The following is a 454,508-nucleotide window of genomic DNA, read 5'->3' as shown; positions in this document are numbered from 1 at the left end:
CGACAGGCGAATGTAAAGCGCGCCCTCACCGCCATGATGTTGTGCGGCCGGCTCATAGGAGGAGATCAGGTAGCGGAATTCCGGCTTAGAGAACCAGAGAGGCACAGCCCGCTTCAGCGCGCCGTCGCTGCCCATCGAGCTGCCCTTGCCGGTAATGACCAGCACATGGCGCATGCCGCGCTCATGGGCGCGGATCAGGAAATCGAGAAGGATGGCATGGGCCTGGCTCTGCACCAGCCCGTGCAGGTCGATCCGCGCTTCGAGCGCCAGCCGGCCCTTGGCGATCTTCCGCTTGACCGGCTTTTCCAGCGGATGATGCACCCCGGCCGATGGCTTCGCCGTTGACGGTGCCGTCGGCTGCAGCGGCGTAGGTGTGGCGGGCGTCTGCTTTTCCTGCTCCCGTTCGGCTCCCGCTTCGGCTTCGGCAAGAAAGGCATCGAGTTCGGTCAACGCCCCCGCCTTACCGGGCATCGGCCGCGTGCTGCGGGCGACCTTGCCCCAGAGGATCCTCTCATCGGCGCTCAGCTTGCGGTCCCTGGCCATCAGTCGAATCGTCCGGCGGCGGCATTGGGAATGAGGATGACGAAATCGGCGTCGTTGCGGACGGTGCCGGCACTTTCCCCGGCCATATCCCCCGAACCGGTAAAGATATCACCCCGCGCCGGCCCGACGATCGCCGAACCGGTATCGAGCGCCAGCATCAGCCTGCGGAACGGCCGGCCCTGGTCGAGATGGGTGAGGCTTTCGGCACGAATGAAAAAGGGAAAGCCGAAGGTATGGATCATCCGGTCGACCGCAAGCGCGCGCCCGGCGAGAAGCGGCACCTTGGCGGCCGCAATCGGACCTGCCTGCGGATCGGCAACCGGCGCTTCACGGAAGAAAATATAAGAGCGGTTATGCCATAAGACTTCATCGACGCGTTCGGGATTGCGCGCCAGCCAGGCACGGATCGCCTGCATCGAAATCTCCGCCCGATCGATCTCGCCCCCCTCGATCAGCAGCTTGCCGATCGCCGAGAAAGCGTGGCCGGCCTTCGCCGCATAGGTGATTCGGCCGATACGACCATCCTCATAACGCAGGCGGGCAGCACCTTGCACATGCACGAAGAAAACATCGACCTTCGACTTCGCCCAGGCGATTTCGAGGCCACGGCCCTCGAGAAACCCCTGATCGATGGCGCGGCGGTCCGGATAGGCAGTGACGCGGCCCTCCTGCAGACGGCCGAACGCATAGGCCTTGTCGAGCCCGGCGGGGCGATTGGCGTCATCGAGATCGATCAGATCGTCCGGACGCCGGTAGAAAGGAAAACGGAAAATATCGTCCGGCCGGTCCGACACGTCGATATCAGGTTCGTAGAAGGCGGTGACGAAGCCGGAATCGCCGTCCTTGCGGCGAATCAGAAAGGGCCGACAGTGCGTCTCGAAAAAGGCGCGCGCCGATTCCGGAGATAACGGCGTGAAATCTTCGGCGGCGGCGAGAAGCGGAAGCAGGTCTTCCGAGCTCAGGCCCAGCGATCCGGTGCGGTACGGTTTGACATCGGTGATCTGCCCCCGGCAGGTTCGCATGACTTCAAAAAGGCCGGAGGGATCATCATCCTTCCAGCCTTCCAGAGTGTCGAAGCTTATGGCCTGCAGGACGAAGTCCGATGCGTGGTCACTCATGTTCCGATTCGGTCGCCACGAGTTTCCAGTTCGGATCGCGCGAGCGGGTGTCGCGGGCAAAGGTCCAGACGTCGTTGACCTCGGCGACGTTTTCGGCGTCGCCTTCGATCAGCACATCCGCCTTGTCGTAGGTGGCCGATATCAGCTGGCTGGCGATGCGCACGGTGATCTGCGCTTCGCTGCCCTTCGTCTCCGCATGGGTGATTTCGGCCTTATCGATGCCGACGAAAGTGGACTTCACCTTCTCGCCCCGAGCTTCGCGCTCGCCGATCGCCGCATCGAAGCCGTCATAGACTTCGCGCGACAGCAAGTTCTTCAGCGTTTTCCGGTCGCCATCGGCATAGGCGATGACGATCATCTCGTAAGCCATGCGGGCGCCGTTCAGAAACTCCTTCGGGCTGAAGGCGGGGTCGGCCTTGTTCAGCGCACGCAGCGATTCGTTGAGCGGCGTTCCGGGCGCCGCGAAAGCATCGATGGCGGCGAAGCGATCCTCATCCTCCGTCGTCGCATCGCGCCGCGGCAGCGTCACGACCTTGCCGGCATCGGCGGCTTCGGCCGGAGCCGCATCCCGCGGTGTATAGAGATCGCGCGGCGGCTTCTCATTTCCTGTACGGCGCCCGAGCACGGAGCGGAGCTGAAAGAAAATCAGCACAGCCGCCACCAGGAAAAATAATGTGATGAAGTCGTTCGAACTCATATCGTATCGCAGCCGCCGTTAACATCTCTGATTTGTACTCCCATATAGTCTGCCTATACAGATGATTCAAATGATGGCTGGCATCTTCGCCGGCGCAAAGAGGAGACCGGCGAGCCCGGGACATGACCGACATGCGTTTTTCGATCCTGCCAGCCTTCATTCTGCTGCTGCCGTTTGCCGAAATTGCCGGTTTCGTCGTCGTCGGCCAGGCTATCGGATTGTGGCTGACGCTTGTTCTGGTCATGCTGGGTTTCGTTGTCGGCGTGGTTCTGCTGCGCCGGCAGGGAATCGGTATTTTGCGCCGCATGTCGAGCGAAGGACGAAATGGGGTGACGCCGGGCCGCGACCTGCTGCGGCCGGCGATGAACGTCATCGCCTCGCTGCTCCTGATCATTCCCGGCTTCCTCACGGATATCATCGCGATCCTCATTCTCATTCCGCCGGTGCGCGATCTCGTCTGGCGGGCGATCGCCAAACGCTTCGTCGTCGTCAACGCCAAGGGCGGCTCTTCCTCCGGTCCGCAACCCGATGTCCGCGACCGCAAGCCGAACTCGAAGGTAGTCGATCTCGACGAGGAGGACTATCATAGAGAGCCGGATCGCAACTCGCCGTGGTCCGGCAAGCATCTTGGCGATTGAGGCGCTGCGGCTGATCAACCGGGCCAGGCGCCCAGGGTTGTAAGCCCTTCCCTGAAATGTTAGATGGCGGCACCATTCCCATGCCCCTCGAGGAAAAGCCAATGGCAGACGATAACAACAGCAACGGTGCGGCCAACCCCACCCTTTCGATCCTTGCGCAATATACCAAGGATCTGTCCTTCGAAAATCCGGGTGCGCCGCGTTCGCTGCAGGCCCGCGACAAGGCGCCGACGATCAACATCAATGTGAACGTCAACGCCAACCCGCTTTCCGATACGGATTTCGATGTCGTGCTGTCGCTGAATGCCGAAGCCAAGGACGGCGACAAGACGGTTTTCCATGCCGAACTCACCTATGGCGGCGTTTTCCGCGTTGCCGGTTTCCCGCAGGAACACATGCTGCCGGTTCTCTTCATCGAGTGCCCGCGCATGCTTTTCCCCTTTGCCCGTCAGATCATCGCCGACGTCACCCGCAACGGCGGTTTCCCGCCGCTGATGATCGATCCGATCGACTTCACGCAGATGTTCGCTCAGCGCGTTGCCGAAGAACAGGCCCGCGCCAAGGTTCAGGCCGTTCCGAACTGACCGGCTCTTTCTTGTCTGAAATGCGGATGCCCGGGCTGGTCCCGGGCATTTTCAATTGAGGACCGGTTTAATCGAGGTTGGCGTATTTCGCCCAGACGCTTTTTTCACCGAGTTTGGCGACGAGCGCCTCATGCGCCTGCTCCTCGGTTTGGCTGAGGCGCGGGGCGAGCGGCCGGGGCCGCTCGAGCACGGCGGCAATCACCACGTCGTCTTCCATCCCCATGTCACCGCGAGCTGCCTGGTTGGATTGGCCGACCATGCCGAGGCCGAGGGCTGCCTGTCTGCCGCCGATCATCTCGATATAGACTTCGGCAAGCAGTTCAGAGTCGAGCAGCGCGCCGTGTTTGGTGCGGTGCGAATTATCGATGCCGTAGCGCCGGCAAAGCGCATCGAGCGAATTCGGCCCCATCGGATGTTTGCGCCGCGCCATTGACAGCGTATCGAGCACCCGTTCCGGCAGGATTGGCGGCAAACCGATCCGCGCGAATTCCGCATTGATGAAACCCATATCGAAGGTGGCGTTATGGGCAATCCACTTCGCATCACCGAAGAAGGCGAGGATTTGTTCGGCAACCTCGGCGAAAGGCTGCTTGTCCTTCAGGAATTCATCGGTAATGCCGTGCACGGCGAGCGCATCTGGATGAACCTTCTGATCTCCAGGATTGATGAAGATATGGATCGTGTTGCCGGTGGGGAAATGATCGAAGAGCTCGATGCCGCCGATTTCGATGATGCGGTCGGCGCGGTTGTCGAGGCCGGTTGTTTCCGTATCGAAGATGATCTCACGCATTCCGGAAATCTCCCTTGGCAATCCGCGTTTTCAGGTCGGCGACGATCTCGAATACCCGTTCCCTCGTCGTCGCGATACTGTAACTGGTGTCGATCAGATAATCGGCCCGGCGCCGTTTTTCCGTGTCCGGCGTCTGGCGTGAGAGAATCATGTCGAATTTTTCCTCGGTCATGCCTTCGCGCGCAAGCACCCTTTGGCGTTGAATCTGTGGACCAGTGCTGACGACGACGACGACATCCACTCTTGTCACGGCGCCGGTTTCGAAAAGTAGTGGAATATCGAGCAATACCATGTCGGCGCCGGCGGCGCGTTGTCGCTTCAGAAATTCCGTCTCGCGTTTGCGAACCAGCGGATGGACGATCGCTTCCAGGCGTTTGAAGCCGTCAGGATCAAGAGCGAGCTGGCGGCCGAGTTCACGCCGGTCGACGGCTCCATTCTTCATCGTGCCGGGGAAAGCGGCATTCACCAGGGGTGCAGCCTCGCCGGCATAGAGATCGTGGACCACGGCATCCGAATCGTTCACCGGGATTCCTGCGTCGGCGAAGAGCTTTGCCGCTGTCGATTTTCCCATTCCGATGGAGCCGGTGAGGCCGATCTTCAGCATCAGTGTGCTTCCATATCCGCGATGATGAGCGCGCGCAGCGGCGCATCGACGACGGGACGCTGGCCGAACCATTTCTCGAATCCGGGCACGGCCTGGTGCAAGAGCATGCCGAGACCATCGACGATGGGAAATCCTTGCTCTTCCGCTTGGGCGAGGATCGGCGTCTTCAAGGGCACATAAACGATATCGGTGACGACGGCATCGGCTGCAAGAGGCGAGAAATCGAGTTGCGGCGCTGGCTCGCCGTCCATGCCGAGCGAGGTTGTGTTGATGAAGAGGCCGGCGCCGCTCATGACTTCGGCAAGCGCCCCGATCGGGTGGGCCCGAACACGCGGGCCAAAACGATCCGCGAGCTCACGCGCGCGTTCGACGGTGCGGTTGACGACGTGGATCTCCTTGAAACCGCGATCACGGACCGCCTGGATGATCGCCCGGCTGGCGCCGCCGGCGCCAAAGACGACGGTCGTGCCATGCCGGTCCCAGCCCGGATGGCGTTCATCAAGATTGGCGATGAAGCCACGACCGTCGGTATTCGTCGCATGCAGGGCGCCTTCCTCCAGCCAGAGCGTGTTCGCGGCGCCGAGCTCTTGCGATAGCGCGTCCGGTTTGTCGGCGAGCCGGAACGCCAACTCCTTGTGAGGAATGGTGACATTGCCTCCGGTAAAGCCGGAACTGCCATCCTTCAACGAGTGAATGAAATCGGCAAAGCCCCCGGGTGCCACTTCATGAGCGCGATAACTGCCCGGCAGGCCAAGCGTCTTCAGCCAGTATCCGTGGATCAGTGGCGAGCGCGAATGCTTGATGGGAAAGCCCGTGACAAACGCTTTCGGCCCGAATGTTTCACGTGAATCACCCATCGATCGCTCCGAATTCTCGCAATTTTTTTAAGAGCGGCAGCATCGGCAGGCCGAGAATGGTGAAATAATCACCCTCGATCTTTTCGAAGAGCTGGATGCCCTCCCCCTCCAATTGATAGGCGCCGACGCTGGAAAGCGCCCGTTCGCCAACCCGCGCCAGATGTCTGGCGATGAACTCCCCCGTCAGCGGCCGCATCGTCAATTCCGCATGGGCAAGATGTTCCCACAAGACCACGCCATCGCTGACGATGGCGACGGCGCTGTTCAATCGGTGAGTTACGCCGGAAAGAGCCTGAAGATGGCTAGCCGCGTCGGCCAGGTCCTTCGGCTTATGGAAGACGCTGTCACCAAGCGACATCGTCTGATCCGAACCGATGACCAGGCTATCCGGAAAGCGGCGGCTGACTTCCTCGGCCTTGGCCCTGGCGAGGACGAGGGCCACGGCATCAGGCTTAGCGCCGGCTTTTTCCAGTGGCGCTTCGATGGCCCGTTCATCGATCCTTGCGGCATGCGCCTCGAAGGATAGACCGGCATTTTCCATCAGCATCCGGCGAAAGGGGCTCGACGATGCAAGGATGAGTTTCGGCGTCATGGGTTCCTCGGCGTGCCGGCTTTTCGTCAGCGCTTAGCGCAGCTTCGGCCGCAGGGCAACGATTGCTGCGGCTGTTTCCTCGATTGAGCGGCGGGTGACGTCGATCAGCGGCCAGTTATGGCGGGCGCAAAGAGAGCGGGCATATTTCAGCTCCTCCGAAATCGCGGCACGATCGGTGTAGTGTTCGCGATCGAAGCCCTGCGTCACTCCGAGCACACGATTTTCCCGCACCTGGGAAATACGGTCGGTGGTGGCGATCAGGCAGACGATCAGCGGTTTGCTCGCGACGAAGAGGCTCTCCGGCAATGGCACGCCATAGACGATTGGAATATTCGCCGTCTTGATGCCTCGGTTGGCGAGGTAGATGCTGGTCGGTGTTTTCGACGTACGGCTGATGCCGATGATCACGACATCGGCATCGTTGTAATCGTCGGGCATCTGGCCGTCATCGTGATCCATGGTGAAATTCAGCGCTTCGATGCGCGCGAAGTAGCCGGCATTCATCACATGCTGGGCCCCGACACGACGGCGAGACGGGGCGCCGAGATAGATCTGGAAGGCATTCATCACCGGCTCCAGCACATTCACCGAGGCGACACCCATCTCGATGCAGCGCTCATCGATCAGGCTCGCAAGCTCCCGGTCGACAATGGTGTAGAGCACGATACCTGGTGCGTCATCGATCGCCTGCAGAACCGGCAGCAGCTGCTTGCGATTGCGGATCAGCGGATAGACATGTTCGATCGGCTGCGCCGATCTGAACTGCGCCGACGCGGCGCGCCCGGCGGAGATCAGAGTCTCTCCCGTTGAGTCAGAAATCAGATGCAGATGAAAGAAGTTCGTTCTGTTCTCCACGCTATTTTCCGCTGCCTGTTGAAAAGACTGGATGAAACAGAGCTACGGCGGCGAGGCCGTCTCCGGCAAGGGAAAACATGCCCCCTTATCCACATTTCGGATTCTGCCGATCGGTTTCGATTGGCGCTGTGGACGATGGGGAAGAGATCTATTTCTTGAAAGCTGGTCCACAGCCTATCCACAGCGATGCGAAAAATTGCCGGTCCGGAAGGATTTGGAATCATTTTCAGATTCGGCTTCTCCCCGAGATTCAGACGAAATCGGCAAATCCTTCCGATGTTCTTTTGCAGGCGCGCGACAAATGGCATCGGCGGTGGATGGATTTTAATCCTTGATAGTCACCGACTCTAAGAAATAGAAACCTTTTAAAAGATCTTTGTTTTTTTATAGGGAAGAAGCGTTTGAGCGATACGCGCCGAAAGATCATGAGGGTTTTGAGTGGCGAAAGCCTCTCCCCTCCTCCTCTCTGGCTGATGAGACAGGCAGGACGTTATCTTCCGGAATATCGGGAGACACGAGCAAAGGCAGGGAGTTTTCTCGATCTCTGCTACACGCCTGAGCACGCCGTCGAAGTGACATTGCAGCCGATCCGCCGCTATGGCTTCGATGCGGCCATTCTGTTTTCCGATATCCTGGTCATTCCAGACGCAATGAAGCGAAATGTCCGGTTCACCGAGGGCCATGGCCCGGAGATGGATCCGATCGATGAAGCCGGGATCGGCAGTTTGAACGGCGAAGAGGTTGTCGATTATCTCAGGCCGGTTCTGGAAACGGTACGGCGGCTGCGTGAAGAACTGCCAGCGGAGACGACGCTGCTCGGTTTCTGCGGCGCGCCATGGACGGTTGCGACCTACATGATCGCCGGTCACGGCACGCCGGATCAAGCCCCGGCCCGTCTCTTCGCCTACAAGCATGCCCGCGCTTTCGAGCATCTGCTGATGCTGCTTGCCGACGTATCGGCCGATTATCTCGTCGCCCAGATCGACGCCGGCGCCGATGCCGTGCAGATCTTCGATTCCTGGGCAGGTGTTCTCGGCGAGAAGGAGTTCGAGGCGTTCGCGATCAGGCCGGTTGCGCGGATGATTGCTTCGGTCAAATCACAACGGCCGCATGCTCGCATCATCGCCTTTGCCAAGGGCGCCGGCTACCAGCTCAAGACCTATCGCCAGAAGACGGGTGCTGACGCGATCGGCCTCGACTGGTCGGTTCCGCTGGCCTTTGCCGCCGAACTTCAAAGAGATGGACCGGTTCAGGGCAACCTCGATCCGATGCGTGTCGTTGCCGGCGGCCGGGCGCTGGAGGAAGGCATCGATGATATTCTGCAGCATCTCGGCAATGGTCCGCTGATCTTCAATCTCGGTCACGGTATTACACCGCAGGCTGACCCCGAGCATGTGCGTCTGCTGGTGGATCGCGTGCGAGGCGGGGTGTGACGATGGAAAAGCAGACCGATCGGAGATCTGGCGCCTACGCCCGGCGCCGGGCTCATTTTGCGCTGGCCTTCTTTGCGCTGGTGGCGGTCGGGCTTTTTGCCTGGAACCCCGATAATCTCTACCTCTGGATCAAGGCGCTGCACATCATCGCGGTCATTTCCTGGATGGCCGGGCTGTTTTACATGCCGCGGCTGTTCATCTATCACACCGATGCGGAGCCCGGCTCGGTGCAGTCGGAAACTTTCAAAGTGATGGAGCGTCGGCTGCTTCGGATCATCATGACGCCGGCGATGATGCTGACGTGGTTTTTCGGCCTCTATCTCGCCTGGTCGGTTTATGGATTCCAGGGCGGCTGGCTGCATGCCAAGATTGGTCTCGTTGTCCTGCTGACCGGTGTTCATATGTTCTTCAGCCGTGCTGTCAGGGCGTTCGAGCGAGATGAAAACCGCCGCTCGGCGCGCTATTGGCGATTCATGAACGAAGCCCCGACACTGCTGATGATCGTGATCGTCATCCTTGTCGTGGTGAAGCCGTTCTGAGGAAAGTCGTCCTGAGGTTAAATTTGCTTCATTTTAAGCAGCCCTCTTGCGGCAACGATTGCGAGTCGCTATTTTCCGCGCACCTCATCTACGTGGCATGTGTGTAGAGTTCAGTCGTCTGCGAGCCCTTTCGCGGTACCGAATACGACCCAACATCGCCTTTCCCCTTTGAAATTGAAAAGAGTATTGGTCACTTCATGGCTGAAATGAAGCTTCAGGAACTTAAGAGTAAATCCCCGACGGATCTGCTGGCATTTGCCGAATCGCTCGAGGTCGAGAATGCAAGCACGATGCGCAAGCAAGAGCTGATGTTTGCGATCCTCAAGATGCTTGCCAGCCAGGATGTCGAAATCATCGGCGAAGGCGTCGTCGAAGTGCTGCAGGACGGTTTCGGCTTCCTGCGGTCGCCCAATGCGAACTACCTGCCGGGCCCGGACGATATTTATATCTCCCCGTCGCAGATCCGCCGTTTCTCGCTGAAAACCGGCGATACGGTCGAGGGCCCCATCCGTGGGCCGAAGGAAGGCGAGCGCTATTTCGCGCTGCTCAAGGTCAACACCATCAATTTCGACGATCCGGAAAAGATCCGTCACAAGGTTCATTTCGACAATCTGACGCCGCTCTATCCGAACGAGCGCTTCAAGATGGAACTGGATATTCCCACCACCAAGGATCTGTCGCCACGTGTGATCGACTTGGTGGCGCCGCTCGGCAAGGGCCAGCGTGGATTGATCGTCGCACCGCCGCGTACCGGCAAAACCGTGTTGTTGCAGAACATCGCGCATTCGATCACTGCCAACCATCCGGAGTGTTATCTGATCGTCCTGCTGATCGATGAACGTCCCGAAGAAGTGACCGACATGCAGCGTTCGGTTCGCGGCGAGGTAATCTCCTCGACCTTCGACGAACCGGCCGTGCGTCACGTGCAGGTGGCCGAGATGGTTATCGAGAAGGCCAAGCGCCTTGTCGAACACGGACGCGACGTTGTCATCCTGCTCGATTCGATCACGCGCCTGGGCCGTGCCTATAACACGGTCGTTCCCTCGTCAGGCAAGGTCCTGACCGGCGGTGTGGACGCCAACGCTCTGCAGCGGCCGAAGCGCTTCTTCGGCGCGGCGCGTAACATCGAGGAAGGCGGCTCTTTGACGATCATCGCGACGGCGCTGATCGATACTGGCAGCCGCATGGACGAAGTGATCTTCGAAGAATTCAAGGGTACCGGCAACTCGGAAATCGTCCTCGATCGCAAGGTCGCTGATAAGCGCATCTTCCCGGCAATGGACATCCTGAAGTCCGGCACGCGTAAGGAGGACCTTCTGGTTCCGCGCCAGGATCTGCAGAAGATCTTCGTGCTCCGCCGTATCCTGGCTCCGATGGGCACAACCGATGCGGTCGAATTCCTGATCGACAAGCTCAAGCAGACGAAGAACAATTCCGACTTCTTCGAATCAATGAACACATAATCCTTAGCCGGATTCACCCCTTAAAGCTGGAGGCATCTCGCGATGCCGCCAGCTTTTCTATTTGAGAGGAATCGATTTCGATTCCAACCGATGAACCAGGCGATATGGCCATGTTGAACGATACCATATATGCACTATCGAGCGGCGGCCTGCCTTCGGGTGTTTCTGTCGTTCGAATCAGCGGCCCGCTGACCAGAGACATATTGGTGAAGCTCGTCGGATCCGTTCCGGCAGCCCGGTATGCGTCTTACCGAACGATTCGGACTCGTAACAATCAGCCGATCGACAGCGGCCTGGTGCTGTTTTTTCCTGCTCCGAATTCGTTTACCGGGGAGGATGTTGCCGAGCTGCAGATCCACGGCAGCAGAGCCGTGCTGGCGGCGCTGTTTCAGGACCTTGGCGATATTCCAGGCGTGCGGATGGCCGTCGAGGGTGAGTTCTCCCGCCGGGCTTTCGAGAACGGCAAACTTGATCTGGTCGAGGTGGAAGGGCTGGCCGATCTCATTGGCGCCGAGACCGAAATGCAAAGACGCCTTGCGGTCGAACATAGCGCAGGTGGGCTTTCCGCAATTTACGATTCGTGGGCGGAACGATTGACGCGCGCCCGCGCGCTGATCGAGGCGGAACTTGATTTCCCCGACGAGGATGACGTTCCAGGGTCGGTATCGGATGCGGTCTGGGCCGATATGGCGAAGCTTCGCAGCGATATCGAGGATCACCTTGCGGCAGCTTCGGCCGGCGAGATTATCCGAGACGGCTTCAAGGTGGTCATCGCCGGTGCTCCGAACGCTGGAAAATCGAGCCTGTTGAACGCTTTGGCGCGTCGAGACGTCGCAATCGTGACGGAGATTGCCGGGACCACCCGCGATGTCCTGCAGGTTGATCTCGACATTGATGGTTACCTGATCAAGCTCTATGACACTGCTGGTCTTCGCGAGGCGGACGACAAAGTCGAAATGGAAGGTGTGCGGCGCGCGCGGATAGCACTTCGTGATGCCGATCTTGTCCTGTTGCTGGTCGATATGACGAAACCGCTGATCCCCGACGACTTGGAGCAGTCCTCTCCGCATGTTACTGTCGGGACAAAGAAGGATCTGACCGAAATAGCTTCGGGTCGGTATGACCTCCAGATTTCCACCGCGACGGGTGACGGTCTGCCGGAATTACGGCGGTTGATCGGCGATATCGTCGAGGGACGTTTTGCCGGCCTGTCTATGGCAATCCCCAGCCGGCAGCGGCATAAGGATTCGCTCACGAAATGTTTAGCGGCGCTCGATGCGGCCATATCACAGCCGGATGTGAATCTTGAACTGCGGACCGAGCAGCTGCGAATTACCGCGGAGTATTTGGGTAGAATTACCGGACGAGTGGATGTCGAACAATTGCTCGGGGTGATCTTCTCGGAGTTTTGTATTGGCAAATGATTCACGTGAAACCTTTGGAGCCAAAGGCCTGCACGGTTTCACGTGAAACGCCTGCCAGATATGGAGTCTTGAATTGACGGATAATGTCTTCGACGTGATTGTGATCGGTGGAGGCCATGCGGGGTCGGAGGCTGCCAGCGCAGCTGCGCGCCTCGGGGCAAAAACTGCTCTGATTACGCATAGGCGGGACACGATCGGGGTCATGTCCTGTAATCCGGCGATCGGTGGGCTAGGCAAGGGCCATCTTGTTCGGGAGATCGATGCGATGGATGGCCTTATGGGCCGGATCGCCGATGTTGCAGGCATTCAATTCCGGATGCTCAACAAGAAGAAAGGCGCTGCCGTCCGAGGGCCGCGGACGCAGGCCGATCGAAAGCTTTATCGCCTGGCGATGCTGGCGGCGATCGAAGCGACGCCGAACCTGGATGTCATCGAGGGCGATGCGTTTGATCTGGACGTTGTCGATGGTTGCGTCGCTGGCGTGATCATGAAGGATGGTCGGACCCTGAAAGCGCCGGCGGTGGTTTTGACCACTGGAACCTTTCTGCGCGGTCTTATTCATATCGGGTCGGAAAAGACACCGGCCGGACGTGTCGGTGAAGCGCCGTCGATCGGATTGTCTGCGACCCTCGCCCGGCTGGGGCTGCGGCTGGGACGCCTGAAGACCGGCACACCCGCCCGGCTGGACGGAAAGACGATCGACTGGCAATCCATCGGTAGACAGGGGGCTGACGAGGAGCTTGTCCCCTTCTCCTTCATGACCGACACGATTACGACGCCACAAATCGACTGCGGGGTCACCAGGACGACCGAAGCGACCCACCGCATCATTGTCGACAACATTATGCGCTCGGCAATGTATTCCGGGCAGATCGAAGGTGTCGGGCCTCGTTATTGCCCGTCTATCGAAGACAAGTTGGTGAAATTCGGAGAGCGGGATGGACATCAGGTCTTTCTCGAACCTGAGGGACTGGACGATGACACGGTCTATCCGAACGGGATTTCTACCTCCTTGCCGGCGGAGGTGCAGGCAGACTTCATCAAAACGATCCCCGGCCTCGAAGCGGCAAGAATACTGCAACCGGGCTATGCGATCGAATATGATCATGTCGATCCGAGAGAGCTTGCTCCATCGCTGGAGGTTAAGCGGCTGAGAGGCTTGTTTCTCGCTGGCCAGATCAATGGCACCACCGGATATGAAGAGGCGGCCGCGCAGGGACTGGCAGCCGGGCTGAATGCCGCATTGCGAAGCAGCGATTCGGATCCGTTCCATTTCAGCCGGACGAGTTCTTATATTGGCGTCATGATCGACGATCTCACGTCACGAGGCGTTACGGAGCCGTATCGAATGTTTACATCGCGTGCGGAGTATCGGCTGAGTTTGCGGGCTGACAACGCCGATATGCGCTTGACGCCGCTGGCCATGCGGCTTGGATGCGTCAGTGACGCGCGAGCGCAGCGATTCACATCCTATCAGGCAGAGATTGAAACCAGTCGGGCGCTGCTGCGGTCGCTGGTGGTGACACCGAATGAGGCACGCCGCGCGGGCTTGAATATCAAGCTCGATGGGCAGCGCCGAACCGCGTATGACTTACTGTCCTATCCGAATTATGATTTCGCCGCGCTTCGGCATGTTTGGCCGGAGAAGCTCGACATGATTGGACGGAAAGTTGCGGAAGCGTTGGAAATCGAGGCAGGCTATTCGGTTTATCTCGATCGGCAAGCCTCGGCGATTGCCGATCAACAACGCGACGAGGAGCGGCAGATACCGTTTGATTTCAACTATGATGCACTGTCCGGTCTCTCGAACGAGCTGAAGGTCAAGCTCAGCGCTGCTCGCCCTTTCAATATTGCCCAGGCCGCAATCGTTGAAGGGATGACGCCTGCGGCAATCGCGTTACTGCTCGTGCACTTGCGTCGACTATCCTCGCCGAACGCCATAGCGCTTGATACAAGATTTGAGAGTCTTTCAGAATGGAATTAAACGGTTTGCGTGTTTCACGTGAAACACAGGAGCGGTTGCAACACTTTGCAGCGCTGTTTCAGAAGTGGGCAAAAGCAATCAATCTGGTGGCGCCATCGACACTGGATGATCTGTGGCACCGGCACATCGCTGATAGCAGCCAGGTCTTTCAGATTCATCCTCAATCGATTACTTGGGTTGACCTCGGCAGTGGGGGCGGCTTTCCCGGTATTATTACGGCGATTTTTTTGGCCGAGCTGCAAGGTGGATGGGTCCATCTGGTCGAAAGCAACCATAAAAAGGCAGCGTTTCTGCGGACAGCGCTACGGGAGACAAATGCGCGCGGCAGCGTCCATAGCATTCGAATCGAAGATGCTTATACGGAGGTTGGCGAATGTGGTGCGATTTCAGCGCGCGCCCTTGCGGATCTTGATGGACTCATCGGTTATTCATCCCCCTGGATGCTTGGCAAGGAAAATTGTCGTGGCTTCTTTCACAAAGGCCGGGATTACCTCAGGGAAATTGACAAAGCACGTGGTCGGTGGGAATTCGATCTGTTAGAACATAAGAGCGTCGTCGAGCAGGAATCCGTTATTTTAGAAGTATCAAATCTCCGGCGCTTGGTTTAACAGATCGGATATTGCGGCAATGGCTGGCGAACGACATCGGATTATCACCATCGCAAATCAGAAGGGTGGCGTTGGCAAAACGACCACCGCAATCAATCTGGCAACGGCGCTTGCGGCTATTGGCGAGCGCGTCCTGATCGTCGATCTCGATCCGCAGGGCAATGCCAGCACTGGGCTCGGTATCGATCGTCGTGATCGTAAGCTGTCCTCCTACGATCTGATGGTCGGTGATCGTGGGATTCCCGAAGTGACTCTCGAAACAGCGGTTCCTAATCTGTTTATCGTCCCGTCGACGATGGATCTTCTTGGCATCGAGATGGAAATCTCGCAGCAGAGCGATCGGGTGTTTAAATTGCGGAAAGCGCTGTCTTCGTCGGAAGCCATGGCGTTTTCTTATATTCTTCTGGATTGCCCGCCGTCGTTCAATCTGCTGACGATGAATGCTATGGCGGCGGCGCATTCGGTCTTGGTGCCGCTGCAATGTGAATTTTTTGCGCTGGAGGGATTGAGCCAGCTGCTTGAGACCGTCAGCCAGGTTCGGCGGACAGTGAACCCGCGTCTGGATATTCAGGGTATCGTCTTGACGATGTTCGATGCGCGCAACAATCTTGCCCAGCAGGTTGTCAATGACGTGCGTACGCATCTCGGGGACAAGGTTTACCATACGTTAATTCCGCGCAATGTCCGGGTGTCCGAGGCTCCGTCCTACGGTAAGCCGGCTATTCTCTATGACTTGAAGTGCGCGGGCAGTCAGGCCTATCTGCAGCTGGCCTCCGAGGTCATCCAGCGGGAACGCCAAAGACTGGCCGCGTGATATCATTTTAGGGGTGTAGGTGAGTGTAGATCATGAATGACGATGTATCAAAGAGGCGATTGGGCCGCGGCCTTGCGGCGCTGATTGGTGAAATGGATCAGCCTGTCCCGGTGGAAGCCGAGCGGACTATCAGCGCCGACAGAATGATCCCGATCGAGTTCGTCAGCCGCAACCCCCGCAATCCCCGTCGGTTCTTCGATGACTCGGAGCTGCACGATCTCGCAAGCTCCATTCGTCAACACGGTATCGTTCAGCCGATTGTTGTGCGGACGATGTCGCGGGATCGATATGAGATCATCGCCGGCGAACGACGCTGGCGCGCAGCTCAGCTTGCCGGGCTGATCGAGATTCCGGTCATTATCCGTGATGTGGATGATAAGACGGCGTTGGAAATCGCCATTGTCGAAAACGTCCAGCGCGCGGATCTCAATGCCCTCGAAGAGGCCTTGGGCTATGAGCAGCTGATCGCGGAATACGGCTACACCCAGAACGACCTCGGCGAAATTATCGGCAAAAGCCGCAGCCATGTTGCTAACTCGTTGCGCCTGTTGAAATTGCCTGATCCGGTTCGCGATCTGCTTGCTGCCGGCAGCCTATCGGCTGGCCACGCGCGCGCACTGGTTTCGACATCCGATCCGGCAAGTCTTGCCCGTACGATCGTTGCCAAGGGCATGTCGGTGCGTGATGCGGAAAAGCTGGCGCAAAACAATATCAAGGCCCAATCGGAGCCGCAGCAGGCGGCCTTGCGGCGAGATCAGAAAGATTCAGACACGCTGGCGCTGGAACGGACACTTTCCGATGCGCTCGGCCTTGATGTTGCGATCAATCACAAGGCAAGCGGCGGCCAGATCAAAATTTCCTATAAGTCGCTAGAGCAGCTCGAGGAAATCTGCCGCTTGCTCGAGAGGCGCTAGAACAGGATGATTTTAGGCCGGGTCGGCCTAAAATCTGAATCCTGTTCCACATTATATAGTTAGAGCATGATGTCGTCCGAAAACCGCTCGCGCTTTTCGGCATCATGCTCTAGAGCATCGAGGCTTTAACTCCTTGAAACAACGCACCGTGCTTTCCTAAAATCGGTTATGATTTTTTGGGCCGACGTGCGCTGGTTCAGGCGGATTTCCGGCCGGATTGAAGGGTGGTGGACAGAAGCGTTTGCATCGCAACGCTGTCTTCCAGCACCTGCCGCCGTCTGGTTTGCAGAATAGCGGCCTGTAGCCGATTGGATTCACGGGCGATGCTTTCCGCGGTCCACTGGCGCAGCGCCTGTTCGATGATCGGCTTGCGGCGGAAGTGTAGATGCCGCCCCATTGTCTGCATGACTTGAGGCGGCTGCAGCCGCTTTTCATCCATTTCGGCGCGCATCGAATCCAGAAGCTGGAATTGCTTCAGGCATGCCTGCAGAACCAGAAAGATCGCGGTTTTCGAACTGCTGATCTTTTGCATGGCGTGCAGAAAGGCGTTGAGATCACCGCCGAGGATGGCATCGACGGCGTCGTCAACCGAGATGGCGCTGGCGTCGCCGATTATTTCGGTAACGTGATGTTCTTCGACCGTATCGAAGCCCCGGCAGTAAAGAGCAAGCTTGCGTACCTCGTTTCGGGAAGCGATCCTGTCGCCGCCGATCAACGCGATCAGCGCTTGTCGCGCGGTCGGCGTAATGCCGAGCTTCTCTGCACCGAGTTCTGTATCGATCAATGCATTCAGGGCGCGACTGTCATCGGCGTAGGAGGGGATCGTCATGACGGATCTGGCGGCTTCCGCGGTCTTGCGCAGCAGGGAACCCTTCTTGAGGTCACCGGCCTCGATGATCAGATAGGCGGCTTCGAGTGGTTTTTCGGCCAGCAGCGCCAAGGAATCGACGAGGTATTTCTCGTTGGCGGCACCGCGGATCCAGATCAGTTTCTCGCCGCCGAACAGCCCGATCGACTGGACCTCGTCGACCAACCGACCGGGGTCTTTTTGCAGGTCGCCGATATCGAGCTTGGTCAGCGAGAAGGGATCATCGAGAGCGACACCGCTCTTGCCGGCGAGCAGGCCTGCCCGTTCGGAAACAAGACCGCGATCCGGCCCGTAGATGACGTAAATCCGATAGTTCCGCGCCGATTTCTGCAGGAATGTCTCGAATTCGTGGGATTTTATCTCCGCCACATCTCCGCCCTCAGCGGCTGAGGGCAGCGGCGATATCGGATCCCACGAACTCCGCCACCTGATCCGCCGCGCGGTTCTCGGCATCACGGATCGCCCGCTGCTTGGCGAATTCCTGTTCGGAAAAATCCACCAGCGCCGTGGTAGCGCGGCTGCCGGCCTTGATGACATGATCGTCGGTCGCCGCGCGCAGCGTGTAGGTGACGCTGACGGTCACACGACCGGCTCGCGATGTGTCCGAGGAATCCCTCAGGAGCGTATCGGCAACAGACGAGGTAGCGCGAATTTCAACCTGATATTGCGGGTTTACCGCTTCACCGGCACCGCGCGACGCAAGGAAGATCAGGCGATTGCGCACCTGCTGTTCGACGCGGCTGCTTGCTGGGGAAAAGCCGACAGAGGAAAGCTTTTCGACGACACCGGAACTCTCGGAATAAAGCGGTCGGACCTGGCAGGCGGAGAGAAAAGCCGCCGAGGCAAGGATCATGGCGATGCCGGCATTGCGGGCCAGCTTGCAAGCGATATCAAACGACAATGTTTACAATCCTTTGGGCAACCACGATGATCTTCTTCGGTGCTTGTCCGTTCAGCGCGTTCTTCACCGCATCCAGATCCAGCACGGCGTTGGTGACGGCATTCTGATCTGCATCGCGAGAAATTGTCAATTCAGCGCGTTTCTTGCCGTTGATCTGTACCGGCATGACGACATCGTTTTCGATGACGAGCGTTTCGTCGTACTGCGGCCAGCTTGCCCGGGCAAGCAGGCCTTCATTGCCGAGCGCGGCCCAGCATTCCTCAGCCAGATGCGGCGTCATCGGAGAGACGAGCTGAATCAGAATCTCGGCGGCATCGCGCACCGCCGCGCGATAGGTGGCATCACCCTCACCTGCCGCGACCCTCGTCATCGGTGCGGCCAGCGCGTTGACGAGTTCATAAATTCGGGCAACGGCCTTGTTGAACCAGAGCTTGTCATAGTCGTTCTCGACAGCCTTGAGCGTCTTGTGGGCGGCCTGCGAAATTGACAACGCTTCCCCATCGGTTGCCGGCGCAGGTGCGACGGCGGAGAGCGCGTCGGCTGCTTCGGAAATCAAGCGCCACAGACGCTGAGTGAAACGATGAGCGCCTTCGACGCCCGCTTCGGACCAGATGACGTCACGCTCGGGTGGGGAGTCGGACAGAACGAAGAAACGGGCGGTATCGGCGCCGTAGGAGGCGATGATATCGTCGGGATCGACAACGTTCTTTTTCGATTTCGACATCTTCTCGATCGAGCCGATCGCAACTTCCTCATTGTTCGTCAACAGGAAGGCTCGGCGTTTTCCGTCGAGTTCGTCGATGCGGATATCGGCGGGTGCCACCCATTCACGGCTGGCGCCGGCGCCGCGGCTATAGGTTTCGTGGACCACCATGCCCTGGGTGAAGAGACCCTTGAAAGGTTCGGTGGCGGCGACGTGACCGGTCTCGCGCATGGCGCGGGTGAAGAAGCGGGAATAGAGCAAGTGCAGGATCGCGTGCTCGATGCCGCCTATATACTGGTCGACCGGCAGCCAGCGGTTTGCCGCCTCCGGATCCGTCGGCTTTCCTTCCCAGGGCGCGGTGAAGCGGGTGAAATACCAGCTCGAATCGACGAAGGTGTCCATCGTATCCGTCTCGCGGCGGGCATCCTTGCCGCAGTTCGGGCAGGAGACATGGCGCCAGGTCGGATGACGGTCGAGCGGATTGCCCGGCTGGTCGAAGGTGACGTCGTCAGGCAGCTTGACCGGCAGGTCCGCCTTCGGCACCGGCACGACACCGCAATCCTCGCAATGGATGACCGGGATCGGGCAGCCCCAATAACGCTGGCGGGAAATGCCCCAGTCGCGGAGACGGAAATTGACCTTGCGTTCGCCCTGCGGGGCATTGCCGAGCGAAGCAGCCGACAGCCGGTCGGCAACGATATTGAAGGCTTCCTCGGTCGTCTTGCCGTCGAGGAAGCGCGAATTGATCATCACGCCATCGCCGTCATAAGCCGTGTCGTCGACGGAAAAGCTTGCCGCGTCGCCATCTCTCGGCATGACGACGGCCACCACCGGCAGGTCATACTTGCGGGCAAAATCAAGGTCGCGCTGGTCGCCCGAGGGGCAGCCGAAGATCGCGCCCGTGCCATAATCCATCAAGACGAAATTGGCGATGTAGACCGGAAGTTCCCAGGAGGGATCGAGCGGGTGTCGGACGCGGATACCGGTATCCATGCCCTTCTTTTCGGCGGTCTCGAGTGCTGCGAGCGAGGTGCCGGCGCGGCGGCACTCGTCGCAGAAGGCGTCGATATCAGGGTTCTTCGCGGCGGCATCCTTCGCCAGCGGATGATCGGCGGCGATTGCCAGGAAGGAAGCGCCGAACAGCGTGTCCGGCCGGGTGGTATAGACCGTCACTTCGCTCTCGCCGGCAGGTGCCGTTTCCGGCACGATCTCCCAGCGGATCGTCAGGCCTTCCGAGCGGCCGATCCAGTTCTTCTGCATCAGCCGCACTTTTTCCGGCCACTGGTCGAGCGTATCCAGCGCGTCGAGCAGATCCTGGCTGAAGTCGGTGATCTTGAAGAACCATTGCGTCAGTTCGCGCTGTTCGACCAGCGCGCCGGAACGCCAGCCGCGGCCGTCGATCACCTGTTCGTTGGCGAGCACGGTGTTGTCGACAGGATCCCAGTTGACCTTCGACTGCTTGCGATAGACCAAGCCCTTTTCCAGGAAATCCAGGAAGAGATGCTGCTGGTGCTGGTAATATTCGACGTCGCAGGTGGCGAATTCACGGCTCCAGTCCAGCGAAAGACCCATGGCCTTCAGCTGCGCCTTCATCGAGCCGATATTCTGGTACGTCCAGGAGGCGGGGTGAACGCCGCGCTCCATGGCGGCATTCTCCGCCGGCATGCCGAAGGCGTCCCAGCCCATTGGATGCAGCACGTTGTAACCGCGGGCGCGCTTGTAGCGGGCGACGACGTCGCCCATGGCGTAATTGCGGACATGACCCATATGGATGCGCCCCGACGGATAGGGGAACATTTCGAGGACGTAATATTTTTCGCGCGGATCGGCATTGTCGGTCTCGAAGACCTTGTCTTCATTCCATTTCTGCTGCCAGCGGGGCTCGGCATCGCGCGGATTATAACGTTCGGTGGCCATGGTATTCGTATTTCCGGAAAATCAGGGGAGGTTGGTCGAGACCTTCACCATGAAACCACCGTAGCGTCAAGTTTTGCAGGCGCTGCAAGCGCGCGATCTTGATCGTGACCAGGCGATTTCGCCGGGACGGGACTTGGCAAGCACAGAATGGCTGGCTAGTTCATTCCAATCCTTTCATGCAGGTATGTCGAGGCACAATGATGGAACTTCAAGAGCGCTTGAACGAGGTGCGGTCGCGGATCGCCGCCGCGGAACGCGAAGCAGGCCGTTCGGCGGGTTCCGTTCAACTCGTCGCGGTGTCGAAGACCTTCGAGGCGGACGCGATCCGCCCGGCCATCGAAGGCGGGCAGCGTGTCTTCGGGGAAAACCGGGTGCAGGAAAGCCAGGGCAAGTGGCCGGCGCTGAAGGCCGAGCATCAGGATATCGAGCTGCATCTGATCGGACCGCTGCAATCGAACAAGGCGGCGGATGCTGTGGCGCTTTTCGACGTCATCGAGACAGTGGACCGGGAAAAGATCGCCCGCGCACTTGCCGAGGAGATGAGGCGGCAAGGCAAGGCGCTACGGCTCTATGTCCAGGTCAATACCGGGCTCGAACCGCAGAAGGCCGGCATCGCTCCTGACGACACGCCGGCCTTCGTCGCTCTTTGCCGCGACGAACTCGGCCTTTCGATCGAAGGTTTGATGTGCATTCCGCCGGCCGAGGAAAATCCCGGACCGCATTTCGCTCTGCTGGCAAAGCTCGCGCTCAAATGCGGCGTCGGAAAACTTTCCATGGGCATGTCGGGCGACTACGGGACGGCGATCGCCTTCGGCGCCACCAGCGTGCGTGTGGGGTCGGCGATTTTTGGCACGCGCTGAAACGCTGCTTTGGTCGGGCTTCCTGTTCCCCTTAATGCCGCCTAGATTAGGTTTGCATGTCCTGGGGAGGAGCAAATGCGGAACGGCTATCATCAGGCCTATGCGGCCTGGAAACGCGATCCCGAAGCCTTCTGGCACAAAGCGGCCAGTGACATCGACTGGTTCAAGCCAGCGGAACGGGTGTTCTCGCCGAATGACGGCGTCTATGGCCGTTGGTTCTCAGGCGCGGAAACCAATACATGCCACAATTGCCTGGACCGGCATGTGGCTGCCGGCCGCGGCGGCGAGACAGCGGTCATCTTCGACAGCGCAATGAACGGCGAGAAGCGCCGTTTCACCTATGATGAGGTGCTTGGCGAGGTGATGGCCATCGCGGCAGCGTTGGTCGAGCGCGGCATCGGCAAAGGCGATCGCGTCATCCTTTATATGCCGATGGTGCCGCAGGCGGTCTTTTCGATGCTCGCCTGCGCCCGCATCGGTGCGGTCCACTCCGTCGTTTTCGGCGGGTTTGCCGCAAGCGAACTTGCGGCGCGCATCGACGATTGCGCTGCGAAGCTGGTGATTACCGCGAGCTGCGGGCTCGAGCCCGGCCGCATCGTCGCCTACAAGCCACTGGTCGATCAGGCGATCGAGATCGCGCATTCGAAGCCGGAGTGCTGTCTGGTGCTGCAGCGGCCGGAGCTTCGGGCAGATCTCGTCAGCCGCCGCGATCAGGATTTCGAGGCGGCGGTGGCGCGGCATCGTGGCCATAAGATCGCCTGTGTCTCCGTCAAGGCGACCGATCCGCTCTACATCCTCTATACCTCGGGCACGACGGGCCAACCGAAGGGCGTGGTGCGCGACAATGGCGGCCATATGGTCGCGCTCAACTGGTCGATGCGGAATATCTACGGCTTGAAGCCGGGCGAGGTCTTCTGGACGGCTTCGGATATCGGCTGGGTCGTCGGGCATTCCTATATCGTCTATGCCCCGCTGCTATCAGGCGTAACCACTCTGATCTTCGAGGGAAAACCGGTCGGCACTCCGGATGCCGGCACATTTTGGCGCATCGTTTCGGAATATCAGGTGCGGGTGCTCTTCACAGCGCCGACGGCATTCCGCGCCATCCGGCGGGAGGACGGTGACGGTGAACTGATGCGCAAATATCCCATGCCGGATCTGCGCGCACTATTTCTTGCCGGCGAGAGGGCGGATCCGGAGACCTTGAAATGGGCCGAGCGCCTGCTTGGCATACCCGTCGTCGATCATTGGTGGCAGACGGAAACCGGTTGGCCGATCGTCGCAAATCCGCTTGGTCTCGGCGCCCTTCCCGTCAAGCACGGGTCGCCGGCGCTGCCGATGCCCGGCTATGAGATCGCGGTGCTCGACGATGCCGGTCATCCGATCGAGGCGGGCACGCTCGGCAATATCGTCGTGAAGCTGCCACTCCCGCCCGGCTGCCTGCCGACCCTCTGGAACGCCGACGAGCGTTTTCGCTCGGCCTATCTCGATGAGTTTTCCGGCTATTACAAGACGGCCGATGCCGGCTATGTCGATGAGGACGGCTATCTCTTCATCATGTCGCGCACCGACGACATCATCAATTGCGCCGGTCATCGGCTCTCGACAGGGGCGATGGAGGAGGTCTGTGCGCGTCATCCCGATGTCGCAGAATGCGCGGTCATTGGCGTGATCGATGCGCTGAAGGGTCAGGCACCCTGCGGTTTCCTGGTGCTGAAACGACATGTTTCCCGTGACGCGACGGCGATCGAATCAGAGGTCGTGGCGATGATTCGTGATTCGATCGGGCCGGTTGCCGCCTTCAAGACGGCCATCACCGTTAATCGGTTGCCGAAGACACGCTCCGGCAAAATACTGCGCGGCACGATGCAGAAGATCGCCGACGGCATACCCTGGAAAATGCCTGCAACCATCGATGATCCAACGATTTTAGAGGAAATTGCCGAGGCGCTGCGCGGACGCGGTTTAGGCTCCTTGCCGATGTGAATTAAACTTTCGGTAAGCCTAATTGAGGAATTGTTAACTATGTTGATGCAAGCATTTGTTAACGGCAATGGCTTGCATAGCAGGCTTTGCATGACGCGGTCGCCGTTACCGGCCTACTGCATAATTTCTTAAATCGGAATCGATTTAAGGACAAAATTATGCAGCAGTTGAAGTGCTACAGCGTCCTTTGCACGTCTGAAAGACGTGCGGCGCTGTAGTCCGGATTGCCCCTTTCTCAACGATTGTGGAACGGATCATGACAAGCATCCTCACCAACAACGCTGCTATGGCAGCGCTGCAGACTTTGCGCGGCGTAAACGATAGCCTCAAGGACACCCAGGGTCGCGTTTCATCGGGTTATCGTGTGGAGAAAGCGGCCGACAATGCCGCCTATTGGTCGATTGCTACGACCATGCGTTCCGACAACATGGCGCTTTCAGCCGTCTCCGACGCGCTCGGGCTCGGCGCGGCAAAAGTCGATACCGCCTATTCGGCCATGGACAGCGCACTCGATGTCGTCAGCGAAATCAAGGCCAAGATCGTCGCCGCCACCGAAAAGGGCGTCGACAAGACGAAGATTCAGCAGGAACTCGACCAGTTTCAGGAGCAACTGCTCAGCATTGCCCAATCGGCGTCCTTCTCCGGCGAAAACTGGGTTGCCGGCGCCTCCGGCACGAAGAGCGTCGTTTCGTCTTTCGTGCGCGATGGCAGCAATGCCGTTTCGGTCAAGATGACAGACTACGTGCTCAATGCGGGCACGCTCGGAAACGTGCTTTTCGGCATGACCAGTACCGGTGCGATCGAGACGACCAGCGGTATCATTGGTACGGCCTTCAACGGAACCTATGGCGGCGCCGTCATCGTTATGCCGTCGATATATGCTCTCGACATCACCAATTTCACCCAGGGTCAGCTCGACGCAGCCCTGACCGGTATCGAACTGGTTCTCGGCGCCATGACCGCCGTCGGCTCGGCGCTCGGCTCGATCTCGACCCGTATCCAGCTGCAGGAAACCTTCGTCAGTGGCTTGCACGATTCGATCGACTCCGGTGTCGGACGCCTGGTCGATGCCGATATGGAAGAGGAATCGAGCAAGCTATCGGCGTTGCAGACGCAGCAGCAGCTTGCCATCCAGTCGCTCTCGATCGCCAATACCTCGGCGCAGAACATCCTCACCCTGTTCCGCAGCTAATCGAAACAGGTCATCCGCAATAAAAAACCCCGCCGGTCAGCTCATACCGGCGGGGTTTTTCATAAGATCGCTGATATCTCAGTACTGATCGTCGTCCTCGTCCTTCGGCGCCGAGCGTAGCGAGCTCAGCTTGCGGAAGACGGCATCGGCGTCTATTTCTTTTTCCTTTTCCTCCTCGCGCTCGTAGCTCGGACTCAGGCGCTCGGTCTCCTGGGCCGATTGCAGCGTCGCGCCAAGCTCGGCGGCGGTCGGCAGCGGACGGCCCTTGGAGGCCTTTTCCACTTCCATGTCGAGATCAATCTGGCTGCAGAGACCGAGCGTGACCGGATCCATCGGCGCCAGATTGGCGGAGTTCCAGTGGGTGCGCTCGCGGATCTGCTCGATCGTCGATTTCGTCGTGCCGACGAGGCGGGAAATCTGCGCGTCCTTCAGCTCCGGATGGTTGCGAACGAGCCAGAGAATGGCGTTCGGGCGGTCCTGGCGCTTGGAAACCGGGGTATAACGCGGACCGCGGCGCTTGGATTCCGGCACCCGCACCTTCGGTTCGGAAAGCTTCAGCTTGTGGTTCGGATTGGCCTCGGCGCGGGCAATCTCGTCGCGGGAAAGCTGTCCTGTCGAGATCGGGTCGAGGCCCTTGATGCCCTGCGCCGCTTCGCCGTCGGCGATCGCCTTGACTTCGAGCGGATGCAGTTTGCAGAACTGCGCAATCTGATCGAAAGACAGTGCCGTATTGTCGACGAGCCAAATGGCTGTCGCCTTCGGCATGAGCAGTGTTTGAGCCATGGATATAGTCCTTCTATCGTCCGCGCCGGTCGCGGTCCGTGGATTGTCACCACAATGTCCGGGAAATATGCCGCTATATAACCGCACTGTCGCAGAATTGCAATTCTTCCGAAATGAAATGACCTTCGTCTAATTGCCGTGGCGATGCGAACTGCTATGAATTGCCGTGATTTCAAGTCCGGGCCATAGCTCACGCGGTCCGTCGCATGTCCCATGAGGAGGAGTTGCATGTCGGAGAAGATCTATCCGGTCACGAAGCCGGTGAAGGCGCGCGCCCTGATCGACAAGGAAAAGTACCTGAAATGGTACGAGGAAAGCGTCGAGAACCCGGAAAAGTTCTGGGGCAAACACGGCAAACGCATCGACTGGTTCAAGCCCTATACCAAGGTCAAGAATACTTCCTTTACCGGCAAGGTTTCGATCAAGTGGTTCGAGGACGGTCAGACAAACGTCTCCTACAATTGCATCGACCGTCATCTGAAAACGAATGGCGACCAGGTGGCGATCATCTGGGAGGGCGACAACCCCTATATCGACAAGAAGGTCACCTATAACGAGCTCTACGAGCATGTCTGCCGGATGGCGAACGTGTTGAAGAAACACGGCGTCAAGAAGGGCGATCGCGTCACCATCTATATGCCGATGATCCCCGAAGCGGCCTATGCGATGCTCGCCTGCGCCCGCATCGGCGCGGTGCATTCGGTCGTCTTCGGCGGTTTCTCGCCCGAGGCGCTGGCCGGGCGCATCGTCGACTGCGAATCCACCTTCGTCATCACCTGCGACGAAGGCCTGCGCGGCGGCAAGCCGGTGCCGCTGAAGGACAATACCGATACGGCGATCCATATCGCCGCCCGCCAGCATGTCCATGTCAGCAAGGTGCTGGTCGTTCGCCGCACCGGCGGCAAGACCGGCTGGGCGCCCGGCCGCGACCTCTGGCATCATCAGGAGATTGCTACCGTGAAGGCGGAATGCCCGCCGGTGAAGATGAAGGCGGAAGACCCGCTCTTCATTCTTTATACGTCCGGCTCGACCGGCAAGCCGAAGGGCGTGCTGCACACGACGGGCGGTTATCTCGTCTATGCGGCGATGACGCATGAATATGTCTTCGATTATCACCACGGCGACGTCTACTGGTGTACGGCCGATGTCGGCTGGGTGACCGGCCACTCCTATATCGTCTATGGGCCGCTTGCGAACTGCGCGACGACGCTGATGTTCGAGGGCGTGCCGAACTTCCCGGACCAGGGCCGTTTCTGGGAAGTCATCGACAAGCACAAGGTCAACATCTTCTATACGGCGCCGACGGCGATCCGCTCGCTGATGGGTGCCGGCGACGACTTCGTCACGCGCTCCTCGCGCTCTTCGCTGCGCCTGCTCGGCACGGTCGGCGAGCCGATCAATCCCGAGGCTTGGGAATGGTACTACAATGTCGTCGGCGACAAGCGTTGCCCTGTCATCGATACGTGGTGGCAGACGGAGACCGGTGGCCACATGATCACGCCGCTGCCTGGCGCCACCGATCTGAAGCCCGGTTCTGCGACGATCCCGTTCTTCGGCGTCAAGCCTGAGTTGGTCGACAATGAGGGCAAGGTGCTGGAAGGCCCTGCCGACGGCAATCTCTGCATCACCGACAGCTGGCCGGGCCAGATGCGCACGGTCTATGGCGATCACGAGCGCTTCATCCAGACCTATTTTTCGACCTACAAGGGCAAGTATTTCACCGGCGATGGCTGCCGGCGCGATGCGGACGGTTATTACTGGATCACCGGCCGCGTCGACGATGTGCTGAACGTCTCCGGCCACCGGCTCGGCACGGCGGAGGTGGAATCCGCCCTTGTCTCGCATAATCTGGTTTCGGAAGCCGCGGTCGTTGGTTATCCGCATCCGATCAAGGGCCAGGGCATTTATTGCTATGTGACGCTGATGTCCGGTCATGAGGGATCGGATACGCTTCGCCAGGAACTGGTGAAACATGTGCGGGCCGAAATCGGCCCGATCGCCGCGCCCGACAAGATCCAGTTTGCGCCCGGCCTGCCGAAGACCCGCTCCGGCAAGATCATGCGCCGCATCCTGCGCAAGATTGCCGAAGACGATTTCGGTGCGCTCGGCGATACCTCGACGCTCGCCGATCCGGCAGTCGTCGACGATCTGATCGCCAACCGGCAGAACAAGGCGACCGCCTGATAGATCGAGCCGTTCCGGTCCCTTTCGGGCTTCCGGGGCGGCTCTTTTGTTTCCGCGTATTCGATGCGTGGTTTACGGCATCCAAGCATGTTTATGGGCGAAGCCCTGAGACCATTCCCGGCGAGGTCACGCCTGCTAGATGTGGCTGAAATACCTGTCGCCTAAGATGTCGTTAGCCGGATTCTTAACTCCATTCTGCTGCGGCCGGAGAAGCCAATAGCAATATTGGCTTAGAAATCGATCGCCCTGCCATTGATTTCGTAATCGCCGAAACGCGCCGGCTCGGCTCCGCCGCGGCCGCCGATCTCCGGCGGCAGCTCCAGCGGCTTCTGGTTTTTTCGCCGCTCCTCGGCTTCGGCAAGGGCGCGTCTGGCAGCCGGGGACAGCATCTTGCGCGGCGGCTCGGATCCCTCGGCCGTCGGCGTTTCGCTGTTGTCGTTATCGGCGTCCTGCATGGCCGTCTCCTGCCGGAAATATTGAAAATGGCTGATGAATAACCAAATCATAATGCGCCGGTGCCGGGATTGAAAGCTTGTGGTGCCGAAATTGGAGATGGAGATCCGCCATGAACCTCGTTCGCACTGCCATGTTGCTTGCCTTCATGACGGCGCTTTTCATGTTTGTCGGCTTCCTGATCGGCGGTCGGGCCGGCATGATGATCGCATTCGTCATTGCCGCCGGCATGAATTTCTTCTCCTATTGGAATTCCGACCGCATGGTGCTTTCGGCCTATCGCGCCCAGGAGGTCGATGAGCGCAACGCGCCGGAATTCTTTGCGATCGTGCGCGACCTCGCCCGCAATGCCGGCCTGCCGATGCCGAAGGTTTATCTTTACGACAGCCCACAGCCGAATGCCTTCGCCACTGGCCGCAATCCCGACAATGCCGCCGTCGCCGCCTCGACCGGCCTGCTCAGCGCCTTATCTGCCGAGGAGGTCGCAGGCGTGATGGCGCATGAACTGGCCCACATCCAGTACCGCGACACGTTGACGATGACGATCACGGCAACGCTTGCCGGCGCGATCTCCATGCTCGGCAACTTCGCCTTCTTCTTCGGCGGCAACCGTGAGAACAACAGCAATCCTCTCGGCTTCGTCGGCGTCATCGTCGCGATGATCGTGGCGCCGCTCGCCGCCATCCTGGTGCAGATGGCGATCAGCCGCACCCGCGAATATTCGGCCGACCGCCGCGGCGCCGAGATCTGCGGCAATCCGCTCTGGCTTGCCTCGGCGCTCGGCAAGATCGCGCGCGGTGCTGCCCATGTGCCGAACGAGGATGCCGAGCGCAACCCGGCGACAGCGCATATGTTCATCATCAATCCGCTCTCCGGCGAGCGCATGGACAATCTGTTTTCGACGCATCCGAACACGGAAAACCGCATCGCCGCGCTGCACGACATGGCGCAAGGCGGCATGAATGTCTCGACGTCGCCGGCTCGTGCTGCTAATCCGTCGCGCAAATCGCGCTCTGTTCCGGATACGGGTCTTGGTCGCGGTGGTTCGCAACCGCCAAAAGGTCCGTGGTCTTGAATTCAGACGGCACGAAGAAGCCATTCCGCAAGCATAAGCCCTCCACCGAGCGATCCGCTCCGGCAAAGCCTGGCCTGCAGGCCCGGGCCGCGGCTGCAAAAATTCTCGGCGCCGTCGTCGACCGCAAGCTGCCGCTCGACGGTGCTCTCGATCATGAACACGGCAATCCGGCCTATAGGGCGCTCGGCGAAAGCGACCGGGCGCTCGTCCGCGCCATCCTGAACACGACGCTACGCCACCTGCCGCGCATCGATGCCGCGATTGCCGGGCTGCTGGATTCGCCGCTGCCGGAGGGCGCAAGGGCGCTGCATCACGTGCTCGCAATCGGAGCGGCGCAGATCCTCTATCTCGATGTGCCGGATCATTCTGCCGTCGATCTCGCCGTCGAGCAGGCCAATCAGGATCCCCGCAATCGCCGTTTTGCCAAGCTGGTCAATGCCATTCTTCGCCGGCTCGGCCGCGAGAAGGAACAGGTTCTCGATGAGATCGGCAAGGTCGCGCCGATGCCGGCCTGGTTTATCGCCAGGCTGGAAAAGGCCTATGGCCGGGACGCGGCGCTGGCAATTTCGGAATCCCAGCTCGAACCGGCAGCAATCGATCTGACCGTCAAGTCCGACCCCCAAGGCTGGGCGAAGCGGCTGAACGGTGTCGTCCTGCCCACAGGCGGTATTCGTCTCGCCGCCTTCGACGGCGGTATCCCCTCGCTCGAAGGCTTCGATGAGGGCGCGTGGTGGGTGCAGGATGCGGCGGCAAGCATCCCTGCGAAGCTTTTCGGCGATCTCTCGGGCAGACGTACCGCCGATCTCTGTGCCGCACCCGGCGGCAAGACGGCGCAGCTCATCCTTGCCGGCGGCGCAGTCACCGCCCTCGACCAGTCGGAAAACCGGCTGAGACGGCTGCGGTCGAATCTCGACCGGCTCGGTCTCAAAGCGGAGACGATTGCGGCAGATCTGACGACATTCGAGCCGGCGGAGCGTTTTGACGCGATCCTGCTCGATGCCCCTTGCTCTTCCACCGGCACGACGCGTCGACACCCCGACGTGTTGTGGACCAAGGGAGCTGAGGATATCGCCAGGCTGGCGGCGCTGCAGGAACGGCTGCTGCGACACGCGCTAAGATTACTGAAGCCGGGCGGCACGCTGGTTTTTTCGAATTGTTCGCTCGATCCTGTCGAGGGTGAGGACGTCGTCGCCCGTGTTCTGTCCGATACGGATGCAATCGAGCGCGTTCCGATCGGCGCCGGAGACTGGCCTGGCCTTGAGGCGGCGATCACGCCGCTCGGTGAATTCCGTACGCTTCCCACCATGCTGAAAATGCCTGACGGCATCGGCTCCGGTCTCGACGGCTTCTATGCGGCTGTGCTGCGGCGCATGGCTTGATTGCAGGCTTGAGCGCTCGCGGCGAGCCTGGGCTGTACGAGGTGCTTCATAGCCTCGTGTCACGCATGCCGTTCTCCAAACCGCTCGCATGATTTCAGGTGAAACGCGTCAATGTGCGTATATTCGAACTTTGTCACGAATTAATTCATTGCGGACGATGAAATCGGCCACTTTTCACCTATTCTTAACCACGAGGGTCAATAGACAATAGAATATGCAGTCCGGTCGGCGTTTTGCGAGCATGTATGTTCGGGAGGCTTGGCGGCGCGCCTTGCGCCGCGTCGCGTTGTTGCGCCTGAAGCTCTTTCGCCATTCAATCAAGGTGCCGGAGCGTCTGATCGTAGCACCGACCGATCTGCGCAGCATCGATCCGCATGTGGCCGACGAGATCCTCAACGGACGGTTTCTCCTCGCCGGGCGCATGCTGGAAACCAACGAGAAGTCGCCCTTCACCTTCACCCTGCCCTCACGCCCCTTCGCGATCCGTCTTCACAGCTTCGGCTGGCTGCGGCATATGCGGGCGAACAAGACGGAGCGTAGTTCGGCTGTCGCCCGCGCGATCGTCGACAGCTGGCTTTCCATCCATGCCGGTCGCATGGAGGGGATTGCCTGGGAAACCGACGTCACCGCTCAGCGCGTTATTGCCTGGCTGTCGCATTCGCCGGTGGTACTGCAGAATGCCGATCGCGGCTTTTATCGCCGCTTCATGAAGTCGCTGGCGTTCCAGGTGAGGTTCCTGCACCGGATGGCGCCGTTCACCCTCGGCGGCCTGGAGCTGTTTCGGCTGCGTATCGCGCTGGCCATGGCCTCCGTCGCCATGCCGGCGCGCGCCTCTACGCTCAGAAGGGCGGCGCAGGCGCTCGACCGCGAATTCGATAGCCAGATTCTGCCGGATGGCGGCCATGTGTCGCGCAATCCGCGCGTCGGGCTGGAATTGCTGCTCGATCTGCTGCCGCTCCGGCAGACCTATGTCAATCTCGGCCATGACCTGCCGCAGAAACTGATCTCCGGCATAGATCGCATCTATCCGGCACTGCGGTTTTTTCGCCATCAGGACGGAGACCTGGCGCTCTTCAACGGGGCGACCTCCACGCTCGCAAACGAGCTGATGTCGGTGCTCAGATATGACGAGACCGCCGGTCAGCCGTTCAAGGCTTTGCCGCATTCGCGTTATCAGCGGCTTTCCGGAGGCAAGACGGTGATCATTGCCGATACCGGCACGCCGCCTTCGGGAGGCGCGCTTCGGACCGCGCATGCCGGCAGCCTCTCCTTCGAGATGTCGTCCGGACGTCATCGCTTCATCGTCAATTCGGGTTCGCCGAAATTTGCCGGGCATCGTTATGTCCAGATGGCGCGCACGACGGCGGCGCATTCGACCGTTATCCTCAACGACACCTCGTCCAGCCGCTTTTCGCCTTCGCCCTTCCTGAACCACGCAATCACCGAACCGGTGAGGACAATCACCGTCGAGCGTGCCGAAACCGAAGACGGACGCGACGGCATAAAGCTCAGCCATGACGGTTATCTCAGGGTGTTCGGGGTGCTGCACGAGCGTGAGCTGACACTCAATGCCGCAGGTTCGATCGTGACCGGCCGCGACCGGCTCGTCGTCCGCGAAGGATATGAGAGTGACGAGCCCCTGAAGGCCGTCGCCCGTTTTCATATCCATCCGTCGATCGTCCTGCATCAGAGTGACGGGGAGTCCGTGCTGCTGACGGCGCCGGACGGCGAAAGCTGGCTGTTTTCCGCACCCGGCAATGAAGTGCTGATCGCCGAGGATATCTTCTTTGCCGACAGCTCCGGCATCTGCGGCTCGGACCAGATCGAGATCGATTTCGATCTTGCCGAGAAGACCGAAATCCGCTGGTTTTTGTCCCGCAAAGGTTAGAAGCGGATGATTTTGAGCCGAGCGGCCAAAATCGGGATCGCATCCACATCAAAGAAGTAAAGTACGATGCCGTCCAAAAATGGCTCGTGCTTTTTGGCGTCATGCGCTGACGCCTGTTTGCGCGGCGGCAAAGCTGTGCTAACGCGGCGCCAGCATGCGAACATCCCTTGCGGATGTCCTCCCGAAGCCCGAACGGAGAAGGTTTCATGGCCGTCATTTCCAAGAAGATCCCCGCCCCCGACAAGGTCGAAATCAAGACCGCGCTCATCTCCGTCTTCGACAAGACCGGGATCGTCGACCTCGCCCACGCCTTGTCTGCCAGAGGTGTGCGCCTGCTTTCGACCGGCGGCACGTTTAAAGCGATCACCGCTGCCGGTCTTGCCGTCACCGATGTCTCCGAAATCACCGGTTTTCCGGAGATCATGGATGGGCGTGTGAAGACGCTGCATCCAACGGTGCATGGCGGCCTGCTGGCGATCCGTGACGATGGCGAACACCAGGAGGCGATGAAAAAGCACGGCATCGAGGGCATCGATCTCGCCGTCATCAACCTCTACCCCTTCGAAGACGTACGCGCGGCCGGCGGCGACTATCCGACGACCGTCGAGAATATCGATATCGGCGGTCCGGCGATGATCCGCGCATCGGCCAAGAACCATGCCTATGTGACGACCCTGACCGATCCGGCCGATTATGCCGAGCTGCTGGAGCAGCTTTCCGCAGATGACGGCAAGACCGCCTATGCCTTCCGCCAGCGCATGGCGGCCAAGGCTTATGCCCGCACCGCCGCCTATGATGCAATGATCTCCAACTGGTTCGCCGAGGCGCTGACGATCGACACGCCACGCCACCGGGTCATCGGCGGTGCACTGAAGGAAGAGATGCGCTACGGCGAAAATCCGCATCAGCAGGCCGCCTTCTACCTGACCGGCGAGAAGCGCCCGGGTGTTTCGACGGCCGCTCTTCTCCAGGGCAAGCAGCTCTCCTACAACAATATCAACGATACGGATGCCGCCTACGAGCTCGTCGCTGAGTTCCTGCCGGAGAAGGCGCCGGCCTGCGCGATCATCAAGCACGCCAATCCCTGCGGCGTCGCCACCGGATCGAGCCTGGTCGAGGCCTATCGGCGGGCGCTTGCCTGCGATTCCGTTTCCGCCTTCGGCGGCATCATCGCGCTCAACCAGACGCTCGATGCCGAAACGGCCGAAGAGATCGTCAAGCTCTTCACTGAAGTGATTATCGCGCCGGATGTCACGGAGGAGGCGAAGGCTATCGTCGCCCGCAAACCGAACCTGCGGCTGTTGTCTGCCGGTGGCCTGCCCGATCCGCGTGCTGCGGGCCTGACGGCAAAGACCGTTTCCGGCGGCCTGCTCGTCCAGAGCCGCGACAACGGCATGGTCGAGGATCTGGAACTCAAGGTCGTCACCCGGCGCGCGCCGACGGCGCAGGAACTTGAAGACATGAAGTTCGCCTTCAAGGTCGGCAAACACGTGAAGTCGAATGCCGTGGTCTATGCCAAGGACGGCCAGACCGCCGGTATCGGCGCCGGCCAGATGAGCCGTGTCGATTCCGCCCGCATCGCGGCGCTTAAGGCCGAAGAAGCCGCCAAGGCGCTCGGCCTCGCGGTTCCGATGACGCATGGCTCGGCGGTTGCCTCCGAGGCCTTCCTGCCTTTTGCCGACGGTCTTCTGTCGATGATCGCCGCAGGAGCGACGGCGGTTATCCAGCCGGGCGGCTCGATGCGCGACCAGGAAGTCATCGATGCCGCCAACGAACACGGCGTCGCAATGGTCTTTACCAGCATGCGCCATTTCCGGCACTGATCGGGTGCCGGCGGTGGCCGGCGCTCTTCCTCGAGCAGGTTCGTCCCTATGCGCGATCGGCCGGATAGGGTGTGCGGATCAAGAGTATCAATCCGCCGGCGAGGAACAGGATCAGCGTTGCCATTCCGAGCCGCGGTGATCCGCTCATATAGGTCACCAGCGAGAAGAGCAGCGTCGCCATGAAGCTGGTGGCGCGCCCCGACAGCGCGTAGATGCCGAAGTAGCGGCCGGCTTCATCGATGTTGACGCTGCGGGCGAGATAGGAGCGTGACGAGGCCTGCACCGGCCCGAAGGCGAGCCCGATCAGCAGGCCGTAGAGGATATAGGCCTTTTCTGCAGCCGTACCGAAGAGGCCGCCGGAATCCGCCGCCGGCAGCGGCATCATTCCGAACAGGGTGTAACCCGGTCCTGTCGAGATGATGCCGATCGTGGCGAGAAGCAGCATCGTGAGGCTGATGACGACCGTCACCTTCGAACCAACGCCCTTGTCGATGCGGCCGGCGATCAGGCAGCCGAAAATCGCAACGACATTCAGGATGATGCCGTAGATGCCGATCTCGATCGTCGCCCAACCGAACATCCCGGCCGCGAAGATGCCGCCAAGGATCAGCAGGCCGTTGACGCCGTCCTGATAGATCATGCGGGCGATGAGGAATTTCAGGATGCCGCGGCGCTCTCTAAGCTCGCCAAGCGTGTTTTTGAGTTCCCGCAAGCCGGAGCGCACCGCGGTGCCGAAGGGAAGACCCTTGCCGACATCGGGCGTGAAGAAGAACATCGGTAGGATGAAGATCAGATACCAGACGGCCGAGATCGGCCCGGTGATGCGTGCATCCTGGCCGGTCGCAGGATCGAGGCCGAACAGCGGATCAAGGCCGAGGATGGTCTTGCCGGTCTCGGGGCTCGCCGCCAAAAGCGTCACGACGGCAATGAGCACGATGATGCCGCCGAGATAACCGAGCCCCCAGGCGGTGTTGGAGAGCTTGCCGACCTCGTGCTTGCCGACCAGGCGCGGCATCATCGAATCGTTGAAGACGATCGAAAACTCGGCCGAGATCGAGGCGAGGATCATGAACACGACAGGATAGAGAACAGGCGAACCGGGTGCGGCGAACCACAGGCAGAACAGGCTGGCGATCTTGATGATCGCGAAGAAGCCGATCCAGGGTTTGCGCGCGCCGGACTGGTCGGCGATCGAGCCGAGCACGGGTGAGAGCAGGGCGATGATCACCGAGGAGATCGTCGCCATGTTGCTCCACGTCGTCTGCGCGGAAACCGGATCATCGGTCAGGCGGGAAACGAAATAGGGTCCGAAGATAAAGGTCGTGACCACGGTGAAGAAGGGCTGTGCTGCCCAATCGAAGAACATCCACCCCCAGATGCCCTTCTCCGTGGCCTTCGGCGGTTGCGTTCCTGTCCAGTCAATGCGATTCAACATCCGCTCCTTCTTTGACGCGGACTGTCTCACCTCACCCGGTCGCGCGCAAGATCGGTCAGGATACCTGCAGCAACGGTAATACGCGCGAGATTGGGATCGCCGCCGTCGCTGAGGGTTGAAAGCTCCTCGAGGATACGGTTGATGCGGATACGATCCTGCGCATGCCAGGCTTGAACGGGAAGCTTTTCCTTGCCGTGATCGGAAAGGGCGGAGATAACGATGTCGCGCCTTGCACTGGCGATTTGATCGATACTGCGGGCAAGCGCCAGATTCTCGTAATGGTCTGAGGTGAGGATCCGCCCGCCCGCCGCCAGCAGCCTGCCGATACGGAAGGTCTGCGACACGGCGATGTAGTTCTCGGCGGCGCGGACCAGGGGTTCGCCGGTGCGCTCGGCGATCTGCATGATCTCCGGCACCAGTGCGAAGATCGGGAGGCTGGCGATGTCGGCGGCGAGTTTTTCGGGCAGGCCCGCCTGGCTGTACTCCGCCTGGCGCACGGCGACCTCGCCGGCCACCTGTCCGGCGAAGGCGGTTTTCAGCTTCTTCAGGGCCGCCTGAAGCCGGCTAATCACTTCTGCCATATCGGCCTTGGTCATGCCCGTTTTCAGCAGCAGGCGCGTCAGCACGATAAAGCTGTGGCTGATCTCCTCGTAGATGCGGTTCTGCATCTCGCCTGATATCTTGCCGTCCAGGGCGTCCGTCCCGGCCCAGAGGCTGGTCAGGTCGAAACCGTCTCTAGCGACGATTGCGGCGCGCACCACTTCCGGTGCCGAAGCCGCCGTTGCGTCCATCATGGCGACGGTGAAGCTTGGCCCGCCGCGGTTGATCGCTTCGTTGGCAAGCACGGTCGCGACGATTTCGCGCTTCAGCCGGTGGCTGGCGATATCGCCGGCATTCGACTTCTGCATCTTCACGGGGAAATAATTCGAAAGCGTCGCGATAAAATAGGGATCGTCGGGCAGATCGCTTGCGGCCAGCGCATCGAAGAGCACGATCTTGGCATAGGACACCAGCACGCCGATTTCCGGCCGCGTCAGCGGCTTGCCGGCCGTATAGCGTTCGGCCAGCGTCTGGTCGTCCGGCAGCGTCTCGACTTTGCGGTTCAGCTGGCCGGCGCCCTCGAGCACAGTCATGAAGCGGCCAAGCTGCAGACCGTTTGCCGTGCCTTTGCGTTCCGTCAGTGAGATCGCCAGCGACTGCAGATAGTTGTTGCGCAGGACCAGGGTCGCCACTTCGCCGGTCATCGAAGAAAGAAGCTGGTCGCGTTTTGCGCGCGTCAGGCGCCCGTCATGCATGGCGGCTGCCAACGCGATCTTGATATTGACCTCCACGTCCGAGGTGTTGACGCCGGCCGAGTTGTCGATGGCGTCGGAATTGCAGCGCCCGCCCTTCAGACCATAGGCGATGCGGCCCTTCTGGGTGACGCCGAGATTTGCGCCCTCGCCGATCACCTTGGCGCGCACCTCCGCTGCTGTGATGCGGATCGGGTCGTTGGCGCGGTCGCCGACTTCGGTATCGGTTTCGGACGGCGCTTTCACGTAGGTGCCGATGCCGCCGAACCAGAGCAGGTCGACCGGGCTCTTCAGGATCGCCGTTATGATCTCGAAGGGCGTCGCCACGGCCTTGTCGATGCCGATCGCGGCAACCGCTTCCGGCGTCAGCGTGACCGATTTGGCGGCGCGGGAAATGATCATCGCGCCTTTCGAAAGCACGCTCTTGTCGAAGTCCTGCCAGCTTGAACGCGGCAGGTCGAAGAGCCGCTGGCGCTCAGTCAGCGTCTTTTCCATATGGGGATCGGGATCGATGACGATGTCGCGGTGATCGAAGGCGGCAATGAGCCGGATCTTCGGAGAAAGCAGCATGCCGTTGCCGAAGACGTCGCCCGACATGTCGCCGACGCCGGCGACGGTGAAGGGCGTCGTCTGGATATCGATGTCCATTTCCCGGAAATGGCGTTTCACGGTTTCCCAGGCGCCGCGGGCGGTGATGCCCATCTTCTTGTGGTCGTAGCCGGCCGAGCCGCCGGAGGCGAAGGCGTCGTCCAGCCAGAAGCCGGCTTCCTGCGCCAGTGCATTGGCGGTGTCGGAGAAGGTCGCTGTGCCCTTGTCGGCGGCGACTACGAAATAGGGGTCGTCACCGTCGAGCCTGACCGTATCCTTGGGCGGGACGATATCGGCGCCTGCTATGTTGTCGGTGATCGAAAGCAGCGTGCGGATATAGGTCTTGTAAGCCTCACGGCCGGCATTGAAGATCTCGTCGCGGCTGCCGCCGACGGGGAGTTTCTTCGGATAGAAGCCGCCTTTGGCACCGACCGGCACGATGACCGCGTTCTTGACCTGCTGGGCCTTGACGAGGCCGAGCACTTCGGTGCGGTAATCCTCGGCGCGGTCCGACCAGCGCAGGCCGCCGCGCGCCACCTTGCCGAAGCGCAGGTGCACGCCCTCGACTTCAACGCCGTAGACGAACATTTCGCGGAAGGGCTTCGGCTCCGGCAGCCCGTCGACCAGGTGCGGATCAAGCTTGAAGGCCAGCATGGGCTTCGGCGAACCGTCCGGGTTCTTCTGGAAATAATTGGTACGCAAGGTCGCATCGACGATATTGACGTAGCGGCGCAGGATACGGTCGTCATCGAGGCTCGGCACGTCGGCAAGTTCTGCCTCGATCGCCTGGTGCAGTTCGGCAAGCTTCTTGACGCGCACCTTCTCCGAAAGCCTGGTATCGAGCGTGTCATGGAAGAGACGGAAAATGGCGGCGGCGACATCAGGATATTTGTCGAGGGTCGTCGCGATATAATCCTGCGAATAGGCGATGCCGGCCTGGCGGAGATAACGCGCATAGGCGCGCAGCACATTCGTCTCGCGCGCCGAGAGCCCGGCCGAAAGGATCAGCCGGTTGAAGCTGTCATTGTCGATCGTGCCGGCGAAGGCGGCGACGAAGCCTTCCTCGAGAGCGGCGCCGTAACGCTGCAGATCGATCTCGCCGCCATTGCGGGCCTCGAGCTCCATATCGTGCAGCACGACGAGCTTTTTTTCTCCATCGGCGACCGGCACCCCGATGTCGAAAGTGCGTTCACTGACGACATTGAAGCCGAGATTCTCGAGAAGCGGCACGCGGCGCGACAGCGCCAGCTGGCCGCCGGCGTGGAAGATCTTCAAGGAAAGGATGCGGCCCTGTTCTTCCTGACGGTGATAAAACTGGATGCGCAGCGGCTCGCCGGCGGCGCAGGCACCGATATCGGCGAGGTCGGCCACGGTTTCCTCCGGCGTGAAGGAATCCTGGAAGGCTTGGTCGACCGATACCTTCGGCGCTTTGGCGCCTGCCAGCGCCTCGAAACGGTCGTCCCAGCGGGCGGTGATCTCGCGGATCACCTGCTCGAGCTTTGACTGCGGAATGCGTGGCGTCTTGCCGCCCGAGCGGCCGATGATGAAATGCACGCGCGCCACGCCGCCTTCCGGGAACGCCGGGTAATAGGCGGAGACACGGCCGTCATAGACAGTCTTCAGATAGGTGCCGATCCGCTCTCGGACGATCGAGTCGTATTCCTCGCGCGGCACGTAGACGATCACCGAGACGAAGCGGTCGAAATGGTCGATGCGCGGCAGGACGCGCACGCGCGGCCGATCGCCCAAATCGTTGATCTGTTCGGCAAAACTTGCAAGCAGCGTCGTATCGATCTGGAAAAGGTCGTCGCGCGGATAGGATTCCAGCGTATTGTCGAGCATGCGGCCGGAATGGCTCATCGGGTCGAAGCCGAAATGCTCCTTCACCTTCTCGATCTTGGAACGCAGCAGCGGGATTTCGGAGGCGAGCGAGGTATAGGCCGTCGAGGTGAAAAGACCGACGATGCGCAGTTCGCCGGTGACGTTGCCGTCGGCGTCGAAGCGCTTGACGCCGACATAATCCATATAGGCCCGGCGATGGACGATCGATTTCACATTCGCCTTGGTGACGATCAGGAAGTCGGGGCCGTCGAGGAAGGCAAGGATCTCAGGCGTCGTCGTCACCGCGTCCTTGCCGGTGCGCAGCACGAGAACATCGGGATTGGAAAGAATGCCGAGGCCAGCACCCTTGTCGCGCTCGACCCTCGCATCGGTCCCCTTGCCGGAATAGACATATTCGCGCATGCCGAGGAACGTGAAATTCTCATCGCGCAGCCAGGTCAGGAAAGCGACGGCTTCGTCGCGATCGGCCTTCTTCCGGCTGGCGCCATTGGCCGCAAGCTCGGCGATCACTCCGTCGATCTTGGAAAGCATCGGCTTCCAGTCGGAAACCGACAGGCGGACCTGTTCGAGTACTTTCTCGATGCGTTTGACGAGATCGGCGGCCTGGGCGGAATTGAGGGGCGCAATATGAAGCTGGATATGGCTGACGCGGTTGGCCGGATCGCTCGGGTGATCGGCGGAATAAAGCACCGGCGCCTGGCCCTTTTCCATGACCAGGATGGGATGCACGGCCATGAACAGGTCGCGATAGCTGCTCGTCACTTCACCCATGACCGATTCGAACAGAAAAGGCATGTTGTGGTCGGTGACAGAAAGCACCGAGACGGCGATGCCGTCAGGCGTCACATCGGCAATCGTGTCGATGCTGACGTGGGGCGCCTTGCCGTTCCAGGCGGCAAGTTCTTTTGCCGAATGCACCGCTGAGAGCGCCAGCATTTCCGGCGTATAGAGTTCGAGATCGTCATTGCTTGCCCGGCCGAAGAGAATTGCCGGATCGAGATGCGCCTCGCCTGTCGCCTTGGCGATCTTGCGCGCGCTTTCGATCTGCTTTTCCCGTTTCGGATTGTTTCTGGCAGCCATGGATCGCCTCCCTCAATGTCTGATTTTTTGCAAGCTAGCAGAAGATTCTTCGAAAAAATCTCTAAAAGAGAGGTCCGAAGGATTGTTCTGACGCTTTTTTGGCGCTGGAAACGAGAAATCGTAAGAGATTTTCCGCTTTCTTCGTCAAACGAAAGAGAAAGTCCCGTCTTCCGGTTTTCGTTCCGCCGAACATTTCCACGCCCGCATGAAGAATGGTTGACAGCGTGGCGTCAAAAAGATCATCAAACGCGGTCATCATTCGGATCTTGGATATCATGTCGGAAAATGCAGCGGGCGCAGTCATCGTCATTTCCAGCCATGTGGTGCGGGGCTCGGTCGGAAACCGGGCAGCCGTCTTTGCGCTGGAGACGCTTGGTCATCCGGTCTGGGCCCTGCCGACCATCGTGCTGCCCTGGCATCCCGGCCACGGCCGCTCGACGCGGCTGACTTTTGCGGAAACGGATTTCGACGCGGCGATCGACGATCTGATCCGCGCGCCCTGGATCGGCGAAGTCAAGGCGGTGCTCTCGGGCTATTTCGGCAATGCCGCCCAGGCGCGCTCCGTCGCCCGGCTGATCGGTGCGCTGAGGCAAAACAAGCCCGAGCTGCTCTATGTCTGCGATCCCGTCATGGGCGATCTCGGCGGCCTTTACGTGCCGGAAGCGACCGCTGAGGCCATTCGCGACCATCTCATTCCGCTCGCCTCGCTCGCAACGCCGAACCGCTACGAGCTCGCATGGCTTTCGGGGGCAGCCCTCGAAGACAACAGCGCGATCATGGAGGCGGCGCTCGCGCTCGGACCATCGCGCATGCTCGTCACTTCGGCGGTGCCGATGATGGCGGGTGGTACCGGCAATCTCTATCTTTCCGGCCGTCACGCGCTTCTTGCTGAGCATCGTGTTGTCGAGAACCCGCCGAATGGTCTCGGCGACCTCATCGCCGCCGTCTTCCTGTCGCGCCTGCTTTCCGGGATCGAGGACGAAAAGGCGCTGCAGCTTGCCACCGCCAGCGTCTTCGAGGTGCTTGCGCGTGCCGTCAAGCGCGGCAGCAACGAGTTGATGCTGGCAAGCGATGCTTCCAGTCTTTCGGCGCCGATGGCCATGGTGCAGATGCGCCGCCTTGTGCACCCGGCGCAGCGGCGGAAAAAATGACGCATCTGCCAATATGTTCATTTTGCGGTGCAGCAGTTGATCTTGTCTTCGGCGCGCGCTAATCCAGAAGCATGCAGCGTTTTCCAAATCCCCTTCTGGACGGCTATCGCAACTTCATGAACGGGCGTTATGCCGACGCCCGCGACAGGTATCGGCAGCTTGCCGACAACGGTCAGAATCCCCATACGCTTGTCATTGCCTGTTCGGATTCTCGCGCGGCACCGGAGCTGATCTTCGATGCCGGCCCGGGCGAGCTCTTCGTCATCCGCAACGTCGCCAACATGGTGCCGCCTTACGAGCCGGACGGTCATTTTCATTCGACCTCGGCCGCACTCGAATTTGCCGTGCAGGTGCTGAAGGTCTCGGATATCGTCGTGATGGGCCATGGCCGCTGCGGCGGCATCCGCTCGGCGCTCGATCCGAATGCCGAGCCATTGTCGCCCGGCGATTTCATCGGCCGCTGGATGTCGCTGGTCAAACCCGCCGCTGAGCAGATCCAGAGCAACGACGTGATGACGGCCGCCGAGCGGCAAACGGCGCTGGAGCGTGTCTCCATCCGCAATTCGATCAGCAATCTCAGAAGCTTTCCCGACATCAAGGCGCTCGAGGAGGCGGGAAAGCTTCATCTCCACGGTGCCTGGTTCGACATTTCGACCGGTGAACTCTGGGTCATGGACGCCGAGACACGCGACTTCATTCGTCCCGAAATCTAGGGACATGCCAGTTTATGACGATGCGGCAATCGTTGCCGAGCGCGTACGGCTGGCGATCGAGGCGGCGGATATCCCCCTGCCGAGCGGCGATGTTCGCAAGGTGACGGCGAGTTTTGGATGCGCCGGACGAGCAAATAAAGCCACCAACCGGAACTTCGAGGATCTGGTCAAACGCGCGCCGAAATGAAAAACGCCGCATATCGCAGCGGCGTTTTGGCGTATTCTATCGGCCCTATTTGCCGTCGATCTGCTGACCGATATAGGCGATCGCCTGCTGGTAGACGCTGGCGGCGTTCCAGCCCTGGATGGCGACGAAATTAGGCTCTCCCGGCTGATAGCCGGCGCCGGCGCGCCAGCCGTGGCCCTTAAGGAAATTCGCCGTCGAGGCCAGTGCATCGGCGCGGGAACCGACCATGTCGACGCGGCCGTTGCCGTCGCCGTCGGCGCCGAAGCGCACAACATTGCGCGGCAGAAACTGCGTCTGGCCGATTTCACCATGGGCAGCGCCCTTGGCCTGTGGGCTCAGATAACCCTCGGAGACGAGCTGGAGTGCTGCATAGAGCTGGTCGGTGAAATATTGCGAACGACGGCAGTCATAGGCAAGCGTCGAAACAGCCGACAGCGTATGCTGGTTGCCCATATAGCTGCCGAAACCGGTCTCCATGCCCCAGATCGCAATCAGCGGGCCGGCCGGAACGCCGTAACGGCGCTCGATCGAGGCAAAAAGCGCCTGATTGGCGACCTTCATGCTGCGACCGCGGGAGATGATCGTGGCACCCCCGCGCTTCTGCATGAAAGCGTCGAAGGAGAGCTTGAAGCTCTTCTGGCCGCGGTCGGCGGCAATCGTCGGCCTGTTGTAATTGACGTTGGCGAAGGCGCGGTCGAGGACCGAGCGGCTGACGCCGTTGGCTGCTGCTTCCTGCTTGAAGTCGGCGACCCATGCACCGAAACCGCTGCCATTATTGCCGCATTGAGCGCCCTGGGCCGCTGCCGGCAGCGCGTGGAGGACGCCCGCCGCCGTAAACGCCGCCAGAAAGAATGTTGTCATGCGCATGAGAAACCCCGCTTCCGATCTACTGAAGCGCGCCGCAGCCGATCGGGGCTATGCGACGCGCTCAAAGTCTTCGTTCTGTTCATGTCGCTGTCCGAACCGCTGCACGGTTTTGGACGGCATGCTTTGGCTTGATGCCGGGCAGAATGCCAGCCGAAGGCGATCTTGTCACGATCACCTTTTCAGCAAGCGCTTATGGACAGAAGCGTCCACAATTCGGCAAAAAGCCCTGCCTTCATCATCAGCAGGGCTTTAACATACTATGGTTTACAAATGGTATCAGGCGGCCTGCTTGCGCGGCTTGACGAGACCACGATTGACGAGCAACTCGGCGATCTGGATGGCGTTCAACGCAGCGCCCTTGCGCAGATTGTCGGAGACCACCCAGATGTTGAGGCCGTTTTCGACCGTCGCATCCTCACGGATGCGCGAGATGTAGGTCGCATCCTCACCGGCGGATTCATATGGCGTGATGTAGCCGCCATCCTCGCGCTTGTCGATGACGAGGCAGCCCGGTGCATCGCGCAGGATGTCGCGGGCCTGGTCGGCGGTGATCTCGTTTTCGAATTCGATGTTGACCGATTCCGAATGACCGATGAAAACCGGCACGCGCACCGCGGTGCAGGTCACCTTGATCTTCGGGTCGAGCATCTTCTTCGTCTCGGCCAGCACCTTCCACTCTTCCTTGGTGTAGCCGTCCTCCATGAAGACGTCGATGTGCGGGATGACATTGAAGGCAATACGCTTGGTGAACTTCTTGTTCTCGATCGGATCGGCGACGAAGACGGCGCGCGTCTGGTTGAAGAGCTCGTCCATGCCGTCCTTGCCGGCGCCGGAGACCGACTGGTAGGTCGAGATGACGACGCGCTTGATCTTGGCAAAGTCGTGCAACGGCTTCAACGCCACCACCAGCTGGGCGGTCGAGCAATTCGGATTGGCGATGATGTTGCGCTTGGTGAACTGGCTGATGGCATCCGGGTTCACTTCCGGCACGATCAGCGGCACGTCGGCGTCGTAGCGCCAGGCCGAGGAATTGTCGATGACGATGCAGCCCTGCTGGCCGATCTTCGGCGAGAACTTCTTGGAGACCTCGCCGCCGGCCGACATCAGGCATATGTCTGTATCGGAGAAATCGTAATTCTCCAGATTGGAGACCTTCAGCGTCCGGTCACCGTAAGAAACCTCGGTGCCCTGCGAACGCGAGGAGGCGAGTGCCACGACCTCATCGGCGGGGAAGCCTCGCTCGGAGAGGATGTTGAGCATCTCCCGGCCGACATTTCCGGTCGCTCCCGCAACTGCTACTTTGAAACCCATTTCTCAAGCTCTCTTTCTCTTCTCTCCTCTTGTCCGGTGAGGGGAAAGGCGCGATTAATCGCGTCTTCCTGTCCCCAGCCGAGCCGGGGAGAGAGCGGCAGGCCAGAGACGTCAGACGGTTTTCGTCGTCGTTTTGGCCTTGGTTTTGGAAGAAACCGGAACGGCAATGTCCATCCCGGCAACTCGTGCCCGGTCACTGCGATCAGCAATGGCGTGTTCGTCGCGAACCATGGAGATTCCTTTTCCGCTGTTGCTCTTAGAAGGTTTTCCACAGGAGTCAAGGTGTTTGCGTGAGCAGGCTGCTTCCGCCTGCCGCCGCAATCTCCGGTGCAGGCGCTGAGGGCTTAGCAGGTCTGCTTCCTAAAGCAGCAGAACCTTCCGCCTCCAAAATAGCATTGCCGGTAGGAGGCTACGCAGCGGCCCGATGGGGACGACGGAACGTGGTCTCATTAGACTAAAGTCATAATCCGAAAGCCTCTCTCTTTTTGATCTGTCGTTTCTGGCACACTCCCGTCAGGCGAGTCGCGGCCAGGGGTATGCTTTGAGGAGAAGCAGGTCGCGCGCGTTGATCATCACTCTGTGGAGGACAGACAATGGCAAATGTCGCAAGCATCGACGGCGCGAAGGCCGGTCCGATGACCGGCGAGGAGAAGAAGGTCATCTTCGCCTCTTCGCTGGGCACCGTTTTCGAATGGTACGATTTCTATCTCTATGGTTCGCTCGCCACCTATATCGGTGCGACCTATTTCACCCAATATCCCGAGGCAACGCGTAACATCTTCACGCTGCTCGCCTTTGCCGCCGGCTTCCTGGTCCGCCCCTTCGGCGCGCTGGTGTTCGGCCGTCTCGGCGATCTCGTCGGTCGTAAATACACCTTCCTGGTGACGATCATGATCATGGGTCTGTCGACCTTCCTCGTCGGCATTCTGCCGGGTGCCGCCACCATCGGTATAGCAGCCCCGATCATCCTGATCGCGCTTCGCCTGCTCCAGGGTCTGGCGCTGGGCGGTGAATATGGCGGTGCGGCGACCTATGTCGCCGAACATGCGCCGAACGGGCGCCGCGGCTACTTCACCTCGTGGATCCAGACGACGGCGACGCTCGGCCTGTTCCTGTCGCTGATCGTCATCGTCTTTGTCCAATATCTGATGGGTGCGGCTGAGTTCGCCGCCTGGGGCTGGCGCATTCCGTTCCTGCTCTCGTTCGTCCTGCTCGGCATTTCCGTCTGGATCCGCCTGAAGATGAACGAATCGCCGGCTTTCCAGCGGATGAAGGCGGAAGGCAAGGGCTCCAAGGCGCCGTTGACCGAAGCCTTCGGGACATGGAAAAATGCCAAGATTGCGATCATCGCGCTGCTCGGCGCCACCATGGGCCAGGCGGTCGTCTGGTACGGCGGCCAGTTCTATGCACTGTTCTTCCTGCAGAACGTGCTGAAAGTGGACCTGTTCTCGGCCAATGTCATGGTCGCCATCGCACTTCTCCTCGGCACGCCGTTCTTCGTCATCTTCGGCGGCCTCTCCGACAAGATCGGCCGCAAGCCGATCATCATGGCAGGCCTTCTCATTGCGGCGGTGACCTATCATCCGCTGTTCAAGGCGATGACCTGGACGGCAAACCCGGCGCTAGCCGAAGCGCAGGCTTCGATTCGGGCAACGGTGACAGCTGATCCGGCGGACTGCAGGTTCCAGTTCAACCCGACCGGCACGGCGAAGTTCACCAGCTCTTGCGACGTGGCGACGGCGTTCCTGACCAAGAACTCGGTGCCCTACGACGTCGTGCCCGGTACCGCCGGACAGCCGGCAACGGTGAAGGTCGGCAACGCGACGATCCCGAGCTTCGACGTCGCTGCCGCCGGCGACAAGGCCAAGGGCATGACTGCGGCCTTCGAAAAGGGCGTCAACATCGCGCTCCAAGGTGCCGGCTACCCGCTGAAGCGCGGCGCCGTCAAGGTGCCGGATGCCAAGCTCGATGCTTTCATCGCGGCCAATCCTGAACTGGCGCTCAACGCCGATACCGTGCGCGCCGGCGAGAAGGAAACCATGCCGGCAGCCAAGTTGGTCGAAGGCAAGCTGCTGACGGCGGATGAGACCAATGGCGTCACCGACATGGCGGTCTACAACATCGCCAATGGCGGCACTTTCGCCATGACCGCCGATCCCGCCCGCGTCAACTGGATCGGCACGATCGCCGTGCTGTTCGTCCTCGTCCTCTATGTGACGATGGTCTACGGCCCGATCGCCGCCCTGCTGGTCGAGCTTTTCCCGACCCGCATCCGCTATACCGGCATGTCGCTGCCCTATCACATCGGCAACGGCTGGTTCGGCGGCCTGCTGCCGGCAACGGCCTTCGCGATGAGCGCTGCCGCGGGCGATATCTACTACGGTCTCTGGTATCCGATCGTCTTTGCGACGATCACGCTGGTGATCGGCCTGATCTTCCTGCCGGAAACGAAGAACAGGGATATCCACACCATGGATTGAGCGGCGGATTGAGGCCAATCCTTGCTTGAGAAAAAAGGCCCGGCGCTCACATGGCGCCGGGCTTTTCCATATTACAGCGCCGCGCGTCTTTTCGAACGCGCAAAGGACGCTGTAATATTTTGAATTGCTGCATACTTTTATCCTTAAATCGATCCGATTTAAGGAGTTATGCCGAGCGAAACAGCTGCTTCGAGAGTGGCCAGCCGTCCGGCGCCAGCTTGAAAAGCAAGCTGCAGCGGGCAAAGACAATCGCCGTCAGCAGCGAGAACCAGCCGCCGAAGGCAAGGCCGGCGATGACGTCGCTCGGATAATGGGCGCCGACCATGACACGCGTCATGCCGAGCCAGATGGCGCAGGCGATAAAGGCGACGCGATAGCGCGGAAACAGCAGCGCGAAGGCGGCGAAGAAGGCGCCGACCGTGGTGGCATGGCCGGACGGGAAACTTTCGAAAGCGGAATGGCCCGAAAAGGGCGCGAAGGAAAACATGCCGTAGTCGTGGAAATGATCGGGACGCGCCCTGCCGATCGCACGCTTCAGCAGATTGGCGAGAAGTCCTGAGAAGACGACGGTGGCGAAGAGATAGGCGCCGATCCAGCTGACATAAAGCGCCTGCGCCTTGGAGCGCGCCGTCTTCAAAAGCTTGTAACCGGCCCTGCCCTGAAAGAACAGCAGGATGCTGGTGTAGATCAGCCAGGCGGAATCGCCGAAACCGGTCAGCAACTCGCCGAGGTGTTTCACCGGCGCGGGAGCTTCGCCGGCACCGATCGGCGCGTCGAAGAGCAGCATGGAAAGGATCACGGCATTGATCGTGACGAAGAGGCAGGCCTGCCAGCGCAAAGGCGGCATGCCGACGTCGCTCCGGCGCCAGCGCCTGTCCAGGGAAGCCCAAAATGCCCGCATTTCGTCGTCCGTTCGAATTGGCCTAGAGCGCCGCGCTTCCACCAGGACACGCTAAGGACGCTCTATTTCTTTGAATTGACGCATGATCCTTCATCGAAAATCGCTTCCGATTTCGGGATTATGCGCTCGCTAAAATCCGGCGCAAAAATACACGAGATTGTGGCCGAGAATAGTCCGTTTCGGATAATTCGACCAAGCGGGACGTGCTTCACCGCCCGCAAAGAAAAAGCCCTCCGCATGCGCGGTGCGAAGGGTTGGATACTGTTTCACGTGAAATATCAGGCGGAAAGCGTCTTGAACTCGGCGAGGATCGCATCGCCCATTTCGACGGTGCCGACCTGCCTTGCGCCATCGGCCATGATGTCGCCGGTGCGGACGCCCTTGTCGAGCACGTTGGCGATCGCCTTTTCCAGATCGTCGGCTTCCTTCACCAGATTGAAGGAGTAACGCAGGCACATGGCGAAGGAGGCGATCATGGCGATCGGATTGGCGATGCCCTTGCCGGCGATGTCAGGGGCCGAGCCGTGCACAGGTTCGTAGAGCGCCTTGCGCTTGCCGGTCTTGCCGTCGGGCGCGCCGAGCGAGGCCGACGGCAGCATGCCGAGCGAGCCGGTCAGCATGGCGGCGACATCGGAGAGCATATCGCCGAAGAGATTGTCGGTGACGATCACGTCGAACTGCTTGGGCTGGCGCACCAGCTGCATGCCGCCGGCATCGGCCAGCATGTGTTCGAGCTGAACGTCGGAATATTTCGCCTTATGCGTCTCGGTTACCACCTGGTTCCAGAGCACGCCCGACTTCATGACGTTGCGCTTTTCCATGGAGCAGACGCGATTCTGCCGCGTGCGGGCCATTTCGAAGGCGACGCCGGCGATGCGCTCGATCTCGTAGGTATCGTAAACCTGCGTGTCGATGCCGCGCTTCTGGCCGTTGCCGAGGTCGATGATTTCTTTTGGTTCGCCGAAATAGACGCCGCCCGTCAGCTCGCGGATGATCAAGATATCGAGGCCTTCGACCAGCTCCGGCTTCAGCGACGAGGCCGCAGCAAGGGCCGGATAGCAAATGGCGGGGCGCAGATTTGCGAAGAGTTGCAGATCCTTGCGCAGGCGCAGCAGGCCGGCTTCCGGGCGCACTTCGTAAGGCACGCTATCCCATTTCGGGCCGCCGACGGCGCCGAACAGAACGGCATCGGCGGCAAGCGCCTTCTGCATGTCGGCTTCCGAGATGGCAGCGCCATGCGCATCATAGGCGCAGCCGCCGACAAGGCCTTCGTCGGTGACGAAACCGGCATTCATCGCCTCGTTCATATAGGCGATGATCTTGCGGACCTCGCCCATGGCCTCGGGACCGATGCCGTCACCCGGCAGCAGGAAAAGATTGCGCGCTGTCATGAAACCCTCCTGGGAAAAACAAGTTGCGGTTTCTTAGACCCCGGAAATGGGCATTTCAAGCGACAGAAGCGGTGAATCGGTACGCTTCGCTCTGAGCCGCGGTAGTTGCTCCTGCGTCCGCAAACGGATTAGAACGGTGACCCTATCTTTATCCTGGATGGTTCCGATGCCTTTCGCGCCTCTCCACCTCGACACGCCCTTGCTCCAGACGGCACCTGGCTACAGCGCCAGCGGCAAACCGCTCTGGCTGAAGCTCGATGCGCTGCAGCCTTCCGGCAGCTTCAAGCTGCGCGGCGTCGGCCGGCTTTGCCAGCATGAGGTGGAAAATGGCGCGCGCGAAATCTTCTGCGCGTCCGGCGGCAATGCCGGCATTGCGGCCGCTTATGCCGGCCGGGCGCTCGGTGTGCCGGTCACAATCGTCGTGCCGGAGACGACGGCGGCCGACGTACGCCAGACGATTGCCGCAACGGGCGCGAATGTCCTCGTTCATGGTTCGGTTTTCGATGAGGCCAATGCCCATGCGGTCGAACTCGCCCGGAGCCGCAAGGCAAGCTATGTGCACCCCTTCGACCATCCGCTTCTGTGGGATGGCCATGCCACGCTGATCGACGAGGTGGTGGCGAAAGGGGCAAAATTCGATTGCGTCGTCACCAGCGTCGGCGGCGGCGGGCTGCTTGCCGGCATTGTCGAGGGGTTGAAGCGCAACGGGCTTTCCCTTGTGCCTGTTATCGCCGTCGAAACGGAAGGGGCGGCTTCGCTCCATGCCAGCCTCAAGGCGAATGAGCGTATCACCCTTCCCGCCATTACCTCGATTGCCAATTCGCTCGGGGCGCGGCAGGTGGCGCAGCATGTCTTCGACCTGCCGCAGCAGCATCCGATCGAAAGTGTTCTCGTCAGCGACGCCGATGCCGTTGCCGCCTGTCTGAAATTTGCCGATGCGCAGCGCATTCTGGTCGAGCCGGCTTGCGGTGCGGCCCTTGCGGTTGCCGATGTGCACGCCGGGCTGCTTCAGCGCTTCGACAATCCGCTTATCGAAGTCTGCGGCGGCATCGGCGTGTCGCTCGAAAAACTCAGGGGCTGGAAAGAAAAATTTCTTTGACCACACCAAAGAAAAAGCCGGGCGTAAGCCCGGCTTGATGCGGTAACCGATTGGAAGGGCTCAGGCTGCCCAGGGGTGCGAAGCGGCGTTCTTCTTTTCGAAGCTGTCGATCGCCTTGCCCTTTTCCAGCGTCAGGCCGATATCGTCGAGGCCGTTCAGCAGGCAGTGACGCTTGAACTCGTCAAGATCGAACTTGATCAAGCCACCATCGGGGCCGGTGATCTCGAGATTTTCGAGGTCGACGGTCAGGATGGCGTTGGAGCCGCGCGAGGCGTCGTCCATCAGCTTGTCGAGATCTTCCTGGCTGACCTTGATCGGCAGGATGCCGTTCTTGAAACAGTTGTTGTAGAAAATATCGGCGAAGCTGGTCGAAATAACGCAGCGGATGCCGAAATCCAGAAGCGCCCAGGGCGCGTGCTCGCGTGAGGAGCCGCAGCCGAAATTGTCGCCGGCAACCAGGATCTTGGCATCGCGATAGGCCGGCTTGTTCAGCACGAAATCAGGGTTTTCTGAGCCGTCTTCGTTATAACGAGCCTCCGCGAAGAGGCCGGTGCCGAGGCCGGTGCGCTTGATCGTCTTCAGATAATCCTTCGGAATGATCATGTCGGTGTCGACGTTGACGACCGGCAGAGGCGCTGCAACGCCCGTGAGCTTCACGAATTTATCCATGACCCATGCTCCATTTCAGCAAATCTACTTCCTGAATTTGCATCTAGTCCAGTTTTTCGCCGAAATGAAGGAGAATCTTTCACAGATGGCGGCCACGCGACGTTTCGCGCGGTCCGCCGATTGCGGCTGTCCCTTATTTGGACGGTGCGTTAAACCCCCAGAGGACGCCGAACGGATCACGAAGCTGGCCATAGCGGTCGCCCCAGAACATCAGTTCGACCGGCATGACGACTTCGGCGCCGGCAGCAACCGCGCGATCCCACCAGAAATCGATATCGTCGATGATCAGCTGAATGGCGAAGCCTTCATGGCCTTTGAAGGGATGGCCGTAGTCAGGATAGGCATCCGACAGCATGAGGGAGCTGCCGTTGATGTAGAGATGCACATGCATCGTTCTGCCGCTCTCGTCCACCGGCACGAGATAGGCCTCTTCGGCGCCGAAAGCCTTCTTGTAGAATTCCGCAGCTTTCACCGCGCCGTCGACCGTCAGATAGGGCAGCAGGCCGTTCTTGACCGGTGGCATCTTGGTCGGGTTGCTCTCTGTCGTCGCATCCATGCTTGTCCTCCATTCGTTTTTGAGCGCCGGCTGAATGCCTGGCTGCTTCAAGGACGCAGCATGGAAGCGTGATCCGACAGGGTCGGCCGAAATTTTTCAGCGAACCAAATTTTCAGCGAAAAGGTGATCAGAGATCGATGATCGTGCCGCGGCCGTCGTTCCACACGCGCATCTCGCGCTTACCATTGTTTGCCTTGGCGCGGACCGGAGCGGGCTTCATCTTCATCGAAAGCGCGCGTCCGACCATGAGCACGGTCAGGATGCCGCCAACGGCGAGCGTCACCGAAAAGGTGAAAAGCAGCATGGCCACGAAAACGGTGGCGCCGGCAAGCATGAGGAAGATGGAGCGAATGTTCTGCATGGTTAGAGACCTTTCTTCGGAAAGGAATGTGGTCCTTCTCCTTCCTCTCTGCAAGGCAAGCATGGCTTTTTGTTGTTCTGCTAGATGTGTGGGGTGGGCTGCTTGCTTCGGCTTTCAAAGCTTGGCACTAATTCGCCATGAGCCGAAACCCTACGACCCGCTCCATCCGCCTGCGCCGTTCGGTGCTGAGCGTGCCTGCCATCAATCCCCGCGCCCTTGAAAAAACCCATGCGGTCGATTGCGATGCGGTGATCTTCGATCTCGAGGATTCCGTGGCGCCGGAAAAGAAGGCGGAAGCGCGGGAAAATCTAAGGAATTTCTTTTCGGCTCGGCTGCTTCAAGGCAAGGAGCGGATCATCCGCATCAACAGTCTGTCCACCGATTTCGGCCTGGCGGACATGGAGCTGGTGATGGCGCTTGGTCCCGATGCCGTGCTGCTGCCGAAGGTCGACGAACCGCAGGATATCATGGCGCTCAGTGACCTTCTCTCCGAGGCCGATGCACCGGAAGATCTGCGCATCTGGGCGATGATCGAGACACCGCGCGGCATCCTGAATGCGGCTGTTATCGCCGAAGCCGGGCGCATGCCGGGCTCACGGCTCGATTGTCTCGTCGTCGGGCTGAACGACCTGCGCAAGGAAACCGGCGTGCTGCCGCAGCCGGGGCGGAGCTATCTCGTGCCGTGGCTGATGCAGGTCGTCCTTGCGGTCAGTGCCTACGGACTCGATGCGATCGACAGCGTCGTCAACGATTTCAGGGACGAACAGGGTTTCGATGCCGAATGTCTGCAGGGCCGGGCCATGGGCTTTGCCGGCAAGATGCTGATCCATCCGGCGCAGATCGAGCCCGCCAACCGGCATTTCAGCCCGGATCCGGCAGCGATTGCGGAAGCGAAGGCGATCATATCAGCCTTTGCCGACCCCGCCTCCGATGGGCTCAACGTCATCAACGCAGGCGGGCGGATGGTCGAGCGGCTGCATCTTGTCCAGGCGGAAAGTCTGGTCCATAAAGCGCGCCTGATAGCAGCCCGCCAGGCTGCAGCACGAAAGACGATGTGATGAAACTCTACCGCTTCCTGACCGGTCCCGACGATGCTTCCTTCTGCCATAAGGTCACCGCCGCCCTCAACAAGGGCTGGTCGCTGGAGGGCTCGCCGACCTATGCCTTCAATGCCGCAACCGGTGCGATGCAGTGCGGCCAGGCCGTCGTCAAGCATGTCGAAGGCAAGGACTACGATCCCGAGATGAAGCTCTCCGAGCAGTGAGGTTTTAGCGCATTACCCCGAAAATCGTAACCGATTTTCGGAAAGGATTATGCGTGATTGAAAGTGATAGAGCGTCCTTAGCGCGTCCTTGGACGCGCGGCGCTCTATCGCTCGGCGGCTTCCTCGGCGCTTGCCTCGATCCGCTCCATGTCATCGTCGCTCAGCCCGAAATGGTGGCCGATCTCGTGGATCAGGACGTGGGTGATGATATCGCCGAGCGTCTCGTCGTTCTCAGCCCAGTAGTCGAGAATGGGACGGCGGTAGAGGCGGATGCGGTTCGGCATCTCGCCGGTTTCCACCGTGAAACGTTCGGAAATGCCCCTCCCCTCGAAAAGGCCGAGCAGATCGAAAGGGGTTTCCAGCGCCATGTCCTCGAAAACGTCGTCATCGGGGAAATCCTCGATCTCGATCGTGAGGTTGGTCGTCAGCTGGCGGAATTCATCCGGGAGATGGCTATAGGCCTCCATCGCCAGCGACTCGAAGGCGCTGATCGTCGGCGCATGGCGATCCCGCCAATCATCGCTCTGGTCTATGCGGGCCATGAACATTCCTTCCTTTGCGGGCCCATATAGAACCTTTATCGCCGATTTTCGAGTGCGGAATCAAAGGCAGGAATATTTTCAGAGAAAATGGCCGTTGACTCTTCATTAGCTCTCTGGAATCTATAAGAACATAACAGGAACACGACGGATCGGAGAACGCCATGGCGCAGCACGCCCTGGCGCGCGAGCGGCTTTTTGCGCTCCGCGAAACCATCGCCAGACTGGAGGGACGGCCCGCGCCGGCGCTTGCCGCAGCGGAACGGGAAGCCCTGGCGGAAGGACGTAAGACCCACCAGGAGCGCACGCTGCCGCCCCTGTCGTTTGGGGTGGAGTTTCTTGACGGGGCGCTGGAAGGCGGCCTGCCGCTCGATGCGATCACCGAATTCCGTTCCGCTCTGTCTCGCGATGCCGGCGCTGCAAGCGGGCTGGCGATGGCTGTTGCCGCGCGGCTGCAAAAACAGGAAGCGGATGCCGGCCGCCTTCTGCCGTTGCTCTGGATCGGCGATGCCGTCGGCACGCTGGAGGCAGGCCGTCCCTATGCTCCCGGGCTTCGGGATTTCGGGCTGAGCCCGGAGCGGTTTCTCCATGCCGCGCCGCGCAAGCTGGACGAGGCGCTCTGGCTGGCGGAGGCCGCGGTGGAAAGCGCTGCCTTCTCGGCCGTCATCTTCGAAGTACGGGGCAATCCTGCCCATTTCGGCCTGACCGAAAGCCGCAGGCTTAGTCTCAGGGCGCATGCTGCCCGCCGTCCGCTCTTTCTTGTCCGTCAGGCCGGGGCGGAGGAGGCAAGCAGTGCGGCCTTCCGTCTGCATGTCGAACCGGCCCCATCCGCTCTGCGGCCGTTGCCGGATGGATCGAAACTTTCCGGCAGCATCGGCAATCCAATTTTCCGTCTGACGCTGGAGAAGAGCCGCAATCCGGCCCCGCTCTCCTTTCTTCTGGAGTGGAATCCCCATGAACGCGAATTTTTCCCTGTTGCCGAACCAAACCTCGTTCGTCCTCCAGGCGAACAGTCAGCGCATTCTGGCGCTCAGCTTCCCGCATCTGCCAACGGACCGCATCGCCCGCAGGCGATGGGGGCTCTCCTGGCGTTCGAAAGGGCGTCCTGAAGGGCCGCCTATCGTCTGTTCCGGCAAGCTCGACAATGCCATGCGGCTGACGGCACTGGACGAGTTGGCCGAAAGGCTGGGGCTGAGGAAGGAGCTGGGCGTTGCCGAAGCGCGCGCCATGCACCCGCTGCTCGAGGTCGCGGAAGAGGATCCGGCAGCCGACCGCCGGTTGCTGGAGGCAATTGCCGACTGGTGCGACCGTTATACGCCGCTGGTGGCGTTCGACGGCAAGGATGGCCTGTTTCTCGATATTAGCGGCTGCGCCCATCTTTTCGGCGGTGAAAAGGCGCTTCTTAGGGATGTGCTGTCGCGGCTTTTTCATATGGGGTTCGATGCCCGCGGCGCGATCTCATCGTCACCCGGCCTTTCCTGGGCCGCGTCCCGCTTCGGGCAAGGCGGCGTGATCGAGGACGAAGAGACGAAACATGTGCTGATGTCCTTGCCGGTTGCAGCCTTGCGACTGGAAGGACAAACCGTCGATGCCCTGAAGAAACTCGGTCTGAAATATGTCGGCGACGTCATCGATGCACCGCGGGCGCCGCTGACCCGCCGGTTCGGCCCGGAGCTGCTTCTGCGTCTCGATCAGGCGCTGGGACGTGAAGAGGAGCCGGTCTCGCCCCGGCGTCCTGTCGCCAGCCTCTCGGCCGAAAGTCGCCTGATCGAGCCCATCGGGACGGAAGAGCAGATCCTTGCCGTCACCAGGCAGGTCGCCTTATCGCTGCAGCCGTCGCTGGAGGCGCGGGGGGCTGGCGGGCGGGTGTTCGAACTGGTCCTGTTCCGCGTCGACGGCAGGGTCTTTCGTATCTCCGTCGGCGCTTCACAGCCGCTTCGCGAACCAAAGTTCATCGCCGGGCTTTTTTCCGAGAGATTGCAGGCGGTCTATGACGATCTCGATGCCGGCTATGGCTTCGAGATCCTGCGGTTGAATGTGTTGCGGCACGATCCCTTCAACGAGACGCAGGGTGATTTCGAGGGCGACCGTCAGGGAGAGATCTCGCTTTCGGCTTTCGTCGACCGGGTCTCGGCCCGGCTTGGTGCGGATTGCCTGCAAAGCTTTCAGCTCCGCGAGAGCCATGTGCCGGAACGCGCCGTCATCACGGTTCCTGTGATGGAGAGCCTTCCCAGGCGGAAGGCCGCGCAGGACATCCAGCTTCCTTTCCGCGAAGAGCGCCCGCTGCGGCTCTTTCCAACGCCGGAGCCCGTCGAGACCATACTTGCCGAAGTGCCCGATGGTCCGCCGCAGATCTTCCGCTGGCGGCGGATGCAGCATCAGGTGGCAAGAAGCGAAGGGCCGGAACGGATTGCCATGGAGTGGTGGATCGATGGGGATGACGCCGAGGCGCGTGACTACTTCCGCATTGAGGATGAGACCGGACATCGCTTCTGGATCTATCGGCGGGGCTTTTATGGTCAGGAGCTTGATCCTCGCTGGTTCATGCATGGCGTGTTCGCATGACAGCCACGCGCGCATTCTTCGAGATCGGCACAAGGACGAATTTCTCGTTTCTTGAAGGCGCCTCTGGCCCGGAAGAGATGGTCGTACAGGCCGCTTATCTGAAGCTCGGCGGCCTCGGTATAGCGGACCGGAATTCGGTTGCAGGCGTCGTGCGGGCGCATGCACAGGCGGAGCAGCTTGAGGAGAGATACAAAAACAGGGATGCGATTCTGGCCCAAGCGGAGAAGGAAGGAAAGACGGAGGTCATCTTCGATCCTATCCGGATTCAGCCGGGCGCCCGTCTCGTCTTCTCCGACGAAACGCCTGATATCCTCGCCTATCCCTGTAACCGGCGAGGCTGGGCGAACCTTTGCCGTCTTCTGAGCGCCGGCAATCTGAAGGAGGAAGCGGTCAAGGGAAGCTGCATTCTGACGGAAGCGGAACTCATGGAATGGGGGGACGAAATGATGCTTGCCCTCGTTCCCGATCGCACCCTTGTCGATCATCAGGCGGCTCAGTCGACGCTGGAAGATTACCTGGAACGGTTTCGCAGACGCTTCCGCAAGGCTTTTTTTTTGGCGCTGGCGCCAGCCTATGACGGCCGCGACAGGCAGGTCTTTGCGGTGCTTGCCATGCTTGCTGCCCGAAACCGTGTGCCGCTGATTGCCACCAACCAACCGCTTTACCATCATCCCGAACGCCGGCCGCTTTCGGATGTCGTGATCGCGATCCGGGAGCATGTACAGATAGCGCAAGCCGGTTTCCTGCTGGCGCCGAATGCCGAACGCTATCTCAAGGATTCACGTGAAATGGCCCGGATCCTCCGGGACTATCCTGGTGCGGTCGAGAATACGCAGGTATTTTTCGACAGCTTGACCTTTTCGCTGAAGGAACTGGAGCACAATTATCCGCCAGAAAATGATCCCGGCGAAACGCCGCAGGAGACACTCGAAAGGCTGACGAGAGCGGGAGCGGCAAGACGCTATCCCGAGGGTATCCCGCCCAAAGTGGCGCAACAGATCGATTATGAGCTCGATCTCATTCGTCAGAAGAAATATGCCTCCTATTTCCTGACGGTGCACAGGATCATCCAGCACGCCCGCTATGAACTTAAGGTCTTGTGTCAGGGGCGCGGATCGGCGGCAAATTCGGTCATCTGCTATTGTCTCGAGATAACGGAAGTCGATCCCGAAAAGAGCACACTGCTCTTCGACCGCTTCATTTCGATGGATCGCGACGAACCGCCGGATATCGATGTCGATTTCGAGCATGACCGGCGTGAAGAGGTCATCCAGTTTATTTACAAAAACTACAAAAGAGAACATGCGGGACTGACGGCGGGGGTGACCACCTACCGCACCCGTTCGGCCGGCCGCGAGGTCGCCAAGGCCTTCGGGCTGTCTGAGGATGTCCAGTCGGCGATCAGCAGTCTCGTCTGGGGGTGGTCGGAGGACAATCTTTCCGAACGCGATGCCAAGGCGGCCGGCCTCGACGTCAAGGATCCGGTGACGCGGAACGTGCTGAAATATGCCTCCGAGCTCCTCGGCTTCCCGCGCCACCTCACCCAGCATGTCGGCGGCTTTGTCATCACGCGGGACCGGCTTGACGAAGTGGTGCCGATCATGAAGACGGCGATGCCGGATCGCTACATGATCGAATGGGACAAGGACGACCTCGACAACGTCAAGATCCTCAAGGTGGATGTGCTGGCGCTCGGTATGTTGACCTGCCTGCGGAAGGCCTTTTCGCTGCTTGAGCTGCATTACGACGTGAAGAAGACGCTCGCAGACCTCGGCAACAAGGAGCATGGGGATGAGGGCAAGCCGGTTTATGAGATGATGGGCCGGGCCGATACGCTTGGTGTCTTCCAGATCGAAAGCCGGGCGCAAATGAGCATGCTGCCGCGTCTCAAGCCGACGCGATTCTACGACCTCGTCATCGAGGTGGCGATCGTGCGACCGGGTCCGATCCAGGGCGACATGGTGCATCCCTATCTGAAGCGCCGGGAGCAGCGGGCCAAGAACATTCCGATCGAATATCCGAGCAAGGAGCTGGAAACTGTTCTGGAAAGAACCCTCGGCGTGCCCTTGTTCCAGGAACAGGCCATGCAAATCGCCATTACCGCAGCAGGGTTCAGGCCGGCGGAAGCCGACAAGCTTCGCAGAGCGATGGCAACATTCAAGAGAACGGGTACGATCGGTAACTTCGAAAAGCGGTTCATCGACGGAATGGTCTCAAAGGGCTATGCCCAGGAATTCGCGCAGCAGTGTTTCAACCAGATCAAAGGCTTCGGCGAATATGGTTTCCCGGAAAGCCATGCCGCCTCCTTCGCGCTGCTCGTCTATGCTTCCTCATGGCTCAAGGCCTATTATCCCGACGTTTTCTGCGCGGCGATGCTGAATTCCCAGCCGATGGGGTTTTATGCACCGGCGCAACTGGTCCGGGATGCACGCGAGCACGGGGTAAAGATCTTGCCGGTCGATATCAATGAATCGGACTGGGATTGCGGTCTGGAGGAAGCTGCCTTCGATCGGAATGCCATCGATTTTCGACATCATGGGATGCGCGAGATCATCAGGACCCGGCATGCGGTGCGGCTCGGCTTCCGGCAGATCAAGGGTCTCTCGACAGACGATATGGAACGGCTCGTCAGCTATCGAGGCGAAGGCTACAGCTCGGTCCGCGATCTCTGGCTGCGGTCCGGTCTGCAGAAATCCGTCATCGAGCGACTGGCGGATGCTGATGCGTTCCAATCCCTCAAACTGTCACGACGCGACGCGCTCTGGGCGGTGCGGGCGCTGGATGTGAGGAGTGCTACTGAGGAGCTGCCGCTTTTCGAGCAGGTCCGTCATGTCGACCTCCAGGCCGAGCCTGCGGCAAAGCTGCCGGAAATGCTGCCCGGAGAGCAGGTCATCGAGGACTATCGTTATCTCTCATTGTCGCTGAAGGCGCACCCCCTGTCCTTCCTGCGCGAGGAATTGCGCAAGGCCGGCGTGACGCGCAATGTCGATCTGTTGAAGGTCGCGAACGGAAAGCGGGTGACGATCGCGGGCCTCGTGCTGGTGCGCCAACGGCCTGGTTCGGCCAAAGGTGTGATCTTCATGACGCTGGAAGACGAGACCGGCGTGGCCAATGCGATTGTCTGGTCGAAAATGTTCGACAAATACCGCTCGGTCGTGATGGGCGCCCGGCTGGTGAAAATCCGCGGCAGGCTGCAAAGTCAGAGCGGGGTGATCCATACCGTCGTCGAGCATATCGAGGACATGACGCCGGCGCTCGGTATCCTGCAACGCGAGGCCCGGCGTTTCGGCGTCTGCGAGCGGGCAGACGAGGTGCTGAGGCCGGGTGTCGATCAGCGGCAGAAAAAGCTTGTAAATGCGCAGGAGAGGGCCGAGCTGGAAAAACGGGTGGTTGCCTCGGGCCGCCATGCGGGCGCGGCGGAAACCGCTCAGGTGATGCCGCGCGGACGCAACTTTCATTAAAAATGCATCGCATCGATCAAGACCATGCGGCGCGCTTCAATTGCCTTATGGCGTCATCACCCTGAAACCGCTGCATAATCCCGGACGATATGCATGAAGGCCTCATCGGACACCGCTATTCAATGATGCGGGGCTCGAATTTTTTCTTGACAGCCACCATCTTCTTTAGCAGAAAACACGATAGTCAGTGTCATGTTTGGAATGAAGACGTGCTTGTCTGCAGCTGCAATTACATAACCGATAAAGAAATCCGGGAGGTTATCACCAACCTTCTCGATGAAGACTGTTGGCAGCTTATCGTGCCTGCGAAAGTCTACCACGCTATGGAAAAACGCGGCCGCTGCTGTGGCTGTTTCCCCAACGTCGTCGACCTCATTATCCAGACAACCGAGGAATATCACGCCCGTCGCCACTCGACGGAGGCCGAAATATTTGATTTCATGTCCCGCTTGAAACAATTCCATGAGGAAAACAGGAGAGCGGACATTGAAAGGCGACAAAAAGGTCATCGAGCGGCTTAATGAGGCGTTGTTCCTCGAACTCGGTGCGGTCAACCAATACTGGGTTCATTATCGTCTTCTTGAGGACTGGGGTTACACCAAGCTCGCCAAGAAGGAGCGCGCCGAATCCATCGAAGAGATGCACCATGCCGACCGGCTTGTTGCACGTATCATCTTCCTCGAAGGCCATCCCAATCTGCAGACCCTTGCACCTCTGCGCATCGGCCAGAACGTCAAAGAAGTTCTGGAAGCCGATCTTGCCGGCGAGTACGACGCCCGCGCGGCCTACAAAAAGTCGCGCGATATCTGTCATGACGCAGGCGATTACGTTTCCATGAAACTTTTCGAGGAGCTGCTGGCGGACGAGGAAGGTCATATCGACTTCCTCGAAACACAGATCGACCTGCTCGAGAAAATCGGCGAGAGCAAATACGGCCAGCTCAACGCCGATTCCGCCAACGAAGCCGAATAATATTCGAACGGGATGCCGGCCGCCGATGGCGGCCGGTGTTACCTATCGAATTATCGGCTGCCAGCCACCGCGATCGGCTGCATCAAACCGGATTTGAAACCGGTGCGCCTTATTTCCATCTGCTGAAATTAAATGGAACTGAGCAATCGCGATCATGCTGTATCGATCAGTCTTCCGAATGTAGTGCTGCTAGATGCTGGAACTCGGCCACAACCTGGTCGTAGACGGCGCGCTTGAAGGGCACGATCAGCCCCGGCAGTTGCCGCATCGGCTTCCATTCCCAGGCATCGAATTCCGGCTCGTGGCCGCCAGGCGGCGGATTGATGGCGATCTCGCTGTCGTCGCCGTCGAAGCGGAAGGCGAACCAGCGCTGCGTCTGGCCGCGGAATTTCCCCCTGAGCCCGATGCCGATCAGTGCCGGCGGCAGATCATAGTTGATCCAGTCTCTCGCTTCGGCAAGCAGGGTCACCGTCTTGATGCCGGTCTCCTCGTAAAGCTCGCGGTAGGCGGCGTCCAATGGATCCTCGCCCTTGTCGATGCCCCCCTGCGGCATCTGCCAGAGCTGCGGCGAGCCGTCATATTCGGAATTGCCGTCGGAGATGCGTCTTCCCGCCCAGACGAGGCCATCGCGGTTCAGGATCATCACGCCGACGCAAGGGCGGTAGGGCAGATCCTCGGCTTTCACAGTCGCCTGGCTCATCTTCTTCTCCGTTCTGGAATTCTTCTCAAGGATACCTCTCAAGGACCCATCTCAAGGATATTCTCAAGGATTCTTGGGGTCGTTGGAAAGGGCGGCAACGCCGACGATCTCGATGCCGCGCATCGCGGCCTCCTCGCTCCACTTGGCGATGGCGTCAACGCTCTCATCGAAAGCCGAGGCGACGCCGATTGCCTGGCCGTTCTTGCGGGCGATGCGCTCGAGCTCGTCGAGCTTCTTCAGGACGGCGTTGATATCGAGCTGGCCGTCGAGCTGCAGGTCGGCGAAGGCATAGGGCAGTTCAGTTCCCTTGGCGATCGCCGCGGTCTTCGACTGCGCCGATGTGCCGTCGTCGAGAAACAGCAGCCCGCGCTTGCCGATGTCACGCATGACAGGTTCCATGGCGGCGGGATCAGAGAGGAAACGGCCGCCGAGATAATTCATGACGCCGGTATAGTTGGTGATCTCGCCCAACGCCTTGTGCAGGTTCTCGATGTTGCGGGCGGCGGGCTTCGCGGTCAGCAGCGTTTCGGGGCCCGGATCATTCGCCGGATAATCAAACGGCTCGAGCGGCACTTGCAGAAGGATCTCGTGTCCGCCGCGGCGAGCTTCCTGCATCCAGCGCTGCAGGCTGTTGCCGCTTGCGGCAAAGGCGAGGGTGATCTCCTCCGGCAATTCCGCGATGGCGCGCTGCGTTCCGGTCTGGCTGAGCCCGAGGCCGCTGACGACGATGGCGATGCGGATGCCGCGCGCGCCGGACGAGGGACGCGCATATTGATCCATCGGCCGCCGGCCATCGGGACCGATAATCGGCAGCCTGCCAAAAGGCGTCTCTTCGAGCAGTGCTTCATTGGGTTGGGCCGCCATGCGCGGATCCTGGCCGATCTGCATGGCGTCGACCAGCACCGGCCCGCCGCCGTCGCGCGGGCGGGGGCTGTATTTGGTGACGACCGAGCCGTCGCCGGTGACCATCTGCTCAACATTGGCACCAGAGCGTGGGTCCGCGCGGGGCATGCCATCCGTTGCCTGGTTGGCAGCTGTCGCTGGTGGTTGCGGAGTATTGGAAGGTGGTTTTGCCGCTTGTTCGTCCGCCGGCGGTTTGGTGCGTTCGAGCTCATCGCCGCGAAATGCCGTATAGAGGGAAAAGCCGCCTATTGCAAAAAGGCAGAGACTGGCGGCGATACGGCCGAGGCGCAGGACACCTGGGCGCCGGTAGCCGGTTTTGCGGTTGCGGCCCAAAGGCGCATGCAGGTCCGTTCCCAATTTTTCGCCCGCTCCAAAACCGGGAAACAGCAGAAAGGCTCAAGGCCGGGCGAGTACCCGGCCTTGAGCTGATCGATCACTTGGCGACGACGGCCTTGTCCGGGTTCGGCGGGAAGGCCGGATCGGTCTTCTTGCCACGCAGAAGGTCGAGCGCGTAGTTCAGCTGAACGTCGTCCTTCGGGTCCGGCGGAACATAGGCAACGGAGCCCGAACCTTCGTCCGTCTCGCTCTGGCCCTTGATGTGGCCGCGCAGGCTGGATTCGCCTTCGGTCACCATCTTGCCCTGCAGTTCCTCCGGCAGCGGCTCCTCGACTTTGATGTCGGGGGTGATGCCGGTGCCCTGGATCGAGCGGCCCGACGGCGTGTAGTAGAGCGCCGTGGTCAGGCGCAGCGCGCCGTTTTCACCGAGCGGGATGATCGTCTGGACGGAGCCCTTGCCGAAGGAGCGCGTGCCGAGAACGGTGGCACGGCGCAGATCCTGAAGGGCGCCGGCGACGATTTCCGATGCGGAAGCCGAACCGCCGTTGATCAGCACGATCACCGGCTTGCCATCCGTCAGGTCGCCCGGGCCTGCATTGAAGCGGCGGGTTTCATCCGGATTGCGGCCGCGGGTCGAAACGACTTCGCCACGCTGCAACAGCGCATCGGAGACGTTGATCGCCTGGTCGAGCAGACCGCCCGGATTGAGGCGCAGGTCGAGAACATAACCCTTCAGCTTGTCGGCCGGAACGGTGTCCTTGATCTTCTTGATCGCCTTTTCCATGTCTGGATAGGTCTTCTCGGTGAAGGAGATGATGCGGAGATAACCGACATCGTCCTCGACACGCGACTTGACTGCCTGGACGGCGACGACGTCACGGACGATCGTCAGCTCGATCGGCTTGTCGGCACCCTTGCGGATCAGCGTCAGTTTGATCGGCGTGTTGACGGCGCCGCGCATCTTCTCCACTGCGTCTTCCAGCTTCAGGCCGCGCACGGACTGGCCGTCGATCTCGGAGATGTAGTCGCCGGCGAGAACGCCGGCCTTGGCGGCGGGCGTATCGTCGATCGGGGTGATGACCTTGACAAGTTCGTCTTCCATCGTGACTTCGATGCCGAGGCCGCCGAACTCACCCTTGGTCTGGGTGCGCATGTCCTCGGCGTCCTTCGAATTCATGTAGCTCGAATGCGGATCGAGCGAGGAGAGCATACCGTTGATGGCGTTCTCGATCAGCTTGTCTTCCGCAGGCGGCGTCACATATTGCGCACGCACACGTTCGAAGACATCTCCGAAAACCGAAAGTTCCTTGTAAGTCGAGGATCCGGCCGCTTCTGCCGGCACACTCGCCGAGTAAATGACGCTCATTGCGGTCGCACCCATCAATGCGCCGACCAGAACAAGAGAAGCCCTACGAATCATTGCGTGCCTTTCCAGTGTCTTTGGCGGTCCACCACGGCCGGGAATCGACCGGTTTACCGTCCTTTCGAAATTCAATGTAAAGCGTTGGCCGGTTCGTTTCCAGCGCCAATGCAGTTGCGCTTGCCACTCTTTTCGCGCCCATCACGGCAAGCGGCTCGCCGGAGAAAACGAATTTTCCCTGACGGGTATTGATCGTATCCATTCCCGAGAGAACCAGGTGGTATCCATCGCCCGCGTCGAGGATGATCATCTGGCCGTAACTGCGGAATGCGCCGGCGAAAACCACCAGACCATCCGCAGGCGCCGTCACCACTGTCTCTGGATTGGTGGCGACCGTCATTCCCATGGCCTCGTGCCCGGTGCCGTCGGCATCGCCGAACTGGCGCAGGATATCGCCCGTAACGGGCACCTCCAATTTCGCCTTCAATTCTCCGAACGGATATGCGGGCGCAATGCGGTTTTTATCGGGCACGCCGCTGTCGGCAAGCGCCTTGGCCTGGGCGCGCTGCTCGTCCGTAAGCAGCTTGCGGTTCTCCTCCGCCTGGCGGGCGGCAGCGGCGGCGTCGCGCACCGAAGCGATCTCGGATTCCATCGAGGCGACCAGGCCTTCAAGGCTCGTCGCCTTGCCTGCCAGTTCCTCCGAGCGTTTCCGTTCGGCCCCGAGTTCGGCGGCGTTGCTGCGGCTGAGCTTGTCGTTTTCGGCAAGCAGCAAGTCCATGCGCCGCTCTTCCTCGATGCCATCAGTCATCGTCGCGGTCAGCGAGGTTTTCTCGGCAGCACTTGCAGTCTGCAATGCGGCGAGGCTTGCGAGGTCTGCGGCAAGCTTGTCGGTCTCCTTGCGGATGCCGGGCACGACGGCGCCGAGCAGAATGGCGCTGCGCACGGAGCCAAGCGCGTCATCCGGGGTGACGAGCAAGGCGGGCGGCGGATTGCGGCCCATGCGTTGGAGCGCTGCCAGCACCTCGGCCAGCAGGCCGCGGCGCTCGTGCAGAGAACGGCGGATGCCATCCTCCTTGACGCCGAGATCGGCAAGCTTCTTCTCGCTTTCGAGGATCTGCTTTTCGAGCGCCTTGCGGCGGGCAGCGGAATCGATGAGTGCCTGGCGGATGCTTTCCGTGCTCTTTTCGAGATCGGCGATGCTCTGCTGAAGCGTGCTCACCTTGTCGGTGGAGAGGCTGATCGTTTTCGACAGAGTTTCGAGTTCGGCACGGGTCTGATCACGCTTGGCGGCAAGTTCGGCCGCCGGATCGGGCGGCGGCGCGGGCTCGGCTGCCGGCTGCGGTGCGGATTGTACCGCCTCGGGCGCGGCATCCTGCGCCCGGACGATGAACGGATCTGCCGACATGACAATCACCGCCACACCGACGCCGGCTGCGATAGCCGGCAGGATCATGCGGTGTCGCCTGGTGGATGCTCTCATCATGCGTGTTGGGGCACTTTCTCAAATCGCGCGGAGACTAAGCTGATTTGGTGCGCTTTGCCATAAGGTTTGCAGGAGAAGGGGGTGGCCGAGCAAACACGGCTGCGTGATATTGCGACGCCTTGCCGGGGTGTCGCGCCGACGCATCGGGCCGATGCGGCATCAGACGCGGTGATAGGGATGGCCGGACAGGATGGTGACGGCACGATAGAGCTGTTCGGCGATCAGTGTGCGCACGAGCTGATGCGGCCAGGTCATCTTGCCCAGGCACAGCGTGGCGTCGGCACGGTCGTAAAGCGAGGGATCGAGGCCATCGGCGCCGCCGATCGCGATAGTCAGCTCGCGTTTGCCTTGGTCGCGATAGGAGCCGAGCAGGTTTGCGAAGGCTTCGCTGTCGAGTGCCTTGCCACGTTCATCGAGAAGAATGAGGATGCTGCCATCGGCAAGCGATTTCAGAAGCATCGCCGCCTCTTCACGCTTGCGAGTCTCCGCATTGGAGGCACGGCTTTCGGCAACTTCGGCAACGCGGGTCAATTCGAGGCCGACGGCAGGGCCGGCCTTGGCGAAACGGTCGAAATAACGGGCGGCAAGATCCTTTTCCGGGCCGGACTTCAGCCGTCCCACCGCAAAAAGACCTATTCGCATTTATCCGCTCCCGCTCATGCGGCACATCGGGCGCGCACCGCGCCACCGGCCGGCTTATGATGTTTGCCGGCCAGCCAATGCCACGTCTCAGGCGCCGGACAGAATGCCGGCTCGCCAGTCAGTGCCGTGTTTCTTCATCCATATCCGGAGCCGCCCACATCTTTTCGATGTTGTAGAACTCGCGGATTTCGGGACGGAACACATGCACGATAATGTCACCGGTGTCGATCAGGACCCAATCGCCGCCTTCCTGACCTTCGACGCGGGCCGTACCGAGGCCGTCGTCCTTAAGGTCGGTGAGCAGGTGATCCGAGATCGCCATGACATGCCTGTTCGAGCGGCCGGAGACGACGATCATGTAGTCTCCCAGCGCCGATTTTCCGGCAATGTCGATGGTGACGATATCTTCAGCTTTGGAGTCCTCGAGGCTGGCGAGGACGGTTTCTAGGGCACGGGCGGCGGCATCGGCGCCACGTTCCGCACTCTTCGGGATAACGGCGAACGTTTTTCCCTTGGCGTGTACTGTTGTCAGTGCTTTCCCTTTCCTGGAATGACAAACTATGCACAACACAGATCCGATCGCGACCGGATCATGGTTAAGATAGGCATCAAACCATTAATGTTTCAAGACATGCTAAGGTACAGAACGGCCGAAAATCCGATCTGCCGTTCGAATTGAAGTATTTGACTGCTCGGGGCGGCTTCGTGCGGGCGGTGTACAGTTTCCATGCCGCAGCGTAAAGTGCAGCAAATTCCACGATCTCCAGATTCAATGACCGACTCAGCCGCAAAAACACTCGTGCCCGTCCTGCGAATCAGCTTCCCGGATGAGGATCGACTCGGCCATGGCAAGATGGAACTGCTGGAGCATATCCGCCAGACCGGATCGATCTCGGCCGCCGGGCGGGCGATGGACATGTCCTACCGGCGGGCATGGTTGCTGGTCAGCGAGATGAACCGGATGTTTAACGAACAGGTGGTGGAATCGCAACGCGGCGGGCAGAGGGGCGGCGGCGCGGCGCTGACGCCGTTCGGCGAGGAATTGCTCGGTCGTTTCCGCCGGATGGAAAGAACGATGCGCACGAGCCTTGCCGAAGATCTCGCCTGGCTCGAGGCCAAGCGCAACCTGCAGCAGGGCGAGCGCTGATGATCAGGCCTCCAGGGCAACTGTCTTGATGACGGCGAAAACCACCCTTCCCGGTCGAAGATCCAGACGCTCGCAGGACAGTGTGGTGATCCGGGAAAGAATGATATCGCCGTCGCAATCGAGCCGGATTTCCACCGTTCCGCCCTCGGTCGACGACATCCCCTCTATCCTTGCTTCCAGGATATTCAGCGCGCTGAGCCCCTCGGGCCTTGCGGTCGCGAGCATGACATCGCGGGAGGGAATGCGGACGCGGACCGATTTGCCGGGCGCAAGGGCCGCACCCGGAATATGGAGCCGACTGGATTTCAGCGCGACCGTCGATAGATGGTGCCGCGCATCGAAGCTTTCCACCGTGCCTTCCAGCAGTGCGCCGGCCTCCCGCCGGTCGGAGGCGGTGGAGGGGCGGCTCAATATGTCGATGGCGGGGCCGGTCGCTTCCACCTTGCCGTCGCGCATGACGACGACCTGATTTGCCAGCCGCGCCACCTCGGCGATCGAGTGGCTGACATAGACGATCGGGATGTCGGTTTCGTCGCGCAATCGTTCTAGATAAGGCAGGATTTCGGTCTTACGCGCCTCATCGAGGGCGGCGAGCGGCTCGTCCATCAACAGCAGGCGAGGGGAGGAGAGAAGCGCGCGGCCGATGGCGACGCGCTGCTTCTCGCCGCCGGACAGCTTCGCGGGGCTGCGCGCGAGCAGCGTCTCGATACCGAGCAGGTCGACGATGCGGTCGAAGCTCTCGCCGCGCGCCGTTCTCGCCGCGAACCATCGGCCGTAGGAGAGATTGGTGCGAACGCTGAGATGCGGGAAAAGCCGCGCTTCCTGGAAGACATAACCGAAGCGGCGGCGATGTTTCGGGACGAGAATACCGGTTGCGGTTTCGGTCAGGGGCTCGCCATCGAGGACGACGCGGCCTTCATCCGGGCGGGCAAGGCCGGCGATGATGCGGATCATCGAGGTCTTGCCGGAGCCGGAACGGCCGAACAGCGCGGTGACGCCACGGTCGGAGGTGAAGGCGGCATCGAGCGAAAAGGCGCCGAGCCTCTGTTTTGCCTCGACGATCAGCGTCATTCCGGGTTGATCCTCCGGCCAGCGAGACGGGCAAGGAATTCGGAAGCGAGCAGGGCGGCCATCGAAATGACGACGGCGACGAGCGTCAGGCGGAGCGCGCCGGCATCGCCGCCCGGCACCTGGGTGAAGGTGTAGATCGCCGCCGACAACGTCTGGGTTTCGCCGGGAATGTTGGAGACGAAGGTGATCGTCGCGCCGAATTCGCCCATCGCCTTGGCAAAAGAGAGGATCATGCCGGCGATGATGCCGGGCAGGGTCAACGGCAGGGTGATCGTCAGGAAGACCCAGACCGGGCCGGCGCCGAGCGTTCCGGCCGCCTCCTCCAGTTTGCGGTCGACCGCCTCGATCGACAGACGGATGCTGCGAACCATCAGCGGAAAGGCCATGATGGCGCAGGCCAGTGCGGCACCCGTCCAGCGGAAAGACAAGACGATGCCGAAATACTGGTCGAGCAGGCTGCCGATCGGACCGCGGCGGCCGAACAGGATGAGAAGAAGAAAGCCGGTGACCACCGGGGGCAGCACTAGCGGCAGGTGAACGACGCCGTTCAGCACCGACTTGCCCCAGAAGCGGCCGCGGGCAAGCAGCAGGGCGACGAGGATGCCGAAGGGCAGGCTTGCCAGCATGGCGACGATCGAGACGCGCAGACTGAGCAGGATCGCCGTCCATTCCTCATTGCTCAAGCCAAGAGCGTCCAGCAAGCGCTTCTATTCCTCTCAAAAATGAAGGCTCGCACATGCAAGCCATTTGTTGCAAATCACGCTCTTTACTCGGCGTCATCCTCGGCCTTGTGCCGAGGATCTGCTGCCTATACAAAAATCGACCGGATGCAGATGCTCGGGACAAGCCCGAGCATGACGATAGAGTAGTTAGCGGTCCTCGTCAGCAGACTGAAACATCGTGATGTGAGCCTCAAGTCAGGCACTGACGTGCAAATCCGCAACATTTCCGGCCTCAATCACTTCAGGATGGTGAAACCCTGCGCCGTGAAGAAGGCAGCAGCCTTGTCGGATTTCAGGAAGTTGAGATAGGCTGATGCATCCGGGTTCTTGCTCTCGGCGAGGATCGCAATCGGATAGATGATCGGCGGATGGGACTCGGCGGGGAAGGTGCCGACGACGGCGACACCCTTATCGGCTGCCGCATCCGTCTGGTAGACGATGCCATAAGGCGCTTCGCCGCGGGAGACGAGGGCCAAGGCGGCGCGCACGCTTTCGACGCCGGCGACCTTGGTTTCGACCGATTTCCAGACGCCGAGCTTTTCGAGCGCGGCCATGCCGTATTTACCGGCCGGAACCGATTTCGGCTCGCCCATGGCAAGCTTGCCGTCACCCACAAGCCCGGCGAGATCGAAGCCGTGCTTGATCTCGACCGGTTTTGCCTTGGCCTTTTCGGCAACGAGCACGATGCGGTTGCCGACCAGGTTGAAACGGGTATCGGCCTTGATCAGGTTTTTCTTGGCGAGGTAGTCCATCCAGTCGAGGTCGGCCGAGATGAAGATATCGGTGGGTGCGGCGTTTTCGATCTGTCTGGCCAGCGCGCCGCTCGCCGCATAGGATACGACGACTTCCTTGCCGCTTTCCTTCGCCCAGGCGGCATTGGCGGCGTCGAGCGCATCCTTGAGGCTCGCCGCCGCAAAGACGGTAAGTTTTTCGGCGGCGGCGGCAGGCGCCGGAAGCGCTGCTGTGCCAAGCCAGAGGGCGGCGATCGCGGCGATTGCCAGTTTCAGCCATCGACTGCGGTTCTGCATGATCATTCCCTTCGGGATTCGAAATATTGCAACGAATATAACGGGTGAGGCGTCTTGGCTAGGGATATATCCATGAAAATATAACCGTATTGGATCGCGGTGTCCGCTACGACCCAATAGTTACGCATTGTTGAAGTGCATGGCTTAAACGGCAGCGTGAGATCCATAGATGAAAATACCCGAGCGACAGGTGGCAAATCGCAAGGGCGCCCGGCGGCACAGCATGCTCCGTCGATTTCTGCTAAGAAAAACGGCAATGCCAAAGCCACAAGGCTGCACAGAGTTGCACACAATGCATTGCTGCAATGCACCAATCGATATTCATCTTCCTGCGAAATATGCTACAACATACTCATCGACACGGCTTCTCCTCCTCCCATAGCCGTTCGATAGGGTCGACAACACTCCTCCTCCCAGTTGTCGATCGAGTTTATAAGCCCGACGGATCTCCTCCCCCGTCGGGCTTTCTCGTTTTCGGGATCTTCTGAAATCAGGCTGGCGTATGCGTCTTGTTGGGCGCGCGGCGCTCTATTCGGCGTCGCTGTGCGACGAGCCGTTGCGGATTGCCGTCGAGCTCAGGCCCGAGCGCGGTCCGTGGATGAAGGTCCAGGCCGGGGCACGTTTCTTCCAGAGAACACGGGCATCATCCTCGTCGACACGGGCGAAATCGAAGGTCCTGGCCATTTTCGAGGACAGGAAGGAGAGCGTCGCGCCCGGCCGGTCGATCACCGCGATCGGGAAGGTGCGGGCAATCTCCTGCCATTTCTGCCATTTGTGAAAGGTCTGCAGGCTGTCGGCGCCCATGATCCAGATGAAATGCACATGTGGATTGCGCGCCTTGACGCGGGCAAGCGTATTGGCGGTGTAGCTGGTGCCGAGCGTCTGTTCGAAGGCGGTGACCTTGACGCGCGGATCGGCGGCCACACGCTCGCTTTCGGCAATGCGCTCGGCAAGCGGAGCGAGCTGGTTGCGGCTCTTCAGCGGGTTGCCCGGGGTAACCATCCACCAGAGCTGGTCGAGGCCGAGCCGCTTGAGGGCGATTTCAGCGACGAGCGCGTGACCCTGATGCGGCGGATTGAACGAACCGCCGAACAGACCGACGACCATGCCGCGCTCGCTGTGCGGCATGCGGAGATAGTGCCGGTCCACATTCTCGGTCGTCACGTCAGGGCCGCGTCTGTCCGGCACCATGCACCCGATATTTGAAAGAGGTGAGCTGTTCGACGCCGACGGGGCCGCGGGCATGCATCTTGCCGGTGGCAATGCCGATTTCCGCACCCATGCCGAACTCGCCGCCATCGGCAAACTGCGTCGAGGCATTGTGCAGCAGGATTGCCGAATCGACTTCGGTGAAGAAGCGCGCGACAACGGCGGGGTCCTCGGCGATAACCGCCTCGGTGTGGTTGGAGGAATATGTCTGGATATGGGCGATGGCGCCCGATATGCCGTCGACGACGGCAACGGAAATGATCGCGTCGAGATATTCGGTCGACCAGTCCTCCTCGGTCGCGGGCTTCAAGCCGGGTGCAACCTTCAGCACCGTTGCCGAAGCACGGACCTCGCAGCCGGCCTCCGTCAGAACCTCAAGCAGCGGCGTCAGATGCGTGCCGATCGCGGCGCCATCGACGAGCAGGGTTTCGGCGGCCCCGCAGATGCCGGTGCGGCGCATCTTGGCGTTGACGATGATCTTTTTCGCCATTTCGATATCGGCCGAGGCATCGACATAGATGTGGCAAAGGCCTTCGAGATGGGCAAAAACCGGCACACGAGCCTCGCTCTGCACCCGGGCAACCAGGCTCTTGCCGCCGCGCGGCACGATGACGTCGATCGCCCCGTCCAAGCCGCGCAGCATGGCGCCGACGGCGGCGCGGTCGGTGACCGGCACGAGCTGGATAGCATGCTCTGGAAGTCCCGCCGCCTTCAGGCCCTCGACCAGGCAGGCATGGATAGCCTGCGATGAACGGCGCGAATCCGAGCCGCAACGCAGGATGACGGCATTGCCCGCCTTGAGGCAGAGGGCGCCGGCATCAGCCGTAACGTTCGGCCGGCTTTCGAAGATCACGCCGATGACGCCGAGCGGCGTGCGGACGCGCTCGATTTTCAGCCCGTTCGGCCGGTCCCAGGCAGCGATGACTTCGCCGACTGGATCGGCAAGGGCGGCGATGGCGCGGATTCCCTCGGCCATTTCGGCGATGCGTTTGTCGTTCAGCGTCAGCCGGTCGACGAAGGAAGCGAGCATCTCGGTGCCTTCGATGTCCTTCAGGTCCTTGGCGTTCTCGGCAAGAATATGCGTCTTGTTGCCCAGAATCGCATCGGCCATGGCGTTCAACGCGCTGTTCTTCGCCTCGGTGGATGCAAAGCCCAGCGGTCGTGCCGCAGCCTTTGCCTTGCGGCCGATGTCGTTCATCAGCACGTCAATGTCAGGGCCCGGCGCAACGGTATCAAGCATAGCTCGCGTCCTTCTTCTGCCTTTCCGATTTCGAACCGATCTGCGCGGTCATGACCATATCGTCGCGATGGACCATGGCGGCGCGCCCGGCATAACCGAGAATGGCCTCGATCTCCGCCGACTTGCGGCCGGCGATCCGGCGGGCGTCGTCGGCATCGTAGCTTACCAGGCCGCGGGCAATCTCGCGGCCGGCCGGGCCGATGATCGCCACCGTGTCGCCGCGGCTGAAGAGGCCGGAAACGCTGCGAACGCCAGCGGGAAGCAGGCTCTTGCCGGCCCCGAGGGCGACGACAGCGCCGTCATCGACATGCAGTTCGCCGGCCGGCTGCAGCTGTCCGGCAATCCAGGTCTTGCGGGCGGTAACGGGTGTGCCCGATGGCGCGAACCAGGAGGAACGCGCGCCGTTTTCGATCGTCGACAGAGGGTTGTCGGTCTTGCCGGAGGCGATGATCATGGCGCAGCCTGATGCCGTCGCAATCTTGCCGGCATCGATCTTGGTGCGCATGCCGCCGCGCGAAAGCTCGGAGGCCGCGCCTCCGGCCATCGCCTCGATCTCGGGGGTGATTTCGGCAATCGTTTCCAGGAACGTCGCGTTCGGGTCGAGATGCGGCGGCGCGGTGTAGAGGCCGTCGATATCGGAGAGAAGAATGAGCAGATCGGCGCCGGTCATCGTCGCGACGCGGGCAGCCAGCCGGTCGTTGTCGCCATAGCGGATCTCGCTGGTGGCAACCGTGTCGTTTTCATTGATGATCGGCACGGCGCCGATCTTTAAAAGCTGATTTATGGTGGCGCGCGCATTCAGATAACGGCGGCGTTCCTCGGTATCGCCGAGCGTCAGCAGGATCTGGCCGGCGACGATCTCGTCGCGTGACAGGCTTTCCGACCAGGCGCGCGCCAGCGCAATCTGGCCGACGGCCGCCGCCGCCTGGCTTTCCTCCAGCTTCAGCGCACCTGACGGCAGGTCGAGCACCGAGCGGCCGAGTGCGATTGCGCCCGAGGAGACGACGAGCACGTCGATGCCCTTGGCCTTCAGGCCCGAGATATCGGCGCACATGGCGTCGAGCCAGGCTTTCTTCAGCCCGGCCTTGCGGTCGACCAGAAGCGCGGATCCGATCTTGATGACGATGCGGCGGTAGCGGCCAAGCGGCTTACGGATGGTCATCGTCCTCGTCTCCACCCTTGCCCTCGCCCTCATCGCTGACGACCATGTCGCGATGACGCAGCTTTGGCACCTTGGCCGGCTTCTCCTCGGTATTGGCTTCGACGATGATGTCGCGCAGCGCGCGCAGCACCTCGGTCATGCCCTTGCCGGTGACAGCCGAAATCTGGAATGGCGTCTTGCCGCAGGCCTTGGCCAATTCCTTGGTCTTCTTCTTCAGTTCGGCGTCGTCGAGCACGTCGATCTGCGACAGCGCCACGATCTCCGCCTTGTCGGTCAGCTCGTTTCCGTAGGCTTCGAGTTCGTGCTTGACCGTCTTGTAGGCCTTGCCGACCTTTTCTTCCTGGGCGGAGATGAGGTGGAGCAGCACGCGAGTGCGCTCGACATGGCCGAGGAAACGGTCGCCAATGCCGACCCCTTCATGGGCACCTTCGATCAGGCCCGGAATGTCGGCCAGGATGAATTCGCGCTCGTCGATGGTGGCGACCCCGAGATTGGGATGCAGCGTGGTGAAGGGATAGTTGGCGATCTTCGGCCGGGCCCGGGTGACAGCGGCAAGGAAAGTCGACTTGCCGGCATTCGGCATGCCGACGAGGCCGGCATCGGCAATCAGTTTCAGATGAAGCCAGATGGTCTTTTCCTCACCGGGCAGGCCGGGATTGGCCCAATCCGGCGCCTGATTGGTCGAGGTCTTGAAGTGGGCGTTGCCGAAGCCGCCATTGCCGCCATGGGCAAGACAGTAACGCTGGCCTTCGACAGTCAGGTCGCAGATCAGCGTTTCCCGGTCTTCCTCGAAGATCTGGGTGCCGACCGGAACCTTCAGCGTCACGTCGCTTCCGTTGGCGCCGGTGCGGTTCCTGCCCATGCCATGGGTGCCGATCGTCGCCTTGAAATGCTGCTGAAAGCGAAAATCGATCAGCGTGTTGAGGCCGTTGACGGCCTCGACCCAGACGTCGCCGCCGCGTCCGCCGTCGCCGCCATCGGGGCCGCCGAACTCGATGAATTTCTCGCGTCGGAACGAAACGCTGCCGCCGCCGCCGTCCCCGGACTTGATATAGACCTTTGCTTCGTCGAGAAATTTCATTTTACTTCCAATATTCAGTGGCAGTTGGACGGCCCGTCTTGGCCCATTCGATATAGGCGGTTCCGACGGAGGTCAAAGATTATCGTGAATTTTGCGAGCTATAACATACAGTACGGCTTCGGTCTCGACGGCAAATACGATCTGGCGCGCATTGCCCGGAATCTCGAGGGGGCTGACGTCATCGCGCTGCAGGAGGTGACCCGCGGCTTCTCTCGCAACGGTTTCGCCGACATGGTGGCCGATATTGCAGCCCTTTTCCCGACTATTTCTGGGTGTATGGGCCAGCCTGCGACATGCATGTCGAAGCTGATGAAAGTGGGCTCCAGCCGGTGCGCGGCACGCGATTCCAGTTCGGCAACATGGTACTGTCGCGCTGGCCGATCCTCGCGACCCGGACGCTGCTCCTGCCGCGCAGCCGCACGATCGGCAAGATCAACCTGCAGCGCGGCGCAACCGAGGCGGTGATCGCAGCACCCGCCGGCGCGATCCGCGTCTACTGCGTCCATCTCGACCATGTCTCGGCCGACGAGCGCATCCGACAGCTGCAATTTCTGAATGCCCATATCAATGCCTTCGTCCAGGAGGGTGGAACGCTGACCGGGGCTGGCGAATTCGACCTGCCGGAGCCGCCGCTGCCGGAGGATTATGTCATCATGGGCGATTTCAACATGGAGCCGGAATCGCCGGAATATTGCGCGCTTGCTGGGGCTGGCGGCGGGTATTACGGCCGCGTGGCGAGGATCGGCACGCCGGTCGACGCCTTTGCGGCGCTGAAGGCCTACTCTCCGGAGAGCTACAGCTGGATGGATCCCGAAGATCGCGGCAAACGCATGCATCTCGATTATTGCTTCGTCAGTTGCGGCCTGTTGAGCCGGTTGAAATCCCTCCGGATCGATACGCAGTCCGTCGGTTCCGATCATTTCCCGGTATGGGTCGAGATCGGCGATTGAAGGAGACGCCGCCGATGCGGCGGCGTCTCGAGTTTGATCAGTCAGGCCACTTTTCGCGGCTGCAGCGTGCCCGGCTGCAGCACGGTCTCGATGTGCGACACCATGGTGTTGCGGGCGAAACAATAGATTTCGCCGCAACCCGTCATGCGGAAACCGAGCTTCTCCTGCAATCGCAGCGAAGCCGGGTTGTCGGCGAAGACGCCGGAATGAACAGGCGTCTCCGGCATGCGGCGCGAGAAGCGCTCGATGATCGCCGCCACCGCCTCGCTCATATAGCCGCGCCGCCAGTAATAGCGGTTCAGCCAGTAGCCGAGGTGCCAGCGGCCGTGGCGCAACTCGATCGAGACGTTACCGATATGGACATCGTCCTTGCCGGTAATCGCCAGCGGCCAGTCGGGCAGGGTGCCTGATGTGACCGGGATCAGCCAGTCCAGCGCATCCTGCCGGTCGAACGGCGCGGGTACGCGGGACAGCATGCGCGTGACCGCGAAATCGGAGAGCGATTCGGCGATACCAGGCGCATCGCTCAGCCTGTGGGGGCGGAGCGTCAGCCGGGCGGTCGAGATAACAGGCGCGGGACCGGGCATCATCGGCTTGACCTCCGGCCTTTGCAGTGCCGTCGTGCTCATGCGATGTTCCCCCAGCTTCGGAGGGACATCCAGGTCTTGCGGTCGAGCCTGTACCATTCGACTGGCACGTTGCTGCCGAGCGCCAGCGAGGCGGCAAGCCCCGAACCCTGGAACTGAAAGCCGCACTTCTGGATGACGCGGCGCGAGGCGACGTTCATGACCCGGCAACGGGCGTCGATCTGATCGACGTCCTGACGGGTTCTGAACACCATATCGACCAGGGCATGGCAGGCCTCGGTCGCATAACTCTTGTTCCAATAGGGCTCGCCCAGCCAGTAGCCGATCTCGACGGTCCTGCCGTCAGTCTGCGGCTCCACGCCGCAGCAGCCGATAAAGGCGCCGTTTTCGGCCTTGGTGATCGCATAGACGCACTTGCCAATCTCGCCATTTTTCGTGCGACGCACGAAGTCAGCAGCATCATCGGCGGTATAAGGGTGCGGCATACGCGATACCATGGTGGCGACTTTGGCGTTATTGGCGAGATGGGCAAGGGCGTCGATGTCTTCTTCGTGAGGCGCGCGCATGACGAGCCTTTCCGATAACAAGACAGGGCAATCGGTCCTTAACCGTTCCGGCCTCAGCCGCTCCGTGGAAGACCGCTGGTCTTCCCGGGGAGACCGTGATTGGTCTACCCTTAACAATTCGCCTTGCATGGTTCAGTCCTCCTTGAGGGGTAAAGAAAAAGGGGAGATGGCGCCCCATCTCCCCTGTTTTCTAGACTGAACCTGATACGGCCAGCCGGGTCGATGAGACGCCGGCTGTTTTTGAGCGCTACCGGCTTATTCCGCTGCTTCCGCTTTCGGCATGACAGACACGTAGACGCGACCGTTGGCCTTGGTTCGGTAGTTCACATTGCCGGCGGTAAGCGCAAAAATCGTGTGATCCTTGCCGAGGCCGACGTTGGAACCCGGATGCCACTCAGTACCGCGCTGACGCACGATGATGTTGCCTGCGATGACGGCTTCGCCGCCGAACTTCTTCACGCCAAGGCGCTTGGACTGAGAATCGCGACCGTTGCGCGATGAACCGCCAGCTTTTTTGTGTGCCATTGGAGTTCTCCTTTAAACCTTGTCCCGTTGATCTTACTTGGCAGCCACGATGTCCGTGATACGGACGACCGTGTGATGCTGACGATGGCCGCGCGAACGCTTCGAATTCTGACGGCGGCGCTTCTTGAAGGCGATGACCTTCTTGCCGCGGTTCTGTTCGACGACTTCTGCCTTGACAGAGGCGCCGGTAACGAAGGGCGCACCGATCGCAGCGTCGGCGCCTTCGCCGATCACGAGCACTTCGGTGAATTCAATGGAGTCGCCAGCGGTGGCTTCCAGCTTTTCGATGGTCAGCACGTCGTTGGCTGCCACACGGTACTGTTTACCGCCGGTCTTGATGACTGCGAACATTTTTTATCCTTTCATGTTCGTTCCAGCTCTCCTCGCCGATTGAGCAAGGTGGCCGTCTTTTTATCAGTCGAAGTTAAGCAGGGATTTCAGAGGTCTAATCCTCGAACTCTTCCTGCCGGTGAAGCCCCGCGCAAGCGCAGGACAAGCTAGGCGCGGATTTCTCCAAACCTATTGCGCAGCCGAGATAGCCGAGCGGCAAAAAAGTGTCAAGGCAAAAGGATGGAATGGCTCGACTTTTCGGCTTGCCAGCCTGTCATTTGCCCGTTATGAGAACGCCCGCGCCGAACAAGCGCCGACCAGACCGCGGAGAGGTGGCAGAGTGGTCGAATGCACCGCACTCGAAATGCGGCATACCTGCAAGGGTATCGTGGGTTCAAATCCCACCCTCTCCGCCATTCGGCCTTCGACCTTAAGGGTGTCCCCTCCTGCTATCTTTCGATTTTTCGGCGAAGCAGACGATCGAGATCGGCTGTCTCCTTGACCATCTGCGCTGACACGCCGCGCGGGCCCAAGCCTCGGTCGTCAGAGCACATGCTGCAGCCCGGCGCTTGAGGTGAGCGGTGCGCGACCGATTGCGGCCGGCGCCGAAACGGCTCTGCACCACGTCACGAAACTCATTGCAGATGCGCAGCATTTCCAGGACATAGGTGAGGAAAAACGCGATCGTCTTCACTGCGAAGGTGCTGGGCGTGATGCGGTCGAAGGCCCATGACCCCGACTGTCGCGGCTCTCATGGGCGGGTGATCCTATAGACCAGCAAATTATCCGAATCTGCAAGTTTGGTTGCGGTCCTGTCCAGATGGTCGATAACCCCATCATGATGCTCGATGAACAGCCGGTCCTCCTTGTCGGTGGCATTCTTGGCCACGCCGAACAGATCCGCGCCCTGCGCGCGCAGTTCCTCGAGCTGTGCGATCGCGGTGGTATCATCCGCGACGAATTTCGACCATTCGGCATCGCCTCCGCCAGGCGGGAACACCCAGCCGCGCGCCCTGCTGTAATAAACTGCGACGGGATCGCCGACCTCAGGGGCAATGGCGACGACGAGGTCGCCCGGTTGTGCCAACCGCGCCAGTTCCTCACCGAGCAGCTTGCCGTTCATGGCGATTGGCTTCTTCATCGTCCTGACGAGGGGCAAGGTCGACCAGGCAAGCGCGATGGCCACGATGAAGATCGAGCGAAGCACCACCGCCGGCGTCAGAACGGTTTTTGACCCAAGCCTTGCCAGAAGAAGCGCGCCGTGGCCGCAGAACATCGCGATCGGCACATGGAAGATATGGAAGTTCCACACATTGCTGGTGATCTCGCCTGCCGCCGCCAGATAGAGGATGATGGCCGCAGTCAGCCACACATAGGGAATGGCCGAAAGGCTGCGTTGCTTCGGGTGTTCGGCGCGGCTGAGCGGTATCCACAAGCCGACGGCCAGCAGCACCAGGAACGGATAGCCGTAGAACCACAAGACCGAGGTGTTCCACAAGGATTTGAAGTAGAATCTGTCCCTGACATAAGTCCAGAAGCCGTCATCCCAGATATAGCCGCCGGTGCCGGCGACATGAAACGGCGGATAGCTGCGGCCGAGATAAATCGCCCAGATGTAATAAGCGCCGATGATGGCCAGGCTCAAAAGCCCCGACAGGAAGACCCAGGTCGCCTGCTTTTGCTTCTTCTCCCGAATCCAGCAGACCATCAGATAGAAGATGGCGGTGCCGGCCGCGATGCCGGGTGGCTTTGACAGCACGCCGAGCGAGAAGCTGACCGTGGCGAGAGGCAAGAGCCAGCCGCTGCCGCCGGCCCAGTATTTGGCGAACAGCCAGACGCCAAGAGTGACCAAGGCCAGCATCGCGGGATCGGGAAGAAACGAGCTGTCGATCATGATCGCCGCCGGCATCAGCGCGTAGGCAAGTGCCGCCGCGTGGGCGTGCATCTCGCCCCAGCATAGTGCCGTCAGCCGATGCAGCGAAAACACCGTCACCAGACCGAAGAAGGCCGCAACCACGCGGCCGAACCAGTCCTGCCAGCCGAAGAGTTGGTAGAGCAAGGCCGTGAGATAACTGACGATCTGGAACTCGCGGCCCTGATAGCTTGGCCCGGGCCCGGTCCAGTTGACCTCCGGAAAGAAGATGTTCCAGCTGCGCTGCTGGAAATTGTCGGCCATCATTGCGGTGCTTATCTCGCGCCAGCTGAAGCCGTCGACCAGCGGCAAGGTGATCTTGTGGAACCTGAAGACGATCGCAATAAACAGGATCCCCAGCAAGATCGCGGTGTCGAGGCTCAGATAGTAGCGAGCAGCCATGTCCCGGCCGGTCGTCTGCTGCTGACATTGCAGATCTTCGACCCGGGTCAATTCCGGGTCGTCCGTCATTTGAAACCGTGTCCTCCCCGACCCCAGACGCGGCGCGATACGCGCCGTCATCGGATCGAGAGGAGGATGAGGCTGAGCGGGATCTCGCCGCCGGCGCGGTCGGCTGCGGAGCGGCTCGTAGGCTTCACCGAGCAGCGGCTTGGAAGGCTTGCGGGGCGGCTTTGTCATGACGGCAGTTCATCAGCAATGCCTTAAAAAGCCAATTAGCCCAGATTGATTACTGACTCCATCCCCCATGCGAACACCATAAGAACATCAGAGAGACGGCTCACCTTGATGGTCTCGGGCACACGGCCAGCGTCAATTGCCCAACGCCTTCTTCACCCAGGCTCCAACCTCATCGCCGCTGCTCATGTCGGGCTGCACCAGGCCGTCGATCATGAAGGTCGGCGAGACGTGGATGCCGTTCTGCCGGGCATATTTGCAGTGCCATTTGATTTCTCGGTCGAGATCCGGGATTGCGAAGGCCTCTTTCAGCTTGACACCGCTGTAGCCTTCCAGGCGCTCGATGATCTGGTTCGGCGTCACATCCATATTCGGGCCGCCGGCATGACGCTCGAATTCGAACTCCTCGCGATGGGCGGCGATGGCAGCCATTACCTGCTTTGCAGTTTCCTTGCCACCTTCCAGCGTCGAGGCTGCGATGATGCAGCGGACGAGGACGCCCGAATACATATGCCAAGGTTGCGACTGCAGGCGGATCTTCATGGTGATCTTGTCTTCGCCGGCCTGGCTCAGCAGATCATCGAGCTTTTTGAACGCTTTGACCGAATAGGGGCAAGTCGGCTCCAGAAAGGCTTCGAAGATGCGGGGTCCATTGCCCCAAGTCAGTGGATCGGCATGCCAGGCGGTGGTCGTCATGGAATTCCTCTCTGACGGTAAAGCATCCGCAGCGACTTAGGTCACCAGACTCCAGAAGCCATGCCTCTTGCCGTGTCGACGCTTAAGTTCTGCGACATAGATGTCATGGGATCTCGTGTTGCCGAAGTCATCGATATGCGGCGCAAGCGATGCGCAGTCCGCAAGATGCCTCGCCGCATGCTTATAGCGGCTGGACCGGCCGCTATCGAGCGTGAAATCGATCATGGAGCGCAAGACGATGGTTGCCGCGAGCGGATGTTTCTCCGCCAGAGCTTCGGCTGCCAGCGGCATCAGCTCATAGAGATTGCCATCCAGTTCCGCCTTCCGCCTCATCACGAGTTTTGCTGCCTCGGCAGGTGCCGGCCAATTCAGAAAAAATACAAGTGCCTGGTGGACGTCCGGGAAAGCCTGGGCATGGGCGAATGCCTTCACCTCCGCCTCCAGATCGTCGAAGTCCGGCAGTCGCTTGAGGAAGGCGCGGAGATGCTGGTCGTGCAGCGACTGCTCGAAGCACGTCCATCTATAGGTCTGCGCCTCCTCTGCGCGCCCCAGGGCCTCCAGCGTCTCGACGCGCGCGAGCTGCCATTCGAACGGCATGTCGACCCGGTCTTTCGTCTCGACCTCATTCAGCATCTCAAGCGCTTCCTTCGCCCGGCCGGCCGAGATCAGGCGAGTGGCGATATCGGCCGCAATCAACGGCGCCTTGCGTGTGTTCTCGGGTTGCTGGGCGATGTAGGCATCGACATCGCCCTGGGCGTCGGCAATTTCCTGCAAGGCTATGCGCACCGTCAGATCCCGCTGAGTGCCGTAGATCTCATCTTCGTAAAGGGGACCAGCGCTGCCCCAGCCGATGATCTCGCGCTTGTCATTAGCCGGCTTGTCGCTCGACTCCTTGGACCAGTGGACGAAGAGGGTTTTCAAGCAATCGAGACCATCCTTGCCGAGAGCTGGCGCCATCGCCGCAATGAGGTTGTCGTACTGGCCGTAACCATCGTCCTGGACGGCTTTGAACACCTTGTCGGCCAGGACATTGGAGTCGATCTTGGCGGACGCGGCGATTGCGGCAGCATCCTCGCAGGCCTGATGAAAACTTTGGATGACAGAACTGCTGCTGTCGCTGGATCTTTCAAAGATCGGATTCGCCAATGCGAGGAACTGCCATATCAGTTCGAACGCCTCCTGGGGATCATCGGCGGCAACCGTCTCTGTGATCGTCTTGCGCTGGGTTTCGAGATCGCTCTTCAGCGCTTTCACTTTGCGCCAGTTGATGACGGTGCGGGCACGGGCAATGCTGGCAAGCCGCTTTCGCACCTCACGCGCCACTTCGGCACTGCCGTGATTGCCGGCAAGCTCCATTCGAAGCCGCCGCTTGTGGGCGGCGCTGCCCATGCTGATCTCGATCAGCAGCTCGGCAAGGCGCTGTGCACCAAGGGATTCGAGATTTTTCGCATTGAGTGTTGTCTTGGCTGCCATCGGTCATCGCTGTCGTTTCTGCGGTGACCCTACCCTGGAGCCAGTACGGGGCCAAGGTCCGAGAATGTGCACGCGGGATAATCCTTCGGCACGTCGCTATTAGCTAAAAACTAACGCTGCCTCGTAACGACTCCTAAAGCCGGTTTTGGCACCTTGTTGCCTGTCGAATATTGCTTCCAAATTTCTCGCTGGGGTTGATTATGAGTCATAATAAAGACGCCTGGGTCAGCCAGCGCGCTTATTCACTATGGGAATCGGAAGGCAGGCCGGATGGGCGTGGGGAAAGCCATTGGGCGCAGGCGCTGAGGGAGTTCGAGCAGCTGGAGCGGACGAAGGCCTCGCCCGATGGAAACGATCTCATCGAGAAGCTGAAGGCAGCCGGGCGGCTGATGCGGATCTATGACGAGGCGGCTCCTGCCTTGGAGAACGACCGGCAGATCAAGGCGGCTCGCTAGGCCGTATCTATCGATCCCTGGGTTGCCGAAATATTCAGCGGCATTCCAGGCGCACGATCGGCCTTGCCGGCAGGCGTCTTGCCACTTCGGCGAAACCCGCATCCAGAAACATCGAGAGGCGCAGCGACAATTCCGGCCGTCGGCGCAATCGTCGAAGACCGCTTCTATGTCGGCCAGGCGGTCGGCGGTTGCGGGGAAGGAAGAGAAGCGATCCTGCATCCGGGCAAATTATGGCGCGGGCAGGTGATCGGCAAGCGGCCGCCCCATGCCGGCCGATCAGGCGAGGTGCCCTCCAGCCTGAAATCCGCGTTCTTTAGTCGCCGTCATCGCCCGGATATCGTTGCCGATCCTCATCCGCGGGCGATCGTTCTGGCGCTACTGGCGTGCGGCCCAGCTGAGGCCACGCCGCAGGATGAGCGGCATATAGGGATGGTCGAATTCGGCTGCGACATGGCCGAGGGCGGAATAGAAGATGCGGCCGGCGCCGAAATGGCGCTTGAAGACAACGGGCATCACCACATTGCGGGCCGCCGGATCGTAGGCGCCGGTGAAGGTGGTGGTTGCAAGGATTTCGACAGTCGGATCGTAGTGGAGATAATATTGCTCCGAACGATAGTCGAAATCGGGAATGCCTTCCATGACGGGATCGTCCTGGCGGGTAACGGCGACGCGGAAGTCGATGATGTTGCCGGGATGGGCGACCCAGGTGACGCCGGAGACATAGCGGAAAGGCGCGCTTTCCTTGAAGGACGTGGCGAGCGCGCCGTGATGGCCGGCAAGCCCGAGCCCGCCGCGCACGGCTTCGACGAGGCCAGCGGCATGCTCCTTCTCAAGCTTTTCGCCGGTAATGATCGGCACCAGCAGATCGGCTTTCGCCAATGTCGGAGATCCGAACACGCCGAGATCGCCGGTCACCTCGACGGCAAAATCGTCCTCGCGCAGAAGATCGGCGACAATATGAGCGCATTGCTCCGGTTCGTGGCCTTGCCAGCCGCCCCAAACGACCAATGCCTTCCTCATTTGCGCTCTCCCTGCCTGATGGCTGCAGACCGTTGATCATCACATGATGGTGCAAGCGCCTTAGATCGAGCCGCTATGCAAATCACGCGAATAATATGTGTTTCTTCCTGATCCGACACAATTGCGCAGGTGGCCGATTGCACCCGGTCGAGCGTGGCTTCGGCATTTGACGTATTGTCCGTTGCCGCCGATCGCAGTTCCTTCTTTTTATTGACGTGTATCTCGTCTAGGTTTCTTCCATCTCTCAATGAATAAGGGTGGTACATGGCAGGTGAAACGGTTCTTGTCGTCGGCGGCGCCGGCTATATCGGCTCGCATACGTGCCTCGACCTGGCGAACAAGGGCTATCGGCCTGTCGTCTTCGATAATTTTTCGAACGGCCATCGCGAGTTCGTCAGATGGGGGCCGGCCGAGGAAGGCGATATTCGCGATCGAGCCCGGCTGGATGAGGTACTGGCCAAGCACAAGCCGGCGGCGATCCTGCATTTTGCGGCGCTGATCGAGGTCGGCGAATCGGTCAGGGATCCGGTTTCCTTCTACGAGAACAATGTGATCGGCACGTTGACGCTGCTCTCAGCGGCACAGGCGGCCGGCATCAACGCCTTCGTCTTCTCCTCCACCTGCGCCACATACGGCCTGCCGCAGAGCGTGCCGCTCGACGAAACGCACCGGCAGGTGCCGATCAATCCTTACGGGCGGACGAAATATATCGTCGAACAGGCGCTTGCCGATTACGACCAGTACAGGAGCTTGCGCTCGGTGGTGCTGCGTTATTTCAATGCGGCCGGCGCCGATTTCGAGGGCCGCATCGGCGAATGGCATCAGCCGGAAACGCATGCGATACCCCTTGCGATCGACGCGGCACTCGGCCGCCGTCAGGGTTTCAAGGTGTTCGGCAGCGATTACGAGACCCGCGACGGCACCTGTGTGCGCGACTATATCCATGTGCTCGATCTTGCCGATGCGCATGTGCGCGCCGTCGAATATCTGCTGAAGGGCGGCGATTCCGTCGCGCTCAACCTTGGCACCGGCACCGGTACGACGGTCAAGGAATTGCTCGGCGCCATCGAGGACGTGTCGAACCGGCCTTTCCCGGTCGAATATATCGGCCGCCGCGAAGGCGATTCGCATACGCTGGTCGCCAATAACGACAAGGCGCGCGACGTGCTCGGCTGGGTGCCGCAGTATGATCTGTCCGAGATCATCCGCTCCGCCTGGGACTGGCATGCAAAATCCAACCAGCATTGAGAAGACGCGCCGGCCGAACATCCTGCTGATCACGGCGGACCAATGGCGCGGCGATTGCCTGTCGGCCATCGGCCATGCCAGCGTAAAGACGCCCGCTGTCGATGCGCTGGCGCGCGAAGGCACGCTCTTCCGGCGGCACTATGCCGGGGCGGCACCCTGCTCACCAGCGCGGGCCACGCTCTATACCGGTCTCTATCAGATGAACCACCGCGTCTGCCGCAACGGTTCGCCGCTCGATGCTCGCTTCGACAATCTGGCGCTGGCCGCCCGGCGGGCAGGATACGACCCGACGCTGTTCGGCTACACGGATACGGCGCCCGATCCGCGCGGCATGGATGCCAGGGACCCGCATCTGACGACCTACGAAGGCGTGCTGCCGGGTTTTACCGCCCGCCAGCTTCTGCCCGAGCATGAGAAACAATGGCTCTCCTGGCTCAGGTCCCGTGGCCACGCGGATGCCGTCAGCCGCGATATCCATATTCCGGTCGGTGCCAGAGCCGGAGACATCTCCGATGCGGCGCCGGCTTATTCGCGCGACGAGACCCAGACGGCTTTCCTGGCCGGCGAATTCATCCGCTGGATGGGCGAACAGGACAGGCCGTGGTTTGCGCATGTCTCTTTCCTGCGGCCGCATCCGCCATTCTCCGTGCCGGAGCCGTTCAACCGCATGTTCAAGCCGGACGAAGGACCGGTTTTTGCCCGTGCGGCAAACTTCGAAGCCGAACAGGACAGTCATCCCTACCTCGCCTATGCCATGCCGCGCTCCGACAGGGGCGACTTCATCCGCGGCGCAACGGGGCCGCTCAGCGGCTGGAACGCCGAGGATTTCGCCGCGATCCGGGCGATCTATTACGGCATGATATCAGAGGTCGATGCGCAGCTCGACCGCATCTGGCAGGCGCTCAAGGATGCGGGCGCCTGGGACGACACGCTTATTGTCTTCACCTCTGATCACGCCGAGATGGCGGGCGATCACTGGACGCTCGGCAAGGGCGGCTTCTTCGACGGCGGCTATCATATACCGCTTGTCATACGCGATCCCGCAAGCAGTGCTGCGGGTGGGGTCGTCGACAAATTCACCAGCGCTGCCGATATTTTTCCGACACTTTGCCAAAGGCTCGGCATCGACGCGAAGAACGGGCTCGATGGCCGGTCGCTCATGCCGTTTGTCAGGGGTGGGAGCGGACAGGGCTGGCGGGATGCGGCATTCTGGGAATTCGATTTCCGCGACATTGCGCATGGCGAGGCCGAGCGTCATTTCCGGCTGCGGTCCAACGAATGCAATCTCGCGGTGATCCGCGACGCACGGTTCAAATATGTGCATTTTACCGCTTTGCCGCCGCTGCTCTTCAATCTTGCCGACGATCCGATGGAACTCGACAATGTCGCGGCGGATCCGGCCTATGCGGCGATACGGCTCGATTATGCCGAGAAGCTGCTGTCGCTCAGAGCATGCCATCTCGATCAGACGCTCGCCTATACCGAGCTGACGGAAAGGGGGCCGGTAACGCACCGGCCCTGATATTACAGCGCCGCGCGTCTTTTTCAGACCCGCAAAGGGCGCTGTAACGCTTTGAATCGCTGCATAATTTTATCCTTAAATCGGTTTCGATTTAAGGAATTATGCAGTGGTCTAGCCGAGATAATCGCGTTTGCCGATCGGCGCACCCTGGCTACGCAGGATGGCGTGGGCCGTCGCGACGTGGAAATAGAAGTTCGGCAGGGCGAAGGTGGCGATATATTCGTCACCCGGTAGCACGATACCACTCTTTCCCGGCAGGGTGATCTGGCGGGTTTCTGTGCCTTCCAGTGCTTCCACCGAGAAACCGGCGAGATAGGCTTCAGTCTTTGCCAGGCGCTCACGAAGGTCTTCGAACGTCGTTTCGTTATCCTCGAACTTCGGGGCTTCGGTCGCCGTCAGGCGGGCGAGCGCAAATTTGGCGGTGTCGCTGGCGCGCTGATACTGGCCGGAGAGCGGCAGCATGTCGGGCGCCAGGCGAGCGGCGACCAATATGGCAGGATCGATATTCTTTTCCTTCGCATAGGCTTCGGCCTTGTCGAGGTAGGTTTTCAGGCTGGCGAGGCCGCGCTGAAACATCGGAACGGTGAGGCGATACATCGAAATGGACATCTGTCCTGTCTCCAAAATCTTCAAATGATTGGGTCGCGGCGAGAGGTCGAAGGCGTCTGCGGCCGTGAGCCCGTCTTCGACCCTCCCATAGATGGATGTTCGTTTCGTCTTTCACAACAGAGGGAATGCGGGCGTCGGTCGTGAAGCCCGCATGGCATTGCGCTCTCATCCATATCTCGTCGCCGCTAAAGATACTTGACGCCGTTCGCAGAAAATGGAATGAATATTCCGCAGAACAGATTGAACGGTTTGTTTGTTCCGTTTTGCGGAGCGCCGCGGGAGAGGCGGCGCAGGGAATTGCGGCTTCAGAGCAAATGCCTGGAGCTCCGGCGTGAGGAGGGTGCAGCCGGGCACCGCTTTGTGGAGGAAGTGAAAATGAAAAAGTTTATCTTGGGCACTGCGATGGCGCTCGTCCTGTCGACGGCCGCTCACGCAGAAACGGTCGGCGTCTCGATGGCGAAATTCGACGACAATTTCCTGACCGTTCTGCGCAATGGCATGACCGATTATGCAAAGACACTGAGCGGTGTGACGCTGCAGATCGAAGACGCGCAGAACGACGTTTCTAAGCAGCAGAGCCAGATCCAAAATTTCATCGCCTCCAAGGTCGATGCAATCATCGTCAACCCTGTCGATACCGATGCGACCACGGCGATGTCGAAGCTCGCGGCCGATGCCGGCATTCCGCTGGTTTACGTCAACCGTCAGCCGGTCAACGTCGACACGCTGCCGGACAAGCAGGCCTTCGTCGCTTCCAACGAGCTGGAATCCGGCACGCTGGAAACCAAGGAAATCTGCCGCATTCTCGGCGGCAAGGGCAAAGCTGTCGTCATCATGGGCGAGCTTTCCAACCAGGCTGCGCGCATGCGGACCCAGGACGTCCATGACGTCATCAAGACCGATGAGTGCAAAGGCATCGAGATCGTCGAAGAGCAGACGGCCAACTGGGATCGTACCCAGGGCGCCGACCTGATGACCAACTGGCTCTCCAGCGGCATCGAGTTTGATGCCGTGATCTCCAACAACGACGAAATGGCGATCGGCGCCATTCAGGCGCTGAAGGCGGCCGGCAAGGATATGAGCAAGGTCGTCGTCGGCGGTGTCGACGCCACGCAGGACGCGCTTGCCGCCATGCAGGCGGGCGATCTCGACGTCACGGTGTTCCAGGATGCCGCCGGCCAGGGCAAGGGCTCTCTCGATGCAGCGCTCAAGCTCGCCAAGGGCGAAAAGATCGAAAAGAAGGTCTACATTCCCTTCCAGCTCGTGACGCCCGCCAACGTCAAGGACTTCGTCGCCAAGAACTGAGGCGAATGCCAAGCAGGATGCGGCCTTTGCCCGCATCCTTTTCGCCTACCTGTATCCGGAGGAGATGATATGGCCGTCAGCCCGACAACCATGGCCGCCGTGCGTGCAAGCGGCGCCGTCCCGAATGCGGAATATCTCTTGAGCGCCGAGGGTGTCCGCAAGGAATTTCCTGGTGTCGTCGCACTCGACGACGTGCAGTTCCGGCTGAAGCGCGCTTCCGTGCATGCGTTGATGGGCGAAAACGGCGCCGGCAAATCGACCTTGATGAAGATCCTCGCCGGCATCTACACGCCCGACAAGGGCGATATTCGCCTGAAGGGGATCGAGATCCGGCTGAAATCTCCGCTCGACGCGCTGGAGAACGGCATTGCCATGATCCACCAGGAACTGAACCTGATGCCGTTCATGACGGTCGCGGAAAATATCTGGATCCGCCGCGAACCGAAGAACCGCCTCGGCTTTATCGATCATGGCCTCATGCATCGCATGACCGAGGAGCTGTTTGCCCGGCTCAATATATCAATCGATCCCGATATCGAAGTCCGGTTCCTGTCGGTCGCCAACCGGCAGATGGTCGAGATCGCCAAGGCGGTTTCCTATAATTCCGACGTGCTGATCATGGACGAGCCGACTTCGGCGCTGACGGAGCGCGAGGTCGAGCATCTTTTCAGTATTATCCGCGACCTCAGGGCCCAAGGCATCGGCATCGTCTACATCACCCACAAGATGAACGAGCTTTTCGAGATCGCCGACGAGTTCTCCGTCTTCCGCGACGGCCGATATATCGGTACGCATGCCTCGACCGACGTCACCCGCGACGACATCATCCGCATGATGGTCGGGCGCGAGATCACCCAGATGTTTCCCAAGGAAGAGGTGCCGATCGGCGAAGTCGTGCTCTCCGTCAAGGATCTTTGTCTCAAGGGCGTTTTCAACAACGTCTCTTTCGAGGTCAGAGCCGGCGAAATCCTCGGCGTGGCCGGCCTCGTCGGCTCCGGCCGGTCTAATGTTGCCGAAACGCTGTTTGGCGTGACGCCGGCAAGCTCCGGCTCGGTCGAGCTCTACGGCAAGCCGGTGACCATTTCTTCGCCGACCGAGGCCATCCGCAATCGGATGGCGTTCCTGACCGAAGACCGGAAAGATACCGGCTGTCTGCTGATCCTCGATATTCTCGAGAACATGCAGATTGCCGTTCTGCAGGACAGATACGTCAAGGGCGGCTTCGTGCAGCAAGGCGCGATCGAGACAACCTGCGAAGACATGGCAAAAAAGCTGCGCGTGAAAACGCCCAATCTTTACGAGCGGGTGGAAAATCTTTCGGGCGGCAATCAGCAGAAGGTGCTGATCGGGCGCTGGCTGCTCACGGATCCGCGCATCCTCATCCTCGACGAGCCGACGCGCGGCATCGATGTCGGCGCCAAGGCGGAAATCCACCGGCTGGTCACGGAGATGGCGCGAAATGGCGTGGCGGTGGTGATGATCTCGTCCGAGATGCCCGAGGTTCTCGGCATGAGCGACCGCATCATGGTCATGCACGAGGGACGTGTGACCGGTTTCCTCAATCGCGACGAAGCAACGCAGATAAAGGTGATGGAACTGGCTGCGCAGTGATGCGCCGCCGGCGATTTCCCAAGGGAGGTTTGACATGACTACCAAGGCAGCAGAGGGCGCGGCTCCGCTCGCAACCCGGCAAAGGCGGCGGCGCATACCGACCGAACTCAGCATTTTTCTCGTGCTCGTCGGCATTGCGCTCATCTACGAAGTGCTCGGCTGGATATTCATCGGCCAAAGCTTTCTGATGAATTCGCAGCGTCTGACGATCATGATCCTGCAGGTCTCCGTCATCGGCATCATCGCCGTCGGCGTCACCCAGGTCATCATCACCGGCGGCATCGATCTTTCGTCGGGTTCGGTCGTCGGCATGACGGCGATGATCGCAACCAGCTTCGCCCAGTCCTCGACCTGGGGGCGAGCCGTTTTTCCATCGCTGACCGACCTGCCGGCTGTCGTGCCCATTGTCGTTGGGCTGCTGATCGGAGCGGCCGCCGGTCTCGCGAACGGCGCGCTTATCGCCTACACCAAGATCCCGCCCTTCATTGCAACGCTTGGCATGTTCGTTTCGGCGAGAGGTGTCGCGAAGTGGTATACGAAGGGACAGCCGGTTTCCGGGGTCACCGAGCAGTTTCATTTCATCGGAACGAAAGCCTGGCCGGTTGTCGTCTTCCTGGTCGTTGCACTGATCTTTCACATTGCGCTGCGCTATACGCGTTATGGAAAGTTCACCTATGCCATCGGCGCAAACCCGCAGGCTGCGCGCGTTTCCGGCATTAACATCGAGGCGCATCTTGTCAAGGTGTATGTGATTGCCGGATTGCTTGCAGGTCTTGCCGGTATCGTCACGGCGGCGCGTGCGGAAACCGCACAGGCCAGCATGGGTGTCGGATATGAACTCGACGCAATTGCCGCGACTGTCATCGGCGGCACCTCGCTCACCGGCGGCGTCGGACGCATCACCGGCACTGTCATCGGCACCATCATCCTCGGCGTCATGACCTCAGGCTTCACCTTCCTCAGGATCGACGCGTACTACCAGGAGATCGTCAAGGGCCTCATCATCGTCGCGGCTGTCGTCATCGACGTCTACAGACAGAAGAAACGCCGCAAACACTAATCTCTGGCCTGCGATGGTATTTGCGGGGGCTTCGGCCCCCGCTTCGTTTCAGCATCGACGGATTTCTAAAAAAAGAGGTGGCGAATTCCGTCAGCTTTTCTATTCTGGCCGCTTCATTCGCCCTCTACAGCGCCGCGCGTCTGAAAAGACGTACGGCGCTGTAGCACTTTGAATGCTGCATAATTTTGTTCTTAAATCGATTCCGATTTAAGGAATTAGGCAGTAGGGCAGCGCAGGAAGACAGATGCAATTCGTATTTGACGGTCACAACGACGTTCTCCTTCGACTCTGGACACATTCAAAAGACGGCAGCGACCCGATCGCGGAATTCGCAGACGGCACGACGGTCGGCCATATCGATGCGCATCGGGCTAGAGAGGGCGGTCTTTCAGGCGGTCTCTGCGCCATCTATATTCCTTCGGGCGATCTCGTCTTCGCCGATCCGGATGCCGACGGCCGCTATGTGACGCCGATGGCAGCCCCTCTCGATCCGCTGCCTTCGCTTGCCATCGCCAATGAAATGGCGGCGATCGCGCTGCGGCTCGACCAGGCCGGCGCCTGGCGGCTCTGCCGGACGGTGAAGGATATCCGTGGCGCCATGGCGGACGACATTTTCGCCGCCGTCATGCATATGGAAGGCTGCGAGGCGATCGGCGCCGATCTCTCGGCGCTCGAGGTGTTCTATGCGGCAGGGCTGCGGTCGCTCGGTCCGGTCTGGAGCCGGCACAATGTCTTCGGTCACGGCGTGCCCTTCGCCTTCCCGATGTCGCCGGACACGGCGCCGGGCCTCACCGATGCCGGCTTCGCGCTGGTCAGGGAATGCAATCGTCTCGGTATCCTGATCGACCTTGCCCATATCACCGAGAAGGGTTTCTGGGACGTGGCGAAGAAGACGGACCAGCCGCTGGTCGCCAGCCATTCCAATGCCCACGCCCTGACGCCGGTCGCGCGCAACCTGACGGACAAGCAGCTCGATGCGATCCGCGAAAGCCGCGGGCTCGTCGGCATCAATTATGCCACCGCCATGCTGCGTGCCGACGGCCGCTCGGACAGCGACACGCCGCTTACCGACATGATCCGCCACATCGACTATCTTGTGAACCGCATCGGCATCGACTGCGTGGCGCTCGGATCGGACTTCGACGGGGCCACCATTCCCGAGGAAATCGGCGATGCAGCCGGTAATCAGAAGCTGATTGCCGCTCTCAGAGAGGTTGGCTATGCTGACGCCGACCTGGCAAAACTCGCCCGTGAAAACTGGCTTCGCATCCTGGCTCAGACTTGGCGGGAGGACCACGCCTAAGCCTTTCATATCCAATCAAAAAACAGGGGAACAGACCATGATGATAACCAAACTCAGCCGCAATTTTCGCCTGCTTTCGGCGGGAGCCGCTCTTTCGCTCCTAATGATGGCCGCACCCTCGGCCTTGGCCGAGACGCCGAAGGACACGCTGGTCGAAGGCTTCGCGATCGATGACATCATCACGATGGATCCGGGCGAGGCTTTCGAGCTTTCGACGGCCGAAATCACTACCAACAGCTACAGCCTGCTCGTCCGTCTCGACATGGACGACACGTCCAAGGTGAAGGGCGATCTGGCCGAGAGCTGGAGCGTTTCCGATGACGGCCTTACCTATACGTTCAAGCTGAAGTCAGGCCTGAAATTCGCCTCCGGCAACCCAATCACCGCCGAAGACGTTGCCTGGTCGTTCGAGCGTGCCGTCAAGCTCGACAAGAGCCCGGCCTTCATCCTCACCCAATTCGGTCTGACCGGCGACAACGTCGCGGAAAAGGCCAAGGCTGCCGATGCGGGGACCTTCGTCTTCACGGTCGACAAGGCCTACGCACCGAGCTTTGTGCTCAATTGCCTGACGGCAACGGTCGCTTCCGTCGTCGACAAGAAGCTGGTGCTGGAGCATGTGAAGGCGGTGACGCCCGATGCCGAGCACAAATACGACAACGACTTCGGCAATGAATGGCTGAAGACCGGCTATGCCGGCTCCGGTGCCTATAAGATGCGCGAATGGCGCGCCAACGAAGTCGTCGTGCTGGAGCGTAACGACAATTATTATGGCGACAAGGCAAAGCTCAACCGCGTCATCTACCGCTACATGAAGGAAAGTTCGGCCCAGCGCCTGGCGCTCGAAGCCGGTGATATCGATATCGCCCGCAATCTCGAGCCGGGCGACATCGACGCGGTTTCGAAGAATCCCGATCTCGCGACAACGAGTGCGCCGAAGGGCACGATCTATTATGTCAGCCTGAACAACAAGAACGAGAACCTGAAGAAGCCGGAAGTCCAGGAAGCCTTCAAATATCTGGTCGATTACGATGCGATCGGCGCAACGCTGATCAAGGGGATCGGCGAGATCCACCAGACCTTCCTGCCGAAGGGTCAGCTCGGCGCGCTCGATGAGAATCCCTACAAACTCGATGTCGCCAAGGCCAAGGAACTGCTCGCCAAGGCCGGCGTACCCGACGGTTTCTCGATCACGATGGACGTGCGAAACAGTCAGCCGGTAACCGGTATCGCCGAATCCATGCAGCAGACGCTGGCGCAGGCCGGCGTGAAGATGGAAATCATCCCCGGCGACGGCAAGCAGACGCTGACCAAGTATCGCGCCCGTACCCATGACATGTATATCGGCCAGTGGGGCTCGGACTATTTCGATCCACATTCCAATGCCGATACCTTTACCGGCAATCCCGACAATTCCGATGCGGGCACGGTGAAGACGCTCGCGTGGCGCAACACCTGGGAAGCGCCGGAGCTCGACAAGCAAGCCAAGGCAGCACTTCTGGAGCGCGACGCCGCCAAGCGCGCCGCCATATATCAGGACATCCAGAAGAAGTATCTGGCAAACAGCCCGTTCATCTTCATCTTCCAGCAGACCGAGGTGGCTGGCTACCGCAAGAACCTGAAGGACTTCAAGCTGGGTCCGAGCTTCGACACCAATTTCGTCGGTCCGATCGCCAAGGAATAGTCCGGCAGGATTGGTCGCTTGAGCACCGTCGAAACAACGCAGGAGGCGCGGCCCCGAAAGGGCCGTGCTAGGGCCTTTGCAAAGGCGCTAGGGCGGTTTCTGTTTGCCGCCGTCACCACCTATCTCGGCCTTCTGGCCGTCACCTTCTTCATCGGCCGCGTCGTGCCGATCGATCCCGTGCTCGCCATTCTCGGCGACCGCGCGCCCAACCACGTCGTCGAGCGGGTGCGACAGGAGATGGGCTTCAACCTGCCGCTCTATCAGCAATTTTTCCTTTATATCAAAGGTGTACTGTCCGGCGATTTCGGCAATTCGGTGCTGACGACCAATCCTGTGATGGTCGATATCCGCCGGGTGCTGCCGGCGACCATCGAGCTTGCAACCCTCGGAACGATCATCGGCGCCGTTGTCGGCGTGCCGCTCGGCGTTCTTGCCGCCGTGCGGCGCGGCAGCATTGCCGACCAGATCGTGCGCGTCGTCGGCCTGATCGGTTATTCGGTGCCGATCTTCTGGCTGGCGCTGATCTCGCTCGTCATCTTCTATGCGCGACTGCGGTGGGTGGCTTTCCCCGGCCGCATCGACATTGTCTTCGAATATACGTTCACGCCGATCACCGGCCTCTACCTCTTCGACAGCGCCTGGCAGGGGCAATGGGACGTCTTCTACGATGTCTTCCGCCACATCATCCTGCCCGCCTCGCTGCTCGGCTATTTCTCGCTTGCCTATATCAGCCGTATGACGCGCAGCTTCATGCTGAACGAGCTTTCACAGGAATACATCGTTGCCGCGCGGGCCAAGGGGCTTTCGGAAACGCGTGTGATCTGGGGCCATGCGCTGCGCAATGCCGCCGTGCCGCTCGTCACCGTGATTGCACTTTCCTATGCCGGCCTGCTCGAAGGATCGGTGCTGACGGAAACCGTCTTTTCCTGGCCGGGCATCGGGCTCTACATCACCAATTCGCTGCAGAACGCCGATATGAACGCCGTGCTCGGCGGCACGATCGTCATCGGTACGGTCTTCATCGGCATCAACCTACTGTCCGATCTTCTCTACCGGACGCTCGACCCGAGGACGCGAAACCGATGACGGCCAATGCCAGCCCATCACCTGCGATGAGCCGCCGCGAATGGCTGCTCTCCGACCGGCCGCAATCACGCCTGCAAGCCCGCCTCGGCCGCACCTATGTCACCTGGCGGCAGTTCACGGCAAACAGGCTCGCCGTCGTCGGCCTGCTGATCATCGTGGCGCTGCTTTTCATCGCCGCCTTTGCCGATGTGCTCGCCACGCATAATCCCGTTGTCGGCGATCTGCGCAATGCTCGGCTGCTGCCGCCCGGCACGGGCGAGTTCTGGCTCGGTTCGGACGATCAGGGCCGTGATATCTATTCGCGGCTGATCTACGGATCGCGATTGACGCTGCTCGTCGTCGTGCTCGTTGCCGTCATCTCGGCGCCGGTCGGGCTGATTGTCGGTACGGTCTCCGGTTATGCCGGAGGCTGGGTGGATGCGACGCTGATGCGCATCACCGATATCTTCCTCGCCTTTCCGAAGCTGGTGCTGGCGCTCGCCTTCGTCGCAGCCCTCGGTCCCGGCATCCAGAACGCGATCATCGCCATCGCCATCACCTCCTGGCCGCCCTATGCCCGCATTGCGCGCGCCGAGACGCTGACGGTCCGGCGTTCCGACTATATTTCCGCGGTGAAGCTGATGGGCGCCTCGCCGCTTCGCATTATCGTGCGCCATGTCATGCCGCTCTGCATTTCCTCGCTGATCGTGCGCGTGACGCTCGACATGGCGGGCATCATCCTGACGGCGGCCGGTCTCGGTTTCCTCGGCCTGGGGGCGCAGCCGCCGCTGCCGGAATGGGGTGCGATGATCGCCTCGGGACGGCGCTTCATCCTCGATCAATGGTGGGTCGCGGCGATGCCCGGCATCGCCATCCTCATCGTCAGTCTCGGTTTCAATCTCCTCGGCGACGGCCTGCGCGACGCGCTCGATCCGAAGGAGAGCGGCCAATGACGACACTTCTGACGGTGGACAAGCTCAAGGTCAGCTATCCCACGCGCACCGGTGTGATCGAGGCCGTGCGCGGCGTCTCCTTCACGCTCGGCAAGGAAAGGCTCGGCATCGTCGGCGAATCCGGTTCCGGCAAGTCGCAGACCGGACGGGCAATCATGGGCCTGACGCCGAAACACGGCATCGTCACGGCCGACAGGCTTAATTTCAACGGCATCGATCTTATCAATGCGTCCGCAGGCGAAAGGCGCAGGCTGCGCGGCAAGCGCATCGCCATGATCCTGCAGGATCCGAAATATTCGCTCGATCCCGTCATGTCGATCGGACGGCAGATCTGCGAAACGCTGCGCACGCATGAGAAGGTCGGCAAGGCGGAGGCGCGCGATCGCGCACTCGCGATGCTGGAAGCGGTGCAGATCCGCGACCCGAAACGTGTCTTCGACCTGCATCCGCACGAGGTCTCGGGCGGCATGGGGCAGCGCGCGATGATCGCCATGATGCTGATTGCCGGGCCGGAACTGCTGATTGCCGACGAGCCGACCTCGGCGCTCGATGTGACGGTGCAACTCGACGTGCTGAGGATCATGGACAGACTGGTGTCCGAGCGCGGCATGGGGCTGATCTTCGTCTCCCATGATCTGAGGCTGGTCTCTTCCTTCTGCGATCGCGTCATCGTCATGTATGCCGGAAAGATCGTCGAGGAGCTGGCGGCGGCCGATCTCAAACATGCGCAGCATCCCTATACGCAGGGACTGCTGAACTGCATGCCCGAGATCGGCGCAAACCGCCACCCGCTGCCGGTGCTCGACCGCAAGCCGGAGTGGGCGGCATGAGCGCAGCTCTCGAGATCGACGATCTCACCGTCGTCTACGACCATTTTCATGCCTTGAAGAATGTCAGCATCACTGTCGAACGCGGCGAATCCTTTGGTCTCGTCGGCGAATCCGGCTCGGGAAAATCGACCTTGCTGCGGGCCGTTGCCGGACTGGCGCCGGTCAGCGGCGGCGCGATCAACATCGATGGCGAGCCGCTGAAAGGTTCGAAACGCAGCAAAGTCTTCTACCGGCGCGTGCAAATGGTCTTCCAGGACCCTTATGGTTCGCTGCATCCGCGCCAGACGATCGACCGGCTTCTGCTCGAACCGCTAGCAATCCATGGCATCGCCGACGGCGAGAAGCGTATCGCCCGCGCGCTTGACGAGGTCGGCCTCGGCAATGGTTTCCGTTTCCGCTACCCGCACCAGCTCTCCGGCGGCCAGCGCCAGCGCGTGGCGATCGCCCGGGCGCTGATCGTCGAACCGTCGATCCTGCTGCTTGACGAGCCGACATCGGCGCTCGACGCCTCGGTGCAGGCCGAGGTGCTGAACCTTTTGGAAGAGATCCGACGCGACCGCAGGCTCACCTTCGTGATGGTCAGCCATGACCTCGGCGTCGTCACCCATATGTGTGAAAGGCTCGCCGTGATGCGCAACGGCTTCGTCGTCGAGCGATTGAGTTCGCAGGAACTGGCGAAAGGCGCGGTTCACGAGGACTATACGAGAAATTTGATGATCGCGAGCAAGGGTTTCGTCAAAGCCTGAAAGTCAATCTTTTCAAGCCGTTGAAAAGAAAAGACCGGTGGCGGTGTTAAGGATAATGCTTCCCTAAAAGACGACCATTCAGCTAGACTATTGACAGCTGCCTCGCTTCTGTCATGATCCCGTTAACGATTGTTAGCTTTCGTGATCGATGGAGGTTGATGCATGTTCTTTCTCGGTGGGATGACCATGGGTTACCTCGATCCTCCTGTTCGAGCCGATCGCCGGGAACAGATTTCGGCGTCCATTCCTGCGGAAAAGGACCGTCGGCTGATCGAGACTTCCTCCAACCCGTCGCAGAACGAGAATGCCGTCGAGCGCTCGTTGATCTGGGCATGGCGCACGCTCTGCTAAAAGGGCTGGTTGAATTTTCTCTTCCGCTCGCTCTGGACGGAAATTTATCTCTACCTACTTGATAGAGAAAATACGAATATAAGCGCGAGCCGCACAACCGGCCGCACGAGAACAACGGAGGCGACATATGGCAGATCTGGGTATTTCGCATGCTCACGTGAACCAGTATGGTTCCGTACCGACCAAAAAGCCGCTCACCACGCGCCATAGGCTTCAGACGATACTCCATGGAGCGATCTTCACCGCAGCATTCCTGTTCGTCGTAGCCATGGTTTGCGGCGTCGTCGGATAATCCGGCGTGATCAAGCGTCGGCCGATGCCGGCGCTGCGGCGGTTTCCGCCTTTATAGAATTTCGGAACATTTCATTTGTCTCGGCACTCTCCTGACACTCGAATGTCAAAAGGAGAGTGGTCACGAGAGGCATTTTGTTATGGTTGGTTGGCATTCCGATCCCCATCATCATTCTTCTGTACTTTTTCACGCCATCTAAAACGCACCACGGCGGCCTTGATCTCAAGCGCAAGCGGCGTGGGCCACAGCCGCCCAAACCGACGCCGGACGCATGGTCAGCCGATCATCCGTCTTTCGTTTTTCTGAAAATCGAAGAGTTCTTGCATTGCCGGAACCAGGTGCCCGCATTTCGTCATTTCCACCGTCCAGACAAGCTCGCCGGGCGGCGCAGCATGCCGCTTGACTTGAATTTTCCCGAGGGTGTCCAAATTTTCGACATGGCTTTCGCAGAGAGGGTATCGATGGCCTTGATCCCGTCGGGTCAGGTCCTGAACAGGGCTTAGCCCGTATGCATCGCTCGGCCCGAGTGTCGTCCACCCGGGCTTCATCGATCTTTGAAGAATAGGGCTCCGTTCATGTAGCAGTCATGATAAGCAGTGCAAAAGGCTGAGCAAAACAGCCATAACTTTGTTTGGATCCAGAACCGAACCCATGTCTATTTCTCATCTTTCTCCGAGCCTTCCGCGCGAACCCGATATGAAGCAGATCGATCACAACGGTTCGATCCGCTCGACCTATCTTTCGATCGAGGACATCAAGGCGATGGGCGATGCGGTCGCCCGCAACGGCGTCGACAAGCTGCCGGCTTTCGCCCCCTTCGATTTCTTCGCTCGGCATAAGGAAAACGAGAAGGAAATCCTGCGCGTCTACCGGACCACGGCGACCGACGTCGAGGCCGGTGATACGATCACGCCGGCGGCAGAATGGCTGCTGGATAATCACTATATCGTCGAAGAGGCGATCCAGGAGGTGCGGCGCGACTTTCCTCGCCGCTTCTATCGCGAATTGCCGACCATGGTCGTCGGCGGCGTCGAGGTGCCGCGCACCCTCGTGCTTGCCTGGCTCTATGTCGCCCATACCCACAGCACCATCTCGCAGGAAAGTCTGACGGCGCTGGTCGACGGCTTCCAGGCCAGCGAGACGCTCAGGATCGGCGAACTCTGGGCGTTGCCCTCCCTCGTGCGCTACGTGCTCGTGGAAAATCTTCGTCGCATTTCGAGCCGTGTCGAAGCCAGCCGCCGCCTGCGTCGGCGCGCCAACGAGGCGGCCGACGAATTGGTGCGCCTTACCGATCCAGCCGCAGCGGCCGCCTATCTGAAGACGTTGGAACCGCTTGCCGAGGACAATACCTTCTCGACGCAGTTCCTCTATCGCCTGCGCGACGGCTCGCAGACGTCGAGCCTGGCGATCACCTGGCTCGATCAGCGGCTGGAAGAACTGGGCCGCAACACCGAAGAGGCGACGACGGCCGAACACAGCCGGCTCTCTTCCGGCAATGTGACGATGGGCAACATCATCCGCAGCCTTCGCGAGATCGACGATGCCGAATGGTCCGTCTGGGTCGAGCAGGTCAGCCATGTCGACAAGCTGCTCTGGGAGCATTCGGATTACGGCATCCTCGATTCCGGCTCGCGCAACAAATATCGCAAGCAGATCGAGAAGCTGGCCAAGCGCTCGCCGCTGTCGGAAATGGAAATCGCCCAGCTGGCGCTCGACATGACCGATGCCGCCAAGGCCTCCGGCGAGCCGCAGCCGCATGAACCGAATGTCGGCGGCTTCCTGTCGGGCGCGCAGCGGCCGAAGCTCGAGGCGCGGGCCAATTATCGCCCGACGGTCATCCAGCATTTCGTGCGCGCCGTGCGCCGGTTCAACTGGCTGGCGATTGCCGTGCCCGTCATGCTGCTGACGGTCATCGCCATGGCGATCGTCGGCAAGTTCATGGCGAATGCCGGCATGGGGGCGGTCGAAATCGCCCTGCTGCTGATCATGTTCTCAGTGCCAGCGTCGGAGGGCGCGACGGGTCTCTTCAACACCTTGCTGTCCTTCTTCGTGACGCCGGCGCGCCTCGTCGGCTACGAGTTCAAAGAAGGCATTCCGGAAGATGCGCGCACGCTGCTCGTCGTGCCCTGCCTGATCTCGAACCGCGACAGTGTCGACGATCACGTGCGCAATCTCGAGGTGCATTATCTCGCCAATCCGCGTGGCGAGATCTATTTCGCGATGCTCAGCGACTGGCCAGACAGCGAGGCCGAGGAAACGCCTGCCGATCTCGAGGTTCTCGATTATGCCAGGCGCGAGATCGCCAATCTCTCCGCCCGTTATGCCTATGACGGCAAGACGCGTTTCTATCTGCTGCATCGCCGCCGCCTCTACAATCCCTCGGAAGGCGTCTGGATGGGCTGGGAGCGCAAGCGCGGCAAGCTGCACGAGCTGAACATGCTTCTGCGCGGCGACCGCGACACGACCTACCTGCCGGGCGCCAATACCGTGCCGGCCAATGTGCAATATGTCATGACGCTCGATGCCGATACGCGCCTGATGCGCGATGCCGTCACCAAGCTCGTCGGCAAGCTCTATCATCCAATCAACCGCCCGGTCATCAATCCAAAAACCGGTCGCGTCGAAAGCGGCTATGGCGTGCTGCAGCCGCGTGTCACCCCGTCGCTGACGACGGGCAAGGACGCTTCGGTCTTCCAGCGCGTTTTTTCGATCAATCGCGGCCTCGATCCTTACGTCTTCACCGTTTCCGACGTCTATCAGGATCTCGCCGGCGAAGGCACCTTCACCGGCAAGGGCCTTTACCATGTCGACGCCTTCGAAGCGTCGCTGAAGGGCCGGATCGACGAGAACTCCGTGCTCAGCCACGATCTTCTCGAAGGTTCGATGGCGCGTTGCGCGCTCGTCACCGATCTCGAACTGGTGGAGGATTTCCCGATCCGCTACGAGGTGGAAACCTCGCGCCAGCATCGCTGGGCGCGTGGCGACTGGCAGCTTCTCCCCTACATGTTCAATCCGAAATACGGCGTCACGGCACTCGGCCGCTGGAAGATGTTCGACAATCTGCGCCGCTCACTGACGCCGATCGCCTGGTTCTTCGCCTCCGTGCTCGGCTGGTATTTCATGGATCCGCTCGGCGCACTCATCTGGCAGATTCTGCTGATCTTCTGCCTTTTCGTCGCGCCGACGTTGTCGCTCATCAACGGCATCATCCCGCGCACCAGCGATATCATCGCCCGCGCTCATCTCTATACGGTCTGGTCCGATATCACCGCTGCCAATGCGCAGGTTGCGCTGCGCATCGTCTTCATCGCCGATTCGGCTTGCATGATGGCGGATGCGATCGGCCGTTCGCTCTACCGCCTGTTCGTCAGCCGCAAGCTGATGCTGCAGTGGCGGACCGCCGCCAGCGTCCAGGCCGGCGGCCAGGGCACGCTGATCTCCTATTACAAGGCGATGTGGCATGCACCGGTGCTGGCGCTGCTGGCGCTTGGTTTTGCTGCCCTTCCAGGCGACAACGCCTTCCTCGTCGGCATTCCCTTCGCGCTGCTGTGGATCCTGTCGCCTGTCGTCGCCTGGTATGTCAGCCAGTCGGCGGAGACCGAGGACCGGCTCGAGGTCGCCGATTCCGTGTCGAGCGAACTGCGCAAGATCGCCCGGCGCACCTGGCGTTATTTCGAGACTTTCACGACGGCCGAACAGAATTATCTGCCGCCGGACAATATCCAGGAAACGCCGCATGTGATCGTCGCGGCGCGCACCTCGCCGACCAATATCGGCGTCTATCTGCTTTCCGTCGTTTCCGGCCGGCATTTCGGCTGGTTCTCCTTCGAGGAGACGCTCGAGCGGATGGAGCAGACGATCGCGACGATCGACAAAATGGAGAAATTCCGCGGTCACCTGTTCAACTGGTACCACACCGATACGCTGCAGACGCTTGGCCCCCGTTACGTCTCGGCCGTCGACAGCGGCAATCTCGCCGGCCATCTGATCGCCATTTCGTCGGCCTGCCGCAACTGGGCGGAGGCGCCGTCCGCACATATGCAGGGCAATCTCGACGGCGTCGGCGACACGGCCGGCATTCTCGGCGAAGTGCTGGCGGACCTGCCCGACGATCGCAAGACCGTGCGCCCGCTGCGCCGACGCCTGGAGGAGCGCATCGTCGGCTTCCAGAACGCACTCGCCGCAGTCAAGCGCGAGCACGAATTCGCCTCCATCCGTATCATCAACCTCGCCGTTCTCGCGCGCGACATCGAGAAGCTCGCCGCCAATCTCGACCATGAGGTCAAGTCGAAGCAGAGCGAAGAGGTCACCTTGTGGGCGGCATCGCTGGTGAAGGTCTGCGAGGCGCATATTTCCGACAGCACGTTCGATCTTTCCAAGGTCGATGCGCTGAGGCCGCGCCTGGTGGCGCTGCGCGACAAGGCGCGCGATCTCGCCTTCTCGATGGATTTCGGCTTCCTGTTCCGGCCAGAGCGGCGTCTGCTGTCGATCGGCTATCGCGTCGAAAGCGGTGAACTCGACCAGGCCTGCTACGACCTTCTCGCCTCGGAATGCCGCCTGACCAGCCTCTTCGGCATAGCCAAGGGTGATCTGCCGACGGAACACTGGTACCGCCTCGGCCGCCAGGTCGTGCCTGTGGGGTCACGCGGCGCGCTGGTTTCCTGGTCCGGCTCGATGTTCGAATATCTGATGCCGCCGCTCGTCATGCAGGAGCGCGGCGGGGGTATTCTCAATCAGACCAACAATCTGGTCGTCGTCGAGCAGATGAATTACGCCCGCAAGCTCGGTATTCCCTGGGGCATTTCGGAAGCGGCCTTCAATGCCCGTGACCACAACCTCAATTATCAGTACACGAATTTCGGCGTGCCGACGCTCGGCCTGAAGCGTGGCCTCGGCCACAATGCCGTCATCGCGCCTTACGCCTCGCTGCTCGCCGCCCAGTACGACCCGCCAGGCGCGCTTGAAAACCTGCAGAGGCTGCGCAAGGTCGGTGCGCTCGGCAAGTTCGGCTTCCATGACGCCGTCGACTTCACGCCGACGCGCGTGCCGGAAGGCAAGAAATGCGCGGTGGTCTACAATTATTATGCCCACCATCACGGCATGTCGATCGCGGCGGTCGCCAACGTCGCCTTCAATGGTCATCTGCGCGAGCTCTTCCACTCCGATCCCGTCATCGAGGCAGCGGAGCTGCTGCTGCAGGAAAAGGCGCCGCGCGACATTCCCGTCATGAGCGGTAAGCATGAATCCGACACGCCGGCCAGCATCCAGGACGATCTCCTGCGGCCGGAGATCAGGAAGATCAGCGATCCGGCGTCGCGCGACCGCGAACTCGTGTTCCTGTCGAACGGCCATTATTCGCTGATGCTGACGGCGACGGGCGCCGGTTATTCCCGCTGGAACGGCCTTGCCGTTTCGCGCTGGAAAGCCGATCCGACCGAAGACCGCTGGGGAAGCTTCATCTTCCTGCGGGACACCGCCACCAATGAATGGTGGTCGACGACATCGGAGCCGAAGGGTGTCGAGGGCGAAAAGATCAAGGTCGAATTCGCCGACGAGAAGGCGCAGTTCACAAAGATCGTCGGCGACCTCACCAGCGAGGTGGAGTGCATCATTGCGACCGAGCATGATGCCGAGGCCCGCCGCGTCACCCTGCTCAACATGGGCACGGAAGACCGTTTCATCGAGGTCACCTCCTACCTCGAACCGGTGATCACCTCCGACGATACCGACAGTGCGCATCCGGCATTCGCCCGCATGTTCGTCAAGACAGAGATCGGCAAGCGCGGCGACGTCATCCGCGCCGAACGCAACAAGCGCGATCCGAACGAGCCGAACATCAGCATCGCCCATCTGATCGTCGACAATGCCGGGGATACCCGCCATACCGAATTCGAAACCGACCGGCGCAAGTTCATCGGCCGTGGCCGCAGCCTTGCCGATGCGGCGGCCTTCGATCCGGGTGCGACACTTTCCGGCAGCGACGGCTTCATGCTCGATGCCGTCATGTCGTTGCGCCGCACCGTCCGCGTACCGGCCGGCAAGAAAGTCAGCGTGATCTTCTGGACGATCGCGGCGCCGAGCCGCGACGAAGTCGACAAGGCGGTCAATCGCTACCGTCATCCCGACGCCTTCACCCATGAGCTCGTCCAGGCCTGGACACGCACGCAGGTGCAGATGCGCCATGTCGGCGTCACCTCGCAGCAGGCGGCGGCCTTCCAGCATCTCGGACGCTACCTCGTCTATCCCGACATGCAGCTGCGCAAGGACGAGGCGACCGTCGAGGCCGGCCTGCAGTCGCAATCGGCGCTCTGGCCGCTGGCGATCTCCGGTGACTTCCCGATCTTCACGCTGCGCGTCAACGACGACATGGATCTCGATATCGCCCGCGAAGCGCTGCTGGCGCAGGAATATCTGCGCTCGCGCGGCGTCACCGCCGATCTCGTGATCATGAACGAACGCGCCTCCTCCTATGCGCAGGACATGCAACACGCCCTCGACGCCATGTGCGAGAACGTGCGCCGCGTAGGCCAGGCCGATGGCTTGCGCCAGCATATCTTCGCGGTTCGCCAGGACCTGATGGAGGAAGCCACCTATCATGCGCTGATTGCGGCTTCCCGCGTCACCCTGCATGCGAAGAACGGCAAGGTGGTCGACCAGATCAACCGCGCCGTCGCGCTATTCGCACCCTCCAAGGAGGAGTTGCAGGAGATGGAACGGGCCGAGCGCAACAAGGCCCCCGTCAAGCGTGTTGCGCCGGTGCCGCCACCTGTCGTGCCCGCCGTCGTCATCGAGGAGGAAGGCGATCTCGACTTCTGGAACGGCATTGGCGGCTTTGCCCGCGACGGACGCGAATATGTCGTTCGGCTGCCAGGAGGTCATGCGACGCCGCAGCCCTGGATCAATGTCATTTCCAACGACAGCTTCGGCTTCCACGTGTCGGCCGAGGGCTCGGGCTTCACCTGGAGCGTCAATTCGCGCGACTATCAGCTGACCTCCTGGTCGAACGACACCGTGGTCAACCGTTCGGGAGAGGCGTTCTATCTCACCGATCTCGACAGCGGTGCCGTCATGACGCCGTTCGCAGCGCTTTCCCGCAGACCGGACATTCGTTTCGAAGCCCGCCACGGGCTCGGTTATTCCGTCTTCTCCAGTGTTCAGCACGATATCGCGCTGGAGCTGACGCAGACGATCGATCGCGAAAAGCCGGTGAAACTGCAGCGCCTGCGCCTGCGCAACACCGGTTCGGCCAGCCGCAAGCTGCGTCTCTACGGTTATGTCGAATGGATCCTCGGCAGCAATCCGGCACGCACGGTGCCTTTCATCCTGTCGAGCCATGACGAGGAGACGGGGGCGCTGTTTGCCACCAACCCCTACAGCATCGATTTTTCCAACCGCACTGCCTTCTTTGCGGCGAGCGAGACGGTTTCGAGCTTCTCGGCAAGCCGGCGCGAATTCATCGGCAAGGCGGGGACCATCCAGGCACCGCAGGCCGTCATCTCCGCCGCCACCCTTTCCGGCGCGACGGAACTCGACGGTGATCCGGCCGCGGCGCTTGCAATCGACATCGAGCTCGGCGCCGGCGAGGAGCGCGACTTCACCTTCTTCCTCGGCGATACGCTGACGGATGAAGAAGCGCGCACTGTTATCGCCGATATCCGCAAGGCTTCGTTCGACGAGACCGTCGAGACAAACCGCGCCTTCTGGCGGGATTTCACCGGCAGGCTGCAGATATCGACGCCGGATCGCGGGATGAACAATCTCGTCAACACCTGGCTACCGTATCAGAGCCTCGGCTGCCGCATCATGGCCCGTACCGCCTTCTACCAGGCAAGCGGCGCCTTCGGCTTCCGCGACCAGCTGCAGGACACGCTGGCCTTCGTGCTGCACGAACCCTCGCTTGCCCGCCGGCAGATCCTGAATGCCGCTTCGCGGCAATTCCGCGAAGGCGATGTACAGCATTGGTGGCTGCCCGGAACGGGTGCCGGCGTGCGCACGCTGATCTCGGACGATGTCGTCTGGCTCGCTTACGCGATCCATCACTATTGCAGCGTCACCGGCGACAAAGACGTCCTCGACGAGGAGATCGGCTTCCTGGAAGGGCCGGCACTGCTCGAAGGCCAGCACGACTCATTCTACAAGCCGGAGATTTCCGAGGATAAGGCGACCGTCTACGAACACGCGGCGCTGGCGCTCGATCTCGCCATCGCCCGCAAGGGGGCCAACGGCCTGCCGCTGTTCCTCGGCGGCGACTGGAACGACGGCATGAACCGCGTTGGCATCGCCGGGCGCGGCACCAGCGTCTGGCTCGGCTGGTTCCTGGCGGGTGCACTGCGCTCCTTCATTCCCTATGCCGAAGAGCGCGGCGACACGGTCCGCGCAGAGCGCTGGGCGGCGCATCTTACCGAGCTCAAGAAGGCGCTCGAAACTGCGGCCTGGGATGGCGGATACTATCGCCGCGGCACGTTCGACGACGGTACGCTGCTTGGCTCAAGGGAGAGCCCTGAATGCCGGATCGATTCGATTGCGCAGTCCTGGAGCGTTTTGTCCGGCGAGGGCGATCCGGCCCGCGCCGTCACGGCGATGGATGCCGTGCTCGATCAGCTGGTTGACGAGGATGCCCGCATCATCCGGCTGTTCACGCCGCCTTTCGTCAATTCCGCCAGGGATCCCGGCTATATCAAGGCTTATCCGCCGGGTGTGCGTGAAAACGGCGGGCAATATACCCATGCCGCGACCTGGGTGGTGATGGCGCTGGCGGAGCTGAAGCGGGGTGACGATGCCTTCCGCTGCTTCCAGATCCTCAACCCGATCACCCACGCGTTCGACAAGGCTTCAGCGGAGCAATACCGCGTCGAACCCTATGTCGTGGCGGCTGACGTCTACGGCCATGATCCCTATGCGTCGCGCGGCGGCTGGACCTGGTATACCGGGTCTGCCGGCTGGCTCTACCGCGCCGCCGTCGAGGGCATCCTCGGTATCCGGCTGAGGGACGGCCGGCTCTATGTGCGCCCGTCGCTCCCTTCGGAATGGGACGGTTTTGCGGCAGAGGTAGAGCAAGGCGGCGGCAAATACCGCATTTCGGTCTCAAAAGCGTCCAATGACAGCGGCTACACTCTGTCGATCAACGGCTGCGAAGTCACCGATCCCGAAGAGGGATATCCGCTCGGATAACAGCGTTCTCCACGCTGAAAAACACGGCGATTCGCGATGGCCAAAAGGGAACCCTTTTGGCCATCGTCGCGTTTGCAAATCGGATAATAAGGAGAAACCCATGGCAAGCACGCCGACCGAAGCCATCGTCGCCGGGCGCAATTCCCTATCCGCAGCTGCGCCGGTGCGTGACACCAGGCTCGACGTCTTGCGCGGCGTGGCCCTGATCATGATCTTCATCAATCATGTTCCCGGACAGATCTTCGAATATGTCACGACGAAGAATTTTGGTTTCTCCGATGCCGCCGAAGCCTTCGTGCTGATCTCGGGTATTGCCGTCGGCCTTGCCTACGGGTCCCGCTTCCAGCCGGGCAGCCGGCTCACAGTGGCGATCAAGGCGGTAAAGCGCGCCTTCACGCTCTATCTCGCCCATATGATCACCACCTTCATGACGCTGGCGCTCTTCATCTGCGGTGCCTGGCTGTTCCATCGGCCGGGATTGCTGGTTGAAATCAATATCCTGGCGGTTCTGATGAACCTGAAGGAAGGCATTCCGGCGCTGCTCCTGCTCGGCCACCAGATCGGATACAACAATATCCTGCCGATGTACGGCGCGCTGATGCTGATGGTGCCGATCATCCTGCTGTTGAATGCGCGCAGCCCGTGGCTGGCGCTCGGCGTCTCGGCTGCGGTCTGGCTGCTTGCGGGCATCTACCAGGTGGCGCCGCACAACATGCTGATTGAAGACTACTGGTTCCTCAATCCGCTTTCCTGGCAGTTCCTGTTTTCGATCGGCATCGTCTCGATGCTGCATATCAAGCGCGGCGGCACGATCCCGCGCCATCCGCTGCTACTTGCGGCCGCTGCCGGTTACGTCATGTTGTCCTTCATCTGGGTCACCGGCCATCTCTGGATCTGGGGCAATTCGCTGGCGGCCCTCGGCCTGCCGACTGTTATCACCGGTTTCGACAAGACCTTCCTGTCACTGCCGCGGCTGCTGCATGTGCTGGCACTGACCTATCTCGTCATCAGCATCCCGGCGCTGTCACGCATCCTGCGCCGTCCTGCGGACCATCCGCTGACGATCCTCGGCCGCCATTCGCTGAACATCTTCGTCGCCGGCACGATCCTCGCCATGATCGGCCAGGTGGTGCTCTACATCACCAACAAGGATCAGCTGGCCGGTCCGCTCGTCGTGATTGCAGGGATCGCGATACAATTTGCCTATGCCTATTATCTCGAGCGCAAACGCCAGCAGGGCAAGGTCAAGGGGAAACTTGTGGCCGATACCGCCACGATTCCCGTTCCCGTCCGCATTGGCGGGACGGCGAATGCCTATCGCCAGAACGATCGAAAATAGGGCTTGGACTTTCCCAACATGAAGGAGCCGGTGGCCGATGGCCGCCGGCTCAATTTTTATGTACGAGGATGTTCACCAACTTGCCGAAGGGATCGCGCACATAAAAGCGCCTGACGCCCCAAGGCTCGTCGGCCGGGCCGTACTCGATCGGGAAGCCTGAGGCCGACATCGCCGCGAAAGCAGCATCGAGGTCGTCGACCTCGATCGAGAGGTCGGGCACCGGCGTTCCGGAGCCGCCTTCGTTGGCAATGCTCAGCTGAACGTTCATCGAGCGCGCGGCGCCGAATGTCGTGATCCAGCCGTGATCCATGATGACGTCAAGACCGAGGATATCCTGATAGAAGCGCCGGGCCGGGTTGATATCCGGTGCCTGGATGTTGGCGACGATGCGCAGGACCTTCATGCGGTTCTCCCTGGATGCTCGGCGGCGGGAGGATGATAGGGAGGATCGGCGGTGTGATCAATTAGTCTGGCCTAGATCGGAAAGGCTGTACCGTGTGCCCCCCCTCTGCCCTGCCGGGCATCTCCCCCACAGGTGGGGAGATCACAAGTGGCTTGACCTTCCCGCCATCTATCGTTTCGCCGTCCTGGACGCTCATTGTTGGGGGAGGCCAGTGCGCCCAGCCGATCTCCCCACCTGTGGGGGAGATGCCCGGCAGGGCAGAGGGGGTGCGGCACGGCATGACTAAGTATTTTGGCAGAGCCCAAGAAAGACCAAAGAGCGTATCACACAGCACGACGCTATCGGAGCAAACAAAAAAGGCCGGAAGGAGTTACCCTTCCGGCCTTATCTTGAACCCAAACCGATCAGGCGGCTTCGGTGGTATGGGCCTTGCGGACCTCTTCGTCCGTCAGGATGCCGCTGGCGCGCAGCAGGGCGGCGAAGCGGCCGTTGCTGTGGCTGAGTTCGTCGAAGCTGCCCTGTTCGACGACGCGGCCGTCATCCAGGAAGAGCACCATATCGGCTTCGCGGACCGTCGACAGGCGGTGGGCGATGATGAAGGTGGTGCGATTCTCACGCAGATTGTCGATCGCGGCCTTGACGCGGGCTTCGGTTTCGACGTCGAGCGCCGAGGTCGCCTCGTCGAGCACCAGGATCGGCGCGTCCTTGAGGATGGCGCGGGCGATCGCGATGCGCTGGCGCTCGCCGCCGGAGAGCTTGTTGCCGCGTTCACCGACATGCGTATCGTAGCGATCCTCACGGGTCTCGATGAAATCGGCAGCGGCGGCGGCTTCGGCCGCACGGCGCATTTCCTCTTCGCTGGCGCCCTCGCGGCCAAGGCGGATATTGTCGCTGATCGAACGGTTCAGCAGGCCCGCATCCTGGAAGACGGTGGCGATGTGGCGACGCAGCGACTTGCGGGTCACCTTGGTGATATCGGTGCCATCGACGAGGATCTTGCCGCCCTGGGCGTCGTAGACACGCTGCAGCAGGTTGACGAGCGTCGTCTTGCCGGCGCCGGTCGGGCCGACGATCGCGACCGTCTGGCCTGCCTTCACCGAGAAGGAGACATTGTGCAGGCCCTGTGAGCTGTTGCCGAAGCCGAAGGAGACGTCGCGGAATTCGATCGCACCCTTGACGTCCTTGATTTCTCCGTTGCCGGCAGGCTCTTCACGTTCACGCACCGAGTCTTCAAGCGTATAGAATTCCTCGAGTTTGGAACGGGCCTCGAAAATCTGCGTAGCGAACTGGCGCATCAGGTCGAGACGGCCGATCAGCAGGTTGGCAAAGCCGATGAAGGCGATGACGTCGCCGACGCGCAGCTGGCCGGCCTGGACGAGCATGGTGCCGATGATCAGGACCACCATCATCGCGATGGTCGACGCCATGCGGTTCAGTGCGCTGGCGATCGCCCACCAGTCGAGCACCGGATACTGAGCTTCGAGCAGACGGTCGGCAAAGGATTTCAGCGCCCTGGTTTCGGCCTCGATGCGGTTATAGCTGTGCAGGACCGAAACGTTGCTGATCGAGTCGCTGACATGCGAGAAGACGGTATGATAATGGTTCTCGACCGAAGCCTGGCCGTCCTTGGTGCGGCTCATGACGACGCGGCCGATCAGCCAGTAGGCGATGGCGAGCACCATGAGCACGGCGGAAAGGCGCAGGTCCATCGACATTGCGGTCGGTATCAGAAGAGCAAGCGCGATGACCGTCGACAGGTGGTTGCGCATGAATTCCAGCCAGAGGCCGAACAGCGTCTCGCAGGCGCGCAGCAATGTGTGCAGCGCGTTGGAGGTGCCGCGCTGATGGTGCCAGCCAAGCGGCATGGAAATGATGCGGCCGAAGGCTTCCGTCAACAGCGTCGCCCGCCGGCCATGGGCCAGCCGGTCGGCCTCGCGCGCCACCAGAACGAAGGCGATGGTGTTGAAGACGGCGAAAGTCGCCCACATGAAGAGGATGGGCTTGACCTCACCCTTGCCCGAAATCGCATCGATGATACGACCGAACAGGATCGGCTCCGCGATAGTGATCGTCGCAAGAACAATGTTTGCGACAACGACCAGGGATACGCGCAGCTTGTAGGCGCCAAGATAGCGCAGAGCTCTTGCATAGACCTTGAATAGCGTCACGTCGAACCTCTTGTGCATCTGCGAAAACGGGATGATGCGATGCTACAAAAGGCTACCTGAACGGGCGATTAACGGAGTGTTCAGCGTTCGACCGATGTGACGATTGATACGATTGTATTATTGCAGGACCCAACGAGATGGCCATGGCACAGAAATAGCCGTTCGGCTATATCTCGCGACAATTTGCGCTTGCATTTTATTAAATGTTTAGCGCAGCATTAAATTACAGACTGCATTTATTGAAGACCGTTTCGCGACCAGTTTGACCAGCCGCCGACGGCCTCATGCGGGCATCAGGTCCGGGCAAGGGGCATTTTTGTGAAAATTAATTCGTTAATTCAATTGCTTGTAATTCTGGAAGAATGTTCAAACCCTGAAGCTGTCATCACCGAAATGCAGCAGATCCTCCGCGGTTGCGGCTTCGAATATTACGGTCTGCTGCGCCATGTCCCGCAGAGCCCGGTGCAGCAGAATCCGGAGCCCTGGGCTGCGGCGCTTGCCGGCCGCTGGCCGGAGCAATGGCCGCAGATATATGCCGCAAAAAAATATGCGCTGATTGATCCGATGGTGCGCTATCTCGCTCATGCGCAGCGGCCCTTCCGCTGGCGGGAGGCGATGGCGGCCTTCCACAAGGACGCACATCAGCGCCGCATGGAGCAGATGATGGTCGATGCCTTCGGTCATGGACTGGAGGATGGCTACATCTTTCCCATCCACGGACGCAACGGCATTCTCGCCAGCCTTAGCCTCGCCGGCAAGCCGATCGAGCTGTCGCCGGTGGAAATCGCATTGCTGGAGGCGGTGGCGCGCAAGGCCTTCTGGCGGTTGCTCGATCTGAAAGGTGAGGCGCAGGCACTGGAGACCGTGCTGCCGGCCGACACGCCGCTGACGCGGCGCGAGATGGAAATCCTGCATTATCTGGCCGAAGGCATGACTTCGATGGAGATCAGCAAGATGCTGAAGATCTCAAACCACACCGTCGACTGGTATATGAACGGCTTGCAGGACAAGCTGAAGGCGAAAAACAGGCAGCAGGCGGTAGCGCTTGCCTTCCGTCATGGCCTGATAAGTTAGAGCAATTCCGCTTCTCATTGAAGCGAAACCGCTCTGCTTTTTACTTTTTACGCAAGTCCGGACGGAAGCCGCTTTCGCACTTTTCCTGGAATTGCTTCAGCATGTCGAAAAATTGCATTTCGCAGTCGCAAGATAAATTGAACTTTCTGTGACAAGAAGTTAAGAATTTCCTTCGCGGGTGCAGCATTCCCGCGTCTGAACGTCTGAGGAGACCGTTTTGCCCATTTCCAAGATTCTCGTTGCCAATCGCTCCGAAATTGCCATTCGCGTGTTCCGCGCGGCCAACGAGCTTGGAATAAAAACCGTGGCGATCTGGGCGGAAGAGGACAAGCTGGCGCTGCACCGCTTCAAGGCGGACGAGAGCTACCAGGTCGGCCGCGGTCCGCATCTTTCCAAGGACATGGGCCCGATCGAGAGCTATCTGTCGATCGAGGAGGTGATCCGCGTTGCTAAACTCTCCGGCGCCGATGCCATCCATCCCGGCTATGGCCTGCTGTCGGAAAGCCCCGAATTCGTCGATGCCTGCAACAAGGCCGGTATCATCTTCATCGGCCCGGAGGCCGATACGATGCGCCAGCTCGGCAACAAGGTCGCAGCGCGCAATCTGGCGATCTCGGTCGGTGTTCCCGTGGTGCCGGCCACCGGGCCGTTGCCGGAGGACATGGCCGAAGTGGCGAAGATGGCGGAGGGGATCGGCTATCCCGTCATGCTGAAGGCCTCCTGGGGCGGCGGCGGGCGCGGCATGCGCGCGATCCGCGATCCAAAGGATCTCGCCCGCGAGGTGACGGAAGCCAAGCGCGAGGCGATGGCGGCCTTCGGCAAGGACGAGGTCTATCTGGAAAAGCTCGTCGAGCGCGCCCGCCACGTCGAAAGCCAGGTGCTCGGCGATACGCACGGCAATGTCGTGCATCTCTTCGAGCGTGACTGCTCGATCCAGCGCCGCAACCAGAAGGTCGTCGAGCGCGCCCCGGCGCCCTATCTCTCGGAGGCGCAGCGCCAGGAACTCGCCGCCTATTCGCTGAAGATCGCGGCCGCGACCAATTATATCGGTGCCGGCACCGTCGAATATCTGATGGATGCCGATACCGGTAAATTCTACTTCATCGAGGTCAATCCGCGCATTCAGGTCGAGCATACGGTGACCGAAGTCGTTACCGGCATTGATATCGTCAAGGCGCAGATCCACATCCTCGACGGCTTTGCGATCGGCACGCTGGAATCAGGCGTGCCGCGCCAGGAGGATATCCGTCTCAATGGTCATGCGCTGCAGTGCCGCATCACCACGGAAGATCCGGAGCATAATTTCATTCCGGATTACGGCCGCATCACCGCCTATCGCTCGGCGTCCGGTTTCGGTATCCGCCTCGATGGCGGCACCTCCTATTCGGGTGCGATCATCACCCGCTTTTATGATCCGCTTCTCGTCAAGGTCACGGCATGGGCTCCCAATCCGTCCGAAGCGATCGCCCGCATGGACCGGGCGCTGCGCGAATTCCGCATTCGCGGCGTGGCAACCAACCTGACCTTCCTCGAAGCGATCATCGGCCATCCCAAGTTCCGGGACAACAGTTACACGACGCGCTTCATCGACACGACGCCGGAGCTATTCCAGCAGGTGAAGCGCCAGGATCGCGCCACGAAGCTGCTGACCTATCTCGCCGACGTCACCGTTAATGGCCATCCCGAGGCCAAGGACAGGCCGATGCCGCTTGATAACGCTGCCGAGCCGGTGGTTCCCTACGCCAACGGCAATGCGGTCAAGGATGGTACGAAGCAACTCCTCGACACGCTCGGCCCGAAGAAATTCGGCGAATGGATGCGCAACGAAAAGCGTGTGCTTTTGACCGACACGACGATGCGTGACGGCCACCAGTCGCTGCTTGCCACCCGCATGCGCACCTATGACATCGCCCGCATTGCCGACACCTATGCGCATGCGCTGCCGAACCTTTTGTCGCTCGAATGCTGGGGCGGCGCGACCTTCGACGTCTCCATGCGCTTTCTGACCGAGGATCCGTGGGAGCGCCTGGCGCTGATCCGCGAGGGCGCGCCGAACCTTCTGCTGCAGATGCTGCTGCGCGGCGCCAACGGCGTCGGCTACACCAATTATCCCGATAATGTCGTCAAATATTTCGTCCGCCAGGCGGCCAGGGGCGGCATCGATCTCTTCCGCGTCTTCGACTGCCTGAACTGGGTCGAGAACATGCGCGTCTCGATGGATGCCATTGCCGAGGAGAACAAGCTCTGCGAGGCGGCGATCTGCTATACCGGCGATATCCTGAACTCGGCCCGCCCGAAATACGATCTGAAATACTACACCGACCTTGCGGTCGAGCTCGAGAAGGCGGGGGCGCATATCATCGCGCTCAAGGATATGGCGGGTCTTCTCAAGCCCGCGGCTGCGAAGGTTCTGTTCAAGGCGCTGCGCGAGGCGACCAGCCTGCCGATCCATTTCCACACGCATGATACATCGGGTATTGCGGCCGCGACCGTTCTTGCTGCCGTCGATGCTGGCGTCGATGCCGTCGATGCCGCCATGGATGCGCTGTCCGGCAATACCTCGCAGCCCTGTCTCGGCTCGATCGTCGAGGCGCTGCGCGGCACGGAGCGTGATCCGGGCCTCGATCCGGAATGGATCCGCCGCATCTCCTTCTATTGGGAAGCGGCGCGGAACCAGTATGCCGCCTTCGAAAGCGATCTGAGGGGCCCGGCATCCGAAGTCTATCTGCACGAAATGCCGGGCGGCCAGTTCACCAACCTCAAGGAACAGGCCCGCTCGCTCGGGCTCGAGACCCGCTGGCATCAGGTGGCGCAGGCCTATGCCGACGCCAACCAGATGTTCGGCGATATCGTCAAGGTGACGCCGTCTTCCAAGGTCGTCGGCGACATGGCGCTGATGATGGTGTCTCAGGACCTGACGGTTGCCGACGTCGTCAGCCCCGACAAGGAAGTCTCCTTCCCGGAATCGGTGGTCTCGATGCTGAAGGGCGATCTCGGCCAGCCGCCGTCAGGATGGCCCGAAGCGCTTCAGAAGAAGGCGCTGAAGGGCGACAAGTCCTATACCGTGCGCCCCGGCTCGCTGCTCAAGGAGGCTGATCTCGATGCGGAGCGTAAAGTCATCGAGACGAAGCTCGAGCGCGAGGTCAGCGACTTCGAATTCGCTTCCTACCTGATGTATCCGAAGGTCTTCACCGACTTCGCGCTCGCCTCCGATACCTACGGACCGGTCTCGGTGCTGCCGACACCCGCCTATTTCTACGGTCTCAAGGACGGCGAGGAGCTGTTTGCCGATATCGAGCGCGGCAAGACGCTCGTCATCGTCAACCAGGCGATGAGCGCGACCGACAGCCAGGGCATGGTGACCATCTTCTTCGAGCTCAACGGCCAGCCGCGCCGCATCAAGGTGCCGGACCGGGCCCATGGAGCGGCGGGTGCCGCCGTCCGCCGCAAGGCGGAGCCGGGCAATGCCGTTCATGTCGGCGCGCCGATGCCGGGTGTCATCAGCCGTGTCTTCGTCTCGCCCGGCCAGGCCGTCAATGCCGGTGACGTGCTCGTCTCGATCGAGGCGATGAAGATGGAAACGGCGCTGCATGCGGAAAAGGATGGGACGATTTCCGAAGTGCTGGTGCGGGCCGGCGATCAGATCGATGCCAAGGATCTGCTCGTCGTCTACGCAGGCTGAAGCGCTGCCATCCTCCGCAAGGCGTGCATCAGCCGAGTTTGCGAGCGGGCTCCATTCACTCGATTGTGTACGATCGGCCTGTCAAAAAGCTGATTTTTCGAAGCCTTCGTGCCTTGCTCGGCGCGGAGGCTTTCTCATAAAGTTGCGCTCCCATTATCCGCCCCCAAAACCCATCAGGAAATGATATCCATGAGCAAGTTGAAGATTGCCGTCATCGTCGGCAGCACGCGTATTGGCCGTTTTGCCGAGCATCCGGCCAAGTGGATTGCCGCTATCGCCGGCGAACGGCAGGACATCGAGGTCGAGGTTCTCGACCTGCTCGACTACCCCATGCATTTTTTCGGTGAGCAGCGCGCGACGACCGCTGAAAGCGAGACGGCAGAGCGCTGGAAAAAGAAGCTGCGTGAATTCGACGGCTTCATTTTCACCGTCGCCGAGTACAATCACGCTCCGACGGCGGTTCTGAAGAACGCCATCGACCTCGGCGAGTTCATCCACAAGCCGGTCAGCTTCGTCGGTTACGGCGGCGTCGGCGGCGCACGTGCGGTCGAGCATCTCCGGCTGATCTTCGTGGAGATGGGGGCGGCTTCGGTGAAAACCGGCGTGCATATCGCGCTTGGCGAATATCTCGGCGTTCTCAAGGAAGGCAAGAGCCTCAGCGATTACGCGCATCTCAACGAAGCGGCGAAGAACCAACTCGACCAGCTCACCTGGTGGGGCAATGCGTTGAAGGCGGCGCGCGCCGTCGTCACGGCCTCCTGATTGGAGTTCCGGCCAGCCGGGATGTTCGCATCCCGGCACTCAAATATCGTAAGTATGGGCGGCGTTGATCGTCGAGATGAAACGTTTGGTGCGTTCGCGCTCCGGCGCGCTGAAGATTGCTCTGGCGCTGCCCGTTTCCACCACGCTGCCGGCTTCCAGGAAAACCACGTCATTGGCGATCTTCGAGGCGAGCCGGAGATCGTGGGTCGCCATCACCATCGTCGTGCCTTCGCTGGCAAGTTTGCCCAGCACATCGACCACTTCGGCCGAAAGCTCGGGATCGAGGGCGGATGTCGGCTCGTCGCATAGAAGCACGCGCGGCGAGGGCGCCAGCGCGCGGGCGATCGCGACGCGCTGCTGCTGGCCGCCCGATAATGTCGAAGGCCAGGCATCGGCCTTGTGGGTCATGCCGACCTTGGTCAGCAATTCCATCGCACGCTCGCGAGCTTTTGGCCTCGGCCATCTCAGCACCGTCACCAGGCCTTCCATGACATTCTCGATCGCGGTCTGATGCGGAAAGAGCTGAAAGTTCTGGAAGACCATGCCGGTCTGGCGGCGGATCTTCTGGATCGCCGGCCAGCTCGTTCGTTTGCCCGGTGCAAAGGCCAGCGTTTCCTCTCCGAGGCGGATGGAGCCGGCGGTCGGAATTTCGAGCAGGTTGATGCAGCGCAGCAGCGTGCTCTTGCCGCCGCCCGAAGGCCCAACCAGCGCGGTGACGCTGCCTTCGGGGATGCGGATGCTGATATCCTTGAGGATGACGGCGTCGCCGAAACGCTTTTCGATGTTGGAAAGCTCGATCATGCATTTGCCTCCAGCATGCCGCCATAACGCGCGAAGCGGCGTTCCAGCCGCACCTGCAGCTGCGAGAGGACGGAGCTCAGGACGAGATAAATCAACGCTGCCTCGATATAGAGGATCAACGGCTCATAGGTGGTGGCGACGATGCGCTGTGCGGCCTGGAACAGCTCGGGCACGGTGATGGCGGCGGCAAGCGAGGTGTCTTTGACCAGCGAGATGAAGGTGTTCGACAAAGGTGGCACGGCGACACGGGCGGCCTGCGGCAGGATGGTGCGGCTCATCGCCTGGCGCCAGCTCATGCCGATCGAATAGGCGGCTTCCCACTGGCCCTTCGGTACCGAGGAAATGACGGCGCGGATAATCTCGGAGCTATAGGCGCCGATATTCAGCGTGAAGCCGATGAGGGCGGCCGGAAAGGCATCGAGCAAGATGCCGAGGCTCGGCAGGCCGTAGAAGATCACGAAGAGCTGCACGAGCAACGGCGTGCCGCGAATGACCCAGACATAGAAGCGCGCGACGGCCGACAGCGGCATCGGCCCGAAGAGCCGGGCGATCGCGGTGGCGAGCCCGAGCGTCAGGCCGAAGGCGAAGGATAGCAGGGTCAGTGGTATGGTGAAGATCAACCCCGCCCAGAGGAGGGAGGGTAGCGATTCCGCCATCAGTTGGAGCCAGTGCGGCAAGGGCGTTCCCTCTCATCGGTTGGGTCGTGATACTCGAAATACCCCTCCCCAACCCCTCCCCACAAGGGGGAGGGACTTATCCAGGTGCCGCCTCGCAAGAAATAGCGACCGAGCGGCAGGCCGAAACGATTATTTGGAGATGAAGCGATCCGCCGGCTAAGCCTCTCCCCCTTGTGGGGAGGGGACTTTTTCCTGAGTGGAGTTTACTTGGAAACGTCCTGGCCGAAATATTTGTCGGCGATCTTCTTGTAGGTGCCGTCGGCCTTGATGTCGGCAAGCGCCTTGTTGATTTCGGCGAGAAGCTCCGGCTCGTTCTTGCGGATGATGATGCCGGAATAATCGGCATTTTCCTGCTCGGCGACGATCTTCACCGGCGCATCCGGCTTGTGTTTCTTGAAATCGAGGAAGGAGAGGCTGTCGTTGATCGTGGCGTCGGCGCGCTTGGTCAATACCAACTGGATCGATTGATCGAAACCGTCGGTGCCGACGAGTTCGGCACCGGCTTCGGTTGCGAGCTTGCCGAAGTTGCTGGTCAGCGACTGGGCGGCCTTCTTGCCCTTCAGATCGGCGAAGGACTTGATGCTGTCGTCGCCGTCGCGGGCGATCAGCACGGCCTTGGAGGCGATATAGGGCTCGGAGAAATCGTATTTCTGCTTGCGGGTTTCGGTGATGCCGACCTGGTTGATGACGGTATCGTAGCGTTTGGCATCGAGGCCGGCGATCAGGCCATCCCACTTGCCTTCGACGAACTCGGCCTTGACGCCGAGCTTGGCGGCGATCGCTTCGCCGATCTCGACATCGAAGCCGACAAGCTTGCCGCTTTCGTCATGATAGGTGAAGGGCGCATAGGTGCCTTCGGTGCCGATCTTGAAGACGCCGGCCGATTTGATGGCGGCGAGGTTTTCACCGGCATGGGCAGGCAGCAAGGCCGCAGCCTGAATGAGGGCAGCGGCAGCGACGGTTTTCAACCAGTTCATTGTTTCTATCCATCCTTGGGAGGTTGTCATCGGGTGAGGATACTTTGCAGAAAACTAGGGCGCCGGAAGCGTAGAAAACTGCGAATAAAAGCAGCAACTGCAAATATTTTTCTCAAGCGTCCGTTTGGACGAGCTTGCCGCGCCCATAGGCGAGACAACCGACGAGGATCGTCAGACTACGGAAAGACAGGTCTGCCAGACTGGAATGGTTGAAGCCAGGACCTTGATGATCGCGTCATGGAAGGTGAACGCCATATAGGCGAGGGTCGTGAGCAGGATGCCCAGGCTGACGGAGCTTTTCACGGGGAGAACGCACCAGGTGGCGGATATGCCGGCGGGAATCGGGAGTGTCTAATCGATGTTCCCGGCTCTCGGATCGGTCAACAGGGCATATTTGGCTCTGGCGATGGAGCTTTGTTTCGAAACGTCAGAAAACGTGTGACCGTGCATATTGCCTGCATGGTCATAAGCGGTTATGCACGTTTCCTGTTTATAAGATCCCGATCCGGTAGGAACATGCAGGATTTTCTGTTGCGAGAACGCCAAGGCGTGATTTCCGAGAGGCTGCGGCTGAATGGCCGCGTGCTGGCGACGGAGCTGGCGCTCGAATTCGGTGTCTCCGAGGACACGGTGCGGCGGGATCTGCGCGAAATGGCGGCGGCAGGGCTCTGCGAGCGGGTTTATGGTGGTGCATTGCCGGTCTCGCCGGCGCACGGAAGCATGACCCAACGCATCGGCTTTGCCGCTGACCGGAAACAGGCGCTGGCGCGCGCTGCGGCAAAGCAGATTGCCGCCGGGTCGACCGTGTTTTTCGATGCCGGCAGCACCAATCTGGCGATTGCCAACGCATTACCGGCCGAGCTTGCACTGACGGCTGCGACGAATGCGCCGGCGATTGCCGCAGCGCTGATCGACAAGCCTGCCGTCAACGTCATTCTGATCGGCGGGATGGTCGACCGGCAGACGGGCGGTTCCCTCGGCGCCAAGGCCTTGCGGGATATGGAGCAGATTTCGCCCGATCTCTGCATTCTTGGCGCCTGCGGTGTCGATCTCGAGGCCGGCATCACGGTGTTCGGCTTCGAGGATGCAGAGTTCAAGCGCTTTGCGGCGTCCAGGAGCAGAAAAGTATTGGTGGCTGCAACCTCGGAAAAATTCGGCACCGCGGCCCCCCATAGCATCCTGCCGGTTGCCCATTGCGAATGCCTGGTCGTCGAGCACGATGCCGATCCGGCCATTCTCGCCCGTTACCGCGAGCGCGGATGCAGAACTGTTCTCGCCGAGAAAACGAACTGAGGCGACGTCATAAAGTTTAGGGAGACCGGGCGGGTGAAAGCCCGGCAATGAGGAAGACCGGAAATGGATAGTCATGTGAGTACGTCGGGAGCCCGGAGCGGCTTCATTACCAGAAGCAGGGCGGCGGTTTCCCTGCTCTTTCTCATGAACGGTTTTGTCGTCGGCTGCTGGGCGCCGAAGATTCCGGATTTTGCCGAGCGTCTGGCGCTGACCAAGTTCGAGCTTGGGCTGATGATCCTGGTCTTCGGCGTCGGCTCGCTGGTTATGATGCCGATCGCCGGTGCGCAGATCGCCAAACATGGCTCGCGTGTCGTGGTTCAAGTCCTGGCCGTCTGTCTGCTGCCGTTGCTGCTGGCATTGACGCTGGCGCCAAACGTGCTCACTGGGGCAATCACGCTCTTCCTGTTCGGCGGCTTCATCGGCGCAATGGATGTGGCGATGAATGCCAATGCAGTGTCGGTCGAGAAGTCCATGCGCCGCGCCATCATGTCGTCCTGCCATGCTTTCTGGAGCCTTGGCGGACTGATCGGCTCAGCTCTCGGCGGCATCGTGATCTCCAAGCTCGGCATTCTCGGCCATGCGCAACTGGCGACGGTACTGGCGGCAATCTTCCTTGCCGTCGCCTGGCCGATGATCCTTGCGGATCCGCCACATCCCGACACCAAGAAGGAAAAGACGAAGCTGCCGATGGTGCCGTTGCCGTGGCTGCTCGGATTGATGGCGCTGTTCAGCATGGTGCCGGAAGGTGCTGTTCTCGACTGGGGCGCGCTCTATCTTCGGCAGGAAATGGATGCGTCCGTCGCGCTTTCCGGCCTTGGTTTCGCAGCCTTTTCGGCGACCATGGCAATCATGCGCTTTGCCGGCGACCTGGTGCGCGACCGTCTGGGCGGCGTCAAGACGCTGCGAATCTGCACGCTGTTTGCCATCGTCGGCATGCTGCTTGCAGGCCTGGCGCCCAATGCCGAGCTTGCCATCCTGGGTTTTGCCTTTTGCGGTATCGGCATTTCCAACATGGTGCCGATCGCCTTCTCGGCGGCGGGCAATATTCCCGGCCTCAAGCCCGGCATCGCCATCTCAGTGGTCACCACCATGGGCTATTCCGGCATGCTGGTTGCGCCATCGTTGATCGGCTTCGTCGCCGAGCATATCGGTTTTGCCGTCGTTTTCATGGCGCTGCCAGTGCTGCTGCTCGTCGTTCTGCTGCTGTCCAACCTGGCCCATTATGCCGATGAGACCTCCGGAGGCGATCACTGAGCCGCCTCCCAACAAAAGTGATATCAGGGGCGGTTGACAAGCAGCCGGCCTTGATCCACCTGAAAAGCACTGTTTTTAGGGGTGCAAGAACTCTCCATGTCTTCAGCTGCCGATTTTGATCCGAAACCGCGCCGCGCTTCCGTTGCCGTCGATGTCGGCGGTGTCATCGTCGGCGGCGGGGCGCCGGTCGTCGTGCAATCCATGACGAACACCGATACGGCCGATATCGATTCCACCGTCGCGCAGGTCGCCGCTCTCCACCGGGCGGGTTCGGAGCTGGTGCGCATTACCGTCGACCGCGACGAGAGTGCGGCCGCCGTGCCGAAGATCCGCGAGCGGCTTCTGCGCCTCGGCATGGACGTGCCCTTGATCGGCGACTTCCATTATATCGGCCATAAGCTGCTCGCCGATCATCCGGATTGTGCCGAAGCGCTGGCGAAATACCGCATCAACCCCGGCAATGTCGGCTTCAAGGACAAGAAGGACAAGCAGTTCGCCGAGATCATCGAGATGGCGATCCGCTATGACAAGCCGGTGCGCATCGGCGTCAATTGGGGCTCGCTCGATCAGGATCTGCTGACGGCGCTGATGGATCGGAACGCCGAGGCTGGGTCGCCGCTTTCGGCCCGGCAGGTGACGCGCGAGGCGATCGTGCAGTCGGCGCTGCTGTCGGCAGCCCTTGCCGAAGAGATCGGCCTGCCGCGCAACCGCATCATCCTGTCGGCCAAAGTCAGCCAGGTTCAGGACCTGATCGCCGTCAATTCCATGCTCGCCGAACGCTCCAATCATGCGCTGCATCTCGGCCTGACCGAAGCCGGCATGGGCACCAAGGGCATCGTCGCCTCGTCGGCGGCGATGGGCTTCGTGCTGCAGCACGGCATCGGCGATACGATCCGCGTGTCGCTGACGCCCGAGCCGAACGGCGACCGCACGCGCGAAGTGCAGGTGGCGCAGGAAATCCTGCAGGTCATGGGCTTCCGGCAGTTCATACCCGTGGTTGCTGCCTGTCCGGGCTGCGGACGCACGACGTCGACCGTGTTCCAGGAACTTGCCCAAAATATCCAGAACGACATCCGCAAAAACATGCCGGTATGGCGTGAAAAATATCCCGGCGTCGAGGCGCTGAACGTCGCCGTCATGGGCTGCATCGTCAACGGGCCGGGCGAAAGCAAACATGCCGATATCGGCATTTCGCTTCCGGGCACTGGTGAAACGCCGGCCGCCCCCGTCTTCATCGACGGCCGAAAGGCGTTGACGCTGCGCGGTCCCAATATTGCCGCCGATTTCGAGGCGCTTGTCGTCGACTATATCGAGAAGCGTTTCGGCCAGCGGACGGCGGCGGAATGACCGCCCGCATCTTCGGATGAGCCAGTACTGGTCGCCAATCGTCAGCAAGCTTCGGCCCTATGTCGCGGGCGAGCAGCCCCGTACCGCGAACATGGTCAAGCTCAATACCAACGAAAATCCTTACGGGCCGTCTCCTAGGGCGATCGAGGCAATCCGGGAGGCGGCGGACGATCGTCTACGGCTCTATCCCGATCCCACTGCCACGGAATTGCGCGAGACGATCGCGGTTCGTTTCGGCCTGACGGCGGAGGAAGTATTCGTCGGCAATGGCTCCGACGAGGTTCTTGCGCATGCGTTCCAGGCGCTGCTGAAACATGAGCGGCCGCTTCTCTATCCCGATGTGACCTACGCCTTCTATTCGACCTATAGCCTGCTATACGGCGTCGAAGCGATCGAAGTGCCTGTTGACGATGGGTTCCGGATCCGCCTGGCCGATTACGACAGGCCCTGTGGCGCGATCATCATCCCCAATCCGAATGCGCCGACCGGCATCGGCCTGCCGCTCACCGGCATCGAGGCACTTCTTACCGCCCATCCGGATGCGGTCGTCGTCATAGACGAGGCCTATATCGATTTCGGCGGCGAGAGCGCCATCCCGCTGATATCCATGCATTCCAACCTGCTGGTGATCCAGACCCTGTCGAAGTCCCGTTCGCTTGCCGGTCTGCGCATCGGCTTCGCGCTGGGGCAGCGGCCGCTGATCGAGGCGCTGGAGCGGGTCAAGGACAGCTTCAATTCCTATCCACTTGATCGTCTGGCGCAGCTTGCCGCGACGGCGGCGATCAAGGACGAGGCGTGGTTCGAGACAGGCCGGAGGAACATCATCGCCAGCCGCGAAAGCCTTGTTAGGGAACTCGAAGCGCTGGATCTTGAGGTTCTGCCGTCCCAGGCGAATTTCGTTTTCGCAAGGCACCAAAGCCGTTCGGGCGCAGCATTTCAAGCCGCTCTGCGGGAGCGCGGCATTCTCGTCCGGCATTTTGCCAAGCCGCGTATTTCGGACTTCCTGCGGATCAGCATCGGCACGGATGAGGAGTGTGCCCGTCTGGTATCCGCTCTCAAGGAGATACTGGCGGCCTGACCTGCCGCTTCAGCTCTTCCGGTCGGCGATGAAATGCGCTGCAGCAATGAGGGTCGAGGCACGGGCGCCGTAAGGGGCAAGCAGCGCCTCGGCATCGCGGACGTGCTCACGGAGCTGGGTCTCGGCCCATTCCATGCCGCGCAGGGCGACGAGTGTTCCCTTGCCGCGAGCCGCATCCTTGCCGGTCGCCTTGCCCATGGTCGCTGCATCCGAAGTCTGGTCGAGAATGTCGTCGGCAAGCTGGAAAGCAAGACCGATCTTTTCGCCGAAGGCGCGCAGGCGGCGGCGATCGTCCGGCGGGCTTGCCGAGATGACGGCGCCGGCTTCGCAGGCGAAGCGGATCAGCGCGCCTGTTTTCATCGCTTGCAGGCGGATGATGCCGACCTCGTCGGGCGCCTGCTTTTCCGCCGCGAGATCAAGCGCCTGGCCGCCGGCCATGCCGCCGAGACCGGCTGCGCGGGCAAGGGCCAGCACCAGCGACGCCTTGCTCGTATCGGCAAGGGCCGTTTCCGGCGCGGCGATGATGTCGAAGGCATAGGTCAGCAGGCTGTCGCCGGCGAGGATCGCCGTCGCTTCGTCGAACTTGATGTGTACTGTCGGCTTGCCCCGGCGTAGGTCGTCATCGTCCATGGCCGGCAGGTCGTCATGCACGAGGGAATAGCAGTGGACGCATTCGAGGGCTGCGCCAACACGAAGGGCCGCCTCGGCGTCGCCGCCGAGAAGGGCGGCACTTTCGACGACCAGAAACGGGCGCAGCCGCTTGCCGCCGTTCAGCACGGCATAGTGCATGGCATCGCGCAGCGTCTCGGGCCTGGCGATTTCATCGGAAAGGGCACTCGGCGACAGCAATGCGTCGAGCAGCGCCTCGATGTCGCGGGCGTTGTTCTTCAGCCTCGTCTCGAAAGTGTCCGGGTTCGCGTCCATGGGCGCTGTTTGGCATGAGCGCCCCCGGGCTTGCAACGGAATTGTCGATGGCGACAGCAAGATTCGCCGCGCACTCTGGCATAAGCTCCACACAGGCGTTATGAGAACCACAGGAGCGAAATCGGACTGGGGACATTGGATATAGCGCCGGAGAGAGAGGACAGCGTCGACATGCCGGCTCGTCGGCGATGGTTCGAAGACAGGCGTATGTTGAAACGCATTGTTCTTGCCGTGCTGATCGTGCTGATCCTTCCCTATGCGCTGATCTTTTTCTATCTGCTGCCCTTCATTCACCCCGTCTCGACACTGATGCTGCGCGATCTCGTGCTGCTGCGTGGTTACGACAGGCAATGGGTGTCGCTTGATAAGATCGCCCCGGTCGTGGTGCAGTCGGTGATGATGTCGGAGGACGGGCAATATTGCTTTCACGGCGGCGTCGACTGGGCGGAAATGCGCATGCTGGTCGAGGATACGCTGAAAGGTCAGGCGACGCGCGGCGGCAGCACGATCCCGATGCAGACGGCGAAAAACCTCTTCCTCTGGAACAGCCGCTCCTTCGTGCGCAAGGCGCTGGAACTTCCGCTCGCGGTTGCCACGGATTTCGTCCTGTCGAAACGGCGGCTGATGGAAATCTATCTCAATATCGCCGAATGGGGTCCCGGCATCTACGGCATCGAGGCGGCGGCCCAGCATCATTTCAAGGTGCCGGCCTCGAAGCTGACGCGGCGCCAGGCATCGCTGCTTGCCGTCTCGCTGCCGAACCCGATCGACCGCAATGCCGGCAAGCCCGGACGAGGCCTTCGCCGGCTCGCCGGCTTGATCGAGAGACGTGCGCAAGGTGCGGGCGATTACATCAAGTGCATCTACGATTGAGACCAGAACTTGTCATTGGAGCATGATGATGCCCGAAAACCGTTCACAGTTTTCGGCATCATGAGAAGCGGCAAGCGTCATCGAGGCGCCCTGTTTTCGAGCTTGCCCCGCCGGTATTCTGCGTGCTCAAGGACATGAACCATCTTCACGAATTGCTGATCTTCGATTTCGAAGCCTGAACGGGAGAGGCCCATGGACAGACCGACGCTCTACATCGCCAACAAGAATTTTTCCTCCTGGTCGTTCCGGCCGTGGATGGCGCTGACGGGCGCCGGTGTCGATTTCGAGGAAGTCCTCATCCCCTTCGACTATGCGGGTGGCAATCCCAACATCAAGGCCATCTCACCCACCGGGCGTGTGCCGTTGCTGCAGCACGGCGCATTGAAGATCTGGGAATCGCTGGCGATCATCGAATATGTCGCCGAGCTTTATCCGGACGCCGGCCTTCTGCCGAGGGATCGCGCCGAGCGGGCGCTCGCCCGTTCGGTTTCGATGGAAATGCTGTCGAGCTTCCGGGCGCTGCGCAGTGCCTGCCCGATGAATATTCGCCGGCCGAAGGGCAGGATCGCGTTGCCGGATGGTGTCGACGCCGATATCAGCCGCATCGAGACGATCTGGCGCGACCTCCTGCAGCAATCCGGCGGACCGTTTCTGTTTGGCGCGTTCAGCGGGGCGGATGCGATGTTTGCGCCTGTCGTCAACCGGTTCGACATTTATGACCTCGTCAGCCGAAACGATACGCTGGCCTATATGGTGACCATGAAGGCGCATCCGGCCTGGCGGAAATGGGAAGAGGCGGCCCGCGCCGAGCCTTGGATCGTGCCGGAAGACGAAGTCTGAGCCTGGAATCATCGGCTTTGCAAAAAATACGCATGGGGACTGGTCAAGGTCACCCCTTGCATGTATAAGCGCGCCAAATTCCGAAATCGCGACATGTCCGTTTCGGCCGCCGGTGTGGCCGTGGGAATGTTTTGCCCGCAAGTGGAGTAAGAGAAATGGCTGTACCGAAGAGAAAAACAAGCCCGTCCAAGCGCGGTATGCGCCGTTCGGCAGACGCCCTGAAGGCTCCGACCTATGTCGAAGACAAGAACTCCGGCGAACTGCGCCGCCCGCATCATATCGACCTGAAGACCGGTATGTATCGCGGCCGCCAGGTTCTGACGCCGAAGGAAAGCGCATAATTTCCCGATCCGGCTTGTCCGATCGAAGTTTCAAGGCCGGCGTCATGCCGGCCTTTTGCATTTCGACAATATAATATTTGCAATGACTTGCGGTGGGGCAAGGGTTTGCGGCAGTATTCTTCCATGATGCGCTGGGAGATTGCCGATGATAACCGCCATGCCCCTAATGATTATCCCGTTTATTCTTTACAATCTTGCGATGCTGGGCCTGATGGGCGATGGCGGCATTCCGGCACTGCAACATGATATCATCGTGCTGTCGATGATCTCGGGCGCGATCTGGAGCATGGCGCTCGGCGATCTTTTCATCGTCATCGCACTTGTCGTGCTGTTCTTCGAAATCCTCAAAGCCACCAGAACCGGTCCCGGCAATCTCGTCAACCACATGCTGTCGATGCTGGTGTTCATCGCCTTCCTAGTCGAGTTTCTGCTCGTCCGGGATGCTGCGACGCAGGTCTTCTTCATTTTGATGACGATCGCTCTGATCGATGTCATCGGCGGTTTTGCCGTGTCGATCCGGAGCGCCGGGCGGGATGTCTCGATCGGATTATAGGTTGTCGAGCTTGTTCTGAAGGGCGCGGAGCTGTTCCTTCAGCTCGTCGATATCCTTGGCCTCGGCCTTGCGGCTTTCCTTGGCGGGCGGCGTCATGAAGGGCGAGAACATCTGCATCGCCTGCTGAAACAGCTCGGTGTTGCGGCGAACATGGTCCTCGACCATCTGCATCGGCAACTGCAGGTTCTTGCCGAGCGGCGTTTCGCCGAAGGCGCGGTTCACCTGCTCGCGCATCTGAGCCTGCTGTTCGGTAAAGGAGCGCATCGAATGTTCGAGAAAGCTCGGCACGACCATCTGCATCTGGTCGCCATAATAGGTGATGAGCTGGCGCAGGAAGGAGATCGGGAGCAACGTGTTGCCGGTCTTCGATTCCTGTTCGAAGATGATCTGGGTCAGCACCGAATGGGTGATGTCATCTCCGCTTTTTGCATCCTGGACGGTAAATTCTTCGCCCTTCTTCACCATCTCCGCCAGGTCTTCCAGCGTCACGTAGGTGCTGGTGCCCGTGTTGTATAGGCGTCGATTGGCGTATTTCTTGATAACGATCTGACCCTCATGCTTCGCCATATCAGTCTCCTGAACCCCCGTCTGATTTATGGATATTCCTCCATTTGAGACTGTAAACGCAAAAGAAGCCCGGTGACAATCTCTTTGTGCGATGCGGCAAACCTTTCACGGAGCAGATGAATCGGGCTCCGGCGGGCTGCTGCCGAAAAATGGCCGCAGCCGGTCTTCGCGTTTGACTTGTGCTCCAAGCTTTGCCAGTTTCCACCTATGTAAGTGAGACGAAAACGAGGAGCGTCCCCATGAGCAATCCATCCATCGTCATCGCCAGCGCAGGGCGAACAGCAGTCGGCGCCTTCAACGGCGCTTTCGCGACGGTTCTCGCGCATGAGCTCGGGGCGGCCGTCATCAAGGGCGCGCTCGAGCGCGCCGGCGTCGATGCCGGCGAGGTGGATGAGGTGATCCTCGGCCAGGTGCTTGCCGCCGGCGAGGGCCAGAACCCGGCTCGGCAGGCGGCGATGAAGGCCGGCATTCCGCAGGAAGCGACGGCTTGGGGCGTCAACCAGCTCTGCGGCTCGGGCCTGCGCGCCGTTGCGCTCGGCATGCAGCAGATCGCCACCGGCGATGCCAAGATCATCGTTGCCGGCGGCCAGGAATCCATGTCGATGGCCCCGCATGCCGCGCACTTACGCGGCGGCGTCAAGATGGGCGACATGAAGATGATCGACACGATGATCAAGGACGGCTTGACCGACGCCTTCCATGGCTACCACATGGGCATCACCGCCGAGAATATTGCGCGCCAGTGGCAGCTTTCGCGCGACGACCAGGATCAGTTCGCGGTCAGCTCTCAGAACAAGGCGGAGGCGGCGCAGAAGGCCGGCCGCTTTACCGACGAGATCATCCCCTACGTCATCAAGACACGTAAGGGCGACGTTACGGTCGATACCGACGAATATATCCGTCACGGCGCGACGATAGAGGCGATGGGGAAGCTGCGCCCGGCCTTCGACAAGGACGGCACGGTCACGGCTGCGAACGCGTCCGGCCTCAACGACGGTGCCGCGGCAGCCGTGCTGATGAGCGAAGCCGAGGCAGTCCGGCGCGGCATCCAGCCGCTCGCCCGCATCGTTTCCTGGGCAACGGCGGGTGTCGATCCGCAGATCATGGGCACCGGACCGATCCCGGCTTCGCGCAAGGCGCTCGAGAAGGCCGGCTGGTCGGTCAACGATCTCGATCTCGTCGAAGCCAACGAGGCCTTCGCGGCGCAAGCCTGCGCCGTCACCAAGGATCTCGGGTGGGATCCGTCGATCGTCAACGTCAATGGCGGAGCGATCGCGATCGGCCATCCGATCGGCGCCTCCGGTGCGCGCGTTCTCAACACGCTGCTGTTCGAAATGAAGCGCCGCGGCGCGAAGAAGGGTCTCGCCACGCTTTGCATCGGGGGTGGCATGGGTGTGGCCATGTGCTTTGAAGCACTTTAAATAGCATACGATCCAGGATTGATTGAAGATCCCGCCACGCGGCGAGGCGAAAAACAAAAGGGGAGCGGAACATGAGCAGAGTGGCTTTGGTCACCGGGGGTACACGCGGCATCGGCGCGGCAATATCCATGGCACTGAAAAATGCCGGATACAGGGTCGCCGCCAGCTATGCCGGCAACGACGAGAAGGCCAAAGCCTTCCACGAGGTTACCGGCGTTCCGGTGTTCAAATGGGATGTTTCGGATTACCTCGCCTGCGGCGAAGGAATTGCCAGGGTCGAAAGCGAGATCGGCCCGGTCGAAATCCTCGTCAACAATGCCGGCATCACCCGCGACGCGATGTTCCACAAGATGACACAGCAGCAGTGGCACGAGGTGATCAATACCAACCTCACGGGCCTGTTCAACATGACGCATCAGGTCTGGACCAGCATGCGTGACCGCAGCTTCGGCCGTATCGTCAATATCTCGTCGATCAACGGGCAGAAGGGCCAGATGGGCCAGGTGAACTATTCGGCGGCCAAGGCGGGCGATCTCGGCTTCACCAAGGCGCTGGCCCAGGAAGGGGCAAACAAGAACATCACCGTCAACGCCATTTGCCCCGGTTACATCGGAACGGAAATGGTACTTGCCGTGCCGGAGAAGGTGCTGAACGAACGCATCATTCCGCAGATCCCCGTCGGTCGTCTCGGCGAACCGGAAGAGATCGCGCGTTGCGTCACCTTCCTCGTCTCCGACGATGCCGGCTTCATCACCGGTTCGACGCTGACGGCCAATGGCGGACAGTTCTTCGCCTAGGCATTTCTGTCTTCGAGTCGACAGTAGAGATCAGAGTCAAAGCAATTGGCGCGTCCGGCCGGACGCGCCAATTGCTGTTTATGGACGTCGCTGTGGCCGAGCTCTCGCCGGCACTTTGCGCAGCGAGCGATTTTCCCCGCTAAGGGCTGATATCGCGGTCGTCAGGAAAGCCGATGTAATCAGAACAGCGACGAGAGAATTAAGCAAAATCTGGGTCATGGAGGCGTTCCTTTCAGCTGCGCCGGGCGGCTTTGCCTGTCCGTTGCGCTCGTGAAGGAAATATGTGTCTGGCAGTTGGGCGGCGGTAGATTTGACTTTCGCAACCGATTGTCAACGTCACGTTGACGGATGCAGCAGGCCAAAAGAAAAACGGGCGCCAAGGCGCCCGTCGGGAGTCCGATATGCTTGCCGATCAGTAGCGGCAACGGGCCTCGTAGCGGCGGCCGTAGCGGTCGCGATAGACGCAGTAGCCGCGGCGTTCAACCGACTGGCCGATCAGAGCACCGGTCAAACCGCCGGCAACGGCGCCGACGGCGGCACCACCCCAGCTGTTGGTGACGGCACCGCCGATGACCGCACCGGTACCGGCGCCAATCGCCGTACCTTGCTCGGTCGCTGTGCAGGATGCCAAGGCGCCGACGAGGGCACCAATAAGAACAATCTTCTTCATCATGTCGTAACTCCCCAGGTTAGTTGGGCTTTAGATGCGGCCCATTAGTACAAGGATAATGATAATCACGAGAACTAGCCCCAAACCGCCGGAAGGTCCATAGCCCCAGCCACGGCTGTAACCCCAATTCGGCAAGGCTCCGATCAAGAGCAGAATGAGGATAATAAGAAGTATCGTGCCAAGCATGGTGTGTTTCCTTCATTTCATCCGCAATTTGGATGGACGAGAAACACGCATTGGCGATTTTTGTTCCCGGTTGAGCTCTGAAATGTGACGAAGCCCGATTCACGGTTTAATTTCCGTCTTCTCGTAAAAATGCCGCTATGGTTAAAAAGACATTTAAATACAATATGTTGCGGTGAACAAAGCGGGAAAATCGCGATGTCGCCGATTCGTCAGCGATTCGTTCCGTTTTTGATCGGCGAGCCGAGATTGGCCGCCCTGACTTAACGCTATCTGAATCCGGCGCTTGAAAGATTAATACTGATACGACGAGGCGGAGCGAGGCGATCTGCCGCCAATGTGCATCTAGGGCCTGGACCTGATAGCGCTACCAGATGTGGCCGTGAACGAAAGGCGAAAATGGCGGCGTCAGCGATTCGTCTCCGATTCGTTCCGGCTTTGGTCGAGAGGTTAATTTTGGCCGGATTTTCGCCTGTTCGAGATCGGGCGAAGATCGTCACTCACGACGACGAAGATAGGGACAGGAGAGAGTCTTGCGATTCAGCATGTAGTGGGAAAAAGTGATTCAAAATCAATACTTAGCCGTGAACAAAAGCTGAATCAGCGGGAGTCGTCGATTCGTCGCTGATTCGTTCTCACGCTGTTCCGAATCGGAAATACGCGCGTTTCGGACGACTCGCAAAGGTCGTAATCCCCGAGGCATTTTGAAATCTGCCCTTGCGTTTGCGGCGGCAGCTGTCCATGTGTTGTCCAGCTTCCATCGGGAGCCAAGATTTTCCTGGGGCCACCCCGCCTCATTTGCATGGACCCATGACTCTGACTTCGCAGCCGATGATTCTGAGTGGGCGCGGTGTGACCGCGGTGCTCGGGCCGACCAATACCGGCAAGACCCATTATGCCATCGAGCGCATGGTCGCGCACGGGACGGGCGTGATCGGCCTGCCGCTCCGGCTGCTGGCGCGCGAGGTCTATACGCGGGTGGTCGAGAAGGTTGGCGCGCAGAATGTGGCGCTGGTGACCGGCGAGGAAAAGATTTCGCCGCCCAATGCCCGTTTTTCCGTCTGCACGGTCGAGGCGATGCCGCGCGAGACCAAGGCCGCCTTCGTCGCGATCGACGAGGTGCAGCTCGCCGGCGATCTCGAGCGCGGCCATATCTTCACCGACCGCATCCTGCATCTGCGCGGCCGCGAGGAAACGCTGCTGCTCGGCGCGGCGACGATGCGGCCGATCCTGCAGCAGCTCCTGCCCGGCATCACTATCGTCGAGCGGCCGCGGCTTTCGCATCTTTTCTATGCCGGGCAGAAGAAGATCACCCGGCTGCCGCAGCGCTCGGCCATCGTCGCCTTCTCCGCCGACGAGGTCTATGCCATCGCCGAGCTCATCCGCCGGCAGCGCGGTGGCGCGGCGGTGGTGCTCGGTGCGCTCAGCCCGCGCACCCGTAATGCGCAGGTTGCGCTCTATCAGGCGGGCGACGTCGAATATCTGGTGGCGACCGATGCGATCGGCATGGGCCTCAACCTCGATGTCGATCACGTCGCCTTTGCCCAGGACCGGAAATTCGACGGTTACCAGTTCCGCAATCTCAATCCGGGTGAACTCGGCCAGGTCGCCGGGCGCGCCGGGCGGCACGTGCGGGACGGGACCTTCGGCGTCACCGGGCAAGTCGCGCCCTTCGACGACGAGCTGGTGCAGCGCATCGAGGGGCATGAATTCGACAACGTCAAGGTTTTGCAGTGGCGGACGACGGAGATGGACTTCTCCTCTATCGCGTCGCTGCGCGCCAGCCTCGAGGCGGGTCCGCGCGTGCCGGGGCTGACGCGGGCGCTGCCTGCGGTCGACCAGCAGGCGCTGGAACAGCTATCGCGTTATCCCGAGGTCATCGATCTCGCCGACAGGCCGGCGCGCGTCGAAAAACTCTGGGAGGCTTGCGCGCTTCCCGACTATCGGCGTATCACCCCAGCACAACATGCCGATCTTATCTCGACCCTCTTTTCCGATCTCGTCCGCTATGGCACGGTGAACGAGCAGTTTCTTGCGGAGCAGGTTCATCGCTCCGATCGAACAGATGGCGAAATTGACACGCTTTCGGCGCGAATCGCGCAGATAAGAACCTGGACCTACGTTTCGAATCGGCCCGGTTGGCTTGCCGATCCGACACACTGGCAGGAAAAGACGCGGGAAATCGAAGATCGATTGTCCGACGCGTTACATGAAAGGTTGACGAAACGCTTTGTTGATCGCAGGACATCTGTGCTCATGAAGCGCCTGAGAGAGAATGCGATGCTGGAAGCTGAAATCAGTGTGAATGGCGATGTCTTCGTTGAAGGACATCATGTAGGGCAGTTGAGCGGATTCCGTTTCACGCCGGTGGCGGGAACGGACGGACCGGATGCCAAGGCGGTTCAGGCTGCGTCGCAGAAGGCGCTCGGGCTCGAGTTCGAAGCCCGCGCGGCCCGGATGCATGCCGCCGGCAACAGCGATCTGGTGATCGGTTCGGATGGGTTGATCCGTTGGCTGGGCGACCCGGTAGCGCGGCTTTCGGGCAGCGATCACATCATGCGTCCGCGCGTGATTCTGCTGGCCGACGAGCAACTGACGGGCAATGCCCGCGATCACGTTGCCGCCCGCATCGAGCGCTTCGTCAATCATCATATCAGCACGGTGCTGAAGCCGCTCGATGATCTGTCGCGCGCCGAGGACCTGCAGGGTCTCGCCAAGGGGCTTGCCTTCCAGCTCGTCGAGAATCTCGGGGTGCTCTTCCGCCGCGATGTGACCGAGGAGGTGAAGTCGCTGGATCAGGAGGCCCGCGCCTCCATGCGCCGCTATGGCGTGCGTTTCGGCGCCTATCATATCTTCGTACCCGCGCTTCTGAAGCCGGCGCCGGCCGAGCTCATCACGCTGCTCTGGGCGCTGAAGAACGACGGCCTCGACAAGCCGGGCTACGGCGATCTCATTCCGGTGCTCGCCGCCGGCCGCACCTCCGTCGTCACCGATCCGAGCTATGAGCGGATGTTCTACAAGCTCGCCGGCTTCCGTTTCCTCGGCAAGCGCGCCGTGCGCATCGACATCCTGGAACGGCTTGCCGATATCATCCGTCCGCTGCTGCAATGGAAGCCCGGTCAGAACAACCGTCCGGAGGGCGCCTATGATGGCCGCCGCTTCACGACGACGACGGCGATGCTGTCGATCCTCGGTGCGACGCTCGAGGACATGGAAGAAATCCTCAAGGGTCTCGGCTATCGCGCCGATGCCGTGAAGGCGGAAGAGGCATCAGTCCATCTTGCGGCGCAGGATGCGGCCTCCGTGCCTGCCGCCAGCGCGCAAACGCCTGCGGAAGAGACGGCCGAGAAGGCCGATCACGACGATGCCGATGGCGCCGCGGAAGAGACTGCTGCCGAGCCAGCCACAACCGAGGCGGCTTCGGCGGTCGCCGACGCGCCGGTGACGGAAGCCGTCGAAAGCACCGCTCCGGCCGAAGCGATCGAGGCAGCCGCTCCGGCGGAAGCCTCAGCCGCCGAAGAAACCTCCGCTCCTGCGGAAGCGGTATCGGCTTCCGAGGAAGCAGGACCTGCTCCTGGGGAAGCCGGCGAGCCGACGGAACCGAAGCCGGTTCTTCTGTGGCGTCTTGGCGGTCGCAACGACAATCAGCGCCAGGGGCGCGGCGGGCATGGCGAACGCCGTGGCGGCCAGGGCCAGGAGCGCGGTCAAAACCAGGAGCGCGGCGACCGCAATCGCCGGCCGGGCGGCGGTGAAGGCGGCGAGGGCAATCGCGGCGGCGACGGCCGCGACAACAATCGCCAGAACCGCGGCAAGGAAGGCGGCGGTCGCGATGGTGGCCGACCGCAGCAGGCAAGAGGCGACCGCAACAACCAACCACGGGGCGACCAGCCGCGTGGCGACCGGCAGGATCGTGGCGATCGCAAGGATCGCGGCGAGCGTAACGATCGCAACAACAATCGTGGCGGCTCGCAGCCGTTGCGCTTCGAGGCCAAGCCGCCGCGCAAGGAGAAGCCGATCGATCCGGATTCGCCTTTCGCCAAGCTCGCAGCTCTCAAGGAGCAGATGAAGAAGTAATCATGAGTGGGGAGACACAGCCGACAAGCGGTTCGCGCCAGCGCATCGACAAGTGGCTGTTCTTCGCGCGCATGGTGAAGTCGCGCTCGCTGGCGCAGAGCCATATCCAATCGGGCCATGTGCGCATCAATGGCGAGCGTTGCAGCCATCCGAGCCAGATGGTCAAGCCGGGCGACCGTATCGAGCTGACGATGGAGCGGCGCGATGTCGTTCTCGTCATGCGCCTTGCCGGCGAACGGCGGGGGCCTTACGAGGAGGCGCGGCTGCTCTACGACGACCAGTCCCCGCCGCCCGATGAGGCAAAACGTCTCACGCCCTACGAGCAGGCGATCCGGGCGACCGGCACCGGCCGTCCGACCAAAAAGGAAAGACGTGCAATCGACAGGCTGATGTCGGACGAGGATTAGAAAACTCTGTCTGCGGCGGCGGCTTTTGCAGATCGTTTATCCTTGAAATCCGGCGATAAAGCCGATAGGTCACTGACAACCTGCCGGAAGCGTGCTTGCCTCCCAAGCCTGCTCACGCTTTTCCTCCGGCACGGGGATAGGCGCGACGTTCCAGGTTGCCCGGCCCCATCCGCATGGAAATCCTGGAGTTCTTCATGACCTATGTCGTGACCGACAATTGCATCAAGTGCAAATATACCGATTGCGTGGAAGTCTGCCCTGTCGACTGCTTCTACGAGGGCGAGAATTTCCTCGTCATCCATCCCGACGAATGCATCGATTGCGGCGTCTGCGAGCCTGAATGTCCCGCCGAGGCGATCAAGCCCGATACCGAGCCGGGCCTCGACAAATGGCTGAAAATCAATACCGAATATGCCACGATCTGGCCGAATATCACGGTCAAGAAGGACCCGTTGCCCGAGGCCAAGGACATGGATGGCGAGACCGGAAAATTCGAAAAGTATTTTTCGGAGAAGCCCGGTTCCGGCGATTGAGACAGCGCCCACATCCGGTCCCGAATTCGGGCGACCGCGGCGCGAAACGTTTTAAAAGCTGCGTGAGGCATATGGGTGACATGTGTTGCCCGCATGACTCAAGCGAAGCAAATTATTGATTTCCTCATATTTTTATGATAGGTTTCGTCTACTGTTCCATTTGTGGCATAACGCATGCCCAAAACCATCACGAAAGCAAAACAAATCCGTACACGGTTTCCGTGACATATCAACGCTTTGAGCGCCGGGTCCCAAGATCGTGCGCAAGAAGTCTTTGCTTTTGCCCGATGGGACCAGAGTGAAGTCACCCGACGGATACTACCGTCTCACCCGGGCCTGACTGACCCGGCTCCGGCCGCCGCCGGAAGCGTAACAGGGAGTTTTTGAATAGAATGACGACTCAGCAGAAAAAGCCTTCTACAGCACGTCACGGCTTCAAGACCGGTGAATCAATTGTCTACCCCGCTCATGGCGTCGGTACCATCACCGCTATCGAAGAGCAAGAAGTTGCCGGCATGAAGCTCGAACTTTTCGTTATCGATTTCGAGAAGGACAAAATGCGTCTGAAGGTTCCGGTCGCGAAGGCCATGAGCATTGGTATGCGCAAGCTTTCGGAAACGGATTTCGTCGAGCGTGCTTTGAAGGTTGTGCAGGGCAAGGCGCGCGTCAAGCGCACCATGTGGTCCCGCCGCGCCCAGGAATATGATGCCAAGATCAATTCCGGCGACTTGATTTCCATCGCTGAAGTCGTGCGCGATCTCTATCGTGCCGAGAACCAGCCTGAACAGTCCTATTCCGAGCGTCAGCTTTATGAGGCTGCGCTCGACCGCATGGCGCGCGAAATCGCCGCCGTCAACAAGATGTCGGAAACCGAAGCCGTCCGCCTCGTCGAGACCAATCTCAACAAGGGTCCGAAGCGCGGCAAGGCGATCGAAGAAGACGATTCACAGGACGAAGCCGCATAAAGCGACCCTGTTTTTCTGTCAAAAAACCCGGCCTTCGAGCCGGGTTTTTTTATTGGAACTTTTTCCCGATTGCCGCGTTTATCACACGTAATTGCGGACTGCTCGTCGGGCAATGGCCTCACGGGCAAACTGCTATTCCGTCAATGTTCGATGAGGAGCGGATCATGCCTTTTCTATATTGCCCATCCGGCAAGGTGAAGAAACAGATCCTGCCCAGCCGTCTTACCGGCACATGATGAGAAATAGGGCCTCCCCCTGAAAAGTCCAGGGGCGAGGCTTTTATGCATTCAGAACCCTATTCGATCCGGACTGCGACGTTCCGGAAGGTGAGTTTTATTGTTCATTTCAGGGCGAGAGGCCTGTTTCGGGAGATTGAAATGAAGAACATGTCTGCAGATCGGCGCATGATCAAAATCGCGATGGCCGCGCCTTATCTCGCCCGCCAGGAAGAGCACGATCTCGCCACCCGTTGGAAGAATCATGACGACCGCGGTGCGCGCAACCAGATCGCCATGGCCCATATGCGCCTCGTCATATCCATGGCCGGCAAGTTCCGCAATTTCGGCTTGCCGATGAGCGATCTGGTGCAGGAGGGTTATGTCGGTCTGCTCGAGGCCGCCGCCCGCTTCGAGCCGGAACGCGACGTGCGCTTTTCCACCTATGCAAGCTGGTGGATCAGGGCGTCGATCCAGGATTATATCCTGCGCAACTGGTCGATCGTGCGCGGCGGCACGAGTTCGGCGCAAAAAGCGCTGTTCTTCAATCTGCGCCGTCTGCGCGCCAAGCTCGCCAAGGGCGACACGCAGCTGACGCTGCAATCCATTCACCAGGAAATCGCCGCGGCCCTCGGCGTCAGCCTCTCGGATGTGCAGACGATGGATGCCAGGCTCTCCGGCAATGACGCCTCGCTGCAGGCGCCTTCGGTCTCCGGCGATGCCGAGAGTGCGGAGAAGATGGACTTCCTCGTCAGCCACGATCCCCTGCCGGACGAGCAGGTGTCCAACATGATCGACGGCGAGCGCCGCCGAGTCTGGCTCGCCTCGGCGCTGAAACATCTCAACGAACGCGAGATGAAGATCATCAGCGCCCGGCGTCTGGCGGAAGACGGTGCCACGCTCGAAGAGCTCGGTGCCGATCTCGGTATTTCCAAGGAGCGCGTGCGTCAGATCGAAAGCCGGGCGATGGAGAAGCTTCGCAGCGCGCTCGTCAGCGCCGATCCACATATGGCCGCCTACGCCTGAAGCTAGAGCATTTCCGTTTTTCTTCGAATCCCGGAAATACCCTATCTCTTTGTTTTCACACAATTCCGGACGCAAAACCGCTATGCACTTTTGCTGGAATTGCTCTAAAGCGCGTCGCGCTTTCGGTTATTGTCGCAAAACCGCCGCACAGTTTTGCGCGAGATGTTTTATCCCCTCCAGCAGCACAGACTGGCCCGGCGCAAACCGGGCCTTTTTTATTCGGCGATGATCTTGACGCGATCGCCTGTTGCAACGGCTGCACCCGTGGGCAGGGCGTTGATGAGCTTGAAGAGATCGAGCTTGCGGTCTGTGCCCATCATGCGGGCGGCGAGCGTCGAGATGTTCTCACCCGGCCGGACGGTGACGACGCGGATGCGCAGCGGCTTTAGCGAGGCGGTCTCTGCCGGCGTCATGCGGCGGAAGCTCGCCCGCAGCACATTCGCCGTTGGCTCAAGGGCGCCGCTGCCTTTCGGCACGGCGGTCAGGAAACGGAAGATCTGCGAATTGTTGCGGATCACGGTCACATCGAAATCCCAGCGGTCGGCGCTGGCGCGCGCGGTGGCTGCTTCCATGCCGTTGATGGTGATGGGCTGGATGGTCGACGGGTCGAGCCCGGTCACCCAGCCGCTGGAAATATAGTTGGTGAGGCTCTGTTTCTCGTTGTCGGCGACGCCGTCGAAGCGGACTGCGATGTCGTTCGGGCCGGTGGCCATCACCGCTTCGACCTTGTTGTCGATGTGGAAATCCGGCGGCACGTCGAAGCGGATACCGAGGCCGCCATGCAGGAAGGTCTGGCCGCGCACATAGCCTTCTTCCGGGCTGTCGCCGTAGAGCAGTCCGTCTATGCCGTCGAGGTAATAGTTGCGACCCTTGTCGCCGACCGAGCCTTCCTGGCCGAAGGCGCGGGCGTGGGTGCGGGCAAGTTCGATACGCTGGGCCGAATTCGGATGGCTCGACAGGAAGTCTAGACTCTGGTCGGCTTCGGGATCAACCGACATGAAGCGGCTGTAAGCGGCCATCGAATCGAGGAACCGGGCGGCGGCATAGGGGTCGTAACCGGCTTCGCCGAGCATGCGCACGCCGATGACATCGGCCTGCAGCTCCTGCTGGCGGGAGAAGGCGGCGAGCCGCAGCTTGCCGCGGGCAAGCGCCTGCTTGCCCGCGATGTCGCTGGACAGGACCTCGGCGACGACGCGGCTGGCGATAACCTCGGCCTCTTCGCGCTTCTGCCGCTCGATGCCGTGGTTTGCCGTCACATGGCCCATTTCGTGCGACAGCACGGCAGCGACTTCCGAGGCGTCGTTGGCAAGGGCGAGCAGGCCGCGGGTGACGTAGAGATAACCGCCCGGCAGCGCGAAGGCGTTGATCGCCGGCGAATTCAGGATGGTGATGCGGTAGGACTGGCTCGGATTTTCCGACACCGCCGTCAGCGCGCCGGCGATGCGGGCGACGAGGCGCTCGGTTCTGGCGTCTTTGTATTCGCCGCCATAGCTTGCCACGATGCGCGGATGCTCACGGGCGCCCATCGCTGCGCGCGGATCGTTCTTCTGCACCTCGTCGACGATCTGTGGATTGGACGAAGGCGAAACACTGGGCTGATAGGATTGGTCGATCAGCGATTGACAGCCATTCAGCGCCATTGCGAGGGCCGAAAGCAGCATCATGCGACGCGCGAAGCGCCGCGGCGCGGAGATGGCATCACTGGAAAGCGCGGGCGATTTCCACGTCGTCAAGCTGTCCAGTCTGATTCTCCGCATCATGTCGCTGTCTTGCCGGTTTGCCGCAGATTCGGACCGACCGTGGCAAGGGGAACTCAACAGGTGCGCACCCCTGATCTCGCGCTGCACAATCGGCCGATACAAGTCGTTGCTGTAGCTGATTTACGCATCGGTTGCATAGCGAGACTTCGTTTAAATGTGGCGCCGTTGCATTTTAGCAAGCCTCAGGCATTAAGGCTTCCTTTCGCTCGGATGAAATTATGGCGAAAGTTCCGTCACAAGGCCGAGATTCGTCGACGGCGCGGAAAAAGAACGGCCCGATTGAAGCAACCGGCTCGATAGCGACAGTCCTGCGAGAAAGTTGCAACCCCTGATATAGGCATCGAGAGGAACGCCTCCCGATGAAGCATCCTCTCGCCGTAACGCTTCGACTATTCGGCAGCTTCCGCCGTCGCCGGTTGCGGCTTCGTGGTCTCGCCGGCGCGAGGCAGCTGCACGGGTTTCAGCATGATGGCGGCGGCAAGGCCGATCAGCGCAATGGCGCAGGAAGTCATGAATAGCGGCGAGAAAGCGGCGGCATAGGTATCGGCGACGGCCTGGCGACTCGCTTCGGGAAGGGCGGCCATCATTTTCGGCGTCAGTTGCTCGATATCGGCGACGCCGGGAATGGAGATGCCGACCTTGCCGAGCTCAGAGGCGATGATGGCGCCATAGATGGAAATGGCGATCGAGGCGCCGCCCATGCGCGACAGCGTCACCGAGCCGGTGGCGGCGCCGACGTCGCGGGCAAGTGCTGCATTCTGTACGCCGATGACGGGAACCTGCTGGGCAAGGCCGATGCCGATGCCGTGCAGCATCATGACCGCGCCGATGAAGGCGATCGGCGTTCCGGCGTGGATCTGCGACATCAGGGCAAAAGCGATGGCGCTGCAGGTGAGGCTTGCGATGGCGAAGGGCTTGTAGCGCCCCGTCTTCGAGATGATGCGGCCTGCGGAAAGCGACCCGCAGACGAGGCCGCCGGTGAGAAGGATGAAGAGCAGACCGGCGGCCGACGGCGAAAGGCCGGTCGTGGTCTGCAGAAAGAGGGCGAGATAATTGACCATGCCGATGGCGATGGCGCCGCCCATGATCGAGATCACCAGGAGCAGGCTGAAGGTCGAATTGCGAAACAGCTGCAGGGGAACGATCGGTTCGGGCGCGCGGCGCTCGACGAACACCCAGGTGACGGCGCAGACGACGCCGAAGGCGACGATGCCGATACTCTCAGGCGAAATCAATGCACCGAACAGTTCGCTGCTGTCGGTGGCAAGCACGATGCTTGTCGTCGTCATGGCAAGCAGAAGCGCTCCGGCATAATCAATCTTGGGGCGGCGATGCGGTTTGCGGTACGGCAGCATGAAGGCAAGGCCGGCGAGCACGATGAAGCCGATCGGCACGTTGACGAGGAAGATCGAGCGCCAGCCGAAGAGATCGCTCATTGTGCCGCCGAGCACGGGGCCGATCGCGCCCGATGCCATCAGCACGAGGCTGGAATAGCTCTGGTAGCGCGCCCGCTCGCGTGGCTCGAACAGGTCGGCGTTGACGGCGAAGATCGATACCATGATGCCGCCGCCGCCAAGACCCTGCAGCACGCGTGCGGCGATCAGCGTATTCATCGAGACCGCAAGGCCGCAGACTGTCGATCCGACGGTGAAGATCATGATCGCCGTCATCATCACGTATTTGCGACCGAACAGATCGCCGAGCTTGCCGTAGAGCGGCATGACGGCGCTCAGCGACAGGAGATAGGCCGAGCCGATCCAGCCGAAACGCTCGAGATGGCCGAATTCGCCGACGATCGTCGGCAGCGCCGTGGAGACGATCTGATTATCAAGCGTCGCCATGAACATGGCGGTCATCAGGAAGAAGAAGAGGATAAGCCGGCGACGAGGATCCGTCACGAGCGGCGCAGGCGCGAGTTGCATGTCCATGGGAGGCATCGTTCCGGGTTGAATTGTATTTATGTGCTAACAGCATATAGTTGTCAATGGCACATTAATGACATCGGCATATTCAATTTTTGAATCGGCTCTGTTATGGTCCTGTGATGAGCGACGTCCTGACCAAGACCCCTTCTGCGGAGCCGGCCGAGCCGGATCGTGAAAACGTGCCGCGTATCGGCCGGAGCATGGCGCGCATGCGGCTGATGACCGGGCGGCGGCTGATCGGCCGGCTGGCGATCCAGAGTGCTGCACCGGGCCTTGAGCTTTCGCATCTCGATGTGCTCGATGCCGTGCGCAGGGCACAGCCTGCCGGCGAGGTCACGGTCGGCATGATCGCAGAGATGCTGCGCATCGATCCGTCACGGGCAAGCCGGGTGGTGGCCGATATGGTCGGGCGCAACGTGCTGCGCCGCGAGGCCTCGCAGGCCGATGCGCGGCGGATCGTCGTCGTCATGACCGAGGTCGGCCAGGACCTGCTTGCCGAGATCGTCGCTCAGAAGCTTGCGATCATTTCCGAGATCGTTTCCGACTGGCCGCAGGAAGATGTCGAGCGCTTCGCGGTGCTTTTCGAGCGCTTCATCGGCGGCTACGAGGCGGTTTTCCTGTCGCGCGACAAGGATACACCGGGCTGAGGCAGACGCCGTCGTTCGCCGGCCCTTCCCCTCGACCCCTCGTTTGCGCTAAGGGCAATGCCCATGAGCCAATCCACCTTCACCATTCTCCTTGGCGGCGAACTCAGCCTGACGGAGCGCCTGCGCGATGCCATCGAAGACAGCCGCTTCATCGCGGCCGATGGCGGCATGCGGCATGCGGCAGCACTCGGTATTACGCCGGAGCTCTGGGTCGGTGATTTCGATTCGACACCTGATGATCTCGCGGGTGCGTTTCCCGATGTGCCGAAACAGCCCTATCCGGCCGCGAAGGCGGCGACGGACGGTGAAATCGCCGTGGCGGAGGCAATCGCGCGGGGCGCGCGGCGGCTCATCCTCGCCGGTGCGCTCGGCGGTGAACGTTCCGACCACGCGCTTCAGCATCTGCTGTCGGCCGTCAGCCTGGCGGAAGAGGGTTTCGACCTGCTGCTGACCTCGGGCAAGGAAGAGGCCGTGCCGCTGGTGGCCGGTACGATCGAACTGGACCTTCCCAAAGGCAGCCTGTTTTCCGTGCCCGGATTCAGCGAGCTGAGAGGGCTTACCATCGAGAATGCGCGTTATCCGCTGGCAGATTTCCATCTGCCTTTCGGCTCGTCGCGCACCATTTCCAATGTTGCGGAAGGCAAGGTTCGCTTTTCGCTCCGCAGCGGCCGGACAATTGTGCTCGCCCGGCCCTATGATCTTTCCGGAGTCTGATTTTTGGCCCCTCCCATTCTGAAACTCGACGATATCTTCCTGAGCTTTGGCGGTGCACCGCTTCTGGCGGGTGCTGGCCTGCAGATCGAGCCCGGTGACAAAATCTGTCTCGTCGGGCGCAACGGCTCGGGAAAATCGACGCTGCTGAAGATTGCCGCCGGCCTGGTCGAGGCGCAGTCCGGCGAAGTCTTCCGCCATCCGTCCTCGACGGTGCGTTATCTCGAACAGGCGCCGGATTTTGCCGACTTCAACACGGTGCAGGCCTATGCCGAGGCCGGCCTCGGGCCGGGCGATGACCCCTATCGTGTCACCTATCTGCTGTCGCATCTCGGGCTGAGCGGCGATGAGGACCCCAAGATGCTGTCCGGTGGCGAATCGCGGCGCGCAGCCCTTGCCCGGGTTATGGCACCGGAGCCGGACATTCTTCTGCTCGACGAACCGACCAACCATCTCGACCTGCCGACGATCGAATGGCTGGAAGGCGAGCTGCAAAAGACACGCAGCGCCTTGGTGCTGATCTCGCACGACCGGCGTTTCCTCGAAAAGGTCTCGACGGCAACCGTCTGGCTCGACCGCGGCACTTCGCGCCGGCTGGACAGAGGCTTTGCGCATTTCGAAGCCTGGCGCGACCAGGTGCTGGAGGCCGAGGAGCTGGAGCAGCACAAGCTCGGCAAGTCGATCGAGCGCGAGGAGCACTGGCTGCGCTATGGCGTCACGGCGCGGCGTAAGCGCAACATGCGCCGTCTCGGCGAGCTGCAGACGATGCGTTCGAACTATCGCGGCCACAAGGGACCGCAGGGCACGGTGCAGGCGACGGTTTCGGATGCGCAGGAATCCGGCAAGCTGGTGATCGAGGCCGACAAGATCACCAAGAGCTTCGGCGAGCGGGCAATCGTCACGCCGTTTTCGATCCGCGTGCACCGCGGCGACTGCATTGGTCTGGTCGGGCCGAACGGCGCCGGCAAGACGACGCTGCTGAAGATGCTGACCGGACAGCTTTCACCCGATAGCGGCATCGTCAAGCTCGGCACCAATCTGGAGATTGCGACACTCGACCAGAAACGCGAAGATCTCGATCCCGAGGATACGCTTGCCAACTATCTGACGGATGGGCGCGGCGAAAACCTGCTCGTCAACGGCGAGCAGCGCCATGTCACCGGCTATATGAAGGAATTTCTGTTTCAGCCGGAACAGGCGCGTACGCCGATCAGAAACCTTTCCGGCGGCGAACGCGCCCGGCTGATGCTGGCGCGTATCCTTTCGCGCCCGACGAACCTCTTGATCCTCGACGAGCCGACCAACGATCTCGATATCGAAACGCTCGATCTCCTGCAGGAGATTGTCGCCGGCTTTCCCGGCACCGTCATCCTTGTCAGCCACGACCGCGATTTCCTCGACCGCACCGTGACCTCGACGATCGCACCCGCCGTGCCGGATGCGCCTGATGGTCGCTGGATCGAATATGCCGGCGGCTACTCGGACATGCTTGTACAGCGCAAGGGCGCGCTTGAGGAGCGCAAGAGGGCCGAGAAGGCGACGGAGAAGCCGAAGACGCAGCAAGCAACAGCTTCAGGCAGCTCAAAGGTCAAGCTCTCCTTCAAGCAGAAATTCGCACTGGAAAACCTGCCAAAGGAAATGGCGAAGGCCGAAGCCGAAATCGCCAAGCGCGAGCAGGTGATGGCAGATCCCAATCTTTTCACGCGCGATCCTGCAGCCTTCAACCGGCTTGCCGGCGAGATGGAAAAACTGCGTGCCAGCCTGACTGACATGGAAGAGGAGTGGCTGGAGCTCGAAATGCTGCGGGAAGAGCTGGAAGGCTGAGATTTTCTCGAGCTGGAGGCTCACTTTTCCTTGATTCGTCAGTGTGTCGTCCTGCGGCATAAGGTGCCGTCCGGCAGCCGGGGATATTGCCGATTGCAATGGCGACAAGGAAAAGTCATATGTCTCGCAAGCCTCATTCCCGTTTTCTCACAGCACTTACTGCCGGCAGCCTCGTGGCGCTTGCCCTGTCGCAAACCGCACAGGCGCAAGACGCCCAGCGCATTCGTGTTCGCGGCGCAATCGAAACACTCAGCGGCGATACGCTCGTCGTCAAGACGCGCGAGGGCAACGATGCGACGGTCGCACTGAAAGCCGGCTGGAAGGTCGGCGGCATCAAAAAAGCTTCCATCGAGGATATCAAACCCGGCGATTTCGTCGGCGTCGCTTCGCTTCCGAAGGGCACGGGCCCGGACGGGGCGATCGAGGTGCTGATCTTTCCGGCGTCGATGAAGGGAACCGGTGAGGGCAACCGTCCCTGGGATGCGCAGCCGAACAGCCAGATGACCAACGCGACTGTCAGCAACACCGTCAAATCTGTCGACGGCCACACGATCACGCTGACCTATCAGGGCAAGGAAAAGACCATCTCGATTGCCGATGGCACGCCGATCGTGACGTTGGCGCCTGCGACCAAGGATGATCTGAAGCCCGGTGCCGGTGTCGTCATCACCGGCGAGACGGCGGCGGATGGCAGCATCTCGGCCAGCCAGATCGCCGTCGGTCTCAACGGCGTCATACCGCCGATGTGACGGATGCGCGGCATCAAAGCGCCGGCGCGGGCATGGCGGCAGCGCCGGCACTGGCGCCGGTCTGGACGACAGATGGCTGTTCCTCGGATTTTGACGGCAGCGCCTGCAGATGCAGCACGCGCGGCTTCAGCACCTCGAGATAGGCCTCGGAGCGGCCGATATAGATCATGCCGCTTTCGGGCATCGAGGTGAGCAGTTTGGCCATTGTTTCCTGAAATTCCGGCTCCATGCCTTCCAGCACTTCGTCGAAGATGATCCAGCGCGGGCGCACGAGAAGCAGCCGGGCAAATCCGATCGCTTTCTGCTGGTCGCTGTCGAGCAGCTTGTCCCAGCGGGCGCGGGTTTCGAGCCTTGCGATCAGCGAATGGAGACCAACCTTGTCGAGGGCCGCCTCGACGTCGGCTTTCTCGTAGGCTTCGGGACGTTCGGGGAAGGCCAGCGCCTCGCGCAGCGTGCCGCCGGGAACATAGGCAACCTGCGGAACGAAGAGCATGTCGTCGATCGGCGGCAGGCCTATCGTGCCGCTGCCGCAGGGCCAGAGGCCGGCCATCGCCTGGAAGAGCAGCTTGCGATTGACGCTGTGATCGCCGTTGATCATGATTTTTTCGCCGGCCTTGATCACGACATCGGTTTCACGCAGGCGGAAACCGCCGCATTCCTCGATGTCTTCGCCGATCTTGGCGACGATCACCACGTCCTTCAGCGTCAGCGTGTCGGGCGCGGCGTTTTCATAGGCGATGCTGTCCTTCAGGTCGAAGTCCTCTTCCATCTCGACCAGCGCCTGGCGGAAATCGGTGACGCGCATCAGCGTGGCGCGCCATTCGGCGATCGGGCCGAAATTGGACACATACCAGCGCAGCGCCGTGTTGACCTGGTTGAAGGCACCGACGGACATCATCAACTGGCCGAGGGTGAGACCGCCGGAGAAATAGGCGGGGGCGGCAACGATGATCGGAATGACGATCACCAGCCAGCCATAGCCGGCCGAGACCCAGGTGAGATTGGTATTGGCCATGGCAAGCCGCTTGACGACTGTCAGGACCGAGCTGATATCGGTGTTGATGCGCCGACGCTCGTTCTCCTCGCCGCGGGCGACGGTGATTGCCGGCATGTTTTCGTTGGCGTGCATCAGCGTGAAGCGAAGCTCGGCCTCTTTCGAAAAACGATCGGCATTGAGCTTCACCAGCTTGCGGCCGACGACCTGGCTCAGCACCGAGGCGGAAGCGGCATAGAAAATCGCCGCCCAGACCATGTAGCCTGGAATGGAGAAGCTATGGCCGCTGATGCGGAAGATGAAGCCGCTGGAAAGCTCCCAGAGCACGCCGATGAAGCTCACCAGGAGAATGGTCGACTGCAGCAGGCCGAGAACCAGCCCTGTCGTGCTTTCGGCGAGATTGCGGGAATCCTCGTGCAGACGCTGGTCCGGATTGACGCCGATCAGGCCGCTGGAGGCGAGCCGCAGCGCCCGCTTGCGCTTCAGCCACTGATCGACCAGATCGCGCGACAAGCCTTCGCGCATATAGAGCGCGGTCATCTGGTTCAGCCAGGCCTGCAGCACGTTGAGCAGCAGCAGCGTGCCGGCGATCATCGCGAAGATTTCGAGTTGGTGGAAGAATTCGCCGAGGTCGCGGCGCTCCAGCGAGTCGTAGAAAGGAGCATTCCACTCGTTCAGGATGACCTGGCCGTAGGATGTCGCCAGGATGACGAGGATCAGCACGGTCGCCAGAAACAGCACCTTGCCACGCACTTCCGAATTCCAGAATGCTGAGAACATGACGCCGAGGCGATATGTCAGGCTTAAATCATACCCTACCCTATCCTGCCTCCGGATGCCCGGCCTCCTCTCGATTTTATCTGCCATTACGCTTTTCCAAATCGCCCATGCCCCTATAAATAACATGGTGGCGTTACCGGTCTATCAACAGATTCTATCAGTCATTAAAGTGTGATGATGCTTGCATGAGTCTCCCCTGCATGCATTCGCCAGTTGATTCGCAATCAGACTGGGTCTAATTAAGGCCTCCGTGGTGATTTGGCCGGCCGGCTTGCAGCCACGTTAAAAAAGTCGCTAAAGGGCCGCGTGCGGACCGGTAGCGATTTTTGTCGCCGCCGGTTTTTGTTTTTGATCGAGTGACCGCAATGCCCATCAAGATCCCCGATACGCTGCCCGCCTTCGAAACCCTGGTTCAGGAGGGTGTGCGGGTGATGACCGAGACGTTGGCGATCCGTCAGGATATCCGACCGTTGCAGATCGGGCTGCTGAACCTCATGCCGAACAAGATCAAGACCGAACTGCAGATGGCCCGTCTCGTCGGCGCCTCGCCGCTGCAGGTGGAACTGTCGCTTATCCGCATCGGCGGCCACAAGGCGAAGAATACGTCCGAGGATCATCTGCTTGCCTTCTACCAGACTTGGGAAGAGGTAAAGCACCGCAAGTTCGACGGCTTCATCATCACCGGGGCGCCGATCGAGCTTTTGCCCTATGAGGACGTCACCTATTGGCCGGAGATGCAGGAGATTCTCGACTGGACGGAAACAAATGTCCATTCGACGATGAACGTCTGCTGGGGCGCGATGGCGGCGGTCTATCATTTTCACGGCGTTCCGAAATACGAGCTGAAGGAGAAGGCCTTCGGCGTCTACCGTCACCGGAACCTCAAGCCGTCCTCCATCTATCTCAACGGCTTTTCCGACAATTTCGAGGTGCCGGTGTCGCGCTGGACCGAAGTGCGTCGCGCTGATATCGAAAAATCCGAAAGCCTGGAGATCCTGATGGAGTCCAGCGAAATGGGCGTCTGCCTCGTGCACGAGAAGAGAGGCCGGCGGCTCTACATGTTCAACCATGTCGAATATGATTCCACCTCGCTTTCCGACGAGTATTTCCGCGACGTCAATGCCGGTGTGCCGATCAAGATGCCGCACAATTACTTCCCGCATAACGATCCGGCGCTTGCGCCGCAGAACCGCTGGCGCAGCCATGCGCATCTCTTGTTCGGCAACTGGATCAACGAAATTTACCAGACGACGCCCTTTGATGTGGAAGAGATCGGCACCGATCTCTGACCGTTGCCGAATCACGCCTGGAGGCGAGGCCGCCGCACCACTGCTGCGGCTTTTCTTTCTGATCCGCCGGTTGCGGATTGAAGCAAATCCGGGCAGGTTCCTGTCCTGAAGCCTACCACACCGCGCGTCTTCGTCGGACGTGCAATGCACACATTGAATCGCTGCAAATTCCTCAAATCGATTCCGAATTGAGGAATTTGCAGAAGAGATAGAATGGACGGTCGATCATGTCGGATAAGTTGGAGCGGGACGTTTTCGGGCAGACGCAGGCGGGCGAGACCGTCTATCGCGTCGAGATCAAGGGCGGCGGGCTGACGGCCAAGATCATCAGCTGGGGCGCGGTCATCCAGGATCTGCGTCTCGAGGGACATGATGCGCCGCTGCAGCTCGGCTTCGACGATTTCGACAACTATCTTCTTTATTCGTCCTATTTCGGCGCGACGCCCGGCCGCTGCGCCAACCGCGTCGGCGGCGGCAGGTTCACGCTTGACGGCAAGGACTATCAGCTCGAGCCGAATGAAAACGGCGTCACGCATCTGCATGGCGGCAGCGACAATATCGCCAAACGCAATTGGACGATCGTCGAGCATGACGTCGACCGCGTGGTGCTGAAGATCGTCGATCCCGATGGCCGCGCCGGCTATCCCGGCAATTGCACCATCCAGGCGACTTTTTGGGTGCATGGCAATGGTGAACTGTCGATCACCTACGAATCGACCAGCGACCAGCCGACGCTCGCCAATGTCTGCCAGCACGCCTATTTCAATCTCGACGGCCGCGAAGACGCGCTTGGCCATGACATCATGATCGCCGCCGATCACTATCTGCCGACCGACGAGAGACAGGTGCCGACCGGTGAGATCCGTCCCGTCGAGGGCACGGAATTCGATTTCCGCGAGATGGCGCCGATGAAGCGTTTCGTCGGCAGCGAACAAGTGTACTACGACCATAATTTCTGCCTGTCGGGCGAGCGTACCGCCAAGCGGAGCGTCGCGCTTGCCCGCAGCCTGTATTCCGGTGTGTCGCTGGAAGTGCGCAGCACGGAGCCAGGTGTGCAGTTCTATGCCGGCTTCAAGCTCGATGTCGCGGCTCCCGGCATCGGCGGGCGCAAATACGGCCCATTCGCCGGCTTCTGCCTGGAGACGCAGATCTGGCCGGATGCCATCAATCACCAAGGTTTTCCGAATGCGGTCCTGCGCCCCGGCGAAGTGCTGCGCCAGGAGACGGATTATATCTTCACCAAGAACTGAGCATCCTCCAGCGCCGCGCGTTTTTAACGCGCGGCGCTGTCGCGCACGACTGTCAAATTTGAGCGCTATGAAACCCTTGCTGGTCCGCCGGCGAGGGTTTTTTCGTTCCGCGCTCGATTCTGTCTTGCTGATTGGTTCTATATAGGTTCTATTGTGTGCCCATGGATAGAACCAGTCTGATAGCGGAACTGAACAGCCGCGGCCTGCGTGACGAGGCGCTGACCGGGCCGCTCTACAAGCGGCTGGCGCAGACGCTGACCGGCCTCATTCAGGAAGGGCTGCTGAAGCCCGGTACCGCGCTGCCGGGTGAGCGCGACCTTGCCGAGGCACTGAAGCTCGGCCGAGTCACCGTGCGCACCGCCTATCGCGATCTGATGGCATCTGGCGCACTGGAATCGCGCCACGGAAGCGGTACTTTCGTATCGAGCAGGGTGGAGCGCATGGAACAGTCGCTGTGGCGGCTTTCCTCCTTCTCCGCCGACATGCGCTCGCGCGGGCGTCTGCCGGCCGCACGGATATTGTCGCGGGCGGTCAACACGCCGTCGCCGGAGGAATCCTTCCTGCTCGGCCTCGGCGGCGACGAGCCGGTGCTGAGGCTCGACCGCTTGCGCCTTGCCGACGGCCTGCCGCTGGCGATCGAACGCGCCGTGGTGCCGATCAAGTTCCTGGGACACGATGCCGGCGGTGAGGGATCGCTCTACGATGCGCTGACGGCCAGCGGCCACAGGCCCGTGCGCGCGCTGCAGCGGCTGACGGCGGTCACGCTCGACCCGTCCTCCGCCGCGATCCTGAACGTCAAATCAGGCGCGCCGGCGCTCTTGATCGAACGTGTCTCGCGCCTGGAAGACCAGCGCGTCGTCGAATACACCCGCTCGCATTATCGCGGCGATGCTTATGATTTCGTTGCCGAATTGAGAATCGGAGATGACCTATGAATGACAACCAGTCACTGATGCTGCAGGAAGCCGGCCAATCGTCGGAGGTGGTCGCCACGCTGCTCGAAAAGGAAAAACCGGTCTTTGCCGAGATCGCCCGGCTGTTTTCGTCCGCTCGCCCGAGCGTGGTGACGACGGCGGCGCGCGGCTCCTCGGACCATGCCGCCACCTTTTTCAAATATCTCTTCGAGATCACCTGCGGCGTTCCGGTCGCCTCGGTCGGCCCGTCGATCGCTTCCGTCTATGGTGCGGCACTGCATCTGAAGGGCGGTGTCCATTTCACCGTCTCGCAGTCGGGTGCCAGCCCCGACATCGTCGCGCTGCAGGATGCGGCGAAGAAGGGCGGAGCGACGACGATCGCCGTCGTCAACGTCACCGACAGCCCGCTTGCGAGGCAGGCCGATATTGTTCTCGGTCTCAATGCCGGCGCGGAAAAGAGTGTCGCGGCGACAAAATCCTTCATCGCCTCGGTCGCCGCCCTTTCCGGCGTGACGGCTGCGATCGGCGGTGCGCCCGACCTGCAGGCCGCGCTCGGCAAGCTGCCGGAGGCACTGTCGGCGACTGCCGGGATCGATACGGCGGCAGCCGAGGACGTGCTCTTCAACGCGACCTCGCTTTATACAGCCGGCCGCGGCCCGGCCTTCGCGATCGCGCTCGAAGCGGCGTTGAAGGCAAAGGAGACCTCCGGCCTGCATGCCGAGGCCTTCTCGCTGGCGGAACTGATGCATGGCCCGATGCGCCTGGTGCAGCCGGGCTTCCCGATCGTCGCCTTTGCGCCCGACGATGCGGCCTTCGCCAACAATGTGCAGGCGCTGGAACGCCTGCAGAAACTCGGCGCCACCACCGTCGGTTTCTCGACGCAGCCGCTTTCCGGCGTCCATCTGCGCGTACCGACAACGGGCAACGGCCTCGTCGATCCGCTGGTGTCGCTGCTCGTCTATTACCGGCTGATCGAGTCGGTGACACGCCGCAAGGGCTTCGATCCCGACAAGCCGGCAAACCTGCTCAAGGTGACGGAGACGGTCTGATGGGACGCAAGATCTTCCTCGGCGCCCGCATCTTCGACGGCGAGCGCTTCCATGACGACAAAGCCCTCATCGTTGCCGGCGGCCGCGTCGAAGCGATCACTGCCAGAAATGATCTGCCGGACGGCGAGGTGGTGACGCTTGCCGGCGGTGTTCTGTCGGCCGGTTTCATCGATGCGCAGGTCAATGGCGGCGCCGGGCGGATGCTGAACGATGAGCCTTCGGCTGCCTCGATGGACATTATTGCCGGCGGGCACCGACCCTATGGCACGACGTCGCTGCTGCCGACGCTGATCACCGATACATCAGAGGCCTCCATTGCCGCCATCGAGGCGGCCAAGGAGGCAGTGAAAATGAACCGCGGTGTCGCCGGCCTGCATCTCGAAGGCCCGCATCTGGCGCCTGCGCGCAAGGGCGCGCATCTGGCCGAACTGATGCGGCCGGTGGAGGACCGCGATGTCCAGGCCTTCATCCGGGTGCGCGAGGCGATCGGTACGCTGCTCGTCACCGTGGCCGCCGAGCAGGTGACGGTTGCCCAGGTGCGCGAGCTTGCGGAAGCCGGCGTCATCGTCAGCATCGGCCATTCCGATTGTTCGAGCGAGGCGGCGGAAGAACGTTTCGACGCCGGCGCGCGAGGCGTCACGCATCTCTTCAACGCCATGAGCCAGTTGGGACACCGTGCGCCCGGTCTCGTCGGCGCGGCGATCGATCATCCCTCGACCTGGTGCGGCATTATCGCCGACGGCCATCATGTCGATCCGAAGGCCCTGCGCACGGCGCTGCGCGCCAAACGCGGCGAAGGCAAGCTGTTTTTCGTCACCGACGCGATGTCGCTCGTCGGATCGGAGAAGGATTCGTTCACGCTGAACGGGCGCACCGTCCGGCGCGAAAGGGGCGGCTTCTGCTCGAAGCTGGTGCTGTCCGACGGCACGCTGGCCGGTTCCGATGTCGACATGATCTCGACGATCCGTTACGGCGTCACCTATCTCGACCTGACGCTCGCCGAGGCTTTGCGCATGGCGACCCTTTATCCGGCCCGGTTCCTCAGGCTTGGCGATCGCGGCCATCTCTCGCCGGGCGCGCGTGCCGATCTGGTGCATCTCACCGATGCGCTTGCCGTCACCGCCACCTGGCTCAGCGGCGAAGCGACCTGAAATCAAGGATAAGCCGGATGACTGATATCACCGATGCCTATTTCTCAAACCTTATCGGTCGGCTGGAAGAACTCAAGCAGACGCTTGCCCAGCCGATGGCGCAGGCAGCATCTGTCATCCTCGATGCTGCCCGCGGTGACAAGCGCGTCTATGTCTTCGGCACCGGCCATTCGCATATGCTGGCGGAAGAGGTGCATTATCGTGCCGGCGGGCTCGCCTTCACCGTGCCGGTGCTCGTCGGCTCGGCCATGCTGCATGAGGGTGCGGTCATCAGTTCGGTCTATGAGCGCACGCAAGGCCTGGTGCGGCCGATGCTGGAGCGTTACGGCATGCAGCCGGGCGATGTCATCATCATCGCCTCCAATTCGGGCGTGAACGCCGCGCCGATCGAGGCCGCCGACTATGCGCGCGAAATCGGCGCAAAGGTGATTGCCATCACCTCGATCGCCTACTCCTCAGCGATCGCCAATGGCCGCCGACGGCTCGCCGACGTGGCCGATGTGGTGCTCGACAACGGGCTGCCACCGGGTGACGCCGTTCTCGATCTCGAAGGCACGGGGCTTCGGGTTGGGCCAGTCTCGACAGCAGTCGGGGTGACGGTCATCAATGCGATCTTCGCAGACGTCGCCTCGGAGCTTTCGAAATCCGGCGATGCGCCAGTTTATCTCAGTGCCAACATGCCGGGCGCCGCTGAGATCAACCAGAAGCTCGTCAAGAAATACCGTCCGCGCAACCCGCATCTCTAAAGCATGTCGCGCAAAAGTGTGCCGCGGTTTTGCGATAATGGCATGCGTAAAACAAAGAGCTAAAGCGTCAGGAGCGAATCTGAAAGATTGCGACGCGCTTTAGATGCATGATGCCGAAAAGTGTGAGCGGTTTTCGGCATCATGAGACGGCGGATACAAAAAAGGCCGGCGTGAGCCGGCCTCTTCGATAGGCTGAAACCAGGATCAGTCCTTGGCGCGTTCGACGTAGGAATTGTCTTCCGTGGCGATGACGACGCGGGTGCCGGCATTGATGTGCGGCGGCACCATGGCGCGTACGCCGTTCGACAAAATCGCCGGCTTGTAGGAGGACGATGCCGTCTGGCCCTTGACGACCGGTTCCGTCTCCATGATTTCGAGCGTGACGTGGCGCGGCATCTGGATCGCCAGCGCAATGCCTTCATGCATTGACAGAACGCAGGTCATGCCTTCCTGCAGATAAGCCTTGTCGTCCCCCATCGTGTCGACATCGACGACGACCTGATCGTAGTTTTGAGGGTTCATGAAGTGAAAGCCTTCGCCGTCCTCGTAGAGGAATTGATGGTTCACGTCCTCGACGAAGGCGCGCTCGACCTGTTCGGTGGTGCGCCAGCGCTCGGAAACCTTCACGCCGTCGACGATGCGGCGCATGTCGACCTGGGTGACCGGCGTGCCCTTGCCCGGATGAAAGTTCTGGGCCGTGAGAACGACATAGAGCTTGCCGTCGACATCGAGAACGTTGCCCTTGCGGACCGAAGAGGCGATGACCTTGACCATAAGACTTCCTTGTAACTCGGCTTTCGGCGTCGTAGATGACTGTCGAGACGCTCCGAAGACGCAAATGTTTTTCTTTGGGGCGCAACTAACCTAAAATCCGGGAAATAGCCACCCCCCATACCGGCCTCTCCGGCGAAGAAAGCTTGGAATGAACTCTTCGGCGAAAGCGTCCCCCTGGTGGACCCCGTCCGTGCATGCCGACCGCCGTCCGTTCCTGATCGGACGCAATGCGATCCAGGCGGCGTTGCGCGGGTTTTTCGCGCGCGAGGATTTCATCGAGGTGGATACGGCGGTGCTGCAGGTCTCTCCCGGCAACGAGGCGCATCTGCATGCCTTCGCGACGGAAGCGCTGACGACGGATGGGCAAAAGGCGCCGTTCTACCTGCATACCTCGCCGGAATTCGCCTGCAAGAAGCTGCTTGCGGCGGGCGAGGAGCGCATCTCGTGTTTTGCGCATGTCTATCGCAACCGAGAGCGCGGACCGCTGCACCATCCCGAGTTCACCATGCTCGAATGGTATCGGGCCGGTGAAGGCTACGAGAGCCTGATGATGGATTGCGTGCGGATCCTGGCGCTGGCGACTGAGACGGCGAAGACCGGGAAGCTTGCCTATCGCGGCGCCGAGAGCGATCCCTTCGCGGGGCCGGAGCGGATCAGCGTTGCCGAAGCGTTCGAGCGTCATGCCGGCGTCGATCTTCTCGCCTCGGTCGCCGCCGACGGTTCGACCGACCGCGACCATCTGGCCGCCGAGATGAAGCGCGTCGGCATGCGTGTTGCCGATGACGACGGCTGGGCCGATCTCTTCAGCCGGGTGCTGGTCGAAAAGATCGAGCCGCGTCTCGGTTTCGGCCGCATCACCATCCTCGACGAATATCCGATCTCGGAGGCAGCCCTTGCGCGTCGCTCGGCACGCGATCCGAGGGTCGCCGAGCGTTTCGAGCTCTATGCCTGCGGCGTCGAGCTTGCGAACGGTTTCGGTGAACTCACCAACGCTGCCGAACAGCGGCGACGGTTCGGGATCGAGATGGCCGAGAAGGCGCGGGTCTACGGCGAGACCTATCCGATCGACGAGGATTTCCTCGCCGCACTGTCGCTGATGCCTGAGGCAAGCGGTATCGCGCTCGGCTTCGACCGGTTGGTGATGCTGACGACGGGAGCATCACGCATCGACCAGGTGCTCTGGGCGCCGGTGGCGGAGGTTGGAAGATGAATGTCGTCAAACCGATCAAGAGCGTCGACGATCTTGTGAAGGCGGGGCTGGTCGCGCCTGCCGATCGCGCAACGCTCGAGGAGGTGGCGGCGCGTTACGCGGTTGCGCTGACGCCTGCGATCAGCAAGCTCATCGATCGAGCCGATCCCGATGATCCGATCGCACGGCAATTCGTGCCCGATGCAGCCGAACTTACAATCGCCCCGGAAGAACGTGCCGATCCGATCGGCGATCATGCCCACAGCCCCGTCGAAGGCATCGTTCACCGTTATCCCGATCGTATCTTGCTCAAGGCCGTGCATGTCTGCCCGGTCTATTGCCGCTTCTGCTTCCGGCGCGAAATGGTGGGGCCGCAGGGCCTCGGCACGCTCGATGCGGCGGCGATGCAGGCCGCTTTCGATTATATCCGAGGTCATGAGGAAATCTGGGAGGTCATCCTCACCGGCGGCGATCCGCTGGTGCTTTCTCCGCGCCGGCTCGGCGAGATCATGGAGGCGCTTGCCGGCGTCGCGCATGTCAAGATCATCAGGTTCCATACGCGTGTTCCGGTCGTCGATCCCGAGAAGATCGATGCGGCGCTGATCGCCGCGCTGAAGGCGAGCGGCAAGACGGTGTATGTGGCGTTGCACGCCAATCATCCGCGCGAACTGACGCCGGAAGCGCGGGCCGCCTGCGGCCGCCTCGTCGATGCCGGCATCGCCATGGTCAGCCAGTCGGTGCTGCTCAAGGGTGTCAATGACGATCCAGACGTGCTCGCGATGCTGATGCGGGCCTTCGTCGAAACCCGCGTCAAACCCTATTACCTCCATCATCCGGATCTGGCGCCCGGCACCAGCCATTTCAGAGTGACGATCGAGGCGGGGCAGGAGATCGTCGCGGCGCTGCGCGGGCGGATTTCCGGTCTCTGCCAGCCGGCATACATCCTCGATATCCCAGGCGGTCACGGCAAGGCCGTCGTCACTGGGAGTGCGATCCGTGCGACAGGCGACGGATGTTATTCCGTCACCGATTATCGCGGCGGCGAGCATTCCTATCCACCGGCCGGTTGAGACAAACGCGGCGTTTTGCGTGTCATTTCTGTACTCGCCACGCCAGAAACCAGACTGTGTCGCAGTATCGAAATTATCTTAAGTCATTGATATAAGGTGGTTGTTTACGACGGCGCGGGAATGATCGCTAAAATCCTAACTATGAGCCTCAGTCATATTTAACTCAATAAATTAGCGGAATGTTCTGTTTTCCGCACTAAAAGAACGCTCATGACAAGGCGATGAACGCCGGATCGGGATCATGAGAATCTTGGAGTGATGGGATGAATAAGGCAATCCGCGACCTCGTAGCCAAATTCGGCAAGCTTCCTGGGCCGATCGATCAGGTCGCCGACGACGCCGATCTTTATGCGGCAGGTTTGACGTCCTTTGCTTCTGTGCAGTTGATGCTTGGCCTCGAAGAGGCCTTCGACATCGAATTTCCCGACAATCTCCTGAACCGCAAATCCTTCGCGAGCATCTCGGCCATCGCCAGGACCGTCGATCTCATCCGGGACGGCCGGAAGGTCGCCTGATGAATTTCCCTGTCAAGATCATGCAGGACGGTCTTGTCACAAGGGTGGCCCGCGTCGCCGAAATTGCGGCGAAACACGCGGATACCGTTGATGCCGAAGCCCGTTTCCCTCGGGAAGCCGTCGATGCGATGAAGGCCGAAAGGCTGCTCGGCATCCAGGTGCCGCGCCATCTCGGCGGCGAATCCGCCTCGATCACCGAGATCGCCGAATTGTGCTCGATGCTCGGCCAGGCCTGCGCTGCAAGCGCCATGGTCTTCGCCATGCACCACATCAAGCTGTCGAGCCTCGTTGAACACGGCGCCGACAGCGAATGGCATCGCGGTTTCATGCGCCGCATCGCCGCCGAGCAGCTGCTGATCGCATCCGCCACCACCGAAGGCGGTATCGGCGGAAATCTGCGCAACAGCATCTGTGCGGTCGAGGTCGATGGCGACACGTGCCGTCTCGAAAAGGATGCGACTGTCATTTCCTACGGCTCGCACGCCGACGCCATTCTCATCACCTCGCGTGCCCACGCGCAGGCGGCTTCCTCCGATCAGGTGCTGACGGCCTTCCTCAAGGACCAGTACACGCTCGAGAAAACGCATGTCTGGAATACGCTCGGCATGCGCGGCACCTGTTCCGACGGCTTCCTGTTCAAGGGCGAAGCGCCGGCTTGCCAGATCCTGCCGAAGCCTTTCGCGGAGATCGCGGCGCAGTCCATGCTTGCCTCCTCGCACCTCTTGTGGAGCGGCGTCTGGTACGGCATCGCCGTCGACGCCGTTGTGCGCGCCCAGGCTTTTGTGCGTGCCGCAGCCCGCAGGGCGCCGGATGCCCAGCCGCCAGGCGCGCTGCGCCTCGCCGAGGTTTCGAACCTGCTGCAGATGGTGAAATCCAACGTGGTTGCCGGCCTCAAGGCCTATGAGGATGCCAAGGCCGATGCCGACAGGCTGTCTTCGATGGGATTTGCGGTGGCGATGAACAACGTCAAGATCGCTTCGTCCGAGACGATCCTGGAGATCGTCAACCATGCGATGCTGATCTGCGGCATCATGGGCTACAAGAACGGCACGCCCTTCAGCCTCGGACGCCATCTGCGCGACGCGCATTCCGCACAGCTCATGATTTCGAATGACCGCATCCTCGGCAACACGTCGAGCATGCTTCTTGTCCATAAACAGGACACTAGCCTACTGGGGTGACAGTCATGGATATGCAGACCTCGTTTCTGGACCGGCTTTTCGAATCCGGTCTGCTGATCGATACCGGCATCGACGGGCTCTACGGCCGCAGCGGCCAGTTCGAAGATGTGATCGCTGCCTTCGAGCGCCTGATCGACACGTTCGGCGGCGCCGATGGTGCCGAAGCCATGCGCTTTCCGCCCGGCATGAACCGTGCCTTCTTCGAAAAGAGCGGCTATATGAAGAGCTTTCCGCAGCTCGCCGGCACGGTGCACAGCTTCTGCGGCAGCGAGCTCGATCATGTCAGCCTGCTGCAATGCATGGAGGTCGGCGAAGACTGGACCAAGGGACAGGAGGCGACCGACATCGTGCTGACGCCGGCTGCCTGCTATCCGCTCTATCCGACGATCGCCAAGCGCGGCAACCTGCCAAAGACGGGCGGCCTCTTCGACCTGCAATCCTATTGCTTCCGGCATGAGCCGTCGAAAGACCCAGCCCGCCAGCAGCTGTTCCGCATGCGTGAATATGTCTGCATGGGCACCGAGCTGCACGTCACCGATTTCCGCCAGCGCTGGATGGATCGCGGCGTCGAGATGATGAAGGCCGTCGGCCTCGAGGTGACGATCGACGTCGCCAATGATCCGTTCTTCGGCCGCGCCGGCAAGATGCTCGCCAATAACCAGCGCGACCAGAACCTGAAGTTCGAGCTGTTGATCCCGATCACCTCGGCTGCCAATCCGACCGCCTGCATGAGCTTCAACTACCATCAGGATGCCTTCGGCACGAAGTGGGGTCTCAATCTCGAAGACGGCAGTGTGGCGCACACCGCCTGCGTCGGCTTCGGACTGGAGCGCATCGCCCTTGCCCTCTTCCATCATCACGGGCTCGATGTGAAGCAATGGCCGGCCAGCGTACGGAAAGCGCTGTGGGGCTGAGCAAATCGATGACGTCGGTATTTTCGGGGGTATTTTCGGGAATCGACCCGGAAACCTACCGGGCGCATGCGCTGCATTCGGGTGAGCGCACCTGGCCGGAAACCAATTGTTATGTCGATCTCTGGATCGAGGTTCTGGCAACATCAGGCGTTGCGCCAGAGGCGATGCTCGGTTTTACCCTGACGCAGGATTTCGAGGGCGACCAGTTCACCTTCTTCAAGGCGCCGCTCGAGGATCTCGAAGCGCTCTACGACATTCGTGCGACCGAGCTTGCCATCTACGATCGTGTCGAACGCCATGTCGAGGTTCAGATCGCGCGGGCCCGTCTCTGCCTGATCGAAATGGATTCCTTCTACATGCCGGATACGCGCGGTACCGCCTACCGGCAGGAGCACGGCAAGACGACAGTTGCGATCAACCGACTGGACGTTGCGGCCAAGCGCGTGGATTATTTCCACAATGCCGGTTATTTCCGGCTCGAAGGCGAGGATTTCGACGGGCTGTTCCAGCTGCAGCTGACGGAAAACGATCCGCCGTTCCTGCCCTACACGGAATTTGCACGATTCCCGGAAAGGCCGGCCGATGACACGCATCTGCGGTCGACCGCGCGGCGGCTTGCCGGCTTTCACTTCGCTCGGCGTCCCCGAGAAAATCCGATCCGCGCCTTTGCAAGCGTTTTTCCACAACAGGTCGAAGCGGTGGCGGAACGGCCGTTCGGCTTCTTCCACAAATACGCCTTCAACACCCTTCGCCAGGTGGGCGCCAATTTCGAACTGGCGGCCGATTACCTCACCTGGCTCTCCCCTGATGAATTCGCGGCTGCCGCCGAGCATGCCCGGCGCATTTCCGAGGTGGCGAAATCGGTGCAGTTCCAGCTTGCCCGCGCCGTCACCCGCAGGAAGTTCGAGCCGTTGCAGGCAGCACTTGATCCGGCCGCCGATGCATGGGATTCCATGATGGCGTCGCTTGCGGGGCGAATCTGAGGCCGGAGATCTGACCATGCGGGGGCGTTTGGCAAGCATCGGTGCCGAGGAAAGTTTGCTTTCCGAAGGCTGGAACCTGATCCTGACGGAGCCGGGCGCCTGCGCCGTGCCGCACGACATCCCGCTTTCCGCACAATTCATTCCAGCACCCGTTCCCGGCACCGTCGCCGCCGCGCTCGAAAAAGCCGGGCTCTTCGACCGGGAAAATCCAGAGCCGCTGAACACGCGGGATGCCTGGTATCTCTGCCGGCTTTTCGATGCCGAGCCCGGCGACGCGATCCTGCGTTTCGAAGGGCTGGCGACACTCTGCCACGTCTTCCTGAACGGCCAGGAAATCCTGTTTTCCGAGAGCATGTTCACGGCGCACGAGGTTCCGGTGACGCTTTCGGGCGGCGACGAACTGGCACTGTGCTTCCGGGCGCTCGGCCCCCGCCTGTCGGAGCCAGGCCCGCGCGCACGCTGGCGGCCGCAGATGATCACGCCGGCGGGCTTGAAGAATTTCCGCACGACGCTGCTCGGCCATATGCCCGGCTGGTGCCCCGATATCCATGCCGTCGGGCCATGGCGGCCGATTTCGATGGTGCGGCGCAATCCCGTCTCGATCGACAACGTCTCCATCCGCGCCGCACTGGAGGAGAGTGGTGTCGGCCGCCTCAGCGTTTCCCTCCATAGCAATGCCGAGGATCCGGCAATGCTGCTGCGCTGCGGCGGAATGGAGCAGCCCTTCGAAAAGGTCGGCGACAGTCATTACTCGGCTATCCTCAAGCTTTCCGACATCGAGGCCTGGTGGCCGCATACGCATGGCGTTCCGCGTCTCTACGCGCTGACGCTGGTTTCCGACGGCGCGGAATATCCGCTCGGCAGGACCGGCTTTCGACGTATCGACGTCGACCGTGGTGCCGATGGCGACGACTTCGCGCTCCTCGTCAACGGCGAACGCATCTTCTGCCGCGGCGCGGTGTGGACGACGGCCGATATCGCGCGATTGCCGGGCGGGCGGGCGGATTATGAGCCGTTCCTGCGGCTGGCCGCTGCAGCCGGCATGAACATGATCCGCATCGGTGGCACCATGGCCTACGAAACGCGTGATTTCTTCGCGCTCTGCGACGAGCTCGGTCTGCTCGTCTGGCAGGACTTCATGTTCGCCAATTTCGATTATCCGCGCAACGACAAGGCTTTTCTCGGCCACGTGCATGCGGAGGTCGAGGAATTCCTGCACGGCGTGCAGGCGTCGCCTTCGCTGGCCGTGCTCTGCGGCGGCAGCGAAATTCACCAGCAGGCGGCAATGCTCGGCCTGCCGGCGGAATTCTGGAGCGGGCCGGTCACCGATGAAATCATCCCGGCGGTCGTCGCGCGCATGCGCCCCGACGTGCCCTATGTGCCGAACTCGCCATATGGCGGAGCGATGCCCTTTTCGCCCAATGCCGGTATCGCGCATTATTACGGCGTCGGCGCCTATATGCGGCCGATTGCCGATGCGCGCCGCGCCGATGTGCGTTTTGCCTCCGAAAGCCTCGCCTTCGCGCATGTGCCGCAGCAAAGGACGCTGCAGCGCCATCTCGATGTGCCCGCCGTCCACAGCCCGCTGTGGAAGGCCCGCGTGCCCCGCGACCGCAGCGCATCATGGGATTTCGAGGACGTTCGCGACTTTTACCTGCAGCTTCTCTACGGTTTCGATCCGGCTGAGCTGCGCCGCGAAGATCCGGAACGCTATCTCGATCTCTCCCGCGCCGTTACCGGCGAGGTGATCGAGGAGACTTTTGCCGAATGGCGGCGCAAGGGCTCCGCCTGCAATGGCGCGCTCGTCTGGACGCTGCAAGACCTGCTGCCGGGCCCGGGCTGGGGAGTGATCGACTCCACCGGAGAGCCGAAGCCGGTCTGGTATGCGATGCGCCGTGCATTCCGGCCGGTGCAAGTGATCTTCACCGACGAGGGAACGAACGGTCTCGACGTGCATGTCATCAACGAGACGGATGCAGCACTCGACGTCGAGCTCGAAGTCGTGTGCCTGCGCGGCGGAAAACAGCAGGTCGTCAGCGGCAGCAGGGCCTTCAAGCTGGCGGCAAGAGACACGGAGCGCCTTGCCTGCACCGCGCTGTTCGGCGCCTTCTTCGATACGACCTATGCCTTCCGTTTCGGGCCGCCGGCGCATGATGCCGGTGTGGCGCGCCTGCGCTCGCTGGCGGACGGCGCCATTCTCGCCGAGAGCTTCCACTTCCCGTGCGGACGGGGGAAGGCGCTGCATGATGCAGGTATCGAAGCATCATTCACCAGAGACGGCGACGACTGGTTCGTTGACATCAGGACCGACCGGCTGGCGCAATCGGTGCATATCGACGTCGAGGGCTATCGGGCCGAGGACGACTGGTTCCACCTTGCCCCCGGTCCGATGCGGCGTGTGAGGCTCCACGCGCTGTCCGGCGTGGAAAGCGATATTCCGCCTGCGGGCGAGATCAGAAGTCTAGGCAGTTCGCATCGCGTCGCAATCGAGGGCTGACGCCCCTGCGAAGAGTGATGCCGATCCATTGGGAAAGACCGTGATTTGAGAACGATATACCGCCTTCTGCGCGCCCATGTCCTGCAGCGGCTGATCCCGCGGTCGCGTCTTGCCTTCAATCCGCGCAGGCCGGTGGAAATCGTCGGCTATCTCTCGATGGCGGTCGGCGTCGGCGAATCGGCAAGGCTCTGCGCTGGCGCATTGTCGGAAGCTGGGCGGGCGATTTCACTCTCCGACGTCAGCACGCATCCTGACGAGAATTCCTTTGCCGGATGGATGCCGTCGCATCTCTCCACCGAAGCCGCGGGGAGCCGGATCTGGCATCTCAATCCGCCGATGCTGCCGCGCGCCATCCTGAAGAAGGGCGTTGCCAATTTCACCCGCGCCTTCAACATCGGCTATTTCGCCTGGGAGCTCGAAGTCGTGCCGGCCGAGTGGCGCAATGCGATGCATTACATGAATGCCGTCTTCGTGCCGTCGGAATTCACCAGGCGGGCGATTGCGCCCCTCACTGCGGCACCGGTCATCGTCGTTCCGCATCCCGTCACAGAGAAGCCGGCGACGGAAGGCATGCGCCAGAAATTCGGCATCGAGGAGGACGCCTTTCTCGTCAGCTTCATCTTCAGCGCCGGCTCCTCGATCAACCGGAAGAATCCGCAGGCCATCATCGAGGCCTTCAGGATATTTGCCGCCGAATGCCCCAGCGCCTTCCTGTTGATGAAGGCCAGCGGCGATATCAACAAGGATGAGGGCCTGCGCGAACTGATAAGCTCGGTCGCGGGCAATACCCGGATCAGGATCGTCACCGACAGGATGTCGGACTCCGATATCAACGGCCTCATCCGCTGTTCAGACGCCTATCTTTCGCTGCATCGTTCCGAGGGTTTCGGGCTGACGGTGGCCGAGGCGATCATGCAGCGTACCCCCGTCGTTTCCACGGCCTGGTCGGGCACGGTGGATTTCTGCGATCCCGACAATAGCTGGCTGGTTGCCTCTCCCCTCATTCCGGTGGTCGATGCCCATCCCGAATTTGCCGGGCTCGAAGGCGCGGTCTGGGCCGATCCCTCACCCGAGGCGGCGGCCGCGCACCTGCGGGACATCTTCCGCACACCCGAGCGTGCACGAGAGAAGGCCGAGAAGGCGCGGGAGTTCCTGCTGCGTTACCTCGCCGAGAACAGCTACGAGAAGGCGCTTCAGACGCTGGCGGCGATGCAGGCCAGCTAAGGTGCCACTCCGCTTTATTTTAACATTTTCGCATTAGAGATGGCGGGTATGCGGCTTTAGAGCATGTCGCGCAAAAGTGTGCAGCGGTTTTGCGATAACGACATGCGTAAAAACAAAAACCTAAAGTGCGAGGAGCGATCTGAAGATCGCGACGCGCTTTAGGCCGATCCTGACGGATGGACAGATGTCGAAGGGTATTATCGCAAACTCGGTGATGAATGGCGCGGCAGGCATGCTGCTGCTTCTGACGGGCTTCGTTTCCTCGATCATAACCGCGCGGCTGCTCGGGCCGGAAGCCAACGGCATCGTCGCCTTTTCGCTCTGGCTGGTGGTGACCGGCGCCTCGATCGCCGAGCTCGGCTCCAGCATCACGCTGCTGAAGACCTTGCCGCAACTTTCGGCGGACGGCTTCGACGCGCGCCGCCGCCGGGGTTTTGCCGCCATCCTCGTCAGCTTCATGATGTTCTCGACCGTCGTGCTGCTGGCGCTCTACGCCCTATTCTTCCTGACCTCCGAAAAGATGCACTGGGCCGACACCGCGCCTTCCGTCGCTCTGGTCACGGGCGTGCTGTTCTTCGTCCAGGCGATCGGTTCCTTTGTCAAATTCTACCTGATCGGCGAAAAGAAACTGGGCGCCTTCTTTAAGCTGACGGTCGCCGTCTCGATCGTGCAGCTTGCCGGCGTTGCCGTCGGCGCCGTTTTTTACGGCGTCGAAGGCGTTCTCGTCGGTTATGCGCTCGGCCAACTGGTGCTGTTTTTCGCCACGCTGCCGATCCTTCTGGCGCGGCGCGACTGGTGCGGGGTCTCGCTGAAATATCTCGCCTCCTCCTCCGTCATCCTGTCGATCCAGTTCATCATCGATTCCATTTTCCTCAACCGGCTCGAGCTGCTCTTCCTGCAGCAGTTCTGGTCGGTGGAGATGGTCGGCTATTATGCCGTCGGTCTGTCGATCGCGAATATCGCGCTGCAACTGCCGATCCAGATGACCGGCAGCCTGCTGCCCTATTATTCCGAGCGGCGGCACAGCAGCGACGATTCGACGTTGCCGGTCGAGGTCTTTGCCGCCGTCACCCGCAGCATGGCCTATATCGTGCTGCCGATGAGCCTGGGGCTTGCCGCGATCTCCAGTGAACTGGTGCTCGTCGTGTTCGGTGAAGCATTCCGCCGCAGCGGGACGGTGGTGGCGCTGCTTGCGCTTGTTGCTCCCGCCTATACCTTCATGCAGATCCTCAGCCTCTACCTGCTGTCGATGGACAGGGCCCGCTCCCGCCTGAACATCAGTGTGATAGGTGGCCTTCTGATGGTAGTGGGTTGTTTACTCATCATACCTAGGCTTGCAGCCGAGGGTGCCGCACTCGTGCGTATCCTCGTATTCGTTGCGATGTCGGTGATGATGATCAGACAGACAGGATTCGGATCCCAGCTTTCGGGCCTCTACGCGAGCTTGACGAAGGTGACGCTCGCCTCCGTGCTGTGTGCTTGCGGCGCGATTTCCGTGCTGGAATTCGTCCAGGGTCCGGCCGGATTGGTCGGCGCGATCATCGCCGGCGCATTCTGCTATTTCGCAGCACTGCGGGTGCTGCGCGCCGTGCCGGGCGAGGATGTCGAAGTCATGCGCTCCATTCTCGAGAAGATGCCGTCCCTGCTGCGCCGGCCGGTCGGCCGTGCGATCAATTTCATCGCGCCACGACTTCCCGGCGATCCCGATCGCGCCAAGGTCGCGCCTGGTGAATTCTCGCTCGAGCCGGCCGAGGGTGCGGGACGCCGTGCCGCCCTGCCTGTCGTCTTCGACGGCACGATCGGGCTGTTCATGCCTGAGAATCCTCTCGCCAAGAAACGTTCGGCCGCCGTGCTCTTCGTCAGCCCCTGGGGTTTCGAGGAGATGTGCAGCCGGAAATTCTTCCGCGTCGCGGCCGAGCATTTCGCCGATATCGGCGTGGCGAGCCTGCGCTTCGACTATCGCGGCACCGGCGATGCGCTCGATTTCGGCGCTCTGCCGGCAAGGCTGGAAACCTGGGAAGATTCGATCCGTGCGGCCGCCGCCAAGCTGAAATCACTGAGCGGCTGCGACCGCGTCATCCTCATCGCCCAAGGCCTCGGCGCGACCCTTGCCCATCGCGTCGGTTCCTCGATCGACGGCGTCGACAGCCTCGTCATGCTGGCGCCGGTGCTGAGCGGCCGGGCCTATCTGCGCGAACTCAACATGTGGTCCAAGATCATCGATGCCGATCTCGGCCTCGGCAAGGAGCATGTCCAGACTGCCAAGGTGCAGATTGCCGGGCTCGTCATGCCCGAAGAGATCGCTGCCGAGCTCGGCAAGCTCAGCATCGCCTCGCCGCAGGAGCTTGCAGCTCCCCGCTATCTGATCCTAGAACGTCCTGCCAAGGCCGAGGATACCGGTTTTGCCGATACGCTGAAGGCGCTTGGCGCCGATGTCGAGCAGAAGGCTTTCGAAGGTTATGACGAGCTCGCCACCAATCCGCTGTTTGCCAAGACGCCGATGGCTGTCGTAGCACTGCTGACGACGTGGCTAGAGACAACGACGACGGAGACATCCGCCGCCCAATCGCCGGTAGCGATCGACAGCCTGCCGCTTGCCGGCGATGGTTTTGCGGAAACGCCGGTCCGTTTCGGAAGCCATAATCATCTGGTCGGCGTCGTCAGCCGGCCGCTCGGCGAGATCAAGGGTAATGCCGTGCTCTTCCTGTCGACGGCCTACGACCGGCATGCCGGCTGGGGACGGACGACGGTTGATATGGCGCGCGAGCTCGCTCGCCAAGGCGTCGTTTCGCTGCGCTTTGATTCCGCCAATGTCGGCGACAGCCCGCCGCGGCCGGATGCGCCGGAACAGGTGCTTTATTCGGATACGCAGACCACGGATGCGGTCGCCGCGCTCGATCTGCTCGAAAGCGTCGTCGCCGGGCCCGTCATGGTCGCCGGCCGATGCAGCGGCGGCTATGTCGCCTTCCGCGCCGGCGTCGCCGACGAACGGCTGAAGGCGGTCGTGTCGATCAATCCGTTCGTCTATTATTGGGATCCCGACATGCCGGTGCGACGGGAGCATGTCGTCTCCGTGCCCCGTAGCCTCGATGATTATAGCCAGCGCCTCGCGCGACTCGACACGCTGAAGCGGCTGCTGCGCGGCCAGGTCGACGTGGTTGCGGCGCTGCGGAACATCGTCATCGCCGCCGGCCGCCGGCTGTCGCCGTGGATCGCGCCGCTGCTCGAGTTACTTCCCGACCGGCGCCATATCGCCCGCGAGGTCCGGCACTCATTCGCGCTGTTCGGCAAGCGTAAGGTACCGCTGACGCTGATCTACAGCGAGGCCGATGTCGGGCTCGACCACGTCTATTTCCACTTTGGGCCGCGCGGCGCCAGGCTGTCGCGCTATCCGAACGTGCGGCTGCTGATGCTGCCGGATGCCGACCACAATCTGACGCCGCCGCAATCGCGCAAATTCGTACTCGACGAGATCATTCGTCTGGCGAGAGCATAACCGGCGATTTTACAGCGCCGCGTCTTTTCACACGCGCAACCCCGTAGCTTATGCCGCAGGAAGACAGGATCAGATGCTTTTCGCGGCGACGACATCAAGCGATCTGTAGAGATCGATGTAGCGTCCGGCGACGATATCCCAGGAGTAGCCGCGGGCGGCGTCGAGAAGCCCGGCGCGAACGGCGTCCGGCTGGCGCCAAAGAGCTTGGTGGGCGGCTTCGATCGCCGTGGCGGCGCTCTCGGGATTGGTGAAATCGGCAAGCAGGAGAACAGGATGCCGGTCGGCGAGCGTCGAAAAGGCATCGTTGGCGTTCAGCACCGGCAGCAGACCGGCGCTCATCGCCTCCAGCGCCACCAGGCCGAAACCTTCATATTCCGAGGCGGAGGCGAAAATCGAGGCTTCTGCGATGATGCGCCGGATGGTGTCGTTCTCGGGCGACACATGCAGGGTGACGCGTCCGGAGAGATCACGGCTTTCGATTGCGCCTTCGACATCCGCCCGGTTCAGGTCGGATTCGGCGCCGACGATGTCGAGATGCCATTCCGGATCGCGGGTCTTCAGCATGGCCATCGCATCGAGCAGGTGGTCCAGCCGCTTGTTCACCGAAAACCGGCCGATCGTGACGATGCGGCGCTTTGCCCAGCGCGAAGCGGTGTCGGCGAATTTGCCGATATCGGCACCGTTTTCGATCAGCAGGCTGTCGGGCACGATCTCGGAAAACTGCTTGAGGTCGGAGGCGCTGCAGCAGACGACGCGGCGGTAGGCCATCGCCGAAGCGCGGGTCAGCGTCCGGAACCAGATTTTCTTGATCGTCGCGTATTTCCGCGTGTGGAAGAAGCCGCCATGGGTGGTGACGATCATCGGCTTGCCGTGCAGCAGCCGGCCCCAGGCGAGCGCGTCGAAGAAGAAGTCGATGGCATGGACATGGACGAGATCGGCATCGGCAAGATGGCGGAAAACCTGCGGTGCCAGCGGATAGCGGCTGCTGCCGAACCAGGTAATGCGCACCACTTCGATGCCGTCGATATTTTCGCGAAGCGGCAGCTTGTCCTCAGGCGCGGTGAAGAGCGAATCCAGCGTGACGACGCGCACGCGATAACCGCGGCGCACGGTCTGTCGGGCGAGATTGGCGACGACATCTTCTAAACCGCCGCGATTGGGCAGGAACTGGCGCACGACATGGACGATCAGCGGAGCGGTATCCAACTGCGGGCTTTCGCGTAGCCTATCTGCCTCGATGATCGACATTTTCCACCTATCGCTGCACGCCGGCCCGTGTTGACGCGGGCTCTTAACACAGCAAAGACCAGATATGTCCGGCGTTAAGGCACGGTTTAAGCGACCGCTTGCGAGGGCCAATCTTCGCGAAAGAGGTTAACCGTGTCTGACGGGAATTCAGAATGCCTTGAAGGTCAGCGTCGTCAGCGAGCGGACGATGCCGGGAATATTGGCGATGTTGTCGTTGATGAACTTGCCGATATCCTGGCCTTCCTCGATATAGACCTTCAGCAGCAGGTCGTAGTCGCCGCTTGTGGAATAAAGCTCCGAAACCAGTTCGGTCTGGTAGATGGCGTCGGCGACATCATAGGTCTTGCCGGGTGCGCATTGGAGCTGGACGAAGATCGGCTTCATGGAGGTTTCCTGCAGAGGTTTGTTTGGTAGGTATAATGGTCGAAAGCGCCATGCCGATGCAAGCCGTTCGTCACGGAGCCCGGTTGGCGGCCGCTTCCGCGACGATCCAGTCGCGAAAGGCGGCAAGCGGCGCATAGTCGGCGCGCTCGGGCGGAAAGGCGAGATAATAGCGCTCGCGGCTTTCCATTTCACGATCGACAGCGGCGACGAGATCGCCGCGCCTGATCTCCTCCTGCATCAGGAATGTCGGCAGCAGGGCAACGCCGAGGCCGGCGATTGCGGCCTGCGCGGCGGTAGCGAACTGGTCGAAGAGCATGCCGTGCACATTTTCGAAGGAAACGCCATTGCCGGCGAACCATTGCTCCCAGGCGTCAGGACGCGTCGTCAGGTGCAGCAGCGGAACGGCGAGCAGATCCTCCGGTGTTTTGATCGCGTATCGCTTCAGAAAATCCGGACTGCAGGCCGGCACCGTGCGCTCCGACATCAGAAGCGCGAGTTCGGCGCCCGGCCAGTGCGGGTGGCCGAAATGGATGGCGGCGTCGATCGAATCGAGGCGGAAATCGAAGGGCGAAAGCCGGGTCACCAGATTGATGGTCACGCCGGCATTGGCGGCGAGAAAGCGTCCCAGGCGCGGCGCCAGCCAGCGCGTGCCGAAAGTCGGCAGGATGGCGAGATTGAGCGTGCCGCCATGCGGATTGGCGCGCAGGTTCAGCGAGGCGCTCGATATCCGCCGCAGCGCCTCGCGAATCTCGCGGGCATAGCCGTCGCCGGCAAGCGTCAGCCGCATAGTCTGGCGTTCGCGCAGGAAGAGCTCGACGCCAAGCTGCTCCTCCAGCGCGCTCACCTGGCGGCTGACGGCGCTCTGCGTCAGATCGAGTTCGCGCGCCGCTGCCGTCACGCTGCCGGTGCGGGCGACCGCCTCGAAGGCGGCGAGATGCGAAATCGACGGCAGAAAACGTCTAGATGTCAGCATGGTCATTCCATTTCAGAATGGGCTATTTCCGAAATAGCGATATTTGCGGCTTTGTCGCGCGTGTAAAGAGGTTCATCCTGCAAAAACGGAATGAGCCGGAGTTTCCCAATGCCGCAAGCCTTCGTTTCCCGAGACCGCATCCGATCGCTGTTTACCGAGGCGATGTCGCAGATGTACCGGGCGGAGGTGCCGCAATACGGCACGCTGATCGAACTGGTGGCGGATGTGAATGCCGGCTGCCTCGAAAAGGATCCTGACCTGCGCGATCGCCTGGCCCGCGCCGGCGAGCTGGAGCGTATCGATGTCGAGCGCCACGGCGCCATCCGGCTCGGTACGGCCGACGAGCTCTTCACCATTCGGCGGCTGTTTGCGGTCATGGGCATGCAGCCTGTCGGCTATTACGATCTTTCGGTCGCCGGCGTGCCGGTTCATTCCACCAGCTTCCGGCCAATCGACGAGGCCGCGCTCAACGTTAATCCATTCCGGGTCTTCACCTCGCTGCTGCGATTGGAGCTGATCGAGGACGAGGGGTTGCGCGGCGAAGCCGAAGCCATTCTGGCGAAACGGCGGATTTACACGCCGCGCGCCGTCACGCTGATCGAGCGCCACGAGCAGAACGGCGGCCTGACCAAGGCAGAAGCGATGGAATTCGTCGCCGAGGCGCTTGAAACCTTCCGCTGGCATGGCGAAGCGACAGTCAGCGCCGACACCTACAAGCGGCTGCATGACGCCCATCGGCTGATCGCCGACGTCGTCAGCTTCAAGGGGCCGCATATCAACCATCTGACGCCGCGCACGCTCGATATCGACGCAGTCCAGGCCCGCATGCCGGAACGCGGCATTACGCCAAAGGCGGTCATCGAAGGGCCGCCGCGTCGTCATTGCGATATCCTGCTGCGGCAGACGAGTTTCAAGGCGCTGGAGGAAATGATCGCCTTTTCCGGTGATGACGGCGCGATGCAAGGGACGCATACCGCCCGCTTCGGGGAGATCGAACAGCGCGGCGTGGCGCTGACGGCGAAGGGCCGGACGCTCTATGACCAGCTGCTCGCCTCCGTTCGCGGCGAGGTGCAGGTCGGCGACGGCGGCGCCAAGGCCGGTGCCTACGACGACGAACTCGCCGCACGTTTCAAGGCACTGCCGGACAGCTGGGATGAGCTGCGCAGAGAGAATCTGGCCTTCTTCCGCTATTCCGCGACGCCTGCGGGCATTGCCGCCGCGGCCGGCAGCACGCTGCCCGGTGATCCGGAGGCACTGATCGCCTCGGGTTACCTCACCTTCACCCCGATCGTCTACGAAGACTTCCTGCCCGTCAGCGCGGCCGGCATCTTCCAGTCGAACCTCGGCACCGACCAGCAGCAGAACTACGCGACCCGCTCGAACCGCGACGCCTTCGAGGCAGCACTTGGCGCCACCGTCCAGGACGAGCTGGCGCTCTACGCCGAACGCCAGGCGGCATCGCTGGATTCGGCGCTGGAGGCGCTCGGCCTTGTGGGCTTGCCGTTGAAGACGGTTGCGTGAAATGGCAGGTTCAACACTTTCTTTTATGCATTAGAGTATCCCGCGATTTCGCTCTGATCGGACTGAGCCATGCTGAATGATCCGCGCTCCCACGGCCTCTGGGAAAATACAGCGCCCGAACCGCCGACGACGTCGCCTCTCGACGGCGCGATGTCGGCCGATGTCGTCATCGTCGGCGGTGGCTACACCGGCCTCTCTTCCGCCCTGCATCTTGCCGAAGCCGGGTCGAAGGTGGTGCTGTTGGAGGCGAAGGAGATCGGCTTCGGCGGTGCCGGGCGCAATGTCGGGCTGATCAATGCCGGCATGTGGGTGATGCCGAACGATCTGCCCGGCGTGCTCGGTCCGGTGCATGGCGAACGTCTTCTCGATCTGCTCGGCAATGCGCCGAAGCTCGTCATGGAGCTGATCGACAAACATCAGATTGCCTGCGAACTCGAACGGAACGGCACGCTGCATTGCGCGGTCGGCGCTGATGGGCTGAAGGAGATCGAGGCACGCGCGGCGCAATGGGCCGCGCGCGGCGCAGCCGTGAGGCTGCTCGATGCGGCCGAAACGGCAAAACGTATCGGCAGCGATGGCTATACAGGCTCGCTGCTCGACAAACGCGCCGGCACGCTGCAGCCGCTTGCCTATGCGCGCGGCCTTGCCCATGCCGCCGTCAAGGCGGGCGTCGCCATTCATACATCCAGCCCGGTCATCGCGACGGAGCGTAATGGCAGCCGCTGGATGGTGAAGACAGCTAAGGGTGAAGTCAGCGCGGAGTGGATCATCGTTGCGACTGATGCCTACAGCACCGGCCCGTGGGAGCAGGTGCGCAGCGAACAGGTGCATCTGCCCTATTTCAATTTCGCCACTGTGCCGCTCGGCCACAATCTGCGTCAGTCGATCCTGCCGGGGCGGGAAGGCGCATGGGATACCAAAGAAATCCTCTCCTCCTTCCGTATGGACCAGGCCGGCCGTCTCGTTTTCGGCAGTGTCGGGGCGCTGCGCAATACCGGACTGGCCGTACACAAGGGCTGGGCCAAGCGCGCATTGAAGCGGCTCTTCCCTGTTATCGGCAACGTCGAATTCGAGTGCGAATGGTATGGCCAGATCGGCATGACCGATAATGCGTTGCCGCGCTTCCACAAATTCGCACCTGGTGTCGTCGGCTTTTCGGGCTACAACGGCCGCGGCATTGCCCCCGGTACGGTCTTCGGCCGTACACTGGCGGATCATATCCTCGGCCGGCTTCCGGAAGCCGATCTGCCGCTGCCGCTGACTTCGCCCACCGAGCCAAGCTTCCGTGCACTCAAGGAAATATGGTACGAAGCCGGCGCTCAGGTCGCCCATTTCGCCGATGCCCGCCTCTGAGAAGCGATACACGCTTCTGAGAATAATAAGATTGGAAACACGACAATGACCATCGCCGTCCTCGATCTCGCCTCCGAAACCGCCAAGCTGCTTGCCGAACTCGGCGTCGATGCCGGCCGCTATCACGGCGGCACGCTTTCCGTCACCTCGCCGGTCACCGGCAAGGAAATCGGCAAACTCAGGGAACATTCCGTTTCCGAGACGAAGACGGCGATCGAAGAGGCGCACCAGGCCTTCCTCGAATGGCGTGCCGTGCCGGCGCCGAAGCGCGGCGAACTGGTCCGCTTGCTGGGCGAGGAGCTGCGCGCCTCCAAGGCGGCGCTCGGCCGTCTCGTTTCGATCGAGGTCGGCAAGATCACCTCGGAAGGCCTGGGCGAAGTGCAGGAGATGATCGACATCTGCGATTTCGCCGTCGGCCTTTCCCGTCAGCTCTACGGCCTGACGATCGCCACCGAGCGCTCCGAGCACCGGATGATGGAAAGCTGGCATCCGCTCGGCGTGATCGGCATCATCTCCGCCTTCAACTTTCCGGTTGCCGTCTGGTCGTGGAATGCGGCGCTCGCGATGGTCTGCGGCAATTCCACCGTCTGGAAGCCCTCGGAAAAGACGCCGTTGACGGCGCTTGCCGTGCAGGCGCTGTTCGAAAAGGCGCTGAAGCGTTTCGTCGCCGAGGGCGGTAGCGCACCGGCCAATCTGTCGACGCTGATCATCGGTGGCCGCGAGGTCGGCGAAGTGCTGGTCGATCATCCGAAGATCCCACTCGTCTCCGCCACGGGCTCGACGGCCATGGGCCGCGCCGTCGGTCCGCGCCTGTCGCAGCGTTTCGCCCGCGCCATTCTCGAACTCGGCGGCAACAATGCGGCGATCGTCTGCCCGAGCGCCGATCTCGACCTGACGCTGCGCGGCGTCGCCTTCTCCGCCATGGGTACGGCCGGCCAGCGCTGCACGACGCTGCGCCGTCTCTTCGTGCATGACAGCGTCTACGACCAGCTGGTGCCGCGCCTGCAGAAGGCCTATGGCTCCGTCACCATCGGCAATCCGTTGGAAAGCGGTACGCTTGTGGGACCGCTGATCGACGGCCAGGCTTTCGAGAAGATGCAGGCAGCGCTTGGCGAGGCGAAATCGGCTGGCGGCATTGTGACCGGCGGCGAGCGCGTCGACAATGGCTCGGTTGACGCCTTCTACGTTCGTCCGGCGCTTGTCGAAATGCCGGATCAGACCGGCCCCGTCGAGCACGAGACCTTCGCGCCGATCCTTTATGTGATGAAATACAGTGACTTCGACGACGTTCTGGCGCTGCACAATGCCGTGCCGCAAGGGCTGTCGTCATCGATCTTCACCAACGACATGCGCGAGGCCGAAACCTTCGTCTCCGCCCGCGGTTCGGATTGCGGCATCGCCAACGTCAATCTCGGGCCATCAGGCGCCGAGATTGGTGGCGCCTTTGGCGGCGAGAAGGAGACCGGCGGCGGCCGCGAATCCGGCTCGGATGCCTGGAAGGCCTATATGCGCCGCTCTACCAACACCATCAATTACGGCAGGACGCTGCCGCTTGCGCAGGGCGTCAAGTTCGACGTCGAATAAGCCGGCGGCAAAAGGCTGCAAAAGAGGGCGGCGCTCGCGGAGCGTCGCCTTTTTGATCAATCGCGATTTATTCCCCTGTAATATGAAATATTTAGTCAAGATATTGTGATGGCTTTTCCGGCTAAGCCAAACTTGAAATAGGCAGTCAGGAAAATATACGCTCTCATCGCCCTTGGAGAGCTCGGGCGACATCGCCATGGAGGCCATCATGAACATTGCTCTTAACCGTTTTTCCCTCGTGCTTGCCGCTTCGCTTCTCTCCGCCACCGCGCTCGCAGGCAGCGCCAATGCGCAGGATGAAGGTCTCGTTGTGTACAATGCCCAGCACGAAAGCCTCGGCCGCGAATGGATCGCTGCTTTCACCAAGGAGACCGGCATCAAGGTCACCATGCGTCAGGGCAGCGACATGCAATTCGCCAACCAGATCATTCAGGAAGGCGACGCCTCTCCCGCGGATATCTTCCTGACCGAGAATTCGCCGGCAATGACGCTGGTCGATGGCGCGGGCCTCTTCGCCCCCATCGAAAAGGAAACGCTGGATCAGGTTCCGGATCAGTATCGCCCGGCTGACGGCATGTGGACGGGCATTGCCGCCCGCACCACCGTCTTTGCCTATGACAAGACGAAACTCACCGAAGACAAGCTGCCGAAGTCGATGCTCGACCTCGCAGATCCCGCCTGGAAGGGCCGCTGGGGCGCAGCACCTGCCGGTGCCGACTTCCAAGCCATCGTCGCCGCCCTGCTGCAGCTCAAGGGCGAACAGTCGACGGCCGACTGGCTGAAGGCTCTCAAGGAAAACGCCACGCCCTACAAGGGCAACAGCGTCGCCATGAAGGCCGTCAATTCAGGCGAAGTCGAAGGCGCGATCATCTACCACTATTATTGGTTCGGCGATCAGGCCAAAACAGGCGAGAACAGCAAGAATGTCGGCCTGCACTACTTCAAGAACCAGGATCCGGGCGCTTTCGTCAGCGTTTCGGGCGGCGGCATTCTGAAGTCCACGCAGCACATGAAGGAAGCCCAGGCTTTCCTGAAGTTGCTGACTAGCAAGGCTGGCCAGGCAGTCCTCAAGGACGGCGATTCCTATGAATATGCCATCGGCAAGGATGCGCCCTCCAACGACAAGCTCACTCCGCTTGCCGATCTCAACGCGCCGAAGGTCGAAGCGTCGACCCTCGACAGCAAGAAGGTCGTCGAGCTGATGACGGCCGCCGGCTTGATCTAACCTTTCTGCCGCAGGCTTCCTCCGGCCAAAACTATTGCTTTTGGCTCAAGAAAACCTTAGGGCATGACGATATCCGGCAACCGCCTTTCAAAGGCGGTTGCCTTCCTTTTTCAGCGTGTAAAGGCATTGGCCTTGCTGCAGGACAACAGATTGCTCGCATCCGGCAACGAGGCGCCGGTCGCGCCGAGGGCCGCGCGAATGGTTTTGCCGCGCGGACGCATGCCGCACGCTTCGGTGATCCTGCTTGCAACCGCCGTCGCGATCTTCAGTCTCGTGCCGCTCGGCTTCATCGGCTGGGTCACCTACGATGTCGGCTGGGAAACGGTGAAGGCCCTGGTCTTCCGGCCACGCGTCGGCGAACTTCTCGTCAATACGGTTCTCCTGGAATCGATCACCATCCCGCTGTCGATCGCGCTTGCCGTGACGCTTGCCTGGCTGACGGAGCGGACGGACATTCCTTTCGCGCGGCTCTGGGCCTGGCTGGCGATCGCCCCGCTCGCCGTACCTGCCTTCGTGCACAGCTATGCCTGGGTCAGCCTCGTTCCCGGCATGCGCGGCCTGCAGAGCGGCGTCTTCGTCTCGGTCATCGCCTATTATCCGTTCCTCTACCTGCCGGTCGTCGCAGCATTGCGCCGTCTCGATCCGGCCATCGAGGATGCCGCTGCCTCGCTTGGTCTTAATCCCTGGCAGGTCTTCTTCCGCGCCGTGCTGCCGCAGCTCAGGCTTGCCATCTGCGGCGGCTCGCTGCTGATTGCGCTGCATCTGCTTTCGGAATACGGCCTGTTCGTCATGATCCGGTTCGACACGTTCGCGACGGCGATCGTCGATCAGTTCCAGTCTTCCTACAACAGCCCGGCCTCCAACATGCTCGGCGGCGTGCTCGTCGCCTGCTGTCTTTTTTTGCTCGGCTTCGAGGTGTTGGTGCGCGGCAATGAACGTTATGCCCGCGTCGGCTCCGGGTCGCCACGTCCGGCGGATCGCCGTCGGCTGGGTTGGTTCGTGGTGCCGGCCGTGTTGCTGCCCGCCATCCTGGCGGTGCTGACGCTCGGCGTGCCGCTGGTGACGCTTGGCCGCTGGCTCTATCTCGGCGGCATCGATATCTGGCGCATCGAAGTCGGCAGCGCCTTCCTGCAGACGATCGTGCTTGCCGTTGTCGGCGGCGTGCTGGCGACGATTGCCGCAGCACCGATGGCCTGGCTTTCCGTGCGTGCGCCCGGCCGCTTCCAGCGCGTGCTCGAAGCCTGCCATTATTATGTCGGCTCGCTGCCGGGCGTCGTCGTGGCGCTGGCGCTGGTGACGATTACCGTGCGTCTGGTGCTGCCGCTCTATCAGACCTTCGGAACGCTGCTCGTTGCCTATGTGATGCTTTTCCTGCCGCGCGCCATGGTCGGACTGCGCGCCAGCATCGCCCAGGCCCCGGTGGAACTGGAGCGCGCCGCGATGGGTCTCGGCCGCACCCCGGGCCAGGCGGTGCGGCAGATCACCATGCGGCTTGCAGCACCCGGAGCGGCCGCCAGCGTCGCGCTGGCCGCGCTCGGCATCACCAATGAACTCACGGCGACACTGATGCTGTCGCCCAATGGCGTCGATACGCTGGCGACGAAATTCTGGTCGCTGACCAGCGAGATCGATTATGTCTCGGCCGCGCCCTACGCCTTCATGATGGTCGTGCTGTCGCTGCCGCTCACCCTGATGCTCTATACCCAATCGAAACGGACCGCCGGCCAATGACGCTGCTTACGATCGAGAACATCAGCAAGCGCTATGGCCCCGTCCAGGCGTTGAAGGATATTCCGCTCGACGTCGCGGCGGGCAGCCGCACGGCGGTCGTCGGCCCGTCCGGTTCGGGCAAGACGACGCTGCTGCGCATTATTGCCGGCTTCGAGCAACCCGATGTCGGCAGGGTGACGCTGGATGGCGAGGTGCTCGCCGACGGTCCGGCGACAGTACCGGCGCATAAACGCGGCATCGGCATCGTCTCGCAGGACGGCGCGTTGTTTCCGCACTTAAGCGTTGCCGAAAATATCGGCTTCGGCTTCGAACGAAGGGCAGCGGATCGCGAGAAGCGCGTGCTCGAGCTGCTCGATATGGTCGAACTCGACCGCGGAATGCTGACGCGGCGCCCGCATCAGCTTTCCGGCGGCCAGCAGCAGCGCGTGGCGCTTGCCCGCGCGCTCGGCCGCAAGCCGCGGCTGATGCTGCTCGACGAACCTTTCTCGGCACTCGATACCGGTCTGCGGGAAAATATGCGCAAGGCGGTTGCGCGCGTGCTGCAGGCGGCCGGCATCACCACCATCCTCGTCACCCATGACCAGGAAGAGGCGCTGACCTTTGCCGATCAGGTGGCGGTTCTGAGAGAAGGACGGCTGATCCAGGCCGGGTCGCCGCAGTCATTGTATCTGCATCCGCGCGATCGCGAGACGGCACTGTTTCTCGGCGATGCCGTGCTGCTTCCCGCCATCATCCGGAACGGCCTCGCAGACTGCGCCCTCGGCCGCGTCGCCGTCGAAGGCAGCCGTCAGGGCAAGGCGGAGATCATGCTGCGGCCCGAGCAGATCCGCGTCGTTGCCGATGAAAGCGATAGCAACCACGGCGGACGTGTCGTCGAGGTGGAATTCGGCGGCGCGGTCTGCACCGTTGCGGTTTCGCTTGACGGCGTGGCGCTGCCGCCGATCCTGATCAAGACCTCGAGCGTCGCTCTTCCGGCGCGAGGCGATCTCGTTCGCCTCGACATCGCCGGCAAGGCGCATGTCTTCGAGAACTGATAAGACTTAGCCGAACTTGCGCACCACTTCTTCCGGCTCGATGCCTTCGAGCCAGCCGCCGGTAAAGCCGGCCCGTTCGAGGCCGAGGCGGATGACCGGCGATTGCCGCATCAGCTTCCAGATGAAATCCGAACGGTCGTTCTCGATGGTCATGACGACAAGCCCCTGGTCGATGCCGACGGTGCGGTCGTCCACCCAGCCTTCCGGCCGCTTGGTCTTGACCGTCGGGTTGAAGCCGCCGGGAAAGCCGCCTTCCAAGAGCAGGTTCGGATAGGTCGTCAGAAGCGCCTTGGTGCCGTCGAGAGCCGCCTGCCGATCGTAAGGCAGGCACGCAAGGGCTGCCCAGGGTGCGATCGTGCCGTCATCGGGGCCGAGCGGGGCGCCGCGGGCAGCGTAACCCAGAACCTTCGGCTGGCGGCCGCCGCGCATGCGCCGTGTCGGCGGCGGGCCGTCACAGGCGGAGAAACCCCAGATATTTCTGTTATAGCCGACGAACTGGCCGGGATTGCGCTCGGCATAGTCACGCTGGACGTTGATCATCACCTGCGTGTTGCGGAAATAGTCCCAGTTCCGCTCCGCCATCGGCTTGTCCTGAATGGTGCGGAAATCGATCCAGGCATGCGAGAAGAGGTGTATGAAGAGTGGTCCGGCATAGAGATAGGACTGCTTGCCGTGCAGCATCCAGGAATAGCTTGACGTAAAGGCGTCGTAGCACGACTGCGGAATGGGATGTGTCGGTGAGGCAAGCGCCAACGTATAGAGGATGATCGCCTCGTCGAAGCCGTGATAGCGCCAGCGCAGGAAGCCGGAAGAGGGCTTCCAACCCATGGCAATCGTGTCGCCCTTGTTCAGCGCCCAGCGCCAGTCGACGCGCTCGTAGATGAAGGTGGCGAGTTCACGGATTTCGGTTTCCGTCTCGTCGTCTTCACGATTGAAATATTGCGCAGCCGTCAGGATGCCGGCGACGAGCAGCGCCGTGTCGATGGTCGAAAGCTCGCTGTTCCAGGCGCGATGGCCGGTATCCATGTGCAAGAAATGGTAGAAGAAGCCGCGATGGCCGGTCGCGTGGCGTTCGTCGCCCTGACGCGCCTCGGCGAAGAACCGCAGCGTATTGACCGTGCGTTCGGCTGCCTCCTCGCGGCTGATCCATAAACGCTCGACACCAACAGGATAGGAGGAAAGCGCAAAGCCGACGGCTGCGATGCTGCACGGGACCCCGCCGATCGAGGTATCCGCCACAAGGCCGTTTTCGGGATTGGTATATTTCAGGAAGTAGTTGAACGCCGAATGCTGCAGCCTGTCGACGAGCGCTGCATCAATGTCTTCAATCCGTTGCAGCATAGGCTCCTACCCAACTGTTGCATCGCCCCATGCTTCAACATGGTGGCCGTCCCCGGGCAAATCAAACCTTTTTGATTCGCAAGGATAAGAGAACACAAAAGGGTGGAATCGGTCGTTAATAATTATCGGTAAAATAATATCTAGCAGAAGTCATATAAGCGGTGCAGCAAAAAAGACGGCCTGCGCGCCACCGGCACGGGTTATTTTCCCGCAATGCTTGTTTTCCTGATGCTTTGGAGAGTGGGTTTTCACGTTCAGGCGGCTTCATCGAGCCGCACCAGATGACCTGCCGACACTTCCCGATATCGGCGCGGCGGCGCGACGTACCCAACCGGGCGGACAGGGCTCTTGAGCTCGTCGGTTCCGAGGTTGCGCTTGATGCCGCGCCGTGAGGGATCGGGAACAGGCACGGCTGCCATCAGCTTCTTCGTGTAAGCGTGCTGCGGGTTGCTGAACAGTTCCGCGCGCGGACCAATCTCGACGATTTCGCCGAGATACATCACCGCGACGCGGTGGCTGACGCGCTCGACCACCGCCATATCGTGGGAAATGAACAGGAAGGCGAGGTTGAGGCTTTGCTGCAGGTCCATCAGCAGATTGCAGACCTGCGCCTTGATCGAGACATCGAGGGCTGAAACGCTTTCGTCGGCGACGATCACCTTCGGATCGAGTGCGAGCGCGCGGGCTATGCAGATGCGCTGCCGCTGACCGCCGGAGAATTCATGCGGATAGCGTTTCATCATATCGGCTTTCAGCCCGACGCGTTCGAGAAGATCGGCCGCCTTGTCGCGGGCCTGGGCGCCGGTGCCGAGGCCATGCTCCGTAATCGGTTCGGCGACGGCGGCGCCAACGGTCATGCGCGGGTTGAGGCTGGCGAAGGGATCCTGAAAAATCATCTGGATGCTGCGGCGCATCCGTCTGAGACTGGCCGCGTCAAGGCTCAGCACGTCATAGCCGTCGAGGCTGACGCTGCCGCCGTTCGGCTGGACGAGGCGGGTGATCGAGCGGCCGGTGGTCGACTTGCCGCAACCGGATTCGCCGACGAGCGACAGAGTCTCGCCCTGGAAGAGATCGAAGGAGACGTCCTCGACCGCATGGATCGCGCCGGTCTTGCGGCCGAGCAGTCCGCCGCGGATGTCGAAACGGGTAACGAGGTTCTTGACTTCGAGGATCGGCGTCCGGCGGCGGTCGACGGTATCGGCCACCTCGATCGGCTCGCGGCGTTCGCCGGTCGTGGTATCGACGACCGGGAAACGCAGCGGCCATTTCCGGTCGGCCATCGAGCCGAGGCGCGGCACGGCCGAGAGCAGAGCGCGGGTATAGGGGTGCCTGCCGCGATGGAAGATGTCGTCGGTCGTACCCGTCTCCACCGCCTCGCCGCGATACATGACGATGGTGCGGTCGGCGATTTCGGCGACGACGCCCATGTCGTGTGTGATAAAGAGCACGGACATGCCCTCTTCTTCCTGCAGCATCTTGATCAGGTCGAGGATCTGGCCCTGGATCGTCACGTCGAGCGCCGTCGTCGGCTCATCGGCGATCAGCAATTTCGGCCGGCTGGCGAGCGCCATGGCGATCATCACGCGCTGGCGCATGCCGCCTGAGAACTGGTGCGGATATTCATCGAAGCGCGAGGCGGCGTTCGGGATGCGGACCTTTTCCAGCAACCTGATCGTCTCGGCCCGCGCCTCGGCCTTGCCGATATCGCCGTGGCAGGTGAGCGCTTCGGAGATCTGGCGGCCGATGGTGAAGATCGGGTTGAGGGATGTCATCGGCTCCTGGAAGATCATGGCGGCGTCGTTGCCGCGCACCCGGCGCATCTCCTTTTCCGAAAGAGCGAGAACATCCTTGCCGTTCAAGGTGATGGCGCCATCGATGCGGCTCGATCCCTTGGCGAGCAATCGCATGATCGAAAGGGAGGTGACGCTCTTGCCCGAGCCGCTTTCGCCGACGATCGCCACCGTCTCGCCTGACATGACGTCGAAGGAGACATCGCGCACCACCGGCTTCCAGTCGCCATCGACAAGGAAAGAGGTCGTCAGGTTCCTGACCGAGAGAACCGGGGAGGCGGAGGCTGAAGAAACATCACTCATATCGTTGCCTTGGTTTTATCTGGTTCACATCTTCAAAGGCGTGGCAAAGGAGGCGGATGGCCTGCCTTCAGCGATGCGGGCCGCTTCCAGCGCCGCGATCTTTTCATCGATCTCGCGCCTGTCCGTCCTGCCGGTCGGATTTTGCCGTGTCGCCATCGTCTCGGCGACATGCAGGTAACGTTCACCCGCCACCGCATGCAGGCGGACAAGTTCGGCGAGCGGATCAGGATGATCGTCGGCGCGGAGGCTGAGCCACGGATAATCCTGGTCGCGATGGATGGCGAGGGCGGCGGACTGCCTGCCGCGCTTATCGCCGCCGGCATCTTCGCCTGCCTGCATCGCCACGAGCAGGCGTTCGGCCAGCGGCTTGTCCATCGCCTTGTTGTAGGTGGCAAGCGTCTCAGTGACGACGTCAGGACCTGCGAGCATGTTGCCGGCGACCGAGACGTTTTCGTCGATCAGATGCCCCGCCCAGTCGATGCATGCCGGACCGGTGAAGGCGGCGTTGCGCCCCTTCGCATCGATGAGGTGCAGCTGCCGCTGATTGCAGCCGGCGTCACGCGCGATGAGCTCGGCGATGATCTCCTCCGGCGCCTTGCCGGCGGCAAGCAGCGACAGGCCGTCGACGCCGTAAAGCGGGTTGACGAAGGCCTGGGTAGCAACGGCGCCGATGCCGCCGCGAATATGCGGCACAAGGGCGCCGACGGCAAAGAAGCGGCTCGCGACGGCGATGCCGAGATGGCCGGTCAAGGGATCACGGGCGACGATGGACCAGGTCATGCCTATCTCCCGATCGCATAGGCCTGCATCAGGCGCGGGGTGGCTGCGGCGCGCAGCAGTCCATCGGCATCGCGTCTCGCGGCGGTCAGCCGGCCGATCGTCCAGACATCGGCGACCGTCAGCGTGTGGCCCTTGCGGCGCAGGGCATCGAGGACTTCAGGGCCGAAATTCGCTTCCGCCATCAGGCTGCCGGGCTCTCGGGTGCGCGGATAGAAGGAGCCCGGAAAATGCGAAGTGTGGAACAGCGGCTGGTCGATCGCCGCCTGCAGGTTCAGCTTGTGGTGCGCATACCGCAGGAAGAAGGAAAGCTGCCACTGCTCCTGCTGATCGCCGCCAGGCGTGCCGAAGGCGAGCGTCGGTCGGCCCTCATAGAGGCCGAGCGACGGCGTCAACGTCGTGCGCGGCCGCTTGCCGGGCGCAAGCGACGTCGGCAGGCCTGATTTCAGCCAGAACATCTGGGCGCGGGAATTGAGGCAGAAGCCGAGGCCGGGCACGGTCGGGGAGGATTGCAGCCAGCCGCCTGATGGCGTGACGGAGACCATGTTGCCGTCGCGGTCGATCACGTCGATATGCACGGTGTCGCCGCGCTTTTCGGAAAGATGCGCCATGGTCGGCTCGTAGACGGCGCCGGTCTTGGAATCCGCGCCGAGCATCTTCATCGTCAGATCATGCTGCGCTTCGAAGCCAGGCACGATGCCGGGGCGAAGATCGAAGGAGGCGTCCGGACCGACCAGCTTGCGGCGCTCGGCGGCATAGGTCTCCGACAGCAGATGCGCGATGGGAACCTCCGAAAAATCAGGATCACCATAATAGACTTCGCGGTCGGCGAAGGCGAGCTTCATCGCTTCGACGACGGTATGGACGAAATCGGCGCCGGCGGGATCCATCGCGGCGAGATCGAAGCCTTTGAGGATCGACAGGGTCTGCAGGAAGGCCGGACCCTGGCCCCAGGGGCCGATCTTGGCGATGGTCCAGCCATGATAATCATAGGTCAGCGGCTCCTCGATCGTTGCCGACCAGTTCGCCATGTCGGTAGCAGTCAAAACGCCCTTGTGGCGGTTGCCGCTTGCATCCATCACCTCTGCGGTCTTCAGATAGTCGTCGATCTTCTCGGCAACGAAGCCGCGATAGAAGGCGTCGCGGGCCGCCTGCACCTGCGCTTCCCGGCCGCTTTTCGCTTCCGCCTCGGCAATGACGCGCTTCCAGGTTTCGGCAAGCACCGGATTCCTGAAATTCGCATGCGCTTCGGGGGCACTGCCGCCTGGCAGCCAGGTCTCATGGGAGGTCGGCCATTCCTTCTCGAAGAAGGCGGCGAGCCCCTTGATGGTGGCGGAGACGCGCGGCAGCATCGGATGACCGTGCTCGGCGTAATAGATCGCCGGTTCCAGCACATCGCGCACGCTCATCGAGCCATAGTCGCGCAGCATCAGCATCCAGCCATCGAAGGAGCCGGGGATGACAGTCGCAAGCAGCCCGTCGCCAGGGATCAGGCTCAGGCCTTCCGCCGTATAGTGTTCGATCGTCGCACCGGCCGGGGCGGGGCCCTGCGCGCAGATGACCTCGACCTTGTCCTTCTTCTTCGAATAGATCACCGCCGGCATATCGCCGCCCGGGCCGCAAAGATGCGGCTCGACGACCTGCAGCACGAAACCCGTCGCCACTGCCGCATCGAAAGCGTTGCCGCCCTTTTCGAGAATGCTCATGCCGACAGCCGAGGCGATCCAGTGCGTGGAGGTGACGACGCCGAATGTGCCGAGGATCTCGGGGCGGGTCGTGAATGCGGTCATATCGAATGTCCTTTCAAAAAATCATGCTTCGCGCGGATCGAGCGCATCGCGCAGGCCGTCGCCTAAGAGATTGAAACCGATGACGACGAAGAAGATCGCAGCACCCGGCCACATCGCCATCCATGGCGCCTGGGAGAGGAAATTCTTGGCGACGTTCAGCATCGAGCCCCAGCTCGGCGCCGGCGGCTGCTGTCCGAGGCCAAGAAAGGAGAGGCTCGCTTCGGCGATGATCGCCGTTGCGATGGTCAACGTCGCCTGCACGAGGATCGGCGCAAAAACATTCGGCAGGATATAGCGGGTGATGATGCTCGAGGACCGGAGGCCGATCGAGCGGGCGCCCTCGACATATTCCTCGGTTTTGACCGAAAGCACCTGGCCACGCGTCAGCCGCACGAAGACCGGCATGGCCGAAAGGCCGATCGCAATCATCGCATTGGTCAGGCTCGGACCGAGAAAGGCGGCAAGCGCGATGGCGGTGATGAGGAAAGGCATGGCCAGAAAGGCTTCGGTGATGCGGGAGATCACCATGTCGATCCAGCCGCCGAAATAACCGGAGACGAGGCCGAAAGGTACGCCGATGACAACGGCAATGGCGACCGAGAAGACGCCGGCCATCAGCGAGGCCTGCGCACCCCAGATCATCCGGGAAAGAATGTCGCGGCCGATGTCGTCGGTGCCGAGCCAATGGGCGGCGGAGGGCGCCTTGCGGATTGCCGACCAGCTTGTGGCGTTCGGATCGGGAATCGGAAGAATGGGGGCGGCAACGGCGAGGATCGCAAAGAAGGCGATGATCGCCAGGCCGACGAGGGCGCCCTTGTTGGCCTTCAGCTTGCGCCAGGCGCGGCTCGGCGTACGGTCGATCGCGGAGGGAATGCCGGTTTCTCCGATCGCGGTCATAGGGCGGCCCTCATGCGCGGATTGAGCAGGACGTAGAGAATGTCGGCCAAGAGGTTCATCAGGATGAAGCCGATCGCCGTGCAGATCACCACACCCTGGACGACGGCGTAGTCACGGTTGAAGACGGCGTCGACGATGAGCTTTCCGAAACCCGGAATGGTGAAGATCTGCTCGGTCAGCACGGCGCCGGCAAGCAGTTCGCCGAAAAGAAGGGCGGTCAGCGTCACGATCGGCAGCATCGCGTTGCGGAAGCTGTGCTCGAGCACGACAGTGCTTTCCGGCAGTCCCTTGGCGCGGGCGGTGCGGATGTAATCGGCGCTCAGCACGCTGAGCATTGCCGAGCGGGTATGCCGCATCAGGGTCGCGGCCAGCGCATTGCCGAGCACGAAGGAGGGCATCAGCATGGTTTCCAGAGAACGCAGTGGGCTGCTGAAGAAGGGTTCGTAGCCGGATGCCGGCAACCAGCCGAGATTGACCGAAACCAGCAGGATCAGCATGATGCCGAGCCAGAAATTCGGGATCGACAGGCCGGTCAGTGCGATGATGTTGGCGAGATAGTCGATCATCGTGTTCTTCTTGACGGCCGCCAGGATGCCCATCGGCACGCCGATGACAAAGGCGAAGATCATCGACATGATGGCAAGCTGTATGGTGACCGGCAGCTTTTCGCCAATGAGCTGCAGAACCGGCTGGTTGGTGCGCAGCGAGATGCCGAGGTCGCCCTGCAGTGCCGCACCCAGCCAGCGGACATATTGATAGGGCACTGGATCGTTCAACCGGTACTTCTCGCGCAGGAATTCGAGAACCTGCGGGTCGCGTTCCTCGCCGGCCATGGCAAGGATCGGGTCGCCGGGCAGCAGCTTCTGCAGCGAGAAGACGAAGACCGAAATGATCAAAAGCGTCGGTATGGCGACCAAGAGCCGTTTGGCGATGTAGGTGTACATGGGCGATCCTGACACGACTGGGGTCATGCGGCGGAGGGTTTCCGCCGCATGATTTGCTGGATCAAAAAGTAGAGCATGATGTCGTCCGAAAACCGCTCGCACTTTTCGGCATCATGCTCTAGGGATCAGCCGGCTTTCTTGACGTCGACGAGGCGGATCATGCCATCCGGCGACGGAACGAAGCCGGTGATGTTCTTGTGCAGCGCCCAGATCCAGGACTGATGGCCGAGATAGATGATCGGCAGATCGCCGTTCAGGATGACGGCGGCGGCATCGTATTTCTGCTTGCGCACGGCCTCGTCGGTCGACGCCCGGGCTTCGTTCAGCAGCTTATCCACCTCGGCGTTGCAGTATTTCGTGTCGTTGATGCCGCCCTTGCAGGTGATGAACTGATGGATGTTGCCATCGGGATCGACGCGGCCGGACCAGTCGGAACGGCTGAGCTGATAGTTGCCGGCGGTCTGCTCGCTCAGCAGCGTGGCGAATTCCGTCGATTTCAGGCTGACGTCGAAGCCGGCTTCGCCGACCATCGACTGGATGATCTGCATCATCTGCATGGCAACAGGATTGTTCGGGATCTGCAGTTCGATCGGCACGCGGTCGAAGCCAGCTTCCTTGATCAGCGCCTTGGCCTTGTCGAGATCGCGGGCGGGGACGGCAATATCCTTGTCGAACCACGGGCTGCTCGGGGGAAAGGGCTGGTTGCCGGCAACCGCCGTGCCTTCATAGACGATCTGGTTGACGGCATCGCGGTCGATCGCCAGCGAGAAGGCCTGGCGCAGGCGCTTGTCCTTGCCGAACGGATTGTCGGCGCGTGCGCCGTTGCCGATATTGGTGTAGAGCGCCATGTAGCCGGTGCCGACGGCATCGGCATAGACCAGGCTCGAATCGGACTTCACGGCTTCCGCGTCGGTCGCGGCCAGGCGCTCGATCATGTCGAGATCGCCGGACCGCAGATTGGCGAGGCGCACCGTCGTATCCGGGATCGGCAGATAGGTGAGCTTGTCGATGAAGATCTTGTCCTTGTTCCAGTAGTCCTGGAACTTTTCGAGCACGATGCGGTCTTGCTGGACACGCTCGACAAACTTGAATGGACCGGCGCAGACCGGGTGATCGCCGAACTTGGCGCCGAGTTCCTTGGCGGCCTTCGGCGAGACGATCATGCCGGCGCGGTCGGAAAGCTGGGCAAGAAGGGTGACATCAGGCGCCTTGAGGGTGAACTTGACCTCGTATTCGCTTGCCGCCTCGACCTTTGCGACCGAGGCTAGTTCGCTCTTGCGACGTGATTCCGGCAGGGTGATGTTGCGCTCGATGGTGGCGACGACGGCTTCGGCGTTGAAGGGGGTCTCGTCATGGAACTTGACGCCTTGGCGAAGCTTCATGGTGAGCTCTTTGCCATCGGCCGACCAGCTCCATTCGGTGGAAAGCTGCGGCACGATCTTCAGATCCGGTGAGACGTCGACCAGCTTGTCGCACATCGCGGTATAGACGATGCGGCCGACGAAGGTGCGCGACTGCGCGGGATCGAGCACGTCGGCATCGTCCTGCAGGCCGATCTTCAGATCGACGGCGAAGGCAGGAAGGGCAAACAGTGCGCCGGCAACGGCGGTGGTCAGCAATTTGGCGATCTTCATTCCATTCTCCTCTGTCTATTTTTGTTTGGTTTTTGCTTCCATTCCGGCGGTTATGGCCCGTCGTATTTTTCTCCCGTTCACTTCCCGGCTCAGGCGAGGGTCTTGTCGACCTCCATTTCGCTGTGGTCGAGCGAGGTGATGCGGACGAGGCTTTCCTGCAGCGTCAGCAGATGCTGGCGCATCGCTTCGCCCGCCCTGGCCGGATCGCGGGCGGCGATCGCATCGACGATCGCCGTGTGCTGGTTAAAGGTGACGGGCCGCGTCCGGCTGGCGCTGCGGGCGCGCTCGCGGATCGTCTGCCAGGCCTCGTCCTGGCGCACCCGGTTGATGACGTCGAAGATGGTGAGGAAGAAACCGTTGCCGGCGCATTGGGCAATCTGGCGGTGCAGCGCCCCGTCCCAGAGTTCGCGCCCGTCGGCATCGGTGCTTTCGTAGATCTTCTTCACCAGTTCGTACATGCGCTCGATATCGGCGGCCTTGGCGCGCATGGCGGCAAGCTGGGCGAGCTGCGGCTCGATGCGCAGGCGCACTTCCATCACTTCCATGAGATCGGTGCCGGCAACGATCGAGCCGACATGATCGCTCCAGCCGTCGGGGCGCGGGCCGGCATAGGTGCCGGAGCCTTGGCGGCGCCAGACGCGGCCTTCTGCCTCCAGCACTTCGAGGGCGCGACGCACGGCACGGCGGCCGACGCCAAGCATTTCCGAAAGGGTGCGCTCGGTCGGCAGCTTGCCGTCGGCGTCGAGACCGTCGGACCGCAGGAGAGCCCTCAGCCTCTCCAGCGCATAATTCGAATTGCCCCGCGTCTCATCCATCGGCATTGGCTTAAATGGTCCGTACCAATTTTCTATTGGTTCAGTGCAAACCAAAACGCGACGACCGTCAAGCGCTTTTTTGTGCAAATGGAAATCTGCCTGTTTTTTGCTCAATCCCTGGCGTTGCCGCGATACGGGGAACCGGTCGATCGCGCCGACACGGCGGCGGCACGATCGACACGATCATCCAGAAAAACGCAATTGGTTCAGGTGAACCTCAGGCCGGCGTCGAGCGCGCGGAGAGAAAGACCTGCGGCTCGAAGGCGAAATCCTTGTCGAAGGGATAGGTCGGATGCTGCTTGCGCAGCCGCGGCAGGCGCTCGACGAACTGGTCGACGACACCTGTTGATAGCGCCATCAAGTTCGGATTGGCAATCGGCGCCAGTTCCGGCGAGAGATAGCCCGATTTGACGACGATGATCTTCGCCTGGTTCGGGTCGAGACCTAGCCGGGTGAAATCGACGATATTGTGATAGGGCCGGCGCTTGGCGGAAAGCACCAGATCGATGCCGCCGGTCGAAACGACCGCCTGGCGGTCGGTCGGATCAGAAGTTTCATGCAGCAACTTGACCGTGAAACGGGCGACAACCGGTTTGCTGCCTTCGGTATCGAGCGAGGCGCCGACGCTGAGCTCCAACTCGGCGCCGATGCCTGCGGCGTAACAGGCCTCGGTCGCCGCCTTGTCGGCGATGCCGGCAAAGACGACGCCGGTGGCCGCCCTGGCGATCAGTTCGGCCAGCACATCGGCCCGGTCCCCGACACCGCCACCGGTCGGATTGTCGCCGGATTCGGCAAGCACAACAGGGGCGGTCGGGCTTGCGACTGCCCTTTCGACGCATTCCTCGAGCGAGCCGGTCTCGCAGCCGAAAACAAAGTCTTCGCGCGCATCCCAATAAGCCCTCGCGAGACGTTTGGCCTCACGCTCCAGCACGGCGCGGTCGGTGCCGGTCATGATGGCGGCGGCGGTGGCGCGCGGTTCGTCGGCCCAGACATAGCCGACCATCAGCGACGCATCCCAAACGCCATCAAGCGCATCGATCCCGGGCAGCATGTCATAGAGGCTCTTTGCCGGCTCATCGACGGTGCTGGTGCGCTCGCCGGGCAGCACGACGGGGATTGGCGCCCAAAGAACGACCGGCCTCTCGCCGGTATTGAGGCTCTTCACCAGCATGGAGACGGAGCGGCGCATCGTCTCCTCGACATCGATATGCGGCGCAGTGCGATAGGTGGAATAGATGTCGAGCGCATCGATGATGCGCTGGGTGACGTTGCCGTGCAGGTCATAGCTTGCCGAAACCGTGCAATCCTCGCCGACCAGCGCACGGGCCGCACTGATCCAGTCGCCTTCGGCATCCTCCATGCCTTCGACATACATGGCGCCATGCATGGCGAGGTAGAGACCGTCAAGCGGCAGCATCGGCTTCAGCCGCTCGAGGAACTCGCCCTTGAAGGCCTCGTAAGTGGCACGTGAAACCGGGCCACCGGCAATGGCCCGGGCATGGATCGTCGGCAGGAATTCCGCATCATAATCCTTGAGGAAGGCGAAATAGGGCGCTGCCAGCAGCGCTTCGCCGCGTAATACTCGAAAATCCTTCTCCTCGTTCAGGACGGGATTGTATGTACTGCACTCGGTATGAATGCCACCGACGGCGATGCGCATGGGAAACCTCAAATGATGTTGGGAGCAGTCAGGAAGTTATGGGCGATGCTGGCAACCCGGCTCCAGCGCCGGCATCGACACGCGGGTGCGGATCGGTGTCGGTCGACGGAGTTTGTGCTGCGATAAAGTGAACATTCGGGATCCGATCCGAAGAAGCGTCCTTTTTGCCTCGACAATAAGTTTACAAACGAACCAATCAACAAAATAAATTACAATCCTGATCTTCTAAGCCGGCGTCGAGGTTGAAGGTGCCGTAGTCGGTGAGCCTCCGACCGGTTCGGTTTCTTCCGTCGGATGCCGCGCCGATTGCTGCCGGAAAACGCGTCAGTATCGGCATAAAGAAAAAATCCCACTTCGGGATCCCGAAATTCCCCCGCTTCGGGATTCCGAAATTCGTCGCGTTTTGGGCGGTGTCGCCGTGGGGAAACATCCAATGATTTCAACACCCCAACCAATTTCGGGATTCCGAAGTGCTATATAGATTATGGTGGGGGTCTGGCTGACCGATGAAGCCAAGCGCTCGACAGGTTCGCCGGCCGTTGATTGAAGCTCGCCGCCTTTTCCCAAGTGGCGGAACGCTGCCAAAACGATGAAGGCGGGCGCTGTGGATCTCCTCACCAAGCCGGTGTCAGACCAGGCGCTGCTCGATGCGGTGATAGCCGGTATCGCTTTGGATGGCCCCGGCGCACGGAGGCGGTCATCGTCAAGCGCAATCTTGAACGTTTAGGGACGCTGACGCATCGCGAGCCCGAGATCCTACGCGAGGTGGTGACGCGCTGCGCCGTGCCAATGTCATGCGCAAGATGGAGGTCCGCTCCGTCGGTGAGCTGATCGGGGCATGGGAGACCTACCCCCGACGATGCGCGAGACCGGCGGACCTGGATTCTGACCAACCCCAACATCAGGTGCTCAGATGGCTTCGAGGGCTTTTGCTTCCCGGGCGATGAAATCGCAGACCAGTTTCACGCGCAACGGCACGGTGCGGCCAAAGGCGTGCAGTGCATTGAAGGGAGCGCTCGGGAACGCAAACCCCGCCGCGAGTGTAACAAGCGCGCCGCCTACCAGGTCTTTCGCGACCAGACATCGCAGAAGATGGGCCGCTCCCAGCCCACTGAGCGCAGCCTGAATGAGTGCGGCCCCTGAGTCGCAATCGACGCGCCCGAAGGGAATGAAGCTCGTCCCGTCCGGCAGGCGCAGAGGCTGCGTGACACCACCCAGCGCATAACGGGCAAAGGGCAGAGCCGCCAGCGCTTCGGCAGTTGCAGGATTGCCCCAGGTCTTCAGAAAGGTTGGGGACCCGACGATCGTCATCGGCAGGTCGGCCAGGTGACGAACCATGAGGTCTCCCGGCGCGGGATTTCCAACGCGCAGCGCAACGTCGTAGTCCTCCCTGATCAGATCGACGAACCGATCCGTAAGTCCGACTTCGAGATGCAGGTTCGGATAGTCGGCTGCAAAGCTTCCGAAGAGGCGCGGTAGCAGTAGAGGCGCCATTTCGCTGGGCATGCTGATGCGCAAGCGACCCGAGGGCGCAACGTCGGACCTGATCGCCTCTTCACTTGCATCCAGGTCCCGCAACAGTGGCGCAACGCGGTCGAAGAAAAGTTGCCCGTCTTGGGTAAGCGTCAGGGCGCGCGTGGAGCGCAGGAACAGCCGGGCGCCAATCTTCTTTTCCAGCCGCGCCACGCTCTTCGACACCGCTGACGGTGTCGTCGCCAGATCGCGGGCCGCGGCGCTGAACGATCCGGCCTCTACCGTCCGCACAAAAGCCATCAATCCGGGCATCTCGTTGAGCAGATTCGGCATTTGCACCTCCGCGGCACAGATCATGTGCCCGCCCATGATCTAATGACGAAGGGTGGCAGCGTTTATCTAATTTCTCGTTGAAAGGAGATAAACAATGCAACACCTCAAAGACAAGGTCGCCGTCATCACCGGCGGCAATAGCGGCATCGGCAAGGCGACCGCTCGGCTGTTCGCGGAAGAAGGAGCGCAGGTCATCATTTCCGGGCGCCGGCAGGATGCTGTCGACCGCGCAGTCCAAGAAATCGGTCCGTCGGCCATCGGCTTCGTGGGTGATGCCGCCGACCTGGAAGATCATCGCAGGCTGGCGGACACCGTGAAGAGCCGCTTCGGCGGGCTCGACATCTACATGGCCAATGCTGGGATCATCAATCTCACCACCTCCGCCGAGGTGACTCCGGCAGACTATGACCGGCATTTCGCAATCAATACGCGCGGCGTGTTCTTCGGCGTGCAGACGATCGCCCCTCTGATCCGCGACGGCGGAAACATCATCGTTACGAGCTCGCTCGCGGCCACGAAGATCCTCCCGGATCATACCGTCTATGCCGGTTCAAAAGCAGCAACCGCCGCCTTTGCGAAAAACTGGGCGATCGAATTCAAGTCGCGGCGGATCCGTGTCAACATCCTGAGCCCGGGACCGGTCGAGACGGAAATTCTCGCCAAGCTGGGCGTATCGGAGGCCGAGCGGCCGGCATTCGAAGATTACATGGCTTCCCTGATCCCCGCCGGCCGTCTCGGCCGACCGGAAGAGTTGGCGCGCGCCGCACTCTTCCTCGCCTCCGATGCAGGAAGCTTTGTCAACGGGATCGAGCTTCATGTCGATGGCGGCATGACCCTGGCTTAAAAGGCCTGCCCTTTGCCAGCCCCAACGGGCTCTACAACCTGTCGAAGCTGTCGGTCTGATGGCTGAGGCTCGACAGGTATCGAACGCATCAAGCCATCCGCAGCAGAACGGCCGCCACGAGCGCATGCATCTGACGTTGAAGAAGAAGGCCACCCGTCGGCCCGGCAAACGACCCTTCAACAGCAGACACGCTTCGATGACTTCATCAGCGAATTCAACGAAGAACGCCCGCACGAGGCGCTGGGAATGAGGCATCCGGCAGATATCTATCGGCCCTCAAACCGCTTCTACAAGGGTCTGCCTGAGATCGACTATCCCTTCCATGATCGCGAGGTGCTGGTCACCAATTGCGCCCTTGGTGCGTATCTTTCTTCTTATCGGTGCTCCGAAGATATTTTTGCTTCGGTAAATGACTTAATATATCAACATAAAATAGCGAATTTGTGAGATATATTTGTGAATAAAATTCAAGTGGTCAGAAAAGCGATAATAATATTATCCATCATACTGTTTCTATTTTGCTATCTTTTCATCAGGCGGGCGGAATATAGCGAAAGTATATATAGGGATTTTTCTGATGTGCTTCAATTTAGAGGTCCACTTGCTTTTATGACGTTTCTGTCTCCGCATATCTATCTGATGTTGATCTTGGCGATATTCTTGCATGTCTTGAGAGGAAAGCATGACGTAGTAAAGCAACTTATGTGGATCTGGGCAGCAATATTTATGCTCGGTTCGGCATGGACGACGCTTTTAATCTATGCAGTTAACAACGGTTAATTCCACTGAAGGAGAGATACTGTGGCAGAGCCGGCATCATCGCTCACACAGGAAACGACAGACTTTATCGTACATCTCGCTCGGCCGCGTCGCGCTTTTTTCTGAGCGCCTGTTCCTGCTCATATGACTTATGCGGGAAATGCTCGAAGCACCACCAGCGCGTTGGCGCGGCCGGGGATGGGCTGTAGCCCCATCCTCCCCATTCCTTGCATCCTGATGCTCGCAATAGTGCTCAACGATCACGTTAGCGCCTGGCGCGCTCGAATGGCCTTCAATGCTCATAGGTGCTTATCCTCGGCCCCCCGGCCTTGATCCTCTCTGATGGGAAGCTGCGGCATGCCTCCTATAAGGGGTTGCGCGATGAGCAGGATAACGCGGTGGTGTATGAGTTGGAATAACCCGCGAACTTCTACCGTCCGCAACCGATGCAAGGTTTGAGAACTCCCATTAGCGTCAAAAAGAGGAGGAGTGAGAACAAGGAGGTCATGAACACGAAAAGAGGCCAAATGATCAGGAACTTCTCTTTCGGCTTCGCCGTAAAGCGATCATCGTCGTCGAATTCGGACATTTTGGGACCGAAATCTTCGCTAAAATCGAAGCCGTTTTTATAATAGAAAATGAATGAGCGGATATACCAATACCAGCTGTGGGCGCAAAAGGCACCGAACACGAAGAACCCGAACCACAGCTGAACTTGCTCTTCAGTAGACACGACAATGCCGGCCGGTGCGCGACTGGAATTCACCCATTGAGACGCCGTTGTAGTGCCGAGCCTCGCATTCAGGCCCGCATCAATGGCCACCTGGCGGTTTTCTGCCGTCTGACAGCCGGCAATGACCACACTCAGAAAGCTGAAACTGATAGCGACGGGCGCGCGCTGTCGTGCTGCCCCGGTGCTGCCCCAACAAACGGAAATAGCCAGGCTTTCGCCTGGTGATTCGAACAAGTCTCTGAAAAGCTTAGGAAAACTGGAGCGGGCGAAGGGATTCGAACCCTCGACCCCAACCTTGGCAAGGTTGTGCTCTACCCCTGAGCTACACCCGCTCAATCCGCATCGGTCCGGGGTAGTTGTTGGACCGTGGGCGCCGCCTCGCGGCGACCGGCGCTATATGGCCTAACGGGTTTTCAAATGCAACAGGGAAATGACGGAGAGGCGAAGAAAAATTGTGGTGTTCACAGACGCCCGGCGGAAAGGCCGCAAATGCGGGGCAAAGCGTCGGTCGCAAAGATTGCCAAACGATGTGGACCGACTTAATCAGGACGCCTCGCTTTTTTCCCTTCCTGCCCAATGGATTGCCCCATGTCCGAAAATGCCCCGAAGACAAGAGAAGAATTGTTTGCCTTTCTCGATGGGCTCGGCATCGCCCATAAGACAGTCGACCATGCGCCGGTCTTCACTGTCGCCGAATCGGTCGCCCTGCGCGACGAGATCCCCGGCGGCCACACCAAGAACCTGTTCGTTAAAGACAAGAAGGACAGGTATTTTCTGCTGACCGTGGAGGAAAATGCTGCCGTCGACCTCAAGCAGGTGCATAATGCCATCGGCGGGTCCGGCCGGGTTTCCTTCGGCAGACCGGAGAAGCTGATAGAGTATCTCGGCGTCGCTCCGGGTTCGGTGACGGCGTTCGGCGCAATCAACGATACGGCCGAGAATGTCACCTTCGTGCTCGATGCTGAGCTGATGGCGCACGAGATCGTCAACTGCCATCCGCTATCCAACGATGCGACGACATCGATTGCGGGCAGCGATCTCATCCGTTTCATGGAAGCGACGGGACATAAGCCGCTTGTCTTGAAAGTGACGTCCTGACATACGATTTTAGCGCTAAAGCGCGTCGCGATCTTTTAGATTCGCTTGCCGCGCTTTAGTCTTTGGTTTTGTGCATGTCTTTATCGCAAAACCGCACCACAGTTTTGCGCGAGATGCTTTAGCAAAGACGCCGGCAGGATCGGCGCGGCGGGAGATACCTATGAGCGGCAGCGACAACCCCTATAACGGTTCCTTCGGAAATCAGATGACTGCGACGACAAGCTTCGGTGCTACGCCGGAACCCGCGGCTGCGGCCGGCAGCTACATCACGGAGACGACGACCGCGAATTTTTCCAAGGATGTCATCGAGGCATCGCGCAGCCAGCCGGTGCTGGTCGATTTCTGGGCGCCCTGGTGCGGTCCGTGCAAGCAGCTGACGCCGGTATTGGAAAAGGTGGTCAACGAAGCCAAAGGCCGTGTCCGGCTGGTCAAGATGAACATCGACGACCATCCGTCGATCGCCGGTCAGCTCGGCATCCAGTCGATCCCCGCCGTCATCGCCTTCGTCAACGGCCGTCCTGCCGACGGTTTCATGGGCGCGGTGCCGGAAAGCCAGATCCAGCAGTTCATCGACCGTATCGCCGGTCCGGCCGGCGCCGACGAGGCGGCGGAAATCGAAGCCGTGCTTGCGGAGGCGGCGGAACTGCTTGCCGCCGGCAATATCAACGAGGCCGCTCAGCTCTATGGCGCCGTGATGCAGGCCGATCCCGAGAATGCCAAGGCGCTTGCCGGCATGGCCGAATGCATGATCGCCGCCAACCAGCATCAGCGGGCGCGCGAAGTACTGACAGAATTGCCGGAAGAGCTGGCAAAAGATGCCGGCATCCAGGCCGTGCTGATGAAGCTCGAGCAGATCGAGGAAGCCCGCAAGCTCGGCGACCCCGTTGCGCTCGAGCGTGAACTGGCCGCCAATCCCGATGACCACGAGGCGCGGATCAAGCTTGCGAAGATCCGCAATGTCGAAGGCCGGCGCGACGAGGCGGCCGACCATCTGCTGCTGGTCATGCGCAAGGACCGTGCCTTCGACGATGACGGCGCCCGCCGCCAGCTGCTGCAGTTCTTCGAGGTCTGGGGCTTCAAGGACCCGGCGACGGTCGCAGCGCGCCGCAAGCTTTCGGCGATGCTGTTCTCGTAGGGCGCCGCGCGTCCGACAGGACACGTCACGGACGGTCTATCGCATTGAATCCGTGCGTGATCTTTTCCGAAAATCGATTCCGATTTTCGGGTATTCGCCACTGCATAATTCGTTAAATCGGAATCGATTTAGCGATTAAATTATGCAGCGATTCAAAGTGTTACAGCGCCGCGCGTCTAAAAAGACGCGCGGCGCTGTAAGTTTCGAGCATCTGCCCTTGCGTTTTCGGACGAGGGCACCACATTCTCGTCAAGACGGGCATGCCCGTTACAAGAATGCGGGACGGTTTCATGCAAGTCGGGAATGCCAGATACCTGAAGCCGGGCGATCTGCCTGATGTGATTGCTGTCTTTCCCCTGACCGGCGCCCTCCTCCTGCCGGCCGGGCAGCTTCCCCTCAACATTTTCGAGCCGCGCTATCTGGCGATGCTGGATGCCGCGCTGACCGGAAACCGGCTGATCGGCATGGTGCAGCCGGCGCTCGGCGAACATGAGGACAAGGGCGGCGAGCCCAACCTTGCTGCTGTCGGTTGCCTCGGCCGCATCACCTCCTTCGCCGAGACCGGCGACGGGCGCTATATCGTATCGCTGACCGGCGTTTGCCGCTTCCGGCTACTGGAGGAGAAAGCGACCAGCGATCCCTTCCGCACCTTCCGTATCGCCCCTTTTATCGCCGACCTCTCGGCCGAGAATGAGGAGGAGGCCGTCGACCGCGCAGCGCTTCTGACCGCCTTCAAAGCCTATCTCGATGCCAACAAACTGGAGGCGGACTGGGAGAGCGTCGAGCGGGCGAGCAATCTGACGCTCGTCAATTCGCTGGCGATGATGTCGCCCTTCGGGCCGGCGGAAAAACAGGCGCTGCTGGAAGCGCCCGACCTGAAGACGCGGGCTGAGACGTTGATCGCCATTACCGAAATCGTGCTGGCGCGCGTCTTCGGTGACTCCGACACGGTTCTGCAGTAGACTTCGGCCATGGACGAAAAACTCAGCCGCGTCGATCCCAAGCTGCTCGATCTGCTGGTCTGCCCGCTCTCCAAGGGCCGGCTTTCCTATGATCGCGAGCACAATGAACTTGTCTCGGAAAAGGCACGGCTTGCCTATCCGATCCGCGACGGCATTCCGATCATGCTGGTGTCCGAAGCCCGACGCCTCGACGATTAGTGCGAAGCGATTTTGCCGGAAACGCGGTAAACACAAGGTTAGATCGTCTCTCCGGCAAGCAGGCGGGGATTGTCCTTTGCCGTCGTTCCGGCCGCCTGGCCGATGAAGAAGGATTTGAGACGCGGCAGCCGGTCGACGATGCCGAGGCCGACGTCGCGGGCGATGCGGATCGGCGTCGCGTCGTTGGAGAAGAGCCGGTTCAGCACGTCGGTCGTCACCCCCATGCGGAAAGTGTCGAAGCGCCGCCAGGTCTGGTAGCGCTCGAGAATGTTGATCGAGCCGATATCCAGGCCGAGGCGGTCGGCCTCCACGATGGTTTCGGCAAGTGCCGCCACATCCTTGAAGCCGAGATTGAGCCCCTGACCCGAAATCGGGTGGATGCCGTGGGCGGCGTCGCCGGCCAGCGCGAAACGCGGCGCGACGAAGGCGCGGGCGAGCGTCAGGCCGAGCGGGAAGGCACGCTTGTCGCCGATCACTTTCAGGCTCCCAAGCTTGTGGCCGAAGCGGCGCTCGAGTTCTTCCTCGAAGATCAGGTCGTCGGCGGCGACCAGCCGGTTGGCATCCGGCGTGCGCTCCGTCCAGACGAGCGAGGAGCGGTTGTTCTTGAGCGGCAGGATGGCGAAGGGGCCGGCCGGCAGAAAATGTTCCTCGGCACAGCCGTCATGCGGCCGCTCATGCTCGACCGTCGCAACGATGCCGGACTGGCCGTAGTCCCAGGTGACGGTCCTGATGCCGGCGAGATCGCGCAACGTCGAGCGCACGCCGTCGCAGGCAACCAGCAGCCGGGTTTCCAGCGCGCTGCCGTCCGAGAGCGTGACGGTGGCATGGGTGTCGTGGGTCTTCAGCTCCGTCGCGCCAAGCCCGTGGCGGATGTCGATGCCGAGCCGTTCGCAGGCGCCGCGCAGGGCGGCGACCATCGCGACATTCGGGATCATGTGGGCGAACGGCCGGCCGTCGGCCACTTCGCCGTCGAAGGTCAGAAATACCGGACGCACCGGATCGGAGGTCTTGGAGTCGGTGACGATCATCTTGGTGATCGGCTGGGCCTCCGGCTCGATCTCCTTCCAGATGCCGAAGACTTCGAGCATCTTCGCTGCCGCCGCGATGATGGCGGAAGCGCGCGTATCGTTTTTCCAGACATGTTCGGGGGCCGCCTCGACAACGGCGACATTCAGGTGGGGTGCTGCCTGTTTGACCGCGACAGCGGCGGAAAGGCCGACATAACCCCCGCCCACAACCAGCATATCCAGCATCGCGCCGCTCCCGTACCTTGTGCCTCAGATGTGACCTATATAGATCATCGCAACTTCACTTCCTACCGCTGGGAGACATGGAAATGACGGGCGAGACATCAGGGCCTTCGGCGATGGAGACGCTGCTTTCGACGCTCGACCTCGAGCCGATCGAGGTCGATATCTTCCGCGGCCGCAGCCCCAAGGTCGGCTGGCAGCGGGTCTTCGGCGGCCAGGTGATCGGCCAGGCGCTGATGGCGGCGCAGCGGACCATCGACAGCGAGCGTTTCGTCCATTCGCTGCATGCTTATTTCATGCGTCCCGGCGATCCCTCGGTGCCGACCATCTACCAGGCGGAGCGCATCCGCGACGGATCGAGCTTCAACACGCGGCGCGTCGTCGCCATCCAGCACGGCAAGGCGATCTTCGCGCTGTCGGCCTCCTTCCAGGTGGAGGAGCCGGGCTTCGAGCACCAGATCGCGATGCCCGAGGTCGAGATGCCGGAGGCGCTGCTCGGCGAGCAGCAGATCAAGGAACAGTATCTGGCGCACGCGCCGGAAGCGATCCGAAAATACTGGCAGCGTGAGCGGCCGATCGAGATCCGCCCCGTCTCGCTGACGCATTATTTTTCCGACAGGAAGCTCGATCCCAAACAGGATGTCTGGGTGCGCGCCACCGGCCCGGTTCCCGACGACCGGCTCTATCAGGCGGCGGTGCTTGCCTATCTTTCGGACATGACGCTGCTCGATACGTCGCTCTATGCGCACGGAACGTCCATCTTCGACCAGAGCCTGCAGGTGGCGAGCCTCGATCACTCGATGTGGTTCCACAGACCCTGCAAACTCGACGACTGGCTGCTTTATACGCAGGACAGTCCGTCGGCTTCAGGCGCCAGAGGATTAACCCGGGGTAGCCTATTTACACGATCCGGTAGCCTGATTGCATCGGTCGCGCAGGAAGGCCTGATTCGGAAAAAGGCAAATGAATAAATAATGTGCAACTTTATAAATTTGCGCGTTATTTGTGCGCTTATTGGCCAATCATTTGCCTGTTTATTGGCACTCTTTATTATAACCTTTACTTTTCAATAACTTACGTCTTGCTTCGAATCTGGCACGTCCCTTGAATGTGTATTGGCCGGTCGCTGTTCAGGAATGTCAGCGGCAAGGAGAGTCGGCTCCGCGCCGAGGATAACGAAGGATGGGAAACCAGATGAAAATTGTGATGGCCATTATCAAGCCGTTCAAGCTCGATGAGGTCCGCGAAGCCCTTACGGCGATCGGTATTCAGGGGCTGACCGTAACCGAGGTGAAGGGCTACGGGCGCCAGAAGGGGCACACCGAAATCTATCGCGGCACCGAATATGCAGTCAGCTTCCTGCCGAAGCTCAAGATCGAAATCGCGGTTGCATCGGAACTCGTCGACAGGGCGGTCGAGGCCATCGCGGCAGCGGCCAAGACCGGTCAGATCGGTGACGGCAAGATCTTCGTCTATTCGATCGACCATGCCGTGCGCATCCGTACGGGCGAAACCGATTCAGAAGCGCTGTAAGAACGGCAGATCAAGGAGCTTTTTCCAATGTCAATTTCGAAGTTTTCTTCCACCTTTGCGCGGATTTGCGCAGCTTCGGCCGCGCTTCTCGCGCCGGCCGTCGCTTTCGCGCAGGAGGCTGCGCCAGCCGCCACTGCCGCTGCTGCTCCTGCTCTCACGATGGATAAGGGTGATAATACCTGGATGCTCGTCTCCTCGGCGCTTGTCCTGCTGATGACCATCCCCGGCCTTGCGCTTTTCTACGGCGGTCTCGTGCGCGCCAAGAACATGCTCTCGGTGCTGATGCAGGTCTTCATGATCACGGCCGTCGTGGCGCTGATCTGGGTGACCTACGGCTATTCGCTCGCCTTCACCGACGGCGGTTCGCTGAACAGCTTCGTCGGCGGCTTCTCCAAGGCCTTCCTTGCCGGCGTCAACACCTCGTCGCTCGTAGAAACCTTCTCGAAGGGCGTCGCCATTCCGGAATACACCTTCATCGTGTTCCAGATGACGTTTGCCTGCATCACGCCCGGCCTGATCGTCGGCGCGTTCGCCGAGCGCATCAAGTTCTCGGCCGTCATACTCTTCGTCGTGCTCTGGGTCACCTTCATCTACTTCCCGATGGCGCACATGGTCTGGTTCTGGGGCGGTCCGAGCTCCTACACCTCGCCGGCCGGCCTGATCTTCTCCTACGGCGCAATCGACTTCGCCGGCGGCACGGTCGTTCACATCAATGCCGGTATCGCGGGCCTCGTCGGCGCCATCATGCTCGGCAAGCGCACGGGCTATAAGAAGGAAATCATGGCTCCGCATTCGATGACGCTGACCATGGTCGGAGCCTCGCTGCTCTGGGTCGGCTGGTTCGGCTTCAATGCCGGCTCCAACCTCGAAGCCAATGCCTACGCTTCTCTCGCCATGATCAACACCTTCGTCGCAGCGGCGGCCGCCGCTGTGTCCTGGTGCATCGTCGAAACCCTCACCCGCGGCAAGGCCTCCATGCTCGGTGGCGCTTCCGGCGCGGTTGCCGGTCTCGTCGCCATCACCCCGGCGGCAGGCTTTGCCGGCCCGATGGGCTCGATCGTTCTCGGCCTCCTCGTTTCGCCGGCCTGCTACTTCTTCGTTGACGTCGTGAAAAACAAGTTCAACTACGACGACAGCCTCGATGTCTTCGGCGTCCATTGCGTCGGCGGCATCATCGGCGCTCTCGGCACCGGTATCCTCGTCAACCCGGCACTCGGCGGTGCAGGCATCGTCGACTACTCCACAGCCGATTTCGCGGCCTCCTATGCCGGCACGGCAACCCAGGTCTGGAACCAGGCCAAGGGCGTCCTGACGACGCTGCTGTGGTCCGGTATCGGTTCGGCGATCCTCTACAAGATCGTCGACGTCGTCATCGGCCTGCGGGTGACCGTCGAAGCCGAACGCGAAGGTCTCGACCTTTCGACCCACGGCGAAGCTGCCTACCACTCTTCCTGATCACAGGGTTTGCGGCGCCCGGCAAAAGGGCGCCGCTTCACAGCCCGTCGCGGCCTATCTAACCATAGACCGCATTTCGCCCGGACCTTTCAAGGTTCGGGCCTTTTTCATTTCCCTGTCCGGAATTGTCGTCCAGCCATGCATGGTTAACATCGCTTTAACCCGGCTCTGATTAGGTAGAACGGACGCATTTTGGCACGGCGAAGCTTCAGCGATTCGCGTGTCCTCAGGCATTGGACGGGTTAGACACATGGCAAGAAGCACGTCGCCGGCAATGGATGGCCGTCCGGATCGGTTCTCCTTCTCGGCATTCATGCTGCGGCAGATCCAGGCGCTCATCGGCTTTGCGATCTTTCTGCTACTGGCGTTCTGCGTCGCGGCGCTGGCGACATGGAATGTTGCGGATCCGAGCTATTCCTACGCGACCGCCAACCTGCCGACGAATATTCTCGGCTACAGCGGTGCTGCCTTTGCCGATATCGTCATGCAGTTCCTCGGGCTTGCCAGCGTCGTTTCGATGCTGCCGATCGTCGCCTGGGCGCTGACGCTGATCTCGGGCCGCCGCTTCAGCCGTATTCCTGCCCGTGCCGGCGCCTGGTTCGGCGGTTCGGTGCTTTCCTGCGCCGTCCTCGGCTGCTTTCCGCCGCCGCTCACCTGGCCGATCCCGAACGGCATCGGCGGTGTCATCGGCGACATGATCCTGCGTTTTCCCGCACTCTTCGTCGGCGCCTATCCGACGGGCACCTTCGCCATGGTCGTCGGCTGCATCTTCGCCGCACCGACCGCCTGGCTGATGCTGTTTGCATCAGGCCTTGTCGGCCGCAGCGACGCCGACGAGGAGATCGAGGAAGACTACGTCGATACGCGCAGCAAGGCCCGCGTCGTCGGAGACGAGGACGAGGAGGAAGACGAGTCCCGCTGGGTCGCTCTCAGCGGTGCCGTGACGCATGCCTGGTACATGAGCCAGGGCCGGCTGCGTCGGCTGTTCGGCATGGGGCCGCGCAAGCGGCGCCAGGGCGATTACGAATCACCTTATGATTTCAACGATGACGAGTTCGGCACGCTGAACGAACCGGTGCGCGCCAAGGCGCCGACCGTCCGCGGCGAGCGCATGGAGCCGTCGATGGAACCATCGATGGGAGCAAGGATGGCTTCGCCCCGGCGCATCGTCTCCGCACCGTCGCTGTCTGTCGATGACGACGATGACAATGACGACGACCTGCCCTTCGATAACGACATGCCGCCGCGCCCGGCCGATATCCTGCCCGACGACGATGACGACGACTGGATGATCCGAGCACCGGCAAAGGCGGCCGGCAAGCCGGAACCGCGCGTCGTCCCCGTCGTCGCACGTCCGAAGCCCAGCGCCCGCATCGAGCGAGAGGCGCAGGGCTCGTTCATCCGTCCCGAGGGTTTCCAGCTTCCCTCGATGCATCTGCTCGCCGAACCGAAGAATGTCGTGCGCGACTCCACGCTTTCGGCCGATGCGCTGGAACAGAACGCCCGCATGCTCGAAGGCGTGCTTGAGGATTTCGGCGTCAAGGGCGAGATCATCCATGTCCGTCCCGGTCCCGTCGTCACGCTCTACGAACTGGAGCCGGCGCCTGGCATCAAGTCGTCACGCGTCATCGGCCTTGCCGACGATATCGCCCGCTCGATGAGCGCGATTGCCGCCCGCGTGGCCGTCGTGCCCGGCCGCAACGCGATCGGCATCGAATTGCCGAACCAGACGCGCGAGACCGTCTATCTGCGTGAACTCATCGCCTCCCGAGATTTCGAAGGCAGCAAGGCGAAGCTCGCCATGGCGCTCGGCAAAACGATCGGCGGCGAAGCCGTGATCGCCGATCTCGCCAAGATGCCGCATCTGCTCGTCGCCGGCACCACCGGTTCCGGCAAGTCGGTCGCCATCAACACGATGATCCTGTCGCTGCTCTACCGCATGACGCCGGAACAGTGCCGGCTGATCATGATCGACCCGAAGATGCTGGAACTCTCCGTCTATGACGGCATCCCGCACCTGCTTTCGCCTGTCGTCACCGATCCGAAGAAGGCCGTCGTCGCGCTCAAATGGACCGTGCGCGAGATGGAAGAGCGCTACAAGAAGATGTCGAAGATCGGTGTGCGCAACATCGATGGCTTCAACACCCGCGTCGAGCAGGCGCTGTCGAAGGGCGAGGCGATCTCGCGCACGGTGCAGACCGGATTCGACCGCCATACCGGCGAGGCGATGTACGAGACCGAAGAATTCGATCTGCGGCCGATGCCCTATATCGTCGTGATCATCGACGAGATGGCCGACCTGATGATGGTCGCCGGCAAAGACATCGAAGGCGCCGTCCAGCGTCTGGCGCAGATGGCGCGTGCCGCCGGCATCCACGTGATCATGGCGACACAGCGTCCGTCGGTCGACGTCATCACCGGCACGATCAAGGCAAACTTCCCGACGCGCATCTCCTTCCAGGTGACTTCGAAGATCGACAGCCGCACCATTCTCGGCGAACAGGGTGCCGAACAGCTGCTCGGCATGGGCGACATGCTCTACATGGCGGGTGGCGGGCGTATCCAGCGCGTGCACGGCCCGTTCGTTTCTGATGTCGAGGTGGAAGAGATCGTCTCCTACCTGAAGACCCAGGGCTCGCCGCAATATCTCGACGCGATTACCGCCGATGACGATGAGGACGGCGATTACGGCGGTGGTGGAGGCGGTCCGGCCGGCACGTCCAATCTTTCCGAATCGGAAGATCCCTACGATCAGGCGGTCGCCATCGTGCTGCGCGACGGCAAGGCGTCGACCTCCTACGTGCAGCGCCGACTTGGCATCGGCTACAACCGTGCCGCCTCGCTCGTCGAGCGCATGGAGAAGGAGGGTATCATCGGACCAGCCAACCACGCCGGCAAACGCGAAATTTTGGTTCCGACCGAAGGCGACATCCTCGACCGCTGACATAACAGGCATATATTTCCAATACAGCCGCTTTTGCGGAAACCTGATAGCATCGAAGCCGTTACCTCTCGCAGGCCGATCGCAACGCCTTGAAGACGCCGCCTTTCGGCAGCATGCAGATCGCATAAAGGAGATTTAGATGAGTCACTCCGATACCTTCCTCTCCGGCCTGACGGTAACGCGCCGCGACCTTCTCGGCGCCTTTGCCGTCGCTGCGATAGCGAGCGCCATTCCCCTTGGCGCTTATGCGCAGGCGGCAGCTCCCGCCTCCGGCACGGCGCAGGCGATCGCCGATCATTTTTCCGGCGTTACGACGATGCAGGGCGAATTCGTGCAGTTCGGCCCGCGCGGCGAACAGACCGGCGGCAAGTTCTTCATCCAGCGCCCCGGCAAACTGCGCTTCAACTATGACGATCCGTCGCCGATGCGGGTGATCGCCGACGGCAAGAACGTCGCCATCGGCAATATGAAGCTGAAGACCTGGGATCTCTATCCGCTCTCCAAGACCCCGCTCAGCCTGCTTCTGGCGCAGCGTATCGATCTGTCGGCCGGCATGGTGAAGGGCGTGAAGGAAGAGTCTGACCTGACGACGATCGCACTCGGCAACAATACGGTGTTCGGAAACTCGACCATTACCATGATGTTCGACCCGAAGACCTACGATCTGCGGCAGTGGACGATCACCGACAATCAGGGCAAGGACACCTCGGTGATGATCTTCAATGTCAAAACCGGCATGCAGTTCGAGGATCGCGTCTTCCGCGTTCCCTATGAGACCATTCCAGGCACGCCGCAATCGCGCGATTGAGACCTTTTCGGTTGATCGGCCGCTCCTTTTACAAGCGGCCGGTTCCCTCGCGTCCGCCTTTGTTTTAAAGCCCTTTCATGAAAGCGTGAAGGGGTATGGGTATGGGTTTTTCGATCACCACCTGGAACATCAATTCGGTGCGGCTACGCATGCCCATCGTCGAGCAGCTCGTTCTCAAGCACAGGCCCGATATCCTCTGCCTGCAGGAAACCAAGGTGACGAACGAGCTGTTTCCGGCGGCCCCGCTCAGGGCGATGGGCTACAATCACATCATCATCCATGGCCAGAAGGGCTATCATGGCGTGGCGATCGCCTCGCGCATTCCGTTGACCGAGGATCACCGGCAGGATTATTGCGGCGTCGGCGATGCGCGCCATATCTCGGCGATCTTCGAGCACGGCAATCGTCGCGTTCGGCTGCACAATTTCTACGTCCCGGCCGGCGGCGACGAGCCGGATCGCACGATCAATCCGAAATTCGGCCACAAGCTCGATTTCATCGAGGAGATGAAGCTGCTGAAAGCCAATGGCGAGGCCAACACCTCAGCCATCCTCGTAGGTGACCTCAACATCGCGCCGCTGGAGCATGATGTCTGGTCGCACAAGCAGCTTCTGAAGATCGTCAGCCATACGCCCGTCGAAACCGAGGGGCTGCTCGAGGTGATGAAGCGCGGCGCCTGGCTCGATCTTATGCGCCAGCATGTGCCTGAAAACGAGAAGCTCTACACCTGGTGGAGCTACCGTGCCAAGGATTGGGAGGCCGCCGATCGCGGCCGCCGTCTCGACCATATCTGGTCGTCGTCGGATCTCGGGCCGCATCTAAAGCGGATAGAAATCCTGAAGGAGGCGCGCGGTTGGGATCGTCCCTCCGACCACGTACCGGTCACGGCGCATTTCGATTTCTAGAGCGATGCGGTTCAGCTTTTCGCAAAGCGAGAACTGCTCTAACCGGGATCAGCTGAAGCGGTAGAACTGGCTTGCGGCCTTTGCCGCAAGCTCGGCGAGATTGTCGCGGATGCGGTTCTCGATCAGCCGGGCTGCGTCCGGATATTCTTCGATCAGCCGGTGGAAGAGGGCGCGGGTGATGCGGATGATGCTGGTATCCTCGCGCGCTACCGCGGTGAACTTGCGCTCCACCAGCGTCACCAGCGCCAGCTCGGAAACCAGGGTACCGGGGCCGGCGATTCCCTCTGTCCTCTGCATGCCGTCACTGCTCGTCGCGCTCAGCTCCAGGCTGCCGCTGAGGATGACATAGGCGCTCTCGGCGGGCGAGCCCTGGCGAAACAGCATCTGGCCGGCAGCGATCATGCGCCGGTCGGCGCCGAAGGCGATCAACCGCAGCTGATCCTCGCTCATGTCCTTGAACAGAGGAAGCTGCGCGAGCATGTGGATGTCGTCGGTCAGCGCCATGCGGGCTTTTCGCCTTAGAGCAATTCCAGCAAAACCGCGTCGCGGTTCTGCGTCCGAAATTGAGTGAAAACAAAGAGATAGAGCATTCCCGCGATTCGGAGGAAAACGGAACTGCTCTAGGGTATGATCTTGTAGCCGCCGTTTTCCGTGACGAGGATTTCGGCATTGGAGGGATCGCGCTCGATCTTCTGGCGCAGGCGATAGACGTGGGTTTCCAGCGTATGCGTCGTCACCCCGGAATTATAGCCCCAGACCTCTTCGAGCAGTACGTCGCGGGTGACGACCTTCTGTTCGGCGCGGTAGAGATAGCGGATGATCGCCGCTTCCTTTTCCGTCAGCCGGATCTTCTGGCCGTTATCGGTGGTCAAAAGCTTCTGGCTCGGCTTGAAGAGGTAGGGTCCGACGGTGAAGGTCGCGTCCTCGCTCTGCTCATGCTGGCGCAGCTGCACGCGGATGCGCGCGAGCAGCACGGCGAAGCGGAAGGGCTTAGTGACATAGTCGTTGGCGCCGGCTTCGAGGCCGAGGATCGTGTCCGAATCGGTATCGTGGCCGGTCAGCATGATGATCGGCGCCTTGAAACCGCCCTTGCGCAGCAGCTTCACTGCCTCGCGGCCGTCCATATCGGGCAAGCCGACATCCATGATCAGCAGGTCGATCGGCGTTGCGCGGGCGGTCGCGACACCTTTGCCGGCGTTGGCTTCCTGCAGAACCGTGAATTCCTCATACAGCGACAATTGCTCCGTCAGCGTCTGCCGAAGGTCATCGTCGTCATCCACCAGAAGAATGGTGCGTGCGGTCATGCCGTTTGCGTCCTCGTGTTAAGTTCCCTAGTCCTACGCCAAATTCCTGGTTTGGCAAGGATCGGGCAGCGGGCTGTTGCCGGGTCGGTTTCGATATGATTTCAATCGAAGCCCCAGACAAGGCACGACATGCGAGAAAAATGGAAAAAGCAAGGCAGAGGCGGGGTATAACGCCATCGACGATGGTGGTGCGTCCTGCGCCGGGGCGCAGGAGCCGGGCGATCGTCCGGCTCGGCGCCATCACCGTGCCTGCTGCGATCGGCCGCTCCGGCCGCACCGTGATGAAACGCGAGGGCGACGGCGCCACGCCGATCGCCTCGATGAAGCTGATATCCGGCTTCCGGCGCGGCGAGCGGAACGGCCGGCTCGTCACTCCACTTTCCATCCGCCGCATCCGCCCCGACATGCTCTGGTGCGATCAGTCCGGCAGTGCCAGCTATAACCGCCTCGTCCGGGCGCCGTCCGGCGTAAGTCACGAGGAGATGCGGCGCAGCGACGGGCTCTACGACATCTGCCTGGTGATGGACTGGAACATCTCCTCGCGTGCGCGCAATCGCGGCTCGGCGATCTTCTTCCATCTCATCAGGCCGGGCTACGAGCCGACGGCGGGCTGCGTGGCGGTGAGCCTGCGCGACATGCGCCGACTGCTGCCTCACCTTCGAAAGGGAACGATTGTCTGCGTCGTCTGATTGTTTTCCGGATGCGGTCGCCTATATGCCTCCGGTGACCGAACGCTCCGGCTGAAATGCGTTCTGGGACGTCCGCAAGCGCGGGCGCAATTCATGCCTCGTCCAATTCTTCAAACTCCCGGAGATATATTGTGACCGCTCAACCCATCATCACTTTCCATGACGGACATTCCATTCCGCAAGTCGGCCTCGGCGTCTGGCAGACGCCGCAGGACATTGCCGCTCCCACCGTGCGCACGGCAATCGCCGCCGGCTATCGTCATATCGATACGGCTTCCGGTTACGACAACGAAGAGGGCGTCGGCGAAGGCATCCGCTCTTCCGGCCTCGACCGCAAGGATATCTTCGTCACCACCAAGCTCAGGAACGACGACCAGGGCTACGACAATGCGCTGCGGGCCTTCGACGGCAGCCTGAAGAAGCTCGGTTCCGAATATGTCGACCTCTACCTCATTCACTGGCCGTCGCCGCATCGCGGCCTCTATACGGAGACCTGGAAGGCTTTCGCCCGCATCCGGGAAGAGGGCCGCGCCCGCTCGATCGGCGTGTCGAACTTCAATCCTGAACATCTCGAACGCATCATCGGCGAAACCGGTGTCGTTCCCGTCATCAACCAGATCGAGCTGCATCCCGATTTCCAACAGAAGGCGGCGCAGGAGGTTCACAAGAAGCTTGGTATCGCCACCGAATCCTGGAGCCCGCTCGGCCAGGGCAAGTTCATCTCGAACGCGGTGATAGGCGAGATCGCCAAAAAGCATCAGAAGACGCCGGCTCAGGTCATCATTCGCTGGCACATCGACAGCGGCCTCGTCGTCATCCCGAAATCGGTGACGCCGTCGCGTATCGAGGAGAATTTCCAGGTGTTCGACTTCAAGCTCGACGCCGACGATATGGCCGCGATCGCCAAGCTCGACAGCGCCGGTGCCCGCATGGGGCCGGATCCGATGACGGCAACCTTCTGATCGTCGTCTCGATTATCGCCAGGCAAGGGTCGTCCCGCAAAAGACCGCATGCGGTAGCCGTTTTATAAGGCGATCGAGGCGGGCGGCATAAAATGTGAAGCCCACCGATGCGCAGCGGCATCGGTGGGCTTTTGATTGTTATCCGTTTTGACGGATCAGTTCCACTCGCGGATATCGACGAAGTGACCGGCGATCGCGGCTGCGGCGGCCATTGCCGGCGAGACGAGGTGCGTGCGGCCCTTGAAGCCCTGACGGCCTTCGAAGTTGCGGTTCGAGGTCGAAGCGCAGCGCTCACCCGGCTTCAGACGGTCGTCGTTCATCGCAAGACACATGGAGCAGCCCGGCTCGCGCCAGTCGAAACCCGCGGCCTTGAAGATCTTGTCGAGGCCTTCGGCTTCCGCCTGTTCCTTGACGAGGCCGGAGCCCGGCACGATCATCGCGTCGACGGTCGGGGCAACCGTCTTGCCCTCAACGACCTTGGCGACTTCGCGCAGATCCTCGATGCGGCCGTTGGTGCAGGAGCCGATGAAGACGCGGTCGAGCGTGATGTCGGTCATCTTCGTGCCCGGCTTCAGGCCCATATAGTCAAGCGCGCGCCACTTGGAGGTGCGCTTGGTTTCGTCCGGAATGTCGTCCGGGTTCGGAACGATGCCCTGGACGGAGATGACATCCTCGGGCGAGGAGCCCCAGGAAACGATCGGCGGCAGGCTGGCGGCGTCGAGCACGACGACGCGGTCGTAATGAGCGCCCTCGTCGGTCTGCAGCGTCTTCCAGTAGGCGATCGCCTGTTCGAGCGCCTCGCCCTTCGGTGCGCGCGGCTTGCCCTTGATATATTCGAAGGTCTTTTCGTCAGGGGCGATCAGGCCGGCGCGCGCGCCGCCTTCGATCGTCATGTTGCAGATGGTCATACGGCCTTCCATCGACAGCGCGCGGATCGCTTCGCCGGCAAATTCGATGACGTGGCCGGTGCCGCCGGCTGTGCCGATCTCGCCGATGATGGCAAGGATGATGTCCTTGGCGGTAACATGCGGCGGAAGCACGCCGTCGACCCGCACCAGCATGTTCTTCGCCTTCTTCTGGATCAGCGTCTGGGTCGCCAGCACATGCTCGACCTCGGAGGTGCCGATGCCGTGCGCCAGCGCGCCGAAGGCGCCATGCGTCGAGGTGTGGCTGTCGCCGCAGACGATGGTCATGCCGGGCAGGGTGAAGCCCTGTTCCGGACCGACGATGTGGACAATGCCCTGGCGCTTGTCGCTTGCCGAATAATATTCGACACCGAATTCGGCGGCATTGGTCGCCAGCGCTTCCACCTGGATGCGGCTTTCCTCGTTCTTGATGCCGAGATGGCGGTCGGGCGAGGTCGGAACGTTATGGTCGACGACCGCGAGCGTCTTTTCCGGCGCGCGAACCTTGCGGCCGGTCATGCGCAGGCCTTCGAAAGCCTGCGGCGAGGTGACTTCGTGGACCAGATGGCGGTCGATGTAGAGAAGACAGGTGCCGTCCGGCTGTTCGTCGACCAGATGATCGTCCCAGATCTTGTCGTAGAGGGTACGCGGTGCGCTCATGGCGTTAAGTCCGTTTCTTGGAAGCTTTGGAAAATCGAGAAATGGCGGATCAGGCTCCGCCGGCCGTCATTCGATCAACGAAGTCGGCTGTTGAGCGCGCCGGACACGCACGCAAAAAACCGCGCCGGCAGGCGATAATGGTCCTGCAGCACGAAAATATGCGCACCAATGCATCTGAACTTGGATTCCATGGCCCTGCATATAGCGATTTTTCGCGGCAGCTTCAATTTGAATCATCAGCAGACGCTCTGCGACCCCTCAGTGGTGCGGCTATTGGTGCCGTCACCGCGACTTCATCCATTTCTCCGTCCGCCGCAGCGCCAGCGACAGGCCGATCGTCAGGATCAGATAGATATAGGTGACGATCGAATAGGTCTCGAAGAAGCGGAAGGAACCGGCGGCATAGACCTTGCCCATCTGGGTGATGTCGGCGACGCCGAGCACGGAGACGAGCGAGCTGTCCTTCACCATCGAGACGAAATCGTTGGAGAGCGGCGGGAAGATCACCCGGATCGCCTGCGGGAAGACGACGGAGCGAAAGCGCCGGTAGCGCGACAGGCCAAGCGCCTTGGCCGCCTCGATCTGGCCGAGATCGACCGACTGGAAGCCGGCCCGGAAGATTTCGGCGATGAAGGAGGAATAACCGACCGTCAGCGCGATGATCGCTCGCCACATCAGCGAGAGGTCGCGCACCAGGATGGGTTCGGCCATGCCTGATGTCACCAGCGGTGAAATCAGGAAGTTGTAGGCTGCGACCAGGGTCGGCGCGCCGACGAAGGCGACGTAGAACAGCAGCACGAGGATAGGGATGCCGCGGATGATCTCGATGTAGAATCTCGCGATCTGACGCAACACCTGGCTGTCGGCCATGCCGAGCAGGCAGATGCCGAGGCCGAGTACGGTGGCGAGCACGAAGGCGACCAGCGTGACGAAGACGGTGACGCAGACACCGTTGACGACGGTGCGGAAGACCTGGGCATAGATATCGTTGGCGACGATGACGGCGGCAAGCACGATGCCGATCGTGACGAGGGCGACCAGCCACCAGGGATAGTCGTCCTTGACGTATCTGTCGCGAGATGGTCGCAGGGCCATTAGTCGTTTTTCGGCGTCATTCGCCCATCTTGTAGTCGAGGAACCACTTCTTGTTCAGCCCATCCAGTGTGCCGTCGGCCTTGAGTGCGGCGATGGCGGCATTGACCGGGGCGACGAGGTCGGAGCCCTTCGGGAAGATGAAGCCGAAATCCTCGGTGCCGAGCGGTTCGCCGATCAGCTTCAAGGCGCCGTTCGAGGCATCGACATAACCCTTGCCGGCGGTGCCGTCGGTCAGCACGACGTCGACGTCGCCGGCCTTCAGGGCCTGGACGGTGGCGCCGAAGGTTTCGAAGAGTTTGATGCGGGGGTTCTGCTCGTTGCCATCAAGCACTTCATAGACGGCGGTGTAGAAGGGCGTGGTGCCGGGCTGTGCGCCGACCAGGCCATCCTTGAATTCGCCGAAGGACTTGGCATCGGTGAAGCGCGTCTCGTCGCCGCGCACCAGCATGAACTGCTGCGAGCGCATATAGGGATCGGAGAAATCCACCTTCTGCTTGCGGTCTTCCTTGATGGTGATGCCGGTCATGCCGATGTTGTACTGGCCGTCGGACACCGCCTGGATCATCGCGTCCCAGCTGGTGTTCTGGTATTCGACCTTGAAATTCAGCCGCTTGGCGATCTCGTTCATCGCATCATATTCCCAGCCGATCGCCTTGCCGGACTTCGGATCGACGAATTGCAGCGGCGGATAGGCATTCTCGGTGACGACGACGACGCTCTTGCCGCCGAGATCGGGCAGTTCGGCGGCTAATGCGGCGAGGGGTGCAAGAGCAAGGGCGGCGAAGCTCGCAAGAACGGTACGGCGAAACAACATTGAACGGTTCCCCAAATTGAACGGCAAAAACTGTCACGGAAGATAGGCCTGAGGCAAGGCCGCCGGCTGCGCACCGAAGCAAAAAATAGAAAAGGCGACCCGAAGGCCGCCTTTCCAAGCAAAGAATTTTGCGTGGCGCAGATCTTATTCTGCTGCCGGTTCCGCTGCAGCGGCGGCTGCTTCTGCGGCGGCCTTTTCAGCGGCAGCCTTGGCTTCCGCAGCTTCTGCTGCTGCCCTCTCGGCGGCGAGCGCCTGAGCTGCTGCCACCTTTTCAGCTTCGATGCGTGCCTTTTCCTCGGCAATGGCGGCGCGCTCGGCGTCGTTGAGCTTGCGGGCGCGAACGCCGGTGTCTTCAACGATACGGGCAGACTTGCCGCGACGGTCGCGCAGGTAATAGAGCTTGGCGCGACGGACCTTACCGCGGCGAACGACGTCGACGCTTTCGATCATCGGCGAGTAGACCGGGAATACGCGCTCGACGCCTTCACCGTAGGAGATCTTGCGGACGGTGAAGTTTTCCTGCAGGCCGCCGCCCGAGCGGGCGATGCAGACGCCTTCATAGGCCTGAACGCGGGTACGGGTGCCTTCCGTGACCTTGACGTTGACGCGGACAGTGTCGCCGGGGGAAAATTCGGGAAGCGTGCGCTTGGCTTCGATCTTGGCGGCCTGTTCGGCCTCAAGCTGCTGAATGATGTTCATCGTCTTAACCTTTGGTTCTTCTGAAACAGCCAGAGCGCTCGACACTGATCCTTCGGAACTGGCCTCAGGACTTTGCCCATCAAGGGCGGGAGCGGATTCGCCATTCTTTGTTTGCTGGCAGACGGGGATAAACCCCATTTCCGCGTGCGCCAATACACGAAAGGCCAGGGCTTGTCATCCCTTGGACGGCATTTTTGTGAAAAGGGCTGCGAAATCAGCCGTTTTTCTTGCTTTTGGCCTTTTCCAGCAGATCCGGCCGCCGCTCCTGCGTCAGCCGCACCGCTTCCTGATGCCGCCATTTCTCGATCGCGCCGTGGTTGCCCGAGGCGAGGATCGCGGGGATTTCCCGGCCTTCCCATTCCTGCGGCCGGGTATAATGCGGATGTTCCAGCAGTCCGCCTTCAAAGCTTTCGTGCAGGCCGGAAAGATCGTTGCCCATGACACCAGGCAGGATGCGGATGATGGCATCGAGCACGATCAGCGCCGCCGGCTCGCCGCCTGACAGCACGCAGTCGCCGATCGAGACCTCTTCCAGTCCGCGCGCCTCGATCACCCGCTGGTCGACGCCCTCGAAGCGGCCGCAGACGATGATGACGCCGTCGCCCGCCGCGAGCACGCGCACACGCTCCTGCGTCAGCGGCCGTCCGCGCGGGCTCATCAGCAGCCGCGGGCGGGTATCGTTTTCTGAGGCGCTGTCGATCGCGCGGGCGAGAATGTCTGGTTTCAGCACCATGCCGGCGCCGCCGCCTGCCGGGGTGTCGTCGACGGTGCGGTGTCTGTCGGTGGCGAAGTCGCGAATCTGCACCGTGTCCAGCGACCATTGTCCCCGCTCCATCGCCTTGCCGGCGAGCGAGAAGCCCAGATGCCCCGGAAACATTTCCGGATAAAGTGTCAGCACGCTCGCCCGGAAAGCCATTACTTCTTCTTTTTCGGCTTGTCGGGAGTGAATTTCGAAAGCTCTTCGGGATCGTCGACCAGACCCGCCGCCAGCGGATCGATCAGCAGCGTGCCGGCCTCGAGGTCGATCTCCAGCACCGAGGCTTCGGAGAAGGGGATCAGCACCGGGCGCTTGCCCGGACCTTTGAGTTCCAGCAGGTCGCCGGCGCCGAAATCGAAGACCCCGGTGACTGTGCCATAGCTGACACCCTTGTCGTCGCGCGCTTCGAGCCCTTCGAGATCGGCATAGTAGAACTCGTCGTCCTCCAGCTCCTCGTCCGGCAGATTGTCCCGCTCGATATAGAGTTCAAGCCCGTTCAGGGCCTCGGCGGCATTGCGGTCGTTGACGCCGCGGAAACGGACGACGACCACATTCTTCATCTCGCGGATTTCGAGGACTTCGAAGCTGCGGCCGTCCATGCTGTGCAGATGGCCGTAGTCGCCAAGCGCGCCGGGATCGGCCGTATAGGCCTTGGCGCGCACCTCGCCCCGGAGGCCTTGCGCGCCACCGATCGTCGCCATCAGAACGGGGTTTTCAAGCTTGGTCATGGGTTCCTTCATGTGAAGCCGAAAGACAGGTTTCTCATAAACGAAGTGCGTGCGATTGGAAACGAAAACGGGCGGCATGTCGCCATGCCGCCCGCTCGAAGGAGTGTCGCGATTATTCCGCGGCGTCGGCGGCAGCAGCAGCGTCGGCGACCTTCTGAGCCTTTTCGGCGGTGCGTTCCTGGGCGCGCTTGCCGGGCTTTGCCTTGACCGGGTTGTTCTTGGCTTCGCGCTTGGCAACGCCTGCCTCGTCGAGGAAGCGCAGAACGCGGTCGGTCGGCTGGGCGCCGTGTTCGATCCAGTGCTTGATGCGCTCGGCGTTCAGCTGAACGCGCTTCTCATCATCCTTGGCAAGCATCGGGTTCCAGGAACCGAGGTTTTCGAGGAAGCGGCCGTCACGCGGGCTGCGCGCATCGGCGAGAACGACGTGGTAGTACGGGCGCTTCTTGGAACCACCGCGGGCGAGACGAATTTTCAGTGCCATGTTCTTTACTCCTTGGGCTTTTCTTGACCGCTTTCTCGAGCGGTACGGTTATCGGGCTGCAGTGCTCTGTTCAGCGTGATCCGCAGCGATCTGCTCATGATGCCGGATGACTTCCTTGATGACGAAGTTCAGGAACTTCTCGGCGAAATCCGGGTCCAGATTGGCAGCTTTCGCCAGCTGGCGAAGGCGTTCGATCTGGTATTCCTCGCGCGCCGGGTCGGCCGGCGGCAAATTGTATTTGGCCTTCAGCACGCCGACCTCTTTGGTGCAGCGGAAGCGTTCGGCAAGCATGTGCACGAGAGCGGCATCGATATTGTCGATCGACTGACGATAGCTCGCAAGCTGGGTTTTGACGTTTGGATCAATCATGGGGCAAGCGATCCTTTCACTTCTTCTTGGGCAATCCGGGCAAACCCGGGAAACCACCGCCAAGGCCCGGCAGCTTGGCGCCGCCGAGGCCCGACAAACCACCCGGCAGACCGCCGAGACCGGGCATACCCCCACCCGGTTTTCCAAGCCCCGCCGCTTCCGCCTGCTTCTGCAAGGCCTCGAGCTGCCGGGGATCGATATTCGAGAGATCGGGCATGCCGCCACCCATGCCGCCCATGCCGCCGCCGAGCCCCATCTTGCCGGCAAGGCCGCCCATCATCTGCTTCATCATGCCGCCTTTGCCTTTGCCGCCCATCATCTTCATCATGTCCGCCATCTGGCGGTGCATCTTCAGAAGCTTGTTGATGGCGGCGGCATCGGTGCCGGAGCCGGCGGCGATGCGCTTCTTGCGCGAATGCTTGAGCAGGTCGGGATTGGTGCGCTCGGCCTTGGTCATCGACTGGATGATGGCGATCTGGCGACCGAAAAGCTTATCGTCGAGGCCGGCTGCGGCCATCTTGTCCTTCATGCCGGCCATGCCGGGCATCATGCCCATGATACCGCCCATGCCGCCCATCTTCTGCATCTGGCGCAGCTGGTCGGCCAGGTCGTCGAGGTCGAACTTGCCCTTGGCCATCTTGGCGGCCATGGCCGCCGCCTTCTCGGCGTCGATGTTTTCGGACGCGCGCTCGACGAGCGAGACGATGTCGCCCATGCCGAGGATGCGGTCGGCGATGCGGCGAGGATGGAATTCCTCCAGCTCGCTCATCTTCTCGCCGACGCCGATCAGTTTGATCGGCTTGCCAGTGACCGCCCGCATCGAAAGGGCTGCACCGCCGCGGCCATCGCCGTCCATGCGGGTCAGCACCAGACCGGTGATGCCGACGCGTTCGTCAAAACTGCGGGCGAGGTTGACGGCGTCCTGGCCGGTGAGGCTGTCGGCGACCAGCAGGATTTCATGCGGGTTCGACCGCTTCTTGATGTCGGCCATCTCGACCATCAAGGGCTCGTCGATATGCGTGCGGCCGGCGGTATCGAGGATGACGACGTCATGGCCGCCGAGCTTGGCCGCCTGCACGGCGCGGGCAGCGATATCGGTCGGCGACTGGCCTGATATGATCGGCAGCGTGTCGATATTGGCCTGCGCGCCGAGCTGGCGAAGCTGCTCCTGGGCTGCCGGACGGCGCGTGTCGAGCGACGCCATCAGCACCTTCTTCTTCTCGCGCGTCGACAGGCGATGGGCGATCTTCGCCGACGTCGTCGTCTTGCCGGAGCCCTGCAGGCCGACCATCATGACGACGACGGGGGCCGGTGCATGCAGATCGATGCCGACCCCTTCGCCGCCCAGCATCTCGATCAGTTCGTCATGCACGATCTTGACGACCATCTGGCCGGGCTTGATCGACTTCAGGATCTCGGCGCCGACGGCCTTTTCACGCACGCGGTCGGTGAAGGAACGCACGACGTCGAGCGCGACATCGGCCTCCAGCAACGCACGGCGAACCTCGCGCAGCGCTGCGGAAACATCGGCTTCCGAAAGCGCGCCACGGCCTGTCAGTCCATTCAGAATGGATCCAAGACGGTCCTGGAGGTTTTCAAACATCGGCTCTTCCTTGATACGTTTCGGGCAGGTTGGGATATGCCCGGAAACGTCGTGCTTTTCCTTGACGAAAACAAGACGCAAAGCCAAAAAGCACCCGAGGGCGCATCGCGCTGTCGGGTGTTGACCTCCGGGATCTCTAAGTCCCGGTCGGCGGCTCGGAGTCATGTGGCTCGTCGCGGATTGGGCGCGATAAACAGGAAAGCCGCGCGAAAGTCAAGGCAATGCGGACAAATGACCGCATGACCGACTTCTCAGAAGCGTTTGACGAGAGGTCGGCAGTGTTTCATCTAACGGTTGCAGCAAAAGTACATACTCAAACAAAGTGATGTATTGGCTTGCGCAATCCGCCAGCGTTTCAGGTTTTGCCGATAAATATTGCCACTCCGGCGGCCGAATTCGCTGTCAACGCCAGTTGCAAATTATTGTGCTTATGATTCTACTTTCTACTTAAGTGCGTCCTGTAAAATGATTCGTGAATATCCTTGATGCCGAATGAATCGGCGGAGATATCGAATGCTAAATGCTGATATTGAGAGCTGGGCGCTGGCGCGGGCCCATCATATTGTCCTGAACGAAGGCCTGAATCTGGCGAAGGCGGCACAGGATCTGGATCGCAAGCGGTCCCGTTCGCTGGTTTACGAGCTGAGAAAGGTCATCACCGCAGCGATTGTCGAAGCCCACGCTGCATCCTTCGATCCCGACGGTGCGCAGCGGTAAAAGCCGAACCGCTGCCTCGAAGGTCAGCGTGCCGCAACGCCTGCCCGGCACTCACCCACTGGTAATTCCTTCGCATTTCCGCCATATACACCGGAAAGACAGACGGAATGGTACCCATGAGCGCAACGGTCGAATTTGCGAGGATGAACGGGCTTGGCAACAAGATCCTGGTCGTCGACATGCGCGGTCGGCCGGACAAGGTGACGCCGGCGGCGGCGGTCGCGCTCAATGCCGATCCGCAGACTGAGTTCGATCAGATCATGGCGATCCATGATCCGAAGGCCGACGGCACCGATGCCTTCATCGATATCCTGAATTCCGATGGCTCGAAGGCGCAGGCCTGCGGCAACGGCACACGCTGCGTCGTGCAGGCGCTTGCCGCCGAGACCGGCAGGAAGGTCTTTACCTTCCAGACGGTCGCCGGCATCCTCAACGCCGTCGAGCACGAGGACGGGACGATCTCGGTCGATATGGGCCGGCCGGTGTTCGATTGGGACAGGATCCCGCTGGCGGAAGAATTCCACGACACCAGCCGCATCGAGTTGCAGATCGGCCCGATCGACAAGCCGGTGCTGCATTCGCCCTCAGTGATGTCGATGGGCAATCCGCATGCGATCTTCTGGGTGGACAGGGACGTGATGTCCTATGATCTCGCCCGCTTCGGACCGCTGCTCGAAAACCATCCGATGTTTCCCGAGCGCGCCAATATCACGCTGGCGCAGGTGACGTCGCCGACATCGGTGACGACGCGCACCTGGGAGCGCGGCGCGGGGCTGACGCTTGCCTGCGGCTCGGCTGCCTGTTCTGCTGCCGTCAGTGCTGCGCGCACCGGCCGCACCGGCCGCAAGGTGACGAACAATGTGGCAAGCGCCAAGCCGCCGGCCACGCTTTCCATCGAATGGCGCGAGCACGACGATCATGTGATCATGACCGGCCCGGCCGAATGGGAATGGTCGGGCAGGCTCGATCCTTCGACCGGTCTCTGGGCGCGCGATGGTATCCGAGAGGCGGAGGCGCAGTGAGCGGCATCGAGGTCATTACCTTCGGCTGCCGCCTCAACACATATGAATCCGAAGTGATGAAGGCGCAGGCTGAGAAGGCCGGGCTCAACAACGCCATCCTGGTCAACACCTGTGCCGTGACCGGCGAGGCCGTGCGCCAGGCCCGCCAGGCGATCCGCCGGGCACGGCGCGACAATCCGCATGCCCGCATCATCGTCACCGGCTGCGCCGCGCAGACGGAAAAGCAGACCTTCGCCGCGATGGCGGAGGTCGATGCCGTGCTCGGCAACGAGGAGAAGCTGACGAGCGCCTCCTATCGCGGCCTGCCGGATTTCGGCGTTTCGGCCGAAGAGAAGCTCCGGGTCAACGACATCATGAGCGTCAAGGCGACGGCGCCGCAGATGGTCAGGCATATCGACGGCCATGTGCGCGCCTTCATCCAGGTGCAGAATGGCTGCGACCATCGCTGCACTTTCTGCATCATTCCCTATGGCCGCGGCAATTCCCGCTCCGTACCGATGGGAGCCGTCGTCGATCAGGCCCGCAATCTCGTCGACGGCGGTTATTGCGAGATCGTGCTGACCGGCGTCGATGCCACCAGTTATGGCGGCGATCTGCCGGGCGCCCCGACGCTCGGGCTTTTGGCGAAGACGCTGCTGAAGCAGATCCCCGATATCCGCCGGCTCAGGCTTTCCTCGATCGACAGCATCGAGGCCGACGCCCACCTGATGGATCTCATCGCCGACGAGCCACGTTTCATGCCGCATCTGCATCTGTCGCTGCAGCATGGCGACGACATGATCCTGAAGCGCATGAAGCGCCGGCATTTACGCGCCGATGCGTTGCGTTTCATCGAGGATGCGCGCCGCCTCCGCCCCGAGATAAGCTTCGGCGCCGATATGATTGCCGGCTTTCCCACCGAAACCGAAGACATGTTCGACAATGCCGTGAAGCTGGCCGAAGAGGCTGGCATCGCCCATCTGCATGTCTTCCCCTACAGTCCGCGTCCCGGCACACCGGCCGCCCGCATGCCGCAGCTCGACCGGTCGCTGGTCAAGGATCGCGCCGCAAGGCTACGCGCCGCTGGACATATGCTGTATCAGTCCCATCTCGATCGGATGATCGGAACCCGGCAATGGCTGCTTGTTGAAAACAACGGCCTGGCGCATACGGAGAACTTCACGCTGGTCGCTGCCCCCGGCCTTCGTCCAGGCGAACTTGTGCCGGTCACGATCACCGGCCACAATGGCAAACATCTCGACATGCAATTGACGGCCGCAGCCGCGGCCTGACTTTCACGGAATCCCCATGGCGCTCAGTTTCATCAAAAAGGTCTTCACCTTCGGCAAGCCGGCTGAAGAACCTGTGCCTGCGGCCGTGGAAAGGGAGCTGGAGCCGCGTTCGCGTGACGAAGATCTGCCGGTTGCTGACGATCCGGTGCTGGCCGAGGAAATGGATACGGCCGGTGGGCCGGCTGCCGATATTGACGAGGGCGGGGTCGAAGCAGCGGTTGCTGACGATGATGTCGAATCCGCAATCCTGCCCGCCGCCGACCAATTGAGCGATCTGGGTGTCGTGCCGCTCTCATTGCTGGAAGCCGAGGCGGCAGTGGAGGTGCAGGCCGAAATCCAGGCGCCTGTCGATATCGTTGCGGGAATACCCCCCTCTGTCCCTCCGGGACATCTCCCCCACAAGGGGGGAGATCATTTGGAGACCGATGCGCCGGAACAGCCGGATGACCTCGAAGACGTCATTGAAAAGCTTACGGAAGAGATTCCGACTGAGCCGGAAGAGATTCCAGCTGAGGATAATGTAGGGCTGGAATCGTCCTCCCAGCCAATCTCCCCACCTGTGGGGGAGATGCCCGGCAGGGCAGAGGGGGGTAGCCCCGCGGCAGAACCGAAACCTCAATCTCCCGTCCTCCCCAAAGGCTTCGCCACCGGCCCGAAGGTGGTCGAGCCGGAGCCCGTTGTCCTGCAGCCAAAACTCAGCTGGTTCCAGCGCCTGCGTAATGGCCTTGCACGCACCTCTTCGCAGCTGACCGGCCAGATCACCGCGCTCTTCACCAAGCGCAAGCTCGATGACGAGACGCTGCAGGATCTCGAGGACCTGCTGATCCAGGCCGATCTCGGTGTCGAGACCGCCATGCGCGTCACCGACACGCTTGCTTCTGAGCGCTATGGCAAGGATGTCACCGGCGAGGATGTCACCCGGATCATGGCGTCGGAAATCGCCAAGGTGCTGAAGCCGGTCGCCAAGCCGCTGCAGCTCGACCTCTCGCACAAGCCGCATGTCATCCTCGTCGTCGGCGTCAACGGAACGGGAAAGACGACGACGATCGGCAAGCTTGCGGCAAAGCTTTCCGGCGCCGGGCTGAAGGTGATGCTGGCCGCCGGCGATACTTTCCGGGCGGCGGCGATCGAGCAGCTGAAAATCTGGGCCGACCGGACGAAATCCGAATTCATCGGCACCAAGCTCGGCGCCGATGCCGCCGGCCTTGCCTATGATGCCTTCGAACAGGCAAAGGCAAAAAAATGCGACGTGCTGATCGTCGATACCGCCGGCCGCCTGCAGAACAAGGCAGAGCTGATGGCCGAGCTCGAGAAGATCGTGCGCGTGCTCGGAAAACTCGATCCCGACGCGCCGCATACCGTGCTGCAGACGCTCGATGCCACGACGGGGCAGAACGCGCTCAGCCAGGTCGAGATCTTCCGCAACGTCGCCGGCGTCAACGGGCTGATCATGACCAAGCTCGACGGCACGGCGCGCGGCGGCATTCTCGTCGCCATCTCCGCCAAACACAAGCTGCCGGTCTATTTCATCGGCGTCGGCGAGGGTGTCGAGGATCTGGAGCCGTTCGAGGCCGAGGATTTTGCCCATGCCATTGCCGGACTTGGGCAATGATGCCACAGATATGCCGCCGAAGGCCTGCAGGGCACGGCCGGAAACAGTTTCCAGGAAAACAGGTTTGAAGAACGCATGAGCACCGAAAGCGATATCACCCCGTCTGCTGCCGACCGGCATCATCCGCTGCTGAAACTGGCGCTGGAACTCGGGCCGCTGATGATCTTCTTCTTCGCCAATCTGCGCGGCCAGTGGCTGGTGGAAACTTTTCCCGCTCTTTCCGAATTGGGCGGACCGCTGTTCGTCGCGACCGGCCTCTTCATGGCGGCGACGATCATCTCGCTGATCGTTTCGAAGATCGTGCTCGGCCATCTGCCGATCATGCCTTTTGTATCAGGCATCGTCGTCGTCATCTTCGGCTCGCTGTCGATCTGGTTGCAGAACGAGACCTTCATCAAGATGAAGCCGACCATCGTCAACGCGCTCTTCGGGGTGGCGCTGCTCGGCGGGTTGGCCTTCGGCAAGTCGCTGCTCGGCTATGTCTTCAACGCCGCCTTCCAGCTCGATGCCGAGGGCTGGCGTAAACTCACCATCCGCTGGGGCATCTTCTTTCTCTTCCTCGCCGTGCTGAACGAAGTCGTCTGGCGCAATTTTTCCGACGGTACCTGGGTCGCTTTCAAGGTCTGGGGCACGATGCCGATCACCATCATCTTCACGCTGGCGCAGATGCCGCTGGTGCTGAAACATAGCGTCAACCTGGAAACGGAAGGCGAGAAGTGAGCGCTGTCGACGTAGAATCTCGCGTAAGACACCAGAACTTCTGGTTTGTCGCCTGCCTTGCGGTGCTGATCATTCAGATCGCCGCCGAATATATGATGGGCCGCGTGCCGATCTGCGCCTGCGGCACTGTCAAACTGTGGGAGGGCGGGGTCAATACCAGCGGCAATTCGCAGCATCTGTCGGATTGGTACACGCCGTCGCACATTATCCACGGCTTCCTGTTTTACGGCCTCGCGCATCTCATCCTGCGCGGCAAGCCGTTGGCGGCAAGGCTGCTGCTGGCGCTCGTCATCGAATCCGGCTGGGAGCTGCTTGAAAATTCACCTCTCATCATCGACCGCTACCGCACGGCGACGATCGCGCTCGATTATTACGGCGACAGCATTCTGAATTCGGCGATGGACACCGTCTTCATGTGCGTCGGCTTCTTCTTCGCGCGGCGCGCACCGGTGGCGCTCACGGTTGCGATCGCCATCTTCTTCGAGATTTTCACCGGCTACATAATCCGCGACAACCTGACGCTGAATGTCGTGATGCTGATCTGGCCGGTGGAGGCGATCAAGGTCTGGCAGGGTGGGGTGTAGGGCTTCTTTGTCCTGATAAGACGCCTCATTAAGAGACCGGCTTGCCGAGCGCCTTTTCCATCGCTGGAAAAAGCCCTTCCTTCAGGCTGATATCGTCGAAGGGGCCGACGCGCTTGTAGAGGATCGTGCCGTCAGGCCCGACCAGGTAGCTTTCCGGAATGCCGTAGACACCCCAGTCGATCGCTGCCTTGCCGTTCGGATCGATGCCGATCGCCCGAAAGGGGTTGCCGAGCTCGCCGAGGAAACGCAGGGCATTGTCGTTCTGGTCCTTGTAATTGATGGCGACGATGTTCAGCCGTCCGTCTTTTGCCAGTTCTTTCAATAGCGGATGTTCGTCCCGGCAGGGGAGGCACCATGAGGCGAAGACGTTGACGAGGGTCAGCTTGCCCTTGATTGCGACATCGGTCAGCGCCGGCAGGTTGGCGCCGTCGAGCGGCGGCAGGTTCAGCGCCGGCGCCTTGGTGCCGATCAGGGCGGAGGGAATTTCGGCGATGTTCTTGCCATGGAAATCCTGGTCGTAGAGCATCTTTGCGGCCGTGGCCGCAATGCCGCCGAAGACGACGAGCGGCAGCAGCGCCAATGCGTAACGGCTCAGCCCGCGCGGCTTGGCGGCGGTGTTTTCCGGCGTGTCGTTCATTCGCCATCCCCCACACTGTCCTTGGGCCGCGCCGAACGACGGCGAATGCCGCCAGCCTCAAGGGCGGCGAGTTCCCTGCGGCGGGCGCGGCCATCGACCCAGGTCCAGGCCGTGACGGCGATCGTCACCAGGGCTGCAAAGCCATAGGAGGCGTAGACGTAGAAGGCTTGCGTCACGGCTATTCCTCCCGGCTCGCCATGCGAGCGGCAAGACGGCGCTGGGCGGCAATGCGGCGGCGCCAGATCTCGTTCCTCATCGCCATGATGTGCAGCGTGAAGAAGAGCAGGGTGAAGGCGATCGCCATGACGAGGAGCGGCCGCAGGAATTCCGGATCAATCGCCGGGCCGTCGAGGCGCAGCACGCTTGCCGACTGGTGCAGCGTATTCCACCACTCGACGGAGAATTTGATGATCGGGATGTTGACGAAGCCGACGAGGATGAGCACGGCGCTGACGCGCGCGGCCTTCGACGGATCGTCGATGGCACGGCCGAGCGCAATCAGCCCGAGATACATCAGGAAGAGAACGAAGACGGAGGTCAGCCGCGCATCCCAGACCCACCAGGTGCCCCACATCGGCTTGCCCCAGAGCGAGCCGGTGACGAGTGCAAGCAGGGTAAAGGCGGCGCCGAGCGGGGCTGCGGCCTTGGCGGAGACATCGGCCAGCGGATGGCGCCAGACCAGCGTACCGATCGCCGAGAGGCTCATAATCGTATAGCACATCATCGAAAGCCAGGCCGAGGGGACATGGACATACATGATGCGCACGGTCTCGCCCTGCTGGTAATCGCCTTCGGTGGCGAAGCTCAGATAGAGGCCGACCGCGAAACAGAGGGTGGTGATGCCAGCCAGCCACGGAACGGCGCGCGCCGCCAGCGCCAGAAACCGCGTCGGATTGGCGAGATCACTGAATTTGCTGATGGCAAGGCTCGTTTCGCTCATGTCCGCTTCCTTACCTTGATCCGGCTTTTCCCGCAATCGAATGGCCCATCAATCCGCTGTGTTTCGCAGCGCCAGGGCGGCGGCTGCCGGGCCGATGACCGCGAAGAAGAGTGTCAGCGCAATGAGGATCAGGAAGGGCGGCAGGAAGGGGGCAGGATTCTCGACTGCGGCATAGGTGGCGCTGACGCCGAAGATCAGCACCGGGATGGTCAGCGGCAGCACGAGGATCGAAACCAGCAGGCCGCCGCGGGGCAGCGCCACGGCAACGGCGGCACCCACGGCGCCGATGAAGGTGATGGCGGGCGAGCCGACCAGCAGCGTCAGCATGGTCGCGCCGATCGCCGTCTCGTCCATATTCATGAAGAGGCCGAGCAGCGGCGAGGCGATGACCAGCGGCAGGCTGGTGGCCGTCCAATGGGCGAAGCATTTGACCAGCACGGTGAGAACGAGCGGCGTTTCCTGCATCAGCATCAGGTCGAGCGATCCGTCATCGCGCTCGGCCTGGAACAGGCGGTCGAGGCCGAGAAGGGCGGCGAGCAGGGCGCCGATCCAGACGATGGCGGGGCCGATACGCGACAGCAGTTTGAGATCGGGACCGACGCCGAAGGGAATGACGGCGACGATGGTCAGGAAGAACAGCACGCCTATCAGCGCGCCGCCGCCAGCGAGAATCGAGAGCTTCAGGTCACGGAGGAAGAGGGCGGTCATGCGGGGCGGCTTTCTGCATGTGCGGTGGACGGGGTAGCTACGTCGAAAAGCATCACCCCCACACCCCCGCATCCACGCCGGCAAAGCCCGTCATCTTCAGTTCCTGCGCATTCCTCAACCCCAGCGGCTGATGCGTCGCCGCCAGCACGATGCCGCCCTTTTCCAGATGCGCTCCAATCAAATCGGCAAACAGCCGGTCGGCGCTGGTATCGAGGGCTGCGGTCGGTTCGTCGAGGATCCAGATCGGCCGGTGGGCGACGAGCAGTTTGGCGAAGGCTATCCGGCGCTGCTGGCCGGCGGAGAGATAACCGAAGGGAAGGTGGGTGATGCCGGAAAGACCGACGGCATCAGTGGCGTCCTCGACGGAAAGGCCGGCGGCGGAGCCTGCATTGCCGAGAAAGGCGCGCCAGAAATCGAGGTTTTCTGCAACCGTAAGTTCATTCTTCATCGCATTTCGATGGCCGAGGTAGTGGCTGACTTCCCCGGGGGGCCTGCCTTCCGGGCTCTCTTCGCCGTGAAATATGACAGTGCCTTTTTCTGGCCTGAGGAGGCCGGCGACGACACGCAATAAAGTGGACTTACCCGATCCATTTTTCCCCGTGAGGACAAGCGCCTCGCCGGCCGCCAAGTGAAAGGAAATGTTAACGAAAAGAAGATCTTCACCGCGCCTTGCAGCCAGATTTTCGGCGGTGAGATGCATGCGTCGGCTCTTTCTTGGTTTCGGCTAGCGGCGGGGTCAAAAAATGTCCGATTTTGACTGTGCTCGGGTATGGCAAGTTTTTAGGAAATTATCTATAAGACCTGCAACCACGCCAGCGGTCGGCGTGAATTTCATCCTTGCGCCGAACTTGGAGCGTCTGTTCCACGTGCGGACAGCGGAAATGGCCGTACCCGCATCCTGATGTGCATTAAGTGCATAGGCGTTCGCACGACTGTGTTGGCTATCAGAAACGGGGTATCTCGTGTCTAAATCTCTTGACAGTTTCAATTGTCGTTCCACGCTTTCCGTCAACGGGAAGGACTATGTCTATTACAGCCTGCCCAAGGCTGAGGCAAACGGTCTGGCCGGCGTGTCGAAGCTTCCCTATTCGATGAAGGTGCTGCTCGAAAACCTGCTGCGCTTCGAAGACGGCCAGTCGGTCACCAAGGAGCACATCCTGGCCGTTGCCGAATGGCTGAACAACAAGGGTGCGGTCGAAAACGAAATCGCCTATCGCCCGGCGCGCGTGCTGATGCAGGACTTCACCGGCGTTCCGGCCGTCGTCGATCTTGCCGCGATGCGCGACGCGATGGTGTCGCTCGGCGGCGATCCTGAGAAGATCAACCCGCTCGTTCCCGTCGATCTCGTCATCGACCACTCCGTCATCGTCGACGAATTCGGCACGCCGCAGGCTTTCGCCAGGAATGTGGAACTCGAATACCAGCGCAACGGCGAGCGCTACCGCTTCCTGAAGTGGGGCCAGCAGGCCTTCAAGAATTTCCGCGTCGTGCCTCCCGGCACCGGTATCTGTCATCAGGTCAATCTCGAATATCTCGGCCAGACCGTCTGGACCAAGGAAGAGGACGGCGAGACGATCGCCTATCCGGATACCTGCGTCGGCACCGACAGCCACACGACGATGATCAACGGTCTCGGCGTTCTCGGCTGGGGTGTGGGCGGTATCGAAGCGGAAGCTGCGATGCTCGGCCAGCCGGTCTCGATGCTGCTGCCCGAAGTCATCGGCTTCAAGCTGACCGGCAAGCTCAAGGAAGGCGTCACGGCGACCGACCTCGTTCTCACCGTCGTGCAGATGCTGCGCAAGAAGGGCGTCGTTTCGAAGTTCGTCGAATTTTTCGGTCCGGGCATGGACAACATGCCGCTCGCCGACCGCGCGACGATCGGCAACATGGGCCCGGAATATGGCGCCACCTGCGGCTTCTTCCCGGTCGACGGCGAAACCATCAACTACCTTACCATGTCCGGCCGCACACATGACCGGATCGCCCTCGTCGAAGCCTATTCGAAGGCGCAAGGGATGTGGCGCGAAGGCGACGGCTCCGAGCTCGTCTTCACCGATACGCTGGAACTCGATCTTAGCGACGTCGTGCCGTCGATGGCCGGCCCGAAGCGTCCGGAAGGCCGCATTTCGCTTGAGAACATCGCGACCGGTTTTGCCGGCTCCATGGAGGCCGACTACAAGAAGCCCGGCCAGTTGAATAACCGCTATGCGGTTGAAGGCACCGACTTCGATCTCGGCCACGGCGACGTGGCGATCGCTGCCATCACGTCGTGCACCAACACTTCCAACCCGTCAGTGCTGATCGCCGCCGGCCTTCTTGCCCGCAACGCCGTTGCCAAGGGCCTGAAGACGAAGCCGTGGGTGAAGACCTCGCTGGCACCGGGAAGCCAAGTCGTCGGCGAATATCTCGCCAAGTCGGGCCTGCAGGCCGATCTCGACAAGCTTGGCTTCAACCTCGTCGGCTTCGGCTGCACCACCTGCATCGGCAATTCCGGCCCGCTGCCGGCGCCGATCTCGAAGACGATCAACGACAAGGGCCTTATCGTTTCCGGCGTTCTCTCCGGCAACCGTAACTTCGAAGGCCGCATCTCGCCCGACGTGCAGGCGAACTACCTCGCATCTCCGCCGCTCGTCGTCGCTTATGCGCTTGCCGGTACGGTGCAGATGGATCTGACCAAGGAGCCGATCGGCGAGGACCAGAGCGGCAATCCTGTTTATCTCAAGGACATCTGGCCGACTTCGAAGGAAGTCCAGGAATTCATCCTGAAATATGTGACCCGCGAACTCTACGAAAGCAAATATGCCGACGTCTTCAAGGGTGACGTCAACTGGCAGGCCGTCCAGGTCCCGCCGGGTCAGACCTATGCCTGGGACGATGATTCGACCTATGTGCAGAACCCGCCCTACTTCGTCGGCATGGGCAAAAAGGGGACCGGCGTCTCCGACATCAAGGGCGCCCGCGTCCTTGGCCTGTTCGGTGACAAGATCACCACCGACCACATCTCGCCGGCCGGTTCGATCAAAGCGGCTTCGCCGGCCGGCGCCTACCTCATCGGCCATGACGTCGCCGTTGCCGACTTCAACCAGTACGGCACGCGCCGCGGCAACCATGAAGTGATGATGCGCGGCACCTTCGCCAATATCCGCATCCGCAACCACATGCTCGGCCCAAATGGCAAGGAAGGTGGCTACACCATCCATTACCCGTCGAAGGAAGAGACCTCGATCTACGACGCGGCGATGCAGTACAAGCAGGAAAGCGTGCCGCTCGTCATCTTCGCCGGTGTCGAATACGGCAACGGCTCCTCGCGCGACTGGGCTGCCAAGGGCACCAACCTGCTCGGCGTCAAGGCAGTGATCGCTCAGTCCTTCGAGCGCATCCATCGTTCGAACCTGGTCGGCATGGGCATCATCCCCTTCGTCTTCGAAGAGGGCACGACCTGGCAGAGCCTCGGCCTCAAGGGCGATGAACTCGTCACCATCGAAGGCCTGGAAAAGATCAAGCCGCGCGAGAAGAAGATCGCCAGGATCACCTATGGCGACGGCGCCGTGAAGGAGGTTCCGCTGCTGTCGCGCGTCGATACGCTCGACGAGGTGATCTACCTCAACAATGGCGGCATCCTGCAGACGGTTCTGCGCGATCTCGCTGCCTGATTTTTAAGAGACTTGTTTGATAATAGCCGCCGGAGAGCAATCTCCGGCGGCTTTTCTTTGGTGCGACGGTAGTATTTGGACGGGCTCACGATGATTTGTTTTGCGCAAGTTCCTGTCGAGCTTCGTCTCACCCGTTCGTGACTTTTCGTTTGGACCCGGAAGGATTATTCGTACGTTCATATGTCAGGGCCGCCGGTTCAAACATGCCGTCGGCGCTGAAAAAGAGGTGCAGGTGAATGTCCCCCCGTTTTTTGATTCCGCTAATCGCCGGCGTTGTTCTCTCGGGCCCGCTGCAGGCCGAAGACGGCACGCCGAAAGGTGTCGTCGAACTCTTCACGTCGCAGGGCTGCTCCTCCTGTCCTCCCGCTGATGCCGCTTTTCGCAAGCTGGTGAACCAGGGCGATGTCATCGCGCTCGCCTATCATGTCGATTACTGGAACTATCTCGGCTGGGCCGATACGTTGAGCTCCAAGGAAAATACCGAGCGGCAGTATGGTTATGCCAAGACGATGGGCCGCAGCAACGTCTACACGCCGCAAGCCATCGTCAACGGACGCGACCATTTGGCCGGCGCCGATCTGAATGGCATCAACAGCAAGATCGATACCTATAGCAGCGAGGGCAATGGGCTGACCGTTCCAATCAGCGCCGCGATGCGGGGCGACGAGCTGGAGATCAAGATCGGCGCGGGACAGGGCAAAGCCAATGTCGTGATGGTCTATTTCGATAAGGAAAAGACGATCGACGTCGAAAAAGGCGAGAACAGCGGCAAGAAGATTTCTTATCTGCACAGCGTCACCAATGTCGAAACCGTCGGCATGTGGGACGGCAAGGCAACCAGTCTGACGCTGCCTGCCAGCGTCCTGCAGCGGCCGCAGCTCGAGGGCTGCGCCATACTGCTGCAATCGGCGACCGCAGACGGCGATCCGGCTGCGATCCTTGGCGCGACCGTAGTGATGGCTGGTAAAAATATCTGACACTTCGTCCGGTTACGGACGAAGTTCCGGGCGGCCCGGCCGAGCGTATTCGGGGCTGGGGTTAAGGTCGATACGCTCCGCCGGGCCCTTTGGCGCGCTGGCGCCAAACCGGAATTCATAAATCTCCTGCAAATGAGGCGCTGTTTTGACTGAAATGCGGCGCTGCGGAGAAAGCGTTGACCTGTCCTGCGCATCATGCTTTCTGAAAATCGAACTCAGCTTTCGGAAGGCATGAAGCACTGACTCAAAGTGCTACAGCGTCCTTGGGCGAGAGACGTGCGGTGTTGTCGTGCGGCTGAATGTGACGGCTGGCACTCTTGCAATTTGCGGTGGCTCGGGCAAACTGTCACCCTCCTGTCACAAGCGGAGGCCTCGGGAGACTGATGACAGATCAGCCGGATTTGCGACACGGCGAAAGCCGATCCGTCGACAATAGTTCCTCAGTCGTCGTCGATCTCAGGGAATACAAACAAAGCAAGGACCCGCTTCCGGTGACCTTCCACCGGCGCGAACTGGACGCGATCCTCTGGATCTACGGCCGGATGGTCGGTGATGGTGAATGGCGCGACTACGCCATCGATCACCTGAAGGACAGGGCCGTCTTTTCCGTTTTCAAGCGTTCCGGCGAAATGCCGCTCTTCCGCATCGAGAAAAACCCGAAGCTTGCCGCCAAGCAGGGCGCCTATTCCGTAATCAGCGTCAACGGCACGATCCTGAAGCGCGGTCACGAGCTGAACCAAGTGCTGAAGGTCTTCGACAAGGCCCTGAAGCTCGTCGACAAATAAGCCATATCAGCCGTTAAACAGCACGCCGGGATAGGTCGACGGGTCCGGATCGGTGCTCATGCCTTCGCCAAGCGCGCGCTGCATGAACATCGTATCCAGCCAGCGGCCGTGTTTGTAGCCGGTGCCCTTCATCAGTCCGACCTCCTCGAAGCCGGCCGTGCGATGGAGCGCGATCGATGCGGGGCTGGCGCCGCCGATGACGGCCGCCATCTGCCGAAAGCCGAGGGTGGTGCAGCGGATGACCAGTTCGGCGAGCAGCGCCTTGCCGATGCCGCGGCCACGGGCTTCAGGCGCCAGATAGATCGAATCCTCGACCAGCCAGCGATAGGCAGGACGCGTGCGGAAGGCCGAGGCATAGGCGTAGCCGAGGAGAGTCCCGTCCGCGCCGATGGCTGCGATATAGGGATATTGCTGGCCGACGATCGCCGAAAAACGCAGTGCCATCTCGGCCTCGGAGGGCGGGACGATCTCATAGCTCGCTACGCCGTTCAGGACCGATTCGCGATAGATATCCGCAATGGCGGGAATATCGGCATTCGAAGCATCGCGCAGGAGGAAGGACATTTCAGCAGCAGATCCATAAAGGCGGCAAGGGCTTTCTAAAACCATTCCATGAAAGCCTGCGCAACAAAAAAGGCGGCCGAAGCCGCCTTTTCGATCCCAGTCTGCCCTGCTTATTTACGGTTGCCCATGAACTGCAGCAGGAACATGAAGAGGTTGATGAAGTCGAGATAGAGCGTCAGCGCACCCATGATCGCCTTGCGGCCGGCGACGGCGACGTCATCGGCTTCCAGGTACAGTTCCTTGATCCGCTGCGTATCGTAGGCGGTGAGGCCTGCGAAGATCAGCACGCCGAGTACCGAGATCGCGAACTGCACGGCGGACGAGGCCAGGAAGATGTTGACCAGCGAAGCGATGATCAGGCCGAAAAGACCCATCATCAGGAACGAGCCCATCGCCGACAAGTCACGCTTCGTCGTGTAGCCGTAAAGCGACAGCGCGCCGAAGGAGGCGGCGGTGACGAAGAAGGTCTGAACGACGCTCTGGCCCGTGTAGATCAGGAAGATCGACGAGAGCGACAGGCCGACGAGCGCGGCGTAGACCGCAAAGGTCGTCTGCGCGGCGGCCACCGTCATGCTATGGATCCGGAAGCTCAGGAAGAACACCAGAGCCAGCGGCGCCAGAATGACCACCCACTTCAGTGGGCTCACATAGATCGCCTGACCGAAAGCGGTCAGCTCACCATTGGCGAAGGCGAATTGGAACGACAGATATGCGGCCACGCCGGTGATCGCCAGACCCAGCGCCATCAGGTTGTAAACCTTGAGCATATAAGCGCGCAGGCCTTGATCAATCATCTCGCCGGTCTGAGCGCGGCTTTGATAGTTACGAAGATCAGCCATAGTTTCCTCTTACAAGCTCCGATGGAAATACGGTGTCGGGGTTTTCGACCCGGGCGCCGCTGCGGAGCTCCAGCATGCCTGCGGATAATATGAGGCTTTCGCCCTTTGCAAACAAGAGGCTTGCATAGGCTCGCTCGGTTAAATCGCCGTAAGGTGAAGGGTTTGGGTGCCGCTGCCCGGTCAAAGCTCGCGCAAGACGGGGGCTGCCTTCTGTCCGAGGATGCGCCAGGTGCCGATGAGGCCGATGCCGACGGTCAGGACGAGCGCGGTAACAAGCGTCAGTCCCGCCACGTCGGGCAGAAAGGCCGAGGGCAGACGCATGATGCGGGCGACGATGAACCAAGCGGCGGCGCTGCCGGCGATCAGCGCGAAGATCGCAGTCGCGAGGCCGAGGATCAGATATTCGTAGCTGAAGGCGCGGATCAGCATGGCGCGCGTGGCACCGAGCGTCTTCAGCACCACCGCGTCGTGGGTGCGCGCCCGGTTTCCGGCGGCAAGCGCGCCGGCAAGGACGAGGATCGAGGCGATCAGGGCGACCGAGGCCGCAGCGCGGATTGCGGTCGCCAGCTGTGCGACCAGCTGGTTGACGATATCGATCGCGTCCTTGACGCGCACACTGGTGATCGTCGGATAGGTGTTGGTGACCGATTTCAGGATCGCCGCATCTTCGGCCGGTGTCGAGGAGGGATCGGTCAGCGTCGCCAGCCACGCATGCGGGGCGCCGCGGAAGGTATTCGGCGAGAAAACCATGACGAAATTGATCGACAGCGATTCCCACTCGACGCGGCGCAGATTGGCGATCTTCGCCGTGATGTTGCGGCCGAGCACGTTGACGGTCACCTTATCGCCGAGCTTGAGGCCGAGTTCATGCGCCTCTTCCGAGGAGAAGGAGACGAGCGGCTCGCCGCTGTAATCCTTGTCCCACCATTTGCCTTCGGTGAGGGCGGCGTTCTCCGGCAGGGTTTCGGCATAGGTGATGCCGCGATCGCCGTTCAGCACCCAGCGGCCGGCCGCCGGCACGTTCATCTTGGTGACGTCCTCGCCGTTGAAGGCGATGATCCGGCCGCGCAGCATCGGCACTTCGACGAGTTTGCCCTTCGGCGCCTGGCCTTGGACGAGATCGCGGAAGGCGCCGACCTCGACGCTCTGGATATCGACGAAGAAGAAGTTCGGCGCACCCTCGTTCATGCGGCCGGTCAGCTGCTGGCGCAGGTTCCCGTCGATCAGGGTCAGCGTCACCAGCAATGCCAGGCCAAGGCCGAGCGAGAGCACGACTGAGGGCGTCAGTGCGCCGGGACGATGGATGTTGCCGATCGCAAGCCGCAATGCCGGCGAATTGACGCGTGGGCTGCGGCGCGCGAGCCAGGCGATCAGCGCGGCGACCAGGCGCAGGACGACGAAGGCGAAGACGATCGCCCCGACGAAGACGACGGCGATAAAGCGGTCATAGGCGGTGAGAATGGCAAGCCCGGCAAGGCCGGCCATGAACAGCGCGGCAAGCAGGATGTAGGGCCAGGAGGGCAAGTGGCGGGCTTCGAAGCCCTGCTCGCGGAAGAGTGCCGTCGCCGGCACTTCGCGGGCGTGACCGAGCGGCAGGATGGCGAAGGCGAGCGTCGTCAGGATGCCGAAGAGCGTGGCGAGCAGCAGCGCGCCGGGATAGAGGGTCGGCGCCGTCGAGACAGGCAGGAACTGCGCCAGGAACTGCGCGGCAAGCATCGGTGACAGGGCGCCGATCACGAGGCCGATCAGGATGCCGCCGAGAGCGATGATGGCGATCTGGAAGAGATAGATCAGAACGACGACCTGCGCCGGCGCGCCGAGACATTTGAAGGTGGCGATGGTGGTGCGCTTGGAATCGAGGAAGGCGCGCACGGCATTGGCGACGCCGACGCCACCGACGATCAGCGCTGTGAGGCCGACCAGCGTCAGGAACTGCGAGAAGCGGGTGATGTTTTCGGTGAGCGAGGGCGCGGCGCGGTCGCTTGTGCGGATCGCCCAGCCGGCGGAGGGGAACTCCTTGGAGGCGCGTGCCTGGATGCCCGACATCGAGCCCTTGTCGTCCAGCCGGATCTTATAGGCGTGTTCGACCAGGCTTCCGGTCTGGATCAGCCCGGAGGCTTGGAGCGCTTGGCGGCTGACGAGCAGACGAGGCGCAAAGCCGAAACCTTCCGACAGTGCATCCGGCTCGGTTTTCACCGTACCGGTGATGCTGAGCTTGACGTTGCCGAGCAGCAATTCGTCGCCGATCGCAAGCCCGAGCCGATCGAGAAGGAGGGGGGCTGCGACCGCACCATAGGTGCCGCCTTGGCCCGAAAGCAGTGCTGCAAGCGGATAGTCCGGCTCGGCGACGAACTTGCCGTAGAGCGGGTAGGCGTCGTCGACGGCCTTGACCTCTACCAGCGCCTGATCGGAACCGTCAGGTTTGCGCGCCATCGAGCGCAGCCCTGTCGACAGCGAAACGCTGCCGAGGCCTTCGAGGAAACCTATTTCCTGAGGCGTGGCTTCCCGGTTATTGAGTTCGAAGCGGACGTCGCCGGCCAGCAGTTCCTGTCCCTGCGAGGCGATCGTGTCGGTGATCGACTGCGAAACGGAATTGACGGCGGCAATCGCGCCGGTGCCGAGCGCGATGCAGGCAAGGAAGATGTAGAAGCCGCGGATGCCGCCGCGCAGCTCGCGCAGCGCCAGTCGAAAAGCCAACGAAACGCGTGGCGTGATGATCCTCATGCGATCGCCGCTTCACTGCGGCGGGCGGCGCTGTCGCCTTCGATCCGGCCGGAGCGGACGCGAATCTGGCGCGAGCACCGGTTTGCGAGCGAGACGTCATGGGTGACGAGAAGCAGGGTCGTGCCGCGTTCAGCCTGCTTGGAGAACAGAAGATCGGCGATCTGGCGGCCGGTCTCGGTGTCGAGATTGCCGGTCGGCTCATCGGCGATCAGCAGGGCCGGCGATGGGGCGAGCGCCCTGGCGATCGCCACGCGCTGCTGTTCACCGCCGGAAAGCTGACCGGGATAGTGGTTCAGCCGTTCGCCGAGGCCGACCGATTTCAGCTCGCGATGAGCGATCTCGAAGGCGTTGCCGACATTGGCGAGTTCGAGCGGCACGGCGACGTTTTCCAGCGCCGTCATGTTGGCGATCAAGTGGAAGGACTGGAAGACGATGCCGATGTTGCGGCCGCGGAAATCGGCGACCTGGTCCTCGCTGAGACTATGGAGCGGCGTGTCATTGATGTTGATTTCACCGCTGTCGAGTTTCTCCAGCCCGGCAAGCACCATCAGCAAGGTGGATTTGCCGGAACCGGAAGGGCCGACGATGCCGACGGATTCGCCGGCAGCGATATCGAGATCGATGCCCTTCAGCACATGGACGGAAGCGGCTGCGCTGCCAAGGGTCAGATCGGCGCTCTTCAACTCGATAATGGTTTTTGCCAACAGGAATCGCCCTATATAAAGTTCGTAATCGAATGGCCGCATGACAGCACTTCGCCAATCTAGGGAAGACACGATGAGATTTAAAGTTGCCGCCCTTCAATTCACCGTCATCGCCGTCTCGCTGATCTTTGCCACTGCAGCCGATGCCCGGACGATCAATCTCGTCGGTTTTGGGGACAGTTTGATGGCGGGCTATCAGCTGCCGCCCGGCGACGGCTTTCCCGAAAAGCTGCAGGCGGCCCTGAAGGCGAAGGGCCTCGACGTCACTATCGCCAATGCCGGGGTTTCCGGAGACACGACGACAGGGGGTCTTGCGCGCATCGACTGGTCGGTACCCGACGGCACCGATGGGGTCATTCTGGAGCTTGGCGCCAATGATGCGTTGCGCGGTATTCCGCCGGAGGAGAGCGAGAAGAATCTCGACCAGATGATTATCCGGCTGAAGGAACGCGGCATTGCCGTACTGCTCGCCGGCATGATGGCGCCGCCGAACATGGGGTCGGATTATGCCGGACGATTCAACCCGATCTATCAGCAACTCTCGGAAAAACATGGGCTTCCACTCTATGCTTTCTTCCTCGACGGCGTTGCGCTGGAGGCGGGGTTGAAGCTCGACGACGGCATGCATCCGAATGCGAGAGGGGTCGACGTCATGGTCGAAAAGATGGAGCCTGCTGTCACAAATTTCGTCGAAGCGATTTCTTCTGTGAAGAATTAGGGGCTTGCGCGGTTGTTGATTGCATGATTCCGTGTGAGCACCTGCAAAAGATTCGGGGAGTGCTCGTGATGCCGAGACTGTTTACCGCCCTCGAAATTCCGCGCAATGCGGCGATGAGTCTTTCATTGCTGCGCGGTGGCCTCCCCGGAGCACGATGGATCGATGTGGAGAATTACCACATCACTCTGCGCTTCATCGGTGATGTCGACGGCCGGACGGCCGATGAAATCGTTGAACGCCTCGACCGCATCGACCGGCCGGAATTCCAGTTCCGGCTGGAAGGCATCGGTTCCTTCGGCTCGAAGAAACCGCATTCGGTCTGGGCCGGCGTCTCGCAATCGCCTGAGATGTATGCCCTGCAGGGCGAGATCGAGCGCATCTGCCAGCGCATCGGCCTGCCGCCGGATCCCCGCAAATTCATGCCGCATGTGACGCTGGCGCGGCTCAAATCTTCGCGGCTCGACGATGTCGTGCAATATCTGGCGGGACGCGGCAACTTCCACACCGCAACCTTCACCGCACCGCGCTTCGTGCTGCTTTCGTCGCGCGAATCGGTCGGCGGCGGGCCTTACCTCACCGAGGAAGTATTCCCGCTGCACGAGGTGCGCTCGGCGCCCAGCGTTTCGAGCAGCCTGCAGCAGCCGGTCAAGAGCCTGGTGTAGACCAGCTCGAAACCTTCAGGGACGCCATAATAGGGATCGGGGATATCCTCTCCGGTTCCCAGCGCGATATCACCAAACAGACGGATATTCGCCCCAGGCAGTGCGCTCTCTTCGAGTGCGGCCAGATTGTCGCGGTCCATGGCAAGGATCAGATCGAAATCCCTAAAGTCACTCGACCTGATGCGCCGGGCGCGCTGTCCCGATATGTCGATGCCGTGGCTTGTCGCGGTGGCGATCGAACGCCGGTCTGGCGGCTCGCCCTCATGCCAGCCGCCGGTGCCGGCGGAATCGATCGCATAATCGCGGGTCAAGCCTGCCTCGGCCACGAGATGGCCAAAAATTCCCTGCGCGAGTGGAGAACGGCATATATTGCCCATGCAAACGAAGAGGATGCTGATGCGTTTCATCGGTAACCTGTCGACAGAGAAGAGGAGCATGGCATGAAAATGGAAAGACTGGAACGGACGGCGGTTGAGGCTGAGCTGACCGAGCTTTCGGGCTGGGCGCTCAATGATGCGGGCTCTTCGATATCGAAGACGTACAAGTTCGCAAATTTCGTCGAGGCTTTCGGCTTCATGACGGAGGCAGCGCTTGCGGCCGAGAAGCTCAACCATCATCCCGAATGGTTCAATGTCTATTCCAAGGTGGATGTGACGCTGAACACGCATGATGCCGGCGGACTGACGGAGTTGGATTTCAAGCTCGCCAAAGCCATGGAGAAGGCTGCGGCGCGCCGTGTTGTTTGAAAGCTGGGCCGATTGAAAGGGGCCGATTGAAAGACTGGGCGCCGTCACCATATGTTCGCTTGGACGAAAGGGATGCAGGGATGGACGAGGTCAAATTCGGGGAAATCCTGTTGCCGGGCGACGAGGATACCCAAAGTCGGCGCGAGAAAACCGTCAGGCAGAAATTCTGGCCGACGTTTCGGCGGGCGGTGCGGCAGATCCCGTTCTCGCGCGATGTGGTCGCCGGTTTCTATTGCGCGCTCGATCCGAAGACGCCGACGAAGGTGCGCGGCGTGTTGCTTGCAGCACTCGCCTATTTCGTCATGCCGGTCGATATGATCCCGGATATTTTCGCCGTCATCGGCTTTTCCGACGACATCGCCGTGCTTTCGGCGGCCTTCGCCATGGTGCGCGGTCACATCCGGCCGGGCCACTACGAAGCAGCCGACCGCGTTCTCGCCGATCGACCGGAAGAAGCGATGAAGACGATTTAACGCGTGTCCCGTCCAACCGGGATGCGACAGCTTGTTTCATGCGTGTCGTCATCCCCAAAGCGCTGCTTCCTCTTGGGCAACATTGCATCAGGCGATTTCGCGTTCCAGCACCTTGCGAAGCTTGCCGAAGGCAAGCCGGATACGCGATTTTATCGTGCCGAGCGGGAGACCGGTCGCTTCGGCGATCTCCGAATGCGATTGACCGAGGAAGAAGGCGGCGCGCAGCATGTCGCGCTGTTCCTCCGGCAATTGGCCGACGGCGGCGCGTATCTTGGCGTCGCGATCGTCATTGGCGATGATTTCTTCCGCGCCGATATCGGCCGGCGGCTGCAGGGCCGGATCGGTCTCGTCGAAGATGCGGGTGTTGGCGCGCCGCTGCATGTCGATGCGGCGGTTGCGGGCAATGCGGAAAAGCCAGGTCGAGAGGGAAGATCGCGTGGCATCGTAAAGCTCTGCCTTGTGCCAGAGCACGATCATGATCTCCTGGACCAGTTCCTCGGCCTCGCCTGATGTCATCCTCTGGCGCATCAGCCAGGCCTTCAGGCGGGGTGCGAAATAGTCGAACAGGATGGAAAAGGCCTGCTGGTCGCGATCGTCCGCGACGGCCTTGGCGAGGGCAGCGAAACGCTGTCTTTCCTCGGCATCCATATCCCCTCACCAGCCCCCTGCGACAATAATTTCGTCCCGGATTTCCAAGTCTTACTGAGGTACAACGGATTTGGGAAAGGTCAAACTCTTGCCTGAATCTTTGTGTCTTAAATTCAGCCGAACGGAGGGCCAGTGCCATTGGGGCAGGGTGTCGCGGCCGATACCGTCAAAGGAACGAAAATTGGCACCCGAGCTGAAACGACACAGGCACATACAAATCGCAGCTATTGTTGACCATTTGGTAACCTGAATTAAGTCAAAATAAAGCAGATGGTGATTATGCGGCGCCCGCTATGATCGCTTCGGGCCTTGAATCGCAAGAACCGGCAGGAATCCATGTTTGTAAAAAGTATCGTATCCGCTCTCGCACTCACCCTTGTTATGGCCGGAGTTGCGACAGCGCAGCAGGCCGCGCCGAACCGCATCCAGCAGTTCCAGGCATGGGGCGCCTACTCCTACAAGTCGGGCAACAGCACCGTCTGCTACGTGCTGTCCGTTCCGACGGCAAAGCAGCCGGCAAGCGTCGACCACGGCGACAATTTCTTCATCGTCTCCCAGCGCCCGGGCCAGAACATCTCCTACGAGCCGCAGGCGATGATGGGCTACACGGTCAAGGAAAGTTCGAAGATCAACGTCGTCATCGACAACAAGACCTTCGTAATGTTCACCAAGGACAAGGCCGGCTGGGTCGAGAACGCGGCGCAGGAGCCGGCCCTCGTCGCCGCGATGAAAACCGGTCATTCGATGACGGTCAACGCCGTTTCGCGCAAGGGTACCGGCACCTCCTACAGCTATTCGCTCTCGGGTATCTCGGCTGCGCTGAAGCAGATCGAAACCTGCAAGTAAGCGGTCCTTTAGGCCGAAGAATTTCATGGGCCGGCCTTGCGCCGGCCCATGCCGTTTCCATCTAAAGCGCGTCGCGATCTTTCAGATACGCTCCTCGCGCTTTAGGTCTTTGTTTTTACGCATGTCGTTACGTAAAACCGCTGCACACTTTTGCGCGACATGCTTGATGGTGACGCGCGGGCAAAATGATGCTAAAGCCGGCGCCAACAGCGGACAGATCGCGATTTCAGTCGCCGTTCCGCCATTCAATTTCTGCCGATGTGCTGTCATGCGCCCACAGGTCTTCCGGCTTACCGCTGAAGCCCGCGGGGTTGCGAGGAGCAGCCACATGTTTGAATTCGGGATGAATGCCTATGTCCGTCATGGATGCGATCGTTGTCACTAAGCCGCAGGCGCGCACGTCCGCCAGCCTCGAGAAGCCGTCCCTGATCGGCCTGTCGCGCGAGGAGATGGGGGCGGCACTCCGGGAAAAGGGTGTGGCCGAGAAGCAGATCAAGATGCGCGTCTCGCAGCTCTGGAACTGGATCTATGTGCGCGGGGTCTCCGACTTCGACCATATGACGAATGTCGCCAAGGACATGCGCGAGATGCTGAAGCAGCATTTCACCATCGAACGTCCCGAGATCGTCGAGGAGCAGGTCTCCAACGACGGCACGCGCAAATGGCTGCTGCGCTTTCCCGCCCGCGGTGCCGGGCGTCCCGTCGAGATCGAGGCCGTCTACATTCCGGAAGAGGGCCGCGGCACGCTCTGTATATCGAGCCAGGTCGGTTGCACGCTCACCTGTTCCTTCTGTCATACCGGGACGCAGCGTCTGGTGCGCAACCTGACGGCGGAGGAAATTCTTTCGCAGCTGCTGCTTGCCCGCGACCGGCTTGGGGATTTCCCAGACCGTGAAGCGCCGCAGGGTACGATCATGCCGGCCGAGGGCCGCAAGGTCAGCAACATCGTCATGATGGGCATGGGCGAGCCGCTTTATAACTTCGATGCCGTCAAACAGGCATTGCTGATCGCCACGGATGGTGACGGCCTGTCGCTGTCCAGGCGCCGCGTGACGCTGTCCACCTCCGGCGTCGTGCCGGAGATCTTCCGCACCGGCGAGGAAATCGGCGTCATGCTGGCGATTTCGCTGCATGCGGTACGCGACGATCTGCGCGACATTCTGGTGCCGATCAACAAGAAGTACCCACTGAAGGAGCTGATCGAAGCCTGCCGGACCTATCCGGGCCTTTCCAACGCGCGGCGCATCACCTTCGAATATGTGATGCTGAAGGATGTCAACGACAGCCTGGAAGACGCCAAGGGGCTGATCAAGCTCCTGAAGGGCGTGCCGGCAAAGATCAACCTCATCCCCTTCAATCCCTGGCCCGGCACCAATTATCAGTGTTCCGACTGGGAGCAGATCGAGAAGTTCGCCGATTTCATCAATTCGGCAGGTTATGCCTCGCCGATCCGTACGCCGCGCGGCCGCGACATCCTTGCCGCCTGCGGCCAGCTGAAGTCGGAATCGGAACGCATGCGCAAGACCGAACGCCTGGCCTTCGAGGCGATGATGATCGCCAATCACGGCGCCGACGACTGATCAGCAAGTTTGATCCTCGCTACAATTCTCCGCGATTGATTTCAGGGGGCGCTTTTCCTAAAAGTGCCCCCAAAATCATTCAGGAGGATCCCCATGCGCCCGATTTTACTCGCTCTTGCCGCCAGTTTGGCCCTTTCCCTGCCCGCGAAGGCTGATGACGTCACCGTCGCCGTGACGGCGATCGTCGAACATCCGGCGCTGGATGCGGCGCGCAAGGGTGTTCTGGATGCGCTGACGGCGGCCGGCTATAAAGAGGGCGAAAACCTGAAGTTCGTGTTCGAATCGGCGCAGGGCAATCCGGCGACGGCAGCCCAGATCGCTCGCCAGTTTGCCGGCGACGAGCCCAATGTCATCGTGCCGATCTCGACGCCATCAGCCCAGGCCGTCGTTTCCTCGACGCGCGACATTCCTGTCGTCTTCACGGCCGTGTCCGATCCGCTCGGCGCCCAACTCGTCAAGAACATGGACAAGCCAGGCGGTAACGTCACCGGCCTCTCCGATATGTCGCCGGTCGCCGAGCACCTTGCGCTGATCAAGGAAATCCTGCCCGATTTGAAAACCATCGGCTATCTCTACAACTCCGGCGAGGCGAATTCCGTTTCGCTGCTCGCCGTGTTGAAGGCTGAAGCCGAAAAGGCTGGCCTGAAGGTGGTCGAATCGGCCGCCACCAAATCGGCCGAGGTTCAGGGTGCGGCGCGTGCGCTCGTCGGCCGCGCCGATGCGATCTACATTCCAACCGACAACACCATCATCTCGGCGCTTGAAGGCGCTGTCGCGGTTGCCGAGGAGAGCAAGCTGCCGCTCTTTACCGCCGATACGGATTCGGTTTCGCGCGGTTCGATCGCCGCCCTCGGCTTCAACTATTATGATGTCGGCAAGCAGACCGGCGACATCGTCGTGCGTGTGCTAAAGGGCGAGAACCCGGGCGACATCGCGGTCAAGACTGCCGCCGGCAGCGACCTCGTCGTCAACAAGGCGGCGGCCGAGAAAATGGGGGTCACGCTGCCGCAGAGCGTGCTTTCCCGCGCTAACAAAGTCATCGAATAGTTGGCCGGCACTTCTAGCTCCTTCATCGTATTCAGCCGCTCTCGTTTGCACGGGAGCGGTTGTTTGTATTAAAAGGCTGCGTTTCGCGACGGGCGGAACGGACAAAAAAGGGGCTGAAAGCCTTGAGCCAAATCGCATTCTGGGGGGCCGTCGAGCTCGGCCTGGTCTATTCCTTCGTCGCCCTTGGGGTCTATCTCGCCTTTCGAGTTCTCGACTTTCCCGACCTGACGGTCGACGGCTCCTTTCCGCTTGGCGCGGCGGTGACGGCCGTGCTGATCATTGCCGGCGTCAATGCCTGGCTTGCGGCGCTGATCGCCATGGCGGCGGGTGCCGCCGCGGGCATGGTGACGGCGCTGCTCAACGTGCGCTTCAAGATCCTCAATCTGCTTGCCTCGATCCTGACGATGATCGCGCTGTTTTCCGTCAATCTGCGCGTAATGGGCAAACCCAATGTCGCCCTCATCAATGCCGACACGATGATCAGCCCGTTCTTCGGCCATGGCCTTCGCGATTTCTACGTGCGGCCGCTCTTCGTCGGTGTTCTGGTCGTCATCGCGCTCATCCTGGTCTGGCGTTTCCTGGAAAGCGATGCCGGGCTGGCAATGCGGGCTACCGGCGCCAATGCAAGGATGGCGCGGGCGCAGGGCGTCGATACCAGCCGGCAGATCTATCTCGGCATGGCGATCTCCAACGCGCTGGTGGCGCTCGGCGGCGCACTGTTTGCCCAGACGAACGGCTTTGCCGATGTTACCTCGGGCGTCGGCACGATCGTCGTCGGTCTGGCTGCCGTCATCATCGGCGAGACGCTGCTCGGGCGCCGCGGTCTGCTGATCGCGCTTGTTGGATGCGTGCTCGGCTCGATCCTCTATCGCATCGCCATCCAGCTGGCGCTTTCGAGCGACGTCATCGGCCTGCAGGCGTCCGACCTCAATTTCGTCACGGCCGTGCTGGTAACCGTGGCGCTCATCCTTCCCCGTTTGCGCGGAGGTGCCGCGTCGTGATCAACCTCAAGAACATCAAGGTCGTTTTCGGGCGCGGCACGCCGCTGCAGAAGCAGGCGCTCTCGGGTGTCAGCCTGACGATCGAGGAAGGCTCCTTCGTTACCGTCATCGGCTCGAACGGCGCCGGCAAATCGACGCTGCTCGGCGTGCTCGCCGGCGATGTGCTGGCAAGCGAAGGACAGGTGCTAATCGGCAGTGCCGACGTCACCCGCAAGACGACGGCGGCGCGGGCCGGGCTCGTTGCCCGTGTCTTCCAGGACCCGCTGACCGGAAGCTGCGGCGCCTTGTCGATCGAGGAAAACCTGGCGCTTGCGGCGCGACGCGGCAAACGGCGCGGGCTTGTTTCGGCGCTTGGCGCGAAACGGCGCGACCATTTTCGCGAGAGGATCGCCGAACTCAATCTCGGGCTGGAGAACCGCATGAAGGACCGCATGGACCTGCTCTCCGGCGGCCAGCGCCAAGCCGTCTCGCTCGTCATGGCGACGCTGGCGGGCTCGGAAGTGCTGCTGCTCGACGAACATACGGCGGCGCTTGACCCCGGCATGGCGGAATTCATCATGGGCCTGACCCAGAAGATCGTTTCCGAGCGCAAGCTGACGACGCTGATGGTGACGCATTCAATGCGCCAGGCGCTCGATTATGGCCACCGGACCGTGATGCTGCATGGCGGCGAGATCGTGCTCGATGTCGCCGGCGACAGCCGCAGGACATTGCAGGTCGAGGATCTGATTGCAATGTTCCGCAAGATGCGCGGCCAGACGCTGGATGACGATGCGCTGCTGATCGGTTAGCGGGCAGCCGATCGTTTCACGACTCCTCAGAGGCCAGGGGGACCGTCATCAAGAGCAGACTTCCACCAGCACGCGATGGCCGTACTGGTTGAGCCATTCCGGCTGGCACTGTTCCGGGTCATAGTCGTCATCGCCGAAGAACAGACGATTCCTATCATGGAAGGCGAAACGGCCGTCGCGGTGTCCGCCAAAATGGCCGGCTCCGCCGAAATGATGCGCTCCGAAGCCGCGATCGGCGAAATTGCTGCCGCCCATATGCGCACCACCGCCGAAGTGGCCGCCGTTACGCGAGAAGCCGCCACCGCCATGGCCTTCGCCGCCGTGCGCTAAGGCAGGTGTTGTCGCTGTCAGGGACGTGGCGGCAAACGTCAGCGCAACAACTCCTGCTGTTATGATATTGCGGAACGTAATCATTGACTTATCCTTTCAAGGCAGCTCTTCGTGAGCCGTAAAGGATATGTGGGCGGAGAAGGTGGCGTGGCCTAGCCACAATTGCCGACTTACGATCATATGTTGATCACAAGTGATCGCGCGAAAGGCATGGAATAATTTTGGAAGACGACGAAATTCGCGGTCACTGCCTGCTCCGGCGTGGCGTCTCGCGAATATTGGTGCAGCTGGCGGCGGATCGTTTCACGACCGCGGGCGGATCGATAAGCTGACCGCGGGCGGATTGCTGCGCAACCGTGGGATTGCTGCGCAACCGCGGCTATCTCGATTGGGTGAGCAGGATCTTCGCGGCAAAGATCGAGAAGACGCCGGCGAAGGTGTAGTCCATGCCGCGCAGCACTTTTTTGTTGTTCTGCAGCCAGGAGGCCAGCCAGTCGGCGGCAAAGACGACGCTGGCATTGACCGGCATGCCGATCAGGATGAAGCAGAAGCCGAGGAAAAGCAGCTTTTGGGTGACGGCTGGATCGCCGGCGCTGACGAATTGCGGCAGGAAGGTCATGAAGAAGATGATGACCTTGGGGTTCAGAAGATTGACCCAGAAGCCCGACGAGATGTTCGAGAGGGCGGTGCCCTTCTGCTCCTCGACCTTGGCGACGGTGAGCTTCGAGCCGAAACGGATCGCCTGCACCGCCAGCCAGAGCAGATAGGCGGCACCGCCGGTCTTCAGGATCAGGAAGGAGGTCGGCGAGGCGGTGATCAGCGCCGAAATGCCGAAAGCGACCAGCATGGTGTGGACGACGATGCCGAGGCTGGTGCCGACGACAACGAAGAGCGCCGCCTTTTTGCCCTGGGCGAGCGCGCGGCTGATCGACAGCGTCATATCGGGGCCTGGGGTTGCCGCAAGCAGCAGCGTCGCGGCGGCAAAGGCGAGAAGGGTCGGCAGGCTGGGCAGGAAATCCATGACACACTCCGAAAGCCGGAAAGGATCTAAAGCATGTCGCGCAAAAGTGTGTAGCGGTTTTGCGACAACGACATGCGTAAGAACAAAGACCTAAAGTGCGAGGAGCGAATCTGAAAGATCGCGACGCGCTTTAGGGATCTCCTACTCGGCTTTCAGAAAATTACCAATCAAACCTTCTGATGGTACCGATTACTTCTGTTCGAGGAAGGCCTTGAACTTGTCGGCATAATCCTTGTGCCAGCGCGACAGCGGCGGGCGGTTCTCGACGATATCGCCGGCTGCCCAGAGCATGCGTCGCTCGTCGACCGGACGCGCGACGTCATTGTCGGGGCAGAGGATATAGAAATCGCCGCGTTCGAGGCTTTCGACCATGAAATCGACGGTCTGTTCCGGCGTCCAGGCCGCGGCCGGTTTTTCGGCGCGGTCGCCCTTGGTGAGGCCGGTGAAGACGAAGCCGGGGATCAGAAGATGGGCGGAGATCTTTCCGTCTTCGATGTTGCGAAGCTCGTGCTCCAGCGCTTCGGTGAAGACTTTCACACCAGCCTTGGAGATATTGTAGGCGGGGTTGCCGGGTGGCGTGGTGATACCCTGCTTGGAGCCGGTGTTGATGATCAGGCCCGGCTCGCCATGCGACAGCATCTTCGGGCCGAAGGTGCGCGTGCCGTTGATCACGCCCATCAGGTTGACGGCGAAGATATTATCCCAGTTCGCCTGCGGGCTGAAGATCGATGTTTCCGGGCCGATGCCGGCATTGTTCATCAGCACGTGCACGCGGCCGAAACGCTGGAGCACGGCGCGCTCGAGCGCTTCCAGGGAATCTCTGGTGGCGACGTCGGTCTCGACCGCCATCACATTTTCCTCGCCGGCAATGGCCTTGAGCTCATTGGCGGCGTCGGCCAGCCGATCGCCGCCGAGATCGGCGATGGCGACGCTCATGCCGCGTCCGGCGAAATATTTCGCCGCGGCAAGACCGATGCCGGAGGCGCCGCCGGTGATGACGGCAACATTGGATTTCTTGAAAATGTCTTGAATATTCGTCACGGGGGCAACCTCTCCTCGAGCGTTTGCGGACGCTGGCGAATATGGGCTCCGCTTTGACGCTGTCAAACGGTATCGGCACCATCAGCGTCGCACTTGGTCTTGCGTCACGCGCCAATCTCGCTAAAAGTGCCGCGACACCGGGTTTTGCCGGCCTTTTATGCAACGGACCTCATCATCATGGCATCATACAAAGACGTGAAGAAAGTCGTTCTCGCCTATTCCGGCGGCCTCGACACCTCGATCATCCTGAAGTGGCTGCAGACGGAGCTCGGCGCCGAAGTCGTCACCTTCACCGCCGATCTCGGCCAGGGCGAAGAGCTGGAGCCGGCGCGCAAGAAGGCCGAGATGCTCGGCATCAAGGAGATCTACATCGAGGATGTGCGCGAAGAATTCGTGCGCGATTTCGTCTTCCCGATGTTCCGTGCCAATGCCGTCTACGAGGGCGTCTATCTGCTCGGCACCTCGATCGCCCGTCCTCTGATTTCCAAGCATCTGATCGATATCGCCAAGAAGACCGGCGCCGATGCGATTGCCCACGGCGCAACCGGCAAGGGCAACGATCAGGTCCGTTTCGAGCTCTCCGCCTATGCCCTGAACCCCGACATCAAGATCATCGCGCCTTGGCGCGATTGGGCGTTCAAGAGCCGCACCGACCTGCTGGCCTTTGCCGAACAGCATCAGATCCCTGTTGCCAAGGACAAGATGGGCGAGGCGCCGTTCTCCGTCGACGCCAACCTTCTGCATTCCTCTTCCGAAGGCAAGGTTCTCGAGGACCCATCCCAGGAGGCGCCTGAATATGTGCATATGCGCACCATTTCGCCTGAGGCCGCACCCGACAAGGCAACGACCATCAAGGTCGGCTTCGAAAAGGGTGATGCGGTTTCGATCAACGGCGTGCGCATGAGCCCGGCGACGCTGCTGGCTGCGCTCAACAATTACGGCCGTGACAACGGTATCGGCCGTCTCGACCTGGTCGAGAACCGCTTTGTCGGCATGAAGTCGCGCGGCGTCTACGAGACACCAGGCGGCACCATCCTGCTTTCGGCGCACCGCGCCATCGAATCAATCACGCTCGACCGCGGTGCCGCCCATCTCAAGGACGACATCATGCCGCGTTACGCCGAGCTGATCTATTACGGCTTCTGGTTCTCACCGGAGCGCGAGATGCTGCAGGCGCTGATCGACAAGAGCCAGGAGCATGTCGAAGGCGAAGTGACGCTGAAGCTCTACAAGGGCAATGTCATGGTCATCGGCCGCGAAAGCGACAAGTCGCTCTATTCCGACAAGCTCGTCACTTTCGAGGACGATCAGGGCGCCTACGACCAGAAGGATGCGGCCGGCTTCATCAAGCTCAATGCGCTGCGCCTGCGCACGCTCGCCAAGCGCAACCTTGTGAAGTAATCACGGTTCCGCTTCGAACCGGATATGAGCCCGCCGGCATCGCCGCGCGGGCTTTTTTGTGGAGTGAGGTACGCCACCAAATTCTTAGAGCACTTTGGATGGCCGGATTGCGGAACACTCTGCGTGCGTTGTCGCGAGCTGACTCGGTGCGGACCTACCATCGCCATACCCGCTCGCATCAGGCCATTCGCCGATTTCTCGGGTAGCGGACTGATGGTTTGTGGGTCAGGCGGCACGCTCTAGTGCAGCCCGGATCTGTGCTTCGGTGGAGGCGATCGCAGCCTTGGCTGCGTCCGGGCTTACGAGTGTTCCTTCCACGCGGACCACTTCGATATCCGTCAGTCCGATAAAACCGAGAAGATGCGCGAGATAGGTGGTCTGGAAGTCGAACGGGACATTCTTGCCTTCCGAAAAGACGCCGCCGGTTGCCGTCACGAGATAGACTTTCTTGGCTGGCAACAATCCCATCAGACCGGTTGCGTCGTAGCGAAAGGTGACGCCAGGCCAGGTGATATAGTCAAACCAAGCCTTGAGCTGCGTCGACGGGCCGAAGTTGATCATGCCCGAGCCAATGACAATCACCTCGGCAGCCTGAACCTCATCAACGAGGCTTTGAGCGAGATTGACGGCTTCGATCTGTTCGGGTGTACGTGTCGCGGGCGGCGCAATGCGGCCGTCGATATAGGCTGCTGTGATATGCGGCAGAGGTGCCGCCCCAAGATCGCGTTTGACAATTGTGCCGGCAGAACGGGCATTGAGGCTTTCAGCAATGTCACGGGCAAACCGGGTCGAAAGGCTCTGAGGACCGCGTGGGCTAGAGGTAACGAGGAGGATGTTGGTCATTGGTGGCTCCTGGGAGAATAGAGTAGTATCAATTTGTGACCAACACTATTAAGGTAACTATTTGACTGTTCGCAAGAAGGCACATTCATGACACTCAATGACATAGAGTTTCCTACCCCAAGCGAAGACGCAGACTGCCGTCCGGTTCGGGAGATCCTCGATCGCATTGCCGATAAATGGAGTCTTTACATCTTCGTGGCCCTGAAGGATGGGCCGGTCCGCTTCAATGCATTGCGACGGCAGATCGACGGCATCTCGCAGCGGATGCTCACGATTACGCTTCGTCAATTGGAACGCGACGGTTTGATCAGCCGCACCCACTTTCCGACGATCCCACCGCGCGTGGATTACGAGCTGACTGCAGTCGGCAGGTCGCTTCTCGCCCCCGTCATGGCCTTGGTGACCTGGGCAGATTCAAATCGGCATGTGATCGAGGAGGCGCGCCGGCAATATGACCACTAGGTGGACGCGAGCCGAGCTGGCGCTTGTCGCTCATAACTAGCTCAAGCAGCGGTAAAATCCGTGAAGAAGATCGCACCGGCCGCGTTAGCACCGATCGTCGAAAACGCATGGGCACCGCCAAAGCCAATCGTAGCAGGAGCAGAGAACAAGACGTCGACTTTCATCAGGACTGACCCGGCAGCGATAGGCCGCCGTCGGACGCCAGCGGTAGCCGCTCCAGTTACTGTTCAAGGTGGTCTCCGGCAACGTCTGCTATCAAGGGACGGCAAAGATCACCTTAACAGCCGACCTGGAGCGCAAGCCGCATCCTTCAACAACGGACAGATGTCCGCCTCGGGCCGAAAGCCGCCTCCGGTAGCGTTTGCTGCCTGATCCCACTCTTCGTGGCACTGCACCACCCTTGACGGATGGCCGTGATCGCTTAGTCTGCCCTCATCATCCTCCGGAGCATTTCCATGACGCAGTCCCTGCTCTTCGGCGCTTTTCTGGCGGCGCTCTTTTACGTGCTCATTCCGGGACCCGCCTTCCTGCAGTTGCTCGGCATCGGCGCCGGGCAGGGCCGCAAGGCCGGCGCCTTCTTCATGATGGGGCATCTGGTCGGCGATCTCATCTGGTCGTCGCTGGCGCTGATCGCGATCGTCGGCGCAAAGACGATCGGAACCTTAGTCTTCGACCTGCTCGGCCTTGCCTGCGGTTTCTACCTCGCCTGGATCGGCTGGAGCGCCGTCAATGCAAAGCCGAAAGGGGAGGGGCAGGCGCTTGTTGTGGTCGAGCGGCCGTTTCGTCGCGGTCTGATCTTCGGCGTCACCAATCCGAAGGGTTATCCGGTGGCGCTCGCCACCTTCACCGCGCTGGTTGCAGGCTCGGCCGGCGCGCTCGATTTCGAGGCGTTGCCGGTGCTGCTCGTCGTGTCGTTCGTCGGTTTCGTGACTGCCGACATCATCCTGATCGGCATCATCGGCGCCGGTACGGTGCGGCGTTTCTATCGTGCTCATGAGCGGTTGATCGTGCGCTGCTCCGGCGTGCTTTTCATGGGATTTGCTGCCCAGGCGCTCTGGCACGCAACGCCCGGCCTGCTCGGCTGGCGCAAGGCCTGATTAAAGCGCGTCGCGCCAAACGTGCAACGCGCTTGTTCTTGGATTTATGCATGTCGTCATTCCAAAACCGCTGCGCACTTTTGGGCGACATGCGTAAGGTCAGGTATTCAGGAAGCTGACGATCGATTTCAGCGTCTGGACCTCGTCAGAATCGCCGATCGACATGGCGATCTGCAGCTGGTTCTGGTAATAATCGAGGAAATTGAAGCTGGTGCCGTCGGTGACGCTGGAGAGATCGACGATGTTGCCGAGCGGATCGATCGCATGCATCGGCAGCGGTTCGGAGATCGCGGCGTAGGTGTTTTGATCGATCAGGCCACTGTCGAAACCCTGGCGTGCGTAATTGCGCAGTTCTCCAGGGCTGACCGCGGTGAAATCCGGGCCTTCGCCAACATCATCTTCGATCTGGAACGAGGCCGGGGCGGGAGCTCTGGTCTCGATTTGAATATCAGAGGTCTTCGAACTTTTTGCGTTATTAGGATTGTTTTTAAAAAGCAAACTCTGAGAAGACCGCACAGAAAAAACTTCCATGGCGCATGTCCCCTTACAAGAAGATCACCTATGAAACTAGCGCTCGCGCGTGATTCGCGTCAATCGTTAACGATTGGTTAATTTTCACGTATCAATTGTTGTCCACCGGATTGGCAGCTGCCCACCGGATTTGGCTGGCGAGGCAAAAGGTCCTTCCCGGCAACATACCAATTCTATGCCGGCTCTCCTATATTGACGATCCATCTGCATGCCAAAAGGGAATTCTCCGATGCCTTCTCCACATGATTTCAATCCGGCGCTGGTAACCTGGGACGGTCTTCACGGCCTGCCGCGTTTCGATGCCCTGGATGACGGCGATTTCGCCGCCGCCTTCGAAGCCGCACTTGCCGCGCATGAAAGAGAGATCGACGAGATCGCCGGAAACGGCGATGCGCCGACATTCGACAATACGGTCGTGGCGCTGGAGATTGCCGGCGACGCGCTGTCGCGTGTCTCGGCGCTGTTCTGGAACAAGGCAGGCGCCCATACCAATGATGTGATCCAGGCGCTGGAGCGGGAGATCTCGCCGAAGATGTCGCGCCACTATTCGAAGATCGGGATGAATGCAGCGCTTTTTGCCCGCATCGACACGCTCTGGGAGAGCCGCGACAGCCTGGACCTGACGCTCGAACAGACACGGGTGCTGGAACGCCACTGGAAAGGCTTCGTCAAATCGGGCGCCAAGCTTGAGAAGGCCGAGCAGGAAAAACTCGCCACGATCAATGAAAAGCTTGCCGGCCTCGTGACGCAATTCGGCCAGAACGTGCTGGCCGACGAAAAGGCCTGGGCACTGGTGCTTTCCGATGGCGCCGAGCTCGAGGGCCTGCCGGAATTCCTTCGCGACGCGATGGCGGGGGCAGCGCGCGAACGCGGCGAGGAGGGCAAATATGCGGTGACGCTGTCACGCTCGATCATCGAGCCGTTCCTCACCTTTTCGGAGCGCCGTGATCTACGCGAGCAGGCTTTCAAGGCGTGGGTGGCGCGCGGTGAAAATGATGGTGAGACGGACAATCGCGCCGTCATCAGGGAAACGCTGGCGCTGCGCCATCAGGTGGCGACACTGCTTGGCTACGGCAACTTCGCCGAGCTGAAGCTCGACAACACGATGGCGAAGACGGCGGAGGCGGTGAACGGCCTGCTGAGGGCTGTCTGGGCGCGAGCGGTGAAACGCGCCGGCGAGGAGGAGATCGATATCGCGGCAATGATTGCCGAGGAGGGCCGGAACCACGAGGTCATGCCCTGGGACTGGCGCCACTATGCCGAAAAGATCCGGGCGCGGAAGTTCGACTTCTCCGAAACCGAGCTCAAGCCTTATCTGCAGCTCGAGAAGATCATCGAAGCCTGCTTCGACGTCGCCGGCCGACTGTTCGGCATCCGGGCTGTCGAGAAGAAGGGCGTGGCCGCCTATCACCCTGACGTTAGGGTGTTCGAAATCAGGGACCGCGAGGACAAGCTCGTCGCCCTGTTCCTCGGCGATTATTTCGCCCGCAGTTCGAAACGATCAGGCGCCTGGATGAGCTCGCTGCAATCGCAGCACAGGCTGGAACTGAAGAACGGCCGCCACGGCGAATTGCCGATCATCTATAATGTCTGCAACTTCGCCAAGCCCGCGGAAGGCAAGCCGGCGCTGCTGTCGCTCGACGATGCCCGCACGCTGTTCCATGAATTCGGCCATGCGCTGCACGGCATGCTTTCGAACGTCACCTATCCCTCGGTTGCGGGCACCGGCGTCTCTCGCGATTTCGTCGAGTTGCCGTCGCAGCTCTATGAGCACTGGTTGACGGTGCCCGCTATTCTGAAGCGTTACGCCGTGCATGTCGAAACCGGCGAGCCGATGCCGCAGGCCCTGCTCGACAAGGTGCTTGCCGCCCGGACCTTCAATGCCGGCTTCAATGCCGTCGAGTTCACCTCGTCGGCGCTGGTCGACATGGCGTTTCACACGAGAACGGCCGTCGAGGACCCGATGGCGGTGCAGGCCGAGGTACTGGCCGAGATCGGCATGCCGAAGTCGATCGTCATGCGCCATGCGACGCCGCACTTCCAGCACATCTTTTCGGGAGGCTATTCGGCCGGCTATTACTCCTACATGTGGTCGGAGGTGCTCGACGCCGACGCCTTTGCCGCCTTCGAGGAGACGGGAGACGCCTTCAACGGCGAGATGGCGCGCAAGCTCAAGGACAATATCTATTCCGTCGGCGGTTCGGTCGATCCGGAGGACGCCTACAAGGCCTTCCGCGGCAAGCTGCCGAGCCCGGATGCAATGCTTGTCAAAAAGGGACTTTCGACCTTCGAGGAATTGACAGGCAGCGACGCCTAAGACAATTTGATGACACGCTATGATGCGGCGGGGCGACAGCCTTGCCGCAGCTTTTGCGCGTTCCCCCCTTTCGCAAACGCAAAAAAAACTGTATGGACGCCCCAAACTAATAGGCGCGTCCTCTAGAGCGTGCGCCCCAGCCTCAGAGATTTCACATATGGCACTTCGCAATATCGCGATCATCGCGCACGTTGACCATGGCAAAACGACCCTGGTGGATGAGCTTCTCAAGCAGTCCGGCTCGTTCCGCGAAAATCAGCGTGTCGCTGAACGCGTGATGGACTCGAACGATCTCGAAAAAGAACGCGGCATCACCATTCTCGCCAAGGCGACCTCGGTGGAATGGAAGGGTGTCCGCATCAACATCGTCGACACCCCCGGCCACGCCGACTTTGGCGGTGAAGTCGAGCGCATTCTCTCGATGGTGGATGGCGCGATCGTTCTCGTCGACTCGTCTGAAGGCCCGATGCCGCAGACGAAGTTCGTTGTCTCCAAGGCGTTGAAGGTCGGTCTTCGTCCGATTGTGGCGATCAACAAGATCGACCGTCCTGATGGACGCCACGAAGAAGTTATCAACGAAGTCTTCGATCTTTTCGCTAATCTCGACGCGACCGACGAGCAGCTCGACTTCCCGATCCTCTACGGTTCCGGCCGCGACGGCTGGATGAACGTCAATCCGGAAGGTCCGAAGGATCAGGGTCTTACGCCGCTTCTCGACCTGGTGCTCAAGCATGTTCCGGAGCCGACCGTCCACGAAGGTCCTTTCACGATGATCGGCACGATCCTCGAAGCCAACCCCTTCCTCGGTCGCATCATCACCGGTCGTATCAATTCCGGTTCGATCAAGCCGAACCAGGCCGTGAAGGTTCTCCACGCCGACGGCAAGACGGTCGAAACCGGCCGTATTTCGAAAATTCTCGCTTTCCGCGGCATCGAGCGCACGGCAATCGACGAAGCGCATCAGGGCGACATTATCGCGATCGCCGGCCTTTCCAAGGGCACGGTCGCCGACACCTTCTGCGATCCCTCGATCACCGAGCCGCTGCAGGCGCAGCCGATCGATCCGCCGACCGTCACCATGTCCTTCATCGTCAACGATAGCCCGCTGGCCGGCACCGAAGGCGACAAGGTGACCTCACGCGTCATCCGCGACCGTCTCTTCAAGGAAGCGGAAGGCAACGTCGCCCTGAAGATCGAAGAAGCCGAAGGCAAGGATTCGTTCTACGTGTCCGGCCGTGGCGAACTTCAGCTCGCCGTTCTCATCGAAACCATGCGTCGCGAAGGCTTCGAGCTTGCCGTGTCGCGTCCGCGCGTCGTGATGCACAAGGATGAAAACGGCCAGCTTCTGGAGCCGATCGAGGAGGTCGTCGTCGACGTCGACGAAGAGCATTCCGGTGTCGTCGTGCAGAAGATGTCCGAGCGCAAGGCCGAAATGGTCGAGCTGCGTCCGTCGGGCGGCAACCGTCTTCGCCTGCGTTTCTACGCGCCGACCCGTGGCCTGATCGGCTACCAGTCGGAGCTGCTGACGGATACCCGCGGCACGGCGATCATGAACCGCCTGTTCCACGACTACCAGCCCTACAAGGGTGTGATCGGTGGCCGCGTCAACGGCGTGCTGCTCGCCAACGCTCCCGGCGAAGCCGTCGCCTATGCGATGTTCAACCTGGAAGATCGCGGCCCGATGATCATCGAGCCGGGCGAAAAGGTTTATGCCGGCATGATCATCGGCATCCATTCGCGCGACAACGACCTTGAAGTCAACGTGCTGAAGGGCAAGCAGCTGACCAACATCCGCGCCGCCGGCAAGGACGAAGCGGTGAAGCTGACGCCGCCGATCCGCATGACGCTTGATCGCGCGCTCTCCTGGATCCAGGATGACGAGCTGATGGAAGTGACACCGAAGAATATTCGTCTGCGCAAGATGTATCTCGACGCGAACGATCGCAAGCGTTTCGAAAAGACGAAGGCGGCGCTCTGAGCGCCATTCAAAGTGCTGCAGCGTTTTGGGTCTCTCGAAAAGAGGCGCGGCGCTGGAGAGAAATCCTTCAAAACCCCGGCCCTCGCGCCGGGGTTTTTTATTGTGCGCCGCGTCGATTCCGTCTTGTGACAATCGTTAAAAAAGCGTTAACTTTTGATCGTCGTCCACATATCAAGTCTGTGGGCAATCGATCACAATGCCTCTGTGCATATGGTTAGTTGCCTCTAGCGGGACCAGAGTAAACGTTATGAAGACGTTGTCGATCGATGTCCGGCGGGCCGAGCCGCAAGATGCCCGAGCCATATCGGAAACACACAGGCTTGCCTGGCAACACACCTATGCAGGCATCATTCCGCATCGCGCACTGACGCAGATGATCGAGCGGCGCGGCGAAAGCTGGTGGCGCAAGGCAACGCGCGGACCGGCGACGCTGCTGGTTCTCGATGTTGCCGGCACAGTCGCCGGCTATGCGACGCTCGGCCTCAACCGTGCCCGCGCTCTGCCGCAGGAAGGCGAGATTTACGAGCTTTATCTTCGGCCCGAGTATCAGGGCATAGGCCTTGGCAGGATGCTGTTCGGCGAAGCGCGCCGTCTCTTGAAGTCGCTGGGCTGCAACGGGCTGGTCGTCTGGTGCCTCGAGGATAACGAGACCGCCAGCCACTTCTACCGCAATCATGGCGGCGTCGATTTCTGCGAAGGCATGGAAAGTTTCGACCACAGGCAGTTGAAGAAGATCGGCTTCATCTGGAGCTGAACGGCCATTCAAAGTGCCACGACGTCCTTTGGCGTCTGAAAGGACGCGCGACGCTGGAGTCGGCGTTCGGCTATCTCCCATTAGATGTGAATGTGCGCCGGTGCAGTCAAGCATTGGTGCTGTGCCATGTTGCGTTGCCGCATGAAACTGATTATCTGGCTGCCAGCACATTCAACCTCGCGGGAGTTTTCTATGCGCATCGACGCTATTTCAATCGGTCATAATCCACCTGAGGACGTCAACGTCATCGTTGAGGTTCCGGTCGGCGGTCATCCCATCAAGTATGAGATGGACAAGGAAGCCGGCACGCTGGTGGTCGATCGTTTCCTCTATACGCCGATGACCTATCCGGGCAATTATGGTTTCGTGCCGCACACGCTGTCGGAAGATGGCGACCCGATCGACGTCCTGATCGCCAGCACCCGCCCGCTGGTTCCCGGCTGCGTCATCAATGTGCGCCCGATCGGCGTCCTGAAGATGGAAGACAATTCCGGCAAGGACGAGAAGATCATTGCCGTGCCGTCGCCGAAGCTGACGCTGCGCTATGAGAAGGTGAAGAACCACACCGATCTTCCCGAGATCACGCTGAAGCAGATCGAGCATTTCTTCGAGCACTACAAGGATCTGGAGCCCGGCAAGTGGGTGAAGATCTTCGGCTGGGGCGACTCCAAGGAAGCAGGCGAACTCATCCTCGAAGCCGTCGAGCGCGCCAAGAAGAAAGGCTGATCGCTCAGCCTAAAAATATCTCGAGCTTTTTTACCAAATCCTCCGGATCGCCGTCGATCCGGAGGATTTTTTTGCGCGCGGTCTCACCCGAGATGAGGCTGACGCTGGATTTGGGAATGCGCAGGGATTTTGCGATCAAAAGGATGAGCGCCTTGTTGGCCTTGCCTTTCTCGGGCACGGCAGTGACGCGTGCCTTCAGGAAAGCTTCACCCTTGCCGTCGGCCTCAATGCCGTCGAGAGCATCACGCCCGCCATTCGGCGTCAGCCGGACGGCGAGGCGCAGATGGTCATCGAAAAGGCTCCAGGGACGGCTCAAGCGACCAGCGGGTACACTGTGGTCCAAAGCAGGGTGCGCAGGAAGAAGATGATCAGCAGCAGGATGATCGGCGAAATGTCGATGCCGCCAAGGTTCGGGAGCAGGCGGCGGATCGGCTTCAGCACCGGTTCGGTGACATTATAGAGGAATGTGCCGACCGAATTGACGAACTGATTGCTGGAATTGATAACATTGAAAGCATAGAGCCAGGAAAAAATGGCACTGGCAATCAGGATCCAGGTGTAAATATTCAAAGCCAAATCAATGGTTTGAAACAGCGCAAACATCATCGTCTCCAATTCGTTGTTGACAGACATGTAGACATTGGCGACTAAACGGGCAAGTGCCGTGTGGAAACGCACGGTGAATCATGTTTAACGGGCGGCTTTGCAGCTCTTCCGGCGCCCGTCTCCTCGGAAAACATCCATGTCGTTTTCGCCCACCGGAGACCGTTTTGCCGCGTTCCGGCATTCGTCCTACACGCGGTTCTTCTTCGCGCGCTTCCTGCTTTCCTTCTCGCAGCAGATCGTCAGCGTCGCGGTCGGCTGGCAGATGTACGACCAGACGGGCAGCGCGATCTATCTCGGCTTGATCGGTCTCGTGCAGTTCCTGCCGTCGCTGCTGCTCATCCTCGTCACCGGTTCGGTGGCCGACCGGTACAATCGCCGGGCGATCGCCGCACTCTGCTCGCTGGTGAGCGCGCTCTGCACGCTGGCACTGCTTGTCATGACTTTGATGGGAAGCTTTACGCCGTTGCCTGTCTTCGCGGTGCTTTTGATCTTCGGCATTGATCGCGCCTTCATGTCGCCGGCAGTGCAGTCGCTGGCGCCCAATCTCGTGCCGGAGGAGGCACTCTCCAATGCGATCGCCTGGAATTCGTCGTCCTGGCAGCTCGCGGCAATCACCGGGCCGGTGCTCGGCGGTCTGCTTTACGGTGTCAGTGCGCCGACTGCCTATACGGTGGCGGTGATTTTTTCCGTGCTCGGTGCGGTCCTTCTCTACATGATCCCGAAACCGGTGCAAAAGACGACCGGCGAGACCAAGAACTGGGCGATGATCCTCGGCGGCTTCAGTTTCATCCGCGCCGAAAAGGTGGTGCTGGGGGCGATTTCGCTCGACCTCTTCGCCGTGCTGCTAGGCGGGGCCACGGCGCTGATGCCGATTTTTGCGCGCGATATCCTCACTCTCGGTCCCTGGGGCCTCGGACTGCTGCGCGCCGCACCGGGACTTGGCGCCATCGTCATGGCAATCTTCCTTGCCGCCTATCCGCTCAAACATCGCGCCGGCATCTACATGTTCATCGGCGTCGCCCTGTTCGGCATTGGAACGATCATCTTCGGCGTCTCGACCAACACCGAGGTCTCGATCGCGGCGCTGGCGCTGATGGGAGCGGCCGACATGGTGTCGGTCTATGTGCGCGAGAGCCTCATTGCGCTCTGGACGCCGGATCAGCTGCGCGGCCGCGTCAATGCGGTCAACATGGTCTTCGTCGGCGCTTCGAACGAACTCGGGGAATTCAGGGCGGGCACGATGGCGGCGATCTTCGGCGCGGTTCCGGCGGTCGTCATCGGTGGGGTCGGGACGCTTGTCGTGGCGGCGATCTGGGCGTCGAGTTTCCCCAAACTGCGCAGGATCGATACGCTCGACGCGCCCAGCGCATCGTCGGAAGCGGTTTAAGGAAAGGCCCTAAAGCGCGATGCTCTTTAGGCGCGAAGAGCGATAGAGGACGTCGCCTTCGCCGTCTTTCCCTCGAAGACGATGTCGAGAAATTCCGTCAGCCAGGCTTTCAGCGGCGCGTCGAACAACATGCGGCCTTCGAGATGTTCGCGGCCCTGCTGGGCATTCGGCAGGATGAAGCGATGGGCGCCATGCACGACCCAGCGATGCATCATCACCCGAGTCAGTTCGGCATGGAACTGCAGGCCCCAGGCGTTGCCCTCGTAGCGGAAGGCCTGGTTCGGATAGGCATCGCCTTCGGCGAGCAGATCGGCGCCGCGCGGCAGCTCGAAGCCCTCGCGGTGGAAATGATAGACCATCTTCGGCCAGTGCATCAGCAGGCGGCCCTTCTCGGTCGGGTGCAGCGGATACCAACCGATCTCCGTCGAGCCGTCGGCATTCGACTGCACCTTGCCGCCGAGATGACGCACCAGCATCTGCGCGCCGAGGCAGATACCGAGATAAGGGCGCTTTTCCCGGAGCGGAATGTCGAGCCAGTCGATCTCCTTCTTGACGAAGTCATCGGGATCATTGGCGCTCATCGGCCCGCCGAAGACGACGGCGCCGGCATGGTCTTCAAGTGTTGTCGGAAGGGGCTGGCCCAGAACCGGGCGACGGATATCGAGGCGGTAGCCCTTTTCGACGAGCAATTGGCCGACACGGCCGGGGCTCGACCGCTCCTGATGCAGGACGATGAGGATCGGGCGCCTGTCGCGGTTCTTGATTTGCTCAGTCGGCATCATCTTGTGCAACCTGGACATCGGTCACCCTGGCGGCGGCCTCCTGCCGCTTCTGGATGCGCTCGCGTGAGGAGACGCCGAGCAGATCGGCGATACGCCAGATCACATGGTCTTCCATCTCGCTGCGCTCGCCATCGGCATAGACGATGTCCCAGAGGATGCCGATCAGCTCCAGCCGCTGCTCGGTATTGAGATGACGCTTCAGATCGGCGGTGAAGCGATAATAGTCGACAGCGGAGCTTTCGGCCTCGAGACCCGCCGCCATCAGAGCATCGAGCTGCTTGCCGTCGAGCGCATACTGCTCCTTCAGGAGTTTGCGCAGCCGCTTCTTCTCGCTGGCTTTGATCTGACCGTCGGCCTCCATCACCTGCATGCAGAGCGCTGCCACCGTGATGCGCGGATCATCAGGGGCGAAACCTTTCTTAGGACTGTCGGCGGTGAGCTTCTGGAAGAATGCCTGAAAGCGTTCGAACATGCGGTTTTCGTTCCATTTCAAAAAAGGCGGAGCCGTGTCTTGGGTTCCGGTTCCACCCTGGGGTCGCGAACGCCCGGATCATCCGGCAGTCCGCCAAAGAAAGGTTTCGCCTCGCTTGGCGCCGGCGCTTTATCGCTCACGGCCGGTTCGGCGGGTTTTGGTTTTGCCGATGGCGGTGCCGGTGCCGGCGTGGGGCGCACAGCCTCGGCAATCGTCGCGGCGCGTTCCAGCTCAATGATGCGATGGTCGTTGACCGGGCTTTCCGGCCTGACGTCACGCAGCGGCGGCAATGTCTTCAAAGCCGTTTCGATCGAGGCAGGCGTCGAACCGTCTTCGAGCGCACCCTCGATCTGGCCGAAGGGCGCCTTCCATTCGAAGGCGTCGAGGCGGCCGGTCACGGGGGATACCGGCAGCCATTTGTCCGACACGAAGCCGTCTGCCACCCAGGCCGGATCGCGCGGCGCCTTGAGCGCCTGGGCCAGCCAGTGGCGCACGCGGCCCTGGTCTCCGGTCTCGGCTTCTTCGATGTCGGCCAACAGCAGATAGGCGGCTTCACGCGGCTGCATGCGCGCCGCTGCTTCCGCTTTGGCGCGAGCCTTGGCGAATTCCTGCGCGTCGAGGGCTGCCTGGGCGACGACGAGAAGGGATTCGACGTTGTTCGGGCGCTGCCCTTCCAGCCGCTCGGCGCGCTTCAGCCGGTCGAGCGTCGAATCGCCGCTGCGAGCCCTGACATAGGCTTGGCCGATCTCGGGATGAGGTGCCGATTTCCATGCCTGTTCGAGGATCGAGGCGGCCTTGCGGACGCCGCCTTCGCGAAACAGCGCCTTTGCGGCGATGAGGGCTGCCGGAATGAAATCGGAGGCAAGCTTCAGCGCCTGCAGGGCGTCGTCACGGGCGCCTGTCGGGTTGCTTTCCAGCTTCTCGCCGGCACGTGCCGTCAGGAGGACGGCGTGCAGACGGTTGGCTTCGGCCTTTTCGACGACGCGGGCGGCCTTTTGCTGTTCGAGCAGGCGGATCGCATCATCCCAGCGGCCGGCCTGGCTGCGATATTCGAGCGTCGCCTGTGCGGCCCAGGGCAGATAGGGCGCGTTGTCGGCTGCCTTTTCGGCATATTGGCGGGCGGCCTCGTTGGCGCCGAGACGGCGGGCTTCCAGATAGAGGCCGCGCAGACCGAGTTCGCGTGTCTCGGGATCGTTGGCCATGGCCTCGAACTTGGCGCGCGCCTCATCATGGCGACCTTCGATCAGGGCGGCCTGGGCCTCGAGCAGGTTGATCAGCGGTTCCTGATCGGCGCGGATCAGGCCGCGCGAGCGGGCGGCCATCTTGCGGGCGAGCAGCGCATTGCCGGCGCCGGCGGCGATCAGGCCGGTCGACAGCGCCTGATACCCACGGTCCCGCTTGCGGGCGCGGAAATAACGCGTCACCGAATGCGGCGAGGTCCAGACCAGCCGGACGAACCACCAGGCGATCATCATGGCGGCGACCAGCGCGATGATTGCGCTGGCGGCGACGATAAGCTTTGTCTGGTAGATCTGGCCCTCCCAAATCAGCGAGAGGTCACCGGGACGATCGGCGAGCCAGGAGAAGCCATAGGCAAGAAGCAGCACGAAGAGGGCGAAGACGACAAGACGGATCAGCATGGTCTCATCCCTCCTTGCCGGTGCCTGAGACCGCCTTCGACAGCGCCCCGCCGACCAGTTCCTCGACGCGTATGCGCGCTTCGAGCGACTGCTTGAAGGCGGCGGACGCCTGTTTGCCGGGGGCGGGCAGGCTGTTCCATTCGGCGGAAGCGCCGGGCAGGTCGCCGTTCTTCACCTTCTCCTCCATGCGGGCGGCGATGGCTTCGACGCTTTCACCCTCGATATTGCCGACGGGACGAACGCTCACCAGCGATTTGGCGCTCGACATCAGCCGGTCCGACCAGCTCTGGTTCGAATCCGGCTGGTTGACGGCTCCGACGATCGCGGTGGCGACATCGGGAACCTCGGCCACCAGCTCGGTGCGTGAGGGAACGCCGGTTTGGGCAAAGGCTCTGAGGTCAGCGACGGCTGGATCGTCGGGGGCAACGCCGGCGAAGGTGTCGAGCTCGGCCAGGAACGGGCCACCGCGATCGATCGCCGCCTTCAGGGCGGCGGCCGCGATCGCCCGGGCAACGGCGACGTCCTCGCGCGGCTCGTTCAGCTTCTTTTCGGCCTCTTCGAGGCGCTTGGCGATATCGGCGCCGTTCGTCGTCTGCTGCTCGGAAGACTGGGCAAGCGTCGAGCGCAGTTGGTCGACCTGACCGGTCAGTTCCGCAATCTTCTGATTGAGTGCATCGACGTTAGCAGAATCGGCCGGTGCGGCGACTGCGGGGGCCTTTGCAGCCGTTTCCAGCGCAGCGACGCGTTTCGCAAGCTCGCCGTCGTCCGTGCCCGCCGGATTGGCGGCAAGGTTGGCGACGGTCTGTTTCAGGCCGTCGATCTCGCCGGCAAGATCGGCCGTCTCCGGCGATGTCGTCTGCGGCGTGGAGGAGCCCGGGAGGTAACCCGCATACTGGATGGCGCCGGCGCCAAGCAGCGCCACGAGGCCGCCGAAGATGCCGGCGGCAATCAGGCCGGAGGTGCCGGCGCTCTTCGGCGCGGGCTGTTCAGGAGGAGGGGTGAAGGAAGGTTCTGGAGCTGCCGGTTCCTCCTCCGGCGCATCCATCACGGGCTTCTCTTCATCTTCGGCATGCGACGCAGTCTCGGTTTCGGGCGCCAGGCCGGCATCGGCGGTAGTGCTGTCGGCCTCGCCGGTTTCATTGTCTACCGGTTTTTCGGTATCGGCTGCAGCGGCGAATTCCTGTGCATCGAGGTCGATCGTGACCGGTTCGTCGGCGCTCTTCGAATGGCGTGGCGGGTTTCCCGATACCATGAGGTCCTCTTTATCCTGCATTGCAACGAAACTAGACAGTGATGCCAGTTAAGGGAAGAGGTTAGATCAAATTTGGGCAGCTAGAGCCTTCAAAGCAGCGACAAAAGGCTTTTCTCTTCCGGCATCTGCGAAATCACTACGCTTTTTCGAAGTGCCGCCGGAACGGCCTCGGCCACGGCCTCGCTAAGGCAGAAAAGGCGGATTCCGCTGTGTTCCGGCAGGGCGGATCGCAGTTCCGGCACGCGAAAGAAATCCTCGGCCGTCTGCCGGGAATAGAAGAGAATGGCGTCAGGGCCAGACCTTGAGAAAATCGCTTCGATCTCGGCCGAGCCGGGAACGATCGGCTGCATGCGATAGCATTCGGCGACGGAAAAGCGGATGCCGAGTTCGCGCAAACCTGATTCGAAAGTTTCGGCGCGGGGCCACCCGGCAAGATAGAGCAACCCGTCGGCGCCCCGCGCCGCGACGAGATCGGCGAGATCACGGCCGTTGCCCTGAGATGAGGCGACCGATCGGAAGCCGAGGCTGCGCGCCTCTTCCGCCGTCGTTTCGCCGACCGCAAAAAGCGGACGGGCAAGATGCGGGGGAAGTTTCTCGCCGAGCGCGGAGAGGACCCTGATGGCTTCGGCGCTGGTCACCGCGATTGCGCCACTGGTGATGGCGAGCGCGTCTGCGGCGGCATTGCTGTCGTGCAGCGGCTGACGCAGCGGCAGCAGCAGCGGCTCGTGGCCCATATCGCGCAGACGTTGTGCGGTTCTCGTCGCCGCATGCGCGGGGCGGGTGACGAGCACGCGCATGGCCGCTTCAGTGCCAGTCGTCGAAAAAGGCGCTGCCGGCCCTGGCGCGCACGTCCTGGCCGGCGCGGGTGCCGAGTGCTGCCGCATCGCGGCGGTGGCCGTCGGTCGTCACTGCATGCTGGCTGCGGCCGTCGGGGGTGATGATGAGGCCGGAGAACCGGATCAGGTCGCCTTCGCAGACGGCATAACCGCCGATCGGCGTGCGGCAGGAGCCGTCGAGCGCGGCGAGGAAGGCGCGTTCGCAGGAGACGGTGTCGAAGGTCGGGCCATCGTTAACAGGCGCCAGCAGATCGTCGACCCGGGCGTCGCCGATGCGGCTTTCGATGCAGATCGCTCCTTGCGCCGGCGCCGGCGGGAAGGTGTCGGGGTCGAGGATATCGGTCAGAACGTCGACCTTGCCGAGACGCTTCAGACCGGCAAGCGCCAGCAGGGTCGCATCAACCTCGCCCGCTTCGAGCTTGCGCAGGCGCGTTTCGACCAAGCCGCGGAAGGTGACGACATTGATATCCGGCCGCATCCGGCGGATCAGCGCCTGGCGGCGGAGCGACGAGGAACCGACGGTGGCGCCATGCGGCAGGTCGATCAGCTTTCGGGCGGTGCGGCCGATGACGGCGTCGCGGATATCCTCGCGCGGCAGGTAGGCGGAGAGATAAAGCCCCTCGGGCAGCTTCGTCGCCATGTCCTTGGCGGAATGCACGGCGAAATCCAGCTCGCCGGCGGCAAGCTTCTGTTCGAGCTCTTCGGTGAACAGGCCCTTGCCGCCGATCTCGGCCAGCGACCGGTCGGTGATGCGGTCGCCCTTGGTGGTCAGCACGACGATCTCGAACATGTCCTCGGGCAGATGATGCGCCGCCATCAGCCTGTCGCGGGCCTCATGCGCCTGGGCAAGCGCCAGCGGACTGCCTCGCGTGCCGATCCGGAAAGGTTTTGTTTGCATCCGCTCTATTCCGTTGTTACCGGAGTTCTCGTAAACGGGTTTCCATCCCATCGCAATCAACGAACAGGCTTCATGGTTCCCTTTCTGCGCATCCTTGGCATCGAAACGAGCTGCGACGAGACCGCCGCCGCGGTCGTCGAGCGCGATGCTGAGGGGCATTCCAACGTGCTGTCGGATGTCGTGCTTTCCCAACTCGACGAGCATAGCGCCTATGGCGGCGTGGTGCCAGAGATCGCCGCACGCGCCCATGTTGAGGCACTCGACGAGCTGATCGAGGAAGCGCTGAAGCGCGCCAATGTGTCGCTCAACGACGTCGACGCCATCGCCGCCACGTCGGGCCCGGGGCTGATCGGCGGGCTGCTGGTGGGATTGATGACCGGCAAGGCGATCGCCAGAGCCGCCGGCAAGCCGCTCTATGCGATCAACCATCTCGAAGGCCATGCGCTGACGGCGCGGCTGACGGACGGGCTTTCCTTTCCCTATCTGATGCTGCTCGTCTCCGGCGGCCATACCCAGCTCATCCTGGTGCGGGGCGTCGGACAGTACGAGCGCTGGGGCACCACGATCGACGATGCGCTCGGCGAAGCCTTCGACAAGACGGCAAAGTTGCTCGGCCTGCCCTATCCCGGCGGCCCGGCGGTAGAGCGGATGGCGCGGGACGGCAATCCCGATCGCTTCGATTTTCCGCGGCCACTGGTCGGCGAGGCGAGGCTCGATTTCTCCTTCTCTGGCCTGAAGACGGCGGTGCGGCAGGCGGCGCAGGATATCGCGCCGCTCAGCGATCAGGACGTCGCGGATATCTGCGCCTCGTTCCAGAAGGCGGTTTCGCGGACGCTGAAGGACCGTATCGGCCGCGGCCTGCAGCGGTTCAAGACGGAGTTTCCGGCGACATTCTCAGCGACTGGCGAAAAGCCGGCGCTCGTCGTTGCCGGCGGTGTCGCCGCCAATCTTGAACTGCGCGGCACGCTGCAGGCGCTGTGCGACAAGAACCGTTTCCGCTTCGTCGCGCCGCCGCTCAGGCTCTGCACCGACAATGCCGTGATGATCGCCTGGGCGGGACTGGAGCGGATGGCGACCGGCGCCGCGCCGGATGCGCTCGACGTGCAGCCGCGCTCGCGCTGGCCGCTCGATTCCAATGCGGAAACGCTGATCGGTTTCGGAAAACGAGGGGCCAAGGCATGAGCGAAAACATCGCCGTCGTCGGATCGGGGGCTTTCGGCACGGCGCTTGCCGCCGTCATCGCGCTTGCCGACCGCAGCACCGTGACCCTCGTCGGGCGCGATCCGTCACTGATTGCCGATCTGAAGGCCGAACGGCTGCACGATGCGGTGCTGCCCGGCATTCTCCTGCCCGATACGCTGGAATTTTCCGCCGAGGCGGATGCGATCACTGGTGCCCCCATCGTGCTGTTTGCGATGCCGTCGCAGGCGCAGGCTGATGCGGCGCGGCAATACGGACCTTATCTTTCCAAGGATGCTGTCGTCGTTACCTGTGCCAAGGGTATCGAACGGGCGACCGGCCATCTTTTGACCGACATGCTGGAACGGGAGCTGCCGGATCATCCCATCGCCGTGCTCTCTGGCCCAGGTTTTGCCGCCGATATCGCCAAGGGCCTGCCGACGGCGATGGCAATTGCTGCAGCCGACATGGAAATTGCCGAGCGGCTCGCTCAGGCGATTTCCGGGCGGACTTTCCGGCTCTACGCTTCCAACGACCGGATCGGCGTGCAGCTCGGCGGCGCGCTGAAGAATGTGCTGGCGATCGCCTGCGGCATCGTCGAAGGCCGTGGCATCGGCGATTCCGCGCGCGCGGCGCTGATTGCACGTGGGCTTGCGGAAATGTCGCGTTTCGTCGTCGCCAAGGGCGGGCAGGCGGATACGGTGCGCGGGCTTTCCGGCCTCGGCGATCTGGTACTGACGGCAACGAGCCATCAATCGCGAAACCTGCGCTTCGGCATCGCGCTCGGGCGCGGCGAAAAGACCGATCCTCTGCAGGGTGCGCTGGTGGAAGGCGCGTTTGCCGCCTCTGTCGCCTCGCGGCTTGCGGCGGAGTTGAAGGTCAGCATGCCGATCACAGACGCCATTTCCGCCATCATCGACGGCAAGCTCGACATATCAGAAGCGATAGAGCAGCTGATGACGCGTCCGATCACCACCGAATAGGAGACAGACATGCTTTTCGCCCTTCTCTGCAAGGACAAACCGGGACATCTGAACGTGCGCATGGATACGCGTCCGACGCATATCGAGCATCTGAACAAGCTGAATGCCGAGGGCACGCTGAAGATCGCCGGGCCGTTTCTCGATGACGACGGCAAGCCCTGCGGCAGCCTGATCATCGTCGAAGCGGAATCGAAAGAGGCGGCGCGTGCGCTTGCCGATGCCGATCCCTATGCCAAGGCCGGACTATTCGAAAGCGTCGACGTCAAGGCCTACAACTGGGTCTTCAACAAACCGGAAGCGTGAGCATGGCGCACTGGCTCTATAAATCCGAACCCGCCTCCTGGTCCTGGGAGCAGCAGAAGGCTGCCGGCGAAAAGGGCACTGAATGGACCGGCGTCCGCAACTATCTGGCGCGCAACAACATGCGGGCGATGCAGATCGGCGACAAAGGGTTCTTCTATCATTCCAATGATGGGCTGGAGATCGTCGGCATCGTCGAAGTCTGCGCCCTGTCGCATCCCGATTCTTCCGCCAAGGGCGATCCGAAGTGGGATTGCGTCGATATCCGCGCCGTCATGGACGTACCGAAGCCGGTGACGCTGAAGGATGTCAAGGCGAGCGAGAAGCTCGCCAAGATGGCGCTCGTCACCTCGATGCGGCTTTCGGTGCAGCCGGTGACCGAGGAAGAATATCTCGAAGTCTGCCGGATGGGCGGGCTGGACAATCCGCCGCGTTGAAGACCGATCCGCAAGCCTTCATCCGCGCCAATACCAGCCTGATGCCGCCGCAGCATGTGCCGGAGATTTCGCTCTATCTGGCGAACGAGGCGCATGAGCTCTGGCTGAAGACGGAGGAGGAACTGGAGGCGATCGGCCTGCCGCCGCCCTTCTGGGCTTTTGCCTGGGCAGGCGGGCAGGGACTGGCGCGCTACATCCTCGATCATCCGGAAACGGTGCGCGGCAAGCGCGTGCTCGATTTCGCCAGCGGTTCCGGCCTTGTCGGCATTGCGGCGATGATCGCCGGTGCCCGGGAGGTCACTGCCTGTGATATCGATCCCTGGACGGAAGCGGCCGTCCGGCTGAATGCCGAGGCCAACCGTGTTTCGCTCGGATTTACCGGCGCCGATCTGATCGGGCAAGCCGTCGATGCCGATATCGTGCTTGCCGGCGACGTCTTCTACGACCGCGCTTTCGCCGATGCGCTCGCTCCCTGGTTCGCCAAGCTGGCAGCCGACGGCAAGCCGGTGCTGGTCGGCGATCCCGGACGCAGCTATCTGCCTCGGGATCGGCTGGAATTCTGCGCGGTTTATGAGGTGCCGGTAACACGCGCGCTGGAGGACAGCGAAATCAAGAAGACGACGGTGTGGCGGTTCGCTTCCTAGGTCGGATCGACTTTAGGACTCGATCATTCGCGATCACCGGACCCTTCTCAAGCAAAGCAAAGCAAAGCAAGGCATGCTGTGGTCTCAGCCGGAAGCGACCGGCGTGAGCCCGCATGATATTGCATTCTAACATGTTACCCTCTTTGTAATTGTTATGACCAAGAGTATGTGCGGTCTTTCTCAGGGGTACAATCGGTAAAGCAACGGCTTCTATCAGAAGCGTTATGTTGCTATATCAGATCGTTATGCTGCGCCGCTTGTCACAGCAACTGTCCCTAATTAACCCATTAATTAGCATTCACTTGCATGCGCGGACTGCGATGCTACCGTCGCCCACATCGTGGGGGATCGCGTATGACAATTGAAGAGCTGATCGATCTACAGGAAGCAGGCTCGAGGGCGCGGGTGCTCGGCCTGAAGGCTCACGAAAACCCATACCTCGCCGCCCATAGGATGCCGACTGGTGATACCAGTGCCCTCGGAGATTGGCTTGCGCGTCACGACGCGTGGAAGTTCGGTTGGGAAGCGGAGGACGCCAGCCGCGAAGGTAGGATTGTTACGCACTTCAAGGAGCTGATCTCGATTGCCAAACGAGGTGCACTCGATGCGTAACGTTAGGTTTTCTTGCCCCGCCACAGCGAAGGATCGGCGCCTCTTTCACCATCGGATTGCCAGCGTTCAGGCCTTTTCGAAGAGCGGTGAGATCACCATTTCCGGCACCAGCACCAGGCCCTTGTCGGTTATCCGGATTTCCGGGATGACCGACAGCGGGATGAGGTTGAAGCCCATATAGGCGATGGTGCAGCCTGCCCTTTCCCATTCGAGCTTCAAGGCCTTTACCTCGTCCGCAACCTGGTGCACGCGCTTGTCGGACAAAAGCCCGGCGATCGGCAGCGGCACCATGGCCGTCACCTTGCCGTCCATGACTACACAGACGCCGCCCTGCTTTTCTTCGATCGCGTCGAGCGCCACCTGCATGTCCGCGGCATTCGTGCCGGCGACGATGATGTTGTGGCTGTCGTGGCCGACCGAGGATGCGACAGCGCCTTGTCTGAGCCCGAAGCCGTTGAGCAGCCCGTGGGCGACATTGCCGGCAGACTTGCCGTGACGTTCCACCACTGTCACGAAGCAGAGATCGTGCTTGTCGAAATGGGCTTGCCAGTCATTGGCCGGGTCCAGCGTGACGGTGACATGGCCGAGGGTAATGCCAGGCAGCTCCGTCCTGATCGTATGAGCGACGACCGTCTCCGTCGGCAGGTCCGGCGTCAGCCTGAGATTTTTGGGCAGCTTGACCGTGTGGTAGGCGGCATCCCGATAGCGGTACGGTTTCGACAGGGCTTCGTCGAGGATCGGCGTGATCTTCTTGCTGTCGACGACGAGTTCGCCACCATACCAGGTGCTGACCGGCGTAAGGTCGTCGCTGAGAAGCACCAGGTCGGCGCGCCGCCCGCCGCCCAGACCGCCGATTTCGCCTTCCATGCCGAACCGCGTCGCGCCGTGCAGCGACCCCATCGCCCAGGCCTGTTCCGGCCTCATGCCGTATTTCACGGCTTCGCGCGTTACCCAGTCCAGGCCGAAGGCGAGCAGATCTTCGGCATCGCGGTCGTCGGTGCAGACGGCGACGCGCTTGTGGGAGGCGCCGAGCTCGGTGATCGTCTTGATCGCCTGCGGCAGGGAATGCCAGGGAGTCGTCGGCGGGCCGCCGCGCAGGAAGATCCACACGCCAGCTTCCAGCAGGTCGTCGGCAATGTCGCGGTCGATGGCTTCATGCGTGTCGGTGACGCCGGATGCGGCATAGGCGGCAACAAACTCTCGTCCGTAGACATGGCCCGACACCGGCCTGCCGCGCTCGAGCGCTGCGGCCAGGATCGCATGGCTGCGCTCGTCGCCCATCGCAACAGGGACAAAATCCATTTTCTCACCGAGAGCCACGGCTTCCGGCCATTTGTCGAACAGGGCGGCGATCTTGTCCGGCGTCAGGTCGCCGCCGGCCGTTTCCAGATCCGGCGTCGTCGCCGGCACGGTGCTCGGCACGGTCAGGAAGATCGACAGCGGCGCCTGCCGTGCATCCTCGAGCATGGCCTCGACGCCAACGACGTCCATGACATTGCCGATCTCGTGGCTGTCGCAGAAGATCGTCGTCGTGCCGTTGAGGAGCGCGGCTTCGGCATAGGCGCAGGCCGTCACCATCGAGGATTCGATATGGATATGCGGATCGACCAGGCCTGGGGCGATGATGCCGCCCCTGGCGTCGTAGAGCTTGGCGCTCCCGCCTCTGTAGCTGCCGGCCAGCTTCACGGCCGCAATGCGGCCCCCGGAAATCCAGACTTCGCGTCCGTCGAGAACGCGCTCCGAATAGGTGGACAAGACGCGTGCGCCCTGGATGACCAGGTCTGGTTCGCGACGAGCGGAGGCGACATCGGCAAGGCGGCGGGTCATGGTCGAGAGCGGCTGAACGGAGAAGCGGGTAAGCGTGCTCATGTAAACCTCATTTCCAGGGCTCGGGGGAGAACTGGCGAGATTGTAAGGAACGCCGTCAGGGGAGGGAAGCACGAATAGTTCTTGTCTCCGGCGCAGGTCCAGGACTACCGGAGCAGGGCGACAGGCGCGTTCCGATCATTCGCGATCATCCGGACCAAAAAGGCGTCAGCCGGCGATCAAAACGGCTTCATACACCATCGTCGCGGCGGCAAGATCGGCCAACGCCGTTCCGACGGCCTTGTAGAGAGTGATCTCATCGTTGGACGTCCGCGCTGGAACATCCCGGCGGCACGCTCGTCAAGTGTCGCACGCACCGCATCTGCAGAAATGACGCGGGTTTTGATCGGCTGGACCAGATCGCCCGCTTCGTGAAGGGCTTCGTGCGTGTCGATATAGGCAGATGAGCGCCGAAAGGCCTCGTCATCGGCCTCGCGCATCGCCGGGGTGAAGCCGCCGATCAGATCGACATGGATGCCCGGCCGCAGCCATTCGCCGCGGATAAGCGGTGCTGTCGCCAGCGTCGCCGCGCTGACGATATCGGCCTGCCGCACTGCTGCTTCCAGATCCGTGACGGCAGTGGCCTGGAGCCCACGTTGCCGGAGGCTCTGCGCCAGCCGTTCGGCGCTGGCGGGATCGATATCCCAGATATCGACATGCGCGATCGGCCGGACGGCGCGGTAGGCATCGGGTATGAGGCTCGCGACGCGGCCTGCGCCGATCACCAGCAGACGGCGTGCGTCTTTTCGAGCAAGATAATCCGCGGCAAGGGCCGATGCCGCTACCGTGCGGCGCGCGGTGATCGTGTTTCCGTCAAGGAGCGCAAGCTGCATCCCGGTCCGGCCATCATAGAGCATGTAGGTCGAGGTCAAACCGGGAATGCCGCTCAGCGTGTTGCCGGGAAAGACGGTGACGATCTTGATGCCAAGGTAGCGCTCCGACCGGTGCGTTTCATGCCAGGCCGGCATCAAAAGCAGCGTCGCATCCGGCTCGCCGCTATTGGCTATCGTGTGGTGAAGCCGCACCGGCACGACACAGCCTTCGGCAAATGCTTGCCGCAGGGTCGCGACCAGCGGGCCGAAAGGGAGGAGCTCGCCCGTTGTCCGGGCATCGAGAATACGGATTTGTGTGTCGGTCATTGAAGCGATCTCCCAGTAAGTTCTGACTGCTGGATAAAGCGAGTTCTGTGTGATTGAACGAGAGCCGCGTCGCCTCTGCGCGGCGTACCAGCTTCAACCGGCATCGCCCTTTGGAAAAAACTTCGTTGCGATCGGAATGCGGAGCCTTGAGCACCGCTCAGGCAAACGCCGCTTTCTTCTCCAGCATTCTGGCGTATTGCGTCAGCGGATAGCACAGGGCGAAGAAGATCACCGCGACGAGACCGTAGACCTTGAAAGGTTCGAAGGTCGCGTTGTTGATGGCGTTTGCGGTTTTCAGCAGTTCGTCGAAGCCGAGGATCGAGGCCAGTGCGGTGCTCTTGATCAACTGGACCAAGAACCCGACGGTCGGCGCGCGGGTGATCCGGAAAGCCTGCGGCAGGATGATAAGGCGAAGTTCGAGGAGACGATGCAAGCCCAGGCTGGCTGCGGCGTCCCATTGCCCGCGCGGCACCGCCTCGACGCCGCTCCGCCAGATTTCGGCAAGATAAGCGCTGGCGTAGAACGTCAGGCCACAGACGGCGGCGGTCCATGACTCGATCCGGAAGCCGAGCATCGGCAGGCCGAAGAACATCAAAAACAGCTGCATCAGGAGCGGCGTTCCCTGAAACAGGGCAATGTAGCCGGACGCGAAGCTGCGCGGCCAGCGTGTTTTCGATATCCGCGCAGACAGGATCGCCAGGCCAACGATGGCGCCGCCGGCAAAAGCTGCGAGCGAAAGCAGCAGGGTCCAGCGTGTCGCGAAGACAAGATTGCGCAGAATGTCCCAGAAGGTGAACTCAATCATGCCAGACCGGCTCCCAGAAAACGGCGCTTCCCGGCGAAAAGGAGCCGGCGAAGTGCGGCAGACATCGAAAGGTAGATCAACGTCGCCACCAGATAGGTCTCGAAGGAGCGGAAGGTGCGCGATTGAAGCAGATCGGCCTCCTGCGCCAGCTCGCGGACGGATATTTGCGAAACCACCGCCGATTCCAGCATCATGATGATGATCTGGCTGGTCAGCGCCGGAAAGATGATGGCGATCGCCTGCGGCAGAATGATCTTGAAGAACACCAGCCGAGGCCTGAGACCGAGTGCCTGCGCCGCCTCCTTCTGGCCTCTCGGTATGGCATCGAGCCCGGCCCCGACCACCTCGATCGTGTAGGCCGCCATGTTGAGGGTCATGGCAAGGACGGCGGCAGTGATCGGATCGAGGCGAATGCCGAGACTAGGCAAGCCAAAGAAGATGAAGAACAGCTGCACCAGGAATGGCGTGTTGCGCATGATCTCCACATAGAGGCCGACGGCCTTGCGCAACCAAGGATAAGGTCCCCGGCGCGCGGCTGCGCCGAGAATGCTGAGAACGATCCCGAGGACCGATGTGGAGACAGTCAGGGCAAGCGTCGTGCCTGCGCCATACGCCAGAGCTCCCATTCCGTCCCAAAGCCAATTGAAGTCGAGGCTGTATCTCATCGCTTGTCCTTTGAAGCCGGATAGTCCGGGTGGGGCCGGCCCTGAAATCTGGATCCGCCTCTCAACCAAAGAATTGGAGCATGATGCCGCTTGAACGCTTGCAGTTTTCGGCATCATACTCGGGTGCGTGGGAGGCCTTCCTCGTCAGTCCTTCAGGTTTTCAGTGTTGAGCGACGCTTTCAGCCAGCTCTTCGAGCTTGCATCGAGCGACCCATCGGCGATCATTGCGGCGACGCTGTCATTGACGACCTTCTTCAGGCCTTCCTCGCCCTTGCGGAGCGCGATGTGCGAGGGGGAGCTGAGGAGCTGGAACTTCTGCTCCGGCTTCAGCTCGTCCTGTCGTGCCAGAACCTGCGCGCCGACATCGTTGCCGACGACCATCAACTGGGTCTGGCCGGAGATGAAGGCCTGGATGACCGAATTATAGTTCTCGAAACGCTGGATCGCAGCCGAGCCGGGGGCGACGGCCGTCAGCGACGTGTCTTCGAGCGTCCCGCGATTAACGGCAACGGTCTTGTCGGCGAGGTCTTCCTTGCCGCTCACCTTCAGCGCAGCCGGACCGATGACGGCGATATAGTAGGGGGCGTACGGGGCGGCAAAATCGATAACCTCGGCGCGCTCCTTCGAATAACCGACGCTCATCAGCAGGTCGACGCGGTCGTCGTTCAGGTAGGCGATCCTGTTCTGGCCGGTAACGCTGACCAGATTGAGTTTCACGCCGAGCCCATCGGCGATCTTCTGGGCGACGTCGACGTCATAGCCCTTGATGCTCATATCGGCGCTTGCCGAAGAGAAGGGCGGGAAATCGGAGAAGATGCCGATGTTGATCTCGCCTGCGGCCTTGATATCGGCAAGTTCGTCGGCCTGCGCGGCCCCTGCCAGGATGCCGAACACGGCAATTGCCGCGGTGGCGATGTAGCGTAATTTCATAAGAGCAGTCATGTCGTTCCCCTTTTTGAGACGTGTTGTGCGACAGGTGATGGATGGCAGCGGGCAAGAGGCACGCTGCCCGTGTGGAGCTGGTTCTCAGGTCACTTTTGTCCTGACCGCGGGACTGAACATCGCGAGGCACAGGAGTTCGAACAGGACCTGAGCGGCGATCTGCGCGGTGTTGGTGGTGTTGTCGTATTGCGGCGCGATTTCCACGACGTCGCCGCCGACGAGGTTGATGCCCTTGAAGCCGCGCAGCAGGGTCAGGGCCTCCCTCGGCTGAAGCCCGCCGACTTCCGGCGTGCCGGTTCCCGGAGCGAAGGCTGGATCGAGGCTGTCCACGTCGAAACTTAGATAGGTCGGACCGGCGCCGACGACCTCCAGAGCCTTTGCGATCACCGCCTTGAGGCCCATCTCCGCCACCTCTTCGGCGTGGATGACGGTCATGCCGGAGGCAAAGGAGAACTCCCAGAGATATTCGCCGCCGCCGCGGATGCCGATCTGGATCGTACGCTTCGGATCGAGCACGCCTGCCAGAACCGCCTCGCGGAAGGGCGCACCGTGATGGAACTTCGAGCCCTCATAGGGACCGGCGGTGTCGCAATGAGCATCGATGTGGATCATGCCGACCGGCTGGCTAGCCGCCAGGCCCTTGAGAATGGCGCCGGAGATCGAATGGTCGCCGCCGACCGACAGCGGGATAACTCCGGTCGCCGCGATCATCCGGTAGCAGGCCTCGATGTCGGCATGGCATTCGGCCAGGCCGAACCGGCTGCGCATCGGCACGTCGCCGACATCGGCGACCTTTAGCCCTCCCATCGGCGCGACACGCAGAACATGTTCGTAGGGACCGATACGCTCGACAGCCCGGACGGCCCGCGGCCCCAGCCGCGCGCCGGCGCGATTGGTGACGCCGAGGTCCATCGGCACGCCGATCAGAGCCACGTCAAGCGCCTCAAGCACCTCGGGCCGTAAACCGTTCTCGATGAAACTGGCATCCAGAAAGGTCGCAGGATCGGCGAAGGGCCATTTGCGGCTGTCGCCGTCCTTGAATACGCTCGCCGCCACGGCGCGGAAGTGCGGATCTTCCATCTCCCCGCCTGCAGCGCTGCCGAAGCGCTTTCTTAAGTCTTCCAGAAAATCCCGGTCAATGGTCAAGACAGGCTCCCACGGTATTGATGCTGGCATCATCATCGGGGCCGTCCGCTTCTCTTGGAACCGCGAAAATTCGAGAGGGGATATAACGATTCCTGATAGCTCGGATCCGCCGAGGCTCCGCGATGCGGGCAATGCGTTCTGCGGTATGTTCAGAAAATTTTATAAGCCGGCGAGAATTTTCCACTACCGCGGTTCGCAACCTCAGGCGCTGCCGAGATTTGCGTGAGGCCGGAAAGCGTCGAGATATCGTCCGGCGCTCCGGGTGCCGGAGCCATGACCGGACGCGTTGCCGACGTCGTGACACTCGGTGCCTTCAGGCATGTCGTTCTGGACCTCGTCAGTGGCGACCGCATAATCTCGGCTTGCCCGAACCGTCCAGACATAGCCTTCGCGCGCGGGCAGGAGATCAGCGTTTCCATTCCCCCCGAGGCATGCGTTCTCTTTGCGCGATAAGCTGGCATCGACCGGGCGCAGCTTGCGCTGCGCCGGGGCTAAGGGTCACCAGTTGCCGGAAGGACATGGTTCGTCCAATATCCACTTACGGGCAGAGAGGCCCTCGCCTCTCGATCGCCACAAAGTATAGAATGCGGCTTCCGATGCTTGATCTTGATTCCTATCTGCTTCGTGCATTTCTGACCGTCGCGGAGATCGGCACCGTCAATGGAGCAGCCGTCAAGCTGAACAGAACGCAGGCGGCCGTGAGCATGCAGATCCGCAAGCTGGAGGAGCTTGTCGGCGTTACGCTGTTTTCGCGTTCGTCAAAAGGCCTCGAGCTCACGAGCCATGGGCAGATCATGCTGGCTTATGCCCGCGAAATGGTCGCCCTCAGCGACGAGGTCGGGAAAAGGCTGACAGGCAAGATGATCGAGGACCGCATTCGCCTCGGCGTCGTTGAGGACTTCGCAGCCGGCCACCTGATCGACATTCTTAGTGCCTTCAGAGCCCAGAACCCGAAAGTCGAGATCGACATCATTGTCGAGCCGAATCGCCGCCTCGCCAAACTGTTTGAAGACAGGAAGCTGGATCTCGTGGTTTGCGACATCACCTGCCTCTCGCGAAAACCGACCCTGATCTGGACCGAATATTTGATGTGGACGGTCAGATCCGACTTCGTGGCGGATGCGGAAAAGCCGCTTCCCATCATTATGTTCGAGGAGGAGTGCCCCTGGACGCTCCCGACGATTGCGGCGCTGTCCCAGCGGAACGTCAAGTGGAAGACGGCGTGCGTCGCATCGACGCTGGTCGCTATGGCGACCGCGGTTCGCGTCGGTATCGGTATCGCGCCAATGATGCTCAACACGAAACCGGAGGGCTGCCGGACGCTTGACAGATCGGCGGACCTGCCCGGTCCGGTGCGCATCGAGATCGGTCTCTATGCTCAACCCGAGACGGCCGAAGGCGCGCGCTACCTTGTGGACTTCATTTCGCGGCATACGGCCATATTGTCCAGCTAGAGCATGATGCCGAAAAGTGTGATCGGTTTTCGGACAACATTCTGCTCGAGGAGCGTTCAGCTTCCATTATATCGGGTCAATTTAATTCGCTCTACCGGACTGGCGAGCGAAGCCCCACAGTGATCCATGAAGGGTCGACGACCCAATCTCAAGCATTCATGGAAGTCTGCGAATACGATGATGGGGCAAGCCAAAGTTGACGAAACTCTCCTCGCGGCTGCCGCCTATCTGCCCGGCCAGGTCGCAAACCTCACGAGGGGAGCGAGCGTGACGGCGCAAACCAACGAAATACTGGAGCGCATCGATGACATGCTGCTGCGCGAAGGTACCGACAAGTCAGAGATCATTCTCGCCAACATCTGGCTCAGGGACCTTGCCTCATTCGAAGAAATGAACGGAGCCTGGGATGCTTGGATGCCGAATAGCGGAACGCCACGGCGGGCGACGTTTGAGGACAAGAATCTCCCGCCGATGTGCGCCATCCGTATTGACGTAGCCGCGTCGCGAAAGAGTGGGGCCGGGCAAATTTGAGCCGCCTGCGTTCGTCATCTTCCTACCCTTGTCAGCGAAGCCGGACCGGAATTGCGCCCTTCGGCATCATGCGCTAAGGCCGGATGACGCAGACATTGGCCTCATAGGTGCAGGGATCGTCCTGCACTGCAATATCGATGACTTTCGCCTTTGGGGCTAGCGGCTCACGCCGTGCGGGGGGATAGAAGCCATAGCCCTCGCCGCCGACATAGGTTCCGCCATCGGCCTGATAGACGTAAGACGTGCCGGCATAGGTGTCGCCGACGTCGCGCTGCGCCTGGGGTACGACGACAACGATATTGTTGCGGGTGACGCGGTTGGTCGCCGGCGAGGAAAAATGTTTCAGGAACGGCATCCGTTCTTTGCGGTTCCGAGCTCGATAGGCATTGTCGAAACGGATGCTGCGATTGCGCCAGTTCACACGTTCGCCGAGAAGCAGTCCGCCATGAAAAGCGTGGCGGTGGTCGGAAAAGCGGCGATCATGACGGCGGTCGCCGGCTTCGGCGGGAAGTGCAGCAAGCGCGGACAGGGCAAGCAGGGCGACTGCGGACAGACTGCGAAACATGGGTGGCCGGCCTCCGGAATTCCGATCCCTAACAAATCGTTAACGCCAGATTGCGCCAAAAGCCGGAGCTTGTCCATTCAGCTCGGACAACCGGCACAAAATTTGAGCGGAAAAAACCAGTTTCTTTAGCCTGCAAACTTCCCGGTAACGCGAATCGATTAAATTAAAAGCAGACAGCGATTGTGCTTGTCGTCGGCGTTCCCGGTGATTAAACGTCGCAATTGATGCAACGCACACAGAGAATTTGTCATTCGTGTGGTTGACTGAGCATGCTCCGAAATCCGGGAGCGCAGAGAAGCCGCCGCGAGGTTCTGATGGCGAACGTGACAAATAACCGGCCCCTATCGCCGCATCTGCAGATCTACAAACCTATTCCCACCATGGTCATGTCCATCGTTCACCGCATTACCGGTAGCGCGCTCTACGTCGGCACGCTGCTCGTCGCCTGGTGGCTGATCGCGGCGGCAAGCGGCCAGGGCTCCTATGACTGGGCCAACTGGGTGCTCGGCAGCCTTCTCGGCAAGCTCGTGCTTCTCGGCTACACTTGGGCGCTGCTGCACCACATGCTCGGCGGCTTCCGCCATCTCATGTGGGACCTCGGCTATGGCTTCGGGAAAGAGTTCTCGACCAAGCTCGCCATCGCCAACATCATCGGGTCGCTCTGTCTGACCGTGCTGGTCTGGGTGATCGGCTTCCTCATTCGCTTCTGAAGGTCCTCTCATGGATATGCGCACCCCCCTCGGCAAGGTTCGCGGGCTCGGCTCCGCCAAGGACGGCACGGATCATTTCTGGCGTCAGCGACTGACGGCCGTCGCCAATGTTCCGCTCATCCTCTTCTTCGTCATCTTCATGCTCGCCTATGCCGGCGCGCCTTATGCGGATGTGGTTCGCGCGCTGTCGAACCCCTTCGTCGCGGTCGTCATGGGGCTGATGGTGATCTCCGGCGTCATTCACATGAGGCTCGGCATGCAGGCCATCATCGAGGATTATGTGCATGGCGAATTCGGCAAGGTCGCTCTCCTGATGCTGAACACGTTCTTTGCGATCCTGATCGCCGGCCTCTGTCTCTTCGCCATTCTGAAAATCGCATTCGTAGGATAAGCTGATATGGCACCGACTTCACCCGCCCAGAATGGCAAAGCCTACAAGTATGTCGATCACTCCTACGACGTGATCGTCGTCGGCGCCGGCGGCGCCGGGCTGCGCGCCACGCTCGGCATGGCCGAGCAGGGTTTCCGCACGGCCTGCATCACCAAGGTATTCCCGACCCGCTCGCACACGGTCGCGGCCCAGGGCGGCATCGCCGCCTCGCTGCGCAACATGACGCCGGATAGCTGGCAGTGGCATCTCTACGACACCGTCAAGGGTTCCGACTGGCTCGGCGACGTCGACGCCATGCAGTATCTCACCATGGAAGCGCCGAAGGCGGTCTATGAGCTCGAACATTACGGCGTGCCGTTCTCGCGCAACGAGGAAGGCAAGATCTATCAGCGCCCGTTCGGCGGCCACATGCAGAATTACGGCGAAGGCCCGCCGGTACAGCGCACTTGCGCCGTTGCCGACCGTACCGGCCACGCCATCCTGCATACGCTCTACGGCCAGTCGCTGCGCAACAATGCCGAATTCTTCATCGAGTACTTCGCACTCGACCTGATCATGTCGGAAGACGGCAGCCGCTGCGTCGGCGTCGTTGCCTGGTGCCTCGATGACGGGACGATCCATCGCTTCGCCGCCAAGATGGTGGTGCTGGCGACCGGCGGCTACGGCCGCGCCTATTTCTCGGCCACATCCGCCCACACCTGCACCGGCGACGGCGGCGGCATGGTGGCGCGTGCCGGCCTGCCGCTGCAGGACATGGAATTCGTCCAGTTCCATCCGACCGGCATCTACGGTTCGGGCTGTCTGATCACCGAAGGCGCGCGCGGCGAAGGCGGCTACCTCGTCAACTCCGAGGGCGAGCGCTTCATGGAGCGTTACGCTCCTTCGGCCAAGGACCTAGCCTCGCGCGACGTCGTTTCGCGCTGCATGACGCTGGAAATCCGCGAGGGCCGCGGTGTCGGCAAGGCGAAGGACCACATCTTCCTGCATCTTGATCATCTCGATCCGGCCGTCCTTCATGAGCGCCTGCCGGGGATTTCCGAGAGCGCCAAGATCTTTGCCGGCGTCGACGTAACGCGCGAGCCGATCCCGGTTCTGCCGACAGTTCACTACAATATGGGCGGCATTCCCACGAATTATTGGGGCGAAGTGCTGAACGCCGACGGCGCCAATCCGGAACGGATCATCCCCGGCCTGATGGCTGTGGGCGAAGCCGGCTGCGCCTCGGTGCACGGCGCCAACCGCCTCGGCTCCAACTCGCTGATCGACCTCGTGGTCTTCGGCCGGGCCGCTGCGATCCGCGCCGGCGAGGTCATCGACCGCGCAGCGCCGATCCCGCATCTCAACGTCGCCGCCTGCGACAAGATCATGGACCGTTTCGACGGTCTGCGGCACGCCAGTGGCGGCACGCCGACCGCGGAACTGCGCGAGAAGATGCAGCGCGCCATGCAGGAAGACGCCGCCGTCTTCCGCACGCAGGAATCGCTGGAATCCGGCTGCCGGCGTATCTCGGCGATCTGGGGTGAGATGAAGGACATCAAGGTCACCGACCGCTCGATGATCTGGAACTCGGATCTGGTCGAGACGCTGGAGCTGCAGAACCTGATGGCAAACGCCATCACGACGATCTACGGCGCCGAGGCCCGCAAGGAGAGCCGCGGTTCGCATGCCCGAGAAGACTATACCGAGGGTGCATTCGCCGGCCGCGATGACGTCAACTGGCGCAAACACACGCTCGCCTGGGTGAACGAGGCCGGCGACGTGAAACTCGACTACCGGCCGGTTCACACCGAGCTCATTGCCGAAGGCATCGATCCGCACAAGATCGAGCCGAAGGCTCGCGTGTACTGATCTCAAGAGGAACCGGACATGGTTGAACTCGCTCTCCCCAAGAATTCTCAGATGCGCGAAGGCAAGGTCTGGCCGAAGCCGGCGGGTGCCAAGAACACCCGCGAATTCCGCGTCTACCGCTGGAGCCCGGACGATGGTCAGAACCCGTCTATCGATACCTTCTACATCGATATCGACGATTGCGGACCGATGGTGCTCGACGGTCTGCTCTACATCAAGAACAAGATCGACCCGACGCTGACGCTGCGCCGTTCCTGTCGCGAGGGCATCTGCGGCTCCTGCGCGATGAACATCGACGGCACGAACACGCTGGCCTGCACCAAGGGCCTCGACGATATCAAGGGCGCGGTGAAGATCTATCCGCTGCCGCATCTGCCCGTCGTCAAGGATCTGGTTCCAGACCTCACCAACTTCTATGCCCAGCATCGTTCGATCGAGCCGTGGCTGAAGACGGTGTCGCCGGCGCCGGCCAAGGAATGGAAGCAGAGCCACGAGGACCGGCAGAAGCTGGACGGCCTCTATGAATGCATCCTCTGCGCCTGCTGCTCGACCTCCTGTCCGAGCTACTGGTGGAACGGCGACCGCTATCTCGGTCCGGCCGTTCTGCTGCAGGCCTATCGTTGGCTGATCGATTCCAGAGACGAGGCGACCGGTGAGCGCCTCGACAATCTCGAGGATCCATTCCGCCTCTATCGCTGCCACACGATCATGAACTGTGCGCAGACCTGCCCGAAGGGCCTCAATCCGGCCAAGGCGATCGCCGAAATCAAGAAGATGATGGTCGAGCGCCGGGTTTGATCAGCATGCATACCGATGGCGGTATAGACGGCTTCGATCCCGAAGCCGTCACCGAGATCAGGTCGCGGTACGCGAACAGCGAATGCGCATCGGTCCCGGTGCAATCATGCAGTGATGCACTATTCCGAGACATTGCGCGCGTTCGACAGCGATCCTGACAGAGATGAACACGCGCAACACCTTGCTGACAAATTCTATGTGCAGGAAGTTTTGCAGCGGGACAGTTGAACTGTATCGTTTTTCGGTTAGTTGTTGTCACGGGCAATTTATGCCGCCCGACTTGATTAACCAAAGCGAATTACGATAATCGGACTTGTCTCACGCCCGTTTCTCTACGGCGATGGCCGAATTCAGGAGTATGATGATGCAGTTGCGATATGCGATGACAGGTCTGGTGGTGGCTCTCGCGCTAGCCGGTTGTCAGCGTACGGCATATGATTACAGCTCCAACGCCAGTGCCGGCCCGGCGCCGTTGACGGCGCAGCCGGTTCCCTCGGTGCAGGGTGGGCAGCTTCCACCGCCGACCGGCAGCTCGCAGTTTCCGGCTGCACCAGCGTCGACGGCGCCAATGCCGGGCGTCCAGCCCGGCGCAATGGCCGCGAATGCGCTCGATATCACCAAGGAATCGATGGTCGGAAGCTGGCGTGTCAACGGCAGCTGCGACATGTTCCTGACGCTGACCAATCTCGGCAGCGGTTCGCGCGGTGGAACGCGCGGCTGCGTCGGCGAGCTGACGGCGATGGGCTCCTGGGAGGTCGCCGGCAAGCAGGTGCTGCTCAAGGACCGCTCGGGCAACCAGCTCGGCAGCGTCTACAAGACGGCCGACAACCGCTTTGAGGGACAGACGAGCACGGGCCAGTCGATCAGCCTCAGCCGGTAAATGTTCCGGCGGGTCTCCGCCGTTGACTGACAGGCGGATATGCCCTCATGCAACCAATGCCGGATTATGCGCTCAGCGTCTGCGAACAGCTTAAAGCGCTGACCGCATCGGGCGCGCTCCAGGTCGATTCTGCCCAGATGGACGTGGCAAAGAACCTCGACCGGGTGCTCGCCGGGCTGAAGCAGCGGCGGCCGGCGGCAAAATCGAGCGCGCTTGGCTGGCTGTTTGCCGCCAAGAAGAAATCCGCCGACGGCATCAAGGGGCTTTATATCCACGGCAGCGTCGGGCGCGGCAAGACCATGCTGATGGACATGTTTTTCGCCATGGCGCCGTGCCGGAAGAAACGCCGGGCGCATTTCCACGAATTCATGGCAGATGTGCATAACCGCATCGCGGCGCACCGGGTGAAGCTCAAGAACGGCGAGACCAGGCAGGCCGATCCGATGCCGCCGGTCGCCGCAGCGCTCTACGACGAGGCGGAACTGCTCTGCTTCGACGAGTTCACGGTCACCGACATCGCCGATGCGATGATCCTGTCACGGTTGTTCTCCGAGCTTTTCGCGCGCGGATGTGTGCTGGTCGCGACCTCGAATGTCGAGCCCGACAATCTCTACATGGATGGTCTCAATCGCGGCCTTTTCCTGCCCTTCGTCGCGTTGCTCAAGCAGCATGTCGATGTCGTCACCCTGGGTTCGCCGACCGACTACCGGATGGAGAAGCTGAGCAGCCAGCCGGTCTATCTGGTGCCGATCAACGAGCATAACGACATGGCGATGGATGCGTCCTGGACGCAGGCGCTGCATGGGCGCAAGGCGCAGCCGCTGGATATTCCGATGAAGGGGCGCAACATCCATGTGCCGCTCGCCGTCGACCGCATGGCGCGGTTCTCTTTCACCGATCTTTGCGACAAACCGCTCGGGGCGGTTGACTTCCTGGCCATCGCCGAGCGCTACGATACGGTCTTCGTCGATCACATTCCCTTGCTCGGGCCGGAAAAGCGGAACCAGATCAAACGGTTCATCATTATGGTCGATACGTTCTACGATCATGCCGTGCGGCTTTACATTTCCGCGGCGGCCATGCCGGAGGAACTGCTGCTGCATCGCCGGGGCACCGAGGGCTTCGAATTCGACCGCACGGCATCGCGCCTGTTCGAGATGCGCAGCGCGGAATATCTTGCGCTGCACCATGAAAAACGCGCCGCAGAGTAACAATTTGGTGACAGAATACCTTACGTTTACGTAAGAATTTTTGTATCTAAACGATTGAAAACGCTGCATCAAAAATAATGGATTGCCATTTTTGGGCTTTGGGTCTATGCGATTGCGTCATTGGGCGGTGCCTTGCGCGTCCGTTCGAAGAATTTGATCGCAAAGGAAACAGCGAAAATGGCGCGTAACAAGATCGCACTCATTGGTTCTGGCATGATTGGTGGCACGCTGGCGCACCTCGCCGGCCTGAAGGAACTGGGCGACATCGTTCTCTTCGACATCGCGGACGGCATTCCCCAGGGCAAGGGTCTCGATATTTCGCAGTCGTCGCCGGTCGAAGGCTTCGACGTCAATCTGACGGGCGCCAGCGACTATTCCGCGATCGAAGGCGCTGACGTCTGCATCGTCACGGCGGGCGTCGCCCGCAAGCCCGGCATGAGCCGCGACGATCTTCTCGGCATCAACCTCAAGGTCATGGAGCAGGTCGGCGCCGGCATCAAGAAATATGCCCCCAACGCCTTCGTGATCTGCATCACCAACCCGCTCGACGCCATGGTCTGGGCGCTGCAGAAGTTTTCCGGCCTCCCCGCCAACAAGGTCGTCGGCATGGCCGGCGTTCTCGACTCCTCGCGCTTCCGTCTTTTCCTCGCCAAGGAATTCAACGTGTCCGTCCAGGACGTCACGGCCTTCGTTCTCGGCGGCCACGGCGACACGATGGTGCCGCTCGCCCGTTATTCGACGGTTGGCGGCATTCCGCTCACCGATCTCGTCACCATGGGCTGGGTCACCAAGGAGCGCCTCGAAGAGATCATCCAGCGCACCCGTGATGGCGGCGCGGAAATCGTCGGCCTGCTGAAGACCGGCTCGGCCTATTACGCCCCGGCCGCCTCGGCGATCGAGATGGCCGAATCCTACCTCAAGGACAAGAAGCGGGTCCTGCCCTGCGCAGCCCACCTCTCCGGTCAGTACGGCGTCAAGGACATGTATGTCGGCGTTCCCACCGTCATCGGCGCCGGCGGCGTCGAGCGCATCATCGAGATCGATCTCAACAAGACCGAGAAGGAAGCCTTCGACAAGTCCGTCGGCGCCGTCGCCGGTCTCTGCGAAGCCTGCATCAACATCGCGCCTGCCCTCAAGTAGTCGACGGGCTGAAGTAATCGAAACAGGGATACACCCATGAACATTCATGAATATCAGGCCAAGGCTCTGCTGAAGGGCTATGGCGCGCCGGTTGCCGAAGGTGTGGCTATTCTCAAGGTTGAAGAAGCCGAAGCTGCCGCCAAGTCGCTTCCCGGTCCGCTTTACGTGGTCAAGAGCCAGATCCATGCCGGCGGCCGCGGCAAGGGCAAGTTCAAGGAACTGTCGCCGGAAGCCAAGGGCGGCGTGCGTCTCGCCAAGTCGATCGACGAAGTCGTCGCCCATGCCAAGGAAATGCTGGGCAACACGCTGGTGACGGCGCAGACCGGCGAAGCCGGCAAGCAGGTCAACCGCCTTTACATCGAAGACGGCGCCGACATCGCTCGCGAGCTCTATTGCTCGCTGCTGGTCGACCGTTCGGTCGGTCGCGTGGCTTTCGTGGTCTCCACCGAAGGCGGCATGGACATCGAAGCTGTCGCCCACGACACGCCTGAGAAGATCCAGACGATCGCCATCGATCCGCAAGCCGGCGTGACGGCTGCCGACGTTGCTGCGATCTCCAAGGCTTTTGAGCTCGAGGGTGCTGCCGCCGAGGACGCCAAGACGCTATTCCCGATGCTCTACAAGGCCTTCGGCGAGAAGGACATGGCTCTGCTGGAGATCAACCCGCTGATCGTCATGAAGGACGGCCACCTGCGCGTCCTCGATGCCAAGATGTCTTTCGATGGCAATGCGCTCTTCCGTCACGACGACGTCAAGGTGCTGCGCGACGAGACCGAAGAAGACGCCAAGGAAATCGAGGCCTCGAAGTGGGACCTCGCCTATGTCGCTCTCGACGGCAACATCGGCTGCATGGTCAATGGTGCAGGCCTTGCCATGGCGACGATGGACATCATCAAGCTTTACGGCAAGGAGCCGGCTAACTTCTGCGACGTCGGCGGCGGCGCCGGCAAGGAGAAGGTTGCTGCAGCTTTCAAGATCATCACCGCAGACCCCAAGGTCGAAGGCATTCTCGTCAACATCTTCGGCGGCATCATGAAGTGCGACGTCATTGCCGAGGGCGTGATTGCCGCGGTCAAGGAAGTTGGCCTCAAGGTTCCGCTCGTGGTGCGCCTTGAGGGCACCAATGTCGAGCTCGGCAAGAAGATCCTGAACGAGTCGGGTCTGGCGATCACGGCGGCTGACGACTTGGACGATGCGGCCAAGAAGATCGTCGCGGCGGTCAACGGCTAATTTTGAAGGATCTGAAAGAATGTCTATTCTCGTCAATAAAGACACCAAGATCCTCGTTCAGGGTCTGACCGGCAAGACCGGCACGTTCCACACCGAACAGGCGCTTGCTTACTACGGCACCCAGATGGTCGGCGGTATCCATCCGAAGAAGGGTGGCGAAACCTGGACCGGCGCAAAGGGCGAAAGCCTGCCGATTTTCGCAACTGTTGCCGAGGGCAAGGAAAAGACCGGCGCCGACGCGACCGTCATCTATGTTCCGCCGGCAGGAGCCGCCGATGCTATCATCGAAGCGATCGACGCCGAGATTCCGTTCATCACGTGCATCACCGAAGGTATCCCGGTCCTGGATATGGTTCGCGTCAAGGCTCGCCTCGAGCGTTCCACGTCGCGCCTGCTCGGGCCGAACTGCCCAGGCATCATGACGCCGGAAGAATGCAAGATCGGCATCATGCCGGGCTCGATCTTCCGCAAGGGTTCCGTCGGTATCGTTTCCCGTTCGGGCACGCTGACCTATGAAGCCGTCTTCCAGACCTCCAATGAAGGTCTCGGCCAGACGACGGCTGTCGGCATCGGCGGCGATCCGGTCAAGGGCACCGAGTTCATCGACGTCCTGGAAATGTTCCTCGCTGACGAAGCCACGACCTCGATCATCATGATCGGTGAAATCGGCGGGGCGGCTGAAGAAGACGCAGCGCAGTTCCTCAAGGACGAAGCCAAGAAGGGCCGCAAGAAGCCGATGGCTGGCTTCATTGCCGGCCGTACGGCCCCGAAGGGCCGCACCATGGGCCATGCCGGTGCTGTGGTTTCCGGCGGCAAGGGCGATGCGGAATCGAAGATCGCGGCGATGGAATCGGCAGGCATCAAGGTGTCGCCCTCTCCGGCCCGCCTCGGCAAGACGCTGGTTGAAGTCCTCAAGGGCTAAGCCACCTATATAGACCGGGCGGAGGAACGGCATCTGCGCCTTCCGCCCGGCCTCGACAACACCAGACCAGCAGATGCGCCGCGGACAGGCGGCAATCGGAATGCGGCAGCCGGCCATCAAGCTGGCAAATTCATCAAAGTCAGGAGGCGGACGGAAGCGTCCGCATATCACCATGGCACGGCAAGAAGCCAACGAGCAGTTTCAGATCACCTCGTTTCTGGATGGCGCCAACGCTGCCTATATCGAGCAGCTCTACGCGCGGTACGAAGAAGACCCGGCATCGGTCGACGATCAGTGGCGGTCCTTCTTCAAGGCGCTGGAAGAGGATCCCAGCGATGTGAAGAGGGCGGCCAAGGGCGCTTCCTGGCGCAAGAAGAACTGGCCGCTTCAGGCAAGCGGCGATTTGGTATCGGCTCTCGACGGCGATTGGGGCATCGTCGAGAAGGTCATCGAGACCAAGGTGAAGGCCAAGGCCGAAGCTCAGGGCAAGCCTGCCGACGGCATCGACGTGCTGCAGGCGACGCGCGATTCCGTGCGCGCCATCATGATGATCCGCGCCTACCGCATGCGCGGCCACCTGCATGCCAAGCTCGACCCGCTCGGCATCGCTGCTGCCGTTGAGGACTACCACGAGCTCTCGCCGGAGAATTACGGCTTCACGGCCGCCGATTACGACCGCAAGATCTTCATCGACAACGTGCTCGGCCTCGAATACGCGACCATCCCCGAGATGATCGAGATCCTTGAGCGCACCTATTGCTCGACGCTCGGCGTCGAATTCATGCACATCTCCAATCCCGAAGAGAAGGCCTGGATTCAGGCGCGCATCGAAGGGCCGGACAAGGGTGTGGCCTTCACGCCGGAAGGCAAGAAGGCAATCCTCGCCAAGCTCGCCGAAGCCGAAGGCTACGAGCAGTTCCTCGACGTCAAGTTCAAGGGCACCAAGCGCTTCGGCCTCGACGGCGGCGAATCGCTGATCCCGGCGCTGGAGCAGATCCTCAAGCGTGGCAGCCAGCTCGGCCTCAAGGAGGCCCTGTTCGGCATGGCCCATCGCGGCCGCCTGAACGTGCTCTCCCAGGTCATGGGCAAGCCGCACCGCGCAATCTTCCACGAGTTCAAGGGCGGCTCGGCCGCTCCCGACGAGGTCGAGGGCTCGGGCGACGTCAAGTACCATCTCGGCGCCTCCTCCGACCGCGAATTCGACGGCAACAAGATCCACGTTTCTCTGACGGCGAATCCGTCGCATCTCGAAATCGTCGACCCGGTCGTCATGGGCAAGGCCCGCGCCAAGCAGGATATGACCGCCACCGTCTGGGACGGCGACATCATCCCGCTTTCCGAACGCGCCAAGGTGCTGCCGTTGCTGATCCACGGCGACGCGGCCTTTGCCGGCCAGGGTGTCATTGCCGAAATCCTCGGCCTTTCCGGTCTGCGCGGCCACCGCGTCGCCGGCACCATGCATGTGATCATCAACAACCAGATCGGTTTCACGACCAACCCGGCCTTCTCGCGCTCGTCGCCTTATCCGTCCGACGTCGCCAAGATGATCGAGGCGCCGATCTTCCACGTCAACGGCGACGATCCGGAAGCGGTGGTCTATGGGGCGAAGATCGCCACCGAATTCCGCATGAAGTTCCACAAGCCTGTTGTGCTCGACCTGTTCTGCTACCGCCGCTACGGCCACAATGAAGGCGACGAACCGTCCTTCACGCAGCCGAAGATGTACAAGGTGATCCGCGGCCACAAGACCGTGCTGCAGCTCTACGCAGCCCGCCTCGTTGCCGAGGGTCTGCTTACCGAAGGCGAAGTCGAGAAGATGAAGGCCGACTGGCGCGCGCATCTCGAGCAGGAGTTCGAGGCCGGCCAGCACTACAAGCCGAACAAGGCCGACTGGCTTGATGGTGAGTGGTCGGGCCTGCGCACGGCCGACAATGCCGACGAGCAGCGCCGCGGCAAGACCGCCGTGCCGATGAAAACGCTGAAGGAGATCGGCCGCAAGCTCTCTGAGATCCCGGCGGGCTTCAACGCGCACCGCACGATCCAGCGCTTCATGGAAAACCGCGCCAACATGATCACCACCGGCGAGGGTATCGACTGGGCTATGGCCGAAGCGCTCTCCTTCGGTGCGCTCTGCGTCGAAGGCAGCAAGATCCGCCTCTCCGGCCAGGATTGCGAACGCGGCACCTTCTCGCAGCGTCACTCGGTTCTCTACGATCAGGAAAACGAAGAGCGTTACATCCCGCTTGCCAATCTTTCGCCGACGCAGGGGCGCTACGAAGTCATCAATTCGATGCTTTCGGAAGAGGCCGTGCTCGGTTTCGAATATGGCTATTCGCTCGCCCGCCCGAATGCGCTGACGCTCTGGGAAGCCCAGTTCGGCGATTTCGCCAACGGCGCGCAGGTGGTCTTCGACCAGTTCATCTCGTCGGGCGAACGCAAGTGGCTGCGCATGTCGGGCCTCGTCTGCCTGCTGCCGCACGGCTATGAAGGTCAGGGTCCGGAACACTCCTCCGCCCGCCTCGAGCGTTTCCTGCAGCTTTGCGCGGAAGACAACATGCAGGTCGCCAACGTCACGACGCCGGCGAACTACTTCCACATCCTGCGCCGGCAGCTGAAGCGCGACTTCCGCAAGCCGCTGATCCTGATGACGCCGAAGTCGCTGCTGCGCCACAAGCGGGCAGTCTCGACGCTTGCCGAAATGGCCGGCGAATCCGCCTTCCATCGCCTGCTCTGGGACGATGCCGAGGTGATCAAGGATGGTCCGATCAAGCTGCAGAAGGACAACAAGATCCGTCGCGTCGTCATGTGCTCCGGCAAGGTCTATTACGATCTTCTCGAAGAGCGTGAAAAGCGCGGCATCGACGATATCTATCTCTTGCGTGTCGAACAGCTCTATCCATTCCCGGCAAAGGCGCTGATCAACGAGCTGTCGCGCTTCCGCAATGCCGAGATGGTCTGGTGCCAGGAGGAGCCGAAGAACATGGGCGCATGGTCGTTCATCGACCCCTTCCTCGAATGGGTGCTCGCCCATATCGACGCGAAATACCAGCGCGTCCGCTATACCGGCCGTCCGGCCGCCGCCTCGCCGGCGACGGGCCTGATGTCCAAGCATCTGTCGCAGCTCGCCGCATTCCTCGAGGATGCATTGGGCGGTTAAAACAAGGGGGGCGCAATGGCTTATTTCTTTCTGAGACTGCAGCCGCCGCGCCCCACTTTCCCGCATGACGGGACCGGGGAGGAAATGGCGGCGATGAAACGCCATACCGAATACTGGCATCAGAACGCTCTTGCGGGATCGGCGATTATCGTCGGGCCCGTCTTCGAGGGTGAAGGCGCCTGGGGCATGGCGATCGTCGAGGTCGAGGATCAGGCGGCGGCGCAGGTTCTTGCCGACGGCGATCCGATCATCGCTTCCGGCCTCGGTTTCCGCTTCGATATCCTGCCGATGCCCTCGATCATCTCGCGGCCGCCCGCCGTCTGAAACGCATAAAACGAAAACACACGAAATCAGGATCTGAACAATGGCCACAGAAATCCGCGTTCCAACTCTCGGTGAATCCGTCAGCGAGGCAACCGTCGGCACCTGGTTCAAGAAGGTCGGCGACGCCATCAAGGCCGACGAGCCGATTCTCGAGCTTGAAACCGATAAGGTGACCATCGAAGTTCCAGCACCCGCCTCCGGCACGCTTTCGGAAATCGTTGTCGCTGCCGGCGAGACCGTCGGCCTTGGCGCATTGCTCGGCCAGATCGCCGAAGGTGCAGCCGCTGCCGCCGCGCCTGCTGCTCCGGCTCCCGCCCAACCGGCCGCTGCTGCTCCGGCCCAGCCGGCGGTTGCCGCCGCTGCTGCGTCGTCGTCGAGCGCCTCCGTCTCCACCATGCCGCCGGCACCGGCAGCTTCGAAGATGCTTGCTGAAAACAACCTTTCCGCCGATCAGGTCGACGGTAGCGGCAAGCGCGGCCAGGTGCTGAAGGGCGACGTCATCGCCGCCGTTGCCAAGGGCATTTCCGCTCCGGCGGCCGCACCGGCGGCGACGCCTGCCGCCGCGCGTGGCCCGTCGACGGTCGAGGATGCCTCGCGCGAAGAGCGCGTGAAGATGACGCGCCTGCGCCAGACGATCGCCAAGCGCCTCAAGGATGCGCAGAATACTGCCGCCATGCTGACCACCTATAACGAGGTGGACATGAAGGCGGTCATGGATCTGCGCAACAAGTACAAGGACATTTTCGAGAAGAAGCACGGCGTCAAGCTTGGCTTCATGGGCTTCTTCACCAAGGCGGTGACGCATGCGCTGAAGGAACTGCCGGCCGTCAACGCCGAAATCGACGGCACCGACGTCATCTACAAGAACTACTGCCATGTCGGCATGGCCGTCGGCACGGACAAAGGTCTCGTCGTTCCCGTCATCCGCGACGCCGACCAGATGTCGATCGCCGAAATCGAGAAGGAGCTCGGCCGTCTTGCCAAGGCAGCCCGTGATGGCTCGCTCTCCATGGCCGACATGCAGGGCGGCACCTTCACCATCACCAATGGCGGCGTCTACGGTTCGCTGATGTCTTCGCCGATCCTCAACGCACCGCAGTCCGGCATTCTCGGCATGCACAAAATCCAGGAGCGGCCGGTTGCGATCGGCGGCCAGGTGGTCATCCGTCCGATGATGTATCTGGCGCTGTCCTACGATCACCGCATGGTCGACGGCAAGGAAGCGGTCACCTTCCTCGTGCGCGTCAAGGAAAGCCTGGAAGATCCGGAACGTCTGGTTCTCGATCTCTAAGGGAGCGCTTTCGATGCGGAACCGGATCATGCGAGCGGCGCGCCTTCTTTTTTGCGCTGCCGCCGCGCATGTCCCGGTCTCCGCATCGGCTGCCGGCTGGGATATCGGCAAGGCAAGCAGCAATTTCGAGCTGGTGGCGCTTGGCGATGCCGAGCTTTCCGGGCGGTCGATCGGCGTCATCCATATGGGCAATGTCGAACTGACCTCGGGGCGCATCGTTGCCGCCGATCCGCTGGCCCAGCCCGACCGTCCGGCACTCGCAAGAACGGTCGCGCCGGGCGAATATCCGGTGACGCTCTACCAGGCCTTCGGGCGCATCGCCGCTGCCAGCATGCGGTTTGCCGAGGGCAAGCCGGATCGTTGGGAGCTTGCGGTCCTGCCAGGGCAGGAGCCGGCGACGCTGAAGGACGGCGAGATTTTCGGCTATCCCGTCGATGCCGGTCTCGGCTGCTACATGGATGCCGATACGCTTGATTTGATCGAAGAGCGCGAGGCCCAGGTGCAGGCGCAGAAAGCGGATTCCGACGTCAACTATTACGACGACGTGCTGGCGTCGGACCTCGACGCCAGCAAGGGCATCTATGCGCTGCACCGGCCGGTCGCCGGCAGACGAGGCAATGTCGCGGTGTTCTGGAGCGGCTGGGGTGACGGTTTCTATCCTGTCTTCTGGGGGCTCGACAGGCATGGCCGCGCGCTGGTGCTGCTGACGGATTTCAGCGTTGTCGAGAATGCGGACGGGCGCAAGGAGCCGAAGCTGCAATGAGGGGAAGGACCGGGATCATGACGAGACGGACAGGCGTGGCTGCAATCGCAGCCGCCGCGTTTTTCGTCGTTCCGGCATCCACCTTCGCTGCCGCATGCAAGCAGGAGCAGGCCGTTTACGTCGATCGCGACGGTGCCTATGAATTGCGCTTTGCACCGCTGAATTCTCCATCGGCCGCCGCCAGCAACCAGTTCAAGTTCAGCGCGCTGAAGACACCTGTCGTGATGGAAGGTTATGTCATGCCATCGGAAGATCCGGTGCGCGCCATCGGCATCCTGATGTTCAACTGCCCCGAGGGTGATGCGACCGGCGCCGATCTCAATGCCTGCACGGTCTGGCAGGGCGCCGTCTATGGCATGGATGCCGAGGGCGAGATGGACAATCTACAGCCCGAAGGTGCGGCGGCGGCCGAAAAACTCGTGCTTCCCGGACTTGGTCCTGCCATCCGCGAATCCAGCGCCTGGGGCGAGGGCAAGGCCGTGGTGGCACCCTGGGACGTGCTGACATTTAAGGAGTGTGCGACATGAGCGATGCACCTGTTGTTCTCATTACCGGCGGAAGCCGGGGTATCGGCGCCGCGGCTTCACGGCTCGCCGCGCGCCAGGGCTGGCGCGTTGCGGTGAACTACGCCGCCAACCGTCAAGCCGCGGATGCTGTCGTGGCTGCGATTGTCGCGGATGGCGGCGAGGCCGTGGCGATCCAGGGCGATGTCGGTAAGGCTGCGGATATCGTCTCGATGTTTGCGGCGGTCGATGGGCAATTCGGCCGGCTCGACGGGCTCGTCAACAATGCCGGCATCGTCGATTATCCCCAGCGCGTCGACGAGATGTCGGTAGAGCGGATCGAGCGCATGCTGCGCGTCAATGTGACCGGGTCGATACTCTGCGCGGCAGAGGCCATACGCCGCATGTCGAGCCGGCATGGCGGCAAGGGCGGGGCGATCGTCAACATCTCGTCGATGGCGGCGATCCTCGGTTCGGCGACGCAGTATGTCGACTATGCCGCCTCGAAGGCGGCGATCGACACGTTCACCGTCGGGCTGGCGCGTGAGGTCGCAGCCGAGGGTATCCGCGTGAATGCGATAAGGCCCGGCGTCATCGAAACCGACCTTCATGCCTCCGGCGGCCTGCCGGATCGGCCGCGCGAACTGGCGCCCTCGATCCCGATGCAGCGCGCGGGCACGCCCGAGGAGGTGGCCGATGCGGTCCTCTATCTTCTGTCACCTTCGGCCTCCTATATCACCGGCGCGATCCTCAATGTGAGCGGCGGCCGCTAGAGCAACGGGCGAAAAACAGCATGCAGTATATTATCGAATTCCTCGGCCTGATATCGCGCGCGGCCGATTAAACAAAAATCCAAAGGGAAAGAAGCAATGTCCTACGATGTGATCATTATCGGAACCGGTCCGGGCGGCTATGTCTGCGCCGTCAAGGCGGCCCAGCTTGGCCTTAAGGTCGCCGTCGTCGAAAGGCGGGCGACCTATGGCGGCACCTGCCTGAACGTCGGCTGCATTCCGTCGAAGGCGCTGCTGCATGCCTCCGAAATGTTCCATCAGGCCGGCCACGGGATGAGCGCGCTCGGTATCGACGTTTCGGCGCCGACGCTCAATCTCGGCAATATGATGGCCCACAAGGATGCGACGGTGAAGTCGAATGTCGACGGCGTCGCCTTCCTCTTCAAGAAGAACAAGATCGATGCCTTCCAGGGCACCGGCAAGATCGTCTCGGCCGGCAAGGTCTCCGTCACCGCCGATGACGGCAAGGTGCAGGAGATCGAAGGCAAGAACATCGTCATCGCCACCGGTTCCGACGTCGCCGGCATTCCCGGCGTGCAGGTAGAGATCGACGAAAAGACCATCATCTCGTCCACCGGCGGCATCGCGCTGGAAAAGGTGCCGGAAACGCTGATCGTCGTCGGCGGCGGCGTCATCGGGCTCGAGCTCGGTTCCGTCTGGTCGCGCCTCGGCGCCAAAGTCACCGTCGTCGAATATCTCGACACCATCCTTGGCGGCATGGACGGCGAAGTCTCCAAGCAGTTCCAGCGCATGCTCGCCAAGCAGGGCATCGATTTCAATCTCAGCGCCAAGGTCACAGGCGTCGAGAAGGGGGACAAGGGCGCCAAGGTCACCTTCGAGCCGGTCAAGGGCGGCGACAAGGTGACGCTCGACGCCGAGGTCGTGCTGATTGCCACCGGACGCAAGCCCTATACGGCGGGCCTCGGCCTCGAAGAAGTCGGTGTTACGCTCGACAATCGTGGCCGTGTCGAGATCGACGGCCACTACAAGACCAATGTCGACGGCATCTATGCGATCGGCGATGTGGTCAAGGGTCCGATGCTGGCGCACAAGGCGGAAGACGAGGGCGTGGCGCTTGCCGAAATCCTCGCCGGTCAGCATGGGCATGTGAACTACGAGGTCATTCCGAGCGTCGTCTACACCCAACCGGAAATCGCTTCCGTCGGCAAGACCGAGGAAGAGCTGAAGGCGGCAGGCGTCGCCTACAAGGTCGGTAAGTTCCCCTTCACGGCGAACGGCCGCGCTCGCGCGATGCTCGCGACCGATGGCTTCGTCAAAATCCTTGCCGACAAGGAAACCGACCGGGTGCTCGGCGGCCATATCGTCGGCTTCGGCGCCGGCGAGATGATCCACGAGATCGCAGTGCTGATGGAATTCGGCGGTTCGTCGGAAGATCTCGGCCGTACCTGCCACGCGCATCCGACCATGTCGGAAGCGGTGAAAGAGGCTGCGCTCGCAACCTTCTTCAAGCCGATCCATATGTGATCTTACATATTTCGCAACAACGCATGCAGCCGCTTGTCGTAAGGCAGGCGGCTGTTTTATTGGGTGCGTATCGGCGCTTTTGGAAAGCAGCGTGCCCGGTCGAATGACGACCAGCTGGCCTCCGGCGGCCTCAGTTCACCGCAGTCACGGTGAAGCCCTGCTGGCGCAGCAGTTCGATGACACCGTCTTTGCCGGGCAGATGCAGGGCACCGACGGCCATGAAGACGTTGCCGATGTCGAGGATGGGCGCTGCGCGCTCGGCCATCACCTTGTTGCGGTCAAGGATGACGCGCTGCTCGAAGGCGGCATAATCGCTGTTTTCGCCTTCCTCCTCCGGTGTCACGGTTTTCAGCATCGGCATGGTCGTGCCGATGTCGCCGGAGAGGTAGAGGTCGGTCATCGTCTCGACGACGTCGCTCATCTTGTCGCCGAGTTCCAGCGTCTGGATCAGCGATTTCAGATGGAATTCGATCGGCAGATCGGCCATGGCCTGGATCTGCTCGGCAAGGGTTTCCAGCCCCTTGACCTGCTTGCCCTGAGCAATGGCATCGGTGGCGATCTTCTGGTCGAGGAACTGCGCGCCTTTTGCCTTGCGGGCGATTTCGCAGGCCGGCAAGGCGACGGCGCTGGAAATCATCCAGGGCCGCATCCGGGAAACGGCGCTGATCGGGATACCGCGCTGCTTGAGGCCGGTTTCGAGACGCTTGTAGTCCTCGGGAGAAAGCAGCTTGTCGATCGTCGTGCCGTCGGTGAACATCGTCAGTTCCGGCTTTGCGAGCAGGGCGGCGGTCGCCTTCCGCTCATCGAGGATCTCGTCGGATTCGATGATGATCGTGTCGGCGGCATCGTGGGCTGCCTGGGCGCGCGGCGGCAGGGCCAGCACGCGCGGATCGGTGACATGCATGCTGCCGAGCAGCCACGAGGGTGCCAATCCCGGCTTCTCGATCTTCCAGAAGATGCCCTTGCCGTTCGGCGTGGCGTCGGCTTCCTTCAGCGCCTCTGCGTAGCGGGCTGGGTCGTTCTGCTGCAGCTCGACCATCAGGTTGCGGCCGGTGCAGGTGACGTCTTCGGCCGCTGCCGGCCTTGCAGTCAGGAAGGCGGCAAACAGGGCGGCAAGAAGCAGCACGTGAAAGGCTGCGATCAGCCAGAGCAACAGATTGGCCGGCACTGCGAGGTAAGACGTCCGGCGGCCGATTGATGTCGTCATGATGGGTGTTCCGATCACATCCTAGAGGCTTCATGCTCTACGCCCGGCTTGCGCATATTCCTTTAAGAGAATGCCTTAACGAGAGCTTAAAGCGCCTCACATTCAATCGCATCCATGCGATGCGCTTTAAGCCTATCGTTTATGTATGTCGTTGCTCCCAAAATCGCTGCGCGCTTTTGGGCGACATCCATTACGCTCGCGGATGCGCGCGATCATACACCTCGAGCAGCCGCGATGCATCGACGCCGGTATAGACCTGCGTCGTTGAAAGGCTGGCATGGCCGAGCAATTCCTGGATGGTGCGCAGATCACCGCCGCCGGCAAGCAGATGGGTGGCGAAGGAGTGGCGCAGTGCATGGGGTGTCGCCGTCTCCGGCAGACCGAAGGCGCTGCGCATCTTCTGCATGGTGCGCTGGATGATCGCTGCCTGCAGCTTGCCGCCGCGGGCGCCGCGAAACAGCGGTTCTCCGCTTTCGAGATGATATGGGCAGAGCGTGCGGTATTTCTCGACCGCGTCGAAGACCACGGAGAGCAGCGGAACCAGCCGCGTCTTGTTACCCTTGCCGGTGATGCGCAGCGTCGTCGCGCCCTTCTGCAGGTCGGCGGGAGTAAGATCCAGCGCTTCGGAGATGCGCAGGCCGCAGCCGTAGAGCAGCGTCATGACAGCCGCATCGCGCGCAGCAATCCAGGGTTCGTCATGGAGCTGGGCGTCGTCGCTGACGACGGTGATCGCCTGCGTGTCCGACAGCGGCTTGGGCAGTGATTTCGGCTGTTTCGGCGAGCGCACCGCGGCAGCGCCGGCGGCGTTGACCAGGCCCTTTTTTTCGAGATGGCGCAGCAGCGAGCGAAGACCGGCGAGATTGCGGCCGAGCGATCGGGCACCGGACCCCTGCTTGCGCCGGGCCGCCAGGAAGGCGCGGAAATCGGCGGAGCGCAACTCCCTGATATCGCCAAGCGTCACCGGGCCGGCGAGATGGCCGGTCAGAAAGGTCAGAAACTGGCGGGTATCACGCTCGTAAGCGTCGAGCGTATGCTCGGAAAGACGGCGCTCACCGGCGAGGTTTTCGAGCCACGCAGCCCGTTCCGCCATCAGGCGCTGATCGGCGATAACAAGCAGTTCGTTCACGTTGCGCGCCTTGATTTTGCCTTCAAGTCCGCCAATTTGGAGCAGGAACAGTTATGGAATTGCTAATGCCGGCCAAGCCATTGTCATCCTTCGATCATATTCTACTGCGATAGCTTATACCCCATAGACAGGATCTTTCATGGCACGGCGCGATTCCATGACGGCTTTCGGACAGCTCGCGGAAGCGATCGCTCTCGTTTCACAGGGAAAGCCCGGTCATATCGTCGATACGCTGATTGCCGAACGCGGCCAGAGGATCGTGAAAAATCCGCTCTGGCCGGTCATGCGGCCGTTCCTCTATACGCTGCTGCGCTACAACAAGGCGCTCGAGTTCGCCAATGCGGTCGCCAAAATGCCGGGCTTCCAGTCGTTCGAATATCTGAGCGACGTGCTGAAACTCGACATCGGCATCACCAATAGCGAACGCATTCCCGATACCGGCGGCTTCATCCTCGTCAGCAACCATCCGACCGGCATCGCCGACGGCGTTGCCGTGTTCGATCTTTTGAAGGCGCGACGGCCGGACATGATGTTCTTTGCCAATCGCGATGCCATCCGCGTCAATCCGCGCTTTGCCGAAATGATCATTCCGGTCGAATGGCGGGAGGAGCACAAGAGCAAGCTGAAAGCGCGCGAAACGCTGCAGCTGACCAACCATGCGGTGAAGGAAGGCAAGGCGACAGTGCTCTTTCCCTCAGGCCGCATCGCCTATTGGGCGAACGGCCGGCTGAATGAACGTCCGTGGAAGACTTCGGCCGTCGGGCTGGCGCGCAAATACAATCTGCCGATCCTTCCCGTCCATATGACCGCACGCAATTCCGGCCTGTTCTACTGGCTGGCGAAATGGTCGACGGAGCTTCGCGACATGACCGTGTTCCACGAACTGCTGAACAAACGTGGCGACCGCTTCGATTTCGTCATCGGCAACCTCATTCCGGCCGAACAGCTGGACGGCGACCTCAACGAGGTGACGAAGGCGCTGGAGAAACATACGGTGCATGACATGGCAGTCGATGGTGACGCGAGTTTCGTGCCGGTCGGCCTGCCGGTTGCGGCGCCGCGCCGCGAGATTCCGGTTCCTGCAGTCTAACCACCGGCATTGCCATGACGATCGATATCCGCAGCGATGATCCAGCGGCTTCGGATTTGCATCGGTTCGTTACGCCCCGATCTCCTTGAGGCGGATGGCCTGGCGCGCCAGCAAGCGCTCGACATCGGCAATATCGAGCGCCGAGAGCTTGGCGCCCGGCTTGCGCAGGGTGGCGGACTTGATCACGCCGCGCTTGGCAAGCACATATTTGCGCGAGGCAAGGCCGATGCCCTGCTGCTGTTCGTAGCGGGCGAGCGGCAGATAGGCATCGAAGATCGCATGGGCGCGATCGGGATTTCCGGCTGCATAGGCCTCGACGACGCCAACCATCATCTCGGGATAACAAAAGCCGGTCATGGCGCCATCGGCGCCGCGGCCCATCTCTTCGGGCAGGAAAAGCCCGCCATTGCCGCAGAGGATGGAGATGCGCCGCATGGCGCCCTTGTCGCTGGCGGCGCGAAGTGCCGAGATTTTCGAAAGACCCGGCCAATCCTCGTGCTTGAGCATGACGCAATTCGGCACCTCGTTGACGATGCGCTCGATGACCTTGGGCGCGATCGTCACATTGGTGGTGAGCGGGTAATCCTGCAGCACGAAGGGCGTATTGCCCAGGGCCTCGCCGACCGACTGGTAGAAGGCGAAAGCCTGATCGTCGGTCTTGACGGTCCAGGGTGGCGCGACCATGACGCCGGCGGCACCCTCACCCATGACGGCTTCGGCGAGTTCGCTCATCGGCGCAAGCCCTGGCGCCGAAACGCCGACGACGACGGGAAGGCGCCCGTCGAGGCGCTTCAACACCCGTTCGACGACTGTCCGCGATTCCTCGGCGGTCAGCTTCGGAGCCTCGCCGAGCTGACCAAGCACCGTCAGGCCGGTGACGCCGGCGCCCTCGTAGAAATCGACCATGCTGTCGATGCTGGCGAGATCGAGCGCGCCGTCATCGGTGAAGGGGGTTACGGCGATCACATAGACGCCCTTGGCATCTTCAGTCAGTCTGGCCATTGGTGCTCTCCAATTCAGCGGCCGAAGAACAGCGCTTCGGCATTTCGAACAAAAATCTTCTCAGCAATCGCGGGGTTGTCGATGGCGGCATGCATGGTCTCTACCAGCTCGGCGTCATCGGGCATGCCTTCCCACAATTCGGTGTGCGGCCAATCGCTGCCCCAGAGCAGCCTCTCCGCATGGCTGGCGGCAAGAGCGCAGGTGACCTCGGCAAAACCGTCGTAATTCACGTCCTTCGTCAGACGATAGGGCGCGGTGACTTTGACGTAGGCCTCGGCTCTGTCCATCAGTCTTTTCAGCGCATCGACATGCAATGATCTCGTCTCTCTGGCAAGCGGAATGAAGCCGAGATGGTCGATGACGATGGGCAGGCGGATGCCGGACAGCGTTGCCGCAATATCGGGAAGTTGTTCGGGATTGATCTGCAACTGCAGCGACCAGCCGAGAGGGGCAATGCTTTCCGCCAGTGTCCTGGCGGCGGCGAGTGGGAGGCCGCCCTTGTTGCGCGTATTGATCCGCACGCCGCGCACGCCGAGCCGGTCGAGCCGTTCTATCTCGGTTTCTGCGGTTTCGGGATCGATGACGACGATGCCACGCAGACGATCTGGATAGGCGGCCAGCGCCTCGAGCAGCACCCTGTTGTCGAGGCCATAGACGCTTGGCTGCACCAATACGCCCCTGGCGATGCCAAAGCTGCCGGAGAATTCGATCCAGTCGGCAATCGTCGCGATGTCAGGCGTGTAGCTGCGTGGGGTGTTGAGCGGGGCGCCGGCGCGAAAGACGTGGAAATGCGTATCGACCGTGCCTTGCGGCAGTGCCGCCCGCGGCAGCCGCGTCAGCGGCCGGCGGGGCAGGCAAAGCGGTGCCTCCATATCAGCGGCGCTCATCGCGCGTCGAGCTCCTCGCTTTGCAGGAAGTCGAAATCGGCGCCTTCGTCAGCCTGGAGCACGCGCTCCTGGTAGAGCTTGGCATAGCCGCGCGCCGGGGCCGGGGAGGGCCGATTGACGACATCAAGCATGCGGCGATCGAATTCCGCCTGGTCGATATCGAGATCGATGCGCCGGCCCTCGACGTCGAGGCGAATGCGATCGCCGGTGCGGACGATCGCCAGAGGCCCGCCATCGGCCGCCTCAGGCGCGATATGGAGGATGATCGTGCCGAAGGCCGTGCCGCTCATGCGAGCATCGGAAATCCGCACCATGTCCTTCACACCCTGCCGCGCGAGCTTGCGGGGGATGGGTAGATAGCCGGCTTCCGGCATGCCGGGCGCACCCTTTGGTCCGGCATTGCGCAGGACCAGGATGTCATCGGCATGGACGTCGAGATCGTCGCTGTCGATGCGCAGCGTCATATCCTCGACGGAATCGAAGACCACGGCGCGTCCGATATGCTGGAGCAGGTCCTTGGATGCAGCCGATTGTTTGATGACGGCGCCGCGCGGCGCAAGATTGCCGTGCAGGACGGCGATCGTTCCGATCGGCTTTAGCGGTTTCTCGACGGTGCGGATGATGGTCTGGCCCGGTTCGTCGACGACATCGTCGATGATTTCGCCGATCGTTCTACCATAGACCGTCGGGGCGCTGCCGTCGATTTCATGGCGCACCGCCTTCAACAGAGCCGGGACGCCGCCCGCCTCGTGGAACTGCTCCATGTAGTGCTGCCCGGAGGGCTGCAGGTCGACGAGCAGGGGAATGCTTCGGCCCAGGCGGTCGAGTTCGGCCATGTCGAGGCGCAGGCCGAGGCGGCCGGTGATTGCGGCAAGATGGACGACGGCATTGGTCGAGCCGCCCATCGCCTGCAGCGCGACGAGACCGTTGCGGATTGCCTGCGGCGTCAGGATATCGCGCACGGTTGGGGAAGCCTCATCCATGGCGAGACGTGCAGCGACACGGCCCGTCTCCTCGGCAAGGCGGACCCGTTCGGATTCGACGGCGGGTGCCGAACCGGCGCGGGGAAGGCAGAGCCCCATGACCTCGGTCAGGTTCGCCATGGTGCTCGCCGTGCCCATCACCGTGCAGGTGCCGATCGAGCTGGCCAGCTTGTTGTTGACCTCGGCGATCTCGGCCTCGTCGATCTCTCCGGCGCGGAAGCGCCCCCAGAAACGGCGACAATCCGTACAGGCGCCAAGCCGTTCGCCCTTGTGGTGGCCGACGGCCATCGGGCCGGTCGGCAGGAAGATCGCCGGTATCTCGCTGCTGGCGGCCGCCATGATCTGGGCCGGCAGGGTCTTGTCGCAGCCGCCGATCAGGACGACGGCATCCATCGGCTGGGCGCGGATCATCTCTTCCGTTTCCATCGCCATCAGATTGCGCAGATACATCGAGGTCGGCGAGGCAAAGCTCTCGTGGATCGAGATCGTCGGAAACACCATGGGCATCGCACCCGCCAGCATCACGCCGCGTTTGGTTGCCTCGATGAGTTGCGGCACATTGCCGTGACAGGGATTGAAATCACTGTAGGTATTGGCGATGCCGACGATCGGACGGTCGAGCGCATCGTCCGAATAACCCATGGCCTTGATGAATGCTTTGCGCAGGAAAAGGGAGAATCCCTGATCGCCATAACTCGTCAGCTTGCGGCGAAGACCGTTCGACAAAGCTGTTCCTCCCTCGCCAAATTGATCCATGGCCGTGGCGTCAGGGTAGAGGGATACCGATGATTGTCAATAAATAAGATGGCGCCATTGTATCGTGTTTTTCGATTTCTTCCGTGATCGCCATAGAATATAATGAAAATCTCCGAAATTCGTGCTTTCGCTCGGCAGTCAGGTGATTGGCTTTTGCGGTGAAACAGGGTAGATTATTGATAAATTGAATTGAACATAGAGGAAGCGCCGTGATGGGAATGGGGCGACGGCGTATCGGCATTATCGGCGCCGGCTGGGTCAGTGCCTACCATCTGCCTGCATGGATGCGGCAATCGGAACGAGCCGAGCTCGTGGCGATTGCCGATCCGTCGCCGAGCGCCATCGAAGCTCGGCTTGCCGCCTTCGATATCGCGCACCACTATACAAGTGCGCAGGCGATGCTGGATGCCGAGCAGCTCGATGCCGTTGATATCTGCGCGCCGCGGGAATTCCATGTCGAGTTGGTCCGGCTGGCGGCGGCAAAGGGCCTCGACATCATCTGCCAGAAGCCGCTGGCACCCTCCTATGGCGAGGCGATCGATCTGCTGGCAAGCCTTCCCAACATGGGCAGGTTGATGATCCACGAGAACTGGCGGTTCCGCGCCTATTATCGGCGGATGAAGGCATGGCTCGACGAGGGGCTTGCCGGCGAGATCCGCCAGGTGCGGTTCGAATTCCTGTCCAGCGGCATGATCGCGGATGCGGAGGGAAAGAGGCCGGCGCTGATACGCCAGCCGTTTTTCCGGACGCAGCAGCGATTGCTGGTCATGGAAGTCATGATCCATCATCTCGATACGCTGAGATATCTTCTGGGCGAGTTGGAGGTGGTCACTGCGCGGCTTGAGAGGAGCAATCGCGATATCGTCGCGGAGGATGTCGCAAGCGTCGTCCTGCGCCGGACGAGCGATGGCATTCTCGTCACCATCAATGCCAATCTCGCGGTGCATGGCGCGCCGCCGTCGCCGCGCGATCACTTACGCATCTTCGGGGCGCGCGGCACGCTCGAACTTGATGGCAATCTGCTCTCGGCTGAGGGTGCGCAGCAGCGCCGGGAAAGCTTCGATCCTGACGAGACCTACCAGGGCGCCTATGACGCGACCATCGCGCATTTCCTCGACAGCCTCGATGGAAAGGTGGCGATGGAGACATCGCCGGGCGATAACATCAAGACGCTTGCTCTTGTCGAGGATATCTATCGCCTGAGCCGGTTCGACCCGGAACGCAATCCACTGTAACATGGCCTGCCGCCGTCAGAGGAGATGACATTTGCAGACGCTCAACGAAAGCCGCGAAGACGGCATAGAGCATGATGATCTAAGCATTGCCCGCGCGCTGGAGGAGGACATCATTTTCGGGCGGCTAGCGCCCGGAACCCGCCTTACTGAAGACGCGCTTCTTGCCCGCTTTCACGTCACGCGCCATTTCGCCCGGCAGGCGATCGTGCAGCTCGAGACGATGGGCATCGTCGTTCGGGAGCGCAACAAGGGGGCGACCGTGCGTTCGCTGACGGCCCGCCAGGTCCAGGAAATCTACGATGTGCGTGAATTGCTGCAACGACAGGCAGCGCTGTGGATAAAGCTGCCGGCGCCCGAGGCATTGATCGAGGAACTGCTGGCGCTGCACGATGAGCATGGTCGCCACGTCGAATCCGGCTATCTCAGGGGTGTGCACGAGGCCAACGACAAATTTCACCTGACGCTCTTCGGCGCCTGCGGCAATGCGCATCTGGTGCAATCGATCGAGCTCTATATGCGGCTCAGCCTGCCGGTGCGCGCCAATTCGATGTCGAGCAAGGGCTCGTTGCGCATTTCGCACGAGCACCACCGGCTGATGATTGAGATGCTGCGCGGTGAGGATAACTGGGTTCTCGCCCAGCTCTGCGTCGACCATCTGCAGCCGAGCAAGAAACGTTATCTCGCCTATGTCAGCGAGAGTTGACCGGGTCGTTTGAAAGGGAGCGCAAACTTTCGATTGCGCTCCCTTCGCCTACCGGCTCACCAATCGAGGCGCAGGAGAGACACGCCCTGACGCGGTAGGGAGACCTTGAGGGCGATCTTGCCGTCATCAACCTTGACCGACGCCTGACCGTCGATCTCGGCGAGCTTTCCCGAGGCTTCCAGTCTGGCATAGTCTTCGCCGGTCGGATTCTGCGGCTTGCCCATTGTCTTCCAGACGCCGAAGGCGTTGGAATGCTCCTCGTCCATCCTGAAATGCTTGAGCGAGGCGGACATGTCGCCCCAGCCATCGAGATTGACCGTGATGTCTGCGGACGGCCCGGCTTCATCATCGTCGTGGTAGTGCCAGAGCAGAATGGAAACACCCTTGTCGTCGCGGGTCGCCACGACATTGACATCGGGCTTGCCGCGAACGCCATGGCTCATGATATCTTCGATATCACGGCGATAATCGCTTTCCGATTCCAGCCATTCGCCGCCGAGTTTGCCGAGCATGCGGAAGCCGTTGAGAACAGCCTTGTCGACGCCGTTGGTGGCAAGATCGCGGAAGCCGTCGAAATAGGGCTGGTCGTCGAAGAGGAAGGCCCAGGTGACCGCGCCTTCGATGTGGATGTTGGCGCGTCTTGCGAGCTCATAGGTGCGGATCATGCTTTCGACGACATAGACGCCGTAGAGCGGGCCGTTGCGATAACCGTTCTGGGGATGGACGCGTGCAGAGCAGGCAGCACAGCCTTCCGGGTCGGATTCGCCGATCACCACGGGCAGGTGGCGGAGTTCCGGAAACTCATTGATGATGGCAAGGTTCGTCTCGATGTCGCGGAGCTGCTTGTGCAGGCCCATCCGCACGTGACCCTCGTAGATCACGGGATTGCCCTTGGCGTGGAAGGCGAGGAAATCGATCGGCGACTTGTTGTCGACCACATGCTTGAGGAAGGCGCGCAGGAAGGTCTGGGCCTTTTCATTGGCAAAGGCGCCGCAGGTATGCGGCCCGCCGACGCGGGCCTTCGGAAGCGCGCGCTTCAAGGCCTTGGCGCTGACGTCATACATTTCGCAAAATTGCGGGATGGTGCCGGTCCAGTAGTGGCCGTCCGGCTCGTTCCACACTTCCCATGGCCAGCTTGAAACGACGTCCTCGCCATATCTTTCGGCCAGATGGCGCGCCCATGCTTCGATCAGGTCGCCCCATTTCTTCAGGTCCGTCGGCGGGGCCGTCCAGCCGGTGGTGATCGTTGCGTATTTGTCGGCCGGCTCCCATTGGTGGCGATAGGGACCGTCGAAATCGGATAGCGCTTCGGGCGTGAAGCCGATCTGAATCAGCGGAATGTTGCCGGCTTCGACATAGGTGTCGAAGATCTTGTCGATGATCGTCCAGTCGTAGACCGGATTGCCGTACGCATCCTCGGCATAGGCATTGGTCGAACCCCATTTGAGGGCAGGCAGGCCATCGCCGCTGGTCAGAAGATTGTGCGCGCGGATGCGGGGCGGCTCGGGGCTGAGTTCTGTGAGTTCTTTGAGCAGCTTCCTGCCGTGCGGGGAGTAAGTGTAGTTCGGCTCGTCGTAGCCGAACCAGTTCCACAAGGGCTCGTACTTGCCGGTCGGCCGGTTGGCGTGAACGGAGATTGTCACGTCATAGGGGCTGCTCATCCTGGTGTCCTCTTGAACGGTCATGCCAAAGCCTCCTCCCGAAAGCAGCTGACCTGTCTGGTGATGAAGTGCGGCCTCTTGGGAGGGCGCGCCGCGCTCGCCGCAAAAGCTAAGCGAAATGCTCTCTTTGTCAATAATATAAAAAAGCCCATCGTCACAACGGGTCAAGAATGCCTGAAAATGCGCTATTTTTTACGCCTGTCAAAATTATCAGTTGCCGTTTCTCAAAATATTGTCGATAACTATGGCGTGAGTTCGCCCGCCGCCGAGGAGTGCATGTGTCCCTGCGGCACGTGCAGGCAGGGGTTCGCTGGACGCCATCGTCAATTGATTACGGGAAGTGCTCGCCGCAGCGAGTTGAGGAGGAGGAACATCCGATGAAGTTCCGTAAATATGCAGCCATTGCCTTATTGTCGCTCATGGCCCTTCCGGCATTTGCGCAGGATTTCATTGCCGGCATACCGCGCAATGAAACGCTGATCATCCAGGGCACGCCGCAGCAGAATGCCGACTGGTTCAACCTCTGGGCTCCGGGCGGCGGGGCGGCGGCAAACCTCAACGGTCTGCAGCAGCTGACCACCGATACGCTGTGGTTCATCAATCCAGAGGGCGGCAAGGATGCCTGGCAGAATGCGCTGGCCAGCGAACCGCCGAGCTACAACGCCGATTTCACCGAGATGACGGTGAAATTGCGCAAGGGCATCTTCTGGAGCGACGGCGTCGAATTCACCAGCGACGACGTGGTCTATACAGTGCAGACGCAGATCGATCATCCCGGCATGGCCTGGAGCGCGCCCTTCACCGTCAATGTCGCGAGCATCGAAAATCCGGATCCGCAGACGGTCGTCTTTCATCTGAAGAAGCCGAATTCGCGTTTCCACACGCTGTTTACCGTGCGCTGGAATGCTGCCTGGATCATGCCGAAGCATGTCTTCGAGAAGGCCGCAGATCCGCTGTCCTTCAACAACAATCCGCCGGTTTCGCTCGGGCCCTACCAGCTGCAAAGCTATGACAAGGGCGGCAACTGGACGATCTGGAAGCTGCGCGACGACTGGCAGCGCACGTCGATCGGCCTGGCTGCGGCACAACCACCCGAGGTCAAATACGTCGTCTATCGTGCGGCCGGCAATCCGGAAGCTCGCGTCATCGAACAGCGCAACCACAATCTCGACGTCATCAACGACATGGCGCCCGAGGGCATGTTCTCGATCATGCGCGACAGCAAGAGCACGGCCTCCTGGCTAAAGGGCTTTCCTTTCGCGCATCCGGACCCGACGCTGCCTTCCGTTCTCTTCAATACGAAGAAGGCGCCCTTCGACAGCAAGGACGTGCGCTGGGCTCTCGCTCTGCTGATCGATATCCGCGAAGTGGCCCTCGGCTCCTACCGCGGCGCGGCCAATATCGCCGCCCTTGCCACGCCACCGACGGGTTCTGCCCCGGACGATTATTATGCACCGATGCAGGACTGGCTGACGAATTTCGAGCTCGACACCGGATCCCGGAAGATCAAGCCCTACGATCCGAACATCTCGGCGCAGATCGCCAATATGGTGCGCAGCCAATGGGCCGATCAGATCCCGACCGATCCGGCCAAGCTGCAGCGCACATTCGGCTTCGGCTGGTGGAAAAAGGACGTTCAGGCTGCAACCGAGCTGCTGCAGAAGGCAGGCTTCAAGAAAAGCGGCCGCCAGTGGGTGAAGCCTGACGGCACGCCCTTTGCGATCCGCCTGCAGGTGGAAGGCGATGCCATCCCGACGCTTGCCCGCGCCGGCACGGTGATTGCCCAGCAATGGACGCAAGCCGGCATCGCCACCAAGGTCGATGTCGCCGGCCCGACCAATGGCCAGCGCCTCAGCACCGGCGACTTCGAGGCGGCGATCTACTGGAGCATCGAGACCTGGGGCGGTCATCCCGACCTCTCCTTCTTCCTTGACAGCTATCATTCGGAGTTCATCAAGCCGGTCGGGCAGATCCAGCCGCCGCGCAATCTGCAGCGCTGGCAGGATCCGCGTCTCGACCAGATGATCGAGCGCAATCGGTCGATCGCCTTCGATTCGCCCGATGTCGCCAAGCTCGGCCAGGACTTCCTGAAGCTTGCCGTAGAGGAAATGCCGATGATCCCGCTGATGGCCTACAACAAGTTCGCGCCGCTCGATACGACCTACTGGACCAACTATCCGAGCGCCGACAATCCCTATTCGGCCTCGGGTCCGAACTGGTCCAACATCCGCTACATGGTGGTCGGTCTGAAGGCCAATCCGGACGCGCCGAAGCCTTGATCGAGGCACTACAAAGGGAGCAGCCGGCCGCCGGCTGTTCCCGTTCTGCTATTGAAAGGTCGATGTCATGAACGGCTTTCTGATCTATGCGGCAAAACGCTTTCTGCAATTTCTCTTCGTGGTCTTCACCGGCATCACGCTGGCCTTCCTGATCGCGCATTTTTCGCCGGTCGATCCGATCGAGCAGACCGTATCGCTGTTGACGAGCTTCGGCTCTACCGATCCGCAGGCCGTCGAAATCCTTCGCGAATCGCTGCGCGAGCTCTACGGCACCGGCGGACCGCTGCTCGACCAGTATTTCACCTTCTGGGGCCGCGTCCTGACCGGCGATTTCGGCCCGTCGCTTTCCTCTTTTCCGACCCCCGTCATGACCGTCATCGGCCGTGCACTGCCCTGGACCGTCGGGCTTCTGACGCTCGCAACGATCATTTCCTGGATCATCGGCAATTTTCTCGGCGCGCTTGCCGGCTATTTCCGCAGCAGCAGGCTGCTGAAGGTTACCGGCATCGTCATCATGGCGCTGCAGCCGATCCCAACCTACATCATCGGTCTCAGCCTGGTGATCCTCTTCGGTTTCATCTGGCCGATCCTGCCGATCAGCGACGGCGCGCAGGTCAACCTCGCGCCGGCCTTCAACTGGGCCTTCATCAGCTCGGTGATCGAACACGGCATCCTGCCGGCCCTGACCCTCGTGCTCGTCGGCATCGGCGGCTGGTTCATCTCGATGCGCTCTCTGGTTTCCAACATCGTCACCGACGACCACGTCGTCTATGCCGAACTTGGCGGCGTGCGCTCGCGCAGCATCTTTTCGCAATATGTGGCGCGCAACGCCATGCTGCCGCAGGTCACCGGCCTGGCGCTCAGTCTCGGAAACGTCTTTGGCGGCGCCGTCATCGTCGAGTTCGTCTTCAATTATCCAGGGATCGGCAAGCTTCTGATCTCCGGCATCTATTCCGGCGATTACAGCCTCGTGCTCGGTGTCACCACCATCGCCATCATCGCGGTTGCCGCCGCGGTCTTCGTGATCGACATCATCTATCCGCTGATCGATCCACGCGTGAAACTGGGGTAATCCGTGATGTTCAAAGTCCTCAGAGACCTGCTGCGCTACAACAAGGAGTTCCTGCTCGGAACCATCCTGATCGCTATCATCCTGGCGCTGATCGTGGCGTCGTTCTTCTCGCCCTATGACGAGAATGCTATCTATGTCGTTGCGCCCGACATGCCCCCTTCGGCCGAATTCTGGCTCGGCACCACCTCGCGCGGCCAGGAGGTTTTCTGGCAGATCGCCGCCTCGATGCGCAATACGCTGTTCTTCGGTATCATCGTCGCCTTCGTCAGCCGCATCATCGCCATCGCCGTCGGGCTGATCTCCGGCTATATCGGTGGGCGAACCGACCAGATCATCATGGCGGTCAACGATACGCTCGGCGCACTGCCGAACATTCCGATCCTGCTGCTTCTGGTCTTCGTGCTCCGCGACCAGATGACGTGGTTCATGCTGGCGATCACCGCAGCGCTGCTCGGATGGACACACGACAGCCGCCTGATCCGTTCCGTCGCCTTGTCTCTCCGTCAGCGGGAATTCACCCGGCACGCGGTCTTTTCGGGCATGCGCACACCGCAGATCCTCATCCGCGAACACCTGCCCTATGTCATGCCGATCGTCTTCTTCACGACGATGAACAACATGATCTGGGCGATCGGTCTCGAGGTGACGCTCTCGGTGCTCGGATTTTCCGACATCAACCGGCCGACGATCGGCGGCATGATCTACTGGGCCAATGCGCATTCCGCGATGGTATCGGGCATATGGTGGTGGGTCGCCTTTCCGATGCTCTTCGTCGTCATCCTGTTCCTCGGCCTGTTCATGCTCGCCATGTCGGTGAACGAATATATCGACCCGCGCTCGCGGCTCGCCCGCATGGGAGCTTGAGGAAATGCAGAACCTGATGAGGACGCAGCCTTTGACCCTTGCCGAAAACGCCACGGACGCGCTGACGATCGACGGGCTGAAATGTTATTACGTCAATGATTATTTCGGCGTGCGGCGGGAGATCCGTGCCGTCGACGATATCAGCCTGACCATCCGCAGGAACGAGATCTACGGCATTGCCGGCGAGTCCTCGAGCGGCAAGACATCGCTGATCAAGACGCTTGCCGGCGCCATCCGTCCGCCGATGCGCGTCGTCGGCGGAACGGTGAAATTCAATTTTGCCGGCGGTCCGATCGATGTCTATGGCGAACCGGCGAAGATGAAGGCGGCACGCTGGCGTCACCTTTCCTACATCATGCAGGGCTCGATGAACGTGCTGAACCCGGTCAGAAGGGTCAAACACGCCTTCACCGATTTCGCCTCCCGCCATATGAACCTCGATCCCGCCGCCTTCCGGGCGCGCGTCGAGGCGCATCTTGCCAGGCTGCATCTCGATCCGCATGTGCTCGAAGCCTTTCCGCATCAGCTCTCCGGCGGCATGCGCCAGCGTCTGACGATTGCTCTGGCCACTGTCTGCGAGCCGGAATTTATCATCGCCGACGAGCCGACGACGGCGCTCGACGTGCTCGTGCAGCAGGACGTTCTGGCGCTGATCAAGGAAGTGCAGGCCCGCCTGCAGTCCTCGGTCATCTTCGTGACCCACGACATGTCGGTGCATGCCGCCATCACCGACCGGCTGGCCATCATGTATGCGGGACGGCTGGCGGAGGAGGGACCGACGCAGGCGATCTTCGACAATCCCCAGCATCCCTACACCGTCCACCTGATCGGCAGCCTGCCGCGCATTGGCGACGTCTCGACGCGAAAGAGCCTCAGGGGCAAGCCGCCGGCACTTTCGGATCCGCCTTCGGGATGCCGTTTCCATCCGCGCTGTCCGATCGCGATCGACAAATGCGCACGTGAAGTGCCGGCCATGCTGCCGAGCGCCACGGGAGGGCGGGTCGCGTGCTTCCGTGCCGGGGAGTATCAGATCCAATGAGCAGCCATTTCCTTCTCGAACTCGACCATGTCACCAAGCTCTTTCCGATCGGCGGTTTCTTCTCGCGCGAAAAGATGAAAGCGGTCGACGATGTCACCTTTGCCCTTACCGCCGACAAGCCTGAGATATTCACGATCGTCGGCGAATCCGGCTCCGGAAAATCGACGCTGGCGAAGATGATCCTCGGCAGCGAAAAGGCCGACCGGGGAAGCATTCATTTCGACGGTACGGATGTGAAGGCGGTGCGTTCCCGCAGGGATCGCGAGGCTTTCATGGCCAAGGTCCAGCCGGTCTTTCAAAATCCGTTTGAAGCTTTCAATCCGCTGACGCGGATCGACGAGTATCTGCTGGCCACCGCCCATCGCTTCAAGGGAGCAAAGAGCCGCGCCGAGAAAGAGGCGCTTGCCGACATTGCCCTCCAACGCGTCGGCCTGTCGATGGCGGAGATAAAAGGCCGCTTCTCGCACGAGCTTTCAGGCGGGCAGTTGCAGCGCATCGCCGTCGCCCGTGCGCTGATACCCGAGCCGAAGCTGATCGTGGCGGACGAGCCGGTCTCGATGGTCGACGCATCGCTTCGCATGTCGATCGTCAATCTCTTCCGCGATCTGCGTGATGCTCTCAACGTTTCGATCGTCTACATCACCCATGATCTTGCGACCGCCTATTACATTTCCGACCGCGTGGTGATCATGCGCAAGGGCGTGGTGGTGGAGAGCGGCGATGCCAGGGACGTGCTCGAACATCCGAAACACGCCTATTCGATCGCGTTGAAGAACGCTGTCCTGCCGCCCAATCCGCGCGAGGCATCGGCGATCCTGCGACTGCGGCAGCGCAACGCCGAGACAAGTGAAGCCACTTCCGGCAGTGGCGCCCGCCTTGCCAGGTGAAGCGCAATTCCTGACCTTCACTGTTTAAATCGTCGAGACGACCCGGAACGCGTCGCTGCGTCTTTGCGGTTCCAATTCCGTCAATTTGCGGGCATGGTCTCGCGCGATGAGCACAGATTCGTCCGATCTCTTTGGCGCGCTTTTCGAGGCACCGCCCGCGAACCGAACGGTTCCCGTGCTGGTGCCGATGCCGGCGCCAAAACCCTATTCCTATTCGGTGCCGGATGGCATGGCGGTCGAGCCCGGCTCGGTCGTGCAGGTGCCGCTCGGGCCGCGGCAGGTGATCGGCGTCGTCTGGGACGGCGGCGAGGACGGCGTCGATCCGAAGAAGCTTCGGCCGATCAGCCATGTCTTCGACTGCCCGCCGCTTGCCAGGGAAATGCGGGATTTCATCGATTGGGTGGCGACCTATACGCTCTCGCCGCCCGGCCTCGTCGCGCGCATGGCGCTCCGGGCGCCGAACGCTTTCGAACCGGAACCGATGGTGGAGGGGTTGAAGCTCGTCGGCGGCGAACCGGAGCGGATGACGCCGGCGCGCGCCCGGGTGCTCGATACGGCCTCCGACGGCTTTTCCTGGACACGCAGCGGCCTTGCGCATGCGGCGGGTGTCTCGACGAGTGTCGTCGACGGGCTGATCACGCTCGGCATTTTTGAGGCGATATTCCTGCCGCCGCCCCCGGTGGTTGCGATGCCGGATCCGGATTTTGCGGCAGCACGTCTCGAAGGGCCGCAAAGGCAAGCGGCCGAGGAGATCGTTTCCGACGTCCGCAAGTGCGAATTTTCGGTGTCGCTGATCGACGGGGTAACCGGCTCCGGCAAGACCGAGGTCTACTTCGAGGCGATTGCCGAGACGCTGAAACGCGGCAAGCAGGTGCTGATCCTGCTGCCGGAGATCGCGCTGACGGCCAGTTTCATGGAGCGCTTTCAGGACCGCTTCGGGGCAAAGCCGGCCGAATGGCATTCCGATCTTGCGCCGCGTATGCGCGAAAAGGTCTGGCGCCAGGCGGTGACCGGCGAAGTGCGCGTCGTGGCGGGCGCCCGCTCGGCGCTCTTCCTGCCCTTCGAGGATCTCGGCCTGATCATCGTCGACGAGGAACACGATCCCGCCTACAAGCAGGAGGATCGCGTCTTCTACAACGCTCGCGACATGGCCGTCGTGCGCGGCCGCATCGGCGATTTCCCCGTCATCCTGGTGTCGGCGACGCCGTCGGTCGAAAGTCAGGTCAACGGCCAGAGCGGCCGCTACAGCACCGTCCACCTGCCGACGCGTTTCGGCGATGCGGCGATGCCGGACCTGCATCTGGTCGATATGCGCAGGCACGCGCCGGAGCGGGGCGGCTTCCTGTCGCCGGTGCTGATCCGGGCGATCGGCAAGACGGTGGAAAAGCGCGAACAGGCGCTGCTGTTTCTCAACCGGCGCGGTTATGCGCCGCTGACGCTCTGCCGGGTCTGCGGCCACCGGTTCCAATGCCCGCAATGTTCGAGCTGGCTGGTGGAGCATCGTTTCCGCAAGCAGCTGCAATGCCATCAATGCGGCCATGCCGAGCGCACGCCGGAGGCCTGCCCGGAATGCGGCACGCTCGACCATCTCGTCGCCTGCGGGCCAGGCGTCGAGCGCATCGCCGAGGAGGTGGAACGGCATTTCCCGGAGGCGCGAACGATCGTTCTCTCGTCCGATATCATGGGCGGGGTGAAGCGGCTGCGGCTGGAGCTGGAAGCGATCGCCAAGGGCGAGGCCGATATCGTCATCGGCACCCAGCTCGTCGCCAAGGGCCACAATTTTCCGCTGATGACGCTGGTCGGCATCGTCGATGCCGATCTCGGCCTTGCCAATGGCGACCCGCGCGCGGCCGAGCGCACCTTCCAGCTTTTATCGCAGGTGACGGGCCGGGCCGGGCGCACCGGCCTCAAGAGTCATGGGTTGCTGCAGACCTACCAGCCGCAGCATCCTGTCATGCAGGCGATCGTTTCCGGCGATTCCGACGCTTTCTACGAGCGCGAGATCACCGAACGCGAACGCGCCCTGTTGCCGCCCTTCGGCAGGCTCGCCTCGATCATCGTTTCGGCCGAAACCCGCCACGACGCCGAAAACCACGCGCGCGGCATGCGCAACGCCGCGCCGCAGGTGTCGGGCATCTCGGTGCTCGGCCCGGCCGAAGCGCCGCTCGCGCTGGTGCGCGGCCGCCACCGCTTCCGTCTATTAGTGCACGGCCGGCGGAACTCTGACATGCAAGGGTTCCTGCGGGCGATGCTGTCGCAATCGCCCAAAGAGCGCGGATCGGTGCAGGTGCAGCTGGATATCGATCCGCAGAGTTTTCTCTAAATCAAATAAGGCCGCCATTCCCTCCTTTTTCGGCGCATGCCATAAAACACTGATTCATCCGGGTGATTTGGGGCTGATGCATGGAGTTTTACTTTCCGACCGAGTTTGGCGAGCAGCTTGCCTTTTGCTCCGCCGCTTTCACGGCGCTCGCCGGCTTCATCATGATGTTCGCGCCGGGCCAGGCTTTCCGTCTTCTCGGTCTGCAGGCGCAGGAGGGGCGGCCGGAAGGCTTCGGCGAGGGGCGCTCGATGGGCGGTTTCTATCTCGGCTTCGGGCTGTCGGCGATCATGCTCGCCCAGGACTGGATCTATATGGCGCTCGGCGCCTCCTTCGCGATGGCTGCCTTTGCCCGCGTCATCTCGATCCTGTCCGATAAGGGGAGTAATCTCGTCAACTATTTACTCCTGGTTGTACAGATCGCTTTGGCCGCGCTACCGCTGCTCTACGTTTTCGGCTTCATCCAGACGTGACTCTCGCTGCCGGCAGACGGCGTCTTCGGCCTGCTTTCAGGCCATTGCGCGATTTTGCAGACAGAAATTCATGTGAAAGGCGTATTCGGGCATTACGCGTGTTGCGAGTCCGAACATCCTATGTTAGACGGACCCCGAATTTCGGAAGAAGCAAGAGGCTTCTCTTGTGATTTCTGGGGGAAATCAAAACGAATTCAAGATCATAGGTTCGGCGCCCGCCGAGAGCCGGATTTTGGGTTGAAATCAGGGAAATTTGTGCCAGTGGCAGACACGTCCCAGCTTACTTCTGGTGTTGCAGAGCGCTATGCCTCGTCGCTTTTCGAATTGGCGCTCGAGCAGGGCGCCGTCGATAGCGTCACCGCCGATCTTGACCGTTTCCAGGCGATGCTGGATGAGAGCGCCGATCTGAAGCGCTTCGTCGCAAGCCCGGTTTTTTCCGCTGAAGACCAGCTGAAGGCGATCGTCGCCATCAGCGAGAAGGCCGGCATCAGCGGTTTCTTCGCCAATTTCCTGAAGGTCGTGGCGCGTAACCGCCGCCTGTTCGCCCTGCCGGGCATGATCAAGGCCTTCCGCATCATCGCCGCGAACCATCGCGGTGAAATCTCCGCCGAGGTCACCTCGGCGCATGCGCTTTCGCAAGCGCAGGAAACCGAATTGAAGGTGGCACTCAAGAGCGTTACCGGCAAAGACGTGACGATTGCCGTCACGGTTGATCCGTCAATTCTTGGTGGTCTGATCGTGAAGGTCGGGTCCCGTCAGATTGATACGTCTCTTCGTACCAAACTCTCTACCCTTAAGCTCGCATTGAAAGAGGTTGGCTGATGGATATCCGCGCCGCGGAAATTTCCGCAATTCTCAAAGACCAGATTAAAAATTTCGGCAAAGAGGCAGAAGTCTCGGAAGTCGGCCAGGTTCTCTCCGTCGGTGACGGTATCGCTCGTGTCTATGGTCTGGACAATGTCCAGGCCGGCGAAATGGTCGAGTTCCCGGGCGGCATCCGCGGCATGGCGCTGAACCTCGAATCCGACAATGTCGGCGTCGTCATCTTCGGCTCCGACCGCGACATCAAGGAAGGCGACACCGTCAAGCGGACCGGCGCCATCGTTGACGTTCCGGTCGGTCCGGAACTGCTCGGCCGCGTCGTCGACGCGCTCGGCAATCCGATCGACGGCAAGGGCCCGATCAACGCGACGCGCCGTTCGCGCGTCGACGTCAAGGCTCCCGGCATCATTCCGCGCAAGTCGGTTCATGAGCCGATGTCGACCGGCCTCAAGGCCATCGACGCGCTGATCCCGGTCGGCCGCGGCCAGCGCGAGCTGGTTATCGGTGACCGCCAGACCGGCAAGACCGCGATCCTTCTCGATGCCTTCCTCAACCAGAAGGCCATTCACGACAACGGTCCGGAAGGCGAAAAGCTTTACTGCGTCTACGTCGCCGTCGGTCAGAAGCGTTCGACCGTCGCCCAGTTCGTCAAGGTGCTCGAAGAGCGCGGCGCGCTGAAGTATTCGATCATCGTTGCCGCCACCGCTTCCGATCCGGCGCCGATGCAGTTCCTGGCTCCGTTTGCCGGCTGCGCCATGGGCGAATATTTCCGTGACAACGGCATGCATGCGCTGATCGGTTACGACGACCTGTCCAAGCAGGCCGTGTCCTACCGCCAGATGTCGCTGCTGTTGCGCCGCCCGCCGGGCCGCGAAGCCTATCCGGGCGACGTTTTCTATCTGCACTCGCGTCTGCTCGAGCGTGCTGCGAAGATGAACGACGACAAGGGCGCCGGTTCGCTAACCGCTCTGCCGGTCATCGAAACGCAGGGCAACGACGTGTCGGCCTTCATTCCGACCAACGTCATCTCGATCACCGATGGCCAGATCTTCCTTGAAACAGACCTGTTCTACCAGGGTATCCGCCCGGCCGTGAACGTCGGTCTGTCGGTTTCCCGCGTCGGCTCGTCGGCGCAGATCAAGGCGATGAAGCAGGTTGCCGGCTCGATCAAGGGCGAACTCGCCCAGTATCGCGAAATGGCCGCCTTCGCCCAGTTCGGTTCGGACCTCGACGCTGCGACGCAGCGCCTGCTGAACCGCGGCGCACGCCTGACCGAACTCCTGAAGCAGCCGCAGTTCTCGCCGCTGAAGACGGAAGAGCAGGTCGCCGTGATCTTTGCTGGCGTCAACGGCTATCTCGACAAGCTGCCGGTCGCTTCGGTCGGCAAGTTCGAGCAGGGCTTCCTCTCATATCTGCGTTCGGAAGGCTCCGCCATCCTCGACGCGATCCGCACGGAAAAGGCAATCAGCGACGATACCAAGGGCAAGCTCACCGCTGCTCTCGATAGCTTCGCAAAGTCTTTCTCGTAATCAGGCCCTAAGTTAGGACGGATCACGGATGCCTTCACTTAAGGATCTGAAAAACCGGATCGCCTCCGTCAAGGCGACGCAGAAGATCACCAAGGCGATGAAAATGGTCGCCGCGGCGAAGCTTCGGCGTGCGCAGGAGGCGGCCGAGGCCGCCCGGCCTTATTCGCAGCGCATGGGTGCGGTTCTGGCGAACATCGCCAAGGCCGTCACCGATGCCGACGGCGCACCGACGCTGATGACCGGCACCGGCCAGGACAAGGTCCATCTGCTGGTGGTCTGCACGGCCGAACGTGGTCTTTGCGGCGGTTTCAATTCGCAGATCGCACGCTTTGCACGCGAACATGTCCGCAAGCTGCTTGCCGAAGGCAAGACGGTGAAGATCTTCACCGTCGGCAAGAAGGGTCACGACATCCTTCGCCGCGAATTCGCCTCGCTGATCATCGAGCGCAAGGAATTGCGCGACGTCAAGCGCGTCGGCTTCGAGAATGCGGACCAGATCGGCAAGCGCGTCATCGAGATGTATGCTGCCGGCGAGTTCGACGTCTGCACGCTGTTCTATTCCGAGTTCAAATCGGTGATCAGCCAGATTCCGACGGCGCAGCAGCTCATCCCGGCTTCAACGGGAGCTGTGCAGACCGAAGATGCCGCACATGCAGGCGCCGTCTACGAATACGAGCCGGATCCGGCATCGATCCTCGAAGATCTGATCCCGCGCAACATCTCCGTCCAGGTCTTCCGCGCGCTCCTTGAGAACGTCGCGGGCGAGATGGGCGCCAAGATGAGCGCTATGGACAATGCGACGCGTAATGCCGGTGAGATGATCAACAAGCTGACGCTGAGCTACAACCGCCAGCGTCAGGCGCAGATCACCAAGGAACTCATTGAAATCATTTCGGGCGCGGAAGCGCTCTGAGGCTAGGAAAAGAGGGTCAGAAAATGGCTGAGGCAGCTACCCCCAAGATCGGCTCTGTCGGCAGAGTCACCCAGGTTATCGGCGCCGTCGTCGACGTTGCGTTCGAAGGCGAACTGCCGAAGATCCTGAACGCGCTGGAAACCAGCAACAACGGCAACCGCCTGGTTCTCGAAGTTGCGCAGCACCTTGGCGAAAATGTCGTCCGTACGATCGCGATGGATTCGAGCGAAGGTCTCGTTCGCGGCCAGGAAGTCGCTGATACCGGCGCTCCGATCATGGTTCCGGTCGGCAACGAGACGCTCGGCCGCATCATGAACGTCATCGGCGAGCCGGTCGACGAAGCCGGTCCGCTGGTCACCGCTCACAAGCGCGCCATCCACCAGGATGCGCCGTCCTATGTCGAGCAGTCGACGGAATCGCAGATCCTCGTCACCGGCATCAAGGTCGTCGATCTTCTGGCTCCCTACGCACGCGGCGGCAAGATCGGCCTCTTCGGCGGCGCCGGCGTCGGCAAGACCGTTCTGATCATGGAACTGATCAACAACGTCGCCAAGGCGCATGGTGGTTACTCGGTTTTCGCAGGCGTCGGTGAACGCACCCGCGAAGGCAACGACCTCTACCACGAAATGATCGAATCGAACGTCAACAAGCATGGCGGCGGCGAAGGCTCGAAGGCGGCACTTGTTTACGGTCAGATGAACGAACCGCCGGGTGCCCGCGCCCGCGTCGCCCTGACCGGCCTGACGGTTGCCGAACACTTCCGCGACCAAGGCCAGGACGTTCTGTTCTTCGTCGACAACATCTTCCGCTTCACGCAGGCAGGTTCCGAAGTGTCGGCTCTGCTCGGCCGCATCCCGTCTGCCGTCGGTTATCAGCCGACGCTTGCAACCGACATGGGCCAGATGCAGGAGCGCATTACGACGACGACGACCGGCTCGATCACCTCGGTTCAGGCCATTTACGTTCCGGCCGACGACTTGACCGACCCGGCGCCGGCGACCTCGTTTGCTCACCTTGACGCAACGACGGTTCTGTCGCGCTCGATCGCGGAAAAGGGTATCTACCCAGCGGTCGATCCGCTCGACTCCACGTCGCGCATGCTTGATCCGATGGTCGTCGGGGAAGAACATTACGACGTCGCCCGTAAGGTCCAGTCGACGCTGCAGCGCTACAAGGCCCTGCAGGACATCATCGCCATTCTTGGCATGGACGAACTGTCCGAAGAGGACAAGATTGCCGTCGCCCGCGCCCGCAAGATCGAGCGTTTCCTGTCACAGCCGTTCTTCGTCGCCGAAGTCTTCACCGGTTCGCCGGGCAAGCTGGTTGCTCTCGAAGACACGATCAAGGGCTTCAAGGGCCTCGTCAACGGCGAATACGATCATCTGCCGGAAGCTGCCTTCTACATGGTCGGCTCGATGGAAGAAGCGGTCGAAAAGGCCAAGAAGCTCGCAGCTGCTTAATGAGCGATGCGCTAGACGAGATATTCTGCTGCGACTCCTTGAAAGGGGTCGTGGCGGATCTTCCGGAACCAGCAGCGCCGACCGTCTATCGCGCCGATAATGGCGTGCTGATGATGGTGGTGGGTCTGGTCCAAAGCGAGGAAGGCCTCGGTTATCTCGACCAAGCGATAATGCACTGCCCGTTCTGCGGGACTAAATTGCAAGATGCGAAAGCCGTAGCCGAGAAGGTAAGTCACTGATGGCTGACAATTTCAACTTTGAGCTCGTTTCGCCGGAGCGTCTGCTGCTGTCGGAGATGGTGACCGAGGTCGTCATCCCCGCGACTGAAGGCGAGATGACGGTCATGGCAAACCATGCGCCGACGATGACGACAATCAAGCCGGGTGTCGTGAGCGTGCGTTCGGCCTCCGGCAAGAAGCAGGACTACGTGGTATTCGGCGGTTTTGCCGATATCCTGCCGACCGGCTGCACATTGCTTGCCGAATCCGCGGTTCCGGTCGAGGAACTCCATAAGGACGAACTGACGCGCCGCATCGAGGCCGCCCGCAAGGAACTCGAACATGCCGAACTGCACGAGCACAAGTCGAAGCTCGAGCACTTCATCATGGAACTGACGCATCTGCGCGGCGTCGTTCAACAGGATTGATCGCAACCGGCTGCGACGATGAAAGGCGGCTTCACGGCCGCCTTTTTTTGTGTCTGTTTCTCTGGCTTGAAATGAAATGAAGAAGCGGCCGATAGGCCGCTTGCCGACGTGCCGGATCGTCTCAGAAGCCGGTGCCACCCCGCAGCTCGATGACGACCGTCTTGAACAGGATCTTCAAGTCGAGCAGCAGGCTGAAATTCCTGACATAATAAATATCGCAGGCAATGCGAGCGCGCGCTTCCAGCGGGCGTGCCGTCGGGCCGCGCCAGCCGCGTGTCTGCGCAAGACCGGTGATGCCGGGGCGCATGATGTGGCGGTGGTGGTAGTCCGGCACCAGTTCCTCGTAGAGCCGGCCGGCCGCCCGCATATTGATGGCGTGGCAGCGCGGGCCGACCAACGACATCTCACCCCTGAGAACGTTGAAAAGCTGCGGCAGCTCGTCGATATTGGTCTTGCGGAGCAGCGCGCCGATGCCGGTCACCCGGCTGTCGCCCTTGACGGTCTGTTGAATGCCGCTCGGATCGCAAGCTTCCGCGCGCATCGACCGGAACTTGAAGACTGTGATCTTCCGACCGTTCAGCCCCCAGCGGATTTGGCGGAAAAACACCGGACCACCATCGTCGAGTTTGATGAAAAGAGCGATTGCCAGAAAAAGCGGCGCCAGCACGATGAGAGCGCTGACTGAGGCGACGATGTCGATCAACCGCTTCACGCCGAGCCGCACAGCCATCTTTCTTTCGATAATGGAAAAGCTATCCGGCTGGCGAATGTTGGAGTTCGCTATAACCAGGGTCTTGGTTTTGTCGTGACGCTGAGACGGATCGAAGCGTGGATTCGTCTTCGAAGTAAAAGCATTCATTACGCAAGGTCCACAAGTTTATATGCGATACTGAGCAACATGGAGACAAATACATGGTCACGTATCGTTTGTCATCGGTATAAATAAGAATTTGATAACCCTAAAGACGCCAAAAATGGGAGTATTCGGCGTTAACCTTAATGCCTGTAGTTGCGATTACCGGGAATTTATACTTTGAAAGGAGTAGCCCGATTGGGTTGACGAGATGTCAGCCGGTTTCCGAAATGGATCGCCGGTCTTTCCAACAGGTGGTAGCTGAGGCTTGCGATGAGTAGGATGAGCGCTGCCGCCAGTCCGCAAGATTGCAGCCAGCCGGTGACCACATTTTCAGAGGAAAAGCCGAACGAGCCCCGATCGAGCCTCTGGATCAATAACAGGATGATCTCCTGCCAGATATAGATGCCAAAGGAGATCTTCGCGATATAGCGTACCGGAGCATTGTCGAGGAGCCTGCCCAGGTGTTGCGAATGACTGAGCGAAACGAGCGCCGTTGCGACCGCCAGCGGAAAGACCGGAAAGCCATAGGGGATTTCGAGCCAGCCGTAAGCTTCGGAGGAGCCGCCGGGCGATATGACGAGGCGGTAGGCGGCAATGGCGAGGCCGAGGAGCGCTGCGGCATCGAACCAGGAGGAGCGCCTTCTTGGCAGCATGACCTCGACGCCGGCGGCAAGCGCGCCGAGCGCGAAGACGGCGAAGAAGCCGATCGGATTATATCTCGGCATCCACTCCTTCGCCCCGCCTTGCAGGCCGTACTGCCAGCCGCGTTCGATGTCGTCGAGCGGAAAGACGGTCAGGATCAGCAGATGGGCGAGGAGTACGCTCGTGATGACGCAAAGCCAGGCGAAGCGGGCAAGCAACGGGCGCTGCCTCAGGAATGGCAAACGAAACAGCAGGAGAAAGCAGACCGGCAGGAGCACATAACTGGTGACCTCGAAGGGAATGGACCAGAGCGGCCCGTCGGCTTCGACAGGAAAAAAGGTGCGCCAATGCCACTGGCTCATGAACAGCAGCCCGGAGACGTAGCGGAGCACAAGCTCAGGCGTCAGCGGCAGGGCAAGCAGCGTCAGGCTGAGGGCGAAGCCGATGGTGGCGGCGAACCAGAAGCCCGGAGCGATGCGGGCCATCCTGCGGATCGTGTAGTGCCGTAGGCTCGGCATGTCGCTGCCCGCGTCGAGCGCGCGCCAGAAGGGATGGGCAAGAAGAAAGCCGCTGAGCACGAAGAACACGGCGACGCCGAAATTGCCGAAGCGGAGGATGTTTGCGGCCTGTCCGAGTTCATCAGGGATTCTGTGCATATCCAGCCGCAGCGCGAAGTGGTGGGCGAGCACCAGCAGACAGGCCGTTACGCGCAGAAAGTCCGCTCCGGCCAGTCTCTCTTGTTGTCGCATCTTGTTCCCCGCTCTGCCCAGAGCATGGTGCCGAAAAGTGTGAGCGGTTTTCGGACGACATCATGCTCCGGGTCTCGGATTTTGCAGCGGAAAGCCGCGACGGGCAAGGCAGGCGTTGGGCTCAGTCGAGAAGATCGTTGGTATAATAGGTGGAAAAGTCCGGCTTCTCCTTGAGTGCGGCGCCATTGGCATCGACCAGAATGCCATTCTCCATCAGGAAACCGCCGAGGGCCTCGGCCTTTGCCGGGTCGAGCCTACCGATCACGCCGGCCTCGGATTTCAGAAAGTGCCCCTCGATCAATGCCTTCTGGGAGGCCTTCACCAGTTCCGTATTCATCAGTGCGCCGTTGCTTCCAGAGATCAGCAGGTCGCAGGCTTCGTCGGGATGGTCGACGGAGTAGGCATAACCCTTTCGTGTCGCCTGGATGAAGGCGCGGGCGTGTTCCCGACTTGCGGAGAGATAGGCGTCGCTGGAGACGATGACCGTCGTCTGCTCGTCGGGAATGCCATAATCGGAATAGTGGAAGCGGCCGATTTTCCGGTTTTCCAGTTCGGCGGCGATGCCTTCCCAGGTGTAGATCTCCAGCGTGAAGTCGATCGAGCCATTGTCCAGCGCCTCGTAAGCGGAGGTGCCGAGGGTGACGGTCTTGACGTCGCCTTTGCCGCCATCATTGCGGATCATTGCGGAGATCAGCGCGCTCTCCCAGGTGCCGCCAAAGCCGCCATAGGTCTTGCCGTCGAGGTCTTTCGGGCTCTTGATGTCGTCACGTCCGCCCTTGAAGATCAGGCGTGCGGTTTCCGTCTGGACGACGCCGTAGACCATCTTCACGTCACCGCCGCCAGCGCGCTGCGTGAGGGTCTCGATCTCGCTGCTGATGCCGAAATCGGCAACGCCGTTGGACACCAGCGTTCCGGCGCTGGTATCGGCAAAGGGAAGAATTTCGACATCGAGGCCGGCATCGGCATAGAAGCCTTTCTCCTTAGCGACATAGATGCCGATATGGTTGGTGTTGGGCGTCCAGTCGAGCGCGATGCGGACCTTTGCGGGCGCCGATTGGGCGAAGGCGGTGCGGCCGGCGAGGCTTGCCGCGATGGCGGCGAAGATCGTCTGGCGACGGGTGAGAAGCAGCATGGTGACCTCCTCAGGTCTCTAGGGCATGATGCCGAAAAGTGTGAGCTGTTTTCGGACGACATCATGCTCTAACTCTTTAAATTAGAACAGGATTCAGATTTTAGGCCGACCGGCCTAAAATCATCCTGTTCTAGCGGATGAAGCAGGGTTTGCAGGATTTCGGTTTCGATCGCCTGGGCCGCCGGCGAGCCGAGATCGGCAATGCTTCTCGGACGGGGCAGAGGAACGCGGAATTCGCGGATGATACGCGCCGGACGAGCCGAGAGCACGTAGATACGGTCGGAGAGAAACACGGCCTCGCGAACATCATGGGTAATCAACAGCGCCGTCCAGCGGTGTTCGGTCCACATGCCCTGCAGCCATTCCTGGATCTGCGTGCGCGTGAGCGCGTCCAGCGCGCCGAAAGGCTCGTCGAGCAGCAGCATGTCCTGGGTCTGAACGACGGTGCGCAGCAGCGCGGCGCGCTGGCGCATGCCGCCTGACAGTTCGGAGGGATAGTGATGCTCGAAGCCTGCGAGGCCGAAGCGCTCGAACAGAGGCGCGACGGCGGCACGGGCCGAGCGGCGGCTCATGCCGCGCACCTCAAGGCCGAGTGCGGCATTGTCGATGATCCGGCGCCAGGGCATCAGCGCATCGCGTTGCGGCATGAAGGCGAAGGAATGCGGCGCCTGTTCCAGCGGCGCGCCCTTGAAGAGCATGGTGCCGGAATCGGGCCGAAGCGCCTGTGTCAGCAATCTCAGTACCGTCGATTTTCCGGAGCCGGACGGGCCGACGATCGAGACGAACTCGCCGTCTGCGACGGCGAGCGAAATATCGCCCAGCACCTTCATGCCGTCGAAGGACTTCGAGATGTTGGTGAGTTCAACCATTCCATCGCTCATCGGCGCTGCTCCCCGGATTGTTGCCAGGGCATGACGAGGCGCTGGATCATCAGCGTCAACCCGAAGAGGCAGAGCGTCAGCACGGCGCTGACGACGACGGCGGCGAGCACGAGATCGGGGCGGAAGTTGTTCTTGGCGTTGAGGATATAGATGCCGAGGCCGCGGGCGGCGCCGGCATATTCGGCAAAGATCGCGCCGACGACGGCATAGGTGATCGAGATCCGCAGGCCGGCGAAGAAATAGGGCAGCGAGGAGGGAAGCCGTGCCAGACGGAAAATGCGCCAGCGGCTCGCCTTCATCGAATTCAGCAATTCGGCGATGTCGCGGTCGGTCGATTCATAGCCCTGCAGCAAGGCGACGAGCAGCGGGAAGAAGGTGACGAGCGCCACCAGCAGGATCTTCGGCAACAGGCCGAAGCCGAACCAGAGGACGACGAGGGGGGCGATCGCCACCAGCGGCAGGGTCTGGCTGGCGATGAAGATCGGCAGCAATGCCCGGCGCATGAAGGGCACGAAATCCATGAGGATCGAGGCGGCGAAGGCGAAGGCAAGCGACAGGGCGAAACCACCGAGTGTCGCGCCGAGCGTCGGCCAGGTGTTTGATATCAGTGCCTCGCGGTTCAGCCAACCCTGGATGACGATGCGCGAAGGCGCCGGCAGGATGGACGGTTTGATGCCGGAGAGATCGACATAGAGTTCCCATGCCGCCAAGAAGATGCAGCCGGCGAGCAAGGCGGGTATGCCCCGGTAGAGAGCGGCGCGGAGCGCGGCAAGGCGCGATTCCGATGGTTTTGACGGTGTCATCAGCGTTCGATTTCAAGCTTTCGTCGGGCTGTTGGCCGACACCGTGATGTCGAGGGTCACATGCCCTTCGGGTTCGCCGAAGCGCGAGAAGGCCTCACGAATGGTGGCGAAGACGGCGCCAGCGTCGCCAGAGAGCCTGGTGCAGAAATTCTTGGCGCGGTCGAAGGTGCCGGAGCGCTTCAGAAAGTCGATGCAGCCATAGATCTCGTCCATATGGGTACCGGTTCCCATGACATTGAGCGAGAATTGCGCAGCGGTCGGCTGTCCAGTTTCGGCGGTGATTTCAACGGCGGCAAGTGCGGCTGTTATACGCTCGGCAAGCGGCTCCGCCTGGCCGAGGGAGGGGTTGACGCCGCAGATGGCGTCGTCGGGCTCGCCGGGGCAGCCGCGTGAAACGGCAGCGGACAGCACGCAATGCTCGCCGGTCTTTGTGGCGGCGACGAAAAGATCGTGCATGGCGGCGAAGAGAATGTCAGGCCGGCCGACCAGCAAAGTGGAGATGTCATCGGTCTCGATGCGCAGCCGGTCGCGATAGGGGTCGAGCGCCGTGACGGCATCGAGAATGATGCCGACGAAATTGTCGGACATCGGATAGAGTGACACTTGTGCGCCTGAGAACATCTGAACCTCGCTCCGCTGGCATTACCCAGATCAGCTTTGAAGGGTCCAGAGGCTTGCGCCTCACATCTCAGCCCCGGCAATACGGAGCTCCCCTGTTATTTGCGCGGAAACTACCACCGGGGTTTTCTCCCCGCAACAGCAAAATTGCGAACCCGTCCGTGCGGTCGGAATGAACCGGATGTGAGGGAAAACACCCGGGCGGAGGATCTGCCCGGGTGTTCCCAATGGTGCCGTACCTGCCGGGAACGGAACCGGAGCTTTCTGGCTTATGCGTACGTCTGAAAAGACGCGCGGCGCTCCATGTCGGCATAGGGACGATCGCTGCGGGCGGTGACGAGCGCTTGCGTCCACCATTCCAGCCTCGCCATCATCCGATCGAGCAAACGCATTGTATCGGCGGGATTATCGAGTTGTCCGTCTGGGTCGAAGCGGTTCCAAGGTGCGGCAAAGCTCACCGAATCGCGGATGGTGACGGCGTGCAGTTCGGCAAAGACCAGCCGCAGCTGTTCGACGGCGCGCAGGCCGCCGGATATGCCGCCATAGGAAACGAAGGCGACCGGCTTGCCCTGCCAGGGCTCGAAGAAGAAATCGATGATCGACTTCAACGAGGCAGTGAAGCTGTGATTGTATTCCGGCGTGACGATGATGAAGGCGTCGGCCATGCCAAGCCGTCCTGCGAGCCTGTCGACTTCGGGATGCGCCATGTCACGGTTGGCCGGCAGTGCGAAATCCAATGGGTCGATGATGTCGATATCAAATTGTGGGAAGCGGATGAGCTCCTGAGTCAGCCATTTGACCACCCGGTCGCAGATGCGGCCCTCTCTCGTGCTTCCGTAGATGACAGCCAGCCTGGTGGGTGTTTGCATGCGTCGCTCCTCATTGCGATTGGACTTTACGATTGCAGGAGCAAGGGTTATAAAACCTCAACTAATCTTGAGGTCAAGAGGCATGGATACAATTCCGGCAGCGCCGCTCGGCAAGCTCCTGACGGTCGGTGAAGTGGCGGAGCGCAGCGGCCTGGCTGTCTCGGCGCTGCATTTTTACGAGACCAAGGGGCTGATCTCAAGCATCCGCTCCCGCGGCAATCAGCGGCGCTATGGGCGCGATGTGCTTCGCCGGCTCGGCATCATCAAGGTGGCGCAGCGTGTCGGCATTCCGCTTTCGGAAATCCAGGCGGCGTTCGAGTCCCTGCCGCAGGGACGCACGCCGACAGTGGCCGACTGGCAGACGCTTTCGGCGCGCTGGAAGGATGATCTCGACGCGCGAATCAGGCGGCTTAGCCTGCTGCGCGACCGTCTGACCGGCTGCATCGGCTGCGGCTGCCTGTCGATCGAAAGCTGTCCGTTGCGCAATCCCTGCGACCGGCTCGGCAAGGAGGGGCCGGGCGCGCGGCTTCTGGAGACCGAAAACTAACCCCTGTTTTCGCCGGGAAAGATCGATGCGCGCCTTTCTTTCAGTCGGCGCGCTCATATGTTAAGGGCGAATGACACAACCGGCGGCACTGTCCGCGAGGAGGACGGCTTCGTGTTCCATCCCAGACTGTTCGAAAATCGCAATGTCGTGGTGACCGGCGCCGGCCGCGGCATCGGCCTTGAAGTGGCCCGGCAGTTCCTGGACTGCGGCGCGAAGGTGATCGTCCATACCGGGCGCAAGCCGGGACGCGACCTGCCGGATTTCCTGCTGACGGCTGAATCCGAAAGACGGGCGCTGCTGCTTAATGCCGATTTCTCTGCAGTCGGTGGGGCAGCGCAATTTGCCGAGGATACTCTCGCCTTTTTCGATAAGGTCGATGTGCTGGTCAACAACGCCGGCACCATGCTTGGTCGTTTTCCCGCTGCCACACTCACCGATGCAGAATATGAGGCGGTCGTGCGGCTCAACCAGACATCGGTGGTGGCGCTGACGCGGGCGCTGCTGCCGGCATTGAAGGCGGCTGGTGGTGCTGCCATCGTCAACACCGTTTCGATTTCGGCGCTGACCGGCGGCAGCCCCGGTTCCTCGATCTATTCGGCCTCGAAAGCCTTCGTTGCGACCTATTCCAAGGCGCTTGCCCGTGAGCTTGCACCGGACGGAATCCGCGTCAATTGCGTGTCGCCGGGAACGATCGAGACGGATTTCCATGAGCGCTATTCCTCTCGCGAAAAGCTGGAGCAGACGAGAAAATCCATCCCCCTGCAGCGGCTCGGCACGGCGGAGGACTGTGCTCCCGCCTATCTGTTCTTGGCGGCTCCCTCGCTCTCGGGCTACATCACCGGACAGGTGGTCGAGATTAATGGAGGTCAGCTTATCTGCTGATTTGTTTGGACGTTTTTTGACATATCATCCAGCAGGCAATGGTCTCGCAGCAACTGGCGCGGTTAAGGCTCGAAAGCCTGGTCCATACGCGCCGCCAGGGCAGGCTGGTCTATTACAGCATCGGCAATGTCAGCGTGCTTGCCTTTCTCGAATCGCTGTTCGATCTTTTTCCGGCTGCAGAAAACAGTTAGAGCATGATGCCGAAAAGTGTGCGCGGTTTTCGGACGACATCATGCTCTATTTCTTTGATTTAGATCAGGATTCAGATTTTAGGCCGATCGGGCCTAAAATCATCCTGATCTAGAGATCGCCCTTGCGGCGCGCGGCTGCTGCGTCAAAGATGAACTGACCCGGATGATGTCACGCCGGATCGGGAGACCGGATGATCGACAAGCTGGAATTCTTCATCGCCCTTGCCAATGAAAAGCATTTTGGCCGTGCCGCGGAGGAGTGCGGGATCTCGCAGCCGACGCTTTCGGCGGCCATCCGGCAGCTCGAGGATCAGCTCGGCGTCATGCTGGTGCAGCGCGGTTCGCGGTTCCAGGGGCTGACGCCGGAGGGGCAGCGGGTGCTCGAATGGGCCCGGCGCATCGTCGGCGATGCCCGCACCATGCGCGAGGAGATGCGCGCCGCGCGCCGCGGTCTTTCCGGCCACATCCGCCTCGCCGCCATTCCGACCGCCCTTGCCATGCTGTCGCGCATCACCACGCCCTTTCAGGAGCGGCATCCCGGCGTGACCTTCTCGATCGTCTCGCGGAATTCGCTGCAGGTGTTGAGCATGCTCGAAAACCTCGAAATCGATGCAGGCGTCACCTACCTCGAAAACGAGCCGCTCGGCCGCGTTACGACCGTTCCCCTCTATGCCGAGCGCTATAATCTGATCACGGCTGCCGGCAGCCCGCTATCCGATCGCGACAACGTGACCTGGCGGGAGATCGGCGACCTTCGGCTTTGTCTATTGACTGCCGACATGCAGAACCGCCGGATCATCAACCGCCACTTGACGGAAGCAGGCGCCACAGCGCATCCGACACTCGAATCCAACTCGATGATCGTGCTGTTCTCGCATGTCAGGACCGGACGCTGGGCGAGCATCATGCCGCGCAACGTCGCCAAATCCTTCGGATTTCCAGTGGAAATTCGCATGATTCCAATCGTTGAGCCGGAGGCGCATCATCTGGTCGGCCTTGTTGCGCCTTATCGCGAGCCCTTCACGCCGCTTGTCTCGGCCTTGCTGCATGAAGCGAGAGTGCTCGTACAAGATGAAGAACTTTGATAGAAAAAACCTATCAAGCAACGAGATAGCTTTATTGATCGCCGGCTGCTTCCCTGAGATGGTGGTTACGGAATAGCACTCGGCCGGGGGAGGCCCGCTATTTCGCAACGAGCAAGCCGCTGGGAGGGCTGCCTTATGACCATTCATATCGCCGAAGGCGATATTGCAGAGCGCACCCGAGCCATCGTCGCCGATCTTCGCTTTCTCGAAGGGCCGCTGCTTCCAATTCTGCACGAGGTTCAGCAGGAATTCGGCTATGTGCCGCAGGAAGCCATGCCTGTTATCGCGGAGGAATTGAACCTCTCCCGTGCCGAGGTGCATGGCGTGGTGACCTTCTATCATGATTATCGCGACCATCCCGCCGGACGGCATGTGCTGAAGCTCTGTCGCGCCGAAGCCTGTCAGTCGATGAGCGGCGATGCGCTGGCCGAACGCGTCAAGGCGCTGCTCGGCATCGATTTTCATCAAACGACGCTCGATGGCGGCGTGACGCTGGAGCCGGTCTATTGTCTGGGGCTCTGCGCCTGCGCGCCGGCGGCGATGCTCGACGGCGAGGTCTATGGCCGGGTGGACGATCAGACGGCGGCGGAACTCGTCGCGGAGGCACGCCGATGACGGTCAGGATATATGTTCCGCGCGATGCCGCAGCGCTGGCGCTCGGAGCCGAAAAGGTGGCAAAGGCGATTGCCCAGGAGATCGCCGCCCGCGGCTTCGATGCCGAGATCGTGCGCAACGGCTCGCGCGGAATGTTCTGGCTGGAGCCGTTGGTCGAGGTCGAGGTTGCCGGCAAGCGCATCGGCTACGGGTCGGTGAAGGCGAAGGATGTGCCTGGTTTGTTCGATGCCGGGATGATTGATGGAGGCGAGCATCGGCTCTGTCTCGGGGAGGTTGAAGACCTCCCGTTCCTCAAGGAACAGACCCGCCTGACCTTCGCCCGCTGCGGCGTCACCGATCCGCTTTCGCTTGGCGATTACGAGGCGCATGGCGGTCTTGCCGGCCTTCGTCGCGCCATCTCGATGACACCAGTCGATATCGTCAAGGAAATCACCGATTCCGGCCTGCGCGGACGCGGCGGCGCCGGCTTTCCCACCGGCATCAAGTGGAAGACCGTTCTCGATGCCGCCGGCGAACGCAAATATATCGTCTGCAATGCCGATGAGGGCGACAGCGGCACCTTTGCCGACCGGATGATCATGGAGGGCGATCCCTTCGTGTTGATCGAGGGCATGGCGATATCAGGGCTCGCGACCGGGGCGACCAAGGGTTTCGTCTATACGCGTTCGGAATATCCGCATGCGATCTCAGTCATGACCGAGGCCGTCGGCATTGCGCGCCAGGCCGGCATTCTCGGACCATCGGTGCTCGGCTCTGGCCGCGCCTTCGATATCGAAGTGCGCACCGGCGCCGGCGCCTATGTCTGTGGCGAGGAGACCGCGCTGCTCAACAGCCTCGAAGGCAAGCGCGGCATCGTGCGTGCCAAGCCGCCGCTGCCGGCGCATAAGGGGCTGTTTAACTGTCCGACCGTCATCAACAATGTGATCTCGCTGGCTTCGGTGCCCGTCATCATGGAAAAGGGCGCGGCCTTCTATCGCGATTTCGGCATGGGCCGCTCACGCGGCACCATCCCGCTGCAGATTGCCGGCAATGTCAGATATGGCGGCCTCTTTGAGACGGCCTTCGGTCTTTCGCTCGGAGATATCGTCGACAGGATCGGTGGCGGTACAGTGACGGGACGGCCGGTCAAGGCCGTACAGGTCGGCGGACCGCTCGGCGCCTATTTCCCGCGGGCGCTGTTCGACACGCCATTCGATTACGAATCCTTCGCCGCCAGGGACGGGCTGATCGGCCATGCCGGCATCGTCGTCTTCGACGACACCGCCGATATGCTGAAGCAGGCGCGTTTCGCCATGGAATTCTGCGCCGTCGAAAGTTGCGGCAAGTGCACGCCCTGCCGCATCGGCTCGACGCGCGGCGTGGAGACGGCCGACAAGATCGCTCACGGTATCGAGCCGGAGAAGAACCGGGCGCTGCTTGCCGATCTCTGCAACACGATGAAGTTCGGCTCGCTCTGTGCGCTGGGTGGGTTCACGCCCTATCCTGTGATGAGCGCCATGACGCATTTCCCGGAGGATTTTTCGCCGGCACCTCTGGTGGAGGCGGCGGAATGACGCGTTTTTCATGGAACGCCTGCGCTGACCTCACCATCTCAAGCAAGGAGACCAATCATGTCTCTCATCCATGAAATCGACTACGGCACCCCCGCTTCGAAGTCAGAGGCCATGGTGACGCTTACCATCGACGGTCAGCAGATCAGCGTGCCGGAGGGCACCTCGATCATGCGCGCCTCGATGGAGGCCGGCATAAAGGTGCCGAAGCTCTGTGCCACAGATATGGTCGACGCTTTCGGCTCCTGCCGGCTTTGCCTCGTCGAGATCGAAGGCCGCAACGGCACGCCCTCCTCCTGCACGACGCCGGTGGCGGCGAACATGGTGGTGCACACGCAGACGGGGCGGTTGAAGGATATCCGCCGCGGCGTGATGGAACTCTATATCTCCGACCATCCGCTCGACTGTCTCACCTGCGCGGCCAACGGCGATTGCGAATTGCAGGACATGGCGGGCGCCGTCGGCCTGCGCGACGTGCGCTACGGCTATGAGGGCGACAACCACGTCAAGGCGCGCAGCAATGGCGACATCAATCTCAAATGGATGCCGAAGGACGAGTCCAATCCCTATTTCACCTATGATCCCTCGAAATGTATCGTCTGTTCGCGCTGCGTGCGCGCCTGCGAGGAAGTGCAGGGAACCTTCGCGCTGACGATCGAGGGCCGTGGTTTCGGCTCGCGCGTTTCGCCCGGCATGCACGAGCATTTCATCGATTCCGAATGCGTCTCCTGCGGTGCCTGCGTCCAGGCCTGCCCGACCGCGACGCTGACGGAGAAGTCGGTGATCCAGATCGGCCAGCCCGAGCATTCGGCTGTCACCACCTGCGCCTATTGCGGCGTCGGCTGTTCCTTCAAGGCGGAGATGCGCGGCGAGGAACTGGTGCGCATGGTGCCGTGGAAGGACGGTCAGGCCAATCGCGGCCATTCCTGCGTCAAGGGCCGTTTCGCCTATGGCTATTCCACCCACAAGGACCGCATCCTCAATCCGATGATCCGCGAAAAGGTCAGCGATCCCTGGCGGGAAGTGAGCTGGGACGAGGCTTTCGCGCATGTGGCGCTGGAGTTCCGCCGCATCCAGTATCAATACGGCCGCGAGGCGACTGGCGGCATCACTTCGTCGCGCTGCACCAATGAGGAAACGTATCTGGTGCAGAAGCTGATCCGCGCCGGCTTCGGCAACAACAATGTCGACACCTGCGCCCGCGTCTGCCATTCGCCGACGGGTTACGGCCTCGGCCAGACCTTCGGCACGTCGGCGGGCACGCAGGATTTCGACAGCGTCGAGCATTCCGACGTCGTCATCGTCATCGGCGCCAATCCGACCGATGGGCATCCGGTGTTCGGCTCGCGGCTGAAGAAGCGGCTGCGCCAGGGCGCCAAGCTCATCGTCATCGACCCGCGCCGCACCGATATCGTCCGCTCGCCGCATATCGAGGCCTCCTATCACCTGCCGTTGAAGCCCGGTACCAATGTCGCGGTCATGACGGCGCTGGCGCATGTGATCGTCACCGAAGGGCTCTTTGACGAGGCGTTCATCCGCGAGCGCTGCGACTGGTCGGAGTTCGAGGACTGGGCGGCCTTCGTCGCCGAACCGCAGCACAGTCCCGAAGAGACCGAGATCTTCACCGGCGTGCCGGCGGCGGATCTGCGCGGCGCGGCAGGGCTCTATGCCAAGGGCGGCAATGGCGCGATCTATTATGGCCTCGGCGTCACCGAACACAGCCAGGGCTCGACCACGGTCATCGCGATCGCCAATTTGGCGATGGCGACCGGCAATATCGGCCGTCCCGGCGTCGGCGTGAACCCGTTGCGCGGCCAGAACAATGTGCAGGGCTCCTGCGACATGGGCTCGTTCCCGCACGAATTGCCGGGCTACCGGCACATTTCCGACGATGCGACGCGCGATATCTTCGAAAAGCTCTGGGGCGTGAAGCTCAACAACGAGCCGGGCCTGCGTATTCCGAACATGCTGGATGCAGCAGTCGACGGCTCCTTCAAAGGCATTTACATCCAGGGTGAAGACATCCTGCAGTCCGATCCCGATACCAAACATGTCGCGGCCGGGCTTGCGGCGATGGAATGCGTCGTCGTGCAGGACCTGTTCCTCAACGAGACTGCCAATTACGCTCATGTCTTCCTGCCGGGCTCGACCTTCCTCGAGAAGGACGGCACCTTCACCAATGCGGAGCGCCGCATCAATCGCGTGCGCAAGGTGATGTCGCCGCGCAACGGCTATGGCGACTGGGAAGTGACGCAGAAGCTTGCCCAGGCGATGGGGCTCGACTGGAATTACACCCATCCGTCGGAGATCATGGACGAGATCGCCGCAACGACGCCGAGTTTCGCGATGGTCTCCTACGACTATCTCGACAAAATGGGCTCGGTGCAGTGGCCCTGCAACGAGAAGAACCCGCTCGGCTCGCCGATCATGCATGTCAACGGCTTCGTGCGCGGCAAGGGCAAGTTCATCCGCACCGAATATGTGGCGACCGACGAGCGCACCGGCCCGCGCTTCCCGCTGCTTCTCACCACCGGCCGCATCCTCAGCCAGTACAATGTCGGGGCGCAGACGCGGCGGACCGAGAATGTCGTCTGGCATGCGGAAGATCGGCTGGAAATCCATCCGCATGATGCCGAGCAGCGCGGCGTTCGCGACGGCGACTGGGTGAAGCTCGGCAGCCGTTCCGGCGACACCACGCTCAGGGCGCTGATCACCGATCGCGTCGCGCCGGGTGTCGTCTATACGACCTTCCATCATCCCACGACGCAGGCGAACGTCATTACCACCGATTTCTCCGACTGGGCGACGAACTGCCCGGAATACAAGGTGACGGCGGTGCAGATCTCGCCCTCCAACGGGCCGAGCGAATGGCAGCTGGAATATGACGAGCAGGCGCGGCAATCGCGCCGCATCGCCGGCAAGCTCGAGGCTGCGGAGTGATGGTGGAGAGGCAGTCTGGCATTGTCGGCGAGGCTCCCTCTTCTCCCCAGCGGGGAGAAGGTGCCCGTAGGGCGGATGAGGAGGGCGGTTCGGCATATGGTGCTGCCCCTCGTTTGCGCTCGGTGCGCTCGCTCCTGCCGTCGCTCGCCCCCCTCATCGCCTCGCTTTGCTCGGCACTTCTCCCCGCTGGGGAGAAGAGGGCGCAAGCGGCTGACGTTCTCTTCCCGATGGGCCGAGCTGCGGAGGAGGATGCCTCTCATCCTATTGCCGCATGGTAAAATTCACGATCACCGCGCACGCTCCCGAGACCACCCGCCGCAACGGCATCCTCCAGACCGGTTCGCGCATCGTGCCGGAAGAGGTGCCGATCGCCTTTTCCTATGGCGGCAGTTCGCATGCGGTGATGATGGCCACGCCTGCGGATCTCGAGGATTTTGCCGTCGGCTTCAGCCTGACCGAAGGGATCATTGCCGGGCCGGCGGAGATATCAGGCATCGAGGTGGTCGAGGGCGAGCAAGGGATCGATGTGCAGGTGAGCCTGGTCGACGACGTCGCCGATCGGCTGCGGGCACGACGCCGCAGCATGGCGGGACCGGTCGGTTGCGGGCTCTGCGGCATCGAATCGATCGAACAGGCGGTACGGCCGGTGCCTGACGTTTCGACATCGCCGTTGGCGCTGTCGCATGCGGATATCGTGCGGGCCATTTCGCTTCTGAACGAGGCACAGCCGCTGCATCGTGAGACGCGGGCGGTGCATGGCGCCGGGTTCTATCTTCCCGGCAGGGGGCTGATTGCCGTGCGCGAAGATGTCGGCCGGCACAATGCGCTGGACAAGCTCTGCGGCGCCGTCATCGGCGCCAGCGAAAGAGGCGAGGACGGCGCCGTCGTCGTCACCAGCCGGCTTTCCGTCGAGATGGTGCAGAAGGCGGCGATCCTCGGCAGCCCGGTGCTCATCGCCATATCGGCGCCGACGGCTCTCGCCATCCGCACGGCCGAAGAAGCCGGCATGACGCTCGTCGCGCTGGTGCGTGGCGAGGATTTCGAGATTTTCACCCACCCGCACCGCATCTCGCCCGGAAGCATTGCCGATGTCGCATGATACCAAGACCAAGCTCGTCTATATGGCAAACCAAATCGCCACCTTCTTCAAGAGTCAGCCGGAAAGCGAGGCTGCGCTGGGGGTCGCCAGCCATATCAATAAATTCTGGGACCCGCGCATGCGGCGGCAATTGTTCGAAATTCTGGAGAATGAGGAGAATGGCCTGGACGCGCTCGTGCTTCAGGCCGTTCCTCTGATCCGAAAACCGGAGCCGGTGACACACCAGGTCCCATAGCCAGTATCGGGCCCATGCGGGAGGGGAGGCAGGAGCAAGCTGCCTGCGTATGCCGGTCACACTAAGTCTGAATCAAGCCAGGTCTGAATCAAGGAGGAGTTGTTCATGACAGCAGCGGGAACACGTACAGACGGGGCGTTGGCGGGGGGCGGCCTGCTCGATCGTGAAAGGATCGTCGCAAGGCCCGGGTTCAATCGGTGGCTGGTGCCGCCGGCGGCGCTCGCCATTCATCTCTGCATCGGCATGGCCTATGGTTTCAGCGTCTTCTGGCTGCCGCTTTCTAAGTCGCTCGGGATCACGGCCTCGACGGCCTGCCCCGATCTGACACTTGCCTCGGCGCTGTTCACCACGACCTGCGACTGGCGCGTTGCCGACCTCGGCTGGATCTATACGCTGTTCTTCGTTCTGCTTGGTTCGTCCGCCGCCATCTGGGGCGGCTGGCTCGAGCGGGCCGGTCCGCGCAAGGCGGGCGTCGTTTCCGCCTGCTGCTGGTGCGGCGGCATCATTCTTGCCGCGATCGGCGTCATCACGCATCAGCTCTGGATGATGTGGCTCGGCGCCGGCGTCATCGGCGGCATCGGTCTCGGCCTCGGTTACATCTCGCCGGTCTCGACACTGATCAAATGGTTCCCCGACCGGCGCGGCATGGCGACCGGGATGGCGATCATGGGCTTCGGCGGCGGTGCGATGATCGGCGCCCCATTGGCCAACCTGTTGATGAATACCTTCAAGACCGACAGTTCGGTCGGCGTCTGGCAGACCTTCATCGTCATGGCGGTGATCTATTTCGTCTTCATGATGGGCGGCGCCTTCGGCTATCGCATTCCGCCGGCCGGCTGGCGTCCCGAGGGTTGGACGCCGCCTGCAGCCAAGAGCACGATGATCACCACCAAACATGTGCACCTGCGCAATGCCCACAGGACAAAACAGTTCTGGCTGATCTGGGCGGTGCTTTGCCTCAATGTTTCGGCCGGTATCGGCGTTCTCGGCATGGCCTCGCCGATGCTGCAGGAGATCTTCGCCGGCTCGCTGATCGGCCTGCCGGATGTCGGCTTCGCCCAGCTCGACGCCGGGCAGAAGGCATCGATCGCCACGATCGCCGCCGGTTTCGCCGGTTTGCTGTCGCTCTTCAATATCGGCGGGCGGTTCTTCTGGGCGTCGCTCTCCGACAAGATCGGCCGTAAGAATACCTATTATTGCTTCTTCGTCCTCGGCATCGTGCTCTATGCACTGGCGCCCACTTTCGCAGGCATGGGCAACAAGGCGCTGTTCGTTCTCTCCTTCGGCATCATCCTGTCGATGTACGGCGGCGGCTTTGCGACGATCCCGGCCTATCTTGCCGATATTTTCGGTACGCAGTTCGTCGGCGCCATCCACGGCCGGCTGCTGACGGCCTGGGCAACGGCAGGCATCGTCGGCCCCGTCGTCGTCAACTATATCCGCGAAGCGCAGATCGCCGCCGGCGTTGCGCCCGGGCCAACCCTCTATACCGGCACCATGTATATCCTCGCCGGAATGCTGGCGCTCGGGCTCATCGCCAATGCGCTGATCAAGCCGCTTTCGGACAAATGGTTCATGTCGGATGACGAGGTCGCTGCGCTGCAGGCGAAGTCGGCAGCTGTCAATGCCGGGCCGACCGGTTCCTTCGGCATCGGCACAGGCGGGCTGGACGCCAAGGCGATGCTTGCCTGGGCCGTCGTCGGCATTCCGCTGCTGTGGGGTGTCTGGGTGACGCTGAGGGCGACTTTCGCGCTGTTCGGATAAGCAAAAGTGCCGCCTCGCGGCGGCACAACCAATCCAGTGAGGCTGCCGTTTTCCTGCAGCCTGCTGCTTGTTCCGCAATAAAAAACCGCCCGTTACCGGGCGGTTTTCGGATATCCGAATTGTGCAAATGTCCAGATTATATTGGCCGGATCAGGCGACCAGTTCGTCCGTTTCGTTTTCCTTGAACATCTTGGCGAGGTTCAGGAAGCAGATCATGCCATTTTCCGAAGCAATAATGCCTTCGCAATAGGCGCGGTCGAAGGAGGCGGTCACCTCGGGCACCGGCTGGACCTGGCTGGAGGAGATGGTGAGAATATCCGAGACGCGGTCGACGAGCATGCCGATGACCATGCTGTGGACTTCGGCAACGACGATGGCGCTGCGCTCGTTGGCGACCGTGCTCTTCATGCCGAGCTTGAAAGCAAGATCGATGATCGGGATCACCGAGCCGCGCAGGTTCATGACACCGATGACATCGGCCGGCGCATGCGGGATCGGCGTCGATGGTGCCCAGCCGCGGATTTCGCGGATGGTCGTGGTCTTGACGCAGAATTCCTGATCATGCAGGCGGAAGGCAATAATTTCGAGCGTATCGCCGCTGAAGTTAGTCGAATTGATCGTGGCCATTAGAATTCTTCCCAACTATCGTAAGCCAGGGCAGAAGCGGATGCGCCACCATTGGCGCGGACAAGCTTTGCCTTCATACCACGCGATGGCTTTGCGCTCGGCGAAGCATCGTTACGGTTATCGATGACTTTAGCGAAAGAGTGTTGCCCAAATCTAAATTGAAAGACGAGATTGAGAAGGTTTTTAAGCTCGGATGAAGGCGAGGCAGTTTTGCTGCCGATCTCCTCGAGCCGATATTTTCGCAGTCAGGGTATTCCAGGCTTATCAGTGATCCCAAAGAAGAATTGCGCCGATTTACTCAGCTTATCGTCTTTTCGATCTGCGAGACCGCCCAATCGACCTGCTCTCTTGATATGACCAATGGCGGAGCGAGGCGAATCGTGTGGTCGTGGGTGTCCTTGGCGAGAAGACCGCGCTCCTTCAGCGCATGGCAATAGTGCCGTGCGCCGCCGGCTTCGGGTTCCAGCTCGATGGCCATCATCAGGCCGCGGCCGCGCACGTCCCTGACGATATTCGAGCGGATCGACCTGAGGCCTTCGAGGAAATAGTCGCCCATAACTGCGGCGTTCTCGATCATGCCCTCTTCCGTCAGCACCTTGAGTGCTGCGCGCGCCACTGCGCAGGCTAGCGGATTGCCGCCGAAGGTCGAGCCATGCTGGCCGGGCTGCAGCACGCCCAGAACCTCGGAATTCGAAAGCACGGCCGACACCGGATAGAAGCCGCCGGACAGCGCCTTGCCGATCAGCGTCACGTCGGCCTCGATGCCTTCGTGCTCCTCGGCCAGCAGTTTGCCGGTACGGCCGAGGCCCGTCTGGATCTCGTCGAGGATGAGGGTGACGTTGTTTGTCGTGCAAAGCTCGCGGATGCGGGTGAAATAGCCCGCCGGCGGGATGATGACGCCGGCTTCGCCCTGGATCGGCTCGATCAGGGCGGCCACGGTATTGCCGTTGATTGCGGCGGCGAAAGCCTCGGCATCGCCGAAGGGAATGATGCGGAAACCTGACGTGTAGGGGCCGAAACCGCTGCGGGCGTCGGGATCTGTCGAGAAGCTGATGATGCTCAGCGTCCGGCCATGGAAATTATCGGCGCAGACGATGATCTCCGCCTTGCCCTCCGGCACGCCCTTGACCTCATATCCCCATTTGCGCACCGCCTTGATAGCAGTCTCCACCGCTTCGGCACCGGAATTCATCGGCAGGATCTTGTGCGATCCGGTGAGAGCCGCGAGCTCTTCGTAGAGATAGGCGAGCTGATCGTTGCGGAAGGCGCGGGAGGTGAGCGTCAGCCTGCCCGCCTGCTCGACCATGGCGGCGAGGATCTTCGGATGGCAATGGCCCTGGTTGACGGCGGAATAGGCCGAGAGGCAATCGAGATAACGGTTGCCGTCGGTATCCCAGACATAAACACCTTCGCCGCGCGTCAGCACCACGTCGAGCGGCTTGTAGTTATGGGCGCCGAGCCGCTGTTCAGTGGCGATCAGTTTTTCCGAAGTGTTCATGGCCGTTCTCCCTCTAATCTTATTTCAACGCATGTCGTTATCGCAAAACCGCTGCACACTTTTGCTCGACATGCTCTTATGCAGCGCGTGTCGGGCGATCGAAGATGCGGCGGCCAAACAGGCTTGCCGTCAGCTCCACCAGGATGCGGGCGCTCTTGCCGCGATCGTCGAGAAACGGATTGAGCTCGACGAGATCGAGCGACGAGACGAGGCCGCTGTCCGAAAGCATTTCCATGACCAGATGCGCCTCGCGGAAAGTCGCACCGCCAGGCACCGTCGTGCCGACGCCGGGGGCAATCTCGGGATCGAGGAAATCGAGGTCGAGGCTGACATGCAGCAGGCCGTTCGCCTTGGTGACGACATCGAGGATCTCACGCATGATGGCGCCGATGCCCTGCTCGTCGATTGCGCGCATGTCGAAGACGTTGACGCCGTGTTCGTGGATTTCCTCGCGCTCGCGCGCATCGACCGAACGGATGCCGACCTGGAAGACATTCTTCGGGTCGACGAACGGACGGTCCTTCGGCAGGATGTCGGCGAACTCCGCCTCGCCGCAGAAGAAGGCGACCGGCATGCCGTGAATATTGCCGGAGGGCGACGTCGCCGGAGAATTGAAATCGGCATGGGCATCGAGCCAGAGGACGAAGAGCGGGCGGCCTTTGCTGGCGGCATAACGGGCCATGCCGGAAACGCTGCCCATGGAAAGGCTGTGGTCGCCGCCGAGAATGAGCGGGAAACGCCCGGCGGCGGCGACGTCGTGGACGCTGCTTTCGAGCGCGCGGGTGAAGGCGCCGACGATCCTCAGATTATGGGCCTTCGGGTGGTTCGGCAGGTCCATCGCCGGTACGATCCTGAGATCACCGAGATCGGCAACGTCATGGCCAAGCTCGATCAGCGTCTGGTCGACGCCGGCAATGCGCAGGGCCGCAGGGCCCATGGCAGCCCCTCTGCGGCCGGAGCCTTCTTCCAGCGGCGCGCCGATGAGGGTGACAGATCGCGATTGCGCTTTCATTTTGGAGGGCTCCGTGTTGAGGCCTATTTCGACCGATAGTGGGATAAAGGGCTGGCGGCAAAAAGATGGAAAAGTGTCAGAAATGGACTATGATTGAGCAGATTGATAAACCACTTTTGACAAAGTGATCAGCGTGGACGATCTCGACACCGAACTTTTGAGTGCACTTCGCCATAACGCCCGGATTTCCGTCTCCTCGCTTGCAGCGATGACCGGCGCATCGCGGGCAACGGTTGCCACCCGTATCGACCGGCTGGTGGCCAGCGGCACCATCGTCGGCTTCACCATCCGCACCGGCCATGAGACGCGCTCCGCCGGCGTGCGCGCCATCGTGATGATCGAGGTGCTCGGCAAGCTCGCCGACAGGGTGGCCGATCAGTTGCGGGGCCTGCCGCAGGTGCGCGCGCTTCACAGCACCAACGGCAAATGGGATTTCGTCGCCGAACTCGAGGACCGCGACCTTGCCGCCTTCGACGAGACGCTGCGCCGCATCCGGCTGATCAACGGCATCAATTCGACCGAGACCAACATCCTTCTCAAGACCAGCAAAACCGGTTTCTAAGCCGGGCTAGAGCTTTTGCATGCCGTCGGTCCAAAGCCGCTGCACAGCTTCGGGCGAGATGCATCAGTATTCCCGTTCGTAGACAATCCCGGCTTCGCCCTCACCGTTGCCACCGGCCCCTCCGCGCAGCTTGACGCCGCGGCCGACATCGAGGTTGATCACCGCCTTGGCGCCGGCCGAACCGCCCTGCTGCAATTCGAAATAGGTGCGGTCGTTGAGATAGCGGCCGACGCTGACGCTCGTCTGGCCCTTGGAATCGGTGCTGACGTCGAAATCGTCGACGCCGAGTTGGTTGCGCAGGCCTTCGAAAAGCGATGTCGAGCGGTTGCCGGCCAGCTGACTGACGGCGTCGGCGAGCTGGGCGATCTGCACCGGCGAGAGCTTCGACATCGACTGGCCGAAGATCAGCTGCGCCAGCACTTCGTCCTGCGGCAGTTCGGGCGAGGAGGAGAAGGTGATCGCGGGATCGGTGGCAAGGCCCGCAACGTCGACGGTCAGCGTCGTCGAGCCGGAGGCCGAGGTCGCTTCCATATCAAGCGCCGGCGTCAGATCGCCGACGAAGGTTATCCTGCTCTTGTCGGAGAAATCGAGGCGGCGGTTCAGAATGGTCAGGCGGCCGCGTCGCATGGTGAACCCGCCGGTGACGATGGGCGCTGCCGCCGTTCCGCGGATCGTTACCAGGCCGCCAAGCTCGGCATCGATGCCGCGGCCGCGCACGAAGATATGCGAGGGCGCGTCGATTTCGAGATCCAGCGTGATCACCGAGGATTTCTCGCCGGGTTTACGCTCGCCGTCATCGCGCAACTGCGCAAGCACCGCGCGCGGCGCATTCTTATGGCGGATGTCGATTTCTCTCAGCGAGGTCGGCAGTTTTTCCGGGACGGTGATCGAGGTCTTGTCCAGCCGCAACTTGCCGCTCAGCGTCGCATTGGTGATCGGACCGCGCAGGCCGAGTGTGCCGTTGACGGTGGAGACGACAAGGGTTCCATCGACATAGACCGCCTTGTCGAGTTTGATCGAAATGTCGGCGGGAAAGCCTCCGGCCGGCTGAATGCCGATGGTGCCGCTCACAGAAATCGTGCCGCCGCCGCCAAGGCTGCCGCTGAGGCGCGATATCACGGCCTGGTTGCCATTGAAGGTCACGGTCGCCGTCAGATTGTTGACGGCCAGATTGCGCCGGACGTCGACCAGCTTTGCGCCATTGGTCGAGACAGTGCCGTTGATGACGGGTGCTGCGGCCGTTCCGCTGATCTGCAGGTTGACGGTGGCGACGCCGTCCGCGACAAAGCCCTGTTGCGCAAGCGGGGCGCCAAGCACGGCGAAAGGAAGATTGCCTGTGAAGCGCATGTCGATGGCGCGAGCGCCGGTGATGACGACGCTGCCGCCGCCCTTAAGCGACATGCCAGCGTCACCGGCAAGGCTGGTGTCGACCGTCAGCCTGTTTTCGGCAAGTTTGCCTGATGCGCCGATGCTGAACGGCGAAAGGCCGGCACCTTTTGTCTGGCTCGTCGCTGCGTTCTTCCAGTCGACCTTGAAGTCGACGGAGGGCGCCGACAGCGCGCCGGTGGCCTTTGCGGTTGCCGAGACTGCGCCTTCGGCGGCAAGGCCGGGAACGAAGCCGTTGGCGATGCCGGCCGGAACATTGGTGGCGTTCGCCGTGACGTCGACCGAGCGGATCGAGGTGCCTGCGATCGAAAGTTTGCCGGCTGCTTTCAGCGCAATGCCGCCACCGCCGTTGAGGGCGGCATCGAAATCCAGCCTGTCACCGGCGTATTTTCCCGTCGCCGCCAACGCAAGGCGGGAGAGGCCGGCAGCCTTGGTGTGGCTGGTCGCGGCATCTTTCCAGTTCAGCTTGAAATCGACGATCGGATTTGCCGGGGTTCCCGACGTCACGGCGTTTGCCGAAAGCGTGCCTTCGGCGCCGAGACCAGGAACGAAGGCATTTGCGATATTTGCCGGCAGCGCCGGAATATCGGCATTGATCGAAAGGTCCCGGATGGCCGTTCCGGCGATCGTCACGCCGCCCGTCGCCTTGGCCAGCACGCCGTCCTTGCCGGCGAGATTGGCGTCGAAATCGACCCTGTCATTGACGAACTTGCCGGAAGCCGCAGCACTCAGGCCAGAAAGGCCGCTGCTCTTGGTCTGGGCGGTCGCGGCGTTCTTCCAGTCGAGCTTGAAGTCGACCGCCGGCTTCGGAAGCGCGCCAGAAGCGGATGCCGTCCCCGAGACGGTGCCTTCGGCGGCAAGACCCGGGACGAAGCTGTTGGCGAGGCCTGCAGGCAGGTTGGCAAGATCGGCCTTGACGTCAAGGTTGCGAACCGACGTGCCTGAAATCGCGACGTTGCCGGCGGCCTTCAGCGAAAGGCCGCCCTGGCCGGCGAGATTGGCATCGAAGTCGAGCCGGTTGTCGGCAAAGCGTCCGGATGCGGCAAGTGCCAGGCCTGAGAGATGAGCGCTTCGCGTCTGGCTGGTTGCAGCATCCGTCCAGTCGAGCTTGAAGTCGGCTTTCGGTGCGGTGGCTGTCCCGGCGGCGGACATGGTGCCTGATATCGTGCCGCCGGCCGCCAGTTCGGGAACGAAGGCATTTGCCAGACTGGCCGGAAGCTTTATGATTTCGGCATCGAGCTTGATGCTGTCGATCGTATTTCCGGCCAATGCGACATTGCCCTTGGCCTTCAGCGAGAGCTCTTTGTCGCCGCTGACTGCCGCGTTGAAATCAAGCTTGTTTTCGGCAAATTTTCCCGATGCTGTCACGCCGATCGCGGCAAGGCCGGCACGTTTCGTGTGGCTCGTTGCAGCATCTTTCCAATTGAGATCGAAATCGGCAGTGGGGGCGGAAAGCGACCCGGCGGCCGAGATCTTTCCGGAGATCGCGCCTTCGGCGGCGAGATCGGCGACGAAGCTGTTTGCAATGTTTGCCGGGATGTTTGCCAGCGCCGCATCGACCTTGACGTTGCCGATTGTCGTGCCCGTGATGGCGACATTGCCGTTTGCTGTCAGCGAGAGGCTGTTGGCGCCGACGATCCCCGTGTCGAAATCGAGCTTGTTATCCGCAAGTTTTCCTGATGCAGTCACGCCGAGCGCGGCAAGGCCGGCACGTTTCGTGTGGCTCGTCGCAGCGTCTTTCCAATTGAGATCGAAATCGGCACGCGGGGCGGAGAGCGATCCGCTGGCCGAGATCGTTCCGGAGACCGCGCCTTCGGCGGCGAGATCGGCGACGAAGCTGTTTGCGATATTTGCCGGAACATTCGCCAGTGCGGCGTCGACCGCGACGTTGCCGAGCGTCGCGCCTGTGATGGCGACATTGCCGTTTGCCTTCAGCGAGAGGCTGTTGGCGCCGCCGATCACCGTGTCGAAATCGAGCTTGTTGTCGGCGAATTTGCCGGATGCCTTGACGGCGAGCTCGGCAAGGCCGGCACGCTTCGTCTGGCTCGTCGCCGCACTTTTCCAGTCGAGATCGAAATTTGCGGTGGGATTGGCGAGGGAGCCGGATGCCGCCAGTTTTCCCGTAATCGTGCCTTCGGCGGCAAGATCGGCAACGAAACCGTTGGCGATGCGGGCAGGCAGATTGAGGATATCGGCGTTGACATCAAGCACCGGTGCCTTCGGGTCGGCGAGTGCGACATTGCCGGCGGCTTTCAGCGACAGGCCGTCAGTGCTGCCGACCGTCGTGTCGAAATCGAGCTTGTTGTCGGCAAATTTGCCGACGGCGGTGATGCCGATCGGTAGCAGACCCGCCCCCTTGGTCTGGCCCGTCGTCGCATCCTTCCAGTCGAGCTTGAAGTCGGCGACGGGTGCTGCCGGCGTTCCGGTCACGGCAATGGTTCCGGAGATCGTGCCGCCGGCTGACAGGTTCGGCACGAAACCGTTGGCAAGCGCTGCCGGCAGCTCGCGGATGTCTGCATCGATCTTCAGCGTTTCGCCGGCGGAACCGGTGACGGTCACCGAACCGGTGCCGGTCTTCAGGGTCAGTCCGTTCAGGCTGGCGGTACCGCCGCCGATGGCGACCTGGGTCGGTGCGGCAAGCTCGATCGGGATATTGCGGGGGCTTGCCGAGAAGCGATCAAAGTTCAGGTGCATCGTGCCGCCGGCCGCTTCGATATTGCCGGCGGCCAGCACGGGATTGCCGTCATAGGCAGCATCGAGATCGAAATCGGTATGGTCTTGCTGCTTGGTAAAATCGAGCGAAAGGCCGGCGAGCCTGTTCGTTCCGGCACTCACCTCCTCGGCCTTGACCGTGCCGTTTGCCGCAAGGGCTTTGAGATCACTGACCGTGACATCGATATCCGGCTTGACGATCGCAAGCGTATCACGGCGGATCGAGCCGCCGGTCGCAAGCAGCTTGAGCGCAATCCTGCCGCCATCGCTGCTGACGCCGAGCGACCCTTTGAGATCGCCTTCAGCCTTCTGTCCGCCGAGTGCGGCGAGCAGGCCGATAGTGGGGAAATCGAAGGTCAGCGCGCCTGTCGGCTCAAGGGAGGACGAGAATTCCACATTGCCGGTCAGCCGGTTGCCACCGATGTCGGCGGTCAGCGCCGGAATGCTCGTCTTGCCGTCCTGCGTGCGGATGTCGCCGTTGATGCCGATCGGCTGGCCGTCAATCGTGCCGGTGGCGGCGATCCTGCCCTGCGGGGCCTTGGGATCGGCGAGACCCGACAGGTCGATATTGAGATTGCCGAGCACGCGGTCGGCCATTTCAAGGCTGGGCGCCTTGAGATTGGCCGTGACGGAGATTGCCGGGAGCTCACCTCCCACTCTCAATGCATAACCCGCCCCGCCGCTGGCCCCGGGGATGAGCTTGCCGATGTCAGGCAGCCGGCCGGAGAGATCTGCGTTCAAGATCCCGCCGTCGAGCGCGACGTTGCCGGCGGCTTCGAGCGTGCCGGACTTCAGGACGAGGTTGGACAGCGCGAATTTCGACGGGATGGTGCCGACCACCTGGCTCTCGAGCGAGATCGGTCCGTCGAACCTGTCTGTTGCCGCAGCCGGCAGGGCTGCCGGGTTGATGGTGAGCTTGAGGTTGCCGGTCAGCGCTTGGTCTGTCAGCCGATAGGAACCGTTGAGGCCGCCGTTGATATTGGCGCTTTCGACGGTGGTGCCGTTGAAGCCGATGCCGGAGGGCGAGATCTGCAAGGGCGAGGCGATGGTGATCGGGCCTTGGACCGCACGATTGAGGTTCGGCTCGGCAAAGGTCGCGTCGCCGGCAACGAGGCGCAGCTGGATGCTGCCGGAACGCGCTGCGAGATTGAAGGCGTCGCTCTTCGCCGTCAGCTTGACGTTGCCGATATTGGCCTGCGGAAGGGTTGCGGCGTCGAGCGAGCCGCTGACGTTCAGTCGGGCCGCCTGCGCATCGCCTGTCAGTGCCAGGTTGAGGCCCGATATGAGGAAGCGCGCTTCGCCTTCGGCGAGCGGCCAGCGGAAATCGACAGGGCCCGACGTGCCGAGCAGATTGGCGTTCAGGCTGTTGTTGCCGGCCGGATCGAGGGTGCCCGAGGCGGCGATCACCACGCTGCCGGTGGCGATATTGCCGGTCTGGATATCGATCTTGCCGTGATTGTCGAAGGTGGCGGCAAGATCGATATTGGTCTGGCCGGCAAAAAGCGGCCGGAATGCCGATGGAAGCAGCGAGCTCAGGTCACCGCCGCCCTTGAGGTCGAGGTGGTGCAGCCCGTCTTCCGTAATCTGATGCCGGGCTTCGATTGCGGCGCGTTGCTGCCCGTCGAGGGCAGCCTGCAATTTGCCTTTCCAATCGGATATCGGCCCTTGGCCGTCGAGATCGATGTTGACAGCCGGGCTGTCCGGCAGGCCGAGAAAGCCCGCGAGCAGCCCGCCCTTCGGCTCGGACAGCTGCGCCTTCAGCCGCAGCCGGTTTTCGGCGGGCGCAAAAGCGATGTCGGCGGCAAGCCGCGCATTCGGAACCGCGTGACGGCTGACATTGACGATGGCCTCGCCGCCATCGGCGTTTGCTGAAAGGCTGCCTTCGGCGGCGAGCGCAAAGGCGCGACCGGCAAGCGGTGCGGCAAGTTTGATATCGGGCAGCGCGATGCGGTCTACATCGACTTTGATCGGAAGGCTGAATCCGCCGGAATTTTCAGCTTGGGGCCGCGAGGGCAGGGTGCGTACCGGCTTGCGCAGCACGTTGATCGCTTCGATCTCGAAGCGTTTGGCATGGAAGGTTCCGGTCAGCAGCGCAAGCGGATTCCAGTCGATCGCGACGCCATGAATTTCCGCAAAGACGCCCCTGGTGTCGGAGATGGAGATCTCGGCGGCGCGAAGTCCGCCGGTCAAAAGGCCTTGCGGTTCGCGAACCTCGATCGTCATGTCGCGATTGGACAGCGTGGAGGCTATCCTTTCGGTGACGATGCGGGCGCCAAAACTGGTGAAGCCGAAGATCGCCAGTGCTACGACCGCGAGAATCAACGTGGCGCCGACGACATAGCCGGTGAGCCGTACGATCCAGTTGACGATTTTTGTCAGCGTTTGCATCGGCGCGGACACTACCCCGTTTTCATGACGGCTCACAGATCGGAAAACACGAGCAGAATCGGCAATCCTAGAAGGATTGGCCGATGCCGGCGTAGATTCCATAATCTGTGCCATCTTCGTACTTGTTCAGCGGCATGGCAAAATCAAGCCGCAGCGGGCCGAAAGGCGTTGCATATCGTATTCCGGCGCCGGCGCCGGCGCGGATATCGGAAAAACCCGGAAAGGTGCTGTCCGATACGGTGCCGACATCGATGAAGGGCACGATGCCGATCGTATCGGTGATCTTGATGCGGGCCTCCAGCGAACCGGTCACATAGGAGCGGCCGCCGGTGGGGTCTCCATTGTCGTTATAGGGCGAGATTTCCTGATAGCTATATCCGCGCACGGAGCCGCCGCCGCCGGCAAAGAAGCGCTGGGTGGCGGGGATATCCCCAATGCTATCGCCGCCGATCAGGACGCCGGCTGCAACCTTGCCGGCAAGCACCACACCGTCTTCCTGGCCGAACGGCAGGTAGCCGGAGATCGAGCCCTCGAATGCCGCATAGGGCGTGGCGTTGAAAATTTCGTAGCCAGGCTTTGCCGAGAGCGTCGCGCGGTAGCCCTCCGTCGGATTGAACTTGTCGTCGCGTGCGTCGCGATCATATTGAATCGGCAACGTGAAAGTCAGATAGTCGTTCGTGCCGAAGGCGTCGTCATCGCGCTCCCAGCTGACCTCGCCGCTCGCTGAGACGGTGTCCTGATCGGTCAGTTCGTAGGAAAGGCCGAGCGAGGCGGTGACGAGCGTCGCGTTATAGGCATCCGGATTTTCGGTCTTGGCGACGATGCCGGCCTTCAGGGTGGCGGCGGGGAAGAAGGCGCCGGGCTTGGTGAAGAGAATGCCGGCGGAATAGTCGAGGCTGCCGACATCCGTCGTTTCGCCAAGCCTGGAGACCGCTCCCTCGATCCTCAGCGTTTCGGCTTCGCCAAAAAGATTGCGGTGGCCCCAATAGCCCTGGACACCGAAGCCGTCGGTGGTGGAATATTGCGCGCCGACGCCGAAGTAGCGCCTCTTGCCTTCGGAAACCTCGATCGTCATCGGCAGCGTGCCATCGGATGCCAGCGCATCGCCTTCGTGGATGGTGACACTCGAAAAGACGCCGAGGGCGCGAAGGCGCTCGCCGGCCTTCTTCAGCGTTTCCGGGGAATAGGCCTCGCCCTTGTTCAGCCGGGAATAACGCTGGATGAAAGCCGGCTTGACGGTCTTTTCGCCGGTGACGCCGACATCGCCGATCGGGGCGACGGGACCGCCCTCGGCAGCAAGGACGATATCGACGGTATCGCTGTTGTGATCGGCAACGACCTTGCGTTCGGTCAACTTCGCGAAGGGCCGGCCCTCGCTCTTCAATTGTTCGACTATTCTGTCGCCGGCCTTGATGATGGCGAGCGAGCCGGCCTCAGCGCCCGGGGCGAGATCGTAATCGGCGGGATTATGGTTTGCGGCATCGCCGCCGAACTGGACCTCCCTGACCTTGAAAACAGGGCCGGGAGCAATGTCGACGGTGACGGGGATCGGCCCTGACCGGTCGAATGTCGGATTGGGTGGCAGGTCGTCGATATTCTTGCCGTCGATGGTGATCGTCACCAGGCCGCCATAACGGGCCTTTTCATACAGAGTGGCGATCAGCCGCTCACGGTCGTCGCGCGCCTTGACGACGATGCCGAGATCGCCGGAAACCGGCAGCTTCTGGTCGCTGACGAGACGGGAACTGTTTTCCAGCGCTTCTTTGAGGTCGGGATCGGCGGTATCGGCTTTGAGGTCGACCTGGTAGCGCACCGGATCGGGCACCTGTTCGCCTTCGTCTTCCTCTTTGCCGAAAATGGTGATGCCGAAAAGCTTGAAGGCGTAAGCGTCGCCGATCAGGACCGGTGAGAACGCAGCTGCCGCTGCGACCACCATCATGGTGCCTGTTCGCCGATACGCAGTACCTGTTTTCGGACCTGTCCCTCTAATCCGCATCCGCCGCTTTTGGTTACGCCTACTATGAAGCTTCGTTGCCCAGCCGTGAACAGCTTAGCGACAAAATCGCGCGGGGTGTACCATTTTAAATTGCCAACGCACTAATTTAGCACAAAAAATCCCGGAACTGTGTCCGGGATTTCCTGAATCTGCCGGTTCCTGAACGTTCTCAGCGCGGGCAGGTATCGATGTAGCGGCGGCCGTAACGATCGCGATAGTAGCACTGGCCGGGCTGTTCGGCGACGCTGCCGATGAGGGCGCCGGACACGCCGCCGACAGCGGCGCCGACTGCCGCGCCACGGACGTTGCCGGTGACTGCGCCGCCGATGACGGCACCTGATGCAGCGCCGATGCCGGCGCCCTGCTGCGTCGGTGTGCAGCTTGCGATCGACAGGCCGATCAATGCGAGTATGACAACTTTCTTCATTTTTTCTCTCCGAGGTTGTTGCCCAACGGGCAAAGGCCGTCCCTTTTTGTTTTTTGTCAGGCTAGACCGAAAACTATGTCGGAAGAAAGGGTTGTCCACCGCTGCGCTGATTTTTTTCGATACAGGATGTTGTCGCCAGCTTCGCGGTTTCGCGAATTTCCATTATGCTTGCCACATCAATTTCGTTGATCGCGGCTCGCATATTCTTTATCTGGAATCATTCAAAACTCTGCGCATTTTGCCGCAGTTGATGTTAAAGCAAAGTGCAAGGGTTGACGCGCGGACGTCCGGTCATCAAGAACATCCGCGCGATACTGGAGCATATGATGGATTTCGAAGCGTTTTTCAAAAACGAGCTGGACGGGCTTCATACCGAGGGCCGTTACCGCGTTTTTGCCGATCTCGAGCGTCACCGCGGCAATTTTCCCCGCGCGACGCGTTACACCGCGGATGGCCAAAAGGAAGTCACGGTCTGGTGCTCCAACGACTATCTCGGCATGGGCCAGCATCCGAAGGTGATCGAGGCGATGAAGAACGCCATCGACCACTGTGGCGCGGGTGCGGGAGGCACCCGGAATATTTCTGGTACCAACCACCATCACGTCATGCTCGAGCGTGAACTTGCCGATCTGCACGGCAAGGAAGCAGCCTTGATCTTCACGTCGGGCTATATTTCCAACTGGGCAGCACTTGGCACGCTCGGCGCCAAGATCCCCGGCCTGATCATCTTCTCCGACGCGCTGAACCATGCCTCGATGATCGAGGGCATCCGTTATGCCAAGTGCGACAAGGTGATCTGGAAGCACAATGACGTGGCCGATCTCGAAGCCAAGCTCAAGGCCGCCGATCCGAAGGCGCCGAAGCTGATCGCCTTCGAGAGCGTCTATTCGATGGACGGCGATATCGCCCCGATCAAGGAGATCTGCGACCTCGCCGACAAATATGGCGCGATGACCTATCTCGACGAAGTGCATGGCGTCGGCATGTACGGCCCGCGCGGCGGCGGCATCGCCGAGCGCGAAGGGCTGATGGACCGGCTGACCGTGATCGAGGGCACGCTCGGCAAGGCTTTCGGGGTGATGGGCGGCTATATCGCCGCTTCGACGGCGCTTTGCGATTTCATCCGCTCGTTTGCCTCCGGCTTCATCTTCACCACGGCGCTGCCGCCGGCACTTGCTGCCGGCGCGGTTGCCTCGATCCAGCACCTGAAGGTCAGCCAGTTCGAGCGCGCCCGCCATCAGGACCGTGTCCGCAAGCTGAGAGCACTGCTCGACCAGCGTGGCATTCCGCATATGCCCAATCCGAGCCATATCGTGCCGGTGCTGGTCGGCGATGCGGCCAAGTGCAAGTGGATCTCCGATCTGCTGCTCGACAATTGCGGCGTCTACGTTCAGCCGATCAACTATCCGACAGTGCCGAAGAAGACGGAGCGCCTGCGCATCACGCCGACGCCGCTGCATTCCGACGCCGATATCGCCCATCTGGTCGAGGCGCTGCATTCGCTCTGGTCGCGTTGCGCGCTCGCAAGACACGTCGCCTGATTTTTCGATGATCGCTCGGTTCGAACCGTAATTCAGGGCCTCCACTGGAGGCTCTGACAGCGATCGGTCTTGCTCCCGCAAGACGCCGCAGCAGACCTCCCTTGCCCGTCCAAGATCATCCGCTCCACGCTTGGTCTCAACACCGATGACACATCGCAATCGGCCTGACCGATGCGCATCGATCTTTCCCCGCGCTTGCCCCTCCCGCAAACTGCGTTGACGATCCGAGCCTTGGGGTCGCGTGAGAAAACCTTTTCTCACTTGACATAGAGATTGGTAAAAGCTTTTCTCAGATCACTTCAGAAGGAGGACGTTCTGAACATATCGGGAGGAAAAAGAGGCAGGATCACCATCCACGAGGTGGCGGCGGCTGCCGCGGTGAGCATCTCGACGGCGTCGAAGGCTCTCAATGATACGGGTCGGATGGGGTCGGAAACGCGCGAACGGGTGAAACGGATAGCCGCCGAGATCGGATACCGGCCGAACGCGCTGGCGAGAGGTCTTCTCAGCAAGCGCAGCTTCACCATCGGGCTGCTGACGAACGACACTTACGGCCGTTTCACGCTGCCTGTCATGGCGGGTATCTCGGACGCACTCGTCGATCACGGCGTTTCGGTCTTCCTGTGCGCCATCGAAGACGATCCGGCGCTCGCCCAGATCCACGTCGACGCGATGCTGGACAAACAGGTCGACGGCATTATCGCGACGGGAAAACGCCTGGATCGGCGCCTGCCTGTCGATCTGTCGAATTTGCATGTGCCTGTCGTCTACGCATTCACGGAGGGGACGCAGAACAGCGTCACCTTCCGGTCGGACGACGAACAGGGTGCGCGGCTGGCGGTGGAATGGCTCGTGAAGATCGGACGGCGGCGGATTGCGCACATCACCGGGCCGCAGGAGTTCTTCTCGGTGCGGGAGCGTGCCGGCGCCTATCACGAGGTGGGAGGTCACCGCGAGCCGGTGCTCTACGGCGTCTGGGCGGAAAGCTGGGGGCATGAGGCGGTCGAGCAGCTTTGGAAGAGACCGGGAGAAAAACCGGATGCGCTCTTCTGCGGCAATGACCAGATCGCCCGCGGTGCGGTGGATGCGTTGCGCGAGCGCGGTGTCAAGGTGCCGCAGGACGTCTCGGTCATCGGCTTCGACAATTGGGAGATTGTCGCGGCCCAGACGCGGCCGCCGCTGACGACGGTGGACATGGAACTGAAGGAGCTCGGGCGGCAAGCCGGATTGACGGTGCTTGCGCTTGCGGAAGGACGGCCTGTCGAACCGGGAGTGAGGAAATTGCCGTGCCGGCTGATCGTCCGGCAGTCATGCGGGGGTAAAGTCCCCAAGGAATGAGACCAAGAGAATGAGCAAAGGCGCGAGGAGATGCGCCATATCGGGAGGAGTGTCATGATCAAGCGTCTATTGGCGGCGACCAGCATCGCTACCTTATGTCTGGTGTCGGCCGCGTCGGCTGCCGAAAATGTCGAAATGTGGGTGCGCACGGGGATCGGCGACGCCTTCAAGAAGGTCGTCGAAGCCTATAATTCCGGTCACGAGAACAAGGTCGTGATGACCGAAGTGCCGTTCTCCGAGCTCGTGCAGAAATATGCGACTGCAATCGCCGGCGGACAGGCGCCGGACGCGCTGTCGATGGATCTGATCTATAATCCGGCCTTTGCCGCGGCCGGTCAGCTCGAAGATCTGACGGATTGGGCAAAATCCCTGCCCTATTTCAACTCGCTTTCGCCATCGCATGTTCGCCTCGGCACCTATCAGGACCGGATCTACGGCCTGCCGCTGTCGGTCGAGACCTCCGTCTTTGCCTGGAACAAGGATCTCTACAAGAAGGCCGGTCTCGACCCGGAAAAGGCACCGGTGAATTGGGACGAAATTACCGCCAATGCCGAGAAGATCCGGGCGCTGAGTGAGGACACCTACGGCTTCTATTTCTCCGGCGGCGGCTGCGGCGGCTGCATGATCTTCACATTCACGCCACTTGTCTGGGGTGCGGGTGCCGATATCCTGTCGGCCGACAGCAAGACGGCGACGCTCGATACGCCGCAGATGCGCAAGGCCGTCGATATCTACCGCAACATGGTCAAGAAGGACCTCGTGCCGGCGGGAGCCGCCAGCGACAACGGCGCGAACTTCCTGACCTTCACCAACGGCAAGATCGGCCAGCAGAGCCTTGGCGCCTTTGCCATCGGCACGCTGGTGACCGAGCATCCCGATATCAACTTTGGCGTGACCCTCATTCCTGGCGTCGACGGGAAGCCTTCGTCCTTTGCCGGCGGCGACAACTTCGTCATCACCAAGGGCACGAAGAAGATCGACGCGGTGAAGGAGTTCCTCGAATATGTGTATTCGATGGACGGCCAGAAGATCATGGCGAAGTATGGCAGCCTGCCAACGCGCGGCGATATCGCCGACAAGGTGCTTGAGGGCCTCGATCCACGCATGCAGGTCGGCCTGAAGGCAATCGGTGTGGCCAAGACCCCCTATACGTTGCAGTTCAACGACCTGATCAACAGCGCCAACGGGCCATGGGCCAGCTTCACCAACGCCGCGATCTTCGGCGACGACGTCGACGGCGCGTTTTCGAGTGCGCAATCGGAAATGCAATCGATCATCGATAGCGGCCAGTAAACTCTCCCTCGGCCGCGGCCGGGGAGCGGTGGCAGCTTCCCGGCCAATTTCACTCGACAGATACGGAGCGTTTTGATGACCGGTTCCGGTTCAGAGATTCTATTGCCTCGACGCAGGCGACGGCGCAGATCGAACTGGCGCGGCCTCGTCTACATCGCGCCGGCCATGGCGCTGGTAATCGTCTTCTTCATCATGCCGGTTCTCTTCACCGGATGGATGAGCCTGCATAACTGGCCGCTGATGGGGGCGTCACGCTGGATCGGTTTCAACAATTATTTTCGCATGGCCAACGACACCCGTTTCATGACGGCGCTGAATTTCACGGCCTATTATACCGTAATCGTCACCATCGCGATCTTCGCGATCGCCTTTCCGCTGGCGATCTTCGTCGAAAAGGAACGGCAGTTCGTCGGCGCCTACCGCACGATCATCTTCCTGCCCGTCGTGGTCGGCCTTGCCACAGCCTCGCTGCTCTGGGTCTGGCTTGCCAATGTCGATAGCGGCTTCATCGGCCCGGCCTTGAAGGCGCTCGGCCTTGTCGAAAAGAGCCCCAATCTGCTTGCAACTTTCGACACCGCCTTTCTGACGATCGTGGTGATGGTCGTCTGGAAGATCGCCGGCTTCACCATGATCATTCTCCTGACCGGGCTTCAGGCCATTCCGTCCGAGCTGACGGAGGCCGCCCGCATCGACGGCGCCGGCCGCTGGCAGCGTTTCCGGCATCTGACGCTGCCGCTGATGCGCAAGACGATCGCGCTGGCGCTGATCGTCTCCGTCACCGGTTCGATCCTCGCCTTCGACCAGTTCTACATCATGACGTCAGGCGGACCGCAGAACAAGATGATCTCGGTGGTCTACTACATCTTCAATCAGTCCTTCGTGTCGTTCAATCTCGGCTATGGCGCAGCACTGTCGATCGTGCTTCTCGCCATCCTGGTGGCGATCAGCATCGTGCAGCTCTGGCTGCTTCGCGTCGGGGAGGAGCGCTCATGACCACGTCAAGGGAACGCCGCGCCCGCAAGGCCATTCGGACAAAGTCGGCCTATCATCTGACCGGCATCGCTATCTCGATCTTCTTTCTCGCCCCCTTCGTGATCACGCTGTTGTCGTCCTTCCGGCATGGCACGGAGGCCAGCCTGCCACCCTTGCCGCCGTGGCCGACCTCAGGCGTCAGCATCGATTCTTACGCGCTGCTCGATACGTTCGGCGCCGGCATCTGGCGGCACATGATCAATTCGCTGTTCGTTTCGGTCGCCACCGTGGTGCTGACCGTCGCCGTCAGCCTGCTCGCCGGCTACGGCTTCTCGCGCTATCGGTTCCCGATGAAGAATGCGCTTTTCGTGCTGATCATCGCGACGTTGATGATCCCGTTCCAATCGATCCTGACGCCGCTCTTCATCATCCTGGCAAAGCTCGGCCTCAACAATTCGCTGCTTGGGCTGACGCTCGTCTATGTGACGCTGCAACTGCCCTTCTCGGTGTTCATGATGCGCAACGCCTTCGACGCCGTGCCGAAGGAGATCGAAGAGGCCGCGCGCATCGATGGGGCGCGCGACCTCAGGCTCTTGGTCCGGGTTCTTCTGCCGCTGGTGCTTCCCGGTGTGGCGACGGTGGCGATCTTTGCCTTCCTCAATGCCTGGAACGAGTTTCTCGCCGCACTCGTGCTGCTCTCCAGCAATGAGAAATACACGCTGCCGGTGCTGATGACGGCGGTTCGCGCCGGACGGCTCGGCGCCATCAATTGGGGAGCGGTCCAGGCCGGTGTCGTCGTCATGACGATCCCCTGCCTGATCGTCTTCCTGCTCCTGCAACGCTACTACATGCGCGGGCTGATGGCCGGCGCGGTGAAATGATCTTAGAGAAAGTGGAACCCATGAACAAACCAAGCAATGACCGCCAGTTTCGTCCCGTCGCCGTTCCCGATGTGGAGCTCGGCGGCTTCTGGGGCAAATGGCAGGACGCTGTCTGCAATTCCACTGCCGAGACCCTGCTCGACCGCTGCGTCGAGGCCGGCATGCTCAAGGCGATCGATGTCGACCAGCCGAGCCCGGGGGTCGTCATTCCCATTCAACCATGGGGCGGGACGACGCAGATGTTCTGGGATTCCGACCTCGGCAAGTCGATCGAGACCATCGCCTATTCGCTCTATCGCCGGCCAAACCCGAAGCTCGAGGCGCGCGCCGACGAGATCATCGACATGTATGAGAAGCTGCAGGACGAGGACGGCTATCTGAACGCCTGGTTCCAGCGCGTCGAGCCGAACCGCCGCTGGACCAACCTGCGCGACCATCATGAGCTCTATTGCGCCGGCCACCTCATGGAAGCTGCGGTCGCTTATTATCAGGCGACCGGCAAACGCAAGCTGCTCGACATCATGTGCCGCTATGCCGATTACATGATCAAGATTTTCGGTCACGGCGAAGGCCAGATACCAGGCTATTGCGGCCATGAGGAAGTTGAGCTGGCGCTGGTCAAGCTCGCCCGCGTGACGGGAGAGAAGAAATATCTCGAGCTATCGAAATACTTCATCGACGAACGCGGCACCGAACCGCATTTCTTCACCGCCGAGGCAAGCCGCGATGGGCGCGATGTCTCCGAGTACCACCAGAAAACCTATGAATATGCGCAGGCGCACCAGCCGGTGCGCGCGCAGACAAAGGTGGTCGGCCACGCCGTGCGCGCCATGTACCTTTATTCGGGCATGGCCGACGTCGCCACCGAATACAAGGACGACAGCCTGACGGCAGCGCTGGAAACGCTTTGGGGCGATCTGACGACCAAGCAGATGTATATCACCGGCGGTATCGGGCCGGCGGCGTCCAACGAAGGTTTCACCGATTATTTCGATCTGCCGAATGATACCGCCTATGCGGAGACCTGCGCCTCGGTCGGCCTGGTGTTCTGGGCAAGCCGCATGCTCGGCCGCGGTCCGGATCGGCGCTATGCCGACATCATGGAGCAGGCGCTTTACAATGGCGCGTTGCCGGGGCTTTCGACCGACGGCAAGACATTCTTCTACGACAATCCGCTCGAAAGTGCCGGCAAGCACCACCGGTGGAAGTGGCACCATTGCCCCTGCTGCCCGCCGAACATCGCCCGGCTGGTGACCTCGATCGGCTCCTACATGTACGCCGTTTCCGACAACGAGATCGCCGTGCACCTCTATGGCGAAAGCACCGCGCGGCTGAAGCTGGCCAACGGCGCCGAGGTCGAACTCGAGCAGACCACCAATTATCCGTGGGACGGTGCCGTCGCCTTTACCACCAGGCTGGAAAAACCGGCGCGCTTTGCGCTGTCGCTGCGCATTCCCGACTGGGCCGAAGGCGCAACCCTCAGCGTCAATGGAGAGATGCTGGATCTCAACGCCAATATGCGGGACGGATATGCCAGAATCGATCGCGAGTGGGCCGCGGGTGATCGTGTCGCCCTCTACCTGCCGCTGGCGCTTCGGCCGCAATATGCCAACCCGAAGGTGCGCCAGGATGCCGGTCGCGTCGCATTGATGCGCGGCCCGCTGGTCTATTGTCTGGAAACCACGGACAACGGCGAAGACCTCAACGCGATCGTCCTGCCCCGCGAACTCCCGGCGGCCGAAACCGTCGTACTGAAGGATCTCAATGATGCCGTCGCCCTCGATCTCAAGGTCGAGCGCGAGGAAACATCGAACTGGGGAACAGCGCTTTACCGCAAGGCGCCGGCCGAAAGGCAGGTCGCCACCGCACGTTTCGTGCCCTATCATCTCTGGGACAACCGCGCGCCCGGAGAGATGCTCGTCTGGGTCCAGTCGGACAGATAGGTCTTTTTGGGGATGACGAACGGTATGGGTAACAAGAGCGTCGTGCTCCAGGACGTGCGAAAAAGCTATGGCAATCTGCAGGTGGTCCATGGGATCGACCTGACGATCGCGGAGGGCGAATTCGTCGTCTTCGTCGGCCCTTCCGGCTGCGGGAAATCGACGCTTCTTCGCATGATCGCTGGCCTGGAGGACGTGACCGACGGGGAGGTCGAGATCAAGGGACGTATCGTTACCGATCTCGATCCATCCGAACGGGGCATCGCCATGGTGTTTCAGTCCTACGCGCTCTATCCGCATATGAGCGTGCGCGACAATCTGGCCTTCGGCTTGAAGATGGCGCGCACGAATGCTGCGGAAATAGAGACGCGCGTCAAGGCCGCCTCCGCGATCCTGAAGATCGACCATCTTCTCGACCGGCGGCCGGGACAGCTTTCCGGTGGCCAGCGGCAGCGTGTGGCGATCGGCCGGGCGATCGTGCGCAAGCCCGATGTCTTCCTGTTCGACGAGCCGTTGTCCAATCTCGATGCGGAACTGCGCGTTTCGATGCGCATCGAGATCGCCCGCCTCCACCGCGAACTCGGCAACACGATGATCTATGTCACGCACGACCAGACGGAGGCGATGACGCTCGCCGACAAGATCGTCGTGCTGCGCGACGGCCGCGTCGAACAGGCCGGAACGCCCCGCGAAATCTACGAAAATCCCTCGAATACCTTCGTGGCGGGTTTCATCGGCTCGCCCCGGATGAACCTGCTCAATGCCCGCTGGGGTGCGGGAGGCATGGTCGAAGTCGCCGGCCGGCAGATCGAAAGCGGCCTGCCGCCGGCAGACAGGCCGGTTGGCGGCGCGGTGACGCTCGGCCTGCGGCCGGAGCATCTGAAGGTGGCCTCCGATCTATCGGGCAGCCTGACGGCCAGGGTCGATTTTTCGGAATATCTCGGAGGAACGCAATATCTCTATTGCCAGCTTGCCGATGGCCAGTCACTGACCGTCGAGCATCGGTCACCGATCAGTATTGCGGCGGGCGAGCAAGTGAGCCTGCTGTTTGAACCGTCGGATTGCCGGTTGTTCGACGAGGGTGGGAACCGGTTGCGCTAATCGCGGCAGTCACGGTCACAAGCGGACGACCACTCGGCGGCCCGTGCGAACTTCACTCAGCAATCGCTAGTGTCATGAGCTCCGCCGCCCTTTGCCGGGCTTCCCTGTCGGCGGCGAAGACATCATCCATGCCGGAAGCCGGCGGCAGGCCGGCCAGATCGTCCATGACCCTCTCGGTGACCTCGGCCATGGCAAGGAAGGACAGCCGCCCTTCGATGAAGGCTTCGAGCGCCACTTCCTTGGCGCCGTTCAGCACCGCGCCCTGAACACCGCCGCGCGTCATCGCCAGGCGCGCGAGCCGCAGCGCCGGAAACCGCACCTCATCCGGCGCCTCGAAATCCAGCCTGGAGAGCTTGGCGAAATCCAGCCGCTCGACCGGCAGGTTCGGCCGGCGCGGAAAGGACAGGGCATAACCGATGGCGGTGCGCATATCGGGCGCGCCGAGCTGCGCCAGCACCGACCCATCGGAATAGCCGACCATGGAGTGGATGATCGATTGCGGATGGAAGATGACCTCGATCTGTTCGGGCCTGAGGCCGAAAAGGTGCCGGGCTTCGATCATCTCCAGCGCCTTGTTGAACATCGAGGCACTGTCGATCGAAATCTTCAAGCCCATCGACCAGTTCGGGTGGGCGCGCGCGGTTTCCACCGTCACATCCGCCATGTCACGCAGCGAGGCGGTGCGGAAGGGGCCACCCGACGCCGTCAGGATGACCCGCTCGACGGCGTGGCGCTGGTTCTCTTCCAGCACCTGGAAAATCGCGTTGTGCTCGCTGTCGACCGGAAGCAGCCTGCCGCCGCCCGCCCGGATCGCTGCGATGAAGAGATCGCCGGCCGATACCAGGCATTCCTTGTTGGCAAGGGCGATATCGGCGCCGCGGCGGGCCGCGGCAAGCGTCGGCGCCAGGCCGGCAGTACCGACGATTGCCGCCATCACCCAGTCAGCTTCGCGGTCGGCGGCTTCCATCAGCCCGGATTTTCCCGAAGCGACCGCGATGCCGGTGCCGGAAAGTGCGCTCTTCAGTGATTCGTAATGCTGGTCGTTTGCCGTCACCGCCAGCCGCGCGCCGGATGATTTCGCCTGCCGGGCCAACAATTCGACATTGCCGCTGCCGGTCAGCACGGAGATTTCGAAGTTCTCCCGTCCGCCCAGATGATCGACGACATTGAGTGTATTCTGGCCGATCGAACCCGTCGAACCGAAGATGCTGAGGCGCCGCGGCGCGCTTTTGCCGGTCATCATGTAGAATTTCGCGAAAATTTCTCTCGTAGGCTCAGGCTCTACTAGGCTTTGGAGGGGGCGGCAAGTGTGCGGTGCAGCAGATTTCAACCCTTGAGGGGTTTACAGAGCGGCGGCCGGATGTGATCCTTATAACATTGCTGCCGGAATCGCTTCCGCCGCGGCCGGTCACGGTCGCATGGCAAGTCGGGCGCTGTGGCGTCCATCGAAGAACAGGCACTTGGTGCCGCCGGCCTTTGGGCCATACATTAAATCGAGGATGAAATCGGGATGGACGGCTTGGCCGTGATCCCTCATTGCGTTCGTCGCGAACGCTTTCATATGCGCTGCTGCGTCCACTCCGCGCCGCAGCCCTGTGACAGGTCAAAACGTTCTGAACTTCATGACGACATTCAAATTAGTATGCATCTTTTTCGCCATCCTACCCTCGCTCACAGCCGCAGCGAAGGCGGACGACCTGCTGATCTGGTCGCCAGCCAAGCTTTCGGACCGGTCCTACAAGGCGACGGTGGGTTTTCGCCTGCCGGCGGAATGGGAAACGAGCGCTGGCGCCGACATCGCGCTGGCCTCGACCAAAGGCGGAGCGCTGCTGCCCGATTCCGAACAGGCAATGCTTTGGGGCAGGATCACCAGGACGAGCGTTACCCCGGCAGGCCGGTCAGAGCGGGGTGCCAGCGTCAGCGTCGATACGCTGCGCGGCAGCGGCGCGCTAACCCTCAGCCGCTCGCGCAGCTGGATCCTGTCCGATTCGCTCGACATGCAATCGAGCCGATCCATCAGCGTGCAATATGACGCGGTCGAGGCCCGGCAGGCTTCGGTAACGGCAACGCAGGCGCTGAAGCTGATCCATCCCTGGACGGGAACCGCGCTTTCGGCAGGGACAGGCGTCAGCAATGCGAGCGGCGACTTCTCGAGCACGGTTGGGGTCAGCCAGGCCATTCTGCCGAACCTCAATCTCGATGCTTCGGTCAGCAATCCATTTTCAGGAGGTGAGGCGGGCAGCGTCAATCTCCGCTATCGCGTGCAGTGGTAGCGGTGCTGAACCAAACTCCGCCGATCAGCGTTTCCTACGAGGTTTTCACGGAGGAACGGATCATGGTTTTCAAGGAGCAGACATTTCACGGGCTCGAACCCGAGATGGAAATAGAGATCGCCAATCGTGCAGCGGTCGAGGCGGCCGTTGCCAATGCGCTGGCGATCGCCGGCGGCATCGATGCGTCGGATGTCGAGGTAACGATGGAGAACGACCAGATCGTGTTGAGCGGCACCGTCGGCACGGTCGGCGAAATCGAACGGGCAACTGCTGTTGCCAAGGCGGTCGAGGGTGTGCATGCGGTGCAGAACCGGGTTCTGCTTGGCGGATCGTCGCTCGATGGCACGCATTAACGAGATGGCTGGCCGCTCCCAGGGCCAGACCCTGCAGGACGAGGACTATTTCCACATCGTCGCCTATCAGCCGGCGCTTAGCCGATCAACCGGCGAAGCGTTCGACGAGGAAGGACGAGCCGGCCAGACGATCCGTTTTCTGCGCGGCGCCCGACCCCTGCGGCTGGTAGGCGATGGCGAGCAGCAGGACACTGACGGCGACATAGGCGATTGTCAAAAGAGTCATCTTGATACGCATGATGAATACTCCTGTTTTGCGATAAACGCGGCTGATATGGCGAAGTTCCTCATCGGCGAAATCAGAAAGAAAGGCCCGGCCGGGGAGGATCGGCGGGGCTTTTCCTGTATCGATTGCCTTATCGGCAGATCCGGGTTTCCTTGATGATCGTGTGATCGTGGCGGCGGATCTTTTCCGGTTAAATCACATAGGGTTACCGATTGTGTCGAAGGCAGAAACCTTTACGGCCGCGGATCGTTAGCGCAGGGGGATAGCCGGAGGCACCAATGGGATTGATGGGATCATGGGACTGATTGCAAGAATCATCGCCATTGTGGCCGGGCTCGCCGGCGGCACGGTGTTTTCGCAGGCGCCGGAATTCGCGCAGCAATACCGCCAGCGGATCGGCGGCGCGATCGACGAATTGCGCGTCATCGTCGAGGATTTCAACCGCCAAGCCGCCGAGCACCATCTTGATCTCCAGCAGGCGCTGAATGCTTATTCACAATCATCCGACGATTTCCTGCGCGACCGCGGCGTCTCGATGCAGAGCACGATCTCGCGTTACGAAACGCTGCTGTCGCAGCAGCTCCATCTCGGCACCGCCGCCCCCGTCGCCAAGCCTTTCGTCCTGCTGCGGAATGCCGATGACGTCGTTTTCGCCAATACCTGGCGCGACTTCGTGCCCGGCGTGCCGGTCAGCTTTGCCGGTCTCGTCTGGGGCGCGATTGGCTTTTTCGGCGGATGGATTGTGGCGGCGCTGCTGGGATTGGGTGCGCGGCGAGCGGTGAGGACGCGGCGGGTTCATCGTCAGGTGCCGTAAGCCGAGTGAACGCTTGACGCGGGGATGGGTACGGCAGCCCTCGAGGTCAAGTCGCGATCCCCGGCTTTCCAAGGCTCCTTGATCAACTGTCTTGCTGAACGTGGCTTCATTCGCCATTGCTGAGCCGCGTCTCAACCATGTTATCGCCACTCCCCAAGCTCAAGCTGATCGTCGTTTTCTGTGGAGCGAGATGTGAGTCCAGCGGAGTGTGTCTAGCGACTCGTATTTCCTCGTGGTCACCTATCCCATGATTGAAGCGCTAGGGAGCAACAGAATGTTACTATCTCGAAAGGAATTCGGTTCTGTTCCTGCGCCCTCAGATCGGCAGCTTTGGGCGATTGGCATGGTAGCCGTGTCTTGGAGCTTCTTTGAAACAAACCTTCACACGACCGCGACGGCCATTTTCGACGACGAGCCGGAGACGAGAGACAGGTTCGAGCAAGTGCGCTCGATGCAAACCAGGTTGAATGTTGTTCAGACGGGCGTTGAAGCGAAAATGATCGAGCCACATCGAGGCAGGTTTATTGCGCTCCTCAAAGAGGCTCGAGATTGTCAGCAAATGCGGGACAGGATCATCCACGGCTCATGGTCGGGCACAGGCGATGATCCGATTAATAAACCTCAGAGCGATAGCGTTTTCAATTGGCTGAAACCGCGGCACCCCTATGAGTGGAAGCTTGATTTCGGAAAGATCAAGGCGGTGGCCCTGAGGATCGATAAACTTTGTTCGAATTGGCTAGATGTGATTACCGCTGACGTGCCGCCAGCAGACTTTATTCTCTTAAATAACGCCATCAAATTAAAGCTGAAGCCGTAAATATAGAGAATCGATGAGGGAAAGCGGGAATGTTGTGTGTATTCGCCATGAGCGCAGGGAATCGCCAGCAAACGCACAGGCCCAGCTCCAACATGTCTGCGACATATAGACGACCAACCGGATGTCTAAACCATTAAAATAATGGTGATCCCGGCGCGATTCGAACGCGCGACCCCCAGATTAGGAATCTGGTGCTCTATCCTGCTGAGCTACGGGACCACTTGAGTGCCATGCATACAAAAGGCTTGGCGGGAAGCCAAGCCTTAATTGTAGCTAGAGACCGAGGCGTTGTTCGGCAAGGCGGACCCAATAGGAGATGCCGTGGGCGATGGCTTCGTCGTTGAAGTCATAGGCGGGATTGTGGAGACCAGCGCTATCGCCGTTGCCGATGAAGATGAAGGCGCCGGGGCGGGCGTTCAGCATGTAGGAGAAATCCTCGCCGCCCATCATCGGATCGATCTCAGCGTTGACGTTGGCCTCGCCGGCAATGGCGCTGGCGGTGGCGACCGCATGTTCGGTCTCGTCGGGGTGGTTGACGGTGACGGGATAGTTGCGATGGAAGCTGATTTCGGCCTCGGCGCCGTGGGCCGCAACCAGGCCCTCGATGATCTGCCGGAACCGCGTCTCGGCGAGCGTGCGCACCTCGGGGTCGAGGGTGCGGACCGTACCGGCGAAGGTCGCATCGTTCGGAATGACGTTATGGGCGAAACCGGCATTGAACTTGGTCACCGAGACGACGACCGAGCGCAACGGATCGGCGGTGCGCGAGGCGATCATCTGCAGATTGGCGATGATCTGGGCGCCGATGGCGATCGGGTCGATGGTCTTATGCGGCTGGGCGGCGTGGCCGCCGCGGCCCTTGATGGTGACGGTGAATTCATCGGTCGCCGCCATGATCGCGCCCTTGCGGGTGGCGAACTGGCCGACCGGCAGGCCCGGCAGATTGTGCATGCCGTAGACCTCTTCGATATCGAAGCGCTCCATCATGCCGTCCTTGACCATCAGATTGCCGCCGCCGCCGCCTTCTTCGGCCGGCTGGAAGATGACGGCGACATTGCCGTTGAAGTTGCGGGTCTCGGCCAGGTATTTCGCAGCACCGAGCAGCATGGCGGTGTGGCCGTCATGGCCACAGGCATGCATCTTGCCCGGCGTCTTCGAAGCCCAGGGCTTGCCGGTGATTTCGGTGAGCGGCAGGGCGTCCATGTCGGCGCGCAGGCCGACCGTGCGGCGGCCTTCGCCCTTGCCCTTGATCAGGCCGACGACACCGGTGCGGCCGATGCCGGTGACGATCTCGTCGACACCGAATTCCTTGAGTTTTTCGGCGACGAAGGCAGCCGTATTTTCCACCGCGAAGAGGAGTTCTGGCCGGGCATGGATATGGCGGCGCCATTCGGCGACCTCGTCCTGCAACTCCGCGGCTCTGTTCAAAATCGGCATATCGGCGTTCCTGTTATGAAATCTCGACAATTTTTCATCGCATCACAAGGGTGTGAGGCTCATGGAAATTACTTAGTCAATGACCTTTGCCATGTCATAGCCATATAGGCTAAATAGGGGAAGATTTCGAGATTTTCCTGATATCTGAAGGACGAACCGTGTCGACGAGCCACTTCCGTTTGTTTGCTGCCTTGCGGCCGTTTTCTTTCGTGTCAGCGGCGACTGCCGTTTTCCTGGCCTCGGTTCCGCTCGCCCAGGCCAATCCGCATATTCTCGTCGATGTGCAGACCGGCCGCGTGCTCGAGCATGAAGAAGCCTTCCGCAAATGGTATCCGGCCTCGCTCACCAAGCTGATGACCGTCTATACCGTGTTCGACGCAATCCGCGCCGGTCAGATCAGCCTCGATACGCCCGTCGTCATCAGCAAACGCGCCGCCGCGCAGCCGGCCGCCAAGATGTATTTCAAGCCGGGCCAGAAGCTGACGCTCGACAGCGCATTGAAGATCCTGCTGGTGAAGTCGGCCAACGATGTGGCGGTCGCGGTCGCCGAAGCCATCGGCGGCACGCAGGAAGGCTTCGTGACGCGGATGAACGGCGAGGCGCTGAAGCTCGGCATGACGGATTCGCACTTCGTCAATCCGAACGGCTTGCCCGGCAAGGGCCAGTATACGACGGCGCGGGACCTTGCGGTGCTGACAGTGGCGTTGCGCCGCGATTTTCCGCAATATGCCGGTTATTTCTCGCTGGAAGGTTTCACCAACGGCCAGCAGAACGTGCCGAGCCTCAACATGCTGATCGGCCGTTTCGCCGGCGCCGACGGCATGAAGACCGGCTTCATCTGCGCTTCGGGCTTCAACCAGATCGGTTCGGCGACGCGCAACGGCCGCACGCTGGTCTCCGTCGTGCTCGGCACCGACAGCCTTGCAGCCCGCGCCGATGCGACGGCGAACCTTTTGCAGAAGGGCTTCACCACGCAGCCTGCCAGCAACGACACGCTGGGTTCGCTGAGACCCTATGGGTCGGGGCAGGACCAGGTGACCGACATCAGCGCCGATATCTGCAGCGCCAAGGGCGCCAAGGTGCGCAGCGAAACGCGCGACGAAGTCGGCCGCATGAAGGTGCAGTCACCCTATATCCAGCCGATGGACCACGATCCGCAATTCGTCTTTGCCGGCCTTATTCCCGGCCAGGATCCGCAGCCGGCCGCGCAGCCGGAAAAAATGGCGCGCGGCGATACCGCGGGCGCGATCGCCAACGTGCCGGTGCCGATGCCGCGCCCGACATCCTTTTAAGCTTTTAAGGTAGATGACATGAGCGCGCTCAACGACAGGATTCCGGTCACCATCCTGACCGGCTTTCTCGGCGCCGGCAAATCGACGCTGCTCAACCGCATCCTCAAAGATCCTGTCATGAAGGATGCGGCCGTCATCATCAACGAGTTCGGCGATGTCGGCATCGATCATCTTCTGGTCGAAAGTTCCGGCGATTCGATCATCGAGCTGTCCGATGGCTGCCTCTGCTGCACCGTGCGCGGCGAGCTTGTCGATACGCTGGCGAACCTGATGGACGCCGTGCAGACGGGCCGCGTCAAGCCGGTGAAGCGCGTCGTCATCGAGACGACGGGCCTTGCCGATCCCGCGCCGGTCATGCAGGCGATCATGGGCAATCCCGTCATTGCCACGAATTTCGAGCTCGATGGCGTCGTCACCGTCGTGGACGCGGTGAATGGGCTGCAGACGCTCGACAATCACGAGGAAGCGCGCAAGCAGGCGGCGGTCGCCGACCGGCTGATCGTCTCGAAAAAGACGATGGTCGAGGCAATGGAGGGGCTGGAAAAGCAGCTGCGGGCGCTCAATCCGCGCGCTGTGATGATGGATGCCGACAGCGCCGAGGCGGGTAGTGCCGCAGTGCTGGTCAACGGGCTCTACGATCCGGCAACGAAGATCGCCGATGTCGGCCGCTGGCTGCAGGACGAGGATACCCACGAGGCGCATCACAATCACGACCACGGTCGTGATGGACATCACCATCCTGATGGCGATCGCCATGGTCACCACCATCATGATCATCATGGTCATGCGGATCAGGATCCGCACGACGTCAATCGTCACGATGCCTCGATCCGTTCCTTCTCGATCATCGAGGAGAAGCCGATCGATCCGATGGCACTCGAGATGTTCATCGATCTGCTGCGTTCGGCCCATGGCGAGAAGTTGTTGAGGATGAAGGCAATCGTTTCTCTTTCCGACCGGCCGGATCGGCCGCTGGTGCTGCATGGGGTGCAGAGCATCTTTCATCCGCCGGTGCGGCTTCCCGCCTGGCCGGGGGAAGACCGGCGGACGCGCATGGTGCTGATTACCCGGGATCTGCCGGAAGCCTTCGTGAAGGATCTCTTCGACGCCTTCCTCGGCAAGCCGCGCATCGATATGCCCGATCGTGCGGCGCTGTCGGACAATCCGCTCGCCATCCCCGGCATGCGGATTTAAACCACTGCGCGATCTTCTTCAGGTCTTGCGTTTAAGAATGCTTGACATCCACTTGGCCTGCTGGCCGCTGAGAAGGGTGCGATAGCGCTCCTGACTTGCCGCCAGATGGGCGCGCATGGTGGCGCGGGCGGCTTCCGCGTCCCCGGCGGATATCGCCTTCAAAATCGCCAGATGCTCGCGCTGCAGGCCTTCCTGATAGTCACGCGACAGCGTGCTGTCCGTACCCCAGGGCGAGGCGACGTCGCAGGGGATGGCCCGCATACCAAGCGCATCGAGAACTTCGACATAATATGAATTATTGGTGGCAGCCGCGATTTCTCGGTGGAAAGCGAAGTCGCTCTTGCCGGTTGCTTCGCCGCGCTCGAGCAGCCGGTCGAATTCGAAGAATGCTTCCTGAATCTGCGCTTCCTGAGCCGCATTGCGCCGTAGCGCCGCAAGCCCCGCGCTCTCGATTTCCAGCCCCATGCGCACCTCGATGATGTTGAGTGCATGGGAAACCTTGTTGCCGACATCGGCGCTGATCGAACCGAAGGCAATCGTCGGATGGTTTTTGACGAAGACGCCGGCGCCTTGCCGCGCCTCGACGAGGCCGTCGGCGGCAAGCGTTGCAACCGCCTCACGGACAACCGTGCGGCTGACGCCGAAGAGTTCGCCCATCCGGGTCTCGGTCGGCAGCTTTTGGCCGGGCGCGTATACTCCGGACACGACCTGAGCGCGGATGGCCGAAACGACGCCTTCGGCGAGTTTCGGCCTGCGCTCAACCCTGAAATCTACGGCTGTGTCGGTCGCCATCTCGCACTCCTATTTGAACACGCCCGGCAGCCACAGCGAAATCGCCGGGATGTAGGTGACCAGCCCGAGCACCACGATGCCCGCACCGTAGAACGGCCAGATCGAGCGCATGGCCTCCCAGACAGAGATCTTGCCGACTGCACAAGCCACGAATTGCACCGCGCCGACTGGAGGCGTGTTCAGCCCTATGCCGAAATTCAGGATCATGATCACGCCGAAGTGCACCGGGTCGACGCCGTAAGCCTGTGCAACCGGCAGAAAGATCGGCGTGCAGATGATGATGGTCGGCCCCATGTCCATAAAAGTGCCGAGCACAAGCATGAGGACATTGAGCAGGAGCAGCACCGTCAGCGGGTCGTCGGCGACGCTCTTCATCCAGATCACCAGCGAGGCCGGCACCTTGAGGAAGGCCATCAACCAGGAGAAGGCGGCGGCTGTGCCGATAATCAAAAGCACCATTGCCGTCGTGCGCACGGCGCCCTGCGTGGCGTGAACGAAGTCTCTCCAGCTCATCTGCCGGTAGACCAGGAGCGTTATCAGCAGCGCGTAGAGCACCGCGATGCAAGAGCTTTCCGTCGCAGTGAAGATGCCGGACCTCACCCCGCCAAAGATGATGGCGATCAGCAGCAGCCCGGGGAGTGCGACCGCGAGCAAATGAGCCACCATGACAAAGCCCGGAAAGGGTTCTGTCGGATAGCCGCGCGAGCGCGCAACGATGTAAGCGGTCACCATGAGCGCGACCGCAAGCAATATTCCGGGCAACACGCCGGCGGTGAACAGGTCGGCGATGGAGATCTTGCCGCCGGCGGAGATCGAATAGATGATCATGTTGTGGGAGGGCGGCAGGAGCAGCGCGATCAGCGCTGCCATTGAGGTGACGTTCACCGCATAATCGGCGCCATAGCCGCGCTGCTTCATCTGCGGGATCATCAGGCCGCCGACGGCTGCGGCTTCTGCCACTGCCGAACCGGAGATGCCGCCGAACAGTGTGGCGGTGACGATGTTGACCTGGCCGAGGCCGCCGCGCACGTGGCCGACCAGTGATGCGGCGAAGGCGACGATGCGGCTGGCGATGCCGCCGCGCACCATCAGGTCGCCGGCGTAGATGAAGAAGGGGATGGCGAGGAGCGAAAATACGCTCATGCCGGAATTCAGCCGCTGGAAGATAACCAGCGGCGGCAGGCCCATGTAGAGCACCGTGGCGAAGCTGGAGACGCCGAGGCAGAAGGCAATCGGCGTGCCTATCAGCATCAAGGTGGTGAAAACACCGAACAGGATCCAGAGTTCCATCGCGCTACACCTTCAATTTGACGTTCGGATCGGCATTGATGTTTTCGATCTCGACGGCGATTTCCGCCGGCAGAATTTCATCCAGCGCATCGTCAATCGGTTCGCCGGCGAGGCGGAGCACGATGCGCTCCAGCGAGAAGATGACGGCAAGCACGCCGCCGCCTGCGAGCGGCAGATAGTCGAACGCGCCTGAGATACCCAGCGAAGGCAAGGTTGTGTTCCAGGTCAGGCTCATGAGAGCGCCGCCGTACCAGACCATGCCGGCCCCGAAGGCGAGAATGACGACGTCCGAGATCATGCGCAGGACGCGTTTGCCGGATTTCGGCAGCACATAAAGCAGCACGTCGAAACCAAGATGATTATTCTCCCGGATGCCGACGGCGGCGCCGAGGAAGATGAACCAGCTCATCAGCATGACCGAGCCCGGCTCCGTCCAACTTGGCGAGTCGTTCAGCACATAGCGGCAAAATACCTGCCAGGCGACAAAGACCGTCATCAGCACCAAGCCGGTGCCCGCGAGCCATAGGGCGGCGTTGCTCAGGCGTGTCAGAGAATTGACGACGGGTGTCAGGTTGTTCGACATAGGGACCTCGTCGAATTTGGGCGCTCACTCTCCCTTGTCGGGAGGAGAGGAGAAAGATGTGCATGAAACGGTGAACCGGGGTGGAGATAACTTTCCACCCCGATAACCGACGCCGCTTTCCGCGACAAAGAAGGCAGGCTAGGCTACTGCACAGCCTTTACATCCTCGACCATCTTCTTCAGCACGTCGTCTTTCACGTGCTTTTCATAAACCGGGGCCATGGCGTCGATGAACCCCTGTTTGTCCGGCATGGTGATCTGAGCGCCGAGCTTTTCGACATTGGCGCGCGATTCAGCGGCCTTGGCTGACCACAGCTCGCGCTGCTTGGCGACGCTGTCCTTGGCTGCCTGTTTGAAGACCGCCTGATCCTCCGGCGTCAGTTTGTCGAACGCCGCCTTGTTCATGACGAACACTTCCGGCAGGATCGTATGCTCGTCGAGCGAGTAGTTCTTCGCCACTTCGGCGTGCTTGGCGGTGTCGTAGCTCGGAAAGTTGTTTTCCGCGCCGTCGATGACGCCCGTTTCGATTGCCGAATAGACCTCTCCATAGGGCATCGGCGTGGCGTTGGCGCCGAGTGCCGCCACCATGTCGACGAAGATGTCGGACTGGATAACGCGGAACTTCAGACCTTTCATGTCGGCAACCGAATTGATCGGCTTCGTTTTATTGTAAAACGAGCGCGCGCCGGCATCGTAGAAGGCAAGCACCACGAGACCGGCCGGTTCGAACGCCTTCTTGATCTGGTCGCCGATGGCGCCGTCCATGACCTTGTGCATGTGATCTTCCGAGCGGAAGATATAGGGCAGAGCCGGAACGACCGATTCCTTCACAGTGCCGTTAAAAGGCGCCATTGACACACGATTCAGCTCGATGACGCCGGAGCGCACCTGTTCGATCGTGTCTTTCTCCTCGCCAAGTTGGGCGGAATGATAGACTTCGAGGGAATAGCGGCCCTGCGTGCGCTCCTTCAACAGCTCACCGAAATATTTGACGCCCTCGACTGTCGGATAGCCGTCCGGATGAGTATCCGACGATTTCAGCACCGTTTGAGCGCTGGCCGCGCCGCTCATGAATGAAGCGGCAACCATAAGACCGGCCGCCAATTTAACAAAGTTTTTCATGCTCTCCTCCCGTTTTGCATGACGATTAATTCTCAGAGTCAGTATCCCGGCTTTGCGACTTAGAGGAAGGTCCTCTGTGCGCTTCGCCTTCCAGCGATATTTCCACAATCGGGCACTGATGGTCCGGCCCGAAAGGTTGCGCGCGTTGGAAGATGCTCATCGAGACATAGCAACATGGCTCAACGTGCCATCGGGTCCGATGGAGCAGTTGCTTACCTCCGCACGCGCGCACTGTCGCTCTTCTCGTGGAAACAGAAGACTTGGATCGATAGCCTCCTCTATTCTCGCCGTTCCTCCGATCGGCTCACTATGGCTAGAACCTGTAAAGTATAATGTCAACATACAAAAGCTGTGTAGTTGTATGATGAATTTTCGCCGTTGCTTGCGCTCCTATCGACAGCTGTGAAAGCGCGAGCAGGCAAGGTGGGAGGCGCGGACGCAGCTGACGGTGAAGCCTATCGTACGAACCGCCAGGCTCGTTCAATTACGCTGGTTTTGCCCGACGGTTTGCTGGTCCCATGCTTCGGCATGATATGCGCCGTAAAGAGCATGGGTCAGATACCTACTGCGTGGCTCTTTTAGATCTGCTACTGGTTTGGGAGACGCGCTTCAGCGCTTGCGGATCAGGAAGCGGTGGCCGCTTTCGGTCTTTTCCGTCTCGACCAGTTCGTGGCCGTCCTCATTGCAGAAGTGCGGCATGTCGATCACGGCGAGCGGATCGGTGGTGTCGACGCGAATGAGCGTGCCGCTCGCCATGGCGGCGAGCTTCTTGCGTGTCTTGATCACGGGGAGTGGGCATTTCAGGCCACGAAGATCGTAGAGAACGGGGTTCAAGCCGTTCAGTTCCTCGCCCAGAATTTCCAGAACGGCTTCTTTGCCGTGGCGTCTGCCGTTTCCTGCGGTTCGGGCGCGGTAAAGGCCAGCGGATTCTGCATCGGCACCGGCACGACCGCGGGTGTCGCGGCAGCGACGGCTGTTGCCTGAGGCTGGGCAGGGGCTGCAGGCGTGGCGCCCGGCGCGGTTTTGGCGGCGAGGCCCTGCGCGGTGCGCTTGGCCATCAGGTCTTCAAGTTCGGCGACCTTGACCATGCGACCGGCTTCCAGCGAGGTGCCGGTCGGAGCGTAAGCCAGTTCACGGCCCTTGCGCAGCTTGGCGACCACGGCCTTGCGCTCGGCTTCCGTGGGATCGTACCAGGCCATGCCGTCAAATTTGCTCATCGCCTTGGCATAATCGGCATCGTAGGTCTTGCCGTAGGAGGCGAGGGCGGCCGTCAGTGCCGGCGGCGTCGACATAGCAGGGCATTTGCCGGCGGCATTGAAGGCGCCGCCGTCGGTTGCCTGCTGATTGAAGACGTATTTCTTCTCGCAGACATTCACCACAGGCGGGCGCTTCGTCACTTCGAAATTGTCGTAGCCGACCTTCAGCATCTTCCAGAAGTCGTAATTGCTGTCGAGGCGGTGCTTGACCATGTTTTCCGCCGTCATGCGGAAGGGGAAAGCCTGCAGCTGCACGGTCGACTGGCCGCCCTTGAAGGCGTCGCGGGCAAAAGCGTAGATCTCCAGCACCTGCTGGTCGGTCATCGAATAGCAGCCGGAAGACGAGCAGGCGCCGTGGATCATCAGATCGGAGCCGGTGCGGCCGTTCACCGAGTCGTAACGATTCGGGAAGCCGGTGTTGATCGCCAGATAATATTTGGAATTGGGGTTCAGATTGGCGCGCGTCAGGTCGTAGAAACCTTCCGGCGCCTGCCGGTCGCCGGTCTTCACCTTCGGACCGAGACGGCCGGACCAGGCGCAGATCTTGTAATCGGCGATCTTGTCGAAACGGTTGTCGGTCTTCGCCTTCCAGATCTCCATGGCACCTTCTTCCTTGAAGATGCGGATCATGATCGGCGAATTGCGGTCCATGCCCTTGGCGGACATCTGCGCGAGGATATGGCTGGGAAGCGGCTGCTCGACCTTGTTCTTGACCTTGGAAAGGTCGACCTGCGCGGTTTCCAACGCATCATTGCAGCCGGACAGAGCCAGCGCCATGAGGGAAATATAGGCAAAATGACGTATGCGCATCCCAACTAGCCCATAAAGATAATGCGACCCGGTCCGCCCATGGAGTCCGGGCATCAAACGGAATCATAGACGGTTTATACTTTACAAGTCCTTACCAGCCTATGACGTGCCTGGAACATCCCCGCAAGCGCGAATGCTACAGATAACATCAATGTGGCCAAGATTTGGCCCCAATCGGCAAAGAGCTGAATGTCCGTTAGAGATTGCGGCCCATGGCGAGGAATTTCTGGCGGCGGTCGTTGCGTAGCTGCTCGCCCGAGCGGGGTGCCATTTCGGCCAGAGCGCTGGCGATCACGTCACCGGTTGCGGCAATCACGCTGTCCGGATCGCGATGCGCGCCGCCGAGCGGCTCGGAAATGATGCCGTCGATGACGCCGAGCGATTTCAGGTCCTCGGCGGTGATCTTCATGTTGGTCGCCGCTTCCCGGGCGCGGGTGGAATCGCGCCAGAGGATGGAGGCAGCACCTTCCGGCGAGATGACGCTATAGATCGAATGCTCGAGCATGTAGACCTTGTTGCCGGTGGCGATGGCGATGGCGCCGCCCGAGCCGCCTTCGCCGATGACGACGGAAACCAGGGGAACTTTGACGCCGAGACACATTTCCGTCGAGCGGGCGATCGCCTCGGCCTGGCCGCGCTCTTCGGCGCCGACGCCGGGATAGGCGCCTGCCGTATCCACCAGCGAAATCACCGGCAGGCCGAAACGATCGGCCATTTCAAGAATGCGGATCGCCTTGCGGTAGCCTTCCGGGCGGGGGCTGCCGAAATTGTGCTTCAGGCGACTCTTGGTATCATTGCCCTTTTCCTGGCCGATGACGGCGACGGGCTGGCCACGGAAACGGGCAAGGCCCGCCTGGATCGCGGCATCCTCGGAAAATTTGCGGTCGCCGGCAAGCGGCGTGAATTCCTGGAACAGCGTCTTGGCGTAATCGACAAAATGCGGGCGCTGCGGATGGCGGGCGACCTGCGTCTTCTGCCAGGGATTGAGCTTGGAATAGATTTCGACGATCGCGTCGCGGACGCGAACCTCCAGCCTGCCGATCTCATCGGTGGTGTCGATGCTCTCGTCTTCCGTTGCGAGCTTCTTCAGCTCGATGATCTTGCCTTCGAGGTCGGAGATCGGCTTTTCGAAGTCGAGATAATTGTGCATGAGGTGCGTTTCCGTTCCTTGTGCCCGGGGCGTTTTCCTGGCTCCGCCCCTTGTCGCCGGTCCTATTCGTGCTTTTTCGCCTGTTTGGCAAGGGGGTGATGCGTCTGGACAAGCTGCTGCAGCCTCTCTTCGAGGACATGTGTGTAGATCTGTGTGGTCGAAATGTCCGAATGGCCGAGGAGTTCCTGTACGACGCGCAGATCGGCGCCGTTGGCCAGCAGGTGGCTGGCAAAGGCGTGGCGCATGACATGCGGCGAGATCAGCGACGGCGTCAGGCCGGCGCGGATCGCCAGGTTCTTGAGGTCGCGGGCAAAAACCTGGCGCGGCAGGTATCCTTCCTTCGAGACGGAGGGAAACAGCCAGGGGCTTTCCTGCGGCTCCTTCGCCGCTGCATTTTCCACCGCCAGCAGGCGCCCGTAGGATTTCAGGGCTGATATCGCCGATTGCGACAGCGGCACCAGCCGCTCCTTGTTGCCCTTGCCGCGGATCATCAGGAAACGGCCTTCCTGATCGAGCACGCGGGCTGGAAGCGAGACGAGTTCGCTGACCCGCATTCCGGTGGCATAGAGCAATTCCAGCAGTGCCAGCATGCGCAGGCGCTGCAGCTGGCCCGGGCTTGCATCCTCCGCCTCGGCCTCGGCCTGCGAAAGCAGCCTGCCGACCTCTTCGACGCCCATCGTCTTCGGCAGCGGACGGCCCTTCTTCGGCGCATCGAGTATGCCGGTGGGGTCGTCGGTCCTCAGTCCCTCGGCGTAGAGGAATTTGTAGAATTGCCGCATGGCGGCAAGCCGGCGCGCCTGGGACGAGGGTTTGAAGCCCTTTCGGGCGAGCGAGGAGAGATAGGCGGCGAGATCGGCGGAGGCGGCTTCGGTGAGCCGGATGCTGCGCTCCTTCAGGAAGGTTCTGATGTCGTCGAGATCGCGTTCATAGGATTGCAGCGTATTGGCGGCAGCACCCCGCTCGGCGCTCATCATCTCCAGGAAGGATTCCACATGGACGCGGCCGAGATCCACCATGCCGGTCACTTCCTGGTCGTGTCGATTGCGCCCGTGGCGGGCGGATTGACCCGCTCGGACGGGATGCGGATCGTCACGTCGCGCGGCTCGGGCTCCACGAAGGTCACAAGCGCCAGCATCGCTCCGTAGACCGCCCCGGCGAGGATCGCGCAGACGAACAGGAAGCGGAACAGGGTCGGCATCAGGTAACTCCTTCATGCTGCTTCTGTTATAAGAAGCCTATCTGCAAGTGCAAGAAGCGGTATTCAAGCCATGATTCCCTTGCCTGCGACTTGACGCTCCACCTGCATTTGTCGATACCGTTTGCAAACAAAGTGTGAATGGACCGATGAGTGAACAACTGCTGACCGTTGCTGACAGCTTGAAAGACAGAGCTCGTGCCGCGCTCGGTTCACGCAATCTCATCCTTGTCGGCCTGATGGGCGCCGGCAAATCCTCTGTCGGGCGCATCGTCGCCAGCCAGCTCGCCATTCCCTTCATCGACAGCGATCTCGAGATCGAGCGGGTGTCGCGCATGACGATCGCCGAGCTTTTCGCCGCCTATGGCGAGCAGGAGTTCCGGGCGCTGGAAGCGCGGGTGATCAAGCGGCTGCTGAAGAGCGGGCAGCGTGTCGTCTCCACCGGAGGCGGCGCCTTCATCAACGACCGAACGCGCAAGCATATCAAGAAGGGCGGCCTTTCCGTCTGGCTGAAGGCCGATCTCGACGTGCTCTGGGACCGGGTCGCCAAACGCGACACGCGGCCGCTGCTCAAGACCGAAAATCCGAAGCAGACGCTCGAGGGCCTGATGAATGCGCGTTATCCGATCTATGCGCAGGCCGATCTGACCGTGCTTTCGCGCGACGTCCGCAAGGAAATCATGGCCGACGAAGTCTTAAAGGCCTTGATCGAAGCTCAGAAGGAAAGTGCAGCGTCATGAATGCGATAACCTCCGCCTCCGCCATCCGAACGGTGCATGTGCCGCTCGGCGAGCGCGCCTACGACATCCTGATCGGGCCGGGGCTGATCGTGCGGGCCGGCGCCGAGATCGCCTCTCGCCTCAAGGGCCGCAAGGCGGCTGTTATCACCGACGAAAATGTCGCGCCGCTCTATCTCAAAGCTCTCGTCGCAAGCCTGGATGAAGCGGGTATAGCCTCGGCTGCGGTCGTCCTGCCTGCCGGCGAGAAGACCAAGAGCTTCGAACATCTGATCACGGCCTGCGACAAGGTGCTTGAGGCGCGCGTCGAGCGTAACGATTACGTCATCGCGCTGGGCGGCGGCGTCATCGGCGATCTTTCGGGATTTGCGGCCGGCATCGTCCGCCGCGGCGTGCGCTTCGTGCAGGTACCGACCTCGCTGCTGTCGCAGGTCGATTCCTCCGTCGGCGGCAAGACCGGCATCAATTCCCGCCACGGCAAGAATCTGATCGGCGTCTTCCATCAGCCGGACTTGGTTCTGGCCGATACGGATGTGCTGAATTCGTTGAGCGCGCGCGAATTTCGCGCAGGTTACGCCGAGGTCGCGAAATACGGGCTGATCGACAAGCCGGATTTCTTTGCCTGGCTGGAAGCGAACTGGAAGGCGGTTTTCGCAGGCGGCTCCGCGCGCATCGAGGCGATTGCCGCAAGCTGCCAGGCAAAGGCTGATGTCGTCGTTGCCGACGAGCGTGAGAATGGTCAGCGGGCGCTGCTCAATCTCGGCCATACCTTCGGCCACGCACTGGAAGCGGCGACCGCCTATGACAGCTCCCGCCTCGTGCATGGCGAGGGCGTTTCGATCGGCATGGTGCTGGCGCACGAATTCTCCGCACGGATGAACCTTGCAAGCCCCGACGATGCGCGGCGCGTCGAGCGGCATCTGAAGGAGGTCGGCCTGCCGACCCGCATGTCCGACATTCCGGGCGAACTGCCGCCCGCCGAAACGCTGATGGACGCGATCGCCCAGGACAAGAAGGTCAAGAGCGGCAAGCTCACCTTCATCCTGACGCGCGGCGTCGGCCAGTCTTTCGTCGCCGACGATGTTCCGGCGTCCGAAGTGATCAGCTTTCTTCAGGAAAAACACGCCTGATGTCGGTCGAAGGCGCTCTGGCATTTCTTTCGACATATTGGCCGGAGATCCTTTCGATCACGGCGCTGGTGCTCATGTCCGCCTTCTTTTCCGGCTCCGAGACCGCGCTGACCGCCGTTTCGCGCAGCCGTATTCATACGCTCGAGGTCAACGGCGACGAACGTGCCGGCTTCGTCCGGCAGTTGATCGAGCGGCGCGACCGGCTGATCGGCGCGCTGCTCATCGGCAACAATCTCGCCAATATCCTGTCCTCCTCGATCGCCACCAGCCTCTTCCTCGGGCTGTTCGGCAGTTCCGGCGTGGCGCTGGCGACGCTGGCGATGACCGTCATCCTGGTCATCTTCGCCGAAGTGCTGCCGAAGAGCTGGGCGATTTCGGCGCCTGAGCGCTTCGCACTCGCCATCGCGCTGCCGGCCAAGCTCTTCGTCGCAGTCGTCGGCCCGATTTCCTCCTTCGTCAATGCAATCGTGCGGCAGATTCTTTCGCTGTTCGGCATCAATCTCTCACGAGAGACATCGATGCTGACGGCGCATGAGGAGCTGCGTGGCGCCGTCGATCTGCTGCACCGCGAGGGATCGGTGGTGAAGGCCGACCGTGACCGCCTCGGTGGCGTGCTCGATCTCAGCGAGCTCGAACTCTCCGACATCATGGTCCACCGCACCGCGATGCGGGCGATCAATGCCGACGATGCGCCGGAAGCGGTGGTGCGCGTCATCCTCGAAAGTCCCTACACGCGTATGCCATTGTGGCGCGGCACGATCGACAACATCATCGGCGTCGTCCACGCCAAGGATCTGCTGCGGGCGCTCGCCGAGCCGAACATGGAGCCGCAGAACCTCGATATCGTGAAGATCGCGCAGAAGCCGTGGTTCGTGCCCGACAGCACCAACCTCGAGGACCAGCTCAACGCCTTCCTGCGGCGCAAGCAGCATTTCGCCGTCGTCGTCGACGAATATGGCGAGGTGCAGGGCATCGTCACGCTGGAGGATATTCTCGAGGAAATCGTCGGCGACATTTCCGACGAACACGATATCGAGATACAGGGCGTGCGTCAGGAAGCCGACGGTTCCGTCGTCGTCGACGGCGGCGTGCCGATCCGCGACCTGAACCGGGCGCTCGACTGGAACCTGCCCGATGAGGAAGCGACGACGATCGCCGGCCTCGTCATCCACGAATCGATGACCATCCCGGAAGAGCGCCAGGCCTTCACCTTCTACGGCAAGCGTTTCGTCGTCATGAAGCGCGAGAAGAACCGCATCACCAAGCTGCGCATCCGCCCGGCCGGGGAAGACGGCGCAAAGCCAGCCTGATTCGGCTTGGGTTTTAGGCGGCGAATATCCATATAGGCTTCGGTGCCGCTACCAGCGGGTCGGTTCATCTGGTGCAGCCGGTTCGACGGCCAGCGCATGCAGGCCGGCATCAAGCTCCGGTTTCAACAGGTCGGTGATGGCCCGGTGACGCGCCAGCCGCGACATGCCGGCGAATTTTCCGGAAACGATCCTCACCCGCATATGGGTTTCGCCGGTGCCCGTGATATCAGGCTGGTGGCCGGCATGCAGATGGCTTTCGTCGATGACGCTCAGGCGTTCGGGCGCGAAGGCTTTGACAAGTTTTTCTTCGATGCGGGTTCGCAGGGTCATCATCCGGTCTTGCTGGTTCGCGAAAAGGGTTCCTACCAAGCCTGCAACATTCCCGTTTGTCAATTCTTGTTGTCGCTTCGCGACAGCCCCATAATTAGCGCCGTCATGAGACTTGATTCCAAATATTTCGATCGCATCCGAACACGCCGCAAACGCGAGCCGGAGACAGAGCAGGCGCCGCCTACCTGTCAATGGGACGGGTGCGACAAGAAGGGGGCGCATCGCGCTCCCGTCGGCCGCAATGCGGAAGGCCAGTTCTTCTTGTTCTGCTTCGAGCACGTCAAGGAATACAACAAGGGCTACAATTATTTCTCCGGTCTTTCGGACGGCGAGATCGCGCGTTACCAGAAAGAGGCGATCACCGGCCATCGGCCGACATGGACGGTCGGCGTCAACAAGGCGGCGAAGGACAGTCCGCTGCATTCGGAGATCCGCTCCGGCGCCTATACCCGCGTTCGCGATCCCTTCGGCTTCGTCAAGGAAGGCGGCAAAGGCAGCGGACCGCGTTTCCCCCAGGCGCGCAAGCTGAAATCGCTGGAAACCAAGGCCTTCGAAACGATGGGCCTCGACGCCAATGCGACATCGGCGGAGATCAAGAGCCGCTACAAGGAACTGGTGAAGAAACACCATCCGGATGCCAATGGCGGCGACCGCGGCTCGGAGGAGCGTTTCCGCGCAGTCATCCAGGCCTATCAATTGTTGAAGCAGAACGGTTTTTGTTAATTCCCGTCCTTGCTCTTGGGCTTCAATCGGGTATGGTCCCAATCGGCTGAGGCCGCAGGCAAACGCGGCTCATATTTGTGCGTTTTCCCGACATCGCCTCCGCCGACCTTCCGGACGCGGCGTTTCTTGTCCGGGACTCTTTCAAGAATGCTCGCACGCGGTCATTATCCCGCCGAGGTTTCGTTTCAGTCCCGGAGAAGTATCGCCGACGTTCCGACCTGGACGGGCGCGGAATAAAAAACGCGGCGTCTGGGTTGCGACATGGCCTGAGACAGTATGGCCGGGTGGCATCACCCGCCTTGGAGACATGATGAGCAAGATCGACCTGGATATATCAGAACTGCCCGATACCACCGTTTCGGTTCGCGAGGCCTTCGGCATCGATTCCGACATCCGCGTTCCCGCCTACAGCAAGGGCGACGCCTATGTGCCGGACCTCGATACCGACTACCTGTTCGACCGCGACACGACGCTCGCCATTCTCGCTGGCTTCGCCCATAACCGCCGCGTGATGATCTCCGGCTATCACGGCACGGGCAAGTCCTCGCATATCGAGCAGGTGGCGGCGCGGCTCAACTGGCCTTGCGTGCGCATCAACCTCGACAGCCATGTCAGCCGTATCGATCTCGTCGGCAAGGATGCGATCGTCGTCAAGGACGGGCTGCAGGTCACCGAATTCAAAGACGGCATCCTGCCCTGGGCCTATCAGCACAATGTTGCGCTCGTCTTCGACGAATATGACGCCGGCCGTCCCGATGTGATGTTCGTCATCCAGCGCGTGCTCGAATCCTCCGGCCGCCTGACGCTACTCGACCAGAGCCGCGTCATTCGGCCGCACCCGGCCTTCCGTCTGTTTGCGACTGCGAACACGATCGGCCTCGGTGACACGACCGGCCTCTATCACGGCACGCAGCAGATCAACCAGGCGCAGATGGACCGCTGGTCGATCGTCACCACGCTGAACTATCTGCCGCATGATCATGAAGTGAATATCGTTTCCGCCAAGGTGAAGAGCTTCGGCAAGGACAAGGGCGGCCGCGAGACCGTGTCGAAGATGGTGCGCGTCGCCGACCTGACGCGCGCTGCCTTCATGAACGGTGATCTGTCCACCGTGATGAGCCCGCGCACGGTCATCACCTGGGCCGAAAACGCCGAGATCTTCGGCGATCTCGCCTTCGCCTTCCGCGTCACATTCCTCAACAAGTGCGACGAGCTGGAGCGTCCGCTGGTCGCCGAGCACTATCAGCGGGCCTTCGGCGTCGAGCTGAAGGAAAGTGCCGCCAATATCGTTCTCGGAGCTTGAGACCGACCGATCATGGCAGCTCGCGGTGACAATTCGAAAGCAAAACCCGGCGCGCCTGTCGACGTCGAGCCATTGCGCCGGGCGATAACCGGCTGCGTGCGCTCGATCGCCGGCGACGGCGACGTCGAGGTGACCTTCGCCAATGAACGGCCAGGGATGACCGGCGAGCGCATTCGGCTGCCGGAACTTTCCAAGCGGCCGACGGCGCATGAGCTGGCGGTCACTCGTGGTCTCGGCGATTCGATGGCGCTGCGGCTCGCCTGCCATGACGAGAAGGTGCATGCGACGATGGCGCCACAGGGCTCGGATGCCCGGGCGATCTTCGATGTGGTCGAGCAGGCGCGTGTCGAATCGATCGGCGCGCTGCGCATGGAGGGCATGGCGTCGAACCTGCGCTCCATGACGGATGAGAAATATTCGAAGGCGAATTTTACCGGCATCGAGCGCCAGGAAGACGCACCGGTCGGCGAAGCGGTTGCGATGATGGTGCGCGAGAAGCTGACCGGCCAGCGCCCGCCGGCCTCCGCCGGCAAGGTGCTCGACCTTTGGCGCGACTTTATCGAGGACAAGGCAGGGTCCGAGCTCGACAATCTGTCGAGCGCGATCAACGACCAGCAGGCCTTCGCCAAGGTCATCCGCAACATGCTGTCGGCCATGGAAATGGCCGAGGAATACGGCGACGATGACAGCGACGCCGACAATGACGACCAGTCGGAGCAGGAAGACCAGTCGAGCGGCGACGAACAGGACCAGGACGAGGTCGACGAGGATGCCGGCACCGATGCCGCCCCCGTCGAGGACAGTGAAGTTGCCGACGAGCAGATGGAGGACGGCGAGACCGAAGGCGCCGAAATCTCCGACGACGACATGATGGAAGAAGGTGAGGACGATTCGGAAACGCCGGGCGAGACTCGCCGGCCGAATACGCCTTTCGCCGATTTCAACGAGAAGGTCGATTATCACGTCTTTACCGAAGAGTTCGACGAGATCATCACCGCCGAAGAACTTTGCGACGCCGCCGAGCTGGAGCGCCTGCGCGCCTTCCTCGACAAGCAGCTGGCGCATCTGCAAGGCGCGGTCGGACGTCTCGCCAACCGGCTGCAGCGCCGCCTGATGGCGCAGCAGAACCGCTCCTGGGATTTCGACCTGGAAGAGGGCTATCTCGATCCGGCGCGGCTGCAGCGTATCATCATCGATCCGATGCAGGCGCTCTCCTTCAAGATGGAGCGCGACACCCAGTTCCGCGATACCGTCGTTACCCTGCTCATCGACAATTCCGGCTCGATGCGCGGCCGGCCGATCACGGTTGCCGCCACCTGCGCCGACATTCTTGCCCGCACGCTGGAGCGCTGCGGCGTCAAGGTCGAGATCCTGGGCTTTACGACCAAGGCCTGGAAGGGCGGGCAGGCGCGTGAAAATTGGCTTGCCGGTGGCAAGCCGCAGACGCCAGGCCGTCTCAACGACCTGCGTCATATCATCTACAAGTCGGCCGACGCGCCGTGGCGGCGCGCGCGCGCCAATCTCGGGCTGATGATGCGCGAGGGGCTGCTCAAGGAAAATATCGACGGCGAGGCGCTGATCTGGGCGCATAATCGCCTGCTCGCGCGCCGCGAGCAGCGCCGCATCCTGATGATGATCTCGGACGGCGCGCCGGTGGACGATTCGACGCTGTCGGTCAATCCGGGCAATTATCTGGAGCGGCACCTGCGCGCCGTCATCGAACAGATCGAGACGCGCTCGCCTGTCGAACTGCTGGCGATCGGCATCGGCCACGACGTGACGCGCTATTATCGCCGTGCCGTGACCATCGTCGATGCGGACGAGCTTGCAGGTGCGATGACCGAGCAGCTTGCTTCACTGTTCGAGGACCAATCCGTCCAGCCGCGCGGCGGCCGGATACGCCGTGCCGGCTGACATCGCGGGAAGAATGACGGTCAAGCGCCTCTGCCGTGCGGCGTCGATCGCGCTCTGTATCGCAGCCGGCGCTTCCTCGTCATGGGCCGGCGACGACGTGCCTGTCATTAGCCGGCAAATCTCCGATTTCAGGATCGGCTCTTCGGAGACGCAATTAGGATCGCTGGAATTTCTCGGCGGGCTGGAGATGGTCTCCAGCAGAGCGCTATTCGGCTCGCTCTCCTCCATCCGTTTCCGGCCGGACCAAAAACATTTCGTCGTCGTGCTCGATACCGGCCAGTGGTTGACCGGCGGCATCGAGCGCGACGTCAAGGGCAGGCTTTCCGGCCTTTCGGATGTCGAGATCACGCCGATGAAGAACAGCGCTGGGCGCAGCTTCGAAGGCAAGGGACATATGGATGCCGAGGGCCTGGCGCTCGACGGCGACCGGATCCTGGTCTCCTTCGAGCAGGCTCATCGCGTCGATGTCTATCCCGATCCCGGCTTTGCCGGCTCGGGAGCGATCGCCACTTTGCCGATCCTGATCCCCCTGAGAATGCTGAGCGACAACCGCGGCATCGAAACCATCACCGCGGCGCCGGCATCCAGCCCGCTACGGGGCGGCGTGGTCGTCGTTTCCGAACGGGGTCTCGACAGTGACGGCAACCGGCTGGCGGCCATTCTCAGCGGGCCGCTGAAAGGCCGTTTCTCGGTTAAGCGGGACGGCAGCTTCGACATCACCGACGGTGCCTTCCTGCCGAACGGCGACCTGCTGCTGCTGGAGCGCCGCTTCAACATGGCCGAAGGCATCGGCATGCGTCTTCGGCGCATCAAGGGCGCCGACATCAGGCCCGGCGCCGTCGTCGACGGCGACTTGCTGCTGGAAGGCAATTTCAACTCGCAGATCGACAATATGGAAGGGCTCGATGCCTTCCAGGCCGCCGACGGCACGACCCATATCATCCTGGTATCGGACGACAATCATTCGATCCTGCAGCGCAATCTGATGCTGGAATTTCGGCTTTCGGAAGAGGCCGCGTGGTCAGCGTCGAATTCCCAGAAGCGGAATTGATCCAAGCCATCGGCCCGAAAATCGGAATCGATTTTCGGAAAGCACGATGCCTAGATTCAAAATGTTAGAGCGTCCTTTGTGCGTCCAAAAGGACGCACGGCGCTCTAGACGTCAGACTGACGTCATATGCCTCGGCTATCCCTGCGGCATCGACAAAGCAGCCTTCGGAGGGAAATTCATGGCGCATATCCATCTCATGGGCGCGTCCGGTTCCGGCACGACATCGCTCGGCCGTGCGCTTGCCGAAAAGCTCGATATCACCCATCTCGACACCGACGATTTCTTCTGGTTGCCGACCGATCCGCCGTTCACGACGCCGAGGAATGCCAACGAGCGCATCCGGCTGCTCCTCGATGAGGTGGCGCGGCATGACGGCTGGGCCCTTTCCGGATCCACGCTGAAATGGGGTGGGCCACTGGAACCGCTTTACGATCTGATCGTGTTCCTTAGGATCGACCCGGAGCTTAGAATGGCGCGCATCCTTGCGCGGGAGATTGCCCGATACGGCGACAGAATCAGGCCGGGCGGCGACATGGCCGTAAAAAGCGGGGAATTCCTGGAATGGGCGGCGAGTTACGATACGGCCGGTCCCAAACGCCGCAGCCTTGCGGCACATGAGCAATGGCTGGAAACACAGACAGCGCCGGTGCTGCGGCTCGATTCATCGCTAGGTATCGACGATCTGACGGCAGAGGTGCTGCTGCATCCGGCCCTCGCCGCCGGCGCGGTCCGGCGGCGTCCGTAACTTCAATTAGCTGGCGCGAGCAGCCCGCATCGGCCGCAGCACGTTCATCAGCGCGCCGTAGGGCAGCAGCATGACGAGGCCGACGATCATCTTCACAGCGAAATCGCCGATCGCCCAGGAAATCCAGCGTGGAGCCTCGGTGGCGAAGACACCGAGGATGGGGGCCGCTTCCAGCGCAAAGGGATCATTCGGGCCGAGGAAGATGAAAAAGGCGGCGAAGGACAGCGAGAAGAACATCACCGTATCGAGCGCCGAGCCGATCAGCGAGCCGACCAGCGGCGCGCGCCACCAGGCCTGGCGGCGGAGGCGGTTGAAGACGGCGATATCGAGCAGCTGGCCAGCGAGATAGGCCGAGCCGGAGGCGATGGCGATGCGCGGCACCGAGGTGAAGAAGGAGAGCGTCACGCCGACGACGAAGCCGGCAAAGACGACCTTGCGGGCTGCCTGCGGGCCGAACTGGCGGTTGGTCAGATCGGTGATGAGGAAGGCGATCGGATAGGAGAAAGCGCCCCAGGTCAGGATGTCCGCGAGGTTGATGCCGGCGACTTCGGCGTTCAGCGGAAACTGGACGAGGAAGTTGGAGGCAACGACGACGAGCGTCATCAGCGCGACATAGGCAATGGTATAGCGGGTCTTCAGCATTTTTTATCCTGGGTGATGCCACCAGTTGGAGGAGCAAACCGGCAAAGCAAAAGGCTTGTCCGGTATTATCCGTTCAAGCCTTTTGAAGCCGTATGAAAGAAGGGCAGAAGCTTACGCGGCAGCAGCAGCTTCAGCGGTCTTCTTGGCGATCTGACGGCGCAGCAGGCGAGCGCGCATCGACAGTTCGTTTTCGCTGGCCTTCAGCAGAAAGGCATCGAGGCCGCCACGATGCTCGACGGAGCGAAGAGCGGCAGCAGAAACGCGAAGACGATAACGCTGGTTGAGAGCGTCGGAAATCAGCGTTACCTGGCACAGGTTCGGCAGGAACCGGCGCTTGGTCTTGTTGTTGGCATGGCTGACATTGTTACCAGTCAGGACGGCCTTGCCGGTCAATTCGCACACGCGGGACATGGAACACCTATTCTTGTTTTTCTCGGGCCATCGAATTGCCATTCCCGGCAAAGCCAGGCGCGCAATCCAACGGGCATGATTGGAAAGTTGCGGTTCTATAGTCAGACAGGCTGCTCGCGTCAAGCCAAACCTTGGCCTTTCCCGCAATTCTGTCAAAAAGCTGCTGTTTTCTTCCCTTCGCGGCAGGAGTATAGAGCGCTCAGCAAGGGCCTGCCAGCGCGCAGCAAGACAAGGCTTTTTCCATGGCTCATTCGGGCAGACGGATTTTCATTTCGGCCATCGCCGCACTTCTTGCCATACCGGCATCGGCGGCCGAAATTCAGCATCGGACGGAATACCGGGTGGCGCTCGCCGGCCTGCCGATCGCGCGCGCCGCGTTCCTGACGCAGATCGAGGACGATCACAGCTACAAGATCGCCGGCGACATCAATTCTGCCGGTCTTGCCGATCTCGTCACGACGATTTCGGCCAAGACCAGCGTCACCGGCATCGTGCGCAAGAACAGGCTGCAGGCGTTGAAATATTCGCTCTACTACAAGAGCGGCAAGAGGAAGGCCCGCGTCTACGAGGTCAGCTACCGCAACGGCAACATCATCTCGGCGACGACAACACCGATGCCGAAGCGCCCGAAGAACTGGGTCGACGTCACGCCGCGGGACATGCGCTCGGTGCTCGATCCCATCTCCGGCCTGATCTTCACCGGCGATACCAAGGTCTGCTCGCAGACGCTGCCGATCTTCGACGGCGAGACGCGCATGGATCTGGTGCTGTCGCCGAAGGGCGACGAGGATTTTTCCACCAATGGCTTCAAGGGCAAGGCGACCGTCTGCGGCGTGCGCTTCGTACCGCGCTCGGGCTACAAGAAAGGCCGCAAGGACATCGACTATCTCAGCAAGAGTAACCGGATGGAAATCTGGTTTGCCAAGTCGGACGCGGCAAATGTATACGCTCCTGTCTATGTGCGCATTCCAACCGAATATGGAATGGTGACGATCACTGCCGTCAAATACGGCAGCAACAGCTGACGGGGCTTCTGCCTCCGTGAAAGGGGGGACAGGTGAAGCTTCGCGCGACGTTGATCGGTTTTACGGCCACTCTAATGTGGTCGTTCCTGGCGTTGCTCACCGCCGCCTCCGGCAAGATGCCGCCGTTCCAGCTTTCGGCCGTCTGCTTTGCGATCGGCAGCATTCCCGGCCTTGTGGTTCTTACCTTCAATCCCTCGCGGCTGGCGCTGCTGAAGCAACCGGCCAAGGTCTGGATAACAGGCATTGCGGGGCTGTTCGGCTACCATTTCCTCTATTTTACCGCGCTCCGGAACGCGCCGGCGGTGGAGGCGGGACTGGTCGCCTATCTCTGGCCGCTGCTGATCGTCGTCAGTTCGGCACTGCTGCCGGGCGAACGGCTGCGCTGGTATCATGTGGCAGGTGCGCTTGCCGGACTTTGCGGCACCTTCCTGATCGTTAGCCGCAACGGCATCGATTTCGACGGCGCCTATGCCATTGGTTACGGCGCTGCCTTTCTCTGCGCCTTCACATGGTCCGGCTATTCGCTGCTGACGCGGCGTTTTGACGCCGTCTCCACGGATGTCGTTACCGGCTTCTGCCTTGCGACCTCCATCCTGTCGTTCTTCTGCCATCTCGGCCTGGAGACGACCGTCTGGCCGGCAACGGGTTTCGAGTGGGTCGCCGTCGCCGGGCTCGGGCTCTTTCCGGTCGGTGCTGCCTTCTACGCCTGGGATTACGGCGTCAAGAACGGCGACATTCAGATTCTCGGCGCGGCAAGTTATGCCGCGCCTCTGCTTTCGACGCTGATTCTGGTGCTGTTCGGATTTGCCGAGCCGAGCTGGCGCATTGCTCTCGCCTGCCTGCTCGTCACCGGCGGAGCAGCGCTCGCCGCACAGGACATGTTCCGCCGCAAGAGCCAGGCGCAGCCTGCTGTGGCGGAGTAGGCCTTAGAACAGGATGAGACAGTTAGAGCATGATGTCGCCCGAAAACCGCTCACATTTTTCGGCATCATGCTCTAGCCGCCGGGCTTCCAATCGGGCGGCGCCATCTCGAAGCTCGAAAATTCGAAGCCGGGCGAGACGGTGCAGCCGACCAGGGTGAAATCGCCAAGGGTTTCGGCCGATTGCCACCAATTGGCGGGAATGATTGCCTGCGGCCGCTCGCCGGCAGGGAGATTCGTTCCGAGCGTCAGGGTCTCGCTTGCCGTTCCGTCTCCCGAGCGGTGCAGCGAGAGCGGCGCGCCGGCGTAATAATGCCAGACCTCGGCGGCGTCATGGACGCGATGCCAGTGCGAACGCTGTCCCCTGGTCAGCAGATAATAGATCGCCGTCGAATGACCGCGTTCTCCGCCCGCCTTGTCACGGAATGTCTGTACGTACCAGCCACCTTCTGGATGCGGCTGCATGCCGAGTTCGCGGATGATGTCCTCAGGCGACATCAGAAATGGTCCTTGCGCTTGCGGATCTCTGCAAAGACTTCCTCGTTCGTCTTGCCTTCCATCACCAGATTGCGGCGGATCGCCGGATCGGCGGCGCGCAGGAACGGGTTGGTTTCCTTTTCCAGCCCCAATGTCGTCGGGATGGTGAATTTGCCGTCGGCGCGCAAGGTCTCGATCTCGGCGGCACGGCTCTTGAGGCGCTGATTGTCGGGATCAACAGTCAGCGCGAAGCGGGCATTGGACAACGTGTATTCATGGCCGAAATAAACGGCGGTCTCATCGGGCAGCACGGCGAGTTTCTGGAGGGAATGCCACATATCGGCGGCCGGGCGTTCGAACAGCCGGCCGCAGCCGAGCGCAAACAGCGTGTCGGCGGCAAACAGCAGCTTATCGTCGACGAAGTGATAGCAGATGTGGCCGGCGGTGTGGCCGGGCGTTTCGATCACGTTGACCGTGTGATCGCCGAAAAGGAAGCTGTCGCCATCGGCCATCGCCCGATCGAGGCCAGGAATGGCGACGGCCTCGTTGATCGGGCCGATGATCTCGCAGCCGAACTGCTCCTTCAGCGCCAGGTTGGCGGTGACATGGTCGGTGTGATGATGAGTGGTGAAGATATGGGTGATTTTCCAGCCGCGACGTGTCGCCGCTTCCAGGATCGGCGCTTCCTCGGGTGCATCGATCGCCGCGGTAAAGCCTGTCTCCGGATCGTGCACGAGAACGCCGAAATTGTCGGTGCGGCAGAGAAAAACGTCTAATTCCAAAGGTTTCATCGTTCAATAATCCCTTATCCCAGGAGTCTCGCGGAAATGTAGAGGTTCCGGCCTTGAAGTCCAACCGCCCGCTGATAACATTTGTCGCAATGCACGCCGATATCGTCGACTTACGCCAGTTCTATCACTCCGGGCTCGGACGTCTTGCCGAGCAGTCGATCGCCATGGCGCTGTCCTCGCTCTGGGTGCGGCTGCCGCAGGAGCGTCTGGTCGGCCTCGGCTATGCCGTGCCCTTCCTCGACCGCTTCCAGGCCGATACCGAGCGCACCTTCGCCTTCATGCCGGCCGGGCAGGGTGCGGTGAACTGGCCGATGGGCTTGCTCTCGACGACGGCGCTGATTTTCGACGAGGAACTGCCGCTGCCGGACTCCTCGATCGACCGGGTGCTGATGGTGCATTCGCTGGAATTCGCCGAAAGCCCGCGCGAGACGCTGAAGGAGCTCTGGCGGGTGCTGGCGCCGGGCGGACGGTTGGTCATCGTCGTGCCGAACCGGCGCGGCGTCTGGGCACGCATGGAGCATACGCCCTTCGGTTCGGGCCGGCCCTATTCTCGCGGTCAGTTGACAAATCTGCTGCGCGAGACGAACTTCACGCCGGGCGCGACGGCTGAAGCGCTGTTCTTCCCGCCTTCGAAGCTCAGGACCATATTGCGCCTGCGGCGCGCCTTCGAGCGGATCGGCCGAACGCTTTGGCCGGCCTTCTCGGGCGTCATCATCGTCGAAGCGCAGAAGCGGCTCTATCAGGGCCTGCCGGTTGCGGCGCGGGCCTCCCGCCGTGTCTTCGTGCCGGTTCTCGCGCCTCATGGTGTGCCGACCACACGTAGTAGATGACGTCGCTCCCGGTGGTCTCCACTGCTTGTGTCACGCCCATTGCTCTCGACAACAATCGCATTCCGCTTTAATGCCACTTGGTGTTTTTCAGCCCGGATTTCCGGCAATTCCAAGGTCGAACCCATGAGCGTTGAGATGAGCAAGCCCGTTCCGCGTCCCGGTATTCTCGATATCGCAGCCTATGTGCCGGGCAAGGAACATGCGCCGGGTGTCGCCCGCGTCTACAAGCTTTCGTCCAACGAAACGCCGCTCGGCGCCAGCCCGAAGGCGATCGAGGCCTTCAAGGCGGTTGCCGACAATCTGGGGCGTTATCCTGACGGGCAGGCGATCGAACTGCGCGAGGCGATCGCTGCCGTGCACGGTCTCAATCCGGCAAACATTCTCTGTGGTAACGGCTCCGACGAGCTGCTCGGCCTGCTCTGCCATGTCTATCTCGGCGCCGGCGACGAGGGCATCATCACCGAGCACGGCTTTCTCGTCTATAAGATCCAGATCCTGGGCGCAGGCGCCACGCCTGTCGTCGTCAAGGAGAAAGACTATACCGTCGATGTCGATGCGATCCTTGCCGCGGTGACGGAGAAGACGAAGATCGTCTTCATCGCCAATCCCGGCAATCCCACAGGCACCTATGTTTCTGTCAGCGAAATCCGCCGCCTGCAGGCCGGACTGCCGAAACATGTCGTCCTGGTGCTCGATGCCGCCTATGCCGAATATGTGCGCCGCAATGATTATGAAGCCGGCATCGAGGTCGTATCCTCCAATGCCAATGTGGTGATCACCCGCACCTTCTCGAAGGCCTATGGTCTTGCGGCGCTGCGCGTCGGCTGGATGTATGCGCCCGCCGAGATCGTCGACGCGCTGAACCGCGTGCGCGCGCCGTTCAACTTGAACGCACCGGCGATCGCTGCCGCAGCCGCTGCCATCCGCGACCAGGCCTTCATCCAGCAGGCGGTCTCCTTCAACCAGATGTGGGTGGAGACGCTGACCCAGGCGCTCGAAGCGATCGGCCTGAAGGTGACGCCGTCCGTCGCCAATTTCGTCCTCATCCATTTCCCCGAGATCGACGGCAAGCGCGCCGCGGATGCCGACGATTTGCTGACGAGCCGCGGCTATATCCTGCGCGCCGTGCGCGGTTATGGCTTCGCCAATGCGCTGCGCATGAGCATCGGCCCCGAGGAGGCAAATCGCGGCGTGATTGCCGCGCTCACCGAATTCATGGGTCATCAGCCATGAGCGTGCAGTTCGATCGTATCGCGCTGATCGGCATCGGCCTGATCGGATCGTCGCTCGCCTATGACATCAGGCGGCTTGGTCTTGCGAGGGAGATCGTCGTCGCCACACGCAGCCTCGATACGCTGAAGCGCGCCGAAGAGCTTGGCCTCGGCGATCGCTACACGACGTCGTCGCAGGATGCCGTCAAGGACGCCGATCTGGTGATCGTCTCGGTGCCGGTCGGCGCTTCGGAAAGTGTGGCGAAGGAGATCTCGGCAAACCTGAAGCCCGGGGCTATCGTTACCGACGTCGGTTCGACAAAGGCCTCGGTCATCGCGCAGATGATGCCGCATATGCCTGATAATGTGCACTTCATCCCCGGCCATCCGCTGGCAGGTACGGAGAAATCCGGGCCGGATGCCGGCTTTCCCGGCCTCTTCGAAGGCCGCTGGTGCATTTTCACGCCGGTCGCCGGCACCGATGAGGCGGCGCTGAAGCGGCTGCGCAGCTTCTGGGAAGCGCTGGGCTCGAAGGTCGACGAGATGGATGCCGAGCATCACGACAAGGTGCTCGCCATCGTCTCGCACCTGCCGCATATCATCGCCTACAATATCGTCGGTACGGCTGACGATCTGGAGACGGTGACGGAGTCGGAAGTCATCAAATATTCCGCCTCGGGCTTTCGCGATTTCACCCGCCTTGCTGCGTCCGACCCGACGATGTGGCGCGACGTCTGCCTGCATAATCGCGATGCGATCCTCGAAATGCTGGCGCGGTTCTCGGAGGATCTCGCCTATCTGCAGCGCGCCATCCGCTGGGGCGAGGGTGACAAGATTTTTGAACTCTTCACCCGCACACGCGCCATCCGCCGTTCGATCGTCCAGGCGGGCCAGGATGTCGACGCGCCGGATTTCGGCCGCCACGCGCTGGATAAGAAGTAGCAGCCCGCGATGGTGGAAGTGGCAAGCGCTGGCCAGGCGGATATGGACTGGCTGGTACGCGAGGATGCTAGCGCCGGTGAAGCGTGGGTATCGCGCTGTGTCTCGCTCGGCGAATATCTGGTTGCCAGGGAGGCCGGCGAGATCGTCGGCTTCCTGCGCTTCTCCCGTTTCTGGGGCAGGGTTCCCTATATGGAAATGATCCGCGTCCTGCCCGGCTACCGCCGGTCGGGCGTCGGCACGACGCTGTTTCTCGCCTGGGAGAAAGCCATGCGCGACGACGGCGCCCGCATGCTGATGACGTCGAGCGAATGCGACGAAAGCCGGCCTCAGGACTGGCATCGCCGCAACGGATTTTCGGAGACCGGCGCGATCGAGTTGCCTGGTCTGCAATTGGTGCCGGAAATCTTCTTCATCAAGCAAATAGCCTGAAGCGCATCGCGTCGCGCTATGCATACCGTTATCCCAAACCTATAGACACTTTTGGGCGAGATGCATCAGATCGGTGGAATCCGCCCGAGCGGGATGAAACCGCTGACGGTGGCATTGCCACGATCGATGACGAGATCGACAGAGACCTTGTCGCCGCCGCCGGCAAGCGCCTTCAAGAGCTTCGTTGCCGTGTTGACGGTCGAGGCGATATCCGGAAAGGCCTGTTTCAGACTGTCCCCCCAGGGGCCGAGCTGTTCGATCTCCAGCTTGAATTTTCCCGAGAGGAAGCCCTGCTCGTCGAAGGAGAAGGGGCCGGTGAGCGTCATAACCTTGCCGTCGCCGATGTCGGCGACGATGCGGCGCAGGTCGCCGGTGGCACCATTCAGGCCGTTCCGGTCACTGCCGTCGATCAGGCCGGCCTTGCCGGCGACGGTCAGGTCGATGCTGGCAGACAATTTCGGAAAGATCTGCGGCCAGTCCTTGATCGCCGTCTTGGCGTCCTGCAGGGAGATCGCACCGTCGAGATCGGCGCCGTTCTGGCGCAGATGGATTTCGGTGCGAGCCGCATCGAAGCTCATGGTCTGGCCGCTGTAGGAGGAGACGGCCATCGCCTTCAGACCCTCGATGACGGTCGAGCTGCGGTCGACGCCCTGCAGCCTGGTCGCAAGGCTCGCCTGCAGGTTCGTCCATTGGGCCGAGATCGAAAGGCCGTTGCTGGTGCGGATTTCGGCCGGCGAATCGAGTTCCCAGACGATATCGCCGGGCGCATAGACCTGTGCTGCCGAGCGCAGCGCGCCGAAGGTGGCGGAGACGCCGTTGACATTGTCGTCGACGTCGATCTTGGAGCAGAACAGGCCGATACGGAAGGGATAGCCGCGGAATTCGATATCGGAGCATTCACCGCTGACGCCTGCCTGATCGCGCGGCGCGATCGCCTTCAGCACCGTGGTCTTCAACGCCGACGCCGCATAGAACCAGCCGCCGGTATAAAGCGCGATCGCCAGGAGGATGCCTCCACCCAGCAACCAGAATTTCTTGCCGCTGCCTGATTGGCTGCTGCCGGATCGGCTTGACGCTGCCATGATGTTCTCCAATGGTGAATCGCAAATGTGATTCCGGTCTGGCGTGCGATATGGACGAATTTTGGGTATTTGGCTACGGTTCGCTGATGTGGAATCCGGGCTTCGAGTTCATGGAGCGGGCAGAGGCCCTGGTCTACGGCTACAGGCGTTCGCTCTGCGTCCGCTCCTTTGTCCATCGTGGCACACGCGACAATCCGGGCCTGGTTCTCGGCCTCGACAGGGGTGGTGCCTGCCGCGGCATGGCTTTCCGCATTTCGCCTGAAAAATGGGATGAGGTGATCGATTATCTCCGCGCCCGCGAGCTGGTGACCAATGTCTACCTGGAGCGCCGGGTGCGGCTGCAGCTTGCAGGCCGGCGCCGGGTCGATGCGATCGCCTACATCATCGACCGCGAGCATGAGCAATATGCCGGCGCACTCGATGCGCTTGCGGCGGCGCGGGTGGTGAACGAAGCAAAAGGCCAGTCTGGTCCGAATGACGCCTATGTCTTCAACACGCTGACGCATCTGAAGCAGATGGGCATTTGCGACCATTGGCTGGAGCAGGTCGTCAACGAAGTGGAGCGGCTGCGCGCCGCCTGATCTCAGCCAATTGCCGCGTTCAGCTTTCGCAGCTCGACCAGCCTTTCGACCGCCGTCGGCGGGAGCGGCAGATGCGGATTTTGGGCGACGGTTTCGAGCAGAAGCTCGTCGCTTGCCCGCTCCGATACCTCGATCAGATGGGCAAAAAAGGCGTCCGGATCCATTCCCGGCATGATCGGCGGCAGGATCTTCACCTTGAAATGGCCGGGATAACGACGAATGCTCCGCCGAGGCCAGAAGAGGCCGGGATGCATGGCGATCGGCACGACGGGGAGGTTAAGGTCGCGGTACATGCGGGCGATACCGTATTTATAGAGCGGTTCCGCACCCGGCGGACGGCGGGTGCCCTCGGGATAGATGATGAGCTGGCGGCCGGTTGAAAGCTCTTCCTTCGTGCGCTTCAGCACTTCCACCATCACCTTGCCGCGGGCGCCGCGATCGACCGGGATCATGCGCTGTTTCTTCGCATACCAGCCGAAGAGCGGAATCCACATCAGTTCGCGCTTCAGGATATAAACCGGATCCTTCAACCAGGGCAGCAGCGCGTAGGTATCCCAGAAAGACTGGTGCTTCGGCGCTAGGATGTAACTGCCATCAGGCAGGTTTTCCAGGCCCTCGATCTCGAAGGTGGTGCCGACGATCACTCGCATCAGCCAGTGGTTGGAACGCGCCCAGTTCTTCGGAATCGCATAGGCGATCTTGCGCGGCACCACGAAATAGTAAGGCGAGAGCACGATCATCCGGATGATGAGGTTGGCGTAGAAGATCGTGTTGAAGAGAACGGAACGCAGGGCGATCATGAAACTTTCCCGAGGCATGCTCACGCGACCGGCCTACACGATATTGCCCGCCATAAAAAGCGTTTGATGCTGCCCTGATGTAAAAGCTCAGTCTGAGGCCGGTACGCCTGCCGAGCGCAGCCCGGTGTGGCGGCCGAAGCCGGTGATGTTGCGGGCGCCGGTCAGCAGCACTTTCACATATTCGGCCAGCATGACACGCATCGCATTCGGATCGGTGAACCAGTTGCGGCTCTTCAAATCCGAGTTGACCACGGGATAAGCGATGAACTCGATGTCGGGATCGACATAGGAGAGCTCGGCGAGGCTTCGCGGCATGTGGTAGTTGTTGGTGACGATCAGAACGCTGCGGTATCCCTTGGCGTGAATCCAGTTCGAAGCTTCCTCGGCATTGCCGATGGTGTCGATCGCATCGTAGCCGATATCGACACAGCAGGAGAAGAGATCGGCCGGGCCCTGTGTCATCTTGCGGATCTGTGCCGGCGTCGTTGTCGGGTGGGCGCCGGAAATGAGCAAGCGCTTGCCGGCGCCCTGCTGCAGCAGCTCCACGGCCTGGTCGATGCGCTGGTAACCACCCGTCAGCACCACGATGGCATCCGCCTTCGGTTCGGCCGGGGGCTTCAGCGTCGTCACGGAATCGGCAAAACGCAGAAAACCTCCGAACACCAAGGCGATTGCCAGCAAGCAGGCAAAGCCGCCCCAGCGCAGCAGGCGGCGGATCGGCCCGCGCCGCGGCGGCAGCAAACCTGCCGGGCGATCAAGCTCCGGGTCCTGATGAATCGGGTTGGGTGTCGTGTGTCCCATCGTCATGAATCGTGATTATACGCTGATTGCGGCGCGGAACAGACGCTTTCATGGCAAAACCGCACGGTCACGATCAACTTCCGATGCCGTCGGTGCGTGTTGGGTCCGAGCGTAGCGTATCGATTTCGTAGATCGTCCGCATGACGGTCAGCCGCGCGGTGAAGGTGGTCAGGAGCGCGATGACGATCATCGTTGCGAAGATGCCGGCATAACCGAGCACGCCGACGGAGAAGGTACCGAAGAGCGCGGTCGCCTGGTCCGTTTCCGGAGTGGCGAGGGTGCGGCTTTGCCAGAAACCGGCGGTGGCGAAGAAGAGAGCGGCAAGCGCGCTGCCGATCGCCGAGCCCTTGAGGCTGATCTTCAGGAAATGCTTCTGGAATTCGGTGGCGACGAAAGAGCTTTCGGCGCCGACGAAATGCAGCACTTCGACGACGTGACGGTTGCCCGACAACGCGCCGCGCGTGGCGAAGACGACGGTGAGCACCATCGCCGTGAAAACCAGGAGCAGGATGCCGGTGCCGATCATGACAGTCGTGTGCGCCATGGATACCAGCCGGTCGACCCAGGTGCGGTGATCGTCGAGGGTGGCCTGCGGGATACTGTCCTTCAGCAGCGCCCGCATCGAACCGAAATCCGGTGGGTTGCTCTCGTCGATGGTGATGATGACGAGACGGGGAACGGGCAGATCCTTGAGGTCGAGACCGGGGCCGAGCCAGGGTTCGAGCAGGCGAGCGGTCGCCGCCTCGTCGACGATCTGGCCGCTCTTGGTGCCGACGAAGGTCAGCGCCAGATCGCGCGCCTGGGTCAGCGCCTTTTCCATGTCGAGATTGTCGTCCGGCTTGATCTGAATGGTGATCTCGCGCGAGATCTGGCTCTCCCAACTGGCCGCCGTCGAGCGCACCATGCTGACGCCGCCGAGCGTCAGGCAGGCGAGAAAGGCCATGATCGATATCACCACCATCAAGGCGCTGCCCTGGATGTTGGAAGGCGGCAGAATCGGCGCGGTCGGACGCACGCGCAATTCCGGCCGCTTCTGCTGGGTCTTGGCAGACGCCTTCTCGGGGTTTCTGAACGGGGGCTCAGTCATAGATATCGAGATGCCCCTCTGAGAGGATCATGCGGCGGGCTTCCACCTGCTCCATCAGCGCCAGGTCATGCGTGGCGATCACGACTGCCGTGCCGAGGCGGTTCAGCTCGAGGAAAAGATTGAGCAGGCGCTTGGCCATCGGCGGGTCGACATTGCCGGTAGGCTCGTCGGCCAGCAGCACTTCCGGTCGGTCCATTAGCGCCCGGGCGATTGCGGCGCGCTGCTTCTCGCCGCCGGAGAGTACGGGCGGCAGCACGTTGATGCGTTCGCCGAGGCCGACCCATTTCAAAAGTTCCAGGACGTCGGTCTTGTAAGAGCTCTCATCCTTGCCACGCACCCGTAAGGGCAAAGCGACATTCTCATAGGTGGTGAGATGGTCGAGGAGACGGAAATCCTGGAAGACGATGCCGACGCGACGGCGCAGAAGCGGCAGTTCGGGGCGGGGGATTTCGGAAATGTCACGCCCGAACATGCGGATCAGCCCGCGCGTCGGTTGCAGCGACATGAAAAGCATCCGCAGCAGCGACGTCTTGCCGGCGCCCGATGGACCCGTCAGGAACTGAAAGGATTTCTTCGGAATGTCGAAGGTCAGGTCCCGGAGGATTTCCGGGCCCATGCCATAACGCAAACCGACATTCTCGAAGTGGATCAACGGGCAGCTCAGTCTGTTGTGGGTTTCACCGCACGACTTGTTAACCAACACCGTTAACAGCCGGTAAATTTTGCTGGAAAGACGCCCGTTTGATGGCGATCTTTGCGAAGCATTAACCATTAAAATTTACGACTGAGCAGGATTCGTTTCAATGCCAAGATTTCCCCTGGCAGCGAAACCATGTGGACATCTGCGAGGCAGCCATCATGGAAGCATCCTCCTTCAGCCGGACGCCGGGCCAGGCCTATGATTTCCTGCCGCCGGAACCCACCAACCGTCGGTACCGCTCGGCGCGTCCTGCCGATATCTCCGACGCCGAATTCGTCACCCTCGGCAAAGTTCGGCCCAGGGAATTCAATGCAAGGACCTATAACGACAACCGCAAGCGTATGGCTGCCGCAAACGCCGCGCCGCCGCCGTTCATGCCGGCAATGGCTGCTTGCGTTCTGCAGACCGTGGAATCCTGGCTGCAGCGCGCGTCGATGCGGAGCTTCGCAGCGCTGGTGCTGGCGCTCGTCGTGCTCGTCTTCGGGCTTGCGGGTGGTTTTTCCGGCCTTTCCGGCGAGCGAGCCACTTCCGGAGCATCGCTGCATTTTACCCATGTCACGGTGACGCCGCGTGATGCGAACGGCATGCGCGTGCTCGTCATCAACGGCATCATCGAAAACGACAGCGGGACGACGCAGACGGTGCATCCGATCCGTGCCGATCTCGTGACCGACGAGCGGCTGACCGCAAGCATCGTCATCAACCCGCCGGCCGATGTGATCTATGGCGGCCAAAGCCGGGGCTTCTCGGCTCGCGTTCAGCATGCCGGCGGAAAAATGCCGGAGGTCCGGCTGTCCTTCCTGCCGCAGACGTAACAGGACATGGATTGCCGATTTTCGCGTCGCAGGTTGCGCCAATCGCGTTAATTTCATAGCCGGCGAGGCTGTTTCAGGCTCGCATATGTGCTAACGGCTTACCCTTCTTTTCATGGAGCAAGCCCTTATGCCTGTCGTGCGCGGAAAAAACATCGAGCCGCTCTTCACCGCCGAGCAGATCGCCGAGCGCAATCATTCGATGGCGCGGGAGATCGCCAGCGGCCCGACCAAGGACCTGCTCGTCATTGCCGTGCTCAAGGGCTCCTTTATCTTCGCCGCCGACCTGATCCGCGCCCTGCATGATAGCGGGCTTGCCCCGGAGGTCGAGTTCATCACGCTGTCGAGTTACGGCATCGGCACGGTTTCGCAAGGCGTGCGCATCGTCAAGGATATCGACAGTGACGTGCATGGCCGCGACGTCCTGCTGATCGACGATATCCTCGAATCCGGCCGGACGCTGCTCTTTGCCAAGGAGTTGCTCTTCGAACGTGGCGCGCGCAACGTCACGATCGCCGTGCTGCTCGACAAGCGCGTCAAGCGCAAGGAAAAGCTGGAGGCTGATTATGTCGGCTTCGAATGCCCTGACTATTTTGTCGTCGGCTACGGCATGGATGTCGCCTATGCCTTTCGCGAACTGCCCTTCGTCGGCGTGGTGACCGGGGACGCCTGAACTACTGCATAATTCCTTAAATCGGAATCGATTTAAGGATAAAATTATGCAGCAATTAAAAGTGTACAGCGTCCTTTGCGCGTCTTAAAGACGCGCGGCGCTGTAATGCCTTCGAGACGGGTTGTTAACCATCTCGTCCATCGCTTCCTCATCTTTACCGATCGAAAAGGAAAGTCTGGTGATTTCCGTCACGGGGCTGATACGGAGCGATGCACATATGGCAAGAATTCTGATTACGGAAGACGAGGACTCCCTGCGGTCCTTCGTAGCCCGGGCCCTGCGGCTTGACGGCCACGAGACCGACGAGGCTGCCGACGGGGCTGAAGGCCTGGAGAAGCTCAAGGACGGGGTCTACGATCTGCTGCTTTCAGATATCCGCATGCCCGTGATGGACGGCATTGAACTCGCCCATCAGGCAAAAGACGCCTTCCCGGGTCTGAAGATCCTGCTAATGACCGGTTATGCCGAACAGCGCGAACGGGCCGACGATCTTGCCGAAAAGATCATCGACGTCGTCGCCAAGCCATTCGCGCTTCCCGATATCCGCAAGGCAGTCGCCCGGGCGCTCGTCTCTTAAGCATGACGCCGACAGTGTGAGCGGTTTTCGGACGGCATCCGGCTCACCCTCCTTGATTTGGAACGGGATTCAGATTTTGGTCGGATCGGCCTAAAACCATCCCGTTCGCGCCTGCTATTGTGCGGCGGCGGAAGGATTATTGGATGTCCAGCAGCCGCTCGAGATAGCGCCGTTCCATTTCCTGTGGCGGATTGTTGCCGAGTTTCTCGCGGATCGCGTCGAGGATTTCTCGCGCCCGTTGAACGTCGATTTCGTCAGGCACCTTCACGTTATCGCCGAAATCAGGTCCCTGGGTCCGGCGTGGTCGGCCGAGCGGGTCGCGACCGTTCTGGTCGCCCTGGCCCACCTGGCCGTTCGGGCCTTGACCCTGCTGACCCTGCTGCGCCTGCATCATCTGGTTCATCATGTCGCGCGCGCCCTGGCGAAGCGCTTCGAGCGCGCGGCCCTGGCCCTCGACGGCCGGTTGACCGCGGCCCTGGCCGAGTTCACGGCCGGCACCTTCCATTTCGCGTTGCGCTTGGCCGAAGCCCGGGCCGGGCTTCATGCCCATCTCGCCAAGGCTCTTCTGCAATTCGCCGAGCTGCTTGCCGAGCGCATCCTGCTGGGCGCGCAGCTGTTTCAGCGCCTCGCGCAGCTGCTCGGCCGTCATCTGGTCGGAGGGCTGCTGGCCTTCCTTGCCTTGCTGGCCCTGCTGGTCCTGCGGCTCGCCGTTTTCTCCAGGGTTCATCTCGTCGAGCAGCGGATCGTTTTCGCCCATGTCAGTCTCGCCGCGCTGCATGCGGTCCCGGAGTTGCTGGTCGAGCCGGAAGGTCTGTTCCATCAGCTTCTGCTGGTCGCGCAGGATTTCGCCGAGCTTGTCGATCTGCTTGCGGGCTTCGCTGTTTTCCTGACCCTGCTGGCCGCGCTGCGGCCGGCCCGCCTGCAGGTTGTTCATCATCCGCTGCAATTCCGACAGCATCTGCTGGGCCGCGTCACGATTGCCGGAGCGGGCAAGATTCTCGATCTGGTCCATCATCCGTTCCAGATCCTGCTGGCGCAGGGTGTTCTGTGCGTTCTGGTTCGGCTGCATCGGCGCGTTCTGCATGCGCTCTGCAAGTTCGGTCATATAATCCTGCATCGCCTTGCGCAGCTCATCCATCAGCTTCTTAATCTCCGCGTCGGGAGCGTTGCGGTCCAGCGCGTCGGCAAGCTTCTGCTGGGCCTCGCGCAGCTTGCGCTCGGCCAGCGATAGATCGCCGTCCTCCATGCCGAGGGCGATCTCCCACAGATATTGGGCGGTATCCTTCAGCGCATCCTCGCTCTTTGCGAGCTTCATGCGCGCCAGGGCGGATTCGAGCAGCAGATAGTTGGTGAGCTTGGGGATGGTCTCTTCAGGGCGGATGGTCAGCGCCTCGTTCAGCGCGATCGCCTGCGGCATCTTGCGCGTATCGAGCGCGAAGACCTGCCGTTCCTCGGCGACTGCTGCGGCAAGCGGCTCGTTGAAGGGCCGCGACGGCAGCGTCATTTCATGCGGCGGGCTGCGGCCGGTCTGGCCGGCGGCATCCTTGGCGACGAGCGTGATGCGCACGCGCTTGCCGGCAAGCGGATGTTCGGTCAGGTTCCGGCTGGTCACGCCCTTGGCGTCGCGGGCGTTGCGGCGGGGGACATCCAGCCGGTACTCCGGCAGCGGATAGAGCGGCGTTGCCGTCGGGTCTGTTTCGACGGGAACGATCTCCGCATGCGCCTCCTGGACGCCGTAATCGTCCTTAACGGTGAAACCGATTTCAAGCGCGCCGTTGACGCTGGGCTTCGGCAGGCCGTCGAAGGCAATCTCCGGCGCCTTATCGGGGAGAACGTCGAAGCTCCAGCGGCGGCCGTTGACCTCGAGTGCACCGTTCTCCTGGAGCTTCATCATATGCGTCTGCGCGACGAGAGCCTGACTGGCCGGTGCCGCCGTCTGTTGCTCGCTGCCTGATGCCGCCGTTTGTTGCGGTTTGGTATCGGCCTGCACGGCAATATCCTGCGCCTCGCCGTTCGCCTTGCGGAACACGACTTTTTCCGCCGTCTTTCCGCCGCTGACCCGCACAGTGAGGCCTGAAAACTGCGGAATGCCGATCGGCGCCTGCTCGCTGCCATCGGCCGTCAGATAAATTGGCGCGCGGCCGGTATAAGAAGGCGGTGTCACCCAGGCATCGATGCGTACTGCCGGATTGCTGACCACCTGCTCGGGTGCTGCCTGCAACGCGTCGCGGATCGAGCCGCCGTTGATCGACAGCGAATAACCGAAGGCAGTGACAAGCAGCAGCGCCGGGACGGCGCGCAGCGCGAAACGGTCATGCGCGGCGATATCAGGCCGCGGCAGTCCGGCATCGAGCGCTGCGATCTTTTCGGCCATGCGCGTCTGGTGCTCGCGCCAGAGCGCCCGGCCGAAGGGGGTATCGAAGGCCGGCTCGTCTTCCTGGACGGTGACCGGCTGGTGCGGCAGGCCGTTGCGCTCTTCCAGCATGCGGTCGGCTTCTGCGACCCTCGGCCAGCGCAGGGTGCGGAAGGGGAGGAGCGAAACCAGAAAAGCGGCGGCAAAGGCAATCAGCAGCAGGATGCGCAGCCAGTCCGGCACGCTGCGGAAGAGGCCGAACCAGGAAGCGCAGAGATAAAAGGCGATGACGGACAGTACCGGCATCAAAGGCGGCAGCAGCTGCTCGAAAAAGAGCACGATGCGCGCCAGCAGGCGTTTCGTCGTCACCAGCCGGGCAAGCGACGGACGGAACGCAAATGCACCTTTCTTCTGCCGAGAGGGGCTTTTCATCGGTCCGGTCTCCGCGATCTGGCGTTCTGGAACAGAGGGCGCTTCCGGCGATTGCAGGGCAATACGCTCATGAACGAAAGGATAACACTCTTTGTGGCGAAGGCGAGGGCGAGCGGCCGGTATTACCGGCTTTTCACGTTAATTCGCCAAAAAGTGATGGCTTGTTCAGTCGAGCCAGGCCGGAACGGAGTCAAGGCTGATCAGTTCGGCATAGGTTCTGCGCGGGCGAATCGTATGGAAATCGCTGCCCCTGACCAGAACTTCGGGCACCAACAAGCGGCTGTTGTAAGTGCCTGCCTGGACCGCGCCGTAGGCGCCCGCAGTGCTGACCGCCATCAGGTCGCCGGGCTTCGGCATCGCCATCTCGCGGTCAAGTGCCAGATAATCGCCGGTCTCGCAGACGGGGCCGACGACATCGGCGCGGATGCGAGGCGCGTTGGCCGCCGAAATCGTTACCGGGCGGATTTCGTGATAGGCCTCGTAAAGCGTCGGGCGGATGAGATCGTTCATCGCGCCGTCGACGATGACGAAGGTCTTTTCGCCGCCATCCTTCACATAGAGGACTTCGGTCACGAGGATGCCGGCATTGCCGACGATCAGGCGACCGGGTTCGGTGATGATCTTGCAGTCCAGGCCGCGCAGCTGGTTCTTGACGATTGCCGCATAGGCATCCGGCAGTGGCGGCGGATTGTTGTCGTCCTTGTAGGGGATGCCGAGGCCGCCGCCGATATCGACGTGATGGATAGTGTGGCCATCGGCGCGGAGCGTCGCGACAAGGTCGTGCAGCAGTTTGAAGGCGTCGTCGAAAGGCTGCAGCTCGGTGATCTGGCTGCCGATATGCATGTCGATGCCGGTGACCTCGATGCCGGGCAGCTTGGCGGCATGGGCATAGATGGCGCGGGCGCGCTCCCAGGAGATGCCGAACTTGTTTTCCTTCTTGCCGGTAGAGATCTTGGAATGCGTCTTCGCATCGACATCCGGGTTGATACGGAAGGAGACCGGCGCTTTCTTGCTCACGCTGACGGCGCGCTGGTTGAGGATCTCGAGCTCGGGCTCGGATTCGACGTTGAAGCAGTAGATGCCGGCTTCAAGGGCGAAATCCATCTCGGACGGCGTCTTGCCGACACCTGAGAACATGATGCGGTCTGGCGGAATGCCGGCGGCAAGCGCGCGGCGCAGCTCGCCCTCCGAGACGACGTCGATACCGGCGCCGAGGCGGCCCAGTGTCTTCAGCACCGCCTGGTTCGAATTCGCCTTCATCGCATAGCAGACCATGGAGTCCATGTCGGCGAAAGCTTCCGAAAAGACGCGGTAGTGGCGCTCCAGCGTTGCGGTGGAATAGACGTAGAACGGCGTGCCGACTGCCTTGGCGATCTCGGGAACGGGGACGTTCTCCGCATGAAGGACGCCGTCACGGTATTCGAAATGATTCACGGGTTTATGCCTTAAAGAAGGGGATCGAGAAGGAAGGGCTTGTCGACGGTTCCCGGCTGTTTCGTCGGCTTGGAAACGTCGCCTCCCTTGCTTGCCGCAGCGCTCGGCGGATCGAGGTCGCCCTTGCGCCCGCATCCGGCAGCGGCAAGGCCGATGACGGCGAAAACCGCCGTCAGGCGGACGAGGTGCGGCAAGCTCTTCATGGATATCCTCTTCTGCGGCATTTGATGGCATCATTCATATCGAACGATGGACATCTTCATAGCGAAGTTTATCCGCCTTGTGCACCCTGATTGTTGGCGGTCTTTGCGCACCCCGCAGAAGGGCGCGGCGGCTTTTCGCCACGCCTGGTATCTCTTAGTTGCGGGCGCGCCAGAAGGCGATCTGCCTGCGCACTTCGGACGGTGCCGTGCCGCCGAAGCTCTTGCGGCTGGCGACCGAGGCCTCGACGGTCAGCACGTCGTAGACCTTGTCGGTGATGTCGGCATGGATCGACTGCAGATCGGCGAGTGGTAGCTCGGCAAGGTCGCATCCCTTGCTTTCGGCAAGTGCTACGGCCCGGCCGGTGACGTGATGGGCGTCGCGGAAGGGGAGGCCCGCTTCGCGCACCAGCCAGTCGGCAAGATCGGTCGCCGTCGAATAGCCGGAGCCGGCCGCCGCCTTCATGCGCGCGGTGTTGACGGTCATGTCGCGCACCATGCCGGTCATGGCGGCAATTGCCAGTTCCAGGCTCTCGGCGGCGTCGAAGACCTGTTCCTTGTCTTCCTGCATGTCCTTGGAATAGGCGAGCGGCAGGCCCTTCATGATCGTCAGCAGCGCCACCAGCGAGCCGTTGATCCGGCCGGTCTTGGCGCGCACCAGTTCGGCGGCATCCGGGTTCTTCTTCTGCGGCATGATCGACGAGCCGGTCGAGAAGGCGTCGGAGAGGCGCACGAAACCGAATTGCGGGGTCGACCAGATGACGATCTCTTCTGCCAGACGCGACAGGTGCATGCCCGCAATCGCTGCGATCGACAGGAATTCGATGGCGAAATCGCGGTCGGAAACCGTATCGATGGAGTTGCGGGTCGGCTCGCGGAAACCGAGCGCCTTGGCCGTCATGTGGCGGTCGATCGGATAGCCGGTGCCGGCAAGTGCGGCGGCACCGATCGGGCTTTCATCCAGATGCTCGATGGCGTGGCGCGCGCGCGCGCGATCGCGGCCGAACATTTCGACATAGGCCATGCAGTGATGGCCGAAGGTAACGGGCTGGGCGGTCTGCAGATGGGTGAAGCCCGGCATGACGCTTTCGGCATGCTCTTCGGCGCGATCGAGGAAGGCCGCGATCAGGCCGGTCAGCATCCGCTCGGTCTTCTCAAGCTCTTCCTTTACCCAGAGACGGAAATCGAGCGCCACCTGATCGTTGCGCGAGCGGGCGGTGTGCAGGCGGCCGGCCGTCGGGCCGATCAGCGTCGCCAGGCGTGCTTCGATATTCATATGGATGTCTTCGAGCTGACGCGAGAATTCGAAATTGCCGCTTTCGATTTCTGACAGGATCGTGTTTAGCCCGTGAACGATCTTGTCCTTATCGTCAGTGGAAATGATCTCCTGATGGGCGAGCATCGTCGCATGGGCAATCGAACCGCGGATATCCTGCGCGAATAGCTTCTTGTCGAAACCGATCGAGGCATTTATCTCCTCCATGATCGCGTCCGGGCCGGAGGCGAAGCGACCGCCCCACATCTGGTTGGAGGATTTGGTGTCCGTGGTGTCGTCGGCCATGAAGGTGTCCGCCTTGAGGATGCATGTCCAGGAGAATGAAATGACGACAAGAAAACCCCTCGGGCTGCCATCCCTGAGATGGATCGCGATGGCCGCCGTTGCGGGTGTCGTTGCCGGTGCGGCAGCGGTATACGTGAAGGAGGCGGGGATTGGCAATGGCGGCGGTGAAACGGCATCGGCCGAATGCAAGCTCGCCAAAGACCGCATTGCCGGCATTACGCCGCTGATGAAGGGCCAGGTGGCCGCCATGGTCGCCGCCACTGAACCGCGCAGGTTGACCGCTGTTTCTTTCAACGGGCCGGACGGCAGGCCGCTGACGCTCGACCATTTCGCCGGCAAGACCGTGCTTCTCAATCTTTGGGCGACATGGTGCGTTCCCTGCCGCGAGGAGATGCCGGCGCTGAATGCGCTCGAGAAGGAGATGGGCAGCGACAAGTTCCAGGTGGTGCCGGTCAATATCGATAGTGGCGACGACGAGAAGCCAAAGACCTTCCTCACGGAGATCGGCGTCGATGCGCTGCAGCTCTATCGCGACAATACGATTTCGGTGTTCAACAGCCTGAAGAAAGAGGGCCTCGCCATGGGACTACCGGTGACGCTGTTGATCGACGACAAGGGATGCCTGATTTCGGCGATGAACGGGCCGGCTGCCTGGGACAGCGAGGATGCCAAAGCACTGATCAAGGGCGCGATCGGATCGTAGACCCGCGAGCGTTTACCGCGTCGGGACAGGCACTTCACCGCGATAGTCATAGAAGCCGCGGCCGGACTTGCGTCCGAGCCAGCCGGCTTCGACATATTTCACCAGCAGCGGGCAGGGACGATATTTGGAGTCCGCCAGGCCGTCATGCAGCACCTGCATGATCGAGAGGCAGGTGTCGAGGCCGATGAAATCGGCAAGCTGCAGCGGTCCCATCGGATGGTTGGCGCCGAGCTTCATCGCCGTATCGATGGCGTCGACCGTGCCGACGCCTTCATAGAGCGTGTAGATCGCTTCGTTGATCATCGGCAGCAGGATGCGGTTGACGATGAAGGCCGGGAAATCCTCGGCGACGGTGATTGTCTTTTCCAGCGTGCCGACGAATTCCTTGGCGGCGGAAAAGGTCTTCTCGTCGGTGGCGATGCCGCGCACCAGTTCGACCAGCTTCATGACAGGCACCGGGTTCATGAAATGTATGCCCATGAAGCGCTCGGGGCGGTCGGTGGCGGCAGCAAGCCGGGTGATGGACAGGGAAGAGGTGTTGGTGGCAAGCAGTGCTTCCGGCTTCAGGACCGGACAGACCTGGGTGTAGATCTTGCGCTTGACCGTTTCATCCTCGGTGGCGGCCTCGATGACGAGATCGGAGGGGGCGAGATCGTTGACATCGGACGAGCCTGTGATGAGCGACAAGGTCGACTTTCGTTCCTCTTCGGTCATCTTGCCGTTCGTCACCAGGCGGGCCAGGTTGCCGTTGATGGTGGCAAGGCCGGATTCAATGCGGTCCTGCGAGAGATCGTAAATGTGAACCCTGTAACCTGCGGCGGCCGAAACATGCGCGATGCCGCAGCCCATCTGGCCGGCACCAATAATACCAATATTCTTCAACACCGCATTCATCTCCAAACCCCCCGCACGGCATTCGCCCCCGCGCCGCCGCATTTTTCTAGCAATACTGCCGGACGAAGGATCGCCCGGCAGCAGTAGTAGCCCGATAAAAGATAATTTTCCAGTCATTCGCACGTGCGAAAGAAAAGCATTTGACGCGGTCAGAGCGCCTTTTGCAATTCCGGCAAGGCGTCGAAGAGATCGGCGACCAATCCATAGTCGGCGACCTGGAAGATCGGCGCCTCCTCGTCCTTGTTGATGGCGACGATGACCTTCGAATCCTTCATGCCGGCCAGATGCTGAATGGCGCCTGAAATGCCGCAGGCAATGTAAAGCTGCGGCGCCACCACCTTGCCGGTCTGGCCGACCTGCCAGTCGTTCGGCGCGTAACCGGCGTCGACGGCGGCTCTGGAAGCGCCAACGGCGGCCCCGAGCTTATCGGCAAGCGGCAGGATGACCTCCCTGAATTTTTCCGCCGAGCCGAGTGCCCGGCCGCCGGAGATGATGATCTTGGCAGAGGTCAGCTCCGGCCGGTCGGAGGCCGACAGCGCATCGCCGACGAAGGTCGAAAGCCCCGGATCGGAAACCGCCGGGATCGCCTCGACGGTGGCTGAGCCGCCTTCCGGTGCAGAGGCGAAGGATGCGGTGCGCACGGTGATGACCTTCTTGGCATCGCTCGCCTGTACCGTCTGAATGGCGTTGCCGGCATAGATCGGCCGCTTGAAGGTGTTTGAGGAAATTACCTCGATGATCTCGGAGACTTGAGCGACATCGAGCAGGGCAGCGACGCGCGGCAGCACGTTCTTGCCGACCGAGGTGGCGGCAGACAGGATCGTGTCGTAGCTGCCGGCCAGCGAGACGATCAGGTCGGCGAGCGGTTCGGCCAGATTGTTGGCGAGTTCGTCGCTTTCGGCCAGCAGCACCTTGGAGACGCCGGCAAGTTTTGCCGCCTGTTCGGCAGCGGGCTTGGCAGCCTTGCCGGCAACGAGCACATGAATATCGCTTGCCTGTTCCTTGGCGATCTTTGCGGCTGCCGTCAGCGCCTTGGCGGTCTGGTCGGACAGGCTGGCATTGTCGTGGTCAGCCAGAAGAAGAATGGTCATGATGATGGCTCCTGTTCCAAGCTGATTACAGCACGCCGGCTTCGTTTTTGAGCTTGTCGATCAGTTCGGCGACCGACTTGACCTTGACGCCGGCCTTGCGGCCCGACGGCTCCTCGGTCTTCAACACCTTGAGGCGCGGCGTTGTGTCGACACCGAAATCGCTCGGCGTCTTCTTGTCGAGCGGCTTCTTCTTCGCCTTCATGATATTCGGCAACGAGGCATAGCGCGGTTCGTTCAAGCGCAGATCGGTGGTGACAACAGCAGGCAGCTTGATCTCGATCGTCTGCAGGCCGCCATCGACTTCGCGGGTGACGGTCGCTTTGACATCGCCGATCTCGATCTTCGAGGCGAAGGTCGCCTGGGCAACTCCCATCAACGCCGCCAGCATCTGGCCGGTCTGGTTGCTATCGTCGTCGATCGCCTGCTTGCCAACGATGATCAGCCCCGGCTGTTCGGCGTCGGCGACAGCCTTCAAGATCTTCGCCACAGTGAGCGGCTCGATTTGATCGTCGGTCTCGACCAGGATCGCCCGATCGGCGCCCATCGCAAGGGCGGTCCTCAGCGTCTCTTCGGCCTTGGCCGGGCCGATCGAGACGACCACCACTTCCTCGCACTTGCCGGCTTCCTTCAGCCGCAGCGCCTCTTCCACCGAGATCTCGTCGAACGGGTTCATCGACATCTTCACATTGGCAAGCTCGACACCCGTGCCGTCCGGCTTCACCCGGATCTTCACGTTGTAGTCGACAACCCGTTTGACTGGCACGAGTATCTTCATGGGGTCCTTCCTTCAGGAGAAACTGGCTTCAGAGACTTTTTTAGAAAATGCGCGCTCGAGCGCCGCTCCGATTGTCGAATGGCGACATGGATACGCGCTTTTCCTCCAAATTCAACGCTTCCATGACGCCGCCGGCGATTTGCCTCGGCAATATATGGACGTTTACGTTCACGTCAATATCGTTGCTTAGCGTCGGCCCCAGGGAAAGCGCTGCGCGGTTCGCCCGTCCGTGCCGGCCGCGATGGCCTGGCCAGCGCCCGGGTCGTTTCTGACGGCGCGGGGCGTGACGATCTGCCGGTCGAAGAGCGGCACACCAGGCCGGCGCAACGCCAGGATCAGCAAAGCCCCGGCAAGGATGCCGCCGACATGCGCACCCCAGGAAACGTCGCCGTCAGGTGCGATCGCCAGCATGAAGAACTGCTGCCCGATCCACAAAAGCAGCGGCACGAAGGCTGGCAGGGGCAGCGGCACGCGGAAAAACACCAGCACCCATACCCGCACGCGCGGATGCAGCATGACATAGGCGGCAACGACGCCGGAGACCGCCCCCGATGCGCCGACCAGCGGCGCTTCCGAGGTCATCATCAGCAGGCCGTGGCAGAGCGCGCCGGCGGCCGCGCAAACGAAATAGAAGATCAGGAAGCGCAGATGCCCCATCGCATCCTCGACATTATCGCCGAAGACCCAGAGGAAGATCATGTTGCCGGCCAGATGCCAAAAGCCGGTATGGACGAAGGCATAGGTGAGGTAGGTCAGCGGCTCCGGCACGATTTCGAGTCCCTGCGCCAGCACCGCGTGGCCGAAGGCGACTGCCGGGATGTAGCCGAGCCCGACGGTCGTCGCCTGGGCCGCATGCTCGCTCTCCAGGCTGGTCAATAGCCAGACCGCGAAGTCCAGCGCCATCAGTGCGAGCGTTACCCACTGAACCTTGATATGTTTCAGCGTATTGGCATCGTGAAGAGGTATGAACATAAAGGCCCCTCGGCGATCGTGATCGCGACAAGCCTATCTGTTTTTTCCCGGAACCCAAAGCACATCCGCATGGCCCCGGTCATTTGCATGACGTGCCGCGACGAAGAGGAAATCGGAGAGCCGGTTGACATATTTCATCGCCGGCTCGCCGACAATTTCGCGGTCGGTGCGGGCAAGCGCCACCATCAAACGCTCGGCGCGCCGCGCAATCGTGCGGGCAAGATGCAGATGCGCGGCAGCCGGGCTGCCGCCTGGCAGGATGAAGGATTTCAGCGGCTCCAGGCCGGCGTTCAACCGGTCGATATCACGCTCGACGCGGTCGACTTGCGTCTCGGCGATCCGCAGCGGCTCATAGGCCGGCGGCTCACCAGTGTCAGGGGTGGCGAGATCGGCGCCGAGGTCGAAGAGGTCGTTCTGGATAGACATCAGCATGGCGTCGAGTTCAGGCAGGCCGGCCGTGTGCAGCCGCGCCATGCCGATCGCGGAATTGGCCTCGTCGATCGTGCCGTAGGCCTCGACGCGCAGATCGTCTTTCAGCCGGCGCGGGCCGGACACCAGCCCGGTCGTGCCGTCATCGCCTGTTTTCGTGTAGATCTTGTTGAGCTTGACCACGGTTTCCCCCTTGAAGTTCGATCAGGTCGGGCGGCCCCCGCCGGTGATCCAGAGCGTCACCATGATCAGGATGACGGCGATCGCCTGCAACAGCACACGAAGCTGCATCAGCTTGTTGGAACGGTTGGGATCGCCGCCCTTCATCATGTTGAAGAGGCCGCGGATCAGGACGAGGGCGACGACGCCCATGACAATAATCGCGAGGATATAGGTGACCGTGGACATGGCGTTCAGCTTTCTCAGTCAGTCCGTCCAGCGCATCAGGCGGTAGAAGAGGTCTGCCGGAAGCAGCCGCTTCAGGAACATGCCCTGCTTAGCCGGAGTCGTTACGGGATAATGTGGCCTCGGATTTGTCGAGTTCAATGCGTGTTTCAATACGGAATAGACCGCTTCCGGGCCGAGTTTATGGCGGTTGACCGGCCCCGATCCGTCGAGTCTCGCCAATTGCCTGATGTAATCGACCGCGTGCGGCGAATTCTCGAGGTCGATATGTTCCTTGATCTTTGCCAGCGCATTGGCGGTAAAACGTGTGGCGATCGGACCCGGCTCGATCAGGCTCACATGGATGCCGCTGCCCTGCAGCTCCATTCGCAGGGTGATGCTAAGGCCTTCGAGCGCGAATTTGGACGCGGTGTAGGCGCCGCGATAGCGATAGGGAACGACGCCAAGGATTGACGAGCATTGCACGATCCGCCCTTGGCCACGTTTGCGCATCGGCGGAATGACCTGCCGCGTCAGCTCATGCCAGCCGAAGAAATTCGCCTCGAACTGCGCGCGCAGCGTTGCTGTCGACAGATCCTCGACGGCGCCCGGCTGGCCATAGGCGCCGTTATTGAAGAGTGCGTCGATGCGACCGCCGCTGCGTTCCAGAACCGCGCCGACCATGTCGGAAATCGTCTCGGTCCTGGCATAGTCCATCAGGAAGGCCTCGATGCCCTCGGTTTCCAGCCCCGGCAAATCTTCCGGCTTGCGCACCGTCGCGAAGACACGCCAGCCATCGGCTTTCAGCGACCGCGCGCAATGAGCGCCGATACCGGACGAACATCCGGTCACGACGATGGTGCGCTCTCCCGCCATGGAATGATTCCTGTACAAAATGGGACTCGTTTCCCATATTCGGCCAGAGGATACAATCTGGAAAGCCGGAGACGGAATGCCGAAGGTGCTGCGCACGATCTATGACGTGGTCTATGACGCGATCTGTCATATGGTCGAGGACGACGGCTTTGCGATGGCAAGCCATGTGGCGCTGTCGAGCCTGCTTGCGGTTTTCCCCTTCCTGATCTTCGGCACGGCGCTCGCAAGCTTCCTTGGCGCCGATCAATTTTCCTCGACGGCCATCCATCTGATCTTCGACACCTGGCCCGAGGCGATCGCCAAACCGCTCGCCGACCAGGTGCTGCAGGTGCTGACCATTCCGCGCGGCGGGCTGCTGACGATCTCGGTGCTGGCCGCCGCTTATTTCGCCTCGAACGGTGTCGAGGCGCTGCGCATCTCGCTCAACCGCGCCTACCGGGTACAGGAAACACGGGCCTGGTATTTCACGCGTCTCGCCAGCCTCGGCTACGTGCTGATCGCGGTCATCATCTTCACGGCGATCAGCATCCTGCTGGTCGCCCTGCCGCTGGCGCTCGATTATTCGAGGAGATGGTTCCCGCTGTTCGCCGATACGCTCGACATCGTTTTCAGCTGGCGCATCTACGGCACGCTGGTGGTTCTGACCGTCGGACTGCTGGTCATGCATCTGTGGTTGCCGGCCGGCAAGCGGCGGGTCTTCGACGTCATTCCGGGCGTGCTGCTGACGCTGCTTCTCTGGCTCGCCGGAGCGCTGATCTTTGCCTATTATCTCGCGACCTTCGCCAATTATACGGCAACCTATGCCGGTCTCGCCTCGGTCATGATCGTGCTGATCTTCCTCTACATGGTCGGCGTCATCTTCATCATCGGGGCGGAGATCAATGCAGCGCTGATCAAGTTCCGCGTCTTCCGGATGTTTTCGCACACGCTTTCGATCGTCGGCAGAGAGCGTGTCGAAAGGCAATCAGAGCCCGACAAGACGGCGAATATCCGCCCCTGACATGCCCTGGGCGCGCAATTCGCCAAGCCCGGTGTCACCTTGGCTTTTCGAAAGCTTGCGGCCATCCGCGCCGAGAATGAGACGATGATGGTGATAGACCGGCTGCGGCAGGCCAAGCAGCACCTGCAACAGCCGGTGCACCGATGTGGCGTGGAAGAGGTCGAGCCCACGCACGACATGGGTGACGCCCTGCAGCGCATCGTCGACGACCACGGAAAGATGATAGCTCGATGGCGCATCCGAGCGGGACAGGATGACGTCGCCCCAGACGTCGGGCTCGGCGGCGATCTCGCCTGTCCTGCCGTCGCCGGTTTCCGTCCAGAACAGCAGTTCGCCGATCAGGTCGAGCGCTTTGCGCATGTCGAGCCGCCAGGCATGTTTCTTCCCCGAGGTCAGCATGTCCCGCCATTCGTCTGCCGGACGCTCACGATCACTTGCGGGATAGTGCGGGGCGCCGTCGGGATCGCGCGGCCAGGATTCACCCGCCGCCTCGTAGGCGACGACGCGCGCCTTCACCTCGCCGCGCGTCAGAAAAGCTGGATAGACCAGCCCGCGCTCGATCAGAGCGTGCAACGCCGCCTGATATTCGGGAAAATGTTCCGACTGGCGCCGCACCGGGCTTTCCCAGCTGATATCAAGCCATTCGAGATCCCTCAGGATGCCGGCCTCGAACTCGGGCGTGCAGCGGGTCTGGTCGATATCCTCGATGCGCAGCAGCAGGCGGCCTTGTTCGGCCTCTGCCATGTCGCGGTTCAGAAGGGCCGAGAGGGCATGGCCGAGATGCAACGGTCCGTTGGGACTCGGCGCAAAACGAAAGACAGGTTTTTGACGCTCACTCGTGGTCATGCTTTCTTCTGCCATGGATTCGGCTTTTGAACCACTGCGAGGCAATGTGCAGATCATCCGCAACGACGATGACGTCAGGCAGGGGCTCGAAGCGCTGCTTCGCCTCGATCCGCGTCTTGTGCCGATCGTCGCCGACGCTGGACCCATTCCGCTGCGATTGCGCGAGCCAGGCTTTGCCGGTCTTGCCCATATCATCGTCTCGCAGATGGTATCGCGCGCCAGCGCCGAGGCGATCTGGCGGCGCATGCTGCCGGCGGACGGTTCGCTGACGGCCGAAGGCTACGCACTGCTTCACGCCGAGGCGTGGCGCGAATTCGGTCTGTCGCGCGCCAAGGCCGAGACGCTGTCGCGGATTGCCGAAGCGGTCGCTTCCGGCCGTCTCGATCTCTCCGGGCTCTGCCTGAAGCCGCCGGCCGAGGCGCTTGGCGAACTGACCGCGCTGAAGGGTGTCGGGCCGTGGACGGCAGAGGTCTATCTGATGTTTTGCGGCGGTCATGCCGATGTTTTCCCGGCCGGCGATGTCGCGCTGCAGAATGCCGTCGGGACCGCATTCAGTCTTGCCGCACGGCCGCAGGCGAAGATGCTTGCTGAGCTTTCGGCAGTCTGGTCGCCGTGGCGCTCGGTGGCGGCACGGCTTTTCTGGGCCTACTACGCCACGAAGGTGCGCCGTGACGTGGTGCCGATCGGCTGATCGGCAACACTCTTCAAAATGCCTTTATCCTCTGAATTTATTGGACTTCACAATCCTGTAACAACCGGCCTAATATACAGGTGCAGATGCCGAATCGATCAGGAGAGTCCCTTGACGATTGCAGTCTCCCCACAGGCCCTGCCGGCGCTCGTCCTGAACGCTGACTACCGGCCACTGAGTTATTACCCCTTGTCGTTGTGGTCCTGGCAGGACGCGATCAAGGCGGTATTTCTCGACCGTGTGAACATCATTGCAGAATATGAACATTCGGTTTCCTCGCCGAGCTTTTCGATGCGGCTTCCGAGCGTCGTGTGCCTGAAGACTTACGTCCAGCCCTCCCGCAATCCCGCTTTCACCCGGTTCAACGTCTTCCTGCGCGACCGGTTCGAATGCCAGTATTGCGGCGCCCATGACGACCTGACCTTCGACCACGTCATCCCGCGCGCCCATGGCGGCGAGACGACCTGGGAGAATGTCGTGGCAGCCTGTTCGCCCTGCAATCTGCGCAAGGGCAGCAAACTTCCGAAGCAGGCAGCCATGTTTCCGGCGCAGAAGCCGTACCAGCCGACGGTGCAGGATCTGCACAATAACGGCCGTCTGTTCCCGCCGAACTATCTGCATGAAAGCTGGCTCGACTATCTCTATTGGGATACCGAACTGCAGCCCTGATCGAACGGCCTGCAGCGCCGCGCGTCCTTTCAGAGGCGCAAAGGACGCTGCAGCCCATTCGAATGCTGCATAATTTTACGAGGCGGCCTTGCGAACGCCGACAAAGGCGAAGGCTGCGAGCAGGATTCCGGCAATCACGTTCCAGCCCGCAAAAGACAGGCCGAGCACGCGCAGCGCCGCATCGGTGCAGGACGGGCCCTTGATGGTGTTGAGCTCACCAAGCAGATCGCCGGCATTGGTCGTCATGCTGCTTGCCGTCGTCGAGCAGGTGGCCGGGCCCGGCCAGAAGTGCCATTCGACACCGGCGTGATAAACACCCATGCCTGCCGTCACCAGCATCAGGATGCCGGCGGCGAGAATGAGCGCCCGGGTGATCCAGTTCGGCAGGCCGACGAGCTCGGAGATTGCGGCCAGGATCGCGATCGGGATAGCGTAATAATAGGGCTGCCGCTGCAACAGGCAGAGCGCACAGGGAATATAGCCGCCGATATACTGGAAGCCGAGCGCCGTGCCGACGGCCGCCGCCATGCCGGTGGCGAGCAACATGGAATAGACAAAGCCGGGGCGGGCGAGCGGCGAGGAAATAGTCATGGCGGAGCTCCGCGAGTTTAGTAGAGCATGAGATGCGGATTGATTTTAGGCCTGTTCGGCCGAAAATCATCCTCGCCTAGTGAGCGAAAGAGCGGTAGCCGACATATAGCACGATCACCGTAGCGGCACCGATGCCAACGATCTGGCCGAGGCGCTTCTCGATGAAGTCACGGATCGGCTCGCCGTAGTGGCGCAGCAGCCATGCGAGGAAGAGGAAACGCGCGCCGCGTGCAATAATCGCCGAAACAATGAAAAGGCCCAGATTGACGTGAATGACGCCGGACAGGATCGTCACGATCTTGATCGGCGGCAAATGCGCAAGACCTGATGTGACAAGCAGCAGCAGGATCCACTCGTAGGTGACATAGGCCTTCATCTGCTCGAAGGCATCGAGCTTGCCGTAAAATTCGAGCACCGGCCGCGCCACCGTCTCATAGGCGTAAAAGCCGAGCGCCCAGCCGGCGATGCCGCCGAGTACGGAAGCGACGGTCGCGACCAGCGCGTAGCGATAGGAGCGTTCCGGCCTGGCAAGCGCCATCGGCAGGAACAGCACGTCGGCGGGAACGAGAAAGACGGAGCTTTCGACGAAGGCGATGACGGCGAGCCAGATTTCGGCCGATTTGCGTGCGGCCAGAGACATGGTCCAGTCGTAAAGTCTGCGGAGCATTCCGTTTCCTTCCTGTTGCAGTGCAAAAGAGCTTTAGGGGCCGTGCGCGGCGCTGTAAATGCTCGTCCGTGTCCTTCGTGCCACCGCCGTCAAAAAAATTTCGTGATGACGGGTGTCAGCACCTCTCCCAAGATTTCACGGGATTGCGAATCGGCCATTCTGCGGCAAGCTGATTTAGGGTCGACGTGCAGGGCGGCATGAGAATGTTCAAAGTGATCGAAGGTGGCCGTGGGCGGGCCGTGCAAATGGATGACCGGTCCGAGAAGGGGCGGGGACCGAGCAGAGACGACGTGCGCCGGGAGGCCGCGCGACGGATCGACGACAGCGGTTATCATCTGTCCCGCATCCGGGAATTCGCGACCGGCGTGCCGATGCTGGCCTCTCTCAAACACTTGTCGCTACAGATCGACTTCGCAGCCGAGGCGTTGTCGCGGCTCGACCCAATCCCGGACGATTTCCGCGCCGATGGCTATTGGCCGGCGGGCTGAGGCAATCACGCTTACGGCGCCGCGCGTCCGGGTATTTAATCCCGACGCCTGTCGGAACAACGGCTTGACTGCATGGTTTCCTTCTCATGATCAAAAAATCCCGAGGAGGATATTCCCATGCGGATGAAACTTGCTGCCGCCTCGCTGCTCGCCCTTGGCATGGCGACGTCGGCTTTCGCACAGGCCAACCCGCCGCAGGCTCCGACCAACAGCGGCGCCAATACGCCGAGCAGCTCGGAATATGACAGCACCGGCAACAGCGGCAGCGGCACGACTGTACCACTGGATCCGAATGCAACGAACAGCACGACGAACAATGGCTCCGCCAGTTCGATGAACATGCCGATGAACAAGGCGAATTGCCCGGACCAACCGAGCGGTGAGTCGCTTCAGACGCAAGGCGGCAACAGCGGCACGACGACCAGCGAAGCCTGCCCTGACAAGTAGTCCACTATTTGCCGAAACGCTGCAGCTCCTTCGGGAGCTGCGGCTTCCTTTTCAGGACAGGTCCATCGACTTTTCCCATTGCTGACGCAGGACGTTCATTTCCGTCCGCTTCTGGGCCATTTCGCTAACGGCGGCGCGCAGATGTGGGTGGTGCGACATGAACATGTTGAAGTCGCGCCGTTCGAGAACCTCGAACTGGCAGAAATCGACGGCAATGACGTCGGCGGTGCGCCGTGCGCCGGTCAGCAGTGCCATTTCTCCGAAGAAAGCTCCCGGCTCCAGGCGGATCGCGCCGCTGGCGAGCCGCACTTCCACCGCACCCGAAGAGATGAAATACATGCTGTCGCCGCGGTCGCCGCGGCGGATGACGCGTTCGCCGGGCGGCGCCGATTTCGCCTTGAAGAGCAGCAGCAGCTCCTCTTGCGCGTCCTCGTTGACTTGGGAGAACAGCGGGAAAGTCTCGATCAGCTGCTGCATCTTCAGTTGATGCTGGCGCTCGCGCTCTTCGCCGAGCGCCCTGATCTTTTCCAGTTCTTTGCCGAGCGCCTTCTGCCTGCTTCTGCCGTAGCTCTCCCAGAGGGAGGGCCACCTCGAATGGATAACTTTCTTCAGGCCGTCGGTTGCGAAGATCACGATCGGGTTGAGTGTGATCGACAGGATCGCGGCAGCCAGGATCAAATCCTGACCCTCATGCGGCAAAAGCCCGAGTGATACGCCGAGGCCGGCGAGGATGAAGGAAAACTCCCCGATCTGGGCAAGGCCGCCGGCTAATGTCAGTCCCATGCTGATCGGATATCTGAGCAGCATGACGATGAGGAAGGTGATGATGCCCTTGCCGAGGATGACGAGCGCCAGCGCGCCGATCACGGCCAGCGGCTCGCGCACCAGGATCGAGGGATCGAAGAGCATGCCGACGGAGACGAAGAACAGCACGGAGAAGGCATTCTGCAACGGCAGCGAGTCGGCGGCGGCCCTGTGGCTGAGCTGGGATTCGCTCATGACGACGCCGGCGAAAAAAGCGCCGAGTGCAAAGGAGACGCCGAAGATTGCCGCCGAGCCGAAGGCGATGCCGAGTGCGATCGCCAACACCGTCAGCGTAAAGAGTTCGCGCGAGCCGGTGCGGGCGATCATCGTCAGCAGCCAGGGCACGATGCGAGGGCCGAGGAAGATCGCCATGGCGGCGAAGGCCGCAACCTTCAGCAGCGTCAGGCCGATCGTCAGCGCCAGCGGCAGGTCGCCGAGGCCGTGGTTGGTCGTAGTGCTGGCGTTGCCGCCCAGAAGCTCTGCGAGGGCCGGTAGCAGCACCAGCGCCAGCACCATCACCAAATCCTCGACGATCAGCCAGCCGACGGCGACGCGTCCGCTTGCCGCGTTGACGAGATTGCGCTCCTCCAGCGCCTTCAAGAGCACGACAGTGCTCGCCACCGACAGGCTGAGACCGAGGACGATGCCGGCGCCGAGGCTCCAGCCCCAGAGTTTGCAAAGGCCGATGCCCAAGAGGGTCGCGAGGATAATCCGTCCGATCGCGCCAGGCACGGCGATGCCGCGCACGGCGAGCAGGTCGGAGGCGGAAAAATGCAGGCCGACGCCGAACATCAGCAGGATGACGCCCATTTCGGCGAGCTGGCCGGCAAGGGCGGTATCGGCGACGAAGCCCGGCGTGAACGGCCCCATCAGGATGCCCGCCATCAGGTAGCCGACGAGTGGAGGCAGCCGAAGCCGGTCGGCGCCATAGCCCAGGATCGCCGCGAAAACGAAACTGACGGCGACCGTCGCGATAAGTCCTACTTCCTGATGCACGTCCGCCCTCACTTGTGATCGCGGCGGCCACTTTGGACGAAGCGCGAGCAAAATTAAACAGTTGATTTGGGGGATGGGCTACAGTTTGAGGCCTTTGTTCTCAATCCTGGCTAGTGAGGCGCAGACGTCGTTCAAGGCACCATCCGGCCGTCACCGATGTTGGAACCACCTGCGTCTTGTCTCGTTGCCTTTTCATCAAGAAAGGAGAAACGGCATGCGGAAGATCATCTTGAACTGTACTGTGGCGGCCCTTGCCGCCTGCTCGTTTGCAGCGCCTGTTCTTGCCGACAGCGTTTATGTCAGAGAGCGTTCCTATGACGATGGCTATCGCCACGAGCGGGTAAGACCCGGCATCACCATCAGCGAACGTGGCGTCACTTTCGGTGCCGTGCGCGAACGTGGGCACCGCCGCTATCGCGATAATGGCTGCGAAACCAGGAGCGTCACCCGACAGACCGACGAAGGCGAGGTCACCAGGACGGTCCGGCGCTGCTATTAACGAAAAAATATGCGATAAGGGCGAAGCCCGGTTCCGACGAGCCGGGTTTTCGCCTTTCGTGGCACGAATATCTCAATGCAGTGGTGAAAGTCGTCTGTCGGTGTTATGAGCACGCCTTTGGTAAAAGCGCATTCCTAGCGCAAACACCGCCCGCACAGGATTTTTTAGAATGATTGAGCTTACGCCGTCCCAGATCGCCGCACTTAAACTCGCCAGGGATGGAGACCTTTATCCTCAGCCAGCCAATAAATGGACGCACGAGAACGCGACAGTGACTTACGCCAAAACTGACCAGTGGAAAGAGCGGCCTCAGAAAATAAAGTCGGTCACTGCCAAGACGTTGGGCGAGTTGAAGGAGCCGGGTTTTCTCGAAAGGCGGCACCTGGATGACGACGCATCAAAAGACGTCTACGGCATCACGATGGCCGGCAAGATGTGGCTGCTGAAGAATAAGTAAGCTTCGCTTAGATGCGAAATTCGTTCCGTAGGGCCATCGGTTCTTTGAGCAGGCTAGCCATTTGAGATGATGGTGCAGCTAACCGGAGCATTATAGAACCGGTCCGCCTTCGTTCCTGACGGAACTACGGCGCGACAGCCTCCGCTTAGCTGCTCTCTTCGGCTTGCCGAGCCGAAGCTCGCAGAGCGTAGGCTGGTGCCCCATGCCGGAGTCGAACCAGCACTTCTTTCGAAACTCGATTTTGAGTCGAGCGCGTCTACCAATTCCGCCAATGGGGCAACGGATATGAACGGGCGGCTGTCTAACATGCGAGCGCCCGGACGCGCAAGACCGGCAAACGAAGTTATCGGACTGATCCGGTAGAGAGATCCGGCCTCGCTGGAGGCCGGATCCCGTCTGATATCAATGGGCGGCGGCGGGGGCCGGGCTGCTCAGGCCGGACTTCTTCAGCGTGATCGCCAGAATCGAGGCCAGCAGGCAGAAGGCACCGGCGACGAAGAAGGCGGGCAGGTAGCTCGAAAGCTCCGTGCGCGAGAGGCCGGCGCCATAGGCGGCAGTCGCGGCTCCCAGCTGATGGCCGGCAAAGACCCAGCCGAAAACGAGGCCGACCTTTTCAGGGCCGAAGCGGTCGGCGGCGATCTTGACGGTCGGCGGCACGGTCGCGATCCAGTCGAGGCCGTAGAAGACGGCAAAGATGGAGAGGCCGTAAAAGCTGAAATCGCTGAAGGGCAGGTAGAGCAGCGACAGGCCGCGCAGGCCGTAATACCAGAACAGCAGCCAGCGATTATCGAAGCGATCGGACAGCCAGCCGGAACCGATGGTGCCGAAGAAATCGAAGATGCCCATGACAGCCAGCACGCTGGCGGCGGCCACCGGCACGATGCCGAAATCGCCGCAAAGGGTGACGAAATGGGTCTGGATCAGGCCGTTGGTGCTGAGGCCGCAGATGAAAAAGGTGGCAAAGAGGATCCAGAAGGTCGAGGTCTTCGAGATTTCTCTGAGGACAGTGATCGGTGTCATCAGCGCGACGCCAAGCGAGGTGCTTGCCGGCGGCGGCGTTACCTGCGTTTCGCCGAAGGAGGGCAGGTTGAGGTCGGCCGGGCGGTCGCGCATGAAAGCCAGCACGGCAAGGGCTGCGACCATGATCATGGCGCAGACGAAAAACACCGTCGAGCGCCAGCCGTAGCGTTCCGTCAGCTCCGCCATCAGCGGCAGGAAGACGAGCTGGCCTGTGGCCGAGCTTGCCGAGAGCATGCCGACGACGAGGCCGCGGTGCTTGGTAAACCAGCGGGAAGAGACGGTCGCGGCGAGCACCATCGCCGTCAGGCCGGTGCCGAAGCCGACGACGATGCCCCAGAGCAGCAGCAACTGCCACAGAGTCGTCATGAACAGCGAACCGACGAAGCCCGCGCCGATCAGCGCCAGTGCGAAGACGATGACCTTGCGCACGCCGAAATAATTCATGAAGGCAGCGGCGAACGGACCCATGAAACCGAACAGGATCAGGCGGATCGCAAGGGCCGAGGAAATCTGCGAGGTCTCCCAGCCGAACTCGTCCTGCAGCGGCTTTATGAGCACGCCGGGTGCGCCCATGGCGCCGGCGGTGACCAGCATGGTGAGGAAGGTCGCGGCAACGACGACCCAGCCGTAGTGGATGTTGCGCCGGGCAAGGGTGGAGGCGAGGACGGTGGAAACCATGGGCAAGATTCCGGTTGAATTCAGGTTCGGGAAATACAGGACCGATTTACATGATGGTCATCATATTTCTTGCGTATTGATGATGGACGTCATATATTTTGTCAAGCGACTATTTCTGGAGATGACAAATGCGGGTCAGCCGCGAAAAATTTGCCGAGAACCGCGAAAAGATCCTGAGCGTTGCCGGCGTGCTTTTCCGCGAAAACGGTTTCGACGGGGTCGGCGTTGCCGACATCATGAAGGCGGCCGGGCTGACGCATGGCGGCTTTTACGGTCATTTCGGTTCGAAGGACGACTTGGCGCTTGAGGTCAGCCGCAAGCTGATCGACAAGGTCGAGACGCGCTGGAAGGAGCATATCGCCGAATCGCCGGACCGGCCGCTGGCAGCGCTTCTCGATCATTATATCCACTGGCGCACGGTTGACGATCCGGGCGGCAGCTGTGTCTTTGCAACGCTGATCCAGGAAGTCAGCCGCAGCCGCGGCGCGGTCCGCGCGGTCTTCAGCGATGGGCTGTCTGTGCTGGTCGACACGCTTGCCGATATCGTTCCCGGGGAAACGGAAGAGGAGCGCCGCGCCAATGCGACGACGACACTCTCATCGATGATGGGTGCCGTCATTCTTGCTCGTGCTGTCGAAGACAGAGCGCTTGCCGAGCAGTTTCTGGTGACGATGCGCCGGCAGCTCGATCCTGAAAGCCAGACATAATCTCAGTCGCGAATGGCGCTGGTTTCGATCTCCCTCTCCACGTGGAGAGGGATCTATCTTGCATGTGCCTGAGGACCGAGAAGCCAGCGGCTACTTGAAGCCGGCGATGGCATGCGGGATGTAGGGTGCCTCCAGTGCAGCGATTTCCTCGTCGGTAAGCTTGACCGAGAGCGAGGCAACGGCGTCCGTGAGGTGGTTCGGTTTGGACGCGCCGATGATCGGGGCGGTCACCGCATTCTTCTGCAGGATCCAGGCGGTTGCGACCTGGGCGCGGGAGATGTTGCGGGCTTTGGCGATTTCGGCCACGGCCCCGACGATCTTGCGGTCGGCATCGATGGACTGGGTGTAGAGCGTCGTGCCGAATTCGTCGGTTTCGCTGCGGGCCGTCGTCTCGTCCCAGTCGCGAGTCAGGCGGCCGCGGGCAAGCGGGCTCCAGGGGATGACGGCGATCTTCTGATCCTCGCAGAGCGGCAGCATTTCGCGCTCCTCCTCACGGTAGAGCAGGTTCAGGTGATCCTGCATGCTGACGAATTCGGTCCAGCCGTTCAGTCTGGAGACGTAAAGCGCCTTGGCGAATTGCCAGGCATACATGGAGGAGGCGCCGATATAACGGGCCTTGCCCGATTTGACGATGTCGTGCAGCGCTTCCAGCGTTTCCTCGATCGGCGTCGTATAGTCGAAGCGGTGGATCTGGTAGAGATCGACGTAGTCGGTGCCGAGGCGACGCAGGCTGTTGTCGATCTCGTCGAAGATCGCCTTGCGCGACAGGCCGGCGCCGTTCGGGCCCGGCCGCATGCGGTTGAACACCTTGGTCGCCAGCACGATGTCCTCGCGTTTGGCGAAGTCTTTTATGGCCCGGCCGACGATCTCCTCCGAGGAACCATTGGAGTAGGTGTTGGCGGTGTCGAGAAAATTGATGCCGAGGTCGATCGCCTGCTTGATCATCGTCCGGCTTTCTTCTTCCCTGAGGCTCCAGGCATGATTGCCCCGGCCGGGATCGCCAAAGGTCATGCAGCCCAAGCAGATTTTCGACACTTCGAGACCGGTCTTGCCAAATTTTGCGTATTCCATGAAACGGCTCCGTGATGAATTTGATAACCCCAGGCGGCTTTCCATGATTTAGCGCGAGATGGCCAAAGTCGCAGGGCGGCAGATGAAGAATCTATGCTGCATGCGCACAATGATCCGTGATCGCCTTCTGAGGCTCATCGCTGTCGATTCCGGCTGCAGCTTGCACATCAGCGCCGCAAGATGTTAGCTGATGCAGCATTTTACCGGAATCCGACCATGCAACTGCCGTCCCACGATCGCTATGACGATCTCTATCGCGATTTCTCCTGGCGGATTCCGGAGGATTTCAATATCGGCCGCGCCGTCAGCGACGACTGGGCCGCGAAAGATCCGGAGCGCGTCTGCCTTGAGCATTTCAGCCCCGACGGCGATCACCGTGCGATGACCTATCGCGCGCTCGCCGATCGTTCCTCGGCCTTCGCAAATGCGCTCGTCTCACTAGATATCAAACGCGGCGATCGCGTCGCGCTGCTATTGCCGCAATCCTTCGAAACGGTGATCGCACATGTGGCGATTTACAAGACCGGCGCGATTGCGCTGCCACTGGCGCTGCTCTTCGGCGTCGAGGCGCTGGAATATCGGCTGAAGGCGGCAGGTGCCGCGGCCGTCGTCACCAACGGCTTTGGTCTCGAACGCATCCGGCAGATCCGCGGACGCCTGCCGGCGTTGAAGCATATCGTCAGCATCGACGGGACGTGTGCCGATGCGACTGCTTTTGCCGAACTGGTGGATGGCCATCCCCCTGTCTTCGACATCGCCAAAACTGGTCCGGACGACCCGGCGCTGATGATCTTCACGTCGGGAACGACGGGGCCGCCCAAGGGCGCGTTGCATGGCCACCGCGTCCTGCCCGGCCATATTCCGGGCATGCAGTTCGCCCATGAGGGGTTTCCGCGGCCGGGCGATAAGGTCTGGACGCCGTCCGACTGGGCCTGGGCCGGGGGGCTGCTCAACGCGCTGCTGCCAAGCCTTCTGCTCGGTGTTCCCGTCGTTTCGTCGCCGGCGCAGAAATTCGATGCCGGCATGGCTTATCGCATCATGGCCGAAATGAAGGTGCGCAATGCCTTCATTCCGCCGACGGCGCTGAGATTGATGCGGTCCGTGTCCGATCCGCGCTCGAAATATGATCTGGTGCTGCGCACCATCGGTTCGGCCGGGGAGGCGCTCGGCCGCGAGACCTATGAATGGGCGCGCCATACGCTCGGCATCACCGTCAACGAATTCTACGGCCAGACGGAGTGCAATTTCGTGCTTGCGTCGAGCGCTGCCTATGGCGTCACCACGGCGGGCGCCATAGGACGGGCGGTGCCCGGGCACCGCGTTGCGATCGTCAGCGAGACGGGCGACGAGTTGCCCGTCGGCGAACCGGGCCAGATCGCGATCGCCAGTCCCGATCCTGTCATGTTTCTCGGCTACTGGGACGACATGGCAGCGACGGAACGAAAATTCGTCAAAGGCTGGCTGCTCACCGGCGATATCGGCCGGCAGGACGCTGAGGGCTATATTACCTTCGACGGACGCGACGACGACGTGATCACCTCGTCGGGATATCGCATCGGCCCCGCCGAGATCGAGGACTGCCTGATCGGCCATCCCGCCGTACAGCTTGCCGCCGCCGTCGGCAAACCCGATGCCGTGCGCACCGAAATCGTCAAGGCCTATATCGTGCTTTCACCAGGCCATCATCCAAGCGAGGCGCTGGCCGCCGACATCAGGGAATGGGTGAAGACGCGGCTTTCGATGCACGAATATCCGCGCGAAGTGGAATTCATCGATGCATTGCCGCTGACCACCACCGGCAAGGTGATCCGCCGGCTGCTGCGCGAAAGGGCTGCCAGCGAAGGATAGAACCGCTACGCATTTTGCTGGAATGCTTAGCCCCGGCCGGCAAGCGACATGATCTTTTCGCGCAGCATCTTCGCCATATTGCGGGTGCTGCGGTACATGTGAAGCTGGGCGGTGACCTGGCGCATGTCGCGGTCGCTGTTCTGCGTCAGGCCGATCACCAGCGTTCCCATCTCCTCGCGCTCCTGCCAGAAGCGGCTCATGATCGGATGATCCGAGACGGCGCAGGAATCGGAGCGGACGATATTGGCATCGTCGAGATGCCATTCGGTGAGTTCGCTCATCAGCAGCTTGCCCGGCGAATAGCGGGCATAGTTTTCGTCGTAGGCGGTCTTCCAGGTATAGGCCTCGCCGCCCATCATCAGCACGACGATGGCGGCGATCGCCTTGCCGTTGAGGTCGATCGTGTGTATGCGCACGGCATCGCCGGCGGCAAGGTTCGACACCGCCTCGCGGGCGAATGCCGTGTGATAACGATCGGTGACGAGAGCGCTTCGCCGCTTGCCCTTCCAGCCACCGGCTTCCATCGCCAGGAATTCCTCGAAGCGGGTATGGATTTCGCGCGGCTGGCGGGCGACGGCATAGACCGCGGTTCCCTTTTCCTCCAGCAGGCGCCACTGGCGGCGCATCTCGCGCATATGCGAGGAGGAGATGGTTTTGCCGAGATAGACCGGCGCCTCTTCCTCGCTCTGCAGCATCGGGCGCAGGTATGGATTGGTAACGGTGACGGGAAGATTGCGGCTGAGCGCAACGGCCTTGACCATGCGCACGAAGATCCCGTTCAGCCTGAGATCCGGCAGGACCATTATGCTGGGCAGATTGAGATCACGCGCGGTCAGCCCGTCGAAGAGGTTGTCGAGGGTTTCGGCGGCATCCTCGCCATCGACGAGCGGCGTGCCGAGCGGACCAAAGCTGTTCGACCAGCCGCGGATGATTGACGGGCCGACGGCAAAGCCCGGCTTGTCGACCGAAAATGGCAAGAGGAAGCGCATGCGGCTGCGGCCGGCATTGTGATCGCGGATCAGGGCGAAGTTCACCTGCCGGTCTTCGAGCCGCGGCATGGCGGGGGCGAGGAAACGGCCGGAGAAAAAGACGTTCGGTTCCATCGCCCGGTTGGAGAGGAAATCGAGCTCATCCTGAAGCTCATAGCCGAGCTTGCCCGGATAGAGGCAGAGCTCGCGCCCCGGCCGGCCGATCTCGGCGCGGGCCTCGGCCTGCGGCGCTTCGAAATGCAGCGCTGCGAGATCATGCACCATGCGGTTTGCTGCGCTGTCGGTACTTTCGGTAACGGGGGGAACACGCACCATCTATCGAACTCTCATTTCTGGCGTTGCGGCGGAGGGGCTGGCGAAGGCGAAAAGAACGATGCCGAGGGTGCGGCGCACGGCGACATGCAGCAGGATTGCCTCAACGGCCATGGCGGAGGCCGTGGCGATCGCCGTGCCTTCGATGCCGTAATGCGGGATCAAAGCGAGGTTGAGGCCGACATTGGCCGTCAGTGCGCCGGCATAGAGCGCGACGCAGAGGTTCTGCTTGCCCGCCATCATCAGCAGCGTTTCGGCCGGGCCGACCAGCGATTTGGCGAGGATGCCGGCGAGCAGGATCGCCATGACCAGATAACCTGATGTAAAAGCGCCGCCGAAGAGCGACAGCAGCAGATGGCCGGCCGCAAGCACGACAAGGCCGACCCCGAGCGCCGGCCAGAAGGTCCAGCGCGCGGAGTCGATGGCAGCTGCTGCCAACTGGTCTTGGTCGCCTTCGGCGATGATCGAGGAAAAGCGCGGGCCGGAGGCTGCCTTGACCGAGAAATTAATGAAATGCACCAGCGCCATCGTCTTGGCGGCGGCGAAGTAGATGGCGACATCGTGCGGCTCGAGGAAGATGCCGACGACGACGACGTCGGAATTGGTCAGCAGGAAGCTCACGCCCTCGATCAGGAAAATCGGAAAGGCGACGCTGAACCAGGCGAGGAAGTCGACCTTGCGCGGGCCGTCGTCATAATGCCGGCGAAAGCGGTAGAGCGTTGCGGCATATTGGCCGAGAGCAGTGACGTAGGTGGCGGCGAGCGCTGCCTGCATCGCGGTGACGGCCGTGTGTTCGGCGCCGATGGCAATCGCGATCAGCATGAAGAGGATGATGAGAATCGGGCGGACGATATAGACCGGGCCCAGCGCCATCACCGGCCAATGGTTTGCCCGTGACGTGCCTTCCAGAATGTCGCCGAGTGCGATCATCGGCATGGCGAGCAGGCCGATGAAGATCGGAACGAGATAATAGACCTGGATCATACCGCCGAAGAAATGCAGCCCGAGCATGCCGGCTGCGAGCACTGCCGTGCCGGACAGCAGCGCAAAGATGCGCGCCGTGCCGGTCAGGCCGCGGATTTCCTCGAAAGCGCCCGCTGCCCTGTATTGCGGCAGGAAGCGGACGATCGCGGTGTGGAAACCGAGGCATGAGAGATCGCCGAAGACGACGACCAGCACCCAGACGAAAACGAAGATGCCGTATTCATATTCTCCCATCAGCCGGGCGAGCACGATCTGCGAGACGAAGGCGAGTGCGGCGCTGAGGATACGGATCGAAAAGGCCGTCAGCGCCATGCGCTGGGCGGCCGCCCTCTCACCGCGCTCGGTGAGCACGGCAGCAAGCAAACGCAGCGTGCGGCCGCCGATCGGGCGCAGGCCCGCGGGCAGCATCTTCTCCGCTGTTTCTATGACCGCCATGATGAACACGCAAAACTCTGAGGTCAGGCAAATCGCCCCTGAAGTCTTGACAGAACAGGGTTAAGAAACGGTTCCGGATAGGGTCTGCCGCCCGACGCTGAAATTCCGGCTTTCCGGCATTGCCGCAGAAAAGAAAATGCCGCCCGAAGGCGGCATTTTCGCGGATCTTTGCGGGCTTGCCTCAGACCTGCTCGAAGGCGCCGTGGCAGTGCTTGTATTTCTTGCCGGAACCACAGGGGCAGGTCTCGTTGCGGCCGACCTTGCCCCAGGTGGCTGGGTCATCCGGGTTGCGGTTTTCAGGAGAAACGACTTCCGACGCCTGGTAGATCGCCGGGGCGAAATCGTCCTCGCCGGTCGTCGGATCCAGGTGATGGGCCTGCATCAGCGGCGGTTCAGGCTCGGCAGGGGCCTGCTGCACCAGTTCGACGCGCATCAGTTGAGCGGTGACGGCCTCGCGCAGATTGTTGAGCAGCGCCGTGAAGAGCTCGAAGGCCTCCGACTTGTACTCCTGCAGCGGATCGCGCTGGGCATAGCCGCGGAAGCCGATGACGGAGCGCAGATGGTCGAGGTTGACGATGTGCTCGCGCCAGAGATGATCGAGCGTCTGCATGACGATCGAGCGTTCGACATAATGCATGATGTCGTCGCCGAAACGCTCGGCCTTTTCCGTGAAGGCCGCATTGGCGGCTTCCGTCAGGCGCTCGCGGATGTCGTCCTCGCCGATGCCTTCTTCCTTCACCCAGTCCTCGACCGGCAGGTCGAGATTGAGGATGTTCAAAGCCCCGGTCTTCAGGCCGGCGGCATCCCATTGTTCGGCATAGGCGCGCTCTGGGATATGCTTTTCGACCATGTCCTCGATCACCTCACGGCGCATGTCGGAAACGGTCTCGGAAATATTGGTCGATTCCATCAGTTCGAGGCGCTGCTCGAAGACCACCTTGCGCTGATCGTTGAGAACGTCGTCATACTTCAGGAGGTTCTTGCGGATGTCGAAGTTGCGGGCTTCGACCTTCTTCTGGGCGCGCTCCAGGGCCTTGTTGATCCAGGGATGGACGATCGCCTCGCCCTCCTTGAGGCCGAGCTTGGTCAGCATGCTGTCCATGCGGTCGGAGCCGAAGATGCGCATCAGGTCGTCCTGAAGCGACAGGTAGAACTTCGAGCGGCCGGGGTCGCCCTGACGGCCGGAGCGGCCGCGCAGCTGGTTGTCGATGCGGCGGCTTTCATGGCGTTCGGTGGCGATGACGTAGAGGCCGCCGGCGTCGAGCGCCTTCTGCTTGAGTTCCTTGATCTCCTCGATGATCGCCTGGATCCGGGCGTCACGCTCCGGACCGGCTTCGACTTCGCCGAGTTCGCGCTCGATGCGCATGTCGAGGTTGCCGCCGAGCTGGATGTCGGTGCCGCGGCCGGCCATGTTGGTGGCGATGGTGATGGCACCCGGCACGCCGGCCTGGGCGACGATATAGGCTTCCTGCTCGTGGTAGCGGGCGTTCAGAACCTTGAAGTCGTCGAAGCCCTGCTTGCGCAGGCGCTCGGCGAGCAGTTCCGATTTCTCGATCGAGGTGGTGCCGACCAGCACCGGCTGGCCGCGCTTGTGGGCGTCGAGGATCTCCTCGATGATCGCCTTGAACTTCTCGTCGAAGGTCCGGTAGACCTCGTCGTCCTCGTCGAGGCGCTTGATCGGCAGGTTGGTCGGGACCTCGATGACATCGAGATTATAGATGTTGGCGAATTCTTCCGCTTCCGTCTGCGCCGTACCGGTCATGCCGGCGAGCTTGTCGTACATGCGGAAATAGTTCTGGAAGGTGATCGAGGCCAGCGTCTGGTTTTCCGGCTGGATCTGTACCTTTTCCTTGGCTTCGAGCGCCTGGTGCTGGCCTTCCGAATAGCGGCGGCCCGGCATCATACGGCCGGTGAACTCGTCGATGATGACGACTTCGTCGTTGCGGACGATATAGTCCTTGTCGCGCTGGAAGAGCTTGTGGGCCTTCAGCGCGTTGTTGACGTGGTGGACGATCGCAACGTTCTCGATGTCGTAGAGCGCGTTGCCCTTCAGGAGGCCGGCCTGGCGGAGCAGGTTTTCCAGCTTCTCGGTGCCCTCTTCGGAGAAGTTGGCGGAGCGCTGCTTCTCGTCTATCTCGTAGTCGCTGGGCTCCAACAGCGGAATGTAGGCGTCGATCGTATTATAGAGTTCGGAGCGGTCGTCGAGCGGACCGGAGATGATCAGCGGCGTGCGCGCCTCGTCGACGAGGATCGAGTCCACTTCGTCGACGATTGCGAAGTTGTGGCCGCGCTGGACCATCTGGTTCTTCTCGTACTTCATGTTATCGCGCAGATAATCGAAGCCGAGTTCGTTGTTGGTGGCGTAGGTGATGTCGCAGGCATAGGCCGCGTGGCGCTCCTCGTCGGAGAGACCGTGGACGATGACCCCGGTGGTCATGCCGAGGAAGCCGTAGACGCGGCCCATGGTGGCGGCATCGCGCTGGGCGAGGTAATCGTTGACGGTGACGACGTGCACACCCTTACCGGAAAGCGCGTTCAGATAGACCGGCAGGGTGGCGACGAGGGTCTTGCCTTCGCCGGTCTTCATCTCGGCGATCGCATTCGAATGCAGAATCATGCCGCCGACCAGCTGTACGTCAAAAGGTCGCAGGCCAAGAACGCGGCGCGAGGCTTCGCGCACGACGGCAAAGGCCGGGATCAGAATGTCGTCGAGCGTCTTGCCCTCGGCGAGCAGGGCGCGAAACTCCGCGGTCTTTGCCGCGAGCTGCTCGTCCGTCAGGGCCTTCGTCTTCTCTTCGATAGAGTTGATGGCAGTGACGTTCGGCTGGTAGGACCGCACGCGGCGGTCATTCGAAGACCCAAATAACTTGCGGGCTATACCGCCAAAGCTGACCATATGACTGGCCCTTTCTCAATATTCATCCCCGGCGTTTCTTGTTCGCGGCCCAGCCGAAAATCAGGCGCGCGCCTTAAAACGCCCGGAAACTGTTCTGGACGCGAGGTTGCGTGACAGATAAGAGGGGGGTCGAATGATGTCAACGGATTTGGCGGATACAGAAAGGCCACAATCCAGTGTTGATGGCTATTTTGGGCTGGATTCAGGGGATGCTGAAACCGGCAATGTAACTGTGAAGGGTATTTCATGTTGAGCACCAACAAACTTGCCGTTCTGGCGTTTGCAACCTTTGTTGCGCTCCAGGCCCCGGCCTATGCCGATGACGCCGTCATCGCCAAGGTTGGCACCCTGGAGATCCACCAGTCGGAACTCGACCTCGCCGTCGCCAATCTCGATCCCCAGCTGGCGCAGCTTCCCGATGACCAGAAGAAGGTCGCAGCCCTTTCCGCAGCCATCGACGTGAAGCTGCTCGCCGCCGACGCTGCCACCGAGAAGCTTGATCAGACCGACGAATTCAAGAAGCGCATGCAGTATCTCTCCGACCGCGAGTTGCACAATGCCTATTTCAAGAAACATGTCGTCGATATCGTGACGCCTGACGAAGTCAAAGCCCGTTACGACAAGGAAGTCGCCGCCCTGCCGAAGCAGGAGGAAGTCCACGCCCGCCACATCCTCGTCAAGACCGAGGACGAAGCCAAGGACATCATCAAGCAGCTCGACGCCGGCAAGGATTTCGCCGAACTCGCCAAGGAAAAGTCCACCGATCCGAACAAGTCGGAAGGCGGCGATCTCGGCTATTTCTCGCGCGGCCGCATGGTCAAGGAATTCGAAGACGCAGCCTTCGCGCTTGAGAAGGGCACCTATTCCAAGACGCCCGTCAAGACCGATTTCGGCTTCCATGTCATCAAGGTCGAAGATAAGCGCGATGCCCCGCCGCCGCCCTTCGAGCAGGTGCAGGATCAGGTTCGTCAACTCGTCATGCGCGACAAGTATCTTGCGCTTCTGAACCAGGCGAAGGCGTCCGCCAAGATCGAGATCACGGACGAGACGCTGCGCAAGGGTTACGACCAGGCAAACAAACAGCCGGAGCCGGGCAGCGAGCCCGTCGCGCCGGTGCCGCAGCAGTAATAGTCGCATCAGGGCCCGGTTCTTCCGGGCCCTTCACTATCGTGGTTGTCGCATTTCCGGACGGCGAACCGGTTTCCATTTCGCCTGGAAATGCTCATTGGCAGGTCTCATCATGTCCGGTTCCGTCTCTCCGCTCGCTCCGAAATCCTTCGTCTCGATGCCGCCGCTGCGCGGCGTGCGCCTGGCGACGGCTTCCGCCGGCATCAAGTACAAGAACCGCACCGACGTGCTGATGATGGTCTTCGATAAGCCGGCGGCTGTCGCGGGCGTCTTTACCCGCTCGAAATGCCCGTCGGCGCCGGTCGATTTCTGCCGGGCCAATCTCCCCCATGGCAGCGCGCGTGCCGTCGTCGTCAATTCAGGCAATGCCAATGCTTTCACCGGCCTGAAGGGCCGCCAGGCGACCGCGCTGACGGCGAAGTCGGCTGCCGCTGCCGTCGGCTGCGCCGAAAACGAGGTCTACCTGGCCTCGACCGGGGTCATCGGCGAGCCGCTCGATGCCACCAAATTCGCAGGCGTTCTAGATCGGATGCAGGTCGAAGCGACCGGCGATTTCTGGTTCGAGGCCGCCAAGGCGATCATGACGACCGACACCTATCCGAAGGTTTCGACCCGCAGCGCCGAGATCGGCGGCGTGGCCGTGACGATCAACGGTATCGCCAAGGGTGCCGGCATGATCGCGCCTGATATGGCAACGATGCTCTCATTCGTCGTCACCGATGCCGACATTGCGCCTGCCGCGCTGCAGGCGCTGCTGTCCGACGGCGTCGGCCCGACCTTCAATTCCATGACCGTCGACAGCGACACCTCCACCTCGGACACACTGATGCTGTTTGCGACGGGTGCGGCGGCCGAGGACGGCCAGGCCCGCATCGAACGCGCCGACGACCCGCGGCTTGCCGCCTTCCGGGCCGCGCTCAACGAAGTGCTGAAGGATCTGTCGCTGCAGGTGGTGCGCGACGGCGAGGGTGCCACCAAGATGCTCGAAATCACCGTGACGGGGGCCGAGAGCGATGCCGCCGCCAAGCGCATCGCGCTGTCGATCGCCAATTCGCCGCTGGTCAAGACCGCGGCCGCCGGCGAAGACGCCAATTGGGGCCGTATCGTCATGGCCGTCGGCAAATCCGGCGAGATGGCCGACCGCGACCGGCTCGCCATCTGGTTCGGCGATATCAGGGTCGCCGTCAATGGCGAGCGTGATCCCGATTATTCCGAGGCGGCTGCCTCGGACGTCATGAAGGCGCAGGATATCCCCGTCAAAGTCGATATCGGGCTCGGCACTGGTTCGGCAACCGTCTGGACCTGCGACCTCACCAAGGAATATGTTGCGATCAATGGCGACTATCGGAGCTGATCGTTCATTGGCGCAGGCATCCATTTCTTCACACAATCTGCCACTGGTGCGTAGGCTGGAGGCCGTTGGCTTCCGCGCCTGGCCGGCGGCTTCCGTGCAATATGACGGCAGCTGGCAGGTGCGGCTGACGGCCGGTCACCCGTCCAACCGGCTGAACTCGATCGTACCGCTCGATCCCTCGGATCATCGCGACGTCGAAATCCGCCTGGAAAAGGCGAGCCGGAAGTTCGAGGCCTATGGCCGCGCCGCCGTGGTCCGCCAGACGCCGCTTGCCTCGCCGGTGCTGATCGAACTTCTGCGCGCGCAGAACTGGACGCGCTTCGACGATACGGTGGTGATGACATGCGACCTTGCCGAGGCGGAGCTGCCGGATACGCTCGATCACCTGCCGACCCATGATGTCGGTCGTTTCGTCGACGCCAACCTCGCCGTCGACCAGGCGCCACTGAGGCTGAAGCCGGCGCTTGCCGAGATCATTTCGGCGATCAAGCCGCCATCCGGCCTGTTTATGATCGAGAACGCGGTGGACGGCCCGCTTGCAACCGTGCTCTGCGTCCAGGACAACGACCTCGCCGGCATCGTGTCGCTTTCGGTCTCCGAGGCGCGGCGGCGTGAGGGGCTCGGCACCGAAATCCTCACCTCGGCATTGCGCTGGGCGCGCATGCGCAGCGCCCGTTCGGCCTGGCTGCAGGTGAAGCTGTCCAACCGTCCGGCCATCGCACTTTATGAGCGCCTCGGTTTTCGCGACGCCTATCATTATTGCTATTGGCAAAAGGAGCCGCGATGAGCGAGGCGGGCCGGAAGATATTGCTGGTCGCCGCCTGTGCGCTGATCGATGCCGATGGGCGTATCCTGTTGGCACAGCGCCCCGAGGGAAAGTCGCTCGCCGGGTTGTGGGAGTTTCCCGGCGGCAAGGTCGAGCCCGGTGAGACGCCGGAGGAAACGCTGGTGCGCGAGCTCGAAGAAGAGCTCGGCATCCACACCAAGATCGCCTGTCTCGCGCCGCTTACCTTTGCCAGCCACTCCTACGAGACCTTCCACCTTTTGATGCCGCTTTATATCTGCCGGCGCTATGAGGGCATTCCCCAGGGCCGGGAGGGGCAGGCGCTGAAATGGGTGCGTCCGCAGGCGCTGCGCGATTACCCGATGCCGCCGGCCGACGAGCCGCTCATCCCGATGTTGCAGGATTTACTTTAGCATTATCTGATTATTATTGTGCCACACCATTTTCGGCTGTGGATATTAATGGATCGTTTAACACCTTCTGCCAAAGATCGGCCTCAATCAAGCATCTGGCGTGCGTGTATTAAAAGGCTTGACCTCATGGACGATGATTTCTGGAAAGCTGTCCGGGAAAAGGAACGGGCCTCGTCTGCCTCGCGCAGGACGGGTGCGCTGAATATCGCCCTCCTGTTCGGCACGGCGGTAGTCGCGCTGACGCTTATCCTGACGCCAATGCTTGCGGATTCCTCGAAGAAAAGCGTCTTTGCCAGTGCTCCGGCGGATTTCGATACGATCACTACGGGATCAATCCCAAAGACTGAGAGTGGCAAGCGGTATACGATCCGCCGCAGCGTCCTCCAGGATACGCCCGGTTCGGTCTGCGTCGTCCAGGGCTATGGCGTCGGCGCCGGTTGCTGAAAAATGCCGGCCGTCGCCCGATGGTCGTGGAATTGGTCGTTTGCCGTCGGTCTCGCTCAGAGGGTCTCGTAATAATGCGTATTTTGAAAGCATTTCTTGCAGATAGCAGAGGTGCGACGGCAATTGAGTATGGCTTGATCGCCGCCCTCATTTGTGGCGCACTCATCTCCGGTCTGGGGTTCTTCACCGGCGCCTTGCAGGACGTCTTCAACGTGATCGATAACAATATGACGGTGAATTGAAGAAGTAGCCGGCGGCTACTGCTTGAGCTTGTGTTCGTCCACCTTCAGTGCATCGGCAAGGCGCGCCTTGGCCGAACCCGGCCTGAGCGGCTTTTGCTGGCTCTCGTGGGCAGCCCATCCCGAAACATAGATGATCGAGAAGGTGGCGCGGATACGTCCATCGGTATCGGAATAACGTTCGGCGTAGATCTCCGCTGCGCGCAGGAAGAAGGCACGTGTCAGCGGCATCCGGGCGCGGGCTGCAAGCGGATTGCTCATGCCCATCGCCCTTAGATCCCGCATCAGGGGAAAGAGCGAATCATAGCGCACCGTATAATTCTCCGCATCGATCACCGGCAGCGTGAAGCCGGCGCGCTGCATGAGGCTGCCGACATCGCGCACATCGGCGAAGGGAATGACACGCGGGCTTGCGCCGCCTGTCATCTCGACCTCGGCGGCCAGCAGCACGTCACGCAGTTCCTGCAACGTGCCGGCGCCGGGGATCGCGGCCAGGAACAAGCCGTCGGGCTTCAGGGCGCGGCGGATCTGGATGAAGACACCCGGCGTATCGTTGGTCAGATGCAGGCTGAGCGGCGCAAGGATGAGATTGGCCGATTGTGGTTCGAGCGGTACGTCCTCGAGCGGCGCCTCGATCAAGATTTCGTCCGGCCCGGCATAGGCCTTCTCACTTTCGACGCGGATCATCGTGCCGATCTTGCCCGTTGCCAGTGCGGCCCGGGCGGCAGCACCGGTCGCGCCATGCAGTTCGACGGCGGTTCCGAAGGTCCGCTCGACCACCGTAAGCCGCTCGGCCATCTCTTCAGCGGCAACGTCGAGCAGGAAGGCGGCTTTCGGGTCGTTGTTTACAAGCGCGCGACGCCGATGTGCGGCGATCACGGCTTTGTCGAAGATCGTTTCCATGGCGATGTCCTTAGTCCCGCACTGCCTGCGCGGCAAGACGATTTTCCTTTCGCGAAGAACACGCTAGTGCGTCCTTAGCGCTTCCACAGGACGCGCTAAGGACGCTCTATCACTTTGAATCTGCGGATAATCCTTTCCGAAAATCGATTCCGATTTTCGGGGTTATGCGCTAATCTCTGCGGCATGAGACTGATCAACGTCGAAAATCCGTCAGAGTTCTTGCGGGCGCATCTCTTGCGACCGTTTTCGGCGCTTGCCGATTTCTTTTATCCGCCCGCCTGCTCCGTCTGCGGCATTTCGACCGGCGGCCATCGCGGGCTCTGCGCGAAATGCTGGTCCGGCATCCGCTTCATCGAACGACCCTATTGCGAGGTGCTCGGCATTCCCTTCTCGCACGATCTCGGTGCCGGCATCCTCAGCGCCGAGGCGATCGCCAACCCGCCGCCCTTCGACCGGCTGCGGTCGGCGGCGACCCACGACCACGCGGTCCGCGATCTCGTCCATGGGCTCAAATATCGCGATCGCACCGATCTGGCGCCGATGATGGCAGCCTGGATGCTGCGCGCTTCCGACGGGACGGTCGAAAGCTGCGATGCACTGATGCCGGTGCCGCTGCACCGTAGCCGTATGCTGACGCGCAAGTTCAACCAGGCAGCCGAGCTTGCCCGCCACATGGCAAAGCTCTCGGGCAAGCCGCTGCTTGCCGCCACGCTTATGCGCGTCAAGCGCACCAGCCTGCAGGTCGGCCTTGGCGCCAAGGCGCGCGAAGACAATGTCAGGGGCGCCTTTGCGATCGCCAAGGGCTGCGAAAACGACATTTTCGGCAAGCGCATCGTCCTTATCGACGACGTCTATACAACAGGGGCAACGGTCGCTGCGGCAAGCCGGACGCTGCGCAAGGCGGGTGCGGCTGACATAACGGTTTTGACCTTTGCAAGGGCTCTCTCCGAGCCTATATGACAGAAATACCCGGCATCGGTCTGGAGAGACTATGGTACCCGTCACAATCTATACACGGCAGTTCTGCGGCTATTGCAGCCGCGCCAAGTCCCTTCTCGAAGAAAAGGGTGTCGAATATGTCGAGCACGACGCGACCTTTTCGCCGGATCTTCGCCGGGAGATGATCGGCAAGTCGAACGGGCGTACCACTTTTCCTCAGATCTTCATCGGCGCCGATCATGTCGGCGGTTGCGACGATCTCTTTGCGCTCGATCGGGCCGGCAAGCTCGATCCGATGCTGGCAGCCTGAGGAAGAACCGATGAGCTTCAAGGCCGCCGCCGTCCAGATGTGCTCCGGGGTCGACCCGGTGAAGAATGCCGCCGCCATGGCACGGCTGGTGCGCGAGGCCGCTGGCCAGGGCGCGACCTATGTGCAGACGCCCGAGATGACCGGCATGCTGCAGCGCGACCGTACAGCGGCACGCGCCGTGCTTGCCGATGAGGCGCATGACATCATCGTCAAGACCGGCTCAGAGCTCGCTGGGGAACTCGGCATCCACATGCATGTCGGTTCGACGGCGATCGCCCTTGCCGACGGCAAGATCGCCAATCGGGGTTTCCTGTTCGGCCCCGACGGCAAGATCCTCAATCGTTACGACAAGATCCATATGTTCGACGTCGACCTCGACAATGGCGAGAGCTGGCGTGAAAGTGCCGCCTATACGGCCGGCTCGGAGGCCCGCGTCCTGTCGCTGCCCTTTGCCGAAATTGGCTTCGCGATCTGCTACGACGTACGTTTTCCCGCCCTCTTCCGCGCCCAGGCGGTTGCCGGCGCCGAGGTGATGACAGTTCCTGCCGCCTTCACCAAGCAGACCGGCGAAGCGCATTGGGAGATCCTGCTCAGGGCACGCGCGATCGAGAACGGGGTCTTCGTTATCGCTGCCGCGCAGGCGGGCTCGCATGAGGATGGGCGCGAGACTTTCGGCCATTCGATGATCGTCGATCCCTGGGGCACGGTGCTGGCGTCGGCCGGCGCCACCGGTGAGGCGGTCATCGTCGCCGAGATCGATCCGAGCGCGGTCAAGGCTGCGCATGACAAGATCCCGAACCTGAGGAATGGGCGGGAATTCTCGGTCGAAAGGATTGCGGACGCAATCGCCGGAGGCGTCGCCGCTTGATCCGCTATTCCCTCACCTGTGACAATGCCCATGAATTCGAAGGCTGGTTTTCGGAAAGCGCCGATTTCGATCGTCAGGTCGAAACCGGTTTTCTGACCTGCCCGGTCTGTCATTCCGCCGCCATTTCCAAGCTGTTGATGGCGCCGTCGGTATCGACCGCGCGTGGGAAAGACACGATGCAGACGCTGGCAATGGATGCCATGCGCCGCGAGGCCTTGCAAAAACTCAAGGAGGCCGTTGCTGCGGTCAAGGCCAATTCCGAGGACGTCGGCACGCAATTTCCCGAGGAAGCCCGCAAGATCCATTACGGCGAGGCCGAGGCCCGCGGCATCATCGGCCAGGCGACGGTCGACGAGGCGCAGGCGCTCTTGGAAGAAGGCATCGAGATCGCGGCCATTCCCGTTTTGCCGGAGGACGTGAACTGACCATGCAGTCCGAGTGGCCGTCTACAATTTCGGCCTGCATGTCGCACTGCTGCCTGCATGTCGTACTGCTGAAAGTGTAGCCGGCTTGTTGACGGTGGGAACTATGCCGGCCGCTTTGCTAGCAGCATATAATTGACGTCCATATCCTTAGACAGGTTCCACTGGTTCGACAGCGGATTGAAGAAGACGCCGGTGCGGTCGGTGATCTCAAGGCCGCTTGCCACCAGCGGCTTTTCCAGTTCTTCCGGGCGTACCAGCTTTTCATACTGATGCGTGCCGCGCGGCAGCCAGCGCAGAATGTTCTCGGCGGCGAAAATGGCAAGCGCTGCCGCCTTTATCGTGCGGTTGATGGTGGCAACGAAGATCAGGCCGCCGGGGCGGACCATTTTCGAGCAGGTGGTCATGAAGAACTCGACGTCGGCGACGTGTTCGACAACTTCCATGTTCAAGACGATATCGAAGGTCTCGCCAGCCTCCGCGAGCTCCTCGGCGGTGACGGCGCGATAGTCGACCGAGACGCCGGAGGCCTTCGCATGAGTGGAGGCGATGCCGATATTCTTCTCGGACGGATCGGCGCCGACGACGGAAGCGCCCATGCGGGCGACAGGTTCGGACAACAGGCCGCCGCCGCAGCCGATATCGAGCACGCGCAGCCCCTCCAGCGGGCGCACGCTTTTCGGATCACGGCTGAAATTCTCGCAGGCCTTGTCACGGATATAGGCGAGCCGAACGGGATTGAACTTGTGCAGCGGTTTGAACTTGCCGGTCGGGCTCCACCACTCCGCCGCCATCGCCGAGAAGCGGTCCACTTCGCCCTGGTCGATCGTGCTTCTGGCGCCTTCCGTCATCGTCCACTCCTTCATTCGTGACATGTGAAGTCGGACGATCGGGGGCATAAGTCAAGGGGCGCAGATCAGGGGATTGGTGAGCGCGGAACCGCTCGCCAATAGCTTTTATCGCGCGTGCTTGCCTCCCCCCGCCAAACTCGCTAAGAGACGCCGCAACTTGGGGTCTTTGGGGCCTGGGCTTTTAGAGCGGTTCCGGAAGTTGGGAATCCGGCTCTCTGGCCCAAGCGGTCTGCCCCAGAGCTTTCGTGATGCCGGGTCCGGTTTTCCGCTTTCCCGGCGCCAGTCGTGGTAGAGGCATATGGCACGCATCGTAATGAAATTCGGCGGCACGTCCGTCGCTGACCTGGACCGCATCAAGAACGTTGCCCGCCACGTAAAACGCGAAGTCGATGCCGGGCACGAGGTGGCGGTGGTCGTCTCGGCCATGTCCGGCAAGACCAATGAACTGGTCGGCTGGGTCCAGGGCACGCCGAAGGTGATCGGCGCCAATTCTCCGTTTTACGATGCGCGGGAATATGACGCGGTGGTCGCATCCGGCGAGCAGGTGACCTCCGGTCTGCTGGCGATCGCATTGCAGGCGATGGATATCAATGCGCGGTCCTGGCAGGGATGGCAGATCCCGATCCGCACCGACAATGCGCATGGCGCGGCACGGATCATGGAGATCGACGGCTCCGACATCGTTAAGCGGATGGGCGAGGGACAGGTCGCCGTCATCTCCGGCTTCCAGGGGTTGGGACCCGACAACCGGATCGCGACGCTCGGACGCGGCGGATCGGACACTTCGGCCGTCGCAATCGCGGCAGCTGTCAAGGCAGACCGCTGCGATATCTATACTGATGTCGACGGCGTCTACACGACCGACCCGCGCATCGTACCGAAGGCGCGCAGGCTGAAGAAGATCGCCTTTGAGGAAATGCTGGAAATGGCCTCGCTCGGCGCCAAGGTACTACAGGTGCGCTCGGTCGAGCTTGCCATGGTGCATAAGGTGCGCACCTTCGTGCGCTCATCATTCGAAGATCCCGATGCTCCGGGCATGGGCGATCTGCTGAACCCGCCCGGAACGCTGATTTGTGACGAGGATGAAATCGTGGAACAGGAAGTAGTCACCGGCATCGCCTATGCCAAGGATGAGGCTCAGATCTCGCTTCGCCGTCTTGCCGATCGGCCGGGCGTTTCCGCGGCAATCTTCGGGCCGCTCGCCGAATCCCATATCAATGTCGACATGATCGTCCAGAATATTTCCGAGGACGGGTCGAAGACCGACATGACCTTCACCGTACCGTCAGGCGACGTCGAGAAGGCGATCAAGGTGCTCGGCGACCATAAGGAGAAGATCGGCTACGATGTCGTGCAGAACGAATCGGGGCTGGTGAAAGTATCGGTCATCGGTATCGGCATGCGCAGCCATGCGGGCGTTGCCGCTACCGCATTTCGTGCACTTGCCGAAAAAGGCATCAACATCAAGGCGATCACCACCTCCGAGATCAAGATTTCCATCCTGATCGACGGTCCCTATGCAGAACTCGCTGTCAGGACTTTGCATTCCTGCTACGGTCTGGATAAGAATTGATTCCCAGCGGGCGGCCTGCCCCTTCAGGTTGAGGAGATGAGGCCGGCCCGCCGGGGACTAAGTGCGTTGTTTCGGGAGCTTGAGACGCCATGAGAGACCTTTCCGGCGGTCCGCGCGTGCTGCTCAGGCGGCTGCGCGAGTTGATGGCGGAGCCGCTGGAGCCGCAGGAGCGTCTTGACCGGATCGTTCGCCAGATCGCCGGCAACATGGTGGCGGAGGTTTGCTCCGTCTATGTGCTGCGCGCCGACGGCGTACTCGAACTCTATGCGACCGAAGGCCTCAACCGCGAAGCCGTGCACCTGGCGCAATTGAAGATGGGGCAAGGCCTGGTCGGCACCATCGCGGCCTCGGCCCAGCCGCTCAACCTTTCCGACGCGCAGTCGCACCCTGCCTTCCGCTACCTGCCGGAGACGGGCGAAGAAATCTACCATTCCTTCCTCGGCGTGCCGATCCTCAGGACCGGGCGCTCGCTTGGCGTTCTCGTCGTGCAGAATAAGGCAAGCCGCAACTATCGCGAGGAAGAGGTGGAAGCGCTCGAGACGACAGCGATGGTGCTTGCAGAGATGATCGCCACCGGCGAGCTCAAGAAGATCACCAAGCCCGGCCTCGAACTCGACCTGACGCGTTCGGTCACTGTCGACGGCGATACTTATAATGACGGCATCGGCCTCGGTTACGTCGTACTGCACGAGCCTCGCATCGTCGTCACCAACCTGTTGAACGAGGATGCCGAGAAGGAAATCCGGCGGCTGGCCGAAGCCATGGGCTCGCTCAGGATTTCGATCGACGACATGCTGTCGCGTCGCGACGTGTCGATGGAGGGTGAACACCGCGAGGTGCTCGAGACCTATCGCATGTTCGCGCATGACCAGGGCTGGGTGCGCAAGCTCGAGGAGGCGATCCGCAACGGCCTGACGGCGGAAGCGGCGGTCGAGAAGGTGCAGAGCGACACCAAGGCGCGGATGATGCGGTTGACCGACCCTTATCTGCGCGAACGCATGCATGACTTCGAGGATCTGGCGAACCGGCTGCTCAGGCAGTTGACCGGCTATACCGGCCGGACGACCGCCGAAGGTTTCCCCAGCGATGCGATCATCCTGGCGCGCGCGATGGGGGCGGCCGAACTGCTCGATTATCCGCGTTCTAATGTCCGTGGGCTGGTGCTGGAAGAAGGGGCGGTGACGAGCCACGTGGTAATCGTCGCGCGCGCCATGGGCATTCCCGTCATCGGCCAGGCGGCGGGCGTGGTGGCGCTCGCCGAGAACGGCGATGCTGTGATCATCGACGCCGACGAGGGGCATGTGCATCTGCGGCCGATGGCCGATCACCGGCGTTCCTACGAGGAAAAGGTTCGCTTCCGGGCCAGGCGGCAGGAGCAGTTCCGGGCGCTGCGCGCCGTCGAGCCGGTCACCAAGGATGGGCAGCGGATCGCGCTGATGATGAATGCCGGGCTGCTGGTCGACCTGCCGCAGCTTTCGGAATCGGGTGCCGAGGGGATCGGACTCTTCCGCACCGAGCTGCAGTTCATGATCGCCTCCACCATGCCGAAGGCGGAGGAGCAGGAGCAGTTCTATCGCAATGTGATTAAGCAGGCGGCGGGCCGCACTGTCACCTTCCGTACGCTCGATATCGGCGGCGACAAGGTCGTGCCGTATTTCCGCGGCCATGAGGAAGAAAATCCCGCCCTCGGCTGGCGCGCCATCCGGCTATCGCTCGACCGGCCGGGGCTGTTGCGCACCCAGTTGCGCGCTCTGCTGAAGGCATCGGCCGACACCGAGCTGAAGCTGATGGTGCCGATGGTGACCGAGGTTTCCGAGCTGAAGATGGTGCGCGAGCTGTTGCAGAAAGAAGTGCAGCATCTCTCGCGTTTCGGTCACGGGCTGCCGCGCAAGCTGCAATTCGGGGCGATGCTGGAGGTGCCGGCACTGCTTTGGCAGCTCGACGAGTTGATGGAGGCGGTCGATTTCGTCTCGGTCGGCTCGAACGATCTCTTCCAGTTCGCGATGGCGGTCGATCGCGGCAATGCACGGGTCTCGGACAGGTTCGATCCGCTCGGCAAACCGTTCTTGCGCATCCTGCGCGATATCGTGCGCGGGGCGGACAGGAACAAGACGCCAGTGACGCTCTGCGGCGAACTCGCCAGCAAACCGATCTCGGCGATGGCGCTGCTCGGCATTGGCTTCCGCTCGATCTCGATGTCGCCGGCCTCGATCGGACCGGTGAAGGCGATGCTGCTCGGGCTCGACGTCGGGGCACTGACGAAGGCGATGGACGAGGTGCTGGACGATCACCATGCCTTGATGCCGATGCGCGAGGTGCTTGCCCGCTTCGCCGAGAGCCACAATATTCCCCTTTAGACAGATAAAAGAAGAATCGGAGTGAAGGGTGGCGAAGCTTCCCGTTGAAAAGATGCGCGAACTGGAACGCCGTTTCGGCGAGATCGAGGCGCGCATGTCGGCTGGTCCGGCTGCCGATGTCTATGTGAAGCTCGCATCCGAATATTCCGAGCTGCAGCCTGTCGTGACGAAGATCCGCGTCTATGAGAAGGCCGTCGCCGAGCTTGCCGACTTGGAAACGCTGCTCGAGGACAGATCGGTCGACCGCGAGATGCGCGACCTCGCCGAGCTGGAGCTGCCCGAGGTGAAAGAGCAGATCGAGGCGCTGGAACAGGAGATGCAGATCCTGCTTCTGCCGAAGGACGCAGCCGACGAAAAGAGCGCGATCCTCGAAATCCGCGCCGGCACGGGCGGTTCGGAAGCCGCCCTTTTCGCCGGCGATCTGTTTCGCATGTACGAGCGCTTTGCGGCGGAAAAGGGCTGGAAGGTGGAGGTGCTCTCGGCAAGCGAGGGCGAAGCCGGCGGCTACAAGGAAATCATTGCGACGATCACCGGCAGGGGGGTCTTTGCCAAGCTGAAATTCGAATCCGGCGTGCATCGCGTGCAACGCGTGCCGGAAACCGAGGCGGGCGGGCGTATCCATACGTCGGCCGCAACGGTTGCGGTGCTGCCGGAGGCCGAGGAGATCGACATCGAGATCCGGGCTGAAGACATCCGCATCGATACGATGCGCTCTTCGGGTGCGGGCGGCCAGCACGTCAATACGACGGACTCGGCGGTGCGCATCACCCACCTGCCGAGCGGCATCGTCGTCACCAGTTCGGAAAAATCGCAACACCAAAATCGCGCCAAGGCGATGCAGGTGCTACGCTCCAGGCTCTACGATGCCGAGCGGCAGAGAGCCGATAGCGAGCGCTCTGCCGATCGCAAGAGCCAGGTCGGCTCCGGCGACCGCTCGGAACGCATCCGCACCTATAATTTCCCGCAGGGGCGGGTAACGGACCATCGCATCAATCTGACGCTTTATAAGCTCGACCGGATGATGGAAGGTGAGATCGAGGAGGTCGTCGACGCGCTGATGGCCGACTACCAGGCCAGCCAGCTGGCGCAGCTCGGCGAGCAACAATGAGCTCGACGGTCGCCGATATACTTGCCGAAGCGCGCCGCCGCTTCACCGAAGCAGGTATCGTCGACCCGGCGACCGATGCGCGGCTGCTTGTCGCGGGCCTTCTGAAACTGTCGCCGACCGAGTTGTTGACGCGATCGGCCGAGAGGCTTTCTTCCGAGCAGGCCGAAGTGATTTTCAAGGCACTGGAGCGGCGGCTCGGTCATGAGCCGGTGCATCGCATTCTCGGCGTGCGGGAATTCTACGGCCTGCCGCTTCGGCTTTCGGCGGAAACGCTGGAACCGCGGCCGGATACGGAAATCCTGGTCGATACGGTTCTGATCTATCTCCAAGACCTTGCAAAGGCGCAAAGCCGTCTCCATATCCTTGACATGGGAACCGGGACCGGGGCGATATGCCTTGCGCTTTTGAGCGAATGTCCTGATGCGTCAGGTGTCGGCAGCGACATATCGGCGGACGCACTTTTGATGGCAAGATCGAATGCAGAAAGAAACGGGTTGCAGGATCGTTTTGAGGCCGTACAGTCAAATTGGTTCGAGAACATCCAAGGATCCTTTCACGCGATTGTCTCAAATCCGCCCTATATTGCTTCCAATGTCATTCACGATCTCGCTCCCGAAGTGACTAAATTTGATCCGGCTGCGGCTCTGGATGGCGGCCCGGATGGGCTTGACGGCTACAAAGCCATAGCCAAGGATGCGGCAAGGTTCATCAGGCCCGATGGGGTCGTCGGACTGGAGATCGGCTACGATCAACGAAACGACGTGACGGCGATCTTTGAAGCGAAAGGCTTCAGGTGCCTCAAATCCGTGAAAGATTATGGTCAGAACGACAGGGTGCTCGTGTTCGCGCTCGCGTGAAAGACGATAATGCGGCATTGGACGAGACATTATTGTTATTGCGAAGAAAAGGCTTGGATTTCCCGGTGAAGCAATATAGGTTGCGGTCACGTGTTGGGCAGAGAGGAATGAACGAGATTCGTTCGGTACTTGGTTTGCCTCGGGGGGCCGCTCTTTTAAACGAGAGTTTCAACGGTTGAACACGACCCAATGCGTGAATCAGTCAAACTGACTTGAGAACCAAGCGGCAGGTCGGCGCAAAGGCGCAGTATGCTCGCGGCACAAAGGTCCTGATCCGGTTTTCCGGTCATGGCGGTTGGTGCCATGTATCCATCACAAACAGAGAATTCAGGTGAACGATCTATGAGGCCAGGACAGCAGAACAAGCGCGGTCGAGGGCGTGGTAACAATAATAACGGCGGCGGCGGCGGCGGAAATAACAATAACAACAATTTCAACCGCAAGGGCGGCAATCCGCTGACCCGGTCCTATGACAGCTCCGGCCCCGATGTGAAGATTCGCGGTACGGCGCAGCATATCGCCGAAAAATACGCGCAGCTCGCCCGCGACGCCCAAAGCTCCGGCGACCGCGTGATGGCCGAGAACTATCTCCAGCACGCCGAACATTACAATCGTATCATTGCCAGCGCCCAGGCGCAGATGCAGGAACGCTTCCAGCGCGACGACCGCGGCGAGTACAATGATCGCGACGGTGCGGACCGCGACGGCGACGACATGGACAACAATGAGAATGAGAATGACAATGACGGCGACGATGTCGTTATCGTCCAGCCACCGCAGAGCAGGTCGCACCAGCCGCAGCAGAGCAGACAGCACCAGCCGCAGGCACAGCCGAAGCCGGTAGCCGCTCAGGCGCCTGCACCGGCACAGTCCGAGGTCAACGATGGAACCGGCCCGCAGCCGGAGATCGAAGGCATTCCGGCCGAAGTCGCGATGGACGAGGAAGGTGCCGGCGGCCAGCCGCGCGAACGCCAGCCCCGCCGCCGCAGCACCGGCAGCCGTCCCCGTCGCCCGCGTCGCGGCGCTGAGGGCGAAGAAACAGCCGCTGAAGGCGAGGGTGCCTCGGCCGAGGCGCCAGTGCTGGCTGACGCCGCATCGGAATGAGGGTTTCGCTTCCCCTACGGGGAGAGCTTGACTCTCATGCCATCTGCTCGAATTAGCTTGAAAATCCCCGGCCTTGTGCCGGGGATTTCATTTTATGGGCTCTTTAAACTCACAGAACAGGCTACCATATTCTCTTCGAACTGCTTCGCCCGAATCCCTTACGGGCAAAGCGCGACCTGCCTTTTCAGGGGGTCGATCTCAATCATCGGTCTGCGCCTTATCAGGGCAGGGCGATCCATGGAGGTAGAATATGAATATCGAGAAATATTCGGAGCGGGTGCGCGGTTTCATCCAGTCCGCCCAGACCTATGCGTTGGCGCAGGGTCACCAGCAATTCACGCCGGAACATGTGCTGAAAGTCCTGCTCGACGATGATCAGGGCATGGCGGCGTCGCTGATCGAGCGCGCCGGCGGCGATGCCAAGGCCGCCCGCCTGGCCAATGACGCGGCTGTCGCCAAATTGCCGAAGATTTCCGGCGGCAACGGCAACATCTATCTGGCACAACCCCTCGCCAAGGTGCTTTCGACCGCCGAAGAAGCGGCGAAGAAGGCCGGCGACAGCTTCGTCACGGTGGAACGCCTGCTGCAGGCGCTGGCGATCGAATCCTCGGCCTCGACCTTTTCGACGCTGAAGAACGCAGGCGTGACGGCCCAGGGCCTCAACCAGGTCATCAATGACATCCGCAAGGGTCGGACGGCAGATTCCTCCAATGCCGAGCAGGGTTTCGACTCGCTGAAAAAGTTCGCACGCGATCTCACCGCCGAAGCCCGCGAGGGCAAGCTCGACCCGGTGATCGGCCGCGACGACGAAATCCGCCGCACCATCCAGGTGCTTTCGCGCCGCACCAAGAACAATCCTGTGCTGATCGGCGAACCCGGCGTCGGCAAGACGGCGATCGTCGAGGGCTTGGCGTTGCGCATCGTCAACGGTGACGTGCCGGAATCGCTCAAGGACAAGAAGCTGATGGCGCTCGACATGGGCGCGCTGATTGCCGGTGCGAAATACCGCGGCGAATTCGAGGAGCGGCTGAAGGCCGTGCTCAATGAAGTCCAGGCGGAAAACGGCGAGATCATCCTGTTCATCGACGAGATGCACACGCTGGTCGGCGCCGGCAAGGCGGATGGAGCGATGGACGCCTCGAACCTGCTGAAGCCCGCTCTTGCCCGTGGCGAGTTGCATTGCGTCGGCGCGACCACGCTTGATGAATATCGCAAACATGTCGAGAAGGACCCGGCCCTTGCCCGTCGCTTCCAGCCCGTCGTCGTCGACGAACCGACGGTCGAAGACACGATCTCTATCCTGCGCGGGCTGAAGGAAAAATACGAGCAGCATCACAAGGTGCGCATCGCCGATGCGGCGCTGGTGGCTGCGGCGACGCTTTCCAACCGCTATATCACCGACCGCTTCCTGCCCGATAAAGCGATCGACCTGATGGACGAGGCGGCGGCGCGGTTGCGCATGCAGGTTGATTCCAAGCCGGAAGAGCTCGACGAACTCGACCGCCGCATCATGCAGCTGAAGATCGAGCGCGAGGCGCTGAAAAAGGAAACGGACGTCGCGTCCGCCGACCGTCTGAAGCGGCTTGAAACCGAAGTGACCGATCTCGAGGAACAGGCCGATGCGCTGACGGCCCGCTGGCAGGCGGAAAAGCAGAAACTCGGCCTTGCCGCCGATCTCAAGAAGCAGCTCGATGATGCCCGCAACGAACTGGCGATTGCCCAGCGCAAAGGCGAATTCCAGCGTGCCGGCGAGCTGACCTACGGCGTCATTCCCGACCTTGAAAAGCAGCTCGTCGATGCCGAGAAGCAGGATGGGGACCGCAGCGCGATGGTGCAGGAGGTGGTCGCCCCGGACAATATCGCCCATGTCGTGTCCCGCTGGACCGGCATTCCGGTCGACAGGATGCTGGAGGGCGAACGCGACAAGCTGCTCCGGATGGAAGACGAACTGGCGAAATCGGTGATCGGCCAGGGCGATGCGGTTCAGGCAGTGTCGCGCGCCGTCCGCCGTGCGCGCGCCGGCCTGCAGGACCCGAACCGGCCGATCGGCTCGTTCATCTTCCTCGGCCCGACCGGCGTCGGCAAGACGGAGCTCACCAAAGCGCTCGCCCGCTTCCTCTTCGACGACGAAACGGCGATGGTGCGCATGGACATGTCGGAATATATGGAGAAGCACTCCGTTGCCCGGCTTATCGGTGCACCTCCCGGCTATGTCGGTTATGACGAAGGCGGGGCGCTGACGGAAGCCGTGCGCCGCAGGCCCTATCAGGTCGTGCTGTTCGATGAGATCGAAAAGGCGCATCCCGACGTCTTCAACATCCTGCTGCAGGTGCTGGACGACGGACGCCTCACGGACGGTCAAGGCCGGACGGTCGACTTCCGTAACACGATGATCATCATGACTTCGAACCTCGGTGCCGAATATCTGACGCAGTTGAGGGACGGCGACGACAGCGACACGGTTCGCGAGCAGGTGATGGAGGTCGTGCGCGGACATTTCCGGCCGGAATTCCTGAACCGCATCGATGAGATCATCCTCTTCCATCGCCTGAAGCGCGAAGAGATGGGCGCGATCGTCGATATCCAGCTGAAGCGGCTGGTGGCTCTGCTGTCCGAGCGCAAGATCGTCATCGATCTCGACGAGGAAGCCCGCCACTGGCTGGCGAACAAGGGTTACGATCCGGTCTACGGCGCAAGGCCGCTGAAGCGGGTGATCCAGAAGTTCGTGCAGGATCCGCTGGCCGAGCAGATCCTGTCCGGCCAGGTGCCGGATGGATCGACGGTGACGGTGACGAGCGGTTCGGACCGGCTGCAGTTCAGGACAAGGCAGACGGTGAGCGAAGCGGCGTAAATACGGTTTGCCGGATGAATGAGAATGGCGGCTTCGGCCGCCATTTTTCGTTAGGCGGGAGTAACGACCGGCGGGTCATCAGCTTGTCGGTTTAATGGAAATTACTTGCTCGCCACCTGGTCTGGCGTCTGGTTGTTCAGCAGCGTATCGATGCGCTTGCGCTCGTCTTCGAATTTCGCCAGCGCCTCGCCCTGCAGCGATTTGCCGCCCGGCAGGCGGATGCGCAGCGGATCGACCTTGGTGCCGTTGACGATCAGCTCGTAATGCAAGTGCGGGCCGGTGGATTCCCCTGTGGTGCCGACCCAGCCGATCACCTGGCCCTGGCGGATCTTGGCTCCGGGGACGACGCCCTTGGCGATGGCGCTCTGGTGATTGTAGGAGGATTCATAGCCGTTGGCATGGCGCACGATCGTCTGATTGCCATAACCGCCGGAATCCCAGCCGGCTTTTTCGACCGTGCCGTTGCCGGCGGCGATGATTGCCGTGCCGCGGGGTGCTGCCCAATCGACGCCGGTGTGCATGCGGGCGAAACCGAGGATCGGGTGGCGGCGCATGCCGAAGCCCGATTTGAAGATGCCGTTCGGAACCGGGTTTCGCAGCAGGAACTGGCGGATGCTCTTGCCGTTCTCGTCGAAATAATCGACCGTGCCGTCTTCGGGGTCCTGGAAGCGGTAAAAGCGCGTCTGCGTATCGCCGAAACGGGCGTTGACGTAGAGCAGTTCGGAATCCTCGGTCGCCTGACCGGCGCTGTCGGCGACGGAGAAGAAGGCTTCGAGACTGTCGGTCGGCCTCAGTTGCGCCTGGAAATCGACATTGCTGGCGAGCAGCTTGATGATCAGCGCCGTCATATCCTTGGTCATGCCGTAGGAAAGCGCGGCGCGATAGATGCCGTCATAGACGCGCGGCAGGTTCTGGCCGGGGGGAGGTGCGAAGGAATTGTCATCGAAGGCGGTGGCGATGGCATCCAGCATCGGCGGCTCACTGCCGGGCACGTATCTGCCCTTGTCGTCGACGGCCACGGTGACGAGATGGCGCGTGCCGCGGTAGACGCTGGCTCGGATGATCTTTGCCTGTTCGCCCTTCTGAATGATGCCGATGCGCAGCACATCGCCCTTGTCGAGATCACCAGAACCCAGTTGCTGCGCGATATAGCCGGCGATGCCGTCGGCATATTGCTGCGGATAGCCTGACTCCGTCAGCGCCTTGGCGATCGGCGTGTCGATGCGCACCGGCAGGATGTCGTCGGCGAATTCTTCGGTCTGCGGCGTGATCGATTCCGATGCGGAGACGGTCATGTTCTGTTCGAGCACGCGGGCGGACAGACCGGCGGTCAGATCGACATCGGCGTCCTCGTTGGAGAAACGACGCGGATCGACGTAATAAAGGGCTGCGAGCTGCGTGTTGCCGTCCGTCAGCACCGAGCCGTTGGAGCGCACGTTCTCTTCGACCTCCTCAAGCGACAGGCCGGATGCCATCTGCATGCTGGTCTTGCCGGTCGGGAAGGGAATGGTCTTCAGGCTGACTTCGGATTCGACGTCGGAGCCGTAAAGCGCGCCTGTGCGGCTTTGCGGCGCGGGCTGCGGCTCGTCGGCGGAAAAGATCGCCAGAGGATCGAAGTCGGGATAGTCCTCCGTCGCCACATGGTTGGCGGCCAGCGTCATCTTCACGTGCGCGAAGGGCTGGCGGCGCACGACTTCCTTTTCGCCGTCGTGGACGACGGTTGAGACTTCCATGATGGCACGGTCGGACGGTTTTGCGGCGATGGCGGGCGCGATCAGCCGGCCACCGCGGACCACTGTCGTATCCTCATGCGCGTCTGCCGCAACACTCGCATAGGCTTCGGCGGGGATCGCCAATTGCTGGCGGCCGTCAAGTGCGGCAAAAAGGGCGACACCCATCAGGACGGATGATGTAATGCCGGTGAGGAACGTGCCCGAGAGCCAGCGCAAGGAAACTTCGCGCCGGTCGGGCGCGCGTCTGCCGTCGGCCAGAAGCGGAGGCTCGTTGCCCAACGAGCGGATCATCATTTTCTCCGTCATCATGGCAGTCGGGTCCGCGTCCTTACATCAGGCGTCTGTGGGAGCATGTATCGGCCATCCTGGCTGGGGCGAAAGATGTGCATATTTTGGGCATGGAAGTCAAATCACTCAGAAAAAGGCAGTCTGCCTGCATTTGCCTGTGTGAATCATGTGTCTCTTAAGACCAGCAGATTGTGATGATGTCGGGGCGCGGCGGACAAAAGAGCGTTCTTTCCACGAAAAGTCGAAAGACGTTCATCTTTCGTGGCCGTGTATGGCCGGTCGGAATCCGGGAAATGATCGCATTTGCGCGTCGTCCGAAATTTTTTCCGTAAAAACAATATCTTGAAAGAAAAATCAATTTTTTCGAAAAGCGCTGTTGACTGTTTATGAGGGTTAGTTCTATAAGCCCACTCACTGAACGAGGGCGGCGGCGCTGCTGGCGACGAAGTCTTTCG

The 454,508-nt window shown here is 61.3% G+C and carries 420 protein-coding genes, 4 tRNA genes, 11 pseudogenes and 2 riboswitches (1 of these 437 running past the window's edge); of the genes and pseudogenes, 246 read left to right on the top strand and 189 right to left on the bottom strand.

The genetic code is table 11. The annotated features are described in order from the left end of the window. The 3 genes in view from BS630_RS14685 to BS630_RS14675 are tightly spaced (each overlapping or abutting the next) and all read right to left on the bottom strand, a layout consistent with a single transcriptional unit that may run on beyond the window. On the bottom strand, positions 1–543 hold the 5' portion of the coding sequence (locus BS630_RS14685) for a Smr/MutS family protein (protein WP_077978032.1). Its footprint begins 24 nt before the window's first position; the window shows 543 of its 567 coding nt (coding positions 1–543); it begins with the start codon at positions 541–543; the stop codon falls past the left edge of the window. Further along, positions 543–1,661 (bottom strand): murein transglycosylase A, encoded by a 1,119-nt coding sequence (gene mltA / locus BS630_RS14680; protein ID WP_077978031.1) that lies wholly within the window; start codon positions 1,659–1,661, stop codon positions 543–545. The genes BS630_RS14685 and mltA overlap by 1 nt, the downstream gene beginning before the upstream one ends. Beyond that, positions 1,654–2,358, bottom strand: a complete 705-nt coding sequence (locus BS630_RS14675; protein WP_017962629.1) for a Tim44/TimA family putative adaptor protein — start codon at positions 2,356–2,358, stop codon at positions 1,654–1,656. The genes mltA and BS630_RS14675 overlap by 8 nt, the downstream gene beginning before the upstream one ends. 131 nt (positions 2,359–2,489) lie before the next feature. Here BS630_RS14675 and BS630_RS14670 point away from each other — a divergent pair, with 131 nt between their 5' ends. Together BS630_RS14670 and secB are read left to right on the top strand one after the other, a co-directional pair. Next, positions 2,490–2,996: an FxsA family protein gene (locus BS630_RS14670; protein WP_077978088.1), complete on the top strand. Its 507-nt coding sequence runs from the start codon at positions 2,490–2,492 to the stop codon at positions 2,994–2,996. 101 nt (positions 2,997–3,097) lie between these two features. Beyond that, the gene (secB, locus tag BS630_RS14665) at positions 3,098–3,580 is read left to right on the top strand and encodes a protein-export chaperone SecB (RefSeq protein ID WP_003544086.1); all 483 of its coding nucleotides are present in this window, start codon (positions 3,098–3,100) and stop codon (positions 3,578–3,580) included. A gap of 67 nt (positions 3,581–3,647) precedes the next feature. Here secB and dnaQ read toward each other — a convergent pair whose 3' ends face one another. From dnaQ to BS630_RS14640, 5 genes are read right to left on the bottom strand one after another with little or no spacing between them, the layout of a single operon-like run. Then, positions 3,648–4,370, bottom strand: a complete 723-nt coding sequence (dnaQ, locus tag BS630_RS14660) for a DNA polymerase III subunit epsilon (RefSeq protein ID WP_077978030.1) — start codon at positions 4,368–4,370, stop codon at positions 3,648–3,650. Then, the gene (coaE, locus tag BS630_RS14655; protein WP_077978029.1) at positions 4,363–4,974 is read right to left on the bottom strand and encodes a dephospho-CoA kinase; all 612 of its coding nucleotides are present in this window, start codon (positions 4,972–4,974) and stop codon (positions 4,363–4,365) included. The genes dnaQ and coaE overlap by 8 nt, the downstream gene beginning before the upstream one ends. Further along, a complete protein-coding gene (locus BS630_RS14650; protein WP_077978028.1) occupies positions 4,974–5,831 on the bottom strand; it encodes a shikimate dehydrogenase in 858 nt (285 codons plus the stop codon). The genes coaE and BS630_RS14650 overlap by 1 nt, the downstream gene beginning before the upstream one ends. Then, a complete protein-coding gene (locus BS630_RS14645; protein ID WP_077978027.1) occupies positions 5,824–6,423 on the bottom strand; it encodes a Maf-like protein in 600 nt (199 codons plus the stop codon). Before BS630_RS14645 ends, BS630_RS14650 begins: the two co-directional genes overlap by 8 nt. Before the next feature lie 33 nt (positions 6,424–6,456). Further along, positions 6,457–7,278 carry a pyruvate, water dikinase regulatory protein gene (locus BS630_RS14640; RefSeq protein ID WP_011649834.1) on the bottom strand — a complete coding sequence of 274 codons (822 nt, stop codon included), beginning with the start codon at positions 7,276–7,278 and terminating at the stop codon, positions 6,457–6,459. 31 nt (positions 7,279–7,309) lie between these two features. Between BS630_RS14640 and BS630_RS14635 the strand changes: the two genes are divergently transcribed. The 9 genes from BS630_RS14635 to BS630_RS14595 all read left to right on the top strand — a co-directional run bounded on the left by BS630_RS14635 (position 7,310) and on the right by BS630_RS14595 (position 16,457). Next, complete coding sequence (locus BS630_RS14635) at positions 7,310–7,606, top strand: hypothetical protein (RefSeq protein ID WP_158081404.1); 297 nt, start codon at positions 7,310–7,312, stop codon at positions 7,604–7,606. A 73-nt stretch (positions 7,607–7,679) separates the two neighbouring features. Next, positions 7,680–8,711, top strand: a complete 1,032-nt coding sequence (gene hemE, locus BS630_RS14630; RefSeq protein WP_077978026.1) for a uroporphyrinogen decarboxylase — start codon at positions 7,680–7,682, stop codon at positions 8,709–8,711. Positions 8,712–8,713: 2 nt separating this feature from the next. Further along, positions 8,714–9,250, top strand: coding sequence for a protoporphyrinogen oxidase HemJ (gene hemJ, locus BS630_RS14625; RefSeq protein WP_077978025.1), 537 nt, complete (start codon positions 8,714–8,716; stop codon positions 9,248–9,250). 197 nt (positions 9,251–9,447) lie between these two features. Further along, positions 9,448–10,713, top strand: coding sequence for a transcription termination factor Rho (gene rho, locus BS630_RS14620; protein WP_020052216.1), 1,266 nt, complete (start codon positions 9,448–9,450; stop codon positions 10,711–10,713). 104 nt (positions 10,714–10,817) lie between these two features. Further along, positions 10,818–12,137 (top strand): tRNA uridine-5-carboxymethylaminomethyl(34) synthesis GTPase MnmE, encoded by a 1,320-nt coding sequence (mnmE, locus tag BS630_RS14615; protein ID WP_077978024.1) that lies wholly within the window; start codon positions 10,818–10,820, stop codon positions 12,135–12,137. A gap of 73 nt (positions 12,138–12,210) precedes the next feature. Then, positions 12,211–14,121, top strand: coding sequence for a tRNA uridine-5-carboxymethylaminomethyl(34) synthesis enzyme MnmG (mnmG, locus tag BS630_RS14610; protein WP_077978023.1), 1,911 nt, complete (start codon positions 12,211–12,213; stop codon positions 14,119–14,121). Continuing rightward, entirely contained in the window at positions 14,112–14,729 is a 618-nt protein-coding gene (gene rsmG, locus BS630_RS14605; protein ID WP_077978022.1) for a 16S rRNA (guanine(527)-N(7))-methyltransferase RsmG, read from the top strand. The genes mnmG and rsmG overlap by 10 nt, the downstream gene beginning before the upstream one ends. A 19-nt stretch (positions 14,730–14,748) precedes the next feature. Then, the gene (locus BS630_RS14600; RefSeq protein WP_077978021.1) at positions 14,749–15,543 is read left to right on the top strand and encodes a ParA family protein; all 795 of its coding nucleotides are present in this window, start codon (positions 14,749–14,751) and stop codon (positions 15,541–15,543) included. A 32-nt stretch (positions 15,544–15,575) separates the two neighbouring features. Further along, positions 15,576–16,457, top strand: a complete 882-nt coding sequence (locus tag BS630_RS14595) for a ParB/RepB/Spo0J family partition protein (RefSeq protein WP_017962618.1) — start codon at positions 15,576–15,578, stop codon at positions 16,455–16,457. 196 nt (positions 16,458–16,653) lie between these two features. Here BS630_RS14595 and holA read toward each other — a convergent pair whose 3' ends face one another. From holA to leuS, 3 genes are read right to left on the bottom strand one after another with little or no spacing between them, the layout of a single operon-like run. Continuing rightward, positions 16,654–17,694 (bottom strand): DNA polymerase III subunit delta, encoded by a 1,041-nt coding sequence (gene holA / locus BS630_RS14590; protein ID WP_077978020.1) that lies wholly within the window; start codon positions 17,692–17,694, stop codon positions 16,654–16,656. 10 nt (positions 17,695–17,704) lie between these two features. Next, positions 17,705–18,226 (bottom strand): LPS assembly lipoprotein LptE, encoded by a 522-nt coding sequence (lptE, locus tag BS630_RS14585; protein WP_077978019.1) that lies wholly within the window; start codon positions 18,224–18,226, stop codon positions 17,705–17,707. Then, a complete protein-coding gene (gene leuS / locus BS630_RS14580) occupies positions 18,216–20,846 on the bottom strand; it encodes a leucine--tRNA ligase (RefSeq protein WP_077978018.1) in 2,631 nt (876 codons plus the stop codon). Before leuS ends, lptE begins: the two co-directional genes overlap by 11 nt. 200 nt (positions 20,847–21,046) lie before the next feature. On the opposite strand from leuS, the gene BS630_RS14575 reads away from it, so the two are divergent. From BS630_RS14575 to BS630_RS14565, 3 genes are all read left to right on the top strand, one after another. Continuing rightward, entirely contained in the window at positions 21,047–21,706 is a 660-nt protein-coding gene (locus BS630_RS14575) for a YggS family pyridoxal phosphate-dependent enzyme (RefSeq protein ID WP_077978087.1), read from the top strand. Positions 21,707–21,781: 75 nt separating this feature from the next. After that, on the top strand, positions 21,782–23,692 hold the full coding sequence (locus BS630_RS14570) for a propionyl-CoA synthetase (RefSeq protein WP_077978017.1): 1,911 nt from the start codon (positions 21,782–21,784) through the stop codon (positions 23,690–23,692). Positions 23,693–23,948: 256 nt separating this feature from the next. Next, positions 23,949–24,884 (top strand): flagellin N-terminal helical domain-containing protein, encoded by a 936-nt coding sequence (locus BS630_RS14565; RefSeq protein ID WP_077978016.1) that lies wholly within the window; start codon positions 23,949–23,951, stop codon positions 24,882–24,884. A gap of 78 nt (positions 24,885–24,962) precedes the next feature. Here the strand turns inward: BS630_RS14565 and BS630_RS14560 are convergent, their stop codons facing one another. Next, the gene (locus BS630_RS14560; protein ID WP_003544022.1) at positions 24,963–25,667 is read right to left on the bottom strand and encodes a DUF1013 domain-containing protein; all 705 of its coding nucleotides are present in this window, start codon (positions 25,665–25,667) and stop codon (positions 24,963–24,965) included. 228 nt (positions 25,668–25,895) lie between these two features. Between BS630_RS14560 and acs the strand changes: the two genes are divergently transcribed. After that, on the top strand, positions 25,896–27,851 hold the full coding sequence (gene acs, locus BS630_RS14555; protein WP_077978015.1) for an acetate--CoA ligase: 1,956 nt from the start codon (positions 25,896–25,898) through the stop codon (positions 27,849–27,851). A gap of 230 nt (positions 27,852–28,081) precedes the next feature. On the opposite strand, the gene BS630_RS14550 is transcribed toward acs, so the two are convergent. After that, complete coding sequence (locus tag BS630_RS14550; RefSeq protein ID WP_065282598.1) at positions 28,082–28,306, bottom strand: DUF1674 domain-containing protein; 225 nt, start codon at positions 28,304–28,306, stop codon at positions 28,082–28,084. 110 nt (positions 28,307–28,416) lie between these two features. Here BS630_RS14550 and htpX point away from each other — a divergent pair, with 110 nt between their 5' ends. From htpX to purH, 4 genes are all read left to right on the top strand, one after another. Continuing rightward, positions 28,417–29,379 carry a zinc metalloprotease HtpX gene (gene htpX, locus BS630_RS14545; protein ID WP_077978014.1) on the top strand — a complete coding sequence of 321 codons (963 nt, stop codon included), beginning with the start codon at positions 28,417–28,419 and terminating at the stop codon, positions 29,377–29,379. Beyond that, complete coding sequence (locus BS630_RS14540; RefSeq protein ID WP_077978013.1) at positions 29,370–30,758, top strand: RsmB/NOP family class I SAM-dependent RNA methyltransferase; 1,389 nt, start codon at positions 29,370–29,372, stop codon at positions 30,756–30,758. The genes htpX and BS630_RS14540 overlap by 10 nt, the downstream gene beginning before the upstream one ends. 214 nt (positions 30,759–30,972) lie before the next feature. Beyond that, the gene (locus tag BS630_RS14535; RefSeq protein ID WP_077978012.1) at positions 30,973–32,646 is read left to right on the top strand and encodes a heparinase II/III family protein; all 1,674 of its coding nucleotides are present in this window, start codon (positions 30,973–30,975) and stop codon (positions 32,644–32,646) included. Positions 32,647–32,852: 206 nt separating this feature from the next. Continuing rightward, positions 32,853–34,469, top strand: coding sequence for a bifunctional phosphoribosylaminoimidazolecarboxamide formyltransferase/IMP cyclohydrolase (gene purH, locus BS630_RS14530; protein WP_077978011.1), 1,617 nt, complete (start codon positions 32,853–32,855; stop codon positions 34,467–34,469). A 46-nt stretch (positions 34,470–34,515) separates the two neighbouring features. Here purH and BS630_RS14525 read toward each other — a convergent pair whose 3' ends face one another. The 3 genes from BS630_RS14525 to BS630_RS14515 all read right to left on the bottom strand — a co-directional run bounded on the left by BS630_RS14525 (position 34,516) and on the right by BS630_RS14515 (position 40,962). Then, positions 34,516–35,904, bottom strand: a complete 1,389-nt coding sequence (locus BS630_RS14525; protein WP_077978010.1) for an MFS transporter — start codon at positions 35,902–35,904, stop codon at positions 34,516–34,518. Between the two features lie 26 nt (positions 35,905–35,930). Next, positions 35,931–40,706, bottom strand: a complete 4,776-nt coding sequence (locus tag BS630_RS14520; RefSeq protein ID WP_077978009.1) for an NAD-glutamate dehydrogenase — start codon at positions 40,704–40,706, stop codon at positions 35,931–35,933. 61 nt (positions 40,707–40,767) lie between these two features. Continuing rightward, positions 40,768–40,962, bottom strand: a complete 195-nt coding sequence (locus BS630_RS14515) for a hypothetical protein (protein ID WP_245006931.1) — start codon at positions 40,960–40,962, stop codon at positions 40,768–40,770. Between the two features lie 19 nt (positions 40,963–40,981). On the opposite strand from BS630_RS14515, the gene pdxY reads away from it, so the two are divergent. The 3 genes and pseudogenes from pdxY to BS630_RS38650 all read left to right on the top strand — a co-directional run. Continuing rightward, positions 40,982–41,857 (top strand): pyridoxal kinase PdxY, encoded by an 876-nt coding sequence (pdxY, locus tag BS630_RS14510; protein WP_077978008.1) that lies wholly within the window; start codon positions 40,982–40,984, stop codon positions 41,855–41,857. Between the two features lie 71 nt (positions 41,858–41,928). Next, a complete protein-coding gene (locus BS630_RS14505) occupies positions 41,929–42,570 on the top strand; it encodes a carbonic anhydrase (protein WP_077978007.1) in 642 nt (213 codons plus the stop codon). A gap of 16 nt (positions 42,571–42,586) precedes the next feature. Then, positions 42,587–42,891 (top strand): annotated as a pseudogene (locus BS630_RS38650) (nucleotidyl cyclase domain-containing protein); the annotation flags it as partial. Here BS630_RS38650 and BS630_RS14495 read toward each other — a convergent pair. The 3 genes from BS630_RS14495 to BS630_RS14485 all read right to left on the bottom strand — a co-directional run bounded on the left by BS630_RS14495 (position 42,803) and on the right by BS630_RS14485 (position 45,256). Then, positions 42,803–43,624 (bottom strand): lytic murein transglycosylase, encoded by an 822-nt coding sequence (locus tag BS630_RS14495; RefSeq protein WP_077978005.1) that lies wholly within the window; start codon positions 43,622–43,624, stop codon positions 42,803–42,805. The pseudogene BS630_RS38650 and the gene BS630_RS14495 sit on opposite strands and share 89 nt — an antisense overlap. 276 nt (positions 43,625–43,900) lie before the next feature. After that, on the bottom strand, positions 43,901–44,935 hold the full coding sequence (locus BS630_RS14490) for an aspartate-semialdehyde dehydrogenase (RefSeq protein WP_012759513.1): 1,035 nt from the start codon (positions 44,933–44,935) through the stop codon (positions 43,901–43,903). 111 nt (positions 44,936–45,046) lie between these two features. After that, positions 45,047–45,256: a hypothetical protein gene (locus BS630_RS14485; protein WP_077978004.1), complete on the bottom strand. Its 210-nt coding sequence runs from the start codon at positions 45,254–45,256 to the stop codon at positions 45,047–45,049. Between the two features lie 272 nt (positions 45,257–45,528). Between BS630_RS14485 and BS630_RS14480 the strand changes: the two genes are divergently transcribed. After that, the gene (locus BS630_RS14480; RefSeq protein ID WP_077978003.1) at positions 45,529–47,415 is read left to right on the top strand and encodes an MFS transporter; all 1,887 of its coding nucleotides are present in this window, start codon (positions 45,529–45,531) and stop codon (positions 47,413–47,415) included. 166 nt (positions 47,416–47,581) lie between these two features. Here the strand turns inward: BS630_RS14480 and lpxE are convergent, their stop codons facing one another. Continuing rightward, entirely contained in the window at positions 47,582–48,316 is a 735-nt protein-coding gene (gene lpxE, locus BS630_RS14475) for a lipid A 1-phosphatase LpxE (RefSeq protein ID WP_077978002.1), read from the bottom strand. A gap of 278 nt (positions 48,317–48,594) precedes the next feature. Continuing rightward, positions 48,595–49,707, bottom strand: coding sequence for a 3-isopropylmalate dehydrogenase (gene leuB / locus BS630_RS14470; RefSeq protein WP_077978001.1), 1,113 nt, complete (start codon positions 49,705–49,707; stop codon positions 48,595–48,597). Between the two features lie 166 nt (positions 49,708–49,873). Here leuB and BS630_RS14465 point away from each other — a divergent pair, with 166 nt between their 5' ends. Then, positions 49,874–50,806 carry a pyridoxal-phosphate dependent enzyme gene (locus BS630_RS14465; protein WP_077978000.1) on the top strand — a complete coding sequence of 311 codons (933 nt, stop codon included), beginning with the start codon at positions 49,874–49,876 and terminating at the stop codon, positions 50,804–50,806. A 60-nt stretch (positions 50,807–50,866) separates the two neighbouring features. Here the strand turns inward: BS630_RS14465 and leuD are convergent, their stop codons facing one another. The 3 genes from leuD to BS630_RS14450 form a co-directional block, all read right to left on the bottom strand. Further along, positions 50,867–51,475 (bottom strand): 3-isopropylmalate dehydratase small subunit, encoded by a 609-nt coding sequence (gene leuD, locus BS630_RS14460; RefSeq protein WP_003543984.1) that lies wholly within the window; start codon positions 51,473–51,475, stop codon positions 50,867–50,869. Between the two features lie 133 nt (positions 51,476–51,608). Further along, positions 51,609–52,031, bottom strand: coding sequence for a VOC family protein (locus tag BS630_RS14455; protein ID WP_077977999.1), 423 nt, complete (start codon positions 52,029–52,031; stop codon positions 51,609–51,611). Between the two features lie 127 nt (positions 52,032–52,158). After that, positions 52,159–52,392: a hypothetical protein gene (locus BS630_RS14450; RefSeq protein ID WP_077977998.1), complete on the bottom strand. Its 234-nt coding sequence runs from the start codon at positions 52,390–52,392 to the stop codon at positions 52,159–52,161. A gap of 137 nt (positions 52,393–52,529) precedes the next feature. Between BS630_RS14450 and BS630_RS14445 the strand changes: the two genes are divergently transcribed. Together BS630_RS14445 and BS630_RS14440 are read left to right on the top strand one after the other, a co-directional pair. Next, a complete protein-coding gene (locus tag BS630_RS14445) occupies positions 52,530–53,450 on the top strand; it encodes an HpcH/HpaI aldolase/citrate lyase family protein (protein WP_077977997.1) in 921 nt (306 codons plus the stop codon). Continuing rightward, positions 53,450–53,656 (top strand): DUF1737 domain-containing protein, encoded by a 207-nt coding sequence (locus tag BS630_RS14440; protein WP_017962591.1) that lies wholly within the window; start codon positions 53,450–53,452, stop codon positions 53,654–53,656. The genes BS630_RS14445 and BS630_RS14440 overlap by 1 nt, the downstream gene beginning before the upstream one ends. A gap of 104 nt (positions 53,657–53,760) precedes the next feature. Here BS630_RS14440 and BS630_RS14435 read toward each other — a convergent pair whose 3' ends face one another. Continuing rightward, complete coding sequence (locus BS630_RS14435; protein WP_003543974.1) at positions 53,761–54,198, bottom strand: metallopeptidase family protein; 438 nt, start codon at positions 54,196–54,198, stop codon at positions 53,761–53,763. 161 nt (positions 54,199–54,359) lie between these two features. On the opposite strand from BS630_RS14435, the gene BS630_RS37965 reads away from it, so the two are divergent. The 5 genes from BS630_RS37965 (at position 54,360) to bfr (ending at position 61,193) form a co-directional block, all read left to right on the top strand. After that, on the top strand, positions 54,360–55,304 hold the full coding sequence (locus tag BS630_RS37965; protein WP_231284990.1) for an ImuA family protein: 945 nt from the start codon (positions 54,360–54,362) through the stop codon (positions 55,302–55,304). Beyond that, positions 55,216–56,760 (top strand): Y-family DNA polymerase, encoded by a 1,545-nt coding sequence (locus tag BS630_RS14430; protein WP_280952159.1) that lies wholly within the window; start codon positions 55,216–55,218, stop codon positions 56,758–56,760. The genes BS630_RS37965 and BS630_RS14430 overlap by 89 nt, the downstream gene beginning before the upstream one ends. Then, positions 56,757–60,221 carry an error-prone DNA polymerase gene (locus BS630_RS14425; RefSeq protein ID WP_077977995.1) on the top strand — a complete coding sequence of 1,155 codons (3,465 nt, stop codon included), beginning with the start codon at positions 56,757–56,759 and terminating at the stop codon, positions 60,219–60,221. The genes BS630_RS14430 and BS630_RS14425 overlap by 4 nt, the downstream gene beginning before the upstream one ends. Before the next feature lie 122 nt (positions 60,222–60,343). Continuing rightward, entirely contained in the window at positions 60,344–60,742 is a 399-nt protein-coding gene (locus BS630_RS37960) for a (2Fe-2S)-binding protein (protein WP_017962586.1), read from the top strand. Then, the gene (bfr, locus tag BS630_RS14415) at positions 60,708–61,193 is read left to right on the top strand and encodes a bacterioferritin (RefSeq protein ID WP_003543950.1); all 486 of its coding nucleotides are present in this window, start codon (positions 60,708–60,710) and stop codon (positions 61,191–61,193) included. The genes BS630_RS37960 and bfr overlap by 35 nt, the downstream gene beginning before the upstream one ends. Positions 61,194–61,359: 166 nt before the next feature. Here bfr and BS630_RS14410 read toward each other — a convergent pair whose 3' ends face one another. From BS630_RS14410 to rsfS, 6 genes are all read right to left on the bottom strand, one after another. Next, complete coding sequence (locus BS630_RS14410) at positions 61,360–61,893, bottom strand: RNA pyrophosphohydrolase (protein WP_077977994.1); 534 nt, start codon at positions 61,891–61,893, stop codon at positions 61,360–61,362. Positions 61,894–61,956: 63 nt separating this feature from the next. Beyond that, positions 61,957–63,153 carry a divergent polysaccharide deacetylase family protein gene (locus BS630_RS14405; protein WP_077977993.1) on the bottom strand — a complete coding sequence of 399 codons (1,197 nt, stop codon included), beginning with the start codon at positions 63,151–63,153 and terminating at the stop codon, positions 61,957–61,959. A 76-nt stretch (positions 63,154–63,229) separates the two neighbouring features. Further along, positions 63,230–64,552: a S41 family peptidase gene (locus tag BS630_RS14400; RefSeq protein ID WP_020052177.1), complete on the bottom strand. Its 1,323-nt coding sequence runs from the start codon at positions 64,550–64,552 to the stop codon at positions 63,230–63,232. After that, positions 64,542–65,945 carry a murein hydrolase activator EnvC family protein gene (locus BS630_RS14395; RefSeq protein WP_077977992.1) on the bottom strand — a complete coding sequence of 468 codons (1,404 nt, stop codon included), beginning with the start codon at positions 65,943–65,945 and terminating at the stop codon, positions 64,542–64,544. The genes BS630_RS14400 and BS630_RS14395 overlap by 11 nt, the downstream gene beginning before the upstream one ends. Positions 65,946–66,134: 189 nt before the next feature. Next, positions 66,135–66,617 carry a 23S rRNA (pseudouridine(1915)-N(3))-methyltransferase RlmH gene (gene rlmH, locus BS630_RS14390; protein WP_011654027.1) on the bottom strand — a complete coding sequence of 161 codons (483 nt, stop codon included), beginning with the start codon at positions 66,615–66,617 and terminating at the stop codon, positions 66,135–66,137. A 118-nt stretch (positions 66,618–66,735) separates the two neighbouring features. Continuing rightward, the gene (rsfS, locus tag BS630_RS14385) at positions 66,736–67,179 is read right to left on the bottom strand and encodes a ribosome silencing factor (RefSeq protein WP_003589592.1); all 444 of its coding nucleotides are present in this window, start codon (positions 67,177–67,179) and stop codon (positions 66,736–66,738) included. Between the two features lie 210 nt (positions 67,180–67,389). Between rsfS and BS630_RS14380 the strand changes: the two genes are divergently transcribed. Next, on the top strand, positions 67,390–67,764 hold the full coding sequence (locus BS630_RS14380; RefSeq protein ID WP_077977991.1) for a winged helix-turn-helix domain-containing protein: 375 nt from the start codon (positions 67,390–67,392) through the stop codon (positions 67,762–67,764). 3 nt (positions 67,765–67,767) lie between these two features. On the opposite strand, the gene modC is transcribed toward BS630_RS14380, so the two are convergent. The 7 genes from modC to obgE all read right to left on the bottom strand — a co-directional run bounded on the left by modC (position 67,768) and on the right by obgE (position 75,277). Then, entirely contained in the window at positions 67,768–68,835 is a 1,068-nt protein-coding gene (modC, locus tag BS630_RS14375) for a molybdenum ABC transporter ATP-binding protein (RefSeq protein ID WP_077977990.1), read from the bottom strand. Then, positions 68,832–69,533: a molybdate ABC transporter permease subunit gene (gene modB / locus BS630_RS14370; protein ID WP_077978086.1), complete on the bottom strand. Its 702-nt coding sequence runs from the start codon at positions 69,531–69,533 to the stop codon at positions 68,832–68,834. The genes modC and modB overlap by 4 nt, the downstream gene beginning before the upstream one ends. A gap of 260 nt (positions 69,534–69,793) precedes the next feature. Further along, positions 69,794–70,585, bottom strand: a complete 792-nt coding sequence (gene modA / locus BS630_RS14365; RefSeq protein ID WP_077978085.1) for a molybdate ABC transporter substrate-binding protein — start codon at positions 70,583–70,585, stop codon at positions 69,794–69,796. Between the two features lie 528 nt (positions 70,586–71,113). Further along, positions 71,114–71,776, bottom strand: coding sequence for a nicotinate-nucleotide adenylyltransferase (locus BS630_RS14360; protein WP_077977989.1), 663 nt, complete (start codon positions 71,774–71,776; stop codon positions 71,114–71,116). Continuing rightward, a complete protein-coding gene (locus BS630_RS14355; protein WP_077977988.1) occupies positions 71,751–73,034 on the bottom strand; it encodes a glutamate-5-semialdehyde dehydrogenase in 1,284 nt (427 codons plus the stop codon). The genes BS630_RS14360 and BS630_RS14355 overlap by 26 nt, the downstream gene beginning before the upstream one ends. Beyond that, a complete protein-coding gene (gene proB, locus BS630_RS14350; RefSeq protein ID WP_077977987.1) occupies positions 73,027–74,196 on the bottom strand; it encodes a glutamate 5-kinase in 1,170 nt (389 codons plus the stop codon). Before proB ends, BS630_RS14355 begins: the two co-directional genes overlap by 8 nt. Beyond that, positions 74,183–75,277 (bottom strand): GTPase ObgE, encoded by a 1,095-nt coding sequence (obgE, locus tag BS630_RS14345; RefSeq protein ID WP_077977986.1) that lies wholly within the window; start codon positions 75,275–75,277, stop codon positions 74,183–74,185. Before obgE ends, proB begins: the two co-directional genes overlap by 14 nt. An 84-nt stretch (positions 75,278–75,361) precedes the next feature. On the opposite strand from obgE, the pseudogene BS630_RS14340 reads away from it, so the two are divergent. Next, positions 75,362–76,227 (top strand): annotated as a pseudogene (locus tag BS630_RS14340) (endonuclease/exonuclease/phosphatase family protein). 41 nt (positions 76,228–76,268) lie between these two features. Here BS630_RS14340 and BS630_RS14335 read toward each other — a convergent pair. The 4 genes from BS630_RS14335 to rplU all read right to left on the bottom strand — a co-directional run bounded on the left by BS630_RS14335 (position 76,269) and on the right by rplU (position 78,256). After that, the gene (locus BS630_RS14335) at positions 76,269–76,856 is read right to left on the bottom strand and encodes a GNAT family N-acetyltransferase (protein WP_077977985.1); all 588 of its coding nucleotides are present in this window, start codon (positions 76,854–76,856) and stop codon (positions 76,269–76,271) included. After that, the gene (locus tag BS630_RS14330) at positions 76,853–77,509 is read right to left on the bottom strand and encodes a GNAT family N-acetyltransferase (RefSeq protein ID WP_025396449.1); all 657 of its coding nucleotides are present in this window, start codon (positions 77,507–77,509) and stop codon (positions 76,853–76,855) included. Before BS630_RS14330 ends, BS630_RS14335 begins: the two co-directional genes overlap by 4 nt. 126 nt (positions 77,510–77,635) lie before the next feature. After that, on the bottom strand, positions 77,636–77,905 hold the full coding sequence (gene rpmA, locus BS630_RS14325) for a 50S ribosomal protein L27 (protein WP_003543909.1): 270 nt from the start codon (positions 77,903–77,905) through the stop codon (positions 77,636–77,638). A gap of 33 nt (positions 77,906–77,938) precedes the next feature. Further along, positions 77,939–78,256, bottom strand: a complete 318-nt coding sequence (rplU, locus tag BS630_RS14320; protein ID WP_003543907.1) for a 50S ribosomal protein L21 — start codon at positions 78,254–78,256, stop codon at positions 77,939–77,941. A gap of 305 nt (positions 78,257–78,561) precedes the next feature. Between rplU and BS630_RS14315 the strand changes: the two genes are divergently transcribed. Beyond that, positions 78,562–78,651: transfer RNA gene (locus BS630_RS14315), tRNA-Ser, on the top strand. A 335-nt stretch (positions 78,652–78,986) separates the two neighbouring features. Here the strand turns inward: BS630_RS14315 and BS630_RS14305 are convergent. The 3 genes from BS630_RS14305 to BS630_RS14295 form a co-directional block, all read right to left on the bottom strand. Further along, a complete protein-coding gene (locus BS630_RS14305) occupies positions 78,987–80,618 on the bottom strand; it encodes an ArnT family glycosyltransferase (protein WP_077978084.1) in 1,632 nt (543 codons plus the stop codon). Between the two features lie 300 nt (positions 80,619–80,918). After that, the gene (locus BS630_RS14300; RefSeq protein ID WP_077977981.1) at positions 80,919–81,479 is read right to left on the bottom strand and encodes a DsbA family protein; all 561 of its coding nucleotides are present in this window, start codon (positions 81,477–81,479) and stop codon (positions 80,919–80,921) included. Positions 81,480–81,515: 36 nt separating this feature from the next. Then, a complete protein-coding gene (locus tag BS630_RS14295; protein ID WP_077977980.1) occupies positions 81,516–82,952 on the bottom strand; it encodes a DUF6880 family protein in 1,437 nt (478 codons plus the stop codon). A gap of 200 nt (positions 82,953–83,152) precedes the next feature. Here BS630_RS14295 and BS630_RS14290 point away from each other — a divergent pair, with 200 nt between their 5' ends. Then, positions 83,153–83,407, top strand: coding sequence for a DUF2934 domain-containing protein (locus BS630_RS14290; protein ID WP_077977978.1), 255 nt, complete (start codon positions 83,153–83,155; stop codon positions 83,405–83,407). Positions 83,408–83,524: 117 nt separating this feature from the next. On the opposite strand, the pseudogene BS630_RS36490 reads toward BS630_RS14290, so the two are convergent. Continuing rightward, positions 83,525–83,626, bottom strand: a pseudogene (locus BS630_RS36490) (GNAT family N-acetyltransferase); the annotation flags it as partial. Positions 83,627–83,782: 156 nt separating this feature from the next. Then, the gene (locus tag BS630_RS14285) at positions 83,783–84,427 is read right to left on the bottom strand and encodes a ThuA domain-containing protein (RefSeq protein WP_077977976.1); all 645 of its coding nucleotides are present in this window, start codon (positions 84,425–84,427) and stop codon (positions 83,783–83,785) included. 264 nt (positions 84,428–84,691) lie between these two features. Here BS630_RS14285 and galE point away from each other — a divergent pair, with 264 nt between their 5' ends. Both galE and BS630_RS14275 read left to right on the top strand, forming a co-directional pair. After that, positions 84,692–85,675, top strand: coding sequence for a UDP-glucose 4-epimerase GalE (galE, locus tag BS630_RS14280; protein ID WP_077977975.1), 984 nt, complete (start codon positions 84,692–84,694; stop codon positions 85,673–85,675). Continuing rightward, positions 85,653–87,197 carry an alkaline phosphatase family protein gene (locus BS630_RS14275; protein WP_077977973.1) on the top strand — a complete coding sequence of 515 codons (1,545 nt, stop codon included), beginning with the start codon at positions 85,653–85,655 and terminating at the stop codon, positions 87,195–87,197. The genes galE and BS630_RS14275 overlap by 23 nt, the downstream gene beginning before the upstream one ends. 111 nt (positions 87,198–87,308) lie before the next feature. Here BS630_RS14275 and BS630_RS14270 read toward each other — a convergent pair whose 3' ends face one another. Further along, positions 87,309–87,806 carry a DUF1993 domain-containing protein gene (locus tag BS630_RS14270; RefSeq protein ID WP_077977971.1) on the bottom strand — a complete coding sequence of 166 codons (498 nt, stop codon included), beginning with the start codon at positions 87,804–87,806 and terminating at the stop codon, positions 87,309–87,311. 375 nt (positions 87,807–88,181) lie between these two features. On the opposite strand from BS630_RS14270, the gene BS630_RS14265 reads away from it, so the two are divergent. The 14 genes from BS630_RS14265 to BS630_RS14205 all read left to right on the top strand — a co-directional run bounded on the left by BS630_RS14265 (position 88,182) and on the right by BS630_RS14205 (position 109,513). Continuing rightward, positions 88,182–89,111 (top strand): sugar ABC transporter substrate-binding protein, encoded by a 930-nt coding sequence (locus BS630_RS14265; RefSeq protein ID WP_077977970.1) that lies wholly within the window; start codon positions 88,182–88,184, stop codon positions 89,109–89,111. 69 nt (positions 89,112–89,180) lie between these two features. Beyond that, a complete protein-coding gene (locus BS630_RS14260; protein ID WP_025396439.1) occupies positions 89,181–90,722 on the top strand; it encodes a sugar ABC transporter ATP-binding protein in 1,542 nt (513 codons plus the stop codon). Between the two features lie 34 nt (positions 90,723–90,756). After that, the gene (locus tag BS630_RS14255) at positions 90,757–91,782 is read left to right on the top strand and encodes an ABC transporter permease (protein WP_025396438.1); all 1,026 of its coding nucleotides are present in this window, start codon (positions 90,757–90,759) and stop codon (positions 91,780–91,782) included. Between the two features lie 244 nt (positions 91,783–92,026). Continuing rightward, on the top strand, positions 92,027–93,085 hold the full coding sequence (locus tag BS630_RS14250) for a dipeptidase (RefSeq protein WP_077977965.1): 1,059 nt from the start codon (positions 92,027–92,029) through the stop codon (positions 93,083–93,085). 37 nt (positions 93,086–93,122) lie between these two features. Beyond that, on the top strand, positions 93,123–94,766 hold the full coding sequence (locus BS630_RS14245) for an ABC transporter substrate-binding protein (RefSeq protein ID WP_077977964.1): 1,644 nt from the start codon (positions 93,123–93,125) through the stop codon (positions 94,764–94,766). A gap of 18 nt (positions 94,767–94,784) precedes the next feature. Then, entirely contained in the window at positions 94,785–95,852 is a 1,068-nt protein-coding gene (locus tag BS630_RS14240; protein ID WP_077977963.1) for an ABC transporter permease, read from the top strand. Then, a complete protein-coding gene (locus tag BS630_RS14235; protein WP_025396434.1) occupies positions 95,849–96,784 on the top strand; it encodes an ABC transporter permease in 936 nt (311 codons plus the stop codon). Before BS630_RS14240 ends, BS630_RS14235 begins: the two co-directional genes overlap by 4 nt. Beyond that, the gene (locus tag BS630_RS14230; protein WP_025396433.1) at positions 96,781–97,614 is read left to right on the top strand and encodes an ABC transporter ATP-binding protein; all 834 of its coding nucleotides are present in this window, start codon (positions 96,781–96,783) and stop codon (positions 97,612–97,614) included. Before BS630_RS14235 ends, BS630_RS14230 begins: the two co-directional genes overlap by 4 nt. Then, positions 97,611–98,360: an ABC transporter ATP-binding protein gene (locus BS630_RS14225; RefSeq protein WP_077977961.1), complete on the top strand. Its 750-nt coding sequence runs from the start codon at positions 97,611–97,613 to the stop codon at positions 98,358–98,360. The genes BS630_RS14230 and BS630_RS14225 overlap by 4 nt, the downstream gene beginning before the upstream one ends. Before the next feature lie 162 nt (positions 98,361–98,522). Next, a complete protein-coding gene (locus BS630_RS14220; protein WP_020052143.1) occupies positions 98,523–98,711 on the top strand; it encodes a hypothetical protein in 189 nt (62 codons plus the stop codon). A 127-nt stretch (positions 98,712–98,838) separates the two neighbouring features. Further along, a complete protein-coding gene (locus BS630_RS37350) occupies positions 98,839–99,003 on the top strand; it encodes a hypothetical protein (protein ID WP_164902892.1) in 165 nt (54 codons plus the stop codon). Positions 99,004–99,137: 134 nt separating this feature from the next. Next, positions 99,138–99,506, top strand: a complete 369-nt coding sequence (locus BS630_RS14215; RefSeq protein ID WP_132611094.1) for a hypothetical protein — start codon at positions 99,138–99,140, stop codon at positions 99,504–99,506. 148 nt (positions 99,507–99,654) lie between these two features. After that, positions 99,655–108,174: a glycoside hydrolase family 94 protein gene (locus BS630_RS14210; protein WP_077977955.1), complete on the top strand. Its 8,520-nt coding sequence runs from the start codon at positions 99,655–99,657 to the stop codon at positions 108,172–108,174. A 100-nt stretch (positions 108,175–108,274) separates the two neighbouring features. Next, positions 108,275–109,513 (top strand): OpgC family protein, encoded by a 1,239-nt coding sequence (locus tag BS630_RS14205; protein ID WP_077977952.1) that lies wholly within the window; start codon positions 108,275–108,277, stop codon positions 109,511–109,513. Positions 109,514–109,562: 49 nt separating this feature from the next. Here the strand turns inward: BS630_RS14205 and BS630_RS14200 are convergent, their stop codons facing one another. After that, complete coding sequence (locus BS630_RS14200; protein WP_077977950.1) at positions 109,563–109,916, bottom strand: VOC family protein; 354 nt, start codon at positions 109,914–109,916, stop codon at positions 109,563–109,565. Positions 109,917–110,320: 404 nt separating this feature from the next. Continuing rightward, positions 110,321–112,084 carry a glucan ABC transporter ATP-binding protein/ permease gene (locus BS630_RS14195; RefSeq protein ID WP_077978083.1) on the bottom strand — a complete coding sequence of 588 codons (1,764 nt, stop codon included), beginning with the start codon at positions 112,082–112,084 and terminating at the stop codon, positions 110,321–110,323. 318 nt (positions 112,085–112,402) lie between these two features. Between BS630_RS14195 and BS630_RS14190 the strand changes: the two genes are divergently transcribed. The 3 genes from BS630_RS14190 (at position 112,403) to BS630_RS14180 (ending at position 117,602) form a co-directional block, all read left to right on the top strand. After that, entirely contained in the window at positions 112,403–113,158 is a 756-nt protein-coding gene (locus tag BS630_RS14190) for a helix-turn-helix transcriptional regulator (protein ID WP_077977945.1), read from the top strand. Positions 113,159–113,375: 217 nt separating this feature from the next. Beyond that, positions 113,376–116,840 (top strand): pyruvate carboxylase, encoded by a 3,465-nt coding sequence (pyc, locus tag BS630_RS14185; RefSeq protein WP_077977944.1) that lies wholly within the window; start codon positions 113,376–113,378, stop codon positions 116,838–116,840. 189 nt (positions 116,841–117,029) lie between these two features. Next, the gene (locus BS630_RS14180) at positions 117,030–117,602 is read left to right on the top strand and encodes an NADPH-dependent FMN reductase (RefSeq protein ID WP_077977943.1); all 573 of its coding nucleotides are present in this window, start codon (positions 117,030–117,032) and stop codon (positions 117,600–117,602) included. Between the two features lie 39 nt (positions 117,603–117,641). Here the strand turns inward: BS630_RS14180 and BS630_RS14175 are convergent, their stop codons facing one another. From BS630_RS14175 to BS630_RS14165, 3 genes are all read right to left on the bottom strand, one after another. Beyond that, the gene (locus BS630_RS14175; protein WP_027668543.1) at positions 117,642–118,403 is read right to left on the bottom strand and encodes an amino acid ABC transporter ATP-binding protein; all 762 of its coding nucleotides are present in this window, start codon (positions 118,401–118,403) and stop codon (positions 117,642–117,644) included. Then, positions 118,400–119,080 (bottom strand): amino acid ABC transporter permease, encoded by a 681-nt coding sequence (locus BS630_RS14170; protein ID WP_077977942.1) that lies wholly within the window; start codon positions 119,078–119,080, stop codon positions 118,400–118,402. Before BS630_RS14170 ends, BS630_RS14175 begins: the two co-directional genes overlap by 4 nt. A gap of 203 nt (positions 119,081–119,283) precedes the next feature. Then, a complete protein-coding gene (locus tag BS630_RS14165) occupies positions 119,284–120,057 on the bottom strand; it encodes an amino acid ABC transporter substrate-binding protein (RefSeq protein ID WP_011653981.1) in 774 nt (257 codons plus the stop codon). Between the two features lie 516 nt (positions 120,058–120,573). Here BS630_RS14165 and BS630_RS14155 point away from each other — a divergent pair. From BS630_RS14155 to hisC (BS630_RS14140), 4 genes are all read left to right on the top strand, one after another. Continuing rightward, a complete protein-coding gene (locus BS630_RS14155) occupies positions 120,574–121,350 on the top strand; it encodes a DeoR/GlpR family DNA-binding transcription regulator (protein WP_077977941.1) in 777 nt (258 codons plus the stop codon). A 63-nt stretch (positions 121,351–121,413) separates the two neighbouring features. Continuing rightward, on the top strand, positions 121,414–122,604 hold the full coding sequence (locus BS630_RS14150) for an MFS transporter (RefSeq protein ID WP_077977940.1): 1,191 nt from the start codon (positions 121,414–121,416) through the stop codon (positions 122,602–122,604). A gap of 96 nt (positions 122,605–122,700) precedes the next feature. Beyond that, the gene (ispG, locus tag BS630_RS14145) at positions 122,701–123,951 is read left to right on the top strand and encodes a flavodoxin-dependent (E)-4-hydroxy-3-methylbut-2-enyl-diphosphate synthase (RefSeq protein WP_017962537.1); all 1,251 of its coding nucleotides are present in this window, start codon (positions 122,701–122,703) and stop codon (positions 123,949–123,951) included. A gap of 16 nt (positions 123,952–123,967) precedes the next feature. Next, positions 123,968–125,029 (top strand): histidinol-phosphate transaminase, encoded by a 1,062-nt coding sequence (gene hisC, locus BS630_RS14140; RefSeq protein ID WP_077977939.1) that lies wholly within the window; start codon positions 123,968–123,970, stop codon positions 125,027–125,029. Positions 125,030–125,038: 9 nt separating this feature from the next. Here the strand turns inward: hisC (BS630_RS14140) and BS630_RS14135 are convergent, their stop codons facing one another. Then, positions 125,039–125,953, bottom strand: coding sequence for a polyprenyl synthetase family protein (locus tag BS630_RS14135; protein ID WP_025396416.1), 915 nt, complete (start codon positions 125,951–125,953; stop codon positions 125,039–125,041). Between the two features lie 135 nt (positions 125,954–126,088). Here BS630_RS14135 and mtgA point away from each other — a divergent pair, with 135 nt between their 5' ends. The 5 genes and pseudogenes from mtgA (at position 126,089) to BS630_RS14115 (ending at position 128,560) form a co-directional block, all read left to right on the top strand. Continuing rightward, positions 126,089–126,826: a monofunctional biosynthetic peptidoglycan transglycosylase gene (gene mtgA / locus BS630_RS14130; RefSeq protein ID WP_025396415.1), complete on the top strand. Its 738-nt coding sequence runs from the start codon at positions 126,089–126,091 to the stop codon at positions 126,824–126,826. A gap of 92 nt (positions 126,827–126,918) precedes the next feature. Then, positions 126,919–127,005, top strand: a pseudogene (locus tag BS630_RS37955) (DUF1868 domain-containing protein); the annotation flags it as partial. 13 nt (positions 127,006–127,018) lie between these two features. Continuing rightward, positions 127,019–127,666 (top strand): glutathione S-transferase family protein, encoded by a 648-nt coding sequence (locus BS630_RS14125; protein ID WP_077977938.1) that lies wholly within the window; start codon positions 127,019–127,021, stop codon positions 127,664–127,666. A 155-nt stretch (positions 127,667–127,821) separates the two neighbouring features. After that, on the top strand, positions 127,822–128,007 hold the full coding sequence (gene rpmF, locus BS630_RS14120) for a 50S ribosomal protein L32 (protein WP_003543812.1): 186 nt from the start codon (positions 127,822–127,824) through the stop codon (positions 128,005–128,007). 145 nt (positions 128,008–128,152) lie between these two features. Further along, the gene (locus tag BS630_RS14115) at positions 128,153–128,560 is read left to right on the top strand and encodes a hypothetical protein (protein ID WP_077977937.1); all 408 of its coding nucleotides are present in this window, start codon (positions 128,153–128,155) and stop codon (positions 128,558–128,560) included. Here BS630_RS14115 and phaR read toward each other — a convergent pair. Then, positions 128,555–129,127, bottom strand: coding sequence for a polyhydroxyalkanoate synthesis repressor PhaR (gene phaR / locus BS630_RS14110; protein ID WP_017962532.1), 573 nt, complete (start codon positions 129,125–129,127; stop codon positions 128,555–128,557). The two genes, BS630_RS14115 and phaR, sit on opposite strands and share 6 nt — an antisense overlap. Positions 129,128–129,366: 239 nt before the next feature. On the opposite strand from phaR, the gene BS630_RS14105 reads away from it, so the two are divergent. Continuing rightward, positions 129,367–130,548, top strand: coding sequence for an acetyl-CoA C-acetyltransferase (locus tag BS630_RS14105; protein WP_025396413.1), 1,182 nt, complete (start codon positions 129,367–129,369; stop codon positions 130,546–130,548). 71 nt (positions 130,549–130,619) lie between these two features. Beyond that, complete coding sequence (gene phbB, locus BS630_RS14100) at positions 130,620–131,345, top strand: beta-ketoacyl-ACP reductase (RefSeq protein WP_077977936.1); 726 nt, start codon at positions 130,620–130,622, stop codon at positions 131,343–131,345. A gap of 412 nt (positions 131,346–131,757) precedes the next feature. Here the strand turns inward: phbB and BS630_RS14095 are convergent, their stop codons facing one another. Together BS630_RS14095 and BS630_RS14090 are read right to left on the bottom strand one after the other, a co-directional pair. After that, positions 131,758–132,018, bottom strand: a complete 261-nt coding sequence (locus BS630_RS14095; RefSeq protein ID WP_003543792.1) for a YMGG-like glycine zipper-containing protein — start codon at positions 132,016–132,018, stop codon at positions 131,758–131,760. Between the two features lie 27 nt (positions 132,019–132,045). Then, a complete protein-coding gene (locus BS630_RS14090; protein WP_017962528.1) occupies positions 132,046–132,201 on the bottom strand; it encodes a DUF3309 family protein in 156 nt (51 codons plus the stop codon). Between the two features lie 807 nt (positions 132,202–133,008). On the opposite strand from BS630_RS14090, the gene BS630_RS14085 reads away from it, so the two are divergent. The 5 genes from BS630_RS14085 to BS630_RS14065 all read left to right on the top strand — a co-directional run bounded on the left by BS630_RS14085 (position 133,009) and on the right by BS630_RS14065 (position 139,418). Beyond that, positions 133,009–136,272 carry a helicase-related protein gene (locus BS630_RS14085; RefSeq protein ID WP_077977935.1) on the top strand — a complete coding sequence of 1,088 codons (3,264 nt, stop codon included), beginning with the start codon at positions 133,009–133,011 and terminating at the stop codon, positions 136,270–136,272. 2 nt (positions 136,273–136,274) lie between these two features. Then, a complete protein-coding gene (locus BS630_RS14080) occupies positions 136,275–136,679 on the top strand; it encodes an RNA-binding S4 domain-containing protein (protein WP_017962526.1) in 405 nt (134 codons plus the stop codon). 194 nt (positions 136,680–136,873) lie between these two features. Continuing rightward, complete coding sequence (gene fdxA / locus BS630_RS14075) at positions 136,874–137,212, top strand: ferredoxin FdxA (protein WP_003543777.1); 339 nt, start codon at positions 136,874–136,876, stop codon at positions 137,210–137,212. A 392-nt stretch (positions 137,213–137,604) separates the two neighbouring features. After that, on the top strand, positions 137,605–138,177 hold the full coding sequence (locus BS630_RS14070) for a CarD family transcriptional regulator (RefSeq protein ID WP_003543775.1): 573 nt from the start codon (positions 137,605–137,607) through the stop codon (positions 138,175–138,177). Positions 138,178–138,554: 377 nt separating this feature from the next. Continuing rightward, complete coding sequence (locus tag BS630_RS14065) at positions 138,555–139,418, top strand: RNA polymerase factor sigma-32 (protein WP_077977934.1); 864 nt, start codon at positions 138,555–138,557, stop codon at positions 139,416–139,418. Between the two features lie 215 nt (positions 139,419–139,633). Here the strand turns inward: BS630_RS14065 and BS630_RS14060 are convergent, their stop codons facing one another. Together BS630_RS14060 and BS630_RS14055 are read right to left on the bottom strand one after the other, a co-directional pair. After that, positions 139,634–141,178: a M48 family metalloprotease gene (locus BS630_RS14060; RefSeq protein ID WP_077977933.1), complete on the bottom strand. Its 1,545-nt coding sequence runs from the start codon at positions 141,176–141,178 to the stop codon at positions 139,634–139,636. A gap of 389 nt (positions 141,179–141,567) precedes the next feature. Then, a complete protein-coding gene (locus BS630_RS14055; protein ID WP_077977932.1) occupies positions 141,568–143,106 on the bottom strand; it encodes an MDR family MFS transporter in 1,539 nt (512 codons plus the stop codon). A gap of 116 nt (positions 143,107–143,222) precedes the next feature. Here BS630_RS14055 and BS630_RS14050 point away from each other — a divergent pair, with 116 nt between their 5' ends. From BS630_RS14050 to BS630_RS14035, 4 genes are all read left to right on the top strand, one after another. Then, positions 143,223–143,750 carry a MarR family winged helix-turn-helix transcriptional regulator gene (locus BS630_RS14050; protein WP_077977931.1) on the top strand — a complete coding sequence of 176 codons (528 nt, stop codon included), beginning with the start codon at positions 143,223–143,225 and terminating at the stop codon, positions 143,748–143,750. Between the two features lie 57 nt (positions 143,751–143,807). After that, positions 143,808–144,464 (top strand): thiamine diphosphokinase, encoded by a 657-nt coding sequence (locus BS630_RS14045; protein ID WP_025396406.1) that lies wholly within the window; start codon positions 143,808–143,810, stop codon positions 144,462–144,464. 3 nt (positions 144,465–144,467) lie between these two features. Further along, the gene (locus BS630_RS14040; RefSeq protein WP_077977930.1) at positions 144,468–146,285 is read left to right on the top strand and encodes an ABC-F family ATP-binding cassette domain-containing protein; all 1,818 of its coding nucleotides are present in this window, start codon (positions 144,468–144,470) and stop codon (positions 146,283–146,285) included. Between the two features lie 119 nt (positions 146,286–146,404). Then, a complete protein-coding gene (locus tag BS630_RS14035) occupies positions 146,405–147,034 on the top strand; it encodes a hypothetical protein (RefSeq protein ID WP_077977929.1) in 630 nt (209 codons plus the stop codon). A gap of 13 nt (positions 147,035–147,047) precedes the next feature. Here BS630_RS14035 and BS630_RS14030 read toward each other — a convergent pair whose 3' ends face one another. Continuing rightward, on the bottom strand, positions 147,048–148,934 hold the full coding sequence (locus BS630_RS14030; protein WP_183594557.1) for an ABC transporter ATP-binding protein/permease: 1,887 nt from the start codon (positions 148,932–148,934) through the stop codon (positions 147,048–147,050). A gap of 114 nt (positions 148,935–149,048) precedes the next feature. Then, positions 149,049–149,126, top strand: a riboswitch (SAM riboswitch). A 47-nt stretch (positions 149,127–149,173) separates the two neighbouring features. Between BS630_RS14030 and metA the strand changes: the two genes are divergently transcribed. The 6 genes from metA to BS630_RS14000 all read left to right on the top strand — a co-directional run bounded on the left by metA (position 149,174) and on the right by BS630_RS14000 (position 155,207). After that, the gene (gene metA / locus BS630_RS14025) at positions 149,174–150,097 is read left to right on the top strand and encodes a homoserine O-acetyltransferase MetA (protein WP_003543755.1); all 924 of its coding nucleotides are present in this window, start codon (positions 149,174–149,176) and stop codon (positions 150,095–150,097) included. 227 nt (positions 150,098–150,324) lie between these two features. Beyond that, complete coding sequence (locus BS630_RS14020) at positions 150,325–151,347, top strand: aldose epimerase family protein (RefSeq protein ID WP_077977927.1); 1,023 nt, start codon at positions 150,325–150,327, stop codon at positions 151,345–151,347. Positions 151,348–151,508: 161 nt separating this feature from the next. Then, positions 151,509–152,282, top strand: coding sequence for a GntR family transcriptional regulator (locus BS630_RS14015; RefSeq protein WP_003543751.1), 774 nt, complete (start codon positions 151,509–151,511; stop codon positions 152,280–152,282). After that, positions 152,279–153,310 carry an SIS domain-containing protein gene (locus BS630_RS14010; RefSeq protein ID WP_077977926.1) on the top strand — a complete coding sequence of 344 codons (1,032 nt, stop codon included), beginning with the start codon at positions 152,279–152,281 and terminating at the stop codon, positions 153,308–153,310. Before BS630_RS14015 ends, BS630_RS14010 begins: the two co-directional genes overlap by 4 nt. Further along, positions 153,310–154,461: an N-acetylglucosamine-6-phosphate deacetylase gene (nagA, locus tag BS630_RS14005; RefSeq protein ID WP_077977925.1), complete on the top strand. Its 1,152-nt coding sequence runs from the start codon at positions 153,310–153,312 to the stop codon at positions 154,459–154,461. Before BS630_RS14010 ends, nagA begins: the two co-directional genes overlap by 1 nt. 17 nt (positions 154,462–154,478) lie before the next feature. Then, complete coding sequence (locus tag BS630_RS14000; RefSeq protein ID WP_077977924.1) at positions 154,479–155,207, top strand: SIS domain-containing protein; 729 nt, start codon at positions 154,479–154,481, stop codon at positions 155,205–155,207. Positions 155,208–155,411: 204 nt separating this feature from the next. On the opposite strand, the gene efp is transcribed toward BS630_RS14000, so the two are convergent. Continuing rightward, entirely contained in the window at positions 155,412–155,981 is a 570-nt protein-coding gene (gene efp, locus BS630_RS13995) for an elongation factor P (RefSeq protein WP_017962511.1), read from the bottom strand. Positions 155,982–156,129: 148 nt separating this feature from the next. On the opposite strand from efp, the gene epmA reads away from it, so the two are divergent. The 9 genes from epmA to BS630_RS13950 all read left to right on the top strand — a co-directional run bounded on the left by epmA (position 156,130) and on the right by BS630_RS13950 (position 169,050). Continuing rightward, positions 156,130–157,191 carry an EF-P lysine aminoacylase EpmA gene (gene epmA / locus BS630_RS13990; RefSeq protein ID WP_077977923.1) on the top strand — a complete coding sequence of 354 codons (1,062 nt, stop codon included), beginning with the start codon at positions 156,130–156,132 and terminating at the stop codon, positions 157,189–157,191. After that, positions 157,188–158,240 carry a lysine-2,3-aminomutase-like protein gene (locus BS630_RS13985; RefSeq protein ID WP_077977922.1) on the top strand — a complete coding sequence of 351 codons (1,053 nt, stop codon included), beginning with the start codon at positions 157,188–157,190 and terminating at the stop codon, positions 158,238–158,240. The genes epmA and BS630_RS13985 overlap by 4 nt, the downstream gene beginning before the upstream one ends. A gap of 263 nt (positions 158,241–158,503) precedes the next feature. After that, positions 158,504–158,755, top strand: a complete 252-nt coding sequence (locus BS630_RS13980) for an acyl carrier protein (protein WP_025396395.1) — start codon at positions 158,504–158,506, stop codon at positions 158,753–158,755. After that, on the top strand, positions 158,755–159,936 hold the full coding sequence (locus BS630_RS13975; protein ID WP_025396394.1) for an acyl-CoA dehydrogenase family protein: 1,182 nt from the start codon (positions 158,755–158,757) through the stop codon (positions 159,934–159,936). Before BS630_RS13980 ends, BS630_RS13975 begins: the two co-directional genes overlap by 1 nt. A gap of 5 nt (positions 159,937–159,941) precedes the next feature. Next, positions 159,942–160,850, top strand: coding sequence for an amino acid--[acyl-carrier-protein] ligase (locus BS630_RS13970; protein WP_012759415.1), 909 nt, complete (start codon positions 159,942–159,944; stop codon positions 160,848–160,850). Beyond that, positions 160,841–161,833, top strand: a complete 993-nt coding sequence (locus tag BS630_RS13965) for a DUF1839 family protein (protein ID WP_183594567.1) — start codon at positions 160,841–160,843, stop codon at positions 161,831–161,833. The genes BS630_RS13970 and BS630_RS13965 overlap by 10 nt, the downstream gene beginning before the upstream one ends. Positions 161,834–161,849: 16 nt before the next feature. Further along, complete coding sequence (locus BS630_RS13960) at positions 161,850–164,330, top strand: glycoside hydrolase family 2 protein (RefSeq protein ID WP_077977921.1); 2,481 nt, start codon at positions 161,850–161,852, stop codon at positions 164,328–164,330. 45 nt (positions 164,331–164,375) lie between these two features. Then, positions 164,376–165,554: a glycosyltransferase family 4 protein gene (locus tag BS630_RS13955; RefSeq protein WP_077977920.1), complete on the top strand. Its 1,179-nt coding sequence runs from the start codon at positions 164,376–164,378 to the stop codon at positions 165,552–165,554. A gap of 184 nt (positions 165,555–165,738) precedes the next feature. After that, positions 165,739–169,050 (top strand): oligosaccharide flippase family protein, encoded by a 3,312-nt coding sequence (locus tag BS630_RS13950; RefSeq protein ID WP_077977919.1) that lies wholly within the window; start codon positions 165,739–165,741, stop codon positions 169,048–169,050. A gap of 69 nt (positions 169,051–169,119) precedes the next feature. Here the strand turns inward: BS630_RS13950 and BS630_RS13945 are convergent, their stop codons facing one another. From BS630_RS13945 to BS630_RS13935, 3 genes are all read right to left on the bottom strand, one after another. Continuing rightward, complete coding sequence (locus BS630_RS13945; RefSeq protein ID WP_077977918.1) at positions 169,120–170,298, bottom strand: glycosyltransferase family 4 protein; 1,179 nt, start codon at positions 170,296–170,298, stop codon at positions 169,120–169,122. A gap of 147 nt (positions 170,299–170,445) precedes the next feature. Continuing rightward, positions 170,446–170,682, bottom strand: a complete 237-nt coding sequence (locus BS630_RS13940; RefSeq protein ID WP_003543721.1) for an Lrp/AsnC ligand binding domain-containing protein — start codon at positions 170,680–170,682, stop codon at positions 170,446–170,448. Between the two features lie 70 nt (positions 170,683–170,752). Further along, positions 170,753–171,661 carry a LysR family transcriptional regulator gene (locus BS630_RS13935; RefSeq protein ID WP_183594559.1) on the bottom strand — a complete coding sequence of 303 codons (909 nt, stop codon included), beginning with the start codon at positions 171,659–171,661 and terminating at the stop codon, positions 170,753–170,755. An 84-nt stretch (positions 171,662–171,745) separates the two neighbouring features. Between BS630_RS13935 and hglS the strand changes: the two genes are divergently transcribed. The 6 genes from hglS to BS630_RS13905 all read left to right on the top strand — a co-directional run bounded on the left by hglS (position 171,746) and on the right by BS630_RS13905 (position 180,103). Next, positions 171,746–173,176: a 2-oxoadipate dioxygenase/decarboxylase HglS gene (hglS, locus tag BS630_RS13930; protein ID WP_077977917.1), complete on the top strand. Its 1,431-nt coding sequence runs from the start codon at positions 171,746–171,748 to the stop codon at positions 173,174–173,176. A 69-nt stretch (positions 173,177–173,245) separates the two neighbouring features. Beyond that, a complete protein-coding gene (locus BS630_RS13925; RefSeq protein ID WP_077977916.1) occupies positions 173,246–174,529 on the top strand; it encodes an NAD(P)/FAD-dependent oxidoreductase in 1,284 nt (427 codons plus the stop codon). A 45-nt stretch (positions 174,530–174,574) separates the two neighbouring features. Continuing rightward, positions 174,575–176,113: an L-piperidine-6-carboxylate dehydrogenase gene (amaB, locus tag BS630_RS13920; RefSeq protein ID WP_077977915.1), complete on the top strand. Its 1,539-nt coding sequence runs from the start codon at positions 174,575–174,577 to the stop codon at positions 176,111–176,113. A 208-nt stretch (positions 176,114–176,321) separates the two neighbouring features. After that, positions 176,322–177,338 carry an iron ABC transporter substrate-binding protein gene (locus BS630_RS13915; RefSeq protein ID WP_077978080.1) on the top strand — a complete coding sequence of 339 codons (1,017 nt, stop codon included), beginning with the start codon at positions 176,322–176,324 and terminating at the stop codon, positions 177,336–177,338. 63 nt (positions 177,339–177,401) lie between these two features. Further along, complete coding sequence (locus tag BS630_RS13910; protein WP_077977914.1) at positions 177,402–179,069, top strand: ABC transporter permease; 1,668 nt, start codon at positions 177,402–177,404, stop codon at positions 179,067–179,069. Then, complete coding sequence (locus BS630_RS13905) at positions 179,066–180,103, top strand: ABC transporter ATP-binding protein (RefSeq protein ID WP_077977913.1); 1,038 nt, start codon at positions 179,066–179,068, stop codon at positions 180,101–180,103. Before BS630_RS13910 ends, BS630_RS13905 begins: the two co-directional genes overlap by 4 nt. A 6-nt stretch (positions 180,104–180,109) precedes the next feature. Here BS630_RS13905 and BS630_RS13900 read toward each other — a convergent pair whose 3' ends face one another. From BS630_RS13900 to BS630_RS13855, 10 genes are all read right to left on the bottom strand, one after another. Continuing rightward, entirely contained in the window at positions 180,110–181,444 is a 1,335-nt protein-coding gene (locus BS630_RS13900; RefSeq protein ID WP_077977912.1) for a glucoamylase family protein, read from the bottom strand. A 254-nt stretch (positions 181,445–181,698) separates the two neighbouring features. Next, the gene (locus tag BS630_RS13895) at positions 181,699–183,537 is read right to left on the bottom strand and encodes an ABC transporter ATP-binding protein (RefSeq protein ID WP_077977911.1); all 1,839 of its coding nucleotides are present in this window, start codon (positions 183,535–183,537) and stop codon (positions 181,699–181,701) included. Positions 183,538–183,561: 24 nt separating this feature from the next. Continuing rightward, a complete protein-coding gene (locus BS630_RS13890) occupies positions 183,562–184,317 on the bottom strand; it encodes a DUF1028 domain-containing protein (protein WP_077977910.1) in 756 nt (251 codons plus the stop codon). Positions 184,318–184,319: 2 nt separating this feature from the next. After that, complete coding sequence (locus tag BS630_RS13885; protein WP_077977909.1) at positions 184,320–186,104, bottom strand: gamma-glutamyltransferase family protein; 1,785 nt, start codon at positions 186,102–186,104, stop codon at positions 184,320–184,322. Positions 186,105–186,125: 21 nt separating this feature from the next. After that, on the bottom strand, positions 186,126–187,001 hold the full coding sequence (locus tag BS630_RS13880; RefSeq protein WP_077977908.1) for an ABC transporter permease: 876 nt from the start codon (positions 186,999–187,001) through the stop codon (positions 186,126–186,128). Further along, complete coding sequence (locus tag BS630_RS13875; protein WP_077977907.1) at positions 186,998–187,945, bottom strand: ABC transporter permease; 948 nt, start codon at positions 187,943–187,945, stop codon at positions 186,998–187,000. Before BS630_RS13875 ends, BS630_RS13880 begins: the two co-directional genes overlap by 4 nt. Before the next feature lie 125 nt (positions 187,946–188,070). Continuing rightward, positions 188,071–189,579 carry an ABC transporter substrate-binding protein gene (locus BS630_RS13870; protein ID WP_077977906.1) on the bottom strand — a complete coding sequence of 503 codons (1,509 nt, stop codon included), beginning with the start codon at positions 189,577–189,579 and terminating at the stop codon, positions 188,071–188,073. Positions 189,580–189,668: 89 nt separating this feature from the next. Further along, the gene (locus tag BS630_RS13865) at positions 189,669–190,400 is read right to left on the bottom strand and encodes a FadR/GntR family transcriptional regulator (protein WP_077977905.1); all 732 of its coding nucleotides are present in this window, start codon (positions 190,398–190,400) and stop codon (positions 189,669–189,671) included. A 211-nt stretch (positions 190,401–190,611) separates the two neighbouring features. After that, positions 190,612–192,054 (bottom strand): M81 family metallopeptidase, encoded by a 1,443-nt coding sequence (locus BS630_RS13860; protein WP_077977904.1) that lies wholly within the window; start codon positions 192,052–192,054, stop codon positions 190,612–190,614. Positions 192,055–192,250: 196 nt separating this feature from the next. Then, positions 192,251–192,484, bottom strand: a complete 234-nt coding sequence (locus BS630_RS13855; RefSeq protein WP_231284985.1) for a hypothetical protein — start codon at positions 192,482–192,484, stop codon at positions 192,251–192,253. A gap of 153 nt (positions 192,485–192,637) precedes the next feature. Between BS630_RS13855 and BS630_RS37950 the strand changes: the two are divergent. Then, positions 192,638–192,943, top strand: a pseudogene (locus BS630_RS37950) (response regulator transcription factor); the annotation flags it as partial. Positions 192,944–192,963: 20 nt separating this feature from the next. On the opposite strand, the gene BS630_RS13845 reads toward BS630_RS37950, so the two are convergent. Then, positions 192,964–193,896 (bottom strand): LysR family transcriptional regulator, encoded by a 933-nt coding sequence (locus BS630_RS13845; protein WP_165503789.1) that lies wholly within the window; start codon positions 193,894–193,896, stop codon positions 192,964–192,966. Between the two features lie 58 nt (positions 193,897–193,954). On the opposite strand from BS630_RS13845, the gene BS630_RS13840 reads away from it, so the two are divergent. Both BS630_RS13840 and BS630_RS38645 read left to right on the top strand, forming a co-directional pair. Beyond that, on the top strand, positions 193,955–194,704 hold the full coding sequence (locus tag BS630_RS13840; protein ID WP_027666963.1) for an SDR family NAD(P)-dependent oxidoreductase: 750 nt from the start codon (positions 193,955–193,957) through the stop codon (positions 194,702–194,704). 2 nt (positions 194,705–194,706) lie between these two features. Further along, positions 194,707–195,151 (top strand): annotated as a pseudogene (locus tag BS630_RS38645) (integrase core domain-containing protein); the annotation flags it as partial. A gap of 397 nt (positions 195,152–195,548) precedes the next feature. Here the strand turns inward: BS630_RS38645 and BS630_RS37945 are convergent. The 3 genes and pseudogenes from BS630_RS37945 to BS630_RS13815 all read right to left on the bottom strand — a co-directional run bounded on the left by BS630_RS37945 (position 195,549) and on the right by BS630_RS13815 (position 196,528). Further along, positions 195,549–195,766: pseudogene (locus BS630_RS37945) on the bottom strand (hypothetical protein). A 127-nt stretch (positions 195,767–195,893) separates the two neighbouring features. Next, the gene (locus BS630_RS38530; protein WP_312876030.1) at positions 195,894–196,430 is read right to left on the bottom strand and encodes a hypothetical protein; all 537 of its coding nucleotides are present in this window, start codon (positions 196,428–196,430) and stop codon (positions 195,894–195,896) included. A gap of 23 nt (positions 196,431–196,453) precedes the next feature. Beyond that, positions 196,454–196,528: transfer RNA gene (locus tag BS630_RS13815), tRNA-Gly, on the bottom strand. Positions 196,529–196,784: 256 nt separating this feature from the next. Here BS630_RS13815 and BS630_RS13810 point away from each other — a divergent pair. From BS630_RS13810 to BS630_RS13795, 4 genes are all read left to right on the top strand, one after another. After that, positions 196,785–197,294 carry a prolyl-tRNA synthetase associated domain-containing protein gene (locus tag BS630_RS13810; RefSeq protein WP_077977901.1) on the top strand — a complete coding sequence of 170 codons (510 nt, stop codon included), beginning with the start codon at positions 196,785–196,787 and terminating at the stop codon, positions 197,292–197,294. 160 nt (positions 197,295–197,454) lie between these two features. Continuing rightward, the gene (gene trxA / locus BS630_RS13805) at positions 197,455–198,429 is read left to right on the top strand and encodes a thioredoxin (RefSeq protein WP_077977900.1); all 975 of its coding nucleotides are present in this window, start codon (positions 197,455–197,457) and stop codon (positions 198,427–198,429) included. Positions 198,430–198,704: 275 nt separating this feature from the next. Next, complete coding sequence (locus BS630_RS13800) at positions 198,705–199,391, top strand: LON peptidase substrate-binding domain-containing protein (protein ID WP_020052065.1); 687 nt, start codon at positions 198,705–198,707, stop codon at positions 199,389–199,391. 9 nt (positions 199,392–199,400) lie between these two features. After that, positions 199,401–199,589, top strand: coding sequence for a Trm112 family protein (locus BS630_RS13795; protein WP_017962471.1), 189 nt, complete (start codon positions 199,401–199,403; stop codon positions 199,587–199,589). A 38-nt stretch (positions 199,590–199,627) separates the two neighbouring features. Here the strand turns inward: BS630_RS13795 and BS630_RS13790 are convergent, their stop codons facing one another. Further along, positions 199,628–200,842 carry a ubiquinone biosynthesis hydroxylase gene (locus BS630_RS13790; RefSeq protein WP_077977899.1) on the bottom strand — a complete coding sequence of 405 codons (1,215 nt, stop codon included), beginning with the start codon at positions 200,840–200,842 and terminating at the stop codon, positions 199,628–199,630. Between the two features lie 83 nt (positions 200,843–200,925). Here BS630_RS13790 and tesB point away from each other — a divergent pair, with 83 nt between their 5' ends. The 6 genes from tesB to BS630_RS13760 all read left to right on the top strand — a co-directional run bounded on the left by tesB (position 200,926) and on the right by BS630_RS13760 (position 208,484). Further along, positions 200,926–201,810, top strand: coding sequence for an acyl-CoA thioesterase II (gene tesB, locus BS630_RS13785; protein ID WP_077978078.1), 885 nt, complete (start codon positions 200,926–200,928; stop codon positions 201,808–201,810). Between the two features lie 211 nt (positions 201,811–202,021). Continuing rightward, positions 202,022–202,372 (top strand): P-II family nitrogen regulator, encoded by a 351-nt coding sequence (locus BS630_RS13780; RefSeq protein ID WP_017962468.1) that lies wholly within the window; start codon positions 202,022–202,024, stop codon positions 202,370–202,372. A gap of 27 nt (positions 202,373–202,399) precedes the next feature. Then, a complete protein-coding gene (locus BS630_RS13775; RefSeq protein ID WP_077977898.1) occupies positions 202,400–203,827 on the top strand; it encodes an ammonium transporter in 1,428 nt (475 codons plus the stop codon). A 250-nt stretch (positions 203,828–204,077) separates the two neighbouring features. Continuing rightward, on the top strand, positions 204,078–206,771 hold the full coding sequence (locus BS630_RS13770; RefSeq protein WP_077977897.1) for a DNA translocase FtsK: 2,694 nt from the start codon (positions 204,078–204,080) through the stop codon (positions 206,769–206,771). A 139-nt stretch (positions 206,772–206,910) separates the two neighbouring features. Further along, positions 206,911–207,579, top strand: coding sequence for an outer membrane lipoprotein carrier protein LolA (locus BS630_RS13765; RefSeq protein WP_077977896.1), 669 nt, complete (start codon positions 206,911–206,913; stop codon positions 207,577–207,579). A 101-nt stretch (positions 207,580–207,680) separates the two neighbouring features. Further along, on the top strand, positions 207,681–208,484 hold the full coding sequence (locus BS630_RS13760; protein WP_026230959.1) for an exodeoxyribonuclease III: 804 nt from the start codon (positions 207,681–207,683) through the stop codon (positions 208,482–208,484). Positions 208,485–208,532: 48 nt separating this feature from the next. On the opposite strand, the gene BS630_RS13755 is transcribed toward BS630_RS13760, so the two are convergent. Together BS630_RS13755 and BS630_RS13750 are read right to left on the bottom strand one after the other, a co-directional pair. After that, positions 208,533–208,988: a cyclic nucleotide-binding domain-containing protein gene (locus BS630_RS13755; RefSeq protein ID WP_017962463.1), complete on the bottom strand. Its 456-nt coding sequence runs from the start codon at positions 208,986–208,988 to the stop codon at positions 208,533–208,535. 116 nt (positions 208,989–209,104) lie between these two features. Next, complete coding sequence (locus BS630_RS13750) at positions 209,105–209,788, bottom strand: response regulator transcription factor (protein WP_017995455.1); 684 nt, start codon at positions 209,786–209,788, stop codon at positions 209,105–209,107. Positions 209,789–209,955: 167 nt separating this feature from the next. On the opposite strand from BS630_RS13750, the gene BS630_RS13745 reads away from it, so the two are divergent. Beyond that, the gene (locus BS630_RS13745; protein WP_077978077.1) at positions 209,956–210,477 is read left to right on the top strand and encodes a L,D-transpeptidase family protein; all 522 of its coding nucleotides are present in this window, start codon (positions 209,956–209,958) and stop codon (positions 210,475–210,477) included. Positions 210,478–210,608: 131 nt separating this feature from the next. Then, the gene (locus BS630_RS13740; RefSeq protein ID WP_077977895.1) at positions 210,609–211,439 is read left to right on the top strand and encodes an aldo/keto reductase; all 831 of its coding nucleotides are present in this window, start codon (positions 210,609–210,611) and stop codon (positions 211,437–211,439) included. Positions 211,440–211,594: 155 nt separating this feature from the next. Here the strand turns inward: BS630_RS13740 and leuC are convergent, their stop codons facing one another. The 9 genes from leuC to ffh all read right to left on the bottom strand — a co-directional run bounded on the left by leuC (position 211,595) and on the right by ffh (position 219,550). After that, positions 211,595–213,004 (bottom strand): 3-isopropylmalate dehydratase large subunit, encoded by a 1,410-nt coding sequence (gene leuC, locus BS630_RS13735; RefSeq protein ID WP_025396357.1) that lies wholly within the window; start codon positions 213,002–213,004, stop codon positions 211,595–211,597. Between the two features lie 282 nt (positions 213,005–213,286). Further along, positions 213,287–214,099: an amino acid ABC transporter permease gene (locus BS630_RS13730; RefSeq protein WP_077977894.1), complete on the bottom strand. Its 813-nt coding sequence runs from the start codon at positions 214,097–214,099 to the stop codon at positions 213,287–213,289. A gap of 16 nt (positions 214,100–214,115) precedes the next feature. Then, positions 214,116–214,913, bottom strand: coding sequence for a basic amino acid ABC transporter substrate-binding protein (locus BS630_RS13725; RefSeq protein WP_077977893.1), 798 nt, complete (start codon positions 214,911–214,913; stop codon positions 214,116–214,118). Between the two features lie 144 nt (positions 214,914–215,057). Next, positions 215,058–215,612 carry a 50S ribosomal protein L19 gene (gene rplS / locus BS630_RS13720; RefSeq protein ID WP_077977892.1) on the bottom strand — a complete coding sequence of 185 codons (555 nt, stop codon included), beginning with the start codon at positions 215,610–215,612 and terminating at the stop codon, positions 215,058–215,060. 214 nt (positions 215,613–215,826) lie between these two features. Next, on the bottom strand, positions 215,827–216,528 hold the full coding sequence (trmD, locus tag BS630_RS13715) for a tRNA (guanosine(37)-N1)-methyltransferase TrmD (RefSeq protein WP_077977891.1): 702 nt from the start codon (positions 216,526–216,528) through the stop codon (positions 215,827–215,829). Next, positions 216,528–217,097, bottom strand: coding sequence for a ribosome maturation factor RimM (rimM, locus tag BS630_RS13710; RefSeq protein WP_029767597.1), 570 nt, complete (start codon positions 217,095–217,097; stop codon positions 216,528–216,530). Before rimM ends, trmD begins: the two co-directional genes overlap by 1 nt. A gap of 112 nt (positions 217,098–217,209) precedes the next feature. Further along, positions 217,210–217,578 (bottom strand): 30S ribosomal protein S16, encoded by a 369-nt coding sequence (gene rpsP / locus BS630_RS13705; protein WP_077977890.1) that lies wholly within the window; start codon positions 217,576–217,578, stop codon positions 217,210–217,212. Between the two features lie 48 nt (positions 217,579–217,626). Continuing rightward, positions 217,627–217,947 (bottom strand): chorismate mutase, encoded by a 321-nt coding sequence (locus BS630_RS13700; RefSeq protein ID WP_077977889.1) that lies wholly within the window; start codon positions 217,945–217,947, stop codon positions 217,627–217,629. Positions 217,948–217,963: 16 nt separating this feature from the next. Continuing rightward, positions 217,964–219,550: a signal recognition particle protein gene (gene ffh / locus BS630_RS13695; protein WP_065281561.1), complete on the bottom strand. Its 1,587-nt coding sequence runs from the start codon at positions 219,548–219,550 to the stop codon at positions 217,964–217,966. Positions 219,551–220,042: 492 nt separating this feature from the next. Between ffh and BS630_RS13690 the strand changes: the two genes are divergently transcribed. The 6 genes from BS630_RS13690 (at position 220,043) to BS630_RS13665 (ending at position 225,476) form a co-directional block, all read left to right on the top strand. Further along, positions 220,043–220,267: a hypothetical protein gene (locus BS630_RS13690; RefSeq protein WP_017962453.1), complete on the top strand. Its 225-nt coding sequence runs from the start codon at positions 220,043–220,045 to the stop codon at positions 220,265–220,267. Positions 220,268–220,383: 116 nt separating this feature from the next. After that, positions 220,384–221,289 carry a diaminopimelate epimerase gene (gene dapF, locus BS630_RS13685; protein WP_077977888.1) on the top strand — a complete coding sequence of 302 codons (906 nt, stop codon included), beginning with the start codon at positions 220,384–220,386 and terminating at the stop codon, positions 221,287–221,289. After that, a complete protein-coding gene (mtaB, locus tag BS630_RS13680; RefSeq protein WP_077977887.1) occupies positions 221,286–222,560 on the top strand; it encodes a tRNA (N(6)-L-threonylcarbamoyladenosine(37)-C(2))-methylthiotransferase MtaB in 1,275 nt (424 codons plus the stop codon). Before dapF ends, mtaB begins: the two co-directional genes overlap by 4 nt. 16 nt (positions 222,561–222,576) lie before the next feature. Then, positions 222,577–224,172 (top strand): signal recognition particle-docking protein FtsY, encoded by a 1,596-nt coding sequence (ftsY, locus tag BS630_RS13675; RefSeq protein WP_077977886.1) that lies wholly within the window; start codon positions 222,577–222,579, stop codon positions 224,170–224,172. A 75-nt stretch (positions 224,173–224,247) separates the two neighbouring features. Beyond that, positions 224,248–224,892, top strand: a complete 645-nt coding sequence (locus tag BS630_RS13670) for a septation protein A (RefSeq protein WP_003543660.1) — start codon at positions 224,248–224,250, stop codon at positions 224,890–224,892. Further along, on the top strand, positions 224,889–225,476 hold the full coding sequence (locus BS630_RS13665; protein WP_077977885.1) for a DUF2585 domain-containing protein: 588 nt from the start codon (positions 224,889–224,891) through the stop codon (positions 225,474–225,476). The genes BS630_RS13670 and BS630_RS13665 overlap by 4 nt, the downstream gene beginning before the upstream one ends. Before the next feature lie 28 nt (positions 225,477–225,504). Here BS630_RS13665 and BS630_RS13660 read toward each other — a convergent pair whose 3' ends face one another. From BS630_RS13660 to ccmA, 5 genes are read right to left on the bottom strand one after another with little or no spacing between them, the layout of a single operon-like run. Further along, positions 225,505–226,113 (bottom strand): DsbE family thiol:disulfide interchange protein, encoded by a 609-nt coding sequence (locus BS630_RS13660; RefSeq protein ID WP_077977884.1) that lies wholly within the window; start codon positions 226,111–226,113, stop codon positions 225,505–225,507. After that, entirely contained in the window at positions 226,110–226,289 is a 180-nt protein-coding gene (gene ccmD, locus BS630_RS13655) for a heme exporter protein CcmD (RefSeq protein ID WP_077977883.1), read from the bottom strand. Before ccmD ends, BS630_RS13660 begins: the two co-directional genes overlap by 4 nt. Before the next feature lie 2 nt (positions 226,290–226,291). Then, the gene (locus tag BS630_RS13650) at positions 226,292–227,053 is read right to left on the bottom strand and encodes a heme ABC transporter permease (protein WP_077977882.1); all 762 of its coding nucleotides are present in this window, start codon (positions 227,051–227,053) and stop codon (positions 226,292–226,294) included. 48 nt (positions 227,054–227,101) lie between these two features. Beyond that, a complete protein-coding gene (gene ccmB / locus BS630_RS13645) occupies positions 227,102–227,761 on the bottom strand; it encodes a heme exporter protein CcmB (RefSeq protein ID WP_077977881.1) in 660 nt (219 codons plus the stop codon). Between the two features lie 52 nt (positions 227,762–227,813). Next, positions 227,814–228,461 (bottom strand): heme ABC exporter ATP-binding protein CcmA, encoded by a 648-nt coding sequence (gene ccmA, locus BS630_RS13640; RefSeq protein WP_077977880.1) that lies wholly within the window; start codon positions 228,459–228,461, stop codon positions 227,814–227,816. A gap of 262 nt (positions 228,462–228,723) precedes the next feature. Here ccmA and acnA point away from each other — a divergent pair, with 262 nt between their 5' ends. The 3 genes from acnA (at position 228,724) to BS630_RS13625 (ending at position 233,176) form a co-directional block, all read left to right on the top strand. Next, positions 228,724–231,414, top strand: coding sequence for an aconitate hydratase AcnA (acnA, locus tag BS630_RS13635; RefSeq protein ID WP_077977879.1), 2,691 nt, complete (start codon positions 228,724–228,726; stop codon positions 231,412–231,414). Between the two features lie 236 nt (positions 231,415–231,650). Next, complete coding sequence (locus BS630_RS13630) at positions 231,651–232,391, top strand: DUF1223 domain-containing protein (protein WP_077977878.1); 741 nt, start codon at positions 231,651–231,653, stop codon at positions 232,389–232,391. 383 nt (positions 232,392–232,774) lie between these two features. After that, the gene (locus tag BS630_RS13625) at positions 232,775–233,176 is read left to right on the top strand and encodes a DUF2794 domain-containing protein (RefSeq protein ID WP_020052035.1); all 402 of its coding nucleotides are present in this window, start codon (positions 232,775–232,777) and stop codon (positions 233,174–233,176) included. Between the two features lie 6 nt (positions 233,177–233,182). On the opposite strand, the gene BS630_RS13620 is transcribed toward BS630_RS13625, so the two are convergent. The 4 genes from BS630_RS13620 to BS630_RS13605 form a co-directional block, all read right to left on the bottom strand. Further along, entirely contained in the window at positions 233,183–233,740 is a 558-nt protein-coding gene (locus tag BS630_RS13620; RefSeq protein WP_077977877.1) for a GNAT family N-acetyltransferase, read from the bottom strand. 110 nt (positions 233,741–233,850) lie between these two features. Further along, on the bottom strand, positions 233,851–234,579 hold the full coding sequence (locus tag BS630_RS13615) for a Bax inhibitor-1/YccA family protein (protein ID WP_077977876.1): 729 nt from the start codon (positions 234,577–234,579) through the stop codon (positions 233,851–233,853). A gap of 180 nt (positions 234,580–234,759) precedes the next feature. After that, the gene (locus BS630_RS13610; protein WP_077977875.1) at positions 234,760–237,303 is read right to left on the bottom strand and encodes an ABC transporter permease; all 2,544 of its coding nucleotides are present in this window, start codon (positions 237,301–237,303) and stop codon (positions 234,760–234,762) included. After that, positions 237,300–238,007, bottom strand: a complete 708-nt coding sequence (locus BS630_RS13605; RefSeq protein ID WP_026265496.1) for an ABC transporter ATP-binding protein — start codon at positions 238,005–238,007, stop codon at positions 237,300–237,302. The genes BS630_RS13610 and BS630_RS13605 overlap by 4 nt, the downstream gene beginning before the upstream one ends. A 73-nt stretch (positions 238,008–238,080) precedes the next feature. Here BS630_RS13605 and BS630_RS13600 point away from each other — a divergent pair, with 73 nt between their 5' ends. Further along, positions 238,081–238,725, top strand: coding sequence for an arylesterase (locus BS630_RS13600; protein ID WP_077977874.1), 645 nt, complete (start codon positions 238,081–238,083; stop codon positions 238,723–238,725). 68 nt (positions 238,726–238,793) lie between these two features. Further along, the gene (gene thpR, locus BS630_RS13595) at positions 238,794–239,387 is read left to right on the top strand and encodes an RNA 2',3'-cyclic phosphodiesterase (protein WP_026158922.1); all 594 of its coding nucleotides are present in this window, start codon (positions 238,794–238,796) and stop codon (positions 239,385–239,387) included. On the opposite strand, the gene BS630_RS13590 is transcribed toward thpR, so the two are convergent. Next, the gene (locus BS630_RS13590; protein ID WP_077977873.1) at positions 239,294–239,794 is read right to left on the bottom strand and encodes a low molecular weight protein-tyrosine-phosphatase; all 501 of its coding nucleotides are present in this window, start codon (positions 239,792–239,794) and stop codon (positions 239,294–239,296) included. The genes thpR and BS630_RS13590 overlap by 94 nt on opposite strands. A gap of 33 nt (positions 239,795–239,827) precedes the next feature. On the opposite strand from BS630_RS13590, the gene BS630_RS13585 reads away from it, so the two are divergent. Together BS630_RS13585 and BS630_RS13580 are read left to right on the top strand one after the other, a co-directional pair. After that, a complete protein-coding gene (locus BS630_RS13585; RefSeq protein ID WP_077977872.1) occupies positions 239,828–240,133 on the top strand; it encodes a 4a-hydroxytetrahydrobiopterin dehydratase in 306 nt (101 codons plus the stop codon). A gap of 80 nt (positions 240,134–240,213) precedes the next feature. Continuing rightward, positions 240,214–240,606: a YkvA family protein gene (locus BS630_RS13580; protein WP_077977871.1), complete on the top strand. Its 393-nt coding sequence runs from the start codon at positions 240,214–240,216 to the stop codon at positions 240,604–240,606. Positions 240,607–240,693: 87 nt separating this feature from the next. On the opposite strand, the gene BS630_RS13575 is transcribed toward BS630_RS13580, so the two are convergent. Further along, positions 240,694–241,254 (bottom strand): sigma-70 family RNA polymerase sigma factor, encoded by a 561-nt coding sequence (locus tag BS630_RS13575; RefSeq protein ID WP_077977870.1) that lies wholly within the window; start codon positions 241,252–241,254, stop codon positions 240,694–240,696. Positions 241,255–241,590: 336 nt separating this feature from the next. Here BS630_RS13575 and BS630_RS13570 point away from each other — a divergent pair, with 336 nt between their 5' ends. Continuing rightward, the gene (locus BS630_RS13570; protein WP_011653884.1) at positions 241,591–242,100 is read left to right on the top strand and encodes an invasion associated locus B family protein; all 510 of its coding nucleotides are present in this window, start codon (positions 241,591–241,593) and stop codon (positions 242,098–242,100) included. Positions 242,101–242,181: 81 nt separating this feature from the next. Here BS630_RS13570 and BS630_RS36460 read toward each other — a convergent pair whose 3' ends face one another. After that, a complete protein-coding gene (locus tag BS630_RS36460) occupies positions 242,182–242,370 on the bottom strand; it encodes a hypothetical protein (protein WP_131640837.1) in 189 nt (62 codons plus the stop codon). A gap of 83 nt (positions 242,371–242,453) precedes the next feature. On the opposite strand from BS630_RS36460, the gene rlmN reads away from it, so the two are divergent. The 4 genes from rlmN to BS630_RS13550 all read left to right on the top strand — a co-directional run bounded on the left by rlmN (position 242,454) and on the right by BS630_RS13550 (position 246,519). Next, positions 242,454–243,680 (top strand): dual-specificity RNA methyltransferase RlmN, encoded by a 1,227-nt coding sequence (gene rlmN / locus BS630_RS13565; RefSeq protein ID WP_077977869.1) that lies wholly within the window; start codon positions 242,454–242,456, stop codon positions 243,678–243,680. Between the two features lie 93 nt (positions 243,681–243,773). Beyond that, positions 243,774–244,727, top strand: a complete 954-nt coding sequence (locus tag BS630_RS13560; RefSeq protein ID WP_077977868.1) for an ABC transporter substrate-binding protein — start codon at positions 243,774–243,776, stop codon at positions 244,725–244,727. A 122-nt stretch (positions 244,728–244,849) separates the two neighbouring features. Continuing rightward, on the top strand, positions 244,850–245,728 hold the full coding sequence (locus BS630_RS13555; RefSeq protein ID WP_017989717.1) for an ABC transporter permease: 879 nt from the start codon (positions 244,850–244,852) through the stop codon (positions 245,726–245,728). Next, on the top strand, positions 245,725–246,519 hold the full coding sequence (locus BS630_RS13550) for an ABC transporter ATP-binding protein (RefSeq protein ID WP_077977867.1): 795 nt from the start codon (positions 245,725–245,727) through the stop codon (positions 246,517–246,519). Before BS630_RS13555 ends, BS630_RS13550 begins: the two co-directional genes overlap by 4 nt. 48 nt (positions 246,520–246,567) lie before the next feature. On the opposite strand, the gene BS630_RS13545 is transcribed toward BS630_RS13550, so the two are convergent. From BS630_RS13545 to BS630_RS13535, 3 genes are all read right to left on the bottom strand, one after another. Then, the gene (locus tag BS630_RS13545) at positions 246,568–246,933 is read right to left on the bottom strand and encodes a hypothetical protein (RefSeq protein WP_077977866.1); all 366 of its coding nucleotides are present in this window, start codon (positions 246,931–246,933) and stop codon (positions 246,568–246,570) included. A gap of 295 nt (positions 246,934–247,228) precedes the next feature. Beyond that, the gene (locus BS630_RS13540) at positions 247,229–247,870 is read right to left on the bottom strand and encodes a LysE family translocator (RefSeq protein WP_077977865.1); all 642 of its coding nucleotides are present in this window, start codon (positions 247,868–247,870) and stop codon (positions 247,229–247,231) included. Positions 247,871–248,059: 189 nt separating this feature from the next. Further along, complete coding sequence (locus BS630_RS13535) at positions 248,060–248,911, bottom strand: SDR family NAD(P)-dependent oxidoreductase (RefSeq protein ID WP_077977864.1); 852 nt, start codon at positions 248,909–248,911, stop codon at positions 248,060–248,062. A gap of 177 nt (positions 248,912–249,088) precedes the next feature. On the opposite strand from BS630_RS13535, the gene BS630_RS13530 reads away from it, so the two are divergent. Continuing rightward, complete coding sequence (locus BS630_RS13530) at positions 249,089–250,312, top strand: argininosuccinate synthase (protein WP_003543630.1); 1,224 nt, start codon at positions 249,089–249,091, stop codon at positions 250,310–250,312. A 225-nt stretch (positions 250,313–250,537) separates the two neighbouring features. Here BS630_RS13530 and BS630_RS13525 read toward each other — a convergent pair whose 3' ends face one another. Next, a complete protein-coding gene (locus BS630_RS13525) occupies positions 250,538–251,155 on the bottom strand; it encodes an FMN-dependent NADH-azoreductase (protein ID WP_077977863.1) in 618 nt (205 codons plus the stop codon). A gap of 87 nt (positions 251,156–251,242) precedes the next feature. Here BS630_RS13525 and BS630_RS13520 point away from each other — a divergent pair, with 87 nt between their 5' ends. Next, a complete protein-coding gene (locus tag BS630_RS13520) occupies positions 251,243–251,617 on the top strand; it encodes a winged helix-turn-helix transcriptional regulator (RefSeq protein ID WP_077977862.1) in 375 nt (124 codons plus the stop codon). A gap of 41 nt (positions 251,618–251,658) precedes the next feature. Here BS630_RS13520 and BS630_RS38420 read toward each other — a convergent pair whose 3' ends face one another. Next, positions 251,659–251,781, bottom strand: a complete 123-nt coding sequence (locus tag BS630_RS38420; protein WP_260684646.1) for a hypothetical protein — start codon at positions 251,779–251,781, stop codon at positions 251,659–251,661. A 291-nt stretch (positions 251,782–252,072) separates the two neighbouring features. Between BS630_RS38420 and BS630_RS13515 the strand changes: the two genes are divergently transcribed. Next, positions 252,073–252,714 carry a LysE family translocator gene (locus BS630_RS13515; protein WP_077977861.1) on the top strand — a complete coding sequence of 214 codons (642 nt, stop codon included), beginning with the start codon at positions 252,073–252,075 and terminating at the stop codon, positions 252,712–252,714. Positions 252,715–252,813: 99 nt separating this feature from the next. Here the strand turns inward: BS630_RS13515 and BS630_RS13510 are convergent, their stop codons facing one another. Next, complete coding sequence (locus tag BS630_RS13510) at positions 252,814–253,245, bottom strand: hypothetical protein (RefSeq protein WP_077977860.1); 432 nt, start codon at positions 253,243–253,245, stop codon at positions 252,814–252,816. 229 nt (positions 253,246–253,474) lie between these two features. Here BS630_RS13510 and BS630_RS13505 point away from each other — a divergent pair, with 229 nt between their 5' ends. From BS630_RS13505 to ppa, 4 genes are all read left to right on the top strand, one after another. Continuing rightward, on the top strand, positions 253,475–255,562 hold the full coding sequence (locus BS630_RS13505) for a M3 family metallopeptidase (protein WP_077977859.1): 2,088 nt from the start codon (positions 253,475–253,477) through the stop codon (positions 255,560–255,562). A 157-nt stretch (positions 255,563–255,719) separates the two neighbouring features. After that, the gene (gene typA / locus BS630_RS13500; protein WP_077977858.1) at positions 255,720–257,540 is read left to right on the top strand and encodes a translational GTPase TypA; all 1,821 of its coding nucleotides are present in this window, start codon (positions 255,720–255,722) and stop codon (positions 257,538–257,540) included. Positions 257,541–257,787: 247 nt separating this feature from the next. After that, positions 257,788–258,294: a GNAT family N-acetyltransferase gene (locus BS630_RS13495; RefSeq protein ID WP_003543622.1), complete on the top strand. Its 507-nt coding sequence runs from the start codon at positions 257,788–257,790 to the stop codon at positions 258,292–258,294. Positions 258,295–258,486: 192 nt separating this feature from the next. Continuing rightward, positions 258,487–259,020, top strand: coding sequence for an inorganic diphosphatase (ppa, locus tag BS630_RS13490; protein ID WP_025396319.1), 534 nt, complete (start codon positions 258,487–258,489; stop codon positions 259,018–259,020). A 4-nt stretch (positions 259,021–259,024) separates the two neighbouring features. On the opposite strand, the gene BS630_RS13485 is transcribed toward ppa, so the two are convergent. Both BS630_RS13485 and BS630_RS13480 read right to left on the bottom strand, forming a co-directional pair. Continuing rightward, positions 259,025–259,336 (bottom strand): DUF167 domain-containing protein, encoded by a 312-nt coding sequence (locus BS630_RS13485; protein ID WP_077977857.1) that lies wholly within the window; start codon positions 259,334–259,336, stop codon positions 259,025–259,027. Beyond that, positions 259,333–259,623, bottom strand: coding sequence for a YggT family protein (locus tag BS630_RS13480; RefSeq protein WP_026158917.1), 291 nt, complete (start codon positions 259,621–259,623; stop codon positions 259,333–259,335). Before BS630_RS13480 ends, BS630_RS13485 begins: the two co-directional genes overlap by 4 nt. Before the next feature lie 139 nt (positions 259,624–259,762). Here BS630_RS13480 and BS630_RS13475 point away from each other — a divergent pair, with 139 nt between their 5' ends. Next, positions 259,763–261,013 carry an MFS transporter gene (locus BS630_RS13475; RefSeq protein WP_077977856.1) on the top strand — a complete coding sequence of 417 codons (1,251 nt, stop codon included), beginning with the start codon at positions 259,763–259,765 and terminating at the stop codon, positions 261,011–261,013. A 26-nt stretch (positions 261,014–261,039) separates the two neighbouring features. Here BS630_RS13475 and BS630_RS13470 read toward each other — a convergent pair whose 3' ends face one another. The 6 genes from BS630_RS13470 to hemC form a co-directional block, all read right to left on the bottom strand. Further along, the gene (locus BS630_RS13470) at positions 261,040–261,813 is read right to left on the bottom strand and encodes a glutamine amidotransferase (protein ID WP_077977855.1); all 774 of its coding nucleotides are present in this window, start codon (positions 261,811–261,813) and stop codon (positions 261,040–261,042) included. Beyond that, positions 261,782–262,267 carry a tellurite resistance TerB family protein gene (locus tag BS630_RS13465; protein ID WP_077977854.1) on the bottom strand — a complete coding sequence of 162 codons (486 nt, stop codon included), beginning with the start codon at positions 262,265–262,267 and terminating at the stop codon, positions 261,782–261,784. The genes BS630_RS13470 and BS630_RS13465 overlap by 32 nt, the downstream gene beginning before the upstream one ends. Before the next feature lie 17 nt (positions 262,268–262,284). Then, positions 262,285–263,907, bottom strand: a complete 1,623-nt coding sequence (locus BS630_RS13460) for a heme biosynthesis protein HemY (protein ID WP_077977853.1) — start codon at positions 263,905–263,907, stop codon at positions 262,285–262,287. Positions 263,908–263,911: 4 nt separating this feature from the next. After that, on the bottom strand, positions 263,912–265,180 hold the full coding sequence (locus BS630_RS13455; RefSeq protein ID WP_077977852.1) for a COG4223 family protein: 1,269 nt from the start codon (positions 265,178–265,180) through the stop codon (positions 263,912–263,914). Between the two features lie 68 nt (positions 265,181–265,248). After that, on the bottom strand, positions 265,249–265,956 hold the full coding sequence (locus BS630_RS13450) for a uroporphyrinogen-III synthase (protein ID WP_077977851.1): 708 nt from the start codon (positions 265,954–265,956) through the stop codon (positions 265,249–265,251). 7 nt (positions 265,957–265,963) lie between these two features. Continuing rightward, a complete protein-coding gene (hemC, locus tag BS630_RS13445) occupies positions 265,964–266,893 on the bottom strand; it encodes a hydroxymethylbilane synthase (protein ID WP_077977850.1) in 930 nt (309 codons plus the stop codon). Positions 266,894–266,965: 72 nt separating this feature from the next. On the opposite strand from hemC, the gene tsaD reads away from it, so the two are divergent. The 6 genes from tsaD (at position 266,966) to BS630_RS13415 (ending at position 271,048) form a co-directional block, all read left to right on the top strand. Further along, positions 266,966–268,075, top strand: coding sequence for a tRNA (adenosine(37)-N6)-threonylcarbamoyltransferase complex transferase subunit TsaD (tsaD, locus tag BS630_RS13440; protein WP_077977849.1), 1,110 nt, complete (start codon positions 266,966–266,968; stop codon positions 268,073–268,075). After that, on the top strand, positions 268,072–269,055 hold the full coding sequence (locus tag BS630_RS13435) for an NAD(P)H-dependent glycerol-3-phosphate dehydrogenase (protein WP_077977848.1): 984 nt from the start codon (positions 268,072–268,074) through the stop codon (positions 269,053–269,055). Before tsaD ends, BS630_RS13435 begins: the two co-directional genes overlap by 4 nt. Before the next feature lie 9 nt (positions 269,056–269,064). Further along, positions 269,065–269,358 (top strand): YciI-like protein, encoded by a 294-nt coding sequence (locus tag BS630_RS13430; protein WP_003543605.1) that lies wholly within the window; start codon positions 269,065–269,067, stop codon positions 269,356–269,358. Between the two features lie 2 nt (positions 269,359–269,360). After that, positions 269,361–269,792: an EVE domain-containing protein gene (locus BS630_RS13425; RefSeq protein ID WP_003543603.1), complete on the top strand. Its 432-nt coding sequence runs from the start codon at positions 269,361–269,363 to the stop codon at positions 269,790–269,792. After that, on the top strand, positions 269,789–270,436 hold the full coding sequence (locus tag BS630_RS13420) for a class I SAM-dependent methyltransferase (protein WP_077977847.1): 648 nt from the start codon (positions 269,789–269,791) through the stop codon (positions 270,434–270,436). Before BS630_RS13425 ends, BS630_RS13420 begins: the two co-directional genes overlap by 4 nt. Before the next feature lie 354 nt (positions 270,437–270,790). Continuing rightward, positions 270,791–271,048 carry a CrpP-related protein gene (locus BS630_RS13415; RefSeq protein ID WP_025396307.1) on the top strand — a complete coding sequence of 86 codons (258 nt, stop codon included), beginning with the start codon at positions 270,791–270,793 and terminating at the stop codon, positions 271,046–271,048. Between the two features lie 66 nt (positions 271,049–271,114). Here the strand turns inward: BS630_RS13415 and BS630_RS13410 are convergent, their stop codons facing one another. The 6 genes and pseudogenes from BS630_RS13410 to speB form a co-directional block, all read right to left on the bottom strand. Further along, a complete protein-coding gene (locus tag BS630_RS13410) occupies positions 271,115–272,917 on the bottom strand; it encodes an adenine deaminase (protein ID WP_077977846.1) in 1,803 nt (600 codons plus the stop codon). A gap of 165 nt (positions 272,918–273,082) precedes the next feature. Further along, a pseudogene (lhpI, locus tag BS630_RS13405) lies at positions 273,083–274,053 on the bottom strand (bifunctional Delta(1)-pyrroline-2-carboxylate/Delta(1)-piperideine-2-carboxylate reductase). A 157-nt stretch (positions 274,054–274,210) separates the two neighbouring features. Further along, entirely contained in the window at positions 274,211–274,858 is a 648-nt protein-coding gene (locus tag BS630_RS13400; protein WP_025396304.1) for an amino acid ABC transporter permease, read from the bottom strand. After that, a complete protein-coding gene (locus tag BS630_RS13395; RefSeq protein ID WP_077977845.1) occupies positions 274,855–275,523 on the bottom strand; it encodes an amino acid ABC transporter permease in 669 nt (222 codons plus the stop codon). Before BS630_RS13395 ends, BS630_RS13400 begins: the two co-directional genes overlap by 4 nt. Positions 275,524–275,667: 144 nt before the next feature. Next, a complete protein-coding gene (locus tag BS630_RS13390) occupies positions 275,668–276,465 on the bottom strand; it encodes a transporter substrate-binding domain-containing protein (RefSeq protein ID WP_077977844.1) in 798 nt (265 codons plus the stop codon). 84 nt (positions 276,466–276,549) lie between these two features. Beyond that, positions 276,550–277,611, bottom strand: a complete 1,062-nt coding sequence (speB, locus tag BS630_RS13385; protein WP_183594561.1) for an agmatinase — start codon at positions 277,609–277,611, stop codon at positions 276,550–276,552. Between the two features lie 195 nt (positions 277,612–277,806). Between speB and BS630_RS13380 the strand changes: the two are divergent. The 3 genes and pseudogenes from BS630_RS13380 to BS630_RS13370 all read left to right on the top strand — a co-directional run. Continuing rightward, a pseudogene (locus BS630_RS13380) lies at positions 277,807–278,064 on the top strand (TOBE domain-containing protein); the annotation flags it as partial. Positions 278,065–278,195: 131 nt separating this feature from the next. Then, positions 278,196–279,065, top strand: a complete 870-nt coding sequence (locus tag BS630_RS13375; RefSeq protein ID WP_170268951.1) for a LysR substrate-binding domain-containing protein — start codon at positions 278,196–278,198, stop codon at positions 279,063–279,065. Between the two features lie 177 nt (positions 279,066–279,242). After that, positions 279,243–279,596 (top strand): RidA family protein, encoded by a 354-nt coding sequence (locus tag BS630_RS13370; protein ID WP_077977842.1) that lies wholly within the window; start codon positions 279,243–279,245, stop codon positions 279,594–279,596. 73 nt (positions 279,597–279,669) lie between these two features. Here the strand turns inward: BS630_RS13370 and BS630_RS13365 are convergent, their stop codons facing one another. After that, on the bottom strand, positions 279,670–280,161 hold the full coding sequence (locus BS630_RS13365; RefSeq protein ID WP_077977841.1) for a hypothetical protein: 492 nt from the start codon (positions 280,159–280,161) through the stop codon (positions 279,670–279,672). 314 nt (positions 280,162–280,475) lie between these two features. Here BS630_RS13365 and sdhC point away from each other — a divergent pair, with 314 nt between their 5' ends. The 16 genes from sdhC (at position 280,476) to lpdA (ending at position 297,605) form a co-directional block, all read left to right on the top strand. Further along, positions 280,476–280,871: a succinate dehydrogenase, cytochrome b556 subunit gene (gene sdhC / locus BS630_RS13360; protein WP_025396296.1), complete on the top strand. Its 396-nt coding sequence runs from the start codon at positions 280,476–280,478 to the stop codon at positions 280,869–280,871. Positions 280,872–280,881: 10 nt separating this feature from the next. Further along, entirely contained in the window at positions 280,882–281,262 is a 381-nt protein-coding gene (gene sdhD, locus BS630_RS13355; protein ID WP_025396295.1) for a succinate dehydrogenase, hydrophobic membrane anchor protein, read from the top strand. 6 nt (positions 281,263–281,268) lie between these two features. Next, positions 281,269–283,110 (top strand): succinate dehydrogenase flavoprotein subunit, encoded by a 1,842-nt coding sequence (gene sdhA, locus BS630_RS13350; RefSeq protein ID WP_077977840.1) that lies wholly within the window; start codon positions 281,269–281,271, stop codon positions 283,108–283,110. Positions 283,111–283,128: 18 nt separating this feature from the next. Continuing rightward, entirely contained in the window at positions 283,129–283,908 is a 780-nt protein-coding gene (locus tag BS630_RS13345; RefSeq protein WP_017989667.1) for a succinate dehydrogenase iron-sulfur subunit, read from the top strand. A 364-nt stretch (positions 283,909–284,272) separates the two neighbouring features. Next, positions 284,273–284,788: a protease inhibitor Inh/omp19 family protein gene (locus BS630_RS13335; protein WP_077978075.1), complete on the top strand. Its 516-nt coding sequence runs from the start codon at positions 284,273–284,275 to the stop codon at positions 284,786–284,788. Positions 284,789–284,835: 47 nt separating this feature from the next. Further along, positions 284,836–285,999, top strand: coding sequence for a cell division protein ZapE (zapE, locus tag BS630_RS13330; RefSeq protein ID WP_077977839.1), 1,164 nt, complete (start codon positions 284,836–284,838; stop codon positions 285,997–285,999). 177 nt (positions 286,000–286,176) lie between these two features. Further along, entirely contained in the window at positions 286,177–287,139 is a 963-nt protein-coding gene (gene mdh, locus BS630_RS13325; protein ID WP_003543522.1) for a malate dehydrogenase, read from the top strand. A 36-nt stretch (positions 287,140–287,175) separates the two neighbouring features. Beyond that, positions 287,176–288,369, top strand: coding sequence for an ADP-forming succinate--CoA ligase subunit beta (gene sucC, locus BS630_RS13320; protein ID WP_003543513.1), 1,194 nt, complete (start codon positions 287,176–287,178; stop codon positions 288,367–288,369). Positions 288,370–288,388: 19 nt separating this feature from the next. Next, the gene (gene sucD / locus BS630_RS13315) at positions 288,389–289,291 is read left to right on the top strand and encodes a succinate--CoA ligase subunit alpha (RefSeq protein WP_077977838.1); all 903 of its coding nucleotides are present in this window, start codon (positions 288,389–288,391) and stop codon (positions 289,289–289,291) included. 172 nt (positions 289,292–289,463) lie between these two features. Next, positions 289,464–292,448 (top strand): 2-oxoglutarate dehydrogenase E1 component, encoded by a 2,985-nt coding sequence (locus BS630_RS13310; RefSeq protein ID WP_077978074.1) that lies wholly within the window; start codon positions 289,464–289,466, stop codon positions 292,446–292,448. 15 nt (positions 292,449–292,463) lie between these two features. Next, positions 292,464–292,772 carry a YciI family protein gene (locus tag BS630_RS13305; protein ID WP_077977837.1) on the top strand — a complete coding sequence of 103 codons (309 nt, stop codon included), beginning with the start codon at positions 292,464–292,466 and terminating at the stop codon, positions 292,770–292,772. Positions 292,773–292,812: 40 nt separating this feature from the next. Beyond that, positions 292,813–294,063, top strand: a complete 1,251-nt coding sequence (odhB, locus tag BS630_RS13300) for a 2-oxoglutarate dehydrogenase complex dihydrolipoyllysine-residue succinyltransferase (protein ID WP_077977836.1) — start codon at positions 292,813–292,815, stop codon at positions 294,061–294,063. A gap of 13 nt (positions 294,064–294,076) precedes the next feature. After that, entirely contained in the window at positions 294,077–294,826 is a 750-nt protein-coding gene (locus BS630_RS13295) for a DUF4241 domain-containing protein (RefSeq protein ID WP_077977835.1), read from the top strand. After that, on the top strand, positions 294,823–295,353 hold the full coding sequence (locus BS630_RS13290) for a hypothetical protein (RefSeq protein WP_077977834.1): 531 nt from the start codon (positions 294,823–294,825) through the stop codon (positions 295,351–295,353). The genes BS630_RS13295 and BS630_RS13290 overlap by 4 nt, the downstream gene beginning before the upstream one ends. Continuing rightward, a complete protein-coding gene (locus BS630_RS13285; RefSeq protein WP_077977833.1) occupies positions 295,350–296,102 on the top strand; it encodes an SDR family oxidoreductase in 753 nt (250 codons plus the stop codon). The genes BS630_RS13290 and BS630_RS13285 overlap by 4 nt, the downstream gene beginning before the upstream one ends. Before the next feature lie 96 nt (positions 296,103–296,198). Further along, complete coding sequence (gene lpdA, locus BS630_RS13280) at positions 296,199–297,605, top strand: dihydrolipoyl dehydrogenase (protein ID WP_077977832.1); 1,407 nt, start codon at positions 296,199–296,201, stop codon at positions 297,603–297,605. A 130-nt stretch (positions 297,606–297,735) separates the two neighbouring features. Here lpdA and BS630_RS13275 read toward each other — a convergent pair whose 3' ends face one another. After that, positions 297,736–298,812 (bottom strand): TraB/GumN family protein, encoded by a 1,077-nt coding sequence (locus tag BS630_RS13275; protein WP_077977831.1) that lies wholly within the window; start codon positions 298,810–298,812, stop codon positions 297,736–297,738. A 190-nt stretch (positions 298,813–299,002) separates the two neighbouring features. Beyond that, a complete protein-coding gene (locus BS630_RS13270) occupies positions 299,003–299,938 on the bottom strand; it encodes a tyrosine recombinase XerC (protein ID WP_027666875.1) in 936 nt (311 codons plus the stop codon). A 139-nt stretch (positions 299,939–300,077) separates the two neighbouring features. On the opposite strand from BS630_RS13270, the gene BS630_RS13265 reads away from it, so the two are divergent. Continuing rightward, positions 300,078–301,028, top strand: a complete 951-nt coding sequence (locus tag BS630_RS13265) for a GNAT family N-acetyltransferase (RefSeq protein ID WP_077977830.1) — start codon at positions 300,078–300,080, stop codon at positions 301,026–301,028. Positions 301,029–301,097: 69 nt separating this feature from the next. Here BS630_RS13265 and BS630_RS13260 read toward each other — a convergent pair whose 3' ends face one another. From BS630_RS13260 to BS630_RS13250, 3 genes are read right to left on the bottom strand one after another with little or no spacing between them, the layout of a single operon-like run. Then, positions 301,098–302,030: a dihydrodipicolinate synthase family protein gene (locus BS630_RS13260; protein ID WP_077977829.1), complete on the bottom strand. Its 933-nt coding sequence runs from the start codon at positions 302,028–302,030 to the stop codon at positions 301,098–301,100. 14 nt (positions 302,031–302,044) lie between these two features. After that, positions 302,045–302,917 carry an amidohydrolase family protein gene (locus BS630_RS13255; RefSeq protein ID WP_077977828.1) on the bottom strand — a complete coding sequence of 291 codons (873 nt, stop codon included), beginning with the start codon at positions 302,915–302,917 and terminating at the stop codon, positions 302,045–302,047. Then, positions 302,914–304,626 carry an IlvD/Edd family dehydratase gene (locus BS630_RS13250; RefSeq protein WP_077977827.1) on the bottom strand — a complete coding sequence of 571 codons (1,713 nt, stop codon included), beginning with the start codon at positions 304,624–304,626 and terminating at the stop codon, positions 302,914–302,916. The genes BS630_RS13255 and BS630_RS13250 overlap by 4 nt, the downstream gene beginning before the upstream one ends. Positions 304,627–304,865: 239 nt before the next feature. Between BS630_RS13250 and BS630_RS13245 the strand changes: the two genes are divergently transcribed. Both BS630_RS13245 and BS630_RS13240 read left to right on the top strand, forming a co-directional pair. Beyond that, positions 304,866–305,891 (top strand): Gfo/Idh/MocA family protein, encoded by a 1,026-nt coding sequence (locus BS630_RS13245; protein WP_077977826.1) that lies wholly within the window; start codon positions 304,866–304,868, stop codon positions 305,889–305,891. Between the two features lie 31 nt (positions 305,892–305,922). Further along, a complete protein-coding gene (locus tag BS630_RS13240; RefSeq protein ID WP_077977825.1) occupies positions 305,923–306,594 on the top strand; it encodes a GntR family transcriptional regulator in 672 nt (223 codons plus the stop codon). Positions 306,595–306,650: 56 nt separating this feature from the next. Here the strand turns inward: BS630_RS13240 and BS630_RS13235 are convergent, their stop codons facing one another. Continuing rightward, entirely contained in the window at positions 306,651–308,279 is a 1,629-nt protein-coding gene (locus tag BS630_RS13235; protein WP_077977824.1) for a GH39 family glycosyl hydrolase, read from the bottom strand. 353 nt (positions 308,280–308,632) lie between these two features. On the opposite strand from BS630_RS13235, the gene BS630_RS13230 reads away from it, so the two are divergent. From BS630_RS13230 to BS630_RS13170, 13 genes are all read left to right on the top strand, one after another. Next, complete coding sequence (locus BS630_RS13230) at positions 308,633–310,534, top strand: ABC transporter substrate-binding protein (RefSeq protein WP_077977823.1); 1,902 nt, start codon at positions 308,633–308,635, stop codon at positions 310,532–310,534. Positions 310,535–310,601: 67 nt separating this feature from the next. Then, entirely contained in the window at positions 310,602–311,606 is a 1,005-nt protein-coding gene (locus BS630_RS13225; protein ID WP_077977822.1) for an ABC transporter permease, read from the top strand. A gap of 6 nt (positions 311,607–311,612) precedes the next feature. Continuing rightward, positions 311,613–312,470, top strand: coding sequence for an ABC transporter permease (locus BS630_RS13220; RefSeq protein ID WP_077977821.1), 858 nt, complete (start codon positions 311,613–311,615; stop codon positions 312,468–312,470). Positions 312,471–312,474: 4 nt separating this feature from the next. Continuing rightward, positions 312,475–313,509: an ABC transporter ATP-binding protein gene (locus BS630_RS13215; RefSeq protein ID WP_077977820.1), complete on the top strand. Its 1,035-nt coding sequence runs from the start codon at positions 312,475–312,477 to the stop codon at positions 313,507–313,509. Beyond that, a complete protein-coding gene (locus BS630_RS13210) occupies positions 313,506–314,396 on the top strand; it encodes an ABC transporter ATP-binding protein (protein WP_077977819.1) in 891 nt (296 codons plus the stop codon). Before BS630_RS13215 ends, BS630_RS13210 begins: the two co-directional genes overlap by 4 nt. A 106-nt stretch (positions 314,397–314,502) precedes the next feature. Further along, entirely contained in the window at positions 314,503–316,719 is a 2,217-nt protein-coding gene (locus BS630_RS13205) for a primosomal protein N' (protein WP_077977818.1), read from the top strand. 80 nt (positions 316,720–316,799) lie between these two features. Next, positions 316,800–317,189, top strand: coding sequence for an AGROH133_08824 family phage infection protein (locus tag BS630_RS13200; RefSeq protein ID WP_077977817.1), 390 nt, complete (start codon positions 316,800–316,802; stop codon positions 317,187–317,189). Between the two features lie 255 nt (positions 317,190–317,444). Beyond that, a complete protein-coding gene (locus BS630_RS13195; protein ID WP_017966273.1) occupies positions 317,445–318,011 on the top strand; it encodes a F0F1 ATP synthase subunit delta in 567 nt (188 codons plus the stop codon). Then, positions 318,011–319,540 carry a F0F1 ATP synthase subunit alpha gene (gene atpA / locus BS630_RS13190; protein WP_003589851.1) on the top strand — a complete coding sequence of 510 codons (1,530 nt, stop codon included), beginning with the start codon at positions 318,011–318,013 and terminating at the stop codon, positions 319,538–319,540. The genes BS630_RS13195 and atpA overlap by 1 nt, the downstream gene beginning before the upstream one ends. Before the next feature lie 28 nt (positions 319,541–319,568). Continuing rightward, positions 319,569–320,453 (top strand): F0F1 ATP synthase subunit gamma, encoded by an 885-nt coding sequence (locus tag BS630_RS13185; RefSeq protein WP_062941232.1) that lies wholly within the window; start codon positions 319,569–319,571, stop codon positions 320,451–320,453. A 23-nt stretch (positions 320,454–320,476) separates the two neighbouring features. Further along, the gene (gene atpD, locus BS630_RS13180; RefSeq protein ID WP_025396265.1) at positions 320,477–321,913 is read left to right on the top strand and encodes a F0F1 ATP synthase subunit beta; all 1,437 of its coding nucleotides are present in this window, start codon (positions 320,477–320,479) and stop codon (positions 321,911–321,913) included. Next, positions 321,913–322,152, top strand: a complete 240-nt coding sequence (locus BS630_RS13175) for a hypothetical protein (RefSeq protein ID WP_077977816.1) — start codon at positions 321,913–321,915, stop codon at positions 322,150–322,152. Before atpD ends, BS630_RS13175 begins: the two co-directional genes overlap by 1 nt. Then, the gene (locus BS630_RS13170) at positions 322,152–322,559 is read left to right on the top strand and encodes a F0F1 ATP synthase subunit epsilon (RefSeq protein WP_012759246.1); all 408 of its coding nucleotides are present in this window, start codon (positions 322,152–322,154) and stop codon (positions 322,557–322,559) included. The genes BS630_RS13175 and BS630_RS13170 overlap by 1 nt, the downstream gene beginning before the upstream one ends. Positions 322,560–322,680: 121 nt before the next feature. Here BS630_RS13170 and BS630_RS13165 read toward each other — a convergent pair whose 3' ends face one another. The 7 genes from BS630_RS13165 to BS630_RS13135 form a co-directional block, all read right to left on the bottom strand. Continuing rightward, positions 322,681–323,418 carry a sugar transferase gene (locus BS630_RS13165; protein ID WP_027666858.1) on the bottom strand — a complete coding sequence of 246 codons (738 nt, stop codon included), beginning with the start codon at positions 323,416–323,418 and terminating at the stop codon, positions 322,681–322,683. A gap of 167 nt (positions 323,419–323,585) precedes the next feature. Next, positions 323,586–324,806, bottom strand: a complete 1,221-nt coding sequence (locus BS630_RS13160; protein ID WP_077977815.1) for an acyltransferase family protein — start codon at positions 324,804–324,806, stop codon at positions 323,586–323,588. Between the two features lie 121 nt (positions 324,807–324,927). Continuing rightward, positions 324,928–325,938 carry an ABC transporter substrate-binding protein gene (locus tag BS630_RS13155; RefSeq protein WP_077977814.1) on the bottom strand — a complete coding sequence of 337 codons (1,011 nt, stop codon included), beginning with the start codon at positions 325,936–325,938 and terminating at the stop codon, positions 324,928–324,930. A 68-nt stretch (positions 325,939–326,006) separates the two neighbouring features. After that, a complete protein-coding gene (locus tag BS630_RS13150) occupies positions 326,007–326,819 on the bottom strand; it encodes an ABC transporter ATP-binding protein (protein ID WP_077977813.1) in 813 nt (270 codons plus the stop codon). Continuing rightward, positions 326,816–327,622, bottom strand: coding sequence for an ABC transporter permease (locus BS630_RS13145; RefSeq protein ID WP_077977812.1), 807 nt, complete (start codon positions 327,620–327,622; stop codon positions 326,816–326,818). Before BS630_RS13145 ends, BS630_RS13150 begins: the two co-directional genes overlap by 4 nt. 12 nt (positions 327,623–327,634) lie before the next feature. Next, positions 327,635–328,243 (bottom strand): YkoF family thiamine/hydroxymethylpyrimidine-binding protein, encoded by a 609-nt coding sequence (locus BS630_RS13140; protein ID WP_077977811.1) that lies wholly within the window; start codon positions 328,241–328,243, stop codon positions 327,635–327,637. Next, a riboswitch (TPP riboswitch) is annotated at positions 328,234–328,347 on the bottom strand. (Overlaps the previous gene by 10 nt.) Before the next feature lie 162 nt (positions 328,348–328,509). Next, complete coding sequence (locus BS630_RS13135; RefSeq protein WP_077977810.1) at positions 328,510–329,109, bottom strand: NADPH-dependent FMN reductase; 600 nt, start codon at positions 329,107–329,109, stop codon at positions 328,510–328,512. 82 nt (positions 329,110–329,191) lie between these two features. On the opposite strand from BS630_RS13135, the gene soxR reads away from it, so the two are divergent. From soxR to BS630_RS13080, 10 genes and pseudogenes are all read left to right on the top strand, one after another. Continuing rightward, on the top strand, positions 329,192–329,656 hold the full coding sequence (gene soxR, locus BS630_RS13130) for a redox-sensitive transcriptional activator SoxR (protein WP_017995352.1): 465 nt from the start codon (positions 329,192–329,194) through the stop codon (positions 329,654–329,656). Between the two features lie 111 nt (positions 329,657–329,767). Continuing rightward, positions 329,768–330,538, top strand: coding sequence for an SDR family NAD(P)-dependent oxidoreductase (locus tag BS630_RS13125; protein ID WP_077978073.1), 771 nt, complete (start codon positions 329,768–329,770; stop codon positions 330,536–330,538). 26 nt (positions 330,539–330,564) lie between these two features. Further along, a pseudogene (locus BS630_RS13120) lies at positions 330,565–330,729 on the top strand (ArsR/SmtB family transcription factor); the annotation flags it as partial. Positions 330,730–330,920: 191 nt separating this feature from the next. Then, positions 330,921–331,814, top strand: coding sequence for a LysR family transcriptional regulator (locus BS630_RS13115; RefSeq protein ID WP_020051954.1), 894 nt, complete (start codon positions 330,921–330,923; stop codon positions 331,812–331,814). A gap of 135 nt (positions 331,815–331,949) precedes the next feature. Beyond that, complete coding sequence (locus BS630_RS13110) at positions 331,950–332,429, top strand: formate dehydrogenase subunit gamma (RefSeq protein WP_077977809.1); 480 nt, start codon at positions 331,950–331,952, stop codon at positions 332,427–332,429. Continuing rightward, complete coding sequence (locus BS630_RS13105) at positions 332,426–333,982, top strand: formate dehydrogenase beta subunit (protein ID WP_077977808.1); 1,557 nt, start codon at positions 332,426–332,428, stop codon at positions 333,980–333,982. The genes BS630_RS13110 and BS630_RS13105 overlap by 4 nt, the downstream gene beginning before the upstream one ends. 57 nt (positions 333,983–334,039) lie before the next feature. Next, positions 334,040–336,919 carry a formate dehydrogenase subunit alpha gene (fdhF, locus tag BS630_RS13100; RefSeq protein ID WP_077977807.1) on the top strand — a complete coding sequence of 960 codons (2,880 nt, stop codon included), beginning with the start codon at positions 334,040–334,042 and terminating at the stop codon, positions 336,917–336,919. Positions 336,920–337,190: 271 nt separating this feature from the next. Continuing rightward, complete coding sequence (fdhD, locus tag BS630_RS13090) at positions 337,191–338,018, top strand: formate dehydrogenase accessory sulfurtransferase FdhD (RefSeq protein ID WP_077977805.1); 828 nt, start codon at positions 337,191–337,193, stop codon at positions 338,016–338,018. Beyond that, the gene (locus tag BS630_RS13085) at positions 338,008–338,253 is read left to right on the top strand and encodes a formate dehydrogenase subunit delta (RefSeq protein WP_077977804.1); all 246 of its coding nucleotides are present in this window, start codon (positions 338,008–338,010) and stop codon (positions 338,251–338,253) included. Before fdhD ends, BS630_RS13085 begins: the two co-directional genes overlap by 11 nt. Before the next feature lie 105 nt (positions 338,254–338,358). Beyond that, complete coding sequence (locus BS630_RS13080) at positions 338,359–340,017, top strand: OFA family MFS transporter (RefSeq protein ID WP_077977803.1); 1,659 nt, start codon at positions 338,359–338,361, stop codon at positions 340,015–340,017. A gap of 150 nt (positions 340,018–340,167) precedes the next feature. On the opposite strand, the gene BS630_RS13075 is transcribed toward BS630_RS13080, so the two are convergent. The 3 genes from BS630_RS13075 to rocF all read right to left on the bottom strand — a co-directional run bounded on the left by BS630_RS13075 (position 340,168) and on the right by rocF (position 343,154). After that, entirely contained in the window at positions 340,168–340,644 is a 477-nt protein-coding gene (locus BS630_RS13075; RefSeq protein WP_077977802.1) for a chemotaxis protein CheW, read from the bottom strand. A gap of 298 nt (positions 340,645–340,942) precedes the next feature. Beyond that, positions 340,943–342,142, bottom strand: coding sequence for an ornithine--oxo-acid transaminase (gene rocD, locus BS630_RS13065; RefSeq protein ID WP_077977801.1), 1,200 nt, complete (start codon positions 342,140–342,142; stop codon positions 340,943–340,945). A gap of 76 nt (positions 342,143–342,218) precedes the next feature. After that, entirely contained in the window at positions 342,219–343,154 is a 936-nt protein-coding gene (gene rocF, locus BS630_RS13060; RefSeq protein ID WP_077977800.1) for an arginase, read from the bottom strand. 124 nt (positions 343,155–343,278) lie between these two features. Here rocF and BS630_RS13055 point away from each other — a divergent pair, with 124 nt between their 5' ends. Further along, positions 343,279–343,716 carry an Lrp/AsnC family transcriptional regulator gene (locus BS630_RS13055; RefSeq protein ID WP_011653765.1) on the top strand — a complete coding sequence of 146 codons (438 nt, stop codon included), beginning with the start codon at positions 343,279–343,281 and terminating at the stop codon, positions 343,714–343,716. Between the two features lie 63 nt (positions 343,717–343,779). Here BS630_RS13055 and BS630_RS13050 read toward each other — a convergent pair whose 3' ends face one another. The 3 genes from BS630_RS13050 to BS630_RS13040 all read right to left on the bottom strand — a co-directional run bounded on the left by BS630_RS13050 (position 343,780) and on the right by BS630_RS13040 (position 352,625). After that, on the bottom strand, positions 343,780–350,202 hold the full coding sequence (locus BS630_RS13050) for a translocation/assembly module TamB domain-containing protein (protein ID WP_077977799.1): 6,423 nt from the start codon (positions 350,200–350,202) through the stop codon (positions 343,780–343,782). 67 nt (positions 350,203–350,269) lie between these two features. Further along, positions 350,270–352,198, bottom strand: a complete 1,929-nt coding sequence (locus BS630_RS13045; protein ID WP_183594563.1) for an autotransporter assembly complex protein TamA — start codon at positions 352,196–352,198, stop codon at positions 350,270–350,272. 169 nt (positions 352,199–352,367) lie between these two features. Then, positions 352,368–352,625: a YMGG-like glycine zipper-containing protein gene (locus BS630_RS13040; RefSeq protein ID WP_077977798.1), complete on the bottom strand. Its 258-nt coding sequence runs from the start codon at positions 352,623–352,625 to the stop codon at positions 352,368–352,370. 326 nt (positions 352,626–352,951) lie between these two features. Here BS630_RS13040 and hemA point away from each other — a divergent pair, with 326 nt between their 5' ends. The 7 genes from hemA (at position 352,952) to BS630_RS13005 (ending at position 361,691) form a co-directional block, all read left to right on the top strand. Next, complete coding sequence (hemA, locus tag BS630_RS13035; RefSeq protein WP_077978071.1) at positions 352,952–354,166, top strand: 5-aminolevulinate synthase; 1,215 nt, start codon at positions 352,952–352,954, stop codon at positions 354,164–354,166. Positions 354,167–354,526: 360 nt separating this feature from the next. After that, the gene (locus tag BS630_RS13030) at positions 354,527–355,504 is read left to right on the top strand and encodes a LacI family DNA-binding transcriptional regulator (RefSeq protein ID WP_077977797.1); all 978 of its coding nucleotides are present in this window, start codon (positions 354,527–354,529) and stop codon (positions 355,502–355,504) included. A 54-nt stretch (positions 355,505–355,558) separates the two neighbouring features. Then, complete coding sequence (locus BS630_RS13025; RefSeq protein WP_077977796.1) at positions 355,559–356,797, top strand: ABC transporter substrate-binding protein; 1,239 nt, start codon at positions 355,559–355,561, stop codon at positions 356,795–356,797. Between the two features lie 75 nt (positions 356,798–356,872). After that, the gene (locus tag BS630_RS13020; protein ID WP_077977795.1) at positions 356,873–357,790 is read left to right on the top strand and encodes a carbohydrate ABC transporter permease; all 918 of its coding nucleotides are present in this window, start codon (positions 356,873–356,875) and stop codon (positions 357,788–357,790) included. Continuing rightward, positions 357,787–358,650, top strand: a complete 864-nt coding sequence (locus tag BS630_RS13015) for a carbohydrate ABC transporter permease (RefSeq protein ID WP_072640387.1) — start codon at positions 357,787–357,789, stop codon at positions 358,648–358,650. The genes BS630_RS13020 and BS630_RS13015 overlap by 4 nt, the downstream gene beginning before the upstream one ends. Before the next feature lie 20 nt (positions 358,651–358,670). Continuing rightward, complete coding sequence (locus BS630_RS13010) at positions 358,671–360,593, top strand: glycoside hydrolase family 127 protein (protein ID WP_077977794.1); 1,923 nt, start codon at positions 358,671–358,673, stop codon at positions 360,591–360,593. A 24-nt stretch (positions 360,594–360,617) separates the two neighbouring features. After that, positions 360,618–361,691 carry an ABC transporter ATP-binding protein gene (locus BS630_RS13005; RefSeq protein WP_170268938.1) on the top strand — a complete coding sequence of 358 codons (1,074 nt, stop codon included), beginning with the start codon at positions 360,618–360,620 and terminating at the stop codon, positions 361,689–361,691. Positions 361,692–361,743: 52 nt separating this feature from the next. Here the strand turns inward: BS630_RS13005 and dxr are convergent, their stop codons facing one another. Then, positions 361,744–362,934: a 1-deoxy-D-xylulose-5-phosphate reductoisomerase gene (dxr, locus tag BS630_RS13000; RefSeq protein WP_077977792.1), complete on the bottom strand. Its 1,191-nt coding sequence runs from the start codon at positions 362,932–362,934 to the stop codon at positions 361,744–361,746. 318 nt (positions 362,935–363,252) lie between these two features. Here dxr and BS630_RS12995 point away from each other — a divergent pair. From BS630_RS12995 to BS630_RS12980, 5 genes and pseudogenes are all read left to right on the top strand, one after another. Then, positions 363,253–363,964 (top strand): annotated as a pseudogene (locus tag BS630_RS12995) (hypothetical protein). A 62-nt stretch (positions 363,965–364,026) separates the two neighbouring features. Then, positions 364,027–364,317, top strand: coding sequence for a BON domain-containing protein (locus BS630_RS12990; protein ID WP_077978070.1), 291 nt, complete (start codon positions 364,027–364,029; stop codon positions 364,315–364,317). Continuing rightward, positions 364,304–364,699 (top strand): hypothetical protein, encoded by a 396-nt coding sequence (locus tag BS630_RS37650; RefSeq protein WP_165504248.1) that lies wholly within the window; start codon positions 364,304–364,306, stop codon positions 364,697–364,699. The genes BS630_RS12990 and BS630_RS37650 overlap by 14 nt, the downstream gene beginning before the upstream one ends. A gap of 139 nt (positions 364,700–364,838) precedes the next feature. Further along, positions 364,839–365,357 (top strand): DUF2937 family protein, encoded by a 519-nt coding sequence (locus BS630_RS12985; protein ID WP_077977790.1) that lies wholly within the window; start codon positions 364,839–364,841, stop codon positions 365,355–365,357. Between the two features lie 343 nt (positions 365,358–365,700). After that, positions 365,701–366,174, top strand: coding sequence for a hypothetical protein (locus BS630_RS12980; RefSeq protein WP_077977789.1), 474 nt, complete (start codon positions 365,701–365,703; stop codon positions 366,172–366,174). 142 nt (positions 366,175–366,316) lie between these two features. On the opposite strand, the gene BS630_RS12975 is transcribed toward BS630_RS12980, so the two are convergent. Together BS630_RS12975 and BS630_RS12970 are read right to left on the bottom strand one after the other, a co-directional pair. Beyond that, positions 366,317–366,393: transfer RNA gene (locus BS630_RS12975), tRNA-Arg, on the bottom strand. A 54-nt stretch (positions 366,394–366,447) separates the two neighbouring features. Further along, a complete protein-coding gene (locus tag BS630_RS12970) occupies positions 366,448–367,611 on the bottom strand; it encodes a M20 aminoacylase family protein (protein ID WP_077977788.1) in 1,164 nt (387 codons plus the stop codon). A gap of 158 nt (positions 367,612–367,769) precedes the next feature. On the opposite strand from BS630_RS12970, the gene BS630_RS12965 reads away from it, so the two are divergent. Both BS630_RS12965 and BS630_RS12960 read left to right on the top strand, forming a co-directional pair. Next, positions 367,770–368,903, top strand: a complete 1,134-nt coding sequence (locus tag BS630_RS12965) for a D-alanyl-D-alanine carboxypeptidase family protein (RefSeq protein WP_077977787.1) — start codon at positions 367,770–367,772, stop codon at positions 368,901–368,903. 18 nt (positions 368,904–368,921) lie between these two features. Continuing rightward, positions 368,922–370,097, top strand: coding sequence for a CobW family GTP-binding protein (locus BS630_RS12960; protein WP_077977786.1), 1,176 nt, complete (start codon positions 368,922–368,924; stop codon positions 370,095–370,097). Positions 370,098–370,115: 18 nt separating this feature from the next. Here BS630_RS12960 and BS630_RS12955 read toward each other — a convergent pair whose 3' ends face one another. The 9 genes from BS630_RS12955 to BS630_RS37335 all read right to left on the bottom strand — a co-directional run bounded on the left by BS630_RS12955 (position 370,116) and on the right by BS630_RS37335 (position 378,297). Next, positions 370,116–370,889: a FadR/GntR family transcriptional regulator gene (locus BS630_RS12955; RefSeq protein WP_077977785.1), complete on the bottom strand. Its 774-nt coding sequence runs from the start codon at positions 370,887–370,889 to the stop codon at positions 370,116–370,118. Positions 370,890–370,898: 9 nt separating this feature from the next. Then, positions 370,899–372,179: a TRAP transporter large permease gene (locus tag BS630_RS12950; RefSeq protein WP_025396227.1), complete on the bottom strand. Its 1,281-nt coding sequence runs from the start codon at positions 372,177–372,179 to the stop codon at positions 370,899–370,901. A 4-nt stretch (positions 372,180–372,183) separates the two neighbouring features. After that, the gene (locus BS630_RS12945; RefSeq protein ID WP_025396226.1) at positions 372,184–372,762 is read right to left on the bottom strand and encodes a TRAP transporter small permease; all 579 of its coding nucleotides are present in this window, start codon (positions 372,760–372,762) and stop codon (positions 372,184–372,186) included. Between the two features lie 143 nt (positions 372,763–372,905). Beyond that, complete coding sequence (locus BS630_RS12940; protein ID WP_020051858.1) at positions 372,906–373,883, bottom strand: TRAP transporter substrate-binding protein; 978 nt, start codon at positions 373,881–373,883, stop codon at positions 372,906–372,908. A gap of 609 nt (positions 373,884–374,492) precedes the next feature. Beyond that, positions 374,493–374,717, bottom strand: coding sequence for a sulfurtransferase TusA family protein (locus BS630_RS12935; protein ID WP_017989572.1), 225 nt, complete (start codon positions 374,715–374,717; stop codon positions 374,493–374,495). A 5-nt stretch (positions 374,718–374,722) separates the two neighbouring features. Next, the gene (locus tag BS630_RS12930; RefSeq protein ID WP_077977784.1) at positions 374,723–375,949 is read right to left on the bottom strand and encodes a L,D-transpeptidase family protein; all 1,227 of its coding nucleotides are present in this window, start codon (positions 375,947–375,949) and stop codon (positions 374,723–374,725) included. A gap of 196 nt (positions 375,950–376,145) precedes the next feature. Next, the gene (locus BS630_RS12925; RefSeq protein ID WP_077977783.1) at positions 376,146–377,099 is read right to left on the bottom strand and encodes an acetyl-CoA carboxylase carboxyltransferase subunit alpha; all 954 of its coding nucleotides are present in this window, start codon (positions 377,097–377,099) and stop codon (positions 376,146–376,148) included. 62 nt (positions 377,100–377,161) lie between these two features. Further along, entirely contained in the window at positions 377,162–378,115 is a 954-nt protein-coding gene (gene xerD, locus BS630_RS12920) for a site-specific tyrosine recombinase XerD (protein ID WP_077977782.1), read from the bottom strand. Positions 378,116–378,120: 5 nt separating this feature from the next. Then, on the bottom strand, positions 378,121–378,297 hold the full coding sequence (locus BS630_RS37335; RefSeq protein WP_025396223.1) for a hypothetical protein: 177 nt from the start codon (positions 378,295–378,297) through the stop codon (positions 378,121–378,123). Between the two features lie 146 nt (positions 378,298–378,443). Between BS630_RS37335 and BS630_RS12915 the strand changes: the two genes are divergently transcribed. Genes BS630_RS12915 through BS630_RS12905 form a run of 3 tightly spaced genes read left to right on the top strand, consistent with a single transcriptional unit; the run spans position 378,444 to position 381,471 of the window. Further along, the gene (locus BS630_RS12915; RefSeq protein WP_077977781.1) at positions 378,444–379,034 is read left to right on the top strand and encodes a shikimate kinase; all 591 of its coding nucleotides are present in this window, start codon (positions 378,444–378,446) and stop codon (positions 379,032–379,034) included. Next, complete coding sequence (gene aroB / locus BS630_RS12910) at positions 379,031–380,161, top strand: 3-dehydroquinate synthase (RefSeq protein ID WP_077977780.1); 1,131 nt, start codon at positions 379,031–379,033, stop codon at positions 380,159–380,161. Before BS630_RS12915 ends, aroB begins: the two co-directional genes overlap by 4 nt. Beyond that, the gene (locus BS630_RS12905; protein ID WP_077977779.1) at positions 380,161–381,471 is read left to right on the top strand and encodes an HlyC/CorC family transporter; all 1,311 of its coding nucleotides are present in this window, start codon (positions 380,161–380,163) and stop codon (positions 381,469–381,471) included. Before aroB ends, BS630_RS12905 begins: the two co-directional genes overlap by 1 nt. Before the next feature lie 48 nt (positions 381,472–381,519). On the opposite strand, the gene BS630_RS12900 is transcribed toward BS630_RS12905, so the two are convergent. Further along, entirely contained in the window at positions 381,520–381,804 is a 285-nt protein-coding gene (locus BS630_RS12900) for a BolA family protein (RefSeq protein ID WP_017962315.1), read from the bottom strand. Positions 381,805–381,906: 102 nt separating this feature from the next. Here BS630_RS12900 and BS630_RS12895 point away from each other — a divergent pair, with 102 nt between their 5' ends. From BS630_RS12895 to BS630_RS12875, 5 genes are all read left to right on the top strand, one after another. After that, positions 381,907–382,524, top strand: coding sequence for a J domain-containing protein (locus BS630_RS12895; RefSeq protein ID WP_011653732.1), 618 nt, complete (start codon positions 381,907–381,909; stop codon positions 382,522–382,524). A gap of 310 nt (positions 382,525–382,834) precedes the next feature. Further along, positions 382,835–383,827, top strand: a complete 993-nt coding sequence (gene cobS / locus BS630_RS12890; protein ID WP_003543345.1) for a cobaltochelatase subunit CobS — start codon at positions 382,835–382,837, stop codon at positions 383,825–383,827. Positions 383,828–383,839: 12 nt separating this feature from the next. Next, complete coding sequence (cobT, locus tag BS630_RS12885; protein ID WP_003543344.1) at positions 383,840–385,741, top strand: cobaltochelatase subunit CobT; 1,902 nt, start codon at positions 383,840–383,842, stop codon at positions 385,739–385,741. A 13-nt stretch (positions 385,742–385,754) separates the two neighbouring features. Beyond that, the gene (locus BS630_RS12880; RefSeq protein ID WP_077978069.1) at positions 385,755–386,792 is read left to right on the top strand and encodes an esterase-like activity of phytase family protein; all 1,038 of its coding nucleotides are present in this window, start codon (positions 385,755–385,757) and stop codon (positions 386,790–386,792) included. Between the two features lie 178 nt (positions 386,793–386,970). Next, a complete protein-coding gene (locus BS630_RS12875; protein WP_077977778.1) occupies positions 386,971–387,537 on the top strand; it encodes an ATP-binding protein in 567 nt (188 codons plus the stop codon). Between the two features lie 6 nt (positions 387,538–387,543). Here the strand turns inward: BS630_RS12875 and BS630_RS12870 are convergent, their stop codons facing one another. Further along, positions 387,544–388,179 carry a VUT family protein gene (locus BS630_RS12870; protein WP_077977777.1) on the bottom strand — a complete coding sequence of 212 codons (636 nt, stop codon included), beginning with the start codon at positions 388,177–388,179 and terminating at the stop codon, positions 387,544–387,546. A 111-nt stretch (positions 388,180–388,290) separates the two neighbouring features. Continuing rightward, positions 388,291–388,590 carry a 50S ribosomal protein L28 gene (rpmB, locus tag BS630_RS12865; RefSeq protein ID WP_027666808.1) on the bottom strand — a complete coding sequence of 100 codons (300 nt, stop codon included), beginning with the start codon at positions 388,588–388,590 and terminating at the stop codon, positions 388,291–388,293. A gap of 242 nt (positions 388,591–388,832) precedes the next feature. Between rpmB and BS630_RS12860 the strand changes: the two genes are divergently transcribed. Together BS630_RS12860 and yddG are read left to right on the top strand one after the other, a co-directional pair. Then, on the top strand, positions 388,833–389,615 hold the full coding sequence (locus tag BS630_RS12860; RefSeq protein WP_077977776.1) for a DUF3108 domain-containing protein: 783 nt from the start codon (positions 388,833–388,835) through the stop codon (positions 389,613–389,615). 32 nt (positions 389,616–389,647) lie between these two features. Then, a complete protein-coding gene (gene yddG / locus BS630_RS12855; RefSeq protein WP_077977775.1) occupies positions 389,648–390,538 on the top strand; it encodes an aromatic amino acid exporter YddG in 891 nt (296 codons plus the stop codon). A 72-nt stretch (positions 390,539–390,610) separates the two neighbouring features. Here yddG and BS630_RS12850 read toward each other — a convergent pair whose 3' ends face one another. Together BS630_RS12850 and gloB are read right to left on the bottom strand one after the other, a co-directional pair. Next, on the bottom strand, positions 390,611–391,033 hold the full coding sequence (locus tag BS630_RS12850) for a cupin domain-containing protein (RefSeq protein ID WP_077977774.1): 423 nt from the start codon (positions 391,031–391,033) through the stop codon (positions 390,611–390,613). Further along, positions 391,033–391,803: a hydroxyacylglutathione hydrolase gene (gloB, locus tag BS630_RS12845; protein ID WP_077977773.1), complete on the bottom strand. Its 771-nt coding sequence runs from the start codon at positions 391,801–391,803 to the stop codon at positions 391,033–391,035. Before gloB ends, BS630_RS12850 begins: the two co-directional genes overlap by 1 nt. A gap of 53 nt (positions 391,804–391,856) precedes the next feature. On the opposite strand from gloB, the gene BS630_RS12840 reads away from it, so the two are divergent. The 4 genes from BS630_RS12840 (at position 391,857) to BS630_RS12825 (ending at position 395,215) form a co-directional block, all read left to right on the top strand. After that, positions 391,857–392,633, top strand: a complete 777-nt coding sequence (locus BS630_RS12840; RefSeq protein WP_077977772.1) for a class I SAM-dependent methyltransferase — start codon at positions 391,857–391,859, stop codon at positions 392,631–392,633. Positions 392,634–392,768: 135 nt separating this feature from the next. After that, positions 392,769–393,866: a histidinol-phosphate transaminase gene (hisC, locus tag BS630_RS12835; RefSeq protein WP_183594565.1), complete on the top strand. Its 1,098-nt coding sequence runs from the start codon at positions 392,769–392,771 to the stop codon at positions 393,864–393,866. Continuing rightward, positions 393,863–394,786 carry a prephenate/arogenate dehydrogenase family protein gene (locus BS630_RS12830; RefSeq protein ID WP_077977770.1) on the top strand — a complete coding sequence of 308 codons (924 nt, stop codon included), beginning with the start codon at positions 393,863–393,865 and terminating at the stop codon, positions 394,784–394,786. Before hisC (BS630_RS12835) ends, BS630_RS12830 begins: the two co-directional genes overlap by 4 nt. A gap of 9 nt (positions 394,787–394,795) precedes the next feature. Continuing rightward, on the top strand, positions 394,796–395,215 hold the full coding sequence (locus tag BS630_RS12825) for a GNAT family N-acetyltransferase (RefSeq protein ID WP_077977769.1): 420 nt from the start codon (positions 394,796–394,798) through the stop codon (positions 395,213–395,215). 65 nt (positions 395,216–395,280) lie between these two features. Here BS630_RS12825 and BS630_RS12820 read toward each other — a convergent pair whose 3' ends face one another. Continuing rightward, complete coding sequence (locus BS630_RS12820) at positions 395,281–396,297, bottom strand: DUF2125 domain-containing protein (protein ID WP_077977768.1); 1,017 nt, start codon at positions 396,295–396,297, stop codon at positions 395,281–395,283. A gap of 50 nt (positions 396,298–396,347) precedes the next feature. On the opposite strand from BS630_RS12820, the gene BS630_RS12815 reads away from it, so the two are divergent. Next, positions 396,348–396,878: a gamma-glutamylcyclotransferase gene (locus BS630_RS12815; protein ID WP_077978068.1), complete on the top strand. Its 531-nt coding sequence runs from the start codon at positions 396,348–396,350 to the stop codon at positions 396,876–396,878. A gap of 2 nt (positions 396,879–396,880) precedes the next feature. Here the strand turns inward: BS630_RS12815 and BS630_RS12810 are convergent, their stop codons facing one another. The 4 genes from BS630_RS12810 to ftsE form a co-directional block, all read right to left on the bottom strand. Beyond that, the gene (locus BS630_RS12810; RefSeq protein ID WP_077977767.1) at positions 396,881–397,678 is read right to left on the bottom strand and encodes a lysophospholipid acyltransferase family protein; all 798 of its coding nucleotides are present in this window, start codon (positions 397,676–397,678) and stop codon (positions 396,881–396,883) included. Positions 397,679–397,765: 87 nt separating this feature from the next. After that, positions 397,766–398,479, bottom strand: a complete 714-nt coding sequence (locus BS630_RS12805; protein ID WP_077977766.1) for a YdcF family protein — start codon at positions 398,477–398,479, stop codon at positions 397,766–397,768. 73 nt (positions 398,480–398,552) lie between these two features. Beyond that, positions 398,553–399,566: a cell division protein FtsX gene (locus tag BS630_RS12800; RefSeq protein WP_025396206.1), complete on the bottom strand. Its 1,014-nt coding sequence runs from the start codon at positions 399,564–399,566 to the stop codon at positions 398,553–398,555. Then, positions 399,559–400,218, bottom strand: coding sequence for a cell division ATP-binding protein FtsE (ftsE, locus tag BS630_RS12795; RefSeq protein ID WP_003543317.1), 660 nt, complete (start codon positions 400,216–400,218; stop codon positions 399,559–399,561). Before ftsE ends, BS630_RS12800 begins: the two co-directional genes overlap by 8 nt. 206 nt (positions 400,219–400,424) lie before the next feature. Between ftsE and BS630_RS12790 the strand changes: the two genes are divergently transcribed. The 3 genes from BS630_RS12790 (at position 400,425) to BS630_RS12780 (ending at position 402,328) form a co-directional block, all read left to right on the top strand. Next, entirely contained in the window at positions 400,425–401,081 is a 657-nt protein-coding gene (locus tag BS630_RS12790; RefSeq protein WP_077978067.1) for a hypothetical protein, read from the top strand. Positions 401,082–401,208: 127 nt separating this feature from the next. Then, positions 401,209–401,751 carry a hypoxanthine phosphoribosyltransferase gene (gene hpt / locus BS630_RS12785; RefSeq protein WP_003543314.1) on the top strand — a complete coding sequence of 181 codons (543 nt, stop codon included), beginning with the start codon at positions 401,209–401,211 and terminating at the stop codon, positions 401,749–401,751. A 217-nt stretch (positions 401,752–401,968) separates the two neighbouring features. Next, positions 401,969–402,328: a response regulator gene (locus tag BS630_RS12780; protein ID WP_020665298.1), complete on the top strand. Its 360-nt coding sequence runs from the start codon at positions 401,969–401,971 to the stop codon at positions 402,326–402,328. Positions 402,329–402,464: 136 nt separating this feature from the next. On the opposite strand, the gene BS630_RS12775 is transcribed toward BS630_RS12780, so the two are convergent. The 4 genes from BS630_RS12775 to argH all read right to left on the bottom strand — a co-directional run bounded on the left by BS630_RS12775 (position 402,465) and on the right by argH (position 408,308). Next, positions 402,465–405,113: a TIGR02302 family protein gene (locus BS630_RS12775; protein ID WP_077977765.1), complete on the bottom strand. Its 2,649-nt coding sequence runs from the start codon at positions 405,111–405,113 to the stop codon at positions 402,465–402,467. Positions 405,114–405,278: 165 nt separating this feature from the next. Further along, complete coding sequence (gene lysA / locus BS630_RS12770) at positions 405,279–406,547, bottom strand: diaminopimelate decarboxylase (protein WP_077977764.1); 1,269 nt, start codon at positions 406,545–406,547, stop codon at positions 405,279–405,281. Positions 406,548–406,558: 11 nt separating this feature from the next. Continuing rightward, complete coding sequence (gene lptM, locus BS630_RS12765) at positions 406,559–406,771, bottom strand: LPS translocon maturation chaperone LptM (protein WP_077977763.1); 213 nt, start codon at positions 406,769–406,771, stop codon at positions 406,559–406,561. A 133-nt stretch (positions 406,772–406,904) separates the two neighbouring features. Beyond that, complete coding sequence (argH, locus tag BS630_RS12760; RefSeq protein ID WP_077977762.1) at positions 406,905–408,308, bottom strand: argininosuccinate lyase; 1,404 nt, start codon at positions 408,306–408,308, stop codon at positions 406,905–406,907. 40 nt (positions 408,309–408,348) lie between these two features. On the opposite strand from argH, the gene tlpA reads away from it, so the two are divergent. Continuing rightward, positions 408,349–409,011, top strand: coding sequence for a thiol:disulfide interchange protein TlpA (gene tlpA, locus BS630_RS12755; RefSeq protein WP_077978066.1), 663 nt, complete (start codon positions 408,349–408,351; stop codon positions 409,009–409,011). A 12-nt stretch (positions 409,012–409,023) separates the two neighbouring features. Here the strand turns inward: tlpA and BS630_RS12750 are convergent, their stop codons facing one another. The 7 genes from BS630_RS12750 to BS630_RS12720 form a co-directional block, all read right to left on the bottom strand. Continuing rightward, on the bottom strand, positions 409,024–409,905 hold the full coding sequence (locus tag BS630_RS12750; protein WP_003543296.1) for a 3-hydroxybutyryl-CoA dehydrogenase: 882 nt from the start codon (positions 409,903–409,905) through the stop codon (positions 409,024–409,026). A 149-nt stretch (positions 409,906–410,054) separates the two neighbouring features. Then, complete coding sequence (locus tag BS630_RS12745) at positions 410,055–410,996, bottom strand: electron transfer flavoprotein subunit alpha/FixB family protein (protein ID WP_077977761.1); 942 nt, start codon at positions 410,994–410,996, stop codon at positions 410,055–410,057. A 25-nt stretch (positions 410,997–411,021) separates the two neighbouring features. After that, a complete protein-coding gene (locus BS630_RS12740; protein ID WP_077977760.1) occupies positions 411,022–411,771 on the bottom strand; it encodes an electron transfer flavoprotein subunit beta/FixA family protein in 750 nt (249 codons plus the stop codon). A gap of 186 nt (positions 411,772–411,957) precedes the next feature. Beyond that, entirely contained in the window at positions 411,958–412,743 is a 786-nt protein-coding gene (locus tag BS630_RS12735) for a rhomboid family intramembrane serine protease (RefSeq protein ID WP_077977759.1), read from the bottom strand. A 33-nt stretch (positions 412,744–412,776) separates the two neighbouring features. Then, complete coding sequence (locus tag BS630_RS12730) at positions 412,777–413,355, bottom strand: cob(I)yrinic acid a,c-diamide adenosyltransferase (RefSeq protein WP_077977758.1); 579 nt, start codon at positions 413,353–413,355, stop codon at positions 412,777–412,779. Positions 413,356–413,376: 21 nt separating this feature from the next. Beyond that, positions 413,377–413,580 carry a twin transmembrane helix small protein gene (locus BS630_RS12725; RefSeq protein ID WP_020051818.1) on the bottom strand — a complete coding sequence of 68 codons (204 nt, stop codon included), beginning with the start codon at positions 413,578–413,580 and terminating at the stop codon, positions 413,377–413,379. An 18-nt stretch (positions 413,581–413,598) separates the two neighbouring features. Beyond that, the gene (locus BS630_RS12720; protein WP_077977757.1) at positions 413,599–414,432 is read right to left on the bottom strand and encodes an SDR family oxidoreductase; all 834 of its coding nucleotides are present in this window, start codon (positions 414,430–414,432) and stop codon (positions 413,599–413,601) included. Between the two features lie 76 nt (positions 414,433–414,508). Between BS630_RS12720 and BS630_RS12715 the strand changes: the two genes are divergently transcribed. Next, positions 414,509–415,432 (top strand): YihY/virulence factor BrkB family protein, encoded by a 924-nt coding sequence (locus tag BS630_RS12715; RefSeq protein ID WP_077977756.1) that lies wholly within the window; start codon positions 414,509–414,511, stop codon positions 415,430–415,432. Here the strand turns inward: BS630_RS12715 and gluQRS are convergent. Further along, entirely contained in the window at positions 415,397–416,278 is an 882-nt protein-coding gene (gene gluQRS / locus BS630_RS12710; protein ID WP_077977755.1) for a tRNA glutamyl-Q(34) synthetase GluQRS, read from the bottom strand. The two genes, BS630_RS12715 and gluQRS, sit on opposite strands and share 36 nt — an antisense overlap. On the opposite strand from gluQRS, the gene BS630_RS12705 reads away from it, so the two are divergent. Both BS630_RS12705 and BS630_RS12700 read left to right on the top strand, forming a co-directional pair. Continuing rightward, positions 416,277–416,969 (top strand): DNA-3-methyladenine glycosylase family protein, encoded by a 693-nt coding sequence (locus BS630_RS12705; RefSeq protein WP_077977754.1) that lies wholly within the window; start codon positions 416,277–416,279, stop codon positions 416,967–416,969. The two genes, gluQRS and BS630_RS12705, sit on opposite strands and share 2 nt — an antisense overlap. Positions 416,970–417,080: 111 nt before the next feature. Further along, positions 417,081–417,638: an HNH endonuclease gene (locus BS630_RS12700; RefSeq protein WP_020051813.1), complete on the top strand. Its 558-nt coding sequence runs from the start codon at positions 417,081–417,083 to the stop codon at positions 417,636–417,638. A 75-nt stretch (positions 417,639–417,713) separates the two neighbouring features. Here the strand turns inward: BS630_RS12700 and BS630_RS12695 are convergent, their stop codons facing one another. Together BS630_RS12695 and BS630_RS12690 are read right to left on the bottom strand one after the other, a co-directional pair. Further along, positions 417,714–418,229 carry a disulfide bond formation protein B gene (locus tag BS630_RS12695; protein WP_077977753.1) on the bottom strand — a complete coding sequence of 172 codons (516 nt, stop codon included), beginning with the start codon at positions 418,227–418,229 and terminating at the stop codon, positions 417,714–417,716. A gap of 76 nt (positions 418,230–418,305) precedes the next feature. Next, positions 418,306–418,896, bottom strand: coding sequence for a YqaA family protein (locus tag BS630_RS12690; RefSeq protein ID WP_065281419.1), 591 nt, complete (start codon positions 418,894–418,896; stop codon positions 418,306–418,308). Between the two features lie 197 nt (positions 418,897–419,093). On the opposite strand from BS630_RS12690, the gene BS630_RS12685 reads away from it, so the two are divergent. Together BS630_RS12685 and BS630_RS12680 are read left to right on the top strand one after the other, a co-directional pair. Next, positions 419,094–419,384 carry a hypothetical protein gene (locus BS630_RS12685; protein ID WP_077977752.1) on the top strand — a complete coding sequence of 97 codons (291 nt, stop codon included), beginning with the start codon at positions 419,094–419,096 and terminating at the stop codon, positions 419,382–419,384. Positions 419,385–419,501: 117 nt separating this feature from the next. Then, on the top strand, positions 419,502–419,831 hold the full coding sequence (locus BS630_RS12680; protein ID WP_077977751.1) for a hypothetical protein: 330 nt from the start codon (positions 419,502–419,504) through the stop codon (positions 419,829–419,831). Positions 419,832–419,882: 51 nt separating this feature from the next. On the opposite strand, the gene BS630_RS12675 is transcribed toward BS630_RS12680, so the two are convergent. Continuing rightward, on the bottom strand, positions 419,883–421,631 hold the full coding sequence (locus BS630_RS12675; RefSeq protein WP_062941160.1) for a cation:proton antiporter domain-containing protein: 1,749 nt from the start codon (positions 421,629–421,631) through the stop codon (positions 419,883–419,885). 214 nt (positions 421,632–421,845) lie between these two features. Here BS630_RS12675 and BS630_RS12670 point away from each other — a divergent pair, with 214 nt between their 5' ends. After that, a complete protein-coding gene (locus BS630_RS12670) occupies positions 421,846–422,130 on the top strand; it encodes a hypothetical protein (protein WP_077977750.1) in 285 nt (94 codons plus the stop codon). 169 nt (positions 422,131–422,299) lie between these two features. Further along, positions 422,300–422,587, top strand: coding sequence for a hypothetical protein (locus BS630_RS12665; protein ID WP_077977749.1), 288 nt, complete (start codon positions 422,300–422,302; stop codon positions 422,585–422,587). Positions 422,588–422,780: 193 nt separating this feature from the next. On the opposite strand, the gene BS630_RS12660 is transcribed toward BS630_RS12665, so the two are convergent. Together BS630_RS12660 and BS630_RS12655 are read right to left on the bottom strand one after the other, a co-directional pair. Then, positions 422,781–422,865 (bottom strand) — tRNA-Leu (locus BS630_RS12660). Positions 422,866–422,989: 124 nt separating this feature from the next. Continuing rightward, positions 422,990–424,285: an MFS transporter gene (locus BS630_RS12655; protein WP_062941157.1), complete on the bottom strand. Its 1,296-nt coding sequence runs from the start codon at positions 424,283–424,285 to the stop codon at positions 422,990–422,992. Between the two features lie 128 nt (positions 424,286–424,413). Here BS630_RS12655 and BS630_RS12650 point away from each other — a divergent pair, with 128 nt between their 5' ends. Further along, positions 424,414–424,992, top strand: coding sequence for a TetR/AcrR family transcriptional regulator (locus tag BS630_RS12650; protein ID WP_011653696.1), 579 nt, complete (start codon positions 424,414–424,416; stop codon positions 424,990–424,992). 90 nt (positions 424,993–425,082) lie between these two features. Here BS630_RS12650 and BS630_RS12645 read toward each other — a convergent pair whose 3' ends face one another. Next, the gene (locus BS630_RS12645; protein WP_077977748.1) at positions 425,083–426,063 is read right to left on the bottom strand and encodes an aldo/keto reductase; all 981 of its coding nucleotides are present in this window, start codon (positions 426,061–426,063) and stop codon (positions 425,083–425,085) included. 216 nt (positions 426,064–426,279) lie between these two features. Here BS630_RS12645 and BS630_RS12640 point away from each other — a divergent pair, with 216 nt between their 5' ends. Next, positions 426,280–427,911, top strand: a complete 1,632-nt coding sequence (locus BS630_RS12640; protein ID WP_077977747.1) for an AMP-binding protein — start codon at positions 426,280–426,282, stop codon at positions 427,909–427,911. 26 nt (positions 427,912–427,937) lie between these two features. On the opposite strand, the gene BS630_RS12635 is transcribed toward BS630_RS12640, so the two are convergent. The 3 genes from BS630_RS12635 to secA all read right to left on the bottom strand — a co-directional run bounded on the left by BS630_RS12635 (position 427,938) and on the right by secA (position 433,527). Continuing rightward, the gene (locus tag BS630_RS12635) at positions 427,938–429,215 is read right to left on the bottom strand and encodes a GNAT family N-acetyltransferase (RefSeq protein ID WP_077977746.1); all 1,278 of its coding nucleotides are present in this window, start codon (positions 429,213–429,215) and stop codon (positions 427,938–427,940) included. Further along, entirely contained in the window at positions 429,216–430,631 is a 1,416-nt protein-coding gene (locus tag BS630_RS12630) for a lipopolysaccharide biosynthesis protein (protein ID WP_077978065.1), read from the bottom strand. Positions 430,632–430,812: 181 nt separating this feature from the next. Then, a complete protein-coding gene (gene secA, locus BS630_RS12625; RefSeq protein WP_077977745.1) occupies positions 430,813–433,527 on the bottom strand; it encodes a preprotein translocase subunit SecA in 2,715 nt (904 codons plus the stop codon). A 246-nt stretch (positions 433,528–433,773) separates the two neighbouring features. Between secA and BS630_RS12620 the strand changes: the two genes are divergently transcribed. The 6 genes from BS630_RS12620 (at position 433,774) to BS630_RS12595 (ending at position 437,892) form a co-directional block, all read left to right on the top strand. Beyond that, positions 433,774–434,655 (top strand): peptidylprolyl isomerase, encoded by an 882-nt coding sequence (locus BS630_RS12620; RefSeq protein WP_077977744.1) that lies wholly within the window; start codon positions 433,774–433,776, stop codon positions 434,653–434,655. 112 nt (positions 434,656–434,767) lie between these two features. Beyond that, positions 434,768–436,009: a bifunctional glutamate N-acetyltransferase/amino-acid acetyltransferase ArgJ gene (gene argJ, locus BS630_RS12615; protein ID WP_077978064.1), complete on the top strand. Its 1,242-nt coding sequence runs from the start codon at positions 434,768–434,770 to the stop codon at positions 436,007–436,009. Continuing rightward, positions 435,990–436,796: a GNAT family N-acetyltransferase gene (locus tag BS630_RS12610; RefSeq protein WP_077977743.1), complete on the top strand. Its 807-nt coding sequence runs from the start codon at positions 435,990–435,992 to the stop codon at positions 436,794–436,796. The genes argJ and BS630_RS12610 overlap by 20 nt, the downstream gene beginning before the upstream one ends. Then, entirely contained in the window at positions 436,793–437,206 is a 414-nt protein-coding gene (mutT, locus tag BS630_RS12605) for an 8-oxo-dGTP diphosphatase MutT (protein ID WP_011653687.1), read from the top strand. Before BS630_RS12610 ends, mutT begins: the two co-directional genes overlap by 4 nt. A 126-nt stretch (positions 437,207–437,332) precedes the next feature. Beyond that, a complete protein-coding gene (locus BS630_RS12600; RefSeq protein ID WP_077977742.1) occupies positions 437,333–437,650 on the top strand; it encodes a hypothetical protein in 318 nt (105 codons plus the stop codon). 74 nt (positions 437,651–437,724) lie between these two features. After that, positions 437,725–437,892, top strand: a complete 168-nt coding sequence (locus tag BS630_RS12595) for a Flp family type IVb pilin (RefSeq protein ID WP_077978063.1) — start codon at positions 437,725–437,727, stop codon at positions 437,890–437,892. A 15-nt stretch (positions 437,893–437,907) separates the two neighbouring features. Here the strand turns inward: BS630_RS12595 and BS630_RS12590 are convergent, their stop codons facing one another. After that, positions 437,908–438,792, bottom strand: coding sequence for a methyltransferase domain-containing protein (locus BS630_RS12590; RefSeq protein ID WP_077977741.1), 885 nt, complete (start codon positions 438,790–438,792; stop codon positions 437,908–437,910). A 183-nt stretch (positions 438,793–438,975) separates the two neighbouring features. Here BS630_RS12590 and BS630_RS12585 point away from each other — a divergent pair, with 183 nt between their 5' ends. Genes BS630_RS12585 through BS630_RS12570 form a run of 4 tightly spaced genes read left to right on the top strand, consistent with a single transcriptional unit; the run spans position 438,976 to position 441,334 of the window. Continuing rightward, a complete protein-coding gene (locus tag BS630_RS12585; RefSeq protein WP_077977740.1) occupies positions 438,976–439,752 on the top strand; it encodes a ComF family protein in 777 nt (258 codons plus the stop codon). Positions 439,753–439,783: 31 nt separating this feature from the next. Further along, a complete protein-coding gene (gene grxC, locus BS630_RS12580) occupies positions 439,784–440,041 on the top strand; it encodes a glutaredoxin 3 (RefSeq protein WP_077977739.1) in 258 nt (85 codons plus the stop codon). Positions 440,042–440,051: 10 nt separating this feature from the next. Then, positions 440,052–440,909, top strand: coding sequence for a carbon-nitrogen hydrolase family protein (locus tag BS630_RS12575; RefSeq protein ID WP_077977738.1), 858 nt, complete (start codon positions 440,052–440,054; stop codon positions 440,907–440,909). Further along, on the top strand, positions 440,906–441,334 hold the full coding sequence (locus tag BS630_RS12570) for a DUF1178 family protein (RefSeq protein WP_077977737.1): 429 nt from the start codon (positions 440,906–440,908) through the stop codon (positions 441,332–441,334). Before BS630_RS12575 ends, BS630_RS12570 begins: the two co-directional genes overlap by 4 nt. A 101-nt stretch (positions 441,335–441,435) precedes the next feature. On the opposite strand, the gene ubiG is transcribed toward BS630_RS12570, so the two are convergent. Then, the gene (gene ubiG, locus BS630_RS12565; RefSeq protein ID WP_077977736.1) at positions 441,436–442,182 is read right to left on the bottom strand and encodes a bifunctional 2-polyprenyl-6-hydroxyphenol methylase/3-demethylubiquinol 3-O-methyltransferase UbiG; all 747 of its coding nucleotides are present in this window, start codon (positions 442,180–442,182) and stop codon (positions 441,436–441,438) included. 298 nt (positions 442,183–442,480) lie between these two features. Here ubiG and BS630_RS12560 point away from each other — a divergent pair, with 298 nt between their 5' ends. The 6 genes from BS630_RS12560 to clpB all read left to right on the top strand — a co-directional run bounded on the left by BS630_RS12560 (position 442,481) and on the right by clpB (position 452,032). Continuing rightward, positions 442,481–443,755 carry an aspartate kinase gene (locus tag BS630_RS12560; protein ID WP_011653679.1) on the top strand — a complete coding sequence of 425 codons (1,275 nt, stop codon included), beginning with the start codon at positions 442,481–442,483 and terminating at the stop codon, positions 443,753–443,755. A gap of 89 nt (positions 443,756–443,844) precedes the next feature. Then, positions 443,845–446,112 (top strand): phosphoenolpyruvate--protein phosphotransferase, encoded by a 2,268-nt coding sequence (ptsP, locus tag BS630_RS12555; RefSeq protein WP_077977735.1) that lies wholly within the window; start codon positions 443,845–443,847, stop codon positions 446,110–446,112. A gap of 28 nt (positions 446,113–446,140) precedes the next feature. Further along, positions 446,141–447,220 (top strand): peptide chain release factor 1, encoded by a 1,080-nt coding sequence (gene prfA / locus BS630_RS12550; protein WP_027666756.1) that lies wholly within the window; start codon positions 446,141–446,143, stop codon positions 447,218–447,220. Beyond that, positions 447,217–448,077, top strand: a complete 861-nt coding sequence (gene prmC / locus BS630_RS12545) for a peptide chain release factor N(5)-glutamine methyltransferase (protein ID WP_077977734.1) — start codon at positions 447,217–447,219, stop codon at positions 448,075–448,077. Before prfA ends, prmC begins: the two co-directional genes overlap by 4 nt. Before the next feature lie 342 nt (positions 448,078–448,419). Further along, on the top strand, positions 448,420–449,181 hold the full coding sequence (locus BS630_RS12540) for a DUF4167 domain-containing protein (protein WP_077977733.1): 762 nt from the start codon (positions 448,420–448,422) through the stop codon (positions 449,179–449,181). 250 nt (positions 449,182–449,431) lie between these two features. Beyond that, entirely contained in the window at positions 449,432–452,032 is a 2,601-nt protein-coding gene (clpB, locus tag BS630_RS12535) for an ATP-dependent chaperone ClpB (RefSeq protein WP_077977732.1), read from the top strand. Positions 452,033–452,133: 101 nt separating this feature from the next. Here the strand turns inward: clpB and BS630_RS12530 are convergent, their stop codons facing one another. Both BS630_RS12530 and BS630_RS37645 read right to left on the bottom strand, forming a co-directional pair. Then, positions 452,134–454,074 carry a M23 family metallopeptidase gene (locus BS630_RS12530; RefSeq protein ID WP_077977731.1) on the bottom strand — a complete coding sequence of 647 codons (1,941 nt, stop codon included), beginning with the start codon at positions 454,072–454,074 and terminating at the stop codon, positions 452,134–452,136. 143 nt (positions 454,075–454,217) lie between these two features. Then, positions 454,218–454,508, bottom strand: a 291-nt coding sequence (locus BS630_RS37645) for a hypothetical protein (RefSeq protein WP_143529432.1), incomplete at its 5' end; no start/stop codon positions are given.

The organism is Rhizobium laguerreae (genome assembly GCF_002008165.1).
GTDB lineage: Bacteria > Pseudomonadota > Alphaproteobacteria > Rhizobiales > Rhizobiaceae > Rhizobium > Rhizobium laguerreae.
The sequence above is the reverse complement of the archived record's forward strand: the minus strand, read 5'-3'. Positions and strand labels throughout refer to the sequence as shown.

What these genes read in the sequence shown, in the direction of transcription:
- BS630_RS13275 (WP_077977831.1), bottom strand. Translation starts at nt 298,812, where the DNA reads ATGACGACATCAATCGGCCGCCGGACGTCTTACCTCGCAGTGCCGGCC.
- BS630_RS13865 (WP_077977905.1), bottom strand. Translation starts at nt 190,400, where the DNA reads ATGCCGATGGATGAGACGCGGGGCAATTCGAATTATGCGCTGGAGAGG.
- BS630_RS13615 (WP_077977876.1), bottom strand. Translation starts at nt 234,579, where the DNA reads ATGGCTGATCTTCGTAACTATCAAAGCCGCGCTCAGACCGGCGAGATG.
- rho (WP_020052216.1), top strand. Translation starts at nt 9,448, where the DNA reads ATGGCTGAAATGAAGCTTCAGGAACTTAAGAGTAAATCCCCGACGGAT.
- BS630_RS13935 (WP_183594559.1), bottom strand. Translation starts at nt 171,661, where the DNA reads ATGACCATGCTGACATCTAGACGTTTTCTGCCGTCGATTTCGCATCTC.
- BS630_RS14015 (WP_003543751.1), top strand. Translation starts at nt 151,509, where the DNA reads ATGGATAGAACCAGTCTGATAGCGGAACTGAACAGCCGCGGCCTGCGT.
- BS630_RS13305 (WP_077977837.1), top strand. Translation starts at nt 292,464, where the DNA reads ATGGCTTATTTCTTTCTGAGACTGCAGCCGCCGCGCCCCACTTTCCCG.
- BS630_RS13915 (WP_077978080.1), top strand. Translation starts at nt 176,322, where the DNA reads ATGAACATTGCTCTTAACCGTTTTTCCCTCGTGCTTGCCGCTTCGCTT.
- BS630_RS12690 (WP_065281419.1), bottom strand. Translation starts at nt 418,896, where the DNA reads ATGCTCCGCAGACTTTACGACTGGACCATGTCTCTGGCCGCACGCAAA.
- BS630_RS12585 (WP_077977740.1), top strand. Translation starts at nt 438,976, where the DNA reads ATGAGACTGATCAACGTCGAAAATCCGTCAGAGTTCTTGCGGGCGCAT.
- trmD (WP_077977891.1), bottom strand. Translation starts at nt 216,528, where the DNA reads ATGGCTTTCCGGGCGAGCGTGCTGACACTTTATCCGGAAATGTTTCCG.
- BS630_RS13885 (WP_077977909.1), bottom strand. Translation starts at nt 186,104, where the DNA reads ATGACCGCATTCACGACCCGCCCCGAGATCCTCGGCACATTCGGCGTC.
- phbB (WP_077977936.1), top strand. Translation starts at nt 130,620, where the DNA reads ATGAGCAGAGTGGCTTTGGTCACCGGGGGTACACGCGGCATCGGCGCG.
- rlmN (WP_077977869.1), top strand. Translation starts at nt 242,454, where the DNA reads ATGTCCGTCATGGATGCGATCGTTGTCACTAAGCCGCAGGCGCGCACG.
- BS630_RS12725 (WP_020051818.1), bottom strand. Translation starts at nt 413,580, where the DNA reads ATGTCCACGGTCACCTATATCCTCGCGATTATTGTCATGGGCGTCGTC.
- BS630_RS13960 (WP_077977921.1), top strand. Translation starts at nt 161,850, where the DNA reads ATGCGGGGGCGTTTGGCAAGCATCGGTGCCGAGGAAAGTTTGCTTTCC.
- BS630_RS37960 (WP_017962586.1), top strand. Translation starts at nt 60,344, where the DNA reads ATGATGCGGGGCTCGAATTTTTTCTTGACAGCCACCATCTTCTTTAGC.
- BS630_RS13260 (WP_077977829.1), bottom strand. Translation starts at nt 302,030, where the DNA reads ATGGCCAGACTGACTGAAGATGCCAAGGGCGTCTATGTGATCGCCGTA.
- BS630_RS13220 (WP_077977821.1), top strand. Translation starts at nt 311,613, where the DNA reads ATGTTCAAAGTCCTCAGAGACCTGCTGCGCTACAACAAGGAGTTCCTG.
- BS630_RS14225 (WP_077977961.1), top strand. Translation starts at nt 97,611, where the DNA reads ATGAGCGCAGCTCTCGAGATCGACGATCTCACCGTCGTCTACGACCAT.
- BS630_RS13200 (WP_077977817.1), top strand. Translation starts at nt 316,800, where the DNA reads ATGGAGTTTTACTTTCCGACCGAGTTTGGCGAGCAGCTTGCCTTTTGC.
- BS630_RS12850 (WP_077977774.1), bottom strand. Translation starts at nt 391,033, where the DNA reads ATGTCGCCTGAGGACATCATCCGCGAACTCGGCATGCAGCCGCATCCA.
- amaB (WP_077977915.1), top strand. Translation starts at nt 174,575, where the DNA reads ATGACCATCGCCGTCCTCGATCTCGCCTCCGAAACCGCCAAGCTGCTT.
- BS630_RS13575 (WP_077977870.1), bottom strand. Translation starts at nt 241,254, where the DNA reads ATGGATGCCGAGGAAAGACAGCGTTTCGCTGCCCTCGCCAAGGCCGTC.
- BS630_RS13210 (WP_077977819.1), top strand. Translation starts at nt 313,506, where the DNA reads ATGAGCAGCCATTTCCTTCTCGAACTCGACCATGTCACCAAGCTCTTT.
- fdhD (WP_077977805.1), top strand. Translation starts at nt 337,191, where the DNA reads ATGGTAAAATTCACGATCACCGCGCACGCTCCCGAGACCACCCGCCGC.
- BS630_RS13910 (WP_077977914.1), top strand. Translation starts at nt 177,402, where the DNA reads ATGACGATATCCGGCAACCGCCTTTCAAAGGCGGTTGCCTTCCTTTTT.
- BS630_RS12990 (WP_077978070.1), top strand. Translation starts at nt 364,027, where the DNA reads ATGGTTTTCAAGGAGCAGACATTTCACGGGCTCGAACCCGAGATGGAA.
- BS630_RS13145 (WP_077977812.1), bottom strand. Translation starts at nt 327,622, where the DNA reads ATGACACCGTCAAAACCATCGGAATCGCGCCTTGCCGCGCTCCGCGCC.
- BS630_RS14205 (WP_077977952.1), top strand. Translation starts at nt 108,275, where the DNA reads ATGGCAAGCACGCCGACCGAAGCCATCGTCGCCGGGCGCAATTCCCTA.
- BS630_RS13080 (WP_077977803.1), top strand. Translation starts at nt 338,359, where the DNA reads ATGACAGCAGCGGGAACACGTACAGACGGGGCGTTGGCGGGGGGCGGC.
- BS630_RS12820 (WP_077977768.1), bottom strand. Translation starts at nt 396,297, where the DNA reads ATGGCAGCGTCAAGCCGATCCGGCAGCAGCCAATCAGGCAGCGGCAAG.
- BS630_RS13010 (WP_077977794.1), top strand. Translation starts at nt 358,671, where the DNA reads ATGAACAAACCAAGCAATGACCGCCAGTTTCGTCCCGTCGCCGTTCCC.
- BS630_RS13870 (WP_077977906.1), bottom strand. Translation starts at nt 189,579, where the DNA reads ATGAAGATCGCCAAATTGCTGACCACCGCCGTTGCCGGCGCACTGTTT.
- BS630_RS13460 (WP_077977853.1), bottom strand. Translation starts at nt 263,907, where the DNA reads ATGCTGATCCGTCTTGTCGTCTTCGCCCTCTTCGTGCTGCTTCTTGCC.
- BS630_RS14210 (WP_077977955.1), top strand. Translation starts at nt 99,655, where the DNA reads ATGTCTATTTCTCATCTTTCTCCGAGCCTTCCGCGCGAACCCGATATG.
- BS630_RS14135 (WP_025396416.1), bottom strand. Translation starts at nt 125,953, where the DNA reads ATGGACGCGAACCCGGACACTTTCGAGACGAGGCTGAAGAACAACGCC.
- BS630_RS14575 (WP_077978087.1), top strand. Translation starts at nt 21,047, where the DNA reads ATGGAACTTCAAGAGCGCTTGAACGAGGTGCGGTCGCGGATCGCCGCC.
- lpxE (WP_077978002.1), bottom strand. Translation starts at nt 48,316, where the DNA reads ATGCGGGCATTTTGGGCTTCCCTGGACAGGCGCTGGCGCCGGAGCGAC.
- rlmH (WP_011654027.1), bottom strand. Translation starts at nt 66,617, where the DNA reads ATGCGAATAGGTCTTTTTGCGGTGGGACGGCTGAAGTCCGGCCCGGAA.
- dapF (WP_077977888.1), top strand. Translation starts at nt 220,384, where the DNA reads ATGAGCGCAACGGTCGAATTTGCGAGGATGAACGGGCTTGGCAACAAG.
- BS630_RS12780 (WP_020665298.1), top strand. Translation starts at nt 401,969, where the DNA reads ATGGCAAGAATTCTGATTACGGAAGACGAGGACTCCCTGCGGTCCTTC.
- BS630_RS13860 (WP_077977904.1), bottom strand. Translation starts at nt 192,054, where the DNA reads ATGCGCATCGCCGTCGGTGGCATTCATACCGAGTGCAGTACATACAAT.
- BS630_RS12950 (WP_025396227.1), bottom strand. Translation starts at nt 372,179, where the DNA reads ATGGAACTCTGGATCCTGTTCGGTGTTTTCACCACCTTGATGCTGATA.
- xerD (WP_077977782.1), bottom strand. Translation starts at nt 378,115, where the DNA reads ATGGTGGATCTCGGCCGCGTCCATGTGGAATCCTTCCTGGAGATGATG.
- BS630_RS14165 (WP_011653981.1), bottom strand. Translation starts at nt 120,057, where the DNA reads ATGAACTGGTTGAAAACCGTCGCTGCCGCTGCCCTCATTCAGGCTGCG.
- BS630_RS12560 (WP_011653679.1), top strand. Translation starts at nt 442,481, where the DNA reads ATGGCACGCATCGTAATGAAATTCGGCGGCACGTCCGTCGCTGACCTG.
- BS630_RS13725 (WP_077977893.1), bottom strand. Translation starts at nt 214,913, where the DNA reads ATGTTGTTTCGCCGTACCGTTCTTGCGAGCTTCGCCGCCCTTGCTCTT.
- BS630_RS13160 (WP_077977815.1), bottom strand. Translation starts at nt 324,806, where the DNA reads ATGCGACAACAAGAGAGACTGGCCGGAGCGGACTTTCTGCGCGTAACG.
- BS630_RS14355 (WP_077977988.1), bottom strand. Translation starts at nt 73,034, where the DNA reads ATGCTTGATACCGTTGCGCCGGGCCCTGACATTGACGTGCTGATGAAC.
- BS630_RS14560 (WP_003544022.1), bottom strand. Translation starts at nt 25,667, where the DNA reads ATGGCTCAAACACTGCTCATGCCGAAGGCGACAGCCATTTGGCTCGTC.
- BS630_RS14285 (WP_077977976.1), bottom strand. Translation starts at nt 84,427, where the DNA reads ATGAGGAAGGCATTGGTCGTTTGGGGCGGCTGGCAAGGCCACGAACCG.
- BS630_RS12620 (WP_077977744.1), top strand. Translation starts at nt 433,774, where the DNA reads ATGTTGAGCACCAACAAACTTGCCGTTCTGGCGTTTGCAACCTTTGTT.
- argH (WP_077977762.1), bottom strand. Translation starts at nt 408,308, where the DNA reads ATGGCCGACGACACCACGGACACCAAATCCTCCAACCAGATGTGGGGC.
- BS630_RS37965 (WP_231284990.1), top strand. Translation starts at nt 54,360, where the DNA reads ATGGCGCAGCACGCCCTGGCGCGCGAGCGGCTTTTTGCGCTCCGCGAA.
- BS630_RS14505 (WP_077978007.1), top strand. Translation starts at nt 41,929, where the DNA reads ATGCAGCGTTTTCCAAATCCCCTTCTGGACGGCTATCGCAACTTCATG.
- metA (WP_003543755.1), top strand. Translation starts at nt 149,174, where the DNA reads ATGCCCATCAAGATCCCCGATACGCTGCCCGCCTTCGAAACCCTGGTT.
- dnaQ (WP_077978030.1), bottom strand. Translation starts at nt 4,370, where the DNA reads ATGCGTGAGATCATCTTCGATACGGAAACAACCGGCCTCGACAACCGC.
- BS630_RS12800 (WP_025396206.1), bottom strand. Translation starts at nt 399,566, where the DNA reads ATGACTGAGCCCCCGTTCAGAAACCCCGAGAAGGCGTCTGCCAAGACC.
- BS630_RS12940 (WP_020051858.1), bottom strand. Translation starts at nt 373,883, where the DNA reads ATGAAAAACTTTGTTAAATTGGCGGCCGGTCTTATGGTTGCCGCTTCA.
- BS630_RS14465 (WP_077978000.1), top strand. Translation starts at nt 49,874, where the DNA reads ATGCCTTTCGCGCCTCTCCACCTCGACACGCCCTTGCTCCAGACGGCA.
- BS630_RS12630 (WP_077978065.1), bottom strand. Translation starts at nt 430,631, where the DNA reads ATGGCGGTCATAGAAACAGCGGAGAAGATGCTGCCCGCGGGCCTGCGC.
- BS630_RS13230 (WP_077977823.1), top strand. Translation starts at nt 308,633, where the DNA reads ATGAAGTTCCGTAAATATGCAGCCATTGCCTTATTGTCGCTCATGGCC.
- BS630_RS12720 (WP_077977757.1), bottom strand. Translation starts at nt 414,432, where the DNA reads ATGGCGGGAGAGCGCACCATCGTCGTGACCGGATGTTCGTCCGGTATC.
- BS630_RS12715 (WP_077977756.1), top strand. Translation starts at nt 414,509, where the DNA reads ATGCCGAAGGTGCTGCGCACGATCTATGACGTGGTCTATGACGCGATC.
- BS630_RS13530 (WP_003543630.1), top strand. Translation starts at nt 249,089, where the DNA reads ATGGCATCATACAAAGACGTGAAGAAAGTCGTTCTCGCCTATTCCGGC.
- BS630_RS13585 (WP_077977872.1), top strand. Translation starts at nt 239,828, where the DNA reads ATGAAAATGGAAAGACTGGAACGGACGGCGGTTGAGGCTGAGCTGACC.
- tlpA (WP_077978066.1), top strand. Translation starts at nt 408,349, where the DNA reads ATGACGACAAGAAAACCCCTCGGGCTGCCATCCCTGAGATGGATCGCG.
- BS630_RS14675 (WP_017962629.1), bottom strand. Translation starts at nt 2,358, where the DNA reads ATGAGTTCGAACGACTTCATCACATTATTTTTCCTGGTGGCGGCTGTG.
- BS630_RS14565 (WP_077978016.1), top strand. Translation starts at nt 23,949, where the DNA reads ATGACAAGCATCCTCACCAACAACGCTGCTATGGCAGCGCTGCAGACT.
- BS630_RS14480 (WP_077978003.1), top strand. Translation starts at nt 45,529, where the DNA reads ATGGCAAATGTCGCAAGCATCGACGGCGCGAAGGCCGGTCCGATGACC.
- BS630_RS13140 (WP_077977811.1), bottom strand. Translation starts at nt 328,243, where the DNA reads ATGTTCTCAGGCGCACAAGTGTCACTCTATCCGATGTCCGACAATTTC.
- lptM (WP_077977763.1), bottom strand. Translation starts at nt 406,771, where the DNA reads ATGCCGCAGAAGAGGATATCCATGAAGAGCTTGCCGCACCTCGTCCGC.
- fdxA (WP_003543777.1), top strand. Translation starts at nt 136,874, where the DNA reads ATGACCTATGTCGTGACCGACAATTGCATCAAGTGCAAATATACCGAT.
- BS630_RS37350 (WP_164902892.1), top strand. Translation starts at nt 98,839, where the DNA reads ATGGCAGATCTGGGTATTTCGCATGCTCACGTGAACCAGTATGGTTCC.
- rocD (WP_077977801.1), bottom strand. Translation starts at nt 342,142, where the DNA reads ATGAACACTTCGGAAAAACTGATCGCCACTGAACAGCGGCTCGGCGCC.
- BS630_RS13630 (WP_077977878.1), top strand. Translation starts at nt 231,651, where the DNA reads ATGTCCCCCCGTTTTTTGATTCCGCTAATCGCCGGCGTTGTTCTCTCG.
- BS630_RS13760 (WP_026230959.1), top strand. Translation starts at nt 207,681, where the DNA reads ATGGGTTTTTCGATCACCACCTGGAACATCAATTCGGTGCGGCTACGC.
- nagA (WP_077977925.1), top strand. Translation starts at nt 153,310, where the DNA reads ATGGGACGCAAGATCTTCCTCGGCGCCCGCATCTTCGACGGCGAGCGC.
- BS630_RS14650 (WP_077978028.1), bottom strand. Translation starts at nt 5,831, where the DNA reads ATGGGTGATTCACGTGAAACATTCGGGCCGAAAGCGTTTGTCACGGGC.
- BS630_RS14490 (WP_012759513.1), bottom strand. Translation starts at nt 44,935, where the DNA reads ATGGGTTTCAAAGTAGCAGTTGCGGGAGCGACCGGAAATGTCGGCCGG.
- aroB (WP_077977780.1), top strand. Translation starts at nt 379,031, where the DNA reads ATGAATGCGATAACCTCCGCCTCCGCCATCCGAACGGTGCATGTGCCG.
- BS630_RS14125 (WP_077977938.1), top strand. Translation starts at nt 127,019, where the DNA reads ATGGACAGACCGACGCTCTACATCGCCAACAAGAATTTTTCCTCCTGG.
- BS630_RS13590 (WP_077977873.1), bottom strand. Translation starts at nt 239,794, where the DNA reads ATGAAACGCATCAGCATCCTCTTCGTTTGCATGGGCAATATATGCCGT.
- BS630_RS12530 (WP_077977731.1), bottom strand. Translation starts at nt 454,074, where the DNA reads ATGATGACGGAGAAAATGATGATCCGCTCGTTGGGCAACGAGCCTCCG.
- BS630_RS13175 (WP_077977816.1), top strand. Translation starts at nt 321,913, where the DNA reads ATGAGCGATGCGCTAGACGAGATATTCTGCTGCGACTCCTTGAAAGGG.
- BS630_RS14595 (WP_017962618.1), top strand. Translation starts at nt 15,576, where the DNA reads ATGAATGACGATGTATCAAAGAGGCGATTGGGCCGCGGCCTTGCGGCG.
- purH (WP_077978011.1), top strand. Translation starts at nt 32,853, where the DNA reads ATGGCCGTCATTTCCAAGAAGATCCCCGCCCCCGACAAGGTCGAAATC.
- mnmE (WP_077978024.1), top strand. Translation starts at nt 10,818, where the DNA reads ATGGCCATGTTGAACGATACCATATATGCACTATCGAGCGGCGGCCTG.
- BS630_RS13395 (WP_077977845.1), bottom strand. Translation starts at nt 275,523, where the DNA reads ATGAGATACAGCCTCGACTTCAATTGGCTTTGGGACGGAATGGGAGCT.
- BS630_RS13520 (WP_077977862.1), top strand. Translation starts at nt 251,243, where the DNA reads ATGACACTCAATGACATAGAGTTTCCTACCCCAAGCGAAGACGCAGAC.
- sucD (WP_077977838.1), top strand. Translation starts at nt 288,389, where the DNA reads ATGTCTATTCTCGTCAATAAAGACACCAAGATCCTCGTTCAGGGTCTG.
- BS630_RS14410 (WP_077977994.1), bottom strand. Translation starts at nt 61,893, where the DNA reads ATGAGCCAGGCGACTGTGAAAGCCGAGGATCTGCCCTACCGCCCTTGC.
- fdhF (WP_077977807.1), top strand. Translation starts at nt 334,040, where the DNA reads ATGTCTCTCATCCATGAAATCGACTACGGCACCCCCGCTTCGAAGTCA.
- BS630_RS13560 (WP_077977868.1), top strand. Translation starts at nt 243,774, where the DNA reads ATGCGCCCGATTTTACTCGCTCTTGCCGCCAGTTTGGCCCTTTCCCTG.
- hpt (WP_003543314.1), top strand. Translation starts at nt 401,209, where the DNA reads ATGCCTGTCGTGCGCGGAAAAAACATCGAGCCGCTCTTCACCGCCGAG.
- BS630_RS12810 (WP_077977767.1), bottom strand. Translation starts at nt 397,678, where the DNA reads ATGATCGCCCTGCGTTCCGTTCTCTTCAACACGATCTTCTACGCCAAC.
- BS630_RS12830 (WP_077977770.1), top strand. Translation starts at nt 393,863, where the DNA reads ATGAGCGTGCAGTTCGATCGTATCGCGCTGATCGGCATCGGCCTGATC.
- BS630_RS14435 (WP_003543974.1), bottom strand. Translation starts at nt 54,198, where the DNA reads ATGGCCCGCATAGACCAGAGCGATGATTGGCGGGATCGCCATGCGCCG.
- BS630_RS13310 (WP_077978074.1), top strand. Translation starts at nt 289,464, where the DNA reads ATGGCACGGCAAGAAGCCAACGAGCAGTTTCAGATCACCTCGTTTCTG.
- BS630_RS14275 (WP_077977973.1), top strand. Translation starts at nt 85,653, where the DNA reads ATGCAAAATCCAACCAGCATTGAGAAGACGCGCCGGCCGAACATCCTG.
- BS630_RS13075 (WP_077977802.1), bottom strand. Translation starts at nt 340,644, where the DNA reads ATGGCCACGATCAATTCGACTAACTTCAGCGGCGATACGCTCGAAATT.
- BS630_RS13465 (WP_077977854.1), bottom strand. Translation starts at nt 262,267, where the DNA reads ATGTTCGAACGCTTTCAGGCATTCTTCCAGAAGCTCACCGCCGACAGT.
- BS630_RS12825 (WP_077977769.1), top strand. Translation starts at nt 394,796, where the DNA reads ATGGTGGAAGTGGCAAGCGCTGGCCAGGCGGATATGGACTGGCTGGTA.
- htpX (WP_077978014.1), top strand. Translation starts at nt 28,417, where the DNA reads ATGAACCTCGTTCGCACTGCCATGTTGCTTGCCTTCATGACGGCGCTT.
- BS630_RS12915 (WP_077977781.1), top strand. Translation starts at nt 378,444, where the DNA reads ATGAGTGAACAACTGCTGACCGTTGCTGACAGCTTGAAAGACAGAGCT.
- sdhA (WP_077977840.1), top strand. Translation starts at nt 281,269, where the DNA reads ATGGCACCGACTTCACCCGCCCAGAATGGCAAAGCCTACAAGTATGTC.
- BS630_RS13205 (WP_077977818.1), top strand. Translation starts at nt 314,503, where the DNA reads ATGAGCACAGATTCGTCCGATCTCTTTGGCGCGCTTTTCGAGGCACCG.
- BS630_RS14105 (WP_025396413.1), top strand. Translation starts at nt 129,367, where the DNA reads ATGAGCAATCCATCCATCGTCATCGCCAGCGCAGGGCGAACAGCAGTC.
- hisC (WP_077977939.1), top strand. Translation starts at nt 123,968, where the DNA reads ATGAGCCAGTACTGGTCGCCAATCGTCAGCAAGCTTCGGCCCTATGTC.
- BS630_RS12645 (WP_077977748.1), bottom strand. Translation starts at nt 426,063, where the DNA reads ATGGAATACGCAAAATTTGGCAAGACCGGTCTCGAAGTGTCGAAAATC.
- BS630_RS13620 (WP_077977877.1), bottom strand. Translation starts at nt 233,740, where the DNA reads ATGTCCTTCCTCCTGCGCGATGCTTCGAATGCCGATATTCCCGCCATT.
- ccmA (WP_077977880.1), bottom strand. Translation starts at nt 228,461, where the DNA reads ATGCATCTCACCGCCGAAAATCTGGCTGCAAGGCGCGGTGAAGATCTT.
- BS630_RS13215 (WP_077977820.1), top strand. Translation starts at nt 312,475, where the DNA reads ATGCAGAACCTGATGAGGACGCAGCCTTTGACCCTTGCCGAAAACGCC.
- BS630_RS13135 (WP_077977810.1), bottom strand. Translation starts at nt 329,109, where the DNA reads ATGCAAACACCCACCAGGCTGGCTGTCATCTACGGAAGCACGAGAGAG.
- sdhC (WP_025396296.1), top strand. Translation starts at nt 280,476, where the DNA reads ATGGCGAACGTGACAAATAACCGGCCCCTATCGCCGCATCTGCAGATC.
- BS630_RS13650 (WP_077977882.1), bottom strand. Translation starts at nt 227,053, where the DNA reads ATGAGCGAAACGAGCCTTGCCATCAGCAAATTCAGTGATCTCGCCAAT.
- BS630_RS14305 (WP_077978084.1), bottom strand. Translation starts at nt 80,618, where the DNA reads ATGACGGACGACCCGGAATTGACCCGGGTCGAAGATCTGCAATGTCAG.
- BS630_RS13795 (WP_017962471.1), top strand. Translation starts at nt 199,401, where the DNA reads ATGGACGAAAAACTCAGCCGCGTCGATCCCAAGCTGCTCGATCTGCTG.
- ispG (WP_017962537.1), top strand. Translation starts at nt 122,701, where the DNA reads ATGTCTTCAGCTGCCGATTTTGATCCGAAACCGCGCCGCGCTTCCGTT.
- dxr (WP_077977792.1), bottom strand. Translation starts at nt 362,934, where the DNA reads ATGATGACCGGCAAAAGCGCGCCGCGGCGCCTCAGCATCTTCGGTTCG.
- BS630_RS14250 (WP_077977965.1), top strand. Translation starts at nt 92,027, where the DNA reads ATGCAATTCGTATTTGACGGTCACAACGACGTTCTCCTTCGACTCTGG.
- BS630_RS13410 (WP_077977846.1), bottom strand. Translation starts at nt 272,917, where the DNA reads ATGAGCACGCTTACCCGCTTCTCCGTTCAGCCGCTCTCGACCATGACC.
- BS630_RS14535 (WP_077978012.1), top strand. Translation starts at nt 30,973, where the DNA reads ATGCAGTCCGGTCGGCGTTTTGCGAGCATGTATGTTCGGGAGGCTTGG.
- BS630_RS12945 (WP_025396226.1), bottom strand. Translation starts at nt 372,762, where the DNA reads ATGTCGAACAACCTGACACCCGTCGTCAATTCTCTGACACGCCTGAGC.
- BS630_RS14060 (WP_077977933.1), bottom strand. Translation starts at nt 141,178, where the DNA reads ATGATGCGGAGAATCAGACTGGACAGCTTGACGACGTGGAAATCGCCC.
- ffh (WP_065281561.1), bottom strand. Translation starts at nt 219,550, where the DNA reads ATGTTTGAAAACCTCCAGGACCGTCTTGGATCCATTCTGAATGGACTG.
- BS630_RS12980 (WP_077977789.1), top strand. Translation starts at nt 365,701, where the DNA reads ATGGTAGCCGTGTCTTGGAGCTTCTTTGAAACAAACCTTCACACGACC.
- leuC (WP_025396357.1), bottom strand. Translation starts at nt 213,004, where the DNA reads ATGAGCGCACCGCGTACCCTCTACGACAAGATCTGGGACGATCATCTG.
- BS630_RS14550 (WP_065282598.1), bottom strand. Translation starts at nt 28,306, where the DNA reads ATGCAGGACGCCGATAACGACAACAGCGAAACGCCGACGGCCGAGGGA.
- sucC (WP_003543513.1), top strand. Translation starts at nt 287,176, where the DNA reads ATGAACATTCATGAATATCAGGCCAAGGCTCTGCTGAAGGGCTATGGC.
- BS630_RS13110 (WP_077977809.1), top strand. Translation starts at nt 331,950, where the DNA reads ATGACCATTCATATCGCCGAAGGCGATATTGCAGAGCGCACCCGAGCC.
- BS630_RS14245 (WP_077977964.1), top strand. Translation starts at nt 93,123, where the DNA reads ATGATGATAACCAAACTCAGCCGCAATTTTCGCCTGCTTTCGGCGGGA.
- BS630_RS37650 (WP_165504248.1), top strand. Translation starts at nt 364,304, where the DNA reads ATGGCACGCATTAACGAGATGGCTGGCCGCTCCCAGGGCCAGACCCTG.
- BS630_RS14150 (WP_077977940.1), top strand. Translation starts at nt 121,414, where the DNA reads ATGGATAGTCATGTGAGTACGTCGGGAGCCCGGAGCGGCTTCATTACC.
- BS630_RS13400 (WP_025396304.1), bottom strand. Translation starts at nt 274,858, where the DNA reads ATGATTGAGTTCACCTTCTGGGACATTCTGCGCAATCTTGTCTTCGCG.
- ccmB (WP_077977881.1), bottom strand. Translation starts at nt 227,761, where the DNA reads ATGACCGCCCTCTTCCTCCGTGACCTGAAGCTCTCGATTCTCGCTGGC.
- BS630_RS12790 (WP_077978067.1), top strand. Translation starts at nt 400,425, where the DNA reads ATGGAAGCATCCTCCTTCAGCCGGACGCCGGGCCAGGCCTATGATTTC.
- BS630_RS13985 (WP_077977922.1), top strand. Translation starts at nt 157,188, where the DNA reads ATGAATGTCGTCAAACCGATCAAGAGCGTCGACGATCTTGTGAAGGCG.
- BS630_RS13455 (WP_077977852.1), bottom strand. Translation starts at nt 265,180, where the DNA reads ATGCAGGATAAAGAGGACCTCATGGTATCGGGAAACCCGCCACGCCAT.
- BS630_RS13925 (WP_077977916.1), top strand. Translation starts at nt 173,246, where the DNA reads ATGCTGAATGATCCGCGCTCCCACGGCCTCTGGGAAAATACAGCGCCC.
- trxA (WP_077977900.1), top strand. Translation starts at nt 197,455, where the DNA reads ATGAGCGGCAGCGACAACCCCTATAACGGTTCCTTCGGAAATCAGATG.
- BS630_RS13170 (WP_012759246.1), top strand. Translation starts at nt 322,152, where the DNA reads ATGGCTGACAATTTCAACTTTGAGCTCGTTTCGCCGGAGCGTCTGCTG.
- BS630_RS13375 (WP_170268951.1), top strand. Translation starts at nt 278,196, where the DNA reads ATGCGGCTTCCGATGCTTGATCTTGATTCCTATCTGCTTCGTGCATTT.
- proB (WP_077977987.1), bottom strand. Translation starts at nt 74,196, where the DNA reads ATGACCATCCGTAAGCCGCTTGGCCGCTACCGCCGCATCGTCATCAAG.
- BS630_RS12600 (WP_077977742.1), top strand. Translation starts at nt 437,333, where the DNA reads ATGGACGATGATTTCTGGAAAGCTGTCCGGGAAAAGGAACGGGCCTCG.
- BS630_RS12640 (WP_077977747.1), top strand. Translation starts at nt 426,280, where the DNA reads ATGCAACTGCCGTCCCACGATCGCTATGACGATCTCTATCGCGATTTC.
- BS630_RS38420 (WP_260684646.1), bottom strand. Translation starts at nt 251,781, where the DNA reads ATGAAAGTCGACGTCTTGTTCTCTGCTCCTGCTACGATTGGCTTTGGC.
- BS630_RS36460 (WP_131640837.1), bottom strand. Translation starts at nt 242,370, where the DNA reads ATGACAGCACATCGGCAGAAATTGAATGGCGGAACGGCGACTGAAATC.
- BS630_RS13345 (WP_017989667.1), top strand. Translation starts at nt 283,129, where the DNA reads ATGGTTGAACTCGCTCTCCCCAAGAATTCTCAGATGCGCGAAGGCAAG.
- BS630_RS13900 (WP_077977912.1), bottom strand. Translation starts at nt 181,444, where the DNA reads ATGCTGCAACGGATTGAAGACATTGATGCAGCGCTCGTCGACAGGCTG.
- prmC (WP_077977734.1), top strand. Translation starts at nt 447,217, where the DNA reads ATGAGCTCGACGGTCGCCGATATACTTGCCGAAGCGCGCCGCCGCTTC.
- secA (WP_077977745.1), bottom strand. Translation starts at nt 433,527, where the DNA reads ATGGTCAGCTTTGGCGGTATAGCCCGCAAGTTATTTGGGTCTTCGAAT.
- BS630_RS13905 (WP_077977913.1), top strand. Translation starts at nt 179,066, where the DNA reads ATGACGCTGCTTACGATCGAGAACATCAGCAAGCGCTATGGCCCCGTC.
- BS630_RS13980 (WP_025396395.1), top strand. Translation starts at nt 158,504, where the DNA reads ATGAATAAGGCAATCCGCGACCTCGTAGCCAAATTCGGCAAGCTTCCT.
- BS630_RS13515 (WP_077977861.1), top strand. Translation starts at nt 252,073, where the DNA reads ATGACGCAGTCCCTGCTCTTCGGCGCTTTTCTGGCGGCGCTCTTTTAC.
- BS630_RS13415 (WP_025396307.1), top strand. Translation starts at nt 270,791, where the DNA reads ATGACAATTGAAGAGCTGATCGATCTACAGGAAGCAGGCTCGAGGGCG.
- rplU (WP_003543907.1), bottom strand. Translation starts at nt 78,256, where the DNA reads ATGTTCGCAGTCATCAAGACCGGCGGTAAACAGTACCGTGTGGCAGCC.
- BS630_RS12610 (WP_077977743.1), top strand. Translation starts at nt 435,990, where the DNA reads ATGGCGACTATCGGAGCTGATCGTTCATTGGCGCAGGCATCCATTTCT.
- tesB (WP_077978078.1), top strand. Translation starts at nt 200,926, where the DNA reads ATGACGGGCGAGACATCAGGGCCTTCGGCGATGGAGACGCTGCTTTCG.
- BS630_RS13800 (WP_020052065.1), top strand. Translation starts at nt 198,705, where the DNA reads ATGCGGGACGGTTTCATGCAAGTCGGGAATGCCAGATACCTGAAGCCG.
- BS630_RS12595 (WP_077978063.1), top strand. Translation starts at nt 437,725, where the DNA reads ATGCGTATTTTGAAAGCATTTCTTGCAGATAGCAGAGGTGCGACGGCA.
- BS630_RS13540 (WP_077977865.1), bottom strand. Translation starts at nt 247,870, where the DNA reads ATGGATTTCCTGCCCAGCCTGCCGACCCTTCTCGCCTTTGCCGCCGCG.
- ptsP (WP_077977735.1), top strand. Translation starts at nt 443,845, where the DNA reads ATGAGAGACCTTTCCGGCGGTCCGCGCGTGCTGCTCAGGCGGCTGCGC.
- mdh (WP_003543522.1), top strand. Translation starts at nt 286,177, where the DNA reads ATGGCGCGTAACAAGATCGCACTCATTGGTTCTGGCATGATTGGTGGC.
- grxC (WP_077977739.1), top strand. Translation starts at nt 439,784, where the DNA reads ATGGTACCCGTCACAATCTATACACGGCAGTTCTGCGGCTATTGCAGC.
- BS630_RS13025 (WP_077977796.1), top strand. Translation starts at nt 355,559, where the DNA reads ATGATCAAGCGTCTATTGGCGGCGACCAGCATCGCTACCTTATGTCTG.
- BS630_RS12680 (WP_077977751.1), top strand. Translation starts at nt 419,502, where the DNA reads ATGCGGATGAAACTTGCTGCCGCCTCGCTGCTCGCCCTTGGCATGGCG.
- BS630_RS12960 (WP_077977786.1), top strand. Translation starts at nt 368,922, where the DNA reads ATGAGCGCGCTCAACGACAGGATTCCGGTCACCATCCTGACCGGCTTT.
- BS630_RS13755 (WP_017962463.1), bottom strand. Translation starts at nt 208,988, where the DNA reads ATGGCGCTGACCGACGACATCCACATGCTCGCGCAGCTTCCTCTGTTC.
- epmA (WP_077977923.1), top strand. Translation starts at nt 156,130, where the DNA reads ATGAACTCTTCGGCGAAAGCGTCCCCCTGGTGGACCCCGTCCGTGCAT.
- BS630_RS12925 (WP_077977783.1), bottom strand. Translation starts at nt 377,099, where the DNA reads ATGCACAATTATCTCGACTTCGAAAAGCCGATCTCCGACCTCGAAGGC.
- BS630_RS13970 (WP_012759415.1), top strand. Translation starts at nt 159,942, where the DNA reads ATGGATATGCAGACCTCGTTTCTGGACCGGCTTTTCGAATCCGGTCTG.
- BS630_RS14515 (WP_245006931.1), bottom strand. Translation starts at nt 40,962, where the DNA reads ATGACCGCGTTTGATGATCTTTTTGACGCCACGCTGTCAACCATTCTT.
- BS630_RS13750 (WP_017995455.1), bottom strand. Translation starts at nt 209,788, where the DNA reads ATGACCGCACGCACCATTCTTCTGGTGGATGACGACGATGACCTTCGG.
- BS630_RS14235 (WP_025396434.1), top strand. Translation starts at nt 95,849, where the DNA reads ATGACGGCCAATGCCAGCCCATCACCTGCGATGAGCCGCCGCGAATGG.
- cobS (WP_003543345.1), top strand. Translation starts at nt 382,835, where the DNA reads ATGAGCAAGATCGACCTGGATATATCAGAACTGCCCGATACCACCGTT.
- BS630_RS13505 (WP_077977859.1), top strand. Translation starts at nt 253,475, where the DNA reads ATGCCTTCTCCACATGATTTCAATCCGGCGCTGGTAACCTGGGACGGT.
- leuD (WP_003543984.1), bottom strand. Translation starts at nt 51,475, where the DNA reads ATGGATAAATTCGTGAAGCTCACGGGCGTTGCAGCGCCTCTGCCGGTC.
- efp (WP_017962511.1), bottom strand. Translation starts at nt 155,981, where the DNA reads ATGGTCAAGGTCATCGCCTCTTCGGTCCGCAAGGGCAACGTTCTCGAT.
- BS630_RS13570 (WP_011653884.1), top strand. Translation starts at nt 241,591, where the DNA reads ATGTTTGTAAAAAGTATCGTATCCGCTCTCGCACTCACCCTTGTTATG.
- BS630_RS12735 (WP_077977759.1), bottom strand. Translation starts at nt 412,743, where the DNA reads ATGTTCATACCTCTTCACGATGCCAATACGCTGAAACATATCAAGGTT.
- BS630_RS13335 (WP_077978075.1), top strand. Translation starts at nt 284,273, where the DNA reads ATGCAGTTGCGATATGCGATGACAGGTCTGGTGGTGGCTCTCGCGCTA.
- BS630_RS12985 (WP_077977790.1), top strand. Translation starts at nt 364,839, where the DNA reads ATGGGACTGATTGCAAGAATCATCGCCATTGTGGCCGGGCTCGCCGGC.
- BS630_RS14360 (WP_077977989.1), bottom strand. Translation starts at nt 71,776, where the DNA reads ATGGTGCCGGACAGACGCGGCCCTGACGTGACGACCGAGAATGTGGAC.
- BS630_RS14495 (WP_077978005.1), bottom strand. Translation starts at nt 43,624, where the DNA reads ATGCGCATGACAACATTCTTTCTGGCGGCGTTTACGGCGGCGGGCGTC.
- BS630_RS13730 (WP_077977894.1), bottom strand. Translation starts at nt 214,099, where the DNA reads ATGGCCCTGCGACCATCTCGCGACAGATACGTCAAGGACGACTATCCC.
- hemA (WP_077978071.1), top strand. Translation starts at nt 352,952, where the DNA reads ATGGATTTCGAAGCGTTTTTCAAAAACGAGCTGGACGGGCTTCATACC.
- BS630_RS13895 (WP_077977911.1), bottom strand. Translation starts at nt 183,537, where the DNA reads ATGAGTGATGTTTCTTCAGCCTCCGCCTCCCCGGTTCTCTCGGTCAGG.
- BS630_RS14085 (WP_077977935.1), top strand. Translation starts at nt 133,009, where the DNA reads ATGACTCTGACTTCGCAGCCGATGATTCTGAGTGGGCGCGGTGTGACC.
- BS630_RS14295 (WP_077977980.1), bottom strand. Translation starts at nt 82,952, where the DNA reads ATGGCAGCCAAGACAACACTCAATGCGAAAAATCTCGAATCCCTTGGT.
- BS630_RS12880 (WP_077978069.1), top strand. Translation starts at nt 385,755, where the DNA reads ATGACGGTCAAGCGCCTCTGCCGTGCGGCGTCGATCGCGCTCTGTATC.
- BS630_RS13480 (WP_026158917.1), bottom strand. Translation starts at nt 259,623, where the DNA reads ATGTTTGCGCTGTTTCAAACCATTGATTTGGCTTTGAATATTTACACC.
- BS630_RS13690 (WP_017962453.1), top strand. Translation starts at nt 220,043, where the DNA reads ATGAATCGGCGGAGATATCGAATGCTAAATGCTGATATTGAGAGCTGG.
- BS630_RS14600 (WP_077978021.1), top strand. Translation starts at nt 14,749, where the DNA reads ATGGCTGGCGAACGACATCGGATTATCACCATCGCAAATCAGAAGGGT.
- BS630_RS13285 (WP_077977833.1), top strand. Translation starts at nt 295,350, where the DNA reads ATGAGCGATGCACCTGTTGTTCTCATTACCGGCGGAAGCCGGGGTATC.
- BS630_RS12860 (WP_077977776.1), top strand. Translation starts at nt 388,833, where the DNA reads ATGGCTCATTCGGGCAGACGGATTTTCATTTCGGCCATCGCCGCACTT.
- hemC (WP_077977850.1), bottom strand. Translation starts at nt 266,893, where the DNA reads ATGCAAACAAAACCTTTCCGGATCGGCACGCGAGGCAGTCCGCTGGCG.
- hemJ (WP_077978025.1), top strand. Translation starts at nt 8,714, where the DNA reads ATGGAAAAGCAGACCGATCGGAGATCTGGCGCCTACGCCCGGCGCCGG.
- BS630_RS13085 (WP_077977804.1), top strand. Translation starts at nt 338,008, where the DNA reads ATGTCGCATGATACCAAGACCAAGCTCGTCTATATGGCAAACCAAATC.
- BS630_RS14520 (WP_077978009.1), bottom strand. Translation starts at nt 40,706, where the DNA reads ATGGCTGCCAGAAACAATCCGAAACGGGAAAAGCAGATCGAAAGCGCG.
- BS630_RS13430 (WP_003543605.1), top strand. Translation starts at nt 269,065, where the DNA reads ATGCTTTTCGCCCTTCTCTGCAAGGACAAACCGGGACATCTGAACGTG.
- BS630_RS12695 (WP_077977753.1), bottom strand. Translation starts at nt 418,229, where the DNA reads ATGACTATTTCCTCGCCGCTCGCCCGCCCCGGCTTTGTCTATTCCATG.
- BS630_RS14400 (WP_020052177.1), bottom strand. Translation starts at nt 64,552, where the DNA reads ATGATTCGTAGGGCTTCTCTTGTTCTGGTCGGCGCATTGATGGGTGCG.
- BS630_RS13370 (WP_077977842.1), top strand. Translation starts at nt 279,243, where the DNA reads ATGATGGGGCAAGCCAAAGTTGACGAAACTCTCCTCGCGGCTGCCGCC.
- BS630_RS14095 (WP_003543792.1), bottom strand. Translation starts at nt 132,018, where the DNA reads ATGATGAAGAAGATTGTTCTTATTGGTGCCCTCGTCGGCGCCTTGGCA.
- BS630_RS13890 (WP_077977910.1), bottom strand. Translation starts at nt 184,317, where the DNA reads ATGACCTGGTCCATCGTCGCCCGTGATCCCTTGACCGGCCATCTCGGC.
- rpmF (WP_003543812.1), top strand. Translation starts at nt 127,822, where the DNA reads ATGGCTGTACCGAAGAGAAAAACAAGCCCGTCCAAGCGCGGTATGCGC.
- BS630_RS14525 (WP_077978010.1), bottom strand. Translation starts at nt 35,904, where the DNA reads ATGTTGAATCGCATTGACTGGACAGGAACGCAACCGCCGAAGGCCACG.
- BS630_RS14030 (WP_183594557.1), bottom strand. Translation starts at nt 148,934, where the DNA reads ATGTTATTTATAGGGGCATGGGCGATTTGGAAAAGCGTAATGGCAGAT.
- BS630_RS14255 (WP_025396438.1), top strand. Translation starts at nt 90,757, where the DNA reads ATGACTACCAAGGCAGCAGAGGGCGCGGCTCCGCTCGCAACCCGGCAA.
- BS630_RS12635 (WP_077977746.1), bottom strand. Translation starts at nt 429,215, where the DNA reads ATGGTGCGTGTTCCCCCCGTTACCGAAAGTACCGACAGCGCAGCAAAC.
- BS630_RS13875 (WP_077977907.1), bottom strand. Translation starts at nt 187,945, where the DNA reads ATGTACACCTACATCGCCAAACGGCTCTTGGTCGCCATACCGACGCTT.
- BS630_RS14115 (WP_077977937.1), top strand. Translation starts at nt 128,153, where the DNA reads ATGATAACCGCCATGCCCCTAATGATTATCCCGTTTATTCTTTACAAT.
- modC (WP_077977990.1), bottom strand. Translation starts at nt 68,835, where the DNA reads ATGACGCTGATCGTCGAGGCAAAACAGAGGCTCGGCGCCTTTTCGCTC.
- BS630_RS13115 (WP_020051954.1), top strand. Translation starts at nt 330,921, where the DNA reads ATGATCGACAAGCTGGAATTCTTCATCGCCCTTGCCAATGAAAAGCAT.
- acs (WP_077978015.1), top strand. Translation starts at nt 25,896, where the DNA reads ATGTCGGAGAAGATCTATCCGGTCACGAAGCCGGTGAAGGCGCGCGCC.
- BS630_RS13580 (WP_077977871.1), top strand. Translation starts at nt 240,214, where the DNA reads ATGGACGAGGTCAAATTCGGGGAAATCCTGTTGCCGGGCGACGAGGAT.
- BS630_RS12745 (WP_077977761.1), bottom strand. Translation starts at nt 410,996, where the DNA reads ATGACCATTCTTCTTCTGGCTGACCACGACAATGCCAGCCTGTCCGAC.
- BS630_RS12590 (WP_077977741.1), bottom strand. Translation starts at nt 438,792, where the DNA reads ATGGAAACGATCTTCGACAAAGCCGTGATCGCCGCACATCGGCGTCGC.
- BS630_RS14265 (WP_077977970.1), top strand. Translation starts at nt 88,182, where the DNA reads ATGAAAAAGTTTATCTTGGGCACTGCGATGGCGCTCGTCCTGTCGACG.
- BS630_RS14000 (WP_077977924.1), top strand. Translation starts at nt 154,479, where the DNA reads ATGACTGATATCACCGATGCCTATTTCTCAAACCTTATCGGTCGGCTG.
- BS630_RS12740 (WP_077977760.1), bottom strand. Translation starts at nt 411,771, where the DNA reads ATGAAGATACTCGTGCCAGTCAAACGGGTTGTCGACTACAACGTGAAG.
- BS630_RS13880 (WP_077977908.1), bottom strand. Translation starts at nt 187,001, where the DNA reads ATGACCGCGATCGGAGAAACCGGCATTCCCTCCGCGATCGACCGTACG.
- BS630_RS14045 (WP_025396406.1), top strand. Translation starts at nt 143,808, where the DNA reads ATGCCCATGAGCCAATCCACCTTCACCATTCTCCTTGGCGGCGAACTC.
- BS630_RS14335 (WP_077977985.1), bottom strand. Translation starts at nt 76,856, where the DNA reads ATGAGCACGACGGCACTGCAAAGGCCGGAGGTCAAGCCGATGATGCCC.
- phaR (WP_017962532.1), bottom strand. Translation starts at nt 129,127, where the DNA reads ATGGCGAAGCATGAGGGTCAGATCGTTATCAAGAAATACGCCAATCGA.
- BS630_RS13235 (WP_077977824.1), bottom strand. Translation starts at nt 308,279, where the DNA reads ATGACCGTTCAAGAGGACACCAGGATGAGCAGCCCCTATGACGTGACA.
- BS630_RS13040 (WP_077977798.1), bottom strand. Translation starts at nt 352,625, where the DNA reads ATGAAGAAAGTTGTCATACTCGCATTGATCGGCCTGTCGATCGCAAGC.
- BS630_RS37335 (WP_025396223.1), bottom strand. Translation starts at nt 378,297, where the DNA reads ATGCCGACCCTGTTCCGCTTCCTGTTCGTCTGCGCGATCCTCGCCGGG.
- leuB (WP_077978001.1), bottom strand. Translation starts at nt 49,707, where the DNA reads ATGACAGCGCGCAATCTTTTCCTGCTGCCGGGTGACGGCATCGGTCCC.
- BS630_RS13625 (WP_020052035.1), top strand. Translation starts at nt 232,775, where the DNA reads ATGACAGATCAGCCGGATTTGCGACACGGCGAAAGCCGATCCGTCGAC.
- rocF (WP_077977800.1), bottom strand. Translation starts at nt 343,154, where the DNA reads ATGAAAGCGCAATCGCGATCTGTCACCCTCATCGGCGCGCCGCTGGAA.
- leuS (WP_077978018.1), bottom strand. Translation starts at nt 20,846, where the DNA reads ATGGCCACCGAACGTTATAATCCGCGCGATGCCGAGCCCCGCTGGCAG.
- BS630_RS13390 (WP_077977844.1), bottom strand. Translation starts at nt 276,465, where the DNA reads ATGACTGCTCTTATGAAATTACGCTACATCGCCACCGCGGCAATTGCC.
- soxR (WP_017995352.1), top strand. Translation starts at nt 329,192, where the DNA reads ATGGATACAATTCCGGCAGCGCCGCTCGGCAAGCTCCTGACGGTCGGT.
- BS630_RS14055 (WP_077977932.1), bottom strand. Translation starts at nt 143,106, where the DNA reads ATGGACATGCAACTCGCGCCTGCGCCGCTCGTGACGGATCCTCGTCGC.
- gluQRS (WP_077977755.1), bottom strand. Translation starts at nt 416,278, where the DNA reads ATGACCACGAGTGAGCGTCAAAAACCTGTCTTTCGTTTTGCGCCGAGT.
- BS630_RS14570 (WP_077978017.1), top strand. Translation starts at nt 21,782, where the DNA reads ATGCGGAACGGCTATCATCAGGCCTATGCGGCCTGGAAACGCGATCCC.
- clpB (WP_077977732.1), top strand. Translation starts at nt 449,432, where the DNA reads ATGAATATCGAGAAATATTCGGAGCGGGTGCGCGGTTTCATCCAGTCC.
- BS630_RS13185 (WP_062941232.1), top strand. Translation starts at nt 319,569, where the DNA reads ATGCCTTCACTTAAGGATCTGAAAAACCGGATCGCCTCCGTCAAGGCG.
- rsmG (WP_077978022.1), top strand. Translation starts at nt 14,112, where the DNA reads ATGGAATTAAACGGTTTGCGTGTTTCACGTGAAACACAGGAGCGGTTG.
- BS630_RS14080 (WP_017962526.1), top strand. Translation starts at nt 136,275, where the DNA reads ATGAGTGGGGAGACACAGCCGACAAGCGGTTCGCGCCAGCGCATCGAC.
- BS630_RS14450 (WP_077977998.1), bottom strand. Translation starts at nt 52,392, where the DNA reads ATGCAGAACATTCGCTCCATCTTCCTCATGCTTGCCGGCGCCACCGTT.
- BS630_RS13495 (WP_003543622.1), top strand. Translation starts at nt 257,788, where the DNA reads ATGAAGACGTTGTCGATCGATGTCCGGCGGGCCGAGCCGCAAGATGCC.
- BS630_RS13765 (WP_077977896.1), top strand. Translation starts at nt 206,911, where the DNA reads ATGAGTCACTCCGATACCTTCCTCTCCGGCCTGACGGTAACGCGCCGC.
- rpmA (WP_003543909.1), bottom strand. Translation starts at nt 77,905, where the DNA reads ATGGCACACAAAAAAGCTGGCGGTTCATCGCGCAACGGTCGCGATTCT.
- BS630_RS12685 (WP_077977752.1), top strand. Translation starts at nt 419,094, where the DNA reads ATGAGAATGTTCAAAGTGATCGAAGGTGGCCGTGGGCGGGCCGTGCAA.
- hisC (WP_183594565.1), top strand. Translation starts at nt 392,769, where the DNA reads ATGAGCAAGCCCGTTCCGCGTCCCGGTATTCTCGATATCGCAGCCTAT.
- BS630_RS13945 (WP_077977918.1), bottom strand. Translation starts at nt 170,298, where the DNA reads ATGTCGATCATCGAGGCAGATAGGCTACGCGAAAGCCCGCAGTTGGAT.
- BS630_RS12705 (WP_077977754.1), top strand. Translation starts at nt 416,277, where the DNA reads ATGCTTTCTTCTGCCATGGATTCGGCTTTTGAACCACTGCGAGGCAAT.
- BS630_RS12870 (WP_077977777.1), bottom strand. Translation starts at nt 388,179, where the DNA reads ATGCTGAAGACCCGCTATACCATTGCCTATGTCGCGCTGATGACGCTC.
- BS630_RS13225 (WP_077977822.1), top strand. Translation starts at nt 310,602, where the DNA reads ATGAACGGCTTTCTGATCTATGCGGCAAAACGCTTTCTGCAATTTCTC.
- BS630_RS14290 (WP_077977978.1), top strand. Translation starts at nt 83,153, where the DNA reads ATGAGTCATAATAAAGACGCCTGGGTCAGCCAGCGCGCTTATTCACTA.
- secB (WP_003544086.1), top strand. Translation starts at nt 3,098, where the DNA reads ATGGCAGACGATAACAACAGCAACGGTGCGGCCAACCCCACCCTTTCG.
- atpD (WP_025396265.1), top strand. Translation starts at nt 320,477, where the DNA reads ATGGCTGAGGCAGCTACCCCCAAGATCGGCTCTGTCGGCAGAGTCACC.
- BS630_RS13295 (WP_077977835.1), top strand. Translation starts at nt 294,077, where the DNA reads ATGCGGAACCGGATCATGCGAGCGGCGCGCCTTCTTTTTTGCGCTGCC.
- BS630_RS14380 (WP_077977991.1), top strand. Translation starts at nt 67,390, where the DNA reads ATGACCGACTCAGCCGCAAAAACACTCGTGCCCGTCCTGCGAATCAGC.
- gloB (WP_077977773.1), bottom strand. Translation starts at nt 391,803, where the DNA reads ATGAAACCTTTGGAATTAGACGTTTTTCTCTGCCGCACCGACAATTTC.
- BS630_RS12775 (WP_077977765.1), bottom strand. Translation starts at nt 405,113, where the DNA reads ATGAAAAGCCCCTCTCGGCAGAAGAAAGGTGCATTTGCGTTCCGTCCG.
- BS630_RS12875 (WP_077977778.1), top strand. Translation starts at nt 386,971, where the DNA reads ATGGCGCATATCCATCTCATGGGCGCGTCCGGTTCCGGCACGACATCG.
- BS630_RS13265 (WP_077977830.1), top strand. Translation starts at nt 300,078, where the DNA reads ATGGCACGGCGCGATTCCATGACGGCTTTCGGACAGCTCGCGGAAGCG.
- pdxY (WP_077978008.1), top strand. Translation starts at nt 40,982, where the DNA reads ATGTCGGAAAATGCAGCGGGCGCAGTCATCGTCATTTCCAGCCATGTG.
- BS630_RS14065 (WP_077977934.1), top strand. Translation starts at nt 138,555, where the DNA reads ATGAAGAACATGTCTGCAGATCGGCGCATGATCAAAATCGCGATGGCC.
- BS630_RS13005 (WP_170268938.1), top strand. Translation starts at nt 360,618, where the DNA reads ATGGGTAACAAGAGCGTCGTGCTCCAGGACGTGCGAAAAAGCTATGGC.
- BS630_RS13660 (WP_077977884.1), bottom strand. Translation starts at nt 226,113, where the DNA reads ATGAACGACACGCCGGAAAACACCGCCGCCAAGCCGCGCGGGCTGAGC.
- BS630_RS14330 (WP_025396449.1), bottom strand. Translation starts at nt 77,509, where the DNA reads ATGCAAGGCGAATTGTTAAGGGTAGACCAATCACGGTCTCCCCGGGAA.
- lpdA (WP_077977832.1), top strand. Translation starts at nt 296,199, where the DNA reads ATGTCCTACGATGTGATCATTATCGGAACCGGTCCGGGCGGCTATGTC.
- tsaD (WP_077977849.1), top strand. Translation starts at nt 266,966, where the DNA reads ATGGTTCCCTTTCTGCGCATCCTTGGCATCGAAACGAGCTGCGACGAG.
- ppa (WP_025396319.1), top strand. Translation starts at nt 258,487, where the DNA reads ATGCGCATCGACGCTATTTCAATCGGTCATAATCCACCTGAGGACGTC.
- BS630_RS14070 (WP_003543775.1), top strand. Translation starts at nt 137,605, where the DNA reads ATGACGACTCAGCAGAAAAAGCCTTCTACAGCACGTCACGGCTTCAAG.
- sdhD (WP_025396295.1), top strand. Translation starts at nt 280,882, where the DNA reads ATGGATATGCGCACCCCCCTCGGCAAGGTTCGCGGGCTCGGCTCCGCC.
- BS630_RS13435 (WP_077977848.1), top strand. Translation starts at nt 268,072, where the DNA reads ATGAGCGAAAACATCGCCGTCGTCGGATCGGGGGCTTTCGGCACGGCG.
- BS630_RS13015 (WP_072640387.1), top strand. Translation starts at nt 357,787, where the DNA reads ATGACCACGTCAAGGGAACGCCGCGCCCGCAAGGCCATTCGGACAAAG.
- rplS (WP_077977892.1), bottom strand. Translation starts at nt 215,612, where the DNA reads ATGAACATCATTCAGCAGCTTGAGGCCGAACAGGCCGCCAAGATCGAA.
- BS630_RS12905 (WP_077977779.1), top strand. Translation starts at nt 380,161, where the DNA reads ATGTCGGTCGAAGGCGCTCTGGCATTTCTTTCGACATATTGGCCGGAG.
- ftsY (WP_077977886.1), top strand. Translation starts at nt 222,577, where the DNA reads ATGGCGCTCAGTTTCATCAAAAAGGTCTTCACCTTCGGCAAGCCGGCT.
- BS630_RS13105 (WP_077977808.1), top strand. Translation starts at nt 332,426, where the DNA reads ATGACGGTCAGGATATATGTTCCGCGCGATGCCGCAGCGCTGGCGCTC.
- BS630_RS13050 (WP_077977799.1), bottom strand. Translation starts at nt 350,202, where the DNA reads ATGCAAACGCTGACAAAAATCGTCAACTGGATCGTACGGCTCACCGGC.
- BS630_RS13475 (WP_077977856.1), top strand. Translation starts at nt 259,763, where the DNA reads ATGTCGTTTTCGCCCACCGGAGACCGTTTTGCCGCGTTCCGGCATTCG.
- BS630_RS14200 (WP_077977950.1), bottom strand. Translation starts at nt 109,916, where the DNA reads ATGAAGGTCCTGCGCATCGTCGCCAACATCCAGGCACCGGATATCAAC.
- BS630_RS13545 (WP_077977866.1), bottom strand. Translation starts at nt 246,933, where the DNA reads ATGATTACGTTCCGCAATATCATAACAGCAGGAGTTGTTGCGCTGACG.
- coaE (WP_077978029.1), bottom strand. Translation starts at nt 4,974, where the DNA reads ATGCTGAAGATCGGCCTCACCGGCTCCATCGGAATGGGAAAATCGACA.
- BS630_RS13700 (WP_077977889.1), bottom strand. Translation starts at nt 217,947, where the DNA reads ATGATTGATCCAAACGTCAAAACCCAGCTTGCGAGCTATCGTCAGTCG.
- obgE (WP_077977986.1), bottom strand. Translation starts at nt 75,277, where the DNA reads ATGAAATTTCTCGACGAAGCAAAGGTCTATATCAAGTCCGGGGACGGC.
- BS630_RS12930 (WP_077977784.1), bottom strand. Translation starts at nt 375,949, where the DNA reads ATGCGCATACGTCATTTTGCCTATATTTCCCTCATGGCGCTGGCTCTG.
- BS630_RS14230 (WP_025396433.1), top strand. Translation starts at nt 96,781, where the DNA reads ATGACGACACTTCTGACGGTGGACAAGCTCAAGGTCAGCTATCCCACG.
- BS630_RS12815 (WP_077978068.1), top strand. Translation starts at nt 396,348, where the DNA reads ATGGACGAATTTTGGGTATTTGGCTACGGTTCGCTGATGTGGAATCCG.
- BS630_RS14635 (WP_158081404.1), top strand. Translation starts at nt 7,310, where the DNA reads ATGAAACAGAGCTACGGCGGCGAGGCCGTCTCCGGCAAGGGAAAACAT.
- BS630_RS13165 (WP_027666858.1), bottom strand. Translation starts at nt 323,418, where the DNA reads ATGAATGCTTTTACTTCGAAGACGAATCCACGCTTCGATCCGTCTCAG.
- rpsP (WP_077977890.1), bottom strand. Translation starts at nt 217,578, where the DNA reads ATGGCACTGAAAATTCGTCTCGCCCGCGGTGGTTCCAAGAAGCGCCCG.
- BS630_RS14175 (WP_027668543.1), bottom strand. Translation starts at nt 118,403, where the DNA reads ATGATCGAGCTTTCCAACATCGAAAAGCGTTTCGGCGACGCCGTCATC.
- BS630_RS14645 (WP_077978027.1), bottom strand. Translation starts at nt 6,423, where the DNA reads ATGACGCCGAAACTCATCCTTGCATCGTCGAGCCCCTTTCGCCGGATG.
- BS630_RS12970 (WP_077977788.1), bottom strand. Translation starts at nt 367,611, where the DNA reads ATGCCGATTTTGAACAGAGCCGCGGAGTTGCAGGACGAGGTCGCCGAA.
- hglS (WP_077977917.1), top strand. Translation starts at nt 171,746, where the DNA reads ATGAGCCGGAGTTTCCCAATGCCGCAAGCCTTCGTTTCCCGAGACCGC.
- BS630_RS14270 (WP_077977971.1), bottom strand. Translation starts at nt 87,806, where the DNA reads ATGTCCATTTCGATGTATCGCCTCACCGTTCCGATGTTTCAGCGCGGC.
- atpA (WP_003589851.1), top strand. Translation starts at nt 318,011, where the DNA reads ATGGATATCCGCGCCGCGGAAATTTCCGCAATTCTCAAAGACCAGATT.
- BS630_RS13975 (WP_025396394.1), top strand. Translation starts at nt 158,755, where the DNA reads ATGAATTTCCCTGTCAAGATCATGCAGGACGGTCTTGTCACAAGGGTG.
- BS630_RS13855 (WP_231284985.1), bottom strand. Translation starts at nt 192,484, where the DNA reads ATGTTTCCCCACGGCGACACCGCCCAAAACGCGACGAATTTCGGAATC.
- mltA (WP_077978031.1), bottom strand. Translation starts at nt 1,661, where the DNA reads ATGAGTGACCACGCATCGGACTTCGTCCTGCAGGCCATAAGCTTCGAC.
- BS630_RS13510 (WP_077977860.1), bottom strand. Translation starts at nt 253,245, where the DNA reads ATGGAAGTTTTTTCTGTGCGGTCTTCTCAGAGTTTGCTTTTTAAAAAC.
- BS630_RS13365 (WP_077977841.1), bottom strand. Translation starts at nt 280,161, where the DNA reads ATGTTTCGCAGTCTGTCCGCAGTCGCCCTGCTTGCCCTGTCCGCGCTT.
- BS630_RS13780 (WP_017962468.1), top strand. Translation starts at nt 202,022, where the DNA reads ATGGGAAACCAGATGAAAATTGTGATGGCCATTATCAAGCCGTTCAAG.
- BS630_RS13600 (WP_077977874.1), top strand. Translation starts at nt 238,081, where the DNA reads ATGAGATTTAAAGTTGCCGCCCTTCAATTCACCGTCATCGCCGTCTCG.
- BS630_RS13525 (WP_077977863.1), bottom strand. Translation starts at nt 251,155, where the DNA reads ATGACCAACATCCTCCTCGTTACCTCTAGCCCACGCGGTCCTCAGAGC.
- BS630_RS14445 (WP_077977997.1), top strand. Translation starts at nt 52,530, where the DNA reads ATGAGCCGAAACCCTACGACCCGCTCCATCCGCCTGCGCCGTTCGGTG.
- BS630_RS13610 (WP_077977875.1), bottom strand. Translation starts at nt 237,303, where the DNA reads ATGAGGATCATCACGCCACGCGTTTCGTTGGCTTTTCGACTGGCGCTG.
- BS630_RS12575 (WP_077977738.1), top strand. Translation starts at nt 440,052, where the DNA reads ATGAGCTTCAAGGCCGCCGCCGTCCAGATGTGCTCCGGGGTCGACCCG.
- BS630_RS13425 (WP_003543603.1), top strand. Translation starts at nt 269,361, where the DNA reads ATGGCGCACTGGCTCTATAAATCCGAACCCGCCTCCTGGTCCTGGGAG.
- BS630_RS14020 (WP_077977927.1), top strand. Translation starts at nt 150,325, where the DNA reads ATGTCGGATAAGTTGGAGCGGGACGTTTTCGGGCAGACGCAGGCGGGC.
- BS630_RS14670 (WP_077978088.1), top strand. Translation starts at nt 2,490, where the DNA reads ATGCGTTTTTCGATCCTGCCAGCCTTCATTCTGCTGCTGCCGTTTGCC.
- BS630_RS12895 (WP_011653732.1), top strand. Translation starts at nt 381,907, where the DNA reads ATGAGACTTGATTCCAAATATTTCGATCGCATCCGAACACGCCGCAAA.
- BS630_RS12750 (WP_003543296.1), bottom strand. Translation starts at nt 409,905, where the DNA reads ATGAATGCGGTGTTGAAGAATATTGGTATTATTGGTGCCGGCCAGATG.
- typA (WP_077977858.1), top strand. Translation starts at nt 255,720, where the DNA reads ATGGCACTTCGCAATATCGCGATCATCGCGCACGTTGACCATGGCAAA.
- BS630_RS12670 (WP_077977750.1), top strand. Translation starts at nt 421,846, where the DNA reads ATGCGGAAGATCATCTTGAACTGTACTGTGGCGGCCCTTGCCGCCTGC.
- BS630_RS14440 (WP_017962591.1), top strand. Translation starts at nt 53,450, where the DNA reads ATGAAACTCTACCGCTTCCTGACCGGTCCCGACGATGCTTCCTTCTGC.
- BS630_RS14395 (WP_077977992.1), bottom strand. Translation starts at nt 65,945, where the DNA reads ATGATCCTGCCGGCTATCGCAGCCGGCGTCGGTGTGGCGGTGATTGTC.
- BS630_RS13155 (WP_077977814.1), bottom strand. Translation starts at nt 325,938, where the DNA reads ATGCTGCTTCTCACCCGTCGCCAGACGATCTTCGCCGCCATCGCGGCA.
- odhB (WP_077977836.1), top strand. Translation starts at nt 292,813, where the DNA reads ATGGCCACAGAAATCCGCGTTCCAACTCTCGGTGAATCCGTCAGCGAG.
- BS630_RS14155 (WP_077977941.1), top strand. Translation starts at nt 120,574, where the DNA reads ATGCAGGATTTTCTGTTGCGAGAACGCCAAGGCGTGATTTCCGAGAGG.
- argJ (WP_077978064.1), top strand. Translation starts at nt 434,768, where the DNA reads ATGTCCGGTTCCGTCTCTCCGCTCGCTCCGAAATCCTTCGTCTCGATG.
- BS630_RS12805 (WP_077977766.1), bottom strand. Translation starts at nt 398,479, where the DNA reads ATGGGACACACGACACCCAACCCGATTCATCAGGACCCGGAGCTTGAT.
- BS630_RS13810 (WP_077977901.1), top strand. Translation starts at nt 196,785, where the DNA reads ATGTCCGAAAATGCCCCGAAGACAAGAGAAGAATTGTTTGCCTTTCTC.
- BS630_RS13290 (WP_077977834.1), top strand. Translation starts at nt 294,823, where the DNA reads ATGAGGGGAAGGACCGGGATCATGACGAGACGGACAGGCGTGGCTGCA.
- BS630_RS14050 (WP_077977931.1), top strand. Translation starts at nt 143,223, where the DNA reads ATGAGCGACGTCCTGACCAAGACCCCTTCTGCGGAGCCGGCCGAGCCG.
- BS630_RS14300 (WP_077977981.1), bottom strand. Translation starts at nt 81,479, where the DNA reads ATGACGACCACCGCCTGGCATGCCGATCCACTGACTTGGGGCAATGGA.
- BS630_RS14090 (WP_017962528.1), bottom strand. Translation starts at nt 132,201, where the DNA reads ATGCTTGGCACGATACTTCTTATTATCCTCATTCTGCTCTTGATCGGA.
- BS630_RS14260 (WP_025396439.1), top strand. Translation starts at nt 89,181, where the DNA reads ATGGCCGTCAGCCCGACAACCATGGCCGCCGTGCGTGCAAGCGGCGCC.
- BS630_RS12955 (WP_077977785.1), bottom strand. Translation starts at nt 370,889, where the DNA reads ATGGCGACCGACACAGCCGTAGATTTCAGGGTTGAGCGCAGGCCGAAA.
- BS630_RS12665 (WP_077977749.1), top strand. Translation starts at nt 422,300, where the DNA reads ATGATTGAGCTTACGCCGTCCCAGATCGCCGCACTTAAACTCGCCAGG.
- BS630_RS13450 (WP_077977851.1), bottom strand. Translation starts at nt 265,956, where the DNA reads ATGCGCGTGCTCGTCACCCGCCCCGCGCATGCGGCGACGAGAACCGCA.
- BS630_RS12540 (WP_077977733.1), top strand. Translation starts at nt 448,420, where the DNA reads ATGAGGCCAGGACAGCAGAACAAGCGCGGTCGAGGGCGTGGTAACAAT.
- BS630_RS13150 (WP_077977813.1), bottom strand. Translation starts at nt 326,819, where the DNA reads ATGAGCGATGGAATGGTTGAACTCACCAACATCTCGAAGTCCTTCGAC.
- BS630_RS12650 (WP_011653696.1), top strand. Translation starts at nt 424,414, where the DNA reads ATGCGGGTCAGCCGCGAAAAATTTGCCGAGAACCGCGAAAAGATCCTG.
- BS630_RS13940 (WP_003543721.1), bottom strand. Translation starts at nt 170,682, where the DNA reads ATGAAGCCGATCTTCGTCCAGCTCCAATGCGCACCCGGCAAGACCTAT.
- BS630_RS13790 (WP_077977899.1), bottom strand. Translation starts at nt 200,842, where the DNA reads ATGCTGGATATGCTGGTTGTGGGCGGGGGTTATGTCGGCCTTTCCGCC.
- BS630_RS14180 (WP_077977943.1), top strand. Translation starts at nt 117,030, where the DNA reads ATGAGCAAGTTGAAGATTGCCGTCATCGTCGGCAGCACGCGTATTGGC.
- BS630_RS14010 (WP_077977926.1), top strand. Translation starts at nt 152,279, where the DNA reads ATGAATGACAACCAGTCACTGATGCTGCAGGAAGCCGGCCAATCGTCG.
- BS630_RS14035 (WP_077977929.1), top strand. Translation starts at nt 146,405, where the DNA reads ATGTCTCGCAAGCCTCATTCCCGTTTTCTCACAGCACTTACTGCCGGC.
- galE (WP_077977975.1), top strand. Translation starts at nt 84,692, where the DNA reads ATGGCAGGTGAAACGGTTCTTGTCGTCGGCGGCGCCGGCTATATCGGC.
- BS630_RS13950 (WP_077977919.1), top strand. Translation starts at nt 165,739, where the DNA reads ATGTCGAAGGGTATTATCGCAAACTCGGTGATGAATGGCGCGGCAGGC.
- BS630_RS13020 (WP_077977795.1), top strand. Translation starts at nt 356,873, where the DNA reads ATGACCGGTTCCGGTTCAGAGATTCTATTGCCTCGACGCAGGCGACGG.
- BS630_RS12655 (WP_062941157.1), bottom strand. Translation starts at nt 424,285, where the DNA reads ATGGTTTCCACCGTCCTCGCCTCCACCCTTGCCCGGCGCAACATCCAC.
- BS630_RS13045 (WP_183594563.1), bottom strand. Translation starts at nt 352,198, where the DNA reads ATGCGGATTAGAGGGACAGGTCCGAAAACAGGTACTGCGTATCGGCGA.
- BS630_RS13470 (WP_077977855.1), bottom strand. Translation starts at nt 261,813, where the DNA reads ATGTCCAGGTTGCACAAGATGATGCCGACTGAGCAAATCAAGAACCGC.
- zapE (WP_077977839.1), top strand. Translation starts at nt 284,836, where the DNA reads ATGCAACCAATGCCGGATTATGCGCTCAGCGTCTGCGAACAGCTTAAA.
- BS630_RS13255 (WP_077977828.1), bottom strand. Translation starts at nt 302,917, where the DNA reads ATGAGCGCCGCTGATATGGAGGCACCGCTTTGCCTGCCCCGCCGGCCG.
- modA (WP_077978085.1), bottom strand. Translation starts at nt 70,585, where the DNA reads ATGCAGAACCGCAGTCGATGGCTGAAACTGGCAATCGCCGCGATCGCC.
- BS630_RS13775 (WP_077977898.1), top strand. Translation starts at nt 202,400, where the DNA reads ATGTCAATTTCGAAGTTTTCTTCCACCTTTGCGCGGATTTGCGCAGCT.
- BS630_RS14220 (WP_020052143.1), top strand. Translation starts at nt 98,523, where the DNA reads ATGTTCTTTCTCGGTGGGATGACCATGGGTTACCTCGATCCTCCTGTT.
- mutT (WP_011653687.1), top strand. Translation starts at nt 436,793, where the DNA reads ATGAGCGAGGCGGGCCGGAAGATATTGCTGGTCGCCGCCTGTGCGCTG.
- BS630_RS13840 (WP_027666963.1), top strand. Translation starts at nt 193,955, where the DNA reads ATGCAACACCTCAAAGACAAGGTCGCCGTCATCACCGGCGGCAATAGC.
- BS630_RS13845 (WP_165503789.1), bottom strand. Translation starts at nt 193,896, where the DNA reads ATGGGCGGGCACATGATCTGTGCCGCGGAGGTGCAAATGCCGAATCTG.
- BS630_RS13670 (WP_003543660.1), top strand. Translation starts at nt 224,248, where the DNA reads ATGAGCACCGAAAGCGATATCACCCCGTCTGCTGCCGACCGGCATCAT.
- rimM (WP_029767597.1), bottom strand. Translation starts at nt 217,097, where the DNA reads ATGACCAAGCTTGAAAACCCCGTTCTGATGGCGACGATCGGTGGCGCG.
- cobT (WP_003543344.1), top strand. Translation starts at nt 383,840, where the DNA reads ATGGCAGCTCGCGGTGACAATTCGAAAGCAAAACCCGGCGCGCCTGTC.
- BS630_RS14425 (WP_077977995.1), top strand. Translation starts at nt 56,757, where the DNA reads ATGACAGCCACGCGCGCATTCTTCGAGATCGGCACAAGGACGAATTTC.
- BS630_RS13770 (WP_077977897.1), top strand. Translation starts at nt 204,078, where the DNA reads ATGGCAAGAAGCACGTCGCCGGCAATGGATGGCCGTCCGGATCGGTTC.
- thpR (WP_026158922.1), top strand. Translation starts at nt 238,794, where the DNA reads ATGCCGAGACTGTTTACCGCCCTCGAAATTCCGCGCAATGCGGCGATG.
- rpmB (WP_027666808.1), bottom strand. Translation starts at nt 388,590, where the DNA reads ATGTCCCGCGTGTGCGAATTGACCGGCAAGGCCGTCCTGACTGGTAAC.
- BS630_RS14455 (WP_077977999.1), bottom strand. Translation starts at nt 52,031, where the DNA reads ATGGATGCGACGACAGAGAGCAACCCGACCAAGATGCCACCGGTCAAG.
- BS630_RS12900 (WP_017962315.1), bottom strand. Translation starts at nt 381,804, where the DNA reads ATGATGACCCTGCGAACCCGCATCGAAGAAAAACTTGTCAAAGCCTTC.
- ubiG (WP_077977736.1), bottom strand. Translation starts at nt 442,182, where the DNA reads ATGACGGAAGGCGCCAGAAGCACGATCGACCAGGGCGAAGTGGACCGC.